This window comes from Shimia sp. SK013, from assembly GCF_001292625.1.
GTDB lineage: Bacteria > Pseudomonadota > Alphaproteobacteria > Rhodobacterales > Rhodobacteraceae > Shimia.
This window is the reverse complement of record NZ_LAJH01000009.1, coordinates 459,287-909,763: the sequence shown is the minus strand read 5'-3', so window position 1 is coordinate 909,763 and position 450,477 is coordinate 459,287. Positions and strand designations below refer to the sequence as shown.

Below are 450,477 nucleotides of genomic sequence, written 5' to 3'. Positions count from 1 at the left end.
AGTTCTCGACCTGTTCAAAACTCTGCCAGGTCATGCCGGTGCCTGTAGAGCCAACGCCAAATACCGTAGCCATAAGAATTTGTACGTCGTTGCCACGTGGCGCAACAATCAGGTCAATGCCGGAGGCCGAGTTGGCAAATGAGGCACGTGCGCTGTCGCGGAGACGTTCCACACCAAGAATGAGTGCGACAGCCAGCGCAATTGACAGGATTGTCAGGCTGGCAACAAAGCGGCGGTTCCAGAGGCTATGCAGCGCGAGATTTAACATGGTGCACCCTTCGGGAAATTGATGTCTGACATGTTGATGACGCGGTCAAAGTGGCTCTCAAGCCCCGGATCGTGGCTGACCACTAGCAATGCCGCGCCAGTACGGGCGGCCTCACCACTCAGAAGGTGCATGAAGTTTTCTTTGGCATCGGGATCCAGCGCGGAAGTGGGTTCATCTGCGACAATCAAGTCGGGCCCACCGATCAATGCCCGAGCTGCTGCGACGCGCTGTTGCTGGCCATGGCTGAGGGCACCGGCGACAGTGTCGGCCAGAGAGGCCAAGTTAAGGGCCGCCAAGAGTGCGTCTGCGTCTTCTTTGGGAGACATAACCAGTTGGCCGCGCCGCCGCGCGGAGAACGTGCAAGGCAACGTGATATTGTCGCGTGCGCTGAGCCAAGGGATCAGGTTGAAGGCTTGAAAAACAATGCCGATGTGGTCCACGCGAAACGCGTCGCGACGGCTTGGGGGCAGGGCTCCGACGTCTGTTCCCGCTACATCTACTGCACCGGTGGCCACATCAATCACGCCAGACAATGCTGCTAACAGAGTTGATTTTCCGCACCCGCTGGGGCCGCGCAACAAAAGCCGTTCCCCGGCAGCCAAGGTGAATTCAGGAATATTTAAGACCGGTTCTGCGGCATCTGGCCATTGGTAGCGCAGGTCGCGCAAAATCAGGGTCATTAAAGTCTCTTTCTGCCTCGCAGGGAGGCGGGCCTTGATGATTTTGCTTCAGACACGCTCCACGGCGACCAGCTCGTTGGTGTAAAAAGCAATATGGTCCTTGATGCGCTCAACGTCCTGGAATGGCGTCTCGTAGCTCCATCCGGCGTTCTGGATGGTTTGGCTTTTGGTCACGATCGAAAAATAGGTCGCGTCTCCCTTGTGTGGGCAGTGCGAGGTGTGATCGCTGTCATCCAAAAAGGCCATCGCGATGTCGCTGCGCGGAAAATAGATCACTGGGTCATAGTCGCCCTCACTGAGTTCCAATGCATTGCTGCTTTCGCCGATAACGGCGCCACCGGCGCGGACTGTCCAGTTTCCCGGCGCTTTGCGAATGGTAATTAGAGTTCCCATGGTCGTTCCTTTGATGTGTCGCGCCGCTATATCGTTACAACATAACAGTTTGGTGAAAATCAAGTGTAATTGTAGGCGCAGTTACAGTGGTTCTGTGGCACGCTCCAACCATTGCAGGGTGTCCTTTGTGACCTTGTCGCGCAAAACGTCGCGGCACGTCGCGTGATATCTGTCGATCCAGTCAACTTCGGCTCTGGTGAGCATGTGTTGCACAATCAGCGTCCGGTCAATCGGGACAAAGGTCAAAGTCTGGAACTGTAGCATTGTCCGATGCGCGTCTGACCCGGCGAGAGGCGAGGCTTTCTCGACCACCAAGAGGTTTTCAATGCGAATTCCAAAAGCACCCGGACGGTAGTATCCCGGCTCGTTGGACAAGATCATCCCGGGTTCGAGCGGGATGTCTCCGGCGCGCGACAGGCGTTGCGGCCCTTCATGCACACAAAGATAAGCACCGACGCCATGGCCGAGGCCGTGATCAAAATCCTGACCCGCTTGCCACAAAGGCGCGCGCCCCATGGCCTCGATGTGTGATCCGGCGAGTCCGGCAGGCCATCGCAAAGCGGACACCGCGATCATGCCTTGCAGAACGCGGGTAAAGGCTTCGCGCGCATCTTGTGCGATGTCGCCGACTGCAAGAGTGCGTGTGATGTCGGTGGTGCCGTCGCGATACTGCCCACCGCTGTCTAAAACGATGAGATCACCGTTTTGCAGTTGACGATTGCTGTCTTCGGTGACGCGGTAGTGCATGATCGCCCCGTTTGGGCCCGCGCCCGCTATGGTGTCAAAGCTGATCTCCAGAAGGGCGTTGGTTGCGCGGCGGCTTTCTTCGAGTTTTGTTACCAGGTCGATTTCGGTTAATGCCGTTTTGTCTTGTCCGTCAAACCAGCTCAGAAAATTTACAACGGCTGCGCCATCTCGGAGGTGAGCGTCCTGCATTCCTTTGATTTCAGTGATATTTTTACGTGCCTTTGGCAATGCACAGGGCGCGACATCAAATACGGTTGCGATGTTGGCGTTGGCCAAACTTTCTTGCACCGCAAAGGGCACGCTGTCTTTGTCCAGGCGGACTGGGGCGGTGGCGTCGCTTAGGGCCGTGGTCAATGTGGTCCAAAAGCTCTCTTGGGCATGAAGCGTCACGTCAGGCCCCAAATGGGAGGTCAGGTGCTGGACCTTGCCCGGTCCCATCCAGAGATCAACCTTCCCATCGGCGTGAAGCGCGGCAAAGCCCTGTGCAAGCGGGTTGCGTGCAATGTCGGATCCGCGAATGTTCAATAACCAGCAGATTTCGTCGGGAAGGGTGATCACGGCGGCGCTGTGTCCTGCGTCGGCCAACGCATTGCCAAGGCGTGCACGTTTGTCGGCACTGCTTTCCCCGGCAAAGTCCAAAGGCTGCGCCACAACAGGATTGGAGGGCGCGTCCGGGCGGTTCTCCCAAATCTGATCTACCAGATTGTTGCAGGGCTCCAGCGTAACATTGGTGTCTTTAAGAGCCGTCTTGAGAGCGCTGATCTGGCCGGCAGTGTAGAGACGCGCATCAAACCCGACGTGGCCATTTGTGAGGTGTTGCGCAATCCAAGGCCCTGGCAAAACCTCGGGCCAGTCGACCGGAATGAAACACTCCGCGACTTGCTCTTTGACTTGCGTGCGGTACCGTCCGTCAACAAAAACACCCGCAACGTCGGGCAGAACCACACAAAAGCCAGCAGAGCCGGTAAAGCCCGTGAGCCAGGCCAGACGCTCGTCGCAGGCCGCGACGTATTCGCCTTGATGTGCATCCGCGCGCGGGATCAGGAAGCCGTCGATCTTGGCATCTGCCATTGCAGTCCGCAGCTTTGCCAAACGCGCCGGTCCCTGCTCGGGCCTGGCGGTGACTTTAAAGTCCTGAAACATTCGGCGTCGCTCCTGTGGTATGTCCGATGCGGATATCTCAGATATCAGACCGCGGCCTCAATTCGTGGTTGATGGACGCAGCTTTTTTGAGTGTCCATCAGCCACGGTAGAATAGCGCTGTGACCGTGGCAGTGACCACCCCTTTTGCGCGCCAAAGGCGCGCCGGGCCCAAGCGCTTAGCGCGCGGGAGCACATCGTCTGGCAAAAATCCGCGTTAGCCGCGTTTGGGGCCATCCATCACAATGCACGTGGTGGATCCGGTTGCGTAAAGGCGTCCATCATCGCTCCCGCGGATTTCTCCGATTGCAACGCCCGTCGATCGACCGCTGTGTTGCACTGTGCCGACCGCGTGCACTGTAGTGCCCACAGGGATGGAGCGAATGATATTCACCTTGTATTCTAGCGTGGTATAGATTTGCCCGGCCTTCAGAGTGGTTTGCACCGCACAGGCCATACAGCTGTCCAGGATCGTGCCGTACCAGCCGCCATGAACGGTGCCGAGCGGGTTCATGGTGCGAAATTCCGGTGTGCCTTCGAAGGTGACGGTGCCTTCCTCGGCCACGATGGGCCGGAACCCAAGAGCTTGCCCAATGGGCGGGCCAGCAATGTGGCCGTCAATGATGTCACGCATGAATTCTAGACCTGACTTGGACAAAACACTGTCCAAAGTCGCAAGATCTTGCGGACCTTGAGCATAGTGGTGTCGTGACATGAAAAGACCTCCCGCGTTTTTTGCAGGAGGCCGGATTTTTTCAGGGCCCGCAAGGCGCAGATGCGCGCGTTACGCCACGTTTTCCAATCGCACTTGCGGTGTAACACCAAGTGCGTGACAGACATCCCGCGTCAATTCGGGCCGGTTGAGTGTGTAAAAGTGCAGCGCGTCGACGCCCTCATCCAGAAGGTCCGAGCAAAGTTCGGTGCAAACTGCCGTTGCTAGCAAGTCCTCACGGTCGTCGCGGGTTGCTTTTTCAAACGCGTCTTCTAACCAAGTTGGCACCGTGGTGCCGCAGCGGCGCGCGAAATTGCGTACGCCTTTCCAGTTTTCGATCGGTAAAATGCCGGGGACGATTGGCGCCGTGATGCCCGCTTTGGCACAGGCATCGCGGAACCGCAGAAACCCTTCGGCCTCAAAGAAGAACTGGGTTAGCGCTTCGTCTGCGCCAGCGTCAAGTTTGCGTTTCAGCCAGTCGATGTCGGCCTGCATGTCCGTCGCCTCGGGGTGTTTTTCGGGGTAAGCGCCGACGCGGATCGTGAAATCGCCAGTCCCGGACAGGGCTTCAATCAATTCAACGGAGTTGGCAAATCCCTCGGGGTGTGGCTGAAATCCGTCGCTGCCTTTTGGAGGATCACCCCGCAAAGCGACAATCTCGTTCACGCCAGCATCGGCAAAATCACGCGCGATCTGTAACGTCTCGGCTTTGGATGCGTTCACGCAGGTCAAATGCGCCGCGACGTTCAGGCCGGACGATTTGTGCAACGTCGCCACCGCATCGCGGGTCAAATCGCGGGTCGTGCCGCCAGCGCCATAAGTGACGGAGACAAACCGTGGATCAAGTGGGGCCAGTGCCTGCACGGTGTCCCAAAGCCGAAAGGACGCTTCCAGAGACTGCGGCGGAAAGAATTCAAATGAAACTTGAGGCGTGGTCATGGTTTTCGGTCCTTAACTTGCGGTTGTCCTCAAGTCTCATACGTGGCAATGATATGCAAATTCATAATCCTCAAGAAAGTCATGAGCTTTATATGAAGATGCACATTGAGTTTCGTCATTTACGCACAGTGCGTGCCATTCATGAATGTGGCGGGTTGGCGCGGGCAGCTGAGCGGCTCAACATCACGCAGTCGGCTTTGTCCCATCAGGTCAAAGGGCTCGAAGAGCAGGCGGGGCTGGAATTGTTTGTGCGTCGCTCAAAGCCGATGACATTGTCGGCGGCGGGGTTGCGGTTGTTGCGTCTGGCCAATCAGGTTTTGCCCGAAGTTGAAAAGCTGGAGGCGGAATTTAACGGACTACGGGATGGCCGTTCAGGGCGGTTGCATATCGCAATTGAATGCCATGCTTGCTTTGAGTGGTTGTTCCCGGTGTTGGAGCAGTTCCGCAAGGATTGGCCGGATGTTGATGTGGATATTCGTCCTGGGCTTGCTTTTGATGCGATGCCTGCTTTGCAAAAGGAAGAGGTCGATCTTGTCGTAAGTTCGGACCCTGAGAACCTTGCGGGGATCTCTTTTTCGCACCTGTTTGACTATGCCCCGGTGTTTGTGGCCGCAGCTCAGCATCCTTTGGCGCAGAAAAAGTGGATTGATGCCGAGGACTTTCGTGGCGAAACGTTGATCACGTATCCTGTGGAACGTGCACGTTTGGACGTTTTCTCCCAACTTTTGTCTCCGGCGAAGGTGGAACCGGCGGCGGTACGTCAGGCCGAATTGACAGCTGTGATCTTGTTACTTGTGGCGTCAAATCGTGGGGTTTCGGTGTTGCCGGACTGGGTTGTTCGTGAAGTGAAATACTCATCAGATTACGTGACCAGACCACTTACAAAACAGGGGCTTACCCGACAGCTTTATGCCGCGACCCGCGATGATGATTTGGCCAAACCGTACATGCAGGATTTGATTCGACTGGCCGGCGCCGAAGCCCGACGCCTGCAGAACGCTTAACTCTTTTTTGACGCCTAAATGGTAAATCTCCCCCTGACGATGGCTCTGCCTCTAAGGCAAAAGGGGCCTGTTCTGTTCTAGCTATGGGGGCAAGGGGTGGACTGACATTTGACCGGCTGTCACCGGTCTGCATGTCCGTGCCTTTGTTTGGGTAATATGCCAACAACCTTTAATGTTATTTCCATTGGCCAGCTGGCTGATATCGACACCATCGAAGGCAACAACACTGCTGAAAATGCCAATGCCCTTGTGGGCCTGACATTTGGCAGCGAAGGTGACGCGTTGGTCAATGATTTTGTGGAACTCAGTCCGGTTGGTGATCCCGGTTCGGCCTACAACATGGACAATTCGCCAAGCGAACAATTCAGCATTGATGGCGGGCCTGCGCAAACGTTTGATGCGACGTCGGTATACAACGCAACCATTACCTACATCGATGGCAGCACGGCGACTTTTACGGCTGTAGTGATGCAGGACGTGAATGGAAACACCTATATCGCGCCCGAATTTTCCAACAACGCGGATCAGGCTATGCTTGAAGCCGAGGCAATTCGGTCCATCAGTTTCGACAGTTTGCTGGGCAACCGGTACAGCGGCACAACGGCCAACCGCGAGGAATGGGATTTTGTGCCTTGCTTCACGGCAGGCACAGACATTGTCACTCAAAAAGGGCTGTGCAAGGTCGAAGACCTAAAGCCCGGAGATCGCGTGCTGACTATGGACCACGGCTATCAAGTCTTGCGGTGGGTTGGGCTGCGTCGGGTCGTCGCGCGCGGGGCACTGGCGCCAGTGCAATTCGATGTGGGGTCGATTGGCAACGATGAGAGCCTGCGCGTGTCCCCCCAGCATCGCATGCTGGTGACCGGATGGCGTGCTGAAATGAATTTCGGAGAGCGCGAAGTGCTTGTTCCAGCCATAGGCATGATCAACGGCGACACAATTCGTCAGGTCGAAGGCACGCACGTGACCTATGTACACGTGATGTTTGACAGCCATGAGATTATCTATGGCGCAGGCGTTCCCAGCGAAAGCTTTATGCCCGGTGAAATCGGCCTCACCGCGTTGGGCCAAAATGTGCGGGACGAGATCTTTGCCATTTTCCCCGAGCTAAAGGATGAGGGTGTGGCCGCCTATGGCAGTGATGCCCGTCCAAGCCTGCGGACAGGCGAAGGGGCGCTTTTGAGCCTCTAAATCTTTGAAGGGGTGTGGGCGTTTTTTGCGATTGAAAGCGCGTTTTCGCAAAATCGAAGCGTCAGTGGACCAACCGGCACCGCAAGCCATGCGGTGCCGTTTTTAGTCGCAACTCGTAAATCTAGATCAGTTTCACGAGCTGTTTGCCTTTGTTGCGTCCATTAAGCAAACCACGGAATGCTTCGGGCGCGTTTTCCAGCCCGTCCGCAATGTCTTCGACGAAGGCAAGTTTTCCTTGCGCCAACATTGGCCCGACATCGCGCAGGAAATCTGGATAGCTGTCGAAGTGGTTTGAGATGATGAAGCCGTTCACGGACAGGAAATTCACAAGAATGGATCGCCACATGCGGGGTCCTGTGAGCGCTTCGGCGGACGCTTCGGCGCCAAGAGCGCCAGCATTGTACCACGCGATCATGCCACAGAGCGGAATCCGGCCATGCGGGTTCATCATGGGCAAAACCGCATCCAGAATTTTGCCGCCAACGTTCTCAAAATAGATGTCGATGCCCTTTGGACATTCAGCCTTAAGTGCCCTGCGCAAATCGCTGGCGGTTTCAAAGGCATAATGGTCAATACAGGCGTCAAACCCTAAGGTCTCAACGGCCATTTTGCATTTCTCGGGACCACCTGCGATGCCGACAACGCGCAACCCGCGCGCTTTGGCTACCTGACCAACCATTGACCCGACTGGTCCGGTTGCAGCCGCCACCACCAGCGTTTCACCTTCTTTGGGTTTGCCGTATTCCATCAGGCCGAACCAGCCAGTGAATCCGGGCATGCCGAGAACGCCAAGCGCGGTTGTGATTGGTGCAAGTTTGGGGTCGAGTTTGCGCATCTCGGCGCCTTTGCCCACGCCATGCGTCGCCCATCCCAGCATTCCAAACACAAAGTCACCGGGCGCAAAGCCCGGATGCTTGGACGCGATGACTTCGCCAACTGTGCCGCCTTCCATGGTGCCGCCAATTGGCACGGGAGCCGCGTAGGATTTGGCATCATCCATCCGGCCGCGCATATATGGGTCCAGCGACATGTAATGGTTGCGCACCAAAACTTCGCCGTCGCCAATTTCGGGGATGTCCAGAGTTTCTAGGGTGAAGTTCTCGTCGGTTGGTTCGCCAACTGGGCGGCTTGCCAAGACGATCCGCTGCATTTGTTCAGACATGGGTTGCTCCGTTTTGTTATCTGTCGAAATCTTGCGACCCGTCGGGCTGTGTCGCAAGGGTGGGCATGAAATCGCGCGGTTTGGTGACGCGGCGTTTCGATTGGTGATTGCCAGTGCCGAAATGGCCTTGGCAAAAAGGCAATGGGGGCGTATACGCGCGCTCTTAGCCACAAGGAGCCGTGCCATGCCGGGCAGCGCAAATCTCAACATCATGATGAAGGCCGCCCGCAAAGCGGGCCGTTCGCTGGTCAAAGACTTCCGCGAGGTGGAAAACCTGCAGGTGTCGATGAAAGGTGCGGGCGATTTTGTCAGCCGCGCCGATATCGCGGCCGAGGAGATCCTAAAAGAAGACCTGTTGGGCGCGCGGCCAACCTATGGCTGGCTTGGGGAAGAAGGCGGCGAGCTGCCGGGCAAGGACCCGACACGCCGTTGGATCATTGATCCGCTGGATGGCACCACGAATTTTCTTCACGGTATGCCGCACTGGGCTATTTCGATCGCTCTGGAGCATAAAGGCCAGATCGTGGCTGGCGTGGTTTTTGACGCTGCCAAAGACGAGATGTTTTATGCCGAAAAAGGCGAAGGTGCCTGGCTGAACGACAGTCAGCGCCTGCGTGTGTCGGGCCGTCATAAGATGATTGAGTCGGTGTTTGCGACCGGTCTTCCGTTTGGCACGCGCCCGGGTCTGCCGGAAACGCTTCAGGATCTGGCGCGCGTATTGCCTGCGACCGCTGGCGTGCGCCGTTTTGGCTCCGCTGCTCTGGACTTGGCATATGTGGCCGCCGGACGCTTTGAGGGCTATTGGGAGCGCGGGTTGAATTCCTGGGATCTGGCCGCAGGCATGCTGATCGTGAAAGAGGCCGGTGGTCTGGTGGAACCGATCAATCCGGGTGCAGATATTCTGGAAGACGGCGAGATCCTTTGTGCCAACGAGCAGGTGTTCAGCCAGTTTGAGAAGGTCATCCGCAAAGGGTGATGTAAAGGAGGCGCTGTCGCGGCGCCTCGGCAAGTCGCACTTTCTAATTCAAACTCAAGTGCTGCGGTCTGACGGGTGGTTTACACCGTCGACCCAGCCTATTTGCCCGAGGTCGCGGGGGTTCACGCCCTCGAGCGCGCCCAAATTGACGCCATATTCATTGGGATTTGATCGCCGTTTATGGTGGGTGTAGATGCCGCAGGTTTTACAAAAGTAGTGCTGTGCCGTGTTGGTGTTGAACTGATACAGCGTCAGATTGTCCGCGCCTTTCACAATCTTTAGGCCATCCAACGGCGCGCTTACGGCGGCGGCCCCACGGCGGCGGCAAAAGGAACAGTCGCAGCGACGCGCCGTTTCCAATTCTTGGCTCAGCGTCACGTGCAATTCAACGGCGCCGCAATGGCAGGTCAATTTGTGGCTCATCTCTTCCTCCTGACTGTGGGCACAGTGGACCGGCTTAGGCGGTATTTGGCCTCGGGATGCGGCGGGTGGCCTTCTGTGCGCTGCCAGAAGCCGCTGGCACCACGGCGCAGCCAGAGCGGCAGGCACAAAATAGCCCCAACGACGAAACCGCCCGCATGCGCCCAGTGCGCGACCCCGCCACCGGTGGCATCAGAGGTAATTCCGTTCAGCAATTGCAGGCCAAACCACAGGCCCAGCATGACCCAAGCCGGTACGGTAAAAATGCGGAAAAAGATGATAATGATCAGCAAAATGTCCACCCGTGCTTTGGGGAACAACAGCAAATAGCCACCCATCACGCCCGCTATGGCACCGGACGCTCCCACCATGGGGATGGGACTGGCGGGGTTGGCCGCGATCTGCGCGACCGCGGCACCAACGCCGGACAAAAGGTAGAAACCGAGGAAACCGACATGGCCCATTTCGTCTTCTAGGTTGTCGCCGAAGATCCACAGAAATAACATGTTGCCCGCCAGATGCAGCCACCCGCCGTGAAGGAACATCGAAGTGACAACACCGTGCAACTCGTTGCCCTGCATGACGTCTTTTGGGATCAGGGCCCAGTCGTTAAAGAACGCACTTAACAGCCGCGGGTCACCCATAATCGGCTGATAGGACAGGAAAATAACGATGTTGAGCACCATGAGAGCGTAGACAACAAATGGTGTGCGGCCGGACGGGTTGTGATCGCGAATTGGAAACATGGCTTTAAGCTGCGACGTGGCAGGCGCGAGGTCAACCCGCGCCGCCAAGAAGTGCCGCGTTTCCGCCCGCGGCGGTGGTGTCCACGCAGATGTGCCGTTCAGACAACACACGTGTCGCATCCGGCAGGCTGGTAATGAGTGGGACCAGCGCACCATCACGGGCCGCCAGCGCGATGTCGTAATGGCGCGCGGTGGATTGATCCCCCCAAAAGACCACGCCGCCGATGTCGGTCAACGCGGTCAACGTTTGGGCGTCAGTGACGCCCGTCGCGGCGACGGCGACGCCGCCGAGCGCTTCCACGATACGGGATTGCGCCTGTGTTGCCTCTTCGCCGGGGCCAAGGCACAACAAAGGCGGACGGGCTTCTGTTGTGTGACGGTTTGACTCACCGGTTGGCCCGGGCAAGACGGTGCTGTCGTGTGCTTTGGATCGGATGGCAGCCGTGATGCGGTTTTGCAAATCGGTTTGCGGGGCAGAGGATGGCCAGACCGTCGCGGAGAGGATTGGTGCGGCCTCGGGAGTGGTAAAGCGGGTCAAATAATGCGGACCGCCGGCTTTGGGGCCGGTGCCGGAAAGACCTTCGCCGCCAAAAGGTTGGCTGCCGACAATGGCGCCGATCTGGTTACGGTTCACATAGATATTGCCCGCGCTGAGCCGCTCGGAGACGTATTGGACCCTATCGTCAATTCGGGTCTGGAGACCAAAGGTGAGGCCGTATCCCGTCGCGTTGATGGCGTCGATCACCAAGTCCAGTTCCTGAGACTTGAAAGTCGCAACGTGTAAAACGGGGCCAAAAATCTCTTCTTTCAGATCCGCGATGCTGTCGATTGTGATTAATGTCGGCGCAACAAAGGTTCCGTTTTGCGGAATAGGCAATTGGTACAACAGGCGGCCCTCAGCCTTGGCCTGCGCTATGTGGGTCGCAATGCGTTGCTGCGCGGTGGTGTCAATCACCGGACCGCTGTCTGTCGACAGATCCCATGGATCACCAAGGCGCAATTCTTTCATGGCGCCACACAACATATCCAGCAGCGTTTCGGCGATGTCTTCTTGCACATAGAGGCAGCGAAGCGCGGAGCAGCGTTGCCCAGCGGATTGAAAGGCGCTCTCGATGATGGCTGTGACGGCCTGTTCGGGCAGGGCGGTTGAGTCCACGATCATAGCGTTCAGCCCGCCTGTTTCCGCGATCAACGGCGCGCCAGGGGCAAGGTTTTGCGCCATTGCACGGCGGATGCGGTGTGCTGTGGCTGTGGAGCCAGTGAAGGCGACCCCGTCGACCCGTGCGTCTGAGGTCAGGGCTGCGCCAACGGTGGCGCCATCTCCGGGCAGCAATTGCAATGCAGCCCGCGGCACGCCAGCTTCGTGCAGCAACGATATGGCGAGATGTGCAATCAGGGGCGTTTGGTCGGCGGGTTTCGCCAGAACAGCATTACCGGCGGCCAAGGCCGCTGCGATTTGGCCGGTGAAAATTGCCAGCGGAAAGTTCCAGGGCGATATGCAGGTGAACGTGCCAACAGGGGCCGCGCCAGAGTTGCGGGCGGCGTAGTAGCGTAAGAAGTCAACGGCTTCACGCAGTTCGGCGACGGCATCCATCGGGGTTTTCCCTGCCTCGCGCGCGAGCAAACCGAACAGCGCGCCATAGTTCGCCTCGTAGAGATCCGCGGCGCGGTTCAGAACGGCCGCGCGTTTCTTGGCGGTGGCCTGCCACGGTGTGGCACCGTTCAAGGCGGCTTCGATGTCCTCAGGGCTGGCCTGAGCCACAGAACCGGGTGAGTCCGCCCGGTCAAACGGGTTGTCCACAGCGATTGGAGCGTCGGGATTGGCGGGGGTGACCAATAGCGGGGCAGCGCGGTGTTGCGCGGCGCGATGTGGCGCGCGTGCTGCGTCGAGGTTGTGTAGCGTTGGAATGTCGGTCAGGTCGAAACCCTTGGAATTCGGGCGCTCCGGTAAAAAGAGGTCAGGGCCACGATCCAATTTTGGGGCCGCGTCTGACAGTGCTTCGAATGGGTCCCTGGCAATCGTGGTCTCCGGCACGTCCTCGTCGACAATTTGGTTCACAAAAGAGCTGTTGGCGCCGTTTTCCAACAGACGTCGTACCAGATAAGCCAACAGATCGCGGTGGGCACCAACTGGCGCATAGATGCGGCATCGGGTGGATTCTTGCGTCAAGACGATGTCATGCAGGGCCTCGCCCATTCCGTGCAGGCGTTGGAACTCGAACGCCGAGTTGTCTTCGGTCATATGCAATATCGCCGCCACGGTGTGCGCGTTATGGGTGGCAAATTGCGGATAGATCCGGTCCGTCATCGCCAACAGTTTGCGGGCGTTTGCGATATAGGAGACATCTGTTGTGGGCTTGGTGGTGAAAACCGGAAAACTTTCTAGCCCTTCGACCTGTGCGCGTTTGATTTCCGTGTCCCAATAGGCGCCTTTCACCAGTCGCACCATGATGCGACGGTCCAAACGGGTCGCGAGTTCGTAAAGGTAGTCTAGTGTCGCGCCAGCGCGTTTTCCGTAGGCTTGTACAACAATTCCAAATCCGTCCCATCCCGCCAACGCTGGCTCCGCTAGTACCTCCTCGATCACATCGATCGAGAGTGAGAGCCGGTCGGCCTCTTCTGCGTCGATATTGAGACCCATGCCGGCAGATTTCGCCAACAATGCAAGAGACCGCAAGCGCGGCACCAGTTCGCTCATCACACGGTCTTTTTGAGCGATTTCATAACGCGGATGTAGAGCAGAGAGTTTGACCGAGATCCCGGGGTTGTCACGAATATCGGCGCGGGTGCAGGCGGTGGCGATGGCTGAAATCGCACGCGAATAGGCGAGGTGATATTGCATGGCGTCGGCGTCCGTTTTGGCTGCTTCGCCAAGCATGTCATAGGAATAGCTGTATCCTTTGTTCTCCATGTCTTCAGCGCGCTTCATCGCCGAGTTGATGTTTTCCCCAAGTACAAACTGGCGTCCCATTTCCTTCATCGCGCGGGCAACAGCGGTACGAATGACAGGCTCCCCCAAACGTTTCACCGCGCCGCGCAAGGTGCCAATCAGGCCCCCGTCACCTTCATCCATGACCCGTCCCGTCAGCATCAGGGCCCACGTAGAGGCGTTCACCAAAGATGATGTGGACTGGCCCAAGTGGCGGCCCCAGTCGGAAGGGGCAATCTTGTCTTCAATCAAGGCGTCAATGGTGTCTGCGTCCGGCACGCGCAGCAGCGCCTCTGCGAGGCACATAAGGGCGACGCCTTCGTCTGTGGAGAGGCCGTACTCCGCAAGAAAGACTTCCATCATGCCGGGATTGGTCGTCGCACGGATTTTGCGCACAAGGTCCGCGCCTCGCTCTGAGATGGCTTGTCGATCGGCGGGTGAAAGCATGGCGGTTTGCAACAATGTCTCAATAACCTGCTGCTCGTCGGTATACGTTGTTGTGTCGATCAAGTGACGTGACTGAGACATTGTGTGCTCCCTATTTTTGGGCAGTATAACGCGACATGAGCAGTCGATTTCTCCGAAGTTTCAAGGTATGACAGAATTATTGATAAGAAATTCGGGGAAGTGCAGTGCAAAGTGAACAGAAAGAGTTGGACCGTCTCGACCGCGCGATTCTGAGTGTGTTGGCGCGGGATGGGCGCATTTCGATAACCGATCTGGCACAGGAAATCGGGTTGTCAAAAAGTCCGACACAGTCCCGCCTGCGGCGTTTGGAGGCGTCTGGTGTCATCAAGGGCTACCATGCTTTGCTTGACCCGATCCGGCTGGGGCTGGATCACGTCGCCTTTGTTGAGGTCAAGCTGACAGAAACACGCGAAAAAGCGCTTCAGGCTTTTAATGCCGCCGTTCGAGAGGTGCCCGAGATTGAACAGGCCCATATGATAGCCAGTCATTTCGACTATCTTTTAAAGGTGCGCACCACTTCGATGAACGCGTATCGCACTGTTTTAGGAGAGAAAATCTCGACCTTACCTTTTGTCGCGAGCACCTCGACATACGTTGCAATGCAGGCGGTGAAGGAAACCGGGCTCGCAGAGATGTGACTTTGTCAGTTACCAAGTTCGTGGCAGCCTATCGGAATGAAACACTTGGTTCTGTTCCTCTTTCTCGCGCCGCCTGTCTGGGCGGAAACACAAGGCTGTCCCGTTGCGCCGGATCACACTGGGTCGGTGGCTGAGCTTTTGTTGCGGGTTCAAAAGGCCAAAGATGAAACCAGCGCCAAGATTATTTCCAATGAGTTATGGGAGTTTTACGCGGATGCGCCCGATGCGGCTGCGCAGGAAATCCTGGACCGTGGCATGCGCAAGCGGGCAGCCTGGGATTTGCTGGGCGCACGAGAGGATTTTGACGCTTTGGTTGAGTATTGCCCGGACTACGCAGAGGGCTACAATCAACGGGCGTTTGTGAACTTTTTGCGCAGCGATTTTCAGTCGGCGCTTCCTGATCTGGAAAGGGCAATTGTGTTGTCCCCTCAACATGTTGCAGCCATGTCTGGTCGCGCGCTGACTTTGATTGGTCTGGGGCGGAAAGACGAGGCGCAGGAGGCATTAGCCGAGGCGCTGGCGCTCAATCCTTGGCTGCCGGAGCGCAGTTTGCTGCAAACCCCGGAACCCGATCAGGAACTCTGATTTCCAGACTTTACTCCTTTGCGCGAAACGCTATGGTCGCGCGGTTGGTGGGCCTTGCCCGCCGGAGCCCGCGTGGTGGAATGGTAGACACAGGAGACTTAAAATCTCTAGGCCGAACAGGCCGTGCCGGTTCGAATCCGGCCGCGGGTACCAAGAATTCAAGGTACGCATCGTAATTGCTCAGGCTTCTGGCGCCTCTTTGAATGCATTTCCGTTTTGGGTGGGCCGCAAAGTGTGCGCCTGATTGCCGTGATTTTTTTGCATTTTGGAACCGAGCCCGTCAGCTAGCGGGAAAGAAAAGTCTGCAAGATAGGTCGAACAGACGGCCCAAAAAAACGGCGCAACCGGCCGCGAGAAGAGATTTCTTGCTTGATAAGTGAATTGCGCAACATAAGGGCTTGTTTGGCATCAGAAACCAACTACGAAGTTTCAGAAGAAATGTTGGAAACCGCAACGACCGAGCATTTGGTGTTTCAGCGCCCAATTCCACAGCTTTCAAGAAGGACTTGTGAGGCGTTTGTACGACCAGACTGAAAATATCCCCTCGACTTCTATTCCCCGTGAAATGTTGCGACGTTGTAATGCGTTGTTGTCCGAGGTGCCGAGCTTTCGGCCGCGCTATGAGTTGGCGAAACATGTCATTCGTATTTTCCGCCGGCCCGCATTTTATGAAATGAGCCAGCGGTGCAATCTTTGGTGCGAAGGCTGTTATTACTTTGAAAATGAGGATCGCTTGAAGGTCGCGGTTGAGCGACCACAGCCTGACTGGCAAGATTTTTTTGAGGCCGAAAAAGCCCGTGGCGTGAGCATGGCCTACTTCGTTGGCGCCGAGCCCGCGCTTGAACAACAGCGCCTATTGGCCGCGACCAAGCATCTTAAACACGGGAAAATTGGCACCAACGGGACGATCCGAATTGATCCGGACATCGCCTTTCGGATCGGAATATCGGTTTGGGGGGACGACGAAACCGATACCGACTTGCGTGGTGGTTCAGTGCTGGGCAAAGCAATGCGCAACTATGCCGGCGACGACCGTGCGGTCATGCTGTTTACGCTCTCTCCTTGGAACCTTCACACCGTTCCGGACGTCATGAAAGCGAGCCAAGATCACGGCCTAGCCGTGACGTTCAATCTGTTTTCTCCGACGCAAACATATTTGGAAAAAATCGCACAGGGTCTATCGAGCGACGAGAAGTTCTTTCGCATTGCGCCGGAAAAAGGTGCGCCGTCTTTCACAACGGATGAGCTTGCCCGCGCTTCGGACGTCATGACCTCGGCGATGGAAGATTTCCCCGACATGACACTTTGTACGCCCGCATTTCGTGATTTGATCACCCAACTCGGCCCAATGTTTGACATTGATCCGGAGACAAACATTGCGCGCGATTGCGGCTCGCGCATCCAAGGCGCGCTGAAATATTTCTCCACCAATTTGCAGGCGGAAAACGTGAAGTGTTGTACGCCCAACGTGGATTGCAAAGAGTGCCGCCTTTACAGCGGTGCGTGGTCTTCTCAATTCATCCCTAGCGCACAGTTTCTGCAATCCGCAGAGATGTTCGAACAATGGTTGGACATGATGGAAATGTTGGGCAGGGTTTTCATTTATCCGCTGCCCGATATTTACCAGACACTCGGGTCAGATGCAGAATGACCAACCTGTCCATGAAGCCGGTTCCGGGCCTCCTTCTTGCATCACATGAAATCCCGACTGCGCCGCCCGCACTAAAGGCTATTTTGCAACCAGATCAGTATTGGCCCGCGCGTATCCTTTCAGACGACATCGTCCAAGTTCATGCGCGCGGGAAAAAAGTCGTGCACGTGATGCAACCTGATTTGGCAACGGGTATCTTGGCGGATGACAGCGGGATGTTTGCTAAACACGGTCTCTATCGCAAGATCGCAGGTGGTGAATCAGGTCCGCAAAGCATGATTGCTCTTGAAGGCAAGCAGGCTTGGGCGGCCAAGACGACATTTGGCGCCCTTCTGGCGCAACGGCAATCTTTTAAGCATGTGCCGATGATCCAAGACGTTACGAGGCGATTGTCACGTGAACTTGCCGAAGGTGGTGCCGGGGAAACGAACATATCCGCACTGCTTTCAGCGATCACATTCGAGATCATTTGGCGGGTCATGTTTGATCCTGAGTCAACCGAAGCTCCGCTGCCGGATTTCGTGCGGTCTAACATTGCCGAGATTTTTCAAGCGCGTATGGCCGCCGACCATCTACGGGTGACAGCTCTGATTTCAGACACGGCTGTGCGGTCGCTTGAATTGACAAAGAATTGCCCGCACATGCGCTCGGAATTCATTGCACGAGGCAATGAGACGCTCAGTCCTGATGTGCTGCTGGACAACATCCGTCTGATGCTAAGCGCAGGCCACAAGACAAGTGCGTCGGCTGTCGCATGGACATTGTGGCTTTTGTCGAGGGAGCCGGAAGCCACCGGAAAAGCACGGTCCGAAATCGCAACCACGGACCTGAGCGATCCAAAGTCTTTTGTGCGTCTTGATTACACCATGGCTGCCCTGCGCGAGGCCATGCGCCTCCTGCCACCTGCAGTCATGACAGTGCGCCAAGCCCGCCAACACACGACATTGGGCGCGCTAGACGTTGCGCGCGGCACGCCAGTTATTGTGAACTTTTACGCCATGCACAGGCACCAGAAGCTTTGGTCGGATCCGGACATCTTTCGCCCTTCACGCTTTCTGGTCCCGCAGTCTGAAGAGATAATCACTGGCGCATACCGCCCCTTCAGCGCTGGCGCTCATGTTTGCCTGGGAACAAAGTTCGCAGAACTGGAATCCGTTGTCATATTGTCGGAGATGCTGACCCGCTTCGAGTTCTCGCCCGGCAAAGATGCCCCTAAACCTATTTACTCTTTTACTCTTCATGCGTGGGATGGTGTTCCATTGACCGCGCGCGCCCGCAAGCGGGCAGAAACAACCTGAGGTACACATGCGCCAAAGCTCTGAAAAATACTCAAAGCACTACAATCACATCATTTTTGACGAAGCCATGCGCAAGCTCTACGAGGGCAGCAACTTCTTTAACGTAGGGTATTGGAAAGACGTTCAACCCGTTTCAATTCCTAACCTGAATGCGGCCTGTGAGGCCTTGGTCACGGCGCACATTGACCTCGACGTCGCACGTCAAGATGTGAGCGGCGGGATCCTCGATATAGGCTGCGGTTTGGGCGTTACGAGCAAAATGTTCGCAGATGCCTACCCCAACGCGCGCGTAACCGGCGTGAATTTTTCCGCAGAGCAAGTGGCATTCGCATCTGAACAATATCCCGACCTCAACTTTATCCAGAAAGATGCATCACGGCTGGATTTGCCCTCTGACAGTGTGGAGCGGATTTTTTGCGTTGAAGCTGCGTTTCACTTCAACACCCGGATGGATTTTCTGCGTGAGGCTTTCAGGATTGTGAAAAGTGGGGGCCGCCTGATCTTTAGCGACGTGCTTTACACCCGCAGCATTTATGGAATTCCAAAAGAAAACACCGGTCTGTCTCTTGAAGAATTCATAGACCAAATTCGGGACATCGGTTGGGAAATTGAAACCAACCTCGACATCACGGAGGATACGGGCGCTCCCTATCTTGATCTGCTCTGTGAGTCGGGCTTTGAGCGGGCTGGACGGACCTGGATCAAGCTCCTTGAGCATTATTTGCTGCTTAGCCTGGTTAAACCCTGATAAGACGAAGAAGAGGGTTTGTCATGATCTCGGATAATTCAGAAAACGCCGCTAGAAGCACCAAAGAAGTGACGCCCAGGCGATCTGGCAAGCCAGCCTCTCAACGACAGAGCGACTTCAAGGCCACAAAAACCGAGGTTCTACAGCTCATCCGCGAGGATCGGGCGACGGAAGCCGTCGCTCTTGCCAGTGGCTTTTTGTCTTTCGGCAAAGTCGATAAGCGTTGGAGTCGTTGCCTGCTTTTGTCCAAGGCGCTCGAAGCTGCGGGCAAGCGTGACGCGGCAATTTCGTTGCTTGATGTTCCGGATGCCCCCGTTCACGTTCGGCTCACGCGCGCTGAACTGATGTTTCAAGACTGCCGTGCCGAGGAGGCTCATTCTGTATTGCCAACCAATGCCGAAATCGAGCAAGCGCATCTGCCAGATCCATCGGCGTTGTATCTGCGTCGTGCTAAACTGCTGATCGATACCGACCACATTGAGGACGCCAAAGCCGCTTTGCTCTTGGCAGGCGGTGCGGGCAACCCGGCAAAGCTGGCCAAGCTTTGGCTGACTTTGGCGCAACGCTTCCTCGACAATGGAAATTTTGAAGGCCCCATAGAAGCAATGCATGTGGTTGTCGCATTGCCCGAAACAAATTCGACCTTGATGTTGCGCGCCTTGAACGTTCTTAGCGCGATTGTTTGCCGACACGATCATCCAGCTGCCTTGATTGGGCTCGTCTCAGAATTTGAACGCTATGTGAATGATCACGAAGGTGGCCTTCGGGCGCGCCTAATACTCGCGAAAGTTCTCTCATTTATGTCCCGCAAAGATCAGGCGCGAGACTTGCTGGAGAGCATTCCGACTTCAGACATGAGTGTCTCTGATTTGGTGGCGCTTGCGACGATTCAACTGCGTGTCGGGGCCACAGAGTCAGCCGCCTCCAATGCTCGAAAAATTCTTGCCATTGACGAGTTGGAACCAGACATTGAAGCGAAAGCCGGGTTGGTTCTTGCCAGATGTTTGGCGATCAACAAACGCTTTGGAGAAGCGACTGGTTTGTTGGATGACATCTGGGCACGCACTGGAAATTTGGCCGTTGCCCGAGGGCTTTTGATGGTGCTGCGCACAGACGGTAGTCGCGAACAAGTTGATGCAGTGAAAGACGAGGTCCGGCGAACGCATGTGGCATCGCTGCCATCGGATTTGGCTAGCGGGCTTGCGTCAATCGCTCGGATCAATGGGCCTGACCTGCAGAAAGCACCCAAGCCTTTGGTCATTCCTTGGAAGCTTTCGGAGCGCCCGGAACACGAGTGGTCGGACTGGAGTTCACGGGCTCTCTGGGGAAAACAAGCCGTTAGCTTACTGGCACGCTGGGGCCATTTTGCGGGCTTGGATCGCGGTCAGGAGCTTTTGGATCTCGTCGATCCGATCGATTACTCTCCACTCCAAGAAGCTCTGTCTCTGGGACGCGGGGTGATCCTCTTTGGGACCCACATGGGGCCTGTTGCAGCGGCTTTTTTTGCTCTTGAGGAACAATTTGGGTCCCGATTTGCCTTTCTGGGCGCCGGTGGGAATGCAGCGTCGACCAAAGCAAAGCAAATTCTGCTCAGTGACAGCGGCCAGCATGGAGGTGTCACTCAAATGATCCGGCATCTCAAACACAACGGCGTTTTGGCCATTTCGAACGATGCGACCAACTCCGGAGCCTTTCGGAAGATGACATTTGCAGGATACGACTGCAAAATGTCTCGACTAACGCCGCGCTTGTCACGCGCTCAGTCGACACCATCTTTTTGGTACCAACCAGAGTGGGTCGGTGACCGCCTCCAGGTGAAGTTCAAGAGCATGCCGGAATACAAGACCGGAGAGACAATCCCCGCTTGGGAAGACCGTTGGTATGCTGCCGCCAAGGAACACATAACGTCTTTCGCAAAAACGGCTGCAGAAAATCAAAGCGGGTTTTCGATGTATTCAAATCCTCTTGGAATGTACGATCGTGACTGGTGGGGTGGGTAGAGGAGATCACCCGTCGCCAACAAGCGCAACACCTCGGCGTTGGCGCCTTAGCTTTTTAAGATCACTAAGCGCAGACCAGTCTAACCAGAGGCCGCCATTGCGGCCTCATGCTCTGACCGCGGATGCCACCAAGAATTAGTGACTTTCTTTGCGCATGGTGATCAAGCCGACCACAATTAGCAGGATAAATGCGGCAAAAGCGCTGATACCGATCATCAAGATCGACGCGGTCAACAGCGGCGGTAAAGCGTCGATGAGCGCCCAAAAGAAGTTAAGAATAGTTTCCATTGCGTGCGATCCTTCTGGTTCACGAATTTCCAGCCCAAGGGGCTTTGGATGACTTTAGTCAGCCCTTGCCGTGCTGTCACTGAGGTAGATCAATTTGGGGTTTCCGATCACTCTTGACGATGGACATGTCGGTCGGCCAGGCCCTTGACTTTGAACACATTCACACTAGCGTCGCGTTTGCTGAACTGACTGCTGCATTGGAAAAAATCCGCATGACAAACGCCATTTTGCTTTATAGCGGCAACGTTTGTTCAACGCCGGTGGTTGACTATGCAACCCATCTGCCGTCGGTCTGTGTGCCGGTACTGGAGGATTTTGAGCGGCATAGGTTTGTCAACTTTGCCCCCAGCGATGCGGTTTATTGTGAGACACTGGCCGAGGTATTTGACTGTGTCTTCGCGCGGCGGGATCATCCTTATCTTGCGGACGTTGCGCGTGATACCGATGGTGCGCGGGGCAGGCTTTTGTCTGAGGAGCAAGCTGCGCATGTGTTTTTCAAATGGCGCGGCCCGCCGCGTGGATTTGGCGGCCGCGCACATCTGGCGCGGGTCCTTAGGGCGCACAAAGTCAAGCCAGTCACAATTTTGCGCCGCTCTGTGATCGCCCATGCGACAAAAATGGTGTTGTCGCAACAACACTATGGCAACACGCATATGCAGTTTCAGGTCAGCCGTGAAAAGATGAGTGATGAGGCGTTTCAGGCCTATGTAGCCGATCAGGCGCAGGTGCGTGTGCAGTTCGGGAAAAAAGACATTCAGGCGGTGCGGCGTAAGGCCTATTCGATTTTGCGAAGGCGGTGGGAGATTTCACGGACCGTACGCAACATTTTTGGCCAGAAGCGGCTTGAAGCGGTGATCGCGGAAGACCTTTTTGGGCGCTCGGTTCGGATTGGGCCCTATGAGGAGGCAATGTCGCGGTTTCTGGAGGCTGGGCAGCGCCTGCCGGATGGGGTCGTTTCCCAGTTTCGCAAGGGCGGGCCGGATGTTGAGAATTGCGAAAACTATGATGACGTGTGCCGCGATCCCGCGCTCTGGACGCTTGAACGGCTCTATCAGAGGCACATCGCCGGGCTGCATGTGATCAGTAAAAAAACGGACCCGGCGTGAGCCGAATCCGCGTGATTGTTGTTTTGAAGTAGGCGCTTAGCTGTCGCGTTTGCCTGCGAATTTCCCCTGCCACTCTTCGCGCTCGTCGTCCGAGATTTTGCGGAAGGTTACATCCGGCACCGTGAAGGCGTGGCCCGGTGCAAGTGTTTCCAACGATGCGGCGACGTCATCCGGCCAATTTGTGTCTTCGGTTTTCATCGCAGCGAGCAAGGTCGCGGAGGCGTCCGGAATGAAGGGCGCGGAGATTACGGCGTAAAAGCGGATCAGGTTCAGCGCCAAACGGATCTGCGCGGCTGCTTTGTCCGGGTCTTCTTTGAAGGTCGACCAAGGAGCGGCGTTTTGCAAATATTCGTTGCCAGCCACCCAGATCGCACGCAGTTCTTGCGAAGATTTGCGAACTTCCATGTCCTTCATGTGCTGTTCATAGGCGCGCATACGAGTTGAAAGGTCTGCAATAAGCGCCTGTTCTGTCTCACCAAATTCTCCACCAGTCGGCACCTCTTCGCCGAATTTGGAGCGGCAGAACTTGGTGACGCGGCTGACAAAATTGCCAAGCACGTCGGCCAGGTCTTTGTTCGCGGACTGTTGGAAGTTTTCCCAAGTGAACTCGCTGTCGGAGCTTTCCGGAGCATGGCTGAGCAGCCACCAGCGCCAGTAATCAGACGGCAGCAATTCCAGCGCTTGGTCCATGAAGACACCACGCCCACGCGATGTTGAGAACTGACCACCGTCGTAGTTCAAGTAGTTGAAAGATTTAATGTAATCTACGGCCTTCCACGGTTCCTCAGAACCCAAAATGGTCGCGGGGAATGACAGGGTGTGGAAGGGGACGTTGTCCTTGCCCATGAACTGGGTGTAGGTCACGTCGTCCGCACCTTTGTCGGTGCGCCACCAGCGTTCCCAGTCGTCGCCTTTTCCGGCATCGACCCATTCCTGGGCGCAGGCAATGTATTCGATAGGGGCGTCAAACCAGACGTAGAAGACTTTGCCTTCCATGCCGGGCCAGTCTTGGCCGCCTTTTTTCACTGCAACACCCCAGTCCAAATCCCGTGTGATTCCACGGTCTTGCAGGCCGTCTCCGTCGTTTAGCCACTTGTTGGCGATCGAGGTCGTCAGCACAGGCCAGTCGGTTTTGGTGTCGATCCACGCCTGCAGTTTTTCCCGCATTTGCGACTGGCAAAGGAACAGGTGTTTGGTCTCACGCTCTTCCAGATCGGTGGAGCCGGAGATGGTGGAATAGGGGTTGATCAGGTCGGTCGGATCAAGCTGTTTGGTGCAGTTGTCGCATTGGTCTCCGCGCGCGCTTTCAAAGCCGCAATTGGGGCAGGTGCCCTCGATGTAACGATCCGGCAAAAAGCGTCCGTCGGCGTTGGAATAGACCATCTTTTCAGTGACTTCTCGGATCAAACCCATATCGGCAAGGCGGCCCGCGAAGTGTTGGGTCAACGCGTGGTTCTGCGGGCTTGAACTGCGGCCGTAGTGGTCAAAACTCAGGCGAAATCCGTCGGCGATTTTCGCCTGAACCTCGTGCATTTCGGCACAGTAGTCGGCGACATCCTTGCCGGCTTTTGCAGCGGCCAACTCAGCCGGTGTGCCGTGTTCATCTGTGGCGCAAAGGAACAGAACCTCGTGACCGCGTGCGCGCATGTAGCGGGCAAACAGATCTGCCGGAAGCTGGCTGCCGACGAGGTTGCCGAGGTGTTTGATGCCGTTGATATACGGCAAGGCCGAGGTGATCAGATGACGCGCCATGATGTTGTTTCCAAACTATGTGTTGGCTTTCATCTAGCCCAATCTGCGGAGCGGTTCTAGGGGCAGAAATCGCCCTCTGTATCGCGTCTGTATCACGTCGGTTTCGCGTCGGTGTCGTTTTCGTCCTCTGGTGGCACGTCGTTTTTGCTTTCCTGGGTGCGCGTTGGCTTTTCCCGTTGGCGGCGGGTGATGCGCCCGATGGTGAAGGATGTGCGCGGTGCATAGACGTAGCGTGTTCGGTTTTCGACGGTCGGGCGCGCCAGCATGCGCGACAGGCCAAAGATGATCAAAAGCACATGCCCAACGGAGATCATAATAAAGAGCGCGCCGGGGCCGAATTGCTCGATCAGGCGGGAGGCGAATACGGGCGCGCCAATCGCGCCAACTGCGAAGAAAAACATGAGCGCGGCTGAAAGTTCGACGCGTTCCTCAGACGTGGCAAAGTCGTTCGCGTGGGCCGCTGCAACCGAATAGATCGGGAAGGCGGTGAAGCCAAAGAAACTGGCGTTGAGCATCACGGCGGTGGTGGAGCCTCCGCCGATCATCACTGTGGTGCCGCAGGAAATCACCGCGGCGGCCGAAAGCCAGATCAGAACCCAGCGGCGGTCAAATTTGTCAGCAAGCCAGCCGACCGGATATTGCGCAATTGCACCGCCAAACACAAAAGCGGCCAGAAACCAGGCGATCTGGTTGGTGGCCAGCCCGACTTCGGAGCCATAAACCGGGCCTACCATGCGGAAACTGGCCGAGCTGAGCGCGGCGACGATCACGCCAGCCACCGCGAGGGGGGAGCGCGCCCATGCGAGTTTGGGGCGCAAGCGCGGCGCATCGGGGGTTTTAGGTTGCTGCGATGTAGTCAGGGTGATCGGCAAGATCGCGGCGCAGCAGATCAGCGCGAGAATGTTGTAGGAGACATATTCAGCGGGCGCGAGCACGCTGATCACCAGTTGGGCGGCGAGCGATGCCCCCATATCGACCACGCGGTAGGTGCCCATGGCGCGGCCACGGGTTTCGTTGGTGACTTTGGATTGCAGCCATGCCTCGACCACGGTGAAACAGCCCGCGACGCACAGTCCCGACGCGATGCGCATCACGGCCCAAGCGGTCGGATCAACAATGATGAAGTGGCCAAGAATGCCGATGGCACCTGTCGCGGTGAAGGTGGCGAATGCACGGGAGTGGCCGACGGAGCCCATAAGGCGGGGGGCCCACCAGCAGCCAACAAAGAAGCCAAGGAAGTGGGCCGAGCCTAAAAGACCAATTTGGGCAGTGGAGAAGCCGAGAGTCAGACCGGACAGTGCATCCATCGGACCCAAACCACCGGAGCTGAGTTGCAGCAGAATGACCGAGAGGAACAGGGCCGAGAAGGAGATGATCATGCGCATGAGGCCAGCATGACAGCATTTGCAGCATGTTCCAGAGAGGAAACGACGGGTGGTGTCGTTTTTGAAGAGGATTGGAATTGGGTGCCGCTACGCGGTCTCGTGCAGGGTTTCTGACGTCAGTTGCGGCGTATCCGTTAAGCCGGTGACCTGCCAGCTGGCCGGTGCTGCGTCGCGGGCGCGCAGGCGGGTGAGGCGCCAGGCGTCGCCCTCAAGGCTGTGAGCGGGGGCCATGTGCCAGCGGCTTTCGATGCCTTGCGCGCCACCTTCGGCGGGGGTCAGGATCAGGCCGAGCGGTTTTTGCCCGGTTTCCGCCGCGCCGGTTTCGGCGGCCAGATGCAGGCGGCGCACAGGCGTCAGACCGGGCGGGCCGGGCAGATCGGCCACCACCAAAGGCACGATGCCCGCGCGCAGAATTTCCTCCATGCACCACAAAAGTTCGTCGGGGCGGCGGGGGGCGATAAAGGTGACGCGCCCGGGGTGGATAAAGCGCAGCATGCCGTCAGGATTGAGTGGTGCAGTGCCCCAATCGGGTGCGATCCAAAAAACCGGCCCTTGGGTGTGACGCGCCAGCCAAAGCGCGAAGGTATGGCGCGCATTGCCGCAGGCCTCGTGCAGGCGCGTGAGGGTCAGCGACACCTCGGGCACGGGGGCAAGCGCGGGGCGAGGGCGTTCGGAGCGGCGAGAGAGGAGATGAGTCGACATGAGATACGCTAGCACGTTCTCTTTTTGTTCTCAATGTGCGGTGACTGGTTTCATGGCTTTACCGAAGTCGGGTTTTCCGCCACGCTTGAGCGAAACACACGGAGATAAAAATGAGCACACATGGCTATGAGGGCGGGCGGTTGGATCTGCCGTTTGTCGGAATATCGACCTTTGCAAAAAAGCCCTATGTGCAGGATTGGAGCGCGATAGACGCCGACGTGGCCGTGTTGGGCGCACCGTTTGATTTTGGCACGCAATGGCGCAGCGGGGCGCGGTTTGGGCCGCGTGGCGTGCGGGAGGCCAGCACGCTCTTTAGTTTCGGCCACGCCGGTGCCTATGACCACGAGGATGACGCGACCTATTTGCCGGGATCGGTGCGGATCGTGGATATGGGCGACGCGGACATTGTGCACACCGACACCCTCAAGAGCCACGCCAATATCGAGGCGGGCGTGCGTGCGGCTTTGGCGGCGAGGGCGATGCCGGTGACGATTGGCGGCGATCATTCGATCAACATTCCGGCGATCAATGCCTTTGAAGGGCAGGGGGATATCCACATCCTGCAGATCGACGCGCATCTGGATTTTGTCGACGAGCGCCACGGTGTGCGGTTTGGTCATGGCAACCCGATGCGGCGCGCGGCCGAGAAGGACTATGTCACAGGGTTGACGCAGGTGGGCATTCGCAATGTGAGTTCCACGGCCAAAGAAGGCTATGCCGACGCGCGCAACATGGGCAGTGAAATCCTGAGTGTGCGACAGGCGCGGGCGTTGGGGCCCGAGGCGGTGAGTGATCGCATTCCCAAGGGCGCGCGGGTCTATGTGACGATCGACATTGACGCGTTTTGCCCGTCGATTGCGCCAGGGACTGGCACGCCAAGTCACGGAGGGTTCCTGTATTACGACGTGCTGGAGATGTTGCAGGCTTTGGCCAAGCGCAACGATGTTGTCGGGATTGATTTGGTCGAAGTGGCACCAGATTATGATCAGACGGGGTCTACGGCCATTCTGGCGGCGCAGGTTTTGATGAACTTTATCGGATTCATTTTCCATGCGCGGGGCTTTCGGTGAGGGCTTTGGCTTGCGCCTGAGGCCGCAGTGCGTAAAGTCGCGCGCGACAACAGGAGCGCGACGATGAAAACCATTCCCCTCGGGCAAAGCGGCATTATGGTGCCGGAATTCTGCCTTGGCAGCATGACCTTTGGCACCCAGACCAGCGAAGCTGATGCCCACACCCAGATCGATATGAGCATCGCTGCGGGAGTGAATTTTGTGGACGTTGCCGAGATGTATCCGGTGAACCCGATCAGCGCCGAAACCCAAGGTCGCTCGGAAGAGATCATCGGCAGCTGGATCGCAAAAAACCGCCGCGAGGATCTGATCGTGGCGACCAAACATTCCGGTGCCGGGCTCAAGCATATTCGCGATGGTGCGCCGATCACGGCGGCCAGCGTGCCGGAGGTGATTGCCGGATCGCTTAAGCGGCTGCAAACCGATGTGATTGACCTCTATCAGCTGCATTGGCCCAATCGGGGCAGCTATATGTTCCGCCAAAACTGGACCTACGACCCGTCGGGGCAAAACAAGGCTGATACGCTGGCCAATATGGCAGAGGTGCTGGAGGCGCTTCAACGTGAGGTCGAGAAAGGCACCATCCGGGCCTTTGGTCTGTCCAACGAAAGCGCTTGGGGCACGAGCCAGTGGTTGCGCATCGCGGATGAGGTGGGCGGACCACGGGTCGCATCCATTCAGAACGAATATTCGCTGTTGTGCCGGATGTTTGACACCGATCTGGCCGAGCTGAGCGTGAATGAGGACGTGGCCTTGCTGGCGTTTTCGCCGCTGGCCACGGGGCTTTTAACCGGCAAATACCAGAATGGCGCGGTGCCAGAAGGCTCGCGCAAGTCCGTGGGCAGCGCCAACCTTGGCGGGCGGGTGTCCGAGCGGGTGTTTGATGCGGTGGACGCTTATTTGCAGATCGCTCAGAAACACGGGCTTGATCCGGTGCATATGGCGATGGCCTTTACCGTGCAGCGCCCGTTTGGCTGTAGCTCTATTTTCGGGGCCACGACGGTGGCGCAGCTGGACCACATCCTTGCGGGGCGTGATCTGCGCCTGAGCGACGAGGTGCTTGGCGAAATCAACGATGCGCATCGCGCGCATCCGATGCCTTATTGAATTGGAACAGATGATATGACGGACGAGTTAAAACCCGGTGAGGTTCTGGCGATTGTCGCGGCAAGCGGGCCGCGGCGCTGGATGGGCGTGGGTGCGATGGGTACACTTGGGGCGATTTTGATCTATTTCGCGTTCACAACAGCGCCGGCCTTTGGCTGGCAACTGTTTTTGATTGTGATCGGGGCTGGCGCGCTGGTGTTGGCGGACGCCACACGGCGGGCGACAGAGAATGTGATCCAGTTGACGCCCGAGGGACTGCAGTTGTCCACCGGTGAGGTGATTGCAGCACTCGATCAGATCGAACTGGTGCGGCGCGGTATGTTTGACATGAAGCCGTCCAATGGATTTGCCCTAAAGCTGAAAACGCCCCGGACGCGCAGATGGCAGCCGGGACTGTGGTGGGCCTTTGGTCGTCGGGTTGGCATTGGCGGTGTGACGCCGGGGTCGCATTCCAAGACAATGGCGCAGATGCTTGAGGCCTTGTTGGTGCAAAACGCGGCCAACTGAAACAAAAACGGGGCGCGAAAAGACGCGCCCCGTTTGCCGTGAGTATTGGCGTTGTGTGCCTTATGCGCCGTCCCAGACCAATTGTGGTGCAAAGCGGGGGCGTGTGAAAACAAAAGTGTTCATTGGCACATCGCCGGTACCGATGTTGGCTGCCGGAACATAGGTGCCGAAAGTTTCCACCAGGATCAGACGCTCACCAGAAACCAAAATCGGCAGCTTGTCTTCCATAAGAAGCAGGTTGTCGTCGGTAAGGGCATGGTTCAGAAGCCCGGTCATGTAAGACCAATCCAGAAAGTACTGGTTTGTGTCTTCGTTAAACGCGAGCACCGAAACCCGAAGTTCGCCACCGTTGTCCAGAGTGGACATGGCGTTGTACAGGTCTTTGACGCTGTTCATATAGGTTTCGTCAATGGCAGAGGTCTCACGCGAGAGAATGTCGGAGACGGTAAACGCCGCCTTTTCTGTCGTGGACTTGGCGCGGTACATATCAAAGAAAATCGCCATCGACATGAAAGCCCAGAACAGGACGGGCATCATGATGACCGCTTCGATTGCAACCGTGCCCCGCGTGTCGTCACGGAAGGCTTTGGTCGCGGAGTGGATCTTGCGCAACATTGTCTGCATCACTTCGGCTCCTGCACAAATGCACTGATCACAACAAGCGCATAGTCGCCCGCAGCATCGGTTTCAAAATGTGACCCAAGCCCGGTTGTCGGGAACAACGGTTCCAGTTTTGCACAGGCGCGCAGCACCATTAGCTCGTTTTCAACACCGGGTGTGAACGTGGTCACAGGCTGGGTTTCTTCGGAGTTGTCGGTGCAAACCGTGTTCTGTGGAATGCCGGTCCAGCTGCGCGGGTCAAGCGTGACCATCTCAAGCTTTAGATTGTTTTCGCAATCCGGCAGGATCGTCGCTGTGTCACACACGCGCGTCACGATCTCGTCGTGATCGGGTGTGTAGCCCGTCGTTAGACGGATATCGCGCACCACGATGTCCAACGCCCGTTCCAGCATCGAATAACGCAATGTCATTACACCCAGCTCAACCGCAGACAGCATTGTGACCAAAAGCAGGGGCACCATGATCGCGAATTCGGTCGTTACGTGACCTTCTTCGCGCCCTCGGAACCGGCGGAATAGAGACGTCATACGCGTGATCATTGTGTCAACCTCAGTTGGCGGATGGATGTGGCGATGGCCGCAAAGGAGTCTTTGATCTCCACACCGGAGGCGTCGAAGTAATGCGCATCAGAGCTGGCGCAATCTTTCAAAACATCGCGTGCGTGATCTGGCGCTTCAAAGCCGATTGAGAACACCACAATGCCGCGTTCCTTAGCAGCGTCGCAAATCTGCTTTGTGTGGGCATCTTTTGCGGTGCTGCTGTATTCCTCGACCACGCTATACCACCATGCTTCGCGGGCGGCGGTTTGACCCAGTAGCGGCGCAAAAATGTCGTCGGCCACAAATTTAGGAGACGAGTAGGCCCAAAGATCGGGATACGTCACGACCTCGGCAGAGCCTGGCTCGTCGATAACAGTTGTAGTCGTGCCGGTGGCGACCTTTTTGTAGCGCTTACAAGACCCGTTTCTTCGGTAGGAACTACATTCGTAGTCATACGTGGTTTCGGTGTGCTCGTACGTGCCTTCACCATAGGCGTGATCGACAAACTTGGTTTCACTTGGCCAGTAATAGATCGGCTCTTCGGTGATGTTGTCGTTATCGTCGTCTGCGGTGTCTTGGCCCAGATAGATCGAGTAGAACTCTTCCTGTGCGTTGTACCAGACCGGCGAGTCGCCTTCACGGTTGCCGTCGGTGATACGGTGGTGTCTGGTGTTGACCCCATCCGACATTACAATCACAACCTTGAGCGACTGGTTGGTGCCATAGTTATAGGGGCGGTCGCCGAATGCTTTTTTGACCATGCCGTCGTCGGTTTCCTCGCTTTGATCCACAAGGCTTTCGGTCACTGTGCGGAAGTCCGGATCAACAAGCGCGGCACCCCATTTCATGCCAATCTCGACAGAGGTGTTACCGGCGGCAGTCAGGCCATCGATGTAGTTTTTCAAAACTGTGGTGTCATTCTGCAGGATCGCAATATCGCGCGATGACATGTTTTTACAATCGATGCTGGAGGTCAGCACGGTATTGTTGTCACGGTATTCATAGGTGTTGTCGGAATAGGTGAAGTGCATCGTGCGGTCATAGGCCGTGGTGGCCAGCATGCCTGACTCGTCGAAATCGTCGTCTTCGAAGTTCAGGCAGTTGGACACAGTGTTTTCACCGTGCACGGTCATATGTTCAAACACGCCGTCCGGGACCGAGACCTGCGAGGCATAGGGCACGATCGAGATGGTCAGTGTGTCGTCTTCGGTATTGTCGTCCATTGTCTGCACGAATTCCTTCGCCGCAGTGCGCAGGTTAGAAATCTTGCTGTTGTTGCCCATCGAACCGGAGACGTCGAGCACCATGGAGATCTCTACGTTGCCGATCCGCTCTTCGGCGGTGCTGGCAGCGTTTACATCCAGTTGATCAACCCCCACCAACTTCATGAAGCGGGTTTGATGCGGCTGAGCCGCTGTGGCGGCCACGGTGCGGTAGGTCAGATTGTCAGACGAGGGCGTAACGTCAGGCGCGTAGTCCGACATGCCGGATTTGTCGAAATAGTCCGCGACAACTTCGGTTGCGTCGCGGGTCTGTTCCAGGTCAGCCGCAGCCAGCACGGCGCGGTCCAGCGTGTGCTGAAGGCGCGTACGCTTCATTTCTGAGTGCATAACATCAACGCCGATGCCGCCAACCATCAAAATCAGCAGGAATAAAAATATACCGAAACCAACGATCACACCTTCTTCGTCGCGGGCAAATGCCCGGGACATGTTCTGGGCTCGTACCAGAACGGAGGGGGATGCGTTCGTCGGCCGGGGGGCCTCGAACTGTTTCATCTTAACGTACCTCGCCTCGACGCTTGTTAATACTTTTGCCCACATGAAAGGGCAGAATGCGTCCCCACCGTTATCGGGGTTGAATACGGCGGAATTGGGGCGCAATAAAGCGTTAAGTATGACTGAATTTTAGATTTTTCCCTTTATTGTCAATCAGTTGTGGACAATACGGCCCTGATGGACCTTTCTGTTTCCAAAGTTCATGCTTCGACGGTTTTCTCATCTTGGAATCAGAATATTAAGATCGCTCTCGTATCTGGGTACAAAATGGTCCTAGTGTGACTTTAGGTCAGACTGCGGCAGTGAGTCGCAGTCTGTGAATGTGCGGGGAGTGAATTATGAGCGCAATCAAAGAGCCGAGTTTTCGTGAAAGTGTCGATCTGATGTTCAATCGCGCTGTGGCGCTGATGGACTTGCCGCCCGGACTTGAGGAGAAGATACGGGTATGCAATGCGACCTATACGGTGCGTTTTGGCGTGCGCCTGCGAGGAGAGATCAAAACCTTCACCGGATATCGGTCTGTGCATTCCGAACATATGGAACCTGTAAAAGGCGGCATTCGGTTTGCGACCTCGGTCAATCAGGACGAAGTCGAGGCGTTGGCGGCGCTAATGACGTATAAATGCGCCCTCGTGGAAGCGCCGTTTGGTGGCTCTAAGGGGGGATTGTGCATTGATCCGCGTGAATATGACGAACACGAACTGGAACGCGTGACCCGCCGGTTTGCCTATGAGTTGGCGAAACGCGATCTTATCCATCCGTCGCAAAACGTACCGGCGCCCGATATGGGCACGGGCGAGCGCGAGATGGCGTGGATTGCAGACCAATACGCACGGATGAACACCACGGATATCAACGCGCGGGCCTGTGTGACAGGTAAGCCGCTGAACGCTGGCGGCATTTCGGGTCGGGTCGAAGCCACAGGGCGCGGGGTGCAATATGCGCTGCGTGAGTTTTTCCGTGATCCACGGGATTACGAGATAGCCGGTCTGAGTGGCGGGCTTGATGGCAAGCGCGTCATCGTGCAGGGGCTTGGCAACGTGGGATATCACGCCGCCAAGTTCCTGAGCGATGAAGATGGCGCGATTATCGTTGGCATCATCGAGCGGGACGGGGCCTTGATGAACCCGTCGGGCTTGGATGTGGACGCGGTACAGCAATGGTTGGCAAAACATGGTGGCATCGCGGATTATCCGGATGCGACGCATCATGCCGAAGGCGCTGCGGGTCTGGAGGAAGACTGCGATATTCTGATTCCGGCCGCGCTTGAGGGCGTTATCAACATGTCTAACGCGGCCCGCATAAAAGCGCCTTTGATCATTGAGGCGGCCAATGGGCCAGTGACAGCTGGGGCCGATGAGATCCTGCGCAAGAAAGGCACAGTGATCATCCCCGACATGTATGCCAACGCAGGCGGGGTGACGGTTTCCTACTTTGAGTGGGTCAAAAACCTGAGCCACATCCGGTTTGGCCGGATGCAGCGCCGTCAGGAAGAGGCGCGTCACCAGTTGGTCGTGGATGAGCTTGAAAAGATCAGCGAAGCTATGGGGCCGCAGTACAGTCTGACTGACCGTTTCAAGCAGAAATACCTGCGCGGCGCGGATGAGTTGGAGCTTGTACGCTCGGGTCTCGACGACACGATGCGTATTGCCTATCAATCGATGCGGGACGTCTGGCATGATCGGGCCGATGTCGAAGATCTGCGCACGGCGGCCTATCTGGTGTCGATTGAAAAGGTTGCTGCGAGCTACAGGGCGAAAGGGCTTTGAGATATGGCCAAGACAGATATTGCGATTGCTTGCCGTTGCGGTGAGTTCAGCGCAGTTCTGAAAGATGCGAGCCCGAAAACGGGCTCGCATGTGCAGTGTTACTGCAAGGATTGTCAGGCGGGCGCGCATGCGTTGGGTGTTGGCGACACATTGTTGCCACGCGGTGGCACGGATATTTTTCAGACCACCCCGTCAGGCGTCGAAATTACCAAAGGGGCGGATCATCTGGCGGCAATGCGTTTGTCGCCTCGTGGGCTGATCCGGTGGTATGCGTCCTGTTGTGACACGCCGGTTTTTAACACCCTTGGCAGCACAAAGCTTTCGTTTGTGGGGCTGTTTGTGAACACGATGCAGGGGGATGCGGTTCAGAAGGCCGTGGGCAAGGTGGTTGCGGTGAATTCCGCTGAAAGTGCCGAGCCCGGTCCGCCGATCAAGAATTATGGATTCAACAAGGCGGGGTTCAACGTTCTGGCGCGCCACTTTGCGGCGGTGTTGCGGGGCGATGCCAAAAAGGGACCGTTTTTTGACGCCGAAGGCGCACCGGTGGTGACGCCACGCGTTTTGAGCAAAGAGGAACGCAAAGCGGCGACTTCGTAACCTGAAAACGGGCGCTGGTTTGATCTTGCCTCAAGGCAGCTGCGTAAAAGTGGCAGAACGCCAAAGAAACGCTTTCGCCGGCTTGGAAGCCGACACTTTGGCTATGTTCCCTGCATTGTTACTGGATTGGCAAATCGCCGAGCCGTGGCGGTGGAGGACCGGCCCGGCAATTGGGGCCGACGATTGGGGGCGGGGTTGGCGACGCGGAGGGAAGAAACCCGGTTTTCGCTGGCCGGGCTGGCGTTTTCGCGGTCGTTTTAGAACTCCTTTCATGCACGAGAAGGCGGTCCTTGGAAGGGCGCCGTTGGCGTTTTGATCCTTTGTTAAGCTGCGCTTGCTATGGGTTGGGGAACCGGCTCAAAAGGAGATTCTCTGTGGACAGAATGTCCCTGATATTGCTTGCCGCAATTGTCACACTTGCCGCGTTGACCTCGCAGACGTCGGCGCAATCATTCGCGCCGGCTGCGCGCATGGCCGCAGGACCGGTGCAAAGCGCATCTGAGTCACCGAAAAGCCGTCCACTTGCTCTTTTGCCGTTACCGGCCAGTGAAAGTATGTCGCGGTGGCAGATTTCGGACCGCATGCATTTGAGCGTTGAGGCGCCGGTTTCAAGCGATCAGAATTCGCGCCTGACTGTGCGTTATGATGCGGGCCGTGACTTGGGGCTGACCTTATCTGCGTATTACACCGGCAGTGGGGATGCTCTTGGCACATACAGTTGGGATGGCAATATTCCGGTGGTGCTTGGTCTGAGTTATGATCCGCGACCGGGGACCCGTATTTCGGTCTTTGCCGGTGCAGAGGTCGATACAGGCGTGTCGCTCAATACTGGCGGGTCCAAAAATGCCGGAGGGGCCGTTCATCAGGTCGCGCCTTTGGCCGGGCTAGGGCTGACATTCTCGTTTTAGGTGCTTTTCTCGTTGTCCCGCTGCAAGCGATTGCAAATCTGTTCTTTGCGACGCAGTCTGTCGCGAAGGGGCCATTCTTTGTCGAAAAACCGCATAAGTGCGTGGGGGTATGGTCCTAGCTTTTGAAAAGCGGGTCTTGGGCCCTGCGAGGTGCAAAGGATAGCAGATGCGGTTTTCCGGCCTGAAGGTTCTGGCGGAGGGGTTGAGCGGCAACAAGGGATGGACTGCGCATTGGCGCGATGCCCAACCCAAGCCCGAATACGATATGGTGATCATTGGCGGCGGCGGGCATGGGTTGTCGACGGCCTACTACCTTGCCAAAAACCACGGCATGACCAATATCGCGGTGCTGGAAAAAGGCTATCTTGGTGGCGGCAATGTCGGGCGAAACACCACGATTGTGCGCGCGAACTATTTCCTGCAGGGCAATTCCGAATTCTATTCCCATTCGCTGAAGCTGTGGGAAGGTCTGGAGGAAGACCTGAATTATAACGTGATGCATTCACAGCGCGGGTTGATCAATCTGTTTCACAGCGACGGGCAACGCGATGCGTTTGCGCGACGCGGTAATATGATGATCAACCAGGGCGATGATGCGGTGTTGCTGGACCGAGAGGGTGTGCGCAAACATTTGCCGTATCTTGATTTCGACCAGACGCGGTTTCCGATTTATGGCGGGCTTTACCATCCGCGTGGCGGCACCGCGCGCCACGATGCAGTGGCGTGGGGCTATGCGCGCGGCGCGTCCGATCGCGGGGTCGATCTGGTGCAAAACTGCGAAGTTACTGGCATTGATATTGAGAGTGGCGTTGTCAAAGGCGTGCAGACCTCACGCGGGCCAATTCGGGCCAAGAAAGTGGCCATCATCACAGCGGGGCGGTCGGGTCTTGTGGCAGGCATGGCGGGGCAGCGATTGCCGATCGAGAGCCATGTGTTGCAGGCCTTTGTGACCGAAGGGTTGAAGCCGGTGATTGATCACGTGATCAGCTTTGGCATGGGGCATTTTTATATCAGCCAATCCGACAAAGGCGGTTTGGTATTCGGCGGGGATCTGGATTTCTATTCCTCTTATGCGCAACGCGGCAACCTGCCGATGAAGGAGCACGTCATGGAAGCGGGCATGACGCTGATGCCGATGATTGGCAAAGCCAAAGTGCTGCGCAGTTGGGGCGGGATCATGGATATGACGCCGGACGGCAGCCCGATCATCGACAAGATGGACGGCGTCGAGGGGCTGTTTATCGACTGTGGCTGGAATTACGGGGGCTTTAAAGCTGTGCCTGCGTCTGGTTGGTGCATGGCGCATTTGATGGCGACCGATCAGCACCACGATGTGGCCGAGAAATTCCGTCTTGATCGCTTTCGCACCGGCGTTGGCATCATGGACGAAGAGGGCACCGGCTCTCAACACAACTTGCACTAGGGGGACGCGCAATGAGATTGACCTGTCCAAATTGCGGAGAGCGCGACCGGCGCGAATTTTACTATGTCGGGGATGCGGTGGCATTGCAGCGCCCTGATCCGGAAGCAAGCGATGTTGTCTGGGACGACTATGTGCACAACCGCGACAACCCAGCGGGTGTTACGCGGGACCTTTGGTATCACGAAGGCGGCTGTGGCGCGTGGATTGTTGTCACACGTAACACAGTGACGCACGAGGTTTTGGGATGCGAATTGGCCTCCAAAGTGAAAGAGGCAAGCGCATGAGGATTGACGGAAAAGGTTTGGTGGATCGCAGCCAGCGGGTGACGTTTGCCTTTGATGGACAGCCGGTGCATGGGTATGCGGGCGATACCGTCGCGTCCGCCCTTTTGGCCAATGATGTGAAATTGGTCGCGCGGTCTTTTAAGTATCATCGACCGCGTGGTGTGATGGGGGCAGGTTCGGAAGAGGCCAATGCGCTGATCACGGTGGGCAGTGGCGCGCAGCAGGACCCGAATATCCGTGCCACACAGCAGGAAATTTTTGCAGGACTTGAAACGCGCAGCCAGAACCGCTGGCCCACTCTGGATGTCGATCTGTTGGCGGCGAATGATTTTGCGGCGCCGTTTCTGGGGGCCGGGTTTTACTACAAGACGTTCATGTGGCCCAAGGCGTTCTGGGAGAAGTTTTATGAGCCCATCATCCGGCGCGCTGCCGGTTTGGGCGCGCTGAGCAAACAGCACAATCCCGACAGTTATGAAAAGGCATTTGCTTTCTGCGACCTTTTGGTGATCGGGGCAGGGCCATCCGGCCTTATGGCGGCTTTGACAGCGGCGCGCGCGGGCGCCGAGGTGATCTTGGCCGACGAAGACAGCCTTATGGGCGGGCGTTTGAACGGGGATGCGGGTGACGTTGGCGGCATGGGTGGCGCGGTCTGGGCGGCGCAGGCTGTCGACGAATTGGAGGCGATGCCAAATGTACGTCTGATGACCCGCACCACGGTCACAGGGGCCTATGATCAGGGCACATTCGGCGCGATTGAGAGGGTGAGCCATCACCTTGCCAATGCGGGCGGGCGGCCAAAGGAATGCTTTTGGCGCATTGTTGCGAAACGCTCGGTCCTTTGCGCGGGAGCGATTGAGCGCCCGATTGCCTTTGAAAACAACGACCGGCCGGGCATCATGACGGCGAGTGCGGTGCGGACCTACGTAAACCGCTATGGCGTGGCGCCGGGTAAGGCGGTGACGGTGTTCTCCAACAACGACAGCGGTCACAAAACCGCACGCGATCTGATCGCTGCCGGAGTGCATGTGGCGATGGTGATCGACAGCCGACGCGATGCGCCCGACAGTGGCGATTATCCGATGGTCAAAGGTGCCGAGGTCTGTAACGCCGGTGGGCGCAAGGCGCTTGAGAGCGTGACCTATCGCACGATGAGCGGCGAGGAGAAGGTGGCGACAGATTGTCTGGCCGTGTCAGGCGGTTGGAACCCGAGTGTGCATCTGACGTGCCACATGAACGGGCGGCCTGTGTGGCGCGAGGACATTCAGAGCTTTGTGTCGACAGACGGCATGATCCCCGGCATGACCACTGCGGGAGCCTGTCAGGGCAGCTTTTCAACCCATGCAGCGTTGCGCGAAGGCGCGGCGGCTGCAGGCGCCGCGCTTGAGGCGCTGGGCATGACTGTGGGTGCGATTGAGGTGCCAGCGGCCGAAGACGCGCCGTATAATGTGACACCTTTGTGGGCGGTCGGCGGCAAGGGGCGTGCGTGGCTGGATTTTCAGAACGACGTGACCGTCAAAGATGTGAAGCAGGCCGCGAAAGAAAACTTTCGCTCGGTCGAGCATATGAAGCGCTACACCACGCAGGGCATGTCGCCTGATCAGGGCAAGAACTCCAACGTCGGCGCACTTGCGGTGTTGGCGGATGCAACCGGCCGCGGCATTCCCGAGACGGGCACCACAACGTTCCGTCCTCCTTTTGTGCCGGTGAGCATTGCTGCGCTGGGCGCGGGTGCGCAGGGCGACGGGTTTGCGCCGCAGCGGTTCACCACCAGCCACAAGGCCAGCGTCGACGCCGGTGCGCCCATGATCGAGGCTGGGTTGTGGTATCGGCCGAGCTACTATCCGGCGGCTGGCGAAACCACGTGGCGGCAGAGCTGTGATCGCGAAGTGACCATGGTGCGCGAAGCTGTCGGGATTTGTGACGTGTCCACATTGGGCAAGATCGACATTCAGGGGGCTGATGCGGCAGAGTTCCTTGATTTTGTTTATTGCAACATGTTCAGCACGCTCAAAGTTGGGCGGGTGCGATATGGTTTGATGCTGCGCGAAGATGGCACCGTGATGGATGACGGCACCACAGCACGGTGGGGCGAGAGCCATTTTGTGATGACCACCACCACGGCGGCGGCTGGGCCGGTAATGCGGCATCTTGAATATGTGCATCAATGCCTGCGGCCTGAACTGGACGTGGCGATGATTTCCACGACCGAGCAATGGGCACAGTTTGCGGTTGCGGGACCGAAGTCGCGTGAGCTGTTGAATACGCTGGTAAATGAAGACATCGACAACGACAGCTTCCCGTTCATGGGATGTGGCGAGATCACCGTGCAGGGCATCAAAGGCCGGCTGTTTCGGATTTCGTTCTCAGGCGAGCATGCCTATGAGATCGCGGTGCCTGCGCGGTATGGTGAAAGCCTATATCGCAAGATGGTTACCAAGGCCGCGACTATGGGCGGTGGGGCGTACGGGATGGAAGCGCTCAATGTGTTGCGCATCGAGAAGGGCTTTATCACCCACGCGGAAATTCACGGGCGGACGACGGCGTTTGATGTGGGCATGGGACGTATGGTCAGCGCCAAAAAAGACTGTGTCGGCAAGACCATGAGCGAGCGGCCCGGATTGCACGGCGATGAGCGAGAACAGCTGGTGGGGTTGAAACCGGTTGGACCGGTCAAGCAACTCACAGCTGGCGCGCATCTGTTTGACGTCGGTGCAGAACCAACGCGTGAAAACGAGCTGGGCTATACGACCTCGGTCGGGTTCTCACCGACGATGCAGAGTTTTCTTGGGTTTGCCTTCTTGCGCAACGGGCGGGCGCGGCATGGCGATGAGGTGATGATGGTGGACCATCTGCGCGGCGTAACGACCCGATGTGAAGTTTGCGATCCGGTGTTCTTTGATCCTGAAGGAGGGCGCGTACGTGGCTGAGTTGAGTGCAAAGACGCCCTGTGCGGGACTGTTGCCGGTGAAGGCCGGCGGTGTAACGCTAAGCGAAGTGGATGCGGGCGCGATGACGTCGCTGGCGCCCTTTAAAGGACAGGAGAAAGCCTTGTCTGATGCGTTAAAGGCGGCGCATGGCGTGACGTTTCCGGCTGCCAACCGCGCGACCGGCAAAGAGGGCGCGCGGGCGGTCTGGTTTGGCCAAGGGCAAGCGATGTTAATTGGTCCGGACAGCGATATGGCGCTGGGCACATTTGCGGCGATCACAGACCAGAGCGATGCTTGGGCAGTGGTTCGACTGGAAGGCGTCGGCGCCGAGGATGTGCTCGCGCGATTGGTGCCAGTGGATTTGCGGGCAAGTACGTTCAGGCGCGGCCATACCGCGCGCACGATGATGCAGCATCTGATGGTGTCGATCACGCGCGTTGGCGACAACACGTTTCAGATCATGGCGTTCCGGTCGATGGCGGTGACATTGGTTCACGAACTCGAGACTGCGATGAAAGGGGTTGCAGCGCGGGGCGCGGGCTGACATTTTTGCGCGTGTAATAGGTGAAGGACGACCCATGACTGTTTCTGTTTTTCTACGCGGTGCGGCGGCTTTGGCGCTGGGCGTTTCTTTGGCGGGGCCAGTGATGGCCGGTGAGAAAGAGGACTCGTGCAAGCTACAAGGTGAGGTCATGGGTGCGGTGCAGCAGGCACGGCTGGACAAGGTCAAGCAAGACGAAGCGGTCGAGACCGTTATGGGAGCCAATCCGGATTGGCCGGAAGGTTTGGCCGAGGCCATGCCACAGGTGGTGGATTTTGTTTACAGCCAGAAAAAGCGCGACCTGAAAAAGGTCGATCTTGGCGAAACAGCCGAGGCGCAATGCCTTGAAAGCTGGGACCGCATTCAGGCCATTCAAAAGGGCTGATCGCGGGGCGGTTATCCACAAGTTTCTGATATGAGGCGCGGCCGGGTTCTATGGACTTTGGCCGCGTCGGCACTTTATGATGACTGCTATGAGCTTGCCTCCCGGATTTCTTGACGAACTGCGCAGCCGCACCAGCCTGACACAGGTGGTGGGGCGCAAGGTGATGTGGGATCAGCGCAAGTCCAATCAGGGCAAGGGCGACATGTGGGCGCCGTGTCCGTTTCACCACGAAAAAACCGCGTCATTTCATGTAGATGACCGCAAAGGATTTTATTACTGCTTTGGCTGTCACGCCAAGGGTGATGCGATCGGGTTTGTGCAGGAAACCGAGAACGTCGGGTTTATGGAAGCGATCCGTATTCTGGCGGATGAGGCCGGGATGCCGATGCCCGAACGTGACCCGCAAGCGCAACAAAAGGCCGACAAACGCACGCAGTTGGCCGAGGTCATGGAGATTGCGGTTCAGCACTATCGCCTGATGTTGAACACCGGGGCAGGCGGCGCGGCGCGGGATTATCTCGATCGACGCAAGCTGACGCAACAGACGCGGGACCGGTTTGAGATCGGTTTTGCGCCGGACGGCTGGCAAGGCCTTTGGGATCACCTGACGGGCAAAGGCGTGGAACCGGAGCTGATCATCGGCGCAGGGTTGGGCAAACCGTCCAGCAAGGGTGGCAAGCCGTATGATGTTTTTCGCAATCGCATTATGTTTCCGATCCGCGACGCGCGCGGACGCTGCGTGGCCTTTGGGGGCCGGGCGATGGATCCCAATGACAACGCGAAATACCTGAACTCGCCGGAAACCGAATTGTTTGACAAGGGGCGCAACCTTTATCACCACGGACCCGCGCGCGAAGCGGCGGGCAAGGGCCAGCCGTTGGTCGTGGCAGAAGGCTACATGGATGTGATTGCCTTGGCCGAAGCCGGTTTTGGCGCATCGGTTGCGCCGCTGGGCACGGCGGTGACGGACAACCAGTTGCAGCTTTTGTGGCGCATTTCCGATGAGCCGATCATTGCGCTTGATGGCGACAAGGCGGGTATTCGCGCGGCGATGCGGGTTGTTGACCTTGCCTTGCCGCTGCTGGAGGCAGGGAAATCGCTGCGCTTTGCGGTTATGCCTGAAGGGCAAGACCCTGATGATCTTATTCGCGCGAAAGGCCCAAGTGCGGTGCAGAAAGTCCTGGATCAGGCCGTACCGATGGTGAGCCTGCTGTGGCGGCGCGAGATCGAAGGCAAGGTGTTTGACAGTCCCGAGCGCAAAGCCGCGCTGGACAAGACGCTGCGCGAAAAGATCAAGCTGATCAAAGATCCGTCGATCCGGCAACATTATGGTGATGCCATTAAAGACCTGCGCTGGCAGTTGTTTCGCGGGCAGCGCAACAACAGCGGTGGCGGTGGGCGCACGTTCAAGCGTGATGGCGGTCGCTGGAAAACCGGACCGATTGTGCAGGAGCACACCAAAGCGTCGATGCTTGCAGGTGGGCAGGGCGCAGTGGAGCACCGCGTGCGAGAGGCGGTTGTTTTGGCAGTGGCCCTAGTCACGCCGGAGGTGCTGGATGATTTTGATTACGCCATAGAAACGATGGATTGCCTGAGCGATGACACTGCGCGGATACGTGACGTTTTGATGCGCAATGCCAACTCTCCTGACCCAAGGGCGGCTGTTGAAGCCGCTTTGGGGCATGAGGCAGTTGAAAACCTGCTGCGCCAACCCTATGTGGCCATCACCCCCGCGGTGCGAAATCCCGGAGATATGGAGCTTGCGCGTTTGACGCTGACCGAAGAGTTGGCGAAGCTTAAGACCGAACGGGGGCTGACTGCGGAAATCGCGGAAGCCGAAGAAGACCTTCAAGGCGTGGCTGATGAGGCTGTGACCTGGCGGTTGGGGCAGGCCGCGGAAGCCAGAAATAACGCGTTGCTCAGCCGTCAGGAGGACAACGCGGACTACGCCGTAGGGGACAATGGCGCCTCGATAGACAAGGATGAACGCGCAGCACTTGATGCACTGAGAGACACGATTGATTTCACCAGAGGCGGTCGGCCGCGACGCAATTAGGACGCACTGTTGAGAAACACGTAAGCGACTCAGTGTTATCGGGGTTGCGAATCACCTCACACCAAGGTTGATTCGGTTCAAACGAATCATCTAGCCCGAACTCGTAGGAGTACTACATGGCCGCCAAGGACACCGACGACCAGAAGCCCGCCGATCAGGACGCCGAACATTCGCTCGATATGAGCCAGACCGCCGTCAAGAAGATGATCGCCGAGGCCCGGGAGAAGGGCTATATCACTTACGATCAGCTGAACCAGGTTCTGCCGCCCGATCAAGTGAGTTCTGAGCAAATCGAGGACGTGATGTCGATGCTGTCCGAAATGGGCATCAACATCATTGAAGACGAAGAAGAAGAAGAAGAAGCCAAATCGACAGCGGTTGTGGACGCGTCATCTGCGAACCGTGGTGTGGCTTTGTCTGCGGGCGGTTCCGAGAAGCTCGACCGCACGGACGACCCTGTCCGGATGTATCTGCGCGAGATGGGCAGCGTTGAGCTGTTGAGCCGCGAGGGCGAGATCGCGATTGCGAAACGCATCGAAGCTGGCCGCAATACAATGATCGCCGGTCTGTGTGAAAGCCCGCTGACCTTTCAGGCGATCACAATCTGGCGTGACGAACTTCTCTCCGAAGACATTCTTCTGCGCGACGTGATCGATCTTGAGACCACGTTCGGCGACCAGATGGGTGAAGAAGAGGAAGTGCAGACGCCGGTTGTAGAAGCGGCCAATGAGACTTCGGCTCCGAAAAAAGAAGAAGCCCAGGAACTCGACGCGGACGGCAACCCGATTGCCAAAGACGACGACGATGACGAAGACGAGCAGGCCAACATGTCGTTGGCTGCAATGGAAGCTGCGCTTAAACCGCGGGTTCTGGAAACCCTCGACATCATTGCCCGCGACTTTGCCTTGCTTAGCGAAATGCAGGACGCGCGGATTTCCGCCACGCTGAACGAGGACGACAGTTTCTCGGACAAGGCTGAAGCGAAGTACCAGAAGCTGCGGTCTGAGATTGTCGAGTTGGTCAACGAACTGCACCTGCACAACAATCGTATCGAAGCGTTGATTGACCAGCTTTATGGCATCAACCGCCGCGTGATGCAGATTGACAGCGCGATGGTGAAGCTTGCGGACCAAGCCCGCATTAACCGCCGCGAGTTCATCGAAGCGTATCGCGGTCGCGAACTTGACCCGACTTGGCTTGAAGACATGAGCCAGAAGGCCGGTCGTGGCTGGCAGATGTTCATGGAACGCTCGGTCGAGAAAGTCGAAGAGCTGCGCGCGGACATGGCGCAAGTTGGTCAGTATGTTGGTCTGGACATCCCTGAATTCCGCCGCATCGTGCAGCAGGTTCAGAAGGGCGAAAAAGAAGCCCGTCAGGCCAAGAAAGAGATGGTCGAAGCCAACCTGCGCCTCGTGATCTCGATCGCCAAAAAATACACCAACCGTGGCCTGCAATTCCTTGATCTCATTCAAGAGGGCAACATTGGCCTTATGAAGGCGGTGGACAAATTTGAATACCGTCGCGGCTACAAATTCTCGACCTATGCGACATGGTGGATCCGTCAGGCGATCACCCGCTCGATTGCAGACCAAGCCCGTACCATCCGTATTCCGGTGCACATGATCGAAACGATCAACAAGCTGGTGCGGACCGGCCGTCAGATGCTGCATGAAATTGGCCGCGAACCGACCCCGGAAGAGCTGGCTGAAAAGCTGCAGATGCCGCTGGAGAAAGTCCGCAAGGTGATGAAAATCGCCAAGGAGCCGATCTCGCTCGAGACGCCGATCGGCGACGAGGAAGACAGCCAGTTGGGCGATTTCATCGAGGACAAGAATGCCGTGCTGCCGCTGGACAGCGCCATTCAGGAAAACCTCAAGGAAACCACGACTCGCGTTCTGGCGTCGCTTACACCACGCGAAGAGCGTGTGCTGCGGATGCGTTTTGGCATCGGCATGAACACAGACCACACGCTCGAAGAGGTTGGACAGCAGTTCAGCGTAACGCGTGAACGTATTCGTCAGATCGAAGCGAAGGCGCTGCGCAAGCTCAAACATCCAAGCCGGAGCCGCAAGCTGCGGTCGTTCTTGGATCAGTAAGACTGTCGAAAGTTACATCAAGGCACGCGCAGGAAATGGCGCGTGCCTTTTTTGTTGTCTGCGGCAAATCACTCGCAATTTGGCTTCTTTACAGGCTAGGGTTTGCATCCTAACTTCTGCGACGTAAATTGAGGGAAACAACATGACATTTCAAAAACTTACGCCTTTCGTACTTGGATGTGTTCTGAGCCTTGGACTGGTTGTCAGCAGTGCAGACGTCGCCAATGCGCACATGGTGAGAGCATCTTCGCCGGGTACCGTGGTTGATGCGCTTAACGAGGAAGGTTTTGACGCTCAGATGGACACATCTTCGAGCGGCCGTACCAGAATCAGATCGTCTTATGGCGAGGTAAATTTCACAATTTGGTTTTATGGTTGTGACGGAGACAAGGAAAATTGCACCTCTCTGAACTTCAGTGCCGGGTTCGATCTTTCCGACGGGTCGTCCTATTCTGAAATGAATGACTGGAATCGCCGGAAACTGGTTGGGCGCGGTTATCTGGACAGCGAAGAAGACCCGTTCCTGGATCTCTATGTGGCCATTGATCAGGGCGTGTCCCATGAACATTTCTCGGACGTATTGTACGACTGGACCAGCGCGCTGGACGAATTCAGCGACTTCATCGACTACTGATAAACGTTATAGTTTCGGCTTCTTGTGCTGAAAAGGACGGGCGCTGATGTGATCAGCGCCCGTTTTTTGTGGGCCCGAGACGCGCGGCAGGCCGCATCCCGACGCAAGTCACGGAAATCTGACCGAGCTTTCATGGCGCTTTGTCATCTGCGCGTTTAGTTTGAGTGTATTCACGATTTTGTGGGCGCGTCATCCATTTGGACGCAGACCTCGTAAGTATGATTAGGAGGAATTAAATGACTGCTCAAAAACTTATTGCTTTTGTCGTGGCCGCCACGGTGGCAACACCTGCGCTGGCTCAAAAGTCTCAATACAGAAATCCGGTGGCCGATGCAGGTTCCGGCAGCTTTGCTGTCGTTAACAAGTGGGCCTCACGCGATGATGACATTTGGTGCGCCGCCGCCCGTGCCGCGCGCGAGCGTGGTGCAGCCTGGAAGGATCGGCTTTATGTTACGGGAGTGACCAGCGCGGCTCAGTCTCAATATGGCTCCGAAACCATCACCTTTACCTTGCGCCCGACGCAAGAGCTGCTTGCGCAAGGGTCAACCGGTCGCAGCAGCGTGCGGGGAGTCGGCAACAGCCTGACACTTAATTCGGCGAACCGGCGGTGTCAGCGGGAATTGGATTTCTTCTGATCAACAAATGATCCGGGCAAAGCCCGGCAACGGAGTATACAATATGAACAAGAGTATTTTTACATTTGCCGCGGTGGCCTTGTTGACGCTGCCGGCCGCTGCCCAACAACGGACAGACCAACCCATTCCGGTGGTCGATGCAGGGCCAGGTAGCATTGCCGTGATCAACAAATGGTCGTCACGTGACGATGATCTGTGGTGTGCCGCCGCAAAAGGCGCCTTGTCGCGCGGTGCAGGCTGGAAGGATAGATTGTATGTTGTGGGCGTGTCTGGGGCACCAGAAACCATCACTTTTACTTTCCGTCCAACGCAGGAACAGCTTGCGCAGCCACGGACCGGTCGCAGCAGCGTGCGCGGTGTGGGAAACAGTTTGACTCTTTCGTCCGCAAATCGTCGTTGCACACGCGAGCCAGACTTCTTGTAGTTTATCAGCAAGGATTTGGGGTCATCCAAACAGGGTTGTTCAACGTAATCACCCCAAAGAGGAGAGCGTTATGAAGACAGTTCTGGTTGCGTTCGCAGCGGTTGTCGCGGGCAGTTTGCCTGCGACGGCCAACACCAATGCCCTCAAAAATCCAGTGAATGCCTTGCCCGAAGCAGGCAGCTTTGAGGTGGTGAACAAATGGTCACCTAAGGCGGACTATTTTTGGTGTTCCGCCGCTCGTGAAGCGCTCAAAAGAGGCGCGAGCCATAGAGATCGGCTGTATGTAAGCGCTGCCATGGGGCCAAGCAGAACCGAGGCCGGAGAGCGGGCGGTCGCTTTCACATACCGGCCAGATCCGGCCCTTGTCTCCCGTGCTCTTTCCAGCACGGATTTGGCCCAAATCGGCAGCAATATGTCGGTGAGTCAAGGCAAACGGCGATGTATAAAAGAGATTGACGGCTAGTCAGTGTAAAGAAGCGGTTGAAGAATTCAATCACCGCAATAAGCTGCGTCAATGCACACTGTTTTTGACTTAACGACACGCGGGGCGGGGCTTTATGAATTCACCGCAGACATTGCACGCTGGTTGGCGCTGTCTCGCGTACAAGACGGCGTTTTAACGCTGTTTGTGCAGCACACCAGTTGCAGCCTTCTGATACAGGAAAACGCTGATCCTGATGTGCAACGTGATCTGCAGGCGTTCTTTCACCGCCTGGTGCCGCCCACGACCGATCCGGCAATGTCATATCTGAAGCACACCTATGAAGGTCCAGATGATATGCCCGCGCATATCAAGGCGGCGATGATGCCTGTGAGCCTAAGCGTGCCTGTTCACGCGGGACGCATGATGTTAGGCACATGGCAGGGAATTTACCTTTTTGAACATAGAAACGCACCGCACGTGCGGCATGTGGTTGCCGCGTTGACGGGGGGGCTGGGAGACGAGAATGAGCTTGTTTAAACGTCTGTTCGGGGGAGGCGGTGAGGCGCCGTCACCCAAGGCTGAAAGTCAAGAATATGCGGGCTTCACCATTACGCCGACGCCTATTGCCGAGGGCGGGCAGTTTCGCGTGTCGGCGCGTATCGAAGCGTTGATCGACGGCGAGGAAAAACGTCACGAATTGATCCGCGCCGATGTGATCCGCGATTTAGATGAAGCCACGGACATGTCCGTGCGCAAAGCCAAGCAATTGATCGACCAGATGGGCAACGCGTTGTTTTGATAGTCTGACAAAGTCGGTTGCATGGAAAAAGGGACCTCTTGTCAAATGTCAGGACCGGTCCGCAGGTCCAAATGTCCAATGACACAAAAGAAAACGCCGTCATATCGCAAATATGACGGCGTTTTTTCATGAATTGAAGGCGGGGAAGCGCCTTTGAATTCTATATAGGTGCGGCGCGCAAATTTGTAACAGGGGAATGGCCAAGAATTTTTCCCCCTAGTCAAAAATGCGGCTTATCTTGAGGTGCGCGATTGTCACTACACAAAGAATTGTAGCTGCCCTATAGTAGCTGTGGATAACTGGGGGCAAACCCCAACACAGGCGGTAAACTAAGAGCAGACGAACGAAGGGAAGGCCCATGCGCTGTCCGTTTTGCGGAAATATTGATACACAGGTGAAAGACTCCCGTCCGGCGGAGGATCATGTTTCGATCAGACGCCGCAGGTTTTGCCCGGCGTGCGGTGGGCGGTTTACCACCTATGAACGTGTGCAGCTGCGCGATCTGGTTGTTGTCAAATCAAACGGCCGGCGCGAAGATTTTGACCGTGACAAGCTGGAGCGGTCAATTCGGATTTCCATGCAGAAACGGCCCGTGGAGCCAGAGCGCATTGACCAGATGATCAGTGGCATCGTGCGACGGCTGGAAAGTATGGGCGAAACCGACATTCACAGCCATACGATCGGCGAGATCGTCATGGAAGCGCTCGCGCGGATCGACACCGTGTCTTATGTCCGGTTCGCTAGCGTCTATAAAAACTTTCAGGCGGCCGACGATTTTGATAAATTTGTCTCAGAGTTGCGTCCGAACACAACACCTGAGGAGTGAACTTGTCCGACAATCGGTACATGGCGCTTGCGCTGTCCTTGGGGCGGCGCGGGCAAGGCCAATGCTGGCCAAACCCCGCAGTGGGCTGTGTCATCGTGAAGGATGGTCGCGTCGTGGGCCGAGGATGGACCCAGCCCGGCGGACGGCCACACGCGGAACCGGTAGCCCTTGCGCAAGCCGGTGAGGCCGCACGCGGCGCGACAGCCTATGTGACGTTGGAGCCTTGCGCCCATCACGGCCAGACGCCTCCCTGTGCAGACGCGTTGATTGCCGCAAAAGTGGCGCGGGTGGTCGTGGCCGTTGAGGACAGTGACGCACGGGTTTCAGGGCGCGGCTTGACGATGCTGCGCGACGCGGGGATCGCGGTTGAGACCGGCGTTTTGGCAGACGAAGCCGCCCGCGATTTACAGGGATTTTTCCTGAAAACAGATTTGGGGCGTCCTTTCCTGACGCTAAAGCTTGCCAGTACTCTGGATGGCCGCATTGCCACCGCCACAGGCGAAAGCCGGTGGATTACGGGCGCGCCTGCGCGGCGTGAAGTGCATGCGATGCGTATGCGTCATGACGCGGTCATGGTGGGCGGCGGCACAGCGCGCGTTGATGACCCGTCCTTGACCGTGCGCGACATGGGCGTGCACCGTCAGCCCGTGCGCGTGGTTGTGTCTCGGCGGTTGGATCTGCCTTTGATGAGCACACTGGCGCGCACCGCCAAGGATGTGCCGCTTTGGATTGCGCATGGCGCAGATGCCGACCCGACCCTGCAAAAGACGTGGCAGGATTTGGGGGCGGAGCTATTGTCCTGTGATCTGGAGCGCGCGCAGCTTTCTCCAGCCTCGGTATTGACGGCTTTGGCTGCCAAGGGGCTAACGCGCGTGTTCTGTGAAGGCGGTGGCTCGCTGGCGGCGTCATTGCTCGCAGCGGATTTGGTGGATGAGCTGATCACGTTTAACGCGGGTATGGTGATGGGCGCCGAAGGCCACCCTGCAATCGGCGCGATGGGGATTGAACGGTTGGCCGAAGCGCCGCGATTTGATCTTGTGTCGCAAAGGCCTGTGGGACAAGACGTGATGTCGGTGTGGCATCGGATGGAGCCGCACTAAACGCTGTCGCTCAGCGTCGCCAGATCCAGCTGTAACTGGCCAATGCGCCCTGTAGCTTTGAGAGGGTCCGGTTGGACCAGCCGGGATGCGGGATGTCTCCTGTTGCAAGGCGATCCACACTAACTTCAACGGGGCAGGGCAGGCCGGTCACCGGATCAAAGTAGCGCGGATAATCAATCAATGTGGCGTGCACCAAGCCTTGCAGGCTTGGTCTGGCTTGTCGGCGGGGCGGCACTGCGCCGCGATCATCCGTCAGGCCCCAGCCAGCGTAAAACGGTGCGCCATATGTGGTGACAGACTTGCCGCGCAACAACGCCTCAAATCCGGTGAGCGACGTCATGGTCCAGACCGCGTCAACTTGTTCAAGAAGGGCGGCCATATCCACGTCGGACAGCACCAGGTCGGCGGCGCTGGTCGCGTCGCGAGGGATGGCACCATTTCTCAGACCGGCTGCAATGTCAGGGTGCGGTTTATAGAGGATCACGGCGTCGGGATTGGCGGCGCGGGTGGCCGCTAAGAGATCACCGTTGGTGCGCACATCCGTGGTGCCGGTAAGAATAGACGCGTCGTCTTCGACTTGTCCGGGCACAAGAATGCGGTGACCCTTTGGCAAGGCGGGCATGTCGCCCCCCAGATTGTATTTGCTAATGCCAAGCCTGCGCAGAGCAGCCATGAGAGTGTCCGCGCGCAAGGTCTGATCGGTGCGCAGGTCGGTGCGATGCGTGATCAAACGCTCCAGCCGGCTTTCTTGCGTCGGGTCGTAATAGATCCCGAGATTGTCACAGACCAACGACAGCGGCGGCACAAGTTCTGCGCCAAGCCCACGCGAGCGCAGAAAGCCGTCTTCGACGCGCGTCGCGCCGTCTGGGCCCGCCTTGCTGGCCCAGACCATCGCGGGGCGGTCGTCGCGGGTACGGTCAAATATCAGAGGTTTATGCGCGCCAAAGAAACCCTGCAAAGGTTTGCGTTTCCAAAGACGCATGCTGTGGGCGGTCCAGCCGTGACGGTCTTCCCGCCAAGTGCGGGTTTGTGCGGCGAGTTGTTCGAGTGCGTCTTCCAACTCGCAAAGCTGATCACGGCAGGGATCATACCAGGTGGGATATAAGATCATGGCGGCGGCAAAAAGCTGCGTGCGGGTCAATTGCCGCTGACGACGCGGCACGGGGTATTCATCGGACGTCAGACCCCAACCGGCATAGAAAGGCTGCCCAAAGACGCGCGGTTTGTGGCCGGCATAAATCGCTTCAAACCCGAGTTGAGAGGAAAACGTATAAACGCCCACCGCACCTTCGAACAAATGCCATGGGCTGATGGGCTCGCAGTAGAGTGAAACGCGCGCGGTTTCGTCATCTGGCCCAAAGTAGCCTTGGCGTGTGCCATGTTGGGTTTCGGGGTGGGTCTTGATCAGAACGCGGCATCCGGGATGCTCTTCCTGCGCCATGATCAGCATTTCGCGAAAGCGGCTTTGCGCGATGTTGTCACCTGGGGCGGAGGCCGTGACAGAGGCGTCGCCAAAGGTCTGGTCAATCACCAAAACATAACCCGGTTCCGGCAGTGGGAGATTAGTCTCCACCGCCGCGTATTTGGTCAAATGTGCTTCTTTGATGCGCGCCGCCGCGCCGCGCGCGCGATTGAGAAGTGCTGTGTCGTCCAGCGGATGTGTGGCCAGTAGTGTTTCCAGATCAGACGGTGTGGCAGGGTCAAAGTGCGGGGCTTTGGTGTCGATCATCAAGCCGATGGGCGGCTCTTTGGCGACGCGACCCGGATGCAGGGAGCGCAGCAGCGCGTCTTCAAAAAACACACGCTCAGCACCGGTGTGCTCAGCGACAGTTGCGCCGCGATGGCTGGTTGGGCTTTGGCCCCAGATGGCGATCAGGTCATCGGCGGAGGGTTTGCCAAAGCGCAGGTCATAGCCTGCCAGCGCAATCATCCGGCGCAGCCGCTTTTGCTGGAAAAAGCCGCCGTTGAATGCAAAAAGCCGCCGGGGAGGGGTGTCGCCGGCGGCTTTGATTTTGGTTTCGTCACTCACGTCAAGGCGGGCCTCTTAGAGGCTGCCAAGCGAGCTGAGCGTGTCAGCCGAAGTGGCCGTGCCGGTGATGGCGGCAATGGTTTTGTTCCACGTGGTGATCGGTGCTTCAGTGACATAAAGCGTGTCGCCGTCGCGGATCACAAAGTCGCGCGCCATGAACATGCCGTTGGGCTTGGTCAGATCGAGCACATAGACCATACGCTGCGCGCCGCTCAGATCGCTGCGTCCCAACACTTGATTGGTCACAGGCTCGGCCTCGTTGCGGAAGACAAAAACGCCGGTGGGGTCGCTGGTGGTGGCCAGCAAACCGCCGACTTGTGCGATTGCCTCGATGGCAGAAAGGTCTTTGGTGAAGAAACTCACCCGGCTTTGGGTGCCGGTCGCGCCAAGTGCGGTAAAGGCGCGGGTGTCTTCTTCGACAAGAATGCGGTCACCACCACGCAGGGCGATGTCGAGTTCGGGGTGCTCATAAAGATCCTGAAACCAGATTTTGCCCGATGTACCGCTGCGCAGCACCGTGATCTGGGCAATTTCCGGCACGATGGTCACACCACCGGCATGGGCCAGCATGGTCGACAACGTGCGGGTGGGACGTTCGATCGGATAGACGCCTTGGGCACCGACGGTGCCGACCAGCGAAACTGTGGCGCCATCGCCAGCAGCGCGGCGCACTTCGACCTGCGGATCAGGTGTCTGTTCTTCGAGCTTGGCGGAAATGATGCGGCGGATGCCTTCGGGCGTGTTGCCAGCTGCGCGGATGCGGCCCGCATAAGGCACAAAGATGAACCCTGCGCCGTCAACTTGCACTTCTTCGAGAATCGCAGCGACCTGACCTTCGGGACCAAGCAGGGGCTTGTCCACGTTTTCCCAAATGGTGAGCGAAAGGATATCGCCGGGACGAATGGTGTCGGATCCAAGCTGTCCGGCGTTCTTGAATTTGTCGTCAAACCCAAGTGCCGGCACCACCGCGGTGGCCCGCGTGACGCGATCATTTACGGCCACAACAAATGCGTCGCCTTCTTTTTGCACAGATCCCGCGTAGATTTCGCGCTTGTTGGGACCGGGACGCGGAATGATAGAGCAGGACGCGATCATTGCTGTAACCGCAAGGACCGCGACGGACTTCGCCCATCGTGTTTCTAAGGATTTCACTGCTCGGTCTCCTCGACCTGTTTTTATTCTGCCTCAGGTTTTGACTGCAACTTAGCGGAATCCAAACCAAAAATCCAGCGCTAGACCTTGTGGGCTCTACTTCACAAGCCGCAACTGTTGCCTTGGTGCCGCTGTTCCCGCGTCAAGGGCTTCGTATGGATCATGGGGGGAGAGCATCATGTCGACAACTTGTCGAAGCAGCTGACGTCGCCCACCCGAGGAGTAAAATCCGCCGGCAACTTGGCTGGTTTCCAGCAAATAGCGGCGAAAGACCTTGTATGCCTGATTGTCTGGACGCCCCGCACCTGCAAAGAAATCCGAAAGAGGCTGGGTGCTGACAAACTCGGGCTGATTGTAGACCGCATCGCCAAACACTTTGAGCGGAATACCGCGCCAAAGCACCTGTTGCGCGGCCGTAGAGTTCACTGTTACAGCCGTGCGCGCGTCGTTCAAAAGCTGCGCCAGCTTGCCGCCGCGCACCCAATGGACGCGACCGGTGACGCCATGTTCACGTGCCAGTTTCTTGATTTCGCGCCGCAGCGGCGCCCGCCCGTCCTCAAGCGGGTGGGCTTTGAACACCAAATGATGGTGCTTGGGTGCGCCTTGCGCGAAGTTTTCGATCACAAGGGCAAGAAAATCGGTCATGCTGTCAAAAGGCGAGTGCTGCTGAAAGCTGCTGTCGTGTTCCAGTTGCAGCAAAGCAAGATGGTACGGAAACCCGCCAAACCGGATTCGCAACGTCGAGATCCGTCGATCGATGGCCAGAAACGGCATCAGGACCAGACGTTTTATATAAAGCTGGAATTCCTGAGCCACGCTGAGCGCGCGGTGTGGGCGAAAGTTGCGATACCGCCGGTTCGCGAACATCACAAAGAAATGGTAGAGCGCGCCGTAAAACACGTGCTGGCGCATGTCGCCCCAATGACCAGGTGGCATTGGCGTTTCAAGATCGGCGCCGTCCAGCGCGTCTTGCATCTGCGGGATCGACATCGACATCAGGCGAGAATGGCCGTTGGATCCGCCACGCTCATAGGTCACCCAGTATGGGCGCAAGTACCCTTCTTCAAAGACGTGGATGCCAAGCCCCATGTCCTTGGCGGCAGCAATCGCTTGGGCGTGTATCGGGCGCACGTCTCCGTAAAGCACAATATCTGTGATGCCTTTGTCAGCGGCCAGTTCGCGGAAATGTGCCTGCCATGCTTCAAGCGTGCCACGGTATGGCAGGAAGGTCGCGCGGTTGGGCCAAAAGACGCTGTCGCCGGCGTTAAAGCCAACGCGCCACACGTCCGCGCCGGAGCGTTGCAGCATCCGGGCGAGCCTGCGGAAAAACGGGCCATGCGGTCCTTGCAGGAACAGAAATACGCGTTTTGTGTCGTGTTCTGAGGTCATTAGGCTGCTGTTATAGATCAATTTGAAAGCATACGTTAGTCATCCGGTGCGGCAAAATTAGGGCATTTCACGCGGTGTGCCGTGATCTGGGGATGGGTTGTGTCCTTGGGGCGGCGCGCGTAGGTCTGTTCGGGACAAAAAAGTTAATCCGAGGAGCCCCTATGTTCACGGGAATCATCACTGACATCGGCGAGATACGTGCGCTGGAGAAACGCGGAGACCTGCGGGCGCGCATTGGCACAGGTTACGACACCGCAGGTATCGATCTGGGTGCGTCGATTGCCAGCGACGGCGTGTGCCTGACAGTCGTGGAGTTGGGCCCTGATTGGTACGACGTCGAAATCAGCGCTGAAACAGTTTCCAAGACCAATCTCGGGAGCTGGGTTGAAGGCAAAGCCGTCAATCTTGAACGCGCGCTCAAGGTGGGAGACGAGTTGGGCGGCCACATCGTGTCCGGTCACGTGGATGGCGTGGCGCAACTGGTTGCGATGCGAGACGAAGGTGACAGCACGCGGTTTACATTCCGTGCGCCTGAGACACTGGCCAAGTTTATCGCCCCCAAGGGGTCTGTGGCGCTGAACGGCACGTCGCTTACGGTGAACGAGGTCGATGGTTGTGACTTTGGCATCAACATCATTCCACACACCAAAGAAGTCACCACATGGGGGCAGGCCAAGGTTGGTGACGGCATCAACCTGGAGATTGATACGCTGGCCCGCTATGTGGCGCGTCTGGCGGAAATGGGCGGCTAGGCTCAGCGACAGCTGAGCCGGGCCCAACATCTGCGGCCCTTCTGAAGGAAGGCCAAAGATGGTGGGAGGATCTCCGCGCAGAGCCGCACAATCGCGCAGAGTCTTTGCGTTTTTGAACAAAATCCCGTCGCGCGCGCACTGGCAATCGTGGCGGGCATGGTCTATCTGAGCGGCAACAGACGGAGACTGCCCATGTCCTTTGAAAATCCTGGCCCCGTTGAGCAAAGCCTGCGCGACGCCATCAGCCCCATTGAAGACATCATTGCCGACGCGCGCGCTGGCAAAATGTATATTCTTGTGGATCACGAAGATCGCGAGAACGAAGGTGACCTGATCATTCCGGCCGAATTTGCCGATGCGGATGCGGTTAACTTTATGGCCCTCTATGGTCGCGGATTGATATGCCTGCCGATGACTGCCGAGCGTATTGACCGTCTCGGATTGCCGATGATGGCGGTGAACAACTCGTCTCGCCATGAAACGGCCTTCACTGTTTCGATTGAAGCGCGGGAAGGCGTCAGCACTGGGATCTCGGCGGGCGATCGTGCGCTGACCATCGCGACTGCGATCAACGAACAAAACACAATGGCCAGTCTTGCCACACCGGGCCATGTCTTTCCGCTGCGTGCCAAACGGGGCGGCGTGTTGGTGCGTGCAGGCCATACCGAAGCCTCTGTCGATATTTCCCGACTGGCGGGCTGCCACCCGAGCGCTGTGATCTGCGAGATCATGAACGAGGACGGTACCATGTCGCGTCTGCCGGAACTGGTGGCGTTTGCCAAAAAGCACGACCTCAAGATCGGCACGATCAGTGACCTGATCACGTATCGATCCCGCAACGACAACGAAGTGGTCGAAACCAAACGCGAAACCGTGGCCTCCGAGTACGGCGGTGATTGGGATATGCGGATTTTCACGGACCAGATTCACGGCGTAGAACATGTGGTGATGATCAAAGGTGACATCACAACAGACGCGCCGGTTTTGGTGCGTACGCACGCCATGCACGAAGCCAGCGACATTTTGGGGTTGGGCCCAAAATCAACCCGCGAATTGCCCGCTGCGATGGAAAAGATCGCGGCCGAGGGCCGGGGCGCGATTTGCCTGTTCCGTGAGCCGCGCCACAGCCTCTATGCCGACGAGGATGAAGGCCCCCGCACGGTCAAGCGCACCGGTTTGGGCGCACAAATTTTGTCCAACCTCGGCGCAACAGAGCTGATTTTGCTGACGGACAGCCCGCAGACAAAGTATCTCGGGTTGGACGCTTACGGGCTTTCTATTGTGGGCACACGCCCGATTTTGTCGGAAGGATAAGTCATGGCCGGTGCCGAAAAACACTACATCATGCCGCGTGCGGAATTTGACAAGCCGGTCAAGCTCGCCATCGTTATGTCGCCTTACTACAAAGACATCGCCGACAATATGCTGGCCGGAGCCGTGGCTGAAATCGAAGCTGCTGGCGGTTCCTATGAGGTTGTTCAAGTTCCCGGTGCGTTGGAAATCCCGACCGCCATTGGTATTGCGGAACGCATGTCCAATTTTGACGGCTACGTTGCGCTTGGCTGCGTCATTCGCGGTGAAACCACGCATTATGAAACCGTCTGCAACGACAGCAGTCGAGCTATCCAGTTGCTTGGTCTTCAAGGACTGTGCATTGGCAACGGAATCCTGACTGTGGAAAACCGCAAACAGGCCGAAGTGCGCGCAGATCCGGCGGACCAGAACAAAGGTGGCGGCGCGGCGGCTGCGGCCTTGCATCTTATTGCGTTGGGCCGTAAGTGGGGCGCTCAGCGAAAAGGAGTCGGGTTTCTGCCGGATTCTGAGGAATACAAGCTCGCTGGTGAACTCAAGGACAATCCAACCGCATGACCCTTTCCGGCAACCAGAAACGCAAAATGAAATCCGCTTCCCGCCTTTATGCGGTGCAGGCGCTGTTTCAGATGGAAGCCTCCAGCCAGACCGTGGAGCAGGTGCGTGTCGAGTTTCTGGATCACCGGTTTGGCGCCGCGGTTGACGATGCTTCTGACATGATCGAGGGCGACCACGATCTGTTTGTAAAAACCCTTGGCGATGCGGTTAACTATCAGGCGCAAATTGATCAGATGACCGACCGCGCGTTGGCGACAGCTTGGCCGATTGATCGCATTGATCCAACTTTGCGTGCCTTGTTCCGCGCCTCAGGCGCCGAATTGGTGCAAAGCACCACGCCGCCCAAAGTGGTGATTTCGGAATATGTGGCCATCGCGACTGCATTCTTTCCCGAAGGCAAAGAACCTAAGTTCGTGAATGCTGTGCTGGATCATATGGCGCGTGAGGCCAGACCCGAAGCGTTCTGAACATGTCGCCGCGCGGCTTTGTCGCGGCGAAGTGATTTTGTTCAGTTTCGATTAGGGCGTAGACTTTCCTGAGGGAAAGGGGGCCGTCGTGCCAAAGCTCATTCGACTTTATATCACTCAAGTCTTGATTGGTTTTGCACTCTCTGCTGGGTTTGTCGCGCTGCTTTTGTGGGCCAATGTGGCCAATCTCGCCCATTTGATTACCAACACATCCGGCGGCTATGTCGCGCTCTTGATGTTGTGGTTTCTCAATGGGATTGTTTTTGCCGGCGTGCAGTTTGGCATCTCGATCATGCGCTTGGCGCGTGATGACGACAGGCCGGGTGGCGGCAATCGCGATGCGCTGTCGGTTGAACTCACAGAGGCTGTGCCGGTGAAAATCACACCAGAGCGCCACGTGCGCCAGCGGGATGTCCACCGCTGACGCAAACCGGTCATTCCATGCCGTGCAGATTTGACAGGAACCCGTGCCAACCCTTGTCGAGTGCCATCACAAGTCCGAATGCGTCCACATTTTTTGGCAGCCCGCTGTGCACCAGCGACAAGCGCGTGCCGCCTGGTGCCTCGTGCAGATGCCATTCCACGGTTGTCATCGCGCCCTCCATCGGACCGACGGTAAATGTCCATTTCATATAGTCGTGCGGCTTGGCCTCTTCGACTTTGCCCCAACACATCTTGTCGCCGTCTTTTTGCGAGCGCAGCATGTAGCCCTCGCCCTCGGTCAAGTCGGCATCAGCAGGGTGAAACCAGTTTCCGAGCAGATCGGCCTTGGTCAGAAAGTCCCACACCCGGGCTTTGGGCGCGGCCAGAAAGACGGATTTGCGAATGGTGGTGTCGAGCGATAGTTCAGTCATTGTGGCGTCCAGTGTCATGTGATTGATCCTTTTCAATGGCAGTTTTCAAAGCGTCGAGGCGGTCGTCCCAGAATTTGTCGAACCAGCTGAGCCAGTCAAAAACCGGTTTCAGCGCGGCCGCGTTGAGGGAATTCACTTTTTCCCGTCCGCGGGGTTTCACGTCGATCAACCCGCCATCAGACAGCATCACCAGATGCTTTTTGACGGCGGCGCGGGTCATGTCGAAGTGCTCTGATACTTCGGCAATGGTCATTGGTTCCTGTCCCAACATGCGCAGGATATCGCGGCGGGTTGGGTCGCCTAGGGCGCGGAACACGGGTTGTAGGTTTGGCGGCATTTTGGGCTCCGGTTACTTGGTTTCGGGGGCAGGGGTGCCGCCGGACAAATGTGCTTTGAGGCTGGCTTCAAAGAAGCTTTCCCAGCCGCGGGTGCAGACATCGAGGCAGGCGAGATTGGCGTTCAGCCCCACATGTTCCAGCGTGATGTCGCACCCGGTTTGTGTTTGGGTGATGCCCCATCGCAAGCGCGTGCCAATCCATTCGGCCGGATCATAATCGTTGATGATCATATGCGCGTCGGTGCACAGCCATGTCAGGGGATTTTCAGCGTCAAAAGCAAAGCTGGCATGGCTGTTGTTGAACCGAACCGTCACGCCAGATGGCGTGCGCTCGGCGCGATTGGTCCACCAGATGTGCATGTCGTCAAATATCGCGGCGCGTGCGGTTGCGACGTCGGTCGGAACCGAAATCGTGGCACAGTAGTTTGCGTCGGTACTCTGGGTTTTGAGCGGCATTCTGATCTCCTGAAGTGATACCATTTGGTATCTTTTATATGATACCTAAAAGTATCATGTCAATGGTAGGCGCTACGCTCTGCGAGTTTGGGATGTCGCTTTTGACGGGCAACGCCCAATTTCGGCGTCCTAGCCTTTTGAAAACATTGGGGGATGTCATGACAACGCGCGGATTTTGTTTTTGCAGGAAAACCACTTGGGAATATGAGGCCGCGAGCACGTGGGAGTGTTATTGCCACTGCGACGACTGCCGACGCAATTGTTCCGCGCCCGTGGTGGCGTGGCTTGGCGTGCCGCTTAGAAACTTTCGCTGGACGGGGCAGGCGCCCAAAACGCTGGAAAGCTCAAAGGGGGTCTATCGCCACTTTTGCTCTGATTGCGGCGCGCCCATGGGATTTGAAGCGGATCACTATGCGGGTGGGATGCATCTCTACGCCGCGTCGTTAGAGGACCCGACCAAGTTCAATCCGACCTTTCATGTGAACTGGAAGGACAAGTTGCCATGGTTGGTGATGGAAGATGATCTGACGAAGTATGACTCAACGCTTCTGCATGCGCCGGAGGATTTGAGTGCGTATGAGTGAAAGTTTCGGCGTGGGTGACACTTTTAAGGGAGCGAAAATTCAATAAGCTCTAACCGAAAGAATGGGCAAGGGAATCGGAGCCGTTGATTGATGGGCAGTATGTGGATTTTGGTGCTGGTTGCGGCCTTTGCAGCTTTGTATGTCTTTCGCAGTAGACAAAAACCGAGTGTTGAGGGCACTGCGAAGTTTGACGTGCCAATTCTTCAAATAGCGAATGAAACCGATGATGACGTGTTGGACATTTTGATTGAACCTCATCTGGAAATCTATGAATTGTCGCCAGGAGAGGTCTGCGATGTCTATTTCCTTCATATGAATGACCAAACCGTCCCGGAACGCACGTTGACAGTTGCCCAAAGGGACGACTGTGTCGTGGTGTATTCTCCGGGTGTGTATGCACCGGAACTGTGGGTGGACGGGCGCAAGCTTGAGAATTTGTGGGCCAAAAAAACACTTTAGGGCTTTGCAAGTTTTCAGGTCACAATGCAAAAGGCACACGTATGGCTACGGTTCCAATATATCAATTCGTAAAAGACAAACTCATGGCTCACGGGGTTGAAAGAACCGTTGATGGCCAGTTGACGTTGAATGATCAGAAGCTGTTTGCTTTGTTTGTCAAACTTGAGCGGGCGGCTCGGGATAACCGTTTTGATCCGGTTCAGTCAGCCGCACTGGATATCGAAAATTACCTGATTTCGATCGGTAAGCGCCAACTAATGGCATTTGTGTATCTGTATCTCAGGTTCTCTGATTTCACGCCAAAGCGCACAAATGCCGATGAATATCTTGAAAGTGGCTGGGTGAGAAAATCCCAAGACTTCCTGAGGCAAGTGTCTGATGAAGAGATGTTGATTGGACTTTGGGCAAAAGTTAAATACGAACAAGAAGGTGAGAAATTTCTTCGTGTCGTTTATTCCGTGAACTGATGACTGACCAAAACACAACCGCGTCATCGTCCCTCTATGCGGACAACGTCTTGAAGTCGCAGCCCAATTAGAAAGAAAAGTGGCGGGCCCGCAAACGCAGCCGTAGGGTTATCTCATTCCCGAGGACCTGTATGTACAGGTGGGCGCCAGGTAATCAGGCCAGGACCAGAACAGAGCCAGCTCCCTCGGAATTGCTTAAGGCCACCGGAATGCAACCGTATTACGAGAAGGGCAGAACCCGCCACTGCTTTATCTATGCGTCCAACCGCCTCAGCGCAAGGGGGCAGTGACACAGTTGGTCTTGTAATTTGTTCATGAATTGTTCACGTTGTCGGTATGAATGACAGTGCTCCTCACACCATGCAACCCGGTCAGCTTTTGGCCCGTGGCGTCAGCCGTCACTTGCGCAGCCATGGCTATGTATCGATCGAAGAATTTGTGCCGGCGCGTGGTTTGCGCGTGGACGTGATGGCGCTTGGCCCCAAAGGAGAGCTTTGGGTGGTGGAATGCAAATCCAGCCGCGCCGATTTCCAGTCAGACAATAAATGGCAGGGCTATCTGGAGTGGTGTGACCGGTATTTTTGGGCGGTGGATACGGAATTTCCGACGGAACTGCTGCCGTATGGCACGGGGTTGATCATGGCGGACGCTTACGATGCGGAAATCATTCGAATGGGACCCGAAGACAAATTGGCGCCCGCGCGGCGCAAGAAGATGATCCAGAAGTTCGCCACAGATGCGGCACGGCGATTGCACCGGTTTCGCGACCCCAAACTGGCGCCAATGCCCGATGAGGAGACCACACGATGATGGTGAAATTTTATTATCCCGACGGCGATTGGTGTTACCGCGGTCTGCAAACAGTGCACGCGGTTTTTCACAAAGACGGCAAGTTGATTGCCCGCGCAGAGCGTGGCGACCGCAACGGGTACTACGAATTTGAAATCACTGGCTTTGAACTCAAAGGTCCCGGTGAAATTTTGACCTGAACGGGTGGTCAGTCAACATACCGCGCAGTGGCGGCGGCAGCGCGAATTTCGTCCGCGATTTCTTCGGCTTCCTCCGGAGAAAAATCCATCGGGATTTCCAGACCATCAGCTTCGATAAAAATCCGCACGAATCCTTGATCGGTCGGGCCGATTTGCATGTTGGCTTCGATGTCGCGTTCGGTGTTGATGCCCATGACGGTTCTCCTGTGCTGGCAAATCGGGTAGCGTGAATGCAAGGTGAAGGCAAGGCACGCGGGGACAGGAGAGTGCAGTGCGTGAGATTGATGAAGTCACTTTGCGCCAATTTGAGGCGCGCGATCTGGATTGGTTGGTGGAAGCACACGCAGAGCTTTATGCCAGAACAGAAGGATTTGATGACAGTTTCGCGGTTTTGGTTTCCGCGATCCTGACGGATTTTGTGGACCACAACGACGCCATTTGGGAACGCGGTTGGGTTGCCGAACGAAACGGGTGGCGATTGGGCAGCATTTTCTGTGTGAAATCCAAGGATCCGTTGCAGGCCAAACTGCGCCTGTTTCTAGTGCAACCAGAGGCGCAGGGGCTTGGGCTTGGTCGGCGTTTGCTTGAGACCTGTATGGGATTTGCACGCGACCGCGGCTATGCGGGTATGCAGCTTTGGACTCATGAAAGTCACGCCGCTGCTTGCGCTCTATATGCGGCCTATGGCTTTGAATTGACCGATGCCCGACCGGTGCGGAATTTCGGTGTCGACCTTGTCGAACAAACTTGGAAAATTTCTTTTTAGGCGCTTGCAATCGTCGACATAGGACGCTAAATCGCCTGAACGTGCCGCCTTAGCTCAGTTGGTTAGAGCACTGGTTTGTGGAACCAGGGGTCCCCCGTTCAAGCCGGGGAGGCGGTACCATTATCCCCCCTCAATCTCAGAATTGCCTGTCCTACGCTTGTGCCATCGCGCATCTGTCGTGCGATGTGGCCTGTGTGCGATTGCCATTGAGCTGACTGTCGGCGTTTGGTCGGCAGCTTTGTTTCCGGTTGGGCGTTTCACAGCAGTATTTTCCGGCACTGTTTCCAGATTTGTGGTTAATAATTGCCTTATTAGCCAAAAAGCTTGCGCAAAGCCTTAAAAACAAGGACATTTGTCGCGTTAACTAATTTTAGCATTACGCATTTCGATCAATGGGGGCTGCCATGTTCCGCCCGGCGACAATTCGAAATACGCGTGCCGGACTATTGGGGGCGTTGTGCCTGTTGCTGGCCATTGGCGGCAACAGCGGTGCTTTTCGTGTCTCTGCCGATGTTGATCCACTGAACGCACCCTACGAGTTGGTGCCGTTCTCTGGCGACTCCACATTGCGTGATTTTACAGCCCAACATTTGAACGATCCGGACCTTTGGCCGACCATTCTGCGGATCAATGATTTGACGTCGGTCGCGGATTTGTCGCCCGGCACGGTTCTGCAGTTGCCGGTGGTGCAGGTGGCTTTGGCGGACGAAGCTTTGGCCATGTCTCTGACGGCAATTCAGAAAGCGACGGCCGAAGGCGCGCGGCTGTTTGCACCGCTACAAATTGGTGATGCGATCTCGGATCGGGACACGGCGGTGACACGGCGCGGCGAGGGCGAATGGCGGCAGGTCGTGGATTATGCGGGGTCCAGCACGGATCACGCAGTAGAGGCGTTTGAAATAGCCGTGGCCCAACGTGACCGTGCGGCGGAAGCGCTGATCACTGACATTCACGGACGTGTGGAAGGCCGGGATCCGGCAGAGGCAGTTTGGTCTAACAGGGCGCTTGATGATGTTCTGGTGGAATTTGAAAGGGTTCGCACGCTGACAAATTCCACAACGCAGGTGACCTTTCGCGACCTCAGCCGGTTGCGTCTCAACCCGAACTCCAATGCCACGATCCAACGGATGCGGTCGGACCCTCTGACCGGCAAGGAGGTCACCAAAGTCAGCCTGCAAAGCGGCGATTTTTACGCTTTGCTCAATCAACTGTCCGATCAGGACAGTTTTGAGATCGACGTGCCGGGCATTCAGACGACCACCGAAAGCGATGATTTCTGGATCAAGAAACAAGACGACAGCGCCCTATTTGTGAACTACGACACCGCCGCATTGGACATTGAAAGTGGTTCGGCAAAGGTGTCTTTGGGGCAGGACGAAGGGGTCGTGATTACCGATGCCGGCGTCACAGCCCGCGCAGAGGTTCTGGAGCGCACGTTGCTGTCGCAGCCAGCCGACAAATCGGAGGTCTTTGGACGCGCTGTCGATCTTAGTTGGCAGGTGTTTCCAGAGGCCAGCGGTTATTGGTTTGAGGTCGCGCGAGATCCTGGCTTCAATCGGATGATCATGACCGAATGGGGCGTTAAGGACACCGGATTTCGGGTCGAGGCATTAACCCCTGGTGTGCATTTTTGGCGTGTCGCGGCATTGGACAAGTTGGGCTTGCCCGGGAAGTGGTCCGAAACCCGCGCCTTTGAGCTGCGCATTGACGAGACACCGCCATTTCTGACCGTGTTGGCCCCGCAAGACGCGACGCTCGTGGAAAATGGCGCAATCGAAGTGCTGGGAGCAGCGGAGGCGGGCGCAGTTCTAACGCTTAACGGCACACCGGTTACGATCTCCAAAGACGGAAGCTTTGTCGTGCAAGCGCCTTTGAAGGTTGGGGAAAACCAATTGGTTCTGGTGGCGTTGGACGCTGCGGGGAACAAGTCTGAAAAACGTAGAAACGTGACTTACGTGCGGCAAGAAGCGGTGCGGATTGATCTGGACGCGGGGCTTGCGCGGCAGGGGGATTTCCTGGTCAGTCGCACGCCGGAGATGACGGTTTTGGCCGCAACTTCGGCGCCGTCAGGGTTGGACGCGCTGCTGCGCGATGCCGTTGGCGCTGAGGTCGGGCGCACGCGCATCGGTACTGGCGGGCGGCTGGCAATGACAGTGCCCGTCGGCCCACAGGTACAAGATTATCGGCTCGAGGTGGTGTCGTTGGCAGGGCGTTTGGTCGGTGACTTGGAATTTTCTGTGCAATTGGACACGCAAGCCCCTGAGATCGTTCTGGACGTGCCACCGCCACGGGCCACGTCTGAGCAAACACTTGATCTGACCGGTGTTTTTGGCGACGCAGTGAGCTTGAAGCTCGATGGCGAAGAGCTTGAGATGTTTGATGATTTCTTTGCCACGCAGATTGCCTTGGCGCCCGGGCGCAACACGTTTGAATTGCGGGCCGAAGACGCCGCAGGAAACGTAGGTGTTCTGGCCATCGAAACGCTTTTGGATCTGGAGCCGCCGGAAATCGCCTCTGCCGAAATGCTGAGACCAAACGGGGATGCGGGGCCGATTGAAATTGTGGTGACGGCAACAGATGAGGGCGGACTGCGTCAGGCGGCGCCTTATTTGGTGGAAGTTGGGGATGCGGAATTTGAGGGATATTTGCGCTGCGACAGCCGCGCGGGTGTCTGCCGTGCAAGTCTGCCGGCTTCGCAAGGTGAGATGAGTTTGATCGAGGTGATTGTGCAGGATTACGCGGGCAATGAGGCTTTCCGATGAGAAGGCTGAAGTGGGGATGATTGGGATGATGCGACGCATAATGCGTATTTGGGCGGCGGTGATTTTGACGCTGAGCGGCGAGGCCGTCAGAGCGCAAGATATGGCGCCACCCGTGGATCAGGGTCTCTTGGTCGTTTATGGCGTACTTGCGCCAACCCGTGAAGGCGACATTGATCACCGCGAAACGATTTTGATTAGCGTTCCCAATAATTTGCGCGACCGAATTTATGTGCGGATATTTGATCCTGAGATGAGCGGTGAACATGATTTTCGCTATGGCCGCTATGGCAACACCGAGACAATCTATCGGGTGTTTGGCGGCGAAGGTGCGCGCACAGGCATCGAGATGCCGGTGTCGGTTGCAGATGGAGCGCGACCGCAAAAGATAAAACGCGCGGCGCTCATGGCACCCCGGTCCGGGGACGTGCTGCGGGAGGCAACGTTTGTCGCTGACCCGAAGACAGACGGGCAATGGGTGTCGCTTGGATCGATGCGGGCGCGGCAAGGTGAGGTCATTGGCGATCGCGCTTGGTTCCGCCTCGAAGTCATTGGCGCCGACGGCGACGACGGCAACGGGTTTAACGTAGATGTGAGCCTTGCCCGCGATGTGCATCGCCGACCAGTCGGGCTGGTCATGGAGGCCTATCAGCCAACCATTCGCTGGCCCGGCGGTGATGCCGGCACACGGGTCGAGTTGATGAACGCGGCGGTTGGGCCTTTAACGGTGCAGAATTTTGACGGCGCGGCGGGGGATCTGCGTTTGAACCGGATGTATTCCGACATGCGTTTGCGGGCGTCGGGCCAGAACCTCTGGAGCTCGGAAGAGGTGTCGCCCGGCGAGGATTTGCTTGCCATCACCTTGCGTGGCGGTTTTGAAACCCCCAATGATGTGACACTGTCGGTGTTTGATCAAACAGGCACTGCTTTGCCTATCCTGATGCCACCACGACAGGCCCCGGTGCCGGAACGCCCCGAAGCTTTGCCGCGCGCGCGGGAATTGGCGGACTGCAGGTCGGTGGCCTTTGATGGCAGCCATGACGGTGCAGATCCGTTGCTGGCCTATATGTGGGACTACGGCGATGGAGCAACCGGCGCGGAGCCGGTCAGCGCCTATGGTTACAACACCACCGGCAAGTATGACGCGCGGTTGCGCGTGCTGTTGCCCGGTACGCGCGCGGCGCGCGGGGCCGAGGCCACGGCACCCGTGCATATACGCAAAGCACCGGTTGCAATGGCAGGTCAGGACATCACGGTGGCACCGGGCGATGTGGTGGCTTTTGACGGGGGCGCCTCTGTGCCCAGTGACAGCCCGATCACCCGCTATGTTTGGACCTTCGGCGATGGCGCAGCGGTCGAAGGCGCGGCTACCGAACACGTCTACGGTCAGGCGGGGGCATATCGGTCGGTGTTGCGGGTTTCAGATGGCAGCAGTCATCCCTGTAACTTCGGTGTAGCAACGCGCTTGGTAACGGTGAACGCAGCACCCGTTGCCGAGGCGGGCACGGATCAAAGCACTATCGTGGGGCGCGCGGTGACGCTGGATGGCGCGGCCAGCTATGATGTGGACGGCACCATTGGCGCGCACGTCTGGGAGATGGGCGACGGGACAACGCTCGACGGATCGCGGGTGACGCATGTCTATACCGAGCCCGGGGTATACACTGTGGCGCTTGCCGTGACCGACGACAGCGGCGTTGCCAACGCAACGGCTATGGATCGTTTGACCATTCGGGTGAACGCACCACCGGTGCCGGTGATCGAAGGCCCGTCGGAACCGGTTGCTGTGGGCGAGGCCGTTTTGCTTGACGGCAGCGGGTCGCGTGACGCGGATGGTGTGATCCTGAGCCATCTGTGGGATTTCGGTGACGGTTCGATCGGCGAAGGTGAGATGGCCGAATACGCGTGGGCCAAACCCGGTGTTTATCGCGTGGTACTGGCAGTGACCGACAATTCCGGTACCACTTCGGCCACTCAACAAGTGGCCTACGAGGTGATCGTCAATACAAGGCCCGTGGCGGACGCTGGAGTGGATCAGTTTGTGACAACCTCTGATGTGCAGTTTGACGGTGGCGCCTCACGCGACATCGACGGGCAGATCGCGCAATACCTTTGGGACTTTGGCGATGGACGCACGGGACAGGGACCACGTCCTGTGCACAGCTTTGCACGGCCCGGCACTTATGATGTGGCTTTGACCGTGCAAGATGACAGCGGTGCGCCACAAAGCACCCATCGCGACACGATGAAAGTGGTGGTGAACGCCGCGCCGATTTCGGATGCGGGCCCTGCATTGACGGTGGCGCCGGGCGAAGAGTTTGTGCTGGATGCGGGGGCGTCACTTGATCCCGACGGTCGGGTGGTAGATTACGTCTGGTCGTTCACGGATGGCAGCTCCAAGACCGGCGTGCGTGCGGCGCACAGTTTTGATCAACCGGGACTGCATCGTGTGATGCTTGCCGTGACCGATGATTTTGTGGGCGGCGGCGCGGGTGACGAAAGCGAAGTGTTGATCACGGTCAACGATCAGCCTGTGGCAGTCGCCGGTCCCAATATTCGCGTTGCCCCGGATGAAAGCGTGTCTTTTGACGCCACCGGGTCGTTTGATCGCGACGGTCAACTGGCGGGATACAGTTGGGAATTTGACGATCTGCAATCCCCGCTTGAAGCCAGCGTAGTTGAACGCGCGTGGCCCTCGGCTGGCGTTTTTAACGCCCGCCTGATTGTACGCGACGACAGCGGCGTGGCCAATGCGACAGCCCAAGACAGTGTTGTCATTCAGGTCAACCATCGCCCCGAAGCCGAAGCAGGTCCTGTAATCGATACCGACCAAATGCTTGTGACGCTGGATGCGGGCGGCTCAAGCGACGCGGATGGGGACAACCTTGTCTATCAGTGGGACTTTGGCGATGGATCGCAGCAGATGTTTGGTCGTGAAGTGGCGCATGTGTTCCCAAGGGCGGGGCGCTTTCCTGTGACGTTGCGGGTGGACGACGGATCTGGTCTTAGCAATGCCAGCGACATTGACGCAACCACAGTGATCATCAACGCAGCACCTGTGGCACATGCCGGTGGCAACCGTGATGTGTGTTCAGGCGAGTCGATCCTGTTTGATGGTTCTCAAAGTGCGGACGCGGATGGCGATCTGCTGCAGTACAACTGGAACTTTGGCGATGGCACGGGGTCTGACATCATCAACCCGACCAAGACCTATGAAATGCCGGGCACATATCCGGTGACATTGTCGGTGGCGGATGAAAGCGGCTCAAGCCGTGGCAGCGATCGCGACCGGATTGCGGTCATCGTGCAAGAGGGGCCGATTGCCAACGCGGGGCCGGATATGCGGGTGTGCGTCAATCAAGAAGTGCGCATGGATGGCAGCGGCTCCACCGATGCGGATGGATCGGTGAATGGATTTGAGTGGACCTTTGGTGATGGCAGCCGCGCCAGTGGCGCGTCGCCGGTCAAAAGCTTTGAACGCGCAGGCACCTATTCCGTGACACTGACCATAACGGGCGACGCGGTTGGTCAATGCAGCCCGCTGGACACAGACACCGTGACGGTCGAGGTGCTGCCTGCGCGCAGCCAAACGATTGTGGCCGTCGAACGCGCGCCGGTCGGCGAGGCAGTGGCGTTTTTCGCCAAGCTGGGTGAGGCCGCAGGAACCGGCGATCCAGTGGCGTTTGACTGGCAGTTTTCCGACGGTGCAAACGCGTCAGGACAAAACGCCAACCATGTGTTTGATGCACCGGGTGAATATCTGGTGACATTGACCACCAAACTTGAGGGCGGCACGCAGGACTGCGGGCAATTGGTCAGCCGCCACAAGATTGTGGTTAACGCAGCGCCCCAGCCCGCGATTGATGGACCCGAAAGCGTCGCAGTGGGCGCTTTGGTGTCGTTTGACGCTGGCGGGTCGCTCGATCAGGACGGGGTGATCACGCGCTACCTGTGGGACTTTGGCGACGGCAGCACGTCGACTGGGGTTGCGGGACACCACCGCTATGAAAAGGCCGGCACCTATGCGTTGACCCTTGAGGTTATGGACGATGCGGGCGTGGCCAATTCGGTCGCGGTGGCGGCGCGGCAAGTCACGGTCAATCCGGTGCCGATTGCCGGGTTGGATACGCCGCCCGCGCTTTGTGCGAACACACCACGCAGCTGGCAAGTGACCGCTGCGGAGGGTGTCGCGGTCAACTGGGCGTTTGGCGACGGGCAGACCGACACCGGGGTCGCGGTGGAGCATGTCTTTGCCAAGCCGGGGCTTTATCCGGTGGCGGTGACCACAGATGACGGGCGCGGGTTGGCGAATTCGGTTTACCGCGAGGAGGTATACGCACGTGTTAATGCGGTGCCGGAGGCTGATGCGGGGCCGGATCGTGTCGTCTGTGCCGATGAAGACGTGGTTTTCAGCGCCGGTGGGTATGATGCGGATGGCAAGATCACCAACCACATCTGGACATTTTCGGACGGCGTGGAACTGCGCGGCGCCGAAGTCACACGCAGCTTTGGCGCCACAGGCCCGGTTGATGTGACCCTGAGCGTTGTCGATGACAGTGGCGCAACCTGCAACACGGGTCAGGACATGGCGCGGGTTCTGGTCAACAGTGCGCCAGTGGTGGACGCCGGGGCGAACCAATCCACGCCAGTGGGCGCCGCGCATGATGTGTTGCGGTTTGACGCCAGCGCTGCGCGTGATCCGGACGGGCAGGGGCTGCTGATCGATTGGGACTTTGGCGATGGCACCAGCCTGTCTGGAGCTGTGGCGCGGCACCGGTATGCCAGTGCGGGTGACTATACGGTCACGGTGACGGCACGAGACAGCAGCGGGCTTAGCTGTGGTGTCAGCACAGACACCGCGCTGATCAAAGCCACAGCGCGTGAAGGCAGCAATTGATGCGTTTCCCGCTACCGCTCAAGTTCTTCCTGTTTGCAGCACTTGTGGCCGTTGTGCCGCTGGCGTTGGTGGGGGAAAACCTTGTGCGCATCGCACGCGATGAACTCAAAAGCGCCGTGAACGAAGACCTGACAGGCGTCGCCGCACAGGTGCGCAGCGAGTTCGACAGTATGTATCAAGGGCGTTGGCTTGCGCCTTTGATGGTGATCCGTTCCGGCGTGGACAATCCGGATCTGGACGTGGCGCAAAAGGTCTCGCTGCTGACGCAGGGCATGGAGCAATTGGAAGGGGTCGTGGCGCTGCAGTTAAGCGTTGAAGGTTCTGATATTCCCATGGTGGTAAGCGATCAGACTTTTGGCGAAGCGCTTGCCGCAGAAGGGCTTGATCCGGTCACCACACTGGCTGCAAGCCCGGAACTGATCGCCAACATCAAAGGCACAGGCCAATTTGGCCGACCGCTGATCAGCCAAATCCGGGAAACCGGTGATTGGGTCGCGACGCTGGCTCTGCCAATGGAAAGCAAAATTGCGGGACGAGAATTAACTCTGGCAGCCCGTATCAATCTTGGCGCGTTGCGGCGCACGGTGTCGCGCCATCCGTTCAACCAGCGTGGCGAAATCACCATCGTGGATCACGCGGGCCGCACCGCGTTGGTAGATGATCCCGAAGTTATGAACCAACGCGCAATTGTCGCGTCTGCCATGCCACTGATTGTGGCGGGAGCACGGGCCGACGCGCTTCAGACCTACAGGCGGCCCGACGGCACGGACATGCTTGGGGCTTATGCCTTTCCCGAATGGTTTCCCTGGGCGGTTATAACCGAACTTAGTGAAGAAAGCGCCTATGCGGTGATCGCGGAAATGATGCGTCGCATCGTGATGGTCGGCGCGCTGGGCTTTGCGGCGGCGTCGGCAGCTGCGCTGATTTTCTCCAAAGGCCTGACCGGTCCAATCCTGAAAATCGGGCGCGTGGCGGACGCAATTGGCGAAGGGGATTACAGCGCGCGCGTGGATCGGGTCAAAAGCCGCGACGAAATTGGCGATCTGGCAGCGCGGGTGAACACCATGGCTGGCCAGCTTAGCGAACGTATGGAGTTGATGAAGTTTGTCAGCCACGAAACTGTGTCCGCCATTCAGGCCCGTGACGGCGCAGGCATCAAGCGCGGCGGGGAGCGGCGCGAGGTGACAATGCTGTTCTCCGATATTCGCGGTTATACCGCGTTTTCGGAGACTGTGACGCCGGAAGAAGTGATCGAGGTGCTGAACCGCTATTTCGAGATCCAGTCAGCCATTGTCGTGCGCCACGGCGGAGACATCGACAAATTTGTCGGCGATGAATTGATGGCGATGTTTGTGGGCGAGGACAAAGAAGACCGCGCCGTGCGCTGTGGTGTCGAAATCAAGGAAGCGCTGGCCGAGAGCTTTGGCGCCCAAACGGGGCGCGAATTGGCCGTGGGCATCGGCATTGCGTCCGGCGCGGTGGTGATTGGCGCAATGGGCGCAAGGGAACGGATGGATTATACCGTGCTGGGCTCCACCGTGAATCTCGCTGCACGCCTGTGTTCCAAAGCAGGCCCATGGGAGGTGCTTGTGGATCGTGCGACAACGGATTTGGTGGACGAAGGCGTCGCATTGGACGCGCGTCCGGCGGTTGACCTCAAAGGATACGCCGATCCGGTGCCAGTCTATCGCGCGTCATTCAGCGAAGAAGAAACACTTGCTGTCTAAGGTCAGGCGCGCCTTAGTCCAGCACCACTTCCTGACGCAACGCGCCGGTGATGCGGTCGTAAATCAGGATGCGGTCGTCATCCGTCACCAGTGCGTACCAGCCGTCACCGGTGGTCACAGCCTGCACCGCCACGCCGTCGGGCAAAGTGATCTCTTCCGGAAGGATTGGCCCGTCGTCACGGAAGCGCATGACAATCAGCGCGACCACGGTTACAAGCCCGACAATCATCACCGTCGTCAAGCCTGTGACCAGCAACCGCAAAAACCGCAGGTTGGCTGGCTCGATCGGGTCCGGAGCATCTGTCATGGCTGAAGCCTTTGTTACTTTCGTGATCGCGGAAAACCCGCCCAAGCGTCTTGATAAGGCGCTTTCGCTGAATGTGCCAGTGGAGGCGACTCTGTCGCGCACACGGCTGGCGAAATTGCTGGTTGAAGGTGCCGTCAAAGTGGACGGCATTGTGGTGCGCGATCCCAAAGCCAAGGTTGCGGGTGGCGAAGCCGTCGAGATCGCGGTGCCGCAGGCCGAAGAAAGCCACATCGGCCCTGAAGACATCCCTCTGGATGTGATTTGGGAAGACGATGATCTCATTGTGATCAACAAGCCCACAGGCATGGTGGTTCACCCCGCGCCCGGTACGCCAAATGGCACGTTGGTCAACGCGCTGCTGCATCACTGTGGTGACAGCTTGTCTGGTGTCGGAGGCATGAAGCGTCCCGGAATAGTTCATAGAATTGACAAGGAAACCAGTGGGTTGCTGGTCGTAGCCAAATCTGATGCCGCGCATCAGGGGTTGGCCGATCAATTCGCCGCCCACGCGGTCGAACGTTACTACCGCGCGGTCTGCTACGGGGTGCCTGATGCCAACGATCCGCGCTTACGCGGCGTGCGCGGGGTGAATTTTGAGCCCGGCAATATCATGAAAATCACCACCCATCTGGCCCGCCACAAGACCGACCGTCAGCGTCAGGCGGTGCTGTTTGAAGGCGGCCGACATGCGGTGACACGGGTGCGCATTGTTGAGCCGTTCGGCGCGCCAGCAGTGGCCGCATTGGTGGAGTGTTGGCTTGAAACCGGTCGCACGCATCAGATTCGCGTACATTTGACCCACGCCGGACACGGCTTGATTGGCGATCCGGTGTATGGCGGGCGACGCAAGCTGGCCGAAAAAGCCATCGGCGCGGCAGGGCTTGAAGCAGCAAAGACATTTTCGCGACAGGCGCTGCACGCCGCTGTGTTGGGATTTGTGCATCCGGTAACAGGAGAAGATCTGCGGTTTGAGGCAGAGATGCCTGAGGATATGACCACGCTTATCACGGCGCTGAGCGCAGGCGCGGGTTAAACCGTCTTTCGGGTGCGCAAGGATCAGGGCGCAGTTTTGGTGTCATCGGCAATAAACTGCACATGCGCGCAAAAGCACAGAAATGCCTGTGGTGCAGGTGCAGAAAAAATCTTAACCTTTTGAAGAGAAAATCCGCCCGTGCCATTGAAAGCCTGTTAGCGCTGACTAAATAGATGTTAACGATATAAACATTATGGCACTTGTTACTCGGAGGGAGGACACAGATGGCAAACTATGCAAACCTGCCGGCCCCAACACCAGAAGGCGGTCTGAACCGTTATCTGCAGGAAATCCGCAAATTTCCCCTTCTTGAGCCGGAAGAAGAATACATGCTCGCCAAACGCTGGGTGGAAGAGCAAGACGCTGAATCCGCTCACAAAATGGTGACATCTCACCTGCGTCTCGCAGCCAAGATCGCGATGGGTTATCGCGGCTATGGCTTGCCGCAAGCCGAAGTGATTTCTGAGGCCAACGTCGGCCTGATGCAGGCCGTCAAACGCTTTGACCCGGAAAAAGGCTTCCGTCTGGCGACCTACGCCATGTGGTGGATTCGCGCCAGCATTCAGGAATACGTCCTGCGGTCGTGGTCGATGGTGAAACTGGGCACGACATCTGCGCAAAAGAAGCTGTTTTTCAACCTGCGTAAGGCCAAAGCCCGTATTGGTGCGTTGGAAGAGGGCGATTTGCGCCCCGAAAACGTGGCCCGCATTGCCAATGACTTGGGCGTGACCGAAACCGAGGTGATTTCGATGAACCGACGCATGTCGGGCGGCGACGCGTCCCTGAATGCGCAGGTCGGCTCCGACGGCGAAGGCACCATGCAATGGCAGGACTGGCTTGAGGATGAAGACGCCGATCAGGCGGGAGATTATGAGGCCAAAAACGAGCTTAACGCGCGTCGCGAGCTATTGGCGGAAGCGATGGCAGTTCTGAATGATCGCGAAAAAGACATCCTGACTCAACGCCGTTTGGCGGAGAAAGTCGTCACGCTAGAAGACCTGAGCGGACAGTACGGCGTGAGCCGTGAGCGTATTCGCCAGATCGAGGTGCGTGCCTTTGAAAAGCTGCAAAAGCGTATGCGCGAATTGGCGGCGACCAAAGGAATGCTCGCAAATCATTAAGACACGCTCTTGGCGTATGTCAGGAAACAGTTTAGCCTCTTCCGTGCGAACGGGAGAGGCATTTTTATGAGCAGAATCAATGGCTGATCGGGGTGTGGTGCTGCATTTGCCAGAAAGCTGGCTGGCACCGAACAGCATGGATATGCTGCCATTTTACCGAAAGCTACAGGCGGGATTCGATGAAATCGGAGTGCCGTGGCGCGCCGAGGCGATTGACCGCGAGAACGCGTTGGCGCGGGTCGAGCGGGACGACTGGTTTCACATTTTTAACCACAGCCGGATACAGCATGAACGCGTCTTAAACGCAGGCGTGGCGTATGTGTATCCATACTGGAACATGGATCCTTTGGGCATTCGCGCCTTTTCATCCATTGCGGATACCAAATTCGTTTCGGGCAAAGTAGACGAAGACAAAGCACGCAAATTTTTTGGTCGGCTACGGCGGCGGTGGATGGACAAACGCAGCTCACGCTATCCGCAACCCGAAGAGTCGGTGACGATACCAGACGATTCCGTGGCGGTGTTTTTCCAAAGTGAAGATGACCGCAACGTGGAAGAAACCTTTTACATGGACCGCTGGACCATGTTGGAAACTGTGCTCAAGAGTTGGGACGGTTCCGTGGTCGTGAAACCCCACCCCAAAGACCGTGATCCAATGCTGGGAGAGCGCCTTGAAGCGATGCAAAAAGTCTATTCCGACCTGCACGTGGTGACAGGAAACATTCACGACATTCTGGCGCAATGCCAACGGGTTGTAACGATAAACTCGGCGGTGGGGATTGAGGCATACATGCACCGCAAACCGGTAATTTTGTGTGGTCAGGCAGATTTTCACCACCTCGCGGATGTGGCCCGCACACCGGAAAAGCTTCAAGTGTTACTTGAGCAGGAACCGCGCGGTCGGGTCTATGCCAAATACCTCTATTGGTATTTCGGGCTGCAATGTTTGGATGCAAGTCGCCGCGACAAGGTTATTGCGCGACAAGTTGTGCGCCGAATGGCAGCACAGGGATACGATATCAAAGCAAGCGCCAAGAAGCTGGCGGCGGAATAAGGATCTAACGACAATGGCAGTTATCAGATGGGGTATTCTTGGCGCCTCCAATTTTGCTTTGGACAAAATGGGACCAGCCATTCACGCCGCAAAAGATGCCAAGTTGGTGGCGCTGGCGACCTCCAATCCGGACAAAGCTGTACCCTTTGCGGCGTTTGCGCCAGATTTAAAGGTGCACGCCAGTTACGAGGCATTGCTGGCAGATCCGGACATCGACGCGGTCTACATTCCATTGCCCAACCACTTACACGTCGATTGGTCGATCAAAGCGCTGGACGCCGGCAAAGCGGTTCTGTGCGAAAAGCCGATCGGCATGGACGTCGCCGAGATTGACCGCTTGATCGCCGCGCGTGACGCGGCCGGGCTCTTGTGCGCCGAAGCCTTCATGATTGTGCACCACCCGCAGTGGCAGCGCGCCAAATCCCTGCTGGCAGAGGGCGCGGTTGGCAATCTGCGGCATGTGAACGCCGCGTTTTCATTCTTTAATGATGACGCGGGCAACATCCGCAATCAGGCGGCGGCAGGCGGCGGTGGATTGCGCGACATTGGTGTCTACGTGATGGGCAGCGTGCGCTATGCCACGGGGCAGGAGCCGACGCAGCTCGACTATGCCCGCGCCGAAATGGACAACGGTGTCGATCTGTTTGCCGACATGGGATTTTCCTTTCCGGACTTCACCTATCAGGCCTTCACCTCGATCCGGATGGCGCCCCGCCAAGAGGTGCATTTTCATGGCGATCAGGCGGTCATGAGCCTGACCTGTCCGTTTAATGCCGGCGTGTTTGATCAAGCAGAAATCCGCATCAGCCGCCCTGATATGAGCGTTTTGATCGAGCGGTTTCCACGGGTGAACCACTATGTAGAACAGGTCGAAGCCTTCGGGCACGCATTGCGCGATGGCGCGCCTTACGCGTGGACGCTTGAGGACGCACGCGGCACGCAGGCGATGATGGATCAGGTGTTTGCGGCGGTCTGAGCCACCGCAAAAACCGTTTTATTTCAAACGCTCCCGCAATACGCGCAGCATGTTTTCGCCCATGACCTTGCGGATTTGCGGCTCATTCAGGCCCTGAACCATTAGCGCCTGTGTGATCGCCGCCACTTCGGCGGTGTCAAAGGCCGTCGGCACGGACCCGTCAAAATCGGAACCCAGCGACACGTGGTCTTCGCCCACCACATCCACGGCCGCGCGGATGGTTTTGGCCACACCCAACGGGCTGTCGTCGCAGGTCACATCGGCCCAATAACCGATCCCAACCACGCCGCCGGTGGCCACGATATCGCGCATCAGGGCATCTTCAAAGTTGCGCTTTACCGGACAGTTGGAATGGATGCCTGTGTGGCTGACGATGAGCGGCATGTCGGTCAATGCCAGCACATCCAGCGCCACCTGAGGACTGCTGTGGGCTAGATCGAGCACCAGATTGCGCTCTTCAATGGCTGCAACAACCTGACGGCCAAAATCGGTCAGACCTTTGTTGCCGGTGCCATGCAACGAGCCGCCAAGTTCGTTGTCAAAGAAGTGCTGCAAGCCAATCACGCGATAGCCTGCGTCCTGCAGGCCTTGAAGGTTGGCAAAATCACCCTCCAGCGGGTGGGCGCCCTCAAGCCCCAGCATGCCGCCGGTGACTTTTTGCCCTGCAGCGCGATCCGCCAACAGCTGCTCCATTTCGGCACGCGTGGTGATCACACGCAATTGCCCGTCAGAGTCCGCCGCTGCCTTGTGCAATCGCGCGGCCTGAAACAAGGCGCGTTCGTAAAGCGAATCCCACGTGGCAACGGGCCAAAGCTGTCCAATGGCCAAAAGGGTGATGTTGTCCTGTGCGTCAGCGGAGTTTTCGTCATAGTTCTGACCCGCCGGCGATTTGGTCACGGCGGTAAAGACCTGCAAAGCCACATTTCCCTCAATCAGGCGCGGAAGGTCGACCTGACCGCGGCTTGCGCGTTTCAGAGGATTGCGTTTCCAAAGCAATGTATCTGCGTGCCAGTCTCCAACGATCAGCGTGTCATGCAAGGCCTGCGCCTCGGCGCTGACATCAAACGGATCGTGCGGAGCAACGGTGTTGCGTGATTTCTCGACATACCCCGGGGCAAAGACCAAAAAAGCCGCCACGGCCAGACCAACAAGCAACAACAGCCGCCCCAGCCATTTTCCAAATATGCGCATCACATGTCCCCGATTTTGTTTTTTGTGACGGTAATTGCTCCTGTAGGTTTGGCAAGCATAACGTAAGGCCCTAACGTGTGGCGGAGCGCAATTGATGTGACAGGGCAGGGGCAACGGCTTGAGTTTATTGATCATCTACCATTCGCGTACTGGCGGCAGCCGCCAGATGGCAGAGGCGGCACACGCTGCGGCAGCAGCCGAAGGGCGCGCGATCCTGCTGCCTGCCGCCAAGGCTAACCCCAAAGATTTGCTGGCGGCCGAGGGGTATATTTTCTGCGCACCGGAAAATCTCGCGGCGCTGTCGGGCGTGATGAAGGAGTTCTTTGATCGGTGTTATTATCCTGTGCTGGGGCAACTTAACGGTCGGCCTTATGCGCAGATGATCTGCGCCGGATCCGATGGCGAGAACGCCGCGCGGCAGCTTGCGCGGATCGCAACCGGCTGGCGCCTCAAGGACGTGCAACCGCCGCTGATTGTGAACACATCCGCGCAAACACCCGAAGCGATTTTGGCGGAGAAGGAGATCAAAGACACCGATTTGGCCCGATGCGCCGAAGTTGGCGCGGCGCTGGGGGCTGGGTTGGCGATGGGAGTGTTTTGAACGCAAAGAACCGAAGCCAAAGCTCCGGTTCTCTGTGTATTGGCGTCTTTGGTCGGTGCGCCGACAACAAATCACTCCATCGCTTCGAGTTCATCAATCATCGACGAGATCATCGACAGGCCCTTGTCCCAGAACTTCGGATCAGACGCGTCCAGACCAAATGGTGCCAACAATTCAGAGTGATGCTTCGATCCACCTGCCTTGAGCATGTCGAAGTATTTGTCCTCAAAACCCTCGCCGCCTTCGGCGTAAACCGCATAAAGCGCGTTCACCAAGCCGTCTCCGAATGCGTAGGCATAGACGTAGAACGGCGAGTGTACGAAGTGGGGGATATAGGCCCAGAAGGTTTCATAGCCTTCCATGTACTCAAACGCTTCGCCAAGGCTTTCGGCTTGCACCGACATCCACAACAGGTTGATGTCCTCTGGTGTCAGTTCACTTTCGCGACGGGCGGCGTGCAGTTTGCATTCAAAGTCATAAAACGCGATCTGGCGCACAACCGTGTTGATCATGTCCTCGACCTTGCCTGCCAGCAGGATCTTGCGCTGTTCTTGGGTTTCGGCCTTGTCCAGCATCGTGCGGAAGGTCAGCATTTCGCCAAACACAGACGCGGTCTCTGCCAATGTCAGCGGGGTAGAAGACAACATTTCGCCTTGCTCGGCGGCCAGCACCTGATGCACGCCGTGGCCTAATTCGTGCGCCAAGGTCATCACGTCGCGCGGTTTGCCAAGATAGTTCAGCATCACATAGGGGTGCACGTTGGTGACGGTGGGATGCGCAAACGCACCCGGCGCTTTGCCCGGTTTCACACCCGCATCAATCCAGCCTTTGGTAAAGAACGGCTCGGCAATTTCCCCCATGCGTGGGTCAAATGCGTTGTAGGCGTCCATCACGGTTTGTTGCGCTGTGGCCCAATCCACTGTTGACGGATCTTCCATCGGCAGGGGCGCGTTGCGGTCCCAGACCTGCATCACATCCAGACCCAGCCATTTGCGTTTCAGCTCATAATAGCGGTGGCTCAGCTTGGGATAAGCGGCAACCACAGCGTCGCGCAGCGCCTCAACCACTTCGGGTTCGACATCGTTTGACAGGTGACGACCGGCTTGGGCGGACGGCATATTGCGCCAGCGGTCGATAACCTCTTTTTCCTTGGCGGCGGTGTTGTGCACGCGTGAGAAAATCTTGATGTTCTCGCCAAACACCCGCGCCAACTCATGTGCCGCCGCTTCCCGCTTGCTGCGATCCGGGTCGGTCATAAAGTTCAGAGTGCCTTCGATGTTGAATTCTTCACCGTTCACATCAAACGTCAGACCCGCGATGGTTTCGTCAAACAGACGCTCCCACGCATCCCCAACGACACCCATGTCATGCAAGAATTTTTCCAACTCATCAGACAACTGGTGCGGCTTCATTGCACGAATGCGGCGGAAGACAGGCTCATAGCGCGCCAGCTCTTGGTTTTCTGCAAAATGCGCCGCGATGACGTCATCATCCAAACGGTTCAGTTCCAGCGTGAAAAACACCAGCGGTGTGGTGAATTCCGTCAGCTTTTCCTGCATGTTGGCCATGAACTGTGCGCGTTCCGCATCCGTGGTCAGCTGATAATACCGCAGACCCGCATAGGACATGATGCGGCCGGAGATTTGCGAGATTTTCTCATTGCGCAGAACGCTTTGCAAGAAGTCCGCGGCGCTCAATTCCCCCAGTTTGCCTTCGTAGTCTGCGGCGAATGCAGCGCATTCGCCTTCAAGCCATTCCAGATCGGTCGTCAGTTCGGGCGCATCGTCGCCGGTATAAAGATCGGACAGGTCCCATTCGGGTAGATCGCCGAAACCACCGGAACCGGCACTGGCATTGGCATCAAAAACGGGGAAGGGCAGGTTGAACATCGGGCATCCTTTGAAAGGCAATTTGTTTGCCAACAGATAGGCAGAGAGGGCAGGGACCTTCAAGAGGCGGTTGCGGATTGTCACCGGAGCGGTAGCATGTCGCCAAGCATAGGAGACGGAAAATGCGGTATCTGAGATTTGGCGATGTTGGGCACGAAAAACCTGGTGTGTTGGACGGCGATGGCCGCATTCGGGATCTCAGCGGGGTAATCGCGGATCTCTCCGGCGATGTACTGATGGATTTGCCAGCGGTATCTCCCGAAAGCCTGCCACTGGTAGAGGATCATCCGCGCATCGGCGCGCCGGTGGGGCATGTGGGCAAGTTGCTGTGCATTGGCCTGAATTATCGTGACCACGCCGAAGAGGCGGGTATGCCCATTCCCGATGAACCGATCCTGTTTATGAAAGCCACCAGCGCGATTGTCGGCCCTGACGATCCGGTGATCCTGCCGCGTGGCTCTGAAAAAGGCGATTGGGAGGTCGAGCTTGGCGTTGTGATCGGCAAACCTGCGAAATATGTTTCCGAGGAGGATGCGCTGTCCCACGTGGCCGGATACTGCGTGGCCAATGATGTGTCAGAGCGCGCTTATCAGCTTGAACGCGGTGGTCAGTGGACCAAAGGCAAAAGCTGCGACACCTTTGGGCCTTTGGGGCCCTGGCTGGTGACGCCGGATGAAATTGCAGACCCGCAAACGCTGGATCTGTATCTCGATGTCAATGGCGACCGGATGCAGACCGGCACCACCGCTTCGATGATATTTGGCGTGGCACAAGTGATCAGCTATCTCAGCCACATGATGACCTTGCATTCGGGCGATGTGATTGTGACAGGCACACCTCCGGGCGTCGGAATGGGGATGACGCCTCAGCGGTTCTTGCAAGCGGGCGATGTGATGGAATTGGGCATCAAGGGCCTTGGCAAACAGCGCCAAAGAGTGATGCAGGACGGCTGACACCTTCAATCCGGTCAATTTTCTCAGGGAAGACGCACAGGGAAATCTGTGCGTTTTCTTGGTGTTGGGCCAGCCGGATGGCACGGCATCCACAAAGCATCTTGATTGAAAATCCGACTCGGTCTAGTAATTGAACAGCTGTTCAATAATGGGAGATGCGGGCAGATGTTCATGCACTCGATGACTTTCGATCTTGGTGAAGATATCAATGCACTGCGCGACATGGTGCATCGCTTTGCGCAGGAGCGCATCAAGCCGATGGCTGCTGAGATCGATCAGAAAAACGAATTCCCCAACGAGCTTTGGAAAGAATTTGGCGACCTTGGCCTTTTGGGCGTGACTGTCCCCGAAGAATTCGGCGGCGCGGGCATGTCTTATCTGGCACATGTGATTGTCGGAGAAGAGATCGCCCGGGCGAGCGCGTCGGTGGCTCTGAGCTACGGGGCACACTCCAACCTGTGCGTCAATCAAATCAAGCTGAACGGCAATCAGGCCCAAAAAGAGAAATACCTTCCTCGCCTCATTTCCGGTGAGCACGTCGGTGCGCTGGCAATGTCTGAGCCTTCTGCCGGCTCTGACGTGGTGTCGATGAAGCTGCGGGCCGAAAAGAAAAACGATCGCTTTGTGCTGAACGGTAACAAATACTGGATCACCAACGGTCCCGATGCCGACACTTTGGTTGTCTATGCCAAGACCGATATGGATGCGGGCCCACGCGGCATCACAGCCTTTATCATCGAGAAAGACATGGCGGGTTTCTCGACGTCCCCGCATTTCGACAAACTTGGTATGCGCGGGTCCAATACAGCCGAGCTGGTCTTTGAAGATGTCGAAGTCCCGTTTGACAAAGTGCTGGGAGAAGAAGGGCAGGGCGTTGCTGTACTGATGTCCGGTCTGGACTATGAGCGTGTTGTTTTGTCTGGGCTTGGCACCGGTATCATGGCCGCCTGTCTGGATGAGGTGATGCCCTACATGGTCGAGCGCAAACAATTTGGCCAGCCGATCGGCAACTTCCAACTGATGCAGGCCAAGATTGCCGACATGTACACGGCGATGAACTCGGCACGGGCGTATGTCTATGAATGCGCACGGGCTTGCGATCAGGGGCGTATCACGCGTCAGGATGCGGCGGCGTGCTGTCTTTATGCATCTGAGGTTGCGATGACGCAGGCACACCAGGCCGTTCAGGCTTTTGGGGGCGCAGGCTATCTGAGCGACAATCCGGTCGGTCGGTTGTTCCGCGATGCCAAGCTGATGGAAATCGGCGCTGGCACTTCCGAAATTCGACGTATGCTCATCGGTCGTGAACTGATGACGGCGCAAAGCTGAACGTGAATTGGTTTTGAGGGTGGGGCGATGCGCTTCATGCGGCTAAGCTGCCCTCAAAATTGATTTGGAGAGTTTGATATGTGGATGATTTTGGCGTTTTCGGCAGGTGTGGCAACCGGTTCTTCGGGTTCGGAGGTCGTCGGGTTTGACCCCGTCATCACCGGACGCTGTTTGGCCGCGATGAGCGAGGATCAAAGCCCGCGCAGCTGTATTGGGGCAAGTGCGGAACACTGCATGGAAACCACCGAAGGCGGCTGGTCCACGCGCGGCATGAGCAAATGTCTTGATCAGGAACTGCAATACTGGGACGCGCGTCTGAACGCGGCCTATGGCAAAGTCCGCACAATGCGTAAGGCAACGGACAAGGAAATGTCTGACATCGGTTCATCTGCACCGTCACAGGCCGAGGCTCTGCTAGCGATGCAACGCGCCTGGATTGCCTATCGAGACGCCACTTGTGACTATGAACGCTCGCATTGGGGCGGCGGATCAGGCGGCGGTCCGGCAACGGTAAGCTGCCATATGTACATGACGGCCGAGCAGGCCCTTTTCCTCGAAGCCGATGCAATTGTGGAGTGATCTGATGCGTTTTTTAGCCCTTTTCACCGCCCTTCTTCTCGGTTCCGCCGCTTTCGCACAGGATGCGTTTACACCGGCTGCGACCGAAGCCTGTTTGGCCGGTCTGGACCGCAAAACCGACAAGCGCGTCTGTGTCGGTGCTTCGGCCCGTCAGTGCGGCGAGACCAACGACGAAGCCGCCTGCATGGCGTCCGAAATCGCGTATTGGGACATACGCCTTGATGTGGCCTATGCGCTGGTGCTGGATCGCGCCAAGGGCAAGGACGACGATGCCGTGCACCTAAATATTAAACCCCGCGATCAGACTGGTGCGCTTATGGCAGCCCAAGACAGCTGGCACCAATACCGCACCAACACCTGTGCCTTTGAGCAAACGCTGTGGGGCTCCGGTCTGGCCGACGCGCCAGAAGTGCGGGCCTGTCACCTCTATCTGACCGCGGAGCAGGTCTTTTACCTCGAAGCTGTGGCTTCGATTGAATGAGAAACGGAAAGTAACGATGAGCAAAGTCCAGTCCAAGGTCATCACGGGCACTGATGATTTCGCCGCCAACCGCGCAGCGCATCTGGAGATGCTCGGCACCGTGCGCGATGCCGCGCAGGCGGCGGCACAGGGCGGCGGCGAGAAATCTCGCGCCCGTCACCTCAGCCGTGGCAAAATGCTGCCGCGTGACCGTGTGGCTGGTCTGCTCGATCCGGGATCGCCCTTCCTTGAGGTCGGCGCCACGGCAGCGCATGGCATGTATGACGGGGCCGCGCCCTGTGCTGGCGCCGTGGCTGGTATCGGTCAGGTGCACGGCCAAGAGGTCATGGTGGTCTGCAATGACGCCACCGTGAAAGGCGGCACCTACTATCCGATGACGGTTAAAAAACACCTGCGCGCGCAGGAGATAGCCGAAGAAAACAACCTGCCGTGTGTTTATCTGGTTGATTCTGGCGGCGCCAACCTGCCGCAGCAGGACGAGGTTTTCCCGGACCGCGACCACTTTGGTCGCATCTTTTATAATCAAGCCAACATGTCCGCCAAAGGCATCCCGCAGATCGCTGTGGTCATGGGGTCCTGTACCGCCGGTGGCGCCTATGTTCCCGCAATGAGCGACGTGACCATCATCGTCAAAGAGCAGGGCACCATCTTCCTTGCTGGCCCGCCTCTGGTGAAGGCCGCGACAGGTGAGGTCGTAAGCGCCGAAGACCTTGGCGGTGGCGATGTGCACACACGTCTTTCCGGGGTGGCCGATTATCTGGCGGACGATGATGCCCATGCACTGGCCTTGGCGCGCGACGCCCTGCGCCACTTGAACCGAACCAAGCCCACAACGGTCGACTGGCAAACGCCGGAAGAGCCTGCTTACGACCCCGAGGAAATCCTTGGTGTGGTGCCGGGTGGCTTGCGCACACCTTACGACATCCGCGAGGTCATCGCGCGGGTTGTGGACGGCTCCCGCTTTGACGAATTCAAAAAACGCTTCGGCGAAACGCTGGTGTGTGGCTTTGCCCACGTCAAAGGCTGCCCCGTCGGCATAATCGCCAACAACGGCGTGCTTTATTCCGAAAGCGCCGCCAAAGGCGCGCACTTTGTGGAACTCTGCTCCCAACGCGGCATTCCTCTGGTGTTCCTGCAAAACATCACCGGCTTTATGGTGGGGCAGAAATACGAGGCCGAAGGCATCGCCCGCCATGGCGCCAAAATGGTGACGGCTGTGGCCACCACCAAAGTGCCCAAAATCACCATGTTGGTTGGCGGCTCCTTTGGTGCAGGCAACTACGGCATGGCCGGTCGCGCTTATTCCCCACGGTTCCTGTGGTCATGGCCGAACTCGCGCATTTCCGTGATGGGCGGCGAACAAGCCGCAGGCGTGCTGGCCACCGTGAAACGCGATTCCATCGAACGCCAAGGTGGCGAATGGTCGGCGGAAGAAGAAGCGGCCTTCAAACAGCCGACACTGGATATGTTTGAAGAGCAAAGCCACCCGCTCTACGCCTCCGCCCGCCTGTGGGATGACGGCATCGTCGACCCGCGCAAAACCCGCGACGTGCTGCACCTGAGCCTTACCGCCTCGCTGAACGCACCTATTGAAGAAACACGTTTCGGCGTGTTCCGGATGTAGGCCTGTGCGACATCGGGGAAAAGTCATTAGATTTTATCGAGGAGCGCGCAAACACCCAAAATGGGACATGGGCGCGCCACCTGTGGCCATTCGACCAAGGCATAGGTCATTTGGAGGAGCGGTCTTTCCCATTTTCCTCGTTCTGCCGTTTGTAATTCTAATAATCATTCCTATCAGTGGTGACGCGATAAATGGGATGGTTAAACCGAACGACGGGTGCAAAATTCTGTCTCTTATAGACGGCGACACAGCCAAATTAGTCTGTCCAGAAAAAGGTTGGATGACGGCCCGATTTTTGGGATTTGATGCGCCTGAATTTGGAAGTGCCGGATGTTTTAGCGAGCGGGTTAAGGCATTCGCTGCCACTTTTTATCTTCGCTGGGAACTGTGGACTGCTTCACGGATTTCGGCTGTACCATACGGGAAGGACCGTTATGGGCGATACCTGACGGAACTGAATTTGGACGGTGAGAACGCCGGGGAGATAATGGTCACGGCAGGTCTTGCGCGCGATTACAAAGGTGGCCAACGAATGAGTTGGTGTGACTAGGAGCACAGAATGTTTGAAAAAATCCTGATAGCCAACCGAGGCGAAATCGCTTGTCGTGTTATCGAGAGCGCCCGCGGCATGGGTGTGAAAACCGTCGCCGTCTACTCCGACGCTGATGCTACCGCCAAACACGTGGCGCTGGCCGATCAGGCCGTGCACATCGGCGGACCAGCGCCTGCCGACAGCTATCTCAAAGGTGATGTGATCATTGCTGCAGCACTGGAAACAGGCGCGCAAGGCATCCATCCGGGTTATGGCTTTTTGTCGGAAAACCCCGAGTTTGTTGAGGCGGTCGAGGCCGCAGGCCTGACCTTCATCGGCCCGTCAGCGGCTGCCATCCGCGCCATGGGCCTGAAAGACGCGGCCAAAGTGCTGATGGAGAAGGCCAACGTGCCGGTTGTGCCGGGCTACCACGGCACCAATCAGGACGGGGCGTTTTTGGCAGAGCGGGCCACGGAAATCGGCTATCCGGTGTTGATCAAAGCGGTCGCAGGCGGTGGTGGCAAAGGCATGCGTCTTGTTGAGAAAACTGCCGATTTTGCCGACGCGCTGGCCAGCGCCCAAGGTGAAGCGACCACCTCATTCGGCAACCCGGATGTGCTGATTGAAAAATACGTTACCAGTCCGCGCCACATCGAGGTGCAGGTTTTTGGTGACGGCACCAGCGCCGTGCATCTGTTTGAACGCGACTGCTCGCTACAGCGCCGCCACCAGAAGGTTATCGAAGAGGCCCCGGCGCCCGGCATGACCGAAGAGATGCGCAGCGCCATGGGCGTGGCTGCGGTGCGGGCCGCCGAGGCGATCAACTACAAAGGCGCCGGCACCATCGAATTCATCGTGGATGGCTCAAACGGTCTACGCGCTGACGGGTTTTGGTTCATGGAAATGAACACACGTCTGCAAGTGGAACACCCCGTCACTGAACTGATCACCGGCGTTGATCTGGTGGAATGGCAGCTGCGCGTCGCCGCAGGCGAACCCCTGCCAAAACAGCAGGACGAGCTGACCATCTCCGGCCACGCCTTTGAGGCGCGTATCTATGCCGAAGACGTGCCCAAAGGCTTCCTGCCCGCCACCGGTACGCTTTCGCATCTCGAATTCCCCACCGAGGCCCGCATCGACAGCGGTGTCCGCGCCGGGGACACGATCAGCCCGTGGTATGATCCCATGATTGCCAAGCTGATCGTGCATGGACCCACCCGCGATGTCGCACTCAAACAGCTTGAGCGTGCTCTGCGGTTCACCGACATCGGCGGCACCGTCACAAACGTGAGCTTTCTCGCGCTGTTGGCCGCGCAGCCTGACTTTGTCGCAGGCGATGTTGACACCGGCCTGATCGAGCGCCACATCGACACGCTGGCGGCGCAACCCGTGGCGTGCACCAAAGCGCGCTCTGTCGCTGCGCTGACCGCGATGGGCCTGATGGAGATGGTCAACGGCGCCCCCAAGCCCATTCTGGTGCTTTGGTCGCCAATGACCTATGTGATTGACCTGACCCACAACGATGAGGCCATCACCGCCCGCGTGACTGTGCATGACACCGCCGATTTCACCGTCGATCTGGGGCAAGCGCAGCATCATGTGACCTACAAAGGCGGCGCATGGTGGGTGGATGCAACCAAGGTGCTGGCCCGCACCGCACGTCATGGCGATGAGTTGACCGTTTTCTGGGGCAACGGCTATCGCTTTCACGTGGTTGACCCGCTCGTGCGCGAAGACGCCGAAGGGGCAGGGGGCAACGTGGTTGTCGCGCCGATGCCCGGATTGGTGAAGGCTGTGTTTGCCGAAGTCGGCCAGACCGTTAGCAAGGGCGACCGCCTTGCCATTCTGGAAGCCATGAAGATGGAGCACTCCCTTTTGGCACCGCGTGACGGTGTGGTGGCCGAAGTGCTGACCTCAGAGGCGGCACAGGTCGAGGACGGCGCTGCGCTGATCCGTCTGGAAGACGAGGAAGAGGACTGATGGCTGCGATCCTACACTCAATTGCAGGCAGCCGCTCCTTTCGAGTGAACTGGTTGCTGCACGAGCTGGGCGAGCCCGCCGAGATCGTGGCCTATGCGATCATGGACGGCTCGTTGCAACAGCCTGACTTCAAGTCCAAAAGCCCCGCCCGCCGGGTGCCTGCACTCGAAATCGACGGGCGGGTGATGTACGAAAGCGGCGCGATTGTTCAGTATCTGTGCGAGGCCCGAGGCGGGCATTCCCTTATGCCTGCCGTCGACAGCCAGGAACGGGCCGACTGGCTGCAATGGTTGCACTATGCCGAGACATTGGGCGCGGGTGTTCAGAACCTGAATATGCAGCATTTGTTTCTGTTTAAGGATTGGATGAAATCGCCGACCGTGATGGGGATTGAAACCAAACGACTGGCGATCGCTTTGAAGGCGATTGAAGCGGCCCTGACCGATGGGCGCGACTATCTGCTTGCCAGCGGGTTTTCCGCGGCGGATGTGATGATGGGTTTCACGCTGGACAGCGCCCGTCGTTATGTGCGCTTTGACAGCTACCCGCAGACCGCAGCCTATCTGGAGAGGCTGAAATCGCGAGAGGCCTATCAGGCGGCAGAAGCCGCCGAAGGCCCGCAACAATTTTACACCCAAGACTTCTACGACCTGCCGGAGGGCTGAGCATGGCTGACACCGTCGAAATCTTCGAGATGGGCCCGCGCGACGGGCTGCAAAACGAAAAACGCCAGATCCCAACGGCCGAGAAAATCGCGCTGGTGGATTGCCTGAGCCGCGCGGGTTTCAGACGCATCGAAGTGGCGAGCTTTGTCAGTCCCAAATGGGTGCCACAGATGGCCGACAGTGCCGATGTGCTGGCAGGTATCACGCGGGCAAGTGGCGTAAGGTATGCGGCCCTGACCCCGAATATGCGCGGCTTTGAGGGCGCGGTCGCCGCCAAGGCCGACGAAATTGCGATTTTCGGCTCTGCCTCGGAAGGGTTTTCCAAAGCCAACATCAACGCCACCATTGCCGAAAGCCTTGAGCGCTTTGCGCCTGTTGTTGTTGCGGCCAAGGCCGTCAACCTGCCGGTGCGCGGCTATGTGAGCTGCGTGACGGATTGTCCCTTTGACGGCCCCACGCCGCCGGAAAAGGTGGCGGAGGTCGCCAAGCATCTGCTTGACGCGGGTTGCTATGAGATCAGCCTGGGCGACACCATCGGGCAGGGGACGCCTGAAAGCATCGCTGCAATGTTGAAAGCGGTGCTTGAGGTGGTTCCAGCCGCGAAACTCGCAGGCCACTATCACGACACCGCTGGCCGCGCGCTGGCCAACATCGAGGCATCGTTGGATCTGGGGCTGCGCGTGTTTGATGCCGCTGTTGGAGGATTGGGCGGCTGTCCCTATGCGCCGGGCGCGAAAGGCAACGTTGCGACCGAGGCTGTCGACGCACGGCTCAAAGAGTTGGGCTACGACACCAAATTGAACACAGACGTTTTGATCCAAGCGGCCAATATGGCGCGGGCCATGCGCGAAGAAGGATAAGGCAATGTTTGAAACCCTGACCATCGACACAGACGCGCGCGGTGTGGCCACGCTGACGCTGAACCGTCCGGAGAAACACAACGCCATGTCCGGTGCGATGATTGCCGAACTGCGGCAGGCCGCCGAACGGCTGGGCGCTGATGATGCTGTGCGCGTGGTTGTCCTGACTGGCGCCGGCAAAAGCTTCTGCGCGGGCGGTGATCTTGGCTGGATGCAGGCGCAGATGGCCGCAGACAGCGCAACCCGCTTTGTCGAGGCCCGCAAGCTGGCGGAGGCGCTTCAGGCGCTCAACACCATGCCCAAGCCGCTGATCGGCAAGCTGCAGGGCAACGCCTTTGGCGGCGGCGTCGGTATGGCGTCGGTCTGCGATGTGGCCATAGGTGTGGACACCCTCACCATGGGCCTCACGGAAACCAAACTTGGCCTGATCCCTGCCACCATCGGCCCTTATGTGCTGTCTCGCATGGGCGAAGCTATGGCGCGCCGCGTGTTCATGTCCGCCCGTCTGTTCAAAGCAGCCGAGGCCGTGACGCTTGGTCTGCTCGCCAAGGCGGTGCCTGCGGAAGGTCTCGATGCCGCTGTCGAGGCCGAAGTAACGCCTTACCTTGCTTGCGCCCCGCAGGCCGTTGCCCGCGCCAAGGCTTTGACCCGCAAGCTGGGACCTGTGATCGACGATGCGTCGATCGATCACACTATCAACGAATTGGTGGCTTGCTGGGAAGGACAGGAGGCCAAGGATGGCATCAACGCCTTCTTTGCCAAAGAAAAAGCTCCCTGGATCAACGGCTGACGGTAATTTACACCGATATTGAGCGCGCAGCTTGCCGCCGCTTAAGACCACAACCGACGTTTCGGCCTTAAACGAGTCACATATCCGCGTTCGTCTGCCAAAGTGGCGAAATCGACCACAGAATGGCAGGCGCGCAATGGTCTGCCCGGCTGCTGGATATCGTGAAGAATGCAAAAGGCGCGCTTGGCGCTTGCTGTATATCTGTCTGACAAAATGAGCGCGGCATAGGCGGCGCTCCTATTTTCCGATGAAAACAATCGGAATAAAGTAACTTGGGAATCAAAGTGCTCGTTAGGTTAACTTCAAGAGGCGATCTATAAAAAACTTGTCAGGCCTAATGCCGCAGGTCTTAGTAGACTTTGCCTAAAACCCTTAAAAATATGCGTAAATGCGCATTTTGGACAAGTCGCGAGCTGTGCCGTTCTTATTGACCCCGTCAAGGGCCAAGGGTAAACCCCACAGAGACTTACTACAGCCAGCTGACTGCACCGGACTGCGGGTGCATGAAAGGAGCTACCATTGGAAGAGATGCTCAGGGAATATTTTCCCATTATCATCTTCTTGGCCGTCGCAATCGCACTTGGCCTTGTTTTCATTCTCGCCGCTGTTGTTTTGGCCGTTCGCAATCCTGATCCTGAAAAGGTGAGTGCGTACGAGTGCGGTTTCAATGCCTTTGACGACGCGCGGATGAAATTTGACGTTAGGTTTTACCTCGTCTCCATCCTGTTCATCATTTTCGACCTCGAAATCGCCTTCCTTTTCCCTTGGGCCGTGGCCTTCAAGGATGTGTCGATGGTCGGGTTCTGGTCTATGATGGTGTTCCTCGGTGTTCTGACCATCGGCTTTGCTTATGAATGGAAAAAGGGAGCTCTGGAATGGGAGTGATGACAGGCGCGAACACCGCAGGTGTTGATCGTGAAGTGGTCACTCAGGCCATCAATACAGAGCTTCAGGACAAGGGGTTTCTGCTGACCAACGCAGAAGATCTGATCAACTGGGGCCGCACCGGCTCGTTGCACTGGATGACCTTTGGCCTCGCTTGCTGCGCGGTAGAGATGATGCACACCTCCATGCCACGCTATGATGCGGAACGTTTCGGCATCGCGCCGCGCGCCTCCCCGCGTCAATCGGATGTGATGATCGTGGCCGGCACACTGACCAACAAAATGGCGCCAGCGTTGCGCAAGGTTTACGACCAGATGCCCGAGCCGCGTTACGTGATCTCAATGGGGTCCTGCGCCAACGGCGGCGGTTACTACCACTACAGCTATTCTGTGGTGCGCGGCTGTGACCGCATCGTGCCGGTCGACATCTACGTGCCGGGCTGCCCGCCAACCGCTGAAGCGTTGCTTTACGGTCTGCTGCAGCTGCAACGCAAAATCCGCCGCACCGGCACCATCGAACGTTGATAGGGGCGATCAGACATGAGTGACGCACTGAATGAACTCGGCGCCCATATCGAGCTGAAACGGCCCGACTGTGTGCTTGGCTGGGACGTAACCTTTGGCGAGTTGAACATCGATGTGACGCCCGCCAACATCACGGCCTTCATCGAGTTCCTGAAAACTGACGCCAATTGCCGGTTTTCAACGCTGGTGGATTTGACAGCAGTCGATTATCCGGAGCGCGCCAAGCGATTTGACGTGGTGTACCACCTGCTGAGCATGTTCCGGAACCAGCGTGTCCGCCTGCGAATTAAAGTTCGCGAAGATGAAATGATGCCATCCATCACAGACGTGCACCCGTCCGCCAACTGGTTTGAGCGTGAAGTCTTTGACATGTTTGGTATCATCTTTTCCGACCATCCGGACCTGCGTCGCCTGCTGACGGATTATGGGTTCCGTGGCCACCCGCTGCGCAAGGACTTTCCGACAACCGGCTACACCGAAGTGCGCTATGACGAGGTGCAGAAACGCGTGGTCTATGAACCCGTGCAGCTGACACAGGATTATCGTCAGTTTGATTTCATGTCGCCTTGGGAGGGTGCCAACTACATCCTGCCGGGTGACGAAAAGGAAACCAAAGCCTGATTATGCCAGCAGATCTTCAAAAAACATCACAGACGCCCGCGACGCCAGATCTTGGTGGCCGCAATGTGCTGTTTTGTGTAGGGGCACAAAAAGCCGGAACCAGCTGGCTGCACGACTATTTGTCCGAGCATCCCGAAGTCCACGTGCCTGCTGTGAAGGAAATGCATTACTTCGACGGTTTCTTTGGTCCCGAAAAGGCCGGCGGAGTTCCGAAACGGCGGCGGGAAAACTACAAAAAGCTCCCCATGGCTGAGCGCATCGCTGCCAAACTCCGCAATGGTAATCTGGCCTATCCCTCGACAGCTTACCTAAAGGCGATGGTCGAAATGCACGACGAGGCAAATTTCCCGCATCAAGGGTACGCGAATTTGCTGACAAACGGGGCAGGGCCTGCGACTTGCGTCGCCGATGTCACACCGTCTTATGCCCTGATCGGTGAGGACGGCTTTCGCGAAATGCTAGCGTTCTCCCCTGGTGCGCACTTTCTTTACATTTTGCGCGATCCGGTGAGCCGCGTTTGGTCAGCTCTGCGCATGGTTCTTCAGAATTCGAATGTTTCCAAGGACGAGTTGCCGGCGGCCTTGGCCGAGAAGGTGGACCTGTTTTTGAAGGGACGTCAGAAACACGTCCATCTGCGAAGCGCCTATTCCGCGACAATGGACGCGATGGAAGCCGTTATTCCGGCTGACCAGCGGCTATATGTCATTTACGAAGAGATGTTCCGCGACGAGACCGTCCAAAAACTGACCGACTTTTTTGGCGTGTCGCCGCACAAGGCGAACTTCGATAAAGTTGTGCGCAAGGGCGTGCAATCAAAGATGGACGCAACGGTGGCCGGGCGTTTGCGGGCATACCTTGACGATGAATATCTACGGCTTGAGCGGCGATTGGGCCGTTTGCCAGAGCAATGGACACCACGGGCGGCACCAGCGGCCGCCTTGAGGGAGAACGCAAAATGATGGATGGCTCCAAATTTGACGACGGCAGCGTGGACGCGCTGAGCGGCGAGCAAAAGATCCGCAATTTCAACATCAATTTCGGCCCGCAACACCCGGCGGCCCACGGTGTGTTGCGTCTGGTGCTTGAACTGGACGGCGAGATCGTCGAACGCTGCGACCCGCACGTCGGCCTGCTGCATCGTGGCACCGAAAAGCTGATGGAAAGCCGCACCTATCTGCAAAACCTGCCTTATTTGGATCGGCTGGATTATGTTGCGCCGATGAATCAGGAACACGCTTGGTGTCTGGCGATTGAAAAGCTGACCGGCACAGAAGTGCCGCGTCGTGCGCAGTTGATCCGCGTGCTGTACTGCGAGATCGGCCGCATTCTGAACCACCTGATGAACGTCACAACTCAGGCGATGGACGTAGGCGCGCTGACCCCGCCGCTCTGGGGCTTTGAAGAGCGTGAAAAGCTGATGGTGTTTTATGAGCGTGCCTGCGGCGCACGCCTGCACGCCAACTACTTTCGGCCCGGCGGCGTGCATCAGGATCTGCCAGATGAGCTGATTGATGACATCGAAGAATGGGCCATCGGCTTTCCGGAAATGCTCGCCGACATTGACGCGCTGTTGACCGAAAACCGCATCTTTAAACAGCGCAACGTCGACATCGGCGTCGTGACAGAGCAGGACGTGCTGGACTTTGCCATGTCCGGCGTCATGGCCCGCTCTGCCGGCATGGCATGGGATCTGCGTCGCGCGCAGCCTTATGAATGCTATGACGAGTTTGAATTCCAGATCCCTGTCGGCAAAAACGGCGACTGCTACGACCGCTATCTGATGCGGATGGAAGAGATGCGCCAGTCGCTCTCGATCATGCGTCAGGCGATCCACAAACTGCGCGAAGCCACCGGCGACGTGCTGTCTCGTGGCAAGCTCACCCCGCCCAAACGTGGCGACATGAAAACCTCGATGGAAAGCCTGATCCACCACTTCAAGCTCTACACCGAAGGCTTTCACGTGCCTGCCGGCGAAGTCTACGCCGCTGTTGAGGCGCCCAAAGGCGAATTCGGCGTCTACATGGTCGCGGACGGCACCAACAAACCTTACCGCGCCAAATTGCGCGCACCGGGCTATCTGCACTTGCAAGCGATGGACCACATTACTACTGGCCACCAATTGGCCGACGTCGCCGCTATCATCGGCACGATGGATATCGTGTTCGGGGAGATTGACCGCTGATGAGCTTGGGACTGCTGACAATTTTGCTTTGCCTTGGGGGCGCGATCGTGACCGGTATTCTTGCCGTTACGTTCTGGCGTGACCCTGTTGCAGGTATGGCGTCCGCCACCCACCGTCACGAACAGCTTCCGAAGGTGATGACGGATCGCTATTTTGCCTTCACCTTTCTGGCGCTTGCTGCCGCATGGCACGGCGATCCCTGCGTGATTGCGGTTCTGTTCGTAGCCTTTGCCTTTATGGGATTTGCCGATGGGGTGATTTACGCCCGTGCCGGTCATCCTCACATCAAACACACCGCTGCCGGTGTGGCCGCCGCTCTCGTGGCCGCCGTTGCAGCGTGGACAGCCCTAAGTAACGGAGCCGCCTGAGATGCTACGTCGTCTGTATCATGAACAGCCAGAAAGCTTTGCTTTCACCGCCGCCAACCAAGCTTGGGCGGAAGGGCAGATCACCAAATACCCCGAGGGCCGTCAGGCATCGGCGGTGATCCCGCTGCTGTGGCGCGCACAGGAGCAAGAGAGCTGGCTGTCCAAGCCGGCCATCGAATATGTCGCCGACTTGTTGGGCATGGCCTATATTCGCGTGCTCGAAGTGGCCTCTTTTTACTTCATGTTTCAGCTGCAACCCGTTGGGTCCGTTGCGCATATTCAAATTTGCGGAACCACGTCCTGCCTGATTTGCGGCGCGGAAGACCTGATTGCTGTGTGTCGTGAAAAGATTGCTGACAAGCCACACGCGCTGTCGGCAGACGGCAAGTTCAGCTGGGAAGAGGTCGAATGTCTGGGTGCTTGCACCAACGCACCAATGGCGCAAATCGGCAAAGACTACTTTGAGGATCTGACGGCAGATGGCTTTGCCGAAATGTTGGATGCGCTGGCGGCTGGGAATGTGCCGCTGCCGGGTCCGCAGAACGGGCGCTATGCGTCGGAGCCTCTGTCGGGTCTCACCACGCTCAAGGAATTTGACAGCGGTCACACGCAATTTAATGCGTCAGTGCAATTGGCATCGGATCTGGGCGACAGCATCAAACGCATCGACGGCACCGAAGTGCCGCTTTTGACGCCTTGGATCGACAAAGATGGCAAGGTCGCGGGTCGCGAAGCCGAAAACGCACCGCCTGCGCCGCCCGAAACGCCAAAACCGGCTGTGAAACAGGCCGAAGACGCCAAGAAAGCCAAGGCTGCCGAGGCCAAACCGGCAGCGAAAGACAAGCCCAAAAAGGCTGCCAAGAAGGCGGAGAAAAAGGCCGAAACCAAAGCTGCGAAACCAGCCAAAGCAAAACCAGCTTCCAATAAGGCCGCACCGAAAAAGGCGGCTGCCAAAACCGGTAAAGCGGATGACCTCAAGTTGCTCAAGGGCGTTGGCCCGGCGCTTGAGAAAAAGCTGCACGCGAATGGCGTTAAAACCTTTGCCCAAATCGCGGCGTGGGGTGCAGAAGATATCACGGACATGGATGACAAACTGTCGTTCAAGGGCCGCATCGAACGAGACAACTGGGTCCAACAGGCAAAACTGTTGGCCGAAGGTGGAGACACAGAATTCTCCAGACGCGCAAAGGACGCAGAATAAAAGAGTAAGACCAACATAGGGAAAAACGCAAAATGGCCACTGAAAACAAAAATATGACCTGCACAATCGCGTGCTGGGTGATCGCCGCGATTGTCGGCTTGATCGCATTCATGGTGCTAAAAGGCATCCTGTGGGGCCTGCTTGCGTTGATATTTGGTGTTGTCGTGGCCGTGGTACTTGGCTTGTGGCTGATCAAAACTTTCTGTGTGACGGCAGAGGCACCCGCGTCGATCCCGGCGAGCACGCAAGCGCCAGCGGCGGCTGCACCAGAAGCGCCCGCCGTCGACGACACTGACGCCGCCGAAGCCGAAGTCGCCGCCGACGAAGCGGCGGCCAATGCCAGCGATGCCATGGCCGCTGACGCTCCTGTCGAAGACAGCGCCGCATCGGTGATCAAGCCAAGCACAGAGCTGCCCGGTCAGAAAGAACTGGCCGATCGCAAGGGTGAGTGGACCTACGAAAAGCCTGCGGATGAGGCGGCTCCGAAAGCCGCCAAAGCCGCGCCCAAGGCCAAAGTGGCGGCGACATCTGGTGCCGACGATCTCAAGCTGCTTAAGGGTGTTGGTCCGGCGCTGGAGAAGAAACTGCACGCCAACGGCGTCACAACCTTTGCGCAGATCGCTGCGTGGGGCGCCGCAGACATCGCAGACATGGACGACAAACTGTCATTCAAAGGCCGGATCGAACGTGACGGTTGGGTGGCACAAGCCAAGACGCTCGCTGAGGGCTGAGGTATGAGTGGAGAGACAAAGGATCAGGAACTGGCCCGCAAGGGCCGTGTTGTGGCGCTGGTGATCGCTGGCTCCGTTCTGATCTGGATGGCTCTCAATGTAATTGGAAAGGCGGCAGGGTTGCCGGGGCGTTTTGCGCTTCTGTTTGATCTTGCCGCTTTGGCCGCGCTGATTTGGGCGTTGGTGAATATCTATCAGATCTGGCGTGCGCGTCAGGCAGACGAAGGGTAGCGGGATGCTCAAAGATCAGGACCGTATCTTTACCAACCTCTACGGCATGCATGACCGCACGCTGGCAGGGGCAAAGGCACGTGGCCACTGGGACGGCACCGCCAAGCTTATCCAGGCGGGGCGGGAGACCATCATCGAACGGATGAAGGCCTCCGGTTTGCGTGGCCGCGGCGGCGCGGGCTTCCCGACAGGGTTGAAATGGTCCTTTATGCCCAAGGAAAGCGACGGGCGTCCGGCCTATCTGGTCATCAACGCCGATGAATCCGAGCCGGGCACCTGTAAAGACCGCGAAATCATGCGCCACGATCCGCACACGCTGATCGAAGGGGCCTTGATTGCGTCCTTCGCGATGAACGCGCACACGTCCTATATCTACATTCGCGGTGAATATATCCGCGAGCGCGAAGCGCTGCAGGCCGCGATTGACGAATGTTATGACGCCGGTCTTTTGGGCAAAAACGCGGCTGGCTCCGGCTGGGATTTCGATCTGTTCCTGAACCATGGGGCAGGGGCTTATATCTGCGGCGAAGAAACCGCGCTGATCGAAAGCCTTGAGGGCAAAAAAGGTATGCCGCGCATGAAGCCGCCGTTTCCGGCGGGCGCGGGTCTCTATGGCTGCCCGACCACGGTGAACAACGTGGAATCGATCGCCGTTGTGCCCACCATCTTGCGCCGTGGGCCGGAATGGTTCGCAGGCTTTGGCCGCCCTAACAACGCCGGCACCAAGATTTTTGGCATCTCAGGTCACGTGAATACGCCGTGCGTTGTCGAAGAAGAAATGTCGATCTCTTTTGAAGAGTTGATCGAGAAACATTGTGGCGGCATTCGCGGCGGCTGGGACAATCTTTTGGCCGTGATCCCCGGTGGGTCTTCGGTGCCATGTGTGCGTGGCGAAAATATGCGCGACGCGGTTATGGATTTTGACGCCCTGCGCGAGGTCGGCAGCTCGCTTGGTACCGCGGCGGTCATCGTGATGGACAAACAGACCGACATCATCAAAGCGATCTGGCGGTTGTCGAAATTCTACAAACACGAAAGCTGTGGCCAGTGTACGCCATGTCGCGAAGGCACCGGCTGGATGATGCGCGTCATGGACCGACTGGTGCGCGGCGAGGCCGAGATTGAAGAGATCGACATGCTGTTTGACGTGACCAAACAGGTCGAGGGCCACACCATCTGCGCGCTCGGCGACGCGGCCGCTTGGCCTATTCAGGGTTTGATCAAGAACTTCCGTGAGGAAATCGAAGATCGCATCAAGGCAAACAAAACCGGGCGCATGGGCGCCATGGCTGCGGAGTAAGACTGAGCTTATGCAAGGACTCGCCTCATACCTCTCATTTGCAGCACTGGTGCTTTTCTTTGCATCAGTGTTTGTTCTTGCGCGGGCAAATGGATGGTCCGTAAAAAAAGCAGCCATCTTGGTAGTCGCAATATGTATCGCGCCTCTGGCGACTGCGTGGATCTATTTGCAACCGGCATTTGTTGGAAATTCTGAAGTGTTGAGCAGCGCCCTTTTCGTTGTGGTGATGCTCGTTCTTTTTGCCCTTACAAAGTCTGTTTCCAAAAAGGTGGCGAGTCATGACTGATCGTTACCACCTCGCAGAACTCAACGTCGCGCGCCTCATCGCGCCGACAGATGATCCGCGCGTGGCTGAGTTCATGGACAACCTCGACCGCATCAACGGGCTTGGCAAACGCATGCCGGGCTTTGTGTGGATGATGGAAGGCTCCGGAGAGCCGGGTACCGGCAACACCGAAAGCGCCATTGCAAATGATCCACAATACATCTCCAATCTGACCGTCTGGGAAGATGTGCAAAGCCTTGATACCTTTGTCTTCAACACCGTGCACAAACAGTTCTTTGACCGCCGCGCGGAGTGGTTTGAAGTTCTGGGGGAGATGCATCTGGTGATGTGGTGGGTGCCTGAGGGCCATGAGCCCACTTTGGATGAGGCGCTTGCACGGCTTGACGACCTGCGCGGCAATGGCCCGTCCGAGCGGGCGTTTGGCTGGAAAGACCTGAAAGACGCGCCGCTCTGGCGGACGCAATCAAGCACGGAGGATGCCGCAAAATGATGGCCCGACCACTAATCCTTCTTACCTGTGCGGCTCTGGCGCTTACCGCCTGCATCAACCGCAACAAAGACGACCAGTTCGCCTTCAATGGAATATACTTCCAATCCAAAGCTGACAAAGTCTCCAAAGAGCAGCGCGACCGCTTTGAATCGATCGTGAAACGGGCGAACCAAGATCTCGCAGCAGCGCGCGAAGCGGGTCGCTACGCCGGAACCCGCTATTGCATCGCCGAATATGGCACTTCTCGCATCGAATGGATCGTTGGGCCCGACAACGAGGCCGTGGTGCCAGTTGACGACACTTTGCGTCTCGAAGGGATTTGTCGCCCGACATGATCATGTCCGCTGCATATCCCGGCTGTTATTGCCTATCAGGTGGCCATCAGGTCTCCCCAAGCTGTGCGGGTAAGTCTCCCGCGTGCGCAAAAGGAGAACCTGCATGAAACGCCTGACATCCATGACGCTGGGTTTGTCACTTTCCGCCGCAACCGCTTGGGCGAACCCGCCACTGCGCGAGGTCTCCGAGATCGACGACCAGATCTTTTGGGGCGTGCTAGCATATGAGATTTCCGAGCAGTGCGACAGCATTAACGCCCGCACCATGAAAGCCGTTGGCGATCTTTGGTCGCTGGCCAACCAAGCCCGTTCGCTGGGCTACAGCCGCGACGAAATCAAAACCTACATCCGCTCCGATGAGGAAAAGGCCCGCATGCGCAAGCGCGGCGAGGCTTTTCTGGCGAGCAAGGGGGTCACTTATGATGCCCCTGAAACCTTCTGCACCTTCGGGCACGCGGAAATCGAACGAAACAGCGCGATCGGCGCGTATTTGAGGGCGAAATAGGCGATGTCTGACCTACGCAAGATCATCATCGACGAGACCGAGGTCGAAGTAGAGGGCGCTATGACCCTCATTCAGGCCTGCGAAGAGGCGGGCGTGGAAATTCCACGCTTCTGCTATCACGAACGACTGTCCATTGCTGGCAACTGCCGCATGTGTCTGGTTGAGGTTGTCGGTGGACCGCCGAAACCCGCCGCCTCCTGCGCGATGCAGGTGCGCGATTTGCGCCCCGGCCCCGAAGGCCAGCCTCCTGTGGTGAAAACCAACTCTCCTATGGTCAAAAAGGCCCGCGAAGGCGTGATGGAGTTCATGCTGATCAACCACCCGCTGGATTGCCCGATCTGCGATCAGGGTGGCGAATGCGATCTTCAGGATCAGGCTGTGGCATACGGCGTGGATTTCTCCCGCTTCCGTGAACCCAAGCGCGCGGTTGATGATCTCGACCTCGGCCCGCTTGTTGGCACGGCGATGACTCGCTGTATCAGCTGCACCCGTTGCGTGCGCTTTACCTCCGAGGTTGCTGGCATCACCCAGATGGGCCAAACAGGTCGCGGCGAAGATGCGGAAATCACCAGCTATCTGAACGAAACGCTCGACACCAACCTGCAAGGCAACATCATTGATCTGTGCCCCGTCGGTGCGCTGACCTCCAAGCCTTACAGCTTCACCGCGCGTCCGTGGGAGCTGACCAAGACCGAAACCATCGACGTTATGGACGGGCTTGGCGCCAACATCCGCGTGGATACCAAGGGGCGCGAAGTGATGCGCATCCTGCCGCGCAACCATGACGGCGTGAACGAAGAATGGATTTCCGACAAGACCCGTTTTGTTTGGGACGGCCTGCGTCGGCAACGACTGGACACGCCATATGTACGTGTTGATGGCAAGCTCAAACCCGCCACATGGGGCGAGGCACTTGCCGCCGCCGCCGGTGCGATGAAAGGCAAAAAGCTTGCCGCACTTGTGGGCGATCTGGTCCCGACCGAGGCCACCTTTGCTCTCAAACAGATCGTGGACGGCCTCGAAGGCACAATTGAATGCCGCACCAACGGCGCGGTGCTGCCTGCCGACAACCGCTCGGCCTACGTCGGCAATGCCGCGATCGAAGACATTGATACCGCTAAGAAAATCTACTTGATCGGCTCCAATCCACGCCTTGAGGCACCGGTGTTGAACGCCCGTATCCGCAAGGCTTGGACCAAAGGTGCAGACGTTGTGGCCGTGGGTCCGAAGTTCATGGACCTGACCTATGATTTTACCTTCATGGGTCCGGGGCGTCTGATGCTCAACAAAGCCGTTGACGAAGCGCAGCCCACCGAGAACGCGCTCGTGATCGTGGGGCAGGGTGCGCTTACGGAAGGTGACGGCGTGGCTGTTTTGGGCAAGGCGATGGCGTTGGCTGAAAAGCTTGGCGGCAAGATGATGGTGCTGCACACAGCAGCCAGCCGCGTCGGTGCGATGGATGTTGGCGCCGTGACCGAAGGCGGCATGGACAGCGCACTTGAGGGGGCCGAAGTGGTCTTCAACCTTGGCGCGGATGAGGTCGACATCGCTGAGGGTCCTTTTGTGATTTATCAAGGCAGCCACGGCGACCGCGGTGCGCACCGTGCGGACGTGATCCTGCCAGCGGCGGCCTACACTGAGGAAAACGGCCTGTTTGTAAATACCGAAGGGCGTCCGCAACTGGCGATGCGCGCGGGCTTTGCACCTGGGGAAGCCAAGGAAAACTGGGCCATTCTGCGTGCTTTGAGCGCCGAACTTGGCGCTACGCTGGCCTATGACAGCCTCGCGCAATTGCGTCAGGCGCTGGTGGCCGAGGTGCCGCATCTCGCCAAAGTCGATCAGGTGATCGACAACGGCTGGCAACTATTGGACGCCAAAGAGCTTGGCAAAGGCGCCTTTGCCAACGCGGTTGGCGACTTTTATCTGACCAATCCAATTGCACGTGCGAGTGCCGTGATGGCGGAACTTTCTGCCAATGCCAAAACGCGCAACAGCAAAAAGATCGCGGCGGAGTAGACCAGAGTGACGTTTCGCCCTCATATCCTCGCTCTCAGCGTCGCGGCCTTCGGGCTGGCGGCCTGTGATCCGCAGACCCCCGAGTCTGTGGCGCGGGATGTGGTGTTTTCGCCCGACTATCAGGGCGTGGACACCCGTCTGCTTGAGGGTGATCTGGTGAACTTTCACGTTGCCATGCGGGGCGCGCGCAGCGAAAAGGACGTGCACCGCTATGCGGAATGCGCCGCTGCACAATATACGCTGATCCGTGGTTTTGGCTTTGCCCGCCATGTCCGCACGACAACCAACAAATCAAGCGAGGTCTGGAACGGTGACGCCGTCTACGTGATCTCGGCTGCCCTTCCCAAAGGGCTCAAGACAATTGACGCAGAGGTCATCGTGGCCGACTGCGAAGACAATAGCATACCGACGGTGTGAGGACTCATGACGAATTTCTTTGACACAAACCTCGGGACATTGCTGATCGTGCTTGGTCAGGTCCTGCTGGTCGTTGTTCCCTTGCTGGTGGCGCTGGCGTTCCTGCTTTACGCCGACCGCAAGATCTGGGCAGCCGTGCAGCTGCGGCGCGGCCCCAATGTCGTGGGCGTTTTTGGCCTGCTGCAAAGCTTCGCGGATTTCATCAAATACGCGGTGAAGGAAATCGTCTATCCGGCGGGCGCAGACAAAGTGGTCTTCCTGCTGGCGCCGATGATCACGCTCTGTATGGCGCTGATCGCTTGGGCGGTGATCCCGTTCAACGACGGTTGGGTGGTGTCTGATATCAACGTGGCGATCCTTTACGTGATGGCCGTCAGCTCGCTTGAGGTTTACGGCGTGATCATGGGGGGCTGGGCGTCCAACTCCAAATACCCCTTCCTTGGCTCGCTGCGCTCCGCCGCGCAGATGATCTCATACGAGGTCTCGCTGGGCCTGATCATCATCGGCATCATCATCTCGACCGGGTCTATGAACTTTGGCGACATCGTTGCTGCCCAAGATGGCCGTTATGGCATCTTCAGCTGGTATTGGCTGCCGCACTTCCCGATGCTGTTCCTGTTCCTGATCTCGGCCATGGCCGAAACCAACCGCCCACCGTTTGATCTTCCAGAAGCGGAAAGCGAACTGGTGGCGGGCTATCAGGTGGAGTACAGCTCGACACCGTTCCTGCTGTTTATGATCGGCGAATATGTTGCCATCGTGCTGATGTGTGCGCTGGTGTCGCTGCTGTTCCTTGGTGGCTGGCTGTCGCCCATTCCGGGTCTGCCAGACGGCATCGGCTGGATGCTTCTGAAAATCTGCTTCGTCTTCTTCATCTTCTCGATGGTCAAGGCGATCACCCCGCGCTTCCGCTACGATCAGTTGATGCGCATCGGTTGGAAAGTCTTCCTGCCCATGTCGCTGTTCTGGGTTGTTTTGGTGGCGTTCCTCGCAAAATTCGAAATTCTTGGCGGCGCTTATGCCCGCTGGGCCATAGGAGGCTGATATGACGGCAATCGACTACAAACGCGCCGCCGGCTACTTCCTGCTAAAGGATTTCTTTGGCGGCTTTAGATTGGGCATGAAGTATTTCTTCAAACCCAAAGTTACGTTGAACTATCCGCATGAAAAAGGCCCGCTCAGCCCGCGTTTTCGCGGCGAGCATGCACTGCGCCGCTATCCCAACGGCGAAGAACGCTGCATTGCTTGCAAACTCTGCGAAGCGATCTGCCCTGCACAGGCGATCACCATCGACGCGGAACCCCGCGAAGACGGCTCGCGCCGCACCACGCGCTATGACATCGACATGACCAAATGCATCTACTGCGGCTTCTGCGAAGAAGCCTGCCCGGTGGACGCCATTGTCGAAGGCCCGAATTTCGAGTTCGCCACCGAAACCCGCGAAGAGCTGTTCTATGACAAGGCAAAACTGCTTGAGAATGGCGAACGCTGGGAAGCGGAAATTGCCAAGAACCTAGAACTGGATGCGCCGTACCGATGACCGATCCCAAAAACCCATATCAGGCGATGTTCGCCCAGTATCAGGACATGGCCAAAGCCTTCAACCCTGCGCTGGAATCCTTCACGCCCAAAGGGTTTGAGGCGCTTTGGCCAACCATGCCCAAGGACATCATGGAAATGTTCTTCGGCAACACGATGAACCCCGGCGGCCTTGATGCCAAGACCCGCCTGCTGCTGACCCTTGGGGCGCTCACCATGCTGGGCGCGCAGGCAGATGCGCAAATCCGGCTCACCGTCCGTCACCTGACGGAAACAGGGGCCACGAAACAGGAAATTGTGGAGACCATCGGCCAGATGTCGATGTTCGCCGGTATTCCCGCCACCACCCGCGCCATGGAATTGGTGCAAGAGGTGCTTGCGGAACAAGAGGGAAATGAAACATGACCATCGCAGCTTTGGCATTTTGGTTGTTTTCGATCTGCGTGATCGCAGGCGGGTTTTTCACCGTCGTTAGCCGCAATCCGGTGCACTCGGTGCTCTGGCTTATTCTGGCCTTCCTCAGCTCAGCAGGGCTGTTTGTGCTTTTGGGCGCGGAATTTGTCGCGATGCTTCTGATTATCGTCTACGTCGGCGCGGTCGCGGTGCTGTTCCTCTTTGTGGTGATGATGCTGGATGTGGACTTTGCCGAGCTTAAGGCCGGCATGGCGCAATACCTGCCGCTGGCGTTGCTGATCGGCGTGGTGCTGTTGATGCAACTGGGCATGGCCCTTGGTGTGTGGCAATTCGCCGACGGCGCCGAAGCGGCCCGCGCGGCTGTCACGCCAACCGACACCCACAACACGGCGGCGCTGGGTCTGATCCTGTATGATCAATACTTCCTGCTCTTCCAACTGGCCGGTCTGATCCTGCTGGTTGCGATGATCGGGGCGATTGTGCTGACCCTGCGCCACCGCAAAGACGTCAAGCGCCAGAACGTGCTGCACCAGATGTGGCGTGATCCAAAAGACGCCATGGAACTTAAAGATGTAAAACCGGGGCAGGGGCTCTAAACCTCTCTCCGCCCCGGACATGATCCGCGGGACACGAACCAAGAAAGCCCCACCAAAATCGGGGCACGACAAATGAAAGACGAATGGGGCAACCCTGAGGGACGTTATGATTGGACTTGAACATTACCTGGGCGTGGCGGCGACGTTGTTCGTCATCGGCATCTTCGGCCTCTTCCTGAACCGGAAGAACATCATCATCCTGTTGATGTCGATCGAACTCATCCTGCTTTCGGTCAACATCAATCTGGTGGCTTTCTCAAGCTTTCTGGGCGATCTCGTCGGGCAGGTCTTCACGCTCTTCGTGCTGACAGTGGCCGCAGCCGAGGCCGCCATCGGCCTTGCGATCCTTGTGTCCTTCTTCCGCAACCGTGGCTCGATCGCGGTCGAAGATGTCAATGTGATGAAAGGCTGATCAGATGATCTTCAAGACTATCCTGTTTGCGCCTCTGATCGGCGCCCTCATCGCTGGCTTCGGCTGGCGCATGATCGGCGAGAAGGCGGCGCAGGTTGTGACCACCTCGCTTCTGTTCCTCGCCTGTTTGCTCAGCTGGATCGTGTTCCTGCGCGGCGCGCAGCTGGACGAGGCTGTGCACATCATGACCTTTATCCAATCGGGTCACTTGGACACGTCCTGGTCGATCCGTGTCGATCGCTTGACCACCACGATGTTGATCGTTGTGACGTCGGTCTCCGCCCTCGTTCACCTCTACAGCTTTGGCTACATGGCGCATGACGAACATTGGGGCGAGGGCGAGCACTACAAAGCGCGCTTCTTTGCCTATCTGTCTTTCTTCACCTTCGCCATGCTAATGCTGGTGACATCTGACAACCTTGTGCAGATGTTCTTTGGCTGGGAAGGCGTGGGCGTCGCCTCTTATCTTCTGATCGGTTTTTACTACAAGAAACCCTCCGCCAACGCCGCCGCGATCAAGGCGTTTGTGGTCAACCGTGTGGGCGACTTCGGCTTTGCTCTGGGTATCTTCGCACTCTTTATGCTGACCGACAGCATTCAGTTTGACACGATCTTTGCAGCAGCGCCGGCGATTGCAGAAACCAACATAACCTTCTTGTGGCGCGACTGGAACGCGGCCAACCTAATTGCCTTCCTGCTGTTTGTCGGCGCGATGGGCAAATCGGCGCAGCTCTTTCTGCACACATGGCTTCCCGACGCGATGGAAGGCCCGACTCCTGTGTCGGCGCTGATCCACGCCGCGACCATGGTGACCGCAGGTGTGTTCCTTGTTTGCCGCATGTCGCCGCTGATGGAATATGCTCCCGAAGCCATGTCGTTTGTGGTCTTCATCGGGGCCTCGACCGCCTTTGTGGCGGCGACCATCGGTCTTGTGCAAAACGACATCAAACGCGTGATTGCCTACTCAACCATGTCCCAGCTTGGCTACATGTTCGTGGCCGCTGGCGTTGGTGTCTACTCGGCCGCCATGTTCCACCTCTTCACGCACGCCTTCTTCAAAGCGATGCTCTTCCTTGGCGCAGGCTCGGTGATCCACGCGATGCACCACGAACAAGACATGCGGAACTACGGCGGTCTGCGTAAGAAGATCCCGTATACCTTTGGCGCCATGATGATCGGCACCTTGGCCATCACTGGCGTTGGCATCCCGCTCACGCACATCGGTTTCGCAGGCTTCCTCTCTAAGGACGCCATCATCGAAAGCGCTTGGGCTGGCACCATGGGCGGCTATGGCTTCTGGATGTTGGTTGTGGCTGCCTTGTTCACTAGCTTCTACAGCTGGCGCCTGATCTTCCTGACGTTCTACGGCACCCCGCGCGGCAACAAGCACACGCACGACCACGCGCACGAGAGCCCGACCATTATGCTGGTGCCACTGGGCGCACTGGCGCTTGGCGCGATCTTTGCGGGTATGATCTGGTACAACGGCTTCTTTGGTGACCATGCCAGCGTGAACAAGTTCTTCGGCATCCCTGATCATCACGCTGAGGCCAGCGAAGGTCACGGCGATGATCACAGTGACGATCACGCTGATGACAGCCACGCAGATGACAACGCAAAAGCGGATGATCACGGCGACGACCATACTGCGATGCACGACGATCCGGCCCACGCGGTCATCGCTGCTGCCCATCATGGCGAGGCTCCTAAAGGCGCGATCTTCATGCATCCGGACAACCACGTCATGGACGACGCGCACCATGCCCCGACATGGGTCAAGGTCAGCCCCTTTGTTGCGATGGTTATCGGTCTTCTGACGGCGCTTTGGTTCTACATCTGGAACCCGTCGATGCCCGCCAAACTGGCTGCAAGCCAGCGTCCGCTCTACCTGTTCCTGCTCAACAAGTGGTACTTTGACGAACTCTACGACGTGGTCTTTGTGCGTCCAGCCAGCGCCATCGGCCGTTTCCTTTGGAAGCGCGGCGACGGCAACGTAATTGACGGGACTCTCAACGGCATCGCCATGGGCTTCATCCCTTGGGCAACCCGCCTCGCAGGCAAGGCGCAGTCCGGTTACATCTTCACATACGCACTCGCCATGGTGCTCGGCATCGTGGCCCTGATCACTTGGATGACGCTCAGCGGAGGAGCGCACTGATGAACGGACTTCTCCTTACACTCCTGACTTTCATCCCGACAGGGGCGGCAGTGATCCTCGCGGTCTTCTTGCGCGGCGATGACGCAGCAGCGAACCGCAACGCAAAATGGGTTGCACTGTCGACAACCAGCATCACCTTCTTGGTGTCTCTCTTTGTGTTGGCCGGATTTGATCCATCAGACACGGGCATGCAGTTTGTCGAAGACACCACGTGGCTGATGGGTCTGAAATACAAGATGGGTGTCGACGGCATTTCCATCCTGTTTGTCATGCTCACAACTTTCATGATGCCTTTGGTGATCTGGTCCAGCTGGGACGTCACCCATCGCGTCAAGGAATACATGATCGCCTTCCTGCTTTTGGAAACGCTGATGCTTGGCGTGTTCATGGCGCTGGATCTAATCCTGTTTTACATGTTCTTTGAAGCAGGCCTGATCCCGATGTTCCTGATCATTGGCATCTGGGGCGGCAAAAACCGCATCTACGCCAGCTTCAAGTTCTTCCTCTACACGTTGCTCGGCTCCGTGCTGATGCTGGTGGCGATGGTGGCGATGTACAGCCAAGCGGGCACCACAGACATCGTTGCACTATCGGAATTCAACTTTGGTTCCGAAACCATGTCGGTGCTTGGCATCACCGTAGTCGGTGGCATGCAAACGCTGATGTTCCTCGCCTTCTTTGCCTCTTTCGCGGTGAAAATGCCGATGTGGCCCGTGCACACCTGGTTGCCCGACGCGCACGTTCAGGCACCGACGGCCGGTTCTGTCGTTCTGGCAGCGATCCTGCTCAAGATGGGCGGCTACGGCTTCCTGCGCTTCAGCTTGCCGATGTTCCCAATTGGGGCGGACGTCGTGACACCGCTTATCCTGTGGATGAGTGCCATCGCGATTGTCTACACCTCGCTGGTGGCGCTGGTTCAGGAAGACATGAAGAAACTGATCGCCTACAGTTCGGTCGCCCACATGGGCTACGTGACCATGGGTATCTTTGCAGCCAATCAACAAGGCATCGACGGTGCGATCTTCCAGATGATCAGCCACGGCTTTATCTCCGGCGCGCTCTTCCTTTGCGTCGGCGTGATCTATGACCGCATGCACACCCGCGAGATTGATGCCTACGGTGGTCTCGTGAACCGCATGCCAGCCTATGCGCTGATCTTTATGTTCTTCACCATGGCCAACGTCGGTCTGCCGGGCACCTCTGGCTTTGTTGGCGAATTCCTGACCCTTGTCGGCATCTTCAAGGTCAACACCTGGGTGGCGCTGGTCGCAACTTCTGGTGTGATCCTTTCGGCGGCGTATGCCCTGTGGCTCTATCGCCGCGTGGTGCTGGGCGACCTGATCAAGGAAAGCCTCAAAACCATCAGCGACATGACCGCCCGCGAAAAGTGGATCTTTGCACCGCTCGTGGCCATGACCTTGATCCTCGGCGTCGCGCCCTGGCTGGTGCTCGACATCATCGGACCTTCGGTAGAAAACCTCGTATCCAATTATCAAACCGCACTGGACCACGGCGCTTCTGCCGCCGGCCAGACGGTCTCGCATTAAGGAGAGCTTGAGACATGATCCAGGCTGATCTGAATACTATCCTGCCGGAGATCCTGCTGTCGGTATACGCGATGGTGGCGCTTGTCGCTGCGGTCTACACCGGCAAAGACAAGATCGCCCCGATGCTGACTTGGCTGACGGCTGCCGCCTTTGTGCTCATCGGCGTGTGGATCGGCATGTCGGGCGACGGGTCCAATGCCGCCTTTGACGGCATGTTCATGGACGACGCGTTCTCGCGGTTCGCCAAGGTGGCGATCCTGCTGTCGGCAGCGGCGGTTCTCGTGATGGGGCAGGACTACATGCAACGACGCGGCATGTTGCGCTTTGAATACCCTATTCTGGTGACGCTTGCCGTTGTTGGCATGATGATGATGGTCTCCGCAGGCGATCTGATGGCGCTCTACATGGGCCTCGAGCTACAATCCCTCGCGCTTTATGTGGTGGCGTCCATGCGCCGCGACAGCGTCAAATCTACTGAGGCAGGCATGAAGTATTTCGTGCTAGGTGCGCTCAGCTCGGGTCTTCTGCTTTACGGCGCCTCGCTGGTCTATGGCTTTGCCGGCACCACCAAGTTCGCGGGCATCATCGAAGCGGCTGGCCATGGCCAGACCCCGCTTGGCCTGCTGTTTGGTCTGACATTTGTAACTGCCGGTCTGGCGTTCAAAGTCTCCGCCGTGCCGTTCCACATGTGGACACCAGACGTCTACGAAGGCGCACCGACCCCGATCACCGCCTTCTTTGCCACGGCGCCCAAGATTGCCGCGATGGGGCTGTTTGCTCGCGTTCTACACGATGCCTTTGGCGGTGTGGTTGGCGACTGGCAACAGATTTTGGCGCTGCTGTCGGTGCTGTCGATGTTCCTTGGTGCGGTGGCCGCGATTGGTCAAACCAACATCAAACGTCTGATGGCCTATTCCTCGATTGCCCATATGGGCTACGCGCTGATGGGCCTCGCAGCAGGCACCGCCTTTGGTGTCGAGGCGATGCTGGTTTACATGGCGATCTACGTCACAATGAACATCGGCACATTCGCCTTTATCCTGTCGATGGAAAAAGACGGCCAGCCGGTTGTCGACATCACTTCGCTCAACATGTTCTCTAAACGCGATCCAGTCAAAGCGCTGGCAGTCCTTCTGCTGATGTTCTCGCTGGCCGGTGTTCCGCCGCTGGTGGGTTTCTTTGGCAAGTTCTACGTTTTGCGCGCGGCCTATGATGCGGGCCTTGCGTGGTTGGCGGTAATGGGTGTGATCGCTTCGGTGATCGGTGCCTTCTATTACCTGCGCATCGTCTACTACATGTATTTTGGCGAAGAGAATGACGACCTGGACAAAAACCGCGCGCCTGTGTTGCATGTCTTCCTTGTGGTCTCCGCCGCGATGATGCTGCTGGGGATCGTGAACCTTTTTGGTATCGAAGGAGCCGCGCAAGCAGCGTCCATGGCTCTGGTGAAATGAACCGGCTCTGAGCTTATCGAAATCGCAAACGGCGCGCTTGTTCTCAGGCGCGCCGTTTGCTTTTGACCCCTGAAAAATGACACCGTCGCGATACAGACGGGATACCGACGCGTTGCAGACTCTTATTTTTGGCCAAATACTGGCGATCGTCGGCGGGGGAGTCTAAAACCGCTCGATGATGCTAGTGACCCCGAGAAAGCTTACCCCATGACCACATGGCCCCAAGGATACGGCCGCCGCGTGCTGGCCGAGGTGGACAGCACCAACGCCGAAGCCGCGCGCATTGCAGGCGGTCTCGCTGGTCCTGAATGGATCTTGGGCCTGCGCCAAACCGCTGGCCGGGGACGCCGCGGCAGAGCGTGGAACGATCCGGTTGGCAACTTCGCCGCTACACTTGTGATGCGCCCAATCGAGGCGCCTGATCAGGTGGCACTGCGCTCGTTCGTGTCCTCGCTGGCGTTGTTTGACGCCTTTGTGCAGGCAACCGGCCGCGTTGATGGATTGACCCTCAAATGGCCCAATGACGTGCTGCTCAATGGCGGCAAGGTGGCGGGTATATTGTTGGAAAGCGCAGGCTTTTCTGGCGGAAGTGTCAGCCACATCGCGATTGGGATAGGCGTGAATTTGCAGCATGCACCCGGCGCGGAGAGTGTTGAGACAGGTGCAACGCGCCCTGTGTCTCTGTTGTCCGAAACCGGTGCCAACGTGGATCCGGAAACCTTCCTCGATCTGCTGGCCGAGGCCTATGCCCATTGGGAAACGCAATTTGTCACCTATGGATTTGCCCCAATTCGCACCGCATGGTTGGCCCGCGCTGCCCGTTTGGGCGAGGTGATCACGGCCCGCACCACCCGTGACGAAACGACCGGAACGTTTGAGACGGTGGACTCGCAGGGCAATCTGGTGTTGAACACCGCAAAAGGCCGCGTGGCTATTCCCGCAGCCGACATCTTTTTTTGACCACCCTCAGAGGGATCACCGCCTATGCTTCTGGCCATCGACTGCGGCAACACTAACACCGTCTTTTCGGTCTGGGATGGTGAAAAATTCCTTTGCACTCTAAGGACTTCGACTCATCACGCCCGCACGGCGGACGCCTATTTCACGTGGTACTCAACGCTTATCAACCACTATGGCATCAAGACCGACATCACCGATGTGATCATTTCGTCAACTGTGCCGCGCGTTGTTTTCAACCTGCGTGTTTTTGCGGATCGGTTTTTCAATTGCCGTCCTTTGGTCATTGGTAAACCGGAATGCAAGCTGCCTGTCACGCCCCGCGTCGACCAAGGCACGCAGCCCGGTCCGGACCGACTTGCCAATGCTGTCGCAGCCTTCGACCGTCACGGCGGAAATGTGGTTGTGGTCGATTTTGGCACGGCTACCAACTTTGACGTAGTTGCCGAGGACGGCGCTTACGTTGGCGGTGTGATCGCGCCCGGTGTGAACCTCAGTTTGGAAGCTCTGCATTCCGGTGCGGCTGCCTTGCCGCATGTTGACATCTCTCAGCCGGAAAAAGTAATTGGTACCAATACGGTAGGGTGCATCCAGTCCGGTGTGTTCTGGGGGTACACTGGACTGATTGAGGGCATCATTTCGCGTATCAAAGCAGAGTTCGGCGCCCCGATGAAGGTGGTGGGAACCGGCGGATTGGCGCCTCTTTTTGAACAGGGCGAACACCTGTTTGACACCATCGAAGATGACTTGACGATGCACGGCCTGACCGTGATTCATGATTATAATAAGGAGCAGGGCGCATGAGCGACCGCTTGATTTATCTGCCTTTGGGCGGCTCTGGCGAAATTGGCATGAACGCCTACGTCTACGGTTACGGCCCAAAGGAAAAGGAGCGTCTGATCCTCGTGGACATCGGCGTGGCGTTTTCCGATATGGAATCCAGCCCCGGCGTGGATTTGATTTTCGCTGACATCAGTTGGCTGGAGAAAAACAAGGACCGGCTGGAGGCTGTGTTTATCACCCACGGCCACGAAGACCACATCGGCGCCATAGGGCACTATTGGGAGAAGTTGGGCGTTCCTGTGTACGCTCGGGCCTTTACAGCCCATCTCGCACGGCACAAAATGGCTGACCGTGGTCAGCCTGAAGATGTTGTGCGCACAGTATCGGCTTGGCCTGAGATGACGGAGGCGGGACCATTCAATGTTGGCTTCCTGCCAATTAGTCACTCGATCCCCGAAAGCGCTGCGTTGGTAATCGACAGCCCCGCCGGACGTGTGATCCACTCCGGCGATTTCAAACTGGATGAAACACCGTTGGTCGGCGAAGCCTTTGAGCCAGAGCTTTGGAAAGAAGTCTGCAAGGATGGTGTCAAAGCCCTGATTTGTGACAGTACCAACGTCTTTTCCCCTCAAGAAGGCCGCTCCGAGGCCAGTGTTGGTCCCGAGATCGAAGCGCTTGTGGCGGCAGCGCCAAATATGGTGGTGGCCACGACATTTGCTTCCAACGTTGCCCGCGTGAAAACTCTGGCAGAGGCAGGGCAGCGGGCAGGGCGGTCGATCTGCCTGATGGGGCGCGCGATGCGCCGCATGGTCGAGGCGTCTATCACAACGGGTGTGTTGACCGATTTCCCCAAAGTAATCAGCCCCGAGGATGCCGCCAGCATTCCGCGCGAGCACCTGATGCTTTTGGTGACTGGCTCACAAGGTGAACATCGCGCCGCGAGCGCTCAGCTTGCAAGAGGCAAATACAACGGTATCACCCTGAAAGAAGGCGATCTTTTCCTTTTCAGTTCGAAAACCATTCCCGGCAATGAACGTGGCGTGATCCGCATCATCAACCAGCTTTCTGAGATGGGTGTGGATGTGGTCGATGACAGTTCCGGCAAATACCATGTGTCCGGACACGCGAACCGCCCAGACCTGTTGCGGCTGCATGACGTCGTAAACCCTGTGATGGTTATCCCGAACCACGGCGAACACCGCCATTTGCGCGAGCACGCCAAACTGGCAAACCAAGCCGGTCGCGCGTCGATCGTGGCCGTCAATGGCACCATGCTGGACCTGACCGGCGAACAGCCCTCGGTCACAGGCTATGTGGAAACTGGGCGGGTCTATCTGGATGGCGCGGTGCAAATCGGTGCGATGGACGGGATTGTCCGGGATCGTTTGCGTATGGCAATGAACGGTCATGTGACGGTGAACGTGTTGCTGGATGAAGATGACGAACCGCTTGGGGAAGCTTGGGTTGAAGTCAAAGGTGTGTCTGAGATGGGCCGCTCTAAAGCACCGATGGTGGATGTACTTGAAGAGGATCTAACGCAGTTCCTTGGTCGCGCAGGAGCAAAGACCCTGCGTGATGATGACAAGCTGGAAAACGAACTACGCCGCATTGCACGCAACACAGCCCGCGATGAAATCGGAAAACGACCGGAAGTCACGGTGATCATCAGCCGCTTGAGCTGACGGTCATTCATTTCCGAACCGGAAAACAAAAAAGGGGACCGCTTTGCGATCCCCTTTTTTTTCGATGAGTTTGACCTCAGCCCGTGCGGCGCTCGTCAAAGCTTAGGGCAATAAAGCTGGGCATGTGGTCGCCCATGCCGACAACTTTGTTGTCGTCGCGACGGTCATTACGACCACGCCCCCCCCGGGACCGGGATGGTTTGTTGCGCGGCTCTTCGCTACGTACAGGTTTTTCTACCCGTTCAGGCGCTGCAGGGCGTTCTGTCTTCGCTTGAGGTTCGGGCTTGATGTCTTGAACCTCAACCTGTGCCTCTTCTTTGGGCTTGGATCTGGACGACTTGCGCGGCTCTGATTGGATTGGGTTGTCAACGCGGGTGATCTGCTTCTGGATCAGCGCTTCGATGGCATCAAAAGCCTTTTCGTCACGAGGTGTGCAGATGGTAAAGGCTTTGCCTTCGCGGCCAGCTCGACCGGTACGACCGATCCGGTGCACATAGTCTTCGGCGTGTCCCGGAACGTCAAAATTGAACACGTGGCTGACGCTTGGCACGTCAAGACCGCGGGCAGCCACATCGGAGGCCACAAGAATACGCAGTTCACCGTTACGGAACGAATCCAATGTCCGGGTGCGCTGAGACTGGTCTAGGTCGCCGTGAATCGCTGCCGCGTCATAGCCGTATTTCTTGAGCGATTTCGAAGTGATATCGACTTCTGTCTTGCGATTGCAGAAGACAATTGCGTTGGTGCAAGTTTCGCCTTCGTTGTCCAGAATTGCCCGAAGAACTTTGCGTTTTTCGCTGCCTTCGCGATCGCGACGGCTGGCTTTGAACATTACCACACCCTGTTCGATAGTCTCCGACGCGGTCGCCTGACGGGCCACTTCGATGCGGTCGGGATTGGACAGGAAGGTGTTGGTGATACGCTCAATTTCAGGTGCCATCGTGGCGGAGAAAAACAACGTCTGACGTGTAAACGGGGTCAGACCAAAAATGCGTTCAATATCGGGGATAAAGCCCATGTCCAGCATGCGGTCGGCTTCGTCTACGACCATAAGTTTCACGTCAGACAAAATAAGCTTGCCGCGCTCGAAGTGATCCAGAAGCCTGCCGGGCGTGGCAATCAGAACATCGACGCCTTTGTCGATGATGGCCTCTTGCTCTCTGAAACTTACGCCGCCGATCAACAGCGCTTTGGTAAGCTTCAGGTATTTGGAATATGAATCAAAGTTCTCGGCAACCTGCGCCGCGAGTTCGCGGGTAGGGCAGAGCACAAGGCTGCGCGGCATTCGTGCGCGGGCGCGGCCTCGGGCCAGCAGAGAAAGCATGGGCAAGGTAAAGGATGCCGTTTTGCCAGTGCCGGTTTGGGCGATGCCCAATACGTCGCGACCCTCAAGAGCCGGGGGAATCGCCCCTGCCTGAATCGGAGTTGGCGTTTCGTATCCGGCGTCGCTGATCGCTTTCAGCACCTTCGGGTTGAGGTTTAGGTCAGAAAATTTTGTCATGTGTATCCGTAATTTACGGACACTTTGGGCCCGTACCGGCTGTTTTGGATCAGGCCCGGACGGCCCCGCGCACTGTTGGCGTATCGATCCATGGCGCCTTGTATATCAGGAGGCGGCAAGCGTCAACAAAACGGCGTTGTTGTGTGTCGTGTGTTTCCAAATAGGCAACAATTCACCGATTGTTCGGGAAATGTTTTTGCCGTTTGGCTTCCAAATCAAGGCGATAGCTGCGCAGCATGCCGTGCGATTCAAGTCTGGCGCGCAGTTCCGGCGTGGCGAGGCAAACTTCCTCAAAGAAGGCGCGCAACCCGTCCGGCTCTTGCGCCAAATGACCAAACAACTCATGAAGGTTCATGCCGCCTTGATCTTTAGGCCGCGCGGCACCCAGATCAGCGCGATAAGACCCTTTGTGGTGCCGGTAGGCGAAGACTTCGGACCAATGACTCCAGCCGGTGGTGTGGACATGCAGCAGCTCTGCGCCGTCGAGTTCGATCTGACCGGGGTTGTTTACGTCGTTTTGAACGGCGTTGTGGATGCGGATTCGCATGTCCGGTTGGCCGGTACGAATGAAGATTTTACCCGCGACATGGCTAAGAAACCCGCCTTTTATGAAGTCGCCAAAGGTCGGGTAAATCTCAGCAACAATTTCCCGACGTTGCTTCCAGCTTGGAATGAAGGCTTTGAACCATGTCAGCGTAGGGTCTGTTTCTGATAGGCCTTCTGATGACAGCGCCTCTGAAGGGCGGACGCGGGCAACGAGACAGGTTTTAGGCGCAGCCTCCAAGAGCGTCGTGACCGAAGTTTGAGGCCACAAAAATTCGTCAACATCACAGTGCAACAGCCAGTCCACCACGCCATTGGAACGATCATAGGCGTGTTCTGCGTTAAAGGTCTGGCGGTGCTGGTGCATCGGTGGGCGCTTGCCGAGCCTATTTTGCCAGTACGCCTTGCGGGTGCGGGTGACGCTGACTTGTGGGTGCGCCTTAAGCGCGGCCATGGCTTCTGGCGCGTCGTCGTCAAGGTAAATCCACAGATGGGCGGCCCCGATGTCGAGGTAGTGTGCAACAAACGCAAGGATGTCGTCAGAAGGTGCCTTAATGGTGGACACCACACCCCATCGGTTCATTTGGCGGCCATCCGGCGTAGGCGTTTCTGACGCATTTTTTCGAGGCGGCGAAACACGCCTGTGTCTTCGGCGTTGAGCGTATCCATCAGGTGCGCCGCCAAGGGGGCAATTGCGGGATCTTGCAGCGCCAAATCCCAAACGGGGGCAAGCAAGTTGATATCCAGTCCACCGGTGGCCAGTGACATTGGTTCCATGTCGAGCGGTAAGCGGGACTTGTTGCGTTTACCCAGGTTATGAGCTTGGTCAGGTGACAGGCCACTGAAGCTGCGTTCAAACTCATAAAGCTTCATCACGCCAAACAGCATGCGCAATGCCTGTCCCACTTCACGCTGGATAGCGGTTGTTCCATGATCAGCAAAGGTTTGAACCGAGGAGACCTTCCAACGCAAATTCAGCGCGTCGATCAAATGCTCGCTCTGTTCTGTCCAAATCCTTACAAAAAGTGCCGCGGTTTGATCCGGCTGTGTCCGTTTACGCAGGTTGGAAATCAACTGTGCGTTCAGAAAGGCGAGGTGGGAGTTGCCGACAAACTCTTCGGCAATCTGCCAGCGTTTGCGAGACCAAGAGGTGTTTGGTTCGCCAGGCTGACGAGACGTATCTGCGGGTGTAACTGTTTTGACGCACAACGCATCTAGGTCAGTCGTGATTGGGGGCAGGGTTTCCGGGCCAAAATCAAACGGATCTCGGCGCCCTTCATAGCGGTCCATCATGGCTTTCAGCCCGTCGGGGTACGTAAGGCGCGGATCATTCATGGCGGCAAGATTGCACGGGCAGCGCAGCCCGTGCAATTACAGATTGGTCTAGACCATCATTTCCTTAGTCGCGGTCAGGGTTACATCTGGATAGTCGCGCGCGACCCTGTCGATATCCCATTGAAGGCGGGTCAGAAACACAACATCACCGTCGTGGTCATAGCTGATGTGCTGCTTATTGGTATCAGCAAACTTTTCAACGGCTTGGCGCTCGCCGTTTACCCAACGGGCGGAGGTGAACTGGCTTTGTTCAAAGCGCACCGGCAGGCCGTATTCCATTTCAATGCGACTGGCGAGAACTTCAAATTGCAACTGCCCAACAACGCCCACAATAAAGCCAGAGCCGATCATCGGTTTGAACACCTTGGCGGCACCTTCTTCGGCAAATTGCATCAGTGCCTTTTCGAGGTGCTTGGCCTTGAGTGGATCACCCGCGCGGATCCCCTGCAGCAGCTCTGGTGCAAAGCTCGGAATGCCAGTGACACGTAGCGCTTCGCCTTCGGTCAACGTGTCGCCAATCCGCAATTGCCCATGGTTCGGAATGCCGATGATGTCCCCAGCCCAAGCTTCTTCCGCCAACTCACGGTCAGATGCAAGAAACAGCACCGGGTTAGAGATCGCCATCGGCTTTTTGGTGCGCACATGCGTAAGTTTCATGCCACGTTTGAAGTGACCGGACGCCATGCGGACAAACGCCACGCGGTCGCGGTGCTTGGGATCCATATTGGCCTGCACTTTGAAAACAAAGCCTGTGACTTTTTTCTCCTCGGGTGCGATCTTGCGGGGCAGGGCTGTTTGGATTTGTGGTTCCGGCCCGTACACACCGATGCCATCCATCAACTCTTTGACGCCAAAGGAATTGATCGCGGACCCAAACCAAATGGGCGTCATGTGCCCTTCGAGCACGGATTGAGGATCAATTTTAGGCAGCAATTCTCGTGCCATCTCGACCTCTTCGCGCAGCTTTTCCAAAAGCTCCGCCGGGATCAGGTCATCCAGTCGCGGATCTTCCAACCCGTCGATTTGAACGCTTTCGGCCACGACGTTGCGGTCCGCGCGGTCCATCAACTCAAGACGATCATTGAGCATGTCATAGCAGCCCATGAATTCGCGCCCTACACCAATCGGCCAGCTGGCAGGTGACACGTCAATGGCGAGGTTTTCTTGTATTTCGTCGATGATATCAAAGGTGTCGCGGCTTTCTCGGTCCATCTTGTTACAGAAAGTCAGGATGGGTAGGTCGCGCAGGCGGCAGACTTCAAATAGCTTTTGCGTCTGGCTTTCGACCCCTTTGGCGCCATCAATCACCATGACTGCGGCGTCGACTGCGGTCAGCGTGCGATATGTGTCTTCCGAGAAGTCACTGTGGCCCGGCGTGTCCACAAGATTAAAACGAAAGTTATTGAAATCAAAAGACATTGCAGATGCAGAAACCGAAATGCCGCGGTCCTTCTCCATTTGCATAAAGTCTGACCGAGTGCGACGCGCTTCTCCTTTGGCACGCACCTGACCGGCCATCTGAATGGCGCCGCCATACAGGAGGAATTTTTCCGTCAGCGTTGTTTTACCTGCGTCCGGGTGCGAGATGATCGCAAAAGTCCGGCGGCAGGCAATTTCGGGCGGAAGCTCGGGGCGGTTTGTGGTCGTGTCCAACATGCCCGCGCGTATAGGTCGCGCGGCGCCGGATCGCAAGAAAAAGCGGTGCTACTTTGAAGAGGCGCGTTTCAAAAGGGCCGCCGCATCTGGCCGCTTAAGCAGGCTTTCATGCACTTCAAACTGTGATTGCGGTGTGCCGCGACCATCGCCACCACTGACGTTGACTTGATCCTTGACGTCTGGTGGCAGCACGGACTGTGTGCGGGTGTCGATTTGCATGGTTTCTGCCGATATACCTTCGGCAAAGATGATTTGGTGGGTGCCGAACATGATCTGGTAGTAGTCAACGAAGCCGCCTTCTTGCACATAAACGGTGGTGTCGTTGACCAGATGCCGCGCTTTTATCAAAAGCTCGGACCGGCCGACGCCAAGACGGTCTTCGCGTTGATATATGAACAGTCGGTGATCTGGGCTGACCCGCAGATCATCAGTATTGTTCAAAGTACCCGCAGTGATCACAATCGGCGCGAATTCTCCGGAAGCACGCTGAACGGAATGTCCAATCCAGCGCACGGGCTGCGGTCCGGCGTCGCGGGTCAAAACGCGGTCACCAACCTGAACCTCTTGGATCAGGCGCTGTTCACCAGACGCCAGAGTTATGCGGGTGCCGGCCGTAAAGCTGACACAGGCCAGTTGAGCCAACCTTGTTGCGGCGGAGTCTCGGTCAAACCCAACAAGTGCGTAATCCGTTTTCGGCGTCAGTGGTGCGAGCGGGGCACCATAGATGTCCACGACCCCCCCGTCCTCGTCAACTTCGACCAAAACAAGCACCTCGATGGTGTCACCGCTGGGTGGCATAAACGTGGCAACACAATCAAGAAAGACGCGGGCGCCCATTGTCCCCAGAGAGCTGTCCGAGGCAACAAAATGCTCGCCTTCAATGTTCGTGCGAAGCGATAAGCTTTCCTGTTCCGCATGGGCGGACAAAGTGTAAATGTCGTCGGGGACCAACTCCTCGGAGAACGACAGAGAATCGCCAAGATTGGCACCGTCGCTCACGACAAGCGTTTGTGCCCGATAGACGGGCAGGCGCTGCGAAGGCAGAGCGGTGTCGTGAGACAGTTGGGTCATTCGTTTTACCTTGGCTGGTGGTCGGCCGGCAAACTAGCGCGACATCATTGCGAGTTGCTTAACAAAGAATTGTGGCGGGAGCACGCCCGCGTCTCGGCATTATACTGGCATATGCCCACAAATGTGTATTTGCTGTGCGAAATTCAAAGGGGAGAATCAAAATGGATATGGGTCTAAAGGGCAAACATGCGTTGGTTTGCGCGTCTTCCAGGGGACTTGGGCTTGGCTGCGCGCGCGCATTGGCCGCCGAGGGTGTCGATTTGATCATGAATGCACGCGGTGCTGAAGCGCTTGAAGCGTCAGCAAGCGCCATTCGCGACGAGTTCGGCGTGGATGTGGTAACTGTGGCGCAGGACGTGTCCACACCTGAAGGGCAGGCGGCGTTGATAAAAGCGGCGCAAGGCGTTGATATTCTGGTCAATAACGCAGGTGGACCGCCTCCCGGTATGTGGACCGACTGGGATCGCGATGATTTCATTGCGGCTTTGGATGCCAATATGCTGACACCCATCACCCTGATCAAAGCGCTGGTTCCAGCCATGATGGATCGGGGCTGGGGACGTGTGGTGAATATCACCAGCCAGTCGGTAAAGGCGCCAATTGCGGTTCTTGGTCTCTCCAACTCTGCGCGGGCCGGTTTGACAGGATATGTCGCGGGCACATCGCGTCAGGTTGCGGGCTCAGGCGTCACCATCAACAACTTGTTGCCCGGCATTCATGCCACAGATCGCGCGGTATCTTTGGATACAGCCGTTTCCTCGCAGCAAGGCATTTCTATGGACGAGGCCAAAGCCAACCGTTGCGCATCTATCCCTGCAGGCCGCTATGGCACGGCCGAAGAATTCGGTGCCACTTGTGCCTTTCTTTGCTCCCAACATGCGGGCTTTATTGTTGGCCAAAACGTGCTGCTTGATGGCGGTGGCGTGAACTCGACAATGTAAAGGGTGTAACTTTGGCGAGAGGTGTTGGCGTGTCACAGGGATTTTCCTTGAAAGACCAGTTGTTTAACGCGGAGTCTTTGCGTGATCTGGCGCAGGAGTACGGCCGTGGAATTGATGGCTTTGACGCCGACGCCTTTCATGCCGAAGTGGTGGCAGGTCTAGAAGGGCGCGAGTTGCTGGAGCGATTGGACTGGATTGCCGATTGTGTCGAGACACGCCTTTCGCCGGACTTCGACGTCATGGCGGATCAGCTGGAGGCGGCGATGCCCTCGGAGTTGGATCCGTCGTTGGCGGACGATGATTTTGGACGCTTCATTCACGCCGTTCCCGGAATTCTGGCGGTTCGACATGGTTTGGAGACCCATCGAAACCGGTGTTTTTACCTTTTGCACGCGGCGACCAGGCGGTTTTCGATGGAGTTCTACATCCGGCCATTTCTGAACCGGTGGCCGGAAGAAACTTTGGCGATACTGGATACCTGGGCGGGTGATCAAAACTATCACGTTCGCCGCCTTGTTAGCGAAGGCACAAGGCCAAAACTTCCGTGGGCCAAAAAGGTTGATATTGACCCGCTTGTACCGTTGCAGTTGTTAGACAAATTGCACGCCGACCCCACGAGGTACGTGACAAGATCGGTCGCCAACCATTTGAATGATATCTCAAAAATTGCGCCAGACGCTGTGACTCGCAGGTTGCGAAAATGGCAGAACGGCAATCTTCAGGCCACCAAAGAGATGGATTGGATGACCCGCCATGCGTTGCGGACAGCGGTCAAGGTCGGCGATGTGGACTCGCTTGCGTTGCTCGGCTTTCTCGCGGATGCGCCTGTACGGTTGGCGCGGTTGTCTTTGGCATCAAAACGTGTGGTTATCGGAGAGGCGCTCACCTTAGAAATTGAGCTGACGACCGACAGTGAAACGGATGTGCCGGTCTTGGTCGACTACGAGATACGCTTTCATCGCCCAAACGGGCGCGGCGGGCAGAAGGTGTTTAAACTCAAACAGAGCAAGGTGCCGGCAGGTGGTAGGCTTGTGATGAGTAAGCGCCATCCGCTCAAAGGCAATGCGACCACCTTTAAACTGCATCCCGGACCGCACAGTGTCGCGGTGCAAGTCAACGGAAAGACGCTTGGAGAGATCTCGTTTGACTTGATGAACCCGACGTAAATCTCTGACAACTAATCACGTTTCTGTGCCTCCTCTGTTGGGAGACAAGTGAGTTTGTTAGGCCGTCTTGAAACGCAGCTGACTGGGAAACTCACATGCAAGCCACCGCCATCGTCGCGATTTTCGCGCTGATTTTGCTAGGCAGCTTTTTAGCTGCACCACGCCGCGCCACGTTGGATGGCTTTTTTGACGGCCGCAGCGATAAAGGCGTTCAGCCTGGTCTGTGGACATTGGTTTTCAGCCAAGTAACGACGTGGATTTTTGCGCGCTCGTTGATGAACGCGGCTATCCTCGGCTTTTATTATGGGTTTGCGGGCGTATTGGCATACGCCGCCTACTATGGTTCTTTTTTGACCGGTGGTTTCATTGTTGGACGGCTGTGCGAAAGTGGCGCTATGTCGGTTCAGGACTGGCTAAGCGCACGGTTCGGCGCCGTCGGGACTGCATGCTACAATTCGGTGATTGCCCTGCGGCTTTTGTCCGAAGTCTTTGCCAACTTGATCGTCGTTGGGTTGATCTTTTCTGCGGTTCTTCCTGAAGTCGGATTTGCCAAAGAAGGCGCAATCATTGTTGTAGGTCTTGTTGCCTTGACCTATTCCGCATGGGGCGGGCTGTCGGCAGCATTGCGCACAGACGTGATGCAGATGCTGATTTTTCTGTTGGTTTTTGGCGCGGCGCTTGTTGCTTTGATCATGCGCCCCGGATTTGATTTGGCTGCGATCGTAACCGCGCAGGGCTCAGCTGGCGGTTACAACGCTTGGATCTTGCTGTTGGTGGCGTTTTTGCAGGTGTTTTCCTATCCGGTGCACGATCCGGTGATGATGGACCGAGGGTTTATTGCGGATCCGGACACTACGCGCAAAAGCTTCCTCCATGCATTTTGGATCTCAACCTTGTGTATTGCGGCGTTTGGCGCTTTTGGCATTCAGGCTGCGCTTGAGGGCGCGGCGTATGACACCCAACTCATTGGCACCTGGGCCACGATGTTTCCGTCGTGGGTGTTCGTGGCGTTGATGGCGTCTTTGTTGATATCGGCTCTGTCCACGCTGGACTCAGCGCTGAGCTCAGCAGCACGTCTGGCCGTCGTGGAACTTCGTCTGGCCCCGCGCAGTCTGGCAGGTGGCCGTGCCGCCATGCTGGTTTTTGCCTTGGGCGGTGCGGCGCTGACATTCTGGGGCAACCAGACTCTTTTTGACGCGGTGGCAGTATCCGGCACGGCCTCCATGTTTTTGACCCCGGTTTTGGTCGTTGGCCTTGTGACACAACGTATGGTGCCGGTTTGGTCTTACTTGCTCAGTTTCGCCGCGGCGATGCTGGGGGCTTTGGCCTATATGTTTCGCGCAACCGATATGGTGGCCGTTGTGTTGGTCGACGGTCACAAATACGAACAGTTGCTGCAGATCTGTATTGTGGTGCTCATAGTTGGATTTGCCGCGGTGTTGATAGGCGCGCGTAGGGTTGATGCACGCGTAGGCGGCTGATACATCTCGCAAAACCCGAGGCTTTCTTTCGGGGTTCGCGAGAGGCCCTGCGTGCAGTTGCAATCCAAAATCGATAGTCCGCGACTTGAGATACGTAATTTACGCAAACGATATGGCCATCGCCACGTTGTGGATGACGTGTCGTTGTCGGTGCGGCCCGGGAACGTGACGTGCCTGCTTGGCCCGTCTGGCTGTGGCAAGTCCACAACTCTGCGCATGATTGCAGGCGTTGACATGCAGGACAGCGGCGAAATCTACGTCGACGGCCAGCTGATTTGCGACACCGTTTTCCGCATCCCACCTGAGCGCCGCCAGATCGGTCTCATGTTTCAGGACTTTGCGCTGTTTCCCCATATGAGCGTGGCAGACAATGTTGCCTTTGGCCTAAAAAATGCCCGGGAAGAAAAGCGCGACCGGGTTGAAGAATTGCTGGCCAAGGTCAATCTTGGCTGGGCCATCGACAAATACCCGCACGTGTTGTCTGGCGGCGAGCAACAGCGCGTCGCGTTGGCGCGTGCGTTGGCGCCACGACCCCGGATCATGCTGATGGACGAACCGTTCTCTGGCCTTGATAATCGCCTGCGCGATGGCATTCGCGATGAAACCTTGGCCGTGCTCAAAGAAGAGGACACTGCCGTTTTGCTGGTCACCCATGAGCCCGAAGAGGCTATGCGTATGGCAGACGAGATCGCGCTGATGCGGGATGGCAGGATCGTGCAACAGGGCGCGCCCTACAACATCTACAACGCGCCCGTCGACAAACAGGCTGTGGCGTTTTTCAGCGACGTGAATGTCATCCACTCTCAATCTAATGGCGCCTTGACCGATACGCCCTTCGGTCAGTTCCTGACCCCGGGATGGGAAGACGGCGCGCCGGTGGATATTGTAATCCGCCCCCAGCATTTCAAGCTGGATTTTGACCGCGACGGTCGAGGGCCTCTGCCCACCGAAAGCGACGGCGTCGCGGCGCGGGGCGTCGTCATGCGGTCGCGCTTCATGGGCAATGAAAGCCTTGTGGAATTTGTCATGGACCATGATGGTTCCGAGTTGAAAGTCACCGTACCAAACGTGTTTCTGCCAAAGCCGGGAACAGCCTTGTGGCTGACGGTCCGCCGGGATCGCTGTTTTGTGTTTCCCGCCGAGAACTGAAGTCTAGCGTCTTTCATAGTCTTCCAGACGTTTTCCGGGTTCTTCGACGAACAACCCCGGCAAAAGCGACACTTCGGCGATACGATCGACACGGATTTGGGTGAAATCAGCGGTAGTTTCATCCCATACAAGTAAGGACCATACACGCCCCCAGTAATCCAGTTTAAGAGGGCGAACGTCGACCGAGTTGCCATTATTTAAACGCAACGCAAGCTTTTGTCTGGACCGAACAGCTGCGCGCAGTGGGTCCAGGTGTCGAAGACCCTGTGCCGCGTCTGCAAAGGGATAGACCGCAAAGCCAAAACCATACCCGGCTGTAGACGCTTCTTCCGGCAAGACGGCATCAATTTTTGCGCTAAGGCTTTCGGCAGCCTCTCTCAGGTCACCTTCCATTCCGTTACCAACAACTGCGAGACCGATGTGCAACGCTTCCAGCTCGACTTTCGTCAGGTTGAGAGGTGGCAGGGATATGTCAGCTTGGGCGCGGTAGCCGACGCCGCGCTCACCTTCGATGGGTACGCCGCTTGCAGCAAGTGTGTCCATGTCGCGGTAGATGGTGCGCACAGACACACCTTGATCTCTGGCCATGTCCTCTGCGCGGTGAAGATGACCATCTCTTAGGGTTCCCACAAGGGAATAGAGACGGGACGAACGCTTGGAAACGGGTGCGGCGGGCATGAGATGGGCAGTTCTTGTCAAAAAAGGGGCAACTGACAGAATAGTGGCAATTTCGGACATGGAAACCCTGAAAATTGGCCAATCTTTGCTCCATTGTCGCTTTTACGATCTTCGGCCAGAAGCTAGGAATAGGGCAGAACAAGACATCAGGTGCCAAAGCACCTTTGAAGGGAGAATAGACATGGGTATTGGAAACATCGGTTTGCCGGGCATTCTGCTGATTGCAGTTGTGGTTTTGGTGCTGTTTGGTCGCGGCAAAATCAGCGGTCTGATGGGCGAAGTGGGCAAGGGCATCACATCGTTCAAGAAAGGCATCAACGAAGGTCAGCAAGAGCTTGAAGAAGAAGCAGGTGACGTCGCCAAAGATGTGACACCCGAAGACGAAAAAGACAAAGCCTGAACGGGGCTGAGACATCATGTTTGATTTGGGTTTGCCAGAGCTTCTGGTGATTGGTGTTGTGGCGCTGATTGTTGTGGGGCCAAAAGACTTGCCGGTTATGTTCCGGACAGTGGGCCGGTTTGTAGGCAAGGCCAAAGGCATGGCGCGGGAGTTTTCCTCGGCCATGAATCAGGCGGCGGATCAGGCGGGCGTCAAAGATGTGGCGGACGGTCTGAAAAACGCGACGGACGGGCTGAACAAAGTGAGCAACCCAATGAAGGCCGCAACCGACGCGATCAAAGACACGACTGACGATTTCAAAAAATCGATGAGCTTTGATCCCGAGAGTGAAACGGGAAAATTGGCGGCTGAACGGGCGGAAGCTGTGGAGAAAATCCGCAAACGCACCGAGGAAGTCGGGCAAGCCAGGTTGGATGCCGAAGCCAAGGCGCGGGCCGAGGAAGCTGCCAAAGCCGCTGATGCTGAAGCGATCGCCGAAGCGACGCCCGCAGCTGAGACGGCGAAGAAGGACAAGGCATGAGCCAGACGGAAGAGATAGAAGACAGCTCCGCACCGCTGATTGAACATCTGGCGGAATTGCGCACGCGCCTGATCCGTTCAGGCATCGCGTTTGTCGTGGCGATCAGCTTTTTCTTTATCCCGATTGGCGGGCAGTTCATCGCCGAGCACGTGCTGCATTTTCTTGTGTCGCCCATTGTAAGCGTGCTGCGTGATCTTGGCGACCCTTCGCCGACTTTGCAGTTCACGTCGCCCCAAGAGTATCTGTTCACGCTGTTTCGGATTTCCATGGTCGGGGGCTTTGCTTTGGCCTTTCCTGTAATCGGGTTTCAGATGTGGCGGTTCGTGGCGCCTGGGCTTTATAAGAATGAGCAGGGTGCGTTTCTGCCATTTATGATCGCTTCGCCGTTCATGTTTTTACTGGGCGCGACCTTTGCTCAATTGGTGGTGACACCGTTGGCGATGCAGTTCTTTCTGGGCTTTGCGGATGTGGCTTCTGTGTTTGCCAATATGATGGCGCCAGCCGTGGAAAATGTACCCGGAGAGGTCGCCGCGACCGTGCCTTCGACACAGGAGGGGGTGCAAATCACCTTCTTTGGTAAGGTCAACGAAAGCCTCGATATCACGCTGAAATTCATCATGGCCTTTGGTCTTTGTTTCCAGTTGCCCGTGCTTCTGACCTTGATGGGAAAAGCCGGTCTTGTGAGCGCCAAAGGACTAGGTGCCGTGCGCAAATATGCGATGGTCGGTATCCTTATTCTGGCAGCGCTGGTAACTCCGCCAGACGTGGTGACGCAGCTGATCCTCTTTGTCGTGGTCTACGGTCTATATGAGGTGTCGATCTTCCTTGTGGCCCGTGTCGAGAAAAAGCGGATTGCGCAGATGAAAGCTGACGGCACTTGGTTTGATGACGACGAAGAGTTTGACGACGATGAAGAAGAGGACGATCTGGCCGAACATAAGGCCGAAGAAAAGTAACCTCTGACCTAAAATGTTTTGCAAAACGGCGCGCCCATATCGGCGCGCCGTTTCTTTGTGCAAGACGCCCTTGCCGTTGGTCGCGGAACATGGTTTTTTGCGGCCGCACCATCGGAGAGAGCTATGACTGACGTCCCCCTAACACGTATTGCAGACGCCCTTGAACGGATGGCACCGGCACCGCAAAGCGCGCCGGATTTCGCAGATGCAGATGGGTTTGTTTGGCATGTTGACCCAGACCGGCTGGAGCCGGTTGCACATATCAACCGCGTGGACATCAATCTATTGGTGGGCGTGGATCGCTCGCGCGATACGCTGTTGCAGAACACCCGTCAGTTTGCTGCTGGGCTGCCTGCCAACAACGCGCTTTTGTGGGGCGCACGCGGGATGGGGAAATCCTCATTAGTTAAGGCTGTGCACGCACAGGTGCTCAGCGAAGGATTGGTGCTCAAAATTGTAGAGTTGCAGCGCGAAGACTTACCTTCGGTGGCGCGGTTGTTGAACCTCCTACGTGGCCGAAGTGAGCGGTTTTTGCTCTATTGTGACGACCTCAGTTTCAGCCACGACGATCAGCATTACAAATCGCTTAAAGCTGTTTTGGATGGTGGCATAGAAGGCCGACCAGACAACGTGGTGTTCTATGCCACGTCCAATCGCCGCCATCTGATGCCTCGCGATATGATAGAAAATGAACGCTCAAGCTCGATCAACCCCTCTGAAGCTGTCGAAGAAAAAGTTTCGCTATCGGATCGCTTTGGCCTTTGGTTAGGCTTTCATCCATGTTCGCAAGATGAGTATCTTGAGATGATCCGTGGATATTGCGCGGCACACGGGGTCGAGATTGACGAAGACACGCTTTGGGCCGAAGCCATTGAATGGCAGGCCACGCGTGGGGCGCGATCCGGCCGTGTGGCGTGGCAGTTTTTTGTCGATCTGGCCGGGCGCAATGGCGTGAGCCTGCCGACCTGACTTAGTTCAGGTATGGCATCGGATCGACGCTTTCAAACCCTTTGCGAACCTCGAAATGCACAAAAGTGTCTTTTGCAGGCAGAGCCGCCATGGCTTGTCCACGTTTGACTTTAGCGCCCTTGGCCACTTTCACATCAGCCACGTTGTAATAGACCGTCATCAGATTGTCTGGGTGGCGTACGACGAGAATTTGCACGTTGTCGCCATCAGTGGTGATCGCTGCAACCGTGCCTGCGGCCGCAGCCTTGACTGGGTCGCCGGACTTGCCGGAGATGTCGATTCCGTTGTTTTTGCCTTTGGAATACGGGCGGATGATTTTGCCGGTGATCGGAAATTCCATCGCTGCCTTGGAGGCCGATTGCGTGGCGCCAAGATCATTGCTCGGGGCCTTGGTTGCTGCGGTTGCAGCGGAGGTGTCCTTGGGCAAAGGCTTGGTACTGCTGGGTGGCGTGGGGGTTGGAGAGCCTTGACCAGGTTGGGTGGTCGTCGTGCCTGTTGCAGCGGCGGGTGTTTTGGTCGCGTTGGACGGATCAGCAGGCGGAATCAGGAGGATTTGGTTCTCTCGGATGGTGAAGTCGCTGCCGAGACCATTCCATTCCGCCAAAGCCCGTACTGAAACGTTGTAGAGCCGTGCGATGGTAAAAGCGGTCTCGCCGCGTTTTACCTTGTGCTTGATGGGCTCTGCACCGGTCTGGACGTTGGGAATGGGAGCTGTCGGGGCGTTTCCAAGCGTTTCGGTTTCGACCTCTGGCTGAGCCCGGTCAATGGCTCCGCCTGCCAGAGATGCAATGTCGACACCACCTGGTGACGCCTCGGTCGAGGTTGCCTCGTCAATCCGGTAAGGAAGCGCGAGTACTTCGCCTTGACGCAGTTTGGTGTCTGCTGCAATGGCGTTATAGCTGGCAAGCTTGTCGACCGGAACGTTCACACGGCCTGCAACATCGCGCAATGTGTCGCCACGCTGGGCCACGACAACCTGATAGCTGGGGTAGGAAATCACGCCGCGTGCATCAGGTTTAGGGCGTTTGGCGGTGGCAGTTTGGGCGGCGCTGGTGGTGTCCAGCCCGCCTCCGAGGTCGCTGCGCAGGTCGAAGTCTAGTCCGTCTTCGCAGCCCGCCAACAAGGCAAGGGTCAATCCCGTGCCTATCATGCGTTTCGTCACTGAAGGAAAAGTGCCCATCTCGATGTCCTCACGTGCGGCCCTGTTTGCTCGGTCTTGTGCCGTAGCCGCGTTGGTCGTCCTTGCCCGCGATCTCGCAGGGTTGCTTTCACATGGCAATCGCTGACCCAATTGCCAAGGGGAAAGCTGCGCAAATTTATTCAGTTTCCCGCGCAACACCCTCTACCAAGGGTACAAATCGCACGGACCGTAATTCGTCATAATCAAACCCGGTCTCTGTCCGGCGCACGCGGATCAGGCTTTGAACCGCGTCTGACTGTCCCACCGGTACCACCATGATACCGCCGATCTTGAGTTGCGCCAAGAGGGGGCCCGGTGGGTCCTCGGCAGCGGCCGTTACGATGATACGATCAAAGGGCGCCTGCTCGGGGAGACCGAAGCTGCCATCTGACAAAAAGGAAGTGACATTCACCAAGCCCAAAGCATCAAATATACCTTTGGCTTCCCGTACCAATCTGCGGTGACGCTCAACGGTATAGACGCGGCGTGCAAGCTGGCTGAGGATTGCGGCCTGATAGCCGGAGCCGGTGCCAACTTCGAGAACGCTGTCACGTGGTGTCACGTCAAGCGCTTGGGTCATGAGGCCCACAACAGAGGGTTGGGAAATCGTTTGACCGCAGGCGATCGGCAGCGGCGTGTCCTCGTAAGCGCGTTCAGAAAACAAGCCGCGCACAAAAGGTCCGCGGTCGACTTTTTCCATCGCCGTCAAAACAGCCGGATCCGTCACACCCTTTGAGCGCAGCGCAAAGAGGAATTGCATCTTGCGTTCGGCGACGGCGTCGTAGTCGGTCATTCGATCACCTTGAGAGCGTCCAATACGTCGTGCGCCGTCAGATCCGCGCGCATCGGCGTCACAGTGATGTATCCATCAAGGTTTAGTGCCGCGTCAGAGCCGGGTGCGGTGGCGACTTGCTGATTGCCTCCTCTTGCCCACAGAAAACGGCGGCCCGAAGGTGAATTGTGCGGTTCTACTGAAAAGCGTGTTCCTTCACGAAGGCCTTGTGTGGCGACGCGGATACCTTTGACGTCCGCCGCAAGAACCGGCGGAATATTGACGTTATAAAACAACTGATAGGCGTCTGTGTTGGCAGGCGCAGCATCGAGAATTTTCCGCACGACATCGGCGCCAAACGCTCCGGCGGCTTCAAAGGGGTCGGTGGCGGTGTAGTTCGCTGGGCCTAGGAACTGTGACATCGCGATTGACGGAATTCCTTGAAGCGCGCCTTCGATTGCGGCGCCTAACGTTCCGGAATACAGCGCGTTTTCGGCTGAGTTGTTGCCGCGGTTTACACCGGACAAGATAAGATCCGGCGGAGCATCCTTCATCACGTCATGCACACCGGCCAGCACGCAATCGGCTGGGCTGCCTTCGGCGGCAAAGCGGCGGTCTCCCATTTTGGCGATCATAGTTGGGTGGGTGTAGCTGATACAGTGGCCGACGCCGGATTGTTCAAAAGCCGGAGCCACGACCCAGACTTCTCCATCCGCGCCTGCGACGTCTTGCGCGATGCGCTCCAATACCATCAGTCCCGGAGCGTTGATACCGTCGTCGTTGGTCACCAGAATACGCATGATAGTTAGCCCTTTTGCCCTGTTGCCTCTGTCTAGTGGAGGCAGGCGGGTGGGGCAAGCGCTGGCTGATGGCCGCGTATGAAAGCACCCCAATGTGGACTTTTTGGGTGCAGTTTGCCCTCTTCAGGTCAGGACGAAAGATTGAGCTCTGAAAGCAATCGGTTCGCTTCGTCACGGGGATGCACCAGTGCTTCGCGTGGCTCACCTGGGAAAAAACGGGCGCGGGTGCCTGTTGGCATACCTTTTGGGGTCAGGATGCTCACTTTGGGACCGGTGTTGGCGCTTTCTGCCTGCCAACTGCGCGCGAGCGCAATCTGGGCCGCCTTCGTAGCGCCGTAGGAGCCAAAGAACTTTTCACCGCCACGCGGGTCGTCAAAGAACACGGCATGCCCGTCTGCTCCCAATAGCGGTGACAAAAACGGGATCAGGCGGCCTACGGAGTCAAGATTGATCGCGACCGACTTGGTCCAGTCTTTTTGATCGATGTGACCGGCTGGGGTTAGTGGAGCTCCGTGCACAGCCGCGTGCACCCAAAGGTCGACTTTGCCCCAACGGTCATGGATCGAGCGGCAAAGCTGCGCCATGGCGTCGGCATTGGTGATATCCATCGGGGCCAATGTGGCGGCGCCACCCTTGGCCTGAATGCGGTCGTCCAATTCTTCAAGCGCGCCGGTGGTTCGGGCCACGGCCACAATGTGATGTGTGTCGTAAAGTGCCTCGGCAAAGGCGGCTCCTAGGCCGCGGGAGGCTCCAGTGATCAGGGCAATTTTATCGGTCATACGCCCCATGTGCGAAAATTGACGCGCGAGGTCAAGAGACAAGCTGTCCTGGCCAATGTGGGCCGGGATCAGCCGGGTATCTCAAGCGTGGTCGTGCGACCGCCTCCATTGAGCACGATCGTGTCTTTGCCAATTGCGGCGACCCTGCCACCAGGTGTGTTGTCGCCCAGTTTGACACGCAAAATACGTCGGTTGGTGGTCATCAACAGCGCGTACGGATTTTTTTCGTTGCCCATGACACCGATAAGTGTCAAGCGATTACGTTGACGCATTGCGCCCTTGGTTGTGGCTTGATCCGCCACGTGTTTTGGGGTTTTATCCGACATTTTTCACTCGTCACACATGCATATTGGCGCTCGTTTACGCCTCTGCCGCGGTGGGTAAACCCCAGGTGTTTTCTATGGGTGAATCCGGCAATAACACGCCTGTTTGAGGCGCGGAGCGCGGCATTCAGCCGTTCAAGTGCGCGCGAATATCGGTGCCGGTGGCCGCGTAGATATCCAGCAACTGGTCGAATGAAATGCCGTCAGTTTGTGCCGCGGCAAGGGGGCTGTCCTGCGCCGTGAGCTTAGGCCGATGGCCGTCAGGACCTGGCGTCAAATCGCAGCCGATGGGCTCTTGTGTTTCAAAAAGTGGAAGATCATTCATTAGCCAGGAAAAACAGCCTTCGAAATCAGCCGCTTCGCCGGTTGCATCGTCGATGTACCGATAGAAGTTTTCGGGCGCGACGCTGCCCCACACACCAAAATTGAATACTTCTTCGCAGCCTTTGATGGGCAGCGGCAAGATGCAGCGAATGAAGCGATGCTCCTTCCAGCGGCACAGATCGGACGTCAATTTGTCTTCACCCACTTGAAGGAGGTCTTTTCCGCTTTCACGCAACCCGCTGTGGGGCCAGCAATCGGGGTGGTCGTAGCCCACGTCAAACACCCCTGAAAATGACTGTCCGCAACAAGAGCAGGTCGCGGTCTCATCGTTGAAGCGACGCCAACGGGTATCAAGGGCCAGAAGCATCGCAGCCTCCGCTCAGGTCGCTGGCTCAGCGAAACGGGCACCGTTCCAGCTCGCGCCGGGTGTTGGAGCTTCTTCGATTTTCTGGGACACGCGGTTGCTGTTTTCCAGTTCCGCAAGGTACTCGGGTGTCACGCTGCCGGTGAGATAGTTGCCGTCAAAGCAGGAGCAGTCAAACTGTTCAATCGTTGGGTTGCCCTGTTTTGCGGCCCAGACAAGATCGTCCAATTCCTGATAAAACAGGGCGTCCGCACCAAGTTCTTTTCGGATGTCGTCAACCGAGCGACCATTTGCGATCAGCTCGTGTTTTGTCGGCATATCAATCCCATAGACATTCGGATAGGCCACAGGGGGCGAGGCGGAGGCGATGTAAACTTTCTTGGCGCCAGCTTCGCGGCACATCTGAACGATCTTTTTGATGGTGTTGCCACGCACGATTGAATCGTCGATCAACAGGATGTTGCGGCCTTCCATCTCGCGCGGGATGGCGTTGAGTTTGCGGCGCACAGACTTTTGGCGTTCGGCCTGGCCCGGCATGATGAAGGTCCGCCCGACATAGCGGTTTTTCACCAGAGCTTCGCGATAGCGGATACCTGTGACGTTGCTGACCTCAAGCGCGACCGGGCGGGCGCTGTCCGGAACGGGAATGATGGCGTCAATGTCCAGGCCACTGGCGGAAATCTGTTTGGCCAGCGTCTGACCCATGCGGATCTGTGATTGATACACCGAGACACCGTCGAGCACGCTGTCAGGACGCGCGAGGTAGACATATTCAAAGATGCAAGGAGTGAGTTTGCCCTCCACTGCTTGGTATTCGTGCAGGTTACCGTCCAAATCGACCAGCAGAGCCTCACCGGGGCGCAGATCGCGAATTTTTTCAAACCCGTTGATGCCGAAGGCCACGTCTTCAGACGCAAAGGCATAATCGTCGCCTTCGCCTTCGGCGGCACGTTTGGCCACGGAGAGAGGTCGAATGCCGTGAGGGTCACGAAAGGCGAGCATGCCAACGCCTGCGATCAAGCAGAGCGCGGAGTAGGCGCCTTGGACGCGTTCCATTGTCATTTTCACACCGGCAAAGATGTTGCGGATTGGGTCGGCATTGCCGTTAACCTTGATCGCATCAGCAACTTTGTCGGCCAGTACGTTAAGCAAGATCTCACTGTCAGAAGTGGTGCGCAGATGGCGGCTGTACTTGCCGGTAATTTTTTCGCGCTGTGCTTCGGTGTTGGTGATATTGCCGTTGTGCACCAGATAGATACCGTAAGGCGCGTTCACAAAAAACGGTTGCGCCTCGGCGGCGGACAGCGACCCTGCCGTGGGATAGCGCACGTGGCCCATGCCGACGCGGCCGGTAAGGGTATCTGCGTCAGAGGGTTGAAAGACGTCTTTGACAAGACCGTTGGCTTTGCGCTCGCGGAAGAAATCGCCAGTGTAGGTCACCACGCCAGAGGCGTCCTGACCGCGATGCTGAAGCATCAGCAATCCGTCATAGATCTCGGCAAAAACATCCTCGTTGCGATTGGCGATCCCCAATATTCCGCACATCCGCAGGCTCCTTCGTCAGGCTAAGCAGTAAGGGTGGCGTTTCGGCAGGCGCGGATAGGCAGTCTGTGAAACGGTGGTCGCTCGGGATTGGTTGTGCGTGGTTGCGCCGCCGTTGGCGGGTGCAAAATGGGCAGGTTGTTGGCCGCTGTCCACGTGGTTGGCTCCGAATCCCTGAGTCGTGCTGCGCCCGTCATAAGGGTTGAGAAACGGTATGTCACGAAAGGATCACAAAGGACGCCGCGAAGTTTTGTTGCGCCGCAGAAAATCGCGCAGAAACTGATCTTTCGATCAAAATACGCGGCGATTTGCACGACAGCTCTGTTCGTCGCTTCAAATGAACTTTGACACAGCAGCGTTAAGGCCCGAGCAAGGCTGCGGGCGTTGCGCTGCTCAGGCCTGTTTAATCATCCGGACAATAATCAGGACCACAGCGGCCCCAAGCATTGCGGAGAGCACCGACCCGAAGAATCCTCCCCCAAATCCGATCCCCAAAAGTGGCAGTACCAAGCTTGCGAGAATGGCCCCAGCGATGCCAAGGATGACGTTTCCGACGAGGCCGAAGCCTCCTCCGCGGATAAGCTTTCCTGCGAGCCAGCCGGCAAGGCCGCCGATAATAATGGCGGATATGACACTGGAAAACAGGGCGGGATCAGTTGCGGTGTCCATTGGTACTCCTTCGCAAGGGCTGTTTATTCGCTAGGTTTGGTCTCAAGGTTTTGACGATCCCGGATACGTTTGCGCACGAGGTCGATGTGCATACGGGCATGGTAGGCTGCTTGACGGTAGGCTGCGGGCAAGCCCAAATTTGCGATACGCTCGTCCATTTCGATCAGGTTTCGATCCATAGCTGCCAGGGCTTTTGCGTCTTGATGGGTCGCAAGCTCGTCTTCGATCTGGCGGATCAGGGGGTAATGCTGCCATACGCGCCATCCCATGAAGTAGGCATAGAGCGCAGGTAGTAGGCGCAGCAAGGGAACTACAATGAAAAGGATGGGGAGGATCAATAGCAGCAGACGATTGACTTGTGCGGCCATCCAGTAGGGCAGCAGCCCGTGCCACGTTGACGGACCGTTCTGGATAAGCTCGCGCGCGACCGAGTTCATCTCCATCCCGGTGCCTTGAACGGTCGGAAATGCGTGACGCCCCGTGATGATGTCGCGGGATGCGTGCAATTCTTTGGCGGCCATTGTGAGGCGGTTAATCAGCGCTGGATGTAGATCAGGCACCATGGCGAGGCGGGTTTCCAAAGCGAGCACCTTTTGCGGGGTTGGTGGGATGCTACGCCTAAGCGAGATTGCGCCGGTCGGGACCGTCGCGATAGTGGTATAGTCCAGGCGCCTCGAGATCGCGTCGAGATATGTCAGCGGCAGAAAGGCCAAATCGGGCGCGTTAAAGGCTTGTTCCAAATAGGGAGCGTCGACGGTTGTCACAAACACCGCCATATCCACTAAATCCTCGCGCAACGCCTCTACGGCATCGGAATAGGCAAATGAAAGCTGTGTGTTGTCGGTAGGAGACAACTCTACGGCCTCTATGAAGTCTTGAAAGGCGGCGGCGGTTCCGGAGCCTTGTTGGCCTGCGGTGATGCGCAAACCGTTCCAATGGGCTGGATTTCGCGGCACATCAGAATGGGCGCGGACCAGAAAAAGCATGGGTTCAAAGAACAGGCCGGCTATGGCTTCGGCCGTGTGTTTCCCAACCGGAATACCGCCCTGAAGAAGTGCGACATCGACCTCGCCGCTTTCAAGCAAGCCTGCGTTGTCCACCGAACCATTGGTGTGTTTGATATGAACCGCGATGTTGTCGCGGGCCAAGATCTCTTTGTATTGAAGTGCGACACGCGCATAAGCGCCGTTTTCGGGGCCCGCCGCAAGCACCAGAGACTTTGGCGGCAGTAGCAAAACCAGTACAACGCCCAACGTCAGCAAAAAAATGACAGTTGTCGTTCCCAACCACCAGCGCATATCAACAGCCTTTTTCAAATCCCGAGGGTGAGGCTATCGGGATGCGCGCCTTCCGACAAGAAAAACACCCATGCAATCAAAAAGGCCCGCCAATTGGCGAGCCTTTAGATACTTCTGAATGTCGCGGGATCACCCTTCGCAGGAGCTCATCAGGTCGGTATATTTTTGGGTAACCCAGCCCAGAGCCTCGGCAGGGTCACGGTCGTCGATTTTTCCGGTCATGCGGCTGAACACTTCGGCTGAACGGCTGTCGTCGACCATCGCAAAGCTTTGCGAGGTGAACATGGTTTCATAGACAAAGAAGGCAATTGCCACGAGCAGGATGCCACGCAGTGCGCCAAAAATGAAACCAATCGCCTGATCCAATCCGCCAAGGGCCGAGCGCTGCACTATTGAGGAAAAAAGTGGTGTGAACAGTGATACCACCACCAGCGAAAGTGCGAAGACGCCAATGAAGGGGGCGATCATCGACAGGTCACAGCTGTCGCCAAGATAGTCTCCGAGAATGGGTACTTCTTTTACAAGCGGTTGAGTTTGCGCGGCAAACATATAGGCCAATACGGCCGCAGCCACCCAGCCCGCGATGGCCATGGTTTCGCGTACCACGCCGCGGCTGTAGGCCAGCAGCGCCGAAATGATGATGACGCCGGCTACAACGCCGTCAATGATAGTGAAGCCTTCCATAGTTCCCAGTTCCTTTCGACCGCCCCCGGTCAAGTTGCTCCGAACACCTCTGCCACAAAACTGGCCAAATCTCCAACACGATTGAGAGCGATACCTTCAACCTCCGGAGCTTTGCCGCCTTTCGGGGCGATTGCCGTTGTGAAACCAAGTTTTTGGGCTTCTTTCAACCTATTTTCTGTTTGCGACACTGACCTTAACGCGCCGGAAAGGCTGATTTCGCCAAAAACCACAGTGTCTGCAGGCAGTGCGGCGTCTTCTCGGGCCGACACCAGAGCGGTGGCCACGGCTAGGTCTGCGGCGGGTTCTGACACCTTCATGCCGCCAGCAACGTTGAGATACACGTCCAATCCTGCAAAAGGCACGCCGCAGCGCGATTCGAGCACCGCAAGGATCATCGCAAGACGGCCGCTGTCCCAGCCAACAACGGTGCGGCGGGATTGGCTATGGGGGCTGGGCGCGACGAGGGCCTGAAATTCGACCAGTACGGGGCGGGTGCCTTCGATGCCGGCAAAGACGACGCTGCCGGGGCTCGGAGTGCCACGATCGGACAGGAAAAGTGCTGACGGGTTGGCCACTTCGGCGAGGCCGCGGCCGGTCATTTCAAAGACACCGATTTCGTCCGCCGGGCCAAAGCGGTTTTTCACCGCGCGCAGCACGCGGAACTGATGGCCACGCTCGCCCTCGAAATAAAGCACTGTGTCGACCATATGCTCAACCACGCGAGGACCGGCGATTTGGCCTTCTTTGGTGACGTGACCCACAAGGATGATGGCGATGCCTTTGCGCTTGGCAAATGCGGTCAACTCATGGGCTGCGGCGCGCACCTGGCTGACGGAACCGGGGGCTGAGGAGACAGTATCGGACCACATGGTTTGAATGGAATCGATGATCGCAAGTTGGGGGCGTTCGGCTTCGAGCGTGGTCATGATATCGCGCAGGTTTGTTTCTGCCGCGAGTTTGACCGGGCTTTCTGTGAGGCCAAGGCGTTGGGCGCGCATGCGCACTTGGGCGGTGGCCTCTTCGCCGGAAACGTATATTGTTTTCAACCCCATGCGCGCAAATCTTGCAGCGGCTTGCAACAGGAGTGTCGACTTGCCGATGCCGGGATCGCCGCCCACCAGAACGGCGGAGGCAGGCACAAGACCCCCGCCCAAGACGCGGTCGAGTTCGGCCACGCCGGAGACCGTTCGGGGAGGCGGGGTTTCCTCGGTGCTGAGGTCGGAAAGCTCGATGGTGCGGCCTTTGATGGTACCAAGGGCCGAGCCAGCGGGCCCAGTGCCAAAGGGGGCCTCTTCGGTGATGGTGTTCCATTCGCCGCAAGCCTCGCAGCGACCGGACCATTTGTTGGATGTCGCCGCGCAGGCGGAACAGGTGAACTGTGTTTTGCTCTTTGCCATGTTCCCGTTTTGGACCACTACCGCTTGCGGGTCAAATGGCTAATCGCGAAAGAGGCCAGAATACAGCCGGTAAAGAGGTATAGACCCCAGCCGGTTTCGACTTTGACATAGCCTGCACCTTTGACGATCACAATATAAAGCGCGATCAGGAAAACGTCGGCCATCGCCAGTTTCCCAAGGATTTCAAAGGCAGGCAGGACTTTGCGGCGCATCAAGCCAAACTGGATAAGCGAGATGCCAATGACCTTCATGTAAGGCGCGAAGATCGCAAAGACCGTCACCAGCAAGGCCAGCGCGACGTCGGTTCCCCAAAGGCTTTGCAGGCCTGAGATGACGGATATTTCAGAAAGTCCGAAGATCGGCAGGACGCCAGCGCGCATCAGGGGGGCGAACCACGCGATGGGGAAAAGGATCAGCAGCGAGAGGTTCGCGAGGCGAAGGATATTCATCATGGACAAAGAGCTAGGAAGTTTTGGACCGCTTCGCAATACGAGAGGGCCACATGAAGGTTAATGTGTTGGGAATGTGGGTTTTTTGCATGCGGTATCGCGGCTGCATCACGTCGGTATTGCGTCGGTGTGAGAATGGCGCGGCGGCTGGGTTAATGGGGCGGGCGGTGTTGCGGGAAATCAGATTGAGTAGCTCAGTTGCGACAGACCCAAAAAGGCGACCACCGCGAGCGCCCAAAGAATCGTGGCCGTGATTGTCAGCCATTTCCCGCGCAGGTCGGAAGGCCAGCGGATCCACGCGAGGATGTGCAAGGCCAGCATGAGACAGCCAACACTCAGGGTCGCAAATTCGGAGCTTGCGCCGGACGGCATCCACGACACATCAGGCAGCTTAAGGCCAAGATCGTATTGGAATTCGAACAACAGCAATGAGAGAAGGGCAGCGATCAGGACAAGCATGACCGTGGCCACCGCCGGGCGCGCTTTTAGAAGAATGGCGGCCGTCGTGACAGTTGCGACAGCGGCAATGACCGGACCAAAGAGCGTGAAAAAGGCAAGTAGCAGAAACATGAACCCCTCCGTTCAGGGGAAGCTATCATGCCTCATCGATGAAAGCGCCGTCTTTGTAACGCGCGACCACTTCGATCTTGCCGATGATACCTGCATTGAAGGCGTCTAACTCTTCGGCTGGCACCCAGAGTTCGGCGTGGTCTTTGCCGCCTGCAAGTTCGACCGGATAGCGTGCGGCCGTTTCTTCGGAGATTTCGAACTTGGTGACAAATCCGAGATTGTCAGGGGCGGGCAGGACGGAGTTCCAATCCCGCGCGATTTTTTCGGCATAGGCGAAGGTCATCACAGGATAGAAAATCGGCTGGTCGGGCAGTCGCGGCGGCCATGCCGTCCAGCCGTTTTGGGCGACGAGGGCCAGTTCTTTCTGGCCGGTGGGGCGATAAAGTTTCATGGGGTATTGGTGGTTGGATCAGGGGAAGGTGTCAACGTGTTATGCGCGTTTGGGTTGTGAGTTGATCAAGAAAAATTCGACGCGCTGAGGCATTCTTCAAACCAAACGGAACGGTCTAAGTGTCCAGAAAGTAACGCGTCCAACTAAACAGCAGTGCCTCAAAGACGGTTTGGTCGTACGATGGATCAACCTCCTTCGAGCCCGCAGAAGACAACCAAATGTCGTCAAAACAACCCATTCCGCCCAAAGGAAGTTGCTTGGCTAGGTTCTTTGCTTTTGGCAGGTCATTGCTTTCAATTGCCTGCTGAATGCCGCGCAATAGCCCGTCAGAATGCTGATATTGATTTCGCCGACACCACGTCATTAGCGCATGGTGCAAATTCCAATAAGGGATCAATTCTTCACGTATGTTGGCTGGCGTTTGCCCAGAAAACCGCAGGTGAAACATCACCGTACCGCCTCAATCGGCCCTTCGGCGCGGCCTGAGATAAACTGGTCGAGATAAGGATCACCGGATGCATCCATCTGTGCCACCGGGCCGGTCCATTGGATCACACCGTCATGCAGCATGGCGACGTTGTCGGCAATGGCGCGCACCGAGGTCATGTCATGCGTAATAGTCATCGCCGTGGCGCCCATTTCTGTGACGATTTCGCGGATCAGGTCGTTGATGACGCCAGCCATGATCGGATCGAGACCCGTAGTTGGTTCGTCAAAGAAGATGATCTCAGGCTCGGCCGCGATGGCGCGGGCGAGGCCGACGCGTTTTTGCATGCCACCGGAGAGTTCAGACGGGAAAAGGTCGGCCACATCAGGCGTCAGGCCCACGCGGCGCAGTTTTTCGATGGCGATCTCGCGGGCTTCGAGCTTTGGACGCTTGAGGCTGCCGCGCAGCAGGCGGAACGAGACGTTTTGCCAGACAGGCATGGAATCAAACAGAGCGCCGCCCTGAAACAACATGCCAAAGCGGGCCAGAAAGGCGTCGTGGTCGCCCATGGTGGCGTCTTTGCCGTCGACAAGTATGGTGCCGGTCTCCGGCGTTACAAGGCCAAGAACGGATTTCAGCAGCACGGATTTTCCGGTGCCGGAGCCGCCGATGATCACCATCGAGGTGCCTTTGGCGATCTCGAGGGTGACGCCTTGGAGCACCTTTTTGGGGCCGAAGCTTTTGTGGACGTTTTGAAAACTGATCATGTGCTGAAGAAGAGCGATGTGAGAAGGAAGTTTGCGGCGAGGATCAAGACAGCGGCGGCCTGAACGGAGCTTTTGGTGGCTTGGCCGACGCCTTGGGCACCGCGGCCAGAATGCATGCCAAAGTAACAGCCCATGAGCGCCGCGATGCCGCCGAAAGCGGCGCCTTTGACCAGAGAGGAAAGAACGTCGTTGAATTGCAGGAAATCCACGGTGTTGCGGATGTAGGTGGCGGGGTTAAAGCCAAGCTGTCCGGTGGCGACCGCAAAGCCGCCGTAGATGCCGATGATGTCGCCAACGCCAACAAGGGCGGGCACAACGAGAATGGCGGCGATGAAGCGCGGCACGACGAGGTATTTCAGCGGATCAGTGGAGAGCGTGGTGAGCGCGTCGATCTGTTCGGTCACCTTCATGGTGGCGATTTCGGCGGCAATCGAGCTGGTCACGCGGGCGGCGACCATCAGGCCGACCAGCACGGGACCCAGTTCGCGCACCATGCCGATAGCAACAATCTGAGGCACCACGCTTTCGACTGAAAACCGCGACGAGCCGTCATAGATTTGCAAGGCCAGCGCGCCGCCGGTGAAGATCGCAGTCATGCCAACAACAGGCAGGGACAGCCAGCCGATGTTGACCATCGCCGTGAGGAATTCACGTCCATAAAACGGCGGGCGGGCCATGTGGCTAAGGGTTTGGGCGACAAAGATCGTGAAGCGGCCAATCATCGCCAACAGCGCCAGCGTCTGCCGACCGATCAGAGCAAAAGGCGAGAGCAACATGTTCATGCGCTTTTGTAGCGGCGGTAATAACGCGCGCCAAGCGAGGTCAGGATTTCGTAGCCGATGGTGCCTGCGGCCTCGGCCACGGTGTCCACCGATTGATGCAGGCCCAGCAATTCGAGCGTTTTGGGCTCTTCGGGGGCGTCGGTGACGTCTACTGTGATCAGGTCCATCGACACGCGGCCAATCACAGGGCAGCGGATCTCGTTGGCAAAAACGTCGACGTTTGCGCCCATGGCGCGGATCAACCCGTCAGCATAGCCCGCCGAGATCGTGGCGACGCGGCTGTCGCGTTCGGCAATCCAGGTGTTGGAATATCCGACGGTTTCACCTTTGGCGACATCGCGGATCTGAATCACGGGAATCGACAGGGAGGTGACGGGGGTGGCTTCGACAAACGGCATGCCGCCGTAAAGCCCCACGCCAGGGCGGGTGAGATCAAAGTGATAGTCGCTGCCCATCAGGATGCCGCCAGTGGCGGCGAGGCTGCGGGGCACGTTGATGCCATCAGTCAGCCGTTTGAACGTCGCCAGCTGTTGCGGGTTCATCGGGTGCTCGGGCTCATCAGCACAGGCGAGATGTGACATGACCAGTTTGGGCGATCTTGACAGAACGGTTTCGGCCACAGCCGCCCATTCGGCCTCTTCCAGGCCAAGTCGGTTCATGCCGGTATCAAGCTGAATGCCAAAGGGATGTTCGGGCAGGGCTTCAAAATGGCGCACAATCTGATTAATCGAGTTCAGCATCGGCGTGAGCATCATGTCAGACATCATGTCGGTGTCGCCCGACATGTGGCCCCCAAAGACGTTGATGATCGGCGACGGGCCGACGGCCTCGCGCAGTGCGGCGCCTTCCTCGGCGACGGCGACAAAGAACGTGTCGACGCCCGCGCGCATCAAGGCACGGGCAGCGCGGTCAGCACCAACGCCGTAGCCGTCCGCTTTGACAACGGCGGCGGTGGGGACTTCTGTCCGAGCATCAAGGGCGCGCCAGTTCGTGATCAGCGCATCGAGGTCAATCGTTAAAGTTGCAGTAGCCATGGCAGGTTTTTTGTCGCTCAAAGCAAAAGGGTCAAGGGAAATCGGTTTGTTCGGGACGTGCGCAGGGTCGCGCCCCTAGAAATCGCCGTCGTTGCCGTCTTGTTGCCAAGGCTGCACAAGGTTGCCAAATCGGGTGAAGCGACCCTCAAAGCTGAGATCGACAGTGCCGATGGGGCCGTGACGCTGTTTGCCAAGGATGACTTCGGCGCGACCATGCAGACGCTCCATGCGTTCTTGCCAACCGGCCATTTCGTCGAGTTTTTCGTCCGAGGGTTTTTCACGCTCCACGTAGTATTCTTCGCGGAACACGAACATCACCACGTCGGCATCTTGCTCAATCGAGCCTGATTCCCGCAAATCCGAGAGCTGCGGGCGTTTGTCGTCTCGGCTTTCGACTGTCCGGCTCAGCTGGGAGAGGCCGATCACGGGGATGTTGAGTTCCTTGGCGATGGCTTTCATGCCCATCGAGATTTCGCCGATCTCTTGTACCCGGTTTTCCGCCGTACCGCGGCAGAGCTGCAGATAGTCGATGATCAGCAGATCAAGACCGTGGGTGCGTTTCAGACGACGGGCGCGGGCGGCGAGCTGTGCAATCGGCAGCGCGGGGGTGTCGTCGATATAAAGCGGGCAGGCTTCGAGCGATTTAGCAGCTTCGACGAAGCGGCGGAACTCGGTCTCGGTCATGTCGCCTTTGCGGATCTGTTCAGACGGGATTTCCGCAGCTTCGGACAAGATCCGCGCGGCGAGCTGTTCTGCGCTCATTTCCAGAGAATAAAACCCGACAACGCCGCCTTCGACGGTGCCCTCGGTGCCGTCGGGCTTGATGCCCTTCTTGTAGGCTTTGGCCACGTTAAACGCGATGTTGGTGGCCAGCGAAGTTTTCCCCATCGACGGACGGCCAGCCAGAATGAGCAAATCCGACGGATGCAGGCCGCCGAGTTTTTTATCCAGATCAATCAGGCCGGTGGAGATCCCCGCGAGGCCACCGTCGCGCTGATAGGCGGCATTGGCCGTATTAACAGCATCGGTTACCGCCTTGAGAAAACTGACAAATCCTCGTTCGGTTTGGCCTTGCTCGGACAGCTTGTAAAGCGCTTGTTCGGCCTCAACGATCTGTTCTTTGGGTTCCAGTTTCACGTCGGCCTTGCGCGCCTTGGTCGAGATGTTGTCGCCAAGACCGATCAATTCGCGGCGGATCGCCATGTCATAGATCATCTGTGCATAGTCGCGCGCGGCAAAAGCCGAGATCGCGGCACCGGCAAGGCGGGCAAGATAAGCGGGACCGCCAAGTTCTTTGAGACCTTCGTCATCCTCAAGGAAGGCCTTGAGCGTTACTGGTGAGGCGAGGTTGTTTTTGGCGATGCGGGCGGCAGCGACCTCGTAGATGCGGGCATGCACTGGGTCGTAGAAATGATCGGCCGTGATCACAGAAGCGACACGGTCAAAAATGTCATTGTTGGTGAGGATCGCGCCCAGAAGCTGTTGCTCAGCTTCGATGGAATGGGGCATCGGGTCCGCCTCGGAAGCCTCGGGGGCTGGGGCGGCGTTCATGGGGGCGATTTCGTTCATGTCTGTCCCTGAGCCGGGTGTTCGGGCACCCGTGTTATGAATCGGTTTTTGGCCTGCAAAGTGATGCAGAGCGTTCTACGCCACTGGCTGCGGCGAGGGCAAATTGTATGTTTGTGTGGAACGCCTGTGGATAAGTTTGCCCGCCCTTATTTTGTCAGAGCGGGCTGGGAAACGTCAACATTTTGTGTTTGAGGCCCAAAAAAAGGCGCCTCAGATGATCAAGTTTTTGGCAAATGGCCTCAGGCGCCTTTGCGGGCGTCCTGCCACGCGCGCGGGTTTTTCAGGAACGTTTCGACCTCGGCGAGGGTCTCGGCAGAGAACACACCCTGCGTCTTGGCCTCGGCCAGAACATCCCACCATGTGCAGAGATAGTGCAGTGCGACACCGTGGTCTCCGAGGGTTTTCTCGGTCTCGGGGAAGATGTCGTAGTAGAAAATCACTGCTGTGTCGCCACAAGTTGCGCCGGTTTCGCGGATGGCATCCACAAACGAGAGTTTGGAGCCGCCGTCGGTGGTCAGATCTTCGACCAGCAAAACGCGTTCACCTTCGCTCATGGCGCCTTCGATGCGGGCGTTTTTGCCATAGCCTTTGGGTTTCTTGCGCACATACGTCATGGGCAGAGCCATGCGTTCGGCGACCAGTGCCGCAAAAGGAATGCCAGCCGTTTCACCACCGGCGATATTGTCAAAGGCTTCAAAGCCCGCGTCCCGCATCACGGTCACCGTCATAAAATCCATCAACGTCGCGCGGATGCGCGGGAAGGAGATCAGCTTGCGGCAATCGATGTAGCTTGGCGATGGCAGGCCGGAAGCCAGCGTGTAAGGCTCGTCGGTGTTGAAGTTCACAGCACCGATTTCCAACAACATGCGGGCGGTCAAGCGGGCGATTTCTTCTTTGGGCGGGAAAGCGGTCGGGATCATGTTGGGCTCCTGCAGGCAGAATAGGGGGCAGCGTTAGCCGGCGACGGACCAGTGAATGGAGTAGCCGGGATCAAAGACGGTCACGGGACCATTTTCGGTGTCGATTCTTTCGGGGAACTGCGTGGCCGCATCAGATTTTTGCAGCGTCAGTTTGGCAGCATTCACCGGCAGGCGATAAAACGCTGGGCCATTGAGCGAGGCGAAGGCCTCGAGTTTGTCGAGCGCGCCGTCTTCTTCGAACACGTGTGCCAGCAGCGGCATGGTGTTGGTGGCGGTGAAACAGCCGGCACAGCCACAGGCGGCAAGCTTGTCGCCATCAAGGTGTGGGGCCGAGTCTGTGCCAAGGAAGAAGCGCGCGTCGCCGGAAGTGGCTGCGGCGCGCAGGGCGACACGGTGCTCTTCGCGTTTGGCGACAGGCAGGCAGTAATAATGCGGTTTGATCCCGCCCACGAGGATGTGGTTGCGGTTGATGATCAGGTGGTGCGTGGTGATCGTCGCGCCAAGGTTCTGATCTTGCGAACGCACATAATCGGCGGCGTTGGCGGTGGTGATGTGTTCCATCACAACCCGCAAGCCAGGTGTGGCGCGGCGGATCGGATCCAGCACGCGGTCGATGAACACGGCTTCGCGGTCAAAAATGTCGATGTCGTGGTCGGTGACTTCGCCGTGGGTGCAGAGCGGCAGGCCGATTTCAGCCATTTTTTCCAGCACCGCGCGGACGTTTTCAAAATTGGACACGCCGGAGGCCGAATTGGTGGTGGCGCCTGCGGGGTAAAGCTTCACGGCTGTGATCAGACCGGAGGCATGCGCGGCGGCGACGTCCTCGGGATCGGTATCTTCTGTCAGGTAAAGCGTCATCAAAGGCGCGAAATCTGCGCCTTCGGGCAGGGCGGCAAGGATGCGGTCGCGATAAGCAGCGGCCTGATTGCCGGTGACGACTGGCGGCACCAGATTGGGCATGATGATCGCGCGACCGAAATCACGCGCGGTTTCGGGCAGAACAGCGGCCAGCATTGCGCCATCGCGCAGATGCAGGTGCCAATCGTCGGGGCGGGCAATCGTCAAGCTTTGGGTCATGCAGGCCGCTTACACAAAAGCGGCCGCGCAATCCAGCCCTGAGACCGGCAAACCCGTCAATCTGTCAAGATTAGCCGGCCAGACGGCCTTCGTCTGCGGCCTGCACCAAAAGGTCCAGTTTGCGCATGAAGCGTTGCTCATGCAGGCGTCGGGCCACGTTGGCGCAAAGCAAGGCCTTGATAAACGGGCGTTTTTGCGTCTCGATGTCGGCCAGAAGGCGGTTGAGATAGCGCAGATTTGTGCGCCGTGCGCGGTAGAGTTTGTAAAACGCCTGTCGGCTCATCTTGCCTGCCCCTGCTTTGGCAATGATGCGGAACAAAATCTGCATCTCAAGCAGTTGCGGCTCAGGCGTGCTTCCCATGCGCGGGGTTGGCAGCAATTCGACATTGCGGCGGCGGAAAAGTGCTGCGTGCATCGCATCCAGCGGTTCAAGCGGGTCATAGATGACATAGGCTTTGTCAGCCCCGCCCAACATGTCCGGCGCAAAGCCGTAGCGCCCTGCAAATGATTGGCGGCGCGCGGCGGGAAAACGGTGGTCCCAGCCTGCCATGTCGGGTGCCAAAGTCGCCTGTGGTTTCACGGCGATGACAGTTGCGCCCGGGGCCGCCAGAGAAAACGCCGCAGCGGCATAGCCGCAGGTGCCAGCTCCGTAAAAGATCACTTGGTCAAAGTCGTCAAAGAAGCCGTCATCGGAAAGCCGGTTGAAATAGGCAATGACTTCGGGATCGCGAAACCAGGTGTTGCCGTCACACAGCAGACACAGGTGGGACCAGCCCAATTCGCGTACCAATTCCCAGCCAAGCGGCTGGCCGGTGTCGCCGCGTTTCTGAATGCCCTGAATGGTTTCAAACGTCACCAGCAGAACCGGCTTGTCCTCGATCAGGGTGGCGCAGTGGCGCGCGCCGAGTGGCTGAAAATCGCCGTGGTCTTCGGCAATGTCTTCGAGTTTGGCCAACCAATCGGCCTTTTTCAAACCCAGCATTGGCACGTCAAAGCCATTCGGGGAATCCTGCATTGTCTCAATCCTTGCACCTTACGTCGCGGGGAAGGCCGCGCGTGGTCACTTATTATGTCCTGCAGGCTAGACCCCATTTGCGGCGAAAATTTGGTGAAATCTGCACAATCTACAACTTTTGTCGCGGGGGCTGCGTATTGACCTTTGAAGGTGCGCATGTGCAGCCTGAGCGCAACGGGGAGGCAGTTATGACGCAGGTAGAGAGCATTGAACACGTCCAGGAGATGCTGGGCGCGGAAGGATACGTGTGTGGCCGACCACTGGCGACTGTGGTGTTCTTGTCGCTGCGCCTGGGACGTCCGATTTTCCTTGAGGGCGAAGCGGGCGTTGGCAAGACCGAGATCGCAAAAGCGATTGCTGCCGCGCTTGGGCGCGAGCTGATCCGGTTGCAGTGTTACGAAGGTCTGGACGCGGCAAGCGCGGTCTATGAATGGAACTTTGCCGCGCAAATGGTGGCCATCCGAACGGCAGAGGCCAGCGGTGGCGCGGATCGGTCGATGCTGCAAGAAGAGCTGTTTGGACCGGATTATCTGGTAGAGCGGCCACTGCTTAAGGCGATGCGGCCGCATGAGGGTGGCGCGCCAGTGCTGTTGATTGACGAGTTGGACCGCACTGATGAGCCGTTTGAAGCGTTTTTGCTTGAAGCCCTGAGTGATTTTCAGGTGACGATCCCCGAGATCGGCACGATCAAGGCACCCGAGCCGCCAATTGTGATCGTGACATCCAACCGCACACGCGAAGTGCATGACGCGCTCAAACGTCGGTGTTTGTATCATTGGGTCGACTACCCTGACTTTGACCGCGAGCTGAAAATTCTAAAGTCCCGCGCGCCGGAGGCCGCAGAGGCGCTGAGTCGCGAAGTGGTAAGTTTTGTGCAGTCGCTCCGCACCGAAGACCTGTTCAAGAAACCCGGTGTGGCGGAAACCATCGATTGGGCCAAATGCCTGCTGGCGCTGGATGTGCTGACACTGAGTCCTGAGGTGATTGCCGACACGTTAGGCGCGGTGCTGAAATATCAGGATGACATTGCCAAGCTGCAAGGCAGCGAGGCCAAACGGTTGCTGGATGAGGCGCGCGCGGCGTTGGAACCTGTGTAATGTTTTTTTGTTCCGGAAATACCTCTGGGGTGTGGGGGCAGCGCCCCCGCGACAATAATGCCTGAATACCTGCCGCTAGAGATTCCGGACGATCCAAAACTGATGCAAAACATCACTTGGTTTGCGCGGGCGTTGCGCAAGGCGGGCCTGCCGATTGGTCCTGGCCGGGTGATCGATGCCATCCGCGCAGTGGAGGCGGCGGGGTTCACCTCCAAACGGGATTTCTTTTGGACGCTGCACGCCTGTTTTGTGTCGCGGCCCGAGCATCGCACGGTGTTTGCGCAGGTCTTTCGTCTCTATTGGCGCGACCCGCGCTATCTTGAACACATGATGGCGATGATGTTGCCGGCGGTGCGTGGCGTTCAGGAAGACCGCGCAGGGCAAGCGGGCGAAAAGCGCGCGGCGGAGGCCCTGCTGGACGGTGCCAACCGCGACATGCCGCAGGATGAGACAGGAAGCGAAGAAGGCACAGAGATCGAGATCGATGCGTCGCTGACGATCTCGACCGAGGAAAAGCTGCGCTCGCTGGATTTTGAACAGATGAGCACCGAGGAGATCGCACAAGCAAAACGCATGTTGTCGCGGATGAAACTGCCGGTACAGCCGATCAAATCGCGGCGCACCAAAGCGGATATGTTGGGGCATCGACCCGATTGGCGGGCCACGATGCGCAATTCGATGCGCCAAGGCGGCGAATTGCAGATGCCCGCGATGAAAAGTCCGAGGATACGGTGGCCCAACCTCGTGGTGATTTGCGATATTTCCGGCTCTATGAGCCAATACAGCCGTATGGTTTTGCATTTTCTCCATGCAGTGGCCAACACCAAAGGCGCGGGTTGGGCAAAGGTACATGGGTTTACCTTTGGCACGCGGCTCACAAATATTTCGCGCCATCTGGCGACGCGCGATGTGGATACTGCGTTGGCCGCCGCTGGGGCAGAAGCGCAGGACTGGGAAGGCGGCACACGGATTGGCGAATGTCTGCATGATTTCAACCGCGACTGGTCGCGGCGTGTCATGGGGCAAGGCGCTGTGGTGCTGTTGATCTCGGACGGGCTGGATCGAGGCGATCCCGAGGCGCTGGCCAAAGAGATGCAGCGGCTGCAATTGTCGGCCAAGCGGCTGATTTGGCTCAATCCTTTGTTGCGCTGGGAGGGCTTCGCTGCCAAGGCGCAGGGGATCAAGGCGATGTTGCCGCATGTGGACAGTTTCCGCGCTGGGCACTCGATTGCCACGCTGGAAGAGTTGGCCGAGGCGATTTCACGGCCTGATGATCTGGGCGAGAAAGCGCGGCTTATGGCGGGAATGGACGGCTGAGGGCGACTTGAGCTTTGCGCCGGCGCGGCCCATCTTGGGGTGAGGGAATTGGAGAATGATCATGGCTGACAACCTGCAAGGCGCGCCGGAATTGGCGCTGGAGTGGCATCGCGCTGGTCGAGGTGCGGCATTGGCCACTGTGGTGCAGACATGGGGCAGCGCGCCGCGTCGCGTGGGCGCGCAGATGGTTGTGTCGGGTGACGGGCAGCTCGAAGGCTCGGTGTCTGGTGGCTGTGTCGAAGGCGCAGTGATGCTTGAGGCAATGGAAAGCCTAGAAGACGGTCAGGGCAAATTGTTGGAGTTTGGCGTCAGCGATGGCGATGCGTTTGCGGTTGGATTGGCCTGTGGCGGCACGATCAAAGTGTTGGTCGAGCCTGTGGGTGCGGTTTTGAGCGAAGACGTTTTGGCGGATTTGGTGGCGGCACGGGCCGCGCGCACGGCGGTGGCTTATGTCTGTGATGGCGAAACCGGCGGCGGGCGATTGACCACTGAAGGTTTTGAGGATCGCTTTCGCATGGACCGCTCGGGCGTGGAAGACGACGGGCGCTTTGTGGCCATTCACAACCCGCCGTTGCGGCTGGTGGTTGTGGGCGCGGTGCATATCGCGCAAGCCTTGGTGCCGATGGCGCGGATTGCCGGGTTTGATCCATTCATAGTCGATCCGCGCAGCGCTTTTGGCTCAGAGGCACGGTTTCCGGGTGAGACCATACTGGATGAGTGGCCGGACGAGGCGATGCAGCAAATCGGGTTGGATGCGCGCACGGCGTTGGTGCTGTTGACGCATGATCCCAAGTTGGATGACCCGGCGCTGCATATCGCGTTGAAGTCACCTGCGTTTTATGTCGGGGCGCTGGGCAGCACGCGCACCCATGGCAAGCGGGTCGAGCGGCTGGAGGATGCAGGGTTCTCGGCAAACGACATTGGGCGCATTCACGGACCGATTGGTCTGGACATCGGCGCGGCAAGCCCCTCCGAGATTGCGGTGTCGATCATGGGTGAGATGTTGCGCGTGCTGAGGAAAGGCGCGTGAGGTTCGGCTCTGTTCCTGTCGCTGAGGCAGAAGGCGCGGTTCTGGCGCATTCGCTGGTGGCGGACCGGCGCATTCCCAAGGGCACTGTTTTGGGCCCAGACCATATCACGCGTCTGGCGGCGGCTGGATTTTCCGAGGTCACAGTCGCGCGACTTGAGGCGGGCGACGTGGATGAGGACACGGCTGCCACGCAGCTGGCGGCGGCTGTGCTGTCGGACGTTGTAGGTATCCGCGCGGCGGGGGCGGGCGCTGGGCGCGTGAACCTTTATGCCGAAGGCTGCGGGATGATACGCGTGGATGCGGAAGTGATTCACCGCGTCAACGCGGTGGAGCCGATGATCACCATTGCCACAGTACCGGATTATCACCGCGTCGATGACGGTGGCATGATCGCAACGATCAAGATCATCTCTTATGCGGTGCGTGAGGATGCTTTGGAAGCGGCCTGTTCCGTCGCTGAAGGCGGCGTATCCTTGGTGGCGCCCGTGTTTCAGACCGCCACCCTGATCGAAACCACGATTGGCGACACACCCTCAGACAAAGGCCGCCGTGCCATGGCGGGACGTGTGGAGCGGATGGGCATGGCATTGACCGAGCGGACCGTAGTGGCCCATGAAGTGACCCCGTTGGCGGGGGCGATAACCGACGCACCAGGGGACATTGTGTTTGTCCTCACAGCGTCCGCAACGTCGGATTCTATGGATGTCGCCCCGCAAGCGTTGCGCGATGCGGGGGGAGAGGTGGAGCGGTTTGGTATGCCGGTGGATCCGGGGAACCTGTTGTTTATCGGAAGCATAGGCGAAAAGGCCGTGATTGGCTTGCCGGGGTGCGCGCGCTCCCCCGCACTCAATGGCGCGGATTGGGTGCTGGAGCGGGTAATCTGTGGCCTGGACGTCAGCCATGATGACATTGCAGGCATGGGTGTGGGCGGTTTGCTCAAGGAAATTCCAACGCGGCCAATGCCGCGTGAAAAAGGCGTTTGATCAGAGCAGTGTGCGTGTGCTGCGGGCGCAGCTACGACCAATGTCTACGGCTGATACTTTGAAATGTTACAAAAAGCGGGTTCTCAAGGAGCGAGGGGGCTGCTTTACTCTCGTTTAATGAAAAACCAAAATCGGGAGGAGCCAATGTCACAGGTCACCATGACTGTGAATGGCAAGGAGATGTCGTCGGACGCCGAAGGACGCACCTTGCTGAGCCAATTTCTACGGGAAAATCTTGGAATGACCGGCACGCACGTCGGTTGTGATACCAGCCAATGTGGCGCCTGTGTTGTGCATGTAGACGGCGTGGCCGTGAAATCCTGCACCATGCTGGCGATGGAAGCGGACGGCGCTGCCGTGTCGACCATTGAAGGCCAAGCGGCTGACGACGGTACGCTGAACACACTGCAGCAAGCGTTTCAGGACCACCACGGTCTGCAATGCGGGTTCTGCACACCGGGCATGATCATGTCTGCGGCGGATCTGCTCAAGACCAACCCAAAGCCGTCCGAAGCAGAAGTGCGCCATCATCTTGAAGGCAACATCTGTCGCTGCACGGGCTACCACAACATCGTTAAGGCGATCATGGCAGCCAGCGGTCAGGACGTGAGCAGCATCGCTGCCGAATAACACCTGCGCCCGCGCAAGAGGAGGCGCGGACGTGGATTTTCGGATCACGGCCAACAGCGTGAGGCCAGTCAGAACGACTGAGGCCCGCATTGGCCCATAGGGAGGAATAACATGCCAAAAGATCATGGCATTGGCGCCAGCCCCAAGCGGCGCGAAGACATCCGGTTTCTAAGCGGAACCGGCAACTATACCGACGATATGAACGTCAACGGTCAGGCTTATGTGCATTTTTTGCGCTCTGACGTGGCACATGGTCGGATCAAATCGATCAATCTGGATGCAGCTTCTGCCATGCCCGGTGTGGTCAAGATTTTCACCGGCGCGGATTTTGAAGGCGTGGGTGGCATTCCCTGTGGGTGGGAAATCACTGACAAACACGGCAATGCCATGCAAGAGCCCGCGCACCCCGTGCTGGCCCAAGGCAAAGTGCGCTACGTTGGCGATCAAATCGCGGCTGTTGTGGCTGAAACGCTTGAGCAAGCCCGTGATGCCGCTGAGGCGATTGACGTGGACATCGAAGAGCTGCCTGCCGTGGTTGATATGGCCGGTGCTCTGGTGGACGGATCCACCAAGGTGCATGACGATCTGACAAGCAACCTCTGCTACGACTGGGGCTTTGTCGAAGAGAACAAGCCTGCGGTGGAAGCAGCATTCGCAGACGCGGCGCATGTGACCACGTTGGAGTTGCGCAACAACCGTTTGATTGCGAACCCGATGGAGCCACGCGTGGCAATCGGCGACTTTGAGCGGGCCAGTGGCAACTCAACACTGTTCACCACCAGCCAGAACCCTCATGTGATCCGTCTGTTGATGGGTGCGTTTGTTCTGGGTATCCCCGAGCACAAGCTGCGGGTGGTTGCGCCTGATGTCGGTGGTGGCTTTGGCACCAAAATCTTCCACTATGCCGAAGAAGCCTTCTGTACCTTTGCAGCAAAAGCGCTGAACCGCGCGGTCAAGTGGACCTCGACCAGGTCTGAGGCGTTTATCTCGGATGCGCATGGGCGTGACCACGTGACCACCATTCAGCTGGCGCTGGACGCGGACAACAATTTTACCGCGGTGCGCACGGACACGATGGCCAACATGGGCGCGTATCTGTCGACCTTTGCGCCGTCCGTTCCCACGTGGCTGCATGGCACACTGATGGCGGGCAACTATAAAACGCCGCTGGTGTATGTTAACGTTAAAGCGGTGTTCACCAACACGGTGCCTGTGGACGCATACCGTGGCGCTGGGCGCCCTGAGGCGACCTATCAGCTGGAGCGTGTGATTGACAAAGCCGCACTTGAATTGGGTCTGGACCCGATTGCGCTGCGCCGTCAGAACTTTATCACCGAATTCCCCTATGCTACGCCAGTGGCGGTGGAATATGACACCGGTGATTATCACGCCACGATGGATGTGCTTGAGAAGATGGCGGATCTGTCCGGCTTTGAAGCACGCCGTAAGGCGAGCGAAGCGCGCGGCATGCTGCGTGGCATTGGCATCAACTGCTACATCGAGGCTTGCGGTATTGCACCGTCCAACCTTGTGGGGCAGCTGGGGGCACGTGCAGGTCTTTATGAAAGTGCCACAGTGCGTGTGAACGCCACAGGTGGTCTTGTTGTGATGACCGGTTCGCACAGTCACGGGCAGGGGCATGAGACAGCCTTTCCGCAGGTGATTGCCGAAATGATCGGGATCGATGAAAGCATGGTCGAGATCGAGCATGGCGACACTGACAAAGCACCAATGGGCATGGGCACCTATGGCTCGCGTTCGCTGGCTGTTGGCGGCTCTGCCATGGTGCGGGCCACAGAAAAGATCATCGCCAAAACCAAGAAGATCGCTGCGCACCTGATGGAAGCTGCTGAGGCCGACATTGAGCTTAAGGACGGCACATTCTCGGTTGCGGGCACGGACAAGTCCGTGGCGTGGGGCGATGTGACACTGGCTGCTTATGTGCCGCACAACTATCCGCTTGAGGATATTGAGCCCGGTCTGGAAGAGACTGCGTTTTATGATCCCGCCAACTTTACTTATCCATCGGGCGCCTATGCCTGTGAGGTCGAAGTTGATCCGGACACCGGCAAAGTCACCATCGAAGCATTCAATGCTGCAGATGACTTTGGCAATGTTGTGAACCCGATGATCGTGGACGGACAAGTTCACGGTGGCATCGGTCAGGGCATCGGTCAGGCGTTGTTGGAAAATGCCGCTTATGACGAGAACGGTCAGTTGCTGAGCGCGTCCTATATGGACTATGCGATGCCGCGGGCCAGTGACCTGCCATTCTATGGCGTGGATCACTCGTGTCAGACGCCGTGCACACACAATCCGTTGGGTGTGAAAGGCTGCGGCGAGGCCGGCGCGATTGGATCGCCGCCAGCGGTTGTGAATGCGGTTGTGAACGCGCTACGCTCTGGTGGTCACGACATTCATCATATCGATATGCCAGTGTCGCCGTCGCGCGTCTGGCAGGCCATGAACGGCTGAGGGAGGATTAGCTATGTATAACTTCGAGTTTGAAAAACCCTCGAGTATTGCCGATGCGGTTGCCGCGCTGGGCGATGAAGAGGCCACAGCGTTGAGTGGGGGGCAGACTTTGCTGCCCACAATGAAGCAGCGTTTGGCGAGTCCGACAAAGGTTGTGAGCCTGCTGGGCATTTCCGAGATGCAGGGCATCTGCACCGGAGATGACGGTGCGTTGTGCATCGGCGGGGCGACCAGCCACGCGGATGTGGCGGCGGGCGCTTCGGCTTATCCGGGTCTTGCGGCTTTGGCTGGCGGGATCGGTGATCCGGCGGTGCGGGCACGTGGGACGGTTGGGGGCTCTTTGGCCAACAACGATCCGGCGGCGTGTTATCCGGCGGGTGCTTTGGCGTCTGGCGCAACAATTGTGACCAATGCGCGTGAGATTGCGGCGGATGACTATTTCCAAGGCATGTTCACCACCGCGCTGGATGAAAGCGAGATCATCACCGAAGTGCGCTTCCCTGTTCCTCAGGCATCGAACTATCAGAAGTTCGAGCAGCCTGCGTCACGTTTTGCGCTGGTGGGTGTGTTTGTTGCCAAATACGCGGACGGTGTGCGCGTTGCGGTGACGGGTGCGTCTGAAGAAGGTGTGCACCGCTGGACTGCCGCAGAAGAAGCTTTGTCGGCGAACTTCTCGGCGGATGCGGTGCCTGCGGCGCCCGGTGCGGATGGCATGATTGCCGATCTGCATGGCACGGCAGCTTATCGTGCGCATCTGGTGGCTGTGCTGACCAAGCGCGCTGTGGCTGCGGCAAGTTGAGTGCTGAGGGGAGCGCCATAACAGGCGCTGCCTCGCCTTACGGCGGTAGAGCCGCCTAACGGCCAATTGGCGCGGGTATTCGCGGATATTTAAGGCAAGAGGAAGGGGCGGAGCGCGAGCTGCCGCCCTTTCTTATTTCGCGGCTTAGAATTCTGCCATGCAGTCTTGGGCTCTGTTGACGGCATTCTGGGGCGTTTTGAGTTTGACCGTGACGGTGCTGGACGTGTCCTGAAATGCAATGAACTCGCGCGCCTCCACAAGATCAGAGACAAACTGCGGATTGTCAAAAACGATGTAGCCGCCTTTGAGCCCGCCGGACAGCGTGCGCGACACTGTGGTGGAGGTGCCGAGATAAAGGTTGCCGTTCAACGAAATGCCGATGGCATGGTCGCCTTCGGGCGGGTCATAGTCTGTGACAAAGGCACCGATATATCCGGCGTCCTGTTGCATGGTGAGACCGGCCTGCACAACGCTGTTTTCGCTGCGCCATTCAATAAAACAGGACTGACGCGAGGCATTTTTGAAGATCGTCCAGTACTTGGCCTTCCAAAACGTTTCGATGGCGTCGCCTTTGGTTGGCAAGACGTCCTCGGACGCGTGGGCGAGCGACGCGGTGCACAGCATAATGCTGGCCGCGCCGGCGATAAGCGAATGAAAAGCGTTAAACCTATTCATTGGTGTGAAATCCCTCCTTAAATGCCTGTTTGTCCGACCTCGGTGATCGGTTGTGACGTAGGTGGTCTGTGCGTCAAGGGTATGGGAAGTGCACGGATTAGTCTATTGTCAGCTCGGGTATCGCGTCGGAACAGGAGCGGCAGATGGTCGGCCAGATTTGGGGCAGTTTCCAGCGCTTGCCGCTTTGGGTGCGGATTTGGATGGTGGTTATTCTGGCGCCGGTCAATTTCGCACCAATGTTCTTTTTTGGGGCGAATCCGTCGACGATTTGGGTGGCATGGCCGAGTGTGGCGAGGATGGCGTTCAACATGCCAATCCTGTAGCAGGCACGGGGGTTTTCGGCGGCGCTGGCCTTTCCGAATTTGGTGTTTTGGCTGCCGTTGGTTGTGGTGCTGATCCTGCGGCCTGCGATGTTTGACGGGGTGCAGGGGAGTTACGCGACGCTGCTTGTGGTGCTGCTGGTCGTGGACGTTGTGTCGCTGGCGTTTGACGGGCTTGAGGCGGTGAAGTGGATGAGGGGGCAGAGGGCGGTGGTGTGATCAGAACTCGATGCCGCCTGATTTAGTCGTTGGCTTCAACAAAAAGTTTTTGAAATCTCAAGTTGTCTTGTTGTGCTTAGGTCAGCGGTCTGCGTTTGGGGGCAGACAATCTTGGTTAATCAGACATTGTTTGAGCAATTCGAATTGGGGTTCGCTTAATTGCCAAAAGGACGGGCAGTGTTTGGATGGAGCCTCCCAATTCTTTATCCCATCAAAGTGCAGAGTGCCGATGACGGTTTCACCGGTTGGCGGGAGCACCGTCGACGTCATGTCTGGTTCCAGACGAATTTTGATCAGCGGGTGAAGGTCCGACAGCACGGTCTCCTGACCGTCGATCAGCGCGACGCCGGAGAAGGAAAGCGCACTGGAATAGCTATAGGACTGTTCGAACGGTGCCACCATTGCGGCATTTTGGTTTTCTCTGGAAGCCTCAATGGCTTTGATGTCTTCCAGATGCTGCCACGGCCCCTCTTTGGTTTTCTGAAAGCGGCCAAACACGATTTTGGGGCCGCGATCCCAATGTCCTAGTTCGCTTTGCCCGCCTAGGGGTGCCAACTTGTCTAGGAAATTCGTTACAGTCAGGCGGTCCCTTTCGGAACCTGTCGCGTTTTCCGGGACGTCATGGATAGGCGCGCATTCTGACAGCACCGGATTTGTCGTTGGTGGCGTCTCTTTTTCGACGTGTGCGGTCACCGCATGAGTTAACCAAGCGACAAGACAAACCGAAAAAATCATCGCCGTTATGACGGCCTCGAACGGAGGTTTTGCGAACTTGAGTCTCAAGTCTATTTACTCCGGCTTCCGCGCCACAAAATCGACCAGCGCAGACATACCGGAGTGGCCGCGGCCTTCTTGGACTTCGCGTTCGTAAGCACGGCATTCGAGGATGTCCCAGCCGACGAAAGCGGCGCGCAGGATCACGTCGGTGTACATGTTTTCGCGAAACGGCGGGCCGCCGGTGCCAAACTCCAGCTGTTTGGGCGTGTAGCCGTGCAGCATCACGAGACCGCCGGGTTTTGTGGCGTCTTTCATGCGCTGAAACTGGATGCGGCGGCCGTCAGGGCCGACGAACTGAATGAAGATGCCGGCAACAAGGTCGTAGGTCTCGGCGGGCCATGTATCGCGCAGCACGTCGGTTTGGCGGATATCGAGGGTGACGCCTTTGGCCGCTGCCAAATCATGGGCGCGGGCGATAGCAGTGGGGGCGAACTCGAGCGCGGTGACGCGCAGGCCGTTTTCAGCCATGAAGACAGAGTTGCGACCTTCGCCGTCGGCCACGGCCAATGCACTTTGACCTGTGATCAGGTGTTGGTCGTGGTCCAAAAGAAATTGGGTAGGGGCGGTGCCAAACACGTAGTCGTCAGAGCTGGAATAGCGGTCTTCCCACATGGAGATCCTTTCACCAGATACCTGGAATTAGCCGGAATCGCGTTTGTTGCTGATAGGCGGCGTATCCGTCGAGATCTTGGACCAGCAGCTGTTCTTCACCAATGATACGGATGGCGAGCAAGAACGCCAGTGCCATGCTGACAAAGACGGCCAGCCAACTGCCAAGCAACAGGGAGGCAAAGAGGAAAAACGGAATCAGGCACGCGTAAAATGGATGGCGCACGATGGCGTAGGAGCCTGTTGTGACCACCGTGTGCGCGCGCTCTTCCTGAAGGCGGACGTTGGGCACAAGGAAGCTGTTCTCGAGCATCGTGTGATAGATACCATAGTATGACGCAACCATACCAACAGCGCCGAGCCATTGCAGCCAAACAGGCACAGATGACCAACCAAAGCGGATGGCATCAAAACCGGGCACGATAATCCAGAGCGCAATCAGAGCCATGATGCCGGCCATCATGAATTTGTCCCAGAGCGGTTGATCCTTGGCCATGGGTTTGGTGCGCTCCTCAAGTAGGGCCGGGTTGGCCCGTGCCAGTCCGACGGCCGCCAGCAAGGTAACCACAGAGAACAGGCCGAGAAACACCCACGCTGCCAGCCAGAGCACAGTGCCCGCAGTGCCAAAGAGGATGGCGCCCATCACGACCACCTCTGCCGCAACAAGGATCAGCGCCTTGTGCAGGATCGCGGGGGATGTTGGTTGATTTGTCTGGGTCATCTCATCGCTACGTTTGTTACAAACAAAAACGGCCCGGAAAATCCGAGCCGTTTCATAATGTCGTATTTGACTGTCATTACTTAGGAAGCGGGCCGATCATCATGATCATTTGGCGGCCTTCCATCTTGGGCATGTTTTCGACCCTGCCCATTTCCTTGATGTCCACTGCCACGCGTTCAAGCAATTCACGACCCAGGTTCTGGTGGGCCATCTCGCGGCCACGGAAGCGAAGGGTGATTTTGACCTTGTCGCCGTTTTCCAAGAACTTGTAGACGTTGCGCATTTTGACTTCGTAGTCGTGCGTGTCCGTGTTGGGGCGGAATTTGACCTCTTTGACTTCGATCGTCTTCTGCTTTTTGCGTGCCTCGGATTCGCGCTTCTGCTGTTCATATTTGAACTTGCCGAAGTCCATGATTTTACACACGGGCGGATTTGCATTCGGAGAGATCTCTACGAGGTCGAGACCCGCCTCAGCAGCCATGATCATGGCCTGAGCAGGGGTTACGACGCCGGCGTTTTCGCCTTCTGCACCGATCAACCGGATTTCCGGGGTGCGGATACGGTCGTTTACACGAGGGCCGGTATCGCGCTGGGGCGGTGCGTTGTGGGGTCTGCGGGCTATGGTTTTGTTCCTTCAATAGCGGAGTGCCTATGGGACGCTAAGGTATTCGCGGTTTACCGCCGTTACAACAGCCGAATTGCGCGGGATTGAGCCATTTACTGCCAGTTTCCCCCTTGAGGCTGGACCAAATGGCAGGCAACTCATGAAACTGAAGGCCCGGGCGGTTTTGATCGGGGTGTGAAGCAAGGGAGTTTTTACTCATGAAGAATCTTATTGTCGTGATTGTGTTGGTGGCTGCGGCGGCCGTTGCTTATTTGGTTTTGGCTCCAAAAAGTGCTGAAGAAGCGGCGCCGATGACCGAAACCGAAACTGTGCCAGCTGTCGAAGCGGTGACAGAAGAAGTTGAAGAAATTGTGGAGGAGGCAACCGAAACGGCGACGGATATTGCCGAGGAAGCAGCGGACGTTGTGGAGGAGGCAGTGGGCACCGCGACAGACGCGGCCACCGACGCGGTTGAGGGTGCCACAGAGGCCGTGACCGACGCAGTTGATGAAGCTGTAGAAGGTGCCACTGATGCGGTGAACGATGCTGTTGAAGGCGCTACCGATGCCGTTGAAGGTGCAACTGATGCGGCAACTGATGCGACTGAGTCCGCAACTGAGACTGCGAGTGAGGCCACTGAAGCTGCAACCGAGACTGTGGCCGAAGAAGCCACAGAAGCGGCAACAGAAGGTACGAACAGCATGCTGGACCTGCTGTCTCCTGAAGGGTTCAACTATGACAAGGTTGTCGAAATGGTCGACGGCTCTGAGCTTGACCTGATGAAGAAAACCGCGCTGAAGACCGCACTGGACAGCGCCAAGGACAATCCGGAACTGCTGACGCAGGTGCTTGATCAGATCAAAGGCGCGCTGGGTCTGTAACGACCCCGCTGGTTGAGTATAGACGCCCCCAACTGCGAGGTTGGGGGCGTTTTCGTTTGGGCAGGGCGATATGCGCGGGATTGGTGCCGGTCTGCGCCGGTTTTAGACGGCGACAGGCTTTTCACGCCCGCGCAGAACAGCCCACATAAGGCCGAGCGCCAGCAGGCCAAACACCAATCCCATGACGGATCCGGGTTTCACACCGCCAAACGCCCCCACAAATATCGCGTCGTGAAAGTTGATGGCGGCAATGCCAAAGGCCCCGATCAGCAAAGATTCGGTTGTGCCGCGAATGGCACCATAAAGGGCAATCAAGGCGATCGTCAGTTGCCGGCCCAGAAAAAGCCCGGCGACCGAGCCAAGCGACGCAGCCTCACCGGTCAGTGATTTCAAGCCCGGATTGTTTGCAGGGTTAAGGTAGGCCGGAATAGTGAACAGCAGGATGATTGTCGCGAGAGCGCCCAAGGCTATCCTGATCCATAAAGCATGTTTGAAAGTTGTCATTGTCTGTAATCCTATCAATCTATCTTTCCGGAAAGATAAATTGCTCTATTGTGATCGGCAAGAAGAATCTTCAGGTTCAGGAGAGCACCAAGAGCGGAGAGATGTGTGGCGGCTTCTGACAATGACACGCGAGTACCCGATGTGCCCGTTGCCGCGCGGATTGTTCCGGCGCTTTTTCGCAGCAGAAACATCATCTGGGACAATGATCATCGCATTGTTGAGGCGCATGGGGTGACATGGTCGCAATTTGTGACCCTGATTTCGTTGCAATCTGCCGGTCCCGAATTGGTCTTGTCACCCACCCAACTGTATTCCGCGGTGCAAGTCAGTTCTGGTGGTCTCACAAAGATGCTGACCGGGCTTGAAAAGGACGGTTACGTCGATCGCGTCCCAAACCCGCAGGACAAGCGCAGTCGGTTGGTCAAATTGACACCGACGGGAGATCGCAAAGCCCGCGGCATTTCAAAGGAACTTTTGGCGGCAAACCAGACACTGATTGGCGGGATTTTGACAGACGCGGAAACGGAGCAACTGGCGGCGCTTTTGAGGAAACTCTTGATTGGGCTGCAGCAGTCGCCCTTGTCGTAGGCTGGTTTTTGGGCGGCCTGAAAATAGGGTGATTCAAAAGAAAAGCGCCCCTGATCTCGTGACCGAAGGCGCTTTAATTGTTTCTGGTAAGTCTCAGTCTAGGAAGGCTTTTTCCACCACGTATTGCGCAGGTTTGGAGTTCGCGCCTTCTTCCAGACCAGCTGCTTCGAGCATGGCTTTGAGTTCGAGGTTGAACGCCAAATTGCCACAGATCATCGCGCGGTCGTTTTGCGGGCAGAGCGGCTCTACGCCGAGGTCTTTGTAAGCTTCGCCGGAGTTGATGAGGTCGGTGATCCGGCCCATCTTGGCGCTCTCTTCGCGGGTGGTGGTGGGGTAGTATTTGATCTTCTTCCAGAAACCTTCGCCAATCACCTCATTCAGCAGTTCGTCTTCTTTGAGCGAGTCAATGATGTTGCGGCCATAGATCAGCTCATCCGCCTGACGGCAGGTGTGGGTGATGATGATCTCGTCGTAATCCTCATAGGTCTGCGGCTCGCGCAGCAGGGAGGCAAAGGGCGCGAATCCGGTGCCGGTGGCAAAGAACCACATGCGTTTTCCCGGGATCAGCGCGTCGTGCACCAGCGTGCCAACGGGCTTGGGTTTCATAAAGATTTCGTCGCCCACTTTGATGTGCTGCAATTTGGAGGTCAGCGGACCGTCCTGCACCTTGATCGAGTAGAACTCCATTTCCTCTTCCCAGCTGGCAGAGGCGATGGAATAGGCGCGCAGCAGAGGCACCTGTTTGCCGGTCTTGGGGTTTACTTCGCCCATCAGGCCGATCATCACAAATTCGCCCGAGCGGAAGCGCAGCGATGCGGGGCGCGTGCATTTGAACGAAAACAGACGGTCGGTGTAGTGCTTTACCTCGGTCACGGTTTCGGTGTTTGGCAGCTTCGGGGCCTTGGCGGCGGGCGCGGTTGTCACGGGTGTTTGCTCGTTCATAATCACATCTCGGGCAGGAGTAACCCTTGCCCCTCATCTAGCAGTTTCAGGTGTCATTTAAAGGCATATCGGCAATGCGGCTTTGATTTAACGCAAGGTCGCATTACGATTTTGCTATGTGTTAGCCGCGCATGCGGGCCTGATAGTCATGGGCTTTCCAGTCGGCTCGGAAGGTCCATTCGGCCTCGGGCTGACGTTTGGCGAGGTCGTCGGAAATTTCCACTTCGTCAAAGCCGACGCGTCGGGCCATGGCGTATTGGTCGGAAATCACATGGCCCTTGGCGCGCAGGCGGCCTTGGTAGCCGTTCAGGCGCAAATGGCGTGCAATGGTAAAGCCGCGTCCGTCGGCGAATGATGGGAAATCCACGCGGATCATTTCAACGCCTGCAAGACTTTTGGCCAGTTCGGCAGGGTCGGTGTCGGAAGGCACGTCCAGGGCGGAGACGTCGTTGGCGGCTTCGTCCAGCGGTACAAAGGCGCCTGTGTAGTCGTCTGCGCCAAAGCCTGTATCGGTTACAATCACAGTCATGTTGTTTCTCCTGATCGCACCATTTTGCCATTCACAAAATGGATGCCACACTCGTCTTTGTCCTGTCCGCGCCAGCGGCCAGACCTAGGGTCTTGGCCTTTGGCCACTTTGGACGTGCAGGGTGCACAGCCAATCGAGGGATAGCCTTGCGCCACAAGCGGGTGACGGGGCAGGCGGTTTTCTTCCATGTAGTCGCGCACGTTTTCCGGCGCCCAATGGGCCAACGGGTTGACCTTGATGCGACCGGTGAAATCTTCGACTTCGAAGAAATCCAGCGCGGCGCGGGTGCCCGATTGAAACCGTTTGCGTCCCGTGATCCAGCCGTCATAGCCGCGCAGCGCCTTTTGAAGAGGGCGCGTTTTGCGCAGGCTACAGCAGGCATCGGTGTCGCGTTGGTGCAGGGTGCCGTCCGCATCTTCGGCGGCCAGCGTGGCGTCAGACGCGCGGATGATCTGCACGTTTTCAAGGTGCAACCGTTCGGCTAGTTCCTGTTGATAGACCAGCGTTTCGGCAAACAGCATCTCGGTGTCGACAAAGATCACCGGAAGTGTGCGATCCACAACAGCAGCCATGTGCAGCAGCACAACGGATTCCGCGCCAAAGGAAGACACCAGCGCCAGTTTTCCGGCCTGCGGATCTTTGAGCGCTGCCTGCATCACAGAAGTGGCCGAGTGATGGCGGTATCGTAGGTTTAGTGCATCCACTTTGGCTTGCAGCGGGTCAACGCGGGTTGACCCCGGCGCAAGGCCGGTGGTCAGCGGAGAGGTGAGTGGGGACAGCCCATCATGCTGCATTGGCCCGAACCTTAGCGTCTTGTGCCTCCGGATAGAGGTAAGCTTTGAACGGGGCCAAGCCAAGGCGACGGTAGGCCGCGAGGAAGGTTTCCGCCGGACTGTCGCGCAGCTCCAGATAGCCGTTCACCAGCCGTTCGATAGCCGGAACGATTTCGTCATAGGCAAAACCGGGGCCTGCGCGCTCGCCAATGGCGGCATCCCAAGTGGCGTCGCCACCCAGCGTGATCTGGTAGTTTTCCACCCCAGCGCGGTCCAGACCCAGAATGCCAATGTGGCCCACGTGGTGGTGGCCACAGGCGTTGATGCAGCCCGAGATTTTGACCTGCAAGTGGCCGATATCGTGCTCAAGCTTCAACTCGTCAAACCGTTCCGCGATCTTCTGCGCAACCGGGATCGAGCGTGCTGTTGCAAGCGCGCAGTAGTCCATCCCGGGGCAGGCAATGATGTCGCTGATCAGGCCGATGTTGGCCGTGTGGAGGTCAACGTCGCGCAGGGCGGCGTAGACGACGGGCAAGTCGGATTTGTGCACATGTGGCAGGATCACGTTCTGCTCGTGGCTGATGCGCAGCTCGTCATGGCCAAAGTCACGTGCAATCTGTGCCAGCGCGCGCATCTGGGCCGAGGTGGCATCGCCAGGCGTGTCGCCGTGTTTTTTGAGAGACACCGTAACAACGGCATAGCCGTCCACGCGGTGCGCGGCCAAATTGGTGTCTGCCCAGCTGCGGAACGTCGGGTTGGCGTCATAGGCAGTGTCGTAATCTACGGTTGGCGCATTTCGGAAGGCAGGGGCCGCGAAGTGCGCTTTGATGTCCTCAAAGAGCGCCTGATCGACGCCGGAGAATGTCGGTTTGATCTGCGCAAAGCGTTCGTCGACGCGTGCGCGGATGTCTTCAAGACCGTGCTCGTGCACGGTGATCTTGATACGGGCCTTATATTTGTTGTCGCGACGGCCGATCTGGTTCCAGACCGAGACTGTGGCCTCGATGAAGGGCAGCAAGTCTTCTCGGGGCAAGAAGTCGTGCAGGACTTTGCCAATCATTGGCGTGCGGCCAAGGCCACCACCAACAAGCACTTGATAGCCCACAACGCCGGCGTCGTTTTTCACGATGCGCACAGCCAAGTCATGCGCCTTGAGCACGGCGCGATCCGCAGCGGCACCGCTGACAGCGATCTTGAACTTGCGGCCCATGAACTGAAATTCTGGGTGATCTGTTGACCATTGGCGGATCAGTTCGGCCAGTGGGCGCGGGTCTTCGATTTCGTCCGCAGCAGCGCCGGCGAAATGATCGGCGGTCACGTTGCGGATGGTGTTGCCCGAGGTCTGGATCGCGTGCATGCCAACTTCGCCCAAAGCGTCGAGCATGTCAGGCACATCGGTCAGCTTGGGCCAGTTGTATTGGATGTTCTGACGGGTGGTGAAGTGGCCGTAGCCCTTGTCCCACTTGTCTGCCAGCAGTGCGAGGGTGTCCATTTGGGCGGACGACAGTGTGCCATAGGGAATGGCGACGCGCAGCATGTAGGCATGCAGTTGCAGATAAAGGCCGTTCATCAGGCGCAGCGGCTTGAATTCATCCTCGGTCAGGTTGCCGGCCACGCGGCGTTCGACCTGTGCGCGAAACTGAGTGTTGCGCTCGGCCAAGAAAGCTTTGTCGAAGTCGTTGTAATGATACATGGGTGCGCTCCTGCGTGCCTGTTACTGGCCGACGGCCTGCTTGCCGTGGAAATAGTTGGAGGGGCCAGTGCGGCGGAAATCCTCGCGGAAGTGGGTTGGTTCTGGGCCGTTGTCGCTGGCGACAGCGTCCGCCAGATACGCGCCAACGATTTCGCCAACCTGCTGCTCTGCCTCAAGCAGACGCAACTGGGCGTGGGCTTCGTCGGTCAGCAACTCGGCCAGTGGCAGGTCGCGAGTCCAGCCGTTGTCGGCGGTCAGATAGATCACGTCGCCCTCGATAAGGGCGTTTGCGGTGACAACTTTGGGTGTGAATGCGCGTGGCACTGTCTCTCTCCCGTTTGAGAACTTGAGTAATATATAGGAAATATTCCCGCATCAGCGCCAGATGTGTGGAGAAATAGAAACGCTTGTTCCTCGCTAAGGTCCGTGTTAGGCCGGAATTCCGAAAATACGAGGGAAACGGGATGGCATTGCGCATCGACGACATGGATCGGAAAATTCTTGGCGAATTGCAGCGCGACGCGGCGCAATCGTTGGACGAAATCGCCAAGCGGGTGGGGTCAAGCAAGACACCTGTGTGGAACCGGATTCGCAAATTACGCGAGGCGGGGGTGATCAAACAGCAGACGGTGCTGCTTGATGCCGAAGCGCTTGGTTTTGAGGCGTGTTTCTTTGTTTTGATCCGCACCAGCGAACATGAATCCGATTGGCAGGCAAAGTTCCTGACGGCGCTGCGCGAACGTCCCGAGGTGCAGGAAGCGCATCGGTTGGCCGGTGATATCGACTATATCCTCAAGGTTCAGGTGCAGAACGCGCGGGCCTATGACAGTTTTTATCAGGCGCTGATTTCAGAGGTAAAGGTGCACAACGTGACAGCACTTTTGTCGATGGAAGAAATCAAGTCCACGACAATGCTGCCGCTGTGAGCCCAAAAGGCCGGTCTGTATCACGGTGGTATTGCGTCGGTATCGCGTCGGTGGCGTTTTTGGGTCGCGACGTAGGGCGTTAGACCGTGACCTCCAGCCGTTCCAGCCCGTGGAAGTGGTAGGCATTGGCGTATTGCGGCGTGCCTGCGAGCGCGAGGTTGGGGCAGCGATCAAACAGGATCGGCAGCGCTATTTTCAATTCAAGACGGGCCAGCGGCGCGCCGACGCAGAAATGCAGACCGCCGCCAAATGCTGTGTTGGTTTGGATTGCGCGGGTGGGATCAAACGTGTTGGGATCGGACCATCCTGCAGGGTCGCGGTTGGCAGCACCCAGCATCAGGGCAATTTGATCCCCCCGTTTGAAAGTATGGCCTGCGACCTCGATGTCCTCGTAAGCGTAGCGGGTGAACATGTGCAGTGGCGGATCATATCGCAGGATTTCCTCGACCGTTCGATCAATGCCCTCAGGCGCCAGCCACGTCGGGTTGATGCCGGTCTCCAGAAGCGTTTTCACCCCGTTGCCCATCGAATGCACAGTGGCCTCATGCCCCGCGTTGAGCAAAAGAATGCATGTGGTGATCAGCTCATCGGTTGAGAGTTTCTCGCCTTCTTCCTCGGCGGCGATCAGGCGTGAGATCAAATCCTCGGACGGGGTTTTGCGGCGGTCGTTTATGTAGTCAGTCAGATACGCGATGAAGTCGCGGGCCGCGGTGTTGGCGGCGTCCTCATCCGCGCGGGTGCGACCGGCGGTATACATTTTCACCATGTCATTGGACCACTTGAGGAACTGCGGGGCCATGTCATCCGGCACGCCAAGCAGGCGGGCGATGGTGATCAGCGGCACCTGCGTGCAGAAGGTGTCCAATAGGTCGAATTGGGTGTCGGGGAACTGATTGATCAAGTCATGACAGAGTGTTTCGACACCATCGGCAAGCGCGGCGATGGAGCGCGAGGTGAACGCGCGGAGCACCAGAGCGCGCAGGCGGGTGTGACGCGGGGGTTCCAGCTCGAGCATCGAGTGGGCCTCGACCCTGTAGAAGTCGGCAACATGTTCCGGGATTTCCGGGGCGAACTCCGGCGGGACTTCACGACCAAATTTGCGGTTCTTAAACAGCGCGCTGACCAGATCGTGCGACATGGCGGCGGGCATTTTGTAGTCATCCCAATGCACCAACGGACCAGCGTCGCGGGCCGTGTCGTAAAAAGGGTAGGGATTTTGAACAAAATCCGGTGCGGTCGGGGATTGGGTCAGAGTCTTCATGCGTCAGCTTTTGACCAGATGGACAGGAAAGGCAAGAGGGGCGCCGCGACACAACGTTGCGCGGGGCGCGGACCTTGGGCGGTGCGGGCAGATACGTGCATTTTTTGGACCACACTTGCGCCGACTCGCAGCCCATTCCAAAAGCCGCTAGCTTGTCCGTTATGACAAACCGGATCAGGCACCGTGCAGCGATTCTGCTGTTTTCCTTGCTGGCCATTGCGGCCGTGGCGGGAGGCGTGTGGCGGTATGGCTATGGGCAGGCACTTGAACAGTTGCACCGGCGTGGCGAGGCGGATCTGGCACTTGCAGCGGACCGTTTGACCGCTCAGTTGCAGCGATATCAAGAGCTTGCGGTTTTGATGGCTGAACACCCGACGCTTTTGGCCTTGGCCGAAGGGCGTGGCGATAGCGCGGCCGCGCGCGCTTTGTTGTTAGAAGCAGCCGACAAGACATCGGCGCTGGATTTGATTTATGCCGATCCATCGGGGCGGGTTTTGGCGTCGGCACGCTCGGATGATTTGAGTATCGGGTCCGTGGGGCAAACCCCATATTTCGAACGGGCTTTGCATGGCGCTTTGGGCACGCATCACGCGGTGGATGCGCGCCATGACACACGTGCGTTTTACTTTGCGGCCCCGACATTCGGCACGGATCGCAAGGTGCAGGGCGCGTTGGTGGTGGTGGTTGATGTGGTCGTGGTTGAGGAGAACTGGCGCGGCGACGGCCCTGCGGTGGTTTTTTCCGATCCGGCGGGGGAGGTGTTTATTTCCAATCGCTCGGAGCTTTTGTTTTGGTCGCGCGCGGAGGGCGATGTGGGCTTGAAGCCGCCGCAAGGGGCAGCGCCGCCGTTTTTGTCCTATCGGCACGGGGCATACGAGATTTGGCAGCTTGATTGGGGACCGTATTTGCCGTCGCGGGGATTGCATATTGTGCAGGACTTGCCGGTGATCGACATGCTGGGCGAGGCGATCGTCGATGCAGCGCCCGCGCGTCGTCTCGCAGCGTTGCAGGCGGGGTTTGTGGCGGCGGTTGCTTTGGCGTTTGGGTTGATGTTGTGGTTGGCGACGGAGCGGCGGCGGGTGTTGGCACTGGCCAATGCCGAGCTTGAAGCGCGGGTCGCTGCGCGCACGCAGGCCTTGAGCCAGACCAACGCGGCCCTACGCCGGGAGGTGACGGAACGCGAGGAAGCGGAGGCGGCGTTGAAGAAGGCGCAGGATGATTTGGTGCAGGCTGGCAAGCTGAGCGCGTTGGGACAGATGAGCGCGGGGATTTCACACGAGTTGAACCAGCCGCTGATGGCGATTCAGACATTTGCCGAAAACGGGGAGCGGTTTCTGGAGCGCGGCAACGAAGGCAAGGCGGGTGAAAACCTTGGTCGCATCGCACAGATGGCGACCCGAATGGCGCGTATTATCAAGAACCTGCGGGCCTTTGCCCGCAATGAAAGCGAGCCGATGGGGCGGGTGGATTTGATCGCTGTGATCGATCAGGCGGTGGAGCTTACTGGCGCGCGTCTGCGTCAGGAAGATGTCACACTGTCGTGGCGCGGCGGTGCGCCTGTGTATGCTTTGGGCGGCGAGGTGCGTCTCGGGCAAGTGTTTGTAAACCTGATCAACAATGCGGCGGATGCCATGGCGGACAGTGCAACCCGCCACATCGAAATCTCTATGCAAACCGAGCCAAGATTGATGGTGCAGGTGATGGACAGCGGCCCGGGCATCGATGAGCCTGACCGGATTTTCGACCCGTTCTACACGACCAAGGAGGTTGGTAGTTCTGAGGGCATGGGGCTTGGACTGTCGATCAGCTATGGGCTTGTTCAAAGCTTTGGCGGCAAGATTAGGGGTGCCAACCGGCTTGAAGGTGGGGCTGTATTCACAGTCGAGTTGGACCGGTGGAGCGAAAAAGAGGAGAACGCGGCATGACGGCGCCGGTTTTGGTTGTGGATGATGACCCGAATGTGCGCGAAGCACTTGGGCAGACGTTGGAGTTGGAGAATATTCCGGCGGTTGCGGCGGGCTCGTTTGTAGAGGCCAAGGATTTGATTGTGCCGGGCTTTGGCGGGGTGATCCTGTCGGATATGCGCATGCCGGGGCGGGACGGGTTTCACCTTTTGGCTTATGCACGCGAAGTGGACGCCGAGCTGCCGGTAATCTTGTTGACCGGTGAGGGCGACATCCCGATGGCGGTCAAGGCGATGGCGCAGGGGGCGTTTGGCTTTCTGGAAAAACCTTGTGCGCCGTCAGAATTGGTGGCGGTGATAACCCGCGCGCAAAAAGCCCGCGGCATGGCGTTGGAGAACCGGCGCTTGAAGGCACAGCTTGAAACCGGCGATGCGGCAGCGCGGTGGTTGTTTGGCACATCCGAGCGGGCAGAGGCGCTGCGCCGACAAGTGCGGCATGTGGCGCGGATCGGCGCCGAAGTGTTGGTCACAGGCGCGCCGGGTACAGGTATTTCCAAGGTCGCCGAAGTCATCCACCTGTGTTCACCGCACAGCGAGGGTCCGTTTGGCAAACACACCGCGTCTGGCATGGATGTGGCGCGGTTTGAACAAGCAGTGGCGGACGCCAAAGGGGGCAGTTTGTTTCTGGACGACATTCAGGCGATGTCGATGGAGACGCAATTTGCCCTGATGGGCGCGATGGATCGGGACGGGGTGCCGCGCCTGATTTTTGGCAGCACGGCGCGGTTGGAGGACGCCGTGGGTGCGGGTCAGTTGCACGCGGACCTGTATTACCGGCTGGACGGATTGCAGGTGCGCATACCAGCATTGTCCGAGCGGACTGAGGATATCCCGGTCCTGTTTCGGCACTATGTTGCACAAGCCGCCGAGCAGGCTGGCGTGCGTGCGCCAGAGGTCACGCCAGATGTGCTGAGCGGTTTGATGGCGCGGGAATGGCCGGGCAATGCCCGCGCCTTGATGAGCGTCGCCATGCGGTTTGCGCTGGGGTTGTCCGGTGAGGAAAGCCGTGATGCGCGGTTGGGCTTGGCAGACCAGATGGCGCAGGTGGAACGGACCTTGTTGCAGGAGGCCTTGCGCAAGCATGATGGACGCGCGGCGGCAGTTGCTGAGGCGCTGAAACTGTCTCGTCGGACGTTGTATGATAAGCTGGAAAAATACGGATTGCGGCCAGAAGATTTCAGGTGAGGACAAGGCATGGTGGACACTGCAAAGACCGCGTTCGAGATGATTTCCGGTATGAATCCCGAGTTGAAGAACGGCCTCTATGTCTTTACGATAACTCGGGAAAAAGAAGTATTGGAACGGTTGTTGCCGGAGGCTTTGTGCCTGTATCGCGAGGCCGAAGGGCTGTCGATGATCTTGCCGGTGGCCGTCGCCGCGCGGGAAGGTTTTGACACGGATCAGCCGATGCGGTGCATCACGCTCAACGTGTATTCCGCGCTTGAGGGCGTCGGGCTCACGGCGGCGGTGGCCACGGAATTGGCAGCACACGGCATTGCCTGCAACATGGTGGCAGCCTATCACCACGACCACGCCTTTGTGCCAGCGGCGCAGGCGGAAAACGCGGTGCGCATTCTTAAATCTCGGCAACAGGCGGAAGCGGCAGGCGAAGCGTAAACCTGTTAGCGATATCAGAATGCCCGCACTGCATCTGGACTTTGTCGCAGTTTGCGGGGAAAAATGACGCTGAGGCGAGCGAACAGGACATTCCTTTTGACCGAGACAACCGAACAAATCACTTCGGGCACCCGAGGGCAGCATTGGCGCGCGGTGGCGTCGATGTTTGCATTAAATGGCGCGTTGTTCGGCGTCTGGGCCTCGCGCATACCGGCAATCAAAGACCTGCATTCCCTGAGCCATTCGCAGCTTGGCGGTTTGCTTTTGCTGTTGGCCGCTGGCGCGATTGTGGCGTTTCCGGTGGCGGGTTGGTTGAGCGATCGGCGCGGAGCCGCACAGGTGACGCGGATTTTGGGCGTGCTGAATGGGCTTGCGCTGTTTGCGTTGGCCTTGGCTCCGAGCCCGGTGACGTTGGGGTTGGTTCTTTTGGCCTTTGGGGCCTTTCACGGCGCGATGGATGTCACCATGAACGGCTGGGCCGCGGAGGTGGAGCGGTGGGCCAAGCGCCCGCAGATGTCGACCTATCACGCGATGTGGTCCTTGGGGGCCGGTATCGGTGCTGGCACCGGGTATCTGGCGATCACCTTTGGGTTTGGGCTTTTGATGCATTTTCTGATGGCGGGCGGCGGTTTGTTGTTTGTTGCGCTGCTGTTTTCGCAGGATGGCTGGGTGTCGCAGGTCAACACAGCCGCGAGAGAGTCGGTGTTTTCGCTGCCAAAAGGCGGGTTGATCCTTGTTGGATTTCTGGCGATGTGCGCGTCGATGGGCGAAGGCGCCATGGCGGACTGGAGCGCGATTTACATGCGTGACGAAATTGGTGTGCGACCTGAGTGGGCGCCTATTGGGTTCGCGATTTTCTCGGCTGCGATGGTTTTGACGCGGCTTTCCGGCGGCTGGTTGACCCGACTGGCCCCGCCACATCAAGTGGCGCGGGTATGCGGTTTGATTGGCAGCGGCGGCATGGCTTTGGCGATATTAAGCCCGTCCATTTGGGGCACGCTGGTGGGATTTGTGCTTTTTGGCATCGGGCTTGCGTTGATATTCCCGCTGGCCTTTAGCCGCGCGGCCAACGATCCGGACACGCCACAGGGCCAAGCATTGGCCGGTGTGGCCACGCTGGGCTATGGCGGCATTCTGTTGGGGCCGCCGGTGATGGGGTTCATCGCCTCGGCCACATCGTTGACAGTCAGCTTTGCGGTGCTGGCTGCAATGGCTCTGATGATCACTGTGTTGGCGGGCGCATTGAAAGTACCGGAGTAAATCGCAGAGGCGCGCGTTCTGTTCTTGCAGCAGATCCGGGCGGTCTATTCCGCAGGCGTCTTGCCTTCGCATCGCTCAAGTTGGTCAACTTGGTGCAGGGCGAGAGTCCTGCTTGCGGTGAAGCCGCCGCGCACATGATCCCACCACGCGCCGACGTAGGAGCGCTCGGCGGTGGCGTGAAACACCTCGGGCGCGACGCGGTGCAGGGTGGGCAGGCGGGTCCAAGCCACATTTGGAAAGCTGTGATGCTCGTTGTGATAACCGGTGTTGAACAACAGCCAATTGATGGGGCCATAGCTTGAGCGTGTGGGGTTCACCAGATCGTCGCCGGGATGTTCGGAGAGTGATTGGCCAAGGTTTGTGATGCCGAGCTTTCCGAGAAAGAGTGAGAGCGACCAGATATGGTAGAGCAGCGCCCATGGGCCAAGTAGGGCCAGCATCACAAGGTTTGAGAGAAGGCTGACAACTATGTAGGGACGGGCCTCTGCTGAGGTGGGGCTTGTCCCGGTGAAGCGCGGCATGGGATCGCGATTGGGGCGGCCAGACAGCTTGCGGTATAGGCGCGGCATGATTTGGCCCGCGAGAAACACCGAGCCAAGCGGCAGAGCATGGATAAAGAGCGTTAGGGCCGTGAGCAGCGGTTGCCACGTGGGATGCGCGCGGAACACCGATTGGCGGGCTTGCAGGGCGCAGATGTCTTCGTGTTCGTAGTCGTTGTCATAGTCGCCCACAAAGGGGTGGTGGCTGGTGACGTGCTGATGCTGATAGGTGAGCTGCTTGCCGTAGCTGGTGAGGATGAACTCGAGACTGAGGTCGAAGGCGAGCTTTGGGGCGGGGCCGCGGAATATCAGCTTGTGGCAGGTTTCGTGGATCAGGGAACTGGCCGAGTGATAGACCAGTTGCCCGAGGATGAACGCAGTGAGGCCGATGACCCAGATGGGTTGGCCTGACACCAGCCATGCAATGCCCCAATGGACGGCCAGCAGGATTGGCAGCGCGAGCGCCGTGAGCGGTTGCGGACCTGCGAGGTCGGCAAGGTCCGGATGGGCCGCAAGCGCCTCTTTGCGCATCTCGTTGTGGCGTCGGGATTGCGGGGAGATACCAGAGGGTCGGGGTGTGAGTTGGGATGCGGTCATTGGGTCATTTCAAACAAGGTGTGATGAACCGCGCCAGAGTAGCGTCATGGTGAAGGCGGTCAATGCGGCGATTCGAAGTTGAGCGGTCTGGACGTGTTTCTTGGGGCAGACAGGTTGTGCGGAGTTTCGCACAAGTGCACCGAATGGCCGTGCGGGAATTCGCACATGGAGGTGGCGTGAGTGTATCAGTCACCTTCACATTATCGGGCAAGCATTTGAAATTATATATTTTTAATTCGATTGTTCGAGTGAGGTAACAAAATGTTGAGCGCAACAGATGAGGTTGTCACTCTTTGCACACACGGCGCTGGGAGGCGCTGACTGTTTTTGACTACCGACACTCTGGGAGGAGACATCCATGAAATTCCTGACCACCGCCGCCACTGCGATGGCGCTGACTGTAACTGGTGCGGGCATTGCCGCAGCAGGTTGTGACGATGGCGAAATCGTCGTTAAGTTCAGCCACGTGACCAACACCGACAAGCACCCTAAGGGCATTGCTGCGTCGCTTTTGGAACAGCGTATCAACGACGAAATGAACGGCACCATGTGCCTGGAAGTGTTCCCGAACTCGACGCTTTATAACGACAACAAAGTGTTGGAAGCGATGCTGCAGGGTGACGTTCAGCTGGCCGCGCCGTCGCTGTCGAAGTTTGAAAAATTCACCAAGCAGTTCCGCATTTTCGATTTGCCGTTCATGTTCAAAGACGTGAACGCAGTGGATGCGTTCCAAGCGTCTGACGCGGGTCAAGGCCTGCTGGACAGCATGCAGCGTCGCGGCCTGCAGGGTCTGGGCTATTGGCACAATGGCATGAAGCAGATGTCGGCAAACGTGCCGCTGGTTTCGCCAACAGACGCCAACGGTCTGAAGTTCCGCGTGCAGTCATCGGACGTTCTGGTCGCGCAGATGGAAGCCATCGGTGGCTCGCCCCAGAAAATGGCGTTCTCCGAAGTTTACGGCGCGCTGCAGCAGGGCGTTGTGGACGGTCAGGAAAACACCTGGTCCAACATCTATGGCAAAAAATTCTTTGAAGTTCAGGACGGCGTCACAGAAACCAACCACGGCATCATCGACTATCTCGTGGTGACCTCGGTGGATTGGCTCGACAGCCTTGATCCGGCGACCCGTGATCAGTTCCTGACCATTCTTGGCGAAGTGACCGAGATGCGGAACAAAGAATCCACTTCTGTGAACGAAGCCGCCAAGGCGTCGATCGTTGAGGCCGGTGGCACCATCCGTTCTCTGGACGCGACACAGCGTCAGGAGTGGGTCGACACAATGATGCCGGTTTGGGACAAGTTCTCCAAAGACGTGGGTCAGGAAAACATCGACGCGGCGCAAGCAATCAACGCGAAGATGTAAGGCCAATCGCCTGATACTTAACTGAAATTCGGAGCGGGCGCGCCGCAGAAGGCGCGCCCGTTTTGCAACAAAAAACACGGGATACGGGACATGCAGACCAAGCATAGTTTTGTGGACCGGATCGAAGAAACCATCATTGCGCTTCTTCTGGGGCTGATGACAGCGATCACATTCGCCAACGTCATTGCCCGGTTCGGATTCAATTCAAATATTCTCTGGGCGCTGGAGGCGACGGTTTTCCTGTTTGCCTGGCTGGTGCTTTTGGGCGCCTCTTATGCGGTCAAGAAACACAGCCATCTGGGTGTGGACGCGATCATCAACATTCTGTCGCCATCGACCGCTCGGCTGGTGGGTCTTTTCTCGGCGGCTTGTTGCTTGGCCTTCTCGCTGCTGATGCTGAAGGGCGCTTATGACTACTGGGCGGTTTTTGCGGATCTGCCGCCCACGTCGGGCCGCTGGTTCCCGACAGGTTTTGCCGACAAATTCCGCAGCCAGTCGTTTTATGAAGTGCAGGACATTCCGATGGTCGGTGTGTTCCGCTTTCTGGAAGACCTGATCAACTATGGCGACGAATACGAGAAGCTGCCCAAGGTGGTGCCGTATATCGTGTTGCCGGTGTCGATGGCGCTGTTGGTTTATCGGTTCATTCAGGCATCCATCGCCATCTGGCGGGGTGAAACAGACCGGTTGGTGGCAAGCCACGAAGTTGAAGATGAAATCGAAGAAGTTCGGGCCTTGCAGGGGGAGCATGACTGATGGAAGTGGTACTACTCTTTGCGATGGTGATCGGGCTTTTGCTGATCGGGGTGCCGATTGCGGTGAGCCTTGGTCTGAGCTCGGTTCTGTTTTTGCTGTTCTTCTCGGATGCCACATTGGCGTCAGTGGCGGGCACACTGTTTGAAGCCTTTGAAGGGCACTTTACCCTGCTGGCGATCCCGTTCTTCATTCTGGCCAGTTCGTTCATGACGACAGGCGGTGTGGCGCGACGGATCATCCGGTTCTCGATTGCTTGCGTGGGGCATTTGCCCGGCGGTCTGGCGATTGCGGGTGTGTTTGCCTGTATGATGTTTGCGGCTCTGTCGGGGTCATCTCCGGCGACGGTTGTGGCGATTGGTTCCATCGTAATCGCGGGCATGCGGCAGGTGGGCTACACCAAAGAATTCGCCGCAGGCGTGATCTGTAACGCCGGTACATTGGGCATCCTGATCCCACCCTCGATTGTGATGGTGGTTTATGCGGCCGCCGTTGAGGTGTCTGTGGGCCGGATGTTCCTTGCGGGTGTTATTCCGGGCCTGTTGGCCGGTTTCATGTTGATGGTGACGATTTACGTGATGGCGAAGGTCAAGAACCTGCCGAAAGGTGAGTGGAAGGGCTTTGGCGAGATCGTGGAAAGCGGCATGGAGGCGGGCTGGGGCCTGTTCCTGATCGTGATCATTCTGGGCGGAATCTATGGGGGTGTGTTTACGCCAACGGAAGCTGCTGCGGTGGCTGCGGTCTATGCCTTCCTGATCGCCTGCTTTGTCTACAAGGACATGGGTCCGCTGTCGGCGGAGAACAACGATGGTCAGAAGGTGTCTTTGCTGCGCAAGCCGCAGGCGCTGGTGACGTCGTTCTTTCATGGCGACACCAAACACACGCTGTTTGAAGCGGGCAAGCTGACGGTGACGCTGCTCTTTGTGATCGCCTGTGCGCTGATCCTGAAGCACGTATTGACCGAACAGCAGGTGCCACAGCAAATTGCGGGCGCGATGCTGGATGCGGGCTTTGGCCCTGTCATGTTTCTGATCGTGGTGAATGTGATCCTGCTGATTGGCGGGCAGTTCATGGAGCCGTCAGGGTTGCTGGTGATTGTGGCGCCTTTGGTGTTCCCGATTGCCATTCAGCTGGGCATTGATCCGATCCATTTGGGCATCATCATGGTGGTGAACATGGAAATCGGGATGATCACACCGCCTGTGGGGCTCAACTTGTTTGTGACCTCAGGTGTGGCAGGCATGCCGATGATGGGCGTGGTGCGCGCAGCGTTGCCGTTCCTGGCGGTGCTTTTCGTCTTCTTGATCATGGTTACCTATATTCCGTGGATTTCCACCGTGTTGCCCAATGCGGTGATGGGGCCGGAAATAATCACGAAATAGCGTAATCCAGCGGAGCGCGCTCGCGCGCTCTGGTTTAAGAAAACTGCGAGGCGACGTCCCAATTGGGGCGTCGTTTTGCTTTGTGGGGGCAGCGTTAGCTTCAGGTAAGGAGCGTGGGCATCTTGGTGCGGTGCCGAACGCCCCACGCTGGGGTGGGATCAGCTTGCGGCGAGAGCGTCGATGATGGGCTGGAAATCCGTCGCCTTGAGGCTGGCGCCGCCAACCAGTGCGCCGTCCACGTTGGAGACCGAGAAAATCTCGGTTGCATTGGTCGGTTTGACGGAGCCGCCATAGAGAACAGGCACGGTGCGGCCGACGCCTTCGCCAAAGCGGCGTTCCAGGCGCATACGGATAAAATCATGCACGTCGCCGATTTGCGCCAATGTTGGCACTTTGCCGGTGCCGATGGCCCAGACAGGTTCGTAGGCGACAACGAGATTTTCACCCGTGGCCGCGTCGGGGATGGAGCCAGCAAGCTGACCGCCGATAATGTCGAGTGTGTTGTCAGCCTCGCGCTCGGACAGGGTCTCGCCGACGCAGATCACAGTGACAAGGCCGGCGTCCCATGCCGTTTGCGCCTTGGTGCGCACGTCTTCGTTGCTTTCGCCGTGATCTTGCCGGCGCTCGGAATGGCCGAGGATCACATGGCTGGCGCCTGCGTCGAGCAGCATGTCCGCCGCGATGTCGCCGGTATGGGCGCCAGACGTGGCGGCGTGGCAGTCTTGACCTCCGATATGAACCGAACTGTCGGCGGCCATTTCTGCCGCGCGGGTGATCAACGTCGCAGGCGGGCAGATCAGGATGTCGGTGTTGGCGTCAGCGGGGGCGGCGTTCAGCGCCTTGAGCTCGGCCAACGCGGCAGATGTCCCGTTCATTTTCCAGTTTCCGGCAGCCAGTTTGCGACGCATATTTCACCTCATGGAGTTATGATGCGCCTTTTGTCGGAGCTTGGCTGTGCGACGTCAAGTCCTGCTTGCACTGATCGATGGATCATCGCAAGAAAGGCGGCGAATTCTGGAGAGATCAAAATGGTTCCCACATTGGATGCAGCAGCGATCAAACGTCGCGATCCGGAAGCCCTTGCGGCCTTGCGCACTGCCGTTGAGGCAGATGGGTTTCTGGTGGTTGAGAACACGGCGATTTCCAAGGAACGTGTGCTGGAGGTGATTGCGGCCTATCGGGCGTTCTTTCGCTTGCCTGAGGCCGCCAAAGCAGCCGTGGATATGGCGCAGACCGGTGGCAACCGCGGGTGGGGGGCGTCGGGGTCAGAGCAGGTCGATCCAGATGCGAATCCTGATTACAAACAAGTGTTTGACTGCGGGTTTGAACTGTCGGAAACGGACCCTGTTCGGGGTGATGCGCTGTCTGTCTATGCGGACAATCTGTGGCCTGAGGCACCGGACATGTTCAAGTCAGTCGTGCAGGCTTATTATCGCGATGCTTTGGAGGTCTGTCTGAGCCTGCTGCAAGGCATTGCGGCAGCGATTGGAGAGCCTGAGGATTATTTTGATGCCGCGTTTAGCCGGCCGATGGCGCTGTTGCGGGGGAATTATTATCCGGAGCGACCGACTTGGGCGACGGACAAGGATTTTGGCATCGCCGCACACACCGATTATGGCTGTTTGACGTTGTTGGCCACGGACGGTGTGCCGGGGCTTGAGGCGCAAACGCGGGAGGGCGATTGGGTGCCGGTTCAGGCCGCGCCCGGTGCGTTTATCATCAACTTTGGCGAAATGCTGGAGATCTGGACCGCAGGCAGAGTGCGGGCGACGCCGCATCGGGTGATCGGCACGTCGCAAGAACGCATATCTGTGCCGATGTTTTTTAACCCGAACCATGACACCAACGTGGCCCCAATCGGGTCAGCTGAGATTGTGCAGGCCGGAGACCATTTGAAGAAACGGTTTGACGAAACCTATCTGCATTTGCAGGCGGGTTAAGCTCAATTGAGCTTGGGCGCGCCGTTTTCGTGCTCGGTGACTAGCTCTTCAACGTCTTTGAATTTGATCGATTCCCCGCAGCCGCAAGCATCTTCCACGTTCGGGTTGTTGAACTTGAAACCGCTTTCCAGCAGGGACACTTCGTAGTCGATTTCAGTGCCGAACAGGAACATCTGTGCCATGGGCGCGATCATGATCACGGCGTCGTCTTGTTTGACCACTTCGTCATGTTCGTTGGTCTCATCCACGTAGTCCATGGTGTATTCCATGCCCGCGCAGCCGCCCTTCTTTACGCCGATGCGCAGACCGGAGTGGCCTTTGCTGGCCATCAATTTGGCAATTTGGGCTGCAGCCTTGGGGGTCATTGTGACCGCTTGTTTTCCGGGGATGCCGAACATGGTGTTTCCTCTTCGCTTGAAGTCCAAAGTAGGCCGTGGGAGCGGGGGAAACAAGATGGCCCGACGGGATTTCCGTCGGGCCAACAAGATTGTGTCGATGTGTCTTCAGGCTCAGAGGCTTAGGACGCGTCGGCCATCATGCAGTTTGCATAGTAGGTGACGGTGGCAGGCCAGTCAGAGAAGATGCCTTCTACGCCGACGTCTTTTGCCAGAACATGCATCAGTTCGAAGTACATCGCGTCGTTGTTGGTCACGTCTTTGACCGTCTGGAAGTACCAGCCGCCGCCGTTGGCCAGCGGGCCGGAGCGCTCAAGCGTCCAGGTGATCAGCTTGAGACCGGCTGCTTTGGCTTTGATGGTATAGGCGGAGGGTACGATTTCGCCGTCCTTGGTGGTCACGAGCATCCACATCGGCGGTGCAATGTAGTTCACGCCACTGGCTTTCAGCTCGGCAAAATCGTGCGGGAAGGTCGAGGCGTCGTCAGGGTTGAAGCCGTCGATGTTGTAAGACGCATCGAGGAAGACAGCCTGTTTGCCGAATTCTGGTTCGTTTTCAATCCAGTAGAGTACGTCTTCGAGATTGAAAGACTGGGCCCATACGTCGGACGCAGGGATACCGGCGGCTTTGTATTCGTCGATCATCTTTTGCGCGTAGTCAGCTTGAGTGAAGCCATCAAACGGCATGTCGACAGAAGGCGACTTGAGTTCTGGTGTGAACTTGGCGCCAAGATCTTTGAAAAGTGTGATCGACTCGGCATGCGTCATGATCGTGCCTTTGGTCGAATACAGATCGGTGCGCCAGCCGGCGGTGCCGTCCAGATATTCGGCAACGGTGGTCGCGGCGCTGTTGGCGGCATCCATTTTGCCATTCAATGTGCGGTACTCGGCCAGAGTGATGTCCGAGGTGCGGCATTCGGCCGTGGCTTTTGCGTCGCCTGCTGCAGCAGAGAAGCCAGCGGTGCATTTCTCGGCCAGATCGGTGGCGAGGATGTCGGTGGTGGTGTGCAGGTCGTTCTGCGCGTGGCGGCAGACAAGCTCTTTGTCCTTGGTGAAGGTCACGTCGCACTCAAGGATCGAAGCGCCCATGCGCGCTGCTGCGCGATTGGATTCGACAGTGTGCTCTGGGAACATCATCGGCGCACCGCGGTGTCCGATCGAAAAGGGGTGCGGCTGCATCGCCATGTTTTCGCATGACTGCAATTTTTCTTTCAGAGGACCGTCTGCCATCTGATCGATCAAATAATAGGGGCGCGGGCCCAGTTCGACCTCTGCCGCGATCGCGGTCAGAGGGGTCAAGGCCAGTGCGGCAAAAAATGTCGTGCGCAACATGCGTTCACTCCCGTTGGTTGGTTTATGCAGGGGAGATCGCGCAGATGTGTGACACTGACATAGAGGTCAGGTGACGGATTTCTAAATGTTTGGTAAAGGAATTACATGAAGCCCAGTTCAAGTCGGGCTTCGTCGCTCATCATTTCCATGCCCCAAGGGGGCTCCCACACCAGCGCCACATCGACATTACGAACGCCGCCGACGCCGGAAATGGCCTCGTGCACCCAGCCGGGCATTTCGCCAGCCACTGGACAGCCCGGGGCGGTCAGGCTCATTTTTACACTGACGTCGTTCTCGGAGGTGATCGCGATCGTGTAGATCAGGCCTAGGTCGTAGATGTTCACCGGGATTTCCGGATCATACACGCTGCGACACGCTTCAACGGCCTGCTCATGCAACGGGTGGTCGACGCTTGAGGGCGCGATCAGCGGGGTGCCTTCTACGGGATCTTGGTCTGGCGCGTGTGTCATGGTGTGTCCATAAATATTCCTGAGTTTTTCATATAGGAAATATGGAAGGCGAGGTCTAGAGGGCGCGCGATGACAAAACCATCAGCAATCTTGCAAAACCTCGGGCGTGAATGGACAACGCTCTGAGTGGGTGTGAGGCTCAAGCCGTTAGGCTTGAGCCGGGCCCAACCCTGCAAGGGGCGGGAGGACATCCCTTAGGTATTAGTCGTTGATGTCATGATCAAAGGTTTTGACCTGACCGGTCGGCAGCGCAAAGGCGCGGCGCAGGATGAGCCAGGCGATCAGCGACAGGGCCGCAAAGATCAGCATAATCATCGGGATCGACAACAGTTGGGCAGGCCCCAAAAGCATGAGCCCCATGACCGCCGCACCGATGGCGAAGCCCAGAAAAACGAAGCCCGGAGCCAGCACTTCGAGAATGGCCAGAATGAGAGCGGCGGCGAGCCACGCCCACCATGTCGTCACGATATCAGCCATTACGACCCTCCCTTAAGCAGTTTAAACGCATCGCCAAATGCTTCGAGTGCTGCCGCGGGCAAGACAATGGTTTGACTGCCTTCGCCATTGCCCAAGGCATTGAGCGCTTCGACTTGTTTCAGCGCGACTTGGTATTGCGCGGCTTCGAGGCCGTTTTCCTTGATCGCCACCGCAACCACTTGGGTTGCATAGGCTTCGGCGTCGGCCTGAATGCGGCGGGCCTTGGCGGTTTGTTCGGCGGCGTAAAGTTCAGCATCTGCCGCCAGCTCAACCGCGCGGCGGGTGCCTTCAGCCTCGGTCACCTGCGCACGGCGCGCGCGTTCGGCGTTGAGCTGTTGCAGCATGGCGTCGCGGGTGGCTTGGTCAAGGTTTACGTCGAGAATTTCGGCGCGGGTCACTTCGATGCCCCAGTCATCCACTGCGGTCTCGACGCTGGACTGGATTGCGCCAATCAGGTTGGCACGATTGGATTGCACCTCATCCAGGTCCATCTTGCCGATCTCGGCGCGCACGATACCGGCCACTGTGGTGGAAATCGCACCGTCCACATCACGGATCCGGTAAACGGTCTTTTCCGGTTCGATGATGCGGTAAAAAACAGAGGTGTCGATTTGCACAAGCACGTTGTCTTTGGTGATTGCGTCCTGTGATGCGTTGGGCAATTGGCGTTCCAGAATGGAGATCTGGTGACGCACGACGTCCAGAAACGGCACAATAAAATTTATGCCTGGCCCCATGACTGCGTGCAGGCGGCCGAAGCGTTCGACCACGTGTTTTTCTGACTGCGGCACAATGCGCACGCCTTTTAGGACGACGATGATCAAGAAGATCGCCGCCAGGATCAATACGATGTTTTGCGAAAGAAGGCCGATCACGAGATCTTCCATGGTTTCCCTCTGCTCCCTTATAATTGTCTTTGTGTTTTCATGACTTAGAATGTGGTGGATGACCAGTGTTTTACAAGATCGTGTCAAAGGCGTAAGGAGGGGAAAACCAGCCGGAAGTCCCCCTATCTTGCGGGTGATTTACGCGCATCTTACCTGAAATAACAGCTTGTGACTCTGATGACCGAGAGATTTTCTTTTGCCCTGAATGCCACTGATGGAAAAGCACGCACGGGCGTGATTTCCACGCCAAGAGGCGAGATCCGCACGCCAGCGTTTATGCCGGTGGGCACGGCAGCGACCGTGAAGGCGATGATGCCTGAAAGCGTGCGCGCCACGGGGGCGGACATTTTGTTGGGCAACACCTATCACTTGATGCTGCGCCCGACAGCAGAGCGGATTGACCGGCTTGGGGGCTTGCACAAGTTCATGAACTGGGACCGGCCCATTTTGACGGATTCCGGTGGCTTTCAGGTGATGAGCCTCGCCGAGCTGCGCAAACTGACTGAGAAGGGTGTGACGTTTAAGAGCCACATCGACGGGTCCAAACATGAATTGACGCCAGAGCGGTCGATGGAGATCCAAAAGCTTTTGGGGTCCGACATTGTGATGTGTTTTGACGAGTGTCCGGCCTTGCCTGCGGATCGGGCGCGTATTGCCGAGAGCATGCGGTTGTCGATGCGGTGGGCCGCGCGCTCTAAGCAGGCGTTTGGCGACCGTCCCGGGCATGCGCTCTTTGGCATTATGCAAGGTGGGCTTGAGCAGGATTTCCGCGAGGAATCCGCTGAAGCGCTCAAAGAGATCGGCTTTGACGGATACGCTGTTGGTGGTCTGGCTGTGGGTGAAGGGCAGAAGGGCATGTTTGCGTGTCTGGATTATGCGCCCGACATGCTTCCAGTGGACAGGCCGCGCTATTTGATGGGCGTGGGCAAGCCGGATGACATCGTGGGCGCGGTCAAGCGCGGCATCGATATGATGGATTGCGTTTTGCCCAGCCGGTCAGGTCGCACGGGGCAGGTGTTTACCCGCTATGGCGTGGTGAACATCAAAAATGCCCGGCATCAGGATGATCCACGACCCTTGGATGAACACTGCGGTTGTCCGGCCTGCGCGAGCTATTCGCGGGCCTATTTGCATCACGTGTTCCGGTCCAATGAGATGATCTCGGGTATGCTGCTGACGTGGCACAACCTGCATTATTTCCAAGAGCTAATGCAGGGGATGCGCGACGCGATTGCAGCGGGAACGTTTGCGGCTTGGGAAGCGGAGTTTCATGCCCAGCGGGCACAAGGCGATATTGAGCGAGTGTGAGGAGAGACCCATGAAGCGTTTGATTGCAAGCGCGGCCCTGGTTGTGGCGCCAAGTTGGGCGATTGCCGACGGGTTTTGTGATGTCACGGACCCCGCAGACGTATATGCGCGGCTGGCGGGCAGCTGGGAGCGTGAAGGCAGCACCTCTGTTGAAGGCGCAGACACGTCTTTTGTGCGGCCTGCAAGGGTGTTTGCCACACGAATTTCAGCAGATGGCATGTTTCAGTCGGGGTTTGTCGACAGCCAGATGGGCGAAGAGGTGGCGTTGGAATGGGTCACGCCAAAACCTTACGACGTGGATCGTGTGGACGACATGCTGGAAGCAACCGAACGTGCCGACCTCGCTGACGTTCTGAGTGACACGTTGTGTGGACCGGAACGGTTGCCACAGATGCAGGTGGAACTGCCGGCACTTGAAGGGGGTGTGAGCGTATTTGGGACCATCACGCTGGTGCCGTATTTCGACGACCGGATCCTTGAAATTTCAGAGTTGACCTTACGCAGCGACGAGACCGTGTTGTTCATGGTCGAAACGGTTCTGTTGCAACCCGTGGACTGAGACAGGGCAGATGGCGCGCCTGACACACGGGCGCGCGTTCTCCCGAGCCGTCAAATCAGACCAAACAGTTTTTTGCGTTTCGGCCGCGCGGCAAAATCATAGCCACAACCCTCAAAGAAGGCGCGCACCTCGGGTGTGAGCATGCCACGGCGGCTGGCGTATTGCGGCAGATCGAAACCACCTCCGTAGTTCAATTCAACCACCACCGGCCCGTCGGGCGTGATGGCAATGTCTGTGGATTGATAGCGAATTGGGGCAAAGATGCGGGCCGCCCGGTCGTTGATGTCGCGCAGTTCGTCCCAACAGGGCAACTTTAGCCCCATCAGGCCGGCAACCTCTGGGTGATCGTCCAGAAACTCAGTTTCCACGCCGCGCAGGACGACGGTCTTGATTTCACCGGTGTCCACGTCGATGCTGCAGGCCAAGTTACCCGGACGCCAGAAAGCATCTGCGATGTTGTCGCCTTGCGGCATCTTGATGATTGCAACGGGGCAAAAGACGTCGTTGTCCCGCACCAAATTGACCATGCGCACAGTGGCGAGGGCCGAGCAGTATTTTGCAAAGCCGTCATGGTTGCTGAGCACGGATTGTACGATATAGGCGTTGTCGGCGACAAAATCGTTTAGGAAATCCGCGTAAGTCATTGGAGCGTGGCCGGAACAGTGGATGTGGGTGTCATCAGCCTTTTCGACGCGGAAGGCGCCAAAGCTGACCATGCCGTCGGTCACTTTGCCAAAAAGCTGTTTGTCGCTGTTGGCCATCAGGAGGGTATTGAGGCCTTCGGCAGTGTCGATCTTGGTCAGACCGGGGTAGAGCCGGGCGGAGGTGTCGATGACCGCGAGACTTTCAGGAACCGCGACCCCGCCGGCCTGCAGCAAGGTGCCAGCAAGCGCCTTGTCTTCGGCGGCAGCGGTCCAGCGTTTGTTGTTACAGGTGTGCGTGATCGGCCAGTGCAAGTCGTTGGACAGGAATTCTGCGCGTTGCTCAGGCGTGAAGCGGTCAAGATCGTAAAGCCCGGTCCGGATGTATTCGACCATGTTAAGTCGCGCATCGGATTTTGCCATTTGCGAAAATTCGCGCTGTATGGCCAGCACAGAGCGACCGGATTTTTTGGCCGCATAGGCCAGCAGGTCTTTGTGACTGTTGTCCCGCATCGAATAATAGTGGTGCAAATCAAGGTCGGCGGCGGAGGATTTTGCGTCGGTTGTCATGTGTCAATCCAGCGTTTTGAGTGGCTTTGGTTCCAATTTGGAAACAAATGTGATGGGGAAATGCGGTGAAAAAATGGCGATCAAAAAGATTTGTGCTCTGTGGTGCGAGGGCGTCGTCAAATTTGCGCGACGTCGCGAAAACCATACATTTAGGGCTTTAGCGCCTTGTGACTTAGGACTTGGAAAGGCATTGTGTCTGCCAAGCAAAAAAGAGCGGTTGAATCGATAGGGGATGGCCCCCATTTCAGTTAGCCGAGGAAACGGAAAGTGGACGAGTGGTTGCCTAGAATGGGACCCGGGCCGCTTTGCTAGAACAAGGAATACTCATGTTAGAGTCTCTGAACCCATCTTATCCCGTCTTGCCGCTGCGCGACATTGTGGTCTTTCCACATATGATTGTGCCGCTGTTTGTGGGACGGGAAAAATCGGTCCGCGCGCTTGAAGAGGTGATGGCCGATGACAAACAGATTTTGTTGTCGAGCCAAGTCGACCCTGCTGAGGACGATCCGGGCCCCGACGGCATCTATCGCACCGGCGTGCTGGCAAATGTGCTGCAGCTTTTGAAACTGCCCGATGGCACCGTAAAGGTGCTGGTTGAGGGTCAAAGCCGCGTGACGATCGCTGATTTCATTGAAAACGAGAATTTCTTTGAAGCCCGCGCCGAGCATCTGGAAGAAATGCCGGGTGACCTCGCCACCATTGAAGCGCTGTTGCGCTCTGTTGGCGATGAGTTCGAGCGGTATGCCAAGGTCAAGAAAAATATCCCTGAAGAAGCGCTGAGCGCCGTTGAGGACGCGGAGGAGCCTGCACGCCTGGCCGATCTTGTGGCCGGTCATTTGGGCATCGAAGTGGACCAGAAACAGGATCTGCTTGAGACACTGTCGGTCAGTGAGCGGCTTGAGAAGGTCTATGGCCTGATGCAGGGCGAGATGAGCGTTTTGCAGGTCGAGAAAAAGATCAAGACGCGCGTCAAAACCCAGATGGAGAAGACGCAGCGCGAGTACTATTTGAATGAGCAGATGAAGGCCATTCAGAAAGAACTTGGCGACGGCGAAGAAGGCGAAGGCGAGATTGCCGAGCTTGAGGACAAGATTGGCAAGACCAAGCTGTCCAAGGAAGCCAAGGAAAAAGCTGATGCCGAGCTGAAAAAGCTCAAGAATATGAGCCCGATGTCGGCCGAAGCCACAGTTGTGCGCAACTATCTGGATTGGATGCTGTCCATTCCGTGGAACAAAAAGGGCCGGGTGAAGAAGGATCTGAATGCGGCGCAAGCCATGCTGGATACGGATCACTACGGTCTGGAAAAGGTCAAAGAACGCATTGTCGAATACCTTGCCGTGCAGCAGAGATCGACCAAGCTTAAAGGCCCGATCATGTGTCTTGTGGGCCCTCCTGGTGTGGGCAAAACCTCGCTTGGCAAATCGGTTGCCAAGGCCACAGGACGTGAGTTCATCCGCATTTCGCTGGGTGGTGTGCGTGATGAAAGCGAGATCCGCGGTCACCGTCGGACCTATATCGGCTCCATGCCCGGTAAGATCATTCAGGCGCTGAAAAAGGCGAAGACCACAAACCCGCTGATCCTGCTCGATGAAATCGACAAGATGGGGCAGGATTTCCGTGGCGATCCTGCATCCGCGATGCTCGAAGTGCTTGATCCGGAGCAGAACAGCACGTTTGTCGATCACTACCTTGAGGTGGAATACGATCTGTCCAACGTGATGTTCCTGACCACGGCGAACTCCTACAACATGCCGGGACCTTTGTTGGACCGGATGGAGATCATCCCGTTGGCGGGTTACACAGAAGATGAAAAGCGCGAGATTGCGCGTCAGCATCTGATCGACAAGCAGATCAAGAACCACGGCCTCAAGAAAGGCGAGTTCGAAGTGTCTGATGAGGCGATTCAGGAAATCGTGCGCACCTATACCCGCGAGGCGGGCGTGCGGAACCTTGAACGTGAATTGGCCAAGCTGACCCGTAAAGCTGTGACGAAGATCGTTAAAGGCGAGGAGGAAACCGTTTCGGTGACCGCCGACAATCTTGATGATTATCTGGGCGTGAAAAAGTTCCGTTATGGGCTGGCTGAGGATGAAAACCAGGTCGGTGTTGTTACGGGGCTTGCTTGGACCAGCGTTGGTGGTGATCTGCTGCACATCGAAGGTCTGAAACTGCCTGGTAAAGGGCGGATGAAGACCACCGGTAAGCTCGGCGACGTGATGAAGGAGTCCATTGATGCGGCGTCTTCTTATGTGCGTTCGATCAGCCCGCAGATTGGTGTGAAACCGACCTTGTTTGACAAGATCGACATCCACGTTCACGTGCCCGATGGCGCCACGCCCAAAGATGGCCCGTCCGCTGGTTTGGCGATGGTGACGTCGATTGTGTCGGTCCTGACCGGCATTCCGGTGCGCAAAGACATGGCAATGACCGGCGAAGTCAGCCTGCGCGGCAATGCGATGCCAATTGGTGGCTTGAAAGAGAAGCTGCTTGCGGCCCTTCGTGGTGGCATCAAAACGGTTCTGATCCCGCAAGAAAACGAAAAGGATCTGACCGATATTCCGGACAACGTGAAGGCGGGTCTGGATATCATTCCGGTTAAACATGTGTCCGAAGTGCTGAAGCTGGCCTTGGTTGACGAACCCGAAGCCATTGAGTGGGACGAGGCGGCAGAAGAAGCTGCGGCGGCTGCTCTGAAGGCGGAGCAGGGGGCCTCGGCCACGGCACACTGACGCCACTTTAAGCAAAACTGAAGCAGAGCGCGTCCCTGAAAAGGGGCGCGTTTTTTGCACGAAAAATGGCCTATCTTGTGGTTTGTAGGCGCTCCAGCGACAACAAATTGGGATAGCGGTGGTTTTATAAGGGGGCGCCTGATAGGGTTGAAGCGAGTATATGAGCAATGCCGCGTCGGTTTGCGGCGACAATTATTTGAGTGAGACAGTAATGGCCAAAACTCCTTCGAGCAGCACACGTAAAACCATGACAACACGCAGTCGGTCCACAACAACCGCGCGTAAATCCACGGCGGCGACGACAGCCGCCACGAGCAAAGCCGCGACAGCCAGCACCGCCGCGGTAACGGCAACAGTTGCGTCGACCGCGAGCAAGGTGCCTGAGGGAGTTGTGGTTGCAGCACTTGAGAAAGACGGTTCCGAAGAATTGCGCAAAAACGAGTTGTTTGATGCCGTTGTGGAACGGTCCGGTATCAGGAAAAAATTCGCAAAACCTGCAATCGAGGCGGCCTTGGCCATTCTTGGAGAGGCGCTGGAAGAGGGACGGGCACTGCAATTGCCGCCATTGGGTCGCGTCAAGGTACAGAAATCCAAGGATATCGATGGCGGGGTTGTGATCACAACGCGCGTTCGGCGTAAGGAGACGTCTGAGGCAGAGGAGACCAAGGAAACTAGCGGGGACACTGTCGCAGAGACTTCTGACTGAGGATAAGCAGCGCGACACCGGGTGATTAGCTCAGTGGTAGAGCGCTTCGTTCACATCGAAGATGTCAGAAGTTCAAATCTCTTATCACCCACCATCTTTGGCACGGGCGCTCCCTGAAAAGGTCGAGCGCCCGTTGTCGTTTTGGAGCGATCTGTGGTCTGCATGGGTTCCTGAAAAGCAAATTTGCGCTGGAATGATTTTTTCGCAAATATGGGCTTGCGCTCGGCTTTTGGGCGGGCTAAATGCTGCTCCACCGGGTCGTTAGCTCAGTTGGTAGAGCGCTTCGTTTACACCGAAGATGTCGGGAGTTCGAGCCTCTCACGACCCACCATTTTCCCTCTCAAGTGAATAGACAGATTTTCCTTTCGCAAAGGAATTGCGAAGTTTTCGCGGTTCTGGAGGGCTGCGTCTGTATCACCGACTAACTAGATGAGCGATTTTGCGGCGGCGGAGGCTGTGCGCATACTGCGAGCGAACAGCGTCACGTCGATCTCTGTGGCGATGAAGGTTGCGCCGAGCTTGCGACAGGCTTGTTGCAAATCTTTGTCCAAGGTGAGGATGCCAGCAGCTTTGCCAGCGGCAACGATGCGCTTTGTGGCGTCTAAAACAGCGGTCTTGACCTCGGCTTGCCCCGGCTGCCCGATGAAACCCATATCGGCCGCCAGATCCGAGGGGCCGATGAACACGCCATCAAGTCCGTCCACGGCGAGTATGTCATCCAGCGCGTTGATACTTTTCTGATTTTCGACTTGGGCGAGCAAGCAAATTTCCTGACGGGCGGTTGTCAGGTAGTCGCCAATTGCGGAGAAATCGGAGGCGCGGGCCAAGGCTGATCCCACGCCGCGAATGCCGTGCGGCGGATAGGTCACCGCGTCGACCAGATCTTGTGCTTGCGCACCGCTTTCGACCATCGGGATCAGAAGCGATTGGGCACCGGCATCGAGCAATTGTTTAATAACCCATGCCTCGCCGATGGGCGGGCGGACAACGGCGTGCGCGTCGCGCCCTGCGATCACTTGAAGTTGCGCGGTGATAGAGCGCAGATCGTTGGGTGCGTGTTCGCCGTCGATCAGCAGCCAGTCAAACCCCGCACCTGCGCTGATTTCGGCGATGTATGGATCGGCAAGGCCAAGCCAACAGCCGAGTTGCAGGTGACCCTGTGAAAGCGCGTGTTTGAACGGATTGTGCGGTGCAGGCATGGGGTGTCCTTTAGGTAAAGGCGATGTCGACGGTGCCAAACGATCCGAAATCAGCGTGGATACTGGCACCCGACGGGCATTCAATCGGACGGATAAAGCTGCCGGACAGAATGATCTGACCGGGGTCTATGGTTTGGCCGTATTGCGCCATGCGCCGGGCGAGCCAGACCACGCTTTCGACGGGATCGTTCAGCACACCTGCGCCCAGTCCGGTTTCTTCGACTTCGCCGTTGCGAGAGGTGATGGCCCCAACCCAACGTAAATCGAAGGCATCGACCGCGTGGCGTTCGGCACCAAGCACGATACCGGCGTTGGCAGCGTTGTCGCTGATGGTGTCATACACAGTTCGCGTCTTGCCGGTTTCGGCGTCCATGCGCACGATGCGTGTGTCGAGGATTTCGATCGAGGGCGCGACATAGTCGGTTGCCGCGAGAACGTCATCACGGTTGACGTCGGAACCTCCGATGGAGGACTTCATCACAAAGGCGATTTCGGCCTCGATGCGGGGCTGAATGAACCGGCCCTTGGGGACAGTTGCGCCGTGGGAAAACACCATGTCGTCAAACAGGATGCCGCTGTCTGGGATGTCGATGTTGAGCGCGTATTGCATGGCCTTGGACGTCAGGCCGATCTTCCAGCCGACCACAGGTTGTCCTTGTGCCAGTTTGGAGCGGTAGATCGCGTTCTGGATGGCGTAGGCGTCGTCCATACCCATGTCGGGGTGACGCTTGGTGAGCAGGCCGATCTGTTCGGCAGTCGCCTCGGCACGAAGCAAATCATCAGCGGCGCGGGCGTGATCTTCGGGGGTCATTGGACTTCGTCCTCCACCGTGTTGCGCAGGGTGCCGATACCGTTCACCTCAACCTCGACGACATCGCCGGGTTTGAGGAACCGTGGCGGGTCAAGGCGCGCGCCAGACCCTGTGGGGGTGCCGGTGACAATGATGTCGCCGGGGTGCAGCGTCATGAAAGTCGAGATGTATTCGATCTCGCGCCGGATCGGGTGCATCATGCGCGACAGAACATCGTCTTGGCGGACTTCTCCGTTCACGCGGGTGAGGATGCGGGCGTCGTCAAGTTGGGCGGCATCGGTGAAGGGCACAAGCCACGGGCCGATGGAGCCCGAGTTGTCCCAGTTCTTGCCCTGGGTCACGTTGAACTTTGCGTGGCGGACCCAGTCGCGAATGGTGCCTTCGTTACAAAGCGTCAGCGCGGCGATGTGGTCATAAGCGTCAGCCTGTGCAATGCGGCGTCCACCCGTGCCGATGACAACTGCGACCTCGCCTTCGTAATCCAGTTGCGGGCTTTCGGGGGGGCGGATCAGCGGGCGGTTGTGGCCTGTAAAACCCGATGCAAAGCGCGGGAAGAGCGACATAAATTTCGGCTGCTCGCTGCCGTCTTTGTATTCGGCGTTGCGGTCGGGAAAGTTCACACCGACGCACAGGATACGCGGCGCGTTGGGCAGCACCATTTCGTAGTGAAAATCGGTGTGTGTGACGGCTTTGTCTCCGGCGGCTTCGGTAAGTGCTGACAGGCCGCCAGCCTGCAAGGCATCCAGCAAAGTGGGCCACTGGGGGAAGGCGTCGTTGAGGGCAATCATGCCATTGTCAGTCGCTGCTCCGTAGAAGGTTTCATTTGCGCTGGAGTAGGTTGCGAAGTTCACTTGATGCTCTCCCAAATGTCTTGCGTGACGGAGGCGACAGCCATCACGTCGTCGCGTGTTGTGTCAAATTGGCCAACCTGAACCCGGATGATTTTGCGCCCCTGAAAGGCGCCTTGGGTCAAATAGATCCGCCCATCATCGTTGATCGTGTCCACCAGTTGCTGCTGCATCGCGTCATCGCCGGGGCAGCGGAAGGAAAACAGGCTGAGGACCGGGTCTGTTGTGATTTCAAATCCGTCGATCTGGCGAATTTCTTCGCAAAGTTCATGCGCCCATGCGACGTGGTTGCGGATGCGGGATTGCAGCCCTGTCAGCCCGTAGGAGCGGATCAGGAACCACAGTTTCAGAGCGCGGAAGCGGCGACCCAGAGGGATTGTCCATTCCGAATAGTTGGTGACGGCGGCGCCGGTGGTTTTGAGGTATTCCGGTTCGATCTTGAGCGTGTTGAGTTGCGGTGTCGCGTCACGCAAGAACTGAATAGAGCAATCGAACTGCGCACCGAGCCATTTATGCGGGTTGAACACGATGCTGTCGAAGGCGTCGACGTCTTGCCAGAATTCCTCGCGAATTTCGGGGCAAATCATGGCGGAGCCTGCCCATGCAGCATCAAGGTGTGTGTAAAGATCGTGAGCCTTTGCGACCTTGATAATCGATGGCAGGTCGTCACAGCCGCCAACACCGGTGCCGCCGGTGATGGCGATGATCCCGGCAGGTGTGTGGCCGGCGGCGATATCAGCCTTGATCGCAGCATCCAGCGCGTTGGCGTCCATGCCGTGGCGTGGGCCGGCACCCGGAATTTTCACCAGATTTTCCTGACCAATGCCGGAAACCCAGCAGGCGCGATCAATTGAGGAATGCACCTGATCAGAGCAGTAGACGCGCATGTGGCCTTTGCCGGACAGGCCGTCGCGGTTGCCGGTGAAGCCGGTGGCGCGTTCGCGCATGGTCAGCACGGCAGAAAGGGTGGCGGAGGACGCGCTGTCCTGAATGACGCCGGTGAAGTGGTCCGCAAGCCCCAAAGCCTGCCGCATCCAATCCACCATCAGCCCCTCGACCTCGGTCGCGGCCGGGGAGGTTTGCCACAACATACATTGCGCGGCGACGGTGTTGACCAGCTGCTCCGCCAGCATCGAGGGCGGGGCTGCATTGGCGGGAAAATACGCAAAGAAACGCGGGTGCTGCCAATGAGTCATCCCGGGCATGACGATGGTCTCAAAGTCCTGCAAAATGGCGGCCATGTCTTCGGGCTGATCGGGCGGTGACGCGGGCAGTTGCGCTGCGATGTCGCCCGGTTTTGTTTGAGCGCGCACGGGCCGGTCGCCCAGCGTCTTGTGATACTGCGCGCCCCAGTCGGCGATGTGTTTGCTCCATCCGGCGAAGTCGTCCCAGTTCATGTGTTATGCCCCATCGATGCCACCCATGCAGATGTATTTAAGTTCCATAAAGTCATCGAGGCCTTGGCGCGCACCTTCGCGCCCCAGACCCGAGGATTTGACGCCGCCAAATGGCGCCTCTGCGGTCGAGACGTGGCCGGTGTTGACGCCAACCATGCCGTATTCAAGTGCTTCGGACACGCGCCAGACTCGCGAGATGTCGCGGCTGAAGAAGTAAGATGCGAGACCGAATTCGGTGGCGTTTGCGGCATCAATTGCTTCGGCTTCAGTGTCGAACTTAAAGAGGGGTGCCACAGGGCCAAAGGTTTCTTCGGTGGCCACGGCCATGTCCGAGGTTACGCCGGTAAGAATGGTTGGCTCAAAAAATGTGCCGCCCTGTTCATGCGGGTTGCCGCCAAGCGTGACGGCCGCGCCTTTGGCGACAGCGTCCGCGATGTGGCTGCTGACCTTTGTTACAGCCGCGTCATTGATCAGGGGGCCAAAGATCACGCCGTCATCCGCGCCGTTGCCAACTGGAAGCGTCGCGATTTTGGCGGCCAGTTTTTCGGCAAAGGTGTCATACACGCCTGCCTGCACGTAGATGCGGTTGGCGCAGACGCAGGTCTGGCCGTTGTTGCGGAATTTTGACAGGACCGCGCCCTCGACGGCGGCGTCCAGATCCGCGTCGTCAAAGACGATGAACGGCGCGTTGCCGCCCAGCTCCAAGCCCAGCTTTTTGATGGTTGGCGCGCATTGTTCATACAGCTTGGCACCGACGCCGGTTGAGCCAGTGAATGTTAGTTTGCGCACGACTGGGCTGCTTGTCAGCACACCGCCGATAGTCGCGGCATCGCCGGTGATCACCGAGAACAGGCCGTCGGGCAGGCCTGCCTCTTGCGCAAGAACGGCCAGTGCAATGGCGGAAAATGGCGTGAGTTCGGAAGGTTTGAGCACCATGGCACAGCCGGCGGCAAAAGCCGGCGCGGCCTTGCGCGTGATCATCGCGTTTGGAAAATTCCACGGCGTGATCGCGGCGGTGACGCCGATGGGCTGTTTTATGCACAGAATACGTTTGTCCGGCGCGCTGGACGGGGTGATGTCGCCATAGGCGCGGCGGGCTTCCTCGGAGAACCATTCGATAAAGGACGCGCCATAGGCGATTTCGCCGCTGGATTCGGTCAGGGGTTTGCCCTGTTCAGCGGTCAGGATCGCGGCCAGATCGGCTTGGTTGTCCATCATCAGGTCAAACCAACGGCGCAGAACGTTGCTGCGCTCTTTGGCGGTGCGTTTGGCCCAAGCGGATTGCGCGATCTGCGCGGCCTTTACGGCCTCTTGTGTCTCTGCCGCGCCTAAGTCTGGGACATGTCCCAAAACATCGCCGGTGGCGGGGTTGGTGACAGCGATGCCGGTTCCGTCGGCGGTGATCCAGCGGCCACCAACAAAGGCGGCTTCGCGCAGGAGGGCGGGGGTTTTAAGAGTGAGTGTCATGGTGCGATGATCGGACTTGCTTTGATTGTTGAATTTTTGGTGTCGACGCCGACAAAGGTTGTGCCGTGTTTGAACCAGCTTTCTGGTGCTGCGGCCCCCCATAGGGTTTGGCGTTGCGGGTCCTGAAGATCCCATTTGATCGGCTCGTGATCGGAATCCACGGTTTGGTAGTCAGAACAGTAGATTTCGATGCGGTGGCCATCAGGGTCAAGGATATAGAGGAAGAAGGCATTTGAAATGCCGTGTCGTCCGGGGCCGCGTTCGATGTTGTCGACGTAGCCAGTTGTGGACATCAAATCGAGCAGGTCGATGATGTTCAGCGGTGTCGGTACCCAGAAGGCCACGTGGTGCAATCGCGGGCCAGTGCCGTTGGTGAACGCCATGTCATGCACGCCGCCTTTGCGGTGTAGCCAAGCAGCCCAAAGTTTTTTGCTGTCCTCATCTTCGGTGTATTCCGTCACGCGGAAGCCGAAGTCGGAATAAAACTCCACGGAAGCATCCACGTCGTGGCTGAAGCAGTTGAAGTGGTCGATCCGTAGCGGTTTTACCCCGCGATAAAGCGCGTAATTCTGGTGGATCGGCGGGAGCCGGTCCATTTTGTGATAGAACTCCAGCGGGATGCCCATGTTGTCGGCGGTCAGCAACGTTCTGCCTTGAAAGGCGCGTTTGACCCACTGCGTTGGGCGGCCTTTGGCTTTGAAATATGCCTCGGCACGGTCCAGATCATCCTCGTCAAAGGTTTTGAACCCCATGACTTCGACGGTGCCTGGTTGGTCCGATTTTTGCAGGATCACACAGTGATGCCCGCGTTCTTCCATGGCGCGCAGATAGATGTGGGTGTCATCCTCATTTGTGACCTGAAGGCCGAGAATTTCAGTGTAGAACTTGCGCGACGCGGCGAGGTCTTGGACATTCAGGCACACGTGACTCAGGCGGATTGTGTTGAAGTCGGGATAGAGGTTGGGTGCGGGGACGGGCATCAGGGCCTCCTATTGAACGGGAAAGACGACGTTGGTCTGGCCGGTGCCGGACGACGGGAAATACTCGGTCACGACCTCGCATTTCGCATCATAGCTGTCCCAGCCAAGGGCACCATAAAGCATGGCGGTGTCGTGCATAGAGCCTTCGCCGCAGCAGAACTCGGCATAGTCCGGCAACATCTTGAGGAATGCCGCGTGATCGCCGCGCTGCCACATATCCAACACGTGCAGATCCATCTGGCGGTTGAATTCGGAACTGATGGTGAAGGTGCCGTTGTTGGCGGCATAGTCCTTGTTCGGCCAGATTTTGTGTGACAGCGATCCTGAGGCCACCAAAAGCACTTTGCTGTCGGACGCCTCAACCGCGGCGCGGATGGCTTCGCCGACGATGCGGCTTTCGTCGTGGGCATGCACTGTGCACCACGCGGCGACTGATACGACCTTCATATCGTGGGCGCGCGACATGAACCGCATTGGAACCAGCGTGCCATATTCCAATTCTAGCGAGTCCAGATGGTGCGCCAGCGTATAGGTCCCACGATCAGAGGCCTCTTTGGCAATTGCGTCGCCGAGTTCAGGATTGCCTTGGTATTCGTAAGGCATATTCTGAATAAACTGCGGAAATTCGTTGGAGGTGAACATCCCCTCAAAGCGGTTGTTCGCGTTGATGTGAAAACCTGCGTTGATGACCCAATGGGTGTCGCAGATGATGACGGTATCTGCCCCGAGTGCCTTGGCGCGGTTGGCGATATCAAAGTGTCCGTCGATGGCGGCTTGGCGTTTGCCTTTCACCGGGCCGTCCTGTTCGGACATCAGCATGGTGGGAACGTGCGTGCATTTCGCGGCGAGAACGATCTCTCCCATCAGAGCGCCCCCAGTTTGGTGATTTTGTGCTGACCCGTGGCAAAGCCGATGTGCTTTTGCTCCATATAGAAATCGAAGCTCCAGTCGCCGCCGTCACGGCCGATGCCGCTGGCTTTGACACCGCCAAACGGGGTCGGCAGGTGGCGGACGTTTTCGGAGTTCACCCAGATCATGCCGGCCTCAAGTTTGTCGGTGAAGCGTAGAGCGCGTGTCAGGTCGTTGGTCCAGACATATCCGGTCAGGCCGTAGGGGATGTCGTTGGCGATCTGGAGGGCTTCTTCGTCGGTGGAGAAAGGAATGGAGGTCAGCACAGGGCCGAATATCTCTTCTTGTGCGATGCGCATCTGGTTGGTGGCGGCAGTAAACAGCGTCGGGCGGACAAAGTAGCCCTTATCCCCGATGGTGACGCCGCCGGCAGCTATGGTCGCGCCGTCCTCTTTGGCGATGTCAAAATAGCTTGTGACCTTGTTGAAGTGTTCTTCGGTCACAAGCGGGCCGATTTCTGTTGCAGGATCCAGCGGGTGGCCGACTGTGATGTTGTTGACGCGCGCGATCAGCTTGGCCTCGAATTCCTCGCGCACGGTGTCCTGAATCAACAGGCGTGACGACGACGTGCAGCGTTCGCCATTTATCGAGTAGATCATGAAGATCGCGGCATCCAGGGCGCGGTCCAGATCGGCGTCGTCAAACACGATGACCGGGTTTTTGCCGCCGAGTTCAAGGTGGTTGCGCTTGAGAGTGTCAGCACCCTGTTTGGTGATCAGGCTGCCTGTGCGGCTTTCGCCGACAAAGGCGATAGCCTTGATTTTAGGATGCTCGCAAAGCGCTTTGCCTGCTCCTTCGCCAAATCCGTTGACGGTGTTGAGCACGCCGGGCGGCAAGCCGGCGTCCTCGGCGATCTCAACCAGCAGGCGCGCCGTCAAGGGCGATGCTTCGGCGGGTTTGTGTACCACGGTGCAGCCAGCAGCCAGAGCCGGCGCAATTTTCCATGTGGACAGCATAAAGGGCGTGTTCCACGGCGTTATGACACCCACCGGTCCAATCGGCACGCGGGTGGTGATGTTCATCAACGTGGGCGATTGCAGGTGCTGACCGTCGCGGGCTTGAACCACCTGATCCGCAAAGTAGCGGAAGTTTTCAGCGCCACGCAGCGCAGCTTTGGACATGAATTTGTAGGCCTGACCGGTGTCCCAGCATTCACACAGCGCGATTTCCTCGGCACGGGCTTCGATGCCTTCGGCGATGCGGATGAGGATCTTTTTGCGCTCAAGTGCCGGCAAGTCGCGCCACGCGGCAAACGCGTCGTGCGCAGCACTGGCGGCTTTGTCGATGTCGGCGGCGGTGCCGTGCGCCACGTCGCAGATGACAGATTTATCCACAGGGGAGGTGTTTTGAAACGTGCCATCCATGCCTGCCACATCTTGGCCGGCGATGCGGTTCAGGATGCCGGTGTCGCGGAAGCGGCCAAGATAGCCGTCCAGTTTGGCGCTGTTGTCGTCAAGAACGCTCATGCGTTGTCCTCCATGTGGTCACGGACGGTTCCGAATTTTGGGGATAGGGCCGCGTCGATGTCTCGAATTTCGGCTGACAGCGCGATGGAGCGGGTTTCCATTGCTGTGCTCATAAAATCTTTGAGGGCTGCAAAGATGCGGGTGATGGCGTCTTGTTTGACGTCAGCAGCTCGGCCTTCGCGCAACCGCACGCTCAGATCGATGTAGCCATGTTTAGGGTTGCCGTCGGCCATAGAGACGTGATCGGCACATGTTGCACGGACGCGGATTCCGGCGGTTGGAAAAGTTTCGATTTCAGCGGCGGTCGCCCGGATGGCTTCGCACAACGCTTGGATGTCGACGGCCTCTTCGATGTTGGCAGAATAGTCGATGTGAAAGTGGGGCACGGCTTTTCCTTAACATGTTAATTGCTGCGAAGTTAATTAATGCTATGGTCTGTTGTCAACACCTGTGTTGCACTGCATTTGAGCGGCACCAGATTCTTGAGGCAAACATGACGAACCCCCTTCCTTCTACCGTGCGATCCCTGCCAATTGCGTTGATTCGTGCGCGCGAAGGCGTGATGTCGCCGATCCGAGACATGTTGTCCGAGACGGGAATCACCGAACAGCAATGGCGGGTGCTGCGGGTTTTGGCCGAGTATGGGCGGATGGATACAAAAACCCTGGCGGATCGTTCCAGTTTGCTGTTCCCAAGTCTCACACGGATGGCCGCGACCATGCGTGAGAAGGGATTGGTGACGCAAACACGGGACGTCAAAGACCGGCGTCGTCAGTTTGTTGACATCACGCCGGCCGGTCAAAAAATCATCGACGACTGTTTGCCTGAAGCCGCGCTGATTGTGGCAGGTTTCAAAGAGACACTGGGCGAGCAAAACTATGAGACCCTGCTTGACCTGTTGGCCATGCTCGACCCTGGAAACCATTCCTAAACCGAGATGGTGCCGTCGGCACACCAGCCGTCGAAAATCTCCAGCGCTTTGTCGGCGAATTCGGCGTCGTTTATGTGGCAAGGGATGCGGTGGGCTTGCACGGTCTCGGGCAGGGTTTCCTCAATCTCAGCCAAGAACGTCGCGAGGCCGTCGGGATTGTGCAAATCCGCCCCCTCGCGATCCCATTCGCCAAGGCCGTGTTCCGGCAGGATCAACGCCACTGGTCCTTTGGCTTGTGCGAGGTGCTCGGAGTGCACGTCTGCAACTTTTCTGGTTTCTTCCGCTTTTAGAACAACAGACGTCAGCAAGCGGTTGTGGTCATGTGTCAGGTGGTTGTCCCAAACCTCGGGCAGGGGTTGCCAGCCGACGATGTCCACCAAATCATAGCATCCCGGGGCGACGATTTGCGGCGTGCCCGTTGCGCCGGCATTGGTCAGTCGGTCCGGACCGGCAGAAATGTTGGAACCGTTGACATGGTTGCCCAGCTCTTGGGTGCAAAAGTCAAAGACGCAGGCAAAGGCGCCTTGGCCGGCAAGGCTTTCAAAGGCGCGTCCTCCCATGCCGGTGGCATGGAACACGGCGACTTCAAAACCGCGCTTCTCAAGCGCAGGGATGAGCGGAATGACATATTTCAGCGCAGAAGTCCCAAGCGATGTCATGCCGATCAGCGGTTTGTCCGGGTCAGGCAATTGCACCGCCCGGGCCGCGCCCAGAACGGCGCCCGCCGCCTGCGACAGCGATGCTTTGCAAACTGAATTCAGGCCGTAAAGGCCCCCCGCCCACAGGATCATCTGGGTGTCCGCCGCCAGTCGTTCTGCCGGAATCAAAGGGGAGTAGGACACGGTTGAAACGATGTATTTCGGCACCCCAAGCGGCAGCGCTGTTGCCACATCAAGCGCGAGGTCCGTGCCCATCGTGCCGCCAAGTACAATCATACCGTCAAAGGCACCTTCGGAGTGCAGACGTGCCGCCAGAAGGCTGGCGCCCTTGGCCATGATTTGCATCGCATGGTTCTCGTCGCCGCGGTCAATTGCCGCTTGGATGGTGCTGCCGCCTTCTGTGGCGACGTCGTGTTTGGAATAATCCGTCGGCTTGGACGGGTCGCCCAAAACGGAGACGTCCATGGTGACGACATTGCCACCTTGATTACGGATCACATCAGCAAGGAAACCCAGTTCGTCGTCTTTGGTGTCGTAGGTGCCGATCACCAGAATAGTCTTGTCGGTCATGGCTGTCCCTTACAGTTTGATCCAAGCAGTTTTGAGATTCACATATTTTTCAATCGCATGCAGCGACTTGTCAGAGCCGTTTCCGGATTGACCGACGCCTCCGAGCGGCACTGTGCCATCCGCGCCGCCGTAGGTGTTGATGTGCATGACGCCCGTGCGCACGGATTTGACCATGCGATGAGCGCGGCTTAAGTTTGCAGTCCAAGCAGCGCCGGCGAGGCCGTAAACTGTCGAGTTGGCGAGAGAGATAGCTTCGTCATCGGTGTCAAACGGAGTGACGCCCAAGACAGGACCGAACACCTCTTTTTGCGCCAACGTGGCATCGCGGGTGACGCCTGTGATAATTGTGGGCGCCATGTAGTAGCCGCCAGTTTCTTGCAAAATGCGATGTCCACCGGTGACAATTTGGCCGCTTTCGGCTGTGGCTGTATCCACGAAACCTAGGTTGGCAGTCAGTTGGACTTCGGAATTCACGGCTCCAATATGGGTGTCGATCCTGAGCGGATCGCCGACACGCATTGCCTCGGTCGCCTTGGTCACGGCGGCGACAAAATCATCGTGTATTGGGGCCTCGATAAGAAGCCGTGAGCCAGCCACGCAGACCTGACCGGAATTGCGAAAAATACCGGCGGCTGCGACCTTGGCAGCTTCGTCCAGATTGGGTGCATCGGCAAAGACGATGTTGGGGGATTTGCCGCCAAGTTCCAGATAAACCCGCTTCATGTTGGAACGCGCAGCGTAGTCCATCAGACGCCGCCCTGTGCCGCCGGATCCGGTAAAGACCAAAACGTCCACATCCATCGACAAGCCAAGCGTTTCGCCGACAATACGGCCTTCGCCGGTAACCGCGTTGAGCACGCCGGGCGGCAAGCCAGCCTCTAGCGCCAGATCGGCCATGCGCATCAGCGAGAGCGATGCGGTTTCTGAAGGTTTCAGAACGACGGAGTTGCCCACCGCCAGAGCCGGCCCCAGTTTCCATGCGCCGATCATCATCGGGAAGTTCCAAGGGATGATCGCGCCGACAACACCCACCGGTTCTTTGTGGATCAAGCCGAGTATGTCGCCAGCCGTCGGGGCGATTTCGCCATAGATCTTATCCAGAGCTTCAGCATAGTAGCGGATGGTTGCGGCGGCGGATCCCGGTTCAGCTTTAAGCGCCATGCCGATCTCTGTACCGTTGTCGCGAACACCCAGAACGGCCAGTTCCAGCGCGTTTGCCTCAATCAATTCGGCCCACTTCAACAGCACTTTCTTGCGGGCGGCGGGCGGTTGGTTGGACCAGCGGCCATCCTCAAACGCGGCGCGGGCCGAAGTGATGGCGGCTTCCATATCCGCTGCGGTACCGGCAGCGGTCGTGGTCAGCGCCTGACCATCGATGGGCGAGATGATATCCAATGTGCCACCACCGGAGGCAGGCACATGTTTGCCGTCGATAAGATGATGAAAGGCGGGGACGGGCAGGGCGCGCAGGGCGTCGATTTTTGACTGATCCATCGGGAATTACCTTGTTTGGCTGTCGTGCAAGTCGTGGTCTTCTTCGGGCTGATGCGCGCGCCATTCCTTGATCAGAGTGCGCACGTGCAGTGCGAGAACCAGAACAATTATGCCGAAGATGATCGCGGCAATCGGCCGGTCGATCATGTCTAGTGGTGTCTTGAGGCGCGGCAGCGAGGAGCGGAGTTTGACCTCCATGATGCCGCCGAGAACCATGCCCAGAATGATCGGCACAATTGGCAGGTTCAAGCGTTTCAGGATGAGGCCAAGAACACCGAAGCCGGCAGCAATCATACAGTCGGTCAGCGAGTTGCGCAGGGAATAAACGCCAACAAAGGACAACAGCAGGATCAACACGCCCAAAAAGCGGGTGGGGACGCGGATGATCTTGGTCAGCAGATTTGTGGCGAACAACAGAAAGACCATAACGATCACGTTGAGCGCAATCAGCGCAAAGTAGAGACCGTAGACCAGATCAATGTTGTTTTGAAAGAGTTGTGGGCCAGGGATGACGTTGTGCACATAGAACACAGACAACATCATGGCCGTCAGCGCTTCGCCCGGAATGCCGAGCGCCAGAAGGGGGATCATCGCGGCGGCGGGTACCGCGTTGTTGGCGGCCTCGGACGCAATCAGACCTTCGGGGGAGCCCTTGCCAAAGCTGTCGGGGTCTTTCGAGGTTTTCTGGGCGTATGTGTAAGACATGAACTGGGCGGTAAACTCGCCGGTGCCGGGGATCATGCCAAGGATCACACCAAAGCCTGAGGCAACTGTGGCGACACGTTTGTGTTTCAGCAGCTCCTTGATCCCTGCGCCCATGCGACCGGTCACGGGTTTGGCATCGGGGCTGCTGTCGGGGGCGGAGAGAAGGAAGAAGGCTTGGCTGAGGGCGAAGAGGCCCAAGACGACAACAATCAGGTTTACGCCTGACGATAGGAAGGATTGGCCGAAGGTGAAGCGTTGTGTGTATGTCACCGCATCCAGTCCGACGGTTTGCAAAAAGATACCGAACATCGCCAAAAGACCGGCGGCGAATATCTGACCTCGGTGGGCGAGGATCACGAGGATGATGCCAAGCAGGGCTGCGAGAAATATTTCGCGTGATCCGAACATCGGGGCAATCATCGCCAAAACTGGTGACAGCAGGATCAAACACAGAATGCCAAAGATGCCCCCCCAGAACGACGCGGAATAGGACAGCGACACCGCTCGGTGCGCCTCGCCGCGCTGGGTCATGGGGTAGCCGTCGTAAGACGTTAGCGCATTCACGGCTGTTCCGGGCGTGTTGATCAGAACTGCGGGAATGGCACCGCCATACATCGACGACCCGTAGATGCCGAGCAGCATCGTCAGCCCGACAATCGGATCCAGTGAGAACGTTGCGGGCAACAGGATGGCGATGGCCACGGCTGGCCCGACGCCGGGGATGGCCCCAATGATGACGCCGCCGATTGACCCGACAAGTAGGGCAAATACCACATCCCAGCGGGCGAGCATTTCCAGTCCGGCAAGAAGGTTTTCCAACAGAGGCTCCGATCAGAAGTAGGTCAGCATGATCTGGCGCAGCCCGTCCGGCAGGCTTTCATAGATCAGGCCCGAGGGCAGGTTGACCTTCAAGAAGGTTTTGAAAAGCAACACGATGATGACGGCGGAAACCGCAGCTGCAAGGAGCGTGGAAGTCTTGCGATAGCCAACGCGCAGAGCAAGCGCGAGGGCGAACAGCAGTGTCGTGGGCAGGTAGCCCGCATACGGGACGGCAGCGGCATAGGCGATGAACCAAGCGGCGTATTCCAGCGCGGTGATCCACAGCCAGACCTCCTGCCAGCGTCCTTCGAGGCGTTCGGATAGAGCAGAGCCCAGCAGATGAAAGGCCGCAAAAAGCGCCATGCCACCAAGAGACACTGCGGGCCAGAAACGGGGTTGGGCAAACAGTTTTCCGCCGTTGCGCCACACGGTTTGATCGGCGATCTGCGACAGCAGCAGAACAGAGACAATCAAGGCGAACCATGCAAACACGATGTCACCGGGTCTGCGGTATCGTTTAAACAGCGATTGAAGTGTTTTCACGCGCGACATGGCATTTTCCGTTTCACTAAGGTCAAACGGCCGGGCAACGCTGGGCTGTCCGGCCGAATGGGAGGTATCTTAGTTGGCAAGCATGCCTTCGATGCGAGCCATGGTTTCGATATCTTTTTCAATTTGCGTGACCACCTCGGAAGCGGGCTGCCAGTAGACCAGCGCGCCGGTTTCGGCGGCCAGTTTCTGAGCGCGCTCAGACATCATCGTCTTTTCGGCAACGGCGATGATTTTGTCCTGTACATCTTGGGGGGTGTCCGCGTGAACGAACAGACCGTTCCAAAGCGCGACGTCCAAATCGGGCGCCAGTTCAGAGACCGTCGGCGTGTCTGGTGTCAGGCCGATACGTTCATTGCCGATGGAGGCCAGAACCTTCACGTCGTCAAGGCAGGGCAGGATCAGTTGCAGAGTGGTGTTGATCACATCCACATCGCCGGAGGCCAGCGTGTTGCAGTCCAGGGCGTCAAAAGCCGCGTCTGCCGAGTAGGAAAAGCCCATGCTTTTTGCCAAGCCCATAGTGACTTGTGTGGGCACCAGCGGGGCCCCGAAGTGGCCCAGAACAACGTCGTTGTCGGAGGCATGCGCGGCGAGTTCTTGCATGGTTCCATAAGGCGCGTTTCCGCTTGTGGCGATTACAAACGGATAAGTCAGGAAATTTCCAAGTGGCACGAAAGGGTCGGGTTTCAACTCAGGAATGCCGATCTGAGGGCCAACAACAGGAATGGCGATGATGAAAGAGCCAATCGTGTAACCATCCGCCGGTGCATTCGCCACTTCGATCGCGCCGGGGAACGGGCCGCCACCGCCGCCGGGCTTGTTCACAACAGCGGTCGGGACGTCGTAGGCGGCAGAAAAGTCTTCGGCGATCATGCGTGTCAACACGTCCTCGAGATCACCGGGAGGCCACGGCACAACAAACTCAACCGGCTTTTCCGGGTATTCAGCCTGCGCTGTTCCCGTGACGGCAGTCATGGCCAGAGCCATCGCGGTCACAGATTTAAAAATCTTAGACATTTCATTCTCCCTGGTGTGGTTCATATATTGAACCGTTGTTTCGATAAAAGGTTGCCTTGTTAATTTTCTTGTGTCAAACTTTTTTTGTGACCAGCCAAAATGAGACCAACCACATGTCCTCAGCTACCAAAGCTCTGAAGTTGCTGTCCTACTTTTCGACTGCGCGTCCGGAAATCGGGCTGACGCAGTTGTGTCGTATCGCAGGGCGGGACAAGGCGACGACCTACCGCCACCTGCAGGCGCTTGAAACTGCAGGGTTTGTTGAACAGAATCCGCTGACAAAACACTATCGTTTGGGGCCGGCGGTGATGCAGTTGGCGCAGATCAGAGAAGCGACGGTTCCTCGTAAGGCCTCGGCCAAGTCGGCTTTGGCGGCGCTCGCGGATGCGACGGGGGAAACGGCCCATGTCACAGTCCTTTCGGGCACGACTCTCTATGGCTTGTGCGATTGCGAATCCCCCCGACACGGAACGCGGGCAGTCATCGACATCAGCATATTCCCATTGCATGCCACAGCGTCGGGTCAGTGTTCGGTGGCCTTTGGAGATCCAAGCCTCTTGGAGGCGGCAGTCGCGAACCTTGAAGGGTTCACAGCGAGCACGCCGACGACGCACTCTGATCTGGCCGCCTTGATAGAGACCGCACGAGAGACTGGGTTTGCCTGCGCCAATCAAAGCTACGAGAGTGAGATCCAAGGCATTGCTGCGCCAATTTTTGATCACACCGGTCATCTTGCTGGAGCCGTGGCCGTCGCCAGCGTGGCCTCTCGCCATACTGCGGAGCTGGAACACACTATTAAATCCGAATTGATCACCGCTGCACGCGAGATCACCCGCAATTGGGGCGGAAAAATCCCCACCCAGATCGAGGCCGTATGGGCCAAGTCCGACACAACGCCAAATGCATTGGATTCCACGCAATGAAAGATTCAAACTTCCTGAAGGAAAACAACGGCCGCTTGATGTGGCATCCTATGACTTCGCCCCAAGACAGTTTGGATCAGCCGCCAACGATCATCACCGAGGCGGACGGCGTGTCGATTACCGACATTGATGGCCACCGCGTGGTTGATGGGGTCGGGGGGTTGTGGAACGTCAATCTTGGCTATTCGTGTCAACCGGTCAAGGACGCAATTGCGGCGCAACTCGACAAGTTGCCGTACTATTCGACATTTCGCGGCACATCCAATGACGCGGCAATCGAGCTGTCGTTTGAGCTTGGTGAATTCTTTGCCGAGGACGGGCTGCACCGGGCATTTTTTACGTCAGGTGGGTCGGACAGCGTCGAGACTTCGCTGCGGCTTGCGCGCCAGTATCACAAATTGCGCGGGGAGGCGGGGCGGACGAAGTTCCTGAGTCTCAAGAAGGGGTATCATGGCACCCATATCGGCGGGGCGTCAGTCAACGGAAATGCAAATTTCCGCAACGCCTATGAACCGCTACTGCCCGGCTGTTTCCACATTCCCGCACCCTATTCCTACCGCAATCCGTTCAACGAATCTGATCCTGAAAAACTCGCGCAACTGTGCATTCAGGCATTGGAAGACGAGATTGCGTTTCAAGGCGCCAACACAATCGCCGCTATGATCATGGAGCCGATCTTGGGCGCTGGTGGTGTTATCCCGCCGCATCCATCATTTGCCCCTGCAGTGCAGGCAATCTGCAACCGCAACGGCATCTTGTTGATCACGGATGAGGTGATCACGGCATATGGGCGCACGGGTGCGTGGTCAGGCGCGCGGCTTTGGGGCGTTAAACCCGATATGATGGCAACAGCCAAGGCAATCACCAACGGGTACTTCCCTTTTGGGGCTGTGATGCTTGGTGATCGTATGATCGAGGTTTTTGAAGGCAACCCCGCGGCCAAGATCGGTCACGGCTACACCTATTCGGGGCATCCTGTTGGGGCGGCGGCTGCATTGGCCTGTTTGGCGGAAACCAAGCGGCTGAACGTGATCGACAATGCGGCAGCGCGTGGGACCCAGCTGTTTGATGGCTGTAAGGCGTTGATGGAGAAATACGATATTATCGGTGATGTGCGCGGTGGCTATGGCTTGATGACTGCCATTGAAATGGTCAGTGACCGTGCCACCAAAACGCCAATTGACGCGGCAACGGCATCCAAAGTGCAAGACGTTGCTTATCAAAGCGGCGCGATGGTGCGGGTATCGGGACCAAACCTGATCCTGTCGCCGCCGTTGGTCTTGTCTGAGGCGGACGCTGCCACAATCCTCGGTGCGCTTGAGGCGGGCTTTGCTGCAATCTGAAGAGCTCAATCGGCGCAAAATTGTCTGGCCGTTGTGCGTGGAGCTTTCTAGCGGGCGGCAAAAACAAAAAAGGGCGGCCCAAGCAGCCGCCCTTTTAGAAAGTCATGTGACCTCAGATCAGGATGCCGGTGCGCAGGCCACGGACCCAGTTTCGGTGGTCACGAGCGCATAGCCCGCGTCACAGCTGGCGTTGCCGGCTTTGTCGAAGTTGGGTTGCATGTATACAGGCGTTGGCTCTGGCTGCGAGCAAGCAGCAAGTGTGAGACCAGCAACGCAGAGAGCAGCATAGAGAGGTTTCATGGCAAAATTTCCTTTGAAAAGTGACTCGTTTCAGTAAGGACATCTAAACACATCCTTAATGCTACGCAAAGTGGTGAGCAGGAGACCGCCTATGCCTCGAAGGGGCGGAATGCGGCTTGGTGAAAATTCTTTGATTTGGGTGCGGATATGCGCTTGACGCGCTGAGTGGCTCAGCATAAACCACGCCTCACGCTGAAGGGCTCACGCCCTGATGCGGCAGCGAGCGGTTGTAGCTCAGCTGGTTAGAGTACCGGCCTGTCACGCCGGGGGTCGCGGGTTCGAGCCCCGTCAACCGCGCCACTTTCCTCCCTAATGGATTGGTAAAATGATGTTTCTCGATCGCATTGGTTGGTCGACCTTACTTATCGTTGCAGTGATTTTGGGTTTGGCCCCGTTTTCCCCTGAGCCGCACCTTTGGGAAAAACTGAAAATGCTGGGCAGTGGGGCGCTGGTGCGTCCGATGGATTGGTTCGATCTGGCAATGCATGGCGCGCCGCTGGTTGTGGTGGCTGCAAAAGCGGCTCGGCATTTGCGGCGAAAATAGTCGACGACACACTTTTGCGATCTGCCATGGCGGAAAAGCTCTAATGCGCTGAATTTGTGACTTTTGGAAACAGTTTCAGGGCGTTTTATGCACGCCCTTTTTGGTGGATGCCTTGCCCAAGAAAAGAACGGATCGTCCGTTTCTTGAGCAAGTTAGAATTCGAAACGAAGGGCGTTTTGAGCGCGATTTAGGTGCTCAGAGCGTCCAAGATGCGCGCCCAGGAACGAATGCCTTTGTGGAAGCTTTCCAGGTCGTATTTCTCATTAGGAGAGTGGATCTGGTCGTCGTCTTTGCCAAATCCAATCAACATGGCGTCCACACCCAACAGCTCTTTGAAGAAACCTGCAATTGGTATGGATCCGCCGCAGCCGACGTAAGCGGCCGGACGGGGCCATTCATCCGACAGAGCTTTGCGCGCCTTTTCAAACGCCGGGTCGTCGATGGACATTTGCGAAGCGGCAGAGCCTTTCTCGGTGCGATATTCCACTGAAAAACCCTCCGGCATGTAGTTTTCCAAATGGGCGCGGAAGCTGGCGCGGATTTTGTCGGGATCCTGTTGGCCAACAAGACGGAAAGAAACCTTTGCCGAGGCCTCGGACGGCAGCACGGTTTTAAAGCCATCGCCAGTGTAGCCGCCCCAGATGCCATTCACATCGCAGGTCGGACGCGACCAGATTTGCTCAAGCGGGGTTCGGTCTTGCTCACCGGCCGCAGCCGTTAGCCCAACGTCGCCCAGATAGGTTTCATGATCAAAGCCCAAACCTTGCCACTGTGCCCGCACTTCGTCCGGCAGTTCGGGCACATCGTCATAGAAACCGTCCAGCGTGACAGACCCGGTGTCGTCGTGCAGATCGCCAAGCGCTTTGGACAAAACGCGGATCGGGTTCATCGCGATGCCGCCGTACATGCCGGAGTGCAGGTCGCGGGACGGGCCGATGATGGTGAAGTCTTCGGCAAGCAGGCCGCGCAGCATGGTGGTGATCGCTGGAACTGCGCTTTCAAACAGACCGGTGTCGCAGATTAGGGCGATGTCGGTGGTCAGTTCTTCGGCGTTTTCTTTCATGAAAGGCACGAGCGAGGGCGAGCCGCTTTCTTCTTCGCCCTCAAAGAAAAAGGTGATCTTGCAGGGCAGGGTGCCATGTTCGGCCTTCCATGCGCGGCATGCTTCGACAAAGGTCATCAACTGGCCTTTGTCATCTGATGCGCCGCGGGCGCGGATCACTTTGCCGGAATCGGTGTCCTGAAGCTCTGGATCGAACGGATCGCGGTCCCACAGTTCAATTGGATCGATGGGCTGCACGTCATAGTGGCCATAAAACAGCAGGTGCGGGCCGTCGCCGTCCACATGACCCACAACCATCGGATGGCCAGGGGTGACGCGTTTCTCTGCGCTGACACCAATGCTTTGGAGATCTGCGACCAACCAGTCAGCAGCCGCGTCGCAGTGGTCTTTGTAGGCCGGGTCGGTGGAGACGGAAGGAATGCGCAGCAAATCAAAAAGGCGATCAATGGCTTGGGGCATATCCTGATCGATTCTGGCAAGTATTGAGTCGAGTGACATTTTGGTCTCCTTAAAGTGCTAGTGACACACCCTTAAGCCTTTGGTGCGACGATTTGCGGGGAGCCTACCATTGCTTTTGGGACTGTCCAGCCTCGCAAAAATGGAATTTGATCGATATCAAGGCAGATAGGCAGCTTGTTAATCAATCTGTTGTCGGAGGAAGAGCGCGCGGTTACAATGGACGTATCCGCGCCTACCTAATACAAGGGCGTCCAGGTTAATGGACACGGCCCGGTAAGACAGTGAAGGGACGCCTTGTGGAGCAAACTGTAGATTTCTCGGCACAGCTTGATCGTGCTCTGAACGACCTTCATGAAGAAGGTCGGTATCGGACGTTTATCGACATCGAGCGCCAGCAGGGCAATTTTCCGCACGCCATCTGGACCAAACCTGACGGCACGCAACAGCCGATCACCGTGTGGTGCGGCAACGATTATCTGGGCATGGGGCAGCATCCAGCGGTGATGGCCGCAATGCACGACGCGATTGACGCCGTGGGCGCAGGTTCTGGCGGGACGCGCAATATTTCCGGCACAACCGTGTATCACAAACGGCTTGAGGCCGAATTGGCTGATTTGCACGGCAAGGAAAGCGCGCTGTTGTTCACCAGTGCCTATATCGCCAACGACGCAACCTTAAGTACGCTGCCTAAGTTGTTTCCGGGGCTGATCATTTATTCTGACGCGCTCAATCATGCGAGCATGATTGAAGGTGTGCGTCGCAACGGCGGCGCCAAGCGGATTTTCCGTCACAATGACGTTGAACATCTGCGGGAACTGCTTGAGGCGGATGACCCCAAAGCTCCCAAATTGATTGCATTTGAATCGGTCTATTCGATGGACGGCGATTTCGGCCCCATTGCAGAAATCTGTGATTTGGCGGACGAATTTGGTGCATTGACCTATATCGACGAAGTGCATGCAGTCGGCATGTATGGGCCGCGTGGTGGTGGTGTGACGGAACGTGACAATCTTGCGCATCGCATCGACATCATCAACGGCACTCTGGCCAAAGCATATGGCGTCATGGGCGGGTATATCGCCGCGTCTGAGAAAATGTGTGACGCTGTGCGGTCTTACGCGCCGGGCTTTATCTTTACGACATCTTTGCCACCGGCAGTGGCCGCAGGCGCCGCGGCGTCAGTCGCGCATCTGAAAAAAGATCAGGACCTGCGCGATCAGCATCAGACACAGGCGAAAATCCTGAAGCTGCGCTTGAAGGGTCTGGGTTTGCCCATCATTGATCATGGCAGTCACATTGTTCCGGTGATCGTTGGGGACCCGGTTCACACCAAGGTTTTGTCGGATCATTTGCTCACGGATTATGGAATTTATGTGCAACCCATTAACTTTCCGACCGTCCCGCGGGGCACTGAACGGCTGCGTTTCACCCCGTCTCCGGTGCATGGGCCAGGAGAAATTGATAGACTTATCAATGGTATGGATGCTCTCTGGAGCCACTGTGCGCTGAATCGTGCCGATATGGCGGGCTAATTTACCCTAAGCTGTGAATTTCGGTATTTTCTGCTAGTATCGTGTTAACAAAGGATCGATCCGAATCGACAAATGACGGATCGGCATTACGATGGGGCGTATGGCATGATCGGGCGCAGAGCTAAGCGCAAATCCGAAGACGTAGAAGAACGGCCTAAGGGCTATGATGACTTCGACGTGCGTCTTGGAGATATGATGCGGGGAGAGCGTGCAACCATGGGCAAGTCGCTCTTGGATGTGCAGCGAGAGCTTCGAATCCGTGCCGCCTATGTCGCCGCCATTGAGAATTGTGATCCGTCAGCTTTTGAGACTCCCGGCTTCATCGCTGGATATGTGCGGTCTTATGCGCGTTACCTGAATATGGATCCAGAAGACGCGTTTGGTAAATTCTGCGAGGAAAGCGGATTTAGCACGGCACATGGCATGTCCGCCGAGGCATCGACCATTCGCAAAAAAGAGGCTGTGGTGTCGCGTGGACCAAACAATGATCCGTTTGCCGCGCCCAACATGCCCTTTGCACCTGCGCAGGATTCGATTTTGTCACGGGTGGAGCCACGCGCGATTGGGTCATCACTAATCCTTGTCGCGCTTATTGCCGGCATTGGTTACGGTGGGTGGAGCGTTCTCAATGAAATTCAAAGGGTTACGCTGGCGCCAGTAGAGCAAGCACCGGTGGTTTTGACCGATCTTGATCCCGTCAGTTCAGCTAGCACGAACTTGAGAGACGCAGAGGACTTGTCACAGACGGCGGGTGTGTTGACTCCGCCGAGTGACGCGCTGGATCGTTTGTATCGCCCGCAGGCGCTGGATGTGCCAGTTTTGGTGGCACGAGACGCGCCGATTTCACAACTCAGCCCGGACGTGTTGGGCTTGTTTACACCTGAGCCGTCTGTTTTGGCATCCGCCGCGCCAGTGGTTGAAGGCTTGCCCGTGCCCAAAGTTATTGAAGACAGCGCGCCCGAAATGGTGATCATGGCTGTCCGCCCAGCCTGGGTTCGGGTGCGGTCAGCGCAAGGCACTGTGTTGTTTGAGAAAATTCTGGATGCAGGTGAGGAATATATCCTCCCCGCAACGGAAGAAGCGCCAACATTGCGCGCCGGCATGTCCGGTTCAGTCTATTTCAAGCTGAATGGCGAGATTTTTGGGCCAGCCGGTGAAGGCACCGGAACGGTACGTGATCTGGCACTAAGCACCGAAGAGATCCAAGAAAATTTTGAACTGGCCGACATGGCCCGTGACCCGGCGCTTGCACGGATTGCAGCGCTTTCCGCCAAGCCCTCGTCCGACCTTGACGAAGAGTGACGTCGCGCGGGATTGCTCCTTAATGCGGAAGGCAGTAGACAGGCCCCAAACCTAGCGGTGAGGGGCTTTTGCATGTCCATGAATCACATTCGACCTTGGCGAAACATCGAGCGACGCAAGTCGCGCCAGATCATGGTGGGCAAGGTGCCCGTGGGGGGCGATGCGCCCATTGCAGTGCAGACCATGACCAATACCGACAGCAGTGACGTGAAGGCGACACTTGACCAAGTCATGGCGGCGGCAGAGGCGGGGGCGGACATCGTGCGCATCTCGGTACCGGATGTAGCAGCGTCCAACGCCTTGAAAGAAATCACAAAAGAGAGCCCCGTTCCGATCGTGGCCGACATCCATTTCCACTATAAGCGCGCGATTGAGGCGGCGGAGGCCGGAGCGGCCTGTCTGCGGATCAACCCGGGCAATATCGGAGATGAGAAGCGGGTCAAGGAAGTGATCGCAGCGGCGCGGGACAACGGGTGCTCTATTCGCATTGGTGTCAATGCGGGCAGCCTTGAGAAACACCTGCTGGAAAAATACGGTGAGCCCTGTCCTGATGCGATGGTCGAGAGTGGGCTTGAGCACATTAAGATACTGCAAGATAACGATTTTCACGAGTTTAAGATTTCGGTGAAGGCCAGCGATGTGTTCATGTCGGCTGCTGCTTATCAGATGCTTGCAGACGCAACGGACGCGCCTATCCACCTAGGGATCACCGAGGCAGGTGGGTTTGTCAGCGGCACAATCAAGTCCGCGATCGGTCTTGGTCAGCTGCTGTGGATGGGCATCGGTGACACGGTGCGCGTGAGCCTGAGTGCCGATCCGGTGGAAGAGGTGAAGGTTGGATTTGAAATCCTCAAGAGCCTTGGACTGCGCCATCGCGGAGTGAATATCATCAGTTGCCCAAGCTGTGCACGTCAGGGCTTTGACGTGATTAAGACTGTGGAAACATTGGAAGAAAGGTTGGCGCATATCCATACGCCGATGAGCCTTTCGATCATTGGATGTGTGGTCAACGGGCCGGGCGAAGCTTTGATGACGGACGTCGGGTTCACCGGTGGTGGCGCGGGATCGGGCATGGTTTATCTCGCGGGCAAACAGAGTCACAAGCTGAGCAATGAGGCGATGGTAGAGCACATCGTGGAGCAGGTTGAAACCAAGGCCGCGGAGATTGAGGCGGCCATGGCGACAGAAGAAGCGGCCGAATAGTCGCTTTATAAGACCCGCGTTAACACTCTGATTCTCTTGAAAAAAGTCGGGTCTGTAAGACGTCGGCATTACGTCGGCATTACGTCGGTATCGCGGCGGTGCGATTTCGCGACTTTCGCAGTATTAACCGCGCGTACGTTGCCTGTCAGGAAAACCCGTCAATAATGGTCGGGCAGCGGCGGGTTTTGCTTCAAAACCCGCCGTGTTCCATTACCCGCGTTTATCGGCGACCAAGTCGCGCATCGCTTTGAGCGGCAGGTAGCCGCGCAGCAATTCGTCTTGCATGACAAACGTTGGCGTGCCGCTGATTTGCAGTGCGCGGGCCAATTCCTGCGTGCCGCGCAATTCTGCGGTGACCTCTTCGCTTTGCATGTGTGCGACCACGGCGTCGCCATCAAATCCGAGGCTTTTTGCCAATTTGGAAAGGACCTTGTCTGAGGGATCTTTGCGCATGGTAATTAATTCGTCATGCGCGGCCTTATAGGCGTCGTTGCCGTGCAACTGTTTGATCGCTACGGCAAAGCGAGAGGAGGCGGTAGAGGCTTCACCAAGGATCGGAAACTCTTTGACGATCAGTTTGATGTTGCCGTCTGATGCGACCAATTCTGCGACCTCGTCATGTGCTTTGCGGCAATAGCCGCAGCGGTAGTCGACAAATTCCACTAAGGTGATGTCGCCATCGGGATTGCCACCCACCCATGAGTAGCCATCGTTAAAGATTGCATCAGCATGGGCCGTGATCATCGCGTTGTCACCTGCGGCCTGCGCGTTGGCCTGACGCTCTTCGAGGACGGCGACGGCTTCCATGATGACCTGCGGATTGTCCAGAAGGTAGGCGCGGATTTCGGCGCGGAAGACGGCACGTTCTTCGTCGGACATGCTGTCGATGTCAAATGCGGCCAGCGGAGCAGCGGCGAGGCTGAGGGCCAGAGCAGAAGAGGCGAGAATGCGTTTCATATAGAGAACTCCGTTATCGTTTTTTGCGGTTGGCACGCTTGGCAGCGGCCAGAATGTCATCTGCGCGGCGATAGGCGCTTGAGCCACGTGGCAAAAGCCCCAAGGCCCGTTGGGCGTGAATTTCGGCGTCTTCAAGCCGGCCTACAAGCGCGTACCGCTCTGCCGTTGCGAGTGAGGCCATGCCGTTGTTGCCCACCTGCGCATAAGCCGAGCCAAGATCGCGCAACACGCGTATATTGCGGAAGTCGCGGTTGCGGGAGTCCTCAAGATAGGTCAGCGCCTCTTTTGGGCGGTCCACAGTCAGCAGGGCGCGACCCAAGTTGCCAAGTATCAGAGAATCCCGCGGCGCAAGTTTCGCTGCGGTGCGGTAGGCCGCGACGGCGGATTGGAATTGTCGGCTTTGCAGCAGGATTTGACCCTTGAGGTCGTAATATTGAGCGTCATTTGGGCGCAGTTGGAGGGCTTTGTTGATGTTGGCCAGCGCTTTGCCGCGCTCTTGCTGGCGGTGGTAAGCCACCGCGAGGCGCATGTGTTGCACGTCTTTGGCCGGGCTTTCATCATAGCGTTGGAGCGTCCATTTTGCAGGGCGCTTGAAGGCGGTCACTTTGGAGCGCGCACGGTCATACCAATAGTCCAGATCCGGTTGCGGTTTGGTCTTGCCGGAGTAGGCCGCAACATAGCGTTGCATTGCGCGTATCCGGTCACGGGTCAGCGGGTGGGAGCGCATGTAGGGATCTTGACGGGTCACGTTGAGCAGCTCTTGGCCTTCGAACAGCCGCTGGACTTGTACCATGCCTTGGGGATCGATGCCGGCGGCGGCCATATAGCGCACGCCGGATTGGTCTGCGGAGGCCTCTTCGGCGCGGGTGTGAGAGAGGAACCGACGCTGTGCCGAGCTTTGGGTGCCAAGCGCCAAAGCTGCGGCCACATCGCCGCGTCCGCTGGCGGCGGCGGCCAAGGCCAGCGCGAGGCCAAGGCCCGCGACGGTGCGGGCATTGTCGAGATTGGCCATGCGCCGCGAGATGTGGCCATTGGCGATGTGGGCGGCTTCGTGGGCGATTACGGCTTGCAGCTTTTCCGGCGTGTTCATCTTCATCAACAAGCCGGTGTGAATATAGATATGGCCGTTGTCCACCACGAAGGCGTTCAGGCTGTTGTCGTCGATCAGCAGGATTTTGATGGAGCCGCCCAGACCCGAAGCTTTCAGGATAGGCGCGGCCATGCGGGCCAACGCGTTTTCAATGTCGCTGTCGCGGATCAATGTGGCGGCACGGGCGGGGGCTGTGGTCCACACCAAAAGCAGCGCCGCGAGCAACGGGCCGACAAAGAACAGCGGCGCGCGCATTGACGGCGCGTGATTTTCGCGGTGAAACCTCATGGAGGCCAATAGGGATTAAAACGATGCGGAACTCAAGGCGTGGGGCGGTTGATCCCTTCATTGTGATGGATGTGATGGAAGCGGCGCGTCAGGCGGAGGCCGGTGGACGTGATATTATCCATATGGAAGTGGGCCAGCCGGGCACTGCGGCGCCAAAAGGCGCGCAGTTGGCTTTGGGCGAAGCGATGTCAAAAGACGCGCTTGGATACACGGTGGCGCTTGGCATTCCGGAGTTGCGGGCGCGAATCGCTGAGCTTTACGACACGTGGTACGGAGTTGATCTCGATCCCGGTCGGGTAATTGTCACAACGGGCAGCAGCGGGGCCTTTCTGTTGGCGTTTACGGCGCTGTTTGACGCCGGAGAAAAGGTGGCCATCGGGGCGCCCGGTTATCCGAGCTATCGCCAGATATTGAAAGCACTCAGCCTTGAGCCGTTGGATGTACCGTCAGCGCCCGAAAACAGATTGCAACCGGTGCCGCAAGATTTGCGGGACATGGCGTTTGACGGGTTGATGGTGGCGTCACCTGCAAATCCGACTGGCACGATGTTGGACCGCGACGCCATGGCTGCATTGATTGATCTGTGCCGCGAAAAAGACGCGGCTTTTATCAGCGACGAAATCTATCATGGTATCGAGTACGAGGCCAAAGCAGTGAGCGCGCTTGAACTGACGGATGACTGTTATGTCATCAACAGTTTTTCCAAGTATTTCAGCATGACGGGATGGCGCGTCGGTTGGATGGTGGTGCCTGAGGATCACGTGCGCAAGATCGAGCGGTTGGCGCAAAACATGTTCATCTGTGCCAGCCACGCCAGCCAAGTGGCCGCATTGGCCGCGATGCAGTGCCACGATGAGTTGGAGGCGAACATGGCGGTTTATCGCGCCAATCGCGCGCTGATGATCGAGGGTTTGCCCAAGGCCGGATTTGGCAAATTTGCACCGCCCGATGGGGCGTTTTACGTCTATGTCGATGTCTCGGATTACACCACCGACAGCCGCGCGTTTGCCCGCGAGATCCTAGACGAAGCCGGGGTTGCGGTGACGCCGGGACTGGACTTTGATCCGGAGCGCGGTGCAACGACGCTGCGGTTTTCCTATGCGCGCAGTACCCAAGACATTGCCGAGGGGCTGGCGCGGTTGAAAACGTTCATGGCCAAACGAGGCGCTTAAGCGGCAGCGGTCACGTCGGGCGTTGCGGGCGCGCGTACACAGTTGCGCCCGTCCGATTTTGCCAGATAAAGCGCTGTGTCGGCAGCCTCCAACAGATCGCTGGCGGCAGGGCTTCGGGTGGCGTCTGTGCCTGCGACACCGAAGCTGCAAGTGATGGCAAGGAGGCCGTGACCGGTTTCAAACCGAGCGTCGGCCACGGTTTTGAGAAGGCGGTTTGCAAGATTGTGCGCGTCGCTCTGGGTTGTGTTGGGCAGGATCAGCACAAATTCTTCGCCACCGTAGCGGCACAACCGGTCGGATTTACGCAAGTCCATGGCGGAGAGACGGGCCGCCAATTCTCGAAGGACGGCGTCGCCGGTGGGGTGGCCGTAGGTGTCGTTGACTGACTTGAAGTGGTCTATGTCAAACATGATCACCGAGAGAGGCGTCCTGGTGTCGATGCTGTCTAGCCAGCTTTGGGCCCATAGGTTGTCAAAAGACTGGCGGTTTAAAAGCCCAGTGAGATGGTCGTGACGTGCCATGTGAAGCGCGTCGTCATGGGCGCGCGCGAGTTGTTCTTTTTCCTGCTCCAGCAACTCGGATCGGGCAATGGCAACGGAGGCGCGGTTGCCGACGATGTGGCTGAGGATCATCATCAGCGCGACGATGCTCACCGGGATCAGGAACAGGTTATAGCTGTCCATATTTGCCGAGACGATGTCGTGTAGACCGGCGGTCAGGCAGAGCCCTGTCGAAACACCGAGGGTCTTGGCCCCGGGTTGGTGGGTTCGGATCGCATCGACAATGAGGATCGTGCCAGGGATGAAGGTGATCAGGCAGTAGATTTGGGCGTAGGTAAGCACGGTCGATACCAAGCCCAGTGGCAACACAAAGGCACACAGTGCAAGAATGTAAGCCGACATTTGAAGCGGAAGCCGCACAATCTGCGGCAAGCGAAGCGGAAAAAGCGCCTCAAGTAGAAAATAGGTCCAACAGGCGAGAAGTGGCACAAGCCCAACCTCAAGACGCATTCGATAAGCATGCCATTGCGGGCCAAACATCATTTCAATGATGTTTTCGACGGTGATCGCGCGCAGGATGATAACCAAAGAAATGAGCGCCAAAAATCCGGCAGACTTGTCCCGGAGACCGCTGGTGAAGAACACCGCATTGCGCAGCAAGATAAGCAGGAGCGCACCAATTGTGATGCCGCCGATCAGGCTGCTCAGATATTGTGAAAACCGCTCGTCTTCGGCCGTTGAGATATAGGGCGCCTCGGCCACGCCACCCCAATCAAACATTGTCTTGCGCACATGGATCATCAAAAGACCGTCGCCGACAAAGGGCAACGGATGGGAAAGATTGCGATGCGCGACAAGATCGGGGCCTGAAAGATTGCCTTTGGCCGCGATTTCCACCGCCTGCGAGGGGTTGTTACGTGGCACCCAGTAAATGCGATAGGCGTCGTGGATCATACCGACATGCAAAATCAGATCCGGTCGGGGGACATCAGGAAGCGACAAGGCGGCCACGTAGGTTGCAATGCCATCATCATGCACGTTGTCTGGCCGAGAGGGCACTTTGCCATGCCAGTTTGACGGTACTTTAAGTGTGTTCGCGCCTTCTGACGCGAAAGCCAAAACCGCTTCCTGTGGGGTCAGGTAGGAACCCCATTCAAAAAGCCATTCGCCTTCAAGGACATACCGCTCAACTTCACCGCTAAGGACACGCCCGCCATCGAAGCGGGCATAGTCTGCTTGCGCTGCGGGTGCAGAGATCATGCTTGCGCAGAGCAACGCCACGCTGAAAAGCCAAAACCTGTATGCAAAGTATTTCACGTTGCGCCTCTTTTTCTTTCGCCACCTTTTGGCCTAGCGCCGACTCTTTAGGTGAAGGTTAACGTCGGCGGGATTTTGCTTCGCTTTGTAACGACTTGAACAAGGACTGGTTTTGACCTGTGGCGTGGCAGGCTAGGCTCGTGTAGGTTTCCGGTCAAAACCCGTTGAGAGGTGTCATGAGCAGAGTTTTGGCCATTGTTGCAGCGCTTTTCCTGTCTGGTGCGGGGTGGGCGCAGGAGTTTTCAGCGCTTGCGCGGCTGGATGCCGAAAAGAGCAGTCTGCAATCGGGATGGCGCGGCGCGGTGACGCTTGAGGTGTCGCTGAGCCAAGGTGTGCCATGGCGGGTGTTTCATCTTGATGGGCCACGGCGGCTGGTGGTCGATTTTCGCGAGGTGGACTGGGGCGCGGCGCAGCCTGAGGATTTTGGCAGTGTTGAGGGTGTGGGCACGGTGCGGTTTGGCGGTTATCGGCCCGGCTGGAGCCGCATGGTACTGGACCTGGAAGCGCCTTTGTCGCTGGACAGCGCTGAGATGGAGGTGCCTGAAGGCACGGGTGCGGCCACGTTGCGGATTTCTTTGACACCGACGACGGCCGAGGATTTTGCGGCCAACGCCGGTGCGCCACATGATCCGCGTTGGGATTTGCCGCAGCCCGAGGATGTCGGGCAGGCGCGCGAGGACAAGCCGGACTGGGCGCCAACCGTGGTGGTGATCGATCCGGGCCATGGTGGCATTGATCCGGGCGCAGAACGCGACGGGACACAGGAAAAAGAACTTATGCTGAGTTTCGCCCGGGAATTGCGCGACACGCTGCGCCGCGCGGGCGGGTTTGAGGTGTTTATGACGCGCGATGAGGATTCGTTTGTGTCACTGGAGCGGCGCGTTGCGTTTGCGCATCAAAAGAACGCGGATGTGTTCATTTCGCTGCACGCGGACAGCCTTAGCCAAGGGCATGCGCATGGGGCGGCGGTCTATACGCTGAGTGCGGAGGCCACGGATGCGGCTTCGGCGCTGCTGGCAGAGCGCCATGACCGCGCCGATATCCTGTCGGGTGTGGATCTGTCGGGCGCGGATGACGAGGTTACCGATGTTTTGCTGGATCTTGCGCGGCTGGAAACGGAACCGCGCACCGCAACGCTTGCCGATATCATGGTCGGCGCGTTGCGTGAGGCGACAGGTGCGGTGAACAAGAAACCACGGCGCGAGGGTGCGTTTTCGGTGTTGAAGGCGGCGGACGTGCCATCGATCCTGATCGAATTGGGGTTCATGTCCTCCGAAGGGGATCTGGCCAATTTGCAGGATGCAGGTTGGCGGGCGTCGATGTCGGCGGGCATTCGGGACGGGCTGCAGGCGTGGGTGATCGAAGATAAGGCGACGCGGGCGCTGGTGCGACAGTAAATTCCCCCACCGGCGGGTTTTGAAGTGAGGTAACGATGCGCGAGTTCAGCGATTTTGACGGGGCCAAAGTGGCGATCTTGCATGGCAGCCGTGTGGTTACGATCCTGCGGGATGACGCCCCCAGTATTGCCTTTCCAAACATGTGGGATTTCCCCGGTGGCGCGCGCGAAGAGGGCGAGTCACCGGAGCAATGTGTGTTGCGAAAATTGCATGAAGAACTGTCCCTGAAGTTGGCACCTGAGCAGTTGAGCTGGAAACGCCGGTATGGGCCGGAGCGCCAAGGCATGCCGGTGACGTGGTTTTTTGTGGCGGAGCTGCCGGACCTTGATGAAGGGCGGCTGCGGTTTGGAGGCGCGGGGCAGGCGTGGCGGATGTTTGATGTCGCGCGCTTCTTGCGCCAGAGCGATGCCGTGCCGCAATTGAAGGTGCAGCTCGCGGATTATCTTGACGGGCAGGACGCACTCAAGGGTTGATCGAAAGCCAATTTCGCAGCCTAATACCCGAAGGCAACTTCGGGAGAAGCCGGATGTGGCGATTTTTTGCTTGTGTCGTTTTGGCCATTGGGGCCTGTGCGCCGGTTAACTATGACGCGGTGACAAAGGGTGAGTTCGACGGATTGGTGCAGCTTTATTGGGTTGGTGGCAACACCGGCTCTGCGGTGGGCGATGGTAAGTTTTTGTACTTTCCGGACCCGACCAGCCCGCTGCGGTACACCAGCAACGATCAGTATGACCACAAAGGCAAGCGGCTGGTGATAGAGCCGCCTGCGTTTTTCACAGACGGAGGGTCGGTTCCGCGCATGGTGCAGGGTGTCCCGGGGTTCAATGCGTGGGCGTTTGGGCCTGCTTATATCGTCCACGATTGGGCGTTTGAGGCGCATAGGTGTCTGAATTACAAAGAGAAAAAAGGGGACACAGTGAAGAATCCCGACATTCCGACGCCAGAGATGGAAAAGCTGAAGAACATGTCGTTCAAGCAGAGTGCTGAGTTGATGGCGGAGACCATTAAGACGCTGTTGCCGAAGAACACAGCTGGAGGTCCGGGTGGCGTGATCGCGTCTTTTACCGCGGGTCCGATAAGCTATGCAGCTTGGCAGGACGAGAAGTCCTGTGCCGAGATCCGCGCCCCGAAAGACCCGGCCCCTGAAGAAATCCGACAGCATATGGCCCGCCCGGGTTTATCACAGGCACAACGCGAGGTTTTCGAATTGGAAGACGGGCGGCAAGTGAAGTTGATCGGGGTTTTCAAGGTGCGTTAGGGGGCTTGGCCGCAATCTCGATATGACGCGCGGTATCGTGTTTTGATCCGAGACAAGCTGCGGTATATAGAGAGGCTAAGTCGCTCAATCGGGGTTCGCGCGTGCTGAGATTTATCACTTCGTTCTTTGGGACGATTTTCACTTTTGTCACTATGGCCCTTATCGTCGCCGGTTTGTCGGTCGGCGGGATTTTTTATGTCTATGGTCAGGAACTGCCCAGCCACGAAAGTCTGGCGCAATACAAACCGCCAACAATCAGCCGGATTTATTCGGGTGAAGGTGAAATCATTGATGAATTTGCCAAGGAACGCCGCCTGTTTGTTCCAGCGGATGAAATCCCCGATCTGGTGAAACAGGCGTTTATTTCGGCTGAGGACAAAAATTTCTACGTGCATTCGGGGTATGACGCGCGGGGTATCGCTGCGGCGTCGTTTGAGTGTTTTCTCTCTCGCGGGAGCGGGTGTCGTGGGGCATCCACGATTACGCAGCAAGTGATGAAGAACTTTTTGCTGTCCGGTGATCGTAAAGTCGAGCGTAAGATCAAGGAGATCATTCTGGCGACACGGGTCGAAGAGACCCTGAGCAAGGATCAGATTCTCGAGCTCTACATGAACGAGATTTTCCTTGGTCAGAACTCTTATGGTGTGGCGGCCGCGGCCCAGACTTATTTCAACAAAAATCTGGATGAGCTGGCCCCGCATGAGGCCGCGATGCTGGCGGCGATGCCGCAGGCGCCGGGCAAGTATCACCCTGTGCGCGCCAAGGAACGGGTCACCCAGCGCCGCGACTACGTGCTGCGCGAGATGGCGCAGAATGGTTATATCACCACCGAAGTGGCGGAAGCAGAGCGGCAGGAACCATTGCGGTCCGTGCAGAATGGCGACTTTGAAAGCTACCGTGTGGCCTTGCCACCGCGCGACTATTTCACGGATGAAATTCGCCGTCAGCTGAGTCGTGATTTTGGCGAGGAAGAGTTTTTCTCCGGTGGTATGACCGTGCGGGCGACCGCAGACCCAGAGATGCAGCAAGTGGCCGCTAAAGCGCTTCGTCGTGCGCTTGAGAAATACGACCGGTCGCGCGGTGTGTGGCGTGGCACGCAGTTCAGCCTGCCTGCGGAAGCGCTTGAGAGCGAGACTGCATGGCGTGATGCGCTGAGCGAAATTGAGGTTCCACGCGATGTGGAGCTTGAGGGCAAGTGGCATCCGGCCGTGGTTTTGGCGGTCGGCAAGAATGACGCGCGTGTTGGTATCGAAGGCATTGACGAAGACGAGGACGGGCATTGGATCCCGGCCAAAGACGCGCAATGGGCCCGCAAGCAGCTGGAAGACGGTGCGCTGGGACGTAAGGCCAAGGTTGCTGGCGATTTGGTGGACAAAGGCGACGTCGTTCTGGTGCGTGCGATTACCAAAGACGACAGCGGCGAATTTGTGCGCTGGTCTTTGCGGCAGGTACCAGAAGTGCAGGGCGGCTTTATGGCGATGGACGTCAACAACGGCCGTGTGATCGCCATGCAAGGCGGGTTTAGCTATCAGGACACAGTGTTTAACCGTGCCACGCAGGCGAAACGTCAGCCAGGCTCGTCGTTCAAGCCGTTTGTGTACGCTTCGGCGCTGGACAGTGGCTATAGCCCCGCGACCATCGTGATCGATGCGCCGATTGAAATTGACACGCCGCAGGGTGTCTGGCGTCCGAAGAACTCGACCAACAAGTTTTATGGCCCGACCCCGATGCGGACCGGCATCGAGATGAGCCGGAACCTGATGACGATTCGTTTGGCGCAGGAAGTCGGTATGAGCGTTGTGGCGCGCTATGCTGAACGGTTTGGTGTTTACGAGAACATGGGGCAGTTCCTTGCGAACTCTCTCGGCGCGGATGAAACCACGCTTTATCAGATGGTTGCGGCCTATGCGATGTTTGCCAACGGTGGTGAGCGGGTGGAACCGACCTTGGTTGATAGGGTGCAGGACCGGTATGGCAAAACGATTTACCGCCATGATCAGCGTGAGTGTTCCGATTGCGCCGACCCAAACATTCCTGAAACCCGCAGCCCGCGCATCGTGACCAACCGTGAACGGGTGATGGATCCTGTGACCGCGTTCCAGCTGACCTCGATGATGCAGGGCGTTGTCACGCGCGGCACGGCGAGCAGCCAAATCAAGCTGCCGGTTCCAGTGGCCGGCAAGACCGGCACCACCAATGAGGCCAAGGATGTTTGGTTTGTGGGCTTTACGTCCAACATCGCGGCAGGCTGTTATATCGGTCACGACCGCCCCCGTCCTTTGGGTCGTGGCACTTATGGCGGCACCACCTGTGGGCCGGTGTTTCAGGAGTTCATGGAAGAAGCGATCAAGAAATACGGTGGTGGTAAATTCCGTGTTCCCCCCGGTGGGCATTTCATCAAGATCGACCGTTACACCGGTGCGCGTTTGGACAATGACGCCAGCGGGGCACATGTGGTGGCGGAATACTTCCGCGATGGCGAAGAGCCGGTGTTTGGCATCACCTATGACGGTGGTTTCGGCATGGGGTCAAACTTGCCGCTGTTTGACGAGGTGAATCACGGTCGTGAAGTGACCACGTCAACAGGCCGCGAGGTGATTGTAGGTCCGAAGGCAGACTTCGGCACGGTAAGCTCGGGCGGGCTTTACTAAACGGGAAACGCTGAAATCGTAGACATCTTCTGGTTGATGCGGTAGTTTGTCCGTGTTGTTTTGGGAGGGATCCATGTCTGCTGTTGTAAAGCCACAAGACGTTTTGAAAACTTTGGTGCTGCGTCAGATTGTGAACGGAAAGCCAGCGGATACTATTAGTGTGCAAAGTAGTGGAGCGCTGCAAATACCCAGAGTTGGAGAATCCGTTGAAATTGATGAGCGTAGCCAAGGTCTAAAAGTGGCTGGCACAGTTTCAAAAGTGTTTTTCGCGGGTGGGCTTTCGAGCGGCGGGCCATCCGATCCTATATTTAGCGTCTCTGCATTCGTCGACGTCGAATAAGTTTGGCTCCGATAAGGCGATGACTAATTTCGTGATCTCGCCAAACTCCGGACTTTCTTGCGGCCATTGAATATGCTTCTGATGGAACGCCAACGCGTCTCGTCTTGCCCCTCTTTGTCTGCTGGTTTATCACCCAAGTCTAAACCCGATAGAAGCAGGACCGAGCATGCGCGCCGAAGCACAAAACATCGTTGCAGAGATCGAGAAATCACTGGAGCTTTTGCGCCAGCGGATGAACGTGGAGACGGCAGCGTATCGGTTGGAAGAATTCAACGCGCGGGTGGAAGATCCAGACCTGTGGAACGATCCGGCGGCGGCCCAAAAGTTGATGCGCGAGCGCCAGATGCTTGTGGACGCGATGGACACCGTCAAAGCCATCGAAACCGATATGAGCGACAACGTCGAACTTATCGAGTTGGGCGAGATGGAAGAGGACGACGAGGTGATTGCCGAGGCTGAGGCCGCGCTGACCACTCTTCGGGATAAGGCCGCAAAGAAAGAGCTGGAAGCGTTGCTGAACGGCGAGACTGATGGCAACGACGCGTTCCTTGAGATCAAATCTGGCGCGGGTGGCACCGAGGCGTGTGACTGGGCCAGCATGTTGGCGCGGATGTATGTGCGGTGGGCCGAAAGCCGTGGTTTTTCGGTGGAGTTGCAGGAAGAGCAGGCCGGAACTGAGGCGGGCATCAAATCCGCGACCTATCAGATCAAAGGCCATAACGCTTATGGCTGGTTGAAATCGGAAAGTGGCACGCACCGGTTGGTGCGGATTTCGCCGTTTGGAAAAGGCACGCGTGAGACGTCTTTTGCAGCTGTGGGCGCTTATCCGGTGATTGACGACAACATCGAAATCGAAGTGAACCCCGCGGACATTCGCATTGATACCTATCGCTCGTCAGGTGCGGGTGGTCAGCACGTGAACACCACGGATTCGGCTGTTCGGATCACGCACCACCCCACAGGGATTGTGGTGACGAGTTCTGAAAAATCGCAGCACCAGAACCGTGACATCGCCATGAAGGCCTTGAAATCGCGTCTGTATCAGATGGAACTGGACTTGCGCAGCGCCGAAGTGAACGCATTGCATGAAGCCAAAGGCGACGCGGGCTGGGGCGCGCAGATCCGCTCTTATGTGATGCAGCCTTATCAGATGGTCAAAGACCTGCGCACCAACTACGAGACCGCCGACACCAAAGGCGTTCTGGACGGCGATCTGGATGAGTTCATGGCCGCGACGCTGGCGATGAATGTGGCAGGCAAAAGCCGCGCGGATGCGCAAAGCGACGAGTAGTCTCGTACTCATTGGGGCCCGCGCGACCCTCTGTTGTCTCTTGCCTTTGCAGTTTTGTGATGTAGCGTTCTCCTGATTTTGGGGAGGCGGACATGAGCGATTTTCTTGACTGGGATGCGGTGGATCTGATTGCTGCGCTGCGTGGCGGCAGCCTGACGGCGGAGCAGGTCATGGCGGCGACACTGGCGCGGGTGGATGCGCGTAATCCGGCGGTGAATGCAATTGTCGATTTGCGGGCTGACGAAGAGCTTTTGACCGAAGCACGCTTGGCGGACGCGGTGCCCTTGGACAAACGCGGCAAGCTGCATGGTGTTCCGATGGCTATCAAAGCATTGGCGCATGTGAAGGGTGTTCGAAACACCGAAGGATCTCCGCTTTATGCCGATCGCATTTCCGAGGAAGACAGTCGTTTTGTCGCGCTGATGCGGGCGGAAGGCGCTATTTTCATTGGCAAAACCAATGTACCGGAATTCGGGTTGGGCAGTCACAGCTACAACCCTGTGCACGGCGTAACCCGCAACCCTTACGGGCATGATTTTACTGCTGGCGGCAGTTCTGGCGGCGCGGCGGTGGCCTTGGCGACGGGTATGGTGGCGCTGGCGGATGGGTCCGACATGATGGGCAGCCTGCGCAATCCGGCAGCGTGGAACAACGTTTATGGCTTTCGACCGAGTTGGGGCGTGGTGCCGCGTGAGGCGGGCAGTGAGAGTTTTTGGCAGCAGCTGAGCACAATAGGTCCAATGGCGCGCAGTCCGCGCGATATGGCGCTGATGATGTCGGTGATGGCGCAGCCGGAGGCACGGGTGCCGTTCAATATGCCCGCGCAGGATTGGGACTTGCCTGAGGGTGGTGCTGTGGCCGGGCGCCGGATTGGCTGGTTGGGCGACTGGGACGGTGCGATGCCGATGGATGCCGGCATTCTTGAGGTTTGCCGTGCCGGATTTGAGGTTCTTGGAGGACTGGGCGCAAAGGTGTGTGATCTGGATCCTCCGTTTGATGCGGAAGCAATGTTTCAGAGCTGGGCGGACTTGCGGTCGTTTGCGCTGGCGGGAGAGTTGGCGCCGCTGTTTGAGGACGCGGCGAAGAAAGAGCGCCTGAAGCCGGAAGCCCAATGGGAAGTGGAACGGGGCATGGAGATCGAGGCGATGGATTTGCAGCGCGCCACCAAGGTGCGCTCGCAGTGGTTTGCGGCGGCGGCGGAGATGTTTGAACGCGTTGACGCAGTGGTGTTGCCGGTGGCGCAGTGCTGGCCGTTTCCGGCGGAATGGGATTGGCCCAAAGACATCGCGGGCGTTGCTATGGACACATATCACCGATGGATGCAGGTGATGGTGCCCGCAAGCCTTTTGGGGCTGCCAGCGGTCAGCGTGCCAGTCGGGTTCAACGCGGACGGCCTGCCGATGGGCATGCAAATCATCGGGGCCAAAGGCGCGGACCGGACGGTTCTGGAGATCGCGCAGGCCTATCACAAAGCCACGGATTGGCTGGAGAGGCGGCCTGACGCGTGAGTTTCAAAATTCTGACGAGATCCAGACATCTGGTTTGAGACTGGTTTCCTGTTGATTTAAGGCGGTTTTCCTTGTGCGGACTTGATCGGTTGCGCCAAAGCGGCTTTGATCAAGCCCGAGGAGATCAAAGGGAGAGCAGCAATGGCGCAAGATGCGGCAGGGCCCGTGGGTGGACAGCCACAGACGCCAGAGTTGGGTGTGCCGAACCTCGGCACAGCCGAATTCTCGATGTTGGGTAAAGCCCTGCGTCGTGGACTGCGGGATTTCATTAAGAAACCGCTTTATGGCTTTGCTTTTTCACTGTTCTACGTGATCGGCGGTTGGGCAATGCTGTGGCTGACCCTTGCCAGCGGGCAGAGTTACTGGCTGACATTTGCCGCGATTGGCTTTCCCTTGATTGGGCCGTTTGCCGCCGTGGGGCTTTATGAGGTGAGCCACCGTCTTGAGAATGGCACGCCGATGACATGGGGCGATATTACCGGGGTCGTCTGGCGTCAGAGCAAGAGGCAACTGCCGTCGATCTGTGCGGTGATCATCATCGTGTTCCTGTTCTGGTTCTTTCTTGCCCACATGATTTTTGCGCTGTTTCTCGGGCTGGCGACGATGACCAATGTCTCGTCCAGCTATGACATTTACCTGACCTCCAATGGCCTTCAAATGCTGGCGGTCGGCACGGTTGTCGGCGCGGCGTTTGCCATGCTGCTTTATATGATCACCGTGATGTCGCTGCCGCTTTTACTGGATCGGGAGATCGATTTTGTGACGGCGATGATCACCAGTTTCAAGTTTGTACAGGACAACCTGGTGGTGATGATTGCCTGGGCGACGCTGTTGGCCGGGTTGACGTTTGTTGCAATGATACCGGGATTCTTTGGCATATTCATTGTGTTGCCGGTGCTGGGACATGCCAGTTGGCACCTATATGCACAGGTCAAAGCGGCGGGCGCGGCTTAGTCGCGGCCCATTTGAGACAGCTCTTGGCGCAGGTCGGATGCGCGCGTATCACCAATTTCCAAAGCAAACACATAGGCATGCGTCAGGAAAAAACCGCGCACCTCATCCGTTGGGGCGGTTTCGGCGGCTTGGCAATAGAGCGCGATCAACGTTGGCATATCGTTTGCCGCGTGCGCGGCAAGCAGTTGTTGATCAAGCGGATCGCTCATTCAGCGGCGTCTACTTGGGCGGCGCGGTGCAGTTGCATGCGATGAGCAACCCAGTCGTGGAAACAGTGGGTTGGTCCGTCCATCGCGGGAGAGAAACGCCCGCCGTCAAATCCAGGAGCGTGGCGCCCACGTTGCATGCCTTCAACAACAAAGACGTCCTCTTTAAAGACCTCTTTCCATTGGGCCGTGTTTTTGGCGCGCAGAGCAGCGTCAGTGTCTTCGGTGGCATAAAACAGGTGAATGTGTTCGATGGTGTTTTGCGTGTCGACCGGTTCGAGCACGATGGCAAAGGCGTGGTCCCGTTGCGCCCCCATCAGCACGTTGGGATAGACCGCGATATATTCGGCGCCTTCGTTCCAGAAATCTGACAGCGTGGAGAAATCAGGGAAGGTGTCACCCGTTTCGGACGTCAGTTGGCGGTAAACGCTGGTGCCTTGGCCGGAAAACAGGCCCGCCTCGGCGATATTATAGTGGTCTTCAAGACGTGAGTAGCTGTTCAAACCGGGGTGCACCCACGGCAGGTGATAGCTTTCGCAGTAGTTTTCCACGGCGAGTTTCCAGTTGGTCCGCACGGGTAGGGTAAATGTGCTGTCCGTACCGCCGTGGTGGTGGGGCTGGTCGAATTCAGCCCAGCGGGCGAGCAAGCCGGCGTGAACCTCTTCAAAAGCGGGTGCGTCGCCGGAGATGTTCACAAAGACGACGTCGCGCCAGATGTGGCTGCGGACTTCGATCAGGCCCAGTTCGGAGCGGTTTATGGCGGCATGGGTGTTTTGGCCCGGGCCGCCGACATGCGGTGTCGTCACCAAACGGCCGTCGGTTGCGTAGCACCAGCTGTGATACGGGCAGCGGATCGCGCCCTCGATTTTGCGAGGCCCCTCGACAAGGATCATGCCCCGGTGGCGGCAGGTGTTGTTGAACACGCGCACAACGCCCGCGCGGTCGCGCAGCAGCAAAAGAGGCATGCCAAGGAAGGTGATGGGTTTGGCATCGCCGGGTTCCGGAACGTCGGCGGCCACAGCAAGGCCCGCCCATGTTGACAGGAGAACGGCCTGAGTTTCCTCGGCAAAGACCGCCGGGTCGGTATAGTGGGGGTTGGGCAGGCCTTGGGCGCTGTCCAAGGGACGACGGACCGCCGTGAGATCTGTTGGGGGCTGTGTCATGGCGATTCTCCGCGTTTGGCTTGGATTAGCCTAAGCGCGAGAACGCTGGGTTCGCTTGTCTATGTGCGACAAGCGGTGGCGCGGAACGGCGGTAAGCAGACCGAGTTAGGCGAAAGGCCGGCCCAGTTGCAGCAATTTTCGGTGATAAGCCGGGATTTCATCCGGGGTGCGGAAACCGACAGTGCGCGCAGCCTTGAGCGCCGCGCCAATGTCCTTGCCAAGATGTTCATAAACCAGCCGCGCGGCGCGGCGTCCGGTGACGGTTTCGCGAACGGTGCGGGTGGCGTAGCCAATCCAATAGTGGTTCTGAAAGCTCGCAACACGGGACAGGTAGTTGAAAGATGTCGCCATGGTGCGCCGGTGGCTGAGCACAGCGGCAACGCCGTCTTCCTGGGGCAGGACCACGCCGCGAAATTCACGGGTTTCGGAATCGGTCGGCAGGCCTTGTTCTTTCATGGCGCCCTTGGCCTCATAGGCACGGATGAAGCAGTGGTCGTCTTGTCGAAAGACATAGATCAGGCCAGTGATGATCAAGTCGCTTTCGATGAAGCTGCGGCGCGAGAATTGATAAAATCCGTCGGGAAACACATCGTGAGGAATATCGGTCATTCCGGAGCCGACGTAATCGGCCAGAAAAGGGTGGTTGAGAATACCGTGGTCGGGTTCAATTTTGGCCAGCGGTTCAAGCAGGATACGCGCATCAGTGCCAAAAAACTCGCAAATTCGATAAAGCACATCAGGACGCGGAAAGCTTTCACCCGACAGGTAGCGGTTAAATTGCGTGCGATTGATGCCGAGGTCGCGGCAAAGCTTGGACACGGAGGGGTAATCCGCAGCAAGAGTGCGCAGATTCTGGCCAAACATCTGGCGCAATTCGGACGGCGATTTGCCGTTGCCATGAGTCAAAAGAGGTTCCGCCAACACTCATCTCTCCCGTGTATTTTTTTGGACCTTTTCCTGCCTAAGTTTTAACTGTCCGGAAAGCAGGCATGGTCTGACGCTAACTGGCGTCATACTGACGCAAATCCGCGCCTATGCCAAGATTTATCGACACAATTTCGTCGACTCCAACCTCCAATTAACCATGTTCCGCGTCACAGACATTTGGGAGACTTCTAACTCGGGCGAAAAGGAGAGACGGATCAAATGCTTGGCGTGGTTTTATGGCACGATACAAATAGCAACAGGGCGGTGATCTGGTGTGAAGACCACGGAGATCTGGCCTATTTTGACGGCTGTGAGGCGCTTCGGGATTGCGAGATTGCGCAGATTGGCGCGGGTGACTTGGTGCGGTTTGACGTCAGTGAGGGGCGAAATAGACGCTTTGCCAGAAATCCCACACCGGTAGGCCAAGGCAATTTTTCTGACCTTCCGCAAGTTTTGCGGGAAGCCGAAACCCCACCAAAGAAACACACGCCAAGGCGAAACCGCGCGCGATCCGCGCTGGCACTGCAAAGCAAGCCTCGTGACAGCAACGTTGTGCGGCTTTGGCCAATTGCCATGACGGCGGCGGCCGCGGACTAACGCGTCCTTCAGCGCAAATTGAAAAGGGGCCGACAAATCGGCCCCTTAGTCATGTCCAATGCAAAAGATAGGCGTGTTACTGGGCGCCACGCGACAAGGCGGCGACGCCGGTGCGCGCGACCTCGACCAAGCCAAGCGGACGCATGAGGTCGGCAAAGGCATCGATCTTGCCAGGTGTACCGGTGAGCTCAAACACGAAGCTTTCCAGCGTGCTGTCCACCGCATTGGCGCGGAAGATATCGGCCAATCGCAGCGCCTCGACGCGTTTTTCGCCAGATCCGGCAACCTTGAAGAGCGCCAGTTCGCGCTCCACGGAGGCACCGTCGACAGTGAGGTCATGCACTTCGTGCACAGGCACGATGCGACCCAGTTGCGCCTTGATTTGTTCGATGACTTGCGGCGTGCCGGTTGTCACCACGGTGATGCGCGAGGTGTGGCCAGTGTGGTCAACTTCGGCCACGGTCAGGCTGTCGATGTTGTAGCCACGGCCTGCGAAAAGGCCGATCACGCGGGCCAGAACGCCGGGTTCGTTGTCCACCAGCACGGCAAGTGTGTGGGTTTCCGGCTCGTCCGAAAAGGTCGGGCGCAGGTTATAGGCGGAGTGGCTCGTGGAGCCTTTTTTGATTTTTAGAGCAGACATAATCGTTCTCCTTACACCATCACCGCGCCGCCGGCTTGGATCACGCCTTGCGTGTTCGCTTCGCCCAGCAGCATTTCGTTGTGCGGCTTGCCTGATGGGATCATCGGGAAGCAGTTCTCGTGTTTCTCGATCAGACAATCGAAGATCACCGGACCGTCGTGGGTGATCATTTCCATGATCGCGTCGTCCAGATCGTCGGGGTCAGAGCACAAAATCCCTTTGGCGCCAAAGGCTTCGGCGAGCTTTACAAAATCGGGCAGGGCTTCGCTCCACGAGTGGCTATAGCGTTCGCCGTGCAACAGTTCCTGCCACTGGCGCACCATGCCGAGACGTTCGTTGTTCATGATGAACTGTTTCACAGGCAGGCGGAATTGCACCGCAGTGCCCATTTCCTGCATGTTCATCAGCCAGCTGGCTTCGCCCGCGACGTTGATAACAAGGCTGTCGGGGTGTGCCATTTGCACGCCGATGGAGGCCGGAAAGCCATAGCCCATGGTGCCCAGACCACCGGAAGTCATCCAGCGGTTGGGGTCCTCAAAACCAAGGTATTGCGCGGCCCACATCTGGTGCTGGCCGACCTCGGTTGTGATGTAGCGATCATGTTCTTTGGTCAGCGCTTCGAGGCGGGCCAAAGCGTGTTGCGGTCTGATGGTTTTGCCTTTTTGCGTGAAGGCCAAGCAGTTGATTTTGCGCCATTCTGCGATCTGGCCTTGCCACTTGGCAACGGCACCTTTGTTTGTGCGTTTGCCTTGGGCTTTGAACACTTTGAGCAGGTCGGTCAGCACAGAAGCCACATCGCCCACAATCGGAATGTCGGCCTTGATCACTTTGTTGATCGAGGAAGGGTCGATGTCGACGTGCGCTTTGATTGAGCCGGGTGAGAAGGCCGAGATCAGACCGGTGATCCGGTCATCAAACCGCGCGCCGATGTTGATCATCAGATCGCAGTCGTGCATCGCCATGTTTGCCTCGTAAAGACCATGCATGCCCAACATGCCCAGCCAGTTTTCACCAGACGCAGGATAGGCGCCAAGGCCCATAAGGGTTGAGGTGATCGGGAAACCGGTGGCTTCGACCAATTCGCGCAACAATTTGGACGCCTGCGGGCCTGAGTTGATCACGCCGCCGCCGGTATAAAAAACTGGGCGTTCCGCTGTGGCGATAGCCTCGACCAGTTCGTTGATGGCTTCGATGTCGCCTTTGGTCTGTGGCTGATAGATCGTGGTGTCGGATTTTTCCGGTGCGGTGTAGTTGCCGTTGGCGAACTGTACGTCTTTGGGAATGTCGACAAGCACAGGGCCTGGGCGGCCTGATTGGGCCACGTGAAACGCTTGGTGCAGGGTTTCTGCAAGTGTGTCGGTGTCCTTGGCCAGCCAGTTATGCTTGGTGCACGGACGTGTGATGCCAACGGTGTCGGCTTCTTGAAACGCGTCTGATCCGATCATGAAAGTCGGCACCTGGCCAGTCAGAACAAGGATGGGAATAGAGTCCAGCAACGCATCCGTCAGGCCGGTCACAGCATTGGTCGCGCCGGGGCCCGAGGTCACAAGCGCCACGCCAACTTTGCCAGTAGAGCGAGCATAGCCTTCGGCCGCATGCACAGCGCCTTGTTCGTGGCGCACAAGGATGTGACGAATGTCATTTTGCTGAAAAATCTCGTCGTAAATCGGTAGCACAGCGCCGCCAGGGTAGCCAAAGACTGTGTCCACACCCTGATCCTTCAGGGCTTGAACTACCATTTTCGCTCCGGTCATTTGACGTGTCATCCGTTTTCTCCGCTTATCGACGTCATCATTATGTCCACAAAAAAAGCCCCCGCTTTTCGGCGAGGGCGCATGGGGTACCAATAGGGTGTCCGTTACCGGCCCATGCGCCATGTTTCTAGAGTTACGACTAGCCTAGCCATCGTCGAGGTCCTTAACTGTGTTCGAAGGCGACATTATGAGCGCTGCGGCGCGGCGTCAACCACGAAACAGATGCGAAATCATAGTTTTGGAGGTAAAATCTTTGCAAAAGTTGCGCGAGGCGATGTTTCTGCGACATTTGCGGAAAAATCGGAGGCGAAATGTGACTGAAACAGAGTACACGGATCGTGCCGTGCCGCAATTTGGCGCGGCAATTGGATTTTTGTCGAGAAATTTGGAGGTTTGCTGTTGGGTTTCAGGCTGAAAATTATCCCTACATGCGTCGCGATGATGTTGCTGTGCGCTTGGCCCCGAATGGTTGCGGGCGCCGTTCAATCAAGGCTGCGGGCAGCGGGAGTATCATGTGGCGGACAAAAATTGCACGCTGGCGTATTTTGGTGAGACGTCGGCCTGATTTGGCTTTTTTGTTCCTCTAAATACCTTTGCCGCGCCCCGCGCGGCCCGACCCAAAGCCTTTGATCGGCGCAGCTTAGCTGCGTCTCAGATGCGCGGGAGAGACACCGATTTTAGAGGCCAACTCCGGTTCCCTGCAGAACGCCATGTTCCATCGCATAGCGGGTGAGACCCGCGGTTGAGGAAATGCCCAGCTTGCGCTTTATGTTCTTGCGGTGGGTTTCCACGGTGCGCACAGAAATATTGAGTTCCAGTGCCACTTCTTTGTTGGATTTGCCCTGCGCCAGTTGCAGCAAAACGGTTTGTTCGCGACTGGTCAGCGGTTCGCGTTCAGAGCCTTCGGACGGCTCCAGAGATCCCTTGGCGCCGGTGCAAAGATAGCGGTTGCCCAGCATCACCTGATCGATCGCGGACTTGATTTCTTCTGTTGGCACGTCCTTTAGAATATAGCCCATTGCCCCGTGGCTGAGGGCGGTGGAGATGTATTCGGGACTGTCGTGCATCGACAAGATTAGAACGCGCAGATCGGGATCAAGTTCGAGCAGCATTTCCGTGGCGGTCAATCCGCCAATCTCGGGCATGTTCAAATCCATCAACACGACGTCAGGGCGCAGGGCAGGCAGTTGGTCCACCGCCTCGCGGCCATTGGTCAGGTTGCCCACCACAGCAATGTCGTCAAAACTTTCCAATATTGACTGAATGCCTTCGGCCACCATCGGATGGTCGTCAACGATGGCCACGCGAATGGGGGAGGCTTTGGGTGCATCGGTCATGCGCGGGCCTTTCTGGTTTTGTCTGAGCCATCGGACTCGGGCTTGAGAATGTGACTCAGCGGCACTTCTGCCACGATCACGGTGCCGCTGCGAGAGGAGAAAATGCGCAGGGTGCCGTCAAGTTGTTCCACCCGTTCCTGCATGTTGCGCAATCCAAGCCCACCGGGGCTGCGCCGCTGAATGGGGGTGTCCTGAGGCAGGCCTTGGCCATTGTCGGCAATGCGCATGGTCGCGCCTTTTTTATGACCGCGCACGTCGATGGTGACTTGCGTGGCGTTGGCATGACGCTCGATGTTGGTCAGGGCCTCTTGGGCAATGCGGTAGAGCGCAATCTTGCTTTCTTGATCAAGCCGGTTGCGGAATACCACCGTGTTAAAGCTGGTTGTAATGCCGGTACGAGCGCCAAAATCATCCGTAAGCGCCTTGAGAGCTGGGCCAAGGCCTAGGTCATCCAGCACACCAGGACGCAGGTCGCGGGAGATGCGCCGCACCTCCTGAATGGCGCCGGACAGGTGATCGATGCCTTTGTCGAGGCTTTCGAGCCCGCGTGCGTCGCCGGATTTCAGACGGCGGCTTGCGCTATCGAGTGCGTAGCGAACCCCAACGAGAAGCTGTGAGATGCCGTCATGCAATTCGCGTGCCACACGACCGCGTTCTTCTTCTTGGGCGTCAAACACCCGTTGGGTCAGCGCCTTGAGTTTGGTGTCCGCAAGACGGCGTTCGCGCACGGTGATAAAGAAACCGGAGAGGAACACGAGAGTCAGGGCGCCCACGGTGATGATCAGAATGTAAAAAGACGTGCGCTGCACGCGGGCCTCAACTTCGGCGCGGGCGGCCGCAACGGTTTCGAGCACGTCATCGATAAAAATACCTGTTCCGACGGCCCACTTCCAGTCCTGTAGACCCACCACATAGGTGACCATACGCGCGGTTTCACCGGTGCTGGGTTTGGTCCAGTCAAAGCTGTGATACCCGCCGCCGTTGCGGGCGACGTCAATTATCGGGTCGGTGATTTCCACACCATTGAGATCAGACAGGCCACGCCAGTTTTTGCCAATCAGATAGGTCTGACGCGGGCTCACCAGATTGTTGCCGTCATAGTCGAACACAAAGAAATAGCCGTCCTGACCGTAAAGCATGGCGCTGAGGATTTGTGTGACTTCGAGTTGGGCGTCAGCGTCATCGGGTGCAGCGCGGCCGTAGATGTTCACAAACGCCGTTCTGGCAATCGAGATGTAGTTCTTCAGCTCGGCCTTTTTGGCTTCGATCAGCTGAATCTCAAGTGCGCGGATCTCGCGGTCTGCCAGTTGGCGCGACTGGTTGGCCACGAGCACAGAAATAGCGGCGACCGCAAGCAAAAGCGGGACGGTGGCCAGCAAAAACAGCTTATGCCCATAAGACAGGCCCAGATGAGGAAGAAAACGCCGCATTGTGATTCGTTACGTAAGATTTACGACGAATCATAGGCCAGAATCACCAAATGACCGAGTTGGGAGCGCTAACTACGCGTTTTTACTGATGCAATTGGTCAGTTTTTCTACCTTGGTTCGGGCTTTCTACGCGGTAGTGGGTATTCCATGCCGCGAGGGCGGGGGCTAGGCTTCGGGCACTGAAACGATCCGCTCGGACTCTCTGGAGGGAGAGATGCGGGCTGAACAATTCTGGGAGGAATACTTTTATGGATCGTCGTTCTTTTTTGAAAACTACTGCACTTGGCGGGTCCGCCGCAGCGGCCACCACTCTGGCAGCTCCGGCTTACGCACAAGGCAAGCGCACCTTGACTATGGTGACGTCTTGGGGTCGCGGTCTGGCTGGCGTGTTTGACGCAGCGCAGCACGCAGCAGACACCATCACTGCGATGTCCGGCGGCGACCTGACCGTTGAGATCAAAGCGGCAGGCGAACTGGTTGGCGCGTTCGAAGTATTTGACGCTGTGACCGCTGGTCAGGCCGACATGTACCACGCGGCTGACTACTACTTCACTGGTCAGCACCCAGGTTACGCCTATTTCACAGCTGTTCCTTTCGGCATGACCGCTCAGGAACTGGTGAACTGGTACTACCACGGCGAAGGCCACGCTCTGCATGACGAGCTGGGTGAAATCTTCGGTCTGAAATCCTTCCTCGCGGGTAACACCGGCGCACAGGCGGGCGGCTGGTTCTCCAAAGAGATCAATGGCCCCGAAGATTTCCAAGGTCTGAAGTTCCGTATGCCGGGTCTGGGTGGCCAGGCTCTGGGTAAAATGGGCGCATCGGTACAGAACCTTCCAGGTTCGGAAGTGTATCAGGCGCTGGCATCCGGTGCGATCGACGGCACTGAGTGGATTGGTCCTTGGGCTGATGAAAAAGCTGGTTTCCAGGAAATCACCAAGTTCTACTACACCGCTGGTTTCCACGAGCCAGGTGCCGGTCTGACGCTCGCGACCAACCGCGAAGTCTATAACAGCCTGTCACCTGCACACCAGAAGATCATTGAGACCGCTGCTGCTGAATCGCACCAGTGGAACCTTGCTCAGTTCCTGAACAACAACGGTGCAGCTCTGCAGCGTCTTCAGGCCGGTGGCGTGAAAACTCTGGAATTCCCTGACACCGTTTGGGACGCGATGGGCAGTGCCGCAAAAGAGACCATGGACAGCTACATGGACGACGAACTGTTCGCGAAGATCCGTGCATCCGTTGAGGAAAGCATGCGCGCCTCTTCCGGCTGGTTGGTTAAGTCCGAAGGCGTTTACCGCGCCCAGCGTGACCGCGTGATGGGCTAAGGCCCACTGCGAATAAGATACTTTGGCCCTCCGGAATGCTCCGGGGGGCCATTTTCCAAAAGGGAACCTGCGCGGCAAACGACGCGGTTCCGGGAAACACCTAAATAGGGGATGTGGGGGCAATGCTGGACGCACTCGTCTGGTTCATTTCCAACATCGGCCAGGCTTTTATCAACACAGGGTATGCGATCACGCACCCGGGCCAATGGCTGAGCTGGATTGGCGGTCTTGAGACCACTGAAGACAAGCAGGCGCTGATGCGCTTTGTTTACTACGGTGGCTCGACAGAATTCTTTTTCGTGGTCTTTACGACCTTCCTGATCATTACGGCCGTGGGCCTGTGGCGCAACTCCTTTATGTGGGGCTGCGTGCGGGTGCTGGAAGGCATTGCCAACACAGTTGGCCGCTTCTTTGCCTGGGCAGGTTTGCTCATGGTGTTGCAGCAGATCATGATCATCTTCATGCAGCGGATTTTCACCGTCGCTGAGATCAGTCTGATCTTTGGTGTCGATTGGCTGACCAAAGACGTGAGCTGGTGGGCGGAAGAGCTGAAGCTTTATAACGCGATGATCGTGAGCCTGTGTGCGACGTACACGTTTGTACAGGGCGGCCACGTGCGCGTGGATCTTGTATATTCCGCGATCAGCTTCCGCGCCAAGCGCGTGGTCGACATGTTCGGGTCTCTGGTCTTTATGATGCCGGCGGCTGTGGTGACGTGGATGTATGGCTGGTACTTCCTGTGGCGTCACCTTGTGACACCAAAAGTATCCGCATCCGACAAGATCGAGCTGTTGATGAAAAAAGCGCGTATCCTGAAGTGGAACATTGAAACCATCGGTTTCTCTCCCAATGGATTTAACGCCTATTTCCTCTTCAAAGTACTTCTGGTGGCATTCGCGGGCATGGTGTTCCTGCAATCCATCGCCTTTTTCTATCGCTCTTATCTGGAGCGCAAAGAAGGGCCTGCAAGCGAGGGCAAATATCTTGACCGCGACTCGTTGGGCGAAGGCGAAGAAGCCTATGAAGGCACGCACTAATTTAAGGGGCAGAAACTATGCTATTTGGACTTGATGGGGTCGAAGTCGGCCTGATTATCGTCTTTCTCTGCCTCTTCGGAGGCATTTTGTCGGGCTTTCCCGTGGCGTTCGCCATCGGCGGCGCCGGGGTCATTTCGTTTGGCATCATTGCCGCGCTGGACAGCGCTGGCATCCTGATCCACCAGGCGATTGATTCAAGCTCGACCATGTATGCGGATTTGATTGCCCAAGGCATCAAGTCGGACACGATCTCGGTATTCCGATACCCGGATCTGCCGAGGATCGCAGAACCGGTCTTTAAGGGCGGTTGGGAAACCGCGATGGACCGCAACATTTCGTTCATCGTGAACCGTATGAACGAACGGGTTCTGGCCGGTCAGTCGATCGAAACGCTGTTGGCGGTTGTGATGTTTGTTCTGATGGGCATCACGCTGGAGCGTTCCAAGATTGCGAACGATCTGTTGACCACAATGGCGCGGGTCTTTGGCCCGCTTCCCGGTGGTCTGGCTGTGTCTGTTGTGGTTGTGGGCGCGTTTCTTGCGGCCTCTACCGGCATCGTGGGTGCAACTGTTGTGACCATGGGTCTGTTGTCGCTGCCCACCATGCTGAAGCACGGGTATAACCCGAAGCTGGCAACCGGTGTGATAGCGGCCTCGGGAACGTTGGGGCAGATCATTCCGCCGTCAATTGTGATCGTTCTTTTGGGCACGCTGGCGGGGGACTTGTACTCCGCTGCGCAGGAGAACCGCGCACAGGTGGCCGGGTGTTCGGATGCTTTGACGTTCCTGGGTGAACCGGCGGTTGTGTCTGTTGGAACATTGTTCCAGGCGGCCCTGATCCCCGGCATCATGCTGGCGGTGCTCTATGGTCTCTATGCCTTTGGCTATGCGCTGTTGAACCCGAAGGAAGCCCCGGCGGTGGAATTTGGAGACTCAACAGGCGAAGTTGTGACGCGCGGCGAAGGCCTGACATGGTTCCTTGCGGTTCCTGTTGGTCTGATTGCCGGTGTGATCCTGCTTGGCCAAGTCAACGTGATCGGTGATCAGGATGTGACTGTCGACAGCTTCTCGGATGCGGGTCAAACCGCAAGCCTGCGCACCAACGTTGGTGAAGAGTGCCAAGCCTCGATGATTGATCTGCATGGTCAGTTGGCGTGGGATACGGCGGTTGCTGAACAAACGGCGATCAATGAGGCGGGTGGCGTGACGGAAGCGCGCGCGCTGTCTGATGAAGAACGCGCCGAGCGTCGTGTCGAGAAAATCGCAGCGGCTGCTCCGATTGGGTCCGGCATTGCAATCGGGTTCTTGTTGCTGGCCCTGATTCTGACCACGGCACGGGGGGTAGCGCCAAGCGCGGATACGCGTCCGTTGTTGATTGGTGGAGCAGGCATCCTGTTGGCCATGGCTGTGGACATCGTTCTGGTGTCGCCGGTGGCAACGCCGGGCTTTACGCTGGTCTATCTGGCGATCCCGTTGGCAATGACACTTTACGGTGTGCGGTACGCGGCGGGCTTGTTGGGGCGTAACGAGCTGTTGCGCGTGGTCTTCCCACCGCTGGTTTTGATCATCGCTGTTCTTGGGTCCATTCTGGGCGGCATCACCAACCCGACGCCGGCAGCGGCGCTTGGGGCAGGTGGCGCGATCCTGTTGGCGGCTTATCGCAAGCTGCATGATCAGGGCAAATCCGGCGGTATCGTGATCTGGTCGACTTTTGCGATCATCGTCATGATCCTTGTGGGCGTGAACTTTGATCTGCGGATCAACCAACAAGACGTGTCGGTTGAGAACTGGATTGCCTTTGGTGTGGCCAAGATTGCCTATCTTTTCGCGATGTTCGGCTTCCTTTACGGCTGCTGGGTTTTGATGCGCGGCAAAGTGTTGACGCCGATTGTGCGGGAGACGGCCAAGGTCACATCGATGGTGTTCACCATTCTGATTGGCTCGCAGCTGTTGAACCTTGTGGTCATCAGCTTTGGCGGAGAGCACTATATTCAGGGGTTCCTGAAGTCGTTTGACAACGAGTTCACGGTCTTCCTGATTGTGATGTTGGTGTTGTTCTTCCTCGGCTTCGTGCTCGACTTCCTAGAGATCATCTACATCGTGATCCCAATTGTCGGGCCGGTGATCTATGGCGGCACGTTTGATCCGAAGTGGGTTACCATCATGATCGCTGTGAACCTGCAGACATCGTTCCTGACACCGCCGTTTGGCTTTGCGCTCTTCTACTTGCGAGGGGTGGCGCCAAAAGAGGTCACGACCGGGCACATCTATAAGGGCATCATTCCCTTTGTGCTGATCCAGGTCGCTGGGTTGGGGCTCTTGTGGTTTTTCCCATCCATCGTGACGATTTTGCCGGCCTTGATCGGGAACTGATCGACGTAACAGAGATTTGAGCGGGGGCCTTCGGGCCCCCGTTTTCGTTTTGAAGTGAATTTTGTGAGTGGTGCAAAGGCAGCAGGAACAAGCGCTTGTCGGGTTATTCGTCGCGGGCAGGGTCGGTCGGATCACTTGAGAACAAGGCGATCTTGTTGCCCTGAGGGTCGCGAAGATATCCTACAAAAAACTGTGGACCGTATGCGTCGCGAAACCCCGGCTGCCCTTCGTTTGTACCACCAGCGGCAAGGGCGGCTGCGTGCAGGTCGCGGACCTGGTTCTGGTTGCGAGCTTCAAAGGCCACCATGGACCCGTTTCCTGCCGATGCGGGATGGCCATCAAAGGTCGGTTTGACGTAAAAATCCGGTAAAAAGGGCGTCCGGCCCTTTGGCACGGGCAGGGCAAAGCTGAGGCCTTCGGGGCCTTCTTCTAAAGTGTACTCAAGCGCTGGCAGGAACGCAGAATAAAACCGTTTCGCAAGCGCGATGTCATCTGCACCAACGGTGACGTAGGCAATCATGCTGTGTGGTCCTTTCGGGCCGATCGGCAGTGTTATTTGCGGTGTCCGAGAATGTCGGGCAGCTGGATATTGGCCACTTGTTCTGCGATTGGATCGGCGCTGAGCGGGTGTTGTTTGTCGGCAAACCGTTGCGGATCCCCAATCGGTTGCCAGTGGCCTTCTGAGAAGACCTCAAGACCGGCGAAGCGCGACTTGTAGTGCATCTTGTCGCTGCCTGGCACCCAATAGCCAAGATAGACGTAGGGCAACCCAGCCTCGCGGGCGATTTCGATGTGGTCCAGAATCAGGTAAGTGCCGAGCGACTGTTGTTTTCGGTCAGGCGCATAAAACGAATAGACCATGCTGAGACCGTCAGACAACACATCGGTGAGCGACACGCCGATCAGGTCACGGGATTCGGAATCGGTGTATTCGACCACGCGGGAGCGGATCGGCGTTTCCTCGATCATGGCGGCGAATTCGAACACATCCATATCAGCCATGCCACCATCGGAGTGCCGCTGATCCAGATAGGTGCGGAAGAGGTCGTATTGTTCTTCCGTGGCCCATGGTGAGGTAGCGCGACGTTGTAGGCCATCATTGCGGCGAGCGGTGCGGCGCTGGCTTTTGTTTGGCGAAAACTTTGACACATCAATGCGCGCCGAAAGGCAGGCGGCGCAATCGGCGCAGGACGGGCGGTAGAGCACATTTTGCGAGCGACGGAAGCCTTGGTGGCTGAGCGCATCATTGAGGGCGCCGGCGCTGTCGCCTTGCAGGGCTGTGAACAGCTTTCGCTCCATGCGCCCTTCCAGATAAGGGCAGGGCTGCGGGGCCGTCACATAGAACTGGGGCGTTAAGGGTAATGTATGGCGCATTGCGCTCCGGAAAATAAGATCACTTTCCACGATAGCAATAGGTTGTGAGCGCGCCAAGCCCCGGATTCTACCTCAGTGGTTAACGCAAGCTTGTATATCGGCGTCGGTTACGATCTTGCCGCGCGGTTGATGGCGACCGTGCCGAGGACATGGTCGGTCAGACCCTGTGCACGGTTGGTGGTCAACATCAGCACAATCGACACGATCTGGACGACAAAAAACGCAAAGCTCAGGTGAAAGCCAAGGGTGTGCAAAAACGCGGTGCCAAGGTCAAATCGGTCACCATCGGCGCGGCGCATTTCGATGGATACAAGCCGCATCCCCAATGTTGCCGAGCCATTGGCCAAAGTGATCGTCCTGTAGGCAAACCCCACAACCAAAAGCAGGAAGCCGAAAAAGAAGATGCCGGTGAACGCTGTGAGCGGCAGGACCAAAATGCAGAGCAAAACCACCAGAAGGGAGTCCACGACCCAAGCGAGGAACCGCTTGAGCGGAACGTCGGCATAAAATTCGGACTGAATTTCAGGATCGGGCAGGGTGAAGCTGCGATGCGACATGGGTCTCTTTCTTGGGACGTTGCGAACAAAAGAATGGGAACGGCGAGAACCGCCGCTCCGGTGATTATAGCCAAGGCTGGCTTAGGCGTCTTCGGTCTCTTTTGGATCAGCGGCGGCTTTGGCACGCTCGTCCATAAAGTCGTCGAACTCGGCCTTGTCTTTGGCTTCGCGCAGACGCTGGAGGAAGTCCTCAAAGCTGCGCTGTTCGTCCTCAAGACGACGCAGGGTTTCGTCGCGGTAGCTGTCAAAGGCGCTGTTGCCCGAGGTGGACATCATGTGCATGCGGCGCGAGCGGCCACAGCCGTGGCTACGACTTTTCTTGAACATATCTTTGCTCCAGATCATGTAAAACAGAAGGGCCAGTCCAACGGGCCAGAAGAAGACAAAGCCAAGGACCATGGCAGCGATCCACGCGCCTTTGCCTTTGCTGTCGAGCCAGGCCTCAGACTTGCCAATCCAGCTCATGTGCTGGGTGTTAGCTGGGTGGGCGGTTGCAGCAGGTGTCATTTGAGTCTCCGGTGTTTGGCGTGACGGTTAATGTAAATCGTGTTTACATATCCAAGATTGGCATTTTGCCGTGGCAATGCAAGGGGCGATGTGAATGTTTTTTACATTTTTGAGCTAAGTCTTTGAAAAAATTTATTTATGAGACGTTTGTCTGAGGCGGAAACCCAGAGAAAGCGCGCTGGTCACAGCACTTTGGATGTCCATTTGTGCCGCTGGCGCCGGAGTTTCTGCCCAAAATATGCTCTCTTGCGTCGGCTGGATTGGTGTAACATTTTGAAAATATGACTGATCAGGTATCTATGCAAACCCGCTTGTTGGACCTCGAAACACGTGTGTGGGAGGCGCTTGTGTCGGGTGACAGTGGCGCAGACGACGCTTTGTTGGCCGACGATTTTATCGGTGTATATCCGGATGGGTTTGCCGGCAAAGACGCGCATGTCGGTCAGCTTGATAGAGGCAGCACCGTGGCGGGCTATCGATTGAGTGAGGTGCAATTGCGCCAGACCAGCGGCGTTTCGGGGTTGTTGATTTACCGTGCGGATTATCTTCGGGCGGGGCGGGAAATCTGGGAGGTTATGCTTGTCAGTTCGCTTTGGGAATGCCGTGACGGAGCTTGGATTAATACCTTCAGTCAGGACACACCATTGAGCGGTGCGAATGTGCCATAGGCCGTCTGCCCGCGACACAGGCGCAGATTGACCTTGGCGTTGGTCCTGCGCACTGTCGCGATATGACATTTGTTAGCCGTATCACCCGCCTTCCGATTGCTTTTGACACCGACCTTGGCGCGGAGGCGGCGGGGTTTGTGCCCGCGTTTGGCGGCGATCTGCAAAAGCTGATTGATGGCACGGGCGGCTCGTCGCCCTACCTGAAAGGCTTGATTGCCAAAGAAGCGGAGTGGTTACCCGAAGCGCTTGATGATCCGGAGGCTGCGGTGGTGGCACTTTTTGCGGAGCTGCGGCGAACGGCCCCGGATCAGATGCCAGTGGCTTTGCGACAAGGCAAGCGGCGCGTGGCGCTGTTGACTGCCTTGGCCGACCTGAGCGGGGTTTGGGCGCTGGAGCAGGTCACCGGTACGCTGACCGATTTTGCCGATCTTGCCAGCCAGTTGGCGCTTGAGACCACAATCGGTGCCGAAATCCGGCGGGGCAAGCTGCCGGGGGCGACAGAAGACGATATTGCGACGGCGGGCGGTATGGTCAGCATTGCCATGGGCAAAATGGGCGCGCATGAGCTGAACTATAGTTCGGACATCGATCTAATCTGTTTGTTTGACGAATCGCGGTTTGATCCGGACGATTATCATGACGCCCGCGCCAGTTTCATCCGCGCCACCCGCAAGATGGCAGCGATGCTGAATGATCTGACGGGGGACGGCTATGTATTTCGCACGGACTTGCGCTTGCGGCCGGATCCGGCGGTGACGCCTGTCTGTCTCGCGATGGAGGCGGCGGAACGGTATTACGAGAGCCTTGGTCGCACATGGGAGCGGGCGGCCTATATTAAGGCGCGGCCGTCTGCAGGGGATCTGGAAGCCGGACAGCGGTTTCTGGACACGCTCAAGCCGTTTGTGTGGCGCAAGCATCTGGACTTTGCCGCCATTCAGGACGCGCATGACATGCGCCTGCGTATCCGTGAGCACAAAGGGCTGGGTGGGCCGATTTCTCTCGATGGGCACAATATGAAGCTCGGGCGTGGGGGCATTCGGGAGATCGAGTTTTTCACACAGACGCGGCAAATTATTGCAGGCGGGCGCGATCGTGATTTGCGCGATCGGCGAACGGTGCCGGCCCTTGGGCATTTGGCGGAAAAGGGCTGGGTGCCGGAAGATGCCGCGGCGACCTTGGCCAAACATTACCGGTTCCATCGCGAGGTCGAGCATCGGGTGCAGATGGTGAATGACGCGCAGACGCACTTGTTGCCGAAAACAGACGATGGTTGGGGGCGGGTTGCGGGCTTGATGGGGCGCGATGTGGCCGACGTCAAAGCCGATCTGCGCGCGCGGCTGACCGAGGTGCATGAGGTAACCGAGGGCTTCTTTGCGCCGGATGCAGGCGAATCTGACGCCGCGCATAATGATGTGTTGGATCAGGCGGTGATTGACCGCTGGGCGACTTATCCGGCGTTGCGCAGCTCGCGGGCGGTTGAAATCTTTGAGCGGGTGAAACCCGAAATCTTGCGGCGACTTGCCGAAACCGCGCGGCCGGATGAGGCCTTGTTGGCGCTCGACGGGTTTCTAAAGGGACTGCCAGCTGGCGTTCAGCTGTTTTCGCTGTTTGAGGCCAACACTCATCTGATTGACCTGTTGGTGGACATCGTTGGCACGGCGCCGGCATTGGCACAGCATTTGTCACGAAATTCCGGGGTGTTTGATGCGGTGATCGGCGGGTCATTCTTCACGGAGTGGCCGGGGATCGACGGGCTGTGCGCCGAATTGGGCGACCGTCTGGCGCTTGAGGGGGACTATGAGCACAAGCTCGACGCGGCGCGGCGCTGGGGTAAGGAATGGCAATTCCGCATCGGGGTGCATCATTTGCGCGGGCTGATTGATGCGCAGGAGGCCGGCGCGCAATATGCGGATCTGGCACAAGCGGTTGTGGCCGGTGTCTGGCCTGCGGTTGCGGATCATTTTGCGGAGAAACACGGGGAGCAGCCGGGGCGCGGCGCGATGGTTTTGGGCATGGGCAGCCTTGGGGCGCGGCGGCTCAATGCCACCTCTGATCTTGATCTGATCGTGATCTATGATGCGGCGGGCGTGGATGCGTCAGAAGGGCGGCGGCCTTTGGCGGCGCGGGCGTATTATGCGCGGCTGACACAGGCGTTGGTTACGGCGCTGTCAGCTCCGATGGCGCAGGGACGGCTTTATGAGGTCGACATGCGTTTGCGGCCCAGCGGCACGCAGGGACCGGTTGCGACCTCGTTGGCGTCCTTCAAGAACTATCAGGCCAATGAAGCTTGGACTTGGGAACATCTGGCGCTGACACGTGCGCGGCCAATTGCCGGTGAGGCAGGTCTGATGGATGAGGTCGAGGCGTTTCGTTGTGAAATTCTGGCGGCTGAGCGCGATCAGGCACAGGTGCGCGCGGAAGTTGCTGAAATGCGTGCACGGATTTCGGATGCGAAAAAACCGGACGGGGCGTGGGATGCCAAAATCGGGGCCGGGCGGCTGCAGGACATCGAGTTGGTCTCGCAAGCCGGAGCCTTGTTGGCGGGGCATGCACGGCGGGCTGTGGCCGAAGGCACGCAGGCAGGTGTCGCAATTGGCTGGTTGAGCGCCGCTGAGGCGGCAGAGCTGGGCGCGACTTACGGGCTTTGTTGGCAGGTGCAACTGGCGTCAAAGCTGCTGAGCGGGTCGACACTTGACCCTGAGGCGATTGGAGCTGGTGGGCGGGCGTTTTTGTTGCGGGAGACCGGTAATGAAGACATCGGCGGGTTGTTGGCCGACATTGATGCGGGAACCGCGCGTGCGGCGGAAATCATCGCGGCAGCGCTGGAGCGCGCGCCGGGGCAGGTGGCCGGTTCGGCCGATGGGGAGACTTGAAATGGCCAGAGACAGGTTTGATCCCAAAGGCTTGATTGCCGAAAGTTATAAGATCGAAGGCATCGTTTCCGAAGAATGCCGGTCCATCTTTTTGGACTGGGCTTTGTCATTGGGCGACGATTTGGACACAAAAGATGCCTTGGATGTGCTGGTGGAGCGGCATGCAGACGTTGCGCTGGACCATCCGATGAGCCCGGTTTTGCGTGAAGGCTTGGTGCAGATGCACGCGCCAAAGCGACGCGGCGGATGGCGCAGCCGTCAGCGTAACTGAGGCGGCTGGTCCGCTCATTTCCTCTAAAATTTGGCTAAATTCCCCTGAATCGTCCGGCCTGTGACGCATTCCCGCCCTATTTCGGCGCGAGTCTCGACGGGGAATAGCAGAGGCCAAAGGCCCTAGGAGATTGACATGAAACATGTTCGATTGATTGCAGCGATGGTTCTGGGAATGAGTGCGGCGGCATGCAGCTCGGTGGATACCGCGACCCGGAATGCACCGTATGAAAACGCTCCGACGCAAGCCGTGGCGCCAGCGCCATCTTTTCAGCTGGCCGGCATGAGCGTGTCTGTTCCGACAACCTTGAAAGTGTCTGAGAGCAACCGCTATTACCCCGGTGGTGACATCGTTTGGCGCGGCGATGCCTATGGCAACCGCTATGAGCAGGTCAAAGCCATCTTTGAAGACAGCATCGCGTTGGGCGGTGGTCTGGCCGAGGGTGAAATTCCTGTGAACGTGTTTATCGAAGTGACACGGTTTCACGCGCTGACCGAAAAGACCCGTTACAGCGTGGGGGGCGTTCACTCGCTTGAATTCACCATGACCATCACTGATCCGCTGACAGGTGTGGTGCTGCGCGGGCCAAAAGAAATCAAGGCGAGCCTTGTGGGCTATGGTGGCGAAAAAGCGTTGCAGGCCGAGGCGCGTGGTTTGACCCAGAAATATCGCATTACCCAGCATCTGGCGCGTGTGGTTCTGGACGAGATGACCAAATCGAAAGGCTTTGTGGCGCCTAAAGGTGGCGTGACAGCATCGGTGATGCCGCTGACTTCGGTGCGTCCGCTCTGATCGCACCTTTTCAGCGACGGAAGAATTGAGTAGGAGGGCGGCATGAATATGCCGTCCTCTTTGCCTGTTGTGCGACTAAAGCCCAAGGCCAACGCCCGCGCGATCCGTCATGGATTTCCGTGGGTGTATGACAATGAACTGGTCACCGACCGGCGCACCAAAGGGCTGAGCCCGGGTGCGCTTGCGGTGCTGGAAGATGACAACCGCCAACCGATGGGCATTGTCGCCACCAACAGCCAAAGCCGGATTTTTTGCCGGATGCTGGAACGTGACACCGAAGCAGTGATTGATCAGGCGTGGTTTGAAGCCAAGTTTGCCCGTGCGCTGGCGATGCGACAGCGGCTTTATCCGACGCCGTTTTATCGGTTGATCCATGCCGAGGCGGATGGCTTGCCCGGTGTGGTGGTGGACCGGTTTGGCGACACCGCAGTTGTACAGCCAAACGCAGCCTGGGCCGACGTCTTGCTTGAGCCGATGGTTGCGGCCCTCGTGGCGGTCACTGGCATCACCAATGTGATCAAGAACGGATCAGGGCGCGCGCGCGGCTTGGAAGGGCTTGAGGAAGATAGCGGCGTTGTGGTGGGTGTGGCACCAGACGCACCGGTGCCGGTTGTGATGAACGGGGCGACCTATATGGCCGACCTGACTGGCGGGCAGAAGACCGGGCTTTTCTTTGATCAACGTCCCAACCACGGATTCGCGGCATCGCTTTGCAAAGATGCAAAGGTTCTGGATGTTTTCAGCCATGTCGGCGGCTTTTCCCTTGCGGCTTTGGCTGGGGGGGCGGCAGAGGCCGTTGCTGTTGATGGGTCGGCACCAGCACTGAAGTTGGCCGAAGCCGGCGCGGCGGCTGCTGGAATGACTGAGCAGTTTTCCACCCGTAAGGGCGATGCATTTGATGTGCTGACAGCTTTGAACGAAGAAGGTGCAAAATTTGAGGTGGTGATCTGTGATCCGCCGGCATTTGCGCCGTCAAAACCTGCGTTGGAAAAGGGGCTTCGGGCCTATGAGCGGGTGGCACGTCTGGCGGCGCCCTTGGTGGCGGAAGGTGGATATCTCGGGCTGTGTTCCTGTTCGCACGCCGCCGATCTGGCGCGTTTTCGCGGCGCGAGCCTGCGCGGTATCGGGCGGGCAGGGCGTCACGCGCAGTTGATCCACACGGGGTTTGCCGGGCCTGACCATCCATTGATGCCGCAGCTTGCCGAAAGCGGATATCTCAAATCGCTGTTTTTCCGTCTGTGAGGCTGTTGCTGGACACCTGTGTGCTGTTCCCGACTGTGATGCGGGAGGTTCTGCTTGGTGTGGCCAAAACCGGCGCGTTTGAACCGCAGTGGTCCCCGCGAATACTCGAGGAATGGGCCCGCGCCGCGCGAAAAATCGGGCCGACGGGTGAAGCGCAGGCGCGGGGTGAGATCGCGCTGGTGCGGGCCGCTTGGCCCAAGGCCGAGGTGACGTGGAAACCATCGCTGGAAGATCGGCTGTATTTGCCGGACGAGAATGACATTCACGTGCTTGCGGCTGCAATTTCTGGGTCTGCGGACGCGATTGTCACCTTGAACGCCAAAGATTTCCCCAAACACCTTTTGGCGGAAGAGGGGCTGGAGCGCATTGATCCGGACGGATTGCTTTACGGGATTTGGTTGCAAGACCCCGAGACTGTGGGGGCGGTGTGTGAGGCTGTGCGACGTGAGGCGGATCGGTTGAGTGGTGCGCACTGGGAGATGCGGGCGTTGCTCAAGAAAGCGCGGTTGCCGCGACTGGCGAAAGCTGTTGGGCAGAGCGCCTCGATTTAGGTCGAGGCAATACCCCAGTCACGTTCGAGTTTTTCGATCGCCTTGACGCGTTCTTCGGTTTTTGGGTGGCTGAGCAGCCATGCAGGCGTTGTTGCGCCATGTGCACCGGTCAGATGGGGCAAGCGTTCCAGAAGGCTTTTCTGCGCGCTGGTGCCGATGCCGGATTTCACCAGTAGTGCGGCTGCGTAGGCGTCGGCCTCATATTCGTCAACCCGCGACAGGCGGGCCATCAGCAAGCTCATCACCGAGTTTGCAATCACCACGCCAACCCCGGGAAGAAAGCGGTTCAAGACCATCGCGAGCGCCGTGCGCACCGCGTTTTGGCCGGAAAAGTCGATCATTCGGCGGCGCGTGTGGCCGAGGGCGACATGACCCAATTCATGAGCAACCACCGAGGCCAGCTCGGACGGGGATACCAGACCGGCCTCATAACGATCAAAGAATCCGCGGGTCAAAAAGATACGCCCGTCCGGAGCAGCGAGGCCATTGATCGGCTCAATCTCGTAGATGTGGACTTTGATGCGCGGCAAATCGAGGGCCTTTGCCATCTTGTTGATAAGGCTCGAGAGCACGGGGTCCGTCATCTCGGTGGCGTTGGCATCCAGATTGCGGGCGGTGCTCCATGCGGAGAACCGCACCATGAGGATGCCATAGCCTAGGGCAAGCAGGATGGGCAGAAATTTGATCATAGGATCAATATGGTTGGTCCTGAAAAAAGAACAATACGCAATTTGTAGATAGGACTGGTCCAATATTGCGGACGGTGACGGGTATTTATCCAGTTGCCGCCAAAGTCTGGTCGCAATCTTTCGCAAGATAGAATAAACAAACTTATATTCAATTTAGGGTAGATAGGTATTACTATGAATTTTTGGATCTACCTCAGCTATCGCGGAATGTTGCGTGCTTTGGGAGGGTTTGCTGCCCTGATTGTTTTGGTCGCAATGCCGGGGCTGTTGTCCAAGCTGTCGATAGGCGCTTTGCCGCATGCGACTGTGTTTTATCTGTTGCTGACGCTGTCTGGATGCGCTCTGATATTTAGGGGCCTGCGACCCAAGTGGGTGGACCGGCCTTTGGGGTGGACGCAAGGCATAATGATTTTTCTGACTTTGGTGGTTCTTGGGTTCTCAACCGGAGAACTGGCCGCCAAGGCTGTGGTGATGTCTGACTTGAGCCTCGCGGCAGGCCAACAGATGACGATTGTGTTGTGGTGTGTCGCCATGGCGCTTGGCACTGTGGCGGGCACAACCGGTGTAGTTGTCAGTCTTTTCAGTGACGTATCCGGCAGCCGCGCGGTTTTTGGTCAAAGTTCCAGCGGGATTTAGCGCACCAGTTCGCGCATGCCTTTTTCCAGTCCCGCAAGGGTCATCGGCACCATTCGGTTCTCGAAAATCTCGCGGATCATCTGAACCGAATGGGTGTATTGCCATTGGGCCTCGGGCGTCGGATTGATCCAGAGGTTCGAGTTCCACTGATCGCGTGCGCGTTCCAGCCAGACCTGACCGGGTTCTGCGTTCCAATGTTCATTTGCGCCTCCGGCATAGGCAACTTCGTAAGGCGACATCGCCGCGTCGCCCACAAAGATGCATTTATAATCCGAACCGTAAGTGCGCATGACTTCATGAGTTGAAGTTTGATCATTCCAACGGCGCTTGTTATCACGCCAAACGCCTTCGTATAGGCAGTTGTGAAAGTAATAGTATTCAAGGTGCTTGAATTCCGCACGTGCTGCTGAAAAAAGTTCCTCTACAACTTTTACGTGCGGGTCCATTGAGCCGCCCACATCAAGAAATAGCAAAACTTTCACGGCATTGTGACGTTCAGGGCGGGTTTTCACATCCAAATAGCCGTTCTCTGCCGTCGATTTGATTGTTCCGGAAAGATCGAGTTCTTCGACGGCGCCTTCGCGGGCCCAGCGGCGCAGGCGTTTGAGGGCAACTTTGATATTGCGGGTGCCCAGTTCGACGCCATCGTCCAGATTGCGGAATTCGCGTTTGTCCCAGACTTTGGTGGCGCGTTGGTGACGGCTTTCTTTTTGGCCGATGCGCACACCTTCGGGATTGTAGCCGTAAGCGCCAAAAGGTGAGGTGCCTGCTGTGCCGATCCATTTGTTGCCGCCTTGATGGCGGCCTTCTTGTTCTTTGAGGCGCTCCTTGAGCGTCTCCATCAGTTTGTCAAAGCCACCGAGCGCCTCGATCTCGGCCATTTCTTCGGCGCTGAGATGTTTTTCCGCCATCTTGCGGATCCACTCTTCGGGTATGTCGACGGCGTCCAGCACGTCTTGCGCCGAAATTTCGTTCAACCCGTCAAACGTCGCCGCGAAAGCGCGGTCGAACTTGTCAATGTTGCGCTCGTCTTTGACCATGATCGTGCGCCCAAGATAGTAGAAGGCGTCAATGTCGTAGGTGGCCAGTCCCGCCTTGAGTCCCTCAAGAAACCCGAGGAATTCACGCAGGGACACTGGCACGCCAGCGGAACGAAGATTTTCAAAGAATCGCAGGAACATAGATCAGAGAGACAACCGATGGATTATGAGAGTGATGAACAGGCCCAGCATGCCAAAGATCATCGCGTAAATCACCGCATATCGCAGAATGTCCAGTTTTTTGCCGCCACGTCTTTTTGCAGTGACGCCGCCAATCAGCACGCCCAGTAGGGCCCCCAGGATGACTATCATTGTGCCTTACTAACTCCCTTTGAGTGGGCTGAGCGCAGAGATTTCGCGCAGTTTAGAGCGCACTGCCCAGTCCGGTCCGAACCCGTAGCGCGCCCAACCGAGACTGTCCAGACGCAGCTGGCCTGCTTCGTCCAGACGGCCCTCAAGTTCAAGCGCCTCGGCCTGCAAAAGCATCAGCCTGGATAGGAGAGCTGCGTTTTCGTGGCGTCCGGCGGTGGCGATATATGGCGCGGTGAGGTTGATCGCCTCTTGGCCGCGACCGGCAGCGATTGCATGGGCCGCGAGGCGGGTTGAGACGAATGCACGATGAGGTCCGTATTCAGGGAAGCGGGCGAGTACCTGATCTGCATAGATGAACTGGGTATGCGCGGCATTGATATCACTGCTTACAAGAAGGCGGCCGAGTGCATCGTGCGAAAAACTGAGTCGATGATCGCTCCAGCCTTCCTGTTGCGCAATTTTCAGGGCTTGGCGGGCAGCCGTGCGACGGCCTTCGGCGCTGGTGGTGCCGGAGCCTAGCGCCAGTTGCACAGCATCAATCCAGCTGCGCGGCGTCGCGGACAGGTATTGCGGAGAGAGACGATCACCGCGCGGATTGATGCGCGTCAGGATGTCGGGTAGGCGGGCCGCGACCTGGTCCCGGGTCATGCCGCTTTGCAATAAGGGATCATAGTAGGCCCGCAGAATGGTCATATCAAAACCGGTCAGCACCGCGTGTACGTCGTCGTCGTTAAACACGCTGTCAGGCAGGCGATATAGATCGTTGAGCGGTCCAAGCGCTTGCGCCAGTTCTTCGTGCAAGCAGTCGCGGGTTTCTTGCGGTGTGGTGTCGTTTGGCACAAAGATTGCGATTTTCTCACGTTCTTTGAGGTTGAGCCAATTTGCGGCGCCACTGCGACGGGCCGATTTATATTGCGACAGCGATGAAATGTTTGGGACCACAAAGCAGGCTGCCTGAGGCAACGTACGGCGGATGTCGCGGCGGGTCACGGCGGCGACAGTGATATTGGCGGTGTCACTGTTGGTCAGGCGGATGTTGATCTGCGCCTCGTTGCGCAAACGGGACAGCAGGCCCTGTAGATCGGCGGTCAGATTTGCGGGAGCTTTGCCCGTGACACGTACGGTTATCGGCCCTTCAAATCGGGTGAGATGCGGCAGCGCGCGGCCGCTTTCCAGAGCGAAGCTCAGGTCAAGGAAATCACGCCCGATGTCCCGGTTGGAGCGTGCGGGAGGTGTTGGTCTTGGCGTGGCGAATCTTTTGACAGGGGGCAGGGTCGTGTCAGAGATAGCGGCACGGGTTGCTAGGCCGTTGCCTTGCCCGGAATTGGGCACTGGCGCACACGCGGCGGCGACAAAAGTAAGAGGAAGAAGAAACCGGAAAAGCATTAGGGACGCTGGTACCTTATGAAGGGGGTCTTTACAGCCACGCGATCATAAAGCTGACGCGCCGTGGCGTTAAAATCCTGGGTCAGCCAATAAACGGACTGGGTGCCGGCGGCGTCAGCGGCCGCATAGACGGCCTCGATTAAGGCGCGACCGATGCCTTGGCCGCGCACAGCTGGATCGGCATAGAGGTCTTGCAAGTAACAGACGTTTTCAATTTTCCACGCGTGGCGATGAAACAGGTAGTGGGTCAGACCAACAGGAGTGCCATCGACCTCGGCGATCAGGCAGGTGAAATCCTGCGGATCATCTCCCAAGAGGCGCGCAAACGTGGTTTCGTAGACCTCTTCCGGGGCGGAGGTTTCATAAAAAGTCAAATAGTCGGTCCAAAGACGACGCCAGTCGGCCTCGTCCGCTGTGGAGAGCGGGCGCACAGAAACGGTCTGTGAAATCTTGGTCATGCGGCCTCCCTGACGCGCCTCTGACGGGCGCGGCCAATTTTGTGCTCAGATCGTAGCATCTTGCCCCGCAAATGGGGCAAGAATTCGAACGTATCAGGTCGGTTTTCGGGTGGCCGCGATTATTCGGGTGGTCAACGGCCCGACCGCGCCATGAAGGCCAGTCGCTCAAACAGATGCACGTCTTGCTCATTCTTGAGCAACGCGCCGTGCAGTTTGGGCAGGGCGCTGGCCCCATCGCGCTTGAGATCTTCGGGTGAAAGGTCTTCGGCCAGAAGCAGTTTGAGCCAGTCGATCACCTCGGAGGTCGACGGCTTTTTCTTCAGACCCGGCGTGTCGCGGATTTCGTAAAACTGTGTCAGCGCGGTGGTCAGAAGTGACGATTTGATTCCCGGGTGGTGCACTTCGACGATTTGTTTCAGCGTGTCGAGTTCGGGGAAGCGGATGTAGTGGAAAAAGCAGCGACGCAGAAAGGCGTCGGGGAGTTCTTTTTCGTTGTTGGACGTGATGATGATGATCGGGCGGTGTTTCGCGCTCACAGTCTCGCCGGTCTCATAGACGTGGAACGCCATCTTATCGAGTTCCTGCAAAAGGTCGTTTGGAAACTCGATGTCAGCCTTGTCGATTTCATCAATCAAAAGCACCACGCGCTCGTCGGAATCAAAGGCTTCCCAAAGCTTGCCGCGCTTGATGTAGTTTCCGATGTTATGCACGCGCTCTTCGCCTAACTGACTGTCACGCAAGCGAGAAACAGCGTCGTATTCATAAAGACCTTGTTGGGCTTTGGTGGTGGATTTGATGTTCCACTCGATCATGCGCAAACCTAGGGATTGTGCCACCTGCAAGGCCAGCTCGGTTTTACCTGTGCCTGGTTCACCTTTGACCAGCAAAGGCCGCTCCAAAGCCACTGAAGCATTGACCGCGATGGTCAAATCGTCGGTGGCCACATATTCCTTGGTGCCTGCAAATTTCATCAAAAGTCCCTGCGCATTGTCCTGTTTCGGGCGCGACCCTAGCGTGAACATAATTTGTCCGCAATGCGGTGCTAGGGGAGGTGGACATTACGTCACGAAGGCGGTATTGGCAGGCGAATAAAGGGGGGTTGCATGTCTGACCTGAACACAATTGAGGACGTGAACCGCGATGAGGGAGCAGAAATGAAGGCCGAGACTTTCCTGCCCGACGACTATCGTCCCGCAGAAGATGAGCCGTTCATGAATGAGCGGCAGATCGAGTACTTCCGACGCAAATTGTACGAATGGCGCGGTGAGCTTCTTGCCGAAAGCCGCGACACCATCGAAGGTTTGCAGGATAGCACGCGAAACATTCCGGATGTGGCGGATCGTGCGAGTGAAGAAACAGACCGGGCGTTGGAGTTGCGGACACGCGATCGTCAGCGCAAGCTGGTGCTGAAGATCGACAGCGCATTGCGCCGGATCGATGAAGGCGAATACGGTTATTGTGAAGTGACCGGTGAGCCTATTTCACTCAAACGTTTGGATGCACGACCCATTGCGACTATGAGCCTTGAGGCTCAAGAGCGCCACGAGCGCCGCGAAAAGGTCCACCGCGACGATTGATGATCGCGCTTTGCTGACATAGAGAACGCCGGGTCAACAAGGCCCGGCGTTCTTTTTTTTGCAATGCCCCATTTCGACGGGATAAAAAACCATCATGGATCTGAACGGACTCAAAATCAGCGTGATTGGCGCTGGCATTGGCGGTTTGACAGCCGCGTTGGTGCTGCGGGAACGCGGCGCGAATGTCACCGTGTTGGAGCAGGCAAACGCGATCACCGAGGTTGGTGCCGGATTGCAGGTTTCGCCTAATGGCATGGCCGTTCTGCGCACTTTGGGACTTGAGGCGGCGTTGCAAACGCGCGCGGTGCGCGGGCAAGCGGTAGAATTGCGCGACTATGCCCGTGGGAGGCTGGTGTCGCGGCTTAATCTGGGCGCGCTTGGCGATGAAGCGCCGTATTATTTCATCCATCGATCTGATTTAATTGACATTTTGGCCGAAGCTGTGCGCGCAGCTGGCGTGAAAGTTCGGCTGTTGCAGAAAGTCGAAACCGTGCGGCCAGGGGAGACGCCGCGCGTTGTGCTGGCGCATGGACAGGAAATCGCTGCTGATTTGGTAATTGGTGCGGACGGGCTGCACTCCAAGCTGCGGGCTGTGTTGAACGGCACGGTCGCGCCGTTTTTCACGCGGCAGGTGGCCTGGCGCGCGACGGTGCCGAACACAGTAGGGCACGGTCCGGTGGCCAAAGTGCATATGGGACCGCGCCGTCACGTTGTGAGCTATCCCCTGCGCGGCGGTGAGATGGTCAACATCGTGGCGGTGCAGGAGCGGTCGGGCTGGCACGAAGAAGGCTGGCATATCGCGGATGATCCGGAAAATCTGCGTGGCTGCTTTTCGGATTTTGAAGGCGAAACCAAGGCGTTACTGGCAAATGTCGAGAGTGTTCGAAAGTGGGGGTTGTTCCGTCATCCAGTGGCGCCGATCTGGCACAACGGGCACACGGCGTTGCTTGGCGATGCGGCGCATCCGACGTTGCCATTTATGGCACAAGGTGCCGTCATGGCGATGGAGGACGCGTGGGTTTTGGGCGATGCTCTTGCCAAAGCTGACAACATAGAGACCGGCCTGGCCGCATACCAGACACGGCGGCAGGCGCGGGTTCGGCGGGTGGTCGATACTGCATCCAAAAACGCGGGCCGTTACCACCTGAGCGCGCCACCAGTTCGCATAGCGGCGCATCTTGGGCTGACGATTGCGTCGACGCTGGCACCCAAAACGATGATGGGCCATTTTGACTGGATCTATCGGTACGACGTGACAAAAGACAGCTAGATCAAAGGGCTAAGCGGCCAGATCAATCCAGATGGGGACATGGTCAGAGGGTTTTGAGCGGCCACGTTCTTCTTTGTCGATCTGCACATTCTGCAAAAGATCAGCGCATTGAGGGCTGAGCAGGAAGTGATCGATGCGGATGCCATCATCCTTGTTCCATGCGCCAGCCTGATAATCCCAAAATGTGAATTGGCCCGCGGCCGCGTTACGGGCGCGAAAGGCCTCGGTCAGGCCAAGGTTCAACAGGCGTCGGTACGCCGCGCGGCTATGCGGCAGAGCAAGCGCGTCTTCTTGCCAGACGTCGGGGCGTTTGGCGTCCTCATCCTGTGGAATCACGTTGTAATCGCCCGCCATCAGGAAGGGTTCTTCTGTGGTCAAAAGTTCAATGGCGCGGGCCTCAAGGCGTTTCATCCACGCCAATTTGTAGTCGTACTTTGGTCCCGGTGTCGGGTTGCCATTTGGCAAATAGAGGCCGCACACCCGAATGGGCGTTTCGCCCATGACCGTCGCCTCAATGTAGCGGGCCTGTTCATCTGTTGCGTCGCCTGGCAGGCCGCGAGTCACATCCTCGAGCGGTAGTTTGGACAAAATCGCCACGCCATTGAAACTTTTCTGGCCGTGGGTTTCGACGGTGTAGCCGCGGTCTTCAAATATCTCGCGCGGGAAGTTTTCATCGACCGATTTGATTTCCTGTAGCAGCGCAACATCGGGTTGTGCTTCGTCCAGCCAGCGCGGCAACGTTTCGATCCGCGCCTTAACGCCATTGATGTTGAAACTCGCGATTTTCATGTCGGCCTGCCTGTGGTTTTGGGTGCGTCACTTTAGGCCGGTTTACCCGGTCTGAGCAACCCGAAGTGGCCGCCAAATCCTGGGTTCCAGAAGGTTGGCACAGTCTGACCAGAGAGCCATGAAACCGGCTCTGCTGCGTGCAAAACGTTGGTCGATGACGGGGTCCTTGGATCAAGCTGATTCGGGGTGCTTGCCGAGACACTTCGCTGAAATGAGGCAAATATGTGGCAGGAAAGTGGAAAAAATTTGGAGAAATTAACGTAAGGGAAAGTTTGGTAAGTTCAGCTGCTTACCAGATTTGGGTCGCAACTCGCGGCTGAAATTGAGTGCTGATAAACACTTATAAGGGGAACTTGGACTTCACGAAACACGCTTTGCGTGTAGTCTTGACCCACTACAACTCATCAAGGAGAGATCCATTGCTTGCTTACACATCCACTGAAATTGCTACCGAAATGCCAACCACCGACTCCGTAGCCTGCGACATGTTCTCAGGGGACGGTGCTTCCCTGTTTTCCTCCGGTCTGGAGGCCAGCGCATCTGACGCGTTTGCTGGCGACGGCACGGCTCTGTTCTCCAGCGGTCTCGTCCAAATGTTCTCCAGCGGGCTAGCACCTCAGAAAGAGGGCCTGCGTCTGGTAGGCGGCGATGGCGTCGAGATGTTCTCGTCGGGTCTGTGAAACTGATTTGACCGGCAGATAACACTTTAGGGGCGGCCCTAGTGGCTGCGGATATAGGGAGAAAGACCATGTCTAACGTCATCACTCTGGCCGTCCCAAAACGGCAAATATTAGAGACGTCTACCTCAGCACGGCTGGCACAGGTTTTTGCCAGTGAACGGCGCGGCGAAAACGATGTGTTTTGGCTAAAGGAAAACGCGGAGTTTCTGAACGTATTGCAGTCCACAGGTCAGGACGCGAAGGACACGCTGGCGCTTTACGATCAGTTTTACGAGACCATCGAAACGCGGATTGAATTCTTCCCACAGTACTATCGGTTTTTGTTGTCGATCTGCCTGGACATCGAGGATCTGCGAGGGCAGGGCGATACCAGTGAGAAGCTGGTGCGCTGGGTCCAGACAGAGGGCCTTGCGCTTGCGGAGTTGTCGGACTTGCAACGCATGGAGGCGCGTCGGCTTATGGCGCGGCGTGGGGTGCACTGCAGCAAGGTTGACGACGGACTGGACATGCGCGCGCGGACGTTCATGAGTCGCACAGCACAATTTGCGTTGCCCAACAAAAAGATCGCTTATGAACTGACACATACTGTGTTTTACCTGTCTGATTACGGGACGCGAGATCCAGAACTGACACCTGAGGCGATGACGTCTTTGGAATTTGTCGGGCTTTGGGCATTTGTTGAGCAGAACGCGGATTTGCTCTCAGAAATATGCGTGGCAATGCGATTTGGTGGTAAAGCGCCCCCACAGGATTGGCTCGCTTGGCTGCATGGGCACACTGGCAGGTTTGATTTTGATCCCGGCATGTCGGTTGTGGCGTCAGACAATTACCATGAATTCCTGATGTGTCAGTGGGCCGGCATGATTGCAGGCAACGTTGACGGGTTTACGGCAGCGCCGCCGCCGGGTGTTGTGCCGGTTTTTCAAAGCCCTCAAGCCGGATTTGCGCCGCTACGGGAATTGAGTGAAAGCCTTTATGGCATGCACGAGCGACGCACGGCTGACTGGTCAACGATGCGGCCGGCGATTTGGGCGGATCTGTCGCCAGAAGCGCGCGATCAAGTGGCCCGGGCCGAGGCATCAAGCGCGTGCTTTGAAACCTTCTTTGAATATTTTTCAAGAGTCAGTCTTTTGCTGAGGGTCGCATCGTGAGTCCGCGCAAAGAAGCTTTGCTCGGGGTGGCTTTGGTGGTGCTGTATACCGGCGCGATTTCCTGTGCCGACGCCATCACCAAACATATTGCCAGTGGATACACAGCGCCCCAGCTATTCGCGATCTCCGGCCTCGCCGTCGCGGGGCTTTGTATGCTGGTAACGCGCCCCGCTGGCACGGTGCCAAGAACAAGGCTATGGCGACCGACATTGGCTCGGTGTGCTTTGGGAATCGTGGCATCGGTTGCATTTTTTCTGTCGTTTCGGTTGTTGCCGATGGCGGAAGTGTTCCTGTTTATCGGACTGATGCCCATCATGTCGGCGACGCTTTCAGGACCAATGTTAGGAGAGCGTTTGCAACCTGGCACCTGGTTTGCCTTGGCGCTTGGAGCGTTGGGTGTGTTTTTCCTGTTTCCTGACGGTTTGCACAACATTGGTGCAGGGCACGCAGTGGCGCTTTGTGCAGCAATCACTGGTTCACTGTCGCTTGTCCTGGCGCGCTACATTTCCAATCGCGAGCGTGCCAGTTTGGCGCAGGTGTTCTATCCAAACCTCGCCATGGGCGCAGTAATGGCGTTGGCCTTGCCGTTTGTCTGGCGTCCCATGGGCACGGCGGAGCTGTTGCTGGTTGCGGCTTACTCTGTGGCACTGTTTGCGGCGCGGTGGCTCTGTGTTCTCGCACTGAGACTGCTACCGGTTCATGTGGTCACGTTGTTGATGAGCCTACAGTTTGTCTGGATGGTCTGGTTGGGCGGTCGGTTTTTTGGCGAGGTGCCGGGGATGCACGTCTATATCGGAGCGGCCGTTGTCACAGCGGCGGGCGCAGTGCTGGTATTGCAGCGCATGATGCCGCAGCCGGGTGCCGAACCGGTCAGCAAGTCCCCTACATAGAGAAACTGGTTCCGCAGCCGCAGGAGCTGGTGGCGTTAGGATTGTTGATTACAAACCGCGCGCCGATCAGCTCTTCGGTGAAATCGATCACCGCGTCCGCAAGGAACGGCAGCGACACGCTGTCCACCAGAACCTTTTCGCCACCGCCTTCAAGCACGAGATCGTCGTCTTTGGCGGTGTCGAGCTTGATTTCGTACTGAAATCCCGAGCAGCCGCCGCCTTCGACGGCGACGCGCAGCGCCTGACCCTGACCGGATGCTCCGATTTCGGCAAGGCGTTCAAAGGCGCGATTGGTCACTTTGGGTGGGATTTGCATGGGTCACCTGCGGTTGTCAGTCAAATGGCCGGTTCAAACCGGCGCGTGAGTGCAATATAGAAAGGCCAGTAACAGGCTACAAGGACCATCGCCATGCGCGCGCCCTATGCCTCGGATCCAATGACCGCCCGGGGACGGCGGTTTGCGGAAGAGGAAAGTGGTTTTCGCTCCAGCTTTCAGCGGGATCGGGACCGGATTATTCATGCCAGCGCCTTTCGGCGGTTGAAGCATAAGACGCAAGTGTTCGTCGAACACGAGGGCGACTATTTCCGCACCCGTTTGACGCATTCGATCGAGGTGGCGCAAGTAGCACGCACGATCGCGGGCGCACTGGGGCTTAATCAGGAACTGACCGAAGGCGTTGCGTTGGCGCATGACCTTGGTCACACGCCGTTCGGACACACCGGAGAGGACGCGCTGGATGCGCTGATGGCGCCCTATGGAGGGTTTGATCACAACGCGCAGGCGGTGCGGATCGTGACGTCTTTGGAACGGCATTATGCAGAGTTTGACGGGTTGAACCTCACCTGGGAAGCCCTTGAAGGTATTGCGAAACATAACGGTCCGGTGGTTGGAGATCTGCCGTATGCGCTGGCAGATTATAACGCCGAACATGATTTGGAATTGCACACCCACGCGAGTGCCGAGGCGCAGGTGGCGGCGTTGTCTGATGACATTGCTTATAACAATCACGATCTGCACGATGGGTTGCGGGCGGGGCTTTTTGACGAAGACGCGATTTGCGATTTACCGATTGTTGGCCCGGCCTTTGCGCAAGTGGATGCGAAATACCCAGGTCTTGAACCAATCCGGCGTCGCCATGAGGCATTGCGGCGGGTGTTTGGCGTGATGGTCAGCGATGTGATCGACACGTCGAGCGTGCTTTTGGAGGCGTCGGGCGCGAAATCGGTTGAAGACATCCGATTGTACGGTGCGCCGGTGATCCGGTTCAGTGACACGTTGTGGCAAGACCTGAAGGTCATCCGTGCATTTCTTTTCACCCGCATGTATCGCGCACCATCTGTTGTCGAGATGCGTGAGAAAGTGACAGTGGTGGTCACCGATTTGTTCCCGCTGTTTTTGCAAACGCCGACATTGTTGCCGGAACGCTGGCAAGGGGATTTGGCCACAAACACGTCACAGACGGCGGTGGCGCGCAAAGTTTCGGATTATATTTCAGGTATGACAGACCGCTATGCTTTGCAGGAACACGCTCGTTTGCTGGGCAAGTGAGCACATTACATTGACGCGCCGCCCTATGGTGGTAAACCGACCTCAAACCGACAAAGGACGGGTCTGATGAACCTCTTTACCGAGATGCGTGCGCTGGTGATTGATGCGCTGACTGCGATGCAAGCTGAGGGCGCGCTGCCTGAGGGCCTCGAATTTAAAAACGTGGCCGTCGAGCCGCCGCGAGACGCGCTGCATGGCGATATGGCCACAAACGCCGCGATGGTGTTGGCAAAACCCGCCAAGATGAAGCCCCGTGATATTGCGGATGTCTTGGCTGCGAAGCTGGTTGAAGACGATCGTGTTGTTGTGGCCGAAGTGGCAGGCCCCGGCTTTTTGAACATGCGTCTGGCGGCAAACTTGTGGCAGGGCGTGGTGAAGGCCGCGCTTGAGGGGGGCGATGAATTCGGTCGCTCCGACATGGGCGCTGGCAAGTCCGCAAACGTGGAGTATGTGTCGGCCAACCCGACTGGCCCGCTGCACGTCGGCCATTGTCGTGGTGCAGTGTTTGGCGACGCTCTGGCCGGATTGCTGGCCTACTGTGGCTATGACGTGACGCGCGAATATTGGGTCAATGACGCCGGCGGGCAAGTCGAAGTGTTGGCGCGGTCGGCCTATGAGCGGTATCGCGAGGCCAACGGGCTCGAGTTTGAAGTCAAGGAAGGCTTGTATCCCGGCGACTACCTTGTGCCGGTTGGTGAGGCGCTGAAGGAAAAGTTTGGCGATAGCTTTATCGACAAGCCCGAGTCCGAATGGATGGAAACGTTTCGCGATATCACCATGGAAGAGATGCTGCGCCAGATCCGCGAAGATCTTGAAGCGCTGAATGTGAACATGCAGGTCTGGACATCCGAGCGGTCGTATTACGACAGCGGCAAGATTGAGAAGACTCTGGAAGAACTGAGTGAGATGGGTCTCGTGTATCGTGGCGTGCTTGAGCCGCCTAAGGGTAAGGAGCCTGATGGCTGGGAGCCGCGGGAGCAAACCTTGTTCAAAGCGACCGAATATGGCGATGATGTCGACCGTCCGGTGCAGAAATCTGACGGCGGATGGACCTATTTCGCGCCGGATCTGGCCTATCACTATGACAAGGTGAAGCGCGGCTTTGACGTGATCATCGATGTGTTTGGCGCAGACCACGGTGGTTATGTGAAGCGCATGAAGGCGATTGTCGCCGCGTTGGACACCGAAAAACGGGTGCATTTTGATATCAAGCTGACCCAATTGGTGAAGCTGTTCAAAAATGGTGAGCCGTTCAAGATGTCCAAGCGGGCAGGGACGTTTATCACCCTGCGCGACGTGATCGAGCAGGTTGGCCCGGATGTGACCCGCTTTGTCATGCTGACACGTCGCAACGACGCGCCGCTGGATTTTGATTTTGACAAGGTGCTGGAGCAATCCAAGGACAACCCTGTGTTTTATGTGCAATACGCGCATGCACGGGTGTGTTCGGTGCTGCGCAAAGCCGCCGAGGCCGGCATCGGCGTGGACGACGCGACTTTGGCGGCGGCCGATCTGACCAAACTTAGCAGTGATGCAGAGATCACCGTGGCCAAGAAGATCGCGGAATGGCCGCGTTTGGTGGAAATCGCCGGGCGCACCAACGAGCCGCACCGGGTCGCGTTTTACCTCTATGAACTGGCCAGCGAACTACATTCCTTGTGGAACAAAGGCAACGACGACACCTCGTTGCGCTTTATTCAGGAGGACGACCCAGAGACCAGTCAGGCGAAAATTGCGCTGGCACGGTCCGTGGCCGTTGTTATTTCCGCAGGTCTTGGTATTCTGGGCGTAACACCTGCGCAAGAGATGCGGTAGTCAAGCTGCACGTCGCACGGGTTTTGAGGAACTAGGCAAGACGACTCCACCGGCAATGTATCGGTGTGGGCAGCGAGGCAAAAATGGCAGACTATCCCGTAGATGGCGTCGTCAGGCGCGATGTGGGTCATCGTGTAGATGCGAGACACGGCGCTGCGGTGAGCAGTGGCGGTGCGGCCAATCTTGTGAACAAAGCCGGTGGACTTGTGTCCGTGGGTTTGGTGATTGGGGCGTGCGTGTGGGGCTTTCAAATCCTGTCGCGAGACGTGAGCGGCGTGCCGGTGGTACGCGCGCTGGAAGGGCCAATGCGCATCCAGCCCGAAGACCCGGGCGGCAGTCAAGCCGACCATCAGGGGCTGTCTGTGAATAATGTTGCGGCCGAAGGGTCGGCAGCGAAACCGGCGGACCGTCTTGTTGTTGCGCCACCGCCAATCTCTATTTCCGGAGAGGCGCCGCGGACGCTGACAGCTGTTGCGTCGCCGGTAGAAAGCGAAAACCTGCAAGAGATAGAAGTGGCCGCGGTTGCTCCGATTGTTGCGCCTGAGCCGATCGACGCGAGCAAGGCCATGGGGGTTGAAGAACTGGCTGCGCAGTTGGCGGCTGGTGTCACACCTCTTACCGGCGATGTGGGCGAGAGCGCGCCGGTGAAAGTATCGCTGTCAGATGTGGATGAGCTGATCAAAGAGATTGTTGACCCCGCGAAGCCGGTGGTCAAAGGCGGTCTGAAACGTTCATTGCGCCCAGTTGCGCGACCCGCGGATTTGGCAACGCGTACGGCATCCGCCGCGCTTGCGAGCGACACCGCACCCAAAACAATGGATGCGGCTGACATTCCGGCAGGCACCCGAATGGTGCAGCTCGGTGCGTTTGCAAGCCCCGAGATTGCCTCGCGAGAATGGGACAAGCTGTTGGGTCGGTTTGACGCCTATCTTAGTGGCAAAACCCGCGTGATCCAGAAAGCCAGCAGCGGGGGGCGGACGTTCTATCGCTTGCGCGCGATGGGGTTTGGCGATGTGTCAGACGCGCGGCGTTTGTGTTCCGCTTTGAAGGCTGAAAACGCGGATTGCATCCCTGTAACCACCCGATGAGGACCTAATGGATCGGTTTGGCGCGACGATTTTTGGCTGCGAAGGATTGCGGCTAAGTGACGACGAACACGCCTTTTTTCGAGATGTGCGTCCGTTTGGGTTCATCCTTTTTGCCCGTAATATCGAAAGCTCGGATCAAGTTCGGGCTTTGTGTGAAGAGTTGCGCGCTTGCGTGGCGCATCACGCGCCCATTCTGATTGATCAGGAAGGCGGACGGGTTCAACGCTTTCGTGCGCCGTTGGCGTCTGAGTTTTTGCCACCTCTGGAACAAGTCGTTGCCGCGGGCGAGAATGCCGAACGCGCGATGTATGTGCGCTATCGCATTATCGCGCATGAGCTTTTGTCGTTGGGCGTGGACGCCAATTGTGCGCCGATGGTGGACGTGGCGCATGAAAGCACTCATCCCTTTCTGAAGAACCGCTGCTATGGGTTTGACTCTGAATATGTGTCCCGAATTGGTCGGGCGGTGGCCGACGGGCTGTCGGACGGCGGTGTGTTGCCGGTGGTCAAACATATACCCGGACATGGGCGTGCCGTTGTGGACAGTCATTTTGATTTGCCAACAGTTGCTGCACCGATATCGGAGTTGGATGCAGATTTTGCACCTTTCAAAGCGCTCAATGACCTGCCGATGGGGATGACGGCGCATCTGGTTTATGAGGCGATTGACGACGCGCCTGCCACGACCTCGGCCAAGATGATGCGGATGATCCGCGACGACATCGGCTTTGGCGGTCTGATCATGACTGACGACATCAACATGAAGGCGCTCAAGGGCTCTTTGGGGGCTTTGTCGCGCGTCAGTTTAGATGCGGGATGTGATGTGATTTTGCACTGCAACGGTGACTTTGCCGAGATGCAAGAAGTGGCGCAGGCTTCGGGCGAAATGACAGATGCCGCTCAAACACGGGCGGAGGCGGCGTTGGCCGCGCGCAAATCGCCTGATACTGTTGACATTGAAGCGCTCTCTGCCGAACTTAAAGCGTTCTAAAGCAGGCAGAGGCATGGCCGAAAATCTTTTTGACGACAATGCACCGGATGGTGCCGAAACGCTGGTGGGCGGGGTCTCTGTGGCCGACCGCTTGGTGGCGGAGGCGTTGATCATTGACGTTGACGGGTTTGAGGGCCCATTGGACCTTTTGCTGACGTTGTCGCGAACGCAAAAGGTGGACCTGCGTAAGATCTCCATTTTGCATTTGGCACAACAGTATTTGGCTTTTGTGGAAAAGGCCAAAGCGCTGCGATTGGAGTTGGCGGCGGACTATTTGGTGATGGCGGCGTGGTTGGCGTTTCTTAAATCACGTCTCTTGCTGCCGCCTGATCCGACGGAAGAGGGCCCGTCCGGCGAAGAACTGGCGGCGCATCTGGCGTTTCAGCTGGAGCGGTTGCAGGCGATGCGCGATGCGGCGGCCAAGTTGATGGCGCGGGACCGGTTGGGGCGTGATTTCTTTCAGCGCGGTGTGCCGGAGGGCGTGGAGCGGGTGCGGAGCGTAACCTATACAGCGACATTGCTTGATTTGATGCAAGGCTATGCGCGGTTGCGAACCCGCGACGAGTTCCGCCCGTTTGTGATGGACCGCGAGTCGGTTTTCACGATGGAAGAAGCGCTGGAACGCATGCGGCGCTTGATCGGGTTTGCCGGCAACTGGACCGACATCATGAGCTATTTGCCCGAAGGGTGGGAAGACGATCCGGTGAAGCGGCGTTCGGCCACAGCGTCGACCTTTGCGGCATCACTGGAACTGGCCAAAGAAGGTAAGGTTCTGCTCCGCCAGACAGAAACATTCGCGCCGATCCAAGTGCGCCGACGGGAAGACAGGGATGACTGAAGACAACGACGAGAAGATCGGGGCACAAGAGGTTGAACATCAAGAAGAAAGCCTTTTTGAAGCACCACCGATCGCCGAGCAAGAACGCATGTGTGAGGCGATTTTGTTTGCCTCGGCTGAGCCTGTGACGATCAAGGATATGAACGCGCGCATGCCGCATGGTTGCGATGCAGCGGAGGCGATGCTGCATCTGCGCAAACGCTATGAAGGGCGCGGTGTGCAGGTGGTCAAGGTTGGTGACACCTGGGCGATGCGCACGGCGCCTGATCTTGGATTTCTAATGCAGAAAGAAACGGTCGAGACGCGCAAGTTGAGCCGGGCTGCGATCGAGACTTTGGCGATCATCGCCTACCACCAACCGGTCACACGGGCTGAAATTGAAGAAATCCGCGGCGTGAGTGTCAGTCGGGGCACGGTTGATCAACTGCTTGAGATGGAATGGATCCGGTTTGGTCGGCGCAAAATGACACCGGGCAGACCAGTGACTTTTGTGGTGACGTCCGAGTTTCTGGATCACTTCGGACTTGCCAGCGCGCGTGATCTGCCTGGGCTAAAAGAGCTGCGTGCAGCCGGCCTTTTGGAGAACCGTCCACCGCCCGGTATCATGCCGTTTGGCGAGCCGTCAGATGAAGATGAGGACGAAGATGAGGTGATAGAAGGTCAATCGGAATTGTTCGAGGACTGAGGACAATCAGTTTCTTGGAGCTGGGTTGGCCTTAAATTGGGCACAATTAGCGCTTAGATAGCGCAGGAGCAGACTGGGAGTTATGCAATGAACGTTGAGCAGATCATCAAGATGATTACCCGAACCATCATGCGCCGTGTGGTGAATGGTGGCATTAATGCAGGCATCAGTGCGGTGTCTGGCAAAGGCCAAAAGCAGGCACAGAATGGCAATGAACATGGTGGCGGACGGCCTGCACAGGGCCAGAACGGTGCCAAGCAAGCCAAGCAGGCCATGCGCATGATGCGCCGCATGAACAAGATGTAAGAGCGCCTAGGCGCTCTTGAAATGTTTGGAAAGTTTCAGGCCCTGGCCCTGATAGTTTGACGCGATGCCCGCACCATAAAGTTGGTCGGGCACGTCGGCCATACGTTCATAAACCAGCCGACCAACCACTTGCCCATGTTCCAGAACGAAGGGGGCTTCGTGGCAGCGCACTTCGAGCACGCCACGGGAGCCGGTGCCACCAACTGCGCCGTGACCAAAACCCGGGTCAAAGAACCCTGCGTAGTGGACCCGAAACTCACCGACCATAGCCAAGAATGGTGCCATTTCAGCCGCATAGGCAGGCGGAATGTGCACGGCTTCGCGACTCACCAGAATATAGAACGCGCCGGGATCGAGGATGATTTTTCCGTCAGACGCGTGCAATTCTTCCCAATAATCTGCAGGGTCGTAGTGACCGATGTTGTCCAGATCGATAACGCCGGTATGCGGTTTGGCGCGGTATCCCACAAGCGTGCCGGTCGCCGGTTGCAAATCGACAGAGAACCCGAGGCCGTCGTCAATCACCGCCTCGCCGTCCACCAGCGGGCTTCGGTCGTGCAGGGTGCGCAGATCGGCGTCGGTCAGCGTGCTTTGGCCTTTGCGGAACCGGATCTGGTTCAGGCGCATGCCCGGACGCACAAGCACAGAAAAGCTGCGCGGGCAGATTTCCGCATAAAGCGGGCCGCTATAGCCCGCGTTGATGCGGTCAAATTCGGTGCCGCCATCGGTGATGGTGCGGGTCAGAAGGTCAAGCCGTCCGGTTGAGCTTTTGGCGTTGGCAACGGCTTGCACATCGTCAGGCAGGGCGAGGCTTTCCATCAAAGGCACAACGTAAACGCAGCCCTTTTCCAGTACGGCGCCGTCGGTCAAATCGATGCGGTGCATTTCAAATTCGGACAACCGGTCGGTGACAGAGCGATCCTGGCCCGACAAAAATGAAGCGCGCACGCGGTAGGCGACAGCGCCAAGCCGCAAATCCAGCGAAGCCGGTTGCACCTGACCTTCGGCAGGAGGGTGCGTGACCGAAATCTCACCAGATGTCAGCATAGTCTCAATGGTTTGGCTTGGTAAAACGCCAGTCATCGTCGTCCCCCCGGATACAAAAAACGCCCGGGCCTTGCGGCACACGGACGGTTTTTAGTGGTCGGGCTAGCAGGACTCGAACCTGCGACCTTCCGTCCCCCAGACGGACGCGCTACCAGGCTGCGCCATAGCCCGACGATGGGCTGTTCATAACGAAATTGCGGGCGGGGGCAAGTCAAAAATAACAACTTTTCTCAGGCCTGTATGGTTTCCTGAGGCGCCTCAAAGAGGGTTTGGAAACGGGCGACCAGTTCGTTGGCCTCGTTGGCCTGAGCCGGGTGGATATGCGTGGCTCTGCGCAGGAGTTCAAGGAAGTCTTCGAGCACTTCGTCAGGATCGCGGGCCGTGTCTTCAACGGGGGCACCGGCCTCCGGTTCGACTACGGCAGCGTCCGGTGTCTGGGTGGCAACCACGCTTTCCGCTTCGGTCTCTGCTGGTGCCACATCAGACCCGATGTCCTCGAGGGAATCGGATTCAGCAGCAGTCGCCGGCGCATCAACCAGCGGTGCCGCAGATGGGTCTGCGGCCTCTGTCGGGGCGTCTTCAGACGCGGAGGCTGCGGGTTCAACGCTTGCGGCCGAGCTGTCGATCTCTGCGCCGTGCGTCTCATCCAAGGAATGTGACAGCGAGGAGACGTATTTGATGCCTTCCTCTCGCAGCAGTTTTTGCGCGCCTTTGATGGTCAGACCGTCATCGTGCAACAACTTTTTTATGCCGCCCAAAAGCAGCATGTCCTGTGGACGGTAATAGCGGCGGCCGCCGGCGCGTTTTACGGGTTTGACCTGAGAAAACTTGCTTTCCCAGAACCGCAAAACATGCGCCTGAATGTCGAGCCACTCGGCGACTTCGCTTATGGTGCGAAACGCATCGCGGGATTTGGCCATACCTGCCGCCTCAAGGTTGAACGGTTACTTTTTATTGCCAGCCGCTACGCGATCTTTCATCAGATGCGAAGGCCGGAAAGTCAGGACGCGGCGGGGGTTGATCGGAACCTCCTCGCCAGTTTTTGGGTTGCGACCAACGCGTGCGGCCTTGTCGCGCACGCTAAAGGTGCCAAACGAGGAGATCTTGACCTGTTCGCCGCGCACCAGCGCGTCAGACATATGGTCGAGCACGCTCTCTACCAGTTGCGCCGAGTCATTGCGGGACAGGCCCACTTCGCGAAAAACGGCTTCACTGAGATCCATGCGGGTCAATGTCTTGTCGGTCATCTTCTCCCCCTTTTTTCAATGTATTGTGGGAGAATAGGGGAAAGGGAAATTCCGAGTCAATGACAGAAGGGATGCGCAGGCGATTATCTGCGAGTTTCCACAATGGGTTAGGAGGGTTTTCTGCGTCAAAGGCAGATGATTTTACCAGCGTAGGGCGACGGCACCCCATGCCAGACCACCGCCAATGGCTTCCGCAACAAGCAAGTCGCCCTTTTTGATTTTGCCTTGCGCAACGCCCACCGACATCGCCAAAGGGATGGAGGCCGCAGAGGTGTTGCCGTGGTCCTGAACCGTGACAATCACACGCTCCATCGGTACGCCAAGTTTTTTGGCGGTGCCCTGAATAATTCGGATGTTGGCCTGATGAGGGACAATCCAATCAACAGCGCTGTCGTCCAAGTCAACCTTGCTCAGAGCCGCTGTTGCGGTTGAAGCAAGCTTTTCAACGGCTTGGCGGAAAAGGGGATTTCCTTGCATGCGCAGTTTTCCGGATGTGCCGGTCGAGCTGACGCCTCCGTCGACATACAGCATGTCGCGGTAACGGCCGTCGCTGTTAAGGTCGCTGGAAAGCACGCCGCGGTCCTGAGTGGTTCCGCTTCCGGCTTGCGCCTCAAGGATCAGGGCACCGGCACCGTCACCAAACAGCACGCAGGTTGCGCGGTCTGTCCAGTCCATGATGCGTGAAAAAGTTTCTGCGCCGATTACCATCACGCGTTTCGCCTGTCCGGAGACAACGAGAGCGTTGGCGTTGGTAAGCGCATAGATAAATCCGGCGCAGACAGCTTGCACGTCAAAGCCAAAGCCGCGGGTCATGCCAATTTTTTCTTGAATCATGGTAGCAACAGACGGAAACGTCAGATCCGGAGTTGAAGTGGCGACAACAATGGCGTCGATATCATCCGGCGCCAGACCCGCGCTCTTGAGCGCAGCTGTTGCCGCATGCGCGCCCAGCATAGAGGTGGTTTCCCCCTCGGCTGCAAAGTGGCGACGCTCAATGCCTGAGCGTGAGCGAATCCATTCGTCTGTGGTGTCGAGTGTTTGCTCAAATTCCGAGTTGGGAACGACCCGTTCCGGCAAGTAGTGGCCAACGCCAATCACTACGGCGCGTGTCGTCATATCGGTGCCTAGCTTTTTTGTTATTCGTTTTCGTCGGCCGAAGTCGACGTTGGGTCATCTTGCGGCAGGGATACAGCGGATGCAACCCGCGCCGCAAGCCTTTCTGAAAAGCCGGACTGCCCCAGTTTGAAAGCGAGTTTGACGGCTGCGCTGACACCGGTCGCATCAGAGGACCCGTGAGATTTCACGACCGTGCCGTTCAGGCCAAGGAAAACGCCTCCGTTCACACGCCGCGGGTCGATGCGTTTGTTCAGGCGGTTCAAGGAGGTATAGGCCATAATCGCGGCGAGGCGCGAAAGAGGTGAAAACTTGAAAGCTTCGCGCAGCTGCGCGCCAATCATGGCTGCCGTGCCCTCGCCGGTTTTTAGCGCCACGTTGCCAGTGAAACCGTCAGTCACGATCACGTCCACTTTGTCGCCGGGCAAGTCGGTGCCTTCGACAAAGCCGACAAATTCGAAATTGGAGCCATCCGCGTTGCGCGCCATCAAATCATGCGCGGCTTTCAGTTCGGCGCGGCCTTTGTGTTCTTCGGTGCCGACGTTCAAGAGGCCAACGCGGGGGGTGGCCACTTCCATGCCGTTGCGGGCGTATGAGGCCCCCATAAGCGCGTATTGCAGCAGGTCGCCTTCGTCTGCGCGAATGTCCGCGCCACCATCCAGAAGAATGTTGAACCCTTGCGGGTTCGTGCTTGGCCACAACACCGCGATCGCCGGACGATTCACGCCGGGCAACTTGCGCAAACGCACAACCGAAAGCATCATCAGAGCGCCTGTGTTGCCGCAGCTGACGACTGCGGCGGCTTCGCCATTGCGCACGGATTCGATGGCAGACCACATTGACGTGGATTTGCCTTGGCGCATCACCTGAGAGGGTTTGGCATCCATTGAAGCAATATCGGGCGCGTCGCGAAACTCCACCCTGCCTTCCAGATTGCGTTTGCGCGCCACCAGGGCGCGCAGCTGCTCTTCTGGTCCGTGCAGAATGAATGCGATCTCGGGATTTTTTTTCGCAGAAAGCGAAATGCCGGCAACAATAGCTGCCGGCCCGCGGTCGCCACCCATGGCGTCAACGGAGATCACCGTGCGCCCGGTGTCGGAGTTTGCAGTTTGAGTCAAACCTGACATACGGGCGCGGATCTCAATTGTTTATGCTGCGTCGTCGTCCAGGTCGACATCGTCAACCATAGCCACGACTTCACGGTCGTCATAGTGGCCGCAGGACGCACACACATGGTGAGGGCGTTTAAGCTCGCCACAGTTTGGGCATTCGTTAGGGTTGCCGGCAACCAGCGCGTCATGTGCACGGCGGTTGTTGCGGCGCGATTTCGATACTTTGTTCTGCTGGACAGCCATTGTCGCAACCTTCGATATATTGGGGCGTCGAGCCCGTTTCCGTAAGCGTCTCGGGGCAATACGCGGTCCGCGTGCCCGAGTCGACATGTAATTCCTAATGAGCGCGCGAAAATACTGCTATTTCTGCGCGGCGCAAGCCCTATTCGTCCTCTGCTGATCCGAGTTTGTCCCGAAGAGCAGCAAGTGACGCGAAGGGGCGCGCCTCTTGGTCGGTCATGGCCTGTTTTCCAGGCTCAGTAAAGACCGCATTCTCCATTTCCGCATTATTGGCGCGGGGAAATTGCGGGAGATACAGCGCCAATGCTTCGTAAAGCACGGCGGAGATGTCTATTTCGCTGCCCAAAAGCTCGGCGTTCTCGTCTTCCGGCATTTCGACTTCTTCGTCTTCGGGCTGGTCCGGTACTTGAGCGAGATAATGCCGTTCGATGGAGGTTTCCAGCCGCGTGGTCACCGGATTGAGGGTGACTACGCAGGATTGAACCACAGTGGCGCCGAGACGGGCAGTAAGAGTCCAGTCAGTCTTGCCCTCGGCCTGAATGGTGCCGATCAACGTGGTTTTACGCAGGTCAAGCAGGTCAAAGTCGGCAGCAATCTTCGCCAACTCCGCCTTGGTGGGGCGAAGCTCAAACGGCTGCGGCTGATTCTGCGGCAGGGCGCGGACCTTGAAGACAGGTCCCAATTTGGAAGTGTTTTGCATTTGCTTACATTCTTGAACCGATGGCGTTCATTCTGTAAGCGAGATAGAAGGCCGTGAGGGCCAAGACAAGAGGGCAGGGATGGCACGAGGCAATAAAGCGATAAAATACGCGGTTTTAGGGGTGCTATTGGCCACCTCGGTCGCGTGTACGACGCGTTTTCGTAATCACGGCTATGTGCCCAGCGAGGCCGAGCTTGCTGAAATTGCGTTGGGCGCGGACACCAAAGATTCGATTTCTGAGACGATAGGATCGCCATCAGCGTCCGGGATGTTGTCAGATTCGTCGTATGTTTATGTTCGCACGAGAATTAAACACTACGGCGGACGTGCGCCGCAGGTGGTTGAGCGTCAAGTGGTGGCAATTGGGTTTGACCAGCGCGGCATCGCCCGCAATGTCGAACATTATGCCTTGGCAGATGGTCAGGCTGTGCCGCTCACACGTCGGATCACCGACAATGGCATTCAGAGAAGCAGTTTCCTGAGGCAGCTGTTGGCGAACATCGGCAACTTTGATCCTTCGTCGTTGACCACTCAGTAGCGGTTTATCTAAGGCTTTGAGCGAATTGTCATTCGGATACAACATCCGTCTGGTATGCTCGTGTTGGAGTTTCAGGAATGAGCCGAACATGGTGACGTTGAACAAAGGACGCTATCGGGCAAGGATAACTGAGGCGGCAGCGGATATTGATGCTGCGCAAAGGTTGCGTCATCGCGCATTTTTTGGCGTCGTTGGCGGTCCGGTTGATCAGGACGTGTTTGATTTAGCGTGCAGCCATATCCTTGTTGAAGAACGCGTCACGGGCGTGTTGGTGTGTTGTTTCAGATTTCTGCATCTCAGCAACGGCGCCGCAATCGATCAATCCTATTCGGCACAGTTCTATGAGTTGGCCGCATTGCGAGATTTTGATGGTCCGATGATCGAAATGGGACGGTTCTGCATCCATCCTGATTGGACAGATCCCGACATTTTGCGTGTGGCCTGGGGCGCGATGACCGCTTATGTCGATGAAAATGGCATTGAAATGCTATTTGGGTGTTCGTCATTTGAAGGCACGGACGAGGGCCAGTATCTGGATGCGTTTGCCATGTTGCGGGATCGCTATATCGCGCCAAAACGATGGCTGCCTAGGGTGAAGGCACCCAAAGTGTTTCGCTTTGCCGCGCGGTTGCGACGCAAGCCGAATCTAAAGCTGGCCCAAATGCACATGCCCCCTTTGTTGCGCACGTATCTTTTGATGGGCGGATGGGTCAGCGATCACGCCGTTGTGGATCAAAAAATGAACACGTTGCATGTGTTTACCGGTTTGGAAATAAAGGCAATTCCCCCGGGACGTAAGCGTCTTTTGCGGGCAATCAGTACCTGAAACATTGGTCACCTGGCCGTGGAAATTTCACCAGAAGCCTGCTGTTTGGTTGACGCTTGCGGCGAGGCGGGCTAGCGCATCTGCATGGCACGTATACCTCTTTTGCAGATGAGCGACATCTCCCTGACGTTTGGCGGAGATCCGATTTTTGACCAGCTTGGGCTGGTGGTTCAACCTGGTGACAGGGTGGCTCTGGTGGGCCGCAACGGATCGGGAAAATCCACTTTGATGAAAGTCATGGCTGGATTGGTCGAGCCGGATCGGGGCGACATCGTCGTGCCGAGTGGAATCAGTGTCGGATATATGGATCAAGATCCTGATATGTCCGGATATTCTACGCTTGGAGAGTTTGCGTCGGCCGGGCTGGAGCCGGGCGAAATGTATAAAGTCGAGCGGGCTGGCGAAGGGTTGAAGTTTGATCCGGAAAGGCCGGTTGAAACCGCCTCGGGCGGGGAGCGTCGTCGGGCGGCCTTGGCGCGGCTTATGGCTGAGGCTCCGGACTTGATGTTGCTGGATGAGCCCACCAATCACTTGGACATTGAAGCAATTGGCTGGCTTGAGGAAGAGCTAAAGGCGACGCGCGCGGGGTTTGTTTTGATAAGCCACGACCGCGCATTTTTGCGTGAGCTTAGTCGCGCAACGCTTTGGATTGATAGAGGAATGGTGCGTCGACAAGAAAAAGGATTTGAAGCCTTTGAAGTCTGGCGGGACAAGATTTGGGACGAAGAAGACACGGCGCGGCACAAGATGGATCGCAAGATCAAGTCCGAAGCCCGCTGGGCCGTGGAAGGCATCAGTGCGCGGCGCAAACGCAATATGGGGCGGGTGCGTGCGCTGAAGGACTTGCGCAGCGAACGCGCCTCGATGATCCGCAGACAAGGCGCAGCGGCGATGGCGCTTGAGGCTGGACCCAAGTCCGGGAAAAAAGTCATTGAAGCCAAGGAGGTATTCAAGGCTTTTGACGGAAATCCGATCGTGCAGAATTTCTCTCTGACCATTCAGCGCGGCGATCGCGTGGCCTTTGTTGGCCCGAATGGAGTTGGCAAGACCACCTTGATCAAGATGCTGATGGGGGACGAGACGCCAGATGCCGGAACCGTGGTTTTGGGCACGAATCTCTTGCCTGCAGTATTCGATCAGGCGCGGGCGCAATTGGACCCTAACATGACACTTTGGGACAGCCTGACAGGTGATCCCGACATGCGGGTTTCGGGCAAGGCGGATCAAGTGATGGTGCGCGGACAACCACGACATGTCGTTGGATACCTTAAAGAATTTCTGTTTGACGATGGGCAGGCGCGGGCGCCTGTTCGGTCTTTGTCAGGTGGTGAGAAAGCGCGGTTGTTGCTGGCCAAGCTGATGGCGAAGGAAAGCAATCTTTTGGTCATGGATGAGCCGACAAACGACCTGGATGTGGAAACGCTCGATCTGCTGCAAGAGTTGTTGGACGACTATGACGGAACCGTTTTGTTGGTAAGCCACGACCGTGATTTTCTGGATCGGGTTGCGACCACGACGGTCGCAATGGAGGGCAATGGCCGTACGGTAGTATATGCGGGCGGCTGGTCGGATTATCGATCCCAGAGACAGTCGGATGAGAATGATAAAAAAGTAGAAAAAACAAAGACTAAGACGGAGAAGGTAAAGCAGGATAAGGCCCAAAAAGAGGGGCTGAACTTTACCGAAAAACACCGCCTTGAAGCGCTGCCGGCGATCATGGAACGTCTGGAAGCGGAAATTGCCAAACTGGAAGTTTTCATGGCGGATCCGGAGCTGTTTAGCAAAGAACCAGTTAAGTTTCAGAAGGCCACGGAGGCGCTTGTCGAGCGCCACACGGCCTTGGCAGAGGCCGAGGAAGAGTGGCTGATGCTGGAAGAAAAGGCCGAAGGATAGGCCTTCGGTATCGCGTCGGTATTGCGTCTGCATCACGACGGTGACGTTGCGATGCGCGTTAGTACGTGAGTTGACCTGCGGGTCCCGCCTCCTTTGGATGTCCCCAAGGAGGACGCCATGGGACATATTGGGAAACATGTGACGCTGGATGCGCCAGCATTCGTGCACGAGAGCGCGCTGCTTTATGGGAAAGTTCATGTAGGCAAGGGCGCGTCGATCTGGCCGCATGTGGTGACGCGGGCTGAGGTCTTTGAGATCAGAATCGGTGCGCGCAGCAATATTCAGGACTTTGTGATGATCCATGTGGGCATGGGCACGCCGACCATCGTTGGCGAGGATTGCTCGATCACCCATCGTGTTACGTTGCATGGTTGTGAAATCGGCGACCGATGCCTGATAGGAATTGGCGCAACCATTATGGACGGGGCCAAGATTGGGGCGAATTCGATTGTCGCCGGTCATGCCATCGTGTCGGAAGGATCGGTCCTTCCGGAAAATTCGGTCATTGCCGGCGTGCCGGCCAAAGTTGTGGCGACGCGTGATGCTGGTGCGGCCAATCTTGCAAACGCGAAATTTTATGAGATGAACGCGCGCAATTTTGCGCAAGGGCAGGATGTGTTTTCAAACATCCAGCTTGGGGAATTGGGGCAGCTGTTCAAAGGCTGAACGCTGCCCCAACCTATTGTCTTTAAGGCACTGTGAAGAAGATCGCTTCGCCTGGGCCGAGCGGCAAGCCGGCGAAAGCCCAGAGCAGGAACAGTACCGTCCAGCCCAGCATGAAGGAGATCGAGAACGGCAGCATCAGCGATACCAGAGATCCGATGCCAAAGCCGGGGCGGTATTTCGCACCCACAGTGATGACAAACGCGAAGTAGGTCATCAGCGGTGTGATCAGGTTGGTTGAGCTGTCCCCGATGCGATAGAGCATTTGGGTTGCCGCTGGTGTGATCCCGACAGTCATCATCACCGGTACGAAGATCGGTGCCAGAATGGCCCATTTGGCCGAGGCAGACCCCATGAAGAGGTTGATGAAGCCCGACAGAACCACAAAGCCAAAGATCAACACGATCAGTCCGCCTGTGCTGTCTGCTGGCATTTTCTCAAGCAGTTCCGCACCCTGCATGGCAATAACGATGCCGATGTTGGAGGCGTTAAAGTAGGCGATGAACTGCGCCATGAAGAACACCATGACGATGAAACCAGCCATCGAGACAGTGGCCTTTTCCATCGTGCGGACAAAGTCGGCGCCGTTTGCAAAGGCACCTATGGAACGGCCATAGACCAGACCTGGGATCAGGAAGAAGAAGAACAGCATCGTGACGATGATCTGCGTGTGAAACAGCGGAGCATGGGTCAGGTTTACAGAGCCGTAACGCGCCACCAGAGCCTCTACCGTTTCAGGCGGCAGGGTTGCTGTGGAGAAAACGCCCAAAAGCGGGATGTTGCTGTCCACGGGAATGGCGGTGCAGACAATGACGGCTATGTAGGCGAGGGCGGCAAGGCCGGCCTTGCGCAGGGCGCGGGTTTCATCGGCGCTGATGCCGTCGGGCATGGCCGGAACATCGGCGCTTTCAGGCGGTGAATAGGTGCCCAAGTGAGGCTCGACAATGCGCTCAACAACCAACGTGCCTATCAAAACCACAAAGAATGTGGAGACGATCAGAAAGTAGTAATTCATCGTCGCAATGTTCATGGTCGCGGCAAAGTCGGTGCCAAGCAGACCGTCGCCAATTGCGGCAGCGGGCTGTGTAAAGCCGCCGAGCAGCGGGTCAAGCGAGGTGATGACAAGATTGGCAGAGAAGCCACCCGACACACCCGCGAAGGCGGCTGCAAGGCCAGCCAGAGGGTGGCGGCCAAGACCCCAGAATACCAAGGGTCCCAATGGGATAAGCACGAAGTATCCCGCGTCTGCTGCGATGTTGGCCATCACACCGGCAAAAACCACAGTGGGCGTTACCAGATAAGCGGGAACCGAAGTCACAAGTTTGCGAATGGTGGCGCCGATCAGGCCGCTGTGTTCTGCAACACCGATGGCGATCATGATCACCACGACCATGCCAAAGGGTGCAAAGTTCACAAAGTTGGGTGTAAGGGTGTTGAAGAGATACTGCCAACCGGAGTCGTAGGTTGCGTAGACCTGACCGTTTCGGGGGTTTTGCAACTCGATAGGCGCGTTGCCAATCAGATTGTTGATTTCATAAAGGCCAGTGGGCGTTTCGACCGACATCCCAAGAGCGGAGAAGATGGCGGTCAGGGCCAGAATAAACAAAGTCAGGCCGATGAACAGAATTGTGGGGTGTGGAAGTCGGTTGCCCAGTGCCTCGATCATCCCAAGAAAGCGCTGCATTGCGCTCTTCTTGGCGGGGTCATTTGCGTCGGTCATTTAACGGTCCTTTTCGCACAAATCTGGAAAGCCAAATGTGCAGTTTCGAATATGTCACCGCATCGCCGAACGTAGGATAGCGGCGACCCGGCTGCGTTGCCGTGCCTAATCAACTGGGTCTATCAAGACCAGCTGGGTCGCAAAAATCAAGTTTTGCTATATCGCGCGTTCCGGTGGTTTTGGTAGCGGCGGAAATATGTCTTCACAAATTGGAATGTGAAACGGGACGGGAATGCGCTAAAACTGGCTGATTGTGGCACTGGTCTCAGCGTTTTCTTGCTTCTTGATCAGTGCCGGCGGCCGTCGGTCGTTGTTGACCATGGTTTTGAGCGATTTATGGCGATGTGAACAGCAGCCTCTTGCGAGGATCGCGACGCAAAAAAAGGGCGCCTCGAGAGGCGCCCAATCGTTTCACTGTCCAGTACTGCGGTTAGGCAGAGCGCGGGGCCGTTTGTGTGTCGGCCCCTGCGCTGATTAGCAGCTGTAGTACATGCCAAACTCAACAGGGTGAGGCGTGTGCTCATAGTGCTCAACTTCGCCCATCTTGAGTTCGATGTAGCCTTCGATCTGGTCTTTGGTGAACACGTCACCGGCCAGAAGGAAGTCGTGATCGGCCTCTAGGCATTCCAGCGCTTCGCGCAGGGAGCCACAAACTGTCGGGATACCGGCCAGTTCTTCGGCAGGCAGATCATACAAGTTCTTGTCCATGGCTTCGCCGGGATCGATCTTGTTTTTGATGCCGTCAAGGCCAGCCATCAGCAGAGCTGCGAAGCAGAGGTAAGGGTTCGCCGACGGATCGGGGAAGCGGGCTTCTACGCGCTTGGCTTTGGGCGATTCAGTCCAAGGAATACGGACACAGCCGGAGCGGTTACGTGCCGAGTAGGCGCGCAGAACGGGGGCTTCGAAACCAGGGATCAAACGCTTGTAGGAGTTTGTCGACGGGTTGGTGAAGGCGTTCAGGGTCTTGGCGTGCTTCAGGATGCCGCCAATGAAGTAAAGCGCTTCCTGAGACAGGTCAGCGTATTTGTCGCCAGCAAAGAGCGGTTTGCCGTCTTTCCAGATGGACATGTTCACGTGCATGCCGGTGCCGTTGTCGCCGTAGATCGGCTTGGGCATGAAGGTTGCGGATTTGCCGTAAGCATGCGCCACGTTGTGGATCACGTATTTGTATTTCTGCAGCTCGTCGGCCTGTTTGGTCAGGCTGTCAAAGATCAGGCCCAGTTCGTGCTGACAGGACGCCACTTCGTGGTGGTGTTTGTCAGTTTTCATACCCAGACGCTTCATGGTGGAGAGCATCTCGGAGCGCAGGTCGTGGCTGTCATCAGTTGGGTTGACCGGGAAGTAGCCGCCCTTGATGCCCGGGCGGTGGCCCATGTTGCCCATTTCGTATTCGGTGTCTGTGTTCCAGGAGCCGTCGATCGCATCAACTTCGTAAGATACTTTGTTGATTTTATTTTCAAAACGAACGTCGTCAAACAGGAAGAATTCTGCTTCTGGGCCCATGTAGGCCACATCACCGATGCCGGAAGACTTGAGGTAAGCCTCGGCTTTTTCGGCGGTGCCGCGTGGGTCACGCTCGTAGGATTCACCTGTGTCGGGCTCAACGATGGAGCAGTGGATGCAGATGGTTTTCTCGGCGTAGAACGGATCAACATAGGCCGACGTGGTGTCGGGGATCAGTTTCATGTCGGAGTTTTCGATCGACTTCCAGCCTTCGATGGACGAGCCATCGAACATGAAGCCTTCTTCGAGGAAGTCTTCGTCAACCAGGTCAACGTCTACGGTTACGTGCTGAAGCTTGCCGCGGGTGTCGGTGAAACGGATGTCCACATAGGCCGCGTCTTCGTCTTTGATCAGCTGGAGAACTGCATCTGCGCTCATTCTCTATGTTCCTTCTGATATGTTTGGAAACGGTTGGTTTAAAGGCGAATTACAGCGCGTCAGCGCCAGATTCACCGGTACGAATGCGAATGGCTTGCTCAACCGGAGAGACAAAAATTTTGCCGTCGCCGATTTTGTCGGTCTTTGCCGCGCCGACGATTGCCTCAATAGCGCCGTCAACCTGATCGTCTTCGAGGACAACCTCGATTTTGACCTTGGGCAGGAAATCCACGACGTATTCCGCGCCACGGTAGAGTTCGGTGTGTCCCTTCTGGCGACCGAAGCCTTTGACTTCGACAACGCTCAGACCCTGGATGCCAAAATCCTGCAAGGCTTCTTTGACTTCATCGAGCTTGAACGGCTTGATGATGGCTTCGATCTTTTTCATGTGGAGACTCCTCCTCAGGTGACTGCTTGAAAACGGACAGATCACTTTCATTTCCGCGTCACAATTGGATAGGGTGACGCAGGGCCGCGCCGGAGGGTGGATTTTGGAGTGGTGATTAATAAATAGGCAGTATGGCGTGAAATTGCGCTGAATTGAATCGCAGGGTGCATTGGAAATGAGCGAACTTCTGACAGCCGCGCAAATGCGCGCCATTGAGCAGGCGGCGATTGAGTCGGGAGAGGTGACCGGTCTGGAGCTGATGGAGCGGGCCGGAACGGGTGTGGTTGAGGCGATTTTTGAGGAATGGCCGGAGTTGGTAAGCGAGGCGAGTGCCGAGCCGGGTTTGGCAAGGGAAGGGGGCTCTGCCCCCCGTCCGGCGGGGCCGGCCTCCCCCCGGGATATTTCTGGCAAGAGGAAGCGGGCGGTTGTGCTTTGTGGGCCCGGCAACAATGGCGGCGACGGATTTGTGGTGGCGCGGTTGTTGAAGGGGCGCGGCTGGGATGTGGAGGTGTTTCTTTATGGAGACGCCGAGAAGCTGCCGCCGGATGCGCGGGTGAATTATGAGCGGTGGTTGGAGTTGGGAGGTGTTCAGCCACTTACCAAGGAAACGTTCGAATTGCCGCATGCGAGGCATCGAGCGCTCTATGTTGACGCACTTTTTGGAACTGGTCTTGCCCGCGCAGTTGAAGGAGACGTTGCATGGCTCTTGTCTCAGATCAGATTGTCACTGTGGCCTTTTGAGCGATCTTTACGCGAAACGGAAAGATTTGTTGCGATCGACGTCCCGACGTCACTCTGCTCAGATAGCGGCAAATTACTTGTGGCGGAGAAGGATAGCCTCGCTCATTTTCGCGCTGACGTGACCGTCAGCTTCCATTCACCAAAACTTGGACATGTCATCGAAGGCGGTCCCGATTTGGTTGGCAAACTTGTTGTAAAGGGGATCGGCCTTCCTCATCGTTATGCGCCTGCCAAGATTGTCAAACTCGCCGATAATGTGCGGCAAGTTGGCAAAGAGGATTGGTGGCTGCACAAATACTCCCACGGCCACGCCCTCATCCTCTCCGGTGGCGCGGGCAAAACCGGCGCGGCGCGCCTTGCGGCGCGGGGGGCGTTGCGGGTTGGTGCGGGGCTGGTGACGTTGGGGGTGCCGCCTTCGGCGCAACAGGAAGTGGCCTGCCAGATCACGGCACTGATGCTCCAGCGGATTGGGGATGCGACAGCGCTGGATGTGGTTTTGGCAGATCAAAGGATCAATGCGTTGTGTCTGGGGCCGGGGATGGGCCTTGAGCGGGCGCGGGCGTTGGTGCCGATGGCCTTGGGTGCGAAACGCGCGACGGTGTTGGATGCGGATGCGTTGTCGGCGTTTGCGGAGAGGCCTGAAGAGCTGTTTGAGATGCTGCATGAAGATGTCGTGCTGACGCCGCATGGGGGCGAGTTTGCGCGGCTGTTCCCGGATATTGCGGAGAAGCTGGCGGCGGTGCCCACAAAGGGGCCGGCCTATTCCAAGGTGGACGCGACGCGCGAGGCGGCGGCGCGGGCGGGGTGTGTTGTGCTTTATAAAGGCGCGGATACGGTGATTGCGGACCCAAGCGGGCGCTGTTCGGTGAATGCGGCTGTCTATGAGCGGGCGGCGCCTTGGTTGGCCACGGCGGGGTCTGGTGATGTGCTGGCAGGCTTCATCACGGGGCTTTTGGCGCGGGGATTTGCGCCGATGGCGGCGGCGGAGACGGCGGCGTGGTTGCATGTGGAATGCGCGCGGGCCTTTGGGCCGGGGCTGATTGCCGAGGATTTACCCGAGGTTCTTCCGCAGGTCTTGCGGGGCCTTGAGGTGACGTGATTGCCGCGATAGGCCATATTGTGTTAGGGTTTTGTTAATCAAAAAAACATTCGGATCGAGCGGGTCCTAACACAATGACAGATTACAGTTTTTGGGCTCTTGGCGAGTCCCACGTCTCGGTTTCGGGCGGCGAACAGCTGGACGGCGTCTCGCAAGGGGACGGCTCTCATCTGGTTGGCGAGACAATCACCCTGAACGCAAGCGCGTGGGAACAAATCCACGTGAGTGACGGGGGCAGCGACAGCAACTTTGACGACAACGATGGCAATCAGCGACTGGACGGCGCGCAAACGTTTGATGGCGCAACCTATGGTGACGACACACGTATTGAGGCCGAATACGAGTTTATCCTGCAAGATCCGGCGACGGGTTTGACGTATCGCGTGGTGTCTGTGAACTTCCGTAACTCGTCGCCAGCTTACGGCACCATTGAGGGGTTGGCGTTTGTTGGCGAATTTCCTCCTGTTGGCGTGCCGTTGACAGTGATTTCCGCGCAAGAAGGGCCGAGTGGTGGTTCGGCGGTGGATCAAGGCAACATCGCCTCTCCGCCGTGTTTCACGCCTGGCACGCGTATTCGAATGAAGCGCGGGGAAAAACGGGTAGAGGACATCGTTGTTGGCGATGAGGTCATGACGCTGGATCGCGGGCCTCAGACTGTGCGTTGGGTTGGCCATGTCGAGGTGTCTGAGGACGTTTTGCGCACGCGCCCCGAGTTTCGGCCAATCCTGATCCGCAAAGGCGCATTGGGTGTGATGATGCCGGAGCGCGACATGATGGTGTCGCCACAGCATCGCATTTTGCTGGGCGGCTGGCGGGCCGAGTTGATCTGTGGTGAGCCACAGGTTCTGGCGGCAGCAGCGCATCTGGTGGATGGCGACGGGGTGCGGGTGGCCGATAGCGCGCGCATGGTGACCTATGTGCATTTGCAATTGGACCGGCACGAGATTTTGCTGTCAGACGGGGTGCCGACCGAAAGCCTGAACCCGGGAGAGGTCGCGATGAGTGCTTTGCCTGAGGCTTCCAAAGCGGAGCTTAGGGCGTTGTTTCCCGAGCTTGAAGAGGGGCCGGCCTGCGCGCCCGCGCGGCCTTTGGCGTATCGACGTGAGGTGGAAGCGATTTTGGCGACGGGGTGATCCTGCCAAAATGTCGACAACAAACACATGGTCGCGCGATTTCCTCTCGCATCCCCCAAAAAGCTTTGCTAAGAGGCGCGGAGATGCGGGTGTGGCGGAATTGGTAGACGCACCAGATTTAGGTTCTGGCGCCGCGAGGCGTGGGGGTTCGAGTCCCTTCACCCGCACCACTTTTCTACGAAAAAGATGAATTCGCGTCGGCTCGGCGGACAGGTCGGCCTATTCTGCGAAATGCAGGCCAGCGATCAGGTGGCGCAGGCCGAGTGCGGCGCCGACCATGATGGCGATGAACGTGACCGGGGCACTGTAGGACAGCACCGAAAAAGCAGACAGGCCCTGACCGACACTGCAGCCCATGGTGAGAATTGCGCCCGGACCCATAAGTGCAGCACCAAACATTTGGCGTTTGAGTTCTCGCGGATCATCGCAGGCCTCCCAGCGGAAGTGACCTTTGCGGATGGAGCCAAGGAAAGCGCCAAACACCACGCCAACCACGGAGCCGACGCTGAAGGAGAGCATATTTCCGGAGGCGGTCATCGCGTAGTAGATGGTGTCGCCAATCGGGGCGGCAAAAGAGTGCGATTCCACAGGTTCGTTGCCAAAACCGACGTTGGCGACCCAGTAAGTGCCGACCCAGCCGGACACGATCACGGCGCCAACGGCGACGCCCCATAGGATCATCATCGGCGACGTCAGCATGCGTTTTGACGCAAGTGAGACTGCAAGAATGGCACCGCCCGCCAAAAGGCCCGTGAACAAGGGCGAGAGGCCAAGTGTTGTTTTGAGGAGATGGGCGAAGCCTTGCGGATTGGCTGCGCCTTCCTCAACCGGGAAAAGCCAGATGCGGGCGTGGGCGAGTGGGCCGGACATCACCACATATGCGGACAGGCCCAGCACAATCACGATAACGAAGGCGCGAATGTCGCCACCGCCCAAACGGGCCAGCGCGCCGTACCCGCAGTTGCCGGACAGCGCCATGCCATAGCCAAACATCAGCCCGCCGACGATGGTGGCAATGGGATTCCAGACACGATCCAGATATGCGGCCTCGCCCGAAGCCATTGCGCCGGTGTGCATGGCGATATGGGTGCCGATAATGGCGATGCCGATGGCAACGCCCCACATGCGCATGCGCCTGTCATCTGAGGAATACAGCAGATCTTCGATGGCGCCGAGCGTGCAGAAACGTCCGATGCGGGCCGCCAATCCAAGCAGCATGCCTCCGAGCAATCCAAGTAGCGCGACCGCGTTGGCCTCGCCCAAAATATCCAGCATGCGGGCTCCTCCCCAGGACCGAATGCAAAAGGGAGCCGACCTTAGTCGTCTTTGCAGAAGAGGTCGTAGACAACCTCTATGATTTGCCGAGGACGGTCATCCGTCAAGCTATAGTAGATGGTTTTGCCGTCCCGACGGGGTTTCACCAACCCTTCAAGACGCAGGCGCGAAAGTTGCTGGGACACGGCCGCTTGTCGTGCGGCCAGCAAATCTTCGAGTTCGGTGACTGATTTTTCACCCGACGCCAGCTGACACAGGATCATCAGGCGGCCCTCGTGGCTGATTGCCTTGAGGAAATTGGACGCCAGTTGTGCGTTGGTCATCATCTTGGCCATATCCTCGGGGCAGGTGTTTTCATCAAACACCGGCAGGCGCGAGGGCGCGGGCTCTTGGGTGGAGGTCTGTAGCGGTTCAGTCATCTGTCATGTCCCGGAGTGGCGGGGTTGCGTATCTAGATCAATGTCGGCGCGTTCCAGCAATTTAGCAAGCAATCCCCAAAAGAAATCCTCGCCCGGGTAGCCCTCGATGCGACCAACTTCCTGATCGTCGACGACCAGAATAAAGGTTGGCGTATAGAGCACACGACCTGCGAACTCCACCTCGGGCTTGTCGGCGTGCAAGTCATAGCGCACCAGTGGCGCGGCGCGGCCTTCGGTGGTTTTGGGATAGATCGGCCCAATGTCGGCGTTCCATTGCGCGCAATACATGCAGCCTTTCTCCTCGGCCATGAGAAGATAAGCGTCTGCAAGCGCCGGAAACGGCAGTGAGACCAAAGCGCCAATAAGAAGCGATTGTATGGAACGCAGCACGCAACTCTCCCTGTTGACCTGAATTCACGAACAATCATAATCTAATATTTGAATTTATCAAGATTGGGCCTGCGATGTTCGACGTCACGTTTTTGGGAGCGCTTGCGGCGGGGCTGTTGTCCTTTGCGTCCCCCTGCATTTTGCCAATTGTGCCGTTCTACCTGAGTTATCTGGCGGGCGTGAGCATGTCGGAGATCTCGGACAGTGCCAAAATCTCGCCGCAAGTGCGGCGACGCGCGGTGCTGACGGCGATCTGTTTTGCATTGGGTGTGATCACGGTGTTCATGGGATTGGGCGCGACGGCGACAGTGTTTGGCCAGATGGTGCGCGAATATTTTGACGTGCTGCGCTGGTTGGCGGCGGCTTTGATCATAGTGATGGGATTGCATTTTCTTGGCGTGGTGCGGATCGGGTTTTTGTACCGACAGTTTCGCATGGACGCTGGCAACACCTCGAACGTGAGCTATCTGGGGGGCTATGTGATTGGGCTGGCCTTTGCCTTTGGCTGGACGCCCTGTGTGGGGCCGGTGCTTGCGGCGATCCTGTTCACGGCGGCGGGGCAGGAGAGTGCAGAGCAGGGTGCGGGTCTGTTGTTTGCCTATGGCGTCGGCATGACCCTGCCGTTTGTGGTGGCCGCGCTGTTTGTCGGGCCGTTCATGCGCTGGATGGCGCGGTTCCGGCGACACTTGGGCACGGTTGAAAAGATTATGGGCGTGTTTTTGATTCTGTTCGGCGTGTTGATCGCCACCAATTCGGTGAACGTTATTGCGCAATGGATGCTGGAAGTGGTTCCGTGGTTTGGTGGACTTGGGTGAGGGAGATTTTGAGATGAAACGTTTGGTGAAACGGATTGCCGCCGCCTTGGCCGTGGCGGCGCTGGCAGTGCCGGTATGGGCGGCCGAGCTGGGTGACGACGGATTGCACAAGGCAGATTGGATGCGCGACACGTTCAAAGATCTGCGCGAAGACCTTGAGGAGGCCAACGCGGAGGGCAAGCGCATGTTGGTGGTGATCGAGCAGCGTGGCTGCATCTATTGCAAGAAGATGCATGAAGAAGTGTTTGTGGTGCCGGCGGTCGCGAGCCTTTTGCGCGAGAGGTATTTTGTGATCCAGATCAACATGTTCGGCGATGTTGAAGTCACCGATTTCGACGGGGTTACCTTGCCGGAAAAGGATATGGTCAAACGCTGGGGGGCCTTGTTCACGCCGAACATGATTTTCCTGCCCGAAGAGGTGGCCGAAGACGTCACGGCACCGCAGGCCGCAGTTGCCAATATGCCGGGGGCTTTTGGCAAGTGGACAACGTTGAACCTGCTGAGTTGGGTGCTGGAAAAGGGGTATGACGGCGAGGAGCCGTTTCAGAAGTACCATGCCCGCAAATTTGCGGATCAGGGCGGCTGAGTTATGCTGCAAGCGCTGCAATTATGTTTCGTCAGGCGCAAGCCTCGCGCATGAATGCAAAAATTCATGTAATTGAATTTGTTGTTGCGTTCTCGTGATTGTGTGCCGTAGTCTACTGAGTAACACCGGAAGGAATCGTCTTGAGGAGGGCGCATGAAACGTGCATTTGGAGGAGCTGCGGTATTGGCTGTCTGTGCGGCAATGACGCAGGCAAGCGAGACCAAACCGACAGAAGTTGTGTTTGAGGATGGCGCGGTTGCGCAATCCCTGACTGGCGTGGCTGGCGACGTGGCCAGCGGCGAAAAGATCATGAACAAAGGCGCGGGCAACTGCATCGCCTGTCACGAGGTGACAGCGTTGAATATGTTGCCGTTCCATGGCGAAGTTGGCCCGATGCTGGACGGCGTCGCGGATCGCTGGACCGAGGCGGAACTGCGCGGGATCGTGGCGAACGCCAAGATGATGTTCGACGAGACCATGATGCCATCTTTTTACAAGACCGAAGGCTTTATTCGGCTGGGCAACGCATACAGCGGCAAAGCCCACGAGGGAGACGTTGTACCACTGTTATCTGCGCAGCAGATCGAAGATGTGGTCGCATACCTGATGACGCTCAAAGACGAGTGATTTCAAAGAATTGAGGAGAGAACGATGCAACTGACACGGCGAGACTTGCTTGTCATGGGATCGGTCGGAATGGGTCTGACTGCACTGGGCGTAAGCCCGGCAATGGCCTCCCTGACTGATGATGAAATTGCCAAGATCACCGCCGGCGCCGATGTGGGCGCGGGTGATCTGGTGGTGACAGCCCCGGAAATTGCGGAAAACGGCAACACGGTGCCAATCGAGGTCAGCGCGCCGGGTGCTGCGATGGTTGTGATTTTTGCGGACGGCAACCCGACGCCTGCCGTTGCAACTGTGAATTTTGGTCCGTTGAATGCGACACGCTCGGCGTCGACGCGGATCCGGTTGGCAAAGACCCAGAATGTGGTGGCGCTTGCGCAAATGGAAGACGGTTCCTTCCAGAAGGCAATGGCCAACGTAAAAGTGACCATCGGCGGCTGCGGCGGCTGATCCAGAGACACCCCTTATTTGGGAAGGAGAGATATCATGGCATCTGGAGTAAAACCCCGCGTCAAAGTCCCGAAAACAGCTGCTGCGGGCGATGAGATCACCATCAAAACGCTGATCAGCCACAAAATGGAAAGCGGCCAGCGCAAGGACGGCGACGGCAATCTGATCCCGCGCTCGATCATCAACCGCTTCGTGGTCGATTTTAATGGCCAGAACGTGATCGACGTCACGTTAGAGCCGGCGATTTCGACAAACCCCTATTTCCAGTTTGACGCGACTGTGCCGGAAAGCGGCGAGTTCAAGTTCACTTGGTACGACGATGACGGTGACGTCTACGAAACAGCCAAACAGATCGCTGTCAGCTGATCTTGGGGAAAAAGGGAGGAGATCACGTGAAGCGAGCAAAAACATATGCCGGCACATTGACTGTTGTGGCTGCGATGGCTGCCACAACGGCTTTCGCGGACGCCGATGACGACCAGTTGGTTGTGAACGGTGAAATCGAGATGGTAACCGAGGCGGCGGCGCCGGAGCATCTGGAATACGTCGACACGGTGTATTCCGGCTGGCGGTTCCGGTCTGATGAAACGCAAGCGTTTCAGATGGACGACTTTGACAACCCGGCCATGATCTTTGTCGAGACAGCCGGTGAAGACTGGAACAAGCCCGAAGGCACAGAGGGCAAAGCCTGCGCGAGCTGCCATGAGGACGTGGAAAACCTTAAGGGCGTTCGCGCGGTCTATCCCAAGTGGAACGAAGGCGCGGGCGAAGTGCGCACGCTGGAGATGCAAATCAACGACTGCCGCGAAAACCAGATGGGTGCTGAGCCTTTGAAATACACCGGTGGCGACATGGCCGCGATGGTGGGTTTGCTGTCTTCGGTCAGCCGGGGCATGCCGATCAGCGTGGCAATCGACGGTCCGGCGCAAGAGACATGGGAGCAGGGTAAAGAGATCTACTATACCCGCTATGGTCAGTTGGAATTGTCCTGTGCGAACTGCCACGAGGACAACTATGGCAACATGATCCGGGCGGACCACTTGAGCCAGGGTCAGATCAATGGCTTTCCGACCTATCGTCTGAAAAACACCAAACTGAATTCTGTGCACGCCCGCTTTAAAGGCTGCGTGCGGGACACACGGGCGCATACGTTCAAGCCCGGTTCGCCAGAATTCATCGCGCTTGAACTCTATGTCGCCTCCCGCGGCAATGGGTTGAGCGTTGAGGGCCCTTCGGTCCGCAACTAAGGTTTAAGAGGCCCGGAGTGTCGGGCCTCTTTTTACGACTAACGCATTCACATATTCGAATATAAGGAAAATCGGTCTGATGATCTCGCGTCGTGACTTTCTGCAAGTAGGGATGGCGGCTTCGGCTTTGGTCGGCGCATCCGGTTTTGGTAATTGGGCGCGATTGGCGGCACAGCAGGCGTTGACGCAGGATCAGCTGTTGGAGTTTCAGACCTACGGCAACGTTTCGTTGATCCACATAACCGACATTCACGCGCAGATGAAGCCGATCTATTTTCGCGAACCTTCGGTCAATATCGGGGTGGGCGGCAACAAAGGCGCGGTTCCGCACATCACCGGCGCTGACTTCCGCAAAGCCTATGGCATTGAGGAAAACTCCCCCTCGCATTACGCGCTCAGCGCTGGTGATTTCTCTTCTCTTGCGCAGGGTTATGGCCGTGTCGGCGGGCTGGACCGTGTTGCGACGGTGATCAACGCCATTCGGGCTGATCGCCCCGATGCGCTGTTGTTGGATGGCGGCGACACATGGCATGGCAGCTATACCTGCTATCAAACGCAGGGCCAAGACATGGTCAACGTGATGAACGCGCTGAAGCCGGACGCGATGACATTCCACTGGGAGTTCACGCTGGGCAGCGACCGCGTCAACGAAATCGTTGAAAACTTGCCGTTCGCGGCGTTGGGCCAGAACATTTTTGACAGCGAGTGGGATGAACCTGCCGAGCTGTTCCCGCCCTATACATTCTTTGAGCGCGGTGGCGCCAAGATCGCCGTGATCGGGCAGGCCTTCCCGTATATGCCGATTGCCAACCCCGGCTGGATGTTCCCCGAATACAGCTTTGGCATTCGCGATGCGCATATGCAGAAGATGGTTGATGAGGTGAAGGCCAAGGGCGCGGATTGCGTTGTTGTGCTGTCTCACAACGGTTTTGACGTGGACAAGAAGATGGCCACAAAGGTTCGGGGCATCGACGTGATCCTGTCGGGTCACACCCATGATGCCCTGCCGGAACCGGTGGTGGCGGGATCGACCATTGTCGTGCCGTCGGGATCCAACGGCAAATTCGTGAGCCGCATCGATCTGGATGTGCGCGACGGCCGGATGATGGGATATCGCCACAAGTTGATCCCGATTTTCTCGGATGTGATCACGCCGGATGCCGAGGTGTCCAAGCTGATTGACGTGCAGCGCGCGCCTTATGAGGCGGAGATGGCCGAGGTGATCGGCAAGACGGACTCGCTTTTGTATCGTCGTGGGAATTTCAACGGGTCGTGGGATGATCTGATTTGTGATGCGCTGATTTCGGAGCGTGACGCAGAGATCGCAATGAGCCCCGGCGTGCGGTGGGGTCCAAGCTTGATCCCGGGCCAAGAGATCACCCGCGAGGACATCTGGAACGTCACTTCGATGACGTATGGAGAGGCCTATCGCTCGGAAATGACAGGTGAATTCATCAAGGTCATTCTGGAAGATGTGGCTGACAACATCTTTAATCCGGACCCTTATTACCAGCAGGGTGGCGACATGGTGCGCACCGGTGGTCTGGGCTACCGCATCGACATCAACAAGCCGCAGGGCGAGCGGATCAGCAATATGACCTTGCTGAAAACCGGTGAGTTGATTGATCCGGCGAAGTCCTACGTTGTGGCCGGTTGGGCCAGTGTCAACGAAGGCACCGAGGGTCCGCAGATCTGGGATGTCGTGGAAAATCACATTCGCAAACAGGGCACCGTCACGGTGCAGGAGAACAACAGCGTCGACGTGGTCGGTGTTTAAGGCAAGAGGGTAAAGTCACGATGGCTGATGAGTTGAATAACACGTCGCGCCGCGCCTTCCTGAAAGGGGGCGCCGCCGCGGTGGTAGGAACGGCAGCGGGAGCTGCAAGTGCGGGCACACCGGACCCGCTGATCACAGAAGTGCAGGATTGGGCGTCGTTCACCGGCGAAGGCGTCGATGAAACGCCCTATGGCCTGCCGATTGAGTTTGAGAGTGACGTGGTGCGGCGCAATGTGCCGTGGCTGACGGCGGATCCGATTTCGTCGATCAACTTTACGCCCATTCACGCGCTGGATGGTACGATTACGCCGCAGGGCTGTGCGTTTGAGCGCCATCACTCGGGTGCTATCGAGCTGAAGAAAGATGACTACCGTTTGATGATCAACGGTTTGGTCGATCAGCCGCTGGTGTTCACCTATGAGGATCTTGAGCGGTTCCCGCGTGAAAACCACGTTTATTTCTGCGAATGCGCAGCGAACACCGGTATGGAATGGGCGGGTGCGCAGCTGAATGGTGTGCAGTTCACGCATGGCATGATCCACAACATGGAATATTCCGGCATTTCGTTGCGGGCGCTGCTGAACGAAGCAGGTCTGGGTGCAGCCGGCGATCTTGCGGACAAATGGGTCTATGTCGAGGGCGCGGATGCAAGCTCCAACGGGCGCTCGATTCCGATGGAAAAAGCGCTGGACGATGTGCTTGTGGCGTTCAAGGCAAACGGCGAGGCTTTGCGTAAAGAGCACGGGTATCCGGTGCGGCTTGTGGTTCCCGGTTGGGAAGGCAACATGTGGATCAAGTGGCTGCGTCGCATCGAAGTGACAGACGCCGCCGTGGAAAGCCGCGAAGAGACCAGCAAATACACTGATGTCATGGAAAACGGCACCGCGCGCAAATGGACGTGGGAGATGGATGCCAAGTCGGTCATAACCTCACCAAGCCCGCAGATGCCGATCAAACATGGCCACGGCCCGTTGGTGATTTCGGGTCTGGCATGGTCCGGTCATGGTCGCATCACCCGTGTGGATGTCTCCAAAGATGGCGGCAAGACTTGGGAAAGTGCGCGATTGGGCACCACGCAAGGCGACCGCAAAGCGCTGACGCGGTTCTATCTCGACACAGATTGGCAGGGCGAGGACTGGTTGTTGCAGGCGCGCGCCATGGACGAGACCGGTTATGTGCAGCCGACCAAAGACCAGCTGCGCGAAGTGCGTGGCGAGAACTCAATCTATCACAACAATTGTATCCAGACTTGGTATCTGAACGCCAAAGGGGAGGCGGAAAATGTCGAAGTTTCTTAAGGTTTCTGCCGCTGCTTTGATGATGGCAAGCCCGGCTGTTGCGGGCGATTCACTGGGTCTTGGACGGCCTGCGTTGCCCGAAGAGATCGCGGCGTGGGACATTGATGTGCTGCCCGATGGTCGGGGCTTGCCTGAAGGCCGTGGGGACGCGTTCACTGGTGAGGAAGTCTTTGCCGAGAAATGTGCATCCTGCCACGGTGATTTTGCTGAAGGCGTCGACAACTGGCCGGTTCTGGCTGGGGGATTTGACACGTTGGCGGACAAAGATCCGGTCAAGACGGTCGGAAGCTATTGGCCGTATCTGTCGACTGTGTGGGACTATGTGAACCGCTCTATGCCGTTTGGTGCGGCGCAGACGCTGACCGAGGACGAGGTATACGCCATCGTGGCCTATATCCTGTATTCCAACGATCTGGTGGACGATGATTTTGAACTGAGCCACGAGAATTTCGCGGAGTTTGAAATGCACAATCAGGGTGGTTTTATTCAGGATGACCGCGCTGCTGTGGAGTATCCGATGTGGCGGGTTGAGCCGTGCATGACGGATTGTAAGGAAAGCGTGGAGATCACCATGCGTGCGTCCATTCTGGATGTAACGCCGGATGAAGGCGCGGCTGAGGGCGAAGAGCAAGCTGCGGCTGTAGTGGAAGAGGTGGCTGAAGAAGCGGCACCTGTTGAGGCCGTGGCGGCGCTGGATCCCGAGTTGGTCAAGAAAGGCGAAAAGGTCTTTAAAAAGTGCAAGGCCTGTCACCAGGTTGGCGCCAAGGCAAAGAACAAGACCGGTCCGGTGCTCAATGGCATCATGGGGCGTGGCTTTGCGTCGATTGACGGCTTCAAATACTCCAAGGTGTTCAAAGCCGCCGCGGAAGAAGGCCGTATGTGGGACGAAGCCGAGATGGCCGCGTTCCTGACCAAGCCCAAGGCCTATCTGAAAGGCACCAAGATGAGCTTTGCCGGTCTCAAGAAAGAGGCCGACGTGGCCGCGATCATCGAATACCTCAAGAGCGTAGACGACTGATATGGTCCGCGTGAAACAGATCCTCGGGGCCGCCCTCGTTGCCGGTTTGGCGACGCTGGGCGGTGCCGCGTTTGCGCAGGGCGGCAACGTCGATGCGGGTGCCAAGGTGTTCAAAAAATGCAAGGGCTGTCATCAGGTTGGCAAGGGGGCAGAGCATCGGATTGGGCCGCATTTGAACGGTTTGTTCGGGCGCAAGGCCGCAACCTATGAGGAGTTCAACTACTCCAAAGGTTTCCAGCGCATCGGGGGCGGCGGGCTTGTGTGGCACGCGGAGTCACTGGACGCGTTTCTGGAAAATCCGCGTGCGATGGTCAGTCGCACACGCATGAGTTTTCCAGGGCTGGAAAAGGCCGAGGATCGTGCAAATTTGATCGCATACCTGCGTCAGTTTTCAGACAATCCGGCGGATATTCCGGAAGCTGACCCAACGGCGCAAGGGGTCGATCATGACCTCGATCCGGCCATTCTGGCGCTTAAGGGCGATCCTGAATACGGCCAATACCTGAGCGGCGAATGCACCACCTGCCACCAGTCTGCGGGCGGGGACGACGGCATTCCGTCCATTGTGCTTTGGCCGGAAGAAGACTTCGTGCTGGCGATGCATGCCTACAAATCCAAACACCGCATCCACCCTGTGATGCAGATGATTGCGGGACGGCTTGGCGATGAGGAGATCGCCGCACTGGCCGCGTATTTCGCGACCTTGGAAGAGTGAACATTAAGACCAAAACGGGAGGAAACAAAATGACTTTGAACAGACGGACTTTTCTAGGGGCGGCCGCTGCGGCTGCGTCTTTGTCTGCGCCGATGGTTCGCGCGATGGGCAAACCGCGGGTTGTCGTTGTCGGCGGTGGTGCCGGCGGTGCAACAGCGGCGCGCTATATTGCCAAAGACAGCAAAGGCGCGATTGACGTCACGCTGATTGAGCCGACGCGCAAGTATTACACGTGCTTCTTTTCCAACCTCTATCTGGGTGGTTTCAAAGACATCGAAGACATCGGTCACACATATGGCGGGCTTGCCGCCGGTGGTGTGAACGTGGTGCATGATTGGGCTGTGGGCGTTGACCGCGACGCCAAGACCGTGTCGCTGGCTGGTGGCGCGACGTTGCCTTACGACAAGCTGATCCTTAGCCCCGGCATTGATTTTGTTGATGGCGCTGTTGAAGGCTGGGATCTGTCGGCACAGAACGCGATGCCACATGCCTATAAGGCGGGGTCGCAGTCTGAATTGCTTAAGGCGCAATTGCAGGCGATGCCTGAAGGTGGCGTGTTCGCCATGGTGGCACCGCCCAACCCTTTCCGTTGCCCTCCGGGGCCATATGAGCGGGTATCGATGGTTGCGCACTTCCTGAAGCAGAACAATCCAACCGCGAAAATCATCGTGGCGGATCCAAAGCCGAAGTTCTCCAAAATGGCGCTGTTTCAGGAAGGTTGGGCCAACCACTATGAGGGTATGGTCGACTGGATTGGTGACGACTTTGGCGGCGGCAACGTGTCGGTAGATCCGAACGCGATGACCGTGACCATTGATGGCGAAGAGACCAAGGTTGACGTTTGTAACGTGATCCCGGCCATGAAAGCGGGCCGTATTGCGGAGCTGGCGGGTGTGACCGATGGCAACTGGGCGCCGGTTAATGCGGCGGACATGTCGACCAAGGCGGACGGCGACGTCTATGTGCTTGGGGATGCGAGCGCGCAGGGTGACATGCCGAAATCGGGTTTTTCCGCCAACAGTCAGGCGAAGGTTTGCGCCAATGCGGTGCGAGGCGCGTTGACTGGATCCAAAGTGTTCCCTGCCAAGTTTTCTAACACCTGTTGGTCGCTGATTGCACCTGATGACGGTGTGAAAGTCGGGGCCACATACGAGGCCACCGCCGACAAAATCGCCAAAGTGGACGGGTTTATATCGCAGACCGGCGAGACCGCCGATGTGCGCAAGACCACATATATGGAAAGCGAAGGCTGGTATAGCGGTATCACCGCAGACATGCTGGGCTAAGATAAGTACCGCTCTGTCCGGTTTTGTATCGGGCAGGGCAAAAAGCGCGCGAACATTGGACAACGAGAAAAGGAAACTGAAGATGATGAAATCTTTGATCTATGCGGTGCCATTTGTTTGTGCGTCTGCCCTTGCGGCGGATGAAGCGATCACTGTGCCTTATGACGGCAGCTTTGACGATGCGACTTTTGCCGTTGAAAGCGCCATTGTCGGCAAGGGGCTGGTAATCGATTACGTTAGCCATGTTGGTGAAATGCTCAATCGCACTGGTGCAGATGTGGGCAGCGACAAGGAGATTTTTAAAGCAGCGGACATCTTCTTGTTTTGCTCGGCCGTGGTGTCGCGCGAGGTCATGGAGGCCGACCCGATGAACATCGCGCATTGCCCTTATGGAATCTTTGTGACCGAAGACAGCGATGGCGTGAAAATTGGCCATCGTGATTATCCCGACGGGGTGATGCAAAAGGTCGAGGATCTGTTGTCCGATATTGTAGCGGATGCCAATGGCGGTTGAACCCTGTTGGTGATTGATAAAAGGGCCCGGTTTTTGCCGGGCCTTTTTTGTTGGTCGTTATCCTTCGGTTCGATTGTCTATGGTGTGCGAAGACTCCACTGAGTTCCGAGCGCACCGATCCACATGAAGAGGATCGCAATCCACGCCGTGAGGGCCAGAATGGCGCCGCCTGTGACGCCAGCGCCGACGGCACAGCCGCCAGCCAACATGCTGCCAAACCCCATCAGGATGCCGCCAAGGATGTAGCGTTCCATTGGAACGTCTTTTTCGAACCGCTGTATCCGCAACTCTCCTTGAAAGAGCGCGGCGAGAAACGCGCCGGCAAACACGCCGGGCACAAGGCCAATACCGAAGTCAGGCTCGACAAATGGTTGGTTGATGAAGGCCATCAGAGTGTCGGTGGAGGGCCCCGTGAAGGTCACAGATTGAATGGCGACGACCTCAAACGACGCTGATGCGAGCGAATATGTCAGCATCCAGCCAAGGCTTATGGCAAGTCCGACGAGGGCGGCGGCGGCAAGTTCGGAGGGTTTGATGTGCTGACGCCATCCGTGCACGAAAGCGCCGCCCAGAACCAGTGCGGCGACCACCGCAACTGTGACGCGGTTCAAACCAAATATGTCGAGCAGATGACGTGATGGGCCGCCGGGCACTGTCCAGAGCGAAAACAGCGTTTCGCGCAAGGGCGAAAGGCCGCCGCGCAGGGCGGCTTGGGCGGTCAGGGTCAGGACAAGGCCGGTGGTCAGGGCGCGCAGGTTGCCGGAGGCTGACAGGATCAGCAGGCGGCTCGCGCATCCTCTGGCCAGAACCATGCCCGCGCCAAACAGCAAGCCGCCAATGATGGCACCGGACAGGCTGCCGGTGGCCGCAAGTTGGCGGGCCTCCGACACATCAAGCAGGTCCAAAAGGATTGCCGCTTGCACCAGAAAGAGGGCGGAGGAAAACGTGATCAGCCAGATTGCCATACGGTCGGCAAAGCGGCCTTGGGCGAGCTCTGCGGTGGCGGCGCGCAGGCAGAACCGTGAATGATACGCAGCTGCGCCAAATAGCAGCCCGACAATGGCGCCGATGGCCAGCATCAAGGGGCCTTCACCAAAACGGCCAATCAGGTCTTCCATGGGCTGTCCTTTCTCGTGCCGCCTTATTCGAATTCCATCTGTTCATAGACGCGGCCCGCGTTTTTGGTCGCGAGCTCTTCGAAGGTGTCGAGCAGGGCGTATGGCGATTGGTCCACATAGTAGGCGTCGGCAAGGTCGCCGCCTGCATCAAGATGTTCGCCAATTTTTCCACGCAGATAGACCAGATAATCGCGCGTGTACCGCCGCACCTGTTCCATGCTGGTGGGGTGCCCGTGACCGGGGATAACGTAGGTCGCGTTCAAGGGTTCAAATGCGGTGTCCCAAGTTTCGATCCAGTCAGCGGTCATTGTGTCATCAAAGATCGGCAGCATGCGTTCGTGAAAAGCCATATCGCCGGCAATCACCAGGCTTTGTTCGGGCAGCCAGACAGAAATGTCGCCTGGGCTGTGCGCGGGGCCGAGGTGCAAAATTTCGATGCGGAAGCCGCCCATTTCAAGGATTTTTCTGTCGGTGAATGTCTCGGTCGGCAGTACGATAGTTGTGCCATCGGCCTTGTCGCGGTTGTAGCGTTTCATGCCCTCAAGAATTTGCGGCCCGTATTCCGCAACTTCATGCGCTGCGTCTTCGTGCGCAAGGATCGGGACGCCTTGTTCTGCCCAGTAAGCGTTGCCAAGGATCGCGTGGCCTTGACCGTTTTCGTTGATCACGAGTTTGACCGGCTGATCTGTCACGGCCTGAATTTCCTGATGCAGCGCTTGGGCGAGCACATAAGCCGCGCCGCCGTTGACCACCACGACACCGTCGCCGGTAACAATGAAGCTGAGGTTGTTGTTGTGGCCGGTGTTTTCGTAGGTCGGCGGGGCGGTGGCACCGATGGCGGACCAGACGTGCGGGATGACTTCCACGGGTTTTGAATAGAGAGGCGAGGCCGGATATTTGTCGGCGATATCTTCGCTTGCTGTCGCCGTCAGGGGCAGAAGAAGTGTCAGCGCAATGGTGGCAAAGGCACGTATGCGGGTCATGTTGCGTCTCCGACAAAGCGGTAGATGTTTGCGTATTTCTCGACACGGCCCATGCCTGATCCCGGGAAGTGGAAGCCAACAACCGAGAGATCGTCGGCCAAGATGCGGTCAAACAGGGAGACGCGGGTTTGGATACCCATGTCTGCGTCTTGATCGGAGCTGGTTGGCCATTCCGGATGGTGGAACGCCAGATGATGGTTCACGATGGCATCACCAATGATCAACGTCGCCTCTGAGCCGGAGCGGACTTCGAAGCTCATGTGACCCGGCGTGTGGCCGTGGGTGGCGAGAGCGGCGACGCCGCTGACAACTTCGTCGCCGTTATCGAACTGCACGAATTGGTCTTCCATCATCTGAAGGCGTCGGCGGGCGCCTGCCGCGAAGGTCACACGGGCATCGCCGATGGTGTTGACCGTTTCGGGGTTCCACCAATAGTCCCATTCCCTGCGGCCGATGAAATGCGTGGCATTTGCAAACATTGGGTCGTCAAAGTCGTCCAACAGCCCCCATATGTGATCAGGGTGGGCATGGGTGAGTAGTACGTGAGTGACGTCTTCGGGAGAAATGCCCGCAACCGCCAAGTTGTCGGTCAGCTGTCCCGCTGTTGGCATGAAGTCCGGCCCGGCTCCGACGTCAAACAGAACGGTATTTTCGCCATCGCGGTAGACAGTGGTGTTACAACTGGGCGTGACCGCGTTTCCCGTGATGCCGTGCAGTTCGAGGACATCCGTTGCCTCGGATTTTGGGACGCCGTCGATGACCATATTGGTGGGCAACATCAAATGCCCGTCGCTGACGGTGATCAGGCTGCCCTTTCCTATCGACGTCTCGGAAAGCGACAAAGTCGGGAGCACACCGATTGCCGAGGCACTCGCCGCCTGTTTCAAGAAATTCCGACGCGTTGAACCCGTCATGGTCCACCTCCCAATGGATACACATTTATAAATAAGAATATGTGATTTTGTTCGTTTGCGAAAGGTAATTCCGCGGAGTGCTTCGAACTATCGCACCTACAATTGTTTGGGGGGCAGGTGGCTTTGATCGGCAAATTCGGGACCTTAGGAAACCCAGAGGGGCTGGCAGCGTGCATAACCCGCCAAGTGGGCTGCTTTTTGCTGCCTTTGCCCTTGCGCCGGATGACGTGGGCAACTAGAAGAGGCCAGATTTTTTTGACTGTGCGCGGGGGCGAGTCCCGCGCACCGCTACTTATGGGGTATCCTGATGCAGGTCACCGAGACGCTGAACGAAGGTCTGAAGCGCGGCTACAACATCGTTGTGACTGCAGCGGAGCTGGAAGACAAAGTAAACGAAAAGCTGGTTGAAGCGCGGCCGGAAATCGAAATGAAAGGTTTCCGCAAAGGCAAAGTGCCTATGCCGATTTTGCGCAAGCAATACGGTGAGCGTCTGCTTGGTGAAGCCATGCAGGATGCTGTTGACGGTGCGATGAACCAGCACTTTGAAGACAGCGGCGATCGCCCGGCCATGCAGCCCAAAGTCGAAATGAAAAACGGCGAAGAGTGGAAGCCCGGCACCGACGTTGAAGTCGAAATGTCCTATGAGGCTTTGCCAGCGATTCCAGAAGTTGAGCTGAAAGGCATCAAGCTGGAGAAGCTGGTTGTCAAAGCTGAAGACGCGGCAGTTGACGAAGCGCTGGCCAATCTGGCCGAGACTGCGCAGGATTTCAAAGCCCGCAAAAAAGGCAGCAAAGCGAAAGACGGCGATCAGGTTGTCATGGACTTTGTCGGTCGGATCGACGGCGAAGCTTTTGACGGCGGCGCAGGCGACGATTTCCCGCTGGTTCTGGGATCTAACCAGTTCATCCCCGGCTTCGAAGAGCAGCTGGTTGGCGTGAAAGCCGAAGAAGAAAAAGACGTAACCGTAAACTTCCCTGATGATTACGGCGCAGAAAACCTGGCCGGCAAAGAGGCCGTGTTCTCTTGCACCATCAAAGAAGTGAAGCAGCCAGTTGCCGCTGAAATCAACGATGAGCTGGCCACCAAATTCGGTGCGGAAGACCTTGCAGGTCTGAAGGAACAGGTTTCCGAGCGTCTGGAAGCGGAATACGTCGGTGCCGCGCGCGCGGTGACCAAACGTGGTCTGCTGGACGAGCTGGACAAGCTGGTTTCGTTTGAGCTGCCACCGTCGCTGGTTGAAGCCGAAGCTGGCCAGATTGCACACCAGCTGTGGCACGAAGAGAACCCGGATGTGGAAGGTCACGACCACCCGGAAATCGAGCCAACCGATGAGCACAATGCACTGGCCGAGCGCCGCGTGCGTTTGGGTCTCTTGTTGGCAGAATTGGGTCAGAAAGCCGAGGTCGAAGTGACTGACGCTGAAATGACTCAAGCGATCATGAACCAGGCGCGTCAGTACCCGGGTCAAGAACGCCAGTTCTTTGAATTCGTGCAGCAGAACGCTCAGATGCAGCAGCAGATGCGCGCGCCTATCTTTGAAGACAAGGTTGTGGACTACGTTCTTGAGTTGGCCGAGGTCACCGAGAAAGAAGTCGACAAAGACGCCTTGCAGAAAGCTGTAGAAGCTCTGGACGACGAATAAGTCTCCTACTGCACATCAGACTAGCGAAAGGCCGCTCCTTTACGGGAGCGGCCTTTTAGTTTTTGGCGTGCCGTCGGGTCGCGACGAGGCGTTTTGATTGACGGTGTGGGACTGTGGCGGGCACCGTGATGCAAAACCGAAGGAGATTATTCTTGGCGCACACCGGGTTTGACCGCGAGACATTTGAGGCTTTCAAAAAAATGAATCGCGATGGGCCGATCCAGATGTTGAACCTCGTCAAATTGCGCGGTGCCGCTGAATACGAAGACGGGCGCGTGATGACCGGCAAGGAGGCTTATGCCGCCTACGGAAAGCAAAGCGCGCCGGTGTTTCAACGTTTTGGGGGCAAAATTGTTTGGCGCGGTGCGCAGGAAATGGTGGTGATCGGGCCAAGCGAGGAAAACTGGGATGTGTGTTTTATTGCAGAATACCCAAATCCGCAGGCCTTTGTCGCCATGCTGAGCGATCCTGAATACCGCGCGGCAATGCCGCACCGGCAGGCTGCGGTTGAGGACAGCCGGTTGATCCGAATGGCGCCGATCCCGTTGGGCGGAAATTTCGGAGAATGATCAACGGGTTCTGCGCTTAAGGCGCAAGCCCCGTTTCCTTTAGCAGACCTGCGCGCTTGGCTTCGGGGTAGTAGCCTTTTGCGTAAAGGAAAACCGCGCGGTCATAGTTTCCTTCGGCAACCAGAAGCGCGCCGCGTAGGTATTTGACGGCGTAAGTCAGGTTGGTTTCTGCATCGAGCAAGCCTGCGCGGTTGCCGGAATACCCCATACCGCGCGCGGTGGGCAGCTGGATTTGCATCAGTCCGATGTTGGGGCCGTTGGTGGCCGTGGGGCGGTGTGTGCTTTCCCGAATGATCACCCGATGCACAAGATCACGTGGCACCTCATAGAAATCAGCATATTTGTTGATCAAGGCCCGGAGCTCTGGTGTTTCGTTCGGATAAAGCGGTGGATCGATCGGCGCAGGATCGGGCACAGAACAAGCGGCGATCGCCAAAGCGGCGGTTAGCAGGAGGAAACCGCGACGGGGCAGGGTGAGCATGAGCTATCCTAGGCAAGGGGAGGTACATGCCCACTGTGCCTGATGATGCGCAAAAGAAAAGGCCGCGCCCGAGATACGGGCGCGGCCTGCGATTTATTGCTCAGAGAGAGAGGAGATTACTTCTCTTCTTCTTCCGCTGGTGCGTCTTCTGCAGGGGCGTCTTCGATCAGATCGTCGTCGTCCGATGCGGCAGCGCCGATATCGTCAAACAGTTCTGCAATTTCGAATTCTGCTTCTGCTTCTGCTTCGGCGGCCAGTTCCTGAATGGACTTGCCGGACGCCTGCAGTTCAGCTTCTTCTTCGGAGCGCGCGACGTTGAGGTGAATGGTCACGTCAACTTCGGGGTGCAGCAGAACGTGAACGTCGTGCAGACCCAGGTCTTTGATCGGCTGCGCCAGAACAACCTGTTTCTTGTCAACCGAGAAGCCTTCTTCGGTGGCGGCTTCGGCGGCGTCACGTGGCGTGACGGAGCCATAAAGCGCGCCCGCATCGGAGGCGGAGCGAATCACGATGAACTGCTGTCCATTGAGTTTCTCTGCCAGCGCAGCGGCTTCGGCTTTGGTTTCCAAGTTGCGTGCTTCGAGCTGAGCCTTGCGACCCTCAAAGGATGCGATGTTCGCAGCCGATGCGGTCAGGGCTTTGCCTTGTGGCAGCAGGAAGTTGCGTGCGTAGCCGGATTTAACGTCAACGACGTCGCCCATCTGGCCAAGCTTTGCAACACGTTCGAGAAGGATAACTTGCATTGTTCAGGTCTCCTTACTTCACAGCATATGGCAACAGGGCCAAGAAGCGCGCGCGTTTGATTGCACGAGCCAGTTCACGCTGTTTTTTGGCAGATACTGCGGTGATACGCGAAGGCACAATCTTGCCACGCTCAGAGATGTAGCGTTGCAGCAGTTTTGTGTCTTTGTAGTCGATCTTCGGCGCATTGTCGCCCGAGAAGGGGCAAACCTTACGACGGCGGAAAAACGGTTTTGCAGCCATGACTTAGTGTCCTTTCTTCAAGCGATCAGGAGCGGCGTTCGCGGCGGTCGCCACGTTCGTCACGTTTCTGCATCTGGACCGAAGGGCCCTCGGGATGCTCGTCGACCTTGATGGTCAAAACGCGCATTACGTCATCATGCAGTCGCATCAGGCGTTCCATTTCCTGAATGGCCGTCGCTGGCGCGTCGGTTTTCAGAAAGGCATAGTGGCCCTTGCGGTTTTTGTTGATCTTGTAGGCCATCGTTTTGACGCCCCAGTACTCGGACTCAACAACGGAACCGCCGTTGTCTGTCAGAACAGTGCTGAAGTGTTCGACGAGGCTTTCTGCTTGCGTGTTGGACAAGTCCTGACGCGAGATGAAAACATGCTCATATAGCGGCATGTGCTCTCCATTCATTTAAGAGGCGCATTTCAAAGAGCGGGGCAATTAAGTCCTTCGCACCCCACCCACGAGAGACTGCGCGGTTCAGATATTAGCGAAGGAAGGCGCTGTATAGCCGAAACTGGCGGAGGCGCAACCCTGAATGTGCCTTGTTTTCTTGGGCAACGAGGCACGCCTGAATTTCAGCTTCGGCACGGTGATTTCGCGAAGATGCCCCAATCTTGCCCGAATTGTTAAGCACGTTGTTAACAATGCGGTATCCCAAAACAAGCGGGAGTTCTAACATGATTGCGCTATCCAGTTTTATGGAAGAAGCCAGATCCCGTGTGGCCACGGTAGAAGGCAAAGGCCAGCCCTTTGGTATTAAGGCGGCCTCTGTATTTTTCGGGTTCGCATTTATCTGGGCTGGCGTCGGGCTTTGGTTGGTACCAGGGCTGGAAATGACGTCGTATGTGATGTTGGCCAAAATGGGTCTGTCGATCCTGTTGGTAACGGCTGGTGTTGGCATGACGCAAATCGCCACGGACAAACCACGCAAAGAGCTGCATTTTGATGCGCGCAACCGTCAACTGCTGGTTCTGGAGAGCCTGCCACGGCAACGCATGCAAGTGGTTCAGACCATCAACTATGAAGAAATTTTCCGTGTGGACGTGTCTGACACTTTGCTTGAAGTGAGCGGCGAAAATGGCGGTGTTCTGGTGGCGTTGGATCTGGATGGCGAGCATGCGCGATTGGATGCAGTGGCGCAGCTGCGCAGTCAGGCGATTTTCCCCTGCTGAGATGACTTCCTTGAGGATTAGAATGACGGCGTGAGGCTTCTCGCGCCGTTTTTGTTTTTGGCGGGCAAACCGGTACGGATCAGTGCGGCAGGTGACCTTTGGGTGCAATCCCGTTGCGCCAAGCGTTGCGGCGCGGTATTCCCCGACGAAAGATAACGTGAGGAGGCGATCTATGAGCCGCGCATTTGTATTTCCGGGGCAGGGTGCTCAGACTATTGGCATGGGGCAGGCTCTTGCCGCCGCTTATCCGCAAGCCAAAGCCGTGTTTGACGAAGTAGACGACGCGCTAGGGGAAAGCCTAAGTGGGCTTATCTGGGAAGGTGAGCAAGATGTGTTGACGCTGACACAGAACGCGCAGCCGGCTCTTATGGCCACGTCTTTGGCGGCGATGAAGGCGTTGGAAGCCGAAGGTGTTGGCATTGACGCGTCCGTCTGCGTTGCTGGACATTCGCTTGGCGAATATTCCGCACTGGCGGCGGCAGGCGCGTTGAGCATTGCCGATACGGCGCGTTTGTTGCGCATCCGAGGAGAAGCCATGCAAGCCGCCGTTCCGGTGGGTGAGGGCGCGATGGCGGCCATTCTCGGGCTGGACTTTGCGGCTGTGAAAGAAGTAGCCGAAGCAGCGGCACAGGGCGACGTTTGTCAGGCGGCCAATGACAATGATCCCACACAGGTTGTGGTCTCGGGCGCCAAAGCCGCTGTGGAGCGCGCAGCAGAGATTGCCAAGGAGAAAGGCGCGCGTCGCGCCGTGATGTTGCCAGTGAGCGCGCCGTTTCATTGCGCGTTGATGCAGCCTGCGGCAGATGTGATGGCCGAAGCTTTGGCAGGGGTGGAAATCAAAGCGCCTGCGGTGCCAGTGATCGCAAACGTATGCGCGGCGGCTGTGACCGATCCGAGCGAAATCCGCGAATTGCTGATCGCACAGGTGACCGGATCGGTGCGCTGGCGCGAATCGGTGGTGGCAATGGCTGCGGATGGCGTCACCGAGTTCTGGGAGATTGGCGCGGGCAAGGCATTGTCGGGCATGATCAGAAAAATAGACCGAGGGAATGCTGTGCGTGCCGTGGGTACGCCGGACGATGTAAAAGCTGCAGTAGAAGCGCTGAACGGCTAAGGGATAGGAAGTAAGATATGTTTGATCTGACTGGAAAAACCGCTTTGATCACCGGAGCATCTGGTGGCATTGGCGGCGCGATTGCAAAAGCGTTGCACGCTGCGGGCGCTACTGTAGGCCTGTCGGGCACCCGCGTGGAGCCGCTTGAGGCTTTGGCCGCTGAACTGGGTGAACGTGCGCACGTGCTGCCCTGTAACCTGAGCGACGGCGCGGCAGTGGATGCCCTGCCAAAGCAGGCGATTGAAGCCATGGGCAGCGTCGATATTCTGGTGAACAACGCAGGTATCACCCGCGACCAGATTTTCATGCGTATGTCCGATGATGAATGGCAGAGCGTGATTGATGTAAACCTGACCAGCGCCATGCGCCTGTGTCGCGGGGTTATGCGTCCAATGATGAAGTCCCGTTGGGGTCGGATCATTAACATCAGCTCAATCGTCGGTGCGACCGGCAACCCCGGACAGGTGAATTATGCGGCCTCCAAGGCGGGCATGGTCGGCATGACCAAGTCCATCGCCTATGAGGTGGCGAGCCGGGGAATCACTGCGAACGCGATCGCGCCGGGTTTCATTGCTACCGCCATGACCGACAAGCTGACGGATGATCAGAAAGATAAGATCAACACGCAGATTCCGGCCAATCGCATGGGCGCCGCCGAAGAAATTGCAGCCGCAGTTCTTTATCTTGCAAGCCCTGAAGCGGGTTATGTGACCGGTTCGACCTTGCATGTGAACGGCGGCATGGCCATGTTGTGAGCATTGGCGGCTCCTGAGAGGGGGCCGCTGTTGTCGTCGGGGAAAGCGTTTGCCTTGTTTGGCGGATGTGCTATAGGCGGCAAAGAATTTCTCCGAGTGCCTTCGTGGCGACCGGAGACTTACCGGTAAGCCGGACCAAAACCGCCCCTTTGGGGTATTTATCAATCCTGCCACGCCGGTGGGGGAGCAACTGGGCCACTTGGCCCGACACGAATGAGGAATTGACATGAGCGACGTCGCAGACCGCGTTAAAAAGATCGTTGTAGAGCACCTGGGTGTAGAAGAAGACAAAGTTGTTGAAGCGGCTTCCTTCATCGACGATCTGGGCGCAGACAGCCTGGACACTGTGGAACTGGTAATGGCCTTCGAAGAAGAGTTCGGCATCGAGATCCCAGACGACGCAGCTGAAACCATCCAGACTTTCGGCGACGCTGTGAAGTTCATCACCGAAGCTTCTTAAGCTCGGGAAACGGTTTTTGCCGTTTAAGGCCCTCGCCATTGGCGGGGGCCTTTTCTGTGCGCCCTTCAGCCCTCAATTTTGGAAAACCTCTCTTTTAGTTTATGTTGTTGGCGCGTGGCCCACGAGATCAAAAGGGAAGGAAAATCAGAATGAAGAGGATCGAATTTACCAGACTTCTGAAAGCCAGCATTGGGTTAGCCTGTTCTTTGTTCATGGTTTCTGCTCTTCCGAGCAGTGCTGAAGGACCGGAGTCATTACCGTCCGGGGGCGTCAATTATACGCGGATGAATTGCGATAGTTTGCGTAAACACAAAAAAAGCGAGACGGGGTATTTGTACGAAGGTCAGGATGACATTGATGAATTTGAGCAAAAGCAACGAATATTCCAGAAATAATTCCGAGGACTTGAAGCTCAAAAAGCTGACTTAGACAAAGCTTGGAAAGCGGAAGGCGACCGTGCGCGTAAGAAGTCATTGAAGACTGCGTCAAAGGCTGTGAATAGAAACATGAATGAAAAGCGTACTGAGCTCAAACTGGTTGCTCGGAACCTTGACGTCGCCGAAGACAATGTAGGCCTAACAGAACGTCGCCTTAAAGCAATTGCGAAGGAACTGAAGTCGCGGTGCGGGAAGAAATAGGAGCAAGCCAAAAAGAAGGTACCAAATTCGGATCCAAAGGCGACGCAGCCGAAACCATCCAGACCGTTGGCGAGGCTGTGACCTTCTTCACCGAAGTTTCCTAAGCTCCGAAAGTCGGGAACGCGCTCTGAGTTGGACCGGTTCCTGATGCAAAATTTGAAACGGCCGTCTCGCTCAAAGCGCGGCGGGCGTTTCCTTTTTTGGATCAGACGCGCCAGAGAAAATTCGCGAATAGCGTTGAAAGCCGAAGGCGTGACCCCCAAATGGGCGCAAGGTTTCGCGGCCCGTGGTCTTGCTCAAGACGATGGTAACGCGGTAAGAGCAAGAAAAGACTTCTGAGGAAGGGCATAATTATGCGTCGTGTTGTTGTCACCGGGCTTGGGCTCGTCACTCCTTTGGCTTCCGGAGTGGAAGAAAGCTGGACCCGTATTCTTGACGGTCAGTCCGGAGCTGGAACCATCACCCGGTTTGATCCCGAGCGTGTGACCACGAAATACGCCTGTGAGGTGCCGTATGGCGATGGCACGGACGGTACGTTCAATCCGGACGATTGGATGCTGCCCAAAGAGCGTCGTAAGGTAGACGATTTCATTCTCTATGGTCTGGCCGCATCTAAAATGGCGGTTCAGGACGCTGGATGGATGCCGGAAGATACGGAATCGCTGGAACGCACTGGGGTCATGATTGGCTCTGGTATTGGCGGTTTGCAGTCGATTGAAAAGACAACTCTGATGATGGCCGAAAAAGGCCCGCGTCGCGTGTCCCCGTTCTTTATTCCCGGTGCGTTGATCAACCTGATTTCTGGTCAGGTCAGTATTGAATATGGCTTCAAAGGTCCGAACCACTCGGTTGTGACAGCTTGTTCCACTGGTGCGCACGCCATTGGTGATGCGGCGCGTTTGATTGCCAGCGACGATGCAGACGTGATGGTTGCAGGTGGTGGCGAAGCCGCAATCTGTGAGATCGGCATTGCAGGCTTTAACGCCTGTAAAGCGCTGTCGACTAAGTTTGCCGATACGCCTGAGAAAGCCAGCCGCCCATATGACAACGACCGCGATGGATTTGTCATGGGCGAAGGAGCCGGCATCGTTGTGCTGGAAGAATACGAACACGCCAAAGCGCGTGGCGCGAAGATTTACGCCGAAGTATTGGGCTATGGCCTGTCGGGCGACGCTTATCACATCACTGCACCTGCCGAGACCGGTGAAGGTGGCGAACGGTCGATGCGCGCAGCGCTGAAGAAAGCGGGTCTGGAACCCAAAGACATCGACTACATCAATGCGCACGGTACCTCGACCATGGCCGACACCATCGAGTTGGGCGCAGTTGAACGCCTGTTGGGCGACCATGCGGGTAATGTGACCATGTCGTCGACCAAATCGATGACCGGCCACCTGTTGGGCGCTGCGGGCGCGATTGAAGCGATTTTCTCGATCCTCGCGATCCGGGATCAAGTTGCACCGCCGACCATAAATCTGGACGAACAGGCCGTGGACACAAAGATCGATCTTGCGCCCAACCAGAAGCGGGAGCGCGAAATCAATATCGCTCTGTCCAACAGCTTTGGCTTTGGCGGAACCAACGCGTCGGTGATCTTTGGAAAGGTTGACTGATGTGGCGCCACATCGCGTCTAATGCGGTCACATTGCTGGTCGTGGCCCTTTTCCTTTTAGGTGGCCTGATCCTGGCGGCGCAGACGACCTATCGCGCTGAAGGCCCGCTATCTGAAGCGATGTGTTTGCGGGTGCAGCCCGGATCAAACATGAGCCGCGTGTCGGCCGACCTTGAGAAAAACGAAGCCATTGCCAACGGCGCGTTGTTTCGGATTGGCGCTGACTATGCAGGTAAAGCGGACAAACTGAAGGCCGGTAGCTTTCTTGTGCCTGAACAGGCCTCGATGGAAGAAATTGTAGACATTGTTACGCGTGGTGGGGCGAGCACATGTGGGACCGAAGTGGTCTATCGCGTGGGGGTCACCCGTCAGCAAGTGCAAGTGCGTGAGTTGGATCCGACGACAGGACGGTTTGTGGAAGTGGCGGAGTTTAGCCCTTCTGAAGACGAGGCGCCTGAGGCGTTCACGGCGGTTCGTGACCAGGCAGATACGCGCTATCGCATCGCGGTGGCCGAAGGCGTGACCAGCTGGCAGGTGATGGATGCGCTCAACAACATCGACTTGCTGAGCGGCGAGATTTCGCAACCTGTCGAGGGCAGCCTCGCGCCCGACAGCTATGAAGTGCGCCAAGGTGACACCCGTGAGAGTGTGATTGTCCGCATGGCTGAAGCCCAGACTGTGTTGTTGAACGCAGCTTGGGAATCGCGGTCTGACGATGTTCCGCTGAATTCGCCGGAAGAAATGCTGATCCTTGCGTCGATCATCGAAAAAGAGACCGGCGTGCCGGAAGAACGGCGTCAGGTGGCAAGCGTGTTTGCCAACCGTCTGGATCGTGGCATGCGGCTTCAGACCGACCCAACCGTGATCTATGGTGTCACCAAAGGCGTTGGAGTGTTGGGGCGTGGGCTGCGTCAAAGTGAGCTGCGCGGACCTACTCCTTGGAACACTTACGTGATTGAGGGCCTGCCGCCCACGCCGATTGCCAACCCAGGACGGGCCAGTCTGGAGGCCGCTGCCAATCCTGATGAGACGCCATACATCTTCTTTGTGGCGGATGGCACTGGCGGGCATGCGTTTGCAGAGACCCTTTCTGAGCATAACGCCAACGTTGCTGAATGGAGAAAAATCGAGGCAGAGCGCGCCAACGATTAATGTGTTGCCTCGCGCCTATAGAGTGCGACCTACGCGGTAACCCGTTCAAAATAATACTGTATTAGATGTGTCATGGTTTGATCCATGATGCGGGAAACCACCTTAAGCGGCGTCGGATCTTCCGAGGCCGTTTTTCGTGTTTCTTGTTTGGAGGGGAAGCCACGCATGAGAGGTATGAGCCCAAATGACCCCCACATACACGCCAAAGACCGGTTTGGCGCTGGACCCAGAGATTGCGGCCGTCAAGGCGGCGCTGCGATCTGCAACTGACGATCTCATTGTGATGTGCACCCAGCTTCAGGCTGTCAGTGCGGTTTTGCCAGGCAACGCCGGGCAAGTTTTGAACGAAGTGCGCCAGTGCATTCGCATGGCGATTGAAGCGGAGAGTGACATTGAAAAACGCGACCTCAAAACCGGTGCGAGCCGTGGCGGACCTGACATCGACCTCGAGCGGGCAAGATCTTCGATCCGGTGCCGCTTGGATCGCCTCAGAGACTGCCGAGATACAGGCCGAATTCCTCGACGACCTGAGTGAGGAAGATTTGCTGGCGCTGCCTTTTTTGTTCGATTTTTGGGCCTTGCCGCACCAACTGCCGCCGGAGGGCGGGTGGAAGAGCTGGGTGATCCTTGGGGGACGTGGTGCCGGGAAAACCCGTGCCGGGGCGGAATGGGTGCGCAGCAAGGTCGAGGGCGCGGGTCCACTGGATGCTGGTCGCGCGCGACGGGTTGCCCTAGTGGGGGAGACAATTGATCAGGTGCGCGAGGTGATGGTGTTCGGCGAGAGCGGACTTTTGGCTTGTTCCCCGCCGGATCGGCGTCCGGTGTGGGAGGCTGGTCGTAAGCGGCTTGTTTGGCCGAACGGAGCCGTAGCGCAGGCGTTTTCTGCACATGACCCCGAAGGGCTGCGCGGGCCGCAGTTTGATGCGGCCTGGGTGGATGAATTGGCAAAGTGGCGCAATGGCCAAGCGACGTGGGATCAGTTGCAGTTTGGGCTGCGGTTAGGTGCGCACCCGCAGCAATGCGTGACGACCACTCCGCGCAATGTCGGGGTGTTGAAAGTGTTGCTAAAGGCACCAAGCACGGTGACGTCTTCGGCGTCGACAGAGGCAAACCGGGCCAACCTGGCACTGAGCTTTCTTGAAGAGGTGCGTGCACGTTATGACGGCACGCGGCTGGGGCGGCAGGAACTCGACGGGCATCTTCTGGAAGACAGTGAGGGCGCGTTGTGGCGGCGGTAATCGTTGGATGCAGGCCGATTGGCGGAGGTCCCGGAGCTGGACCGTATCGTCGTGGCGGTGGATCCACCGGTCACCGGGCACGCCGGTTCGGATGCGTGCGGCATTGTGGTGGCGGGCGTGATCGCCAAGGGGCCTGTGCAGAACTGGCGCGCAGTGGTGCTGGATGATGCAACCGTTCGGGCGGCCACGCCGGATGCCTGGGCACGGGTCGCGCTGGCGGCGATGGAGGCTTGGGGTGCTGAGCGGTTGGTGGCGGAGGTCAATCAAGGCGGGGATTTGGTGCAATCCGTTATAAACCAAATTGACCCGTTGGTGCCGTTCAAAGCTGTGCGGGCCACGCGCGGAAAGGTGGCGCGGGCGGAACCTGTGGCGGCACTTTATGAACAGGGCCGTGTCGCGCACATGCAGGACCTGGACGCGCTGGAAGATCAAATGTGTGCAATGACCACACATGGGTTTGACGGCAAAGGCAGTCCGGATCGGGTGGATGCGCTGGTGTGGGCCCTAACGGAGTTGGTGATCGAACCTGCCGCGAGTTGGCGTCGCCCGAGGATGCGCGCGCTTTGAACCTTACAAACAAGGCGCAACGGGGATCGCGCGCCGGGATGGGCACAATTTAAGAAAAAGGGTGGATAACTGTTCTTGTCCAAAGCGGACACAGGATTTGAGACCAGGCGGAGCGATAGGCTTTGCAGGTGATATCAGGCGGGAGCGGCACGGGATGTTATTGGATTTTCTACGGCGCGAGGCGACGGCGACACCGGAAACGAAAGCCAGCGCGACAGGGCCGGTTATGGCGTGGCACGGTGCGGGGCGCGTCGCTTGGAGTCCGAGGGACACCGTGTCGCTGACGCGTTCGGGTTTTGCAGGAAACCCGGTTGGGTTTCGCTCGGTCAAACTGATTGCTGAGGCGGCTGCGGCGCTGCCGCTCGTGTTGCAAACTGCAAGCGAGCGGTTTGAAACACACCCTGTTTTGGCGTTGATCCGGTCGCCGAACATGGCGCAGGGGCGCGCCGAGCTGTTTGAGGCGCTGTACAGTCAACTTTTGCTGTCGGGAAATGGCTATGTCGAGGCCGTTGGTCATGAGGACGGTCTGCCTTTGGAGCTGCATGTTCTACGGTCGGACCGCATGAACGTGGTGCCTGGCGCGGATGGCTGGCCTGTGGGGTATGAATATGCGGTAGGGGCGCGCAAACACCGGTTCGATGTTGGCGAGCGGTCGCCGATCTGCCACATCAAAGCATTTCATCCGCAGGACGATCACTATGGGTTTTCTCCGTTGCAGGCCGCAGCGATGGCAATTGACGTGCACAACAGTGCGTCGCGATGGTCGAAGGCGCTGCTGGACAATGCGGCGCGACCGAGCGGGGCAATTGTGTATCGCGGAGCAGAGGGTCAAAGCAGCCTGAGCACAGATCAATATGATCGCTTGATCGGCGAAATGGAGAGCCATCATCAAGGCGCGCGCAACGCTGGCAGACCAATGTTGCTGGAAGGTGGACTGGATTGGAAACCGATGGGGTTTTCACCAAGCGACATGGAATTCCAAAAGACCAAAGAGGCGGCTGCGCGGGAGATTGCCCTTGCGTTTGGGGTTCCGCCGATGCTGCTGGGCATTCAGGGGGATGCGACTTATGCGAACTATCAAGAAGCGCATCGGGCCTTTTTCCGGCTGACGGTGTTGCCGTTGGCAACGCGTGTGGCCGCGACCGTCGGGGACTGGTTGGCGGGATGTGCTGGTGAAGAAGTCACGCTGAAGCCGGATCTGGATCAGGTGCCAGCGCTGGCGGGGGAGCGGGATGCGCAATGGGCGCGTGTGGCGACGGCTGATTTTCTTAGCGAAGCAGAGAAACGTGCGCTGTTGGGCTTGCCGCCGCTGCAAGGAGACGCGGATGAGTGAACATCGGATTGGTTTTGAAGCATTTGACTGCGCGCCGGGGTTGCGTCTTGAGGCGCATGAACGGGTCGCGAAATTGCAGTTTGATAGCTTGAACAGACGGTTGGACAAGATGGAAAGTGCGATTGAAAAGCTGGAAAGGCGGCTTTGGTTGACAGTTTACGGCGTGGTTGGCGTGATCCTGGCACAGGCGTTTCAATCGGTGATGGGTGTGACGCCGTGAAGGGCGGAGAAGGGAAGTGGTATGACGGTGGAAATAGAACTGGAACGCAAATTTGCGCGATTTGGCGATGGGTTGTCGGTGGCGGACGGCACAAAGATTGAGGGCTATGAGTCCTTTTTGGCAAGACCGACCGTGGCGGAGATGTGGTGCGCAAAGGAGCGTATGCGGCATCCCTTGAGGCGCTAAAGCTCGCGGGCAGATCCGTCAAAATGCTGTGGCAGCATGACCCTGCGCAACCTATCGGGATTTGGGATGAGGTAAACGAGGATGGGCGAGGCCTTTGGGTCAAAGGGCGACTCTTGACCGATGTAGTCAAAGGGCGTGAGGCGGCAGCCTTGATTGAGGCGGGCGCGATTGACGGTTTGTCGATCGGCTATCGTACGGTGCGCGCCACAAAGAGCGAAAAGGGCGAAAGGCTCTTGCAGGAACTGGAACTCTGGGAAGTGTCGCTTGTGACCTTCCCGATGTTGCCCAGTGCGCGGGTGGCGGCGAAGGAGGAAGCTCCGACGGACGGCCTGCGGGAACTGGCGGCGATCTTTGACGACGCGCGCCGAGAACTGACGCCAAACTAAGGCGTCGCTAACAAAAGACGGGAACAAGCTGATGAGCAAGACCGAGAGCCTTTCTCGGACCGGGGAAGGTGTGTCCCCAGTGGCCGAGATGAAATCCGCCGTGTCGGGTTTTGTGAGCGAACTCAAGATTTTCCAAGAAGATATTCAGACAGAAATGAGCAAACAGAAAGAGCGAGTGACCATGCTTGAACGCAAGACAGTGCACGCGGCGCGGCCGCATCTGGCAGCAGCAACCGTTTTTGATGCGCCCCACAAGAAAGCTTTTGACGCCTATCTGCGCAGCGGTGAAGACGATGGCCTGCGAGGGCTGGAGTTGGAAGGCAAAGCCATCGAGACAGGCACGCCGACGATCGAGCGCATTTCAATTCCGTTGCATGAACTTTCCGCTTTGCCAAAAGCGTCGCAACGCCTGTTGGATGACAGCGCATTTGACATTGAGGCCTGGTTGGCGGGACGTATCGCAGACAAGTTTGCCCGCGCCGAGGCTGCGGCCTTTATCAATGGCGACGGTGTGGACAAGCCGATGGGCATCATGACCCATCCGTCGGTGGATGACGCCAGTTGGTCTTGGGGCAACCTAGGCTATGTGGCGACTGGTATGGACGGCGATTTTGACGGTGGGGATGCGATCATCGATTTGGTCTATGCGCTTGGCGCACAGTATCGCGCCAACGCCAGCTTTGTGATGAACTCAAAGTCCGCGGGTGCGGTGCGCAAGCTCAAGGACGCAGATGGCCGCTTCCTTTGGTCGGATGGTTTGGCGGCCGGTGAGCCGGCACGCTTGCTTGGCTATCCGGTGCTGATCGCCGAGGACATGCCCGACATCGCCAGCGGGGCGGATGCGATTGCCTTTGGTGATTTTGCAGCTGGGTACACGGTGGCAGAGCGCCCTGATCTGCGTGTTCTGCGTGATCCGTTCAGCGCCAAGCCGCATGTGATGTTTTACGCCACCAAACGCATTGGCGGCGACGTCAGTGATTTTGCGGCGATCAAACTCCTGCGCTTTGCGCTGAGCTGATTATCGGGTGGGTCGGGCGGGTCATGCCGCCTGATCCGCGCGCGCGGGACGTCCTTGCGTTGTCTGGTAAACCCCCTCCGTTCAAGCAACGTGAAGGCGCGCGTCAAAGTTGAGTAACGAGATTTTCGGAGTGATTCCATGATGTTGGTCGAAGAGACTTCGGTGCCGGTTGCGGCGCTTCCGATTGCGGAATTCCGCGAACACTTGCGGCTTGGCACAGGATTTGCCGAGGATGGTTTGCAGGACACTGTGCTGGAGAGCTTTCTGCGTGCCGCGATGAGCGCTTTGGAGGCCCGTACTGGCAAGGTGCTGTTGAACCGAGCCTTCGGGTGGACCCTAGAGGCATGGCGGCGCTTGGATACACAGACCTTGCCCGTTGCGCCAGTGACGGCGTTGACGGAGGTCAGTTTGACCAATCGCGCGGGAGAAGAAGTGACGGTGGCTTCTTCAAGCTATCGGTTGGTGGCCGACGCGCAGGCGCCTCAAATACGCGCTACGTTGGCTTGCTTGCCCCAGATTCCCGAAGGGGGAACGGCGAAAGTGCGGTTTGAAGCCGGATTTGGCGCGGCGTGGGCGGATGTTCCCGTAGATTTGCAACAAGCCGTGCTGATGTTGGCCGCGCACTATTATGAGTATCGCCACGACACGGCGTTGCAGGGAGGCTGCATGCCGTTCGGTGTTTCAAGCCTGATCGAACGGTATCGTCCGGTGCGGCTTGGTGCGGTGGCAAGTCAATGAGTGCCTTGACGGTGACATTGTCGCGCCAACTTGTGTTGGAGGTTCCTGTGCAAGCGCCTGATGGCGCCGGTGGATATGCGCGAAATTGGCAGGCCCTGGGCACGCTTTGGGCGGAGGTGACGGCGTTAAGTGGACGGGAACGCGATGGCGGCGATGTGTCTATGGCTACGGCGAGATTTCGCATCACCGTGCGTGGTGCGTCTGTGGCGTCGAGCAAACGCCCCGCGCCGGGACAAAGGTTCCGGGATGGTCCACGGGTTTTCACAATCCAATCGGTCAGCGAGCGCGACGCACTGGGGCGATACCTCCAGTGCCTCGCGGTAGAGGAGGTCGTGACATGAGCTATGGCGCGGCGCAGGCCCTCCAACAGGCCGTCTTTGAGAGATTGAGCACCGACGCTGGTGTGATCGCGGAAGTCGGCACGGCCGTCTATGACGCGGTGCCGCAGGGCGGCTTGCCCGATCTTTATGTGAGTTTGGGACGGGAGACGGCGCTGGATCGGTCAGACAAGGACAGCGCTGGAGTGGAGCACCGGTTCGAGATCTCTGTAATTGCGGATCAAGCGGGGTATGTGGGGGCCAAATCGGCAGCCGGTGCGATTTGTGACGCCTTGGTTCATGCCGATCTTACGCTCACGCGGGGGCGGCTCGTCTACCTCAACTTTGATCGCGCGGTGGCGCGTAAAGACACAAGCGCAAACTTGCGCCGGATTGATCTGCGGTTTCGCGCGCGGATCGACGACATGCAACCTTAACAGACGGAGACGGACAATGGGTGCTCAGAACGGCAAGGACCTTTTGATCAAGGTAGATCTAACCGGAGACGGCCAGTTTGAAACGGTCGCAGGACTGCGCGCTTCGCGCATCAGCTTTAACGCTGAAAGTGTTGACGTGACCTCGCTTGAAAGCCAGGGCGGGTGGCGTGAACTGCTGAGCGGGGCAGGGGTGAAAGCCGCCTCGATCAGCGGATCGGGTGTGTTTAAGGACGCCAACACGGATGAGCGCGCCCGTCAGATCTTTTTTGACGGCGAGACGCCTGGGTTTCAGGTGATCATTCCGGATTTTGGCACTGTGGAAGGGCCTTTTCAGATCACAGCGATCGAATATGCGGGCAGCCACAATGGTGAGGCGACTTATGAGCTTTCGTTGTCGTCTGCTGGCGCGCTGACATTTGTGGCGGCCTGAGATGGCCAATCCCTGGGCCGGTGAAGTGGCGATTGAACTGAACGGTGCGCGACATGTGATGAAGCTGACATTGGGTGCGCTTGCAGAGCTTGAAGAGCACTTGGGCGCCGACAGTCTGGTGGCATTGGTTGAGCGGTTTGAGGGCCGCGGGTTTTCGGCGCGCGATGTGAGCGCGTTGATCCTTGCGGGGCTGCGCGGTGGTGGCTGGCAGGGCACTGGCACGGACTTGTCTAACGCGGAGATTGGTGGCGGGCCACTTGAAGCCGCGCGGGCTGCGGCGGTGTTGCTGGCGCGAGCCTTTAGCCTGCCCAGTGACGGGGACACATGAGCCGGTTTGATTGGGGAAGTTTGTTGGGCTGCGCCATGCGGCAATGTCGGCTTCGCCCCGAGGAATTCTGGGCGCTGACACCGGTTGAGTTCGGCGTTTTGTTGGGCACTGACGCGGCAGGTGCAGCGCTGAGCCGTGATGGATTTAAGGCGCTGATGGCGGCGTTCCCGGATCAAACAGACATAGAAGGAACTAGCGATGGATGAGATCGACGGCCTTGAGATGCAAATCGAAGCCTTGGAGGTGACGCTTGGTGATGCAAGCGCCGTCGTTTCGGGATTTGATGGCGAACTGCAACAAATGCGGACGTCGTTGGCGGCGACGGGCACAGACGTGGCAGCGCTGGACAAAGGTATCAGCCGCGGGTTGCGTAAGGCTTTTGATGGTTTGGTGTTTGACGGGAAAAACCTGTCTGACGCGTTGGAAACGTTGGCAAAGTCGATGATTGACGCCACCTACCGTGCCGCGATGAAACCGGTGACGGACCAAGTGGGCGGGCTGATTTCTAGCGCCGTAGGGGGCTTGATGGGCGGCATTTTCCCGTTTGCTGATGGGGCCAGTTTCTCACAGGGACGGGTGCAACCATTTGCCAATGGTGGCGTGGTGTCAGGTCCTGTCGCCTTTCCTATGCGGGGTGGGCTTGGCTTGATGGGCGAGGCGGGCCCTGAGGCGATCATGCCGCTTGCGCGTGGGAGCGATGGCAAGCTGGGCGTGCGAAGTGGTTCAAGCGGAGGATCTGTGAGTGTTGTCATGAACATCTCCACGCCGGATGTGGACGGGTTCCGACGGTCACAGGGTCAAATCGCCACTCAGATGAGCCGCGCGCTCGGGCGTGCACAACGTAACAGATAGGAGGTAAGGCCATGGGATTTCACGAGGTACGATTTCCGGCCAATCTGAGTTTTGGCTCGGTCGGCGGGCCGGAGCGGCGGACAGAGGTCGTGACGCTGGTCAACGGCTTTGAGGAGCGCAACTCGCCCTGGGCACATTCCCGCCGTCGATATGACGCAGGTGTCGGGATGCGGTCGCTGGATGACGTTGAGACGTTGATTGCGTTCTTCGAGGCGCGACATGGCAAGCTGCACGGGTTTCGCTGGAAGGATTGGTCAGACCATCGTAGCTGCGTTTCATCTGCCGACATTGATTACCGCGATCAGGTGATTGCGGTTGGCGACGATGTCACCGACCAATTTCAGTTGATGAAGACCTATCGTTCCGGCGTCCACAGTTATGCCCGTCCAATTTTAAAACCGGTTTCCGGTTCGGTGAAGATTGGCATCTCCGAGGATGAATTGCGCGAGGGCGTGGACTTCGAAATTGAAGAAAGCAGCGGAATTGTCACGTTTGATCACCCGCCAAATGCGGATCGGGAAGTTACCGCTGGGTTTGAGTTCGACGTGCCAGTGCGATTTGACACTGCCCACATTCAAACCAGTGTGGCGAGTTTTAAGGCCGGGGATGTGCCAAGTGTTCCTGTGGTGGAGGTGCGGGTCTGATGGCATTTCATGACGGGTTGAAGGCGCATCTTCAAAACGGCACCACCACAGTGGCACGCGCCTGGCAGATCATGCGCAAGGATGGAATGACTTTTGGATTCACGGATCACGATTGTGATTTGGCGTTTGAAAACATGGTCTTTCGCGCCGCTACGGGGTTAAGCGCGACGGCCATCGAGCAGGGCGCCGGGCTTTCTGTGGACAATCTAGAGGCCGTTGGCGTGCTGAGTGATGCCGCCGTGCGGGAAGAGGACATCGATGCCGGTCGGTTTGACGGCGCGCAGGTTACGGCCTGGATGGTGAATTGGAAAAACGTCACCGAAAGGCAGGTGCTGTTTCGCGGTTCAGTCGGTGAGATACGGCGCACAGGTGGGGCCTTTACGGCAGAGCTTCGGGGGGTGAGCGAGACGCTCAATATCCCGCATGGGCGCATCTATCAGAAGCCGTGTTCTGCGGTCCTTGGGGATGGGCGATGCAAGTTCGATGTGACAGCGCTGGGGTTTGTCGAGGACCGCGTAGTGGCGGACGTTGAGGATAGTCGCATCCTGCGATGGGATGGTTTTAACGGGTTTGAACCGGGTTGGTTCACGCGCGGGCGTTTGATTGTTCGCGACGGTGCAGGGGTCGACCTTGACGGGTTGATCAAGGTGGATCGTTTTCTTGAGGGGGGGCTACGTGAGATTGAATTGTGGGAACCTTTGCGCGCTGACCTAAAGTCCGGAGACTTGGTGCGGTTGGTCGCTGGGTGTGACAAGCGATTTGACACGTGTCGGTTCAAGTTCGGTAATCTTCTGAACTTTCAGGGGTTTCCAGACATTCCTGGCGAAGATTGGATCACCAGCTATCCGGTCTCGGAGGCTGACAACAGCGGCGGGAGTTTGCGGTGATGGGCGATCAAGGGCCGCGCGCGGCGGAAATCGCGCACCAATGGATCGGGACGCCCTATCTACATCAGGCAAGCCGAAAGGGCGCAGGTGCCGATTGCCTTGGGCTGATACGCGGGGTTTGGCGTACATTGTATGATCAGGAACCTGAAACACCGCCAGCTTACAGTCGAGATTGGTCTGAACCTGCCGGCACTGAAGCGTTGTGGCGGGCGGCTCGACGCCATTTGACGGCAAAAGAAAAGCATGCGGCGTGGGATGTGGGTGACGTTTTGCTGTTTCGCATGCGTGCTGGGGCAGTCGCAAAGCATATGGGCATATTGGTACGGACAGGCACGGATGCGGCATTTGTACATGCCTACAGCGGCCACGGCGTCGTTGAAAGCGCGCTTGGCACAGCGTGGCGGCGACGGGTTGTCGCGCGGTTTGAGTTTCCAAGGGAGAGTGGCTGATGGCGACGGTAATTTTAGCAGCCGCAGGGGCGGCAATTGGCGGTTCTCTAGGGGGCACGCTGGCGGGAATATCATCGGTGGCAATCGGGCGGCTCGTGGGGGCCACTGCTGGACGGTTGATTGACCAACGCCTGATGGGGGCTGGGTCGGATGTGGTCGATGCGGGAAAAGTGGAACGCTTTCGGTTGACCGGATCAGCCGAAGGGGCAGCGGTCAGGCGCGTCTATGGTCGGATGCGCGTTTCTGGACATGTGATCTGGGCCACGCAGTTCATGGAAAATGTAACCATTACCGGTGGCGGCAAGGGCGCGCCCGTGACGCCCAAGACGCGCGAACACAGCTACACAGTGTCGCTGGCAATCGCGCTGTGTGAAGGGGAAATTGCACGGGTAGGCCGTGTTTGGGCGGATGGCATGGAAATTTCGCCTGAGGATCTGAATATGCACATCCATTATGGCACACCGGACCAGTTGCCGGATGCCAATATGGAAGCGATTGAAGGGGCCGGCGCTGTGCCTGCATTTCGCGGCACCGCGTATGTTGTTTTCGAAGATTTGGAGCTGTCCGCGTTTGGCAATCGCGTACCGCAATTCTCTTTCGAAGTGGTGCGTCTGTCGCCACAGGCACAGGCGAGTGCGGAAAGCGACTATGCGCAAACCGTTCAAGCGGTGTCGCTGGTTCCGGGGACCGGGGAATATGCGCTTGCGACGACGCCGGTCTTTTATCGCCGCGGCCCGGGTGAGGAATGGAACGCCAACGTTAATAGTCCCGCGGGAAAAACAGATTTTGTGAGCTCGATGCAAGCTTTGGACGAAGAATTGCCTAACTGCAAAGCCGCGTCACTCGTGGTGAGTTGGTTTGGCGACGACTTGCGCGCTTCGGAATGCCAATTACGCCCAAAGGTTGAAGACTCTGATGTTGATGGGCGCGATATGCCTTGGAATGTGTCTGGCCTGCCTCGAAGTGGCGCACAAGTCATTGCGCAACTGGATGATCGGCCAATTTATGGCGGCACACCGACGGATACCTCTGTTGTTCAGGCAATCGAGCATATGCGCAACGCTGGTCAGTCTGTGATGTTCTATCCCTTCATTTTGATGGAGCAAATGGCGGACAATGGTTTGCCGGACCCATGGACTGGGGCGGTCGACCAACCGGTCTTGCCATGGCGCGGGCGCATCACCAGCAGCGTTGCGGTCGGATTGGACGAAAGTCCCGACGGTACATTGCAAGCCGAAGACGAAGTCGTGGCCTTTTTCGGGACGGCAAGCGTTGGTGATTTCACCATTGCCGAAGGCTCTGTTGTCTATAGTGGTCCGTCGGAGTGGCGCTATCGTCGGTTCATTCTACACTATGCCGCGCTTTGCGCCGCTGCGGGCGGCGTTGACGCGTTTTGTATTGGGTCTGAGATGCGTGGGCTGACCCAAATTCGAGGTCCAAGTGGATTTCCAGCCGTCGAAGAGCTGCGCAGCTTGGCGGCTGATGTGCGTGAAATTTTGGGCGAGGACACCAAAATCGGCTATGCGGCCGATTGGTCGGAATATTTCGGATACCACCCGCAAGACGGGACTGGCGACGTTTATTTCCATCTCGATCCGCTGTGGTCAGATGAGGACATCGATTTTGTTGGCATCGACAATTATATGCCACTCTCGGATTGGCGTGACGGGCCGGAGCATCTGGATGCGCAAACTTGGACGTCGTTCCATGATCCCGCTTATCTGCGCGCAAACATCGAGGGAGGAGAGGGTTATTCTTGGTTCCATCCGTCTACGGCCACGCGTAAGGCACAACGGCGTGTCGGGATTTCCGATGGCGCACACGCGGAGCCATGGGTTTTTCGATACAAAGACATACGTGGCTGGTGGGCGCATGCACATCACGAACGGATAGGTGGAGTCCGGTCCACCTCCTCAACCGATTGGGAACCGCAGTCAAAGCCGATCTGGTTTACCGAAATCGGGTGTGCAGCCGTCGACAAAGGCACAAATCAGCCCAATGTGTTTTACGACATTCGGTCGTCGGAATCCGGGTTGCCTTATTTCTCAAACGGGGCGCGCGACGATACGATCCAACAAGTTTATATCCAAGCTATGCACTCATATTGGGGGTTGGCTGAGAACAACCCAATTTCAACGCTTTATGCGGCGCCCATGATAGACACGAAGCGGATGTTTGTCTGGGCGTGGGACACGCGGCCGTTTCCGTTTTTCCCCAACAACCGCACGCTGTGGAGCGATGGGCGCAACTATGGGGGCGGGCATTGGATCAACGGGCGCACGGGGAACCGGACACTGGCGTCTGTTGTGGAGGAAATCTGTCTTGCGGCGGGAGTGACGAACTACAAAGTGTCCGGCCTGCGGGGCATAGTGCGCGGCTTTGTCGAAACGGATGTTTCAGACGCACGCTCGGCATTGCAGCCCCTGATGCTGCGCTATGGGTTTGATGCGTTGGAAAGAGATGGGGTATTGTCCTTTGCGATGCGTGGCGACAAAACCGCTGTTCCTCTCAAGGTCGAAGGACTCGCGGTTTCTGAGGATCTGGATGGGGACATAGAAAAACAGCGGGCGCCCGATGCGGAAATTTCAGGCCGTGTCAGGTTGAGTTTTGTCGAGGCTGAGCGAGACTTTGAAGCCTTGTCTGAAGAAGCGATTTTACCGGGGGATGAAAGCCTTGCGGTAACCCAAAGCGAAATCCCTTTGGCTATGACGCGTGTTGAAGGCCGTCAAACTGTGGAACGCTGGTTGGCAGAAGCGCGAGTGGCACGAGATAGCGCTCGGTTTTCGCTGCCTCCTTCGTTGTTGCATTTGGGTGTTGGCGATACGCTGTTTCTGAAGCGGGAGGACAATCTGCAAAGTGCAGAAAGCGACGGTCCGTATCGCATCGACCGTGCGACGCAAAGTGGCGCACAAGTGATCGAAGCCACGCGACAGGAAGACTCGGTCTACGACATATCGCCTTTATCAGAGGAGACTCCGAGAACAATCCCGTTTGTTGCGCCCGTGCCTGTGCAAAGCCTGTTTTTGGATTTGCCTTTGTTGAGGGGGGATGAGGTTGCGCATGCCCCGCATGTCGCAGTGACAGCCCGTCCGTGGCCGGGATCGGTTGCGGTATACGCCGCGGACGGGGATGAGGATTACACGCTCAATAGGTTGGTGACATATCCTGCAGTGATTGGTGTGACTGAAAGCCCGCTTGGCGCGGGGCCGATGGGGCGGTTTGATCGTGGCGCGCCGCTACAAGTTAAAATGTTGACCGGAGAACTGTAGAGCGTCAGCGACACGCGATTGCTAAATGGTGGCAATCTGTTTGCCATTGGTGATGGGACCGCGGACAATTGGGAATTGCTGCAGTTTCAGTACGCGGACGTGTTGGAAGAAAATCGGTATTTGTTGAACAAACGGTTGCGTGGGCAGTTAGGATCGGAAGTTACAACAAACCATGTTTGGCCAGCGGGTTCTTGGATCGTTGGCATCTCCGACGCGGTGACACAGTTGGATCTGACCGCGGCCCTACGCAACGTGGCGCGCCATTACCGGATTGGTCCGGCGGGGCGTGGTTTATCAGATCCGACTTTCACACACTCCGTACAGTCGTTTTCAGGTGTTGGATTGCGCCCTTACGCACCGGTGCATTTGCGGTCACTGAGTGAGATCGGTGGCGGCATGACGCTAGACCGGGTGCGACGAACACGACTTGATGGAGACGGTTGGGAGGCGGCAAACCCTCCGATTGGGGAGGACAACGAGACCTATTTGGTGCGCGTGCGCAGTGGCGTTCAGATTTTGCGTGAAACGGAGGTTGGTCAACCCGTTTGGACATATGCGGCAGGCGAAATGGCGGTGGACGGGGTTTCAGCCGGAGACGTCGTAGACGTCGCACAGATTTCGGCGCGGTTTGGGCCGGGAAAAGCCGCAACGTTTGATCCGGGATTCTGATCGGATCGCGGGAAAGTGAACCGCAGGAACACATCCCGAAATGTGATTGCATGTTTCACGGCTTTGAATTTGCGGGTGGTCACCTATCTGTAGTAGATTGGTGCGGAGATAATGAGGACATCATGGCTGAGTTGAGACCTAAACTGACCGAAATCGACCCGGTGTGGCAGCGCATCACCGATGAGGCGCGTGAGGCTGTTGCCGAGGAACCGCTTATGGGTGGTTTGGTACACGCATGTGTCTTGCACCATGCGTCTTTGGAGCGCGCGTTGAGCTATCGCTTTGCCGCGAAACTGTCATCCAATGAGATGTCGATGGTGATCTTGCGGGAAATCGGGGATGAGGCTTTTGCCTCGTCGCCGGAATTGACCGAAGCGGCGCGTTCGGACCTCATGGCGATCTTTGAGCGTGACCCCGCGTGTCACAGGTTGTTGCAGCCAATCCTTTATTTCAAAGGGTATCAAGCGGTTCAGGCCTATCGCATCGGCCATTGGCTGTGGCAGCAGGGGCGTACGGATCTGGCTTATTTCATCCAGATGCGTGCCAGTGAAATCTTTGGAATAGACATTCATCCTGCCGCTCGGATTGGCAAAGGCATCATGATCGACCATGCGCATTCCATCGTCATCGGTGAGACCGCCGTGGTTGGCGACAACGTGTCGATGTTGCACTCGGTGACGCTTGGCGGGACCGGCAAGGAAGAGGAAGACCGCCACCCAAAAATTGGAGATGGTGTGTTGATCGGTGCCGGCGCCAAAGTGCTTGGCAATATCAAAGTCGGCCACTGCAGCAGGATTGCCGCCGGATCGGTTGTGTTGCAGGAAGTGCCCCCGTGCACCACCGTTGCTGGCGTACCGGCCAAAGTGGTCGGCGAAGCGGGGTGTGATCAGCCTGCCGTCAGCATGGATCAGGATTTTGTGGACTGTTCCAAGGCCTGAATTAGCGGGATTATCAGGGATCAAGGACCGGCAATGCCGGTCCTTTTTTGCGTTTTTGACCTTGATTAGGCCAACATAGCCATCGGGTTTTCCAAATTGTCGACAATGGCTTGCAAGAGCTGTGCACCCAAGGCACCATCGATCACGCGGTGATCAACCGACAATGTCACAGACATGACAGTCGCGACCTCAATCTGACCGCCTTCACCAACAACGGGTTTCTTGGCTCCTGCACCAACCGCAAGAATGGCGCCGTGCGGCGGGTTGATTACGGCGTCGAAATTATCGATCCCGAACATGCCAAGGTTGGAAATAGCAAAACTGCCGCCTTGATATTCGTGAGGCGCAAGTTTGCGGTCACGCGCGCGGGCGGCGAGGTCTTTCATCTCCGCGGAGAGCGTCGAAAGAGATTTGGCATCTGAATCGCGTATCACAGGAGTGAACAATCCGCCTTCGATGGCCACGGCGACCGCGACATCTGAAGGTTTCAGGCGCAAGATGCGGTCATTGGCCCAAACCGCGTTGGACTCGGGCACTTGTTGCAACGCAAGCGCGCAGGCCTTTATGATAAAGTCGTTCACCGACAGTTTCACACCACGCTTTTCCAACTGACCATTCAGCTGTGCTCGGAAGGACAAAAGGGCGTCCAGTTGGATATCACGGCGCAGATAAAAATGCGGGATCGATTGTTTGGCTTCGGTCAGGCGTGCTGCAATGGTTTTTCGCATGCCGTCCAGGGCGACTTCTTCGGTTTCGCGGTCTTCATACATGCGCAGCACGGTGTCTGTGGCTGGTCCGGATGCCAAAGCTGCTGCTTGGGCGCTTGCCGCGCCGCTTGGCACCGGTTTCATTTGCACTGCAGGTGATGAGGCCGTGGTGCCTTCCACATCTGCTTTGACAATGCGACCTCGCGGGCCGGAGCCTGTGACCAAGGCAAGGTCTATGCCCTTGTCGGCGGCGATGCGCCGCGCGAGGGGTGACGCAAAAATGCGCGCGCCGTCCGCAGACATAGGCGCGCTTGGAGCTGGGGCAGGCGCGTCGGAGCCCCCTGCGGGAGCCGCCTCCTTGCCAGAGTCAGCGGCCGGGGCCGCTTGCGGCGCCGTCGTCGGCGTGGCGCCAATGTCGTCTGCCGTTTCACCGTCTGTCAGCAGGACGGCGATGGGCGAGTTGACCGCAACGCCTTCGCTGCCTTCGGCGACGAGGATCTTACCGATAACGCCTTCGTCCACGGCTTCGAATTCCATGGTCGCCTTGTCAGTTTCGATCTCGGCAATCAGGTCGCCAGAGGAGATTTCGTCGCCTTCTTTGACCAGCCATTTGGCCAGGGTGCCTTCTTCCATAGTGGGGGAGAGGGCGGGCATGAGGATTTCTGTGGGCATTGTGCTCAATCCTTCTCAATCACTCGAATGGTTGCATGGGGGTTTTCGCCGACAGCAATGCAATAAGTATGCGCGTCTTTGTGTGAATCTAGAAGATTCCTACGAACCAAACTGCCTTTTCGTCGATTCAGATAGCAGGCAATGGTCTCTTGGTCTGTCAAAGACGTTTTGGCCAAAAGACACTTGGTGGCTTGAATTGCATCCTGTTCACCCATTTGGTGAAAGGGAACCTCAAAAAGGCCTATTTCCTCAAGGCTCTGCATTATGCGTATTTCCCATACTTTTGCCATGATCTTACCGATAGGTCACTTGCTTCACCGCCGCGACGACTTCATCCGTGGTCACCAGCGCCAGTTTTTCGAGGTTGGCGGCGTAGGGCATGGGCACGTCTTTGCCAGCGCAGTTGATCACCGGTGCGTCTAGGTAATCAAAAGCGCGTTGCATGATCGTGGCCGAAAGATGGTTGCCTATGGAGCCAACAGGGAAGCCTTCTTCGACGGTTACGCAGCGGTTGGTTTTCATCACCGACGCAATCACCGTGTCATAGTCGATCGGGCGCAGGGTACGAAGGTCGATGACTTCGGCGGAAATGCCGTCCTCGGCGAGTTTGTCTGCGGCTTCGAGCGCATATTGCATACCGATGCCAAAGCTGACGATGGTCACATCGCTGCCTTCGCGCCAGATGCGAGCCTTGCCAAAGGGGATGGTGAAGTCGTCGATGGCTGGCACCTCAAAGCTGCGGCCATAGAGAATTTCGTTTTCGAGGAAAATCACCGGGTTGGGATCGCGAATTGCCGATTTCAACAGGCCTTTGGCATCCGCCGCCGAGTAGGGCATCGCGACCTTGAGGCCGGGGATCTGGGCATACCAAGCGGCAAAGTCGTGGCTGTGCTGCGCCCCAACGCGGGCGGCGGCGCCATTGGGGCCGCGAAATACCATCGGGGCGCCCATTTGACCGCCGGACATATAGAGCGTTTTGGCGGCCGAATTGATAATTTGGTCAATGGCTTGCATGGCGAAGTTGAATGTCATGAATTCGACAATCGGGTTCAGACCGCCAAAGGCCGCGCCAACGGCGATGCCCGCAAACCCGTGTTCGGTAATCGGTGTGTCGATGATGCGTTTGGCGCCAAACTCATCCAGCAAACCTTGACTGACTTTGTAGGCGCCCTGATATTCGGCGACCTCTTCACCCATGAGGTACACAGATTCATTGGCGCGCATTTCTTCGGCCATGGCATCGCGCAACGCTTCCCGCACTGTCGATGTTTTCATAGGTGTGCCTTCGGGCCAGTCAGGCGACAGATCCGGCTTTGGTGCTTCGGGCGGTGCTGCGCGGGCAGGAGCGGCCGCCTCGGAGCCTCCGGTGGAGGCCGTCTTGGTACCCGCGTTGGCTGCGGGCGCAGCCTCCAAGGCACTCACGTCTTCGCCTTCCTCGGCCAAAATGGCGATGGCGGTGTTTACAGCCACACCCTCGCTGCCCTCAGCTACGAGTATCTTGCCGATGACGCCTTCGTCCACGGCTTCGAATTCCATAGTCGCCTTGTCGGTTTCGATTTCGGCAAGGATATCGCCGGATTTCACTGTGTCGCCTTCTTTGACCAACCATTTGGCCAGAGTGCCTTCTTCCATGGTTGGGGAGAGGGCGGGCATAAGAATTTCAGTAGCCATAAATTTGTCCTCTCGTCCTTAAGCGTAAATGTCTGTCCACAGTTCTGCCTCGTCAGGCAGGGGACTTTCTTTGGCAAATTCAGCACTGGCATTGACGATGGCTTTGATGTCCTTGTCGATAGCCTTCAGGTCATCCTCGGACGCATGTTTGCCGGTCAACAGAAGCTGGCGCACGTTTTCGATAGGATCACGTTCCTCGCGCATTTTCTGCACCTCTTCGCGGGTGCGGTATTTGGCGGGATCCGACATTGAGTGACCACGGTAGCGGTAGGTTTTGATTTCTAGGATATAGGGGCCTTTGCCAGAACGGCAGTGTTTAACGGCGCGTTCACTGGCATCCTTGACCGCGAGAACATCCATGCCGTCGACCATTTCGCCGGGAATTCCAAAGGCTTCGCCGCGTTTGTAGATGTCTTGTGACGAGGTGGAGCGGGCTTGCGCTGTGCCCATGGCGTATTGGTTGTTTTCAATCACGAAGATACAGGGCAAGTCCCACAACGCCGCCATGTTGAAGGTCTCATAGACCTGGCCCTGGTTCGCGGCGCCGTCGCCAAAATAGGTGAAGGTCACACGGCCATTGCCGTTGTATTTGTCAGCAAAAGCCAACCCGGCGCCGAGCGGCACTTGCGCGCCCACAATGCCGTGGCCGCCGTAGAAATGTTTCTCCTTGGAGAACATATGCATCGAGCCGCCCTTGCCTTTGGAGTAGCCACCCGCGCGGCCGGTGAGTTCGGCCATCACGCCATTGGCATCCATGCCACAGGCCAGCATATGGCCGTGGTCACGGTAGGAGGTGATGCGTTTGTCCCCATCTTCTGTGGCGGATTCCAATCCCACAACAACAGCTTCTTGGCCGATGTAGAGGTGGCAAAAACCGCCGATCAGGCCCATGCCGTAAAGTTGGCCAGCCTTTTCCTCAAAACGACGGATCAACAACATGTCGCGGTAGAACCGGGTCAGTTCTTCACCAGACACATTGGATTTGGTGGTTGCGCGCTTGGCAGCCATGACACTCCTCCCAGGCAGATAGTTTAGCCTTAAACTAGCTTGACCAAAAGCCTAGCGGAATGCCCCTTGTGTGGCGAGAGGAAAAAATGTTTTAGGTCAGCGGGATGCGCAAAATCAGCGAATGACGATTTCGTCAGCGCGCAAAAGGCCGAGAACGTCGCGGGCCTGTTGGTCGAGCAAATCCAGATCAAGATAAATGTCGGACAAGCGGCGCGTAAGGTTTTCCATGCGCGCAACTTCGGCCTGCAGAACCGCCAGTTCGGTCTCAAGTTGACCCTTGGCTGCAGCTATTTCGACGCGCCGAAACAGACCGAAGTCTCCCTGCACCGCGGCAAAAATAAAGTAGGTCGAGACAGCAAACGCCAGCCCGAAAAATACAAGCGCACCAAGGGCGGGACGTGATTTTTTTGCTGTCATTTCTGCCTCTTATGCGCCTCTGTTTGAGCGCTTTTGATGGACTATACCCGAAGGGATTCGCCCTGTGAATCCCTTATCGTCACGAAACGTCAAATAAGTAATGACGTGACGGTAGAGTTGGCAGGTCGATTTGGGGGCTGCAGGTTTGGCCCAATCGGGAGGAGTGTAGAATGAATTCAGAACCTGTTTCGCGGCTTGGCACGCATGATGTTTTTAACCAACCAGAGCCCAAGCGGGCCAAGGATTATTGGAGGATGGATCGCGCTGTTCAGGAGCATGCCGAGGCCGCAGGAGCGCGGACATCGCACCTCGCGCAGGTTGGGGCCGCTTGGGGCGGCGAGACGCTTCAGCAGGCGGCTGAGGACGCGCGGAGGGATTTGCCTAGGCTGAAGCTGTTTGATCGCTCGGGGCGGCGTGTGGACGAGGTCGAATTTCATCCTGGCTATCATGCGTTGATGGCTGCGGGGCTAGAGGCGGGGTATGCGTCTGTCGCTTGGGATGATCAGGCAGGCGGGCATGCGACCCATGCGGCGTTGGTCTATTATCAAGCGCAGTTGGAGCCGGGCGTGGCGTGCCCCTTGACCATGACCTACGCAGCGGTGCCGGCATTGGCGGCGGCACCTGAGTTGGACAAGTTATGGACTCCGCGTTTGACATCAGGGGCTTATGACCCGTCTCTCAAGCCAATCGAGGCAAAGCTTGGCGCCACTTTGGGCATGGCGATGACGGAAAAACAAGGCGGGTCAGACGTGCGCGCCAACACAACAGTGGCGCATCGGGATGGGGACCATTATCGCCTGCGTGGGCACAAATGGTTCTGTTCGGCGCCGATGTGTGACGGGTTTTTGACCCTTGCGCAGACAGACGCGGGGTTGACGTGTTTTCTGGTCCCGCGATGGCTGGACGGTGAGCGAAATAGTATGCGCCTTCAACGGCTTAAGACCAAGTTGGGCAATCAGGCAAATGCCAGTTCCGAGATCGAATATCATGATGCCTTGGCCTATCGCGTTGGTGATGAAGGCGCGGGTGTGCGCACGATTATCGAGATGGTGCATCACACGCGGCTGGACACGGTTCTGGCGCCTGCGGGGCTGATGCGGGCGGCTTTGGCAGAGGCGCATTGGTGGGTGAATGGCCGGTCTGTCTTCCAGAAAAGACTGATAGATCAGCCGCTTATGCGCTCGGTTCTCGCAGATCTTGCGGTTGACACCGAGGCCGCGTTGTCCGTCGGAATGATGCTGGCGGCGGCTTTTGATCGGGACGATGACGAGAGCCGCGCCTTTGCGCGTATCGGTGTGGCATTGGCGAAGTATCTTAACAACAAGCGGTGTATCGGTGTGATCGCTGAGGCGATGGAGGTGCTGGGTGGCATGGGCTACATTGAAGAGACGCCGATGCCGATGATTTACCGCGAGGCGCCGCTCAATGGCATCTGGGAAGGATCCGGAAATGTCATTTGTTTGGATGTACTTAGAGCGTTGATGCGGGAACCTGCGGCGGGTGAGGCTTTGATGAATGTGCTGCACTCCGTGGTCGGGTCCGACGCGCGGTACGATGCTGCTTTGCAGGCCCATACCGCGCGCTGGCCGCGCCTTCCGGCGGAGGCTGAGGCACGGTGGTTCACAGAAAGCCTGGCCAATTTGCTGACCGCAGCGAGCCTGATCAAAGCGGCGCCGTCGGCCGTGGCCGAGGGGTTTGTGACGTCTCGTGTTGTTGGTGATCGGGGCAGTTTTTCTGGCGCGGTTTCGGGGCTGCAAGTGGACGACATTTTGGCGCGTTTGGCGGTCGGTTAACCTTTGGAGACGCGGCTTTGGGCCTGTCGGTAATACGTCGGTATCACGGCTGCATCGCGTCGGTGCGGTTTCTCAAGGTTCTGTTTTGGCACAGTGTTAAGGCGGCGGTCGTTGGTGCGGATAGATTATTGAACCGTGAACACCCTGCGCGGAGAGTTCACGGTTTCCTAACCCTGTTTCCAAACACGCTTTGTGCAAATGGAAAGGCGCCCCAAAAATTGGAGCGCCTTTCATAGGTGCAGCAGATTGTCGGGATTAACCGGCGATCGAAGCCTGATAGATGCTGTCAATGGAGCCAGCAATTGTGTCGTTGAATTCGGCGTCAGACTGCTGCGTGCTCAGACCTTCGGTCAGGGCACGCGAGAAGCTGGCGATCATGCCGGTGTTCTTAGACAGTTTGGCGTTGGCGTCGTTGCGGGAATAGCCGCCGGACAGAGCCACCACTTTCATCACGCGGGGATGGTCCACGAGCGATTTATACTGGTTGGCTGTGTTGGGCAGCGTCAGTTTCAGCATGACTTGCTGGTCAGCTGGCAGGGCGTCCAGAGCGGCGGTCAGTTCCGCGAGAAGGATGTCCTCGGCTTCGGATTTGTCGGCGATGGAAATCGTCACTTCGGGCTCGATGATGGGCATCAGGCCGTGGGAGATGATCTGTTCACCCATCATGAATTGCTGTGCGACGATGGCGCGGATGCCACCGGTGTTGGCTGCGGAAATCACCGAGCGCATTTTGGTGCCGAACACGCCTTTGGCGGCGGCGCGTTCGCACAGCGTGTCGAGTTGCGGCATCGGCTTCATCAGCTGTACGCCGTTTTCTTCGGCCTCAAGACCTTTGTCGACTTTGAGGAAAGGCACGACGCCTTTTTCTTCCCACATGTAGGTCGGGGTTGGCTTGCCTGCGATGTCGCGGTCCATCGTCATTTCAAACAGGATCGCGCCAACAACTTTGTCGCCGCTAAAGGCAGGGGCCTCGGCGATGCGGGCGCGCATGCCGTGGATCAGGTCATACATTTCTGCATCCGAGCTGTAGGCATCGGCGGTGACGCCATAAAGACCCAAAGCTTTGGGGGTCGACCCGCCGCTTTGGTCAAGTGCTGCGATGAAGCCTTGTCCGGCGGAGATCTTTTGAGCTTGAGCTTCGTTTGACATGGGTAACCCCGTAAAATGGTTTTTAAGAAAGGCATTTAGCCCCTTTGCCCTGCGTCATAGATCAGCAGGGCAAGGGTTTCAATTATGGTGGCGCTAGCGAGATTTAATTTGAGTCTCGGCTTAATTGTTGCGCCAATTATGGTCAGTTTTCGGGCAGGTGTTAGCGGTTCAGAGCGGCCACACCGGGTAACTCTTTGCCTTCCATCCATTCCAGAAAGGCGCCACCGGCGGTGGAAATATAGGTGAAGTCGGCGGCCGCGCCGGACGCGTTGAGCGCAGCCACGGTGTCACCGCCACCTGCGACCGAGATCAGCGCGCCGGATTTGGTGAGCGCTGCGGCCTGAACTGCGGCGGCGTCTGTGGCGGCATTGAAAGGCTCGATTTCAAACGCCCCCATGGGACCGTTCCAGATCAGGGTTTTGCTGGCGTCAAACACCTTGGCAACTGCGGCTACGGTGGCCGGACCCGCATCAAGGATCATGGCGTCGGCCGGACAGGCATCGGCAGCCACGGTTTCGTTGGCGGCATTGGCGGCAAATTCGCGCGCCACAACCACGTCGGTTGGCAGCACGATGTTGCAACCGGCCGCCTTGGCCTTGGTCATGATCTCGGACGCGGTGTCGGTCATGTCATGTTCCGCCAGCGATTTTCCGACGTTGATGCCTTGGGCCGCAAGGAAGGTGTTGGCCATGCCGCCACCGATCACAAGATTGTCGACCTTGCCCACGAGATTGCCGAGCAGTTCGAGCTTGGTGGAGACTTTGGCGCCGCCAACCACGGCGGTCACGGGGCGGACGGGCGTGCCTAATGCGCCTTCAAGCGCAGAGAGCTCGGCCTGCATCAAGCGACCGGCACAGGATGGCAGGGCATGGGCGAGACCGCAGGTGGAGCTGTGGGCGCGGTGGGCGGCCGAGAAGGCGTCGTTGCAGAACACATCGCCAAGCGCGGCCATTTGCGCGGTCAGGTCGTCGTCGTTTTTGGTTTCGCCCGCGTGGTAGCGAGTGTTTTCCAGCAAGAGCACTTGGCCGTCCGCCATGGCGTTGATGGCGGCATCGGCGGCTGGGCCAACGCAATCGGCCGCAAACATCACGGTGGTGCCAAAAGCTGTTTCCAGCGCAGGGACCAGTTGTTGCAGCGACATCTCGGGGACGCGTTCGCCTTTGGGCCGGCCAAAGTGCGCCAGCAGGATTGGCTTGCCGCCCGCTTTGAGAATGTCGCGCACAGTGGGGACAATGCGGTCAATGCGGGTGGTGTCGCTCACCTCTCCGTCAGCGACGGGGACGTTGATATCAACGCGGGTGAGGACATTCTTGCCCGCAAGTTCCATCTGATCGAGGGTTTTCCAGGCCATTGGGTCTCTCCGCTTTAAAATATCTGGCTCTTTCCTAGCGCAATCAGGGCAGGGGTCAATGCGGTCTCTTGGCTTTCTGGCAAGCCGCGATTACCTTGCGGCCAAAGTTAGATAGTGGAGAGCCCAATGGCCGATATCAAAGACCCCAAAAACACCATCCTGATGGAACTCAAAGACGGCACTGTTGTCATCGAACTGATGGCGGATGTGGCGCCCGGTCACGCAGCGCGCATGAAAGAGCTGGCGCGGTCGGGTCAGTATGACAACGTGGCGTTTCACCGTGTGATTGACGGTTTCATGGCGCAGACGGGCGATGTGGCCAATGGCAACATGGAAAAAGATTTCAACCTGCGTATGGCAGGCACGGGTGGGTCTGACTTGCCGGATCTGGCCGCTGAATTTTCCAAGCTGCCGCATGATCGTGGCACTTTGGGTGCGGCGCGTAGCCAGAACCCCGACAGCGCGAATTCGCAGTTTTTCATCAACTTCAAAGACAACCATTTCCTGAACGGCCAATACACCGTTTATGGCCGCGTGATTTCCGGCATGGACCATGTGGATGCGATCATGAAGGGCGAGCCACCTGCGAACCCGGATCGTATGGTGTCGGTCAAGGTGGCTGCAGATGTTGATGCGTAATCTGGTTGCAGCCTTTGCTCTGATGGCGGCGCCTGCGCTGGCCACGGAGATGACCATTGAGGTCGAAGGTTATTCCAACGGCACGATCACCATTGATCTGCTTGAGGATGTGGCGCCGAACCACGTTGAGCGTCTAAGTACGCTGGCCAATGAAGGGGCTTATGATGGCGTGGTGTTTCACCGCGTGATTGAAGGCTTTATGGCGCAGACTGGCGATGTGCAGTTTGGCAAGATGGGTATGGACATGCGTCGCGCGGGCACCGGCGGGTCAAGCTATCCTGATCTGGCTCAAGAGTTCTCGGATGAGAATTTTGATCGCGGCGTGGTTGGCATTGCGCGGTCGCAAAGCCCTGACAGTGCAAACTCGCAATTCTTCATTATGTTTGAAGAAGGCGCGTTCCTGAACGGTCAATACACTGTGGTTGGTCGCGTCACCGACGGCATGGACGTTGTGGACGCGATCAAACGCGGCCACCCGCGCACCGGAGCGGTGACGGGTCAGCCGGATGTGATGAAGAAAGTCACTGTATCTGAGTGATTGGATGCGGGTTCGATTGAAAAGGCCGGAGCAATGCTCCGGCCTTTTTTGTTGTAAAAACCCTGTCACAAGCGCGTGTGGGGGCTGGATTGGACACCATGTTTCGGCGCAGCCTGAGACCAGCGACAGGAGGACCCCATGCGTTTGACGTCTTTGAAGTGCCATGTGCTTGTGCTGGCCATAGCGGCTTTGGCTATGCCAATGGCCGCGCTGGCGGATCCGAATTTTTGGAAACATGAGTGGCCGGAGACGGATTTTAGCCGCACCTCTGTGCCGCATTGGGGAGAGGTTTTGTCTGGTGGGCCGCCAAAAGACGGCATTCCGGCGCTGTCTGATCCGGAGTTTATGCGTGTCGGTCAGGAAGGCAGAATTGGAGACACCGAACCTGTGGTCACGCTGGAGATCGCGGGCGCTGAGCCGCGGGCGTATCCGATCCGGTATCTGACATGGCATGAGATCGTGAACGATACGGTGGGCGGGGTGCCGGTGGCGGTGACGTTCTGTCCATTGTGCAATTCGGCAATGACCTTTGATCGTCGCGCCAAGGGCAAAACGCTGACATTTGGTGTGTCAGGCAAGCTGCGAAATTCGGACATGATAATGTATGACCGCGAGACCCAAAGCTGGTGGCAGCAGGCCATCGGCGAAGGCATTGTCGGGGAGATGAATGGCGTCAAGCTGGTCGCGTTGCCGACATGGATGGAAAGCTGGGCGCAGTTTAAAGACCGGCACCCTGACGGGTTGGTGATGGCTGAGCCTGCGTTTGGGCGGCGCTATGGGGCGAACCCTTATGTGAGTTATGACAGCTCATCGCGGCCGTTTCTTTATAATGGTGAGTTGCCGCCGCACAATATCCCGGCGCTGGAGCGCGTGGTGCGGGTAGGGGATCGGGCCTGGCCAATGACGCGATTGGCAGATGTCGGTTTGGTGCGCGAGGCGGACGTTGAAATCGAGTGGAAGGCTGGTCAGGCCAGCGCTTTGGATTCGACCACGATTGCCCGTGGACGCGACGTTGGCTCTATCCGGGTGCGCGACAAACAGGGGCGTGATGTGCCGCATGACGTGATGTTTGCCTTTGCGTTTCACGCCTTTTGGCCGGATGGGCAATGGATGTTGGGGCAATGACTTGGGTGATATTCAACTGAAACGTTGATTTTTAAGGGATTTTCAAGTGAACTGGGGCGAACGCGCCGTTTGATTGGAGGTCCGATGGACACTCACCTAACTGCTGAGGCAATGTCACATATGCCGTTCTGGGTCACGGGCCCGCTCCAAACCGATGGGTTTATGTGGGTCGTGGGATTAGTGCTTATCGGCGCTTTGGTCGGATTTGGAGCGCTCTACTTTACCATTCAATCGATACCGGATCGGATGGCCACGGGCATGCACAAGGTCCAGGGTCAACTGGTGAGCGTGCTCGGGCTGATCTCGCTTTTCACTATGAACAATGCGTTTTGGATTGTGGCTATTTTGATTGCCGCAGTGCCATTGCACGAGGTTTTTCCAAGTGCGAGGCTCAAGGATGCCCTGCCGGATGCGGCGGGTAAAGACGGTTTAAACATCGCAGAGGAGGTGGCTGATGCTTGAGCTGATCTTCTCCGCCCTTGTGACAATCCTGCCGGATTACCTGTACCGCCGATACCGCCAAGGCAAGCGGATGGGTCATGAAATAACCTTGTTTAATGTCTGGTATGAGCTTCGGTGGGGGCTGACCTCATGCGGGGTTCTGGCGATCGCGCTTATCACTGTGATTTTCCATTTTCATCCCACGGCGATCACGGTGCAGTCCCCGTTCCGGACCGTGAGTGTCCTGTCGGAGCGGGCCGGACGTGTGGCCGAGGTTTATGTGACAAACAACGCTGCGGTGGCTGAGGGTGACGCTTTGTTCCGGCTCGACACCAGTCGACAAGAGGCCGCCGCCGAGACCGCGCGGCGCAGTATTGCCGAAGTGGATGCGGCGTTGTTGCTGGGGCAGTCCGAGATTGCGGCCGCGCGTGGGCAATTTGACACCGCCGGAGCGGTTTTGGCGCAGGCCGAGGATGATTTGGCGCGACGAACAGAAATTGCCGAGCGCAACAATACGGTTGTCAGCGAACAGGAGTTGCAGCGTCTTGAGCGGGCAGTTTTGCAGGCCACAGGAGCACGGGACGCGGCGCTGGCCACATGGGATGCGGCGCGCACGCGGGTCAATGATGTTCTACCCGCCCAACGTCAGCGGGCGCTTGCACAGCTTGCGGAGGCGGAGACAGAAATCCAGCTGTCGACCGTATATGCCGAGGTCGCGGGGACGGTCACACAGTTTCTTCTCAAACCCGGAGATCTGGTCAATCCGATTTTGCGTCCCGCCGGTATCCTTGTGCCGGACGTCACCGGCCAGGGGCGGTTCGTGGCCTCGTTCAAGCAGATTTCTGCGCCTGTTCTGGTGCAGGGAATGCTGGTGGAAATTGCCTGTGCCTCCAAACCGATGGAGGTGATCCCAATGGTGATTGCAGAGCGGCAAGGCGTGATCGCAGGCGGGCAATTCCGTCCGGGGGATACGCTGGTGGACAGTCTGGATCGCCGCAGGCCGGGGACCGTAACGGTGTTTCTTGAGCCAGTGTTCAAAGGCCATACCGACGGTGTTTTGCCGGGGAGCCAATGCGTTGGCGTGGCCTATAGCAATCGCGGAATGGCGATTGAGGCGGGAGACATTCAAGGTTTTGGTGGTGTCGTGGCCAGCGTTGTCGACGGCATGGGCATTGCCAATGCGATCATCATGCGGGCGCAGGCAGTCTTGTTGCCGGTAAAAGCCTTGGTGTTTTCCTAGAGGGGACCGGCGGGTGTTGCCGCGGTTGCCGCGTTGGAGACCATGGTCTGAAATGCGGAAAACAGACGGCGCATGTGGCGGTCTTTGTAGGGAAAGATTTCCAGCGGTTCCATGTTGTGCACGATCAGCACGTTGTCGACCTCAAACACCACAAGGTTACCGTCTGTGTCCTCGGCGCAGTCGATGCCGAAATAGTCGAGTCCAAACGTGTCAGTGAGTTTGCGCAGGACCTTGGCGTGCCGTGTGCAGAAATCATCTTCAAAACTGTCCATGAACGCGGCTTCTTCATCGCGTTTGGCTTGTGATTTATCCATGTCGGCGTTCATATACCAGACGTCCCATCGGGCCGCGATGGCGAGGTGCGCAGGGAAGGGGTGACCGTCGATAAAAACCACCCGTTGTTTTCGAAAGAGACCGTCGGCGGGAGTCGCGTAGTCAAAGAATTCCGAAGCAAAGAAAAGGGTGTCGGGATGGCGTGACAGATAAGCGACCAGATCATCGGATGATGTGAGTTTTTCCAACCCAAGACCGGCGTGGGAGCCGTGCGGGCGAATGATGTTGGGGTAAACGCCGATGGGGGCGGCGTTTTGCGTGGGCAAATCAACCAGCTGGTCCTGGGTAAACCGTGCGGTTTTGGCGGTACGCAGGCCGATGGTGTCGCCCAGCAGCACAGGCAGAGCGTCGCGTGCGGGTTTGACCAGTTTTGGCGGCAGGTTCAGCACGGTTTTGCCGGTGTTTGCGGTCAGTGTGCGCACAGCGTCAAAGAAGGCGTCTGTCGTCAGGCTTTCAGAGCTGCCAGCGCAAAAGGCAACGTCGTGATCGGGCAGATCGGCGGGGGTGCTGTGGGGGGCTGGATAGAAGGTGATGACCTCGAATGCAGGCGAGTCGAGCAGAAATTCGATGGGCGTGTTCTTACCAAACGCCTTGGGTTCGGCAAAGACCAGAACACGGGTTTGCGGGGCGATCTGTCGGTTGATGGAGAAACTGCGGTGGCTTTGCAGCGCTTTGTCCTGAAAGTCGCGGCCAAGGGCGGCGTTGCCTTGCATTTGCGCAATGATGGAAAGGTCCATGAGCGCGCCGCTGGTGTTGGTGCCCTGCAACATCTGATCCAGACAGGATTGCTGTAGCGCAGACAGGTCTGCACCTGCGTAGGCCAATTTTGACAAATGGGCGAGGCCGAGTCTGACTTGCGGTTCCATTCTGGCTCCTGAGTTTTATGTCAGGATGGACATCGCAGTTTTTGGTTAATGAAGCGTGGATCAACGCGCGTAATGCACGCAGATCGCAGTTTATAGATGCGCCGCCTGACGCATCGGTAGGCGGCGCATGGATTGGAAAGACACGGTGTCAGTCTTCGGACCCGAGGGTCTTCCACAAAATGCCGCCGATGGCAGCGCCAAGCAGAGGAGCAACCCAGAAAAGCCAGAGCTGGGCCAAAGCCGGGCCGTCCGCAAAGAGCGCGACGCCAGTGGAGCGGGCGGGATTGACTGAGGTGTTGGTCACTGGAATCGAGATCAGGTGGATCAACGTCAGGCCAAGACCAATCGCGATCGGGGCAAAGCCCGCTGGTGCACCCTTGGAGGTTGCGCCCAGAATGATGAAGAGGAAGGCTGCCGAGAGCACGACTTCGATCACCAACGCGGATGTCATGGAGTAGCCACCCGGAGAGGCCGCACCATAGCCGTTGGAGGCAAAGCCACCGACGCCTGCGAAATCCGGGCCGCCAGAGACAATCACAAATAGGACAATCGCCGCCATAATGGCGCCCGTGACCTGCGCGCCCCAATAGGGGAGCAGATCTTTGGCTTCAAATTTGCCAGCCACCACAAGGCCAAGGCTTACCGCAGGATTGAAATGGCCGCCTGAAATGTGGCCCACCGCATAGGCCATTGTCAAAACTGTCAGGCCAAACGCAAGGCTAACGCCGAGCCAACCGATGCCGACATCTGCTACGCCAGCGGCAAGTACCGCGCTGCCGCAGCCGCCAAAGACCAGCCAGAATGTGCCGATAAATTCGGCGCCTAGTTTCTTAAACATGTTGTCCCTCCGAACACTTTAAAAGTGTCTTGAGTGTAGGCGCAAAATCAAAAAACGAGTAAGGGGAAGTTTTCCGCCCAGATGCCACAACATATGAGGCGAAGGGTCGGACATAAAAAAGGCGCCCTATTGGGCGCCTTTAAACGTGTGGATGTGAGGTGAAGTCAGTCTGCTTTGGCAGGCTTGGCCGCTGGCGCTGCGGCAGGTGCGGGGATCGCAGTTTTGCCGCCGTTGAGCGGATCGTCCTGACGCTGAACGGAGCCCTCAAAGTGGGCGCCGCTTTCGATGGCGATGGTCTTGTGGATAATGTCGCCTTCGACGCGGGCGGTCGAGGTCAGGCGCACTTTGAGGCCGCGCACGCGACCGACGATGCGGCCGTTGACCACAACATCATCCGCGATCACCTCGCCTTTGACGGTGGCGCTTTCGCCGACAGTCAGCAGGTGCGCGCGAATGTCGCCTTCGACGGTGCCTTCGACAACGATGTCACCGGTGGTGCGCATGTTACCCGATACGTGCAAATCGGAAGACAGTGTCGACGCCGGCGGTTTGGCCTTGGGCGCAGAACTGGATTTGAATTCGCTGGCTTTGGCCGGAGCGGGCGGAACGGCAGCGGTGTCTTTGGTTGCGGGGTTTGTCGCAGCGTCAGATTTCGGTGCGGGGTCGTTGATTTTGCTTTTAGAAAACATTCTGTCCAGCCTTGATAAAAGTCATCGGGTTTACAGCGCGGCCATTGACGCGCACTTCGTAGTGCAGATGCGTGCCGGTCGAGCGTCCAGAGTTGCCCATATCACCTATCACAGTGCCGCGCGAGACCCTTTGGCCTTCTTTTACGCGGATTCTTGCGAGGTGGGCATAGCGGGTTTCCACACCATTGGCATGTTTCACCTTGATAAGGCGGCCATATCCAGAGAGCCAGCCTGCGTGGCTCACAACTCCGTCAGCGGTGACGTGGATCGGGGTGCCATAAGGCGCGGCAAAGTCGGTGCCCTTGTGCATACGGCCCCAACGCATGCCAAAACCGGAGGTGTAGCGGAAGGACGATTGCAGCGGGTTGGCAAACGGCGCGGTTTCGGCGGCTATGCGGTACATGTTGAGTTGATCAAGCTGATCAATCAGGCGATTTGCACGCAGAGTTTCAGCGGTCAGCTCGCCGCCTTTGGTGGAAAAGCTGAGCGGCATCAAAGGGCCACCCTGACCGGAATAGCCGCGCCGCACTTCTTCCATAAGGGAGTCGGTGGACAGACCTGCGGAGGTGAACATCTTCTTGAGCGGTTCAACCGAGATCGTCATCGCGTCTTCGAGTTGGCGGAAGATCTGGTCGTTTTTCTCGTCCATCAGGGCCAGTTCGAGGCGCATTTCATCTGCCATGTTCAGCGCGGTCTGTGCGTCGCGGATCACCTGATCACGTTCGGCAGCCGTGTCTGCAAGGGCCTCGGAGATCACGTCGAGCATCTCGTTGCCCATGGGGGAGGCGCCAATCGCGGCGCTGGCGATTTCGGTGTTTGCCTGATCCAGCGCTTTGGCCTCGGCGCGGGCAACGTCACGTTCTTGCATCGTGCGGCGCAGAGTGGATTGAATCACCTCGACGCCGGTTTCCAGCTCTTTGCGCCGTATTTCGGAGGCAAGAAGCTGTGTTTGCATCTCTGAAATCTGTTCTAAAGCCGCATTGAACCGCTGTTGTGCGGCCAGCGCCTCGTCGGTGCGCGCGTCGCGTTCGTCCGACAGCGAATTCAGGCGCAGTTCATAGGTCTGTTGATCCCGGCGGGCCTGTTCGCGGAAATTGCCGGACCCGATGCTGTCCATCAGCAGGATCGCGGTGGCGATGATTGTCCAAGCAACAATGGCCGACCCACCAAAAAAGGCGAACAGTTGAGTTCCGGGTTTTAGGCGGATGAAACGCGTGTCTGTGTCAGAGCGCAGGAACAGGCGTCGTTCCGGAAAGAGGCGCTCCATCATCGCATGCATGCGGATGGCAAGTCGTGTTCTCACCTAATGTCTTCCTTATTCTACCCCATTAAGCGCTCTTTTGATCCGGCGCTTGCGCAAAGGGTTTAGCCAAATGGCGGGGATCGGGCAAGAATTTTGACCCAATTTGCCGCCAAGTAGGCGTCGAAGCGTGGTAATGCGCAAAAATCCGCCGATGAATTTGCTGCGATCCTTGGCGGCTCAGTGGGCGTAGGCGGGTGGATCCTGATCCGAAAGCGGCCAATAGAAATCCGGTGGCAATCCCGCGTCCGCGCGTTTTTCTTCGTTGAACGGCGGCTTGAGTGTGCTGTGGAAATAACGTTTCACCAGATCGTGGAATGTCGCCTTGGGGTCATAGCCGTGGCGGCCGCACAGGAAATTGAACCACTTGGAGCCGTAAGCCACGTGGGCAACTTCTTCGGCGTAGATGATGGCAAGAGCATCCAGGGTTTGCTGATCTTTGGCTTGCTGGAAGATCTTGATCATGCCCGGCGTTACATCCAGTCCGCGCGCCTCAAGCACCATGGGCACAACGGCCAGTCGCCCCAGAAGATCGTCTGCGGTGTCTTCGGCCGCGCGCCACATGCCCGCGTGCGCAGGCATGATCCCATAAAAGCTGTCCTTGGCTTCAAGACTGTCGCATATCAGGTTGAAATGTTTGGATTCTTCGTCTGCGGATTTGACCCAATCGTCATAAAATCCCAGCGGCATATCCACGTCGGTAAAGCGCGCAATGATGTCCCAATGCAGGTCAACGGCGTTCAGTTCGATGTGGCCCACCGCATGCAAAATAGCCAGACGGCCTTGTTCACTGCCGGGGCGGCGGCGGGGCACGTCACGCGGGTCAAGAAGCTCTGGTTTTTCAGGGCGAGACGGGCGCAGAGGTGGCTTGGTATCGCCCAGAGGCAAAGGTGATCCGGCGTCGCGGCTGGCAAACCACGTTGCGGCATGAGCATGCGAGAGCGCGGTTTTTTCGCGGCCGTCGGCGGTGGTCAGCACCTCGACGGCCATTTGGGACAAAGTTTTACTCATGCAGGCGGCTTATCAGAGCGTCTTGAGGGCTTCCAGCACCTCAGCGGCATGTCCGTCGACTTTCACCTTGGGCCAATGGCGGGCGATGTTGCCATCCCCGTCAATCAGGAAGGTTGAGCGCACGATGCCCATAAAGGTTTTGCCATACATCTTTTTTTCAGCCCACACGCCGAAATCTTCGCAGGTGGTGCCGTGTTCGTCAGACAAGAGCGGCACTGTCAGGTTTTGTTTGGCAATGAATTTGTCGTGGCTGGTCAGGCTGTCTTTGGAAATTCCGAAGACTTGCGCGCCTGCCGCTTCGAATTCAGGCAGCAATTCCGAGAAAGCGATTGATTCTTTGGTGCAGCCGGACGTGTTGTCGCGCGGGTAAAAAAACAGCACCACAGGCGCGGGTCGTAAGCCGGACAAGGTCACGTCGGCGCCGTGTGTTGAGGGCAGGGTGAAGTCGGGGGCGGTTTTGAGGGGCTCTGTCATGGTCTCACTTCTTGGGTCGGGCGTCGTTAGAGTATATAATCAATTACGGCGGGCAACCGATAACAGACCAACCTGAGGCAACAACCCTGACCGAACAGCCCGAAGATAAAGCGGCCGAGAGCAAACCTGTGCGCCGTGGTGTACGCAGAGCAAGGGGCTTTGGCCTTGTGGCGCTGGTGGCGGTGTTGTTGCCAGCGGCGGTTGTGGCGATTCTGTTTGTTGCCTTTTCCGGCAATCCGGTGGTGTTCCCTGAATGGGCGCGCGATCGGGTTGAGCGTCTGTTGGACGCTCAGCTGGCAAATGTAGATGTGCACCTTGATGACGTGTCGCTGGTGATCGAAGACAATTGGGATCCTCGTGTGCGGGTCAGCGGTCTGGAACTTTTGCCGGATGGGCGCGGGTCCGGCATCCGGTTTGATCAAGTCGATTTGCAGCTTGCGATGGCGCCGCTGACGGAGCGCCAGATTGCGCCGCGTCATCTGCGTATTGTCGGGGTGAGCCTGTCGGTGCTCAGAGGAAAAGACGGCGCGGTGGATGTATCGCTTGGGCAGGGCGACGGGGGTGTTCTTGGCGGGGAGGCGCGGTTTGCCAGCCTCGGCGAGGAAATCGAGGCGTTTCTTGCGCGGCCGGGCCTGAGGCATTTGCAGGACGTAGAGATAGAGGATGTCGCACTGCGCTATGAAGATGCGCTGAGCGGACGCGGGTGGAGCATTGATGGCGGCAGCATCAGCCTGAACCGCAAGGCTGACGACGTTTCAATTTCGGCGCAGGCTGCGCTTTTGGGCGCGCGCGGGTATGCCACCATTCTGGAAGCTTCACTGGCCACATCTTTTGACGACGGCACCGTGCAGGTTGCGCTCAAATTCGAGGACGCGCCGTCTGAGGAATTGGCAACTCAGATCGCGGCACTGAGTTGGCTGGAAGTGCTGCGCGCCCCCATTTCAGGCGCGGTCCGGGCCCGGATTGGCGCGGATGGTGTGTTGGGGCCGGTGGATGCCGCGTTGAGCGCCTCCGCCGGGTCTTTGCAGCCTCGCGATGCGGTCCGCCCAATCCCGTTTAAGAGCCTGCGCAGCTATTTGACTTATGACCCGAAAAGCCAGCGAATTGGGTTTGACGAATTGTCGGTGGACGCGGACTTGATAAGCGCCAGTGTCTCGGGGCAGGCGCTGTTGAGGGATTTTGAGGCCGGTGTTCCCAACACGCTTTTGGCGCAGCTGACGCTGAACACGTTTGAGGCCAATCCAAATGAGCTAAATGACGAAACCGTGGCGTTGGATCGGTCGTATGCCGATTTTCGATTGCAACTTGATCCCTTTGATCTTGAGCTGGGGCAGTTGGTGATCAATCAGGGCGACTTGCAAATGAGTTTGCAGGGTGCGTTAGAGGCCGCAGAGGACGGGTGGGCCTTTGCGCTGGACGGGCATATGAACGAGGTTCAACCCGAGCGGATTTTGTCGATCTGGCCGGAGCGGTTCAAACCAAAATTGCGGATTTGGATTGACGAGAATATTCACGCTGCGCGGTTGAGTGATATCAACCTCGCGTTGCGGTCGCGCGTTGCGCAACCACCTGATGTTTATGCGGATTTTCAGTTCCGTGATGCGGTCGTGAAGCCGGTCAAAACCATGCCACCGGTGCAGGGTGGGCGCGGTTTTGCCGTTTTGATGGATCATCAGTTCAGAGTGGGCGTGGAAGGCGGATATGTGGTTCCGGATCAGGGCGGTACGGTGGATGTGTCGGGGTCCAGTTTTGTGGTTCTGAATACCCGTCTCAAACAGTCGCCAGCACGGGCCGATGTGCGGGCGGTTGCCTCGATTACGGCGGCGGCGTCGCTGCTCAACCGCGCGCCTTTGAACATTTTTGACAACGCGAATTTGCCGGTCGATGTGGCCCAGGGCCGGGTCGAGGCCACGGGTGATTTGGCCTTCATAATGAAGGATAAGTTGCCTGTTGAAGAGGTCAAATTTGATGTGACGGGACGGCTGAAGATGGTGGAAAGCACCAAGCTTTTGCCTGGCAAGACGTTGCGCGGGACATTGGAGGTCAACGCCAACGATCAGGAGGTTGAGATCTTTGGCCCTGGGAGCATTGGAGCGGTGCCAGCTGTGGCGCGCTGGCACGCAAAACTGGGCAAACCCGGGCAAAGCGGTTCGGGAGAAAGCACGGTTTCCGGGCGGGTAGAGTTGAGCCAAAGCGTGGTGGATGAATTCAATATCGGATTACCACCGGGCACGCTGAATGGCTCGTCGGAGGCGGACTTCGCGTTGAGGTTTAGCAAAGGCGCCGCACCGACCCTGAGCCTGACGTCTGACATGAAAGATCTGGCAATCACCGCCGCGCCGTTGGGTTGGCGTAAGCCAAAGGGCCAAGCCGGAGCTTTGGCGGTGGAGATGACGTTGGGCAAAAGCCCAAAGGTAGACCGGATCAGCGTAGAAACCAGTGGATTGACCGCCCAAGGCTCGATTGCTCTCAAGAGCGATGGCGGGCTCGATGTGATTGATATTCCTAACTTTAAGGTGGGAAGTTGGTTATCGGGGGCTGCACGCTTGCGCGGACGCGGCGCAGCGATGCCAGCAGTGGAGATGCTTGGTGGGCGGTTCGATCTGGGTGCGATGCCAAATTTGGGCGGGGGCAGCGGTGCTGGGACCGGCGGTGGGCCGATCACAGGGCGTCTGGATGAGGTCGTCATTGCTAACAACATCGTTGTGAGCCAAACGCAGTTTTCGCTGAATTCGAGCGGCGGCATCAACGGTACATTTGCAGGGTTGCTTGGTGGAACGGCACCGTTGACCGGTAAGCTGGGACCCCACGCCAACGGCTCTGCTATCGAGGTGACGTCGTCCAATGCAGGTGCCGTCGTACAGGCGATGGGGCTGGTGCGGCAAGCAAGCGGCGGCAATTTGCTGCTGCGGTTGGAGCCGCGACAAGCCACGGGCGTTTATGACGGGGTGGTCGACATTGAAGACATCAAGATCCAAAGTTTGCCGGCCTTTGCGGAGCTTTTGAATGCGGTCAGTGTCGTTGGGCTGCTCGAACAACTCAATGGGCCGGGGCTTTTGTTTAACGACGTGCATTCCGTTTTTAAGTTGGCGCCGGGTGAGATCGTCATCGGTGAGGCCAGCGCTGTGGGCGCATCGATGGGACTTTCGGCGGACGGGCGATACCTGACGCAACAAGGCATGCTGGACATTCAAGGTGTGTTGTCGCCAATTTATGCGGTCAATGTGATCGGGCGGCCGATCTCAAAACGCGGAGAGGGGTTGATCGGCTTCACCTATCAACTTAAAGGGCCGGTCAAAGATCCGGTGATTTCGGTCAATCCGCTTTCGGCGCTGACACCGGGCTTTTTCCGAGGAATATTCCGGCGCGCACCGCCAGATTTGAGTAACTGAACACCATGCAGCTTTCCGATTTTGATTTTGACCTGCCTGACGGGTTGATTGCGACCCGGCCCGCCGAGCCGCGGTCATCCGCGCGTCTTTTGGTGAGCGAGGCCACCGGGATCACGGACGGAGTGGTCACTGACCTTGTTGACTGGTTGCAGCCAGGGGACCGACTGGTGCTGAACGACACCAAGGTGATACCTGCGCGGTTGATGGGGTATCGTGTGCGCCAAGGACCCGAGGGCGAGACGCAGGCGAAGATGGACGTGACATTGCTTGAGCCGCGTGCAGGCGGAGCTTGGGCCGCGCTTATCAAGCCGTTGAAGAAAATCCGCGAAGGCGAAGAGATCGTTTTCGGGGCAGGATTGACCGGACGGCTGGACAGCAAAGCCGACGGGCAGGGTGTGATTGTGTTTGATCTGCAGGGAGCGGATTTTGACGCGGCGTTGGAGCTGGCCGGAAATATGCCCTTGCCGCCTTATATCGCCGCCAAACGCGCGGCGGACGCGCGCGACAAAACGGATTATCAAACGGTTTGGGCAAAACACGCGGGCGCGGTGGCGGCGCCGACCGCGTCGCTGCATTTTGACAGGGCTCTGCTTGATGCGTTGAAGGTCAAGGGAATCGACGTCACCTATGTGACGCTGCATGTCGGGGCCGGAACGTTTTTGCCAGTTAAGGTCGAGAACGTTAAAGAGCATAAAATGCACGCAGAACGGGGGCAGGTTACGCCCGAGGCCGCTGCCGAGATCGCGGCCACAAAGGCGAATGGCGGGCGCGTCATTCCTGTGGGCACCACAGCATTGCGGCTGATTGAAAGTGCGGCCAAACAAGGCGCGATTGCACCATGGGAAGGCGCCACGGATATTTTCATCTATCCCGGTTTTGAGTTCCACGTGGCGGACGCGCTGATGACCAATTTCCACCTGCCGAAATCGACCCTGATGATGCTGGTGAGCGCATTGGTGGGGCAAGATCGCATCCGTGAGGTTTATGCCCATGCGGTGGCCGAGAAGTACCGGTTTTTCAGCTATGGCGATGCCTCTCTTCTGATCCCCTGATCACGGTGACCACAATCTGTGGGTTGTGCCATAAAACGACACACGTCTGTCGCGTTTAAGAGCGAAAGGCAGGGGGCAGATTTTGCATATGTCGCGAAACGTGAGAGGGTTGCGTCATGGTTGAGTTTTTCAAAGGGTCCTGGGCGCTTTTGCTGGGCATGATGTTGTTGATGATCGGCAACGGCATGCACGGCACGCTGTTGGGTATTCGCGGCGAAGCTGCCGGGTTTTCAACTTTTGAGATGTCGATGGTCATGTCGGCCTATTTCGTCGGGTTCCTTGGCGGATCTCGCATGACGCCCGAGATGATCCGCCGCGTCGGCCATGTGCGGGTCTTTGCGGCGCTGGCGTCGTTCATTTCCGCCGTGCTGATTCTGTACCCGACCTTTCAAAACCCAATTGCCTGGGTGTTGGGTCGTGTGTTGATCGGATTCTGCTTTTCCGGCGTGTATGTAACCGCCGAAAGCTGGCTCAACAATGCGGCTTCCAATGACACACGCGGCAAGGCGTTGTCGCTTTATATGATGGTGCAGATGATCGGGATTGTGACGGCGCAAGGGCTTGTGACGTTGCCCGATCCGTCGGGGTTTTTGTTGTTTGTCATCCCGTCGGTTCTGGTTTCGATCAGCTTTGCACCGATTTTGCTGTCGATTTCCCCAACCCCCGCCTTTGATACCACCAAGCCGATGACCATGCGCGAATTGTTTGGCAATTCACCGCTTGGTGTGGTGGGCATGTTCTTGCTGGGCGGCGTTTTCTCGGCGCAGTTCGGCATGTCGGCGGTTTTTGCCACGCGCGCAGGGTTGAGCGTGGGGGAGCTGTCGCTGTTTATCGCGAGCTTTTATGTCGGTGCGACGCTGTGCCAATATCCGTTGGGCTGGATCAGCGACCGGATGGATCGGCGGGTATTGATTATGGTGGTGGCGGCCATTGGCGGTGTGGCGGCGGTGGTTGGGTTCACGGCTGGCGACAATTATCCGATGTTGTTGATTTCGGCGCTGTTTATCGGAGGGTTCTCAAATCCGCTGTATTCGCTGCTGATCGCGCATGCCAACGACTTTCTTGAATATGAGGATATGGCTGCGGCCTCGGGAGGACTGGTGTTCATCAACGGTCTGGGCGCGATTGCGGGACCGATCATTACCGGTTGGGCAATGGATGCGATCGGGCCGAGTGGGTTCTTTATCTATCTGGCGTTTTTGTTGGCGGCGTTGGGGATTTATGCCGGTTTCCGCACAACCCGTCGGTCCGCGCCTTCGGTTGAGGACACAGGCAGTTATATGGCCGTGATGCCAACGTCGTCGCCTGTGGCGGTTGAGGTTGCGCAGGAAGTGGCCATTGAAGTCGCTCTGGAAGAAGAGCACGAGGCGGAAGCCGCACAGGACTAGATGTTTGGTCAGTTGCAAGTTTGGCGCTGCGCTTTCATGATGAGCGCGGCGCAGCACTGGACCTGAAATGATCATTTCCCACCGATTTAAATTTGTCTTTATCCGGCCGATGAAGGTTGGCGGCACCAGCACTGAAATCAAGATGCTAAAGATGCTGCGCGCCGTTGGGGACGAGAGCGAGTTCATCAGCGGACCGTCGCATTTCAACGTGACACAGGTGATGAAAAAGTATGGTGAGCGGGTGGTGGATTTCCGGTTCTATTCGGTGTGTCGCAATCCGTGGGACCGGGCGGTGTCGATGTTTTATCACCGCAACAGGGCGGTGGCTGAGATGCCGATGGCGGACCAGAAAGACCGTTTTCGGGAGTGGGTCACGTCGGGCGCGTTTTTGTTTGATGAGCGGGGCTCGATCTTTGACACCACCGGATCGCCGTATTGGCGCGGGATGCCAATTGTGGATCACGTGATCCGCTATGAGCGTTTGGACGAAGGCCTGCGCAAGATGTCGCGCCAGCTTGGCCTGCCCAAAAAGATCAACATTACAGACATCCGCCAACGCAGCGGCGACCGACCTAACGCTGCGCGGGCTTTTGAGCCGTTGTTTGACAAGGCGTCCTGGGACGTGATCTCGATCGCGGCTGCGCAGGATCGTGCGGCCTTTGGCTATAGCAAGACGCGGCCCAGCGGAAATGGCGATGTTATGATTCATTTTGACAGCAAGCTGATCCGCCAGAATATTGTTGGTGAACAGTTGATTGTGAAGGCAATCGGCAAGGGGTGAGCGACCGTCAGATCAGGCCCAAAACAAGCGCCGGGGAATCAAAAACCGACACTTTGGTCGCGATCCATGACGCCTTGTTGCAATTTGTGACTGTTTTTTCCCCGTAACGTTTGTTTATCATTTTTGTAACGGTGCCTCCATGGGGGGAGTGCAGAGCAAAGGAGAAGGGCATGAAAACGCCCGAAGACGTGCTTAAGTTTTGGCTTGATGAGGTTGGGCCAGAAGGGTGGTATGCGGTGTCTGAAGAGTTGGATCAGACCATCCGCGACAGGTTTTTAACAACATGGGAAGCAGCCAAGGCTGGCGGAATGGGCCAGTGGATGACCTATCCGTCGGGAACGTTGGCGTATCTGATCCTGACGGATCAGTTTCCACGCAACATGTTCCGCGGTGCCGGGAGGGCGTTTTCCACGGATAGGCAGGCCATTGCGGCCGCAAAATCAGCGATTGGCAAGAAATGGGATCTGAAGATCGCCGAACCCGCGCGACAGTTTTTCTATATGCCTTTGATGCATTCGGAAAACCTGTGCGATCAGGAACACTGTATTCGTCTGTTCTGTGAGCGTATGCCCGAGAGTGGCGAAAGCAACCTGTTCCACGCCAAGGCGCACCGCGAAGTCATTCGCCGCTTTGGTCGGTTCCCGTATCGCAACGATGCGCTTGCGCGGAATTCTACTCAGGTAGAGGCGGCTTATGTGGCGCAGGGTGGCTATGGATACACTGTGCGCGAGTTGCAGGCGGCGAGCTGATCTTAGCTTTGGGGTTGGCGACACTGTAGCAAGGTTTGCAGCTCGATAGAAACGCGGGTTGCGGTTTTATCAATGGCGTAGTCTGTCAGGGTTTCGGGCGTGGCCGCGAGTTTGGCGACGTCCGCCTCGATGCCGCGCATTGCTTGGTCCAGACGTGTGGCCGCGTTGTCCAGTCGCATTTTGGCGGCATCGGACAATTCGGTGGTGCCATTCGCGAGCGCCGCCAGATCGCTTCGCAAGCCGGCCACCTCTTGGCGCGTCTCGTCGATGCGTTGCTCCATGGGCTTTAGAAGGCTGAGATTGCTGGCAAAACTTTCGGCAATACGTTCACCGCTGCGCGAGACCTGCCACAACAAAAACAGGCAAAGCGCCACGAGAATGAGCGTGGCGTTGAGCATCGCAAGTAGCAGATCTTTGATGGTTTTCACGACAGGTGTCCTTCTGTTCTTTGACGGCGTCAGGATGCGTGGATGACGCCCAAAAAGCCAGTCGGAAAAGCCAGCCGGAAAACCGGTGCAAGGCCGCGTTGATGTGGGGGGACAGTTGATCTAGGGTCAGTTTGAACAGGCGGAGGAGACGCAGATGGCTGCCAGCACTTATGATGTGATCGTAATCGGATCCGGTCCGGGGGGCTATGTCGCGGCCATTCGAGCAGCGCAGCTGGGCCAGAAGGTGGCGATCGTTGAGCGCGAAAACCTTGGCGGTATCTGTCTGAATTGGGGCTGTATTCCGACCAAAGCGTTGCTGCGGTCCGCGGAAGTGTATCACCTGATGGAGCGTGCCAGTGAGTTTGGCCTGAGCGCGGGCAAGATTGACTATGATCTTGACAAGGTTGTCGGGCGCTCGCGTGGGGTGGCCAAACAGCTGAGTGGCGGTGTTGGCTTTCTGATGAAGAAGAACAAGGTCACGGTCGTGATGGGCGACGCCAGCCTGCCGGCCAAGGGAAAAGTGTCGGTCAAAACCGCCAAAGGCACCGAGGATCTCACGGCCAAGAACATCATTCTGGCGACGGGCGCGCGGGCACGGGAATTGCCGGGGCTTGAGGCCGATGGCGATTTGGTCTGGACCTATCGCCACGCGTTGCAGCCGCCCAGAATGCCCAAGAAACTGCTGGTGATTGGGTCAGGCGCGATTGGCATCGAGTTCGCGAGTTTCTTTAACACTTTGGGTGCGGACACCACGGTTGTGGAGGTCATGGATCGGGTTCTGCCGGTTGAAGATGCCGAGATAAGTGCTTTTGCTAAAAAGCAATTTGTCAAACAGGGCATGAAGATCATGGAGAAAGCCATGGTCAAGAAACTGGACCGCGCCAAAGGCAAGGTGACGGCCCATATCGAAGTCGGCGGCAAGGTTGAAACACAGGTGTTTGACACGGTGATTTCGGCTGTTGGCATCGTTGGAAATGTCGAAAACCTTGGCCTTGAAGCGTTGGGCGTAAAGATCGACCGGACGCATGTTGTGACGGACGCGTATTGCCGTACGGGCATAGATGGTTTGTATGCGATTGGCGACATCGCGGGTGCGCCCTGGTTGGCGCACAAAGCCAGCCATGAAGGCGTGATGGTGGCGGAGCTGATCGCGGGCGGGACGCCTCATCCGGTGAAGCCGGAGAGCATTGCGGGCTGCACCTATTGTCATCCGCAGGTTGCCAGCGTCGGCCTGACCGAGGCCAAAGCCAAAGAGGCCGGATATGACGTCAAAGTGGGGCGTTTTCCGTTCATTGGGAATGGCAAAGCGATTGCTTTGGGCGAGCCGGAAGGCATGGTGAAAACCGTGTTTGATGCCAAGACCGGCGAATTGCTGGGCGCGCATATGGTGGGAGCTGAGGTGACCGAATTGATCCAGGGCTATGTTGTCGGTCGACAGCTTGAGACCACTGAGGCGGAGCTGATGGAGACGGTGTTCCCGCATCCCACGCTGAGCGAAATGATGCACGAAAGCGTGTTGGACGCTTATGATCGGGTGATCCACATTTGAGACGGGCGGTGGCACGTCGTTTTTGCATCGGTATCGCGTCGGTGCTGATGGCGGCGGCGCCGCTGTGGGCGCAGGACCCGTTTCGCGTGATGATGCGGTTTGAAGCACCGCCTGAAAGTGGCGCATTACATTGGGATTTGCGCGATGAGGACGGAATGCCGGTGGCGCTTGGCATCATCGCGGCACCTTGGGAAATTGAAGTGGACGCAGACCGGCATTTGACGGTGCTGGTGACAGACGTGGTCACAGGCGCGCAGGAACAGGTTGATTTGCATGTAGGGTCACGGGATGCGACGTTCCGTGTGAGGTTGAACCCACCCGCGCCGCATAAGCACGATTGAGTTCAAAAAGAACATTTTGAGACGGTTTTATGGAAAATGGATTAATGCGCAAAAAAGACTCTACTAAAGGGTGGATTATGATTGTTGTGCTGATGAACACACTGATATTCCAACCGAAATATGCGTTTGGAGATAATGTTCCAGACAGTGTTAGCCAATGGAAGAACCCAAACTACATCGCATGCCTGATTGCGGCGAATGATGCGCCCAAGGCGTTTTTGTCACCCCTTCAAATTTCCTGTATCAAGACATTTGGCGACATCTGTGAATACCGTGGTAGGGATGACACGCTTCCAACTCAGACCCTTGAATGCCTTTTTTTCGAAACCCAGCGGAGCGCCAATTTCCTGAACGCAGCGGTTCATGATCTTCCTGAGACGGTCGAACTGAAGGGGCTTTCTTGGCGCAGATATGAGGAAAAGCGCCAAAATTTGCTGCAAGAAATTCGCGATTTGCAGGATTTTGATCCGCCGGAAACATTTGAAGCTGCGTTCAAGCAAGTGGGCGACATGTCCTTGGCCGCCACCACTTTTCTTTATTATGCAAGAGAGGCACATACATCCTTGGAAAAACACTTGGATCTGATCTTCACCGAGGTCTGAATTGGTTGGTTTGCGGGCGTTCTTTGTGTCTCGCAACAAACGAGCCATTCAGAGTTGGTCGGTCCAATGATCGCCCTTGTTTCCTAAGATGTTATTCCACAATCAGCGGCATCGACATCAACCGCTTGTTGCCCATGTCGAGAAGTTCGCGGATTTTGTAATTTTCAGCTACTTAGGCGACTTGCAGGCTCACGGGCGAGCCCTCGCTTGCAATTGTGATTCTGGCGGTGCTGTCGATCTGGCCCGACATGGGGCCGGAGCCGTCCATGACAAGAATGGCGGAAGAGTGGGTTTGGGCGAATGACGCGGATGTGAGCAGGCAAAGCGCGGTCGCGCCTGTGGCAAAAAACTTCATCCAAAATGTCCTTCGAAACGTAATGACTTGCGACTATGAGGGAAATTGAAAAAACAGCAAGCCGGAGAAAACTTACAGGCTTGGCGAATTAAAATGTTCTCTCTATGTTCGCGATATATGGTTGGCAGTTTCCGTCGACTGCCCTATGTCTTGTGCTGTATCCGTTGGGGGTTTGAATGGCCGAGCTGAAGAACATCGAAGTGCGCGGCGCGCGCGAACATAATCTGAAATCCATCGACGTGGATATTCCACGCGATCAGCTTGTGGTGATCACCGGCCTGTCGGGGTCCGGCAAGTCGAGCCTGGCGTTTGACACAATCTATGCCGAAGGGCAGCGACGCTATGTCGAAAGTCTGTCGGCTTATGCGCGTCAATTCCTTGATATGATGGAAAAACCTGATGTGGATCACATCAGTGGGCTGTCTCCGGCGATTTCGATTGAACAGAAGACCACATCCAAGAACCCGCGCTCGACTGTGGGCACCGTGACCGAGATTTACGACTATATGCGTTTGCTGTTTGCGCGGGCCGGGACACCGTTTAGCCCCGCGACCGGATTGCCGATTGAGGCGCAGCAGGTGCAGGACATGGTCGACCGGATCATGGAGATGGAAGAGGGCACACGCGCGTTTTTGCTGGCGCCGATTGTGCGCGATCGCAAAGGCGAATACCGCAAAGAGTTTCTGGAGCTGCGTAAGCAGGGTTTTCAGCGGGTGAAAGTGGACGGCGCGTTCTATGAACTGGACGAGCCACCGACGCTGGACAAGAAATTTCGCCATGACATCGATGTGGTGGTGGACCGGATTGTGGTCCGCGAGGGTGTTGAGACGCGATTGGCGGACAGTTTGCGCACGGCGCTGGATCTGGCGGACGGGATTTCTGTGCTGGAAACTGCGCCCAAGGACGGCGAGTCCGAGCGCATCACGTTTTCCGAGAATTTTGCCTGTCCTGTCAGTGGGTTCACAATTCCCGAGATCGAGCCGCGGATGTTTTCGTTCAACGCGCCGTTTGGGGCCTGTCCGGATTGTGATGGTTTGGGCGTTGAGCTGTTTTTTGACGAACGGCTGGTGGTGCCGGATGTCACGCTGAAGGTTTACGACGGGGCGCTGGCGCCGTGGCGCAAAGGCAAGTCGCCGTATTTCCTGCAAACCATTGAAGCAATTGCCAAACATTTCGAGTTTGACCGCAACACGCCGTGGAAGCAGCTACCCAAAAAGGTGCAACAGGTGTTCTTGTACGGCTCTGGCGAGGAAGAGATCGAGTTCCGCTATGACGAGGGCGGGCGGGTGTATCAGGTGACGCGGGTGTTTGAGGGCGTAATCCCCAACATGGAGCGGCGGTATCGCGAGACCGACAGCAACTGGATTCGTGAAGAATTTGAACGCTATCAGAACAACCGGCCTTGCGGGACGTGTGAGGGCTATCGCCTGCGGCCCGAAGCGTTGGCGGTGAAAATCGCGGGTGTGCATGTTGGGCAGGTGGTGCAGAAATCTATCCGTGAGGCGCTGGCCTGGATTGAGGATGTGCCGAACCACCTGACGCCGCAGAAACAGGAAATTGCGCGGGCGATTGTGAAAGAGATTCGCGAACGCCTTGGATTCTTGAATAACGTTGGGTTGGAGTATCTGACGCTGAGCCGCAACAGCGGAACGTTGTCGGGCGGCGAAAGCCAGCGGATCCGGTTGGCGAGCCAAATCGGGTCGGGGTTAACCGGTGTTCTATATGTGCTGGATGAGCCGTCGATTGGCCTGCACCAGCGCGACAACGGGCGGTTGCTGACAACGCTGAAAAACCTGCGCGATCAAGGCAATACAGTGATCGTGGTCGAGCACGACGAAGAGGCCGTTCGCGAGGCGGACTACGTCTTTGACATTGGGCCCGGTGCCGGTGTGCACGGCGGCCAGGTGGTGTCCGAGGGGCTGCCTTCGGAGATTATGGCCGATCCCGCGTCTCTGACAGGGCAATATCTGTCTGGCGCGCGTGAAATCGCGGTTCCTGCGGAGCGGCGTGAGGGCAATGGCAAGACTGTGAAAGTCGTCAAGGCCACGGGTAACAACCTAAAGAACGTGTCGGCAGAGTTTCCGTTGGGCAAATTTGTCTGCGTGACCGGCGTGTCGGGCGGTGGCAAATCCACGCTGACGATCGAGACGCTGTTCAAGACCGCCTCGATGCGCCTGAACGGGGCGCGGCAGACGCCTGCGCCGTGTGAGACCATCAAGGGTTTGGAGCATCTGGACAAGGTGATCGATATTGATCAGCGCCCCATCGGGCGCACGCCGCGGTCCAACCCTGCGACCTATACGGGGGCGTTCACGCCGATCCGTGACTGGTTCGCTGGTCTGCCGGAATCCAAAGCGCGCGGTTACAAGCCCGGACGGTTCTCGTTCAACGTCAAAGGCGGGCGCTGTGAGGCGTGTCAGGGCGACGGTGTCATCAAGATCGAGATGCACTTTCTGCCGGACGTTTACGTGGAATGTGAGACCTGTCAGGGCGCGCGATACAACCGTGAGACCCTGGAAATTCGCTTTAAAGGCAAAAGTATAGCCGACGTTCTTGATATGACCGTTGAGGAGGGCCAAGAGTTCTTTAAAGCCGTGCCAAGCATCCGCGACAAGATGGATGCGCTGATGCGGGTTGGGCTTGGCTATATCAAGGTTGGGCAGCAGGCGACGACGTTGTCCGGTGGTGAGGCGCAGCGGGTGAAACTGTCCAAAGAACTGGCAAAACGTTCCACGGGACGGACGCTTTATATTCTGGATGAGCCGACAACGGGCCTGCATTTTGAGGATGTGCGCAAGTTGCTTGAGGTGCTGCACGAACTGGTTGATCAGGGCAATACGGTTGTGGTGATCGAGCACAATCTGGACGTGGTGAAAACGGCCGACCACATCATCGATATTGGCCCAGAAGGTGGCGACGGCGGCGGCGAGATTGTGGCGCTGGGTACACCGGAAGAGGTGGCCAAGGTCAAGCGCAGTCACACCGGACATTACCTCAAAGATATGTTGAAGGCGCGCCGGGTGGCGGCGGAGTAACCCGCCGCCTCTGGCTATTTTAGGCTGCCAGCAAGGCGGCGGCTTCATAGCTGCGCAGGCTGGGGCGGGCGGCGATATCTTCGGTGCCGATCGCGCGTTTGGACATGACCATGCGCAAGCCACGGTTGGCAAGCGGATCAAAGCTGTGGCGCGTCATCGGGCCGGGCATGAAGCTTTCGCTCCATTGACCTTCGGAGAACACCAGTTCGTGTTGAGGCAGCAGAATGTGGAAATAGGTGATGGTTTGATCCGTCGGACAGCGCAACACGTCGCGCTCGTTCACGAGGTGCTTGGCCTTGACCAGAACTTCATCGCTGCCAAACATGAGCTCAGCGCGCGCACCGGTCAAAAGAACGCGGTGTTGCGGGGACACAACGAGATCCCGGTCGTTGTCCAAAACACCGGATTTGATGCGGATTGGCAGCGAGTCAAGCTGTGGTTCCATGCGGGAACTCCCAATCCATTCAATGGGTTGCAGGCCATTGTCGAGGGTTTGCAGCAACATGCCTTTGCGCAGCTGTTCGACCGGTATGTCTCCGTCGGATGTGCGTATGAGCGTGCCGCGCGTAAAACAGGGCGGGTGTTGCACAATTTCGACCAAAGCCGTGTCGGTGTTGCCGTCCTCGTCCTCGATTGTGTAGTTGAAATAGACCGTTTCAAGATCAGTGTCGGCATCAACTGTCAGGGTTCCGTCCGCGTTTAGCGTGACGACTTGCCCGGTGGCGAGGGTCACGCTGTCTCCTGGAACAACAGGAACGCCGTTGATGTGGGTGATCGTCAGGGTGGGGCCTGCAGAAGAGTTGTCGTTGCCCAGCACGTCAAAGGTTTTGCTGCCGCCAACCTTGAGTGAAACGCTGTCATCCTGAGCCACGATGGTGGTTTGCACTGAGCCACCGGCGATCAGAAGGTTGGAGTCATAGCTGCTGTCTGAGGCATCTGCGATGCCGATGATCAGCTCGTTAATGCCATCCTGCAGCGGCGCGACAAAGGTCAAGGTGACAGTAAAGCCGTCCATCTCGGTGTTGTATTCGTCGTTGGAGTTGTCGTTGTAGATGTTTGCGTTGGCGTCGTTGATGTTGCCGACGGTGGCCGTGCCGTCACCCACAGAGATTTGCGCCTCGACCCCGTTCACCCAAACACCGATGGTGTCGTTGTAGCTGAGATACTCAGGGTATTCCTCGGAGGAGAGCACAAAGTCGATGGTCAGCAATTCGCCAGCGGTGCCGTTAAAATCGATGGTCAGATAGGAGGCGTCGTAGGTGTTTGTGCCGGCGGCGGCGTTGAACAGCGCGTTGTTGTTTTCGCCTGATGTGTTGGTGGATGTGGAGGCGCTGGTGTTGGTGTTTGTGCCGCCGTGGCTGTTGGTGAAATCGTCGACATGGCCGGTCGACAAGATCACGCCACTGTCGGCAGGGGCGACGCCGGCGCTTGTGGTGTCGGCGCCGGTGTAAACACCGGACGATGCAGCATCGCCTGTGTAGTCGGATGTGACGATGCGCCCCGGATCGCCAAAGATCTCTTCGGCCATCTCGGTTGCGGTCGCGCCCGCATCGATATTGAGTTCTACTGCATTTGGCATTTTGCCTGCCCCTAGTCTGTCTGCTCGTGGAAACTTTTGTTTCCTTGTTGAGAACAACAGGTGCCGCTCAAACGTGGCGGCTTCGGGGCAGGGTTAAGGAAAGATTAACCAATATTTGAGGCGGGATGTTGCAGACCTCGGGACGGCGGGCAGAAAGAGGGGCACGGCCCGGTTGGCCGTGCAATTGTTGTCTAAGCGTTTGTTGTTAGAGGGTTATAAGGCTGCGCGGACAGAGGGTCGGGCCGCTAACAGTGGCACAATGAAGAGCGCGAGAAAGCCAAGGTTGAGCACCACATTGAACCACGCGCCAGCGAGGATTGACCCGAAACTGTCTACAATGAACCAGCTGACAATACCGCGCATAAGAATGCGCCCGCCGATATCGGGGTTGGTTGCATAAACCCCAGTTGTGACCTGATGGGCCATCACTCCGAAGCCAAACAACAAGCCACCGCTGATGGCGCCCAGCACCAGTTCGCTGTCGCTGGAAAAGGTTTGTCTGCCGTCCAGCGGCAGGTGGACCAGATCAAGGAACAGTCCCATAAGAGGTTGCGCGCCAAGCAGGGCGGCACCCATCAAAAGGCCGATGAAGGCGGAGAAAAGGCTGGCAAACTTGAGGCAAGTGGTGGTGCGGTCATGTGTCATTACAAAGCTCCTTTTGGTGTGATGCGCCGAAATTGCGCCAATATCAGTAGGCAAAACAATTACCTTGCAGGTAAGTGCATGACAGCACGGGGGCGGGTAGTGTGTTTGCAGGAGGACCTCTGATGGGATTGGATTTTGGCGCGGCTTTGAAAGAATGGCGCAGTGCGCGGCGGATCAGCCAGCTTGATCTAGGGCTGTCGGCGGGTGTCAGTTCGCGCCACATCTCGTTTCTGGAAACCGGCCGGTCGCGGCCCAGCCGGGGCATGGTGCTGCGGTTGTGTGACGAGTTGGACGTGCCGATGGCACAGCGAAACAGGATGCTGACCGCGGCGGGCCTGAGCCCGGCCTATGCTGAGCGCGAATTGTCGGAGGAAGACATGGCACCGATGCGGGCGGCTGTGGACTGGACGCTGGCGCGGCATGATCCGTATCCGGCGATGGCGATTGACCGGCATTGGCGGCTGGTGTCCGCTAACCGGAGTTGCACGACATTGTTGGCGGGATTAGGTGCCAAGGAGGGTGACAGTTTGCTGGATATGATGATCGGTAATCCAGTGATGCGGCAGGCTTTGGAAAATTACGACGAGGTGGCGCGTCATATGCTGGCGCGGCTGCGGGTCGAGGCCGCGCATTTTGGCCACGACGACGTGCTGGAAGCCGCGATTGCCGGATTTGAGGGAATTGTGGGCGGCGCAGGCGCCACAGTTGACGGTATCCGGCCAGCGGTTATTCCCGCAACCTATGTGCTGGGCGGGATGCGGCTGACCCTGTTTTCAACGATCAGCCAGTTTGGATCAGCCGAGGATATCGCGCTGTCGGAGTTGCGCATCGAGATGATGTTCCCGGCGGATGACGAGACCCGCATGGCGCTTGAAATGATGGCCTGACTACTTGCGTTCCAACGGGCAGGTCCCGATGCCGAGAACCGTGTAAAGCGGGCAGGTGCCGAGCAGGGCGGTGGCCAGCGGGATCACTCCGATCCACATCCAAGTGCCATAGCCCAAAAGGGCACCAAGGATCAGCACCACGCCGATCGTGATACGCAGGATTTTGTCGACGATGCCGACGTTTCTGGTGAACATGGTTTCCCTCCAATGGAATGAAGGGAATTATACATCTTAGATTCAGAATGTGATTTGATTTGGGTCAAGAAGTGTGTGGTTCAATCAAATTGTCTATCCAACGTCTCCACCCGTCGTCAGGCGGCGGGTTGGCGTTGATGTAGTCCCGCTTTGTGTGATCAAGAAGAGCTTTGAACCAAGGCACGAACAGAGTCATGTAATCTTCGCCGCCACCCATGCGCCAACCCATACTGCCGAATGGATAGTCAAAAACTTTCCATGGAGGCTCAAGCGTATCGGGAAGACCGGCGCGCCACTTTTCGTGCTCGTCGAGTCGGTCGCGCAAATCTTGGCGCAAATCGTCGGGAAGTTTGCCGTCGACAATCTTCCATGACTTTGGCGCATCGCTCATCGTTCTATCCACGACCGAGTTTTTCAAAGCGCGGCAGCATGGCGGAAAAGTCGGTGCCAAGGCCGTCTTCGTTTTCGACAAACTGCTCATAGAGTGCGGTTGCGACTTGGCCCATTGGGGTGTCGGCGTCGGCGCTGTCTGCGGCTTGCTGCGACAGGCGCAGGTCTTTGAGCATCAGTTCGGAGGCGAAACCGGGTTGGTAGTCGTTGTCAGCCGGGCTTTGCGGACCGACGCCGGGCGCAGGGCAGTAGGCGTTCATGGTCCAGCTGTAGCCAGAGGAGGTCGACACAACGTCAAACATTTTCTGGCGGTCCAGACCCAGTTTGTCGGCCAGAGAAAAGGCCTCGCAGGTGGCGATCATGGTCACGCCGAGGATCATGTTGTTGCAGATCTTGGCGGCCTGACCGGCGCCCGCGTCACCGCAATGCACGGCCTTCTGACCCATAATATCAAACAGTGGATCGGCCTTGGCAAAGGCATCGGCTGATCCGCCCGCCATAAATGTCAGAGTGCCGCCAGCGGCACCGCCGATGCCGCCAGACACAGGCGCGTCCACCGGCAAAAGGCCGGCTGCGGTGGCTTGGTCCGCCACCGCGCGGGCACTGTCCACATCGACGGTGGAGCAATCCACAAGAGCGGCGCCTGCTGTCATTGCTGGGATGATTTCATCCGCCACAGCGCGCAGGATCTGGCCGTTGGGCAGCATGGTGATGACCACGTCGGCTCCCGTGGCGGCAGCGACGCCGCTGTCGGCCATGGTGACGCCTTCGATGGATACGTCCGCCATGTCAAAGCCCGTGACGTTGTGGCCTGCTTTGGCCAGATTGGCAGCCATCGGGCCGCCCATGTTGCCCAGTCCGATAAATCCGATTTTCATGGCTCTACTCTCCCTTTTCAAACGTCAGTTTGTCCGCCCCAAGTGGCAGTACCATCTTGGTGACCACGCCTGCTGGCAAGGCCTCAAGCGTGTATTTCCACTGTGGATTGCGGTCTTTGTCGATGATTTGTGCGCGGATGCCTTCCAGAAAATCGCCATGTTGCATGGCGCGGAATGTGAAGCGGTACTCCTGATCCAGCGCGTAGCGGATGTCGTCGCGGGTGCGGACGCGGTGGATAATTTCCAGCGCTGCGCCCATGGCGATTGGCGAATTGCGCGACAACTTTTTCAAGGCGCCTGCGGCAAAGTCGGTCTTCGCAAAGGTCAGTGCGTTGACCACGTCGTTGAGGGTTTCACCGCCGAAACTGGCATCGATGTCCGCTTGCAAGGCCGCGAGGGGGGGCTCGTCGGGCTGGGTCGCGGCCGCATCAATCAGATCCCAGTTGCCAGTTTTTTCCAGTTGGGAGATCAAGGTGGGCCATTGATCCTCGGGGATGTGGTAGTCGGCAAATCCACCATAGATGGCGTCAGCAGCATTGAGGCGCGCTGCAGTTAGGCCGAGGTATTCGCCCAAGCGGCCCGGTGCGCGCGCAAGGATCAAGGAGCCGCCCACATCCGGCACAAGGCCGATGCCGCATTCGGGCATGGCGATCTGGCTGCTTTCGCCCACAATCCGGTGCGATGCGTGACAGCCCACACCTACACCGCCGCCCATGGTGAAGCCTTGCATGAAGCTGGCCACTGGTTTGGGGAACTCAAACATTTTGGCGTTCATGCGGTATTCATCGGCCCAGAATGTCTGGCCAAACGCAAAGTCGCCTTTGGTGCCGGTGTCATAAAGTTCGGCAATGTCGCCACCTGCGCAAAAGGCTTTGTCCCCTTCGGCGTCGATCACGATCATCTTGACGGTGTCGTCGTCGCGCCATGTGTCCAGCGCGTCCTCGATGGCGATGCACATCTCGTAGGACATCGCGTTGAGCGCCTTGGGGCGGGTAAATGTGATGCGACCGGTTTGACCGACCTTGCGAATATTGATGTCTGTCACGGCAATGCGCTCCGGTGTTTGCTGTCCGTCTGGCGAAGTCCAGACCGCTCCGTCCCATCTTCAATGGGTGGGATGGAGCGTGCCTGTTAGGCTGCGATCATTTGGCGGGAGATGATCAGGCGCATGATTTCGTTGGTGCCTTCGAGGATCTGGTGCACACGCAGGTCGCGCACGATTTTCTCGATGCCGTAGTCCGCGAGATAGCCGTAGCCGCCGTGCAGCTGAAGACAGCCGTTGGCGACGTCAAAAGCCACATCGGTCACCATCAACTTGGCCATGGCGCAGAATTTTGACGCGTCATGCGCGCCGCTGTCGAGTTTCCACGCAGCTTGACGCAAGAAGGTGCGGGAAGCTTGCAGTTTGGTTTCATACTCCGCGAGGCGGAACTGCAAAGCCTGAAACTGGTTGATCGACTTGCCGAAAGCTTTGCGTTCGGACATGTATTGCACGGTCAAATCCAGCGCTTTTTGCGCGCCTCCAAGGGCACCGGCGGAGATGTTCAAGCGGCCACCGTCCAATCCGGCCATGGCATAGCTGAAGCCTTTGCCTTCGTCGCCGATCAGGTTGTCAGCGGGCACGTTGCAATCGTCAAACTGCACTTGCGACGTCGGTTGGCTGAGCCAGCCCATTTTCTTTTCCAATGCGCCAAACGACAGACCGTCTGCGCCATCTTCGACTACAACGGTTGAGATGCCTTTGGGGCCGTCCTCGCCGGTGCGGACCATGCAGACGTAGGCATCTGAGTAGGAGCCGCCGGAGATGAACGCTTTGGTGCCGTTGAGTGTGTAGCCCTCATTGGTGCGCTCGGCGCGGGTTTTGAGCGCGGATGCGTCGGAACCTGAGCCGGGTTCTGTCAGGCAATAGGAGAAGACCTTGGACATGCTGCACAGGTCAGGCAGCCATTTTTGTTTGGTTTCCTCTGAGCCGAATTTGTCGATCATGCCGCCGCACATGTTGTGGATCGACAGAAATGAGCCGACAGACGGACAGGACATTGCCAGCGCTTCAAACACCAAAGTGGCGTCAAGACGCGACAGGCCCGAGCCGCCGTATTCTTCGGAGACATAGATACCGCCAAGGCCGAGCTCGGCAATCCGGGGCCAGAGATCTTTGGGGATGGAGCCGTCGGCTTCCCACTGTTGGGCGAAGGGGGCGATATGCTCTTGACCAAACCCCTTTGCCATGTCGAAAATCAGGGTCTGTTCTTCGCTCAGTGCAAAATCCATTAGCCACTCTCCCTATGCTGCCCAGCGGTTGCGGCGCGCGCTGTCGGGCGCCGCGTGAATTGAACGTGTGTTAAATTAGCATTCTTGCGCAACTGTTGCAAAGGCGGAAGCTGGGGTAAAATCCGCAAAATGGCGTTGCAAAATTGCAGGGTCAGTGCCGCTTGCGTGCTGATGGTCAGGCAGAATGTGCAGGGTCGGCGTGGGTGACCATGGTGTTCGGCATCCTGTGGCACTCGACGCGATTGCGGCCGTTGGCTTTGGCGCGGTAGAGCGCAGCGTCAGCCCGTTCCAGCAATCGGGACGGGTCGTCGGAGTGGTCGGTTGTGGCTGACGCGACGCCAAATGAGCAGGTTACAATCAACGTCAGATCGTCGGAGCAATCGGTGGTGTGTCCTGCAATTGATTTTCGAATACGCTCAGCAATTTTACGCGCGTCCTTGCCGGAGGTCTCGGGCAGAATTAAAGCAAACTCTTCACCACCATAGCGGCAAATTCGATCAGATTTTCGCAGGCGGATGTCTTTGAGCAAACTCGCCAGTGATTGAAGAACGCGGTCGCCAACCTGATGGCCGTGGGAGTCGTTGATCGATTTGAAATGATCGATGTCGAAGAGGATCAACGACAGCGGCTCGTCTTCTTTTTCGTGTTGCAGCCATGCGTGGGCCAATTCGGTGTCAAAGGCCAGGCGGTTGAGCAATCCGGTCAAGTGATCCAGGCGGGCTGAGTCAACAGCGTCCTGATGGAGTTTTTGCAAGAGCGTGCGCTCTTCTTCAAGGAATTCGGCGCGGTTGATCGCGCTGATTACCCGGCGGCCAACCTGAATGGAATAGGCCATGATGCCCATGACAAAGGCGATGTCGAGTGTCTTGAGAGTATGGACAAAATATGGGGAATTGGTGGCGTCATTGATCGCTGCGAGCGTCATCGCCAGCCAGCTGATGAAGAAAAACCCGGCATTTGGTACGCGGCGCAAAATCCCCACGCCGCAGCCAATCAGCACCGTCACAACGGACACAAGGACGACGATGGTGATTGGAGTATCCAGATCAGTGACAACTTGCAGTGGGGCGACAGCGCAGATCAGGATTAAAACCCCGCATACGAGGCCGAAGCCAAGTGAGAAGCGCCAATTGCGAATGTGTTGCCACAACAACGCCTGATTGAGCAACGTAGCGGTCCACAGAAGGAAGAAGATGTTGGCGGTTTCAAGTCTGAGGCGCACACCGCGCCATTCCGGACCAAGCACGGTTTCGATGGAGCCGCCAACCGAAATCATGCGGAACAGGATCGCGGCGGCCGCCAGTGTCAGAACAAGGGTGGCAGCATCTTTGCGATGAAAGAAAAAGAGACTGAAATTCAAAGCGCCGACGATCAGTACAAAGCCAATAAGGATTCCTTCGAGCAAGCGCTCCATCTGGACCAGAATCTGAAAAGTTGTGGCGTCATACAGGGTAAGCGGTTCGGTGATCCCGTTTTTGCTGGTTTGTTCCCCGCGTACATTGATCAGTATCAGACCGTCGTCCGCCATCGCCATCGTGTGACCTTTGTACCCGTGACTGGCAACCAAAGGACCGGTCATCGTGCCTTCCGACGCGATGCGCCACGCCTTTTCCGGCGCGTTTATCGGGATCCAGTAAATTTCGTAGGAGTCTGAAATGCGCAGAACGTCGAGGACTAGTTTGGTGCCCATCGCTTTTGGCAGGCGAACACGGGCGACATAGCTGCCATAGCCGGCGTGATGCGGATTGTCGGCATTCACTGGAAGATGCGCGTTCCAACTGTTGGGGACCGCGACTGTATTCATTGAGCCTTCCAGATAGGCGGTGTGGGCGTTTACGGGTGTCATGATGGAGCCGTGGGAGAAAAACCAGTCTCCTGACAGCGCTGTCTGGCCTTCGGTTCGAAAATCGATGTGGCGGAGGTCAAATTCAGGCTGTTGGGCAGGCGCAGCGACAGACGCTGCTGCGATGACCGCAGCCGAGATGATGAAGACGAACCAGAAATGTACCCTGCGCATCAGTTGCAGCATGGACTATTGCCCCGGATTTTAAGACCAGAATCTGATTTGGACAGTATTGGTTAACAGAGCCTAAATGGGGGCCAGAGCCTGTGCGGGGTGGGCGGGTTTATGCCCATAGGTCCGCGGTGTAGCTTTATGCGGTTTAATCCAGAATTTCCGACACTTCGGAGTTTTCCAATCCGAGAATGGACAGAGCGGCCTCTCGAGTGTCTTGAATCACCGGCACAACAGCGGGAAACGGTTCCCAGGAATTCACGGCCATCTGCGCAATAGAGCGGCTAAGGTCATTGGGGGCGTAATACACAATCAAAGTCTGCGAGGCGTGCCCCATAAAGGCTGCCGCCTTTTTTGCCTGCATCGCCATCAGTTCCGTGTAGTCGGCGTCCCAACCGGTGACTTTGGAAAAATCAACCAAGTGTTTCTGACCGGGTGCATAGTCTGGATGCTGAAGATATTGCGCAAAAATGTCTTTTGTGTCCTGCACCACGACTAAGCCGGAATATTGCACGTAGACGAAGCCGTTGGGCTTTTGGATGCGGAAGGACGCGGGCATGGGCTAACCTGACTATTTAACGTGAAAAAGGGGCGGATGGGCCGCCCCTTTTTGTAAACAATCACAAAGGTTAATTTGGATCAATCCATTTGCTTGAAGTGGAACTCGCCGCCTTCTTTGATTCCCGAAGGCCACCGAGATGTGATGGTTTTGGTGCGGGTGTAAAATTTGAAGGCATCCGGGCCGTGTTGGTTCAGATCACCAAATACAGATTTCTTCCAGCCGCCAAAAGTGTGGTAGGCCAGTGGCACGGGGATTGGCACGTTCACGCCGACCATGCCGACGTTGATGCGGCTGGCAAAATCACGCGCGGTGTCTCCGTCGCGAGTGAAGATCGCAGTGCCGTTGCCGTATTCGTGATCCATCGCCAGACCAAGTGCTTCTTCGTAGTTTTGCGCACGTACCACCGACAGCACAGGACCGAAGATTTCGGTTTTGTAGATGTCCATGTCCTTGGTGACGTTGTCAAAAAGGTGCGGGCCAACAAAGAAGCCGTCCTCGTAGCCTTGCAAGCTGAAGTCGCGGCCATCCACGACAAGATCGGCGCCCTGATCCACGCCGGTTTGAACCAGACGCAGAATGTTTTCTTTGGCCGCCGAGGTCACAACGGGGCCGTAGTCCACATCGTTGCCAGCGGTGTAAGGCGCAATCTTGAGCTTTTCGATGCGTGGGATCAGCTTGTCGCGCAGCTTGTCCGCGGTTTCTTCGCCAACTGGTACCGCCACAGAAATCGCCATGCAGCGTTCGCCAGCAGCGCCGTAGCCTGCGCCGACCAGAGCGTCAGCGGCTTGGTCGAGATCGGCGTCAGGCATGATGATCATGTGGTTTTTCGCACCACCAAAACACTGAACACGCTTACCTTGGGCACAACCGGTGCCGTAGATGTATTCAGCGATCGGCGTGGAACCGACAAAACCAACCGACTGGATGGTGTCGTCATACAAGATCGCGTCGACGGCTTCTTTGTCGCCGTTCACAACCTGAATAATGCCTTTGGGCAGTCCCGCTTCTTCGAGCAACTCGGCCAGCATCAGTGGCACAGAAGGGTCACGCTCGGACGGCTTGAGGATAAAGGCGTTGCCGCAAGCAATTGCGGGCGCAAACATCCACATCGGGATCATCGCCGGGAAGTTGAAGGGCGTGATGCCGGCGGTCACACCAAGTGCCTGGCGCATGGAGTAGATGTCGATACCGGGGCCGGCAGCGTCGGTGTATTCACCTTTGAGCATTTGTGGCGCACCGATACAGTATTCCGCCACTTCCAGACCACGCTGGACGTCGCCTTTGGCGTCCGGCAAGGTTTTGCCGTGCTCACGGCTCAGCGCTTCGGCCAGCTTGTCCATGTCGCGGTTCAGCAGGTCCACGAATTTCATCAGAACGCGGGCGCGGCGTTGTGGGTTCACGGCGGCCCAAGCGGGCTGTGCGCTGGCAGCAGCAGCAACAGCGATGTCCATTTCGGCTTTGTTGGCCAACGGCACTTTGGCCTGAACTTCGCCCGTTGCCGGGTTCATGACGTCGGCAAAACGGCCCGACGTGCCTTTGACGTGTTCGCCGTTGATGTAGTGAGTCAACTCTTGCATGGCATCCTCCATTTCAGTTTGCGCAGAGAATAGGCTTGCAAAAATCCCTTGAAAAGCGGCAACTATTCAAAACAGCTTTGCAAAAATGCGGAGGGTCGGCGCATGGCGACACAGTCAGCAGCACAATGGGATGACTTACGGGTGTTTCTCGCAGTGGCGCGGGAGGAAAGCCTGTCAGCGGCGGGACGGCGGTTGAATGTCGATCCGGCAACGGTCGGACGGCGCGTCGCGCGACTGGAAACCGCTTATGAGACGCCGCTTTTTGTGAAATCTCCGATTGGGTATGCGTTGACGGACGCGGGTCAAAGGTTGATGGCACATGCCTTGCGGGTCGAGCAGTCGCTGGAAGAGGCGGCGGAAGACATGGTTGGGCAAACCACTGGCATATCGGGGCAAATTCGCATCGGTGCGCCGGACGGGGCGGCGAATTATCTGCTGCCGCAGGTTTGCGCCCAGATTGCCGAAGACAATCCGGATCTGGATATTCAGATCGTGGCGCTGCCGCGCGTGGTCAGCCTGTCGCGGCGGGAAGCGGATCTGGTGGTGGCGGTGAGCGCCCCTACAGCCGGTCGGCTGACGGTGCAAAAAATTGCGGATTATAAACTGCATCTGGCCGCTGCGCGGTGGTATCTGCGTCAACATCCCGAGATCGAAACACCGGAAGATCTGCGTCATCACATGGTGATTGGCTATATTCCGGACATGATTTTTGACAAAGAATTGGACTATTTGAACGAAACCGGCGTCGAGAGGGTGCGGCTGGCGTCCAATTCGGCCAGCGTGCAGTTCAATTGGGTGCGGCGCGGCGCGGGCGTTGGCATTGTACATGACTTTGCACTGCCCTCGGCCAAAGGCATGGTCAAAATCTTGCAAGATCAGGTGTCTCTGACGCGTAGTTTTTACTTGATCCGGCACGCGGATGATCGACGGTTAGAGCGGATGAACCGATTTTCAGAGGCTTTGTGCGATGGATTGCGCAAGGAAGTTGCGCGACTCGAAGCGCAAACTTGACAAATCGTGCGCTTTGAGGCGACGATTGACCTAAGGGAATTTTTTAGGACCGGAGGTTAAGTCCATGCTCGTACACCAGATTTTGAAGTCCAAAGGGTCCGAAGGCGTCTTTACGGTCAAACCCGGGACGCTGGTGTCAGAGGTCGCGAAACTGTTGGCGGAAAAGCGCATCGGGACCGTGATCGTCTCGCAGGATGGCGAAACCCCCAATGGTATCTTGTCGGAACGTGACATCGTGCGCGAATTGGGCAAACGCGGGGCCGGGTGTTTGTCACATTCCATAGACGACTACATGACGGCGGATGTGGTGACCTGCGGGCCTGACGATGACGCGGTGGGCGTTCTTGAGAAGATGACCGAGGGGCGGTTTCGTCACATGCCGGTGATGGCGGATGGCAAGCTGGTCGGGCTGATTTCGCTGGGCGACACCGTCAAGGCGCGCCTGAGCGAGTTGGCGATGGAAAAGAATGCATTGGAAGGCATGATCATGGGGCATTGACCCCGAGATGTGCCGTTGCGTCCGAAACTCCCGCAGAAATACCTATGCGGCATTGAGGCGCTTGCAAATGGGCGCGCAATAATGTTGCGTGCCGGCAGGACCAATGGGAGGCACGCATGCGCACGGCACTTTATCCGGGCACTTTTGACCCAATCACACTTGGGCATGTAGATATTATTCGCAGGGCGGCCGTTTTGGTTGACCGGCTGGTGATCGGTGTCGCGATCAACCGCGACAAGGGACCGCTTTTCACGCTGGAGGAGCGTGTGGCCATGATCGAGGGTGAATGCGCCAAGCTGTCAAAGGAGACCGGCACCGAGATCGTGGCGCATCCGTTTGAGAATCTGTTGATTGACTGTGCCAAGGAAGTTGGTGCACAGATCATCGTGCGCGGCTTGCGGGCTGTGACGGATTTTGAGTATGAATATCAGATGGTTGGCATGAACCGCGCGCTCGACAGTTCGATCGAGACTGTGTTTTTGATGGCGGATCTGAAGCATCAGGCAATCGCGTCCAAGCTGGTGAAAGAGATCGCCCGATTGGACGGCGACGTGTCCAAGTTCGTGACACCTGCGGTGAATTCGGCGTTGTTGGAGCGGTTGGGCAAGGTTTGACCTCTGAACGGATTGCCAAGACAAGAAGGCGGCCTGTGGGTCGCCTTTTTTGTGCGCATTGCGGTACTGCAGCATCGCGTCGGTAAGGCGTCGGTTTTGCGGCAGTGCGATTTTAGCGCAGGCGCACAGTTGGAACATAGCCTGCGTGCAACGCTTTGAGAGTTGGAGCCGGTGTAAGGACTTTGACAACACCGGCGCGGACTGACCGTGGTGGGCCGTAGCCGGTTGGCGCAAAAGGGTGCAGTGCGTCCTGCCAGATCAATGCAGGGCCGGTATCCGTGAGAATGAAAGCACCGGCAGGCAAGCTGTGTGCGTCGGCGGTTTGGCGATATTGACCGAAGGTTCGGGGGATGGCGCGCGCCGCGTGCAGTTGACCGTCAAATTGCGCGACTTTGCCTGTGTGACCTGCGGCAGAGAGAAAGGCGGTGTAGTCGGCGCGGCGGCATTCGGCGCAGGGGCGGTGACCGGCGGCGAGCGCAACGGATTCGTCGTAGAAGAAGAGTTCGGTATAGCGGTTGGGCGCCATCAGGGTGCGGCGGCGGTTCTTGAAGTCCAGCACGCAGCAGACCCATGCCTTGTGGCGCCAGCGGCGGTGGGTCAGTTGGCCGTGTTCGTGGGCATCTTCGTCGTGCAAGACGCCACGGTTGCCCAGAAAAGCACCGCGCGTGGGAATGGCGAGCACGTCTCCGGTGGGCTGAACACGGTTTTGGCGGGGCATGCCGGGTCTCCTTTGGCTGGGAGCGTAGCATGGAATGTCGCCAAAAGGGCAAGGCGCGCGGAGACCGCGCACCTTTTGAGGTTATTGCATACGTAGGGCGCCATCGATGCGGATGACTTCGCCGTTGAGATAGCCGTTTTCAACGATGAAACCGGCGAGGCTGGCATATTCAGAGGGGTCGCCAAGACGCTTGGGGTTGGTCACATCGGCGGCCAACTGATCCTGCACCTCTTGCGGCAAACCTTGTAGCATTGGCGTCAGAAAAATGCCCGGCGCGATCGCCATAACGCGGATGCCGGAGCGGGCAAGATCGCGGGCCATGGGCAGAGACAGGCCTACGATGCCGCCTTTGGAGGCCGCATAGGCTGCCTGGCCACGTTGGCCGTCCATTGCCGCAATCGAGGCGGTGTTGATGATCACGCCACGCGCGCCGTCAGCTTCGGGATCGTTTTGCGCGATCACCTCGGCCGCGAGGCGCGCGACGTTGAAAGACCCGACGAGATTGATGTCGATGGTTTTCTGGAACGTGTGCAAAGGATGAGCGCCGTTTTTGCCGATGGTGGTGGCGGCGGGCGCGATGCCGGCGCAGTTCACGGCGGCAGTGATGCAGCCCATGGCGTCGCGGGCTGCCGCGATGGCGGTGGCAACGCTGGCCTCGTCCGTGACGTCGGTTTTGTGGAAGGTGCCGCCGAGGTCGGCAGCGACCGCTGTGCCGCGCGCCTCGTTGAGGTCAAACAACGCGACTTTGGCGCCGTTTGCGGCTAAATGGCGGGCGGTGGCCTCGCCGAGGCCAGAGGCGCCGCCGGTGATCACGGCACAGGTTTGGTCAAGTTTCATGGGCGGGCTCCTCCGGCGGGTAAATGAACGTGTGTTCAAATAACCTGAAGCGGAGGTGTGTGTCTAGGGGGGATACGGGGGCCAGCCCCCGTCGCAGCGCGCTGCGACTCCCCCGGGATATTTTGAGCAAGAGGAAAATGCAAAAAAGGCCCGCCAATTGGGCGAGCCTTGTGATGTTGGGGTGTTATTGGCGCTTACTGGCCGAGCTGCACCAACGCATGGCGTTTTTTGCCGGCGCTGAGCTTGATCGGCGAAGCCAAGGCGGCGCCGTCAATCATCAGGCCAGCATCCGTCAGCGGCGCATCATCGAGCTTGGCGCCGTTTTCCTTAATCAGGCGTTTGGCGTCCTTGCCGGATTTGGCAAGACCGGTTTTCACGATCAGCTGCACGATGGAGATGCCATCGCCAAGGTCGGCGGCGGTCAGGGTCACTGTGGGCAGATCGTCGCCAATGCCGCCTTTTTCAAAGACTTCGCGGGCGGTGGCTTCGGCTGCGGCAGCCGCGTCGGCACCGTGGCACAGCGTTGTAATTGCATTGGCGAGAATGATTTTGGCGGCGTTGATTTCGCTGCCTTCCAACGCACCGAGGCGGTTGCATTCATCGACCGGCATTTCGGTGTAAAGTTTGAGGAAGCGGCCCACGTCAGCGTCGGTGGTGTTGCGCCAGAACTGCCAGAACTCATAGGTAGAACGCATTTCCGCGTTCAGCCAGATCGCGCCGTCCGCCGTTTTGCCCATTTTTTTGCCGTCAGATGTGGTCAGCAGGTGCGAGGTTAGGCCAAAGACCTGGCCGTCATCGACGCGACGGGTCAAGTCGATGCCGTTGACGATATTGCCCCACTGATCGGAGCCGCCAAATTGCACCATACAGCCGTAGCGGCGGTTCAATTCAAGGAAATCGTAGGCCTGCAGGATCATGTAGTTGAATTCGAGGAACGACAGAGATTGCTCGCGGTCGATGCGCGATTTCACGCTTTCAAAGCTGAGCATGCGGTTCACGGAGAAGTGCCGCCCGATGTCGCGCAGGAAGGTCAGGTAATTCAGATCGTCCAGCCATTCGGCGTTGTTGAGCATCAGCGCGTCGGACCCGCCGTCACCGTAGTCGAGGTATTTGGCAAAGACTTGTTTGATGCCCGCAATGTTGTCGTCGATTTGCGCGTCGGTCAGCAGGGGGCGTTCGTCGGCGCGAAAGGACGGATCGCCCACTTTGGTGGTGCCGCCGCCCATAAGAGTGATCGGTTTGTGGCCGGTTTTCTGCAACCAGCGCAGCATCATGATTTGAATCAGCGAGCCGACATGCAGCGATTTGGCCGTGGCGTCAAAGCCGATATAGCCAGGCACCACACCGTTCAGAAGCGCGTTATCAAGCGCTTCGTAGTCCGTGCAATCGGCCACAAAGCCGCGCTCGAGCATCACGGTCAGAAATTCCGATTTGGGCTGGTAGGTCATGGTGTCGATCCCGTATTGTCATTGGACCTGTGTATAAGCGGGGATGAGCAGAAGGAAAAGGCCATGATGAAGGCCAGAGGCGGCGAAAACGGGCTGCGGGCGTTGGGGGCGATGTCGGGCACATCCCTTGACGGGGTGGATGCCGCGATTGTGCAGACCGACGGCGTTGATATTCATGGCTTTGGCGCCAGCCGCTATCGCGCATACTCACGCGCAGAGCAGCAGGTTTTGGAGGCCGCATTGGGCCAGTGGTCGGGACCTGAAGCGGAGGCTGCGGCCAATGTTGTAGAGACCGCCCACGTTGAGGCACTTGGTGGATTTGAGGACGTGGATCTGGTGGGGTTTCATGGCCAGACCTTGGCGCATGAGCCGCGCGGGCGCGGCACCTGTCAGGTTGGCGACGGGCAGGCGGTGGCGGAGGCGCTTGGCGTGCCGGTGGTCTGGGATTTCCGCACGGCCGATGTTGAACTTGGGGGTGAAGGCGCGCCATTGGCGCCGTTTTTCCATTTTGCCTGCGCCAAATGGTTTGGAGCGACCGAGCCAGTGGCGTTTTTGAACCTTGGTGGGGTGGGCAACCTGACGTGGGTCGATCCGCGAATGGCGGCGGCGGTAGACGAGGGGGCATTGTTGGCGTTTGACACGGGGCCAGCCAATGCGCCGATCAACGATCTGTTGCGTGCGCGGCGGGGGTTGAGTTTTGACGAAGGCGGCAAAGTGGCGGCCGCGGGTACGGTTGCGACCGGTGCCTTGGAGCTGTTTTTGCAAGAGGCCTATTTTTCAAGAATGCCTCCGAAGTCTTTGGATCGAAATGACTTTCCGGAGATGATGGGTTTGGTGCGTGAGTTGTCAGATGAGGATGCGGCGGCCACGATGACGGCGATGTGCGCAGCCAGTGTGGCACAGGGGATGGCGCATTGTCCGACACCGCCGAGCCGCGTGTTGGTGACTGGCGGCGGGCGACATAACCCGGTTTTGATGGAGATGTTGCAGGTGTCATTGGATTGTCCGGTGGTGCCGGTTGAGGACGTCGGGCTGGACGGAGACATGCTGGAGGCGCAGGCATTTGCCTATTTAGCGGTGCGTGTGGCGCGGGGGCTGCCGACGAGTTGTTCGGCGACAACCGGCGTCATGGCGTTGGTTGGTGGTGGTACGGTGAGCGAGCCGGAAGGGTGAAGTGTCGGCCTTAGCGGAGATCGGAGCGATACTTGCGGTGGAAATCGCTGTAGCCGTCTGACGTGTTTTGCAGATGTGGCTTGAGCGCCCGATGCAGGTTTGGCAGTTGATGGAACGGCACGTTTGGGAAGGCGTGGTGTTCCGCATGATACGGCATGTTCCACGCCAGAAACTGCACCATCCGGTTGGTAAAAGTAGTGCGGGAGTTTTCCAGCATATTGGCCACCGGCGGGCAATGGCCGTGTTCTGCAAGCAGATAGGCGCGCAGGAAAGGCTGGCCGATGAGGCTGGGCAGGATCCAAACCCAAAAGATTAGCGGAGAGACAAGCAAGCTGAGCAATACGAGTGCGTAGAGCGCGAGTAAAACGCGGGCCTCAGAGCGGATCTTGATGTGCTGGCGCTGAGGCACGTACGCTGCATTTAGCGGGCCGAAAGCGTTTTTCACCAGACCCATGGCCATTCCGCGCCAATAGCCCCATCCAGACAGATAAATGATGTAGGCGCGCCACGTGTCAGGGCGCGGACCGTCAGCGAGTTCGGGGTCGTTTTCCGGGTCATTGGTGAATTTGTGATGTGCCATATGAAAGGCGCGAAACCATGTGAATGGCAGCAGCAAAGGCAGGGCGCAGGCATGGCCGATCAGGCGGTTGAGCCAGCGTGTGGCAAAAGGTGTGTCGTGCGTGCATTCATGACTGAGGGTGAACAAAAACGCCCAGAGTATGCCGAGAGGGAGCAGTACAAGTGCCCAATAGGGAAGGCGCAGACCAACCCACAGCGCACAGCAAAGCAATGCGCCGAGGTAGAGCGAAAGATGGCGCAGGCCTTTGGCATCGGAGCGGAATTGCAATGTGGCGCGGTGGTCCGGCGCAAGCTGTGCCAGCGCTTGTTTGTGGTCCAACGGCGCGGTCATCGCGGGATGTCGAAACCGGGAGCCGCAAGCGTGAAGCCGTCAAATTGAAACGCGGGCGAGACCGTGCAGCCGACGAGGGTCCAATCGCCGGTGGTGCGTGCAGCCTGCCAGTGGTTTTCCGGCACAATCAGCTGTGGAAGTTGGCCGATGGTCAGATCAGGGCCAAGCGTGTGGTCTTTGGCGGGGCCTGCGTCGGTTTCAGAAAGCGACAGGATCAGCGGAGCGCCCGCGTAGAAATGCCAAATTTCGGTGGCATCGACGCGGTGCCAGTGCGAAGCCTCGCCAGCTTTGAGCAGGAAATAGATCGCGGTGCCAGCGGGGCGGGTGCCATCGGGAGCGTCGGCAATCCATGTCTGGCGATAGTGACCTCCCTCCGGATGCGGGGCGAGGTTGAGTTGGGCGATGATTTGGTCTGCGGTCATAGCGGCGTCCTGAGTGTTTGACCCATTGGGGCAAATGCGACGCCTATGGGCAAGTGGTTTCTCAGGTCAATTTGTCAAGCGCGTCGCGCGTGGCTTGTCCCACTATGGCAGGGGCCTCAAGCGGCAGCAGGTGGCCGAAGTCGGGCAATTGCGTATAGCTCATGTCAGGGCGCGCGGTCTGTAGCGCGTTGGCAATGGCGGGGTCCATGAACAACGATGGTTTGCCGGTGATGATCTGGGTCGGAACCGTGATGCTCTTGAGCGTTGGCAGGATGTGTGGTGGGGTGGCGTAAAGATGGGCCTCCCATTCGCGCGGATATTCCAGCGATACGCCGTCCTTGGTGCGATCTGGAACGGTCAGTGCCGTGACCAAGTTGCGCAGAGTTGCATCGTCAAACCGGCGGTAGGCGCGGGAGGCGCGATAGTCGGCATAGGCGGCTTCTTGATTTGACCAGTGCGTAGGGCCGCGCAGCACTTCGGCGGCGGGGCCGGTGGTCTGGCGCATACGGTAGGGGACCAGTCGCAGCATCAGATGAATGCGCCTTGTCACGCCGGAAGGTTCGATCAGCACCAGACCTTTGAACAAGTCAGGGCGTTTCACGGCGGCCATGGCGGTGGTCGCGGCGCCGATAGAGTGGCCGACAGCAAGCACCGGTGCATCCTGTGTGGCCTCAATCCATGCGATCATGTCGTCCGCGAATTGATCCCAGCCGCGTTTGCGGTTTGGCTGCGGTGCGTTGGGCCACAGGGGGCGCATCGCCAAAGCTTGCACATTATGGGTTTGCGCGATCTCTGACAGGAACGGCCGATAACAACGCGGGCCGAGCGCGGTTGCATGATGAAACACCGTCGGCGGGCCGTCGGTGTTGCTGCACCAAGCTGTTGCGGTGCCGCCGGAGAGGTCGGAATTGTGCCAAGTCATTTGCATGGGCCGCACGCTAGCGGTTGTCATTGGGACAGCAAGGTTGACGTCGCGACGGTATTTGTGAGTCTGTTGCAGACACAAACTGTCCTCTTTCTCTTGAAACGGAGGCAGCGATCGTCCACATAGCTTGAAATTTGGCTCTGAGGAGAGGGATAGCGCCATGACAATCACCGAGGCAGAATTGAGCCAGGCCCGCGAGAATTGGGGCGCAGGGCTTGTGGCGATTTCCAAAGCTTACGACGATGGCGGTATCGACGCTGCGCGTCCTCTGGCGGAGGAGGTGATTGATGCCGCTTATGGATATGACTTTGGTCCGGTTCTCTTCAAACCCACACTGGCCAGCGGCGACCAGACGTTCCGCCCAACCAAAAAAGGCGCGCTAAGCTATTTTGTGGCCCACGATGACGACTACCCGCTGGATGGCGGCTTTGCTTTGCTGGGATGGCGTAACGTCGAGCTGCAACCTGTTGCAAGTTTTATCGAAGGCGATGTGGCCATGTGGCAGGGGTGGGGTATTTTTACCGACAAAGACGGCAATGTGACCAAGGCCAATAAGAGCTTTGCCTACAAGAAAGATGCAGACGGTGTTCTGCGCATTGTTTTGCATCATAGTTCGCTGCCGTATCAGCCCTGACATTTTGATGGGATCGGGTCGACGGGCGCCTTTAGCTGCCGGTTTTTGAACCGGTGGGGTACCCGATTTAGTGTGGGCAATGGTTTGAGCGGACGACGGTGTGATGTCATCTGCAGCTGTTGGCCGGTGTCCAAGACAGATTTTTAGATGATGGAGCCGTCTCTGGATTTCTTTGCAGGTTCCCTGGCTCAACTTTTGCTTGCTATGTGAGTCAATTCCGTTTTCTTTGGTTGTGTTTTTAAGAAAGTCACTTTTTGGGGGATACATGATAAGAAAAGTCACACTCGCATTTGCAACAAGCGCAATCGTATTGGCCGGATGCTCGCAACCGGAACCGACGGGAGGACGGGAGCTCGACCCACCAAGGACAGGGATCGAAGTTGGATCGCTGTATTTCGTGAGAGAGAAACCCCGAAGCGATTTCGATCAATCTGCGGACTTGGAGGACCTGTGCGTTCTGGAATTGTCTGAGGACCAAATTGCCGGGCTGAGCACAAAAACGTTGCCCGACTTTGATATCCTTAAAGAGCTGGACGCTGGCGGCGCATTGAGCGGTATCAAAACCAAAGCCGTTGATGTCGGTTTGTCCGCGAACCTTGAGAAATATTATAGCTACAAGCTGACCAATGTGCAGTCGGCAACGATTTCACTGGTGGACGCAGAGAACCTGTTTGACAGTCAGGCCTTCCGGAGCAAGTGCAAAGGTTGGCGCAAGAACGTCGATAGCCTCGGTTTCGCGGCCTATCAGGTGTTGTCGGTGACGATGGGCGATCTGGAGTTTGCGCGGCGCAGCGGAGTTGGCGCGGATGCCGAGGTGTCAGCAAAACTGGCAGAGCTTGAGCCGGAACTGAAAGCGGAATTGAAGCGGAACTATAGCTCAACACTCTCGGGCAAAGGCCTGGTGGTGTCCTTTAAGCCGTTGCCGAGGGGCACCAAGGGCTAGGATTTTTCGACAGAAATGAAGGGGCCGGGGCTTTGAAAGCCCCGGCCTTTTTATGTGATCACTTGAGAACCGAACGGCCTGCATAAAGCGCGGTTTCACCCAAAGCTTCTTCGATGCGGATCAGCTGGTTGTATTTTGCCAAACGATCTGAGCGCGACAGAGAGCCGGTTTTGATCTGACCGCAGTTGGTGGCAACGGCGAGGTCGGCAATCGTGGCGTCCTCGGTTTCGCCGGAACGGTGGCTCATCACGTTGGTGTAGCGCGCGCGGTGCGCCATATCGACGGCTTGCAGCGTTTCGGTCAGCGAGCCGATCTGGTTCACTTTGACCAGCATGGAGTTGGCGACGCCCTGTGCGATACCATCCGCAAGGCGGGTCGGGTTGGTCACGAAAAGGTCGTCACCCACCAGCTGTACCTTGTCACCGATCATGTCGGTCAGCAATTTCCAGCCTTCCCAGTCGTCTTCGTCCATGCCGTCCTCGATCGAGATGATCGGATAGTCAGCGCAGAGGTCTGCGAGATATTGGGCGTTTTCCGCAGACGTCAGCGATTTGCCTTCGCCGACCATCTCGTATTTGCCGTCTTTGTAGTACTCAGAGGAGGCGCAATCGAGTGCGAGGTAGATGTCTTCGCCGAGTTTGTAGCCGGCTTTTTCGACCGATGTTTTCACAAAGTCCAGCGCGACGCGGGTGGATTCAAGCGCTGGCGCAAAGCCGCCTTCGTCACCGATACCGGTGTTGTAGCCTGCGGCAGACAGTTCTTTTTTCAGGGTGTGGAACACTTCGGCGCCCATGCGGATGGCTTCGCGGATGTTGGCCGCGCTGACCGGCATGATCATGAATTCCTGAATATCGATTGGGTTGTCGGCGTGCTCGCCTCCGTTGATGATGTTCATCATTGGCACGGGCAGAACACGGGCCGAGGTGCCGCCCACATAGCGGAACAACGGTTGTGCAGTGTAATCTGCGGCGGCTTTGGCGGCGGCGAGAGACACGCCGAGGATGGCGTTCGCGCCAAGGCGGCCTTTGTTCGGGGTGCCGTCCAGTTCGATCATCGCCTGATCCAGCGCGACCTGTTCGGTGGCGTCCATGCCAACCAGCTCTTCGGCGATCTCGCCGTTCACGGCATTCACCGCTTCGAGCACGCCTTTGCCCATGTAGCGCGATGCGTCTCCGTCCCGCTTTTCCACGGCCTCATGTGCGCCTGTGGAGGCGCCGGAAGGCACAGCGGCGCGGCCGATGGTGCCGTCTTCGAGGGTGACGTCGACTTCGACGGTGGGGTTGCCGCGGCTGTCGAGAATTTCGCGGGCATAAATGTCAATGATGGTGCTCATGATGAGGGTTCCCTGATCTGGCCAATGGTTGGCGCAGTCATAGCAGGGGGTTACCAAAAGTAAATGAAATTGATAGCGCTAACGGGCGATTTTGGTGAGGTTAGGGCTAACAGTGACAGGATGGCTCATCGTGTGGCGGCGCGGGCGCGCGCGCGTTCCCGCAGAAACGTGTAGAGACCCGCAAGCACGATGAGGCCGGAGCCGGCCAGTGTTGCCCAGTCGGGACGCTCGCCAAGGATCATCACGCCCAGCGCCATGGCAAACACCAGACGTGTAAAGCGGAAGGGTGCGACAGCGGAGGCTTCGCCAACCCGCATGGCCGTGACGATGGACCAATACGCGGCGGCCCCAAAGAACGCAGCACCAGCGTAGCGCGCGATGTCTGTGCCAGCGACGGGCGTCAGTGATGAGCCGGAGAAGATCAGCAAACATGCGCCAGAGATGAAAAAGCCAAGAAACCCTTGAAAGGCCACCACGTGGGACGACACGTTTTGGTCGATGCCGCGGGTAAGAATGTCTCGGATGGCGATGCCTAACGCTGCGCCGAGAACCAGCAGAGCATCGGCGGTGAACCCGTCAAGGCCGGGTCGTATGATCAGCAACACACCTGCAAAGCCGATGCCCAAGGCGCTCCAGCGGCGCCAGCCGACGGTTTCGCCAAGAAACAACGCAGCAAGCAGCGTGAGAATCAAGGGCATAGCCTGAAAAATGGCCGCAGCGGTGGAGAGATCGATACGAGACAACGCGAGGGTAAACATCGTGCCGCTAATGGCCTCGGTGGCGGAGCGTAACAGAAGACGCGGGGTCCAGTGTCGCGGTGCAAAGAGCGGCGTGCGGGTCGCCAATATGATGGTGAGAAAAATCGTTGCTGAGCCAAGCCCGAGACCCACAAGAACCTGACCAGGATGCAGTGTCGCGGTGAGCTGCTTCATGAACATATCAGCGGTGGCGAAACCGAGCATTGCAGCGGTGACAAGTAAGCTGCCTTTGACATTGTTCATTTCGGAACTTCCTCGGATTGACGGACATGCGTCGCAGGGAAGCAGATGTTTAGCAAGCGCCAAAATGCGCGGCTCGCTACGCTGGTGTTACACAGCCTGTTGCGAACAGACAGACGCGCGGGCCCCAGAACAGGCGCTACAATATAAAACGGCGGCCTGATAGTTTAGGATTGGGACCCAGAGCGACATGACCGCCGAAAGTGGTCGAGGCAGTGGGCAGGATCAAGTACTGAGTGCGCGCAGACGTTCCCGGCGCACTGGCAACAATTTTGAGGTGGCACTCAGTCAACACGTATTCAATTTCCTGATAACCTTGAGCTTGCATGGAGGCTGTGACCCGCTCTGCCAGCGCCTCCGCGCGGCGCAGCGTGGTCTGGCGTGTCTCGGACCCTTCCGTAGGACGTGCTGACATTGGGCGCTCCTTTTGGGGGCCGCCTTAATCCGGCGGCCTGAAAGGAGCCTACAGTCTTAGGGTGTCCAAGAGGGCTGCCCAATAGACTAGACGCGGGAAAATTAGTATAGGCCCTGCGCCAAAAGAGTGCTCGCGCAATGGGTTCCCTCTATTGCCTACACTGCGGATGTTACAGCGGACGGATTTTAAGCCCTGTGATCCGGTTGGCAGTGCGGTCGATGACCTCGAAACGGAAGCCGTGGAAGGAGAAGACCTGTCCGACGGTGGGGATCATCTGCGCCTCGTGTATCACCAGACCGGCAACAGTGTTGGCCTCTTCGTCTGGCAGGTTCCAGTCCGTTGCGCGGTTCAGATCGCGGATGGTCATGGCACCTTCGATCAGGAATTGGCCGTCGTCAGATTTGCGGATCGGATGATCAGTGTCCTCGTCAAACTCGTCGGTGATCTCGCCCACGATTTCCTCGAGGATGTCTTCGAGCGTGATAAGACCCTGAAGCGAGCCATACTCATCGACCACAAGTGCAAAGTGGCTGCGGCGGCGCAGGAACTGACGCATCTGGTCATCAAGTGACGTGGTCTCCGGGACAAAGTAGGGTTCTTTGGCAACTTCGGAGATATCGAGCGTAAAGGCGCTTTCGGCGTCGCCGCCTGTCCCTGATACACGGTCGGTGATTGCTCGGAACAGGTCTTTGGCATGCACCACACCAATGATGTTTTCCGGATCATCCTTGAACACCGGCAGGCGGGTGTGATTGCTTTCCAGACATTGGTTCAAGATGTCGCGCGGAGTGTCGTCGGCATTGATCATCTGGATGCCGGATCGGTGCAGCATGATTTCCTCAACCGTGCGGTCAGACAGATCAAGGGCTCCGAGAATACGGTCGCGGTCTTCTTTTTCGACGATGCCTTCGGAGTGACCAAGTTGGATCGCGCCAGCGATTTCTTCGCGCACTGCGAGGATGTGGCTGTCGGGGTCGGTCTGCACGCCGAATATGCGCAGAACGAGGCGCACCAGCCAGCGCACAGCGGACACGATCGGGGCAAAGACCGTGACAATCAGGCCGATGGGGCCAGCCACGGCGGAGGCTGCGCCTTCGGGGCGCGTGATGGCATAGGTTTTTGGCAGCACTTCGGCAAAGATCAGCACCAGAAGGGTCATCACCAAAGTGGCCAGCGCAACACCGCTTTCGCCGAAGGCGCGGGTGAAAAGCGCGGTGGCCAGGGAGGTCGCGAGGATGTTGACCAGATTGTTGCCCAACAGCACAGAGCCGATGAGGCGCTCGTTGTCTTCGGTGATTGCCAAAGCGCGTGAGGCCCCACGCGACCCTTTGTTGGCTTGCGTGCGCAGCTTGCCACGTGAGGCGGCGGTGAGTGCGGTTTCAGAGCCGGAAAAGAACGCCGACAACAACAACAGCGCGGCAATCACACCCGCGGTGATGAAAAAAGCAGAGTCAAAAGTGACGGTGGGCTCCATGGTATCCTCTTGTGGCCAACAGGTTTGGTTATGCGCGCAAGGGGTAAGTCGTGCAAGAGGGGGACGCATTTAAGTCTTTGGTAGTGCAGGCAGGAAATGGCGCAGGGAAACCAGAAAAACAAAGATACCGAAGGAGAAAGCCCTGGCATTTGTTGGCCTGACAATTCCCGCCGCCGCGATGGCCGATGCCCATATGTTTCGTTTCTGACCTATGAGGTTTCCAGGCGGCCGGCCATGCCGCACACGGTGGGAATCACCAGTAGGACCCTTGCGATTGCGTTGGCGAAAAGACCGCCAACACCTGTGTGTTTTCCAATGCTTACGCGAATTGTTGGTCAAGTTCACGTCTGGTTTAGGTTTAGCAGCGACTTATCCGCCAGTCATAAACACAGGAAATCCACTCATGAAAACTTTGACAATTTGCGCACTGGCGCTGACGACGGCAACTGTTGCCCAGGCTGCGGACGTGAAACTGTTCACTGAGGACTACGCGCCTTACAATTTTGTTGATAACGGTGAACTGACCGGCCACGGCGTCGACATCATCAAAGAAGCGTTGTCGCGGTCCGGCGTAACTGCGGACATGGAAGTGACCAAATGGTCGCGCGCCATTTCCAAGGCCGAGAAAGACGCAGATACATGTGTGTTCACCACTGCGCGCACACCGGAGCGTGAAGAGCGTTTCAACTGGGCAGGCCCGATGTATTCCGAGGCGATCTATCTGATCCAGCAAACCGGCTCAAACGCCGACATCGCATCGGTGGATGCGGCGTTGACCAAAAAGATCGGCACCCAGACCGGTGATTTTGCCGTGGCCCTGATGGACCGGATGGGCGCGACCGATATTGATCTTGCACCAGACGCGGAAATGACGCTGAAGAAGTTGCGCGCAGGCCGTGTGGATTACATGGTTGCACTGGAAAGCGCGGCGCAGGTGGCGATTGATGGTGGCGGCATCGAAATCGCTATGGAAGTGTCGCGCAACGAATTCTTCATGGCGTGTTCCAAGACTACCAACAGTGACGTCATCGCCAAAATGGATGCGGCGATCGATTCCATTCTTGCAGATGGCACTCAGGCCGAATTCATCGCCAAGTACGAATAAGCCGCGCGCGGTATTTACACAAAAGGCCGGGCTATGGGTCCGGCCTTTTTGCGTTTGGAGCTTTGGCAGGTAGGGCGCGGCTTGGCGGAATTGTGAATTTCAATTGGCCGCGTTGCGCGGTAGGCCAAGGCATGAAGATACAAGACTTGGGCGCACTTATCGGCGATGTAATGCTGTTTGGGGGGCCGTATTCCAATGAGCAGGCGACTTGGGCGGCTTTGAACGCGGCCGCCGCACGCGGGATCGCGGCCACAAACGTCATTTGCACCGGAGATGTGGTTGCCTATTGCGCAAGTCCGGCGCGAACCGTGGCGCTTGTGCGGGATGCTGGCATAACGGTGGTGGCGGGAAATTGCGAGCGCCAGCTGGCGGCGGGCGCGATGGATTGCGGCTGTGGGTTTGAGGATGGCACGGCGTGCGATTTGTTGTCGGCAGGGTGGTATGCCCATGTGGACAAAGAAATCGGCGTAAAAGACCGCGACTGGATGGCGGGGCTGCCGGATGTCGTGGTGTTTACCCATTGCGGGCGGCGGGTTGCGGTGATTCACGGCGGTGTCACTTACATCGCCCGCTTTATCTGGTCAGTGTCCGCCGAAACGGTGTTTTCTGAGGAAGTTGCGGCGTTGCAGGCGCAGGTTGGCAAGGTGGATATGGTTGTGGCGGGTCACAGCGGCGTTGCGTTTGCGCGCGATGTGGCAGGCGTGCGGTGGATCAATGCCGGCGTGATTGGGATGCCAGCGCATGACGGAACGCGGGACACGCGTTTTGCGGTTTTGTCCGAGCGTGGCGTGGCCATTTTGCCTTTGGTTTATGACGCCGAAGCGGCCTTTGCAGATATGGAGCAAGTTGGGTTGCGGCAGGGCTATGATCAGGCTTTGGTCACGGGCTTTTGGCCATCAGAGGATGTGTTGCCGCCGGAATTGCGTTTGCCGGATTTTGCCAACGGGTGATGGTCGTTCACCAAAGTGCGAAGCCGTTCGTCCAGCACGTGCGTGTAGATTTCGGTTGTGGCCACATCAGCATGTCCCAAAAGCGTCTGGATAGAGCGCAAATCGGCGCCATTGGCCAAAAGATGTGTGGCAAACGCGTGGCGCAGAGTGTGCGGTGTGACTTTGGCTGGGCTGACGCCACCGGTGACGGCCAAATCCTTGATCAACTGATAGAACCAGTGGCGGGTCAGATGACCGGTTTTGCCGCGAGATGGAAACAGAAACCGAGAAGAGGACAGGCCTTTGGCGCGGTTGGTGTCCTCAATCTCGTCATGGACAGTGAGCCACGCGGCCAAAGCTGCGCGGGCAGGTGGTGACAGGGGCACCATACGTTCTTTGCCGCCTTTGCCCATCACAAGCAGCATGCGCGGATCACCACGCGCGGCGGAAACCGGCAGGCTGACCAGCTCTGTCACGCGCATGCCGGTGGCATAAAGCAGTTCCATCAAACATGTGTTGCGCAGTTTGTCCGTCTTTGTACGGCCCGTGACGCGCGCCGCGTCCAAAAGGCGGTCAACCTCGGCCACATCCAGCGTTTTGGGCAGGCGTTTGGCGCGACCGGGCCCTTTGATGCGGATGGCGGGGTTATCACTGCGCCAGCCCTCTTCAAAGGCAAAGCGGTATAGCTGCTTGATTGACGACAATCTGCGGGCGCGGGTCGATTGGGCCAAACCCTGTGCGTCGCAATATATGAGATAACTTTCGAGTTGATCCTGTCCGGCTGTGTCAAAGTCACAGTTGTGTCTGCCAAGCCAGTCAGAAAAATCACGCAGGTCGCGGGCATAAGCGTCCTGCGTGTTTTGCGCCATGCCGAGTTCCGCCGCTTGCGCGTCCAGAAAGGTGGTGATCCAGCGCAAACTGTCCATGGCGGTCTAGCCTCGCGTGTCCAGCAAAGCGACCTGCAGCGCCGCGCGGCGGGCGGTGTCCTCAAGGCCAACAGCACGAAGGGTCGCCAGTGCCTCGGTTAAGGCGCGGGTGTCGCCTGCGGCGCCTTCGGCCATGCGTGCCATGGCCGACAGGATAACCTCGCCCAACTGGCCGCGCGCCAACATCGCCGAAAGCTCCTGTGGCACGCCAGCGCCATGGAAAGCGTCTGAGATGGCGCGGTGCAAGGGGTCGGTTGGCGTACGTGGCGGATTGCCAAGTGCGAGGCCCGCGAGGAAATCGCGCGGGCCGGCCAAGGCCGCGCGTTCATAATCAGAGGACAACAAAGCGACGTCGCGCGCCAGCCGAGCCGTGGTGCCTTGTAGTGGCAAAGTCAGCAACTCGCTGCCGTAAAGTCGGGCAAATGCCACTTCCAGACGTACCTGACGCATGGCGGACCGCGCAGCGGGCAGGGTGTCGGCAACGGCGCTGACATCGTTTGCGGTCAGCGCGGCGTCAAACGCCTGAAGCGCGGCAACGCGATCCCAAATCATGCCGGACGCTGCGGGTTTGCGTTCTGTGTAAATTCCAAGCAGGCGGTTTTCATGCAAAGCGGAGGTGCGGGTGAGGCGTTCGGCGGCTTCGAGTTGTGCCTTCCATCCGGCAGTGTCGCGCAGATCGGCGTGGGCATAAGCACGCGGCAGACTGGCAGAGGTTTGGCCTTCGCCGATCGCTTCGTAAAGGCGGAACTTTAGCGGGGTCGATGGGCCAGCGGTCACCAACATCGGTTCGCCTTCAAAGAGTTCGGGGTCCAAAAACCGCAGCAGCAGCGCGTCCATTTCTTCGGAAATCAGGCCCAGTGCCTTGGCAGTGTCCAGTGTCAGCGCGGCGGCGCGCCAATCGCCGGATCGCGCCGTGCAAAATATCCGCGCCGGATAGCCGGGGGCCAGATGCGGAGTTTTCATCAAAGCGTCACAGGCGTCGTCTTCGTGACCCAGCAAAAGTGTCACATCAAACCAGCGTTTGAACAACGCGGGCGTTGCTGCGCCAGCCAGTTCGATCAGGGCGGCTGCCTGCTCCAAAGCGCCCATTTCCACCAGTTTGTCGATGCGGGCCAGCAACACATCGTTGTTTCTGCCTTCGTTGCGGGGCGCGTCGGCCTCGGCCAAAAGCAAGGTATATAGCAGCGCTTGCATGGCGGGCAGCATCTCGGGGCGCTGCTGTTCAATCAGGTCACTCAGGCGGTTTCCAGACGAGTTGGCCCACAAGGATCGGGGCAAACCAGTGACGTTGGACGGCAGCAGCCCCACTGCATCGAGGGTTTTGTCCGCCAGAGGGGATACTGCGATTTCGGGTATTGTTACGCCAAATTCGGGCAGCGTTTCAGTTGGCGTCAATCCCATGTCCAACGTGACTGTTGGTTGCTGATTGAGCCATTCAATTGCACTGAGCGGCGTGTCTTGTGCCCAAGCGACGCCGGTGGCCAACGGCAGGCTCAGACAGACGCAGCAAAGTGCAGTGCGAAAACAATCACGGACCAAATCAGGAACCATTGAGCTCGACGGGGACACTAATCTCGGTCTGAGCCGGTGAGAAGTCAGCCCCAAAGAACGGCCCCAGATAGGCATAAGCCACAAGGCCGATAATGCCCAACATCAAAAGAATCGCCAACGCTCGTACAAGTTTGCCCATGAAACTCCCCAATTTCCTGCCCGTTTTGCATAACTTATAACTGGCAATTCCGGCGAGATCACGTCATTCAATGCCGAAGCGCAAATTTTGGCGAAGCTTGGCCGATCCCGGACGTGAAATGACCTATGATCTGAAAAAAACTGTGGTGATGGTCGGCATGATGGGGGCCGGCAAAACCGCCGTGGGCCGTGTCGTTGCTGCAAAACTTGGCGTGCCGTTCATTGATTCCGATGCTGAGATCGTGAAAGCCGCAAATATGAGCATTGCGGAGATTTTTGAGCGCGATGGCGAACCGTTTTTTCGACGCAAAGAAACACAAGTGATAGAGCGGTTGCTGGAGGAAGAACGTTGCATCCTGTCCACTGGCGGCGGGGCGTTTCTTTCGGAGATCAACCGCGCAATGATTGCCGAGAAAGGCGTGGCGGTCTGGCTGGACGCGGATGTCGAGCTTTTGTGGACGCGGGTGCGCCACAAAGACACCCGGCCGTTGTTGCACACGCCTGATCCGCGCCGCACGCTGGAAGAGATTTTTGAGACCCGCGTACCGCTCTATAGCCTTGCGGAGTTGCCGGTTCCGGCAGAGGCGGGATTGAGCATAGAGCAAATGGCGGACCGTGTGATTGGTGTGATGGCCAGTCGCGAAGACGTGTTGACGGAGAGCTGATGAGATGATGGAAACTGTGCATGTGGGCCTTGTCGATCGCGCCTATGACATTCACATCGGTCCTGGCTTGCTGGCGCAAAGCGGGGCGCTGATCGCGCCGCATCTGGCGCGCAAACAGGTTTGCGTGGTCACGGACGAGAACGTCGCCGCGCTTCATCTTGAGACGCTGAGAGCAGGGCTGGCGGTGGCTGGCATTGCGATGGAATCCTTGGTGTTGCCTGCGGGTGAAAGCACAAAGAGTTGGCGCTTTTTGGAGCAAACCGTGGAGTGGCTTTTGGCGCAGAAGGTTGAGCGCCGCGATCTCGTGGTGGCCTTTGGAGGCGGTGTGATCGGTGATCTGACGGGTTTTGCCGCTGCTGTATTGCGCCGTGGCGTGAGCTTTGTGCAAATCCCCACCAGCTTGCTTGCGCAGGTCGACAGTTCCGTGGGCGGCAAGACAGGCATCAACAGCCCCGCAGGCAAGAACCTTGTTGGCGCGTTTCATCAACCCAAGCTCGTGCTGGCCGACACGGACGTGCTTGGCACCATGACATCGCGCGATTTGTTGGCGGGCTATGGCGAGGTTGTGAAATACGGTCTGTTGGGTGACAGCGCGTTCTTTGACTGGCTTGAAGCGCAGGGGCCTGCGCTGGCCAAAGGTGACATGTCTGCGCGCATCGCAGCAGTGCGCCGGTCCTGTGAGATGAAAGCCGAGATTGTCATGCGCGACGAGACCGAGCAGGGCGACCGCGCGCTGCTCAATCTTGGGCATACGTTCTGTCACGCACTGGAAGCGGCAACCGGATATGGCGACAGGTTGTTGCATGGCGAAGGGGTGGCTGTGGGTTGCGCTTTGGCCTTTGAACTGAGCGCGCGATTGGGGCTCTGTAGTCAGGAAGATCCCAGCCGTGTGCGACAGCACTTGCGCGCGATGGGCGTGAAGGTGGATCTGGCCGATATTGACGGTGATTTGCCAGACGCGGAGGCGCTTTTGGATCTGATGGGGCAGGACAAGAAAGTTGTTGACGGCCAATTGCGGTTCATACTTGCGCGTGGGATTGGTCAGGCCTTTGTGACCGCTGACGTGCCGCGCGATATGGTGCGCGACCTTTTGGCCGACGAGCTGGCGCGGCGCTAACGAAAAAAGGCGCCGGAGCAAACCGGCGCCTCGTATTTTCGTCTCAATAAAAAATCACATGAACAGGAAATCGCCTTCGGTGATGCCTGTGCCATGGAAGGTGATCGTGCCGTTCTCGCCGGTGATGGTGATTTCGCCGCCTGAGACTGTCGCGGCGTCCATAACGGCCGCGAAGTCCGAAAACTCGTTGCTGTCGAGCACAATCGTGTCATTCCAACGGAAGTCCAGAATGGTGTCGTCGCCAGAAAGTGAGGTGAAGACAAAATGGTCAGCGCCGCCACCGCCCATCAGTTCGTCGTTCCCCGCACCGCCGTCGATGGTGTCTTGACCGACGCCGCCGCGGATGTGGTCGTTGCCATTGCCACCAGACAGTATGTCCGCGCCGCGGTTGCCCAGGATCACATCGTGGCCATTGCCACCGTCGATCGTGTCGTGTCCGCTGTCACCCTGCATGCGATCGGCGCCGTTGCCGCCGCTCATCCAGTCGTCGCCCCATCTTCCAAACATGCGGTCGTTGCCCGCGCCGCCGTCCATGTAGTCGTCGCCGACGCCGCCACGCATACCATCGTTGCCGTCTCCGCCAAACATTGTGTCATCGCCCAAGCTGCCAAACATCCGGTCGCTTCCGCCGCCGCCCAATTGAATGTCGTCGCCAAAAAAACCGAAAAGCACATCGCGTGCGCCGCTGCCGACCTGAATGTCCTGACCAAAGCCGCCAAACAGGAATTGCGGGGTGACGCTGCCAACGTCGATGGGCAAAAGCACACCGTCGATCACCTGAATATCGCCGTTGATCGCTTCGATGTCCGTCAGACCATCCACAAAATTCGGGTTTGGCCGGTCGGGATCCAGATCGACCACGGAATTTCCGTCGATAACCAGATTGCCACCAGGAAGTGCGGTCTCGATGAGGCCGGAGTCCTGAAGTTCGTCCAGAGACAAACCGCCGGGGCGCACATGATAAAGCAAAACTTCGCGCACAAGATCGATGCCCAATGCGCCGACAAGTGCGGCGGGCAGATCAGCGTCCGCAACGCCATGGGTATTGATGCCCAATTCCTCTGCCAAAGCGCGGAACGCGTCGTCCGTTGGGGCAAAAACCGTGAAGTCGTTGTTGGGATCTGTGAAGAGATCGACAAGCCCCGTGGCCACAAGTGCGCCGGTCAATGCCTCAAACGCGGGGTTTGTGCTGGCGATGTCGGCGATTGTAGGTTGCGGTGTGACTTCTGCGACGTCGATTGGCAGGAGCACGCGGTCAATCACGTGGATGACGCCGTTTGTGGCGGCGATATCCGTCAGACCGTCGACAAACTCGGGATCTTCAACGTCGGGATCTGCGTCGTTAAGTGTATCGCCATCCACGCCAAAAGAGGCGCCTTCAAGCAGGGTGTCGACACTGCCGGCGTCTTGGATGTCGTCCAGAGAACTGGACCCCGCCTGAACGTGATAAAAAAGAACGTTGGTGAGCGTTTCCACGCCGAGCAGATCGACGAGGGCAACGGCGATGTCTGTTTCGCTCATGCCAGCGGTGTCGATGCCGAACGTGTCCTGCGCGAGGATTGTGAATGCCTCATCCGTGGGCGCGAAAACGGTGAAATCACCGGGATTGGCGAAGGTTTCTACCAAACCCGCCGCATCAAGAGCGGCGACCAAAATATCGAAGTTGCCATTGGTGGCTGCGATCGTTGCAATCGAGTCGGTTGCTGCAGGTGCCGGCGCAGGGCCGGGTGTCCCGCCGCTGGCGGTGATTTCAACTAAGCTCATGTTCTTCTCCCTGATTTTGCATTGAAGCTGTTACGGGGAGGTGGGCCGATTAGATTGTTGACGTAGGGTCACAAAAATGTGTTGAGAGCGTGAGCGGCCGCGCGATGATTGCGCGGCCGCATTGGTAAATCAGCTTGCCGCACGGTTCACTAAGGTTAGCAGCAGCTGCGTCGAAAGCGCCATATCCTGCACCGAGATCCATTCCAGCGGGCCGTGGATTTCCATCATGCCAGTGAACAGGTTGGGGCAGGGAACGCCCAATTCTGTGAGGCGCGAGCCGTCAGTGCCGCCACGGATCGCGGCGCAATAGGGCTCCATACCCAGATCGCGCATAGCGTCGCGCGCAAGGTCAACGGGCGTCATGTCGTCCTCCAGCCAATAGCGCATGTTGCGGTATTGTTTGCTGATCTCGCAGGTGACTTTGGCGCCGGGAAAATCGGCTTCTGCCTTGGTGCAGGCCGCTTTCAGGCGCGCGCCGCGTGCTTGCAGCCCATCCATTTCAAAATCACGCAGGATAAACCGCAGGGTGGTTTCCGAGCTGCCACCGTCCTGCGCGTAGACATGGGTGAAACCTTCGGAGCCGTCGGTGGTTTCTGGCGTCGTGCCGTCCTCATCCAGCGCCGTCACGATGGCGGCGGCCACATGCAGCGCGTTTACCAATTTGTTTTTGGCATAACCGGGATGGGCGGACACGCCCGTGATTGTCACCACGCCACCATCTGCGGAAAAGGTTTCAAATTCCATTGTGCCGCGTTTTGCGCCATCGAGCGTGTAGGCAAAGTCGACGCCAAAATCGGCAGGCAATTGCGCATCGACACCACGGCCGATTTCCTCGTCCGGAGTGAATGCCAGCCGCACTTTGCCGTGTTTCAGACCCGGTGCGGTCAATAGGTGCTCGGCCATAGTCATGATAATCGCGACGCCAGCCTTGTCGTCCGCACCCAGCAAGGTCAGACCGGAGGCGGTGATGATGTCGTCGCCTTTGCGTTCTGCCAAATAGGCGGAGGTGGTGGTGTTCAGGAGCAGATCGGGGTTGTCCGGATAGGTGATGTCGGACCCGTCCCACGCGTGGTGAACACGCGGTTTGACATTTGTGGCGTTGAACTGCGGTGCGGTGTCGACGTGCGCGCAGAAGCCGATGGTCGGGGCGTTGGTGTCGGTGGCAGGAACCGTCGCAAGTAGCGCGCCATAGCTGGTCAGTTCAATGTCAGACGCGCCAATTTTTTCCAGTTCAGCCATCAAGTGGCGTTGCACATCCAGTTGAATTTCTGTGGATGGCTTGGACGGCGAATGTTCGTCGCTTTGGCTGTCGATGGCGCAATAGGCCACGAGCCGCGTTTCCAAAGCTTTGTCAAAAGATGATGAGGTGGACATGGTTTCCCCGCTGAATGGTCGTTCACTTCGGTTTTAGCGATTTGCAGGCGTGGAGGGTAGAGGGATTTTGTGGGCGCACGCAGGTGCGCTGGAAGCCGCGTCACAGATGGGAGGCACGAAAAGAAAAAGGCCGCAGAAAACGCGGCCTTCGTTTGCTTTGTAGGAACCTTGGTAAGGATCAGAACGGGATTTCGTCGTCCAGATCGCGTGAAGGGGATCCACCGCCTTGTTGGCCGCCACCGCCGCCGCCGCCATAGCTTCCGCCACCTTGGTCGTAGCCACCGCCGCCTTGATCATAGCCACCTTGACCGCCACCGCCGCCACCAAAGCCACCGCCGCCGTCACCGCCGCCGGAGCGGCCATCGAGCATGGTCAGCACACCGTCAAAGCCTTGCAGCACAACTTCGGTGGAGTAACGGTCCTGACCGGATTGATCCTGCCATTTGCGGGTTTGCAGTTTGCCTTCGACGTAGACCTTGGAGCCTTTGCGCAGATATTGCTCGGCAATCCGCACGAGGCCTTCTTGGAAGATGGCGACGCTGTGCCATTCCGTGCGCTCTTTGCGCTCACCGCTGTTGCGGTCTTTCCACGTTTCGGACGTGGCGATACGCAGATTGCATACTTTGCCGCCGTTTTGGAAGCTGCGCACCTCGGGGTCGCGCCCCAGGTTGCCGATGAGAATAACCTTGTTAACTGAGCCGGCCATGCGCCTTGTCTCCCGTGGAATCTGTTTTTGCTTCGGAACACCTTACACCATTGGTGCAGGGGGATGGAAAGCAGTTTGTTGTGGATGAATTGCAAATTGCTGGAGGTAGGCAATATCTCACTTGGCACGGCAGTCTTTAACCGGTTTGGATCACGTTCGGGGCAAAATCATGGGAAAGGCGGGCTAACGCTGAAGCGGGACCTGACGCCGATCATCTGCAATTGTGGCATCGGGCAGTTTCGCTTTGCCAAAGGAGGCAGAGGCGATTTGCGAAGGAGTGCGTTTTTTGCGTTTTGCGCATCGGAGCCGAGATGATATGACTGGCAAAATGAATTATTTAGGGCGGGCATTTATGTCTTCCAAACTTGTCGCTTTGTTATGCTGTGCAACTTTGATGGCGGCGCCTTTGGCGGCGCAGACTGTGTCGTCCAAATCAAAAAAACGCATTTTCAGCAATCAAACCAAGGTGCTTGATGGGCGCGCTAGCGAGCAGTACCGAGGGTCTGTGCGTTTGCAGCCCAAGCCGGTTTATACCCCGTCCAAATGGGGTGATGGCAGCTATCGCGGCACGTATAGCGGCCCGTATTTGGCGATGGCGCGTGAGGCGGCGTTGCTGCACGGCATCCCCGTCGACTTGTTCCTGAAACTGGTGAAGCAGGAAAGCAATTGGAACGCTTCTGCAAAATCTCACAAGGGTGCGTTGGGGTTGGCGCAACTGATGCCGGATACGGCCCGTTCGCTTCGGGTTGATCCGCTGGATCCCCAGCAGAATCTTGAAGGTGGCGCGCGCTATCTTAAGGCGCAGTATTTGCGGTTCGGGTCGTGGCGGTTGGCGCTGGCCGCATACAATGCAGGGCCGGAAGCGGTTGCGAGGTATGGTGGAATCCCACCCTATAAAGAAACGCAAAATTACGTGCGTGTCATCGCCGGTGGCTAACACTTGGTAGATTTCAGATAATTTTAGTCAGCTATTGATTCCGATCAAATGAACCCTCAGGTGTTTGGGCGTATGGTTCGTCCAAAGCTTTGAAAAGGCCCATTTGATGTTTTTCACCCGTCCAGTTGTTGTGCTTTCCCTAACCCTTGCGACCTCAATGGCAATGGCCGCACCGATTGACAGCCTTGAGGCGTTGGGAGAGGCGCTGTTTCACGACGTGAACCTGTCGATGAACCGAACGCAGTCTTGTGCGACCTGTCACGATCCGGAGTTTGCCTTTGTCGATCCACGGGAAACCGATGCCGGGCGCGCGGTGTCATTGGGAGACGATGGCGTTTCGCTGGGGGATCGAAATACGCCGACGGCCAGTTATGCGGCCTTTGTGCCGGAGTTTGATCGTGAGTGGGACGGGGATGCCGAGGGGGGGCTGTTCTGGGATGGGCGGGCCAACACGCTTGAAGATCAGGCAGGTGGACCGCCGCTGAACCCTGTGGAAATGGGCATGGCGGACAAGCCAGCTGTTGTCGCGCGGATTGCAGAAAACCCGGACTATGTTATTGCGATGGAAGCGCTTTTCGCGCGCGGTGTGCTGGAGGATGCGGACGCGGGTTATGAGGCGATGACCACGGGGATAGCCGCCTTTGAGCGCACAGACATCTTTGCGCCCTTTGACAGCAGATATGACCGGTATCTGCGTGGGGATGTGGCATTCACCCAAGAGGAAGAGCTTGGGCGCGTGCTGTTTTTCTCAGACCAGTTCACCAACTGTTCGGAGTGCCATCAGTTGCGACGCAGCCAGAGGCATTCAAAAGAAACCTTCTCTAACTACGAATACCACAATATCGGCGTGCCGGTGAATGTTGCGGTCCGTGATATGAATGGCGAAAAAGGACATATAGACAGAGGGTTGTTGGCCAATCCTGATGTGGATCAAGCCAAACATATGGGCAAGTTCCGCACGCCGACCTTGCGCAACGTGGCCGTGACCGCACCATACATGCACAACGGCGTTTTCGAGGACCTGCGCACCGTGGTTTTGTTTTATAACAAGTACAACTCCAAGGATCCCAAGCGGCAGATTAATCCGGAAACCGGTGAGGTCTGGAAAGCGCCGGAGGTGATGCATTCGCTGTCGGTAGAAGACCTCACAGACGGGCCTGCATTGGATGACAGGCGCATTGATGCGTTGGTTGCATTTATGAAAACGCTGACTGATGCACGCTACGAGCACTTGCTGGAATGACGGGGTGACGTGAGGACGCCTTTGCCAGACGGTGCCTTGCCCCTTTAGGGTGATGAAAATTGCTCTGGGGAGGGACGGATGATCAAGAAAGTTCTTAAGTATTTGGGTTTGGCGCTGGTGGCGCTGATTGCGGTTCTGGCTGTAAAGACAGCACTTTATAAAGCGCCAAACTATGCGCCAACGGGCCGGGACGATCTTGCGACCGTGAATGTCAATGTGGAGCGGATCGTGTCCAACATGGGCCAAGCGGTGACGTTTGAAACCGTGGCCCATCATTTGGCGGATCCATTGGTAGAAGGCCAGTTTCTCGGCTTTTTGGAGTGGATTGAGGCGACCTATCCCGGGGTGCACGCGGTGATGAGCCGCGAGATGGCGAATCTGACGCCTATTTACAGGTGGGAGGGTAAGAACCAAGATGCGCAACCCGTTCTTATGACTGGGCATTATGACGTGGTGCCCGCGCCGGACGCGGAACGTGATCGCTGGGAACATGCGCCGTTTGCGGGCGTTACAGACGCTGAGTTTGTCTGGGGTCGGGGCACGATTGACGACAAAATTGGTGTGGTCGGCCTTTTGGAAGCGGCGGAAACGCTGATTGCTGGAGGGTTTCAGCCTGAGCGTACGATATATTTCATCTTTGGGCATGACGAAGAAATTGGTGGCCAAAAAGGTGCGGGAACAGCCGTTGACATGCTTGCAGAGCGCGGTGTGCAGATGGAGTGGTCGTTGGACGAAGGCTCTATGGTGCTCGACGACGTGTTGCCGGGACTTCCGGCGCCGGTGGCCTCGATCAACGTGGCAGAAAAGGGCTACGTCACGCTCAATATTACCGCTAAGGCGACCGGTGGGCACTCCTCTCTGCCACCGGCGGACACCGCAGTTGGCGCGCTTGCGGTCGCAATAGAGCGCTTGATGGCCAATCCAGTGCCTGGTGGGCTGACGGATGCGTCGGCCGAGTTTTTTGACAGCGTCGCGCCAGAATTTGGCCTGGCTGAGCGGGTGCTTTTTGCCAACCAGTGGCTGTTCCGCCCAGTTTTGGAAGGCATCTTGTCGGGCTCCGGACCCACAAATGCGATGTTGCGCACAACAACTGCGCCGACGATGTTGCAAGCGTCACTGACCGAAAATGTGTTGCCGACGGAAGCGGTGGCTGTGGTGAACTTTCGCATCCATCCCCGCGACACTGTGGAAAGCATCGTCGCGCACGTAGAGACGGTGATCGACAACCCGAATGTCGCTGTTAGCCTGCGTGGAAATCCAACCCATCCGAGCCCCGTATCGAGTGCGCAAAGTGAAGGATTTCAATTGCTTGCGCAGGCCACGCTGGGCGCATTTGGCGATGTGATCCTTGTGCCGGGGTTGACGGTTGCCGGCACGGATTCCAAGCATTTTTCCAAGATTTCGGATGACAGTTATCGGTTTAATCCAATGACATTTGGGCCGGATGACCTGTCACGCATCCATGGGATCAACGAGCGTGTGTCGATTGCCGATCTGGAACGTGCGGTGCAGTTTTACGCTCAGATCATGATGGGTGTGGATGGGTAGCAGCCATTCAACGCATTGAGTAAAGACATAGAAAAAGGGCGGCGCGAAAATGCGCCGCCCTTTTTGTTTGCGTTATGTCTCGGGTACCCTATTCGGCAGCGATTTTGATCACTGGCGTCATGCGGGCGAGGATGTCATCTGCCAGGTGGCATTTGACTTGATGGTCACCTTCCAGCATCCGAACTGGCGGTACTTCTTGCTCGCACAGGCCGCCTGGCACTTCGGATTTCCAACGGCAGCGCGTTTGGAACGGGCAACCGGGAGGAGGGTTCATGGCTGAAGGAATGTCGCCTTCGAGAACGATGTGTTCTTTTTCAATCGAGGTGTCGGCGATGGGAACCGCAGAGAGCAGAGCCTCGGTATAGGGATGATAAGGGGGCGAGAATACCTGATCGGTTGTGCCCATTTCCACCACATGGCCGAGATACATAACCATAACGCGATCAGACAGATAGCGCACGATGCTCAAGTCATGCGAGATGAACAGGAGCGTGGTTTTCTCTTCGCGCTGAATTTCCATCAAGAGGTCGGTCACAGCTGCCTGCACCGACACATCGAGCGCTGAAACGGGTTCATCCGCAACCACGATTCGGGCGCCGCCGGCAAAGGCGCGGGCGATGCCGACGCGCTGTTTTTGACCACCGGACAGTTGCCGCGGCATACGGTCCGCAAAGGCGCGGGGCAGTTTGACCAGATCAAGCAATTCAAGCATGCGATTACGTCGACCGGCCTCGTTTTCGCCAATGCCGAATATCTCGAGCGCGCGCATGATCTGACGGCCGACGGTCATCGAGGGGTTGAGCGTGTCAAACGGGTTTTGAAAGACCATCTGGACGTCTGCGACGGTCTTGGTGTCGCGGTCCTGAATAGGCGTGGCCTGGATTTGGTTGCCGTCCAGAAGGATCTCGCCTTCGGTGGCGGTTTCTAACCCCATCAGGACCTTGGCGAAGGTGGATTTGCCGCAGCCGGATTCACCAACGATGGCAAGGGTTTCGGATTCGCGCGCCTCAAAGCTGAGGGTTTCGTTGGCCTTCACGACCTTTGTTTCACCGCCGCCAAAAAGGGCGTTGGCGGCAACCTCATAGTATTTCTTGAGGTTTTTCATGGAAAGGACGACCTCGCCAATCTCGCCTTTTTCCTTTTGTTCAGCGACCGTTATCGGCGCGTTCCAGTCGATTTCCTCGGAGCGGAGGCAGCGGGTGGTGTGGCGATCAAAACCTTTGACACCAACCATTTGAATGGCGTTTGCATCACAGAGACCTTCCTGAAAATAGTCGCAGCGGGGACCAAAGTTACAGCCGGATGGGCGTTCGTGAGGCAACGGGAAGTTGCCGGGAATGGCCACAAGTGGTCGCGCGTTTTTGTCAGCGCCAGGCAGGGGGATCGAGCGGAAGAGCGCTTGTGTGTAGGGGTGCTGCATGTTGTCAAACACGTCTTTTATCGAGCCGCGCTCGACCGCTTCACCGGAATACATCACGCACAAACGGTCGCAGGTTTCCAGAACCAGACCGAGGTTGTGGGAGATGAAAAGCATTGATGTTCCATACTTTTTTCCCAAATCCTTGACCAGCTCGACCACGGCGGCCTCAACGGTCACGTCAAGCGCGGTGGTGGGCTCATCCAGGATCAGAAGCGCTGGCTTGGACATCAGGGCCATGGCGATCACGATGCGCTGTTGCTGACCGCCCGAGAGCTGGTGCGGGAAGCTGTTGAGCATCCGCTCGGGGTCAGGCAGGCGCACGTCTGTGACCACTTCAAGCGCGCGCTTGTAGGCCTCTTCTTTGCTGACACCCTCGTGGATCATCGGCACTTCCATCAGCTGTTTGCCGATCTTCATTGCCGGATTGAGAGACGCCATAGGCTCTTGATAAATCATGGCAATTTCGTTGCCACGTACATCTCGCAGTTCTTCGTCGGACATCTCGGAGAGGTCACGCCCCTTGAATTTGATGGAGCCGCCAACAACCTCGCCGTTCTTGCCGAGATCTTGCATCACGCCCAGCGCAACAGTGGATTTGCCGCAGCCGGATTCACCAACAAGGCCAACGGCTTCACCCGGCATCACACGGACCGAAAAATCCATCACTGCAGGGATTTCCCGCAGTCGGGTGAAGAAGGAAATCGACAGGCGGTCGATCTCTAGAATCGGGCCTTCGTATTCTGCCATCTTGCTCATTAACTCTCTCCCTTTTGGGGCGGAAGGCGGTTTCGGTATTGCGTCGGTATCGCGGCTGTAACGCGTCAGTGCGTTTTCGCGTCTCCGTCGTTAACCTTTGCAGCCTTCCTTTGAATGGATTGCGCGGGGCAGCGGTGGCTGCCCCGTGTTTGATCAGTCACGCAGGCTTTCTTCGCGCAGCCCGTCCGCCAGAAGGTTGAGGCCCAGAACCAGGCTCAGAAGCGAGAAGGCGGGCACCAGTGCGGGGTGAGGGTAGATCGAGAGGAGCTTGCGCCCGTCGTTGATCGTGTTGCCCCAGTTCGGGCTTTCGGATTCAAGGCCGAGGCCAAAGAAACCGAGGGTGCCGAGCAGGATCGTGGTGTAGCCAATGCGCAGGCAGAAATCGACGATCAGCGGTCCGCGTGCGTTGGGCAGCATTTCCCAAAGCATGATGTACCACTTGCCCTCGCCGCGGGTTTGGGCAGCCGCAACATAGTCGCGGGTGTGAATGTCCAGAACCAGACCGCGCACGATGCGGAACACTGTTGGCGAGTTCACAAATACCACCGAGACAAAGACCACGAGGATGCCGGAATCGATATCAAAGAGATCCAAAGCCTCTGGCAGAACATTGATGACCGTGCCTTCTGCTGAGATGGCACAAAGGTAGGTCCAGATCATCACCAGCATCACACCGGCAAGCAGCGGATTGCGCAACTTTGGGCGGGTGTAGTAGCGCGAGTTCAAAAGCACTCCGAAGAAGATGATCGGGAAGACAAACAGGATCATCGCCATGTAGTTCGGAATGCCTGTTGCGACGATCTCGGGTGTTACCAAGAGGTAGAACAGCAGGATCACCGGAAAGGCCAGAACGAGGTTGGCAAGGAACGACAGGAAGGTGTCGAGTTTGCCACCCAGATAGCCCGCAGGCAGACCCAGCGTGATGCCAACCATAAAGGCAAAGAGCGTGGCCAGCGGCGCGATCAGGATCACCACCACAGAGCCGTGCACCATGCGGGAGAACACATCCCGCGCAAGGTTGTCACCGCCCAGAAGGTAGTAGGCGTATTGACCGTCCTCGATGTTTGGTAAAGGTGTGCCGGGCAGTTTGTTCTTCATGCGTGAGACCTGCGAGAGCGGGTCGTTTACAGCAATCATATCAAAGACACCGACAAACAGTGCTGTGTACACCCAGAACATCAGCAGCGCAAAACCGATCATGCCGATGGTGCTGTCAAACAGCTTGCCATAAAGGCCGAGCCGGCGTTTGTAGCTGATCGACAGAAGGAACGTGGCCAGCAGCGCGATCCAGACGGGTGCGAATTGTTTGGCGACAGCGCCGACGATGCCGACTGCGCCGATGGGGGCGAAGACACCTGCGACGATATAGACGGCAGCCAAGGCGCAGAGCGCCATAATCAGCAGGCGTGTGGTGCTGCCAATCATCGCGTTGGTGCCACGATCACGGGTGATCGTGCCGTCTGTGTTGTAGGTGTCATTGATCGGCGCAAAGACGTAGGCGCCGACGAATTGGGCGACAACGGCGATTGCGAAAAGAACGACGACCAGTTGAAAGATCGGGTCGAGGATGTTTCCGAAAGAGCCGGTCCAGGTAAGTGGTTCCATGTTTCAGTCCCTCCCTTATGAAATACGGATGCGTGGGTTGAGGTAGACGTAGCCGATATCCGAAATCAGCTGGGTCACCAGAACCACGAAGACCGAAACCACCGAGACCGCCAGAAGCATTTCGATATCGTTGTTGCCCGCTGCGGTCACGAGCTGCATGCCAAAGCCATTGTAGGCAAAGAGGAACTCGACGATCACCACACCGTTCAGGAGCCACGGGAACTGCAGCATGATGACGGTGAAGGGCGCAATGAGCGCGTTGCGCAACGCGTGTTTGAGAACCACATTGCCGAAGCTGACGCCTTTGAGGCGGGCGGTGCGGATGTATTGCGCGGTCATGACCTCGGCCATGGAGGCGCGGGTCATGCGGGCGATATAGCCCATACCGTAAAGTGCAATGGTGATCACCGGCAGCGTAAAGTTGCGTAGGTTTGCGTCATCCATCGCCGATTTGGCGGTGCCTTTGAAGAGTGCTTTGGCCTCGATCAGCCCCAGATCATGCAGCCAAGGGCCGAGACCGTTGCGGGTGGATGCCAAGAGCGCGATGAAAATCACGCCGGAGACATATTCAGGCGTGGAGGTCGACATGATCGACACGGTGGAGAGGGTCCGGTCCGTGCGGGAGCCTTCGTTCATGCCGGCCAGCACACCAATTATTAGCGCCGAGGGCACCATCACCACCATGACCCAGAACATCAGCTTGCCGGTGTTGGCAAGGCGGGAGCCAAGCACATTTGCCACCGGTTCTTTGGAGACCGTGGAAAACCCCCAGTCGCCTTGTAGGATGCCGCAGTATGTCGGGGTGTCTTCGGGGGCGACGCCGGGGCGCACGCATTTTCCGACGATGCGACCGTCATCAAGCTCTGTTGCAAAGCCGGGCAAGACGCCGAGCCATTGCAGATATTTGATCGGGGTTGGTTGCAAATAGCCGCGATTGCCGAGGTAGCTGTCGACGGCTTCCTCGCTCATGCGGAAGTTGCCTTGGGTTTTGGCCAGCTTTTCCAGATTTGGGTAAAGGTTGGTCATGAAGAAGACGATGTAGGTCAGGCAAAGTGCCGTCACCAACATCATCCCGAAACGTCGAAGGATGAAAAGTCCCATGTGCTCCCCTTGTCAGGCGCGGCTTGGGAGGCAGCGCTGTTTCCCTGTTGTGCCCCCGAACTGTCTGTGCAGTTGGTGAGGATTGGCCGGCGTTTTTGCGTCGGTCCGGTGTCTTGGCGTTCATTCGGGCATAGGTTGGGTCGTCACGTCAACGGTTTGCTTCGTCATATGGAGGTTAAAAAACGACATCTTGGTGTCGAGTTTGGCCGATATCGCGGCTGACGTGTTGGTCAGGGGCGTTGCTTTGCGGGACGGGCCTGCTTACGAATCTGGCTGGGCGGGGCGCCAAAATGCTGTTGGCAAAAGCGGGTGAAATACGCGGCGCTGCCGAATCCGAGATCCTCGGCGATGATTCGCATGGGCCGGTCTGTGGTGATCAAAAGAAGCCGGGCGCGGTGCTGGATCAGCTGGGAGAGCATGTCAGCGGCGGTCATACCGGCGGATTGGCGGCACACTCGGCTGAGGTGGGTGGGCGTGACGCCGAGCTGGTTGGCATACCAAGCCATCGTGTGGCCCTGAGTGAAGGATGTGGAGAGCAAGTCACCATAGGCACGTGCCAGTTTCTGGGCGGCCTTTGCGGGAAGCGGATCACCTGCCGAAAGCAGGTCGCGGCGCAGCGTGACCGACAGAAGCTGTGTGTGTGCATGGAGCGCTTCGGCCATGAAGGGACGGTTTTCATGCAGCTCGCGGCGCAGGGCATCGAGCATCGCAATGAATTCGAGTTGCTCGGTGCCGTCCTGAAGGCGCAGGTGCTGGGCGCGATCGGGGAAAGAGAACCGCTCGTCCGCCGGAATGAGAGCAACCTGACCTTGAACCTGCAAGCCGAGTTCAATGGACAGGAGTTTGCCCGCCGGGGCAAAGATGGCGTTATGCGTGCCAAAACCACGCCGCACACCATTGAGCAGGACGCGGCCTTGGCCCCGGGTGGTCCAGATCAGGATGTGGTGGGTCCGAACGTGCAGCAGTTCCAGCATCCACGGCGCACCGGCAGCGTGTTGCGCGATGGTGTGCACCAACGGTTGTGGCAGAGGTTGGTGCGGGGCAGGATGCAGGTCGAGAAACCCCGCAGGCGTTGGTTGCGTGCGCGACGGCAGGCCCGCCATTGTAGACGCGCGCGGCGCGGTGTGCTTGGGCGAAGGTTTTGAAATGGCAGGTTTTTTGGGCGGCGGGGCGGCCATGCCGCCGACGCCGGATTTGGTCATAAATGACGGTATTTTTACATTTTTCCCAACCATTTGGCGGTCAAATGTCCACAATTGTCAGAAAATTGCAAGTATTGGTTGATCGCCTTTGGGGGCGATCAGGCGTCAGGCCGGTATTTGACCCATTCCGACATCTTCGAACGGAACCACGTGCGCTGTCGTTTGGCGAATTGGCGGGTGGCGATGGTCGCGGCCTCGCGGGCTTGGTCCAGCGTGATTTCCCCGCGCAGATGGGCGATCAATTCAGGCGCGCCGATGGCCTTCATCGACAACATTTGCGGGTCATACTGTGCAAGGTTGGCGCGGGCTTCTTCCAAGGCGCCTTGTGCCAGCATCAGATCAAAGCGGCGCGCGATGCGGTCATTCAGCCAGTCTTTGTCGACGTCAAAAACGATTGGCAGCGCGAGGGACAAAGGCAGCAGCGGCGGCGGGGTGTCGTCTTGCCAGTCCGCAAGCGGGCGACCGGTGGCGGTCAGAACTTCCCACGCGCGCTGCACCCGCATCGGATTTTGCACATCAATCCGCGCGGTGGTTTCGGGATCGAGTTCGGCCAACAGCGCCTCAAAGCCATCGGTTGCGACGCGGGCGTTGGCAGTGTCGCGCACGGCGGGCGGCGTGGGCGGAATTTCGGCGAGGCCCTGCGTGAGCGCCGAAAAATAGAGACCCGTGCCGCCGGTGATGATCGGGCGCTGTCCGCTGGTCAGGAGAGGCGCGACCTCGCGCAACCAATGACCGACTGAGTAGTCGGCGTCATAGGCTTGGTGGCCATAAAGCAGATGTGGCGCACGCGCGATGTCTTCGGCTGGCGGACGCGCGGTCAGAACGTGCCAATTGTCATAGACCTGAATCGCGTCGGCGTTGATCACCACGCCGCCATGTGAGTCGGCGATCTCGAGTGCGAGAGCACTTTTGCCGCTCGCGGTTGGTCCGGCGATAAGAACCGGTTGATCGGGCGCAATTGGGGGCAGGGTGGTCATATGGTGTCCAGACGTCATGCAGATTAATGCTGATGTCGGGAACTCTCGCATTGAACCTGCCCGCGTTTTCCGACATTTTGCGGCCAATCCTAAATCGACGCTGCAAGGACATGCAACATGAGCGACTCCGCTTCCCTGAATGACACCACTTACAATCGTGTGATGATCAAGATTTCGGGGGAGGCGCTGATGGGGGATCAGGGATATGGCCTGCACCCGCCAACAATTGAGCGTGTCGCCAAAGAAATCAAAACCGTGCATGAGCTTGGTGTTGAGATCTGCATGGTGATTGGCGGAGGCAACGTGTTTCGCGGCCTTGCAGGCGCTGCGCAGGGCATGGAACGCACCACCGCCGATTACATGGGTATGTTGGCCACGGTGATGAACGCGATGGCGATGCAAAGCGCGCTTGAGACGCAAGGCGTCTTTACCCGAGTGATCAGCGCGATCCGCATGGATGAGGTGGCAGAGCCGTATATCCGTCGCCGCGCCGTGCGCCACCTTGAAAAAAAGCGTGTGTGTATTTTCGCGGCCGGTACCGGCAACCCGTATTTCACCACGGACACTGCGGCGACGTTGCGTGCCAATGAGATGGCCTGTGAAGCGATCTTTATGGGCAAAAACGGCGTGGACGGGATTTACGACAAAGACCCGCAGGAATTTGACGATGCTGTGCGTTATGACGAAGTCAGCTATGACGAGGTTCTCGCAAAGCGTCTGAAGGTGATGGACGCGAGCGCAATTGCGCTGGCGCGTGACAACAATTTGCCTCTGATAGTGTTCAACATGGATGAGCCGGGCGGTTTCCGCGGCATTCTGGCGGGCAAAGGCACCTATACCAAAGTCAGTTGAGCGGCGAGTCGTCCATCCGTGATGGTGTCGGCACACAAGACGCCGCGCAGCGTTTGTTCGCGGCTGCGCCAATTTGTGCCGACAAGCAGGGCGTCGATCTAAGGGGCGGGCCGCCTGCGCCACAGCGTTTGGGTGTGAGTTTTGCAGAATACGGTCACGGGCCTTCACCGGCAGGGCCTGGTGCTATACAACTTCTACTAAGTCGCCTAAGTGCATGCGTGACGAGACAGTGAACGATCGAGAGAGCAGCAATGTCCGAACAAGATATCGAAATTGACACCGATGACCTGAGCCGCCGTATGGATGGCGCAATGGGAGCCCTGAAAACCGAATTTGCCTCGTTGCGCACCGGGCGAGCCTCGGCCTCGATGCTGGAGCCGGTGATGGTGGATGCCTATGGCTCCAAAACACCAATCAATCAGGTCGGGACAGTGAACGTGCCTGAGCCGCGGATGGTGACGGTAAACGTTTGGGACAAGTCGTTGGTGAGCGCCGTAGAAAAGGCGATCATGAATTCCGGTCTGGGCATCAACCCGCAGACCAATGGCACAATCGTTATGTTGCCGATCCCCGAGTTGAACGAAGAGCGCCGCACCGAATTGGCCCGCGTTGCTGCGCAATATGCAGAGAATGCCCGCGTGTCGATCCGCAATGTGCGTCGCGATGGCATGGATCAGATCAAGAAGGCCAAAAATGATGGCATGTCAGAAGATGACCAGAAGATCTGGGAATCCGAGGTTCAGGATCTGACCGATACATTTATCAAATCGGTCGATGCCGCGCTTGAAAACAAGCAAGCCGAAATCATGCAGGTCTGAGAATGTCCAAAACTGTGAGCGTACCGCAGAATGGCCCCAAACATGTGGCCATCATTATGGACGGCAATGGCCGATGGGCACAGGCGCGGGGTCGTCCGCGCTTGTTTGGCCACCATGCGGGCGCGAAGCGGGTGAAGGAAATCGTGCGGGCCTGTCCCGAGTTCGGCGTTAAGTATCTGACGATATTTGGATTTTCGACCGAAAATTGGAAGCGAACGCAGTCCGAGGTGGCGGGCTTGATGAGCCTGTTCCGGCGCTATATCCGCAAGGAGGCACGGGCGCTCAAGGAGGAAGGTGTGCGGGTGCGGTTCATCGGCGATCGACCGCGTCTCGACAAAAAATTGCGCGATCTGATGGATGAGTTGGAGACGCTGACGCAGGACAACGACGGTGTGCACCTGACCATCGCGCTAAACTATGGCGGACGGGACGAAGTGGCGCGCGCAACCCGTCGGTTGGCGCAGGATGTGGCGGAGGGCAACCTCAAGCCCGAGGATGTGGGCGAAGAAACCCTGCCAAAATACCTCGACACTTATGTTTTGCCCGATCCGGATCTTGTTGTGCGGACAAGCGGCGAAGCTCGGATTTCGAACTTTTTGCTCTGGCAGTCGGCTTATGCGGAATATGAGTTTATCGACACGCTGTGGCCGGATTTCTCAAAAGAGGAGTTTGGCGAACTGGTGGGGGCTTATTCGTCCCGCGAGCGGCGTTTTGGCGCGGTATCTGCGTGAGTTTGAACGCCGATAAGTGGAGCGACTTGCGGGCACGCGTGATGTCTGCGGCGGTGTTGCTTGTGATTGGCGCTGGCGCGATCTGGCTCGGCGGTATTTGGTTCCATCTGCTGGTCGCGGTGATTGGCGGCGGCATGATGTGGGAACTGACTCGGCTCATGGGGGGTGGCCCGAAAGTGGCGGTGCCGGTTGGTGCATTGGCGGCGGCGGCATTGATGGCTGCGCCGTATCTGCCCGGGGAAGTTAAGGTGCCTGCCTTGTTGGCTGTTGCCCTTGCTGGCGGAAGTCAAATCCAGAAAGATCGTTTTATTTACGTGTCTTATGCAGCTTTGCTGATGTTGGCGTGCTTTGGCCTGGAAGTGCTGCGTGATCTACGTGGTATTTATTGGGTGGTGTGGCTTGTGACAGTGGTGATGGCCGCAGATGTGGCCGGCTATTTTGCGGGGCGCCTTTTGGGTGGGCCAAAGTTCTGGCCCAAAGTGAGCCCGAAAAAAACCTGGTCGGGCACAACGGCAGGATGGATCGCGGCGGGCTTTGTGGGCTTGGCTTTTGGCGGGTGGCCTTTGGTTGTGTTGAGCGTTTTAACGAGCTTTGCCTCCCAATTGGGAGATGTGGCTGAAAGCGCCATCAAGCGCCGAGCCGGGATCAAAGACAGTTCCAATCTGATACCCGGGCACGGCGGCTTGCTGGACCGGTTTGACGCGATGATGGCGGCGGCTTTGTTTGTGCTGTTGCTGGGAGCCGTGTTGGGATTGCCAGCGCTATGAGAAGAGTATCCATTTTTGGGGCCACCGGATCGATCGGGCAAAACACCATCGATCTGATTGGCCGCGACCCTGACGCGTATGATGTTGTGGCCTTGACCGGTGGGCAAAACATTACTCAGTTGGCCGAGGATGCGCGGCGGTTGCGGGCCGACGTGGCTGTGACAGCTGATGAGGCGCGGCTGGATGAACTGCGCGCAGCACTTGCGGGAACTGACGTCGAGGCGGCGGCAGGCGCGGAGGCCATTGCCGAGGCGGCGGCGCGGCCTGCGGATTGGGTGATGAGCGCCATTGTGGGTGCGGCGGGGCTCCGCCCGGGATTGGTGGCGCTGGAACAGGGCGCGACGCTGGCACTGGCGAACAAGGAATCGCTTGTGACTGCAGGCGCGCTGATTATGGACACCGCCGCGACATCGGATGGGCAAATCCTACCTGTGGACAGCGAGCATTCGGCGGTATTTCAGGGGCTGGTCGGCGAGGACATGAGCGCGGTGGAGCGCATCATCATCACCGCCAGCGGCGGCGCCTTTCGCGATTGGGCGTTGGAGGATATGGCCAAGGCCACGCCCGAACAAGCGAGCAGCCATCCCAATTGGAACATGGGTCAGCGCATCACAATTGACAGCGCGTCGATGTTCAATAAGGCGCTGGAAGTCATTGAGACCAAAGAGTTTTTCAAATGTAGCCATGAGATGATCGAAGTTCTGGTGCATCCTGAATCACTGGTGCATGCGCTGGTTGGCTTCAACGACGGTGCGCTGATGGCGCATGTGGGGCCGCCTGATATGCGCCACGCGATTGGCTATGCGCTGCACTATCCCGAGCGGCGTAAGTTGCCGGTGGCGCGGCTGGATCTGGCCAAAATTGGCGCGCTGCATTTTCGCGATCCCGATCTGCACCGCTATCCGGCGCTCAGGCTTGCGCATGAGGTGCTGGCGATGGGCGGGCACGCGGGTGCTGTGTTTAACGCGGCCAAAGAGGTGGCGTTGGACGGATTTATCGATCATCGGATCGGATTTTTGCAAATGGCCGAAGTGGTGGAAGAGGTGCTGGAACGCCTTTCTGGATCACAATGCCTTAAGAATGCCGAAATGACCCTTGATACGGTGACTGAAACCGACCATCTGGCACGCAAGACGGCCCTTGAGGTCATAAAAGAACAAAACAGGTAGGACACGCTTTGGATCTTTCCGCACTTATCTCCGGCTTTGGCGGCGGGGCTGTCGATTTTCTGGCTTTTATTGTGACGTTATCGATTGTTGTCGCGATCCATGAATACGGTCACTACATCGTCGGCCGTTGGAGCGGGATTGGCGCGGATGTGTTCTCTCTTGGGTTTGGCAAAGTGTTGTGGTCGCGCGTCGATAAGCGCGGCATGCAGTGGCAAATCGCGGCGATTCCTCTGGGCGGCTATGTGAAATTCAAAGGCGACGCCAATGCCGCCAGCGGTAAAGACGTCGAGGCAATGGACGGGCTGAGCGGCGAGGAATTGCGGGCCACGATGCATGGCGCACCGTTGTGGGCGCGCTCGGCCACTGTGGCGGCGGGACCTGTGTTCAACTTTATTCTGTCGATCTTCATGTTTGCGGCTGTGATTGCGATCAGCGGGCAGTCCGGCGACAAGTTGATAATCGGCAAGCTGTTTGAGATGCCACACAAGGCTTATACGCTGGCTGAGGGTGATCAGGTGTTGTCGGTGAATGGCGTACCGGTGCCGCTCGCCTCGGAAGGCGAGAACTTTGCCGAGTTCTGGGAGAACATGGAGATCGCCGATCCGCTGATCTACGAAGTGGAGCGCGGCGGAGAGATCATCGAAGTGACGGGCCCCTATTTTAATACGCCTGTTGTGCACACGATTGTGCCGCGTTCTGCGGCAAAAGCGGCGGGGCTTCAGGTGGGAGACGTGATCACCAGTGTGGGTGGCGCGCCAGTGGCCGCATTCAAACAGCTGCGAGAGGCCGTTGAAAGTAGCGAGGGCCAGACCCTTGCGATAGACGTCATCCGCAATGGCGAGGCAATGCAGTTCGACCTGACACCGAAGCGATCGGACGAGCCGCAGGCAGAGGGTGGGTTCAAAACGTATTGGCGGATTGGCGTGACCGGCGGGCTGGCTTTTGAGATTGATGCAACCGAGTGGGTCGGCGGAGGTCAGGCGCTGAAAATCGGAGTCGAGCAGACGTGGCGCGTGGCGTCGGGGTCGGTGAGCGGTCTGTATCACATGCTGACGGGTGCGATCAGTTCTTGCAACTTGTCCGGTCCCGTCGGCATTGCCGAAACTGCAGGGGAAATGGCCTCACGCGGTTTTGCAGAGTTTTTCTGGCTTGTGGCTGTGATTTCTACGGCGATTGGTATGCTCAATTTGTTCCCGATCCCGATGTTGGATGGCGGACATTTGGTGTTTTATGCCTATGAAGCGGTGACGGGTAAGCCACCAAGCGACAGCTGGTTGAATGTGTTGATGCAAGCAGGATTGATGATTGTGTTGGGGTTGATGATGTTTGGCCTGCTCAACGATCTGTTCTTGTGTCGGTAAGGGCCAATTAAGCCGGTGCGCCCTAATTTCGCCCAATTCCCTCGATAGATTTGTTCCGGACGAAAGTACGGAATGGTAAGATGCACACAATCGAAGACGGATACCGCGCGCTTGGTTTGCTAATCGACGTCAATTGGGAACGCCTTCTGTTTCCCGCGGCTATTTTGGCCGGCCTGTCATTGGGCTATACCATTGGGATGGCGTTCGGCCCATTCTAAGACCGGCCTGTCCGGCTCGGCTATTTTGGGGTTTGTCGCTTAAGGCACTAAATCCTGTGGCCGGAATTCAAGTCGCCACCAACTCCTGTGGATAACTCTTGGCAGCGCAACGTAACTGTTTGCGCTGTTTGCTGTTTTGACAACCGCATTCAGACCCGTTAGTCACATTCCAAGAGGGATGTTCTGGAGGGGTTTGGGAATGACCAAACAAACTCGGGCTTTGGCAATCGCCAAGGGCAGTGTAAGTGGGCAGTTTAGACAGATTGCCATCGGTATTTTTCTATTGATTTCAGCGTTGTTGATCGTTCTGCCGACGATTGCTTCAGCGCAGAATTTCGCTTTCAGCACCATTAAGGTGGAAGGCAATCAGCGGATCGAATCTACGGCGATCATCACCTATGCGGGAATCGAGAAGGGCCAGTCCCTGACCGCAGGTCAGTTGAACGCGGCCTATCAGCGGGTTTTGGCGAGCGGTCTGTTCGAAACCGTAGAGATGGTGCCAAGTGGCGGCACGTTGGTTATCAAGGTCTCGGAGTACCCGACAATCAACCGCATCAGTTTTGAGGGCAACGCCCGGCTGAAAGACGATGCGTTGGAAGCATTGATTGAGTCTCAGCCTCGTCGAGTTCTCAACCCAACTGTCGCTGAGCGTGATGCGGCAAATATCACGCAGGCCTATTCGGAGAGCGGTCGCTTGGCCGCCCGTGTCGAGCCACGCGTCATCCGTCGCAGCGACAACCGCGCCGATCTGGTTTTTGAAATCTTTGAAGGTGGCGTCACTGAGATCGAGCGTCTTGGATTCGTCGGCAACCAGCAATTCAAAGATCGCCGTTTACGCCAGGTTTTGCAGACGAAACAAGCCGGTCTGCTGCGTGCGTTCTTTCGGACGGACACACTGGTGGTGGACCGCATTGAATTTGACAAACAAGTGTTGCGTGATTTCTACCTGTCCCGTGGGTATGTGGATTTCCGCGTCACTGGGGTTAATGCGGAATTGTCGCGCGAACGCGACAGCTATTTCCTGACGTTCAATGTGGAAGAAGGGCAACAGTTCACCTTTGGAGAGGTCTCAGTTGTCAGCGAGTTTGATGGGGTTGATGCGCAGCCTTATATCGATGCGCTGCGGTTGAAGCCCGGTGTAACGTATTCGCCGGTGTTGGTGGAAAACACCATTGCGCGCCTTGAGCGGCTGGCCTTGCGTGAGGGTCATGACTTTTTGCGCATTGATCCGCGTATTGTACGCAACGACCGTGACCTGGCGCTTGATGTGGAATTCGCCTTGGTCAAAGGCCCGCGGATATTTGTTGAACGCATCGACGTGGAAGGCAACACAACGACGCTGGATCGGGTGATCCGTCAGCAGTTCCGCATTGTAGAGGGCGACGCCTTTAACCCGCGCGAAATTCGAGAAAGCGCCGAACGTATTCGGGCATTGGGTTTCTTCGCCGGCGTGGATGTAAACGCGCGTGAGGGCACCGCACCGGATCAGGTGATTGTCGACGTGGACGTGGTGGAGCAGCCGACCGGATCGTTGTCATTTGGTGGTACTTATTCGACCAACGATGGCTTTGGCCTTGTGGTGCGTTTCAATGAGAAAAACTTCTTAGGCCGTGGACAACAGTTCGGCTTTTCGTTCTCGACATCGTCTGATTTGAAAGACTACGGCTTGTCGTTCCGCGAACCGGCGTTTTTGGGCCGTGATTTGTCGGCGGGCATTAACCTGTCGTATGTGGAAACTGATAGCAGCGAAACACGCTATACTAACACTGTGGGCGAGATTAAGCCGTCGTTTTTCTTCCCGGTAAGTGAATTTGGCCGGATGCAGTTTCGGTACTCTTTGAGAAACGTGGAGATGGAAATCGAGACCGATGATGAGAGTCCGGGCTCAATAATCGACGAAGAAGCCGCGCGCGGTAAAAACTGGGATAGCTCTGTCGGGTATACCTATATTTACGACACGCGACGAAAAGGGTTGGACATCAACAAAGGCGTTTTGCTTGAGTTTGCTCAGGATTTTGGTGGTGTGGGCGGAGACTATACTTATGTCAAAACAACCGGCACGGCGATGGCTGAAACCAAAGTTTGGTATGAAGAAGTGACGCTTAGAGCGGTTTTAGAAGGCGGGGTGCTTTTCTCGCCTGACTCCAACAGCCGTTCTTATGACCGCTTTCAACTGAACTCAAGCGTCATGCGCGGGTTTGATCCATATGGTATTGGACCGAGGCAGCGCGACGCAGGCGGCAGTTACGACGATGGTCTGGGCGGCAACTTTTATGCCGTGGCTCGGTTTGAAGCTGAATTCCCGCTGGGCATTCCGGAAGAGATCGGGATCACTGGCGGCCTGTTTTACGATGTTGGATCACTGTGGGGCTTGGATCAGACAACCAGCGCGAATGGCGATCCCGTTTTGTATGACGAATTCTCTTTGCGCCACGTGATCGGCTTCTCGATTTTCTGGGACACGCCACTTGGACCACTCCGGTTCAATTTCACCAAGGCGCTGAAGAAAGAGGAATTTGACCGTGAGCAGAACTTCAACTTTACGATCAGCGCGACGTTCTAAGTTGTGATGCAGACCACGTTTGCGAAAACGTTTCTGCTGATGATGCTGGCAATACACGCCAGCATCATCAATGCGCAGGAACAACCGCTGGCGGGGGCCTCAATCCTGGTGATTGAGAGTGACAGAATGTTCACCGAGTCGCTGTTTGGGCAACGTGTTGCAGCAGATCTAGCGCAGTTGCGAGCGGATTTGATCGTGCGCAATGCGCAGATGGAAGACGCGCTGACGGAAGAAGAGCAAGAGCTTACCGAAAAACGCAAAACCATGTCCGCGGCAGAATTTAGCGTTCTAGCTAAGGCGTTTGACGTCAAAGTGCGTGGCATTCGGGCAGAGCAGGATGCCAAGTTCCGCGAGCTGAATGAGTTGAACGAACGCGAACGCGGTGTGTTTGTGCAAGCGGCGCGTCCTATCCTGTCAGAGTTGATGCGCGAGACGGGTGCCGCGCTGATTTTGGAGCGCCGGACCGTGCTTGTATCAAGCGATCGGGTCGACATCACTCAGGAAGCGATTGTGCGGTTGAACGCGTCACTTGGGGATGGTCAAGCGGTGTCTAAGCCCTAGGTTAACGCTTGGAGATGCAGGCCAGCGCGCGACCTTGCCGACGCGGAAAACAGTTGGTGCGGTTGCCCCGCATGGTCTGGGTTGCTAGGAAGCTTATAACATCAAAGATTTGCAGGAGCTGATCATGGCTGACGATCTTAAGAGCGCCGATATTGGCCTGATCCAACGGATCATTCCCCACCGGTATCCGTTTTTGCTGGTGGATAAAGTTGTCGACATCAATGGGTATCAGAGCGCGCGTGGCATCAAGAATGTCACCATGAATGAGCCGCATTTTCAGGGACATTTTCCAAGCCAGCCGATTATGCCAGGTGTGACTATCGTCGAGGCGATGGCCCAGACATCGGCGGTCATGGTGGGTGTTGCGCTGGACATGGCGGACAAGAACCTGCTGGTTTATTTCATGGGCATCGACAAGTGTAAGTTCCGTCGCATGGTTGTTCCGGGCGATGTGCTCGAGATGCAACTCACAACCCTTCGCGGCAAACCCGGCGGCAAAGTCTGGAAATTTTCCGGAACTGCAACCGTTGACGGTGACGTTGCCTGTGAAGTTGAATTTACCGCGATGATGGATCTTCCCAAGGAGTGAGCCTAATGGCGATTGCCGCGAGTGCGCAGATACATGCGAGCGCCGTCATTGAAGACGGGGCAGTGATTGCGGAGGGCTGTGTAATCGGCCCATTCTGCGTTGTGGGGTCCAGCGTTGTTTTGCAGGCCGGCGTGGAGCTTAAGAGCCACGTGGTGGTGACGGGCCAGACGGAAATCGGGCCTGAAACGGTGGTGTTTTCCTTTTCGGTGATTGGTGAAATCCCGCAGGACCTTAAGTTTGGCGGCGAACATAGCCGGTTGGTGATTGGCGCGCGCAACCGCATCCGCGAACACGTGACGATGAACTCCGGCACCGAAGGTGGTGGCGGGGTCACGCGTGTTGGTGACGATGGTCTGTTCATGGCGGGCTGCCACATTGCGCATGACGCGCAGATTGGCGATCGGGTGATTGTGGTGAACTCGGCCGCGGTGGCAGGACATTGTGTCATCGAGGATGATGTGATCATCGGCGGTTTGTGCGGCATCCATCAATGGGTGCGCATCGGCAAAGGCGCCATCATTGGTGCTGTGACCATGGTCACCAACGACGTCATCCCATACGGGCTTGTGCAAGGGCCGCGCGGCGAATTGGACGGTCTCAATCTTGTGGGGCTGAAACGACGGGGCGTGGCGCGGGCGGATATCACCGCGTTAAGGGCTGCGTTTCAGATGCTGGCGCAGGGTGAAGGTGCCTTTCAGGAACGCGCGCGCCGTTTGGGCGACGAAAGTGACAGCGATTATGTGCAGGAAATTGTGGCCTTTGTAATGGGTGACACGGACCGGTCTTTCCTGACTCCGAGGTAAACAATGAGCGATTTGGCCATTTTGAGTGGTGGAGGTGCGCTGCCAGTGATGTTGGCGCAGGCCGAGCCGGACGCAGTGCGCGTGGTGTTTGAGGGCGTGGCCCATGAAATGCCTGAGCCTGTGCAGTTGCACAGTATCGCAAAGATGGGTGGTATCTGGCAGGCGCTGAAAGACGCGGGGGTCACCCGCGTGGTTTTTGCCGGTGGATTGGGGCGGCCTGCGTTAAATCCCGCCGACATGGACGCCGGAATGATGTCGATCGCGCCGCGCCTGATGGCGGCGATGCAGCAGGGTGACGATGCGTTGTTGCGCCTGATTGTGGCGGTTTTTGAAGAGCAGGGGTTTGAGGTCATCGGCGCTCATGAGGTGCTACCGGAGATCTGCATGCAGGAGGGGCTGTTTTTTGGCCCGGAACCCGATGCCGCTTTGATGGAAGACGCCAAGAAAGCACAGGACATATTGCTGGCCTTGTCGCCACTGGATGTGGGGCAGGGCGCGGTTGTGGCCGCAGGCCTGTGTCTGGGTATCGAGACGTTGCAAGGCTCGGATGCTTTATTGCGATTTGTGGCCGAGACGCCTGCGCACCTGCGGCGGGGCAAAGGCGTGTTTGTAAAGATGCCAAAAGCGGATCAGGACCTGCGTATGGATATGCCTGCGATTGGGCCGGACACGGTTCATTCAGCCGCCAAGGCCGGGGTGGCCGGTTTGGTGGTCGCGGCGCACAAAGTGTTGATGATTGATCGCGAGGCAACCCGGCAGGCACTGGAAGACAGTGGATTGTTCCTTGTGGGGCAAGTGGTGTGATGAAGGTGTTTCTGGTCGCGGGCGAGATGTCGGGCGACCGGCTCGGCGCGGCGCTGATGGAAGGTCTGCAAGAGTTACTACCAGAGGTGACGTTTGCCGGAGTTGGCGGGGCTTTGATGCAGGAACAGGGGCTCGAGAGCCTGTTTCCGATGGATGAGCTGAGCGTGATGGGCATCGCCGAGGTGCTGCCCAAATACCGACATCTGCTAAGGCGCATGCATCAAACCGCGCAAGCCGCGTTGGCGATGAAGCCGGATGTGGTGATCACCATCGACAGCCCCGATTTTTGTTTGCGGGTGGCGAAAGAGATCAAAAAGGTCAGCAACCTTCGCACGGTGCATTATGTGGCGCCCTCGGTCTGGGCTTGGCGGCCCAAACGCGCGGTGAAGATGGCCAAAGTGATTGATCAGGTGTTGGCGCTGTTGCCCTTTGAGCCGCCCTATATGGAGCAGGCTGGTGTGCGCTGTGATTTTGTCGGGCATCCCGTCGTGAATGAGCCAGTTGCCACGCCAGATGAATGCAGAGATTTTCGCACAAGACACGGGATCGGTGTGGCGCCGGTTCTGCTGGCTTTGCCCGGATCGCGACGGTCTGAAGTTGACCGACTTGGGCAGAGTTTTGGCGACGTGGCCGCGCTTGTGAAGCAAGCTGTGCCAGACTTGCAAGTGGTGGTGCCAGCCGCGGCGTCGGTGGCAGACATGGTGATCGAAATCACAGGCGACTGGCCCATGAAACCCATCGTGTTGGACCCGCGTGGCCAATCGCAAGCCGAAGCGCTGGCCGAAAAACGCGCGGCTTTTGCGTCGGCGGATGTGGCGCTTGCAGCCTCGGGGACTGTGTCGTTGGAACTGGCGGCGAGCGCGACGCCGATGGTGATTGCCTATGACATGAGTTGGCTAAGCTGGCAGGTCATGAGCCGAATGGCGTTGATCGACACGGTGACGTTGGTCAATCTTGTGACGGACACGCGGCTGGTGCCCGAGTTTTTGGGGCCACAGTTTCAAACAGGGCCAATCGCGCAGGCGCTCACCGAGGTGCTGGCTGCGCCTGATCAACAGGCTGAGGTCATGGCGCTGACGATGGCGCGTCTGGGCAAAGGGGCGCAGGCGCCGGGGCTGCGCGCGGCGCAGGCGGTTTTGGACGGGTTGGGATAAAGCGTGGACACCCTGGGATTTGGTCTGTCCGCATTTTTTGCGCATGTGCTGACCAACATCGACAATCTGGCAATCATGTCTGGCTTGATTTTGACATCCGGCAAATGGCGCGTCGTGAGCTGTTATCTGGTTGCACAGCTGATTGTTCTTGGGGTGGCGTTGCGATTGGCGGATGGCTTGGTCGCGCAGATGCCAAATATTACCGGCTATTTGGGCTTTGTTCCTGTGGTGATTGGCATTCTGGAATTGCGCCGCCGGATCAAACTGCGCGGCGTCGAGGAGGAGGCAGCAGCGGTACAGATCGGCAGCGTTGCGATTGTGGCACTGTTTTTGAGCGTGTCGTTGGACACGTTTGCAGTGTTTGCGCCGCTGTTTGCTGATTCCACCGCTGAGTTTCGTATCGCGGCGGCAATCGGTGCTGCGGTGTCGGCCGTTGGCCTCGCGGCGGGGGCGGCCATTTTGGAACATGTGACCCGTGGCTTCATGAGCCGGCTTGTGAAGCTGGAGCGCCTGACGCCGTATGTAATGATTGTTGTCGGGTTTTATGTGTTGCTCAACACAGGCACCGACGTCAGCTGACGCGGGTTAATGCCCGCGCCAGATCCAGCCGCCGCCAAAGATGCGACTGCTGTTGGTGTCGTAAAACACGCAAGCCTGTCCCGGTGAGACACCTTCTTCGGGGGTTAGCAATTCAACCTCTGCGGTATCAGGGCCGGTGGGGCGAATGATTGCGTCACGTGGGGGGCGGGTGGAGCGCACCTTGACCATCACATGCCATTCGGCGCGGCTGTTAAATGGTTCATCGCCCAACCAGTTGATCTCGCGCACCGGAATTGTGCGGGTCGAGAGCATCTCTTTGGGGCCAACGATAACCTGTTTCGCGTCCACATCGAGTTTCACCACATAGAGCGGTTCAGATAGACCACCGATGCCCAAGCCGCGACGCTGGCCGATGGTGTAATGCAGCACGCCATTGTGTTTGCCGCGGACGTTTCCTTCGTGATCGACGATGTCTCCGGGCTCGGCTGCGCCCGGGCGCAGCTTTTCGATCACACTTGCGTAATCGCCATTTGGCACAAAACAAATGTCCTGACTGTCCGGTTTATCGGCAACTGAAAGCCCATATTCCGAGGCCAAAGCGCGTGTGGCGTCTTTGTTGGGCAGGTGGCCCAAAGGGAATCGCAGGTAATCGAGCTGGTCAGGTGTGGTGGAAAACAGAAAGTAACTCTGGTCCCGGTTGGCGTCTGTCGCGGTGTGCAACTCGGCGCCGTCCGCGCCCATTTTGCGCTGAATGTAGTGGCCTGTGGCCATGCAGTCGGCGTCCAGGTCCTTGGCGGTTTCCAGGAGGTCTTTGAATTTCACCCGTTCGTTGCAGCGAATGCAGGGTACAGGGGTGGCGCCAGCGAGATAGCTGTCGGCAAACTCGTCGATCACTGCGTCCTGAAAAATGTTTTCATAATCAAGGACGTAGTGCGGAAACCCCTTTTCCTCGGCGACCCGTCGGGCGTCGTGAATGTCGATGCCCGCGCAGCAGGCGCCTTTTTTGGCCAGCGCCGCACCGTGGTCATATAGCTGCAGGGTAACGCCGACCACGTCGTAGCCTTCGTCCGCCAGCTTGGCGGCCACAACCGAACTGTCGACGCCACCAGACATGGCAACGACCACACGGGTCTCGGACGGGGGTTTGGCAAAGCCTAGGGAATTCAGCTTTGATTCGCTGTCAAGCGCCATGGTGAGTCTCTCCGATCAGAAGTCGTCGAGAATATAGGAAAATCCTAACTACTCTCAAGGGGTGGTTTCATTCCTCATTAAGCCTGTTGGGGCACTCTGGCGCCAGTTGAGAGGATACAGTGATGTTTTTAAAGAAAGTAGAAGGGCCACGATGCGTGTCTTTGCCCGACGGTTCGGTCATGTCACGTGCGGATTTGCCCCCACCTGAGACGCGACGCTGGGTCGCGTCCCGCAAAGCTGCGGTTGTTAAGGGTGTTGTCTACGGGCTTATCAATCAAAAAGAAGCGCTGGAAGTTTACGGACTTAGTGAAGAGGAGTTCGAGCAGTGGGTCAAAGCCGTGTCAAAGCACGGTTTCGACGCGTTGAAGGCGACCGCAGTGCAGAAATATCGGCAAAAATCGGAAGATGAAGACCGGCCAAACACGCTGTAGGTCCACGCGGATGCACTCATTCATGGCATCTGCCCAAATTAACCGGCATTTTTACGCCAAAACTTTGTGAATTCCCGTCAGACGTGCAACTGTGTACGTGCAGTTGTAGGTAATCTTCGTTAACGATCCATTCTAGTAACCGTGAGTTAACCTTTTTTGGCCATGGTTAACGGGCAACCCTCCTGACGTAAGGAAATATTAAATGAGAGTACTGCTGGTCGAAGACGATCCTAACACCTCAAAAAGCATCGAGATGATGCTGACGCACGCAAACTTGAACGTATATGCTACAGATCTTGGCGAAGAAGGTATCGACCTTGCGAAGCTCTATGACTACGACTTGATCCTGCTTGACCTTGGTCTGCCAGATATGACGGGCCACGAAGTGTTGCGCCAATTGCGCACGTCGCGCATCGATACTCCAATCCTGATCCTGTCCGGTGCCGATGACACCGAGAGCAAACTTAAGGGGTTTGGGTATGGCGCGGATGATTATCTGACCAAACCGTTCCACCGCGAAGAGCTGGTGGCGCGTATTCATGCGATTATTCGTCGGTCCAAAGGCCATTCCCAATCGGTGATCCGCACCGGACTCGCGGCGGTAAATCTGGATGCGAAAACCGTTGAGGTCGAAGGCAAGCCTGTGCACTTGACCGGCAAAGAGTACCAGATGCTCGAACTGCTTAGCTTGCGCAAAGGCACAACACTGACCAAAGAGATGTTCTTGAACCACCTCTATGGCGGCATGGATGAACCTGAGCTGAAGATTATCGACGTTTTCATCTGTAAGCTGCGTAAAAAGCTGAGCGAAGCCACTGGCGGCGAAAACTACATCGAGACCGTTTGGGGCCGCGGCTATGTGCTGCGCGATCCGGAACCTGTGGTTTCCGATGAGGACGTCGCACTGCGCGCTTAAAGCGGTCTTGTCGTCCGATTGCGGCGGCCCTATCACTTGGGAGGGTGGATAGGGAGAAGCCGGTGACCGACGCGCAGACAGTTAGTGATTTGACGAAAGAGCAGGCGCGCCTTGAACTGGCGCGCCTTGCTGCGTTGCTGGGGCGGGCGAACACGGCGTACCATCGTGAGGACGCTCCGGAAATTTCGGACGCGGAATATGATGCTGCAAAGCGTCGCAATGCCGAAATCGAGATGCATTTCCCCGAATTGAAACGGGATGACAGCCCGAGCGAAGTGGTTGGTGCCGCGCCCGGCGAGGGCTTTGGCAAAATCAGCCACGTGGTGCCGATGCTGAGCCTCGGCAATGCGTTTGAAGATGACGACGTCACCGATTTTGACGACCGGATTCGCAAATACCTTAATCTGGGCGCGCGACGTGAATTGCAGTTTATTGCAGAGCCAAAGATTGACGGGCTAAGCCTGTCGTTGCGGTATGAGGGCGGGCATCTGGTGTATGCCGCCACGCGGGGTGACGGCGAGACTGGCGAAAACGTCACCGAGAACGCCAAGACAATTGCCGACATTCCACGTGTGCTCGAGGCAGCGCCGGATGTGATCGAAGTGCGTGGCGAAGTTTATATGAGCCACGCGGATTTTGAGGCTTTGAACACGCGCATTCGCGAAAAGAATGCGAAACTGGAAGCGGACGGGAAAAAGCCGCTGACAGTTTTTGCCAATCCGCGCAATGCGGCTGCCGGAAGTTTGCGGCAGTTGGATCCAACTGTGACCCGCGAGCGGCCGTTGAGGTTCTTTGCGTACGCTTGGGGGGATCTGTCCGCACCTTTGGCAAAGACGCAAATGGGCGCGATTGAGCGGTTGGCAGCATTGGGGTTTGTGACCAACGATCTGACCAAATTGTGCGACGGACCAGAGGCGTTGATTGCGCATTATCGCGACATCGAGACGCAACGGGTGTCGCTCGGCTATGACATTGATGGCGTGGTCTACAAGGTGGACGACCTTGGATTGCAGGCGCGGTTGGGGTTTCGATCCACCACGCCACGCTGGGCGGTGGCACACAAATTCCCTGCAGAATTGGCATGGACGCGGTTGGAAGGTATCGACATTCAGGTTGGTCGCACCGGTGCACTGAGCCCTGTGGCGCGGTTGCAACCTGTGACCGTGGGTGGTGTGGTGGTGTCCAATGCCACGCTGCACAACGAGGATTACATCGCCGGTCGTGACAGTAAAGGCGCGGATATTCGCGACGGTAAGGACATTCGTGTGGGCGATTGGGTGCAGGTGTATCGCGCTGGCGATGTGATCCCCAAAGTGGCGGATGTGGACCTGAGCAAGCGAGCTGAAGGGGCGGAGCGCTATGTGTTGCCCGAGCGGTGCCCTGAGTGTGACAGCCCTGCGGTTCGAGAAGAGGGCGACGCGGTTCGCTATTGTACAGGTGGGTTGATTTGCCCCTCGCAAGCGATTGAAAAGTTGCGACATTTTGTGGCCCGAAAAGCGTTGGATATCGAAGGGTTGGGCGCAAAACAGATCGAGATGTTCTTTGACGATCCGGATTTGTCGATCAAAACCCCCGCGGATATTTTCACTTTGGCGAACCGGGATGCGGCGAATCTAACCAGCTTGAAGAACCGCAAGGGATGGAAAGACAAAAGCGTTGCCAATCTGTTTGCCGCGATTGAGGCCAAGCGCGACATCGGCTTTGCTCGGCTGCTGTTTGGGCTTGGCATTCGCCATATTGGGGAAACCGGCGCCAAGGATTTGGCGCAGCATTTTGGCGAGTGGTCCAAACTTGAGCGGGCGGCAGAAACGGCGCGTCCGGCTGCCTTGGCGTGGCGGGCTGCGGATTTGGCGGAAGACGCTGAACGGATTGCTGCCGCGAAGGGCGGGAGACGTGGGCGGATCAAAGAGGTTCGGGATGCCGCGGAGGCCGCGTGCAATGTATCGGTGGTTGCCAAAGCAGCCTGGGACGACTTGACCGGCATAGACGGCATCGGTGCCTCGGTGGCGTTGTCGTTAACGGATGCGTTTGCCAATGAAAACGAGCGAGCCGAGATTGACCGGCTTGTTGGCATGTTGAGGATTGAAGCGCCGGAGGCGATGCTAACAGAAAGCCCGGTTGCGGGCAAAACCGTGGTGTTCACAGGCAAGCTGGAGAAGATGACGCGAGATGAGGCCAAAGTGCGGGCCGAAGCGTTGGGTGCAAAAGTGTCGGGATCTGTGAGCAGTAAGACCGACATTCTGGTGGCTGGACCCGGTGCCGGGTCAAAGGCCAAGAAAGCGGCGGATCTTGGAGTGACCACCATCGACGAAGACGGCTGGCTGGAGTTGATTGAAGGATTATGAGCGGACGGCCGGAAATTCTGTTTCCGTTGTTTGCGGATCTGACAAAGCTGGATGGTGTCGGGCCAAAGACGGCGCAGCATCTGGAGCAGATTCACGTGCAAAAGCCACGTGATTTGCTGTTTCTGCTGCCGTATTCAGGCATTGATCGAGCGCTCAAGATATCAGTCAACGAAGCGAATTTGCCGGATACGGTGACGGTTCAGGTGTTGGTCGGTGCACATGTGCCTGCGCGCAACCGTGGCGGGGCGTACCGGATCACAGTGCAAGACGCGTTGACCTCGTTTCAGCTGGTGTTTTTCCATGCCCGTGGCGATTACCTCAAGAAAGTGTTGCCAGAGGGCGAACGCCGCGTGGTGAGCGGCAAGGTAGAGCTGTTTGATGGCGTCGCGCAGATGGTGCATCCCGAATACATTGTCGCGCCCAACGAGGCCGAAGATATCCCCGCGTTTGAGCCGGTTTATCCGCTGACACATGGGGTGACGCAAAAGACTATGGTCAAAGGGGTGCGATCGGCGTTGGAGCGGACGCCGGAGTTGGCAGAGTGGATTGACCCGTCCCAAAAGGACAAGGCCAAGTGGCCGCATTGGCGCGAAGCCATGGAGCAGGTGCATTTGCCCACGTCCTTGGCCGAAGTGTCGCCGACGCATCCAGCGCGAGAGAGACTGGCATATGACGAATTTCTTGCGCATCAGCTGACATTGGCGTTGGCGCGCGAGCAGTTACAGCGTGCCAAAGGTGTGATTTCCGAACAAACAGGCGCGTTGCAGGCCAAGGTGCGGGCCGCGTTGCCATTTGCGCCAACGGGGGCGCAGGAGCGGGCCGTTGAGGCGATTGCGCGCGATATGGCGCTGCCGATGCGCATGAACCGTTTGCTGCAGGGAGACGTGGGCGCGGGCAAAACGCTGGTGGCGTTTATGGCGCTGTTGGTGGCGGTTGAGGCAGGCGGGCAGGGCGTTATGATGGCGCCCACCGAGATTTTGGCACGCCAGCATATGCAGGGGTTGCGGCCGTTGGCCGAAAGTGCGGGCGTTGTATTGGAGATCCTTACCGGGCGCGACAAAGGGGCGGAACGGCGGGCCAAGCTGGAAGCTTTGGCGCGGGGTGACATTCACGTGCTGGTCGGCACGCATGCGGTGTTTCAACAGGATGTGGCGTTTGCCGATCTGCGGTTGGCCATCGTTGACGAGCAGCACCGTTTTGGCGTTCGCCAGAGGTTGGAACTGGGCAAGAAAGGCGCGGGGGCGGATGTTCTGGTTATGACGGCGACGCCGATCCCACGGTCGCTGGCGTTGGCGCAATATGGCGATATGGACGTGTCGGTGCTGGATGAAAAACCGCCCGGACGGCAACCGATCACCACAGCGTTGGTGAGCACGGGGCGCATAGACGAGGTGGTTGACCATCTGCGCAAAGCCGTCGCCGAAGGCAAGCAAGCCTATTGGGTTTGTCCCTTGGTAGAAGAAAGCGAGAACGTTGATTACACCGCAGCCGAAGACCGGTTCAAGCTGCTGCGCGCAGCCCTTGGTGAAGGCGTTGTTGGCATGGTGCACGGGCAGATGCCGCCAGCCGAAAAAGACGCGGGCATGGCGGCGTTTCAAAAGGGTGAGACGCAGGTTCTGGTGGCGACCACTGTTATTGAGGTGGGCGTGGATGTGCCCAACGCGACAATTATGGTGATTGAACGGGCTGAGGTCTTTGGTCTGGCGCAGCTGCACCAGTTGCGCGGGCGCGTCGGGCGTGGGTCGCAGGCGTCGACGTGTTTGTTGATGTATCAGTCGCCTCTGAGCGAAAGCGGGCAAAAACGGCTGACGGTCTTGCGTGAAAGCGAAGACGGGTTTGTGATTGCCGAGACCGATTTGGAAATGCGTGGCGCGGGTGATTTGATTGGAACCGCGCAATCGGGCCTGCCGAGATTCAGAATTGCCGACTTGGAAGCGCAGGCCAGTTTAATGGCCGTAGCGCAGTCAGACGCCCGCAAACTGCTGCATGACGATCCCGAGCTGAAAAGCGAGCGCGGGCAGGCGGCGCGTGTTCTTTTGTGGCTGATGGAACAAGACCAAGCGATCCGTTTGATTTCAGTCGGTTAACCCTTCTTTTCGCGAAATGTTCTCAAATGTTCTCATAAAGTTCTTTACTTGATGTTCTGTATGTGAGAACAAAGAGGCAACAAAGATCAAAACGGGAAGGAGGCCCCAATGATGCAGCAAATTAAATCGGTGGTTCGCAATTCAGGCGACACTTTGGTGCAAGACGCTCTTGGTGGTGTGGTTCTCGTTGCTTTGATGGTTGTGGCGCTGCATGTGCCTGGCTTTGTTTGAGGTTTTTTGAGGAATACAGTTTACTGCCTGCGATTTTCGCGCTGGTTCGTCCCCGCATCCTGTCCCCATCTTGATGCATTTCGACTTGTTCTGCCTGTTCTAAGTCCCGAAGGGTTTTCTGCCTGATCGCCCTTCATTGACGAATTGGGTCCCACGTGAAGACGCACCTCACTGCCGCCGCCTTTCTTTTGAAAGTGCGGCGGTTTTTTTGTGGGCGGCAGTGTCGGGGTTAAGCGCAGTTGGCTTGGTCGGCCTGTTCAAACGCCTCGGCGGTTGCGTCAAAAGCCAAAAGGATCGACGCGTGACGGTTCTTGTAGTCACGCGCAGGCCGCAGCACTTCGAGACCGTCAAAAGGCGCAGGCGGCGTAGGGCCGTCATCTTTGAGCATCGCCTTGAGCGCTGCGCGGGCGGTTTCGATTTCAGCGCGGGTGCGACCAATCACGCCGGAGCCCACCACGGAGGCAGAGGCCTGACCCAAGGCGCAGGCTTTGACGTCTTGGGCAAAAGCGGCGATGCGGCCGTCCTCAATTTTGAGGTCCACAGTCACAGTGGAGCCACAGAGCGGCGCGCGTTTTTTGACGGTGGCATCTGGATCGACCAACCGCTCGGTGTGCGGGATCGCAGCCGCCAAATTGAGGATCTGGCCAGAGTAGAGCTTGATCAGGTCGTTTTCGCCGGACATCGCGGTTTCCTTCGTTGCGTGATTCCTAGATAGAGGTCGAAAGTGCAGATGCAAAGAGGGACGTTGGTATGGAATTTGACACAGGTCTTTTGAAATACAACGACGCCGGTTTGATTCCGGCAATTGCGCAAGATGACACGTCAGGCGAAGTTCTGATGATGGCGTGGATGAATGCCGAAGCGGTGGCAAAGACCTTGCAAACTCGCAAGGTGACCTATTGGAGCCGGTCGCGGCAGGCGTTTTGGATCAAGGGCGAAAGTTCGGGCCACGTACAGGAGCTCGTGGATTTCCGGTATGACTGTGATCAGGACTGTATACTGGTGCTGGTAAATCAGACGGGTGCAGCCTGTCACACCAACCGGCGCACGTGTTTTTACACGGCGGTGCGCGAGGGTGAAACTGTCGAGTTGATGCAACCGATGCAGGATTGAGCCTTCGGCGAAGGTAATTCCGGAATAAAGAGACGTGTCCTGGCCTTACAGGCCGACCATGGCGCGAATGTCTGCGGGCGTTGCACCGTCAGCGCGGTATTTGGCTATGGCGCGCGCGTCGTCGCGTTTGGCGAGGCGTTTGCCGGCGTCGTCCCGGATCAGTGCGTGATGGTGGTAGGCAGGTGTTGGCAAGTCCAACAGGTTTTGCAACAAAACGTGGATGCGGGTTGCCTCAAACAGGTCTTCGCCACGGATCACATGGGTGACAGCGGTCGCAACATCGTCCAGCACCACCGAGAGATGATAAGAGGCGGCCATGTTGCGGCGAGCAAGTACCACGTCTCCGATGGTTGTTTGCAGATCGTTCCTTGTAAGTTTGTGGGTGCCAGCGAAGGCGTCGCCGGTTTCTATGAAGGTTGCAGAAACAGATTGAGCGGCTTTGACCATGTTGAGGCGGGTGCAGGTGGCCTCGTCGGGTGAGAGGTCGCGTGCGCGGCAGGTGCCGGGATAGATGCGTCCGTCAGGGCCAAATTCCGGCACGCCTTCTTGCGGAGCGGAGGCCGCGCTGTCGATGTCGCGGCGGGTGCAATTGCAGTCAAACGTCAGGCCCGCGTCGCGCAAGGTTTCGAGTGTTCGGGCATAGTCAGGGAAATGGTCAGATTGCCGACGAACGGCACCATCCCACGTAATGCCCAACCACGTCAGGTCGTCATAGATTTGCAGTTCCCAGTGCGGGCGGGCGCGGGATTGGTCGAGATCGTCGATCCGCAACAGGAAACGGCCACCTTTGGCGCGCGCGGTGTCATGCGCCAGTAGCGCTGAATAGGCATGACCCAAATGAAGTGGACCGGTTGGGGATGGGGCGAAGCGCGTGGTGAAAGTCACAGTTTTTCAAGCAGGTAGGCGGTGGAGTTTATGTTGCGCGCCGGAAGGTGTGGCCCGTGTTCCTGCTCTAATACACGCATGCTACCGGCTTCGGCACAGGCCGTGACTTTGGCTGCGTAGGCAGGGTCCTCTAACGCGTGATCGTTGAACGAGAGAACAAAGAGGCCACTGGGCGCCAGTTTGGCAAGCAACGTGTCAAAAAGATCCAGCGGTGCAGCACCCGGGCCGATGACACCGATGGCCGCAATTGCGGAGTAGGTTCCTGTTTCAAACGGCAAGGGTGTGTCGGCTGCGATCTGATGAAGAGAGCGGTACAAGTTTTTGGCACGGGCCTTGGCCAGCATTTCTTTGGACAGGTCCATTCCGTCCAGCGTCGTGAGGCCATTCGCACGAAGCGCCTTGCCGGAGAGACCAGTGCCGCAGCCAAAATCCAACACGGGTGCGGCTTTGTCAGCCAAGTGCGCGGCTAAAGCGCGAGCGCAGCGGGCAGGGGTGACATAGCCGTTTTCGCCGACCTCAGCCTCATATGTGTCAGCCCAGTCGTCGTAAAAGGTCTCGATGCCCTTGCCGATGTGGTCGTAGACGTTGTCGAGGAATTTGCGGGTCATGGCATCAATTTAAGCGCATGTCCCGCGCGGCGTCCAGTCAGCTTTGCGCCGCAAGCCAGGCTTGCCAGTCCACCTTGGCGCGGTCGGTGTAGGCTTTGTAGCGGTCTTTGCGGCCGCGACGACCACCTTTGAGGCCTTCGACTGGTTGAAACAGGCCGAAGTTGACGTTCATCGGTTGAAAGGTCTTGGCCTCGGCACCGCCTGTGATGTGGTGCACCAACGCGCCCATGGCTGTGTTTGGCGGCGCGGTATCGAGCGGCTTGCCAAGGATTTCGGCAGCGGCCAAGCGGCCAGCGAGCAGCCCCATTGCGGCGCTTTCGACATAGCCTTCGACGCCTGTCACCTGACCGGCAAACCGGATGTTGGGGCGTGATTTGAGGCGCATCTGATCGTCCAGAAGCGTGGGCGAGTTGATAAATGTGTTGCGGTGGATGCCGCCAAGGCGGGCAAAACTGGCGTCTTGCAAACCCGGGATCATTTTGAAGACTTCGGTCTGGGCGCCGTATTTCATCTTGGTCTGGAAACCGACGATGTTCAGGAGCGTTCCCAATGCGTTATCCCGCCGCAATTGCACAACTGCGTAAGGTTTATCATCGGGTTTATGCGCGTTTGTCAGACCGACAGGCTTCATCGGCCCAAAACGCAAGGTTTCGCGGCCGCGCTCCGCCATGACTTCAATTGGCAAACATCCGTCAAAATAGCCGGCGGTTTCGCCGTCTTTGAATTCCGCTTTGTCAGCTGCCAGAAGCGCGTCGATGAAGGCTTCGTATTGGTCTTTGGTCATCGGGCAGTTGAGATAAGCTTTCTGTTCTTCTTCGGTTTCGCCCTTGTCATAGCGTGATTGCAGCCATGCCACGTCCATGTCGATGCTTTCGGCATAAACAATTGGTGCGATGGCATCAAAAAATGCGAGCCGTTCGGCGCCGGTTTCGGCCTGAATGGCCGCGCCGAGCGATGTAGAGGTCAGCGGGCCGGTGGCAAAAATCCAGTGGCCTTCAAAGGGCAGCTCGGAGATTTCGCCATACTCGACGGTAATGTTTGGGTGATCCAACAAAGCTTGTGTCACAGATTCGGCGAAAGGATCGCGATCCACAGCCAGAGCCCCACCAGCGGGCAAGCGGTGTTTGTCGGCCGTTGCCATAATCAAGCCATTGGCCGCGCGCATTTCCCAATGCAGCAAGCCGACGGCATTCTGTTCGTCGTCATCAGAGCGGAAGGAATTGGAACAGACCATCTCGCCAAGGTTGCCGGTGCGGTGGGCGAAGGTTTCCACGTCGGGGCGCATTTCGTGGATAACCACGTTAACGCCCATGTGTGCGGCCTGCCAAGCGGCCTCGGATCCGGCCATGCCGCCGCCAACGATATGCAATGTCTGTGTCATGCAGGCGGACATAGGTGACAGAGCCACGATTTGAAAGGGGGAAGAGGAAGTGGGGTCGACGGCGTCCAAAAAACGAAGTCAGAGAGAGAATGACATCAGGAGGAACACTGGACTGCGCGACGACCCCTATTTTCGACATATCGCACTGCCGAGATCGCAAGAAGACTATTGCAGGGTGTTTATTAACGCACACTGAACGATCTGAATTTTTTCTCACAAAAACAGGCAGAAAGAAAAATATTATTGATCCTGCCAATCCGGCGGCCGTTTTTCGAGAAAGGCCGCGATGCCTTCTTCGGTGTCACGCCACAGCATGTTCTGCACCATCACGTCGCCCGTGTAGTCGTACGCCTCGTCCAGCGGTTTTTGCAGTTGCTCATAAAACGCCTGTTTGCCGATTTTCACGGCCGCACCAAGTTTAGAGGCGACGGTGTTGGCGAGTTCGGCGGAGGCCGCGTCGAGCGAGTCGGCGGGCACAACGCGGTTGATTAGGCCAATCGCTTGCGCTTCGGCCGCATCCACAAAGGCGCCGGTCGACAGCATCTCAAAAGCCCGCTTGCGTGGGATGTTGCGCGACAAAGCAACCATGGGAGTCGAGCAAAAGAGGCCAATATTGACGCCGTTCACACCAAAGCGTGTGCCTTTGGCGGCGACAGCCATGTCACATGTGGCGACCAGCTGGCATCCGGCGGCTGTGGCAATGCCGTGAACTTGTGCAATGACAGGTTGAGGCAGGCGTTGGATGGTTTGCATCATCGTGGCGCAACGGGTGAAGAGGTCTTTGAAATAGGCCTTGCCGCCGTCCTCGGATTGGCGGCCCAGGGTCATTTGCTTCAGGTCGTGGCCTGCGCAGAACGCTTTGCCGGTGCCGGACAGCACAATTGCGCGGACGCTGGTGTCCGTTTCAAGCGTATCAAACGCGTATTGCAGCGCCGCCAGCATTTCGTCTGACAGCGCATTCAGCCGATCGGGCGCGTTCATAGTGAGGTAGGCGACGGCATTTTCGTCGCGACGTTCCAGAATTCCCATCTTGCCCTCCTGAGCCTTTGGGGTGAGCTTAGCGGTGGGACGAGGAGAGGAAAAGCATGCAAGCCGTGATGAGCGCAGAAGAAATGACTGATTGGCTGGAAAGTGTCTTTCCGCAGGTCAAAAGTGATTTTGTGGTGGAGAGCATCGACGGGGTGAACACCGTGATGCGGATGAAGGTGGCTGAGCGGCATTTGCGCCCGGGCGGTACGGTGTCAGGGCCAAGCATGTTCGCGCTGGCGGATGTGTCGGCCTATGTGGCGACGATGGCGCGGATTGGCAAAGAAGCGTTGACGGTCACGACGGGTTGTTCGCTGGATTTCATGCGCAAACCTGAGGCAGGCAAGGATCTGATCGCACATGCAACCTTGTTGAAGCTTGGACGTACGTTGTCTGTCACCAGTATATTGCTTTACTCTGAAGGCAATGACGCGCCGGTGGCGCGGGCCAATATGACCTATGCCATTCCGCCAAGAACATGACGCGCAAGCGCTGGATCGCGCTTGTGGTCTTTATATTTCTGGCAAGCCGGTTTGTCGCGATTGATCGGGGCGGGGCCTATGACCGCGATGCGGGCTCGCCGATTTGGGTGTTTGATCACGGGTATCATGCGGGCCTGACCTTGAGCCGAGAATCGCTGTCGAAATTCGGCGGCGACAAATCGCAATCTTGGCTTTTGCAGTTTCCGGATGCGGATTGGTTTGAATTCGGATGGGGAGATGCCGGATTCTATTTCGAAGTGCCGACGTTTGAGGATGTGACGGCCAAGATCGCAGCCAAGGCGCTTTTTCTGCCAAGTGACAGCGTTGTCCATGTTGCAACGGGTGCCGGATCACCATGGGATGTGTTTTCGCATTCCGAAGGCGTTGAAATTCCGGTTACCGACATGGCGCTTCGGGACATCCTGGGTTTTGTCGAACGTGGCGCGCAATCCAGCGTGCCGCTTGGGCCGGGCCTTTACGGGATCAGCGCGTTCTACGAGGGGCAGGGCAAATATCATCTGTTTCAGACCTGCAACAGCTGGGTGTCACAGGCGTTGCGGGCCGGTGGACTGGCCTCTGCGCCAGGACCGTCGGTGGCCAGTTTGGGCTTGGTCTGGGATTTGAAACGTAGGTATTGGTAGGGCATGTCAGCCGTGGTTTGTGAGCCGGTCGCTTTACATTCCGAAAACGTTATGTGAAGGCTGAAATGAATAGAATATGGATCGCCTCATGACCGAAGCCAGCGCGCAAACTTCCAAACTTCAACATTTTCCAGTGCCAATCTTTGCCACGATTATGGGGCTGATGGGATGGGCGCTAGCGTTTCATGCAGTGCCGGACGGAATGCCGTTGGCGGGCAGGCTATCATCGGGTGTGATGTGGATCGGGACCGCGGTTTTTGCGGGTTTGGCGACGCTGTATCTTGTGAAACTGGTGCGGTTTCCAGAGGCGGTGCGCTCAGAGTGGAACCATCCGGTGCGGCTCGCGTTTTTTCCTGCCATTTCGATTTCGTTGCTGCTGTTGAGCACCGCGATGTGGGCGCACTTTCCGGATTTGGCCAAAGGTTTGTGGCTGACAGGGGCGACGGGGCAAGTGGTGTTAACACTGGCGGTGGTCTCGGGTTGGATTTCACACCGTAGTTTCGAGGTTGGGCAATTGACGCCTGCGTGGTTCATTCCGGCGGTTGGCAATGTGGTTGCGCCGATTGCAGGCGCGCAAATGGGGTTTGTCGAGCTGAGCTGGTTGTTCTTCTCGGCAGGTGTGATTTTCTGGGTGGTGTTGTTGACGCTGGTGTTCAACCGGTTGATTTTTCACGACCCGATCCCCGGCAAGCTGCTGCCGACTCTGGTTATTCTTATTGCACCGCCAGCGGTGGCGTTTTCGGCTTATGTGTCCCTGACTGGACAAGTGGATGGTGTGGCGCGGATTTTCCTGAATGCGGCCTATATCTTTGCAGCGTTGGTTTTGGTGCAAGCTCCGAAGTTCAGACATCTGCCCTTTGCGCTTTCATGGTGGGCGCTGAGTTTTCCGGTTGCGGCCTTGGCGATTGCGTCGTTCCGGTTCGGAGGACTCACGGACAGCGATGTGCATACGTACATAGGCTATGGCGTGCTGGTTGTTTTGAGTGTGACAATGATTGGTCTTATTGCCAGAACGCTTTTGGCGGCAGTGCGCGGTGAAATCTGCGTGCCGGAATGAAAATAGGGTCAATGCACGTGGGGTAAAATGATACCTAATTTGCAAGCTGTTGTTTTTGCTAATTTATTTCGCGCTTTGTGCGCTTGACGCGACGCGCGGCTGCTTTATAAACCGCCCATCACATTCTGACGCGTCCAAATTTGGCGCGTCTGTCAACCAATCATGGAAGACCTGACATGAAAACCTTCTCTGCTACTCCGGCAGACATCGAGAAGAAATGGATCATCATCGACGCCGAAGGCGTGGTGCTGGGCCGTCTCGCTTCGATTGTCGCCATGCGCCTGCGCGGCAAGCACAAGGCCACCTTTACACCCCACATGGACACTGGTGACAACGTCATCGTGATCAATGCGGACAAAATCCAGTTGACCGGCAAAAAGCGCACGGACAAGACTTATTACTGGCACACCGGTCACCCGGGTGGCATCAAGTCCCGTACCGCCGAGCAAATTCTGGAAGGCAAGTACCCAGAACGTGTGGTGACCAAAGCCGTTCAGCGCATGCTGCCTGGCAACCGTCTGTCGCGTCAGATCATGACAAACCTGCGCGTTTATGCTGGTGCCGAGCACCCGCACGAAGCGCAAGCGCCTGAAGTCCTGGACGTTAAGTCCATGAACAGCAAAAACACCCGGAGCTAATCAATGGCTGATCAAATCAACTCGCTTGAAGAGCTGAACGCCGTTGCTGGTGTTGAAGCTGTTGTAGAAGTTGCCGCTCCTCGTGAGCCGGTACGTGACGAACTGGGCCGCTCCTATGCGACCGGTAAACGTAAAGACGCTGTTGCCCGCGTTTGGATCAAGCCGGGTTCCGGTAAGGTCATCGTGAATGGCAAAGACCAGGACGTGTATTTTGCACGCCCCGTTCTGCAGCTGATCCTGCGTCAGCCGATGCAGGTTGCAGGCGTTGAAGGTGAATTCGACGTTTATGCCACCGTCAAGGGTGGCGGTCTGACTGGTCAGGCTGGTGCGGTTAAGCACGGCATTTCCAAAGCTCTGCAGCTTTATGAACCCTCGCTGCGTGGCGCATTGAAAGCCGCTGGCTTCCTGACACGCGACAGCCGTGTTGTGGAACGTAAGAAATACGGTAAGCGCAAAGCGCGTCGTTCGTTCCAGTTCTCGAAGCGTTAAGAAGTTACACGACTTCAAAATCGTTAAGCTATTGGAAAGGCGCAGTTTTTACTGCGCTTTTTCTTTGTTTGCATGGATTACAAAAGTTTTACAGATTAGAAATCGTAGACTTAAAGCCGTGCTGATCTTACACATATTTTACAAGGAAATGATACTGGCGATAGGTTGATGAGCAAAAGCTACTTGAACAAAGTTGAGCTTAGGGATGGGCAAATTATTTTGTTCCATCGCCAAAATGCCAAAAAGCCGATCTATCACATGCGCATACATGTGCGCGGAATGCGCGATGTTTACGGAAACAAGCTGACTTACGTGCAGGAAAGCACGGGCGAGACGGACTTGGAGGAAGCGAAACGTTACGCTTTGGACAAGTACGATGACTTGCGCTTGCGTACGAAGAAAAAAGAACCCGTCAAACAGCTTAGTTTTGAAGACCTGTACGTTATTTGGTGGGCTGATAAGCGACAAAGGTTGGAAGCCAATCATTTTGCTAAAGGTCGTTCAGGTGTTCCACAGCGTGTTGGCTGGTACGAAAAACACGCGCAGCGCTACTGGCTAGCGTACTTTGGGTCGATGAAGCTTGAGGAAATGACTCAGGCGTTCGTGCAGGGATACTGGACTTGGCGCATGACGTACTGGGTGAGAGCGGACGAACAAGAGCGCAAACGGCACCCAAATCATGCAGTTCAGCCTGCGAAAAAGAGCATGGACATGGAGCAGAGCGCATTGCGCGAGATATTTGGCTGGGCGAATAGCATGAAGCTGCTGTCGCACATGCCAATCATCGAAAATCCGTTTGCGCGTAAAGGCATAGCGCCAAATCGTCGGCCATCTTTTTCGGCGCAAGAGTTCAAGCGTTTAGATGCTTATCTGAACAAATGGGTAGAGGGCAGGGGCGGAAACGACACTCGCGTTAACTCGGCCCACAAGTTCAATCGCCAGCTTCTTCAATGCTATATTCATTTTCTTGCTGGAACAGGGATGCGTACTGGCGAGGTTTTGCAGCTGAAACACAAGCATGTTCGTGTTGAACGTAGCGAAGTTGCTGAGACGCAGTATCTAAAAATATCTGTGCCCAAAAACACCAAAACAGGCGAGCGGATCGTTAGTTCGCAAAGCTCGGTTGTGGCTGTTTATAGGGAGCTGCGGGAACTGACTGGGCATACGGACGCGGAAGACTGGGTGTTTTGCTACGCAAACGGCAAGAAAAACGAGGGGTTTTACAAAACGCTGCCCAAAATGCTCGACGAGATCGGCTTGCTTTACGACGAGCACGGGCAACGACGCACAGCGTACAGCTTGCGCCATTACTATGCTGAACAGCGCTTTGTGGAACACGGTTACAACGCTGCTGTGTACGACATGCTTTGTACAAACATGGGAACTAGCCGACAGCAAATTGAAGATCACTACGTGCGTAAGGGCATAATGATGGACGTGGACGTGCTGATTGGCGGAGGTGATTTTGCGCACAGCAACGTTGCAACAACTGGCGGAACGGAGCGCGAAAGAGCGCAACGAAAACTGGACGCGATGCAAGAGGCAGCAAAGCGGCGTAGATAGGCTGTGTCAAATTATTCAAGCAAGTATTCGATCTGTGCAACGTGCGCTAACTGGGCTGGTGCTAGGAAAGCTGTTGGGCAACGCGGAAACTACAAACTGGTGAAGGTGCTTGGGCAAGAGGGCGACTGCTACGAGCAGAATTTGCGGAAAAGCGCGGCTGCTACGTGTAATCGCTTTAAGCTTTGGGGCGTGCTTAAGCGTTGGCTGCTGGCGCTCAAATAGCTTCATACAGCGCGTCGAACCTGGCGTCCGCATTCATAGTGCATTTTGAGGTTGGTTGGCGCACACAGCGGGCGCACAGGGCGCGTGCGACACCAGCTAAGCTTGGGGTGACAATTAGATAGCAAAAAAACGTGCATTTTTCTGGCGCTTGCGCATTTGCTCGGCTAGCGTGTGGTAGAGCAGTAAATGGAGCGCAGCAGCTATGTCGGCATTAGATCGAATTTTGGACGGCTTTAGAAACGCAGCTGTTACGGAGCGCGAAAAGGGTACGTATTTTGAACGGCTTGCGCTTGCGTACTTGCGCAATGATCCGATCCAAACGCAGCAGTTTAGTGAAGTTTGGACATATGGCGATTGGGCGAAAGAGAACGGATGGACGGGCAAAGACACTGGCATTGATTTGGTAGCAAAGCTTGCTGACGAAGACGGCTATGCAGCTGTGCAGTGCAAATTCTATGCTGCAAATAAGAAAATTCAAATTGGAGATATTCAGACCTTTATTACTGCTTCTGGCAAGGCTCCGTTTAGCCAGCGTTTGTTTATCGACACAACTGAGGTGGATTGGGGCGAAAACGCTGAGGATGCAATACGCGGGCAAAGCATACCGGTTGTGCGTGTTGGGCTTGATGCGTTGCGCGACAGCGCGATTGACTGGAGCGTTTACGAGGCAAGTGACAAAGTGCAGCTGCGCAATAAAAAGCAACTGCATTCACATCAAAAGCTTGCACTTGAACACGTAGGCAAAGGCTTTGAAGAGGGCGATAGGGGCAAGCTGATTATGGCTTGCGGCACGGGCAAGACATTTACAGCACTGCGGATTGCAGAAGCTGTTGCTGGCAAGGGCAAACGTGTTTTGTTTTTGGTGCCATCGCTAGCGCTAATTGCGCAGACAGTGCGTGAATGGACATACGACACAGAACTGGAACTTAGATCGTTTGCAGTTTGCAGTGACGCGCAAGTGGGCAAGCGGCGCAAAGACAGGGGTGACGTTGCTGAGATTGAAGTGCACGAACTTGAATTTCCAGCAACTACACAACCTGGCAAGCTAGTGGAAAAAGCTGGCGTTGATGATGCGGAACGCATGACTGTTGTTTTTAGCACGTATCAAAGCATTCCAGTTATCACAGCTGCACAAGAACAAGGCTTACAGCAGTTTGATCTTATTATTTGCGATGAAGCGCACAGAACAACGGGCGCGACGATTGACGGCGAAGACGAAAGCAACTTTGTGCGCGTGCACGACAACAAATATGTGGCAGGTGCAAAACGCCTTTATATGACAGCGACACCACGCATTTTTGGTGACAACGCACGGACAAAAGCAGCGGAAGCGGCTGTTACGCTTTGCGACATGGACGACGAAGAAATTTACGGTCCAACGTTTTTTACGCGCGGCTTTAGTTGGGCTGTAGAAAACGGCATGTTGACGGACTACAAAGTGATCGTGCTTGCAATGGACGAAACGCTTGTAAGCAGAGGTGTGCAGGGGCGGATTGCTGCAGACAACGAGTTGCAGCTAGACGACGCAACAAAGATTATTGGCTGCTACAAAGCGTTGATTAAGCAGGACGGCGATGGCGACTTTGCAGTTGATGCGCAGCCAATGCGGCGTGCAATTGCATTTTGCAAAGACATTAGATCAAGCAAGCTTATAGAGCGCGAGTTTGGCGCTGTTGTTGACGAATTTAACGGCACGACTGTGTTGGACGATGACGATGCAGAACACGTGAGCTGCGAAGTAAAGCACGTAGACGGAACGTTTAATGCAAAAACACGTGGAGAACTGCTGCACTGGCTGAGTGATGATGTAGCAAACGACAGCTGTAAGATTTTGAGCAACGCACGCTGTTTAAGCGAAGGTGTGGATGTACCTGCACTGGACGCGATTATGTTTTTACATCCACGCAAATCCCAAATCGACGTTGTGCAAAGTGTTGGACGCGTGATGCGCAGGGCGGAAGGCAAGAAGCTTGGCTATGTTATTTTGCCAGTTGTTATTCCAGCAAACGTAACACCAGAAGCAGCACTGAACGACAACGAGCGTTATAAAGTTGTTTGGCAGATTTTGAACGCGTTGCGTGCACATGACGACAGATTTGACGCAACGATTAACAAACTTGAACTGAACAACGACACAGGCGGGCAGATTGAAGTTGTAGCAATTGCTGAGAACTTGCCACAAAAGCAAACGGCTGGTGCTGAAGGTGCTGGCATTGGTAGTGGCGGCGGCGATGATGGCGAGCGCGACACACAAACACGCACTGAAGATCAGATCAGCTTTATATTTGATGAATTTCCAGCAGCTATACGCGCGAAGATCGTGCAGAAATGCGGGCGACGCACGTACTGGGAAGATTGGGCAAAAGACATTGGCAAGATTGCGCAGCAGCACATAGAGCGTATCAATGCAATTTTGGACACAGGTGTAGAAGAACGTGCTGTGTTTGATGCGTTTTTAGAAGAAATACGCGACGACTTGAACGGCGCTGTGACAAAAGACGAAGCTGTTGAGATGCTAGCACAGCACTTGATTACCAAGCCTGTGTTCGACGCGTTGTTTAGCGACTACAATTTTGCTGCTGAAAATCCGGTGTCACAAGCAATGCAAAAAGTCGTTGTTGTGCTTGAACTCCAAAACGTACAGAAAGAAGCACAAGCGCTTGAGGGCTTTTACGACAGCGTGAAGCGGCGTGCTGCTGGCATTGATAATGCTGAGGGCAAACAGAAAATTATTGTTGAACTGTACGATAAGTTTTTTAAGACAGCATTTCCAAAGCTAACTGAAAAGCTCGGCATCGTGTATACGCCGGTGCAAGTTGTTGATTTCATAATCCACAGCGTAAACGACATTTTGCAGAAAGAGTTTGGCCAAACACTTGGCAGTAAAAACGTGCATATTATCGATCCGTTTACAGGCACAGGCACGTTTGTAACGCGCTTGCTGCAAAGCGGCCTGATTGATGCGAACAAGATAGAGCACAAGTACAAGAACGAGATCCACGCAAACGAAATTGTGCTGCTTGCGTACTACATCGCAGCAATCAATATCGAAGCCACATATCACAGCATAAGCGGCAATGATTACACGCCGTTTACCGGCATTTGTCTTACTGACACGTTTGAAATGTACGAAAGCGACGACATGGTTGCTGCGTTGATGGCTGACAACAGTGAACGACGCACGCGACAGAAAGCGCTGGATATACGCGTAATTGTGGGAAATCCACCGTATAGTGCAGGACAGAAGAGTGAAGGCGACAATGCAAAGAACGTTGCTTACGCGGAGCTGGATCGAAAGATACGCGATACTTACGTTTCATCATCCCATAACTCAGGCCATCGTTATTTGTATGATAGTTATATAAGAGCAATACGCTGGGCAAGTGATAGACTTGGCGAGGACGGTGGTGTTGTTGGCTTTATTAGCGGAAATGGCTGGATTGATAAGGCATACGCAGATGGCATGCGAAAATGCTTAGAAGAAGAATGTACTAGCATTTATATTATCAACTTACGTGGAGACGTAAGAAAAAACATGCTGAGCAAAGGCGCTGCTGGCGAGGGTGAAAATATTTTTGGGCAAGGAAGTATGACGGGCGCTGCGATTGCATTTTTTGTCAAAAACCCAGCCAGTAAAGCAGAACACAAGGTGTATTACTACGACATCGGTGACAACTTAAAGACAGAGCAAAAACTTGCAATACTTTGCGAACTCAAAAGCATAGCAAGACTTGGTGAAAACGAGGCTTTCGAAGTAACGCAGGCAGACGATAGTTTTGACTGGATTAACAAGCGCGACACAAGTTTTGAAGCATATGTCTGTATTTCCAACCAACGCGATGAGCAAGGCAAAGGATTATTTCACACAAATAGCTTGGGCTTTGAGACAAATATGGATGCATGGGCTTATAACTTTAGTTTTAGCCATCAAGTATCTCGCTCCGCAAAAATGTGTAGCCTGATTAATGACGCTATCAAACACAAAAAAATGGAATTAGTTGATAGTAACTATATTAAGTGGACTTCAACTGTGGGTAAAATTGTACAATCAAGTAAAAATCTTAGTAATTCAGATTTCTCTGTACACTTAGCAGACCGTAGGCCGTTTACTAAAGAATGGTTAATTTCCGGTAGCGTAACTAAGAGTGCATACAAGCTTCGGAGTTATTTCGGAAATGGATTTGATTTACATAATTTGCTGATTTCACTTTCCGGTGTTGGTGCACGTAGCGGGTTTACTGCATTGATGCACAATAATGCAGCGGACTTGCAATTTACTGATAACGGGCAAAACTTTCCGCTCAGACTTTACGAAGAAGTAGATGCAGATGATGACGACTTGTTTGCGAGCGAAGATGTTGAAAACGGCTACAGAGTTAAAGACGGCATAACAGACTATGGCTTGAAGCACTTTAGGGATGCTTACGGCAATGCAAGCATAACTAAGGAAGACATCTTCTATTACACGTATGGCTTGCTGCACAGCGAAGACTATAGAACGCGTTACGCAGACAATTTAAGCAAGCAGCTACCACGCATTCCAGCTGTAAAGCAGGAAGTGGACTTTTGGGCGTTTGTGGATGCTGGGCGCAAGCTGGGTGATTTGCACGTGAACTACGAAAGTGCAGAACTGTATCCAGTTACTATTGCAGAAGGCGATCTGCGCTTAGCAAACATTGCTGATCCAGTTAGCTTTTATCATGTTGAGCAAATGCGGTTTGCAGGTAAGCGTCCAAATTTAGACAAAACCACTGTTATATATAACTCAAACATCACAATGACCAACATTCCACTTGCTGCGTATGACTACGTTGTGAACGGCAAAAGTGCGCTTGATTGGGTGGTTGAACGCCAACGGGTTAAGACGGACAAAAAGAGCGGTATTGTTAACGATGCGAACGACTACGCAAACGAAACAATGCACAACCCAGCATATCCGCTTGAGCTATTTCAGCGCGTTATAACAGTGAGCTTAGAGACGATGAAGATTGTGAACAGCTTGCCGAAACTTGATATTGATTAAACACAAGGACGCAAGGAGATAGCAGGTGCAAATCTGCGTGATTCAGAAAGGATAATGAATGTTTAATATAGAAAAGCGCAGCTTAAGCAAGAAATCAGATAAACTTACTGACGCGGACAAGAGCTTTTTGAGAAAATATACATGTGAGCATGAAGGTTGTGGCAAGGATTTTGAATTTAGCATTACAGAAGAAGCATATGATCAAAAAAATGAGCGCAATCGGCGCTTTGCCGGACACTGTAAAAAATGTGGCCAAAAACTAATATTGAGTAACTACCAGATAAAAAGATGGATTAAGTTGATTTCTGGCTCCACGCTCAATGTTAACGAGACAACATTTAGTAAGCTTTTCGATGAAGAATGATGGCGCACAAGCGCGAAACTCGGATGCAAAAGCTGCAAGAAATTGCAGAGCAGCTTGGGCTTGGAAAAAACGTGCAAAACAGGAAGTTGCAAGCTTGGCTAAGCGCTGATGGGTACGAACTGTACTTGGCTGCATGGGCTGAGCAACAAGAGATACGCGACACGTTGAAAGCTAAGCCAGCTGTTGTGCAAGAGTATGAGGAATTGCTGCGGACAGCTACGTTTTGGCACAACAGGGCTGTAGCTGCTGAGGCGCGTGGACAAGCTTCGCATAGTGAGCTGGATGATAGGGCTACTGACTACTACGAACGCGCATTGGAGCGGCTTGAGGAGAGCGTACACAATGACGCAAGCTTACATGCTTGGTTTGATAGGGATTTAGACTTTAGTGTTGGAAGCGATTTGCAAGCAAATGCGGGTAGTATGCCGATTGTTATAACAAGCAGAAGTGCTGACAATAGGGGTGGGGGACTGGTGTTTGCAAAGCAGACTAAGCAAGAGGTTAAACTTGCGGCTGTAGAACGTGAGATTTTGAACTTGGAAGCTGATGTACGGGGGACAGCTGTTAGTTTGGGCGATTTGCTTGGGCGAGATGTTGGTGATGATTAGACGTAAGAAAAACGTGCATAAATAGTAGTGCGTACAGAAAATGCTAGCTGCGCAGTTTTTGGTGGTGGAGTACTTACAAATTTGGGGTGGTGATTTTGTACATAGACGAAGTGATTGGCGCGAAAGAGCAAAAGAGCAAAGTGGACAAGAAGACTGACTTTGAGAAGAACGCAACGAAGCTGCGTAGCAAAGAGCGCAAGCTAGATGCAATAAAAGCGGTTAAACCTGTATCGCCAAACTAGCAGTGTGCTGAAACCTACGAAAACTGCACGGTTTTGATACTTTTAGGATGTTTGAGAATTGGGTTGACGAGATGAACGACATGCATAGTGCAAATGCTCTTTCATGTCCTTTTGTACCTTTTGCTCTTTAGTAATCGACCAGTTCAACCGCGCTACGCAGTTTGTTCTCGTTCAAGTCAATATAGCGCATGGTGGTGTTGAGATGCTTGTGGCGCGCGAGCGCTTGTATAACACGTGCGTTAATGCCCTTGTCAGCCAGCTCTGTCACAAACTGCCTGCGCCCGCTGTGCGAGCTTGCGCCAGTTACAGCAGCCGCTTTATAAAGCGTCTGAAACAAGTTCACTATCGTCTGTGCTGTAAAACCTGCGCCTTTAGCTGAAAACACAAGTGGAGCGTTGAGTTGTTGAGTGCGAACTGGATACTGTGCAGCGTATTTACGTAGCTGCTGGGTTAGACGTTTGTTCACAAGCACAGTCGCCGCTTCATTGCCTTTCGTTTGTACCGCTCGCAATTGTATCGTGTCACGCACCTCGCCTGTTTCGTCAAAAACATCGCCAATGCGCAGTGCTGCAATCTCACATGCCCTAAGTCCTGCGTAAAAGCTGAGTGCGACAGCTGTGTGGTTGCGCGTTGCGTGGCGCTTGCTGTCGATAACAGCTGCCAGCCGCTTGCGTTCCTGCGTTGTTAGTAGCTTTGCTTGTTTCATCTCATCATCCCTCAAATGTGTGGTTCTGTTGTAAGTGATTGTAAATTCACACATTTATGATAACGACCGAAATTTACGTTTGAAGTAAGCCACTGTTTTTGTTGGTGATTGTGATGAAATGTTATAGATTTGTTGTTCTATAACTTTTCAGCTCAGCACACGTCAGCTACGCAATGGTGGCTGTTTAAGTGGGCAAGTAACTGCTGTTCAAGCTGCGCCAATAGTTCTTGTTGCGCAGTGCTGATCGCTGCTGCACGCATTTGAGAGCGTATGGAGCGCAAACACTGTACAGCAGCATCAACGCTAAAATCGCGCTTGCTGTGTTTCTGATACGCGTACCAGTTTTTGCTTTTGCTCAAGTACGTGCTGCTGAATGCCTCAGCGCAATGTACAATTCCTGCGCTGTGTAGTTGCCTGTATGTGCTTTCCAGTAGTGTCATTGTCTCTTGCCTCTGTGTATTTACCGTTGTGTGTTTCACTGTTGCTGTTTGAGTGATTGTGTTTGTTGTTTTGTGTTTGAACATACTTACGAGTAGCAGCAGCTGCGCAAGCTGTGCTATTCGTGTTGTCCCAAAATGTTATGTGCCTGTAAGCTGCCGTATGCCTCACAATTCAGCAGCCTTGTGCCTTTATCGTGTTTGTCGCTTTAATGCAGTTTGTACAATCTGTCTTTCCATTGCCTCGTAAGCCTTAGTTAATTGCCTATCCGTAATCCTGTTCGCTATGCGCCTAATCTGCGCCTCCGTGTAATCTGTGCCTAAGTTCGTGCTTGCTGCGTTTGTGTGTGAAATTTTTTCGCCTATAAAATCTGCGCGTAAGTATCGTGTGCCTTTTGTCGTGTATGCAAATGCAGCACGTCTGTCTTGTATTGGTGTAATCCAGTTATGCGTAACGTCAGCTGTGCTTCTGTGCATGTCTGCCCAAAGCGCATTAAGCACAGCACAACATGGACGAATTGCGATAGGTGAAGTTGCTACAAAATGTATGTGTAAGTTGCGACGATCGCTGCCGTACTCCGTAAAGCACCACCGCTCTATGCCGTAACCTTTGTCAGCAGCCTTGCCAAAAAGCGTCCTATCCACTCTATGCCAATATGCACCGAGTAGTGCCATTGCTTTGCTTTTGCCAATCGTGCGTCCGTTGTAAAATTTCAGCACCCCAAAAATATCGTTGTTGCTTGCATCTAGTGCATCAATCCAACCTTCGTGCGTCGTGCTTCTCCAATCTATTTTCATAACTGCTTACCTTTCGCAGTTATTTATCCTTTGTCGGCAAAGGCATGAAAAAATTGAGCTATTTGGCAGGGTGGGCTAAGGTGCAGAAAAGAATAGCTAAGCGAGAGTATAAGGATGGCTGTAGTTTATGTGTTAGTTAACCCAGCTTTTGACAACTACGTGAAGATTGGGCGCACGGCAAACTTGGAGCAGCGGCTGCGAGCGCTTGATAATACAAGTGTTCCGTTGCCGTTTCGTTGTGTCTACGCAGTTGAGGTAGGGGACGATGCGGGCGTTGAGCGCTTGGTGCACAATGCGTTTGCAGATCATCGAACACGAACTGGACGAGAGTTTTTTGAAATTGATCCACAGCGTGTGATCTCAGCGCTCAAGCTCACAAACGGACGAGATGTTACGCCACACAGAGATATTGCAGACGATGACGAAGGGTTGATTGCGCTTGAACGCGCAGAAGGTAGACGTAGGATTATTGGGTTGTACGATGTAGGTTTGAAGGCAGGTGACGTGCTGACTTTTGCAAACGATGAGCAACTTACAGCAACAGTGGTATCCAATAAGAAAGTTGATTTCGAAGGTGAAACGCAAAGCATTAGCAGCAGTGCGCTTAGGATATTGAATAGAACTGGATACGAGTGGCGAACTGTAAACGGTTGGCAATACTGGCAGCTTGACGGAGAAACGCTAAGCGAACGTAGAAAACGCTTGGAAGAAGAACAGAGTGACGACGACGACTAAATTTTGGTCGCTCTACGTCTGCTTTGAAAATAGTTTCATAAAAACAATAATGTATGGAGTTATGAAGCTATGTCACATCTTGCAAAACTGAACCTCAAAACTGTCCAGCGTAACGTTCAAAAAGATCCAGTAATTGCTCGACGCGAAAAGCTGGTTGCAGCTATTGAAGAGCAGAGCAGGGTACTAGCTGCTGCGCTGAACGGTGGCGAATATACTGTGAAGACAAAACGCTGGCAGACGAATGACGCGGGTGAGCGTGTACGTGTTGAGCATGACAAACGGGTACGTGCTTGGTTTTTTGAGCAGGACAACGGCTGGTATGTGCAGTGTAGATACGGCAGCAGGATTTTGAACATTAACGGCAAGAGCAACGCTGTGTTTATGGACAAACTGGAAGGCGTTGCAGGAGTGCTGGAAGCGTTTAAGCTTGCCGCTGAGGGTGGCGAACTGGACAAAGCTGTTGTGTTGGCAACTAAAGCGCGTTCCAGTTAGAAAGTGATGTGGGGCTGAAACAATAATGGCGCGAAACTTTTCAACGCAGCTAGCCGGGCAGATTGGCGAGAGCTTGGTTGTGGCTGAGCTAGGTAGGCGCGGGATTGTTGCGACAGCATTTTCTGGCAACGTGCCGGACATAGACTTGCTTGCTTATAGAGGCGGCAAAACACTGCATTTGCAGGTCAAAGCTTGGCGTAAGGGAGCGGTGAGCTTTGATGCAAGGCGCTTTCTGAAAATTAGCATCGACGAACAAAAGCAAGTTGTTGATGGCTTGGTTGATGAACTTGATTTTGGGTTGGTGTATGTGTTTGTGAACATTGGTGAAACGGCAGGAATGGACAGGTACTTTGTGCTGGAGCAAGGCGTTTTGGGCGGCTTGGTACGCGATGGTTATGAAAGTTTTCTTGCTAAGCACAGCGGTGTACGTCCACGCAATGCAGCCACTACGCACAACTCTGTAACCTTAGCGCAGCTGCAAGACTACGAGGACAATTGGGCGTTGATAGAGGAGCGTTTGTAGTTACGAAAGCGCGGTCCAGTTAGCTAACAGAGTTTGCCAGCATACGTTGCGCGTGACTTACATATGTTTTACAAGCGGCTTTTTATATAGCTAGGCTATTGTTGTGCAACACTTAATAAAGATGCCAGTTTAGCGAAGCGCTAAATTTCAGATATCGCAAAAAATTTCAAAAGGCCGCGCGGTTTGCGCGGCCTTTTTTCGTTCCTGGAAGGGTATCGTTAACCCGTTGTTAATTCTTTTCGCCAACCCTGATCGCGTTAAACGTGTATTTTTCATGAGTTATTTGCCGGAGTTGGCACATGCGGTCACCCACCGCACGACAGATCCGAATTGCTGCGGTTTTTGCGTTTGTGCCGCTGCTTGTCGCGGCGGGCGTGGTGTTGACGGACCGGAAGGCGATGCCGATCATGTCACATGGGCCTTTGCAGGCAGGTCATTCGGACGTGCGGTGCGAAAGCTGTCACGTTCCCAGTGCGGGCACCGTGCGCCAGCAGCTACAGGCCAAGGTGCGCTTTGGCCTCGGGATGCGCGACACACGGGTCGATTTTGGTTATGGGGCGGTCACGTCCAAAGCATGTTTGCAATGTCACGAACGCCCTAATGAACGCCATCCCATTTTTCGTTTCCATGAACCACGGTTTGAAAAAGCGGTCACGCAAGTGGAGGCGACAAGCTGTTTGGGGTGTCATGCGGAACATACAACCCATCGCACCACGGTGGATCTGGTGTTTTGTCAGGCCTGTCATGATGATCTTGCGCTGAAATCGGACCCGCTGGATGTGGACCACGCAACTTTGATTGCGGATCGACGGTGGCAGACCTGTTTGGGGTGCCATGACTTTCACGGCAATCATTCCGCCCACCCGCCAAAAGCGTTGGAGGAGGCTTTTGCGCCGCTTGAAATTGAGGCGTATTTGCGGGCCGGGCCGAGCCCTTATGCGCTGCCAAAGAATTTTGAAGCTAAGGAGGATCTGCCATGATGAAAATCACCCTGGTCGGGCTGTTTGGCAGCCTGATGATCTACCTCTTTGCGACAGCGCCGGACGCGTTGCCAGATCAAACGGCGGCCACGGCAGGAAAATGCAATTTCGAGGTGGAGGCGTTGTTTGACGGCGTCAACGCGATCAACGACGTCGCGCGATCAATTTACACCAAACGCATCGTGGGCGCCGGAGGCAAAGTTGGATTGAAGTTTGGCGAGGATTGGCAAGAACCCGGCGTCGAGAAGGGGCCGTTGCCGGCGTTGTTCCTGCGCCTGACGGCGGCGCGACTTGAGGCAAAACCACCGCGACTGGGGCTGTACCTTGGGTCTGATGCGCCGATCAACAAATCCAATTTGTTCTCGGATGCGCAGTTGGTGAGTTTTGAGCAGGTGAAAGCCAGCCGCGCGCCGGTGTTTCTGACTTCAGCCAAAGGCAGTCATATCGGCATGTATCCGGATGTCGCTGGCGTGGCGCCTTGTGTGGATTGCCACAACGATCACGTGGACAGCCCCAAAACCGATTGGAAATTGGGGGACGTGATGGGGGCAACGACGTGGACCTATCCGGCCGCGACGGTGTCGGCAGACGATTATGTCGCCGTTATTGAGGCGATGTTTGAAAGCGTTGCGGAGGCTTATCAACTGTATCTGGACAAGGCCGCCGGATTTGCAGATCCGGTTTCGCAGGCGGAAAATTGGCCGGGTTCTGGTGTGCGGGTTTTGCCCGACAAAGCGATGTTTATGACCGAAGTGCGCACGCAGGCGGCGCCAGTTTTGATTGATGCGTTGTTGCCCGCTGGATCCGAGAAAAAAGATGAGGTGAGCCCATGCGTGTTTTGATGGCCACGGCGCGACGGGCGCCTTACGCAGCGCTGATTTTGATGGCGCTTTCGCTGGCAATGTTGGTGATCATGCAGGAATGGCAAACCGGCGCACTTGTGGTGCTGAGCGGGTTTGAGTTTCAGGTTTTGACTGGGTCACTCATGGTCACGGGGCTTTGTTATCAATGGGTTTTGTTCTTTAAGAAGTTATTGCGCGACAATCGAAATGCGCGCGCAATATTGGTTAGTCACCGATGGGTTGGGGTCGGTATGACCTATCTTTTTGCGCTGCATGCGGTGCGGATGGGGCATACGTGGATGACGGTTCTGAGTGCGGTATTTTTTCTGATTGCGGTGACCGGCGTGCTCAACCGAGAGGTTCTGCGGTATCGGCAGAACTGGATTTACCTGACTTGGTTGGCATGCCACATCGGTCTTTCGGCCATGTTGGTGCCGCTGCTTGGGGTGCACATCTGGGTGGCGCTGGCCTATCAGTGAAAGGCGTCGCAGTTTGACATGTGAACCCAGCGGAATTTCTCTTTGCCGGTCTCGCTGGTGAGGCGCAGAAGGCAGATTTCATCCAGGGTTCCAGCCGCGATGGCCATACGTGATGTCGATATTGTTTATGGTTTCCGTTGGGCAGTTGCACTGTGGCGAAGACGCGAATTGGCGTGGACTCGGAAGACTTGGAATAGATCGCTTGCACTGGAACGCGGATGTGGTTCTGAGCCGTCATTTGAGGCGGATTGAAGAGTATTACAAACGCTAGCGCCGCTGTTGCGAGCAGCCCGCCGAACAGGATTAAGCCAGCGAAACGGTAGTAGAAAACATAGAGCCTGTCGGCTCGTTGCCTGCCCAGACGACTGACAAAGAAGCCATGCAAGCGGTCCGGTAAAAGGCGTGGGATCACCCGTCGTCGCCGATCAAACCAAGTCCGCGCAAATAAACTCCGATGCCGCTCTCCAATAGGTCTTCGGGTGCAAAGGGGCTTTGGGTGCCGGGTGAATTTCGGGCGTAAAGCTCAACAACACCGTGGCTCATGGCCCAGATATGAGCAGAAAACATTGAGGCAGGCGGGCGTTTTTCTGGCGGGATATGTTGTGACAAATCGCTGGCGGCTTGCTCCATCACGCCACGCGCGCGTGCCGCGACGGCGGCGAGTTCCGGCGTGCGATTGACCGAAATACCGCTTTCAAACATCGCGATATAATGCCCCGGGTATTTGCGCGCAAACGCCAGATAGGCGCGGCCTGTGGCCTCAAATGAGGCCAGCGCGGATGGTTGGCCTTTGTCGTAGGCGTATTGCATGACGTCCGCGAAGATTTCATAGCCCTGACGGGCGGCCTCGGCGATCAGGTCGTCGCGGCCTTCAAAATGGCGATAGACCGCCGCAGGTGTCACACCAGCGGTTTTGGCGGCTTCGGACAGGGTGAAACCGGTGGGGCCCTTGGCCTCGATCAGGCTGAGAGCGGCTTCGACCAGCGCTTGGCGCAGGTTGCCGTGATGATAGCCGCGTTTAGCCATTCCAGATGTGGGGGCCTCCGCAGATGGTTGTGTCAATTTCTCCAATGGCATCGACGTCTTTGCGATCATAGTCCATCGCGTGCAACACAGTTCGGATTGTGTTCAGTCGGGCGCGGCGCTTGTCATCCGAGCGCACAATCGTCCAAGGCGCGTCTGCGTTATGGGTGCGGGTCAGGGTCTCGCTAATAGCGGCGGAATAAGCATCCCAGCGCTTTAGGCCCTCGACGTCGATCCAGCTGAGTTTCCACTGTTTCAAAAGATCGCTTTCGCGCGACAAAAAGCGGCGCAGCTGTTCGGCGCGACCCACGTTAAGCCAAAATTTGAACAGGTGAATGCCGTCGTCGACCAACGTGCGTTCGAATGGTGTCACCTGATGGAAAAATTTGGTGCGCTGATCGTCGTTGCAAAAATCAAAGACCTTTTCAACGACGCCACGATTGTACCAGCTGCGGTCATAAAACACGATTTCACCGCCCGACGGCAGATGGTCGATGTAGCGCTGGAAATACCACTGGGTGCTTTCGGCCTCGGTTGGTTTGGACAGCGCAACCACACGTGCTCCGCGCGGGTTCAGATTTTCGCGAAACCGTTTGATGGTGCCGCCCTTGCCCGAAGCGTCGCGGCCTTCAAAGACGATGGCCATGCGTTGGCCGCTTTCCTTGATCCAATGCTGCATCTTCACAAGTTCGATTTGCAGCTGAGCGATTTCTTTTTCGTATGTCTTGCCGCTAAGTCGTTCTGTGTGCGGATAGGTCCCGCCCAAAATGTCTTTCTTGCTTCCATCAAGGATGGCCTCGCGCACGTTTTTTGGGGCTTCGTTTTCGAAATAGGCGCTGATTGCGCCGTCAAATGGCAAGTCCATGAAACCTCTCCGCTTTTTAGCCAATATGGCGGTCCGCGAGGGTTAGTGCAATCCGGCGCGCGCAGCGGCGCGGTCAATTGCGTCGACGACGTCGTCGGGATTGGTGTGATGTGGCATGTGGCCAACCCCCTTGAGGGCGACAAGGTTTGCGCCGGGTATGTCGTCAACCATGCGGGTTGAATGCAAATGCAGGCCCACAGTGGTATCGACGTCGCCGTGTACGATTTCAACCGGCAGCGTGAGGGTTTTGTAGAGCGGCGCAAGCGCGCGCAGTTCGGGGCGTAACTCGTGGCGCTGCTGTGCATTGGCCAAGAGCGAGGCGGGACGCAGGATCAGTGGAACACCAACGTAGTGGGCATAGCCTTCGGGAGCGGATTGCGGTGCGAAAATGCCTGCGATGCTGTCGGCGACGTAGTCTTCGCTGGCCCATGCGGAAATCAGACGGGCCACCACGGGACCCTTCCAAGGGTCCGCGAGGCGCGCGTAGAACCCGTTTAGGCCGCCTTCCCAAGGGTAGGTTGCGCCGGCGATGGAGACGGCGGCGGCGATGTTGTCGGGGTGATGTACCGCCCAAGCCATGGTCACTGCGCCACCGAAGCTTTGACCCGCAACTATTGGATTTTTAACGACAATTTTGAGTGATGCTTGCGACAGAAGCGCGGCTTGTTGCGCAATGGTGACGCCGTTTTTGGCAAGTGCCGGAGTGTGGCCAAGGCCGGGTCGATCAAAGACGATGACGCGGTATTTGTCAGTTAGGCGGTCCACCAAATCATAGGTGAAATCGCGGGTGTTGCCAGACGCACCGTGGAGAAGAACCACTGTCGGAGCTTCAGGATTGCCGCGCTCGACATAATGGACGGGATGACCGTCGACATCGACAAAATCTCCGTCGGGGGCAAATTTCGCCTTGGCGGTTGCCTTGCGTTGCTCAACTTTCCACAGCGTGGCCGCCACAACTGCAACTATCGCCACAAGTAGCGTAACCCCGATCCATTTCAGCATATCTTGTCCCATTGTCCTGTGCGCAGGGGAAGTATTCCGTCTTTGATCGCACTTGGACACAGATTTCTGCCGGATTGACGTGGCGTACGCCTCAGGGGGTCTCTTGGGCGCGAAGATCCGAGGTTTCTATGCCGATACGGTTCATATCAAACGGGGTGGTCTGATATATTTCAGACAGCCAGTTGCCATAAAGCAGGTGCGCGTGGCTGCGCCAGCGGTTTTGCGGCGGATTGCTCGGATCATCGTCGGGATAATAATTGTCCGGCACATTGATTGGTGTGCCTTCGGCGATGTCGCGGTCATATTCCTGTTTCAACGTGTCAGAGTCGTACTCAAAGTGGTTGAAAATAAACAGGGAACGCGATTTAGGGTGCTCTACAAGGCAAGGACCGACATCGTCGCTGTGCAACAACGTGCGCAGCTCGGGCACGGTGTCAATTTCGTCTTGGCGCATTTCTGTCCAGCGGCTGACCGGGATCACGCAATCATCGGAAAAGCCGCGCAAAAACGGTGAGGCATGGGCCAGATTACGGTGTCGGAAACAGCCAAATGCCTTGTGATCGAGGATGTGTTTTTTGACGCCGTGGAAATAGTTGATCATCGCCATGCCACCCCAGCAAACGCCAAAGGTGGAATGTACATTCGTGCGGGTCCACTCGAATACTTCGCAGAGTTCATCCCAATAGGTCACGTCTTCAAACGGCATATGTTCGATGGGCGCGCCGGTGATGATCAGCCCGTCAAATTTTTCGCCAGAGGCTTTTACGTCCTGAAACGGGCGGTAAAATTCTGCCATGTGCTCGGCGGCTGTATTGCGGGTTTTGTGCTCGCTCATGCGGATCAGAGACAGCTCGATCTGCAGAGGGGTGGCACCGATCAGACGGGCAAACTGGTTTTCCGTCTGGATTTTCTTGGGCATCAGGTTGAGCAACCCGATGCGAATGGGGCGGATGTCCTGACGGGCTGCCTGATCCTCGGACATGACCATGACGCCTTCGTGCGAGAGCACGTCAAAGGCGGGCAGGTCTGCGGGGATCTTGATGGGCATGGGTCTGGGTCCTTTTATGAGTTGGAAAACCGCGTGAGGGCCATAGTTAGGCGGTCGCGGGCTGGGCCTCAAGTCTGTCGGCAATCAGGTCGACAAAATCAGCGGATGATGCGACTTCGGAAACCTGTTCGGCAGAGACGGTTATTCCCCATTTTGACATCGCGGCATACCGCGGCTGGCGATGGGCCAAAGCGCGGGCGTACGTCCAGCGCACAAAGGCATCCGGATCAACTTTGGCCTCGGAAGTGCCTGTTTCCGCGAGGTATTCCTGCCAGGCGGAGATCAGGAACTCGGGTTGATAACACATCGGTTTCGGGGCGCGATCAAAACGTCGGATCAATTCTTCTGTGTGGGCGTCTGACCCTTTGATCCACACCATAAGCGTGTTTTCAGCAAGCGATGTCATCACGGGATCGTTGGCATCAGACGGGTCAACGACCTCGCAAATCGAGCCACCGGTGTCACAGATAAAGTGGTCATAACCGTAAAGGTCATGCGCGCGGTCGATGAAGGGTTTGGTGTCCATAAGAGCCGCGATTTCGGCTGCACGGTGCTGATCTTGGCGTAGCAAGTATTCGTCAAATGGCAGGCCGCCCAAGTCGGGGTTGCCGGGTTTGCCGAGGTATGTGGAGAGCGGGGCGAGATTGTTGAACGTGATGTTGGAGCCGATATAGATGCTGTCGCTCATCAGAAGTTCGCGCAGAAACGGCACTTTCATCGCTTCGCGTTTGGCGTTGTCGGCGATGTGTTCACCCATGTAACGGGTGCCGATGCGGTAATCGATGGAGTAATGAAACCAATCGCCATTGTCGCGCAAAGTATTGGAAATGTGCGTTTTTCCAAGGCCAGACATGCCAAACAGCAGAACTTTCTTCTGACCGGCTGCGCGCCAGTCTTTTGCGTTTTGGTAAATCATCACCGCATCCCTTGATCGTGCTTGAAAGGTGGTAGCGGGCTGGGCGCGGGCGGTCAAATGCTATTGGGGTCTTGGCAAATTCCGGTGTGTCGGTTTTGCGTCGGTATCACGGTTGTAATCCGTCGGTGGCAAATCGCGGAGGGCAGTGGCTGCCCCCCGCGTGAATTTAATCAAAATGGTATGTCAGATTGATTGCCGCGGCCCACGCGCTGTTGTCAGTGAAGACCGCGCCGCTGTCGGTGGTGGCATCACCAAGCCATACGTGGCGCACACCGAAAGTGATCTCGGCGTTGTTGCGGGAGT

General features: G+C 57.2%; 454 protein-coding genes, 7 tRNA genes and 5 pseudogenes (2 of these 466 only partly in view). 271 read left to right on the top strand and 195 right to left on the bottom strand.

Annotation, left to right across the window (positions count from 1 at the left end):
* The 6 genes from SHIM_RS20365 to metF form a co-directional block, all read right to left on the bottom strand.
* On the bottom strand, positions 1–268 hold the beginning of the coding sequence (locus SHIM_RS20365) for an ABC transporter permease (protein ID WP_054001842.1). Its footprint begins 1,322 nt before the window's first position; only the first 268 of its 1,590 coding nucleotides appear in the window; its start codon is at positions 266–268; the stop codon falls past the left edge of the window.
* Positions 262–948: an ATP-binding cassette domain-containing protein gene (locus SHIM_RS07040; RefSeq protein WP_054001841.1), complete on the bottom strand. Its 687-nt coding sequence runs from the start codon at positions 946–948 to the stop codon at positions 262–264. Before SHIM_RS07040 ends, SHIM_RS20365 begins: the two co-directional genes overlap by 7 nt.
* A gap of 48 nt (positions 949–996) precedes the next feature.
* Entirely contained in the window at positions 997–1,341 is a 345-nt protein-coding gene (locus tag SHIM_RS07035; RefSeq protein ID WP_054001840.1) for a DUF427 domain-containing protein, read from the bottom strand.
* Between the two features lie 81 nt (positions 1,342–1,422).
* Complete coding sequence (locus SHIM_RS07030) at positions 1,423–3,231, bottom strand: aminopeptidase P family protein (protein ID WP_054001839.1); 1,809 nt, start codon at positions 3,229–3,231, stop codon at positions 1,423–1,425.
* A gap of 214 nt (positions 3,232–3,445) precedes the next feature.
* The gene (locus tag SHIM_RS07025; RefSeq protein ID WP_054001838.1) at positions 3,446–3,943 is read right to left on the bottom strand and encodes a PaaI family thioesterase; all 498 of its coding nucleotides are present in this window, start codon (positions 3,941–3,943) and stop codon (positions 3,446–3,448) included.
* A gap of 69 nt (positions 3,944–4,012) precedes the next feature.
* Positions 4,013–4,879 (bottom strand): methylenetetrahydrofolate reductase [NAD(P)H], encoded by an 867-nt coding sequence (gene metF / locus SHIM_RS07020; protein ID WP_054001837.1) that lies wholly within the window; start codon positions 4,877–4,879, stop codon positions 4,013–4,015.
* A 98-nt stretch (positions 4,880–4,977) separates the two neighbouring features.
* Here metF and SHIM_RS07015 point away from each other — a divergent pair, with 98 nt between their 5' ends.
* Together SHIM_RS07015 and SHIM_RS07010 are read left to right on the top strand one after the other, a co-directional pair.
* A complete protein-coding gene (locus SHIM_RS07015; protein ID WP_054002033.1) occupies positions 4,978–5,883 on the top strand; it encodes a LysR family transcriptional regulator in 906 nt (301 codons plus the stop codon).
* A gap of 156 nt (positions 5,884–6,039) precedes the next feature.
* Complete coding sequence (locus SHIM_RS07010; protein WP_054001836.1) at positions 6,040–7,074, top strand: Hint domain-containing protein; 1,035 nt, start codon at positions 6,040–6,042, stop codon at positions 7,072–7,074.
* A 121-nt stretch (positions 7,075–7,195) separates the two neighbouring features.
* Here the strand turns inward: SHIM_RS07010 and SHIM_RS07005 are convergent, their stop codons facing one another.
* Positions 7,196–8,236 (bottom strand): NADP-dependent oxidoreductase, encoded by a 1,041-nt coding sequence (locus SHIM_RS07005; RefSeq protein ID WP_054001835.1) that lies wholly within the window; start codon positions 8,234–8,236, stop codon positions 7,196–7,198.
* Between the two features lie 184 nt (positions 8,237–8,420).
* On the opposite strand from SHIM_RS07005, the gene SHIM_RS07000 reads away from it, so the two are divergent.
* The gene (locus SHIM_RS07000; protein ID WP_054002032.1) at positions 8,421–9,212 is read left to right on the top strand and encodes an inositol monophosphatase family protein; all 792 of its coding nucleotides are present in this window, start codon (positions 8,421–8,423) and stop codon (positions 9,210–9,212) included.
* Between the two features lie 54 nt (positions 9,213–9,266).
* On the opposite strand, the gene SHIM_RS06995 is transcribed toward SHIM_RS07000, so the two are convergent.
* Genes SHIM_RS06995 through putA form a run of 3 tightly spaced genes read right to left on the bottom strand, consistent with a single transcriptional unit; the run spans position 9,267 to position 13,835 of the window.
* On the bottom strand, positions 9,267–9,635 hold the full coding sequence (locus SHIM_RS06995; protein ID WP_054001834.1) for a GFA family protein: 369 nt from the start codon (positions 9,633–9,635) through the stop codon (positions 9,267–9,269).
* A complete protein-coding gene (locus SHIM_RS06990; RefSeq protein ID WP_054001833.1) occupies positions 9,632–10,378 on the bottom strand; it encodes a rhomboid family intramembrane serine protease in 747 nt (248 codons plus the stop codon). Before SHIM_RS06990 ends, SHIM_RS06995 begins: the two co-directional genes overlap by 4 nt.
* A 31-nt stretch (positions 10,379–10,409) precedes the next feature.
* Positions 10,410–13,835 (bottom strand): bifunctional proline dehydrogenase/L-glutamate gamma-semialdehyde dehydrogenase PutA, encoded by a 3,426-nt coding sequence (putA, locus tag SHIM_RS06985; RefSeq protein WP_054001832.1) that lies wholly within the window; start codon positions 13,833–13,835, stop codon positions 10,410–10,412.
* 104 nt (positions 13,836–13,939) lie between these two features.
* Between putA and SHIM_RS06980 the strand changes: the two genes are divergently transcribed.
* The 6 genes from SHIM_RS06980 to SHIM_RS06955 all read left to right on the top strand — a co-directional run bounded on the left by SHIM_RS06980 (position 13,940) and on the right by SHIM_RS06955 (position 18,695).
* On the top strand, positions 13,940–14,413 hold the full coding sequence (locus SHIM_RS06980) for an Lrp/AsnC family transcriptional regulator (protein WP_054001831.1): 474 nt from the start codon (positions 13,940–13,942) through the stop codon (positions 14,411–14,413).
* Positions 14,414–14,449: 36 nt separating this feature from the next.
* Positions 14,450–14,998 (top strand): tetratricopeptide repeat protein, encoded by a 549-nt coding sequence (locus SHIM_RS06975; RefSeq protein ID WP_054001830.1) that lies wholly within the window; start codon positions 14,450–14,452, stop codon positions 14,996–14,998.
* Between the two features lie 66 nt (positions 14,999–15,064).
* Positions 15,065–15,151 (top strand) — tRNA-Leu (locus tag SHIM_RS06970).
* 412 nt (positions 15,152–15,563) lie between these two features.
* Entirely contained in the window at positions 15,564–16,649 is a 1,086-nt protein-coding gene (locus SHIM_RS06965) for a hypothetical protein (protein WP_054001829.1), read from the top strand.
* Positions 16,646–17,947, top strand: coding sequence for a cytochrome P450 (locus tag SHIM_RS06960; RefSeq protein WP_054001828.1), 1,302 nt, complete (start codon positions 16,646–16,648; stop codon positions 17,945–17,947). Before SHIM_RS06965 ends, SHIM_RS06960 begins: the two co-directional genes overlap by 4 nt.
* A 67-nt stretch (positions 17,948–18,014) precedes the next feature.
* Positions 18,015–18,695 carry a class I SAM-dependent methyltransferase gene (locus SHIM_RS06955; RefSeq protein WP_193749875.1) on the top strand — a complete coding sequence of 227 codons (681 nt, stop codon included), beginning with the start codon at positions 18,015–18,017 and terminating at the stop codon, positions 18,693–18,695.
* Positions 18,696–18,835: 140 nt separating this feature from the next.
* Here the strand turns inward: SHIM_RS06955 and SHIM_RS20135 are convergent, their stop codons facing one another.
* The gene (locus SHIM_RS20135) at positions 18,836–19,393 is read right to left on the bottom strand and encodes a hypothetical protein (RefSeq protein ID WP_152926469.1); all 558 of its coding nucleotides are present in this window, start codon (positions 19,391–19,393) and stop codon (positions 18,836–18,838) included.
* Between the two features lie 129 nt (positions 19,394–19,522).
* On the opposite strand from SHIM_RS20135, the gene SHIM_RS20130 reads away from it, so the two are divergent.
* Positions 19,523–20,695 carry a hypothetical protein gene (locus SHIM_RS20130; RefSeq protein WP_193749874.1) on the top strand — a complete coding sequence of 391 codons (1,173 nt, stop codon included), beginning with the start codon at positions 19,523–19,525 and terminating at the stop codon, positions 20,693–20,695.
* 135 nt (positions 20,696–20,830) lie between these two features.
* On the opposite strand, the gene SHIM_RS20360 is transcribed toward SHIM_RS20130, so the two are convergent.
* Positions 20,831–20,983 carry a hypothetical protein gene (locus SHIM_RS20360; protein ID WP_193749873.1) on the bottom strand — a complete coding sequence of 51 codons (153 nt, stop codon included), beginning with the start codon at positions 20,981–20,983 and terminating at the stop codon, positions 20,831–20,833.
* Positions 20,984–21,195: 212 nt separating this feature from the next.
* On the opposite strand from SHIM_RS20360, the gene SHIM_RS06945 reads away from it, so the two are divergent.
* A complete protein-coding gene (locus SHIM_RS06945) occupies positions 21,196–22,089 on the top strand; it encodes a hypothetical protein (RefSeq protein WP_152926467.1) in 894 nt (297 codons plus the stop codon).
* A gap of 36 nt (positions 22,090–22,125) precedes the next feature.
* Here SHIM_RS06945 and metG read toward each other — a convergent pair whose 3' ends face one another.
* The 3 genes from metG to SHIM_RS06930 form a co-directional block, all read right to left on the bottom strand.
* Positions 22,126–23,841: a methionine--tRNA ligase gene (gene metG / locus SHIM_RS06940; protein WP_054001824.1), complete on the bottom strand. Its 1,716-nt coding sequence runs from the start codon at positions 23,839–23,841 to the stop codon at positions 22,126–22,128.
* Positions 23,842–23,933: 92 nt separating this feature from the next.
* Positions 23,934–25,226, bottom strand: a complete 1,293-nt coding sequence (locus SHIM_RS06935) for an MFS transporter (RefSeq protein ID WP_082358292.1) — start codon at positions 25,224–25,226, stop codon at positions 23,934–23,936.
* A gap of 87 nt (positions 25,227–25,313) precedes the next feature.
* The gene (locus SHIM_RS06930; protein ID WP_054001823.1) at positions 25,314–25,928 is read right to left on the bottom strand and encodes an ImuA family protein; all 615 of its coding nucleotides are present in this window, start codon (positions 25,926–25,928) and stop codon (positions 25,314–25,316) included.
* 110 nt (positions 25,929–26,038) lie between these two features.
* Between SHIM_RS06930 and speB the strand changes: the two genes are divergently transcribed.
* The 3 genes from speB (at position 26,039) to SHIM_RS06915 (ending at position 28,612) form a co-directional block, all read left to right on the top strand.
* The gene (gene speB, locus SHIM_RS06925; RefSeq protein WP_054001822.1) at positions 26,039–26,998 is read left to right on the top strand and encodes an agmatinase; all 960 of its coding nucleotides are present in this window, start codon (positions 26,039–26,041) and stop codon (positions 26,996–26,998) included.
* A gap of 63 nt (positions 26,999–27,061) precedes the next feature.
* Positions 27,062–28,105: an aldo/keto reductase gene (locus SHIM_RS06920; RefSeq protein WP_054002031.1), complete on the top strand. Its 1,044-nt coding sequence runs from the start codon at positions 27,062–27,064 to the stop codon at positions 28,103–28,105.
* A gap of 15 nt (positions 28,106–28,120) precedes the next feature.
* Entirely contained in the window at positions 28,121–28,612 is a 492-nt protein-coding gene (locus tag SHIM_RS06915) for a hypothetical protein (protein WP_054001821.1), read from the top strand.
* 60 nt (positions 28,613–28,672) lie between these two features.
* On the opposite strand, the gene SHIM_RS06910 is transcribed toward SHIM_RS06915, so the two are convergent.
* The 3 genes from SHIM_RS06910 to SHIM_RS06900 are packed head-to-tail and all read right to left on the bottom strand — an operon-like array spanning position 28,673 to position 31,484.
* Entirely contained in the window at positions 28,673–29,236 is a 564-nt protein-coding gene (locus SHIM_RS06910; protein ID WP_054001820.1) for a TadE/TadG family type IV pilus assembly protein, read from the bottom strand.
* On the bottom strand, positions 29,236–29,772 hold the full coding sequence (locus SHIM_RS06905) for a TadE/TadG family type IV pilus assembly protein (RefSeq protein ID WP_054001819.1): 537 nt from the start codon (positions 29,770–29,772) through the stop codon (positions 29,236–29,238). Before SHIM_RS06905 ends, SHIM_RS06910 begins: the two co-directional genes overlap by 1 nt.
* Positions 29,769–31,484, bottom strand: coding sequence for a TadE/TadG family type IV pilus assembly protein (locus SHIM_RS06900; RefSeq protein WP_054001818.1), 1,716 nt, complete (start codon positions 31,482–31,484; stop codon positions 29,769–29,771). The genes SHIM_RS06905 and SHIM_RS06900 overlap by 4 nt, the downstream gene beginning before the upstream one ends.
* 404 nt (positions 31,485–31,888) lie before the next feature.
* Here SHIM_RS06900 and SHIM_RS06890 point away from each other — a divergent pair, with 404 nt between their 5' ends.
* The 18 genes from SHIM_RS06890 (at position 31,889) to ribD (ending at position 49,378) form a co-directional block, all read left to right on the top strand.
* The gene (locus SHIM_RS06890) at positions 31,889–33,319 is read left to right on the top strand and encodes a Glu/Leu/Phe/Val family dehydrogenase (protein ID WP_054001816.1); all 1,431 of its coding nucleotides are present in this window, start codon (positions 31,889–31,891) and stop codon (positions 33,317–33,319) included.
* A gap of 3 nt (positions 33,320–33,322) precedes the next feature.
* Positions 33,323–33,916 (top strand): DUF6151 family protein, encoded by a 594-nt coding sequence (locus SHIM_RS06885; protein WP_054001815.1) that lies wholly within the window; start codon positions 33,323–33,325, stop codon positions 33,914–33,916.
* A 374-nt stretch (positions 33,917–34,290) separates the two neighbouring features.
* Complete coding sequence (locus tag SHIM_RS06880; RefSeq protein ID WP_193749872.1) at positions 34,291–34,824, top strand: hypothetical protein; 534 nt, start codon at positions 34,291–34,293, stop codon at positions 34,822–34,824.
* 166 nt (positions 34,825–34,990) lie between these two features.
* Complete coding sequence (locus SHIM_RS06875) at positions 34,991–36,247, top strand: sarcosine oxidase subunit beta family protein (RefSeq protein ID WP_054001813.1); 1,257 nt, start codon at positions 34,991–34,993, stop codon at positions 36,245–36,247.
* An 11-nt stretch (positions 36,248–36,258) separates the two neighbouring features.
* Positions 36,259–36,531, top strand: a complete 273-nt coding sequence (locus SHIM_RS06870; protein WP_054001812.1) for a sarcosine oxidase subunit delta — start codon at positions 36,259–36,261, stop codon at positions 36,529–36,531.
* Positions 36,528–39,458: a sarcosine oxidase subunit alpha family protein gene (locus tag SHIM_RS06865; protein WP_054001811.1), complete on the top strand. Its 2,931-nt coding sequence runs from the start codon at positions 36,528–36,530 to the stop codon at positions 39,456–39,458. Before SHIM_RS06870 ends, SHIM_RS06865 begins: the two co-directional genes overlap by 4 nt.
* Positions 39,451–40,002: a sarcosine oxidase subunit gamma gene (locus tag SHIM_RS06860; protein ID WP_054001810.1), complete on the top strand. Its 552-nt coding sequence runs from the start codon at positions 39,451–39,453 to the stop codon at positions 40,000–40,002. The genes SHIM_RS06865 and SHIM_RS06860 overlap by 8 nt, the downstream gene beginning before the upstream one ends.
* A gap of 34 nt (positions 40,003–40,036) precedes the next feature.
* Positions 40,037–40,384, top strand: coding sequence for a hypothetical protein (locus SHIM_RS06855; protein ID WP_054001809.1), 348 nt, complete (start codon positions 40,037–40,039; stop codon positions 40,382–40,384).
* Positions 40,385–40,472: 88 nt separating this feature from the next.
* Complete coding sequence (gene dnaG / locus SHIM_RS06850) at positions 40,473–42,440, top strand: DNA primase (RefSeq protein WP_054001808.1); 1,968 nt, start codon at positions 40,473–40,475, stop codon at positions 42,438–42,440.
* A 116-nt stretch (positions 42,441–42,556) separates the two neighbouring features.
* Complete coding sequence (gene rpoD / locus SHIM_RS06845; protein ID WP_054001807.1) at positions 42,557–44,536, top strand: RNA polymerase sigma factor RpoD; 1,980 nt, start codon at positions 42,557–42,559, stop codon at positions 44,534–44,536.
* 142 nt (positions 44,537–44,678) lie between these two features.
* Positions 44,679–45,170 carry a YbjN domain-containing protein gene (locus SHIM_RS06840; protein WP_054001806.1) on the top strand — a complete coding sequence of 164 codons (492 nt, stop codon included), beginning with the start codon at positions 44,679–44,681 and terminating at the stop codon, positions 45,168–45,170.
* Between the two features lie 236 nt (positions 45,171–45,406).
* Positions 45,407–45,805, top strand: coding sequence for a hypothetical protein (locus SHIM_RS06835; RefSeq protein WP_054001805.1), 399 nt, complete (start codon positions 45,407–45,409; stop codon positions 45,803–45,805).
* A 43-nt stretch (positions 45,806–45,848) separates the two neighbouring features.
* Positions 45,849–46,229 (top strand): hypothetical protein, encoded by a 381-nt coding sequence (locus tag SHIM_RS06830; RefSeq protein ID WP_152926466.1) that lies wholly within the window; start codon positions 45,849–45,851, stop codon positions 46,227–46,229.
* 70 nt (positions 46,230–46,299) lie between these two features.
* Positions 46,300–46,692 carry a hypothetical protein gene (locus SHIM_RS06825; RefSeq protein WP_054001803.1) on the top strand — a complete coding sequence of 131 codons (393 nt, stop codon included), beginning with the start codon at positions 46,300–46,302 and terminating at the stop codon, positions 46,690–46,692.
* Positions 46,693–46,743: 51 nt separating this feature from the next.
* Positions 46,744–47,190 (top strand): secondary thiamine-phosphate synthase enzyme YjbQ, encoded by a 447-nt coding sequence (locus SHIM_RS06820; protein WP_054001802.1) that lies wholly within the window; start codon positions 46,744–46,746, stop codon positions 47,188–47,190.
* The gene (locus SHIM_RS06815; protein ID WP_054001801.1) at positions 47,177–47,452 is read left to right on the top strand and encodes an HlyU family transcriptional regulator; all 276 of its coding nucleotides are present in this window, start codon (positions 47,177–47,179) and stop codon (positions 47,450–47,452) included. Before SHIM_RS06820 ends, SHIM_RS06815 begins: the two co-directional genes overlap by 14 nt.
* 358 nt (positions 47,453–47,810) lie before the next feature.
* The gene (gene nrdR, locus SHIM_RS06810) at positions 47,811–48,278 is read left to right on the top strand and encodes a transcriptional regulator NrdR (protein WP_054001800.1); all 468 of its coding nucleotides are present in this window, start codon (positions 47,811–47,813) and stop codon (positions 48,276–48,278) included.
* 20 nt (positions 48,279–48,298) lie between these two features.
* Positions 48,299–49,378 carry a bifunctional diaminohydroxyphosphoribosylaminopyrimidine deaminase/5-amino-6-(5-phosphoribosylamino)uracil reductase RibD gene (gene ribD, locus SHIM_RS06805; RefSeq protein ID WP_054002030.1) on the top strand — a complete coding sequence of 360 codons (1,080 nt, stop codon included), beginning with the start codon at positions 48,299–48,301 and terminating at the stop codon, positions 49,376–49,378.
* Positions 49,379–49,388: 10 nt separating this feature from the next.
* Here the strand turns inward: ribD and SHIM_RS06800 are convergent, their stop codons facing one another.
* The 3 genes from SHIM_RS06800 to SHIM_RS06790 all read right to left on the bottom strand — a co-directional run bounded on the left by SHIM_RS06800 (position 49,389) and on the right by SHIM_RS06790 (position 53,948).
* Positions 49,389–51,407, bottom strand: a complete 2,019-nt coding sequence (locus tag SHIM_RS06800) for a capsular polysaccharide biosynthesis protein (RefSeq protein ID WP_054001799.1) — start codon at positions 51,405–51,407, stop codon at positions 49,389–49,391.
* 15 nt (positions 51,408–51,422) lie between these two features.
* Positions 51,423–52,559 (bottom strand): polysaccharide biosynthesis/export family protein, encoded by a 1,137-nt coding sequence (locus SHIM_RS06795; RefSeq protein ID WP_446740598.1) that lies wholly within the window; start codon positions 52,557–52,559, stop codon positions 51,423–51,425.
* A 96-nt stretch (positions 52,560–52,655) separates the two neighbouring features.
* On the bottom strand, positions 52,656–53,948 hold the full coding sequence (locus SHIM_RS06790) for a capsule biosynthesis protein (RefSeq protein WP_054001797.1): 1,293 nt from the start codon (positions 53,946–53,948) through the stop codon (positions 52,656–52,658).
* A 161-nt stretch (positions 53,949–54,109) separates the two neighbouring features.
* Here SHIM_RS06790 and SHIM_RS06785 point away from each other — a divergent pair, with 161 nt between their 5' ends.
* From SHIM_RS06785 to SHIM_RS06765, 5 genes are all read left to right on the top strand, one after another.
* A complete protein-coding gene (locus SHIM_RS06785) occupies positions 54,110–54,700 on the top strand; it encodes a riboflavin synthase (RefSeq protein ID WP_054001796.1) in 591 nt (196 codons plus the stop codon).
* A 192-nt stretch (positions 54,701–54,892) separates the two neighbouring features.
* Entirely contained in the window at positions 54,893–56,014 is a 1,122-nt protein-coding gene (gene ribB / locus SHIM_RS06780) for a 3,4-dihydroxy-2-butanone-4-phosphate synthase (protein WP_054002029.1), read from the top strand.
* 3 nt (positions 56,015–56,017) lie between these two features.
* The gene (locus SHIM_RS06775; protein ID WP_054001795.1) at positions 56,018–56,569 is read left to right on the top strand and encodes a 6,7-dimethyl-8-ribityllumazine synthase; all 552 of its coding nucleotides are present in this window, start codon (positions 56,018–56,020) and stop codon (positions 56,567–56,569) included.
* Entirely contained in the window at positions 56,566–57,036 is a 471-nt protein-coding gene (gene nusB / locus SHIM_RS06770; RefSeq protein ID WP_054001794.1) for a transcription antitermination factor NusB, read from the top strand. The genes SHIM_RS06775 and nusB overlap by 4 nt, the downstream gene beginning before the upstream one ends.
* Positions 57,037–57,124: 88 nt before the next feature.
* Entirely contained in the window at positions 57,125–57,460 is a 336-nt protein-coding gene (locus SHIM_RS06765) for a hypothetical protein (protein ID WP_054001793.1), read from the top strand.
* A 10-nt stretch (positions 57,461–57,470) separates the two neighbouring features.
* On the opposite strand, the gene SHIM_RS06760 is transcribed toward SHIM_RS06765, so the two are convergent.
* The 3 genes from SHIM_RS06760 to SHIM_RS06750 are packed head-to-tail and all read right to left on the bottom strand — an operon-like array spanning position 57,471 to position 58,683.
* Entirely contained in the window at positions 57,471–57,890 is a 420-nt protein-coding gene (locus SHIM_RS06760) for an SRPBCC family protein (protein WP_054002028.1), read from the bottom strand.
* Complete coding sequence (locus SHIM_RS06755) at positions 57,883–58,227, bottom strand: ArsR/SmtB family transcription factor (RefSeq protein ID WP_054001792.1); 345 nt, start codon at positions 58,225–58,227, stop codon at positions 57,883–57,885. The genes SHIM_RS06760 and SHIM_RS06755 overlap by 8 nt, the downstream gene beginning before the upstream one ends.
* Positions 58,228–58,239: 12 nt before the next feature.
* Positions 58,240–58,683, bottom strand: a complete 444-nt coding sequence (locus tag SHIM_RS06750) for a hypothetical protein (RefSeq protein WP_152926465.1) — start codon at positions 58,681–58,683, stop codon at positions 58,240–58,242.
* A gap of 158 nt (positions 58,684–58,841) precedes the next feature.
* On the opposite strand from SHIM_RS06750, the gene SHIM_RS19940 reads away from it, so the two are divergent.
* From SHIM_RS19940 to SHIM_RS06725, 5 genes are all read left to right on the top strand, one after another.
* A complete protein-coding gene (locus SHIM_RS19940) occupies positions 58,842–59,267 on the top strand; it encodes a GFA family protein (RefSeq protein ID WP_241488804.1) in 426 nt (141 codons plus the stop codon).
* Between the two features lie 87 nt (positions 59,268–59,354).
* Complete coding sequence (locus tag SHIM_RS06740; RefSeq protein ID WP_152926464.1) at positions 59,355–59,726, top strand: hypothetical protein; 372 nt, start codon at positions 59,355–59,357, stop codon at positions 59,724–59,726.
* A gap of 41 nt (positions 59,727–59,767) precedes the next feature.
* Positions 59,768–60,193: a hypothetical protein gene (locus tag SHIM_RS06735; protein WP_152926463.1), complete on the top strand. Its 426-nt coding sequence runs from the start codon at positions 59,768–59,770 to the stop codon at positions 60,191–60,193.
* Positions 60,194–60,529: 336 nt separating this feature from the next.
* Positions 60,530–61,003 carry an MmcB family DNA repair protein gene (locus SHIM_RS06730; RefSeq protein WP_241488803.1) on the top strand — a complete coding sequence of 158 codons (474 nt, stop codon included), beginning with the start codon at positions 60,530–60,532 and terminating at the stop codon, positions 61,001–61,003.
* Positions 61,000–61,182 (top strand): hypothetical protein, encoded by a 183-nt coding sequence (locus SHIM_RS06725; RefSeq protein ID WP_054001788.1) that lies wholly within the window; start codon positions 61,000–61,002, stop codon positions 61,180–61,182. Before SHIM_RS06730 ends, SHIM_RS06725 begins: the two co-directional genes overlap by 4 nt.
* 8 nt (positions 61,183–61,190) lie before the next feature.
* On the opposite strand, the gene SHIM_RS06720 is transcribed toward SHIM_RS06725, so the two are convergent.
* Complete coding sequence (locus SHIM_RS06720) at positions 61,191–61,376, bottom strand: DUF6324 family protein (RefSeq protein WP_054001787.1); 186 nt, start codon at positions 61,374–61,376, stop codon at positions 61,191–61,193.
* A 59-nt stretch (positions 61,377–61,435) separates the two neighbouring features.
* Between SHIM_RS06720 and SHIM_RS06715 the strand changes: the two are divergent.
* The 5 genes and pseudogenes from SHIM_RS06715 to SHIM_RS06695 form a co-directional block, all read left to right on the top strand.
* Positions 61,436–61,948, top strand: a pseudogene (locus SHIM_RS06715) (GNAT family N-acetyltransferase); the annotation flags it as partial.
* A 43-nt stretch (positions 61,949–61,991) separates the two neighbouring features.
* Positions 61,992–62,068 (top strand) — tRNA-His (locus SHIM_RS06710).
* 284 nt (positions 62,069–62,352) lie between these two features.
* On the top strand, positions 62,353–64,710 hold the full coding sequence (locus SHIM_RS06705) for a FecR domain-containing protein (protein WP_193749870.1): 2,358 nt from the start codon (positions 62,353–62,355) through the stop codon (positions 64,708–64,710).
* 25 nt (positions 64,711–64,735) lie between these two features.
* Entirely contained in the window at positions 64,736–69,604 is a 4,869-nt protein-coding gene (locus SHIM_RS06700; RefSeq protein ID WP_193749869.1) for a PKD domain-containing protein, read from the top strand.
* On the top strand, positions 69,604–71,331 hold the full coding sequence (locus SHIM_RS06695) for an adenylate/guanylate cyclase domain-containing protein (RefSeq protein ID WP_054001784.1): 1,728 nt from the start codon (positions 69,604–69,606) through the stop codon (positions 71,329–71,331). The genes SHIM_RS06700 and SHIM_RS06695 overlap by 1 nt, the downstream gene beginning before the upstream one ends.
* A gap of 13 nt (positions 71,332–71,344) precedes the next feature.
* On the opposite strand, the gene SHIM_RS06690 is transcribed toward SHIM_RS06695, so the two are convergent.
* On the bottom strand, positions 71,345–71,638 hold the full coding sequence (locus SHIM_RS06690) for a DUF6476 family protein (RefSeq protein WP_054001783.1): 294 nt from the start codon (positions 71,636–71,638) through the stop codon (positions 71,345–71,347).
* Between SHIM_RS06690 and SHIM_RS06685 the strand changes: the two genes are divergently transcribed.
* From SHIM_RS06685 to SHIM_RS06670, 4 genes are all read left to right on the top strand, one after another.
* Positions 71,637–72,671 carry an RluA family pseudouridine synthase gene (locus tag SHIM_RS06685; RefSeq protein WP_054001782.1) on the top strand — a complete coding sequence of 345 codons (1,035 nt, stop codon included), beginning with the start codon at positions 71,637–71,639 and terminating at the stop codon, positions 72,669–72,671. The two genes, SHIM_RS06690 and SHIM_RS06685, sit on opposite strands and share 2 nt — an antisense overlap.
* 224 nt (positions 72,672–72,895) lie before the next feature.
* On the top strand, positions 72,896–73,792 hold the full coding sequence (gene rpoH, locus SHIM_RS06680) for an RNA polymerase sigma factor RpoH (RefSeq protein ID WP_054001781.1): 897 nt from the start codon (positions 72,896–72,898) through the stop codon (positions 73,790–73,792).
* Positions 73,793–73,871: 79 nt separating this feature from the next.
* Complete coding sequence (locus tag SHIM_RS06675) at positions 73,872–74,846, top strand: capsular polysaccharide export protein, LipB/KpsS family (protein WP_054001780.1); 975 nt, start codon at positions 73,872–73,874, stop codon at positions 74,844–74,846.
* 13 nt (positions 74,847–74,859) lie between these two features.
* On the top strand, positions 74,860–75,822 hold the full coding sequence (locus SHIM_RS06670; protein WP_054001779.1) for a Gfo/Idh/MocA family protein: 963 nt from the start codon (positions 74,860–74,862) through the stop codon (positions 75,820–75,822).
* An 18-nt stretch (positions 75,823–75,840) separates the two neighbouring features.
* Here SHIM_RS06670 and SHIM_RS06665 read toward each other — a convergent pair whose 3' ends face one another.
* Entirely contained in the window at positions 75,841–77,013 is a 1,173-nt protein-coding gene (locus SHIM_RS06665) for a dipeptidase (RefSeq protein ID WP_054001778.1), read from the bottom strand.
* A 166-nt stretch (positions 77,014–77,179) separates the two neighbouring features.
* Between SHIM_RS06665 and SHIM_RS06660 the strand changes: the two genes are divergently transcribed.
* Complete coding sequence (locus tag SHIM_RS06660; RefSeq protein WP_054001777.1) at positions 77,180–77,614, top strand: flavodoxin family protein; 435 nt, start codon at positions 77,180–77,182, stop codon at positions 77,612–77,614.
* A gap of 71 nt (positions 77,615–77,685) precedes the next feature.
* Here the strand turns inward: SHIM_RS06660 and SHIM_RS06655 are convergent, their stop codons facing one another.
* Positions 77,686–79,503 (bottom strand): M3 family oligoendopeptidase, encoded by a 1,818-nt coding sequence (locus tag SHIM_RS06655; RefSeq protein WP_054002024.1) that lies wholly within the window; start codon positions 79,501–79,503, stop codon positions 77,686–77,688.
* Positions 79,504–79,625: 122 nt separating this feature from the next.
* On the opposite strand from SHIM_RS06655, the gene SHIM_RS06650 reads away from it, so the two are divergent.
* From SHIM_RS06650 to SHIM_RS06470, 37 genes are all read left to right on the top strand, one after another.
* Positions 79,626–80,456 carry a fumarylacetoacetate hydrolase family protein gene (locus SHIM_RS06650; RefSeq protein ID WP_054001776.1) on the top strand — a complete coding sequence of 277 codons (831 nt, stop codon included), beginning with the start codon at positions 79,626–79,628 and terminating at the stop codon, positions 80,454–80,456.
* A gap of 165 nt (positions 80,457–80,621) precedes the next feature.
* Positions 80,622–81,785 carry an isovaleryl-CoA dehydrogenase gene (locus SHIM_RS06645; RefSeq protein WP_054001775.1) on the top strand — a complete coding sequence of 388 codons (1,164 nt, stop codon included), beginning with the start codon at positions 80,622–80,624 and terminating at the stop codon, positions 81,783–81,785.
* A gap of 78 nt (positions 81,786–81,863) precedes the next feature.
* Positions 81,864–82,364 (top strand): lysozyme inhibitor LprI family protein, encoded by a 501-nt coding sequence (locus tag SHIM_RS06640; RefSeq protein ID WP_054001774.1) that lies wholly within the window; start codon positions 81,864–81,866, stop codon positions 82,362–82,364.
* A gap of 4 nt (positions 82,365–82,368) precedes the next feature.
* On the top strand, positions 82,369–82,845 hold the full coding sequence (locus SHIM_RS06635; protein ID WP_193749868.1) for a lysozyme inhibitor LprI family protein: 477 nt from the start codon (positions 82,369–82,371) through the stop codon (positions 82,843–82,845).
* Positions 82,846–82,861: 16 nt separating this feature from the next.
* The gene (locus tag SHIM_RS06630; protein ID WP_054001772.1) at positions 82,862–84,469 is read left to right on the top strand and encodes a carboxyl transferase domain-containing protein; all 1,608 of its coding nucleotides are present in this window, start codon (positions 82,862–82,864) and stop codon (positions 84,467–84,469) included.
* A 67-nt stretch (positions 84,470–84,536) separates the two neighbouring features.
* Positions 84,537–85,019, top strand: coding sequence for a thermonuclease family protein (locus SHIM_RS20705; protein ID WP_054001771.1), 483 nt, complete (start codon positions 84,537–84,539; stop codon positions 85,017–85,019).
* 9 nt (positions 85,020–85,028) lie between these two features.
* Positions 85,029–86,981 (top strand): acetyl/propionyl/methylcrotonyl-CoA carboxylase subunit alpha, encoded by a 1,953-nt coding sequence (locus SHIM_RS06620; protein WP_054001770.1) that lies wholly within the window; start codon positions 85,029–85,031, stop codon positions 86,979–86,981.
* Positions 86,981–87,646: a glutathione S-transferase family protein gene (locus tag SHIM_RS06615; protein ID WP_054001769.1), complete on the top strand. Its 666-nt coding sequence runs from the start codon at positions 86,981–86,983 to the stop codon at positions 87,644–87,646. The genes SHIM_RS06620 and SHIM_RS06615 overlap by 1 nt, the downstream gene beginning before the upstream one ends.
* A 2-nt stretch (positions 87,647–87,648) precedes the next feature.
* Complete coding sequence (locus SHIM_RS06610) at positions 87,649–88,506, top strand: hydroxymethylglutaryl-CoA lyase (RefSeq protein WP_054001768.1); 858 nt, start codon at positions 87,649–87,651, stop codon at positions 88,504–88,506.
* 4 nt (positions 88,507–88,510) lie between these two features.
* Positions 88,511–89,296, top strand: coding sequence for a crotonase/enoyl-CoA hydratase family protein (locus tag SHIM_RS06605; protein WP_054001767.1), 786 nt, complete (start codon positions 88,511–88,513; stop codon positions 89,294–89,296).
* 519 nt (positions 89,297–89,815) lie between these two features.
* Positions 89,816–90,181 carry an NADH-quinone oxidoreductase subunit A gene (locus tag SHIM_RS06600; protein WP_054001766.1) on the top strand — a complete coding sequence of 122 codons (366 nt, stop codon included), beginning with the start codon at positions 89,816–89,818 and terminating at the stop codon, positions 90,179–90,181.
* Positions 90,172–90,705 carry a NuoB/complex I 20 kDa subunit family protein gene (locus tag SHIM_RS06595; protein WP_170846646.1) on the top strand — a complete coding sequence of 178 codons (534 nt, stop codon included), beginning with the start codon at positions 90,172–90,174 and terminating at the stop codon, positions 90,703–90,705. The genes SHIM_RS06600 and SHIM_RS06595 overlap by 10 nt, the downstream gene beginning before the upstream one ends.
* A gap of 15 nt (positions 90,706–90,720) precedes the next feature.
* Entirely contained in the window at positions 90,721–91,326 is a 606-nt protein-coding gene (locus SHIM_RS06590; RefSeq protein ID WP_054001765.1) for an NADH-quinone oxidoreductase subunit C, read from the top strand.
* A gap of 2 nt (positions 91,327–91,328) precedes the next feature.
* Positions 91,329–92,285 (top strand): sulfotransferase family protein, encoded by a 957-nt coding sequence (locus SHIM_RS06585; protein ID WP_054001764.1) that lies wholly within the window; start codon positions 91,329–91,331, stop codon positions 92,283–92,285.
* Positions 92,285–93,508 carry an NADH-quinone oxidoreductase subunit D gene (locus SHIM_RS06580; protein WP_193749881.1) on the top strand — a complete coding sequence of 408 codons (1,224 nt, stop codon included), beginning with the start codon at positions 92,285–92,287 and terminating at the stop codon, positions 93,506–93,508. Before SHIM_RS06585 ends, SHIM_RS06580 begins: the two co-directional genes overlap by 1 nt.
* Positions 93,508–93,876 (top strand): hypothetical protein, encoded by a 369-nt coding sequence (locus SHIM_RS06575; protein ID WP_054001763.1) that lies wholly within the window; start codon positions 93,508–93,510, stop codon positions 93,874–93,876. Before SHIM_RS06580 ends, SHIM_RS06575 begins: the two co-directional genes overlap by 1 nt.
* A gap of 1 nt (position 93,877) precedes the next feature.
* Positions 93,878–95,077, top strand: a complete 1,200-nt coding sequence (locus SHIM_RS06570) for an NADH-quinone oxidoreductase subunit E (protein ID WP_054001762.1) — start codon at positions 93,878–93,880, stop codon at positions 95,075–95,077.
* 32 nt (positions 95,078–95,109) lie between these two features.
* Positions 95,110–95,808: a hypothetical protein gene (locus tag SHIM_RS20355; protein ID WP_054001761.1), complete on the top strand. Its 699-nt coding sequence runs from the start codon at positions 95,110–95,112 to the stop codon at positions 95,806–95,808.
* A gap of 3 nt (positions 95,809–95,811) precedes the next feature.
* Positions 95,812–96,039, top strand: coding sequence for a DUF5337 domain-containing protein (locus SHIM_RS06560; protein WP_054001760.1), 228 nt, complete (start codon positions 95,812–95,814; stop codon positions 96,037–96,039).
* Between the two features lie 4 nt (positions 96,040–96,043).
* Positions 96,044–97,339, top strand: coding sequence for an NADH-quinone oxidoreductase subunit NuoF (gene nuoF, locus SHIM_RS06555; protein ID WP_054001759.1), 1,296 nt, complete (start codon positions 96,044–96,046; stop codon positions 97,337–97,339).
* A 10-nt stretch (positions 97,340–97,349) separates the two neighbouring features.
* Entirely contained in the window at positions 97,350–97,625 is a 276-nt protein-coding gene (locus tag SHIM_RS06550) for a hypothetical protein (protein WP_054001758.1), read from the top strand.
* Positions 97,618–98,115: a DUF3291 domain-containing protein gene (locus SHIM_RS06545; protein ID WP_054001757.1), complete on the top strand. Its 498-nt coding sequence runs from the start codon at positions 97,618–97,620 to the stop codon at positions 98,113–98,115. The genes SHIM_RS06550 and SHIM_RS06545 overlap by 8 nt, the downstream gene beginning before the upstream one ends.
* Entirely contained in the window at positions 98,112–98,450 is a 339-nt protein-coding gene (locus SHIM_RS06540) for a hypothetical protein (protein ID WP_054001756.1), read from the top strand. The genes SHIM_RS06545 and SHIM_RS06540 overlap by 4 nt, the downstream gene beginning before the upstream one ends.
* 103 nt (positions 98,451–98,553) lie before the next feature.
* Positions 98,554–98,955, top strand: coding sequence for a DUF5333 domain-containing protein (locus tag SHIM_RS06535; protein WP_054001755.1), 402 nt, complete (start codon positions 98,554–98,556; stop codon positions 98,953–98,955).
* Between the two features lie 3 nt (positions 98,956–98,958).
* On the top strand, positions 98,959–100,971 hold the full coding sequence (nuoG, locus tag SHIM_RS06530) for an NADH-quinone oxidoreductase subunit NuoG (RefSeq protein WP_054001754.1): 2,013 nt from the start codon (positions 98,959–98,961) through the stop codon (positions 100,969–100,971).
* Between the two features lie 6 nt (positions 100,972–100,977).
* A complete protein-coding gene (locus SHIM_RS06525) occupies positions 100,978–101,388 on the top strand; it encodes a hypothetical protein (RefSeq protein WP_193749867.1) in 411 nt (136 codons plus the stop codon).
* Between the two features lie 6 nt (positions 101,389–101,394).
* Positions 101,395–102,432, top strand: a complete 1,038-nt coding sequence (gene nuoH, locus SHIM_RS06520) for an NADH-quinone oxidoreductase subunit NuoH (RefSeq protein WP_054001753.1) — start codon at positions 101,395–101,397, stop codon at positions 102,430–102,432.
* A gap of 1 nt (position 102,433) precedes the next feature.
* A complete protein-coding gene (gene nuoI, locus SHIM_RS06515; protein ID WP_054001752.1) occupies positions 102,434–102,928 on the top strand; it encodes an NADH-quinone oxidoreductase subunit NuoI in 495 nt (164 codons plus the stop codon).
* Entirely contained in the window at positions 102,925–103,332 is a 408-nt protein-coding gene (locus SHIM_RS06510) for a carboxymuconolactone decarboxylase family protein (RefSeq protein ID WP_054001751.1), read from the top strand. The genes nuoI and SHIM_RS06510 overlap by 4 nt, the downstream gene beginning before the upstream one ends.
* Entirely contained in the window at positions 103,329–103,937 is a 609-nt protein-coding gene (locus SHIM_RS06505; protein ID WP_054001750.1) for an NADH-quinone oxidoreductase subunit J, read from the top strand. Before SHIM_RS06510 ends, SHIM_RS06505 begins: the two co-directional genes overlap by 4 nt.
* A 106-nt stretch (positions 103,938–104,043) precedes the next feature.
* Positions 104,044–104,349, top strand: a complete 306-nt coding sequence (nuoK, locus tag SHIM_RS06500; RefSeq protein WP_054001749.1) for an NADH-quinone oxidoreductase subunit NuoK — start codon at positions 104,044–104,046, stop codon at positions 104,347–104,349.
* Between the two features lie 4 nt (positions 104,350–104,353).
* Positions 104,354–106,507 carry an NADH-quinone oxidoreductase subunit L gene (gene nuoL / locus SHIM_RS06495; protein ID WP_054001748.1) on the top strand — a complete coding sequence of 718 codons (2,154 nt, stop codon included), beginning with the start codon at positions 104,354–104,356 and terminating at the stop codon, positions 106,505–106,507.
* On the top strand, positions 106,507–108,054 hold the full coding sequence (locus SHIM_RS06490; RefSeq protein ID WP_054001747.1) for an NADH-quinone oxidoreductase subunit M: 1,548 nt from the start codon (positions 106,507–106,509) through the stop codon (positions 108,052–108,054). Before nuoL ends, SHIM_RS06490 begins: the two co-directional genes overlap by 1 nt.
* A gap of 14 nt (positions 108,055–108,068) precedes the next feature.
* On the top strand, positions 108,069–109,508 hold the full coding sequence (gene nuoN, locus SHIM_RS06485; protein WP_193749866.1) for an NADH-quinone oxidoreductase subunit NuoN: 1,440 nt from the start codon (positions 108,069–108,071) through the stop codon (positions 109,506–109,508).
* A 207-nt stretch (positions 109,509–109,715) separates the two neighbouring features.
* On the top strand, positions 109,716–110,468 hold the full coding sequence (locus SHIM_RS06480) for a biotin--[acetyl-CoA-carboxylase] ligase (protein WP_054001746.1): 753 nt from the start codon (positions 109,716–109,718) through the stop codon (positions 110,466–110,468).
* Positions 110,469–110,492: 24 nt separating this feature from the next.
* Positions 110,493–111,269, top strand: coding sequence for a type III pantothenate kinase (locus tag SHIM_RS06475; protein ID WP_054001745.1), 777 nt, complete (start codon positions 110,493–110,495; stop codon positions 111,267–111,269).
* Entirely contained in the window at positions 111,266–112,930 is a 1,665-nt protein-coding gene (locus tag SHIM_RS06470) for a ribonuclease J (RefSeq protein WP_054001744.1), read from the top strand. The genes SHIM_RS06475 and SHIM_RS06470 overlap by 4 nt, the downstream gene beginning before the upstream one ends.
* A 76-nt stretch (positions 112,931–113,006) precedes the next feature.
* Here SHIM_RS06470 and SHIM_RS06465 read toward each other — a convergent pair whose 3' ends face one another.
* The 5 genes from SHIM_RS06465 to SHIM_RS06445 form a co-directional block, all read right to left on the bottom strand.
* Positions 113,007–114,431, bottom strand: coding sequence for a DEAD/DEAH box helicase (locus SHIM_RS06465; RefSeq protein ID WP_054001743.1), 1,425 nt, complete (start codon positions 114,429–114,431; stop codon positions 113,007–113,009).
* Between the two features lie 172 nt (positions 114,432–114,603).
* The gene (locus SHIM_RS06460) at positions 114,604–115,557 is read right to left on the bottom strand and encodes a glycosyltransferase family 2 protein (protein WP_054001742.1); all 954 of its coding nucleotides are present in this window, start codon (positions 115,555–115,557) and stop codon (positions 114,604–114,606) included.
* Positions 115,554–116,309, bottom strand: coding sequence for a hypothetical protein (locus SHIM_RS06455; protein ID WP_054001741.1), 756 nt, complete (start codon positions 116,307–116,309; stop codon positions 115,554–115,556). The genes SHIM_RS06460 and SHIM_RS06455 overlap by 4 nt, the downstream gene beginning before the upstream one ends.
* Positions 116,310–116,357: 48 nt before the next feature.
* Positions 116,358–117,965 carry a peptide chain release factor 3 gene (locus SHIM_RS06450; RefSeq protein WP_054001740.1) on the bottom strand — a complete coding sequence of 536 codons (1,608 nt, stop codon included), beginning with the start codon at positions 117,963–117,965 and terminating at the stop codon, positions 116,358–116,360.
* A 48-nt stretch (positions 117,966–118,013) separates the two neighbouring features.
* The gene (locus SHIM_RS06445) at positions 118,014–119,036 is read right to left on the bottom strand and encodes a Hint domain-containing protein (RefSeq protein ID WP_054001739.1); all 1,023 of its coding nucleotides are present in this window, start codon (positions 119,034–119,036) and stop codon (positions 118,014–118,016) included.
* A gap of 161 nt (positions 119,037–119,197) precedes the next feature.
* On the opposite strand from SHIM_RS06445, the gene SHIM_RS06440 reads away from it, so the two are divergent.
* The 4 genes from SHIM_RS06440 to SHIM_RS06425 all read left to right on the top strand — a co-directional run bounded on the left by SHIM_RS06440 (position 119,198) and on the right by SHIM_RS06425 (position 123,773).
* Positions 119,198–119,977 (top strand): SDR family oxidoreductase, encoded by a 780-nt coding sequence (locus tag SHIM_RS06440; protein ID WP_054001738.1) that lies wholly within the window; start codon positions 119,198–119,200, stop codon positions 119,975–119,977.
* A gap of 47 nt (positions 119,978–120,024) precedes the next feature.
* Entirely contained in the window at positions 120,025–121,143 is a 1,119-nt protein-coding gene (locus SHIM_RS06435; RefSeq protein ID WP_241488802.1) for a hypothetical protein, read from the top strand.
* Between the two features lie 95 nt (positions 121,144–121,238).
* Positions 121,239–122,624, top strand: a complete 1,386-nt coding sequence (locus SHIM_RS06430; RefSeq protein ID WP_054001736.1) for a sodium:proline symporter — start codon at positions 121,239–121,241, stop codon at positions 122,622–122,624.
* A 51-nt stretch (positions 122,625–122,675) separates the two neighbouring features.
* Positions 122,676–123,773, top strand: a complete 1,098-nt coding sequence (locus tag SHIM_RS06425; protein WP_241488801.1) for an ABC transporter ATP-binding protein — start codon at positions 122,676–122,678, stop codon at positions 123,771–123,773.
* A gap of 3 nt (positions 123,774–123,776) precedes the next feature.
* Here SHIM_RS06425 and SHIM_RS06420 read toward each other — a convergent pair whose 3' ends face one another.
* Positions 123,777–124,451 (bottom strand): helix-turn-helix transcriptional regulator, encoded by a 675-nt coding sequence (locus tag SHIM_RS06420; RefSeq protein ID WP_054002018.1) that lies wholly within the window; start codon positions 124,449–124,451, stop codon positions 123,777–123,779.
* 181 nt (positions 124,452–124,632) lie between these two features.
* Between SHIM_RS06420 and SHIM_RS06415 the strand changes: the two genes are divergently transcribed.
* From SHIM_RS06415 to SHIM_RS06400, 4 genes are all read left to right on the top strand, one after another.
* On the top strand, positions 124,633–124,851 hold the full coding sequence (locus SHIM_RS06415; RefSeq protein ID WP_054001735.1) for a twin-arginine translocase TatA/TatE family subunit: 219 nt from the start codon (positions 124,633–124,635) through the stop codon (positions 124,849–124,851).
* Between the two features lie 16 nt (positions 124,852–124,867).
* On the top strand, positions 124,868–125,371 hold the full coding sequence (gene tatB / locus SHIM_RS06410; protein WP_054001734.1) for a Sec-independent protein translocase protein TatB: 504 nt from the start codon (positions 124,868–124,870) through the stop codon (positions 125,369–125,371).
* Positions 125,368–126,327 carry a twin-arginine translocase subunit TatC gene (tatC, locus tag SHIM_RS06405; protein WP_054001733.1) on the top strand — a complete coding sequence of 320 codons (960 nt, stop codon included), beginning with the start codon at positions 125,368–125,370 and terminating at the stop codon, positions 126,325–126,327. The genes tatB and tatC overlap by 4 nt, the downstream gene beginning before the upstream one ends.
* A 123-nt stretch (positions 126,328–126,450) precedes the next feature.
* Entirely contained in the window at positions 126,451–127,296 is an 846-nt protein-coding gene (locus SHIM_RS06400) for an ATP-binding protein (protein WP_054001732.1), read from the top strand.
* 1 nt (position 127,297) lies between these two features.
* Here the strand turns inward: SHIM_RS06400 and SHIM_RS06395 are convergent, their stop codons facing one another.
* The 22 genes from SHIM_RS06395 to SHIM_RS06290 form a co-directional block, all read right to left on the bottom strand.
* Positions 127,298–128,476 carry a LysM peptidoglycan-binding domain-containing protein gene (locus tag SHIM_RS06395; protein ID WP_054001731.1) on the bottom strand — a complete coding sequence of 393 codons (1,179 nt, stop codon included), beginning with the start codon at positions 128,474–128,476 and terminating at the stop codon, positions 127,298–127,300.
* Positions 128,477–128,612: 136 nt separating this feature from the next.
* A complete protein-coding gene (locus SHIM_RS06390) occupies positions 128,613–129,269 on the bottom strand; it encodes a protein-L-isoaspartate(D-aspartate) O-methyltransferase (RefSeq protein ID WP_054001730.1) in 657 nt (218 codons plus the stop codon).
* Positions 129,266–130,048, bottom strand: a complete 783-nt coding sequence (gene surE, locus SHIM_RS06385) for a 5'/3'-nucleotidase SurE (RefSeq protein ID WP_054001729.1) — start codon at positions 130,046–130,048, stop codon at positions 129,266–129,268. The genes SHIM_RS06390 and surE overlap by 4 nt, the downstream gene beginning before the upstream one ends.
* Before the next feature lie 128 nt (positions 130,049–130,176).
* Positions 130,177–130,827: an SDR family NAD(P)-dependent oxidoreductase gene (locus SHIM_RS06380; protein WP_054001728.1), complete on the bottom strand. Its 651-nt coding sequence runs from the start codon at positions 130,825–130,827 to the stop codon at positions 130,177–130,179.
* Between the two features lie 68 nt (positions 130,828–130,895).
* Positions 130,896–131,153 (bottom strand): hypothetical protein, encoded by a 258-nt coding sequence (locus SHIM_RS06375; protein WP_054001727.1) that lies wholly within the window; start codon positions 131,151–131,153, stop codon positions 130,896–130,898.
* A 124-nt stretch (positions 131,154–131,277) separates the two neighbouring features.
* The gene (locus SHIM_RS06370; RefSeq protein WP_054001726.1) at positions 131,278–131,841 is read right to left on the bottom strand and encodes a DUF2199 domain-containing protein; all 564 of its coding nucleotides are present in this window, start codon (positions 131,839–131,841) and stop codon (positions 131,278–131,280) included.
* Positions 131,842–131,853: 12 nt separating this feature from the next.
* The gene (purF, locus tag SHIM_RS06365) at positions 131,854–133,383 is read right to left on the bottom strand and encodes an amidophosphoribosyltransferase (protein WP_054001725.1); all 1,530 of its coding nucleotides are present in this window, start codon (positions 133,381–133,383) and stop codon (positions 131,854–131,856) included.
* 390 nt (positions 133,384–133,773) lie between these two features.
* The gene (locus SHIM_RS06360; protein WP_054001724.1) at positions 133,774–134,049 is read right to left on the bottom strand and encodes a GlsB/YeaQ/YmgE family stress response membrane protein; all 276 of its coding nucleotides are present in this window, start codon (positions 134,047–134,049) and stop codon (positions 133,774–133,776) included.
* Positions 134,050–134,072: 23 nt separating this feature from the next.
* Positions 134,073–135,347 carry a TAXI family TRAP transporter solute-binding subunit gene (locus SHIM_RS06355; protein WP_054001723.1) on the bottom strand — a complete coding sequence of 425 codons (1,275 nt, stop codon included), beginning with the start codon at positions 135,345–135,347 and terminating at the stop codon, positions 134,073–134,075.
* A gap of 129 nt (positions 135,348–135,476) precedes the next feature.
* Positions 135,477–136,031, bottom strand: coding sequence for a CvpA family protein (locus SHIM_RS06350; protein WP_054001722.1), 555 nt, complete (start codon positions 136,029–136,031; stop codon positions 135,477–135,479).
* Between the two features lie 29 nt (positions 136,032–136,060).
* Positions 136,061–137,428: a DNA repair protein RadA gene (radA, locus tag SHIM_RS06345; protein WP_054001721.1), complete on the bottom strand. Its 1,368-nt coding sequence runs from the start codon at positions 137,426–137,428 to the stop codon at positions 136,061–136,063.
* A gap of 17 nt (positions 137,429–137,445) precedes the next feature.
* Positions 137,446–137,880 (bottom strand): paraquat-inducible protein A, encoded by a 435-nt coding sequence (locus SHIM_RS06340; protein ID WP_054001720.1) that lies wholly within the window; start codon positions 137,878–137,880, stop codon positions 137,446–137,448.
* Positions 137,881–138,057: 177 nt separating this feature from the next.
* Positions 138,058–138,447: a hypothetical protein gene (locus SHIM_RS06335; protein WP_054001719.1), complete on the bottom strand. Its 390-nt coding sequence runs from the start codon at positions 138,445–138,447 to the stop codon at positions 138,058–138,060.
* A gap of 25 nt (positions 138,448–138,472) precedes the next feature.
* Positions 138,473–138,838, bottom strand: a complete 366-nt coding sequence (locus SHIM_RS06330; RefSeq protein ID WP_054001718.1) for a hypothetical protein — start codon at positions 138,836–138,838, stop codon at positions 138,473–138,475.
* 115 nt (positions 138,839–138,953) lie between these two features.
* The gene (locus SHIM_RS06325) at positions 138,954–139,286 is read right to left on the bottom strand and encodes a hypothetical protein (RefSeq protein ID WP_054001717.1); all 333 of its coding nucleotides are present in this window, start codon (positions 139,284–139,286) and stop codon (positions 138,954–138,956) included.
* Positions 139,286–140,032: an ABC transporter ATP-binding protein gene (locus SHIM_RS06320; RefSeq protein ID WP_054001716.1), complete on the bottom strand. Its 747-nt coding sequence runs from the start codon at positions 140,030–140,032 to the stop codon at positions 139,286–139,288. The genes SHIM_RS06325 and SHIM_RS06320 overlap by 1 nt, the downstream gene beginning before the upstream one ends.
* Positions 140,029–140,814 carry an MlaE family ABC transporter permease gene (locus tag SHIM_RS06315; RefSeq protein WP_054001715.1) on the bottom strand — a complete coding sequence of 262 codons (786 nt, stop codon included), beginning with the start codon at positions 140,812–140,814 and terminating at the stop codon, positions 140,029–140,031. The genes SHIM_RS06320 and SHIM_RS06315 overlap by 4 nt, the downstream gene beginning before the upstream one ends.
* A complete protein-coding gene (alr, locus tag SHIM_RS06310; RefSeq protein WP_054001714.1) occupies positions 140,811–141,848 on the bottom strand; it encodes an alanine racemase in 1,038 nt (345 codons plus the stop codon). Before alr ends, SHIM_RS06315 begins: the two co-directional genes overlap by 4 nt.
* Positions 141,849–141,923: 75 nt before the next feature.
* On the bottom strand, positions 141,924–143,417 hold the full coding sequence (locus SHIM_RS06305; RefSeq protein WP_054001713.1) for a replicative DNA helicase: 1,494 nt from the start codon (positions 143,415–143,417) through the stop codon (positions 141,924–141,926).
* 239 nt (positions 143,418–143,656) lie between these two features.
* Positions 143,657–144,337: an orotate phosphoribosyltransferase gene (locus SHIM_RS06300; RefSeq protein WP_054001712.1), complete on the bottom strand. Its 681-nt coding sequence runs from the start codon at positions 144,335–144,337 to the stop codon at positions 143,657–143,659.
* Positions 144,338–144,370: 33 nt separating this feature from the next.
* Positions 144,371–145,414, bottom strand: a complete 1,044-nt coding sequence (pyrC, locus tag SHIM_RS06295) for a dihydroorotase (protein WP_054001711.1) — start codon at positions 145,412–145,414, stop codon at positions 144,371–144,373.
* Positions 145,415–145,484: 70 nt separating this feature from the next.
* A complete protein-coding gene (locus SHIM_RS06290; protein ID WP_054001710.1) occupies positions 145,485–146,429 on the bottom strand; it encodes a hypothetical protein in 945 nt (314 codons plus the stop codon).
* 188 nt (positions 146,430–146,617) lie between these two features.
* Between SHIM_RS06290 and SHIM_RS06285 the strand changes: the two genes are divergently transcribed.
* The 7 genes from SHIM_RS06285 to SHIM_RS06255 all read left to right on the top strand — a co-directional run bounded on the left by SHIM_RS06285 (position 146,618) and on the right by SHIM_RS06255 (position 154,760).
* Entirely contained in the window at positions 146,618–147,526 is a 909-nt protein-coding gene (locus tag SHIM_RS06285; protein ID WP_054002017.1) for an AAA family ATPase, read from the top strand.
* A gap of 57 nt (positions 147,527–147,583) precedes the next feature.
* Positions 147,584–148,843, top strand: coding sequence for a vWA domain-containing protein (locus SHIM_RS06280; RefSeq protein ID WP_054001709.1), 1,260 nt, complete (start codon positions 147,584–147,586; stop codon positions 148,841–148,843).
* Positions 148,844–148,904: 61 nt separating this feature from the next.
* Positions 148,905–149,873 carry an XdhC family protein gene (locus SHIM_RS06275; protein ID WP_054002016.1) on the top strand — a complete coding sequence of 323 codons (969 nt, stop codon included), beginning with the start codon at positions 148,905–148,907 and terminating at the stop codon, positions 149,871–149,873.
* The gene (locus SHIM_RS06270; protein ID WP_054001708.1) at positions 149,870–150,856 is read left to right on the top strand and encodes a molybdopterin-binding protein; all 987 of its coding nucleotides are present in this window, start codon (positions 149,870–149,872) and stop codon (positions 150,854–150,856) included. The genes SHIM_RS06275 and SHIM_RS06270 overlap by 4 nt, the downstream gene beginning before the upstream one ends.
* Positions 150,857–151,000: 144 nt before the next feature.
* The gene (locus tag SHIM_RS06265) at positions 151,001–151,486 is read left to right on the top strand and encodes a (2Fe-2S)-binding protein (protein WP_054002015.1); all 486 of its coding nucleotides are present in this window, start codon (positions 151,001–151,003) and stop codon (positions 151,484–151,486) included.
* Positions 151,487–151,597: 111 nt separating this feature from the next.
* The gene (locus SHIM_RS06260) at positions 151,598–153,961 is read left to right on the top strand and encodes a xanthine dehydrogenase family protein molybdopterin-binding subunit (protein ID WP_054001707.1); all 2,364 of its coding nucleotides are present in this window, start codon (positions 151,598–151,600) and stop codon (positions 153,959–153,961) included.
* A gap of 13 nt (positions 153,962–153,974) precedes the next feature.
* Positions 153,975–154,760 (top strand): FAD binding domain-containing protein, encoded by a 786-nt coding sequence (locus SHIM_RS06255; RefSeq protein ID WP_054001706.1) that lies wholly within the window; start codon positions 153,975–153,977, stop codon positions 154,758–154,760.
* A 144-nt stretch (positions 154,761–154,904) separates the two neighbouring features.
* On the opposite strand, the gene SHIM_RS06250 is transcribed toward SHIM_RS06255, so the two are convergent.
* Both SHIM_RS06250 and SHIM_RS20125 read right to left on the bottom strand, forming a co-directional pair.
* Positions 154,905–155,435, bottom strand: coding sequence for a hypothetical protein (locus SHIM_RS06250; RefSeq protein ID WP_054001705.1), 531 nt, complete (start codon positions 155,433–155,435; stop codon positions 154,905–154,907).
* 97 nt (positions 155,436–155,532) lie between these two features.
* Positions 155,533–155,745 carry a hypothetical protein gene (locus SHIM_RS20125; RefSeq protein ID WP_152926461.1) on the bottom strand — a complete coding sequence of 71 codons (213 nt, stop codon included), beginning with the start codon at positions 155,743–155,745 and terminating at the stop codon, positions 155,533–155,535.
* Between the two features lie 55 nt (positions 155,746–155,800).
* Here SHIM_RS20125 and SHIM_RS20350 point away from each other — a divergent pair, with 55 nt between their 5' ends.
* The gene (locus SHIM_RS20350; RefSeq protein ID WP_193749864.1) at positions 155,801–155,974 is read left to right on the top strand and encodes a hypothetical protein; all 174 of its coding nucleotides are present in this window, start codon (positions 155,801–155,803) and stop codon (positions 155,972–155,974) included.
* 81 nt (positions 155,975–156,055) lie between these two features.
* Here the strand turns inward: SHIM_RS20350 and SHIM_RS06240 are convergent, their stop codons facing one another.
* The 4 genes from SHIM_RS06240 to infC form a co-directional block, all read right to left on the bottom strand.
* Entirely contained in the window at positions 156,056–156,709 is a 654-nt protein-coding gene (locus SHIM_RS06240; protein ID WP_054001703.1) for a hypothetical protein, read from the bottom strand.
* A 54-nt stretch (positions 156,710–156,763) separates the two neighbouring features.
* Positions 156,764–157,363 (bottom strand): SAM-dependent methyltransferase, encoded by a 600-nt coding sequence (locus tag SHIM_RS06235; protein WP_054001702.1) that lies wholly within the window; start codon positions 157,361–157,363, stop codon positions 156,764–156,766.
* Between the two features lie 10 nt (positions 157,364–157,373).
* Positions 157,374–158,081, bottom strand: a complete 708-nt coding sequence (locus SHIM_RS06230; RefSeq protein ID WP_054001701.1) for a methyltransferase family protein — start codon at positions 158,079–158,081, stop codon at positions 157,374–157,376.
* 76 nt (positions 158,082–158,157) lie between these two features.
* Positions 158,158–158,703, bottom strand: a complete 546-nt coding sequence (gene infC / locus SHIM_RS06225) for a translation initiation factor IF-3 (protein ID WP_054001700.1) — start codon at positions 158,701–158,703, stop codon at positions 158,158–158,160.
* A 200-nt stretch (positions 158,704–158,903) separates the two neighbouring features.
* Here infC and SHIM_RS06220 point away from each other — a divergent pair, with 200 nt between their 5' ends.
* Positions 158,904–159,566, top strand: a complete 663-nt coding sequence (locus tag SHIM_RS06220; RefSeq protein WP_054001699.1) for a hypothetical protein — start codon at positions 158,904–158,906, stop codon at positions 159,564–159,566.
* 102 nt (positions 159,567–159,668) lie between these two features.
* Here the strand turns inward: SHIM_RS06220 and SHIM_RS06215 are convergent, their stop codons facing one another.
* Complete coding sequence (locus SHIM_RS06215) at positions 159,669–160,070, bottom strand: hypothetical protein (protein ID WP_054001698.1); 402 nt, start codon at positions 160,068–160,070, stop codon at positions 159,669–159,671.
* A gap of 105 nt (positions 160,071–160,175) precedes the next feature.
* Between SHIM_RS06215 and SHIM_RS06210 the strand changes: the two genes are divergently transcribed.
* A complete protein-coding gene (locus SHIM_RS06210) occupies positions 160,176–160,658 on the top strand; it encodes a MarR family winged helix-turn-helix transcriptional regulator (protein WP_054001697.1) in 483 nt (160 codons plus the stop codon).
* A gap of 93 nt (positions 160,659–160,751) precedes the next feature.
* On the opposite strand, the gene SHIM_RS06205 is transcribed toward SHIM_RS06210, so the two are convergent.
* The 5 genes from SHIM_RS06205 to SHIM_RS06185 form a co-directional block, all read right to left on the bottom strand.
* The gene (locus SHIM_RS06205) at positions 160,752–161,600 is read right to left on the bottom strand and encodes a ferredoxin--NADP reductase (protein ID WP_054001696.1); all 849 of its coding nucleotides are present in this window, start codon (positions 161,598–161,600) and stop codon (positions 160,752–160,754) included.
* 121 nt (positions 161,601–161,721) lie between these two features.
* Positions 161,722–162,129: a DUF934 domain-containing protein gene (locus tag SHIM_RS06200; protein WP_054001695.1), complete on the bottom strand. Its 408-nt coding sequence runs from the start codon at positions 162,127–162,129 to the stop codon at positions 161,722–161,724.
* Positions 162,126–162,923: a phosphoadenylyl-sulfate reductase gene (locus SHIM_RS06195; RefSeq protein WP_082358288.1), complete on the bottom strand. Its 798-nt coding sequence runs from the start codon at positions 162,921–162,923 to the stop codon at positions 162,126–162,128. The genes SHIM_RS06200 and SHIM_RS06195 overlap by 4 nt, the downstream gene beginning before the upstream one ends.
* Positions 162,913–164,595 (bottom strand): nitrite/sulfite reductase, encoded by a 1,683-nt coding sequence (locus SHIM_RS06190; RefSeq protein ID WP_054001694.1) that lies wholly within the window; start codon positions 164,593–164,595, stop codon positions 162,913–162,915. Before SHIM_RS06190 ends, SHIM_RS06195 begins: the two co-directional genes overlap by 11 nt.
* Positions 164,596–164,616: 21 nt before the next feature.
* Positions 164,617–164,919, bottom strand: coding sequence for a DUF2849 domain-containing protein (locus SHIM_RS06185; protein ID WP_054001693.1), 303 nt, complete (start codon positions 164,917–164,919; stop codon positions 164,617–164,619).
* A gap of 140 nt (positions 164,920–165,059) precedes the next feature.
* Here SHIM_RS06185 and SHIM_RS06180 point away from each other — a divergent pair, with 140 nt between their 5' ends.
* Entirely contained in the window at positions 165,060–165,521 is a 462-nt protein-coding gene (locus SHIM_RS06180; protein WP_054001692.1) for an Lrp/AsnC family transcriptional regulator, read from the top strand.
* Between the two features lie 79 nt (positions 165,522–165,600).
* Here the strand turns inward: SHIM_RS06180 and SHIM_RS06175 are convergent, their stop codons facing one another.
* Positions 165,601–166,782: a cytochrome P450 gene (locus SHIM_RS06175; RefSeq protein ID WP_054001691.1), complete on the bottom strand. Its 1,182-nt coding sequence runs from the start codon at positions 166,780–166,782 to the stop codon at positions 165,601–165,603.
* Between the two features lie 161 nt (positions 166,783–166,943).
* Between SHIM_RS06175 and SHIM_RS06170 the strand changes: the two genes are divergently transcribed.
* The 4 genes from SHIM_RS06170 (at position 166,944) to SHIM_RS06155 (ending at position 171,622) form a co-directional block, all read left to right on the top strand.
* Positions 166,944–168,707 (top strand): sensor histidine kinase, encoded by a 1,764-nt coding sequence (locus tag SHIM_RS06170; RefSeq protein WP_054001690.1) that lies wholly within the window; start codon positions 166,944–166,946, stop codon positions 168,705–168,707.
* Positions 168,704–169,930, top strand: a complete 1,227-nt coding sequence (locus SHIM_RS06165; RefSeq protein ID WP_054001689.1) for a sigma-54-dependent transcriptional regulator — start codon at positions 168,704–168,706, stop codon at positions 169,928–169,930. The genes SHIM_RS06170 and SHIM_RS06165 overlap by 4 nt, the downstream gene beginning before the upstream one ends.
* A gap of 9 nt (positions 169,931–169,939) precedes the next feature.
* The gene (locus SHIM_RS06160) at positions 169,940–170,362 is read left to right on the top strand and encodes an ACT domain-containing protein (RefSeq protein ID WP_054001688.1); all 423 of its coding nucleotides are present in this window, start codon (positions 169,940–169,942) and stop codon (positions 170,360–170,362) included.
* Positions 170,363–170,458: 96 nt separating this feature from the next.
* Entirely contained in the window at positions 170,459–171,622 is a 1,164-nt protein-coding gene (locus SHIM_RS06155; RefSeq protein WP_241488798.1) for an MFS transporter, read from the top strand.
* Positions 171,623–171,666: 44 nt separating this feature from the next.
* Here SHIM_RS06155 and SHIM_RS06150 read toward each other — a convergent pair whose 3' ends face one another.
* A complete protein-coding gene (locus tag SHIM_RS06150) occupies positions 171,667–172,758 on the bottom strand; it encodes a fatty acid desaturase (protein WP_082358286.1) in 1,092 nt (363 codons plus the stop codon).
* A gap of 358 nt (positions 172,759–173,116) precedes the next feature.
* On the opposite strand from SHIM_RS06150, the gene SHIM_RS06145 reads away from it, so the two are divergent.
* The 3 genes from SHIM_RS06145 (at position 173,117) to SHIM_RS06135 (ending at position 176,256) form a co-directional block, all read left to right on the top strand.
* The gene (locus SHIM_RS06145) at positions 173,117–174,121 is read left to right on the top strand and encodes a DctP family TRAP transporter solute-binding subunit (RefSeq protein ID WP_054001686.1); all 1,005 of its coding nucleotides are present in this window, start codon (positions 173,117–173,119) and stop codon (positions 174,119–174,121) included.
* A 90-nt stretch (positions 174,122–174,211) separates the two neighbouring features.
* Positions 174,212–174,877 (top strand): TRAP transporter small permease, encoded by a 666-nt coding sequence (locus SHIM_RS06140; protein WP_054001685.1) that lies wholly within the window; start codon positions 174,212–174,214, stop codon positions 174,875–174,877.
* Positions 174,877–176,256: a TRAP transporter large permease gene (locus tag SHIM_RS06135; protein ID WP_054001684.1), complete on the top strand. Its 1,380-nt coding sequence runs from the start codon at positions 174,877–174,879 to the stop codon at positions 176,254–176,256. The genes SHIM_RS06140 and SHIM_RS06135 overlap by 1 nt, the downstream gene beginning before the upstream one ends.
* Positions 176,257–176,414: 158 nt before the next feature.
* Here the strand turns inward: SHIM_RS06135 and tpiA are convergent, their stop codons facing one another.
* Complete coding sequence (tpiA, locus tag SHIM_RS06130) at positions 176,415–177,164, bottom strand: triose-phosphate isomerase (protein ID WP_054001683.1); 750 nt, start codon at positions 177,162–177,164, stop codon at positions 176,415–176,417.
* Between the two features lie 120 nt (positions 177,165–177,284).
* On the opposite strand from tpiA, the gene SHIM_RS06125 reads away from it, so the two are divergent.
* Positions 177,285–178,196, top strand: coding sequence for an isopenicillin N synthase family dioxygenase (locus SHIM_RS06125; protein WP_054002012.1), 912 nt, complete (start codon positions 177,285–177,287; stop codon positions 178,194–178,196).
* Between the two features lie 2 nt (positions 178,197–178,198).
* On the opposite strand, the gene SHIM_RS06120 is transcribed toward SHIM_RS06125, so the two are convergent.
* The 5 genes from SHIM_RS06120 to SHIM_RS06100 form a co-directional block, all read right to left on the bottom strand.
* Positions 178,199–178,594 carry a HesB/IscA family protein gene (locus tag SHIM_RS06120; RefSeq protein ID WP_054001682.1) on the bottom strand — a complete coding sequence of 132 codons (396 nt, stop codon included), beginning with the start codon at positions 178,592–178,594 and terminating at the stop codon, positions 178,199–178,201.
* Between the two features lie 119 nt (positions 178,595–178,713).
* Positions 178,714–179,922, bottom strand: coding sequence for a glycerophosphodiester phosphodiesterase family protein (locus SHIM_RS06115; RefSeq protein ID WP_054001681.1), 1,209 nt, complete (start codon positions 179,920–179,922; stop codon positions 178,714–178,716).
* Positions 179,923–180,023: 101 nt separating this feature from the next.
* Positions 180,024–180,392 (bottom strand): SUF system Fe-S cluster assembly protein, encoded by a 369-nt coding sequence (locus SHIM_RS06110; RefSeq protein WP_054001680.1) that lies wholly within the window; start codon positions 180,390–180,392, stop codon positions 180,024–180,026.
* Between the two features lie 201 nt (positions 180,393–180,593).
* Positions 180,594–180,869, bottom strand: coding sequence for an NfeD family protein (locus SHIM_RS06105; RefSeq protein WP_054001679.1), 276 nt, complete (start codon positions 180,867–180,869; stop codon positions 180,594–180,596).
* On the bottom strand, positions 180,869–181,756 hold the full coding sequence (locus SHIM_RS06100) for an SPFH domain-containing protein (RefSeq protein ID WP_054001678.1): 888 nt from the start codon (positions 181,754–181,756) through the stop codon (positions 180,869–180,871). The genes SHIM_RS06105 and SHIM_RS06100 overlap by 1 nt, the downstream gene beginning before the upstream one ends.
* 177 nt (positions 181,757–181,933) lie before the next feature.
* Here SHIM_RS06100 and tgt point away from each other — a divergent pair, with 177 nt between their 5' ends.
* Together tgt and SHIM_RS06090 are read left to right on the top strand one after the other, a co-directional pair.
* On the top strand, positions 181,934–183,064 hold the full coding sequence (gene tgt, locus SHIM_RS06095; RefSeq protein WP_054001677.1) for a tRNA guanosine(34) transglycosylase Tgt: 1,131 nt from the start codon (positions 181,934–181,936) through the stop codon (positions 183,062–183,064).
* Between the two features lie 10 nt (positions 183,065–183,074).
* The gene (locus SHIM_RS06090; RefSeq protein ID WP_054001676.1) at positions 183,075–183,623 is read left to right on the top strand and encodes a hypothetical protein; all 549 of its coding nucleotides are present in this window, start codon (positions 183,075–183,077) and stop codon (positions 183,621–183,623) included.
* A 50-nt stretch (positions 183,624–183,673) separates the two neighbouring features.
* Here SHIM_RS06090 and SHIM_RS06085 read toward each other — a convergent pair whose 3' ends face one another.
* Positions 183,674–184,834, bottom strand: coding sequence for a sugar-transfer associated ATP-grasp domain-containing protein (locus tag SHIM_RS06085; protein ID WP_054001675.1), 1,161 nt, complete (start codon positions 184,832–184,834; stop codon positions 183,674–183,676).
* Between the two features lie 326 nt (positions 184,835–185,160).
* Here SHIM_RS06085 and lon point away from each other — a divergent pair, with 326 nt between their 5' ends.
* The 4 genes from lon to SHIM_RS06060 all read left to right on the top strand — a co-directional run bounded on the left by lon (position 185,161) and on the right by SHIM_RS06060 (position 188,600).
* On the top strand, positions 185,161–187,563 hold the full coding sequence (lon, locus tag SHIM_RS06075) for an endopeptidase La (protein ID WP_054001673.1): 2,403 nt from the start codon (positions 185,161–185,163) through the stop codon (positions 187,561–187,563).
* A gap of 247 nt (positions 187,564–187,810) precedes the next feature.
* Positions 187,811–188,269, top strand: a complete 459-nt coding sequence (locus SHIM_RS19930; protein ID WP_082358317.1) for an HU family DNA-binding protein — start codon at positions 187,811–187,813, stop codon at positions 188,267–188,269.
* Positions 188,270–188,288: 19 nt separating this feature from the next.
* Positions 188,289–188,363 (top strand) — tRNA-Val (locus SHIM_RS06065).
* 161 nt (positions 188,364–188,524) lie between these two features.
* Positions 188,525–188,600, top strand: a tRNA-Val gene (locus tag SHIM_RS06060).
* Between the two features lie 94 nt (positions 188,601–188,694).
* Here the strand turns inward: SHIM_RS06060 and SHIM_RS06055 are convergent.
* From SHIM_RS06055 to SHIM_RS06015, 9 genes are read right to left on the bottom strand one after another with little or no spacing between them, the layout of a single operon-like run.
* The gene (locus SHIM_RS06055) at positions 188,695–189,468 is read right to left on the bottom strand and encodes an aldolase/citrate lyase family protein (protein ID WP_054001672.1); all 774 of its coding nucleotides are present in this window, start codon (positions 189,466–189,468) and stop codon (positions 188,695–188,697) included.
* 10 nt (positions 189,469–189,478) lie between these two features.
* Entirely contained in the window at positions 189,479–190,279 is an 801-nt protein-coding gene (gene hpaH / locus SHIM_RS06050) for a 2-oxo-hept-4-ene-1,7-dioate hydratase (RefSeq protein ID WP_054001671.1), read from the bottom strand.
* A complete protein-coding gene (locus SHIM_RS06045; protein WP_054001670.1) occupies positions 190,276–191,130 on the bottom strand; it encodes a fumarylacetoacetate hydrolase family protein in 855 nt (284 codons plus the stop codon). Before SHIM_RS06045 ends, hpaH begins: the two co-directional genes overlap by 4 nt.
* A complete protein-coding gene (locus SHIM_RS06040; RefSeq protein ID WP_054001669.1) occupies positions 191,127–192,524 on the bottom strand; it encodes a pyridoxal phosphate-dependent decarboxylase family protein in 1,398 nt (465 codons plus the stop codon). Before SHIM_RS06040 ends, SHIM_RS06045 begins: the two co-directional genes overlap by 4 nt.
* Before the next feature lie 3 nt (positions 192,525–192,527).
* Positions 192,528–193,991, bottom strand: a complete 1,464-nt coding sequence (locus SHIM_RS06035; protein WP_054001668.1) for an NAD-dependent succinate-semialdehyde dehydrogenase — start codon at positions 193,989–193,991, stop codon at positions 192,528–192,530.
* Positions 193,988–194,971, bottom strand: coding sequence for a 3,4-dihydroxyphenylacetate 2,3-dioxygenase (gene hpaD, locus SHIM_RS06030; RefSeq protein ID WP_054001667.1), 984 nt, complete (start codon positions 194,969–194,971; stop codon positions 193,988–193,990). Before hpaD (SHIM_RS06030) ends, SHIM_RS06035 begins: the two co-directional genes overlap by 4 nt.
* A gap of 9 nt (positions 194,972–194,980) precedes the next feature.
* Positions 194,981–195,835 (bottom strand): 3,4-dihydroxyphenylacetate 2,3-dioxygenase, encoded by an 855-nt coding sequence (hpaD, locus tag SHIM_RS06025; RefSeq protein ID WP_054001666.1) that lies wholly within the window; start codon positions 195,833–195,835, stop codon positions 194,981–194,983.
* The gene (gene hpaE, locus SHIM_RS06020; protein ID WP_054001665.1) at positions 195,835–197,346 is read right to left on the bottom strand and encodes a 5-carboxymethyl-2-hydroxymuconate semialdehyde dehydrogenase; all 1,512 of its coding nucleotides are present in this window, start codon (positions 197,344–197,346) and stop codon (positions 195,835–195,837) included. Before hpaE ends, hpaD (SHIM_RS06025) begins: the two co-directional genes overlap by 1 nt.
* A complete protein-coding gene (locus SHIM_RS06015) occupies positions 197,343–197,732 on the bottom strand; it encodes a 5-carboxymethyl-2-hydroxymuconate Delta-isomerase (protein ID WP_054001664.1) in 390 nt (129 codons plus the stop codon). Before SHIM_RS06015 ends, hpaE begins: the two co-directional genes overlap by 4 nt.
* Before the next feature lie 107 nt (positions 197,733–197,839).
* On the opposite strand from SHIM_RS06015, the gene hpaR reads away from it, so the two are divergent.
* Entirely contained in the window at positions 197,840–198,277 is a 438-nt protein-coding gene (hpaR, locus tag SHIM_RS06010; RefSeq protein ID WP_054001663.1) for a homoprotocatechuate degradation operon regulator HpaR, read from the top strand.
* Here hpaR and SHIM_RS06005 read toward each other — a convergent pair.
* The 5 genes from SHIM_RS06005 to SHIM_RS05985 all read right to left on the bottom strand — a co-directional run bounded on the left by SHIM_RS06005 (position 198,274) and on the right by SHIM_RS05985 (position 204,090).
* Positions 198,274–199,506, bottom strand: a complete 1,233-nt coding sequence (locus tag SHIM_RS06005) for a Tm-1-like ATP-binding domain-containing protein (RefSeq protein ID WP_054001662.1) — start codon at positions 199,504–199,506, stop codon at positions 198,274–198,276. The genes hpaR and SHIM_RS06005 overlap by 4 nt on opposite strands.
* Before the next feature lie 9 nt (positions 199,507–199,515).
* Positions 199,516–201,000, bottom strand: a complete 1,485-nt coding sequence (locus SHIM_RS06000; protein ID WP_054001661.1) for an aldehyde dehydrogenase family protein — start codon at positions 200,998–201,000, stop codon at positions 199,516–199,518.
* A 6-nt stretch (positions 201,001–201,006) separates the two neighbouring features.
* Positions 201,007–202,524 (bottom strand): tripartite tricarboxylate transporter permease, encoded by a 1,518-nt coding sequence (locus tag SHIM_RS05995; RefSeq protein WP_054001660.1) that lies wholly within the window; start codon positions 202,522–202,524, stop codon positions 201,007–201,009.
* Positions 202,525–202,536: 12 nt separating this feature from the next.
* Positions 202,537–203,076 (bottom strand): tripartite tricarboxylate transporter TctB family protein, encoded by a 540-nt coding sequence (locus SHIM_RS05990; protein WP_054001659.1) that lies wholly within the window; start codon positions 203,074–203,076, stop codon positions 202,537–202,539.
* A gap of 69 nt (positions 203,077–203,145) precedes the next feature.
* On the bottom strand, positions 203,146–204,090 hold the full coding sequence (locus SHIM_RS05985) for a tripartite tricarboxylate transporter substrate-binding protein (RefSeq protein WP_054002011.1): 945 nt from the start codon (positions 204,088–204,090) through the stop codon (positions 203,146–203,148).
* A 113-nt stretch (positions 204,091–204,203) separates the two neighbouring features.
* Between SHIM_RS05985 and SHIM_RS05980 the strand changes: the two genes are divergently transcribed.
* The gene (locus SHIM_RS05980) at positions 204,204–205,013 is read left to right on the top strand and encodes an IclR family transcriptional regulator (RefSeq protein ID WP_054002010.1); all 810 of its coding nucleotides are present in this window, start codon (positions 204,204–204,206) and stop codon (positions 205,011–205,013) included.
* Positions 205,010–206,356 carry an aminotransferase class III-fold pyridoxal phosphate-dependent enzyme gene (locus SHIM_RS05975; RefSeq protein WP_054001658.1) on the top strand — a complete coding sequence of 449 codons (1,347 nt, stop codon included), beginning with the start codon at positions 205,010–205,012 and terminating at the stop codon, positions 206,354–206,356. Before SHIM_RS05980 ends, SHIM_RS05975 begins: the two co-directional genes overlap by 4 nt.
* A gap of 117 nt (positions 206,357–206,473) precedes the next feature.
* On the opposite strand, the gene SHIM_RS05970 is transcribed toward SHIM_RS05975, so the two are convergent.
* Entirely contained in the window at positions 206,474–206,656 is a 183-nt protein-coding gene (locus SHIM_RS05970; protein ID WP_054001657.1) for a hypothetical protein, read from the bottom strand.
* Between the two features lie 223 nt (positions 206,657–206,879).
* Here SHIM_RS05970 and SHIM_RS05965 point away from each other — a divergent pair.
* Together SHIM_RS05965 and SHIM_RS05960 are read left to right on the top strand one after the other, a co-directional pair.
* Positions 206,880–206,956: transfer RNA gene (locus SHIM_RS05965), tRNA-Asp, on the top strand.
* Positions 206,957–206,981: 25 nt separating this feature from the next.
* The gene (locus tag SHIM_RS05960) at positions 206,982–207,200 is read left to right on the top strand and encodes a hypothetical protein (RefSeq protein ID WP_054001656.1); all 219 of its coding nucleotides are present in this window, start codon (positions 206,982–206,984) and stop codon (positions 207,198–207,200) included.
* 187 nt (positions 207,201–207,387) lie between these two features.
* Here the strand turns inward: SHIM_RS05960 and SHIM_RS05955 are convergent, their stop codons facing one another.
* Entirely contained in the window at positions 207,388–208,761 is a 1,374-nt protein-coding gene (locus SHIM_RS05955; protein ID WP_054001655.1) for a M20/M25/M40 family metallo-hydrolase, read from the bottom strand.
* Between the two features lie 257 nt (positions 208,762–209,018).
* Here SHIM_RS05955 and hemA point away from each other — a divergent pair, with 257 nt between their 5' ends.
* The 3 genes from hemA (at position 209,019) to ispG (ending at position 212,759) form a co-directional block, all read left to right on the top strand.
* Positions 209,019–210,254: a 5-aminolevulinate synthase gene (gene hemA, locus SHIM_RS05950; protein WP_054002009.1), complete on the top strand. Its 1,236-nt coding sequence runs from the start codon at positions 209,019–209,021 to the stop codon at positions 210,252–210,254.
* 105 nt (positions 210,255–210,359) lie between these two features.
* Positions 210,360–211,556, top strand: a complete 1,197-nt coding sequence (locus tag SHIM_RS05945) for a helix-turn-helix domain-containing protein (protein WP_054001654.1) — start codon at positions 210,360–210,362, stop codon at positions 211,554–211,556.
* Positions 211,557–211,628: 72 nt separating this feature from the next.
* Positions 211,629–212,759, top strand: coding sequence for a flavodoxin-dependent (E)-4-hydroxy-3-methylbut-2-enyl-diphosphate synthase (gene ispG, locus SHIM_RS05940; protein WP_054001653.1), 1,131 nt, complete (start codon positions 211,629–211,631; stop codon positions 212,757–212,759).
* Between the two features lie 210 nt (positions 212,760–212,969).
* On the opposite strand, the gene SHIM_RS05935 is transcribed toward ispG, so the two are convergent.
* Positions 212,970–213,716: a DsbA family protein gene (locus SHIM_RS05935; protein ID WP_054002008.1), complete on the bottom strand. Its 747-nt coding sequence runs from the start codon at positions 213,714–213,716 to the stop codon at positions 212,970–212,972.
* Between the two features lie 13 nt (positions 213,717–213,729).
* On the bottom strand, positions 213,730–215,094 hold the full coding sequence (locus SHIM_RS05930) for a M48 family metalloprotease (protein ID WP_054001652.1): 1,365 nt from the start codon (positions 215,092–215,094) through the stop codon (positions 213,730–213,732).
* Positions 215,095–215,117: 23 nt separating this feature from the next.
* Between SHIM_RS05930 and SHIM_RS05925 the strand changes: the two genes are divergently transcribed.
* Entirely contained in the window at positions 215,118–216,266 is a 1,149-nt protein-coding gene (locus SHIM_RS05925) for a pyridoxal phosphate-dependent aminotransferase (protein WP_054001651.1), read from the top strand.
* Here the strand turns inward: SHIM_RS05925 and SHIM_RS05920 are convergent.
* Positions 216,263–218,026 (bottom strand): sensor domain-containing diguanylate cyclase, encoded by a 1,764-nt coding sequence (locus tag SHIM_RS05920; protein WP_054001650.1) that lies wholly within the window; start codon positions 218,024–218,026, stop codon positions 216,263–216,265. The two genes, SHIM_RS05925 and SHIM_RS05920, sit on opposite strands and share 4 nt — an antisense overlap.
* A 233-nt stretch (positions 218,027–218,259) precedes the next feature.
* Here SHIM_RS05920 and SHIM_RS05915 point away from each other — a divergent pair, with 233 nt between their 5' ends.
* From SHIM_RS05915 to SHIM_RS05885, 8 genes are all read left to right on the top strand, one after another.
* Positions 218,260–219,480 (top strand): N-acetylmuramoyl-L-alanine amidase, encoded by a 1,221-nt coding sequence (locus SHIM_RS05915; protein ID WP_054001649.1) that lies wholly within the window; start codon positions 218,260–218,262, stop codon positions 219,478–219,480.
* A gap of 35 nt (positions 219,481–219,515) precedes the next feature.
* Positions 219,516–219,953, top strand: a complete 438-nt coding sequence (locus SHIM_RS05910; RefSeq protein WP_054001648.1) for an NUDIX domain-containing protein — start codon at positions 219,516–219,518, stop codon at positions 219,951–219,953.
* Between the two features lie 53 nt (positions 219,954–220,006).
* Positions 220,007–220,738 (top strand): DUF1353 domain-containing protein, encoded by a 732-nt coding sequence (locus SHIM_RS05905; protein WP_054001647.1) that lies wholly within the window; start codon positions 220,007–220,009, stop codon positions 220,736–220,738.
* 101 nt (positions 220,739–220,839) lie between these two features.
* Complete coding sequence (locus tag SHIM_RS05900; RefSeq protein ID WP_054001646.1) at positions 220,840–223,389, top strand: penicillin-binding protein 1A; 2,550 nt, start codon at positions 220,840–220,842, stop codon at positions 223,387–223,389.
* Between the two features lie 73 nt (positions 223,390–223,462).
* Complete coding sequence (locus SHIM_RS20120) at positions 223,463–223,729, top strand: hypothetical protein (protein ID WP_152926460.1); 267 nt, start codon at positions 223,463–223,465, stop codon at positions 223,727–223,729.
* A 166-nt stretch (positions 223,730–223,895) separates the two neighbouring features.
* Positions 223,896–225,020, top strand: a complete 1,125-nt coding sequence (gene prfB / locus SHIM_RS05895; protein WP_054001645.1) for a peptide chain release factor 2 — start codon at positions 223,896–223,898, stop codon at positions 225,018–225,020.
* A 92-nt stretch (positions 225,021–225,112) separates the two neighbouring features.
* Entirely contained in the window at positions 225,113–226,528 is a 1,416-nt protein-coding gene (locus SHIM_RS05890) for an amidase (protein WP_054001644.1), read from the top strand.
* 141 nt (positions 226,529–226,669) lie between these two features.
* On the top strand, positions 226,670–227,482 hold the full coding sequence (locus tag SHIM_RS05885; RefSeq protein WP_054002007.1) for a DUF2189 domain-containing protein: 813 nt from the start codon (positions 226,670–226,672) through the stop codon (positions 227,480–227,482).
* Here SHIM_RS05885 and SHIM_RS05880 read toward each other — a convergent pair.
* The 3 genes from SHIM_RS05880 to SHIM_RS05870 all read right to left on the bottom strand — a co-directional run bounded on the left by SHIM_RS05880 (position 227,479) and on the right by SHIM_RS05870 (position 229,775).
* A complete protein-coding gene (locus tag SHIM_RS05880) occupies positions 227,479–227,691 on the bottom strand; it encodes a hypothetical protein (protein ID WP_054001643.1) in 213 nt (70 codons plus the stop codon). The genes SHIM_RS05885 and SHIM_RS05880 overlap by 4 nt on opposite strands.
* Positions 227,688–228,851 (bottom strand): aromatic ring-hydroxylating oxygenase subunit alpha, encoded by a 1,164-nt coding sequence (locus SHIM_RS05875; RefSeq protein WP_054001642.1) that lies wholly within the window; start codon positions 228,849–228,851, stop codon positions 227,688–227,690. The genes SHIM_RS05880 and SHIM_RS05875 overlap by 4 nt, the downstream gene beginning before the upstream one ends.
* A 105-nt stretch (positions 228,852–228,956) precedes the next feature.
* A complete protein-coding gene (locus SHIM_RS05870) occupies positions 228,957–229,775 on the bottom strand; it encodes a helix-turn-helix domain-containing protein (protein WP_342585506.1) in 819 nt (272 codons plus the stop codon).
* A gap of 222 nt (positions 229,776–229,997) precedes the next feature.
* Here SHIM_RS05870 and SHIM_RS05865 point away from each other — a divergent pair, with 222 nt between their 5' ends.
* A complete protein-coding gene (locus tag SHIM_RS05865) occupies positions 229,998–230,375 on the top strand; it encodes a hypothetical protein (RefSeq protein ID WP_054001641.1) in 378 nt (125 codons plus the stop codon).
* Between the two features lie 76 nt (positions 230,376–230,451).
* Here the strand turns inward: SHIM_RS05865 and ilvN are convergent, their stop codons facing one another.
* The 4 genes from ilvN to SHIM_RS05840 all read right to left on the bottom strand — a co-directional run bounded on the left by ilvN (position 230,452) and on the right by SHIM_RS05840 (position 235,536).
* Positions 230,452–231,015, bottom strand: coding sequence for an acetolactate synthase small subunit (gene ilvN / locus SHIM_RS05860; protein WP_054001640.1), 564 nt, complete (start codon positions 231,013–231,015; stop codon positions 230,452–230,454).
* 11 nt (positions 231,016–231,026) lie between these two features.
* Positions 231,027–232,781: an acetolactate synthase 3 large subunit gene (locus SHIM_RS05855; protein ID WP_054001639.1), complete on the bottom strand. Its 1,755-nt coding sequence runs from the start codon at positions 232,779–232,781 to the stop codon at positions 231,027–231,029.
* A gap of 665 nt (positions 232,782–233,446) precedes the next feature.
* A complete protein-coding gene (locus SHIM_RS05845; RefSeq protein WP_054001637.1) occupies positions 233,447–234,106 on the bottom strand; it encodes a response regulator transcription factor in 660 nt (219 codons plus the stop codon).
* Complete coding sequence (locus SHIM_RS05840; protein WP_054001636.1) at positions 234,103–235,536, bottom strand: cache domain-containing protein; 1,434 nt, start codon at positions 235,534–235,536, stop codon at positions 234,103–234,105. The genes SHIM_RS05845 and SHIM_RS05840 overlap by 4 nt, the downstream gene beginning before the upstream one ends.
* A gap of 248 nt (positions 235,537–235,784) precedes the next feature.
* Between SHIM_RS05840 and SHIM_RS05835 the strand changes: the two genes are divergently transcribed.
* From SHIM_RS05835 to SHIM_RS05825, 3 genes are all read left to right on the top strand, one after another.
* Complete coding sequence (locus tag SHIM_RS05835) at positions 235,785–236,867, top strand: TRAP transporter substrate-binding protein (protein WP_054001635.1); 1,083 nt, start codon at positions 235,785–235,787, stop codon at positions 236,865–236,867.
* Positions 236,868–236,989: 122 nt separating this feature from the next.
* Positions 236,990–237,904: a TRAP transporter small permease subunit gene (locus SHIM_RS05830; RefSeq protein WP_054001634.1), complete on the top strand. Its 915-nt coding sequence runs from the start codon at positions 236,990–236,992 to the stop codon at positions 237,902–237,904.
* Between the two features lie 17 nt (positions 237,905–237,921).
* The gene (locus tag SHIM_RS05825; RefSeq protein ID WP_054001633.1) at positions 237,922–240,276 is read left to right on the top strand and encodes a TRAP transporter large permease; all 2,355 of its coding nucleotides are present in this window, start codon (positions 237,922–237,924) and stop codon (positions 240,274–240,276) included.
* Between the two features lie 103 nt (positions 240,277–240,379).
* On the opposite strand, the gene SHIM_RS05820 is transcribed toward SHIM_RS05825, so the two are convergent.
* The 4 genes from SHIM_RS05820 to SHIM_RS05805 all read right to left on the bottom strand — a co-directional run bounded on the left by SHIM_RS05820 (position 240,380) and on the right by SHIM_RS05805 (position 242,714).
* The gene (locus tag SHIM_RS05820; protein ID WP_054001632.1) at positions 240,380–240,796 is read right to left on the bottom strand and encodes a VOC family protein; all 417 of its coding nucleotides are present in this window, start codon (positions 240,794–240,796) and stop codon (positions 240,380–240,382) included.
* A gap of 32 nt (positions 240,797–240,828) precedes the next feature.
* Positions 240,829–241,650 (bottom strand): arginyltransferase, encoded by an 822-nt coding sequence (locus SHIM_RS05815; protein WP_054001631.1) that lies wholly within the window; start codon positions 241,648–241,650, stop codon positions 240,829–240,831.
* Between the two features lie 107 nt (positions 241,651–241,757).
* Positions 241,758–242,207 carry an RDD family protein gene (locus tag SHIM_RS05810; protein WP_054001630.1) on the bottom strand — a complete coding sequence of 150 codons (450 nt, stop codon included), beginning with the start codon at positions 242,205–242,207 and terminating at the stop codon, positions 241,758–241,760.
* Positions 242,208–242,288: 81 nt separating this feature from the next.
* Complete coding sequence (locus SHIM_RS05805; RefSeq protein WP_054001629.1) at positions 242,289–242,714, bottom strand: DUF2852 domain-containing protein; 426 nt, start codon at positions 242,712–242,714, stop codon at positions 242,289–242,291.
* Between the two features lie 281 nt (positions 242,715–242,995).
* On the opposite strand from SHIM_RS05805, the gene SHIM_RS05800 reads away from it, so the two are divergent.
* From SHIM_RS05800 to SHIM_RS05775, 6 genes are all read left to right on the top strand, one after another.
* Positions 242,996–243,382 (top strand): nuclear transport factor 2 family protein, encoded by a 387-nt coding sequence (locus SHIM_RS05800; protein WP_054001628.1) that lies wholly within the window; start codon positions 242,996–242,998, stop codon positions 243,380–243,382.
* Positions 243,383–243,444: 62 nt separating this feature from the next.
* Entirely contained in the window at positions 243,445–246,255 is a 2,811-nt protein-coding gene (locus tag SHIM_RS05795) for a [protein-PII] uridylyltransferase family protein (protein WP_054001627.1), read from the top strand.
* Position 246,256: 1 nt separating this feature from the next.
* Positions 246,257–246,526, top strand: a complete 270-nt coding sequence (locus tag SHIM_RS05790; RefSeq protein ID WP_054001626.1) for a hypothetical protein — start codon at positions 246,257–246,259, stop codon at positions 246,524–246,526.
* Positions 246,527–246,661: 135 nt separating this feature from the next.
* Positions 246,662–247,318: a DUF6778 family protein gene (locus SHIM_RS05785; protein ID WP_152926459.1), complete on the top strand. Its 657-nt coding sequence runs from the start codon at positions 246,662–246,664 to the stop codon at positions 247,316–247,318.
* Between the two features lie 42 nt (positions 247,319–247,360).
* Positions 247,361–248,560 carry an RSP_2647 family RNA methyltransferase gene (locus SHIM_RS05780; RefSeq protein WP_054001625.1) on the top strand — a complete coding sequence of 400 codons (1,200 nt, stop codon included), beginning with the start codon at positions 247,361–247,363 and terminating at the stop codon, positions 248,558–248,560.
* Complete coding sequence (locus SHIM_RS05775; RefSeq protein WP_054001624.1) at positions 248,557–249,111, top strand: RSP_2648 family PIN domain-containing protein; 555 nt, start codon at positions 248,557–248,559, stop codon at positions 249,109–249,111. The genes SHIM_RS05780 and SHIM_RS05775 overlap by 4 nt, the downstream gene beginning before the upstream one ends.
* Here the strand turns inward: SHIM_RS05775 and SHIM_RS05770 are convergent.
* On the bottom strand, positions 249,108–249,800 hold the full coding sequence (locus tag SHIM_RS05770; protein ID WP_054001623.1) for a M48 family metallopeptidase: 693 nt from the start codon (positions 249,798–249,800) through the stop codon (positions 249,108–249,110). The two genes, SHIM_RS05775 and SHIM_RS05770, sit on opposite strands and share 4 nt — an antisense overlap.
* A gap of 174 nt (positions 249,801–249,974) precedes the next feature.
* On the opposite strand from SHIM_RS05770, the gene SHIM_RS05765 reads away from it, so the two are divergent.
* Positions 249,975–250,436, top strand: coding sequence for a hypothetical protein (locus SHIM_RS05765; RefSeq protein WP_054001622.1), 462 nt, complete (start codon positions 249,975–249,977; stop codon positions 250,434–250,436).
* Here SHIM_RS05765 and SHIM_RS05760 read toward each other — a convergent pair.
* The 5 genes from SHIM_RS05760 to SHIM_RS05745 form a co-directional block, all read right to left on the bottom strand.
* Entirely contained in the window at positions 250,433–251,617 is a 1,185-nt protein-coding gene (locus SHIM_RS05760) for a vWA domain-containing protein (RefSeq protein WP_054001621.1), read from the bottom strand. The two genes, SHIM_RS05765 and SHIM_RS05760, sit on opposite strands and share 4 nt — an antisense overlap.
* Positions 251,618–251,620: 3 nt before the next feature.
* Complete coding sequence (locus SHIM_RS20345; protein ID WP_193749863.1) at positions 251,621–251,788, bottom strand: hypothetical protein; 168 nt, start codon at positions 251,786–251,788, stop codon at positions 251,621–251,623.
* A gap of 9 nt (positions 251,789–251,797) precedes the next feature.
* On the bottom strand, positions 251,798–253,174 hold the full coding sequence (locus tag SHIM_RS05755; RefSeq protein ID WP_054001620.1) for a DUF2927 domain-containing protein: 1,377 nt from the start codon (positions 253,172–253,174) through the stop codon (positions 251,798–251,800).
* Positions 253,174–253,632 carry a GNAT family N-acetyltransferase gene (locus tag SHIM_RS05750; RefSeq protein ID WP_054001619.1) on the bottom strand — a complete coding sequence of 153 codons (459 nt, stop codon included), beginning with the start codon at positions 253,630–253,632 and terminating at the stop codon, positions 253,174–253,176. The genes SHIM_RS05755 and SHIM_RS05750 overlap by 1 nt, the downstream gene beginning before the upstream one ends.
* 131 nt (positions 253,633–253,763) lie before the next feature.
* Complete coding sequence (locus SHIM_RS05745) at positions 253,764–254,603, bottom strand: AAA family ATPase (RefSeq protein WP_054002005.1); 840 nt, start codon at positions 254,601–254,603, stop codon at positions 253,764–253,766.
* 183 nt (positions 254,604–254,786) lie between these two features.
* Between SHIM_RS05745 and dksA the strand changes: the two genes are divergently transcribed.
* Positions 254,787–255,209: an RNA polymerase-binding protein DksA gene (gene dksA / locus SHIM_RS05740; RefSeq protein ID WP_054002004.1), complete on the top strand. Its 423-nt coding sequence runs from the start codon at positions 254,787–254,789 to the stop codon at positions 255,207–255,209.
* A 94-nt stretch (positions 255,210–255,303) separates the two neighbouring features.
* Positions 255,304–256,479, top strand: a complete 1,176-nt coding sequence (locus SHIM_RS05735; protein ID WP_054001618.1) for an FAD-dependent monooxygenase — start codon at positions 255,304–255,306, stop codon at positions 256,477–256,479.
* 9 nt (positions 256,480–256,488) lie between these two features.
* Here SHIM_RS05735 and xth read toward each other — a convergent pair whose 3' ends face one another.
* A complete protein-coding gene (gene xth / locus SHIM_RS05730; RefSeq protein WP_054001617.1) occupies positions 256,489–257,268 on the bottom strand; it encodes an exodeoxyribonuclease III in 780 nt (259 codons plus the stop codon).
* 455 nt (positions 257,269–257,723) lie between these two features.
* Between xth and SHIM_RS05725 the strand changes: the two genes are divergently transcribed.
* The 3 genes from SHIM_RS05725 to SHIM_RS05715 all read left to right on the top strand — a co-directional run bounded on the left by SHIM_RS05725 (position 257,724) and on the right by SHIM_RS05715 (position 259,989).
* On the top strand, positions 257,724–257,948 hold the full coding sequence (locus tag SHIM_RS05725) for a DUF6749 family protein (RefSeq protein WP_054001616.1): 225 nt from the start codon (positions 257,724–257,726) through the stop codon (positions 257,946–257,948).
* Positions 257,949–258,016: 68 nt separating this feature from the next.
* Positions 258,017–259,099, top strand: coding sequence for a DUF6902 family protein (locus SHIM_RS05720; RefSeq protein ID WP_054001615.1), 1,083 nt, complete (start codon positions 258,017–258,019; stop codon positions 259,097–259,099).
* A complete protein-coding gene (locus tag SHIM_RS05715; RefSeq protein ID WP_054001614.1) occupies positions 259,096–259,989 on the top strand; it encodes a DMT family transporter in 894 nt (297 codons plus the stop codon). The genes SHIM_RS05720 and SHIM_RS05715 overlap by 4 nt, the downstream gene beginning before the upstream one ends.
* On the opposite strand, the gene SHIM_RS05710 is transcribed toward SHIM_RS05715, so the two are convergent.
* On the bottom strand, positions 259,982–260,305 hold the full coding sequence (locus tag SHIM_RS05710; protein WP_054001613.1) for a HesB/IscA family protein: 324 nt from the start codon (positions 260,303–260,305) through the stop codon (positions 259,982–259,984). The two genes, SHIM_RS05715 and SHIM_RS05710, sit on opposite strands and share 8 nt — an antisense overlap.
* Before the next feature lie 93 nt (positions 260,306–260,398).
* Between SHIM_RS05710 and SHIM_RS05705 the strand changes: the two genes are divergently transcribed.
* From SHIM_RS05705 to SHIM_RS05675, 7 genes are all read left to right on the top strand, one after another.
* Positions 260,399–261,538 carry a deoxyguanosinetriphosphate triphosphohydrolase gene (locus tag SHIM_RS05705; protein WP_054001612.1) on the top strand — a complete coding sequence of 380 codons (1,140 nt, stop codon included), beginning with the start codon at positions 260,399–260,401 and terminating at the stop codon, positions 261,536–261,538.
* A gap of 66 nt (positions 261,539–261,604) precedes the next feature.
* On the top strand, positions 261,605–263,353 hold the full coding sequence (gene argS / locus SHIM_RS05700) for an arginine--tRNA ligase (RefSeq protein ID WP_054001611.1): 1,749 nt from the start codon (positions 261,605–261,607) through the stop codon (positions 263,351–263,353).
* Positions 263,354–263,436: 83 nt separating this feature from the next.
* Positions 263,437–264,441, top strand: coding sequence for an SPOR domain-containing protein (locus SHIM_RS05695; protein ID WP_054001610.1), 1,005 nt, complete (start codon positions 263,437–263,439; stop codon positions 264,439–264,441).
* Between the two features lie 7 nt (positions 264,442–264,448).
* Complete coding sequence (locus SHIM_RS05690) at positions 264,449–265,432, top strand: glycoside hydrolase family 3 N-terminal domain-containing protein (protein WP_054001609.1); 984 nt, start codon at positions 264,449–264,451, stop codon at positions 265,430–265,432.
* A gap of 13 nt (positions 265,433–265,445) precedes the next feature.
* Entirely contained in the window at positions 265,446–266,270 is an 825-nt protein-coding gene (locus SHIM_RS05685) for a segregation and condensation protein A (RefSeq protein WP_054001608.1), read from the top strand.
* On the top strand, positions 266,263–266,955 hold the full coding sequence (gene scpB / locus SHIM_RS05680) for an SMC-Scp complex subunit ScpB (RefSeq protein WP_054001607.1): 693 nt from the start codon (positions 266,263–266,265) through the stop codon (positions 266,953–266,955). The genes SHIM_RS05685 and scpB overlap by 8 nt, the downstream gene beginning before the upstream one ends.
* An 87-nt stretch (positions 266,956–267,042) precedes the next feature.
* Complete coding sequence (locus tag SHIM_RS05675; protein ID WP_054001606.1) at positions 267,043–267,261, top strand: hypothetical protein; 219 nt, start codon at positions 267,043–267,045, stop codon at positions 267,259–267,261.
* A gap of 6 nt (positions 267,262–267,267) precedes the next feature.
* Here SHIM_RS05675 and SHIM_RS05670 read toward each other — a convergent pair whose 3' ends face one another.
* The 8 genes from SHIM_RS05670 to SHIM_RS05635 all read right to left on the bottom strand — a co-directional run bounded on the left by SHIM_RS05670 (position 267,268) and on the right by SHIM_RS05635 (position 272,720).
* A complete protein-coding gene (locus tag SHIM_RS05670; protein WP_054001605.1) occupies positions 267,268–268,344 on the bottom strand; it encodes a 2'-deoxycytidine 5'-triphosphate deaminase in 1,077 nt (358 codons plus the stop codon).
* A gap of 58 nt (positions 268,345–268,402) precedes the next feature.
* A tRNA-Pro gene (locus tag SHIM_RS05665) sits at positions 268,403–268,479 on the bottom strand.
* A 59-nt stretch (positions 268,480–268,538) separates the two neighbouring features.
* Entirely contained in the window at positions 268,539–269,228 is a 690-nt protein-coding gene (locus SHIM_RS20510) for a MerR family transcriptional regulator (protein ID WP_082358285.1), read from the bottom strand.
* 24 nt (positions 269,229–269,252) lie between these two features.
* The gene (ihfA, locus tag SHIM_RS05655; RefSeq protein WP_054001604.1) at positions 269,253–269,555 is read right to left on the bottom strand and encodes an integration host factor subunit alpha; all 303 of its coding nucleotides are present in this window, start codon (positions 269,553–269,555) and stop codon (positions 269,253–269,255) included.
* A 141-nt stretch (positions 269,556–269,696) separates the two neighbouring features.
* Positions 269,697–270,671, bottom strand: coding sequence for a beta-ketoacyl-ACP synthase III (locus SHIM_RS05650; protein WP_054001603.1), 975 nt, complete (start codon positions 270,669–270,671; stop codon positions 269,697–269,699).
* 20 nt (positions 270,672–270,691) lie between these two features.
* Positions 270,692–271,795: a phosphate acyltransferase PlsX gene (gene plsX / locus SHIM_RS05645; RefSeq protein WP_054001602.1), complete on the bottom strand. Its 1,104-nt coding sequence runs from the start codon at positions 271,793–271,795 to the stop codon at positions 270,692–270,694.
* A gap of 21 nt (positions 271,796–271,816) precedes the next feature.
* Positions 271,817–272,023, bottom strand: a complete 207-nt coding sequence (gene rpmF, locus SHIM_RS05640) for a 50S ribosomal protein L32 (protein ID WP_054001601.1) — start codon at positions 272,021–272,023, stop codon at positions 271,817–271,819.
* A gap of 139 nt (positions 272,024–272,162) precedes the next feature.
* Positions 272,163–272,720, bottom strand: coding sequence for a YceD family protein (locus tag SHIM_RS05635; protein ID WP_054001600.1), 558 nt, complete (start codon positions 272,718–272,720; stop codon positions 272,163–272,165).
* Between the two features lie 79 nt (positions 272,721–272,799).
* Here SHIM_RS05635 and SHIM_RS05630 point away from each other — a divergent pair, with 79 nt between their 5' ends.
* The 4 genes from SHIM_RS05630 (at position 272,800) to SHIM_RS05615 (ending at position 276,643) form a co-directional block, all read left to right on the top strand.
* On the top strand, positions 272,800–273,258 hold the full coding sequence (locus SHIM_RS05630) for an outer membrane protein assembly factor BamE (protein ID WP_054001599.1): 459 nt from the start codon (positions 272,800–272,802) through the stop codon (positions 273,256–273,258).
* Between the two features lie 88 nt (positions 273,259–273,346).
* A complete protein-coding gene (locus SHIM_RS05625) occupies positions 273,347–274,084 on the top strand; it encodes a GNAT family N-acetyltransferase (RefSeq protein ID WP_054001598.1) in 738 nt (245 codons plus the stop codon).
* Between the two features lie 84 nt (positions 274,085–274,168).
* On the top strand, positions 274,169–275,977 hold the full coding sequence (locus tag SHIM_RS05620; RefSeq protein ID WP_054001597.1) for an ABC-F family ATP-binding cassette domain-containing protein: 1,809 nt from the start codon (positions 274,169–274,171) through the stop codon (positions 275,975–275,977).
* Between the two features lie 117 nt (positions 275,978–276,094).
* Positions 276,095–276,643: a gamma carbonic anhydrase family protein gene (locus SHIM_RS05615; RefSeq protein WP_054001596.1), complete on the top strand. Its 549-nt coding sequence runs from the start codon at positions 276,095–276,097 to the stop codon at positions 276,641–276,643.
* 22 nt (positions 276,644–276,665) lie between these two features.
* On the opposite strand, the gene SHIM_RS05610 is transcribed toward SHIM_RS05615, so the two are convergent.
* From SHIM_RS05610 to SHIM_RS05600, 3 genes are all read right to left on the bottom strand, one after another.
* A complete protein-coding gene (locus tag SHIM_RS05610; protein WP_054001595.1) occupies positions 276,666–278,360 on the bottom strand; it encodes an AbgT family transporter in 1,695 nt (564 codons plus the stop codon).
* A 474-nt stretch (positions 278,361–278,834) separates the two neighbouring features.
* A complete protein-coding gene (gene glnA / locus SHIM_RS05605) occupies positions 278,835–280,241 on the bottom strand; it encodes a type I glutamate--ammonia ligase (protein ID WP_054001594.1) in 1,407 nt (468 codons plus the stop codon).
* Positions 280,242–280,290: 49 nt separating this feature from the next.
* Positions 280,291–280,629 carry a P-II family nitrogen regulator gene (locus tag SHIM_RS05600; protein WP_054001593.1) on the bottom strand — a complete coding sequence of 113 codons (339 nt, stop codon included), beginning with the start codon at positions 280,627–280,629 and terminating at the stop codon, positions 280,291–280,293.
* A gap of 175 nt (positions 280,630–280,804) precedes the next feature.
* On the opposite strand from SHIM_RS05600, the gene SHIM_RS05595 reads away from it, so the two are divergent.
* The 3 genes from SHIM_RS05595 (at position 280,805) to SHIM_RS05585 (ending at position 283,772) form a co-directional block, all read left to right on the top strand.
* Positions 280,805–282,469, top strand: coding sequence for a bifunctional ADP-dependent NAD(P)H-hydrate dehydratase/NAD(P)H-hydrate epimerase (locus tag SHIM_RS05595; protein WP_054001592.1), 1,665 nt, complete (start codon positions 280,805–280,807; stop codon positions 282,467–282,469).
* 74 nt (positions 282,470–282,543) lie between these two features.
* The gene (locus SHIM_RS05590) at positions 282,544–283,602 is read left to right on the top strand and encodes a Hint domain-containing protein (protein ID WP_054001591.1); all 1,059 of its coding nucleotides are present in this window, start codon (positions 282,544–282,546) and stop codon (positions 283,600–283,602) included.
* 85 nt (positions 283,603–283,687) lie between these two features.
* Positions 283,688–283,772, top strand: a tRNA-Leu gene (locus tag SHIM_RS05585).
* 49 nt (positions 283,773–283,821) lie between these two features.
* On the opposite strand, the gene SHIM_RS05580 is transcribed toward SHIM_RS05585, so the two are convergent.
* The 3 genes from SHIM_RS05580 to SHIM_RS05570 all read right to left on the bottom strand — a co-directional run bounded on the left by SHIM_RS05580 (position 283,822) and on the right by SHIM_RS05570 (position 285,686).
* Entirely contained in the window at positions 283,822–284,877 is a 1,056-nt protein-coding gene (locus tag SHIM_RS05580; RefSeq protein WP_054001590.1) for a YeeE/YedE family protein, read from the bottom strand.
* A gap of 41 nt (positions 284,878–284,918) precedes the next feature.
* Positions 284,919–285,212, bottom strand: coding sequence for an ArsR/SmtB family transcription factor (locus SHIM_RS05575; RefSeq protein ID WP_152926485.1), 294 nt, complete (start codon positions 285,210–285,212; stop codon positions 284,919–284,921).
* 87 nt (positions 285,213–285,299) lie between these two features.
* A complete protein-coding gene (locus tag SHIM_RS05570) occupies positions 285,300–285,686 on the bottom strand; it encodes a hypothetical protein (RefSeq protein ID WP_446740597.1) in 387 nt (128 codons plus the stop codon).
* Between the two features lie 74 nt (positions 285,687–285,760).
* Here SHIM_RS05570 and SHIM_RS05565 point away from each other — a divergent pair, with 74 nt between their 5' ends.
* The 12 genes from SHIM_RS05565 (at position 285,761) to SHIM_RS05510 (ending at position 296,016) form a co-directional block, all read left to right on the top strand.
* Positions 285,761–286,501: a cytochrome c biogenesis CcdA family protein gene (locus SHIM_RS05565; RefSeq protein WP_054001588.1), complete on the top strand. Its 741-nt coding sequence runs from the start codon at positions 285,761–285,763 to the stop codon at positions 286,499–286,501.
* 13 nt (positions 286,502–286,514) lie between these two features.
* Complete coding sequence (locus tag SHIM_RS05560) at positions 286,515–287,087, top strand: SoxW family protein (protein WP_054001587.1); 573 nt, start codon at positions 286,515–286,517, stop codon at positions 287,085–287,087.
* Positions 287,088–287,240: 153 nt separating this feature from the next.
* Entirely contained in the window at positions 287,241–287,714 is a 474-nt protein-coding gene (gene soxX / locus SHIM_RS05555; RefSeq protein WP_054001586.1) for a sulfur oxidation c-type cytochrome SoxX, read from the top strand.
* A gap of 24 nt (positions 287,715–287,738) precedes the next feature.
* Entirely contained in the window at positions 287,739–288,161 is a 423-nt protein-coding gene (gene soxY, locus SHIM_RS05550) for a thiosulfate oxidation carrier protein SoxY (RefSeq protein WP_054001585.1), read from the top strand.
* Between the two features lie 36 nt (positions 288,162–288,197).
* Positions 288,198–288,527, top strand: coding sequence for a thiosulfate oxidation carrier complex protein SoxZ (gene soxZ, locus SHIM_RS05545; RefSeq protein ID WP_054001584.1), 330 nt, complete (start codon positions 288,198–288,200; stop codon positions 288,525–288,527).
* Positions 288,528–288,601: 74 nt separating this feature from the next.
* On the top strand, positions 288,602–289,408 hold the full coding sequence (soxA, locus tag SHIM_RS05540; RefSeq protein ID WP_054002002.1) for a sulfur oxidation c-type cytochrome SoxA: 807 nt from the start codon (positions 288,602–288,604) through the stop codon (positions 289,406–289,408).
* Positions 289,409–289,487: 79 nt separating this feature from the next.
* The gene (gene soxB / locus SHIM_RS05535) at positions 289,488–291,185 is read left to right on the top strand and encodes a thiosulfohydrolase SoxB (RefSeq protein ID WP_054001583.1); all 1,698 of its coding nucleotides are present in this window, start codon (positions 289,488–289,490) and stop codon (positions 291,183–291,185) included.
* Between the two features lie 20 nt (positions 291,186–291,205).
* Positions 291,206–292,483, top strand: a complete 1,278-nt coding sequence (soxC, locus tag SHIM_RS05530; RefSeq protein WP_054001582.1) for a sulfite dehydrogenase — start codon at positions 291,206–291,208, stop codon at positions 292,481–292,483.
* Entirely contained in the window at positions 292,467–293,501 is a 1,035-nt protein-coding gene (locus SHIM_RS05525) for a c-type cytochrome (protein ID WP_054001581.1), read from the top strand. The genes soxC and SHIM_RS05525 overlap by 17 nt, the downstream gene beginning before the upstream one ends.
* Before the next feature lies 1 nt (position 293,502).
* A complete protein-coding gene (locus SHIM_RS05520) occupies positions 293,503–294,216 on the top strand; it encodes a c-type cytochrome (protein WP_054001580.1) in 714 nt (237 codons plus the stop codon).
* Between the two features lie 29 nt (positions 294,217–294,245).
* Positions 294,246–295,502, top strand: a complete 1,257-nt coding sequence (locus tag SHIM_RS05515) for an NAD(P)/FAD-dependent oxidoreductase (protein ID WP_054002001.1) — start codon at positions 294,246–294,248, stop codon at positions 295,500–295,502.
* A gap of 82 nt (positions 295,503–295,584) precedes the next feature.
* Entirely contained in the window at positions 295,585–296,016 is a 432-nt protein-coding gene (locus SHIM_RS05510; protein ID WP_152926457.1) for a DUF302 domain-containing protein, read from the top strand.
* Positions 296,017–296,093: 77 nt separating this feature from the next.
* Here the strand turns inward: SHIM_RS05510 and SHIM_RS05505 are convergent, their stop codons facing one another.
* Genes SHIM_RS05505 through SHIM_RS05495 form a run of 3 tightly spaced genes read right to left on the bottom strand, consistent with a single transcriptional unit; the run spans position 296,094 to position 299,031 of the window.
* Positions 296,094–297,134, bottom strand: coding sequence for a YeeE/YedE family protein (locus SHIM_RS05505; RefSeq protein WP_054001579.1), 1,041 nt, complete (start codon positions 297,132–297,134; stop codon positions 296,094–296,096).
* A gap of 23 nt (positions 297,135–297,157) precedes the next feature.
* Positions 297,158–298,117, bottom strand: coding sequence for an MBL fold metallo-hydrolase (locus tag SHIM_RS05500; protein ID WP_054001578.1), 960 nt, complete (start codon positions 298,115–298,117; stop codon positions 297,158–297,160).
* Entirely contained in the window at positions 298,114–299,031 is a 918-nt protein-coding gene (locus tag SHIM_RS05495) for an MBL fold metallo-hydrolase (protein ID WP_054001577.1), read from the bottom strand. The genes SHIM_RS05500 and SHIM_RS05495 overlap by 4 nt, the downstream gene beginning before the upstream one ends.
* Before the next feature lie 307 nt (positions 299,032–299,338).
* Between SHIM_RS05495 and tig the strand changes: the two genes are divergently transcribed.
* Both tig and SHIM_RS05485 read left to right on the top strand, forming a co-directional pair.
* A complete protein-coding gene (gene tig / locus SHIM_RS05490) occupies positions 299,339–300,673 on the top strand; it encodes a trigger factor (protein WP_054001576.1) in 1,335 nt (444 codons plus the stop codon).
* A gap of 152 nt (positions 300,674–300,825) precedes the next feature.
* Positions 300,826–301,242, top strand: a complete 417-nt coding sequence (locus SHIM_RS05485; RefSeq protein ID WP_241488796.1) for a DUF1330 domain-containing protein — start codon at positions 300,826–300,828, stop codon at positions 301,240–301,242.
* 16 nt (positions 301,243–301,258) lie between these two features.
* Here the strand turns inward: SHIM_RS05485 and SHIM_RS05480 are convergent, their stop codons facing one another.
* The 4 genes from SHIM_RS05480 to rpsF all read right to left on the bottom strand — a co-directional run bounded on the left by SHIM_RS05480 (position 301,259) and on the right by rpsF (position 303,089).
* Positions 301,259–301,723, bottom strand: a complete 465-nt coding sequence (locus SHIM_RS05480; RefSeq protein ID WP_054001575.1) for a lytic transglycosylase domain-containing protein — start codon at positions 301,721–301,723, stop codon at positions 301,259–301,261.
* A gap of 116 nt (positions 301,724–301,839) precedes the next feature.
* Entirely contained in the window at positions 301,840–302,466 is a 627-nt protein-coding gene (gene rplI / locus SHIM_RS05475; RefSeq protein WP_054001574.1) for a 50S ribosomal protein L9, read from the bottom strand.
* A gap of 13 nt (positions 302,467–302,479) precedes the next feature.
* On the bottom strand, positions 302,480–302,707 hold the full coding sequence (gene rpsR, locus SHIM_RS05470; RefSeq protein ID WP_008328567.1) for a 30S ribosomal protein S18: 228 nt from the start codon (positions 302,705–302,707) through the stop codon (positions 302,480–302,482).
* 25 nt (positions 302,708–302,732) lie between these two features.
* Positions 302,733–303,089, bottom strand: coding sequence for a 30S ribosomal protein S6 (rpsF, locus tag SHIM_RS05465; RefSeq protein ID WP_054001573.1), 357 nt, complete (start codon positions 303,087–303,089; stop codon positions 302,733–302,735).
* A 284-nt stretch (positions 303,090–303,373) separates the two neighbouring features.
* Here rpsF and SHIM_RS05460 point away from each other — a divergent pair, with 284 nt between their 5' ends.
* The 24 genes and pseudogenes from SHIM_RS05460 to cysE all read left to right on the top strand — a co-directional run bounded on the left by SHIM_RS05460 (position 303,374) and on the right by cysE (position 324,505).
* The gene (locus SHIM_RS05460; RefSeq protein WP_054001572.1) at positions 303,374–303,868 is read left to right on the top strand and encodes a hypothetical protein; all 495 of its coding nucleotides are present in this window, start codon (positions 303,374–303,376) and stop codon (positions 303,866–303,868) included.
* A 172-nt stretch (positions 303,869–304,040) separates the two neighbouring features.
* On the top strand, positions 304,041–304,982 hold the full coding sequence (fabD, locus tag SHIM_RS05455; RefSeq protein ID WP_054001571.1) for an ACP S-malonyltransferase: 942 nt from the start codon (positions 304,041–304,043) through the stop codon (positions 304,980–304,982).
* Between the two features lie 17 nt (positions 304,983–304,999).
* The gene (gene fabG / locus SHIM_RS05450) at positions 305,000–305,737 is read left to right on the top strand and encodes a 3-oxoacyl-[acyl-carrier-protein] reductase (protein WP_054001570.1); all 738 of its coding nucleotides are present in this window, start codon (positions 305,000–305,002) and stop codon (positions 305,735–305,737) included.
* A gap of 226 nt (positions 305,738–305,963) precedes the next feature.
* Positions 305,964–306,197 (top strand): acyl carrier protein, encoded by a 234-nt coding sequence (locus SHIM_RS05445; RefSeq protein WP_054001569.1) that lies wholly within the window; start codon positions 305,964–305,966, stop codon positions 306,195–306,197.
* 991 nt (positions 306,198–307,188) lie between these two features.
* Positions 307,189–308,448, top strand: coding sequence for a beta-ketoacyl-ACP synthase II (fabF, locus tag SHIM_RS05435; RefSeq protein WP_054001567.1), 1,260 nt, complete (start codon positions 307,189–307,191; stop codon positions 308,446–308,448).
* The gene (gene mltG / locus SHIM_RS05430) at positions 308,448–309,599 is read left to right on the top strand and encodes an endolytic transglycosylase MltG (RefSeq protein ID WP_054001566.1); all 1,152 of its coding nucleotides are present in this window, start codon (positions 308,448–308,450) and stop codon (positions 309,597–309,599) included. The genes fabF and mltG overlap by 1 nt, the downstream gene beginning before the upstream one ends.
* Positions 309,600–309,783: 184 nt before the next feature.
* The gene (locus SHIM_RS20340; protein WP_193749861.1) at positions 309,784–310,134 is read left to right on the top strand and encodes a hypothetical protein; all 351 of its coding nucleotides are present in this window, start codon (positions 309,784–309,786) and stop codon (positions 310,132–310,134) included.
* A pseudogene (locus SHIM_RS05425) lies at positions 310,082–311,404 on the top strand (DNA-packaging protein). The gene SHIM_RS20340 and the pseudogene SHIM_RS05425 overlap by 53 nt, the downstream one beginning before the upstream one ends.
* Positions 311,405–311,558: 154 nt before the next feature.
* The gene (locus SHIM_RS05420; protein ID WP_054001565.1) at positions 311,559–312,737 is read left to right on the top strand and encodes a phage portal protein; all 1,179 of its coding nucleotides are present in this window, start codon (positions 311,559–311,561) and stop codon (positions 312,735–312,737) included.
* Positions 312,730–312,957: a GTA head formation protein, RCAP_rcc01685 family gene (locus SHIM_RS05415; protein ID WP_054001564.1), complete on the top strand. Its 228-nt coding sequence runs from the start codon at positions 312,730–312,732 to the stop codon at positions 312,955–312,957. The genes SHIM_RS05420 and SHIM_RS05415 overlap by 8 nt, the downstream gene beginning before the upstream one ends.
* Positions 312,958–312,978: 21 nt before the next feature.
* Positions 312,979–313,529, top strand: a pseudogene (locus SHIM_RS05410) (HK97 family phage prohead protease).
* A gap of 31 nt (positions 313,530–313,560) precedes the next feature.
* The gene (locus tag SHIM_RS05405; protein WP_054001563.1) at positions 313,561–314,547 is read left to right on the top strand and encodes a phage major capsid protein; all 987 of its coding nucleotides are present in this window, start codon (positions 313,561–313,563) and stop codon (positions 314,545–314,547) included.
* 138 nt (positions 314,548–314,685) lie between these two features.
* Entirely contained in the window at positions 314,686–315,285 is a 600-nt protein-coding gene (locus SHIM_RS05400; protein ID WP_054001562.1) for a head-tail connector protein, read from the top strand.
* Positions 315,282–315,626: a head-tail adaptor protein gene (locus SHIM_RS05395; RefSeq protein WP_054001561.1), complete on the top strand. Its 345-nt coding sequence runs from the start codon at positions 315,282–315,284 to the stop codon at positions 315,624–315,626. Before SHIM_RS05400 ends, SHIM_RS05395 begins: the two co-directional genes overlap by 4 nt.
* Positions 315,623–316,039, top strand: coding sequence for a DUF3168 domain-containing protein (locus tag SHIM_RS05390; protein ID WP_054001560.1), 417 nt, complete (start codon positions 315,623–315,625; stop codon positions 316,037–316,039). The genes SHIM_RS05395 and SHIM_RS05390 overlap by 4 nt, the downstream gene beginning before the upstream one ends.
* Before the next feature lie 16 nt (positions 316,040–316,055).
* Positions 316,056–316,469 (top strand): phage major tail protein, TP901-1 family, encoded by a 414-nt coding sequence (locus SHIM_RS05385; protein ID WP_054001559.1) that lies wholly within the window; start codon positions 316,056–316,058, stop codon positions 316,467–316,469.
* A gap of 1 nt (position 316,470) precedes the next feature.
* Positions 316,471–316,797: a gene transfer agent family protein gene (locus SHIM_RS05380; RefSeq protein WP_054001558.1), complete on the top strand. Its 327-nt coding sequence runs from the start codon at positions 316,471–316,473 to the stop codon at positions 316,795–316,797.
* On the top strand, positions 316,794–317,003 hold the full coding sequence (locus SHIM_RS05375; protein ID WP_054001557.1) for a phage tail assembly chaperone: 210 nt from the start codon (positions 316,794–316,796) through the stop codon (positions 317,001–317,003). The genes SHIM_RS05380 and SHIM_RS05375 overlap by 4 nt, the downstream gene beginning before the upstream one ends.
* Positions 316,996–317,649, top strand: coding sequence for a phage tail tape measure protein (locus SHIM_RS05370; protein ID WP_054001556.1), 654 nt, complete (start codon positions 316,996–316,998; stop codon positions 317,647–317,649). The genes SHIM_RS05375 and SHIM_RS05370 overlap by 8 nt, the downstream gene beginning before the upstream one ends.
* Positions 317,650–317,660: 11 nt before the next feature.
* The gene (locus tag SHIM_RS05365; RefSeq protein ID WP_054001555.1) at positions 317,661–318,293 is read left to right on the top strand and encodes a DUF2460 domain-containing protein; all 633 of its coding nucleotides are present in this window, start codon (positions 317,661–317,663) and stop codon (positions 318,291–318,293) included.
* On the top strand, positions 318,293–319,180 hold the full coding sequence (locus SHIM_RS05360) for a DUF2163 domain-containing protein (RefSeq protein WP_054001554.1): 888 nt from the start codon (positions 318,293–318,295) through the stop codon (positions 319,178–319,180). Before SHIM_RS05365 ends, SHIM_RS05360 begins: the two co-directional genes overlap by 1 nt.
* Entirely contained in the window at positions 319,180–319,629 is a 450-nt protein-coding gene (locus SHIM_RS05355) for an NlpC/P60 family protein (RefSeq protein ID WP_054001553.1), read from the top strand. The genes SHIM_RS05360 and SHIM_RS05355 overlap by 1 nt, the downstream gene beginning before the upstream one ends.
* Positions 319,629–323,567 (top strand): annotated as a pseudogene (locus SHIM_RS05350) (baseplate multidomain protein megatron). The gene SHIM_RS05355 and the pseudogene SHIM_RS05350 overlap by 1 nt, the downstream one beginning before the upstream one ends.
* Positions 323,568–323,689: 122 nt before the next feature.
* A complete protein-coding gene (gene cysE / locus SHIM_RS05345) occupies positions 323,690–324,505 on the top strand; it encodes a serine O-acetyltransferase (protein ID WP_054001998.1) in 816 nt (271 codons plus the stop codon).
* Positions 324,506–324,570: 65 nt separating this feature from the next.
* Here the strand turns inward: cysE and SHIM_RS05340 are convergent, their stop codons facing one another.
* The 4 genes from SHIM_RS05340 to SHIM_RS05320 form a co-directional block, all read right to left on the bottom strand.
* Positions 324,571–325,884, bottom strand: coding sequence for a pyruvate dehydrogenase complex dihydrolipoamide acetyltransferase (locus tag SHIM_RS05340; protein WP_054001552.1), 1,314 nt, complete (start codon positions 325,882–325,884; stop codon positions 324,571–324,573).
* Positions 325,885–326,178: 294 nt separating this feature from the next.
* Positions 326,179–327,555, bottom strand: a complete 1,377-nt coding sequence (locus SHIM_RS05330; protein ID WP_054001550.1) for a pyruvate dehydrogenase complex E1 component subunit beta — start codon at positions 327,553–327,555, stop codon at positions 326,179–326,181.
* Positions 327,556–327,573: 18 nt separating this feature from the next.
* Positions 327,574–328,563, bottom strand: a complete 990-nt coding sequence (pdhA, locus tag SHIM_RS05325) for a pyruvate dehydrogenase (acetyl-transferring) E1 component subunit alpha (protein WP_054001549.1) — start codon at positions 328,561–328,563, stop codon at positions 327,574–327,576.
* Between the two features lie 114 nt (positions 328,564–328,677).
* Positions 328,678–328,980: an FtsB family cell division protein gene (locus tag SHIM_RS05320; RefSeq protein ID WP_054001548.1), complete on the bottom strand. Its 303-nt coding sequence runs from the start codon at positions 328,978–328,980 to the stop codon at positions 328,678–328,680.
* Between the two features lie 170 nt (positions 328,981–329,150).
* Here SHIM_RS05320 and SHIM_RS05315 point away from each other — a divergent pair, with 170 nt between their 5' ends.
* Positions 329,151–330,773: an acyl-CoA dehydrogenase family protein gene (locus SHIM_RS05315; protein ID WP_054001547.1), complete on the top strand. Its 1,623-nt coding sequence runs from the start codon at positions 329,151–329,153 to the stop codon at positions 330,771–330,773.
* A gap of 255 nt (positions 330,774–331,028) precedes the next feature.
* Here SHIM_RS05315 and SHIM_RS05310 read toward each other — a convergent pair whose 3' ends face one another.
* Together SHIM_RS05310 and SHIM_RS05305 are read right to left on the bottom strand one after the other, a co-directional pair.
* Positions 331,029–331,922, bottom strand: a complete 894-nt coding sequence (locus SHIM_RS05310) for a fructose bisphosphate aldolase (protein WP_054001546.1) — start codon at positions 331,920–331,922, stop codon at positions 331,029–331,031.
* 160 nt (positions 331,923–332,082) lie between these two features.
* On the bottom strand, positions 332,083–333,273 hold the full coding sequence (locus SHIM_RS05305; protein WP_054001545.1) for a phosphoglycerate kinase: 1,191 nt from the start codon (positions 333,271–333,273) through the stop codon (positions 332,083–332,085).
* 126 nt (positions 333,274–333,399) lie between these two features.
* Between SHIM_RS05305 and SHIM_RS05300 the strand changes: the two genes are divergently transcribed.
* The 5 genes from SHIM_RS05300 (at position 333,400) to SHIM_RS05280 (ending at position 337,256) form a co-directional block, all read left to right on the top strand.
* Positions 333,400–333,912 (top strand): peptidylprolyl isomerase, encoded by a 513-nt coding sequence (locus tag SHIM_RS05300; protein ID WP_054001544.1) that lies wholly within the window; start codon positions 333,400–333,402, stop codon positions 333,910–333,912.
* Positions 333,905–334,450, top strand: a complete 546-nt coding sequence (locus SHIM_RS05295) for a peptidylprolyl isomerase (RefSeq protein WP_054001997.1) — start codon at positions 333,905–333,907, stop codon at positions 334,448–334,450. Before SHIM_RS05300 ends, SHIM_RS05295 begins: the two co-directional genes overlap by 8 nt.
* Positions 334,451–334,588: 138 nt before the next feature.
* Positions 334,589–335,575, top strand: a complete 987-nt coding sequence (locus SHIM_RS05290; RefSeq protein WP_082358284.1) for a DUF3179 domain-containing protein — start codon at positions 334,589–334,591, stop codon at positions 335,573–335,575.
* A gap of 84 nt (positions 335,576–335,659) precedes the next feature.
* Complete coding sequence (locus SHIM_RS05285) at positions 335,660–336,037, top strand: hypothetical protein (protein WP_054001543.1); 378 nt, start codon at positions 335,660–335,662, stop codon at positions 336,035–336,037.
* On the top strand, positions 336,030–337,256 hold the full coding sequence (locus SHIM_RS05280) for an HlyD family secretion protein (RefSeq protein ID WP_054001542.1): 1,227 nt from the start codon (positions 336,030–336,032) through the stop codon (positions 337,254–337,256). The genes SHIM_RS05285 and SHIM_RS05280 overlap by 8 nt, the downstream gene beginning before the upstream one ends.
* On the opposite strand, the gene SHIM_RS05275 is transcribed toward SHIM_RS05280, so the two are convergent.
* From SHIM_RS05275 to SHIM_RS05250, 6 genes are all read right to left on the bottom strand, one after another.
* Complete coding sequence (locus SHIM_RS05275; RefSeq protein ID WP_054001541.1) at positions 337,253–338,455, bottom strand: ATP-grasp domain-containing protein; 1,203 nt, start codon at positions 338,453–338,455, stop codon at positions 337,253–337,255. The genes SHIM_RS05280 and SHIM_RS05275 overlap by 4 nt on opposite strands.
* 148 nt (positions 338,456–338,603) lie before the next feature.
* Positions 338,604–339,293 carry an aquaporin Z gene (aqpZ, locus tag SHIM_RS05270; RefSeq protein WP_054001540.1) on the bottom strand — a complete coding sequence of 230 codons (690 nt, stop codon included), beginning with the start codon at positions 339,291–339,293 and terminating at the stop codon, positions 338,604–338,606.
* 164 nt (positions 339,294–339,457) lie between these two features.
* Positions 339,458–339,982, bottom strand: a complete 525-nt coding sequence (locus SHIM_RS05265; RefSeq protein ID WP_054001539.1) for a bactofilin family protein — start codon at positions 339,980–339,982, stop codon at positions 339,458–339,460.
* Complete coding sequence (locus tag SHIM_RS05260; protein WP_193749860.1) at positions 339,972–341,285, bottom strand: M23 family metallopeptidase; 1,314 nt, start codon at positions 341,283–341,285, stop codon at positions 339,972–339,974. The genes SHIM_RS05265 and SHIM_RS05260 overlap by 11 nt, the downstream gene beginning before the upstream one ends.
* A gap of 177 nt (positions 341,286–341,462) precedes the next feature.
* Positions 341,463–342,293, bottom strand: coding sequence for a ferritin-like domain-containing protein (locus SHIM_RS05255; RefSeq protein WP_241488795.1), 831 nt, complete (start codon positions 342,291–342,293; stop codon positions 341,463–341,465).
* Between the two features lie 12 nt (positions 342,294–342,305).
* On the bottom strand, positions 342,306–342,767 hold the full coding sequence (locus SHIM_RS05250; RefSeq protein WP_054001537.1) for a peroxiredoxin: 462 nt from the start codon (positions 342,765–342,767) through the stop codon (positions 342,306–342,308).
* 128 nt (positions 342,768–342,895) lie between these two features.
* Between SHIM_RS05250 and SHIM_RS05245 the strand changes: the two genes are divergently transcribed.
* The 5 genes from SHIM_RS05245 to SHIM_RS05225 all read left to right on the top strand — a co-directional run bounded on the left by SHIM_RS05245 (position 342,896) and on the right by SHIM_RS05225 (position 350,129).
* On the top strand, positions 342,896–346,159 hold the full coding sequence (locus SHIM_RS05245) for a hypothetical protein (protein ID WP_152926455.1): 3,264 nt from the start codon (positions 342,896–342,898) through the stop codon (positions 346,157–346,159).
* 5 nt (positions 346,160–346,164) lie between these two features.
* The gene (gene queA, locus SHIM_RS05240) at positions 346,165–347,211 is read left to right on the top strand and encodes a tRNA preQ1(34) S-adenosylmethionine ribosyltransferase-isomerase QueA (RefSeq protein WP_054001535.1); all 1,047 of its coding nucleotides are present in this window, start codon (positions 346,165–346,167) and stop codon (positions 347,209–347,211) included.
* A 116-nt stretch (positions 347,212–347,327) separates the two neighbouring features.
* Complete coding sequence (locus tag SHIM_RS05235) at positions 347,328–348,599, top strand: MFS transporter (protein ID WP_054001534.1); 1,272 nt, start codon at positions 347,328–347,330, stop codon at positions 348,597–348,599.
* Between the two features lie 67 nt (positions 348,600–348,666).
* Positions 348,667–349,380: a sulfotransferase domain-containing protein gene (locus SHIM_RS05230; RefSeq protein WP_054001533.1), complete on the top strand. Its 714-nt coding sequence runs from the start codon at positions 348,667–348,669 to the stop codon at positions 349,378–349,380.
* A 170-nt stretch (positions 349,381–349,550) separates the two neighbouring features.
* Positions 349,551–350,129, top strand: a complete 579-nt coding sequence (locus SHIM_RS05225) for a DUF924 family protein (protein ID WP_054001532.1) — start codon at positions 349,551–349,553, stop codon at positions 350,127–350,129.
* Positions 350,130–350,131: 2 nt separating this feature from the next.
* On the opposite strand, the gene SHIM_RS05220 is transcribed toward SHIM_RS05225, so the two are convergent.
* Positions 350,132–350,557 (bottom strand): hypothetical protein, encoded by a 426-nt coding sequence (locus tag SHIM_RS05220; RefSeq protein ID WP_054001531.1) that lies wholly within the window; start codon positions 350,555–350,557, stop codon positions 350,132–350,134.
* 154 nt (positions 350,558–350,711) lie between these two features.
* Between SHIM_RS05220 and lpdA the strand changes: the two genes are divergently transcribed.
* Genes lpdA through SHIM_RS05205 form a run of 3 tightly spaced genes read left to right on the top strand, consistent with a single transcriptional unit; the run spans position 350,712 to position 353,049 of the window.
* On the top strand, positions 350,712–352,106 hold the full coding sequence (gene lpdA, locus SHIM_RS05215) for a dihydrolipoyl dehydrogenase (RefSeq protein ID WP_054001530.1): 1,395 nt from the start codon (positions 350,712–350,714) through the stop codon (positions 352,104–352,106).
* Between the two features lie 8 nt (positions 352,107–352,114).
* Positions 352,115–352,447 carry a hypothetical protein gene (locus tag SHIM_RS05210; protein ID WP_054001529.1) on the top strand — a complete coding sequence of 111 codons (333 nt, stop codon included), beginning with the start codon at positions 352,115–352,117 and terminating at the stop codon, positions 352,445–352,447.
* 44 nt (positions 352,448–352,491) lie between these two features.
* Positions 352,492–353,049 (top strand): hypothetical protein, encoded by a 558-nt coding sequence (locus SHIM_RS05205; protein WP_054001528.1) that lies wholly within the window; start codon positions 352,492–352,494, stop codon positions 353,047–353,049.
* Positions 353,050–353,221: 172 nt separating this feature from the next.
* On the opposite strand, the gene SHIM_RS05200 is transcribed toward SHIM_RS05205, so the two are convergent.
* Entirely contained in the window at positions 353,222–353,404 is a 183-nt protein-coding gene (locus SHIM_RS05200; RefSeq protein ID WP_054001527.1) for a hypothetical protein, read from the bottom strand.
* A gap of 176 nt (positions 353,405–353,580) precedes the next feature.
* Here SHIM_RS05200 and uvrA point away from each other — a divergent pair, with 176 nt between their 5' ends.
* Positions 353,581–356,439 carry an excinuclease ABC subunit UvrA gene (gene uvrA / locus SHIM_RS05195; RefSeq protein ID WP_054001526.1) on the top strand — a complete coding sequence of 953 codons (2,859 nt, stop codon included), beginning with the start codon at positions 353,581–353,583 and terminating at the stop codon, positions 356,437–356,439.
* Between the two features lie 19 nt (positions 356,440–356,458).
* Here uvrA and SHIM_RS05190 read toward each other — a convergent pair whose 3' ends face one another.
* Together SHIM_RS05190 and SHIM_RS05185 are read right to left on the bottom strand one after the other, a co-directional pair.
* Entirely contained in the window at positions 356,459–358,018 is a 1,560-nt protein-coding gene (locus SHIM_RS05190; RefSeq protein ID WP_054001525.1) for a Hint domain-containing protein, read from the bottom strand.
* A 213-nt stretch (positions 358,019–358,231) separates the two neighbouring features.
* Positions 358,232–358,663: a hypothetical protein gene (locus SHIM_RS05185; protein WP_054001524.1), complete on the bottom strand. Its 432-nt coding sequence runs from the start codon at positions 358,661–358,663 to the stop codon at positions 358,232–358,234.
* Positions 358,664–358,785: 122 nt separating this feature from the next.
* Here SHIM_RS05185 and SHIM_RS05180 point away from each other — a divergent pair, with 122 nt between their 5' ends.
* Positions 358,786–359,550 (top strand): helix-turn-helix transcriptional regulator, encoded by a 765-nt coding sequence (locus SHIM_RS05180; RefSeq protein WP_054001523.1) that lies wholly within the window; start codon positions 358,786–358,788, stop codon positions 359,548–359,550.
* On the opposite strand, the gene SHIM_RS05175 is transcribed toward SHIM_RS05180, so the two are convergent.
* The 8 genes from SHIM_RS05175 to SHIM_RS05140 form a co-directional block, all read right to left on the bottom strand.
* The gene (locus SHIM_RS05175) at positions 359,551–359,745 is read right to left on the bottom strand and encodes a YgaP family membrane protein (protein ID WP_054001522.1); all 195 of its coding nucleotides are present in this window, start codon (positions 359,743–359,745) and stop codon (positions 359,551–359,553) included.
* A 64-nt stretch (positions 359,746–359,809) separates the two neighbouring features.
* Positions 359,810–360,136: a hypothetical protein gene (locus tag SHIM_RS05170; protein WP_054001521.1), complete on the bottom strand. Its 327-nt coding sequence runs from the start codon at positions 360,134–360,136 to the stop codon at positions 359,810–359,812.
* A 4-nt stretch (positions 360,137–360,140) separates the two neighbouring features.
* On the bottom strand, positions 360,141–361,013 hold the full coding sequence (gene mmsB, locus SHIM_RS05165) for a 3-hydroxyisobutyrate dehydrogenase (RefSeq protein ID WP_054001520.1): 873 nt from the start codon (positions 361,011–361,013) through the stop codon (positions 360,141–360,143).
* 4 nt (positions 361,014–361,017) lie between these two features.
* Positions 361,018–362,058 (bottom strand): enoyl-CoA hydratase/isomerase family protein, encoded by a 1,041-nt coding sequence (locus SHIM_RS05160; RefSeq protein WP_054001519.1) that lies wholly within the window; start codon positions 362,056–362,058, stop codon positions 361,018–361,020.
* 86 nt (positions 362,059–362,144) lie between these two features.
* Positions 362,145–363,284 carry an acyl-CoA dehydrogenase family protein gene (locus SHIM_RS05155; protein WP_054001518.1) on the bottom strand — a complete coding sequence of 380 codons (1,140 nt, stop codon included), beginning with the start codon at positions 363,282–363,284 and terminating at the stop codon, positions 362,145–362,147.
* A 175-nt stretch (positions 363,285–363,459) separates the two neighbouring features.
* Complete coding sequence (locus tag SHIM_RS05150) at positions 363,460–365,313, bottom strand: GGDEF domain-containing protein (RefSeq protein ID WP_054001517.1); 1,854 nt, start codon at positions 365,311–365,313, stop codon at positions 363,460–363,462.
* Between the two features lie 133 nt (positions 365,314–365,446).
* Entirely contained in the window at positions 365,447–365,857 is a 411-nt protein-coding gene (locus tag SHIM_RS05145; RefSeq protein ID WP_054001516.1) for a hypothetical protein, read from the bottom strand.
* 80 nt (positions 365,858–365,937) lie between these two features.
* Entirely contained in the window at positions 365,938–367,437 is a 1,500-nt protein-coding gene (locus SHIM_RS05140; protein WP_054001994.1) for a CoA-acylating methylmalonate-semialdehyde dehydrogenase, read from the bottom strand.
* Positions 367,438–367,539: 102 nt separating this feature from the next.
* Between SHIM_RS05140 and SHIM_RS05135 the strand changes: the two genes are divergently transcribed.
* The 3 genes from SHIM_RS05135 to coaD all read left to right on the top strand — a co-directional run bounded on the left by SHIM_RS05135 (position 367,540) and on the right by coaD (position 369,561).
* On the top strand, positions 367,540–368,448 hold the full coding sequence (locus tag SHIM_RS05135) for a LysR family transcriptional regulator (protein ID WP_054001993.1): 909 nt from the start codon (positions 367,540–367,542) through the stop codon (positions 368,446–368,448).
* Positions 368,449–368,512: 64 nt separating this feature from the next.
* Positions 368,513–368,947 carry a CBS domain-containing protein gene (locus tag SHIM_RS05130; RefSeq protein ID WP_054001515.1) on the top strand — a complete coding sequence of 145 codons (435 nt, stop codon included), beginning with the start codon at positions 368,513–368,515 and terminating at the stop codon, positions 368,945–368,947.
* Positions 368,948–369,063: 116 nt separating this feature from the next.
* On the top strand, positions 369,064–369,561 hold the full coding sequence (gene coaD / locus SHIM_RS05125) for a pantetheine-phosphate adenylyltransferase (RefSeq protein WP_054001514.1): 498 nt from the start codon (positions 369,064–369,066) through the stop codon (positions 369,559–369,561).
* A 112-nt stretch (positions 369,562–369,673) separates the two neighbouring features.
* Here the strand turns inward: coaD and SHIM_RS05120 are convergent, their stop codons facing one another.
* The 3 genes from SHIM_RS05120 to tyrS all read right to left on the bottom strand — a co-directional run bounded on the left by SHIM_RS05120 (position 369,674) and on the right by tyrS (position 372,564).
* On the bottom strand, positions 369,674–370,279 hold the full coding sequence (locus SHIM_RS05120) for a hypothetical protein (RefSeq protein WP_054001513.1): 606 nt from the start codon (positions 370,277–370,279) through the stop codon (positions 369,674–369,676).
* 81 nt (positions 370,280–370,360) lie between these two features.
* Positions 370,361–371,116 carry an SDR family NAD(P)-dependent oxidoreductase gene (locus SHIM_RS05115; RefSeq protein ID WP_054001512.1) on the bottom strand — a complete coding sequence of 252 codons (756 nt, stop codon included), beginning with the start codon at positions 371,114–371,116 and terminating at the stop codon, positions 370,361–370,363.
* Between the two features lie 194 nt (positions 371,117–371,310).
* Positions 371,311–372,564 (bottom strand): tyrosine--tRNA ligase, encoded by a 1,254-nt coding sequence (tyrS, locus tag SHIM_RS05110; RefSeq protein WP_054001511.1) that lies wholly within the window; start codon positions 372,562–372,564, stop codon positions 371,311–371,313.
* A 63-nt stretch (positions 372,565–372,627) separates the two neighbouring features.
* Between tyrS and SHIM_RS05105 the strand changes: the two genes are divergently transcribed.
* Entirely contained in the window at positions 372,628–373,737 is a 1,110-nt protein-coding gene (locus tag SHIM_RS05105) for an anhydro-N-acetylmuramic acid kinase (RefSeq protein WP_054001992.1), read from the top strand.
* 10 nt (positions 373,738–373,747) lie between these two features.
* Here SHIM_RS05105 and SHIM_RS05100 read toward each other — a convergent pair whose 3' ends face one another.
* From SHIM_RS05100 to SHIM_RS05090, 3 genes are all read right to left on the bottom strand, one after another.
* Positions 373,748–374,647 carry a fatty acid desaturase gene (locus tag SHIM_RS05100; protein ID WP_152926454.1) on the bottom strand — a complete coding sequence of 300 codons (900 nt, stop codon included), beginning with the start codon at positions 374,645–374,647 and terminating at the stop codon, positions 373,748–373,750.
* A complete protein-coding gene (locus tag SHIM_RS05095) occupies positions 374,644–375,069 on the bottom strand; it encodes a cupin domain-containing protein (RefSeq protein WP_054001510.1) in 426 nt (141 codons plus the stop codon). The genes SHIM_RS05100 and SHIM_RS05095 overlap by 4 nt, the downstream gene beginning before the upstream one ends.
* A 61-nt stretch (positions 375,070–375,130) precedes the next feature.
* Entirely contained in the window at positions 375,131–375,997 is an 867-nt protein-coding gene (locus SHIM_RS05090) for an alpha/beta fold hydrolase (RefSeq protein ID WP_054001509.1), read from the bottom strand.
* 157 nt (positions 375,998–376,154) lie between these two features.
* Here SHIM_RS05090 and SHIM_RS05085 point away from each other — a divergent pair, with 157 nt between their 5' ends.
* Both SHIM_RS05085 and SHIM_RS05080 read left to right on the top strand, forming a co-directional pair.
* Positions 376,155–376,628, top strand: a complete 474-nt coding sequence (locus SHIM_RS05085; RefSeq protein WP_054001508.1) for a phosphoribosyl-AMP cyclohydrolase — start codon at positions 376,155–376,157, stop codon at positions 376,626–376,628.
* A gap of 265 nt (positions 376,629–376,893) precedes the next feature.
* Entirely contained in the window at positions 376,894–377,571 is a 678-nt protein-coding gene (locus SHIM_RS05080) for a hypothetical protein (protein WP_152926452.1), read from the top strand.
* 58 nt (positions 377,572–377,629) lie between these two features.
* Here the strand turns inward: SHIM_RS05080 and eno are convergent, their stop codons facing one another.
* The 4 genes from eno to SHIM_RS05065 all read right to left on the bottom strand — a co-directional run bounded on the left by eno (position 377,630) and on the right by SHIM_RS05065 (position 381,791).
* Positions 377,630–378,904 carry a phosphopyruvate hydratase gene (gene eno / locus SHIM_RS05075; RefSeq protein ID WP_054001506.1) on the bottom strand — a complete coding sequence of 425 codons (1,275 nt, stop codon included), beginning with the start codon at positions 378,902–378,904 and terminating at the stop codon, positions 377,630–377,632.
* Between the two features lie 125 nt (positions 378,905–379,029).
* On the bottom strand, positions 379,030–379,905 hold the full coding sequence (locus SHIM_RS05070; RefSeq protein ID WP_054001505.1) for a DMT family transporter: 876 nt from the start codon (positions 379,903–379,905) through the stop codon (positions 379,030–379,032).
* Positions 379,906–380,041: 136 nt separating this feature from the next.
* Positions 380,042–380,317: a hypothetical protein gene (locus SHIM_RS20110; protein WP_152926451.1), complete on the bottom strand. Its 276-nt coding sequence runs from the start codon at positions 380,315–380,317 to the stop codon at positions 380,042–380,044.
* A 169-nt stretch (positions 380,318–380,486) separates the two neighbouring features.
* Positions 380,487–381,791: an HlyC/CorC family transporter gene (locus tag SHIM_RS05065; protein ID WP_054001504.1), complete on the bottom strand. Its 1,305-nt coding sequence runs from the start codon at positions 381,789–381,791 to the stop codon at positions 380,487–380,489.
* 403 nt (positions 381,792–382,194) lie between these two features.
* Here SHIM_RS05065 and SHIM_RS05060 point away from each other — a divergent pair, with 403 nt between their 5' ends.
* Positions 382,195–382,896, top strand: coding sequence for a substrate-binding periplasmic protein (locus SHIM_RS05060; protein WP_054001503.1), 702 nt, complete (start codon positions 382,195–382,197; stop codon positions 382,894–382,896).
* 131 nt (positions 382,897–383,027) lie between these two features.
* The gene (locus SHIM_RS05055; RefSeq protein ID WP_054001502.1) at positions 383,028–383,846 is read left to right on the top strand and encodes a metallophosphoesterase family protein; all 819 of its coding nucleotides are present in this window, start codon (positions 383,028–383,030) and stop codon (positions 383,844–383,846) included.
* On the opposite strand, the gene SHIM_RS05050 is transcribed toward SHIM_RS05055, so the two are convergent.
* Genes SHIM_RS05050 through SHIM_RS20335 form a run of 3 tightly spaced genes read right to left on the bottom strand, consistent with a single transcriptional unit; the run spans position 383,765 to position 386,441 of the window.
* Positions 383,765–384,751, bottom strand: a complete 987-nt coding sequence (locus tag SHIM_RS05050) for a site-specific tyrosine recombinase XerD (protein WP_054001501.1) — start codon at positions 384,749–384,751, stop codon at positions 383,765–383,767. The two genes, SHIM_RS05055 and SHIM_RS05050, sit on opposite strands and share 82 nt — an antisense overlap.
* 6 nt (positions 384,752–384,757) lie before the next feature.
* A complete protein-coding gene (locus SHIM_RS05045; RefSeq protein WP_241488794.1) occupies positions 384,758–386,302 on the bottom strand; it encodes a hypothetical protein in 1,545 nt (514 codons plus the stop codon).
* On the bottom strand, positions 386,292–386,441 hold the full coding sequence (locus tag SHIM_RS20335; RefSeq protein WP_193749859.1) for a hypothetical protein: 150 nt from the start codon (positions 386,439–386,441) through the stop codon (positions 386,292–386,294). The genes SHIM_RS05045 and SHIM_RS20335 overlap by 11 nt, the downstream gene beginning before the upstream one ends.
* A 118-nt stretch (positions 386,442–386,559) precedes the next feature.
* Between SHIM_RS20335 and SHIM_RS05040 the strand changes: the two genes are divergently transcribed.
* Both SHIM_RS05040 and aroB read left to right on the top strand, forming a co-directional pair.
* Complete coding sequence (locus SHIM_RS05040; RefSeq protein ID WP_082358313.1) at positions 386,560–387,105, top strand: shikimate kinase; 546 nt, start codon at positions 386,560–386,562, stop codon at positions 387,103–387,105.
* Between the two features lie 4 nt (positions 387,106–387,109).
* Positions 387,110–388,222, top strand: a complete 1,113-nt coding sequence (gene aroB, locus SHIM_RS05035; protein WP_054001499.1) for a 3-dehydroquinate synthase — start codon at positions 387,110–387,112, stop codon at positions 388,220–388,222.
* A gap of 54 nt (positions 388,223–388,276) precedes the next feature.
* On the opposite strand, the gene SHIM_RS05030 is transcribed toward aroB, so the two are convergent.
* From SHIM_RS05030 to ssb, 3 genes are all read right to left on the bottom strand, one after another.
* A complete protein-coding gene (locus SHIM_RS05030) occupies positions 388,277–389,986 on the bottom strand; it encodes a fasciclin domain-containing protein (RefSeq protein ID WP_054001498.1) in 1,710 nt (569 codons plus the stop codon).
* A gap of 129 nt (positions 389,987–390,115) precedes the next feature.
* Positions 390,116–391,360, bottom strand: coding sequence for a peptidase T (gene pepT / locus SHIM_RS05025; protein WP_054001497.1), 1,245 nt, complete (start codon positions 391,358–391,360; stop codon positions 390,116–390,118).
* 178 nt (positions 391,361–391,538) lie between these two features.
* Entirely contained in the window at positions 391,539–392,066 is a 528-nt protein-coding gene (ssb, locus tag SHIM_RS05020) for a single-stranded DNA-binding protein (protein ID WP_054001496.1), read from the bottom strand.
* A gap of 352 nt (positions 392,067–392,418) precedes the next feature.
* Between ssb and SHIM_RS05010 the strand changes: the two genes are divergently transcribed.
* The 3 genes from SHIM_RS05010 to SHIM_RS05000 all read left to right on the top strand — a co-directional run bounded on the left by SHIM_RS05010 (position 392,419) and on the right by SHIM_RS05000 (position 395,794).
* Positions 392,419–393,003, top strand: a complete 585-nt coding sequence (locus SHIM_RS05010; RefSeq protein ID WP_054001989.1) for a lytic transglycosylase domain-containing protein — start codon at positions 392,419–392,421, stop codon at positions 393,001–393,003.
* Positions 393,004–393,109: 106 nt separating this feature from the next.
* Entirely contained in the window at positions 393,110–394,246 is a 1,137-nt protein-coding gene (locus SHIM_RS05005; RefSeq protein ID WP_054001494.1) for a cytochrome-c peroxidase, read from the top strand.
* A gap of 78 nt (positions 394,247–394,324) precedes the next feature.
* On the top strand, positions 394,325–395,794 hold the full coding sequence (locus tag SHIM_RS05000) for a M20 family peptidase (protein ID WP_054001493.1): 1,470 nt from the start codon (positions 394,325–394,327) through the stop codon (positions 395,792–395,794).
* 88 nt (positions 395,795–395,882) lie between these two features.
* Here SHIM_RS05000 and SHIM_RS04995 read toward each other — a convergent pair whose 3' ends face one another.
* The 5 genes from SHIM_RS04995 to miaA all read right to left on the bottom strand — a co-directional run bounded on the left by SHIM_RS04995 (position 395,883) and on the right by miaA (position 402,855).
* Positions 395,883–397,970, bottom strand: a complete 2,088-nt coding sequence (locus SHIM_RS04995; protein WP_054001492.1) for a dipeptide ABC transporter ATP-binding protein — start codon at positions 397,968–397,970, stop codon at positions 395,883–395,885.
* A 153-nt stretch (positions 397,971–398,123) separates the two neighbouring features.
* Entirely contained in the window at positions 398,124–399,575 is a 1,452-nt protein-coding gene (locus SHIM_RS04990; RefSeq protein ID WP_054001491.1) for an ABC transporter permease, read from the bottom strand.
* Between the two features lie 15 nt (positions 399,576–399,590).
* Positions 399,591–400,676 carry an ABC transporter permease gene (locus SHIM_RS04985; protein ID WP_054001490.1) on the bottom strand — a complete coding sequence of 362 codons (1,086 nt, stop codon included), beginning with the start codon at positions 400,674–400,676 and terminating at the stop codon, positions 399,591–399,593.
* 230 nt (positions 400,677–400,906) lie between these two features.
* Positions 400,907–401,878 (bottom strand): helix-turn-helix domain-containing protein, encoded by a 972-nt coding sequence (locus tag SHIM_RS04980; RefSeq protein ID WP_193749858.1) that lies wholly within the window; start codon positions 401,876–401,878, stop codon positions 400,907–400,909.
* 98 nt (positions 401,879–401,976) lie between these two features.
* A complete protein-coding gene (gene miaA / locus SHIM_RS04975; protein WP_054001488.1) occupies positions 401,977–402,855 on the bottom strand; it encodes a tRNA (adenosine(37)-N6)-dimethylallyltransferase MiaA in 879 nt (292 codons plus the stop codon).
* 117 nt (positions 402,856–402,972) lie between these two features.
* Here miaA and pyrH point away from each other — a divergent pair, with 117 nt between their 5' ends.
* The 14 genes from pyrH (at position 402,973) to SHIM_RS04910 (ending at position 415,824) form a co-directional block, all read left to right on the top strand.
* Positions 402,973–403,707, top strand: coding sequence for a UMP kinase (pyrH, locus tag SHIM_RS04970; RefSeq protein WP_054001487.1), 735 nt, complete (start codon positions 402,973–402,975; stop codon positions 403,705–403,707).
* Positions 403,708–403,958: 251 nt separating this feature from the next.
* Positions 403,959–404,525: a ribosome recycling factor gene (gene frr, locus SHIM_RS04965; protein WP_054001486.1), complete on the top strand. Its 567-nt coding sequence runs from the start codon at positions 403,959–403,961 to the stop codon at positions 404,523–404,525.
* 2 nt (positions 404,526–404,527) lie between these two features.
* On the top strand, positions 404,528–405,256 hold the full coding sequence (locus SHIM_RS04960; protein WP_054001485.1) for an isoprenyl transferase: 729 nt from the start codon (positions 404,528–404,530) through the stop codon (positions 405,254–405,256).
* Positions 405,253–406,023, top strand: coding sequence for a phosphatidate cytidylyltransferase (locus SHIM_RS04955; RefSeq protein WP_241488793.1), 771 nt, complete (start codon positions 405,253–405,255; stop codon positions 406,021–406,023). Before SHIM_RS04960 ends, SHIM_RS04955 begins: the two co-directional genes overlap by 4 nt.
* Positions 406,020–407,192 carry a 1-deoxy-D-xylulose-5-phosphate reductoisomerase gene (gene dxr / locus SHIM_RS04950; RefSeq protein WP_054001484.1) on the top strand — a complete coding sequence of 391 codons (1,173 nt, stop codon included), beginning with the start codon at positions 406,020–406,022 and terminating at the stop codon, positions 407,190–407,192. The genes SHIM_RS04955 and dxr overlap by 4 nt, the downstream gene beginning before the upstream one ends.
* Before the next feature lie 8 nt (positions 407,193–407,200).
* On the top strand, positions 407,201–408,553 hold the full coding sequence (rseP, locus tag SHIM_RS04945; protein WP_054001483.1) for an RIP metalloprotease RseP: 1,353 nt from the start codon (positions 407,201–407,203) through the stop codon (positions 408,551–408,553).
* An 80-nt stretch (positions 408,554–408,633) separates the two neighbouring features.
* Positions 408,634–408,771, top strand: a complete 138-nt coding sequence (locus tag SHIM_RS20330; protein ID WP_193749857.1) for a hypothetical protein — start codon at positions 408,634–408,636, stop codon at positions 408,769–408,771.
* Positions 408,772–408,970: 199 nt separating this feature from the next.
* A complete protein-coding gene (gene bamA, locus SHIM_RS04940) occupies positions 408,971–411,334 on the top strand; it encodes an outer membrane protein assembly factor BamA (protein WP_082358282.1) in 2,364 nt (787 codons plus the stop codon).
* Positions 411,335–411,340: 6 nt separating this feature from the next.
* Complete coding sequence (locus tag SHIM_RS04935) at positions 411,341–411,895, top strand: OmpH family outer membrane protein (RefSeq protein ID WP_054001482.1); 555 nt, start codon at positions 411,341–411,343, stop codon at positions 411,893–411,895.
* 124 nt (positions 411,896–412,019) lie between these two features.
* Positions 412,020–412,484, top strand: coding sequence for a 3-hydroxyacyl-ACP dehydratase FabZ (gene fabZ, locus SHIM_RS04930; protein WP_054001481.1), 465 nt, complete (start codon positions 412,020–412,022; stop codon positions 412,482–412,484).
* 5 nt (positions 412,485–412,489) lie between these two features.
* Positions 412,490–413,287, top strand: coding sequence for an acyl-ACP--UDP-N-acetylglucosamine O-acyltransferase (lpxA, locus tag SHIM_RS04925; RefSeq protein WP_054001480.1), 798 nt, complete (start codon positions 412,490–412,492; stop codon positions 413,285–413,287).
* 3 nt (positions 413,288–413,290) lie between these two features.
* Complete coding sequence (locus SHIM_RS04920) at positions 413,291–414,091, top strand: LpxI family protein (protein WP_054001479.1); 801 nt, start codon at positions 413,291–413,293, stop codon at positions 414,089–414,091.
* Complete coding sequence (gene lpxB / locus SHIM_RS04915; protein ID WP_054001478.1) at positions 414,091–415,245, top strand: lipid-A-disaccharide synthase; 1,155 nt, start codon at positions 414,091–414,093, stop codon at positions 415,243–415,245. Before SHIM_RS04920 ends, lpxB begins: the two co-directional genes overlap by 1 nt.
* A gap of 3 nt (positions 415,246–415,248) precedes the next feature.
* Complete coding sequence (locus tag SHIM_RS04910; RefSeq protein WP_054001477.1) at positions 415,249–415,824, top strand: hypothetical protein; 576 nt, start codon at positions 415,249–415,251, stop codon at positions 415,822–415,824.
* A 6-nt stretch (positions 415,825–415,830) separates the two neighbouring features.
* On the opposite strand, the gene mnmA is transcribed toward SHIM_RS04910, so the two are convergent.
* A complete protein-coding gene (gene mnmA / locus SHIM_RS04905; RefSeq protein ID WP_054001476.1) occupies positions 415,831–416,976 on the bottom strand; it encodes a tRNA 2-thiouridine(34) synthase MnmA in 1,146 nt (381 codons plus the stop codon).
* Positions 416,977–417,098: 122 nt separating this feature from the next.
* On the opposite strand from mnmA, the gene sciP reads away from it, so the two are divergent.
* The 5 genes from sciP (at position 417,099) to SHIM_RS20620 (ending at position 422,986) form a co-directional block, all read left to right on the top strand.
* Positions 417,099–417,407: a CtrA inhibitor SciP gene (sciP, locus tag SHIM_RS04900; protein WP_054001475.1), complete on the top strand. Its 309-nt coding sequence runs from the start codon at positions 417,099–417,101 to the stop codon at positions 417,405–417,407.
* A 202-nt stretch (positions 417,408–417,609) separates the two neighbouring features.
* Positions 417,610–418,323 (top strand): response regulator transcription factor CtrA, encoded by a 714-nt coding sequence (gene ctrA, locus SHIM_RS04895; RefSeq protein ID WP_054001474.1) that lies wholly within the window; start codon positions 417,610–417,612, stop codon positions 418,321–418,323.
* Positions 418,324–418,385: 62 nt separating this feature from the next.
* Positions 418,386–420,668 carry an NAD-dependent DNA ligase LigA gene (ligA, locus tag SHIM_RS04890; RefSeq protein WP_054001473.1) on the top strand — a complete coding sequence of 761 codons (2,283 nt, stop codon included), beginning with the start codon at positions 418,386–418,388 and terminating at the stop codon, positions 420,666–420,668.
* Positions 420,665–422,755, top strand: a complete 2,091-nt coding sequence (gene recG / locus SHIM_RS04885) for an ATP-dependent DNA helicase RecG (protein WP_054001472.1) — start codon at positions 420,665–420,667, stop codon at positions 422,753–422,755. Before ligA ends, recG begins: the two co-directional genes overlap by 4 nt.
* Before the next feature lie 108 nt (positions 422,756–422,863).
* The gene (locus SHIM_RS20620) at positions 422,864–422,986 is read left to right on the top strand and encodes a hypothetical protein (protein ID WP_275043948.1); all 123 of its coding nucleotides are present in this window, start codon (positions 422,864–422,866) and stop codon (positions 422,984–422,986) included.
* Positions 422,987–423,215: 229 nt separating this feature from the next.
* Here SHIM_RS20620 and SHIM_RS04880 read toward each other — a convergent pair whose 3' ends face one another.
* Complete coding sequence (locus SHIM_RS04880; RefSeq protein WP_054001471.1) at positions 423,216–423,668, bottom strand: iron-sulfur cluster assembly scaffold protein; 453 nt, start codon at positions 423,666–423,668, stop codon at positions 423,216–423,218.
* A 68-nt stretch (positions 423,669–423,736) separates the two neighbouring features.
* Here SHIM_RS04880 and hisI point away from each other — a divergent pair, with 68 nt between their 5' ends.
* A complete protein-coding gene (gene hisI, locus SHIM_RS04875; protein WP_054001470.1) occupies positions 423,737–424,099 on the top strand; it encodes a phosphoribosyl-AMP cyclohydrolase in 363 nt (120 codons plus the stop codon).
* A gap of 45 nt (positions 424,100–424,144) precedes the next feature.
* On the opposite strand, the gene gluQRS is transcribed toward hisI, so the two are convergent.
* From gluQRS to SHIM_RS04855, 4 genes and pseudogenes are all read right to left on the bottom strand, one after another.
* The gene (gene gluQRS / locus SHIM_RS04870) at positions 424,145–424,984 is read right to left on the bottom strand and encodes a tRNA glutamyl-Q(34) synthetase GluQRS (protein WP_054001469.1); all 840 of its coding nucleotides are present in this window, start codon (positions 424,982–424,984) and stop codon (positions 424,145–424,147) included.
* Complete coding sequence (locus tag SHIM_RS04865; protein ID WP_054001468.1) at positions 424,981–425,592, bottom strand: class I SAM-dependent DNA methyltransferase; 612 nt, start codon at positions 425,590–425,592, stop codon at positions 424,981–424,983. The genes gluQRS and SHIM_RS04865 overlap by 4 nt, the downstream gene beginning before the upstream one ends.
* A 37-nt stretch (positions 425,593–425,629) precedes the next feature.
* Positions 425,630–426,994, bottom strand: a complete 1,365-nt coding sequence (gene trmFO / locus SHIM_RS04860; protein ID WP_342585508.1) for a methylenetetrahydrofolate--tRNA-(uracil(54)-C(5))-methyltransferase (FADH(2)-oxidizing) TrmFO — start codon at positions 426,992–426,994, stop codon at positions 425,630–425,632.
* A gap of 219 nt (positions 426,995–427,213) precedes the next feature.
* A pseudogene (locus tag SHIM_RS04855) lies at positions 427,214–428,011 on the bottom strand (enoyl-CoA hydratase); the annotation flags it as partial.
* Positions 428,012–428,058: 47 nt separating this feature from the next.
* On the opposite strand from SHIM_RS04855, the gene SHIM_RS04850 reads away from it, so the two are divergent.
* From SHIM_RS04850 to SHIM_RS04815, 9 genes are all read left to right on the top strand, one after another.
* Positions 428,059–428,481 carry a PaaI family thioesterase gene (locus tag SHIM_RS04850; protein WP_054001466.1) on the top strand — a complete coding sequence of 141 codons (423 nt, stop codon included), beginning with the start codon at positions 428,059–428,061 and terminating at the stop codon, positions 428,479–428,481.
* On the top strand, positions 428,478–429,122 hold the full coding sequence (locus tag SHIM_RS04845; protein WP_054001465.1) for a DUF2459 domain-containing protein: 645 nt from the start codon (positions 428,478–428,480) through the stop codon (positions 429,120–429,122). The genes SHIM_RS04850 and SHIM_RS04845 overlap by 4 nt, the downstream gene beginning before the upstream one ends.
* 88 nt (positions 429,123–429,210) lie before the next feature.
* Positions 429,211–430,179: an SLAC1 anion channel family protein gene (locus SHIM_RS04840; protein ID WP_054001985.1), complete on the top strand. Its 969-nt coding sequence runs from the start codon at positions 429,211–429,213 to the stop codon at positions 430,177–430,179.
* 176 nt (positions 430,180–430,355) lie between these two features.
* Positions 430,356–430,817 carry a 50S ribosomal protein L13 gene (gene rplM / locus SHIM_RS04835; protein ID WP_054001464.1) on the top strand — a complete coding sequence of 154 codons (462 nt, stop codon included), beginning with the start codon at positions 430,356–430,358 and terminating at the stop codon, positions 430,815–430,817.
* 3 nt (positions 430,818–430,820) lie between these two features.
* Positions 430,821–431,306 (top strand): 30S ribosomal protein S9, encoded by a 486-nt coding sequence (gene rpsI, locus SHIM_RS04830; protein WP_054001463.1) that lies wholly within the window; start codon positions 430,821–430,823, stop codon positions 431,304–431,306.
* A gap of 168 nt (positions 431,307–431,474) precedes the next feature.
* The gene (locus SHIM_RS04825; RefSeq protein WP_054001462.1) at positions 431,475–432,869 is read left to right on the top strand and encodes a tyrosine-type recombinase/integrase; all 1,395 of its coding nucleotides are present in this window, start codon (positions 431,475–431,477) and stop codon (positions 432,867–432,869) included.
* Between the two features lie 424 nt (positions 432,870–433,293).
* Positions 433,294–438,114: a DEAD/DEAH box helicase gene (locus SHIM_RS04820; RefSeq protein WP_054001461.1), complete on the top strand. Its 4,821-nt coding sequence runs from the start codon at positions 433,294–433,296 to the stop codon at positions 438,112–438,114.
* A gap of 58 nt (positions 438,115–438,172) precedes the next feature.
* On the top strand, positions 438,173–438,478 hold the full coding sequence (locus tag SHIM_RS20105) for a hypothetical protein (protein ID WP_152926450.1): 306 nt from the start codon (positions 438,173–438,175) through the stop codon (positions 438,476–438,478).
* Between the two features lie 23 nt (positions 438,479–438,501).
* Positions 438,502–439,086: a hypothetical protein gene (locus tag SHIM_RS04815; protein ID WP_152926449.1), complete on the top strand. Its 585-nt coding sequence runs from the start codon at positions 438,502–438,504 to the stop codon at positions 439,084–439,086.
* 369 nt (positions 439,087–439,455) lie between these two features.
* Here the strand turns inward: SHIM_RS04815 and SHIM_RS04810 are convergent, their stop codons facing one another.
* Both SHIM_RS04810 and SHIM_RS04805 read right to left on the bottom strand, forming a co-directional pair.
* On the bottom strand, positions 439,456–440,034 hold the full coding sequence (locus tag SHIM_RS04810) for a tyrosine-type recombinase/integrase (protein WP_054001459.1): 579 nt from the start codon (positions 440,032–440,034) through the stop codon (positions 439,456–439,458).
* Between the two features lie 629 nt (positions 440,035–440,663).
* Positions 440,664–441,269: a hypothetical protein gene (locus SHIM_RS04805; RefSeq protein WP_054001458.1), complete on the bottom strand. Its 606-nt coding sequence runs from the start codon at positions 441,267–441,269 to the stop codon at positions 440,664–440,666.
* Positions 441,270–441,383: 114 nt separating this feature from the next.
* Here SHIM_RS04805 and SHIM_RS19920 point away from each other — a divergent pair, with 114 nt between their 5' ends.
* From SHIM_RS19920 to SHIM_RS04775, 6 genes are all read left to right on the top strand, one after another.
* Positions 441,384–442,004 (top strand): GIY-YIG nuclease family protein, encoded by a 621-nt coding sequence (locus SHIM_RS19920; protein ID WP_082358281.1) that lies wholly within the window; start codon positions 441,384–441,386, stop codon positions 442,002–442,004.
* Between the two features lie 69 nt (positions 442,005–442,073).
* Positions 442,074–442,496, top strand: coding sequence for a hypothetical protein (locus SHIM_RS04795; RefSeq protein ID WP_054001456.1), 423 nt, complete (start codon positions 442,074–442,076; stop codon positions 442,494–442,496).
* A gap of 25 nt (positions 442,497–442,521) precedes the next feature.
* A complete protein-coding gene (locus tag SHIM_RS04790; protein ID WP_054001455.1) occupies positions 442,522–443,019 on the top strand; it encodes a hypothetical protein in 498 nt (165 codons plus the stop codon).
* A 299-nt stretch (positions 443,020–443,318) separates the two neighbouring features.
* Entirely contained in the window at positions 443,319–443,999 is a 681-nt protein-coding gene (locus SHIM_RS04785; RefSeq protein WP_054001454.1) for a cytochrome c3 family protein, read from the top strand.
* On the top strand, positions 443,996–444,841 hold the full coding sequence (locus SHIM_RS04780; protein WP_054001453.1) for a c-type heme family protein: 846 nt from the start codon (positions 443,996–443,998) through the stop codon (positions 444,839–444,841). The genes SHIM_RS04785 and SHIM_RS04780 overlap by 4 nt, the downstream gene beginning before the upstream one ends.
* The gene (locus SHIM_RS04775) at positions 444,829–445,320 is read left to right on the top strand and encodes a hypothetical protein (protein ID WP_152926448.1); all 492 of its coding nucleotides are present in this window, start codon (positions 444,829–444,831) and stop codon (positions 445,318–445,320) included. The genes SHIM_RS04780 and SHIM_RS04775 overlap by 13 nt, the downstream gene beginning before the upstream one ends.
* Positions 445,321–445,728: 408 nt before the next feature.
* Here SHIM_RS04775 and SHIM_RS04770 read toward each other — a convergent pair whose 3' ends face one another.
* The 6 genes from SHIM_RS04770 to SHIM_RS04745 form a co-directional block, all read right to left on the bottom strand.
* On the bottom strand, positions 445,729–446,346 hold the full coding sequence (locus SHIM_RS04770) for a TetR/AcrR family transcriptional regulator (protein ID WP_054001451.1): 618 nt from the start codon (positions 446,344–446,346) through the stop codon (positions 445,729–445,731).
* Positions 446,339–447,208, bottom strand: coding sequence for a polyphosphate kinase 2 (gene ppk2 / locus SHIM_RS04765; RefSeq protein WP_054001450.1), 870 nt, complete (start codon positions 447,206–447,208; stop codon positions 446,339–446,341). The genes SHIM_RS04770 and ppk2 overlap by 8 nt, the downstream gene beginning before the upstream one ends.
* 42 nt (positions 447,209–447,250) lie before the next feature.
* Positions 447,251–448,222 carry an alpha/beta fold hydrolase gene (locus SHIM_RS04760; RefSeq protein WP_241488792.1) on the bottom strand — a complete coding sequence of 324 codons (972 nt, stop codon included), beginning with the start codon at positions 448,220–448,222 and terminating at the stop codon, positions 447,251–447,253.
* Positions 448,223–448,301: 79 nt separating this feature from the next.
* On the bottom strand, positions 448,302–449,258 hold the full coding sequence (gene metA, locus SHIM_RS04755; RefSeq protein ID WP_054001449.1) for a homoserine O-acetyltransferase MetA: 957 nt from the start codon (positions 449,256–449,258) through the stop codon (positions 448,302–448,304).
* Positions 449,259–449,304: 46 nt separating this feature from the next.
* Complete coding sequence (locus tag SHIM_RS04750) at positions 449,305–450,174, bottom strand: hypothetical protein (protein ID WP_054001448.1); 870 nt, start codon at positions 450,172–450,174, stop codon at positions 449,305–449,307.
* Between the two features lie 166 nt (positions 450,175–450,340).
* Positions 450,341–450,477, bottom strand: the 3' end of a protein-coding gene (locus SHIM_RS04745; RefSeq protein ID WP_054001447.1) for an OmpP1/FadL family transporter. 931 nt of this gene lie beyond the right edge of the window; the window shows 137 of its 1,068 coding nt (coding positions 932–1,068); its start codon lies off the right edge, out of view — the gene reads right to left on this strand; the stop codon is at positions 450,341–450,343.

Excerpts from the sequence above, each read along its gene's own strand:
- SHIM_RS20125 (WP_152926461.1), bottom strand. The coding sequence starts at position 155,745 with ATGTTGAACGCCATCCTCGCCACACTCGGCCATGCCACCCAAATCGTC.
- SHIM_RS06820 (WP_054001802.1), top strand. The coding sequence starts at position 46,744 with ATGCACACTGTTTTTGACTTAACGACACGCGGGGCGGGGCTTTATGAA.
- SHIM_RS06785 (WP_054001796.1), top strand. The coding sequence starts at position 54,110 with ATGTTCACGGGAATCATCACTGACATCGGCGAGATACGTGCGCTGGAG.
- SHIM_RS06665 (WP_054001778.1), bottom strand. The coding sequence starts at position 77,013 with ATGCGCATATTTGGAAAATGGCTGGGGCGGCTGTTGTTGCTTGTTGGT.
- SHIM_RS05375 (WP_054001557.1), top strand. The coding sequence starts at position 316,794 with ATGAGCCGGTTTGATTGGGGAAGTTTGTTGGGCTGCGCCATGCGGCAA.
- SHIM_RS06915 (WP_054001821.1), top strand. The coding sequence starts at position 28,121 with ATGACGGACGAGTTAAAACCCGGTGAGGTTCTGGCGATTGTCGCGGCA.
- SHIM_RS06605 (WP_054001767.1), top strand. The coding sequence starts at position 88,511 with ATGTTTGAAACCCTGACCATCGACACAGACGCGCGCGGTGTGGCCACG.
- SHIM_RS05205 (WP_054001528.1), top strand. The coding sequence starts at position 352,492 with ATGCGCAAAAAAGACTCTACTAAAGGGTGGATTATGATTGTTGTGCTG.
- SHIM_RS06995 (WP_054001834.1), bottom strand. The coding sequence starts at position 9,635 with ATGAGCCACAAATTGACCTGCCATTGCGGCGCCGTTGAATTGCACGTG.
- queA (WP_054001535.1), top strand. The coding sequence starts at position 346,165 with ATGCAGCTTTCCGATTTTGATTTTGACCTGCCTGACGGGTTGATTGCG.
- soxZ (WP_054001584.1), top strand. The coding sequence starts at position 288,198 with ATGGCATCTGGAGTAAAACCCCGCGTCAAAGTCCCGAAAACAGCTGCT.
- SHIM_RS06465 (WP_054001743.1), bottom strand. The coding sequence starts at position 114,431 with ATGACAAAATTTTCTGACCTAAACCTCAACCCGAAGGTGCTGAAAGCG.
- SHIM_RS06635 (WP_193749868.1), top strand. The coding sequence starts at position 82,369 with ATGCGTTTTTTAGCCCTTTTCACCGCCCTTCTTCTCGGTTCCGCCGCT.
- SHIM_RS06330 (WP_054001718.1), bottom strand. The coding sequence starts at position 138,838 with ATGAAACTTTATCGCCCCACCGGCCAGAAAGAACTGGCCCTCGTCGCC.
- tpiA (WP_054001683.1), bottom strand. The coding sequence starts at position 177,164 with ATGCGTCGCAAACTGGCTGCCGGAAACTGGAAAATGAACGGGACATCT.
- SHIM_RS06660 (WP_054001777.1), top strand. The coding sequence starts at position 77,180 with ATGGCAGAGGCGGCACACGCTGCGGCAGCAGCCGAAGGGCGCGCGATC.
- SHIM_RS04785 (WP_054001454.1), top strand. The coding sequence starts at position 443,319 with ATGCGGTCACCCACCGCACGACAGATCCGAATTGCTGCGGTTTTTGCG.
- lpxB (WP_054001478.1), top strand. The coding sequence starts at position 414,091 with ATGAAGGTGTTTCTGGTCGCGGGCGAGATGTCGGGCGACCGGCTCGGC.
- SHIM_RS05840 (WP_054001636.1), bottom strand. The coding sequence starts at position 235,536 with ATGCGGCGTTTTCTTCCTCATCTGGGCCTGTCTTATGGGCATAAGCTG.
- SHIM_RS06120 (WP_054001682.1), bottom strand. The coding sequence starts at position 178,594 with ATGTTCGGCATCCCCGGAAAACAAGCGGTCACAATGACCCCCAAGGCT.
- SHIM_RS06930 (WP_054001823.1), bottom strand. The coding sequence starts at position 25,928 with ATGTCGACTCATCTCCTCTCTCGCCGCTCCGAACGCCCTCGCCCCGCG.
- SHIM_RS05280 (WP_054001542.1), top strand. The coding sequence starts at position 336,030 with ATGCTTGAGCTGATCTTCTCCGCCCTTGTGACAATCCTGCCGGATTAC.
- SHIM_RS20345 (WP_193749863.1), bottom strand. The coding sequence starts at position 251,788 with ATGATAGTCATCCTGGGGGCCCTACTGGGCGTGCTGATTGGCGGCGTC.
- SHIM_RS05050 (WP_054001501.1), bottom strand. The coding sequence starts at position 384,751 with ATGGACAGTTTGCGCTGGATCACCACCTTTCTGGACGCGCAAGCGGCG.
- SHIM_RS06840 (WP_054001806.1), top strand. The coding sequence starts at position 44,679 with ATGACATTTCAAAAACTTACGCCTTTCGTACTTGGATGTGTTCTGAGC.
- SHIM_RS06325 (WP_054001717.1), bottom strand. The coding sequence starts at position 139,286 with ATGTTTCACCTGCGGTTTTCTGGGCAAACGCCAGCCAACATACGTGAA.
- purF (WP_054001725.1), bottom strand. The coding sequence starts at position 133,383 with ATGTGCGGAATATTGGGGATCGCCAATCGCAACGAGGATGTTTTTGCC.
- ssb (WP_054001496.1), bottom strand. The coding sequence starts at position 392,066 with ATGGCCGGCTCAGTTAACAAGGTTATTCTCATCGGCAACCTGGGGCGC.
- aqpZ (WP_054001540.1), bottom strand. The coding sequence starts at position 339,293 with ATGTTTAAGAAACTAGGCGCCGAATTTATCGGCACATTCTGGCTGGTC.
- SHIM_RS05135 (WP_054001993.1), top strand. The coding sequence starts at position 367,540 with ATGGCGACACAGTCAGCAGCACAATGGGATGACTTACGGGTGTTTCTC.
- SHIM_RS06190 (WP_054001694.1), bottom strand. The coding sequence starts at position 164,595 with ATGTATCATTACAACGACTTCGACAAAGCTTTCTTGGCCGAGCGCAAC.
- SHIM_RS06265 (WP_054002015.1), top strand. The coding sequence starts at position 151,001 with ATGTCACAGGTCACCATGACTGTGAATGGCAAGGAGATGTCGTCGGAC.
- SHIM_RS06750 (WP_152926465.1), bottom strand. The coding sequence starts at position 58,683 with ATGCCGCTCAAAACCCAGAGTACCGACGCAAACTACTGTGCCACGATT.
- ctrA (WP_054001474.1), top strand. The coding sequence starts at position 417,610 with ATGAGAGTACTGCTGGTCGAAGACGATCCTAACACCTCAAAAAGCATC.
- rpsR (WP_008328567.1), bottom strand. The coding sequence starts at position 302,707 with ATGGCTGCAAAACCGTTTTTCCGCCGTCGTAAGGTTTGCCCCTTCTCG.
- SHIM_RS05225 (WP_054001532.1), top strand. The coding sequence starts at position 349,551 with ATGAAAACGCCCGAAGACGTGCTTAAGTTTTGGCTTGATGAGGTTGGG.
- SHIM_RS05330 (WP_054001550.1), bottom strand. The coding sequence starts at position 327,555 with ATGGCTACTGAAATTCTTATGCCCGCCCTCTCCCCAACCATGGAAGAA.
- dnaG (WP_054001808.1), top strand. The coding sequence starts at position 40,473 with ATGAGCTTGCCTCCCGGATTTCTTGACGAACTGCGCAGCCGCACCAGC.
- SHIM_RS07000 (WP_054002032.1), top strand. The coding sequence starts at position 8,421 with ATGCCGGGCAGCGCAAATCTCAACATCATGATGAAGGCCGCCCGCAAA.
- SHIM_RS06400 (WP_054001732.1), top strand. The coding sequence starts at position 126,451 with ATGACTGACGTCCCCCTAACACGTATTGCAGACGCCCTTGAACGGATG.
- SHIM_RS05845 (WP_054001637.1), bottom strand. The coding sequence starts at position 234,106 with ATGACCGATGCACCCAAAGCCTCCCCCATTCGCGTGGCCATCGTTGAC.
- SHIM_RS05320 (WP_054001548.1), bottom strand. The coding sequence starts at position 328,980 with ATGACAGCAAAAAAATCACGTCCCGCCCTTGGTGCGCTTGTATTTTTC.
- SHIM_RS20510 (WP_082358285.1), bottom strand. The coding sequence starts at position 269,228 with ATGGCCAAATCCCGCGATGCGTTTCGCACCATAAGCGAAGTCGCCGAG.
- SHIM_RS05315 (WP_054001547.1), top strand. The coding sequence starts at position 329,151 with ATGAATTCAGAACCTGTTTCGCGGCTTGGCACGCATGATGTTTTTAAC.
- SHIM_RS06255 (WP_054001706.1), top strand. The coding sequence starts at position 153,975 with ATGTATAACTTCGAGTTTGAAAAACCCTCGAGTATTGCCGATGCGGTT.
- pdhA (WP_054001549.1), bottom strand. The coding sequence starts at position 328,563 with ATGGCTGCCAAGCGCGCAACCACCAAATCCAATGTGTCTGGTGAAGAA.
- SHIM_RS05985 (WP_054002011.1), bottom strand. The coding sequence starts at position 204,090 with ATGTCTAAGATTTTTAAATCTGTGACCGCGATGGCTCTGGCCATGACT.
- nusB (WP_054001794.1), top strand. The coding sequence starts at position 56,566 with ATGACCCTTTCCGGCAACCAGAAACGCAAAATGAAATCCGCTTCCCGC.
- SHIM_RS04920 (WP_054001479.1), top strand. The coding sequence starts at position 413,291 with ATGAGCGATTTGGCCATTTTGAGTGGTGGAGGTGCGCTGCCAGTGATG.
- SHIM_RS06935 (WP_082358292.1), bottom strand. The coding sequence starts at position 25,226 with ATGCGCATGATCATCTCCTTCTCGGCCCTGTTCCTCTCGGTCATTCTG.
- SHIM_RS05600 (WP_054001593.1), bottom strand. The coding sequence starts at position 280,629 with ATGAAAAAGATCGAAGCCATCATCAAGCCGTTCAAGCTCGATGAAGTC.
- SHIM_RS04990 (WP_054001491.1), bottom strand. The coding sequence starts at position 399,575 with ATGGAACCACTTACCTGGACCGGCTCTTTCGGAAACATCCTCGACCCG.
- SHIM_RS06300 (WP_054001712.1), bottom strand. The coding sequence starts at position 144,337 with ATGATCCCGACCGCTTTCCCGCCCAAAGAAGAAATCGCCCGCTTGACC.
- nuoK (WP_054001749.1), top strand. The coding sequence starts at position 104,044 with ATGATTGGACTTGAACATTACCTGGGCGTGGCGGCGACGTTGTTCGTC.
- SHIM_RS06735 (WP_152926463.1), top strand. The coding sequence starts at position 59,768 with ATGGCTACGGTTCCAATATATCAATTCGTAAAAGACAAACTCATGGCT.
- SHIM_RS06870 (WP_054001812.1), top strand. The coding sequence starts at position 36,259 with ATGAGATTGACCTGTCCAAATTGCGGAGAGCGCGACCGGCGCGAATTT.
- SHIM_RS06725 (WP_054001788.1), top strand. The coding sequence starts at position 61,000 with ATGATGGTGAAATTTTATTATCCCGACGGCGATTGGTGTTACCGCGGT.
- bamA (WP_082358282.1), top strand. The coding sequence starts at position 408,971 with ATGACCAAACAAACTCGGGCTTTGGCAATCGCCAAGGGCAGTGTAAGT.
- SHIM_RS06055 (WP_054001672.1), bottom strand. The coding sequence starts at position 189,468 with ATGCCTGCACCGCACAATCCGTTCAAACACGCGCTTTCACAGGGTCAC.
- SHIM_RS06490 (WP_054001747.1), top strand. The coding sequence starts at position 106,507 with ATGAACGGACTTCTCCTTACACTCCTGACTTTCATCCCGACAGGGGCG.
- SHIM_RS05365 (WP_054001555.1), top strand. The coding sequence starts at position 317,661 with ATGGGATTTCACGAGGTACGATTTCCGGCCAATCTGAGTTTTGGCTCG.
- SHIM_RS05040 (WP_082358313.1), top strand. The coding sequence starts at position 386,560 with ATGACCTATGATCTGAAAAAAACTGTGGTGATGGTCGGCATGATGGGG.
- SHIM_RS06005 (WP_054001662.1), bottom strand. The coding sequence starts at position 199,506 with ATGACCGACAAGACTATTCTGGTGATCGGCACCTACGACACCAAAGAC.
- miaA (WP_054001488.1), bottom strand. The coding sequence starts at position 402,855 with ATGACCACCCTGCCCCCAATTGCGCCCGATCAACCGGTTCTTATCGCC.
- SHIM_RS05820 (WP_054001632.1), bottom strand. The coding sequence starts at position 240,796 with ATGATTGCCTACGTCACCGTTGGTGCAGATGACATCGCGCTTGCGAAA.
- SHIM_RS06180 (WP_054001692.1), top strand. The coding sequence starts at position 165,060 with ATGGCATTGCGCATCGACGACATGGATCGGAAAATTCTTGGCGAATTG.
- SHIM_RS06505 (WP_054001750.1), top strand. The coding sequence starts at position 103,329 with ATGACCATCGCAGCTTTGGCATTTTGGTTGTTTTCGATCTGCGTGATC.
- rpoH (WP_054001781.1), top strand. The coding sequence starts at position 72,896 with ATGGCAAACTATGCAAACCTGCCGGCCCCAACACCAGAAGGCGGTCTG.
- eno (WP_054001506.1), bottom strand. The coding sequence starts at position 378,904 with ATGAGCACCATCATTGACATTTATGCCCGCGAAATTCTCGACAGCCGC.
- SHIM_RS20135 (WP_152926469.1), bottom strand. The coding sequence starts at position 19,393 with ATGATCGTGTCGGCAAACAATCGCGCTAAGAACGTTCAAGGCGCGCAA.
- SHIM_RS06415 (WP_054001735.1), top strand. The coding sequence starts at position 124,633 with ATGGGTATTGGAAACATCGGTTTGCCGGGCATTCTGCTGATTGCAGTT.
- SHIM_RS06085 (WP_054001675.1), bottom strand. The coding sequence starts at position 184,834 with ATGACAACCGACGCAAAATCCTCCGCCGCCGACCTTGATTTGCACCAC.
- SHIM_RS06835 (WP_054001805.1), top strand. The coding sequence starts at position 45,407 with ATGACTGCTCAAAAACTTATTGCTTTTGTCGTGGCCGCCACGGTGGCA.
- SHIM_RS05390 (WP_054001560.1), top strand. The coding sequence starts at position 315,623 with ATGAGCTATGGCGCGGCGCAGGCCCTCCAACAGGCCGTCTTTGAGAGA.
- SHIM_RS04750 (WP_054001448.1), bottom strand. The coding sequence starts at position 450,174 with ATGATTTACCAAAACGCAAAAGACTGGCGCGCAGCCGGTCAGAAGAAA.
- SHIM_RS06230 (WP_054001701.1), bottom strand. The coding sequence starts at position 158,081 with ATGACCCAGACAAATCAACCAACATCCCCCGCGATCCTGCACAAGGCG.
- pyrH (WP_054001487.1), top strand. The coding sequence starts at position 402,973 with ATGAGCGACTCCGCTTCCCTGAATGACACCACTTACAATCGTGTGATG.
- SHIM_RS06855 (WP_054001809.1), top strand. The coding sequence starts at position 40,037 with ATGACTGTTTCTGTTTTTCTACGCGGTGCGGCGGCTTTGGCGCTGGGC.
- SHIM_RS06170 (WP_054001690.1), top strand. The coding sequence starts at position 166,944 with ATGACAAACCGGATCAGGCACCGTGCAGCGATTCTGCTGTTTTCCTTG.
- SHIM_RS06885 (WP_054001815.1), top strand. The coding sequence starts at position 33,323 with ATGGCCAAGACAGATATTGCGATTGCTTGCCGTTGCGGTGAGTTCAGC.
- tig (WP_054001576.1), top strand. The coding sequence starts at position 299,339 with ATGCAGGTCACCGAGACGCTGAACGAAGGTCTGAAGCGCGGCTACAAC.
- SHIM_RS06685 (WP_054001782.1), top strand. The coding sequence starts at position 71,637 with ATGGCTGAAGCCTTTGTTACTTTCGTGATCGCGGAAAACCCGCCCAAG.
- SHIM_RS06235 (WP_054001702.1), bottom strand. The coding sequence starts at position 157,363 with ATGTGGGAAGACCGCTATTCCAGCTCTGACGACTACGTGTTTGGCACC.
- SHIM_RS05720 (WP_054001615.1), top strand. The coding sequence starts at position 258,017 with ATGTCTAACGTCATCACTCTGGCCGTCCCAAAACGGCAAATATTAGAG.
- SHIM_RS05990 (WP_054001659.1), bottom strand. The coding sequence starts at position 203,076 with ATGTCGCGCGTGAAAACACTTCAATCGCTGTTTAAACGATACCGCAGA.
- SHIM_RS06420 (WP_054002018.1), bottom strand. The coding sequence starts at position 124,451 with ATGCCCGCCGCACCCGTTTCCAAGCGTTCGTCCCGTCTCTATTCCCTT.
- SHIM_RS07025 (WP_054001838.1), bottom strand. The coding sequence starts at position 3,943 with ATGTCACGACACCACTATGCTCAAGGTCCGCAAGATCTTGCGACTTTG.
- SHIM_RS06540 (WP_054001756.1), top strand. The coding sequence starts at position 98,112 with ATGATGGCCCGACCACTAATCCTTCTTACCTGTGCGGCTCTGGCGCTT.
- lpxA (WP_054001480.1), top strand. The coding sequence starts at position 412,490 with ATGGCGATTGCCGCGAGTGCGCAGATACATGCGAGCGCCGTCATTGAA.
- rpsI (WP_054001463.1), top strand. The coding sequence starts at position 430,821 with ATGGCTGATCAAATCAACTCGCTTGAAGAGCTGAACGCCGTTGCTGGT.
- SHIM_RS06340 (WP_054001720.1), bottom strand. The coding sequence starts at position 137,880 with ATGATGAATATCCTTCGCCTCGCGAACCTCTCGCTGCTGATCCTTTTC.
- SHIM_RS06615 (WP_054001769.1), top strand. The coding sequence starts at position 86,981 with ATGGCTGCGATCCTACACTCAATTGCAGGCAGCCGCTCCTTTCGAGTG.
- SHIM_RS05920 (WP_054001650.1), bottom strand. The coding sequence starts at position 218,026 with ATGATCTCTGCACCCGCAGCGCAAGCAGACTATGCCCGCTTCGATGGC.
- SHIM_RS07030 (WP_054001839.1), bottom strand. The coding sequence starts at position 3,231 with ATGTTTCAGGACTTTAAAGTCACCGCCAGGCCCGAGCAGGGACCGGCG.
- SHIM_RS06040 (WP_054001669.1), bottom strand. The coding sequence starts at position 192,524 with ATGAACTGGGACGACTTCGCCGGATGGAGCAAACACATCGCCGACTGG.
- SHIM_RS05415 (WP_054001564.1), top strand. The coding sequence starts at position 312,730 with ATGAGTGAACATCGGATTGGTTTTGAAGCATTTGACTGCGCGCCGGGG.
- SHIM_RS05975 (WP_054001658.1), top strand. The coding sequence starts at position 205,010 with ATGAAAGATTCAAACTTCCTGAAGGAAAACAACGGCCGCTTGATGTGG.
- SHIM_RS06125 (WP_054002012.1), top strand. The coding sequence starts at position 177,285 with ATGGTTCCCACATTGGATGCAGCAGCGATCAAACGTCGCGATCCGGAA.
- SHIM_RS19920 (WP_082358281.1), top strand. The coding sequence starts at position 441,384 with ATGGCTGTAGTTTATGTGTTAGTTAACCCAGCTTTTGACAACTACGTG.
- SHIM_RS04810 (WP_054001459.1), bottom strand. The coding sequence starts at position 440,034 with ATGAAACAAGCAAAGCTACTAACAACGCAGGAACGCAAGCGGCTGGCA.
- SHIM_RS06865 (WP_054001811.1), top strand. The coding sequence starts at position 36,528 with ATGAGGATTGACGGAAAAGGTTTGGTGGATCGCAGCCAGCGGGTGACG.
- recG (WP_054001472.1), top strand. The coding sequence starts at position 420,665 with ATGAGCGGACGGCCGGAAATTCTGTTTCCGTTGTTTGCGGATCTGACA.
- SHIM_RS06205 (WP_054001696.1), bottom strand. The coding sequence starts at position 161,600 with ATGAACGAGCAAACACCCGTGACAACCGCGCCCGCCGCCAAGGCCCCG.
- SHIM_RS05190 (WP_054001525.1), bottom strand. The coding sequence starts at position 358,018 with ATGCCAAATGCAGTAGAACTCAATATCGATGCGGGCGCGACCGCAACC.
- SHIM_RS05745 (WP_054002005.1), bottom strand. The coding sequence starts at position 254,603 with ATGAAATTTGCAGGCACCAAGGAATATGTGGCCACCGACGATTTGACC.
- SHIM_RS05795 (WP_054001627.1), top strand. The coding sequence starts at position 243,445 with ATGACATTTGTTAGCCGTATCACCCGCCTTCCGATTGCTTTTGACACC.
- fabD (WP_054001571.1), top strand. The coding sequence starts at position 304,041 with ATGAGCCGCGCATTTGTATTTCCGGGGCAGGGTGCTCAGACTATTGGC.
- pepT (WP_054001497.1), bottom strand. The coding sequence starts at position 391,360 with ATGTCCACCTCATCATCTTTTGACAAAGCTTTGGAAACGCGGCTCGTG.
- SHIM_RS06990 (WP_054001833.1), bottom strand. The coding sequence starts at position 10,378 with ATGTTTCCAATTCGCGATCACAACCCGTCCGGCCGCACACCATTTGTT.
- SHIM_RS20705 (WP_054001771.1), top strand. The coding sequence starts at position 84,537 with ATGGGCGCGCCACCTGTGGCCATTCGACCAAGGCATAGGTCATTTGGA.
- SHIM_RS05275 (WP_054001541.1), bottom strand. The coding sequence starts at position 338,455 with ATGGAACCGCAAGTCAGACTCGGCCTCGCCCATTTGTCAAAATTGGCC.
- SHIM_RS05085 (WP_054001508.1), top strand. The coding sequence starts at position 376,155 with ATGACAATCACCGAGGCAGAATTGAGCCAGGCCCGCGAGAATTGGGGC.
- SHIM_RS06975 (WP_054001830.1), top strand. The coding sequence starts at position 14,450 with ATGAAACACTTGGTTCTGTTCCTCTTTCTCGCGCCGCCTGTCTGGGCG.
- SHIM_RS06755 (WP_054001792.1), bottom strand. The coding sequence starts at position 58,227 with ATGCCGCCAAACCTACAACCCGTGTTCCGCGCCCTAGGCGACCCAACC.
- SHIM_RS06730 (WP_241488803.1), top strand. The coding sequence starts at position 60,530 with ATGAATGACAGTGCTCCTCACACCATGCAACCCGGTCAGCTTTTGGCC.
- SHIM_RS05360 (WP_054001554.1), top strand. The coding sequence starts at position 318,293 with ATGGCATTTCATGACGGGTTGAAGGCGCATCTTCAAAACGGCACCACC.
- SHIM_RS05115 (WP_054001512.1), bottom strand. The coding sequence starts at position 371,116 with ATGAAACTTGACCAAACCTGTGCCGTGATCACCGGCGGCGCCTCTGGC.
- SHIM_RS05300 (WP_054001544.1), top strand. The coding sequence starts at position 333,400 with ATGGCCGATATCAAAGACCCCAAAAACACCATCCTGATGGAACTCAAA.
- SHIM_RS06630 (WP_054001772.1), top strand. The coding sequence starts at position 82,862 with ATGAGCAAAGTCCAGTCCAAGGTCATCACGGGCACTGATGATTTCGCC.
- soxA (WP_054002002.1), top strand. The coding sequence starts at position 288,602 with ATGGCTGCCACAACGGCTTTCGCGGACGCCGATGACGACCAGTTGGTT.
- mmsB (WP_054001520.1), bottom strand. The coding sequence starts at position 361,013 with ATGAAAATCGGATTTATCGGACTGGGCAACATGGGCGGCCCGATGGCT.
- SHIM_RS06580 (WP_193749881.1), top strand. The coding sequence starts at position 92,285 with ATGGATGGCTCCAAATTTGACGACGGCAGCGTGGACGCGCTGAGCGGC.
- SHIM_RS06290 (WP_054001710.1), bottom strand. The coding sequence starts at position 146,429 with ATGCAGGATTCCCCGAATGGCTTTGACGTGCCAATGCTGGGTTTGAAA.
- SHIM_RS06475 (WP_054001745.1), top strand. The coding sequence starts at position 110,493 with ATGCTTCTGGCCATCGACTGCGGCAACACTAACACCGTCTTTTCGGTC.
- SHIM_RS05630 (WP_054001599.1), top strand. The coding sequence starts at position 272,800 with ATGGCACGAGGCAATAAAGCGATAAAATACGCGGTTTTAGGGGTGCTA.
- SHIM_RS05510 (WP_152926457.1), top strand. The coding sequence starts at position 295,585 with ATGATGAAATCTTTGATCTATGCGGTGCCATTTGTTTGTGCGTCTGCC.
- SHIM_RS05045 (WP_241488794.1), bottom strand. The coding sequence starts at position 386,302 with ATGGTTCCTGATTTGGTCCGTGATTGTTTTCGCACTGCACTTTGCTGC.
- SHIM_RS06440 (WP_054001738.1), top strand. The coding sequence starts at position 119,198 with ATGGATATGGGTCTAAAGGGCAAACATGCGTTGGTTTGCGCGTCTTCC.
- SHIM_RS05905 (WP_054001647.1), top strand. The coding sequence starts at position 220,007 with ATGTGGCGATTTTTTGCTTGTGTCGTTTTGGCCATTGGGGCCTGTGCG.
- SHIM_RS20340 (WP_193749861.1), top strand. The coding sequence starts at position 309,784 with ATGACCCCCACATACACGCCAAAGACCGGTTTGGCGCTGGACCCAGAG.
- SHIM_RS05805 (WP_054001629.1), bottom strand. The coding sequence starts at position 242,714 with ATGACACCTGCTGCAACCGCCCACCCAGCTAACACCCAGCACATGAGC.
- SHIM_RS05780 (WP_054001625.1), top strand. The coding sequence starts at position 247,361 with ATGAATATGCCGTCCTCTTTGCCTGTTGTGCGACTAAAGCCCAAGGCC.
- SHIM_RS05395 (WP_054001561.1), top strand. The coding sequence starts at position 315,282 with ATGAGTGCCTTGACGGTGACATTGTCGCGCCAACTTGTGTTGGAGGTT.
- SHIM_RS07015 (WP_054002033.1), top strand. The coding sequence starts at position 4,978 with ATGCACATTGAGTTTCGTCATTTACGCACAGTGCGTGCCATTCATGAA.
- SHIM_RS07010 (WP_054001836.1), top strand. The coding sequence starts at position 6,040 with ATGCCAACAACCTTTAATGTTATTTCCATTGGCCAGCTGGCTGATATC.
- hisI (WP_054001470.1), top strand. The coding sequence starts at position 423,737 with ATGGAATTTGACACAGGTCTTTTGAAATACAACGACGCCGGTTTGATT.
- ispG (WP_054001653.1), top strand. The coding sequence starts at position 211,629 with ATGTCCATGAATCACATTCGACCTTGGCGAAACATCGAGCGACGCAAG.
- SHIM_RS20110 (WP_152926451.1), bottom strand. The coding sequence starts at position 380,317 with ATGTCAGCACGTCCTACGGAAGGGTCCGAGACACGCCAGACCACGCTG.
- SHIM_RS05770 (WP_054001623.1), bottom strand. The coding sequence starts at position 249,800 with ATGATCAAATTTCTGCCCATCCTGCTTGCCCTAGGCTATGGCATCCTC.
- aroB (WP_054001499.1), top strand. The coding sequence starts at position 387,110 with ATGATGGAAACTGTGCATGTGGGCCTTGTCGATCGCGCCTATGACATT.
- SHIM_RS05265 (WP_054001539.1), bottom strand. The coding sequence starts at position 339,982 with ATGTTTTCTAAAAGCAAAATCAACGACCCCGCACCGAAATCTGACGCT.
- SHIM_RS05030 (WP_054001498.1), bottom strand. The coding sequence starts at position 389,986 with ATGAGCTTAGTTGAAATCACCGCCAGCGGCGGGACACCCGGCCCTGCG.
- SHIM_RS06890 (WP_054001816.1), top strand. The coding sequence starts at position 31,889 with ATGAGCGCAATCAAAGAGCCGAGTTTTCGTGAAAGTGTCGATCTGATG.
- SHIM_RS05925 (WP_054001651.1), top strand. The coding sequence starts at position 215,118 with ATGCGGAACTCAAGGCGTGGGGCGGTTGATCCCTTCATTGTGATGGAT.
- SHIM_RS06115 (WP_054001681.1), bottom strand. The coding sequence starts at position 179,922 with ATGTTGCGCACGACATTTTTTGCCGCACTGGCCTTGACCCCTCTGACC.
- SHIM_RS06320 (WP_054001716.1), bottom strand. The coding sequence starts at position 140,032 with ATGATCAGTTTTCAAAACGTCCACAAAAGCTTCGGCCCCAAAAAGGTG.
- SHIM_RS05080 (WP_152926452.1), top strand. The coding sequence starts at position 376,894 with ATGATAAGAAAAGTCACACTCGCATTTGCAACAAGCGCAATCGTATTG.
- SHIM_RS06960 (WP_054001828.1), top strand. The coding sequence starts at position 16,646 with ATGACCAACCTGTCCATGAAGCCGGTTCCGGGCCTCCTTCTTGCATCA.
- SHIM_RS06670 (WP_054001779.1), top strand. The coding sequence starts at position 74,860 with ATGGCAGTTATCAGATGGGGTATTCTTGGCGCCTCCAATTTTGCTTTG.
- hpaD (WP_054001666.1), bottom strand. The coding sequence starts at position 195,835 with ATGGGAGAGATCGTTCTCGCCGCGAAATGCACGCACGTTCCCACCATG.
- SHIM_RS05765 (WP_054001622.1), top strand. The coding sequence starts at position 249,975 with ATGAATTTTTGGATCTACCTCAGCTATCGCGGAATGTTGCGTGCTTTG.
- hpaR (WP_054001663.1), top strand. The coding sequence starts at position 197,840 with ATGACGAACCCCCTTCCTTCTACCGTGCGATCCCTGCCAATTGCGTTG.
- lpdA (WP_054001530.1), top strand. The coding sequence starts at position 350,712 with ATGGCTGCCAGCACTTATGATGTGATCGTAATCGGATCCGGTCCGGGG.
- tatB (WP_054001734.1), top strand. The coding sequence starts at position 124,868 with ATGTTTGATTTGGGTTTGCCAGAGCTTCTGGTGATTGGTGTTGTGGCG.
- SHIM_RS06510 (WP_054001751.1), top strand. The coding sequence starts at position 102,925 with ATGACCGATCCCAAAAACCCATATCAGGCGATGTTCGCCCAGTATCAG.
- SHIM_RS04880 (WP_054001471.1), bottom strand. The coding sequence starts at position 423,668 with ATGTCCGGCGAAAACGACCTGATCAAGCTCTACTCTGGCCAGATCCTC.
- tatC (WP_054001733.1), top strand. The coding sequence starts at position 125,368 with ATGAGCCAGACGGAAGAGATAGAAGACAGCTCCGCACCGCTGATTGAA.
- SHIM_RS06955 (WP_193749875.1), top strand. The coding sequence starts at position 18,015 with ATGCGCAAGCTCTACGAGGGCAGCAACTTCTTTAACGTAGGGTATTGG.
- SHIM_RS05480 (WP_054001575.1), bottom strand. The coding sequence starts at position 301,723 with ATGCTCACCCTGCCCCGTCGCGGTTTCCTCCTGCTAACCGCCGCTTTG.
- SHIM_RS05670 (WP_054001605.1), bottom strand. The coding sequence starts at position 268,344 with ATGACTGGCGTTTTACCAAGCCAAACCATTGAGACTATGCTGACATCT.
- SHIM_RS05250 (WP_054001537.1), bottom strand. The coding sequence starts at position 342,767 with ATGACAGAGCCCCTCAAAACCGCCCCCGACTTCACCCTGCCCTCAACA.
- mltG (WP_054001566.1), top strand. The coding sequence starts at position 308,448 with ATGTGGCGCCACATCGCGTCTAATGCGGTCACATTGCTGGTCGTGGCC.
- SHIM_RS05170 (WP_054001521.1), bottom strand. The coding sequence starts at position 360,136 with ATGAGCGATGCGCCAAAGTCATGGAAGATTGTCGACGGCAAACTTCCC.
- SHIM_RS06480 (WP_054001746.1), top strand. The coding sequence starts at position 109,716 with ATGACCACATGGCCCCAAGGATACGGCCGCCGCGTGCTGGCCGAGGTG.
- nrdR (WP_054001800.1), top strand. The coding sequence starts at position 47,811 with ATGCGCTGTCCGTTTTGCGGAAATATTGATACACAGGTGAAAGACTCC.
- SHIM_RS04850 (WP_054001466.1), top strand. The coding sequence starts at position 428,059 with ATGCAAGCCGTGATGAGCGCAGAAGAAATGACTGATTGGCTGGAAAGT.
- SHIM_RS06380 (WP_054001728.1), bottom strand. The coding sequence starts at position 130,827 with ATGACCGATAAAATTGCCCTGATCACTGGAGCCTCCCGCGGCCTAGGA.
- SHIM_RS07040 (WP_054001841.1), bottom strand. The coding sequence starts at position 948 with ATGACCCTGATTTTGCGCGACCTGCGCTACCAATGGCCAGATGCCGCA.
- rpsF (WP_054001573.1), bottom strand. The coding sequence starts at position 303,089 with ATGCCGCTATATGAGCATGTTTTCATCTCGCGTCAGGACTTGTCCAAC.
- SHIM_RS05380 (WP_054001558.1), top strand. The coding sequence starts at position 316,471 with ATGGCCAATCCCTGGGCCGGTGAAGTGGCGATTGAACTGAACGGTGCG.
- SHIM_RS05295 (WP_054001997.1), top strand. The coding sequence starts at position 333,905 with ATGCGTAATCTGGTTGCAGCCTTTGCTCTGATGGCGGCGCCTGCGCTG.
- SHIM_RS05175 (WP_054001522.1), bottom strand. The coding sequence starts at position 359,745 with ATGTTCACCAGAAACGTCGGCATCGTCGACAAAATCCTGCGTATCACG.
- SHIM_RS05525 (WP_054001581.1), top strand. The coding sequence starts at position 292,467 with ATGTCGAAGTTTCTTAAGGTTTCTGCCGCTGCTTTGATGATGGCAAGC.
- metG (WP_054001824.1), bottom strand. The coding sequence starts at position 23,841 with ATGGCGCGTCATCTGATCACCTCGGCCTTGCCGTATATCAACGGCATC.
- SHIM_RS06650 (WP_054001776.1), top strand. The coding sequence starts at position 79,626 with ATGCGGTATCTGAGATTTGGCGATGTTGGGCACGAAAAACCTGGTGTG.
- SHIM_RS06390 (WP_054001730.1), bottom strand. The coding sequence starts at position 129,269 with ATGACCGACTACGACGCCGTCGCCGAACGCAAGATGCAATTCCTCTTT.
- SHIM_RS06090 (WP_054001676.1), top strand. The coding sequence starts at position 183,075 with ATGAAGCGTTTGATTGCAAGCGCGGCCCTGGTTGTGGCGCCAAGTTGG.
- SHIM_RS06175 (WP_054001691.1), bottom strand. The coding sequence starts at position 166,782 with ATGAAGACTCTGACCCAATCCCCGACCGCACCGGATTTTGTTCAAAAT.
- SHIM_RS05340 (WP_054001552.1), bottom strand. The coding sequence starts at position 325,884 with ATGCCCACAGAAATCCTCATGCCCGCCCTCTCCCCCACTATGGAAGAA.
- SHIM_RS20355 (WP_054001761.1), top strand. The coding sequence starts at position 95,110 with ATGGCCACTGAAAACAAAAATATGACCTGCACAATCGCGTGCTGGGTG.
- SHIM_RS06575 (WP_054001763.1), top strand. The coding sequence starts at position 93,508 with ATGAGCTTGGGACTGCTGACAATTTTGCTTTGCCTTGGGGGCGCGATC.
- fabF (WP_054001567.1), top strand. The coding sequence starts at position 307,189 with ATGCGTCGTGTTGTTGTCACCGGGCTTGGGCTCGTCACTCCTTTGGCT.
- SHIM_RS04985 (WP_054001490.1), bottom strand. The coding sequence starts at position 400,676 with ATGGGACTTTTCATCCTTCGACGTTTCGGGATGATGTTGGTGACGGCA.
- SHIM_RS06350 (WP_054001722.1), bottom strand. The coding sequence starts at position 136,031 with ATGGAAGGCTTCACTATCATTGACGGCGTTGTAGCCGGCGTCATCATC.
- tyrS (WP_054001511.1), bottom strand. The coding sequence starts at position 372,564 with ATGACCTACCAGCCCAAATCGGAATTTCTGACCGTGATGCTCGAGCGC.
- SHIM_RS06720 (WP_054001787.1), bottom strand. The coding sequence starts at position 61,376 with ATGGGCATCAACACCGAACGCGACATCGAAGCCAACATGCAAATCGGC.
- SHIM_RS20335 (WP_193749859.1), bottom strand. The coding sequence starts at position 386,441 with ATGGGCAAACTTGTACGAGCGTTGGCGATTCTTTTGATGTTGGGCATT.
- lon (WP_054001673.1), top strand. The coding sequence starts at position 185,161 with ATGTTAGAGTCTCTGAACCCATCTTATCCCGTCTTGCCGCTGCGCGAC.
- ribB (WP_054002029.1), top strand. The coding sequence starts at position 54,893 with ATGTCCTTTGAAAATCCTGGCCCCGTTGAGCAAAGCCTGCGCGACGCC.
- pyrC (WP_054001711.1), bottom strand. The coding sequence starts at position 145,414 with ATGACCCAAAGCTTGACGATTGCCCGCCCCGACGATTGGCACCTGCAT.
- SHIM_RS06645 (WP_054001775.1), top strand. The coding sequence starts at position 80,622 with ATGTTCATGCACTCGATGACTTTCGATCTTGGTGAAGATATCAATGCA.
- rpoD (WP_054001807.1), top strand. The coding sequence starts at position 42,557 with ATGGCCGCCAAGGACACCGACGACCAGAAGCCCGCCGATCAGGACGCC.
- SHIM_RS06150 (WP_082358286.1), bottom strand. The coding sequence starts at position 172,758 with ATGACCGCATCCCAACTCACACCCCGACCCTCTGGTATCTCCCCGCAA.
- SHIM_RS04935 (WP_054001482.1), top strand. The coding sequence starts at position 411,341 with ATGCAGACCACGTTTGCGAAAACGTTTCTGCTGATGATGCTGGCAATA.
- SHIM_RS04805 (WP_054001458.1), bottom strand. The coding sequence starts at position 441,269 with ATGAAAATAGATTGGAGAAGCACGACGCACGAAGGTTGGATTGATGCA.
- fabZ (WP_054001481.1), top strand. The coding sequence starts at position 412,020 with ATGGCTGACGATCTTAAGAGCGCCGATATTGGCCTGATCCAACGGATC.
- SHIM_RS05960 (WP_054001656.1), top strand. The coding sequence starts at position 206,982 with ATGATGTTTCTCGATCGCATTGGTTGGTCGACCTTACTTATCGTTGCA.
- SHIM_RS05620 (WP_054001597.1), top strand. The coding sequence starts at position 274,169 with ATGGCACGTATACCTCTTTTGCAGATGAGCGACATCTCCCTGACGTTT.
- SHIM_RS06875 (WP_054001813.1), top strand. The coding sequence starts at position 34,991 with ATGCGGTTTTCCGGCCTGAAGGTTCTGGCGGAGGGGTTGAGCGGCAAC.
- SHIM_RS04865 (WP_054001468.1), bottom strand. The coding sequence starts at position 425,592 with ATGACCCGCAAATTCCTCGACAACGTCTACGACCACATCGGCAAGGGC.
- SHIM_RS05515 (WP_054002001.1), top strand. The coding sequence starts at position 294,246 with ATGACTTTGAACAGACGGACTTTTCTAGGGGCGGCCGCTGCGGCTGCG.
- SHIM_RS05105 (WP_054001992.1), top strand. The coding sequence starts at position 372,628 with ATGATGAAGGCCAGAGGCGGCGAAAACGGGCTGCGGGCGTTGGGGGCG.
- SHIM_RS05705 (WP_054001612.1), top strand. The coding sequence starts at position 260,399 with ATGCGCGCGCCCTATGCCTCGGATCCAATGACCGCCCGGGGACGGCGG.
- SHIM_RS06280 (WP_054001709.1), top strand. The coding sequence starts at position 147,584 with ATGCCTGAATACCTGCCGCTAGAGATTCCGGACGATCCAAAACTGATG.
- sciP (WP_054001475.1), top strand. The coding sequence starts at position 417,099 with ATGTTTTTAAAGAAAGTAGAAGGGCCACGATGCGTGTCTTTGCCCGAC.
- SHIM_RS05130 (WP_054001515.1), top strand. The coding sequence starts at position 368,513 with ATGCTCGTACACCAGATTTTGAAGTCCAAAGGGTCCGAAGGCGTCTTT.
- SHIM_RS05725 (WP_054001616.1), top strand. The coding sequence starts at position 257,724 with ATGCCAACCACCGACTCCGTAGCCTGCGACATGTTCTCAGGGGACGGT.
- metF (WP_054001837.1), bottom strand. The coding sequence starts at position 4,879 with ATGACCACGCCTCAAGTTTCATTTGAATTCTTTCCGCCGCAGTCTCTG.
- SHIM_RS04815 (WP_152926449.1), top strand. The coding sequence starts at position 438,502 with ATGCAAAAGCTGCAAGAAATTGCAGAGCAGCTTGGGCTTGGAAAAAAC.
- scpB (WP_054001607.1), top strand. The coding sequence starts at position 266,263 with ATGACTGAAGACAACGACGAGAAGATCGGGGCACAAGAGGTTGAACAT.
- hpaH (WP_054001671.1), bottom strand. The coding sequence starts at position 190,279 with ATGACCCCCGAAGATCACGCCCGCGCCGCTGATGATTTGCTTCGTGCC.
- SHIM_RS05915 (WP_054001649.1), top strand. The coding sequence starts at position 218,260 with ATGAGCAGAGTTTTGGCCATTGTTGCAGCGCTTTTCCTGTCTGGTGCG.
- SHIM_RS05230 (WP_054001533.1), top strand. The coding sequence starts at position 348,667 with ATGATCATTTCCCACCGATTTAAATTTGTCTTTATCCGGCCGATGAAG.
- SHIM_RS05580 (WP_054001590.1), bottom strand. The coding sequence starts at position 284,877 with ATGCTGGATATTTTGGGCGAGGCCAACGCGGTCGCGCTACTTGGATTG.
- SHIM_RS06260 (WP_054001707.1), top strand. The coding sequence starts at position 151,598 with ATGCCAAAAGATCATGGCATTGGCGCCAGCCCCAAGCGGCGCGAAGAC.
- SHIM_RS05945 (WP_054001654.1), top strand. The coding sequence starts at position 210,360 with ATGATCGGGCGCAGAGCTAAGCGCAAATCCGAAGACGTAGAAGAACGG.
- nuoF (WP_054001759.1), top strand. The coding sequence starts at position 96,044 with ATGCTCAAAGATCAGGACCGTATCTTTACCAACCTCTACGGCATGCAT.
- xth (WP_054001617.1), bottom strand. The coding sequence starts at position 257,268 with ATGAAAATCGCGAGTTTCAACATCAATGGCGTTAAGGCGCGGATCGAA.
- SHIM_RS05100 (WP_152926454.1), bottom strand. The coding sequence starts at position 374,647 with ATGACCGCGCCGTTGGACCACAAACAAGCGCTGGCACAGCTTGCGCCG.
- putA (WP_054001832.1), bottom strand. The coding sequence starts at position 13,835 with ATGTCTCAGTCACGTCACTTGATCGACACAACAACGTATACCGACGAG.
- SHIM_RS06815 (WP_054001801.1), top strand. The coding sequence starts at position 47,177 with ATGAGCTTGTTTAAACGTCTGTTCGGGGGAGGCGGTGAGGCGCCGTCA.
- SHIM_RS06240 (WP_054001703.1), bottom strand. The coding sequence starts at position 156,709 with ATGATTTTTTCGGTTTGTCTTGTCGCTTGGTTAACTCATGCGGTGACC.
- SHIM_RS05930 (WP_054001652.1), bottom strand. The coding sequence starts at position 215,094 with ATGAGGTTTCACCGCGAAAATCACGCGCCGTCAATGCGCGCGCCGCTG.
- SHIM_RS04825 (WP_054001462.1), top strand. The coding sequence starts at position 431,475 with ATGAGCAAAAGCTACTTGAACAAAGTTGAGCTTAGGGATGGGCAAATT.
- rplM (WP_054001464.1), top strand. The coding sequence starts at position 430,356 with ATGAAAACCTTCTCTGCTACTCCGGCAGACATCGAGAAGAAATGGATC.
- SHIM_RS06640 (WP_054001774.1), top strand. The coding sequence starts at position 81,864 with ATGTGGATGATTTTGGCGTTTTCGGCAGGTGTGGCAACCGGTTCTTCG.
- SHIM_RS05235 (WP_054001534.1), top strand. The coding sequence starts at position 347,328 with ATGGTTGAGTTTTTCAAAGGGTCCTGGGCGCTTTTGCTGGGCATGATG.
- SHIM_RS05055 (WP_054001502.1), top strand. The coding sequence starts at position 383,028 with ATGAAGATACAAGACTTGGGCGCACTTATCGGCGATGTAATGCTGTTT.
- nuoL (WP_054001748.1), top strand. The coding sequence starts at position 104,354 with ATGATCTTCAAGACTATCCTGTTTGCGCCTCTGATCGGCGCCCTCATC.
- coaD (WP_054001514.1), top strand. The coding sequence starts at position 369,064 with ATGCGCACGGCACTTTATCCGGGCACTTTTGACCCAATCACACTTGGG.
- SHIM_RS05855 (WP_054001639.1), bottom strand. The coding sequence starts at position 232,781 with ATGACACGTCAAATGACCGGAGCGAAAATGGTAGTTCAAGCCCTGAAG.
- SHIM_RS05185 (WP_054001524.1), bottom strand. The coding sequence starts at position 358,663 with ATGACACATGACCGCACCACCACTTGCCTCAAGTTTGCCAGCCTTTTC.
- SHIM_RS05810 (WP_054001630.1), bottom strand. The coding sequence starts at position 242,207 with ATGTCGCATCGCAGCTTCACCCTGCCCGATCCTGAAATTCAGTCCGAA.
- SHIM_RS07005 (WP_054001835.1), bottom strand. The coding sequence starts at position 8,236 with ATGTCTGAACAAATGCAGCGGATCGTCTTGGCAAGCCGCCCAGTTGGC.
- SHIM_RS05685 (WP_054001608.1), top strand. The coding sequence starts at position 265,446 with ATGGCCGAAAATCTTTTTGACGACAATGCACCGGATGGTGCCGAAACG.
- SHIM_RS06655 (WP_054002024.1), bottom strand. The coding sequence starts at position 79,503 with ATGTTCAACCTGCCCTTCCCCGTTTTTGATGCCAATGCCAGTGCCGGT.
- SHIM_RS05635 (WP_054001600.1), bottom strand. The coding sequence starts at position 272,720 with ATGCAAAACACTTCCAAATTGGGACCTGTCTTCAAGGTCCGCGCCCTG.
- SHIM_RS06965 (WP_054001829.1), top strand. The coding sequence starts at position 15,564 with ATGTTGCGACGTTGTAATGCGTTGTTGTCCGAGGTGCCGAGCTTTCGG.
- SHIM_RS05675 (WP_054001606.1), top strand. The coding sequence starts at position 267,043 with ATGAACGTTGAGCAGATCATCAAGATGATTACCCGAACCATCATGCGC.
- SHIM_RS06110 (WP_054001680.1), bottom strand. The coding sequence starts at position 180,392 with ATGACACACGCGCCAGACCAAGATCCCGTAGAAGGCACCCCGCTGATC.
- SHIM_RS05865 (WP_054001641.1), top strand. The coding sequence starts at position 229,998 with ATGCTTGGCGTGGTTTTATGGCACGATACAAATAGCAACAGGGCGGTG.
- SHIM_RS04980 (WP_193749858.1), bottom strand. The coding sequence starts at position 401,878 with ATGACCAAATCCGGCGTCGGCGGCATGGCCGCCCCGCCGCCCAAAAAA.
- SHIM_RS06550 (WP_054001758.1), top strand. The coding sequence starts at position 97,350 with ATGCAAGGACTCGCCTCATACCTCTCATTTGCAGCACTGGTGCTTTTC.
- SHIM_RS06100 (WP_054001678.1), bottom strand. The coding sequence starts at position 181,756 with ATGGAAGATCTCGTGATCGGCCTTCTTTCGCAAAACATCGTATTGATC.
- SHIM_RS05090 (WP_054001509.1), bottom strand. The coding sequence starts at position 375,997 with ATGCAAATGACTTGGCACAATTCCGACCTCTCCGGCGGCACCGCAACA.
- nuoH (WP_054001753.1), top strand. The coding sequence starts at position 101,395 with ATGACGAATTTCTTTGACACAAACCTCGGGACATTGCTGATCGTGCTT.
- SHIM_RS05815 (WP_054001631.1), bottom strand. The coding sequence starts at position 241,650 with ATGCGCCATACATTACCCTTAACGCCCCAGTTCTATGTGACGGCCCCG.
- SHIM_RS05835 (WP_054001635.1), top strand. The coding sequence starts at position 235,785 with ATGGATCGTCGTTCTTTTTTGAAAACTACTGCACTTGGCGGGTCCGCC.
- SHIM_RS06215 (WP_054001698.1), bottom strand. The coding sequence starts at position 160,070 with ATGACAACTTTCAAACATGCTTTATGGATCAGGATAGCCTTGGGCGCT.
- SHIM_RS05255 (WP_241488795.1), bottom strand. The coding sequence starts at position 342,293 with ATGAGTAAAACTTTGTCCCAAATGGCCGTCGAGGTGCTGACCACCGCC.
- SHIM_RS05595 (WP_054001592.1), top strand. The coding sequence starts at position 280,805 with ATGAGCGAACTTCTGACAGCCGCGCAAATGCGCGCCATTGAGCAGGCG.
- SHIM_RS06825 (WP_054001803.1), top strand. The coding sequence starts at position 46,300 with ATGAAGACAGTTCTGGTTGCGTTCGCAGCGGTTGTCGCGGGCAGTTTG.
- nuoN (WP_193749866.1), top strand. The coding sequence starts at position 108,069 with ATGATCCAGGCTGATCTGAATACTATCCTGCCGGAGATCCTGCTGTCG.
- SHIM_RS06145 (WP_054001686.1), top strand. The coding sequence starts at position 173,117 with ATGAAATTCCTGACCACCGCCGCCACTGCGATGGCGCTGACTGTAACT.
- dksA (WP_054002004.1), top strand. The coding sequence starts at position 254,787 with ATGAAGGCCGAGACTTTCCTGCCCGACGACTATCGTCCCGCAGAAGAT.
- SHIM_RS05140 (WP_054001994.1), bottom strand. The coding sequence starts at position 367,437 with ATGCAAGAGTTGACTCACTACATCAACGGCGAACACGTCAAAGGCACG.
- SHIM_RS05710 (WP_054001613.1), bottom strand. The coding sequence starts at position 260,305 with ATGCAAATCCCACCCAAAGTGACCAATCGCGCCTTTGAACGCCTTGCC.
- SHIM_RS06430 (WP_054001736.1), top strand. The coding sequence starts at position 121,239 with ATGCAAGCCACCGCCATCGTCGCGATTTTCGCGCTGATTTTGCTAGGC.
- SHIM_RS06570 (WP_054001762.1), top strand. The coding sequence starts at position 93,878 with ATGCTACGTCGTCTGTATCATGAACAGCCAGAAAGCTTTGCTTTCACC.
- SHIM_RS05005 (WP_054001494.1), top strand. The coding sequence starts at position 393,110 with ATGTTTTTCACCCGTCCAGTTGTTGTGCTTTCCCTAACCCTTGCGACC.
- SHIM_RS06160 (WP_054001688.1), top strand. The coding sequence starts at position 169,940 with ATGGTGGACACTGCAAAGACCGCGTTCGAGATGATTTCCGGTATGAAT.
- SHIM_RS06610 (WP_054001768.1), top strand. The coding sequence starts at position 87,649 with ATGGCTGACACCGTCGAAATCTTCGAGATGGGCCCGCGCGACGGGCTG.
- plsX (WP_054001602.1), bottom strand. The coding sequence starts at position 271,795 with ATGTCAGGTTTGACTCAAACTGCAAACTCCGACACCGGGCGCACGGTG.
- SHIM_RS05615 (WP_054001596.1), top strand. The coding sequence starts at position 276,095 with ATGGGACATATTGGGAAACATGTGACGCTGGATGCGCCAGCATTCGTG.
- fabG (WP_054001570.1), top strand. The coding sequence starts at position 305,000 with ATGTTTGATCTGACTGGAAAAACCGCTTTGATCACCGGAGCATCTGGT.
- hpaD (WP_054001667.1), bottom strand. The coding sequence starts at position 194,971 with ATGCCCGTCCCCGCACCCAACCTCTATCCCGACTTCAACACAATCCGC.
- SHIM_RS20120 (WP_152926460.1), top strand. The coding sequence starts at position 223,463 with ATGTCTGCTGTTGTAAAGCCACAAGACGTTTTGAAAACTTTGGTGCTG.
- SHIM_RS05385 (WP_054001559.1), top strand. The coding sequence starts at position 316,056 with ATGGGTGCTCAGAACGGCAAGGACCTTTTGATCAAGGTAGATCTAACC.
- SHIM_RS04795 (WP_054001456.1), top strand. The coding sequence starts at position 442,074 with ATGTCACATCTTGCAAAACTGAACCTCAAAACTGTCCAGCGTAACGTT.
- SHIM_RS06920 (WP_054002031.1), top strand. The coding sequence starts at position 27,062 with ATGAAAACCATTCCCCTCGGGCAAAGCGGCATTATGGTGCCGGAATTC.
- SHIM_RS05625 (WP_054001598.1), top strand. The coding sequence starts at position 273,347 with ATGGTGACGTTGAACAAAGGACGCTATCGGGCAAGGATAACTGAGGCG.
- hpaE (WP_054001665.1), bottom strand. The coding sequence starts at position 197,346 with ATGAGCGTTCTTGACGACAACAGCGCCAAACTGGACGGCTATCTTGGC.
- ihfA (WP_054001604.1), bottom strand. The coding sequence starts at position 269,555 with ATGACCGACAAGACATTGACCCGCATGGATCTCAGTGAAGCCGTTTTT.
- SHIM_RS05520 (WP_054001580.1), top strand. The coding sequence starts at position 293,503 with ATGGTCCGCGTGAAACAGATCCTCGGGGCCGCCCTCGTTGCCGGTTTG.
- SHIM_RS06675 (WP_054001780.1), top strand. The coding sequence starts at position 73,872 with ATGGCTGATCGGGGTGTGGTGCTGCATTTGCCAGAAAGCTGGCTGGCA.
- SHIM_RS05885 (WP_054002007.1), top strand. The coding sequence starts at position 226,670 with ATGGCGCAAGATGCGGCAGGGCCCGTGGGTGGACAGCCACAGACGCCA.
- SHIM_RS05875 (WP_054001642.1), bottom strand. The coding sequence starts at position 228,851 with ATGACACAGCCCCCAACAGATCTCACGGCGGTCCGTCGTCCCTTGGAC.
- SHIM_RS06250 (WP_054001705.1), bottom strand. The coding sequence starts at position 155,435 with ATGAATAGGTTTAACGCTTTTCATTCGCTTATCGCCGGCGCGGCCAGC.
- SHIM_RS06105 (WP_054001679.1), bottom strand. The coding sequence starts at position 180,869 with ATGGCTGATATCGTGACGACATGGTGGGCGTGGCTCGCCGCCGCTCTC.
- SHIM_RS05070 (WP_054001505.1), bottom strand. The coding sequence starts at position 379,905 with ATGAACAATGTCAAAGGCAGCTTACTTGTCACCGCTGCAATGCTCGGT.
- SHIM_RS06200 (WP_054001695.1), bottom strand. The coding sequence starts at position 162,129 with ATGACTGTGATTGTAACCGATACAGGCTTTGGCGCAGACGACTACACA.
- ppk2 (WP_054001450.1), bottom strand. The coding sequence starts at position 447,208 with ATGGACTTGCCATTTGACGGCGCAATCAGCGCCTATTTCGAAAACGAA.
- dxr (WP_054001484.1), top strand. The coding sequence starts at position 406,020 with ATGAGAAGAGTATCCATTTTTGGGGCCACCGGATCGATCGGGCAAAAC.
- soxC (WP_054001582.1), top strand. The coding sequence starts at position 291,206 with ATGGCTGATGAGTTGAATAACACGTCGCGCCGCGCCTTCCTGAAAGGG.
- rpmF (WP_054001601.1), bottom strand. The coding sequence starts at position 272,023 with ATGGCTGTCCAGCAGAACAAAGTATCGAAATCGCGCCGCAACAACCGC.
- ribD (WP_054002030.1), top strand. The coding sequence starts at position 48,299 with ATGGCGCTTGCGCTGTCCTTGGGGCGGCGCGGGCAAGGCCAATGCTGG.
- SHIM_RS06690 (WP_054001783.1), bottom strand. The coding sequence starts at position 71,638 with ATGACAGATGCTCCGGACCCGATCGAGCCAGCCAACCTGCGGTTTTTG.
- SHIM_RS20105 (WP_152926450.1), top strand. The coding sequence starts at position 438,173 with ATGTTTAATATAGAAAAGCGCAGCTTAAGCAAGAAATCAGATAAACTT.
- SHIM_RS06140 (WP_054001685.1), top strand. The coding sequence starts at position 174,212 with ATGCAGACCAAGCATAGTTTTGTGGACCGGATCGAAGAAACCATCATT.
- SHIM_RS07035 (WP_054001840.1), bottom strand. The coding sequence starts at position 1,341 with ATGGGAACTCTAATTACCATTCGCAAAGCGCCGGGAAACTGGACAGTC.
- SHIM_RS06375 (WP_054001727.1), bottom strand. The coding sequence starts at position 131,153 with ATGTCGGATAAAACCCCAAAACACGTGGCGGATCAAGCCACAACCAAG.
- SHIM_RS06900 (WP_054001818.1), bottom strand. The coding sequence starts at position 31,484 with ATGTCCCGGGCATTTGCCCGCGACGAAGAAGGTGTGATCGTTGGTTTC.
- mnmA (WP_054001476.1), bottom strand. The coding sequence starts at position 416,976 with ATGGCGCTTGACAGCGAATCAAAGCTGAATTCCCTAGGCTTTGCCAAA.
- SHIM_RS04820 (WP_054001461.1), top strand. The coding sequence starts at position 433,294 with ATGTCGGCATTAGATCGAATTTTGGACGGCTTTAGAAACGCAGCTGTT.
- SHIM_RS06355 (WP_054001723.1), bottom strand. The coding sequence starts at position 135,347 with ATGCGCTGGTGGTTGGGAACGACAACTGTCATTTTTTTGCTGACGTTG.
- rplI (WP_054001574.1), bottom strand. The coding sequence starts at position 302,466 with ATGCAAGTTATCCTTCTCGAACGTGTTGCAAAGCTTGGCCAGATGGGC.
- SHIM_RS04845 (WP_054001465.1), top strand. The coding sequence starts at position 428,478 with ATGACGCGCAAGCGCTGGATCGCGCTTGTGGTCTTTATATTTCTGGCA.
- SHIM_RS06705 (WP_193749870.1), top strand. The coding sequence starts at position 62,353 with ATGTTCCGCCCGGCGACAATTCGAAATACGCGTGCCGGACTATTGGGG.
- SHIM_RS05980 (WP_054002010.1), top strand. The coding sequence starts at position 204,204 with ATGTCCTCAGCTACCAAAGCTCTGAAGTTGCTGTCCTACTTTTCGACT.
- SHIM_RS05060 (WP_054001503.1), top strand. The coding sequence starts at position 382,195 with ATGAAAACTTTGACAATTTGCGCACTGGCGCTGACGACGGCAACTGTT.
- SHIM_RS05370 (WP_054001556.1), top strand. The coding sequence starts at position 316,996 with ATGGATGAGATCGACGGCCTTGAGATGCAAATCGAAGCCTTGGAGGTG.
- SHIM_RS05290 (WP_082358284.1), top strand. The coding sequence starts at position 334,589 with ATGCGTTTGACGTCTTTGAAGTGCCATGTGCTTGTGCTGGCCATAGCG.
- SHIM_RS04760 (WP_241488792.1), bottom strand. The coding sequence starts at position 448,222 with ATGGGACAAGATATGCTGAAATGGATCGGGGTTACGCTACTTGTGGCG.
- SHIM_RS05800 (WP_054001628.1), top strand. The coding sequence starts at position 242,996 with ATGACTGATCAGGTATCTATGCAAACCCGCTTGTTGGACCTCGAAACA.
- prfB (WP_054001645.1), top strand. The coding sequence starts at position 223,896 with ATGCGCGCCGAAGCACAAAACATCGTTGCAGAGATCGAGAAATCACTG.
- SHIM_RS06305 (WP_054001713.1), bottom strand. The coding sequence starts at position 143,417 with ATGAACGAAATCGCCCCCATGAACGCCGCCCCAGCCCCCGAGGCTTCC.
- SHIM_RS06945 (WP_152926467.1), top strand. The coding sequence starts at position 21,196 with ATGACAAACGCCATTTTGCTTTATAGCGGCAACGTTTGTTCAACGCCG.
- SHIM_RS06275 (WP_054002016.1), top strand. The coding sequence starts at position 148,905 with ATGGCTGACAACCTGCAAGGCGCGCCGGAATTGGCGCTGGAGTGGCAT.
- SHIM_RS06035 (WP_054001668.1), bottom strand. The coding sequence starts at position 193,991 with ATGACACTCACTCTTAAAACCCCCGCCCTCCTGCGCGAAGCCGCCTTT.
- SHIM_RS20620 (WP_275043948.1), top strand. The coding sequence starts at position 422,864 with ATGATGCAGCAAATTAAATCGGTGGTTCGCAATTCAGGCGACACTTTG.
- SHIM_RS06165 (WP_054001689.1), top strand. The coding sequence starts at position 168,704 with ATGACGGCGCCGGTTTTGGTTGTGGATGATGACCCGAATGTGCGCGAA.
- radA (WP_054001721.1), bottom strand. The coding sequence starts at position 137,428 with ATGGCAAAGAGCAAAACACAGTTCACCTGTTCCGCCTGCGCGGCGACA.
- argS (WP_054001611.1), top strand. The coding sequence starts at position 261,605 with ATGAACCTCTTTACCGAGATGCGTGCGCTGGTGATTGATGCGCTGACT.
- SHIM_RS05830 (WP_054001634.1), top strand. The coding sequence starts at position 236,990 with ATGCTGGACGCACTCGTCTGGTTCATTTCCAACATCGGCCAGGCTTTT.
- ilvN (WP_054001640.1), bottom strand. The coding sequence starts at position 231,015 with ATGTCTGCTCTAAAAATCAAAAAAGGCTCCACGAGCCACTCCGCCTAT.
- frr (WP_054001486.1), top strand. The coding sequence starts at position 403,959 with ATGTCCGAACAAGATATCGAAATTGACACCGATGACCTGAGCCGCCGT.
- SHIM_RS06535 (WP_054001755.1), top strand. The coding sequence starts at position 98,554 with ATGAAACGCCTGACATCCATGACGCTGGGTTTGTCACTTTCCGCCGCA.
- SHIM_RS05495 (WP_054001577.1), bottom strand. The coding sequence starts at position 299,031 with ATGACGGGTTCAACGCGTCGGAATTTCTTGAAACAGGCGGCGAGTGCC.
- soxY (WP_054001585.1), top strand. The coding sequence starts at position 287,739 with ATGCAACTGACACGGCGAGACTTGCTTGTCATGGGATCGGTCGGAATG.
- soxB (WP_054001583.1), top strand. The coding sequence starts at position 289,488 with ATGATCTCGCGTCGTGACTTTCTGCAAGTAGGGATGGCGGCTTCGGCT.
- SHIM_RS20330 (WP_193749857.1), top strand. The coding sequence starts at position 408,634 with ATGCACACAATCGAAGACGGATACCGCGCGCTTGGTTTGCTAATCGAC.
- SHIM_RS05200 (WP_054001527.1), bottom strand. The coding sequence starts at position 353,404 with ATGAAGTTTTTTGCCACAGGCGCGACCGCGCTTTGCCTGCTCACATCC.
- SHIM_RS04960 (WP_054001485.1), top strand. The coding sequence starts at position 404,528 with ATGTCCAAAACTGTGAGCGTACCGCAGAATGGCCCCAAACATGTGGCC.
- SHIM_RS05285 (WP_054001543.1), top strand. The coding sequence starts at position 335,660 with ATGGACACTCACCTAACTGCTGAGGCAATGTCACATATGCCGTTCTGG.
- metA (WP_054001449.1), bottom strand. The coding sequence starts at position 449,258 with ATGCCCATCAAGATCCCCGCAGACCTGCCCGCCTTTGACGTGCTCTCG.
- SHIM_RS06545 (WP_054001757.1), top strand. The coding sequence starts at position 97,618 with ATGACTGATCGTTACCACCTCGCAGAACTCAACGTCGCGCGCCTCATC.
- SHIM_RS06370 (WP_054001726.1), bottom strand. The coding sequence starts at position 131,841 with ATGCTTCTGGCCCTTGATACCCGTTGGCGTCGCTTCAACGATGAGACC.
- SHIM_RS05825 (WP_054001633.1), top strand. The coding sequence starts at position 237,922 with ATGCTATTTGGACTTGATGGGGTCGAAGTCGGCCTGATTATCGTCTTT.
- SHIM_RS06620 (WP_054001770.1), top strand. The coding sequence starts at position 85,029 with ATGTTTGAAAAAATCCTGATAGCCAACCGAGGCGAAATCGCTTGTCGT.
- SHIM_RS05955 (WP_054001655.1), bottom strand. The coding sequence starts at position 208,761 with ATGTCACTCGACTCAATACTTGCCAGAATCGATCAGGATATGCCCCAA.
- SHIM_RS19940 (WP_241488804.1), top strand. The coding sequence starts at position 58,842 with ATGACAACGCGCGGATTTTGTTTTTGCAGGAAAACCACTTGGGAATAT.
- SHIM_RS05355 (WP_054001553.1), top strand. The coding sequence starts at position 319,180 with ATGGGCGATCAAGGGCCGCGCGCGGCGGAAATCGCGCACCAATGGATC.
- speB (WP_054001822.1), top strand. The coding sequence starts at position 26,039 with ATGAGCACACATGGCTATGAGGGCGGGCGGTTGGATCTGCCGTTTGTC.
- SHIM_RS05565 (WP_054001588.1), top strand. The coding sequence starts at position 285,761 with ATGTTCGACGTCACGTTTTTGGGAGCGCTTGCGGCGGGGCTGTTGTCC.
- SHIM_RS05755 (WP_054001620.1), bottom strand. The coding sequence starts at position 253,174 with ATGCTTTTCCGGTTTCTTCTTCCTCTTACTTTTGTCGCCGCCGCGTGT.
- SHIM_RS05460 (WP_054001572.1), top strand. The coding sequence starts at position 303,374 with ATGATTGCGCTATCCAGTTTTATGGAAGAAGCCAGATCCCGTGTGGCC.
- SHIM_RS06760 (WP_054002028.1), bottom strand. The coding sequence starts at position 57,890 with ATGACTGAACTATCGCTCGACACCACCATTCGCAAATCCGTCTTTCTG.
- SHIM_RS06195 (WP_082358288.1), bottom strand. The coding sequence starts at position 162,923 with ATGCAGCATGATGGGCTGTCCCCACTCACCTCTCCGCTGACCACCGGC.
- SHIM_RS05560 (WP_054001587.1), top strand. The coding sequence starts at position 286,515 with ATGAAACGTTTGGTGAAACGGATTGCCGCCGCCTTGGCCGTGGCGGCG.
- SHIM_RS06790 (WP_054001797.1), bottom strand. The coding sequence starts at position 53,948 with ATGACCTCAGAACACGACACAAAACGCGTATTTCTGTTCCTGCAAGGA.
- SHIM_RS05935 (WP_054002008.1), bottom strand. The coding sequence starts at position 213,716 with ATGAAACGCATTCTCGCCTCTTCTGCTCTGGCCCTCAGCCTCGCCGCT.
- SHIM_RS05445 (WP_054001569.1), top strand. The coding sequence starts at position 305,964 with ATGAGCGACGTCGCAGACCGCGTTAAAAAGATCGTTGTAGAGCACCTG.
- SHIM_RS05880 (WP_054001643.1), bottom strand. The coding sequence starts at position 227,691 with ATGAGCGATCCGCTTGATCAACAACTGCTTGCCGCGCACGCGGCAAAC.
- SHIM_RS05735 (WP_054001618.1), top strand. The coding sequence starts at position 255,304 with ATGGATCTGAACGGACTCAAAATCAGCGTGATTGGCGCTGGCATTGGC.
- SHIM_RS05000 (WP_054001493.1), top strand. The coding sequence starts at position 394,325 with ATGATCAAGAAAGTTCTTAAGTATTTGGGTTTGGCGCTGGTGGCGCTG.
- SHIM_RS05145 (WP_054001516.1), bottom strand. The coding sequence starts at position 365,857 with ATGCCCGCGTCCTTCCGCATCCAAAAGCCCAACGGCTTCGTCTACGTG.
- SHIM_RS05505 (WP_054001579.1), bottom strand. The coding sequence starts at position 297,134 with ATGGAAGACCTGATTGGCCGTTTTGGTGAAGGCCCCTTGATGCTGGCC.
- SHIM_RS06460 (WP_054001742.1), bottom strand. The coding sequence starts at position 115,557 with ATGAACCGATGGGGTGTGGTGTCCACCATTAAGGCACCTTCTGACGAC.
- SHIM_RS06700 (WP_193749869.1), top strand. The coding sequence starts at position 64,736 with ATGATGCGACGCATAATGCGTATTTGGGCGGCGGTGATTTTGACGCTG.
- SHIM_RS06315 (WP_054001715.1), bottom strand. The coding sequence starts at position 140,814 with ATGAACATGTTGCTCTCGCCTTTTGCTCTGATCGGTCGGCAGACGCTG.
- SHIM_RS06285 (WP_054002017.1), top strand. The coding sequence starts at position 146,618 with ATGACGCAGGTAGAGAGCATTGAACACGTCCAGGAGATGCTGGGCGCG.
- uvrA (WP_054001526.1), top strand. The coding sequence starts at position 353,581 with ATGGCCGAGCTGAAGAACATCGAAGTGCGCGGCGCGCGCGAACATAAT.
- SHIM_RS05500 (WP_054001578.1), bottom strand. The coding sequence starts at position 298,117 with ATGACCCGCATACGTGCCTTTGCCACCATTGCGCTGACACTTCTTCTG.
- SHIM_RS05420 (WP_054001565.1), top strand. The coding sequence starts at position 311,559 with ATGTTATTGGATTTTCTACGGCGCGAGGCGACGGCGACACCGGAAACG.
- SHIM_RS05310 (WP_054001546.1), bottom strand. The coding sequence starts at position 331,922 with ATGTCAAACGAAGCTCAAGCTCAAAAGATCTCCGCCGGACAAGGCTTC.
- SHIM_RS05750 (WP_054001619.1), bottom strand. The coding sequence starts at position 253,632 with ATGACCAAGATTTCACAGACCGTTTCTGTGCGCCCGCTCTCCACAGCG.
- SHIM_RS05760 (WP_054001621.1), bottom strand. The coding sequence starts at position 251,617 with ATGTTCCTGCGATTCTTTGAAAATCTTCGTTCCGCTGGCGTGCCAGTG.
- SHIM_RS04840 (WP_054001985.1), top strand. The coding sequence starts at position 429,211 with ATGACCGAAGCCAGCGCGCAAACTTCCAAACTTCAACATTTTCCAGTG.
- SHIM_RS05690 (WP_054001609.1), top strand. The coding sequence starts at position 264,449 with ATGGATCGGTTTGGCGCGACGATTTTTGGCTGCGAAGGATTGCGGCTA.
- SHIM_RS05910 (WP_054001648.1), top strand. The coding sequence starts at position 219,516 with ATGCGCGAGTTCAGCGATTTTGACGGGGCCAAAGTGGCGATCTTGCAT.
- SHIM_RS20360 (WP_193749873.1), bottom strand. The coding sequence starts at position 20,983 with ATGGAAACTATTCTTAACTTCTTTTGGGCGCTCATCGACGCTTTACCG.
- cysE (WP_054001998.1), top strand. The coding sequence starts at position 323,690 with ATGGCTGAGTTGAGACCTAAACTGACCGAAATCGACCCGGTGTGGCAG.
- SHIM_RS05790 (WP_054001626.1), top strand. The coding sequence starts at position 246,257 with ATGGCCAGAGACAGGTTTGATCCCAAAGGCTTGATTGCCGAAAGTTAT.
- SHIM_RS06830 (WP_152926466.1), top strand. The coding sequence starts at position 45,849 with ATGAACAAGAGTATTTTTACATTTGCCGCGGTGGCCTTGTTGACGCTG.
- SHIM_RS05065 (WP_054001504.1), bottom strand. The coding sequence starts at position 381,791 with ATGGAGCCCACCGTCACTTTTGACTCTGCTTTTTTCATCACCGCGGGT.
- SHIM_RS06585 (WP_054001764.1), top strand. The coding sequence starts at position 91,329 with ATGCCAGCAGATCTTCAAAAAACATCACAGACGCCCGCGACGCCAGAT.
- SHIM_RS06905 (WP_054001819.1), bottom strand. The coding sequence starts at position 29,772 with ATGATCACGCGTATGACGTCTCTATTCCGCCGGTTCCGAGGGCGCGAA.
- SHIM_RS06910 (WP_054001820.1), bottom strand. The coding sequence starts at position 29,236 with ATGCAGACAATGTTGCGCAAGATCCACTCCGCGACCAAAGCCTTCCGT.
- soxX (WP_054001586.1), top strand. The coding sequence starts at position 287,241 with ATGAAACGTGCATTTGGAGGAGCTGCGGTATTGGCTGTCTGTGCGGCA.
- SHIM_RS05120 (WP_054001513.1), bottom strand. The coding sequence starts at position 370,279 with ATGCCCCGCCAAAACCGTGTTCAGCCCACCGGAGACGTGCTCGCCATT.
- SHIM_RS05695 (WP_054001610.1), top strand. The coding sequence starts at position 263,437 with ATGGCAGACTATCCCGTAGATGGCGTCGTCAGGCGCGATGTGGGTCAT.
- SHIM_RS05610 (WP_054001595.1), bottom strand. The coding sequence starts at position 278,360 with ATGACCGACGCAAATGACCCCGCCAAGAAGAGCGCAATGCAGCGCTTT.
- SHIM_RS06395 (WP_054001731.1), bottom strand. The coding sequence starts at position 128,476 with ATGGGCACTTTTCCTTCAGTGACGAAACGCATGATAGGCACGGGATTG.
- SHIM_RS05305 (WP_054001545.1), bottom strand. The coding sequence starts at position 333,273 with ATGGCCTGGAAAACCCTCGATCAGATGGAACTTGCGGGCAAGAATGTC.
- SHIM_RS05405 (WP_054001563.1), top strand. The coding sequence starts at position 313,561 with ATGAGCAAGACCGAGAGCCTTTCTCGGACCGGGGAAGGTGTGTCCCCA.
- SHIM_RS05650 (WP_054001603.1), bottom strand. The coding sequence starts at position 270,671 with ATGACGACACGCGCCGTAGTGATTGGCGTTGGCCACTACTTGCCGGAA.
- SHIM_RS19930 (WP_082358317.1), top strand. The coding sequence starts at position 187,811 with ATGACAACACGCAGTCGGTCCACAACAACCGCGCGTAAATCCACGGCG.
- SHIM_RS05785 (WP_152926459.1), top strand. The coding sequence starts at position 246,662 with ATGAAACATGTTCGATTGATTGCAGCGATGGTTCTGGGAATGAGTGCG.
- SHIM_RS06695 (WP_054001784.1), top strand. The coding sequence starts at position 69,604 with ATGCGTTTCCCGCTACCGCTCAAGTTCTTCCTGTTTGCAGCACTTGTG.
- SHIM_RS06455 (WP_054001741.1), bottom strand. The coding sequence starts at position 116,309 with ATGAATGATCCGCGCCTTACGTACCCCGACGGGCTGAAAGCCATGATG.
- SHIM_RS06450 (WP_054001740.1), bottom strand. The coding sequence starts at position 117,965 with ATGTTGGACACGACCACAAACCGCCCCGAGCTTCCGCCCGAAATTGCC.
- SHIM_RS06595 (WP_170846646.1), top strand. The coding sequence starts at position 90,172 with ATGGGAGTGATGACAGGCGCGAACACCGCAGGTGTTGATCGTGAAGTG.
- SHIM_RS05400 (WP_054001562.1), top strand. The coding sequence starts at position 314,686 with ATGATGTTGGTCGAAGAGACTTCGGTGCCGGTTGCGGCGCTTCCGATT.
- SHIM_RS04780 (WP_054001453.1), top strand. The coding sequence starts at position 443,996 with ATGATGAAAATCACCCTGGTCGGGCTGTTTGGCAGCCTGATGATCTAC.
- SHIM_RS05095 (WP_054001510.1), bottom strand. The coding sequence starts at position 375,069 with ATGACCGCAGACCAAATCATCGCCCAACTCAACCTCGCCCCGCATCCG.
- tgt (WP_054001677.1), top strand. The coding sequence starts at position 181,934 with ATGACCGAGAGATTTTCTTTTGCCCTGAATGCCACTGATGGAAAAGCA.
- SHIM_RS05155 (WP_054001518.1), bottom strand. The coding sequence starts at position 363,284 with ATGGATTTTGCACTGAGCGAAGAACAGACCCTGATTTTCGACATGGCA.
- surE (WP_054001729.1), bottom strand. The coding sequence starts at position 130,048 with ATGCGTATTCTGGTGACCAACGACGACGGTATCAACGCTCCGGGACTG.
- SHIM_RS04995 (WP_054001492.1), bottom strand. The coding sequence starts at position 397,970 with ATGAGCAAGATGGCAGAATACGAAGGCCCGATTCTAGAGATCGACCGC.
- SHIM_RS06000 (WP_054001661.1), bottom strand. The coding sequence starts at position 201,000 with ATGGATCAGTCAAAAATCGACGCCCTGCGCGCCCTGCCCGTCCCCGCC.
- nuoG (WP_054001754.1), top strand. The coding sequence starts at position 98,959 with ATGTCTGACCTACGCAAGATCATCATCGACGAGACCGAGGTCGAAGTA.
- glnA (WP_054001594.1), bottom strand. The coding sequence starts at position 280,241 with ATGAGCGCAGATGCAGTTCTCCAGCTGATCAAAGACGAAGACGCGGCC.
- nuoI (WP_054001752.1), top strand. The coding sequence starts at position 102,434 with ATGACGGCAATCGACTACAAACGCGCCGCCGGCTACTTCCTGCTAAAG.
- SHIM_RS06560 (WP_054001760.1), top strand. The coding sequence starts at position 95,812 with ATGAGTGGAGAGACAAAGGATCAGGAACTGGCCCGCAAGGGCCGTGTT.
- SHIM_RS06335 (WP_054001719.1), bottom strand. The coding sequence starts at position 138,447 with ATGTTTCTGCTACTTGCCTTTTTCACGCTCTTTGGTCCGGTCATTGCC.
- SHIM_RS05890 (WP_054001644.1), top strand. The coding sequence starts at position 225,113 with ATGAGCGATTTTCTTGACTGGGATGCGGTGGATCTGATTGCTGCGCTG.
- SHIM_RS05575 (WP_152926485.1), bottom strand. The coding sequence starts at position 285,212 with ATGGCCAAGATGATGACCAACGCACAACTGGCGTCCAATTTCCTCAAG.
- SHIM_RS05150 (WP_054001517.1), bottom strand. The coding sequence starts at position 365,313 with ATGCTGCAACTGATGCGCAGGGTACATTTCTGGTTCGTCTTCATCATC.
- SHIM_RS04790 (WP_054001455.1), top strand. The coding sequence starts at position 442,522 with ATGGCGCGAAACTTTTCAACGCAGCTAGCCGGGCAGATTGGCGAGAGC.
- SHIM_RS04770 (WP_054001451.1), bottom strand. The coding sequence starts at position 446,346 with ATGGCTAAACGCGGCTATCATCACGGCAACCTGCGCCAAGCGCTGGTC.
- alr (WP_054001714.1), bottom strand. The coding sequence starts at position 141,848 with ATGGCTACTGCAACTTTAACGATTGACCTCGATGCGCTGATCACGAAC.
- SHIM_RS05970 (WP_054001657.1), bottom strand. The coding sequence starts at position 206,656 with ATGAAACCTCTCTATGCTGCTCTCTGCGTTGCTGGTCTCACACTTGCT.
- SHIM_RS05010 (WP_054001989.1), top strand. The coding sequence starts at position 392,419 with ATGTCTTCCAAACTTGTCGCTTTGTTATGCTGTGCAACTTTGATGGCG.
- SHIM_RS06445 (WP_054001739.1), bottom strand. The coding sequence starts at position 119,036 with ATGACCCAACTGTCTCACGACACCGCTCTGCCTTCGCAGCGCCTGCCC.
- SHIM_RS06360 (WP_054001724.1), bottom strand. The coding sequence starts at position 134,049 with ATGGACACCGCAACTGATCCCGCCCTGTTTTCCAGTGTCATATCCGCC.
- SHIM_RS06775 (WP_054001795.1), top strand. The coding sequence starts at position 56,018 with ATGGCCGGTGCCGAAAAACACTACATCATGCCGCGTGCGGAATTTGAC.
- SHIM_RS05180 (WP_054001523.1), top strand. The coding sequence starts at position 358,786 with ATGGGATTGGATTTTGGCGCGGCTTTGAAAGAATGGCGCAGTGCGCGG.
- SHIM_RS06220 (WP_054001699.1), top strand. The coding sequence starts at position 158,904 with ATGAAGAATCTTATTGTCGTGATTGTGTTGGTGGCTGCGGCGGCCGTT.
- SHIM_RS04775 (WP_152926448.1), top strand. The coding sequence starts at position 444,829 with ATGCGTGTTTTGATGGCCACGGCGCGACGGGCGCCTTACGCAGCGCTG.
- SHIM_RS06135 (WP_054001684.1), top strand. The coding sequence starts at position 174,877 with ATGGAAGTGGTACTACTCTTTGCGATGGTGATCGGGCTTTTGCTGATC.
- SHIM_RS06590 (WP_054001765.1), top strand. The coding sequence starts at position 90,721 with ATGAGTGACGCACTGAATGAACTCGGCGCCCATATCGAGCTGAAACGG.
- SHIM_RS05590 (WP_054001591.1), top strand. The coding sequence starts at position 282,544 with ATGACAGATTACAGTTTTTGGGCTCTTGGCGAGTCCCACGTCTCGGTT.
- SHIM_RS06470 (WP_054001744.1), top strand. The coding sequence starts at position 111,266 with ATGAGCGACCGCTTGATTTATCTGCCTTTGGGCGGCTCTGGCGAAATT.